This window comes from Pseudomonas sp. GNP013, from assembly GCF_054343995.1.
This window is the reverse complement of sequence record NZ_JBTGUT010000001.1, coordinates 3,212,768-3,661,996: the sequence shown is the minus strand read 5'-3', so window position 1 is coordinate 3,661,996 and position 449,229 is coordinate 3,212,768. Positions and strand designations below refer to the sequence as shown.

The window sequence follows — 449,229 nt, the reverse complement described above, 5'->3', positions numbered from 1 at the left end:
CGAGGTGTGGGACCCGCGCATCGAGACCGTGCTGCGGGACGGCGCGGCGGCAATGGTGGCGCTGCGCGATGCGTCGATTGCCCGCTGGTTCACCGCTGACTTTGCGGCGGCGAATCCGCATCAGGCGCAACAGATCACCGACATGCTCGCCAATACCTCGCCCGAGGGCTACGCCGCCAACTGTGCCGCCGTGCGCGACGCGGATTTGCGCGCGCAACTGGTCTCGATCAAGGTGCCGACGCTGGTGATCGCCGGCACTGAAGATGCCGTGACACCGCCGGCCGGCGGCCACTTTATCCAGAACCATGTGCAGGGCGCCGAGTACGCCGAGTTCTATGCGGCGCACCTGTCCAACGTTCAAGCGGGCGCCGCGTTCAGCGACCGCGTTATCGAATTTCTGCTGGCCCACTGACCCAGTGATGGCTGGTCTTGCAATGGCGAGCGGTGTGGCTGTGGTGAGCGGGCTTGCCACAAAAAAACCGTTCGCCACATTTCCTGTTCAGAGGAGCTTTTTGTGGACGAGAAACAACGTTATGCCGAGGGACTCAAGGTGCGCCGCGAAGTGCTCGGCGATGCCCATGTCGATCGCAGCCTCAACGCCCTGACCGAGTTCAACGGCGAGTTCCAGGAGATGATCACCCGTCACGCCTGGGGCGATATCTGGACCCGCCCGGGCTTGCCTCGGCATACCCGCAGCCTGATCACCATCGCCATGCTGATCGGCATGAACCGCAGTGAAGAGTTGAAACTGCACCTGCGCGCCGCCGCGAGCAATGGCGTGACCCGTGCCGAGATCAAGGAAGTGCTGATGCAGAGCGCGATCTACTGCGGGATTCCAGCGGCGAACGCCACGTTCCACCTGGCCGAATCGGTGTGGGATGAGTTGGGGGTTGAGTCTCGCCAACAAGATCCGACGTGAAATACGCTCAGAAAGGTGGGAGCAAGCCCCCTCCCGCAGGGGATTCTCACAGGCTCAACACATCAGTGTGAATCGGCATCCCACACCCAATTCCACACCCCCGGCAGGTGCACCGGCGCATTCACATCCTTGACCGTGCGTGCCAGCGCCGCGCGTTGCAGGGCGGCGGTGTCGGTGTAGAACGGCTCGGCGGCGGTCCTCATGCCATTGATTCGCGCGCTGTCCAGCAGGATCTGCAGATACTCCTGCAGATGCCGCGCGGTATAGCGGTTGATATCGTGGAAGGTCACCACCACCGGAATCACCCCGTCCACTGTCGGCAGCTCGCCCAGGGCAATGTGTTCGCGCACCACCGACAACTGCCGGTACAGGTTGGCGCGCCGCCGGGGGCTGGCGTTGAAGCCCCAGATCTTGCCGTCGTTGGCGCTCAGGTCGGTGAGCAACACGGCCATGCCATGGCGCTGGTAGGCGGCGAAGGTGCGCTTGTCGTAATTCCAGAACGGCGGACGTACCAGCACGGGCGGTGCGCCGGTGATCCCGGCAATGTCCGCTGCGCCCAGGCTGAGGGTGCGCGCCAGTTCGGCATCGCTCAACCAGCGGTGGTTGGTATGAAACGCGGTGGCGGTGTGGAACCCCAGCACATGCCCGGCGGCGAATTCACGCACCAGGGTCTTGCGCCCGCGCGGACTGCCGCCGGAACGCGCCCCTTCGGTCTGCACGAAAAACACCGCCTTGATACCCGGCAAAATCGGGTTGTGCGCCAGGTCACCCAACACCGAACGGCTCGGGTTGTTGTAGCCCGAGGCGCTGGGGCCGTCATCGAAGGTGATGAGAAAACGGATCGGCGCCTGGGCCTGCAAACGCTGCGCGGTCTGCGGCGTGAGGGCGATGGGTTGGCCGATACAGCCGCTGAGCAGAACCGACAAAAGGACAATGAGGTATTTCATGGCGGCCTTGGCGAAGAGGTAGGCGTCCGTGTCGTTGAGGTTCCTTTACCGTGTGAGGGCGCAAGCACGATACAGCATGCACACGCCGCGATCACCGGTATAAATGGCCGCCTGGCCAGGCGAGTCTGATTCAGGCGTAGCGGGTTCGCAGCGCCAGGCCCATTTCTGCGTTTAGCGTGTTTTCGGTAAACGGGGCTGGGTTGGTTGAGGTGGGAGGGGTGGAGGCGTTGTTGTCGAAGTCGAAAGGCGGCGCGTTGCTCACCAGGCCGACGGCTTGCAGTTCGCTGTTGGGTGGGCCCGGGCGCTCGGGTTGATCGCTGGTCGGCGCGCTCGCACCTGGCAGGAAGGTGCCGTTGGCGCCATTCCAGGCGTGCGCCATTTCATGGAAAAGCTGGTTGAGCGGCAAGAACAGCGGGTCCGTCCCGTAAATAGTGGCCGGGTTGTAGAAAATCGTGCCTTTGTCGGCCCGTGACCCCGGTACCCCGTCCTGTATGTAACCCCACTTTGGGTCAGTGCGTTCAGTGGGAACCTGATTGTCCTGAGCCAGGTGTTGCAGCTCGGTGCTCCAGAAACGGTAGGAGTTACCGCGATCACTGGGCACGATGAGAACCGGACCGCCATTTTTTACGGCCATCTCATCCAGCGCTTTCAGCATCTTTTGCCCTTGTGGCGATGCGCGAAGCAAGGTCAGATCGTCTTCGACTCGCGCAACGAAGTCAGGTGGCCCCTGGATACTGAAGGCTTGTCGGCCTGCGTCGGTAGGTGTCACACGGGTGACCGTTGAGCCTTGTGTTTTCATCAGGCGATCTGTCGCTTGTGCATGGATGCGCGCCTTGATCGCAGTCGCGCGCAAGGTGTTGCGCCCTGGCCCTGAGTAAAATGTGGTGTTGCCGTGGCCCACCAGCAGGTCGTCACCCAGGCCACCGTTGAGCACCGTGTGCCCGTTGCCTGCGTACAGGTGGTCGTTGCCTGTACCGCCATCAAGATGGCTCTGTTTATCGGCCGGCCCGCTGCCGGCGTACAGGCGATCATTGCCTGCATTGCCGTACATTACCGTGTGGCCCCGGCCACCTTTGAGTATGTCGTTGCCCTCATTGCCTTCGGCGTAGCCGGTGTGGCTGCCGAGGGTAATATCGTCATCGCCACGCCCGCCATACACGCAGGTTTTGCCGCCGCCCGCCTGGACCACATCATTGCCGTCTCCGGCGTCGATCTCGACACGTACGTTGACGTTGGGGGCGATGGTAATACGGTCGTCGCCCGCGGCGGACTTGATGTGGAGCAGGGTTGGAATGTTCGAGCGCCCGTCTGGGGTATCGAGTACGTAATCACGACCGTTCACCTGAGCGTACAGCTGGCCATCAGGGCGTTGGCTGATATGAATCCGGTCGGCGCGTTCACCTGTTTCGAGGAACAGAACATTCGCCAGCGTCTCTGGACGCTCAGGGTTTTTCAGGCCCAGGGTGAGTGCCTGACCGGCGCGCAGATTTCCATCATCCACCAACACCCTTCTGTGGGTCTGAACAGGCGGTGGGCCGGACGGTGTGTTGGCCGACGGTCGTTCGGGCGCCATGGCGTGGTTGTGATGGGAAGTGACTGTGGTCATGGCCTGTACCTGTGTGTCGGATAAGGTGATGTGTAGCGCCGTCTTACAGCGCATGCCCTTCAGTCGTGCCATGGCAGGGAAACGTTCATGCGGTAAATGAGGCAATTTGCTACAAAAACAGCCACGACCCATCAGATCGTGGCTGTTGCGGGGTTACAGCAGGCTGATGGGGTAGCTGACAATCAAGCGGTTTTCATCGAACTCATTGTTGCTGTAGTCACGCCGCATGCTGGAATTGCGCCAGCGCATCGTCAGGTTTTTCAGGCTGCCGCTTTGCACGGTGTAGCCCAATTCGCTTTCGCGGCCCCATTCCTTGCCGTCCGTCACGCTGCCGGTGTGCACGTTGCTGCCGCTGATGTAGCGGTTCATCAAGGTCAGCCCTGGCACGCCGAGGGCGGCAAAGTTGTAGTCATGGCGCACCTGCCAGGATTTTTCCTCGGCGTTGTCGTAGCTCGAGTTGTAGCTGTCATTGGCCAGGGTGCCGCCGCTGGTGCCGTTGACGCGCATCCATTGGCTGTCGCCGCTGAGTTTTTGCAGGCCCACATAGAAGGTGTTGCCGCCGTAGCGTGCGGAGAACAGGCCGGACCAGGTCTTGTTGTCCAGCTTGCCGGCGCGGGCGCTGCCGTCGTCGGTGCCGTAGAAAAACCCGAGGTTGGCGCCCAGGGTCCAGTCGCCCAGGGGCTGGCTGTGGATCAGGTTGATGAACTGCTGGCTGTAGATGTCCTTGAGCTGGGCATTCCACAGGCCGACCTGGGTGCGCTTGTCGTTGAACGCGTATTCGCCGCCCTGGAAGTTGAAGCGGTCGGAGGTGAACGCGGTTCTGCCGACCATCGACAGGTCAGTCATGCTGCTGTCGTCGCGCGGGCTGTTGGCGCGGAACTGGCCGCCATAGAAGGTCAGGCCGTCGATTTCCTTCGCGGTGATCTGCCCGCCGCGCAGGGTCTGCGGCAGGGAGCGGCCATCGTCGGCGCGCAGGATTGGCAGCACCGGCATCCATTCGCCGACCTTCAGTTCGGTTTTGGAAATGCGCGCCTTGAACGCCACGCCCAGGCGCCCGAAGTCGTCCGCCGGACGGCCATCACGGTCCAGCGGCAGCAACTGGGTGCCGCCAGTGCCGCGCCCGCCATCGAGCTTGAGCGAGTACAGGCCCAGCACATCCACGCCAAAGCCGACCGTGCCCTGGGTGAAGCCGGAGCGGGCATCGAGGATGAAACTCTGCGTCCACTCCTGCGCGCCGCCCTGGGCTCTGGTCGGGTTGGTGAAATTGCGGTTGAAGAAGAAATTGCGCAAGTTGAGGTTGGCGCTGGCGTCTTCGAGAAAGCCGTGTTCCTCGGCGCAGACGGGCAGGGCAAGGCTTGCGACAGCGGTTGCCAGCAATAGCTGGCGCGGGCGAAACGTGCTCATGGCGTAGGACCTGTTGTTATTGGGGTTATGCAGGTGCGCGCATGGTGCGGGGCGGTGCGGGAGCGATGAAAGTGGGGCAGGGCGGGTTTTGGGCGATGATCGAACGCAAGTTGGCGCGGTTAAAAGAGGGGCATAAAAAAACCGCTTCCGATGACGGAAGCGGTTTTTGATTACACCCGGGCGGTCAGAACAACTTCAACGTCGGGGCTTCTTCTTTCACGGGCTCGTTCTGCGTGGTCTGCGCATTCCAGCCACCGCCGAGGGCCTTGTACAGGTTGACCTCGCTGGTGAGCTGCGCCAGGCGATCAGTGATCAGCGACTGCTGGGCACTGAACAGCTGGCGCTGGGCGTCGAGGAAGGTCAGGTTGCTGTCCACGCCAATGCGGTAGCGACGTTCGGCCAGGCGGTAGTAATCCTGGTTGGCCGCGACGAAGCCGCGCTGGGCGTCCAGTTGCTGCTTGTAGGTCTCACGCGCGGCGAGGCCGTCGGACACTTCCTGGAAGCCGGTCTGGATGGCCTTCTCGTAGTTGGCCACGTTGATTTCTTTCTGGATCTTCGAGTAGTCCAGGCTGGCGCGCAGGCTGCCGGCATTGAAGATCGGGATGTTGATCTGCGGGGCAAACGACCAGGTACCCGAGCCGCCCTTGAACAGGCCGCCCAGGTCCGGGCTCAGGGTGCCGGCGTTGGCCGTCAGGCTGATGCTCGGGAAGAACGCCGCGCGGGCTGCGCCGATATTCGCGTTGGCCGCCTTGAGGTTGTACTCGGCCTGCACGATGTCGGGACGTCGTTGCAGCAGGTCCGAGGGCAACCCGGCCGGCACTTCGGCGAGCAGGTCATCGGACAGTGGCTTGCTGGCGATATTCGCCGGCAGCCCGGTGCCCAGCAGCAGGGTCAGGCTGTTTTCGTCCTGGGCCACCTGGCGCGTGTAGCGTGCCAGTTGCACCCGGGCGTTTTCCACCGAGGTGCGCGCCTGGCTGAGGTCGAGGGCCGAGGCCACGCCGACTTCGCTGCTGCGCGAGGTGAGCTTGAAGCTCTGTTCGAACGCGCCCAGGGTGTCCTGAGTGAGCTTGAGCAGTTCCTTGTCGGCCTGCCAGGTCAGGTAGGCGTTGGCCACGCTGGCCACCAGGCTGATCTGCGTGCTGCGCCGTGCTTCTTCGGTGGCGAAGTATTTTTGCAGCGCCTCTTCACTCAGGCTGCGCACACGGCCGAACAGGTCCAGCTCGTATGAGCTGATCCCGAGTGTGGCCGAGTACTGGCTGGTGATGCCCGATTGACCGGTCTGCGACATACGTGCCGGGGTGCGCTGGCGGCTGCCGGCACCGTTGGCCGACACGGCCGGGAACAGGTCGGCACGCTGGATGCGGTACTGCGCGGCATACGCGTCGATGTTCAGCGCCGCGACGCGCAGGTCGCGGTTGTTCACCAGGGCGGTCTGGATCAGTTGCTGCAGGGCAGGATCGTGGAAAAACTGCTTCCAGCCCTGTTCGGCAGCCGCCTGGCCCGGCGCCTGGGCCGACGAATACGCCGGCCCCTGCGGGTACTGCGCGGCCACCGGCGCTTCGGGGCGCTGATAGTCAGGTATCAGCGAGCAGCCACTGAGCACGAAGGCGGTGACGGCTAGGGAAAGTAGCGACTTGCTCATTGGCCAGCCTCGTTAGGGGTTTGCGTGGTTTCAGTCTTTTTGCGCTTGCCGATGGCCGACACGGTTGCGAAGAACAGTGGCACCCAGAAGATCGCCAGCACGGTTGCGGTGATCATACCGCCGATCACGCCGGTACCGATGGCATGTTGGCTGCCTGAACCTGCGCCCGAGGAGATCGCCAGCGGCAGTACGCCGAGGATGAACGCCATGGAGGTCATGATGATCGGGCGCAGACGCATGCGGGAGGCCTCGATGGCCGCCTCGACGATGCCCTTGCCCTGTTCGTGGAGTTCCTTGGCGAACTCCACGATCAGGATGGCGTTTTTCGCCGCCAGGCCTACCGTCACCAGCAAGCCTACCTGGAAGAACACGTCGTTGGACAAGCCGCGCATGCTGGTGGCGATCAACGCCCCCACCACACCCAGCGGCACCACGAGGACCACCGCTATCGGGATCGACCAGCTTTCGTACAGTGCCGCCAGGCACAGGAACACCACCAGCAGCGACAGCGCGTACAGCGCAGGCGCCTGCGAGCCGGACAGGCGTTCTTCGTACGACAGGCCGGTCCATGCGTAGCCGATACCGGCCGGCAATTGCTTGGCGATGCGCTCGACCTCGGCCATCGCGTCACCGGTGCTGTAGCCCGGTGCCGGGGTGCCGAGGATTTCCATCGCCGCCACGCCGTTATAGCGCGACAGTTTCGGCGAGCCGTAGATCCACTTGCCCGAGGCGATGGCCGACAACGGCACCATCTTCCCGGAGTCGCTGCGCACGTACCATTTGTTCAGGTCTTCAGGCGACATGCGGCTGGCCGCTTCACCTTGTACGTACACCTTCTTCACACGGCCACGGTCGATGAAGTCGTTGACGTAGCTGCCACCCAGGGCAATCGCCAGGGTCTGGTTGATGTTCGACAGCGTGATCCCCTGGGCGCTGGCCTTCTCGTCGTCGACGGTGAGCTCGTACTGCGGCTCATCGTTCACACCGTTGGGGCGTACACCGGCGAGGATCTTGCTCTGGGCGGCCATGCCGAGGAACTGGTTGCGTGCCGCCATCAATTTCTCATGGCCGACACCACCCTGGTCCTGCAGGAACACGTCGAAACCGGTGGCGTTACCCAGCTCCAGTACCGACGGCGGCACGATGGCAAACACCATGGCGTCCTGGAACGTCTGCATGAAGTAACCCTGGGCGCGCTTGGCGATCTCGAACACCGAGGTGGAATCGTCACGCTCATCCCACGGTTTGAGCATCACGAAGGCCAGGCCCGAGCTCTGGCCGCGACCGGCGAAGTTGAAGCCGTTCACGGTAAATACCGATTTCACGCCTTTGCCTTCGCCCGGCTCGCCTTCCTTGTCGTTGAGCAGGTAGATACGCATGTCGTCGATGACTTTTTGCGTGCGTTCAGCCGTGGAACCGACCGGGGTCTGCACCTGGGCAAAGATCACGCCCTGGTCTTCGTCGGGCAGGAACGCGGCCGGGATACGCATGAACAGCCAGATCATGCCGGCGAAGATCAGCAGGTACACCAGGAACGCCGGGATCTTGTGCTTGATCATGTTGCCCACGCCGCGCTCGTAGCTCAGTACGCCACGGTCGAAGGTGCGGTTGAACCAGCCGAAGAAACCGCGCTTGGGTTGGCCGTGTTTTTCCGGATCGATCGGCTTGAGCATGGTGGCGCACAGCGCCGGGGTGAAGATCAGCGCAACCAGTACCGACAGCGCCATGGCCGAAACGATGGTGATGGAGAACTGTTTGTAGATCACACCGGTGGAGCCGCCGAAGAACGCCATCGGCAACAGTACCGCCGAGAGCACCAGGGCAATACCCACCAGGGCGCCCTGGATCTGGCCCATGGATTTGACCGTCGCCTCCTTGGGCGACAGGTGCTCCTCGGCCATCACCCGCTCGACGTTTTCCACCACCACGATGGCGTCGTCCACCAGCAGGCCGATGGCGAGGATCATGCCGAACATGGTCAGGGTGTTGATGGTGAAACCGAACGCCGCGAGGATACCGAAGGTCCCCAGCAATACCACCGGTACGGTCATGGTGGTGATGATGGTGGCGCGGAAGTTCTGCAGGAACAGGAACATCACCAGGAACACCAGCACGATCGCTTCGATCAGGGTGTGTACGACACCGGAGATCGATTCGGTGACCACTGGCGTGGTGTCATACGGCACCACTGCCTTCATGCCTGGCGGGAAGAACGGTTCCAGCGACGCCACCGTGGCGCGGATGGCCTTGGCGGTGTCCAGGGCGTTGGCGCCCGAGGCGAGCTTGATCGCCATACCGGATGCCGGGTTGCCGTTGAACTGCGCGCTGATGCTGTAGTTCTGGCCGCCCAGTTCGATGCGGGCCACGTCATGCAGGCGCACCTGGGAGCCGTCGGCATTTACCTTCATCAGGATATTGCCGAACTGCTCGGCGTTTTGCAGACGGGTCTTGCCGATGATCGTCGCGTTCAGCTGGGTGCCGGGCAGGGCAGGCAGGCCGCCCAGTTGGCCGGTGGCCACCTGCACGTTCTGCGCGGCGATGGCGTTGCTGACGTCAACCGGGGTGAGCTGGAAGTTGTTCAGCTTGGCCGGGTCCAGCCAGATGCGCATCGCGTACTGCGAGCCGAACACCTGGAAGTCACCGACGCCCGAAGTACGCGAAATCGGGTCCTGGATGTTGGACACGATGTAGTTGGAGAGGTCGTCCTTGGTCATGCTGCCGTCTTCGGACACCAGACCGATTACCATCAGGAAGTTCTTCACCGACTTGGTCACGCGGATACCCTGCTGCTGCACTTCCTGCGGCAGCAATGGGGTCGCCAGGTTCAGCTTGTTCTGCACCTGCACCTGGGCGATGTCCGGGTTGGTCCCCTGGTTGAACGTCGCGGTGATGGTCATGCTGCCGTCGGAGTTACTGTCCGAGGCCACATAGCGCAGGTTGTCGATACCGTTGAGCTGTTGCTCGATCACCTGCACCACGGTGTCCTGCACGGTTTGTGCGGACGCGCCCGGGTAGGTCACCTGGATGTCGATGGCGGTTGGCGCGATGGCCGGGTACTGATTGATGGGCAGCTTCAGGATCGAGAGTGCGCCGACCAACATGATCACCAGGGCGATCACCCAGGCGAAAATGGGACGGTCGATAAAAAATTTCGACATGGATTACTCCCCTTTGCCGGCTGCGGCAGCAGGAGCGGCAGCGCCGGCAGGCTTGGCGTTGTCAGCCTCCTTGACCTTCACCTCGGCACCCGGCTTGACGTACTGCAGGCCTTCGGTGATCACACGGTCACCGGCGTCGAGGCCTTTTTCCACCAGCCAGTAGGCACCGGCGGTGCGGTTGGCGACCAGGGTGCGTTGCTCGACCTTGTTGTCCTTGTTCACGATCAGCGCGGTCGGGATGCCCTTGAGGTCACGGGTCACGCCTTGCTGCGGGGCGAGGATGGCCTTGCTGTTCACACCGGCCTGCAACTGGGCGTGCACGAACATGCCGGGCAGCAGAGTGTGGTCAGGGTTGGGGAAGACTGCGCGCAGGGTGACCGAACCGGTGGTCTGGTCAACCGACACTTCGGAGAATTCCAGCTTGCCGTCATGGCCATAGTCGCTGCCGTCTTCGAGGGTCAGCTTGACCTTGGCGGCGTTGGCGCCGGCTTTTTCCAGCTGGCCGCTTTCCAGGTCGCGGCGCAGTTTCAGCATTTCGGCCGAAGACTGGGTGACGTCGACGTAGATCGGGTCCAGTTGCTGGATCACCGCCATGGCATCGGCCTGGCCGTTGCTGACCAGTGCGCCTTCGGTGACTGCGGAACGGCCAATGCGCCCGGAGATCGGCGCCAGCACCTTGGTGTAGCGCACGTTGATCTGCGCGGTTTGCATATCGGCTTCTGCGGTCATGCGGTTGGCCAGGGCGGTGTCGTATTCCTGGCGGCTGACGGCTTGCTCATCGACCAACTGCTTGTAGCGGTCGGTGATCGACTTGGTCTGGGTCAGCTTGGCCTGGGCGCTTTTCAGCGTGGCCTCATACACCGACGGGTCGATCTGATAAAGCTGCTGGCCTTCCTTCACGTCTGCGCCTTCCTTGAACAGGCGCTTGAGAATGATGCCGTTGACCTGTGGCCGAACTTCCGCAATGCGGTAGGCCGTGGTGCGGCCTGGCAGTTCGGTGGTCAAGGTGAAGGCTTGCGGTTGAATAGTGACTACGCCGACCTGAGGGGTTTGAGCGGGCGGTGCCGCTTCTTCCTTTTTACATCCGCTGAGCAGCGATGCCAGGGCGACGGCAGTGACCAGAGCGGTAACAGCTGGCTTAAGTTGCATGAAGATCCTCGGGTCAGGCGCGCTGAGTGCGCACAAGAAGTGTGGAAGGGTGGAAAACAAGTGAGTGGATAAGTAGCTTGCTACGCAATATACTTACGTTCATGGTTGTTTGTAAACTCTTGACAGGCTTCGTGGAATGTTGACAAAGCAACGTGCGAAGCCTCGATTTCATTACGTTCGGTGCCCATGACGGTGTCGTCCCAAAAATATACGGATGATCGTTAGCGTCTATTAACTGCGCGTTAACGATAGTCTGAAGTGCCCTGATTGAGGTTTTACTGCCATGGTTCGTCGCACCAAAGAGGAAGCTCAGGAAACGCGCAGCCAGATTCTCGACGCCGCCGAGCACGCTTTTTACGAGCGCGGCGTGGCGCGCACCACGCTGGCGGATATCGCCTCGCTGGCGGGTGTCACGCGGGGCGCCATCTACTGGCATTTCAGCAATAAGTCCGATCTGCTGCAGGCGCTGCTCGACACGTTGCACGAACCCCTGGATGACTTGGCCCGGGCCAGTGAAAGCGAGGATGAACTTGACCCATTGGGCTGCATGCGCAAGTTGCTGATTCGTCTTTATCATCAAGTGGCTCTGGACCCGAAAACCCGGCGTATCAACGAGATCCTGTTTCATAAGTGCGAGTTCACCGATGAGATGTGCGACATGCGCCGCCAGCGCCAGACGCACACGCTCGAATGCAACCTGCGCATCGGGCTTACATTGCGTAATGCGGTGCATCGCGGGCAACTCCCGGAAAACCTCGACACAGCGCGCGGCGCGGTGTGTATCCACGCCTACATTCACGGCTTGATCGGTCAATGGTTGCTGGTGCCCGACAGTTTTCAACTGCATCAGGACGCCGAGCGTTGGGTCGATGCAGGGCTGGACATGCTGCGCCTGAGCCCGAGCCTGCGCAATTGAGACAAAATGCGTAATTGCATCAGGTTGTGTCAACAGTAAAGCGCAGGGGCGGTCAATCGTCCCTCTGCCTATTCGTGGGATGACTTTATATACGGGCTGGCGCGCAGTTGATAGGTAGCCGGCTAAGTATTTTGTAGCGTTATTGTTTCGGTTCTGTGAAGCAATGTTTCCAAAGGGACACATCAGGTTTAAAAAATGTGGAGGGGGCTTGCTCCCGATGGCGGTATACCCGTCAGTAAATCAGCTGACTGGCACACGGCTATCGCAAGCAAGCCCCCTCCTATTTGGTTACAGCGCCAGGGTTGGGTAATCGATATAGCCGACCGGGCCCTTGGCGTAGAAGGTTTCCGGGTGCGCCTCGTTCAGCGGTGCGTCGGTTTTCAGGCGCGCCGGCAGGTCCGGGTTGGCGATGAACGGAACGCCGAACGCCACCGCGTCTGCCTTGCCCGACGCCAGCCAGGCATTGGCGCTCTCTTTAGTGAAGCGTTCGTTGGCGATGTACACACCGCCGAAGGCTTCCTTCAGGCGCGGGCCGAGGCTGTCGCCGGCTTCCTTTTCGCGGGAGCAGATGAACGCGATGCCACGCTTGCCCAATTCGCGGGCCACATAGGTGAAGGTCTCGGCAGGGTTGTCGTCGCCCATGTCGTGGGCGTCGGCGCGCGGTGCCAGGTGCACGCCGACGCGGCCGGCGCCCCACACGTCGATGGCCGCGTCGGTCACTTCCAGCAGCAGGCGCGCGCGGTTTTCCAGGGAGCCGCCGTACTGGTCGGTGCGCTGGTTGGTGCTGCTCTGCAGGAACTGGTCGAGCAGGTAGCCGTTGGCGCCGTGGATCTCGACGCCGTCAAAGCCTGCGGCCTTGGCGTTTTCGGCGCCGGTGCGGTAGGCGTCGACGATGTCGGCGATTTCAGCGGTTTCCAGGGCCCGCGGAGTTGGGTAGTCGGCCAGCGGACGCACCAGGCTGACGTGGCCCGCCGCCTGCACGGCGCTCGGCGCCACCGGGGCTTCGCCGTTCAGGTAGGACGGGTGGGAGATGCGGCCGACGTGCCACAGTTGCAGGAAAATCTTGCCGCCCGCGCCGTGAATCGCTTTGGTCACATTGGCCCAGCCGCGTACCTGGTCGTTGGACCAGATGCCTGGCGTGTCCGGGTAACCCACGCCCATTGGTGCCACGGACGTCGCTTCGCTGAGGATCAGCCCGGCGGAGGCGCGTTGCACGTAGTACTCGGCCATCATCGCATTGGGCACACGGCCTTCATCGGCGCGGCAGCGGGTCAGCGGCGCCATGATGATGCGGTTCGACAGTTCCAGGTCGCCCAGTTTGATCGGATCGAAAATAGTCGTCATCGAGAAAATACCTTTCTGTTTAGGTGGATCAGTCTGTTCAAGTGGATCAATGCGTCGCAGGGGCCAGGTCGGCATCGCCGCTCTGACGGAACGTCAGCAGGGTCACCAGCAGCGCGAGGATCGCCAGGGCTGCGGCCGCGAGCGGCACGCTGGTGAGGCCGAAGCCGTGGGCGATCACGCTGCCGCCGACCCAGGCGCCGAGGGCGTTGCCAATGTTGAAAGCGCCGATGTTGAGGGTGGACACCAGGTTTGGCGCCGCCTTGCCGAACGTCACCACGTTGATCTGCAGCGCGGGTACCGCGGCAAATGAGGCGGTGGCCCACAGGAACAGGGTGATTTCGGTGGGGATCAGCGCGACGCTGGTCCAGGTCAGCGCCGTGGAGATCACCGCCATGCTGATGAACACGCCGATCAGGGTGGCCGCCAGACGCTTGTCCGCCAGCTTGCCGCCGATGATGTTGCCCAGGGTCAGGCCCAGGCCGATCAGCAGCAGGGTCCAGGTCACGCCGTGGGGCGAGACGCCAGTGACGTCGCCGAGCAGCGGGGCAACGTAGGTAAAGAGGGTGAACATGGAGGCGGCGAACAGCGCGGTCATGCTCAGCGACAACCAGATGCCGGCGCCCTTCAGGGCGGCCAGTTCGGCACGCATGTCGAGTTTTTCTTCGTCACGCTTGGCTGGCAGAAAGCGGATGAGGCCGATCAGCGCCACCACACCAATCACCGTCACCGCCCAGAAGGTCGAGCGCCAGCCGGCCTGCTGGCCCAGCGCCGTGCCCAGCGGCACGCCGAGCACGTTGGCCAGGGTCAGGCCGGTAAACATCAGGGCCACCGCCGAAGCGCGCTTGTTGGCCGGCACCAGATTGGCCGCCACCACCGAACCAATGCCGAAGAACGCGCCGTGGCACAGCGCCGTGACCACCCGGGCGAACATCAGCACGTTGTAGTCGCTGGCCAGGGCGCAGAGCAGGTTGCCGACGATGAAAATGCCCATCAACGCCACCAGCGCCGCCTTGCGTGGCAGTTTGGCGGTGGCCAGCGCCATGAACGGTGCGCCGATGGCCACGCCGAGGGCGTAGCCGGTTACCAACCAGCCGGCGCCCGGGATCGATACGCCAAGGTCCGCCGCCACATCGGGCAGCAGGCCCATGATGACGAATTCGGTGGTGCCGATGGCGAAGGCGCTCAGGGCCAGTATGAGTAGCGAGAGGGGCATTGGGGTGTCCTGGGTTAGTGCGCTGCGCTGAGTTCAGCGATGAGCGCCGCGAGGAAAGCCTGGATCACTTCCTCGTTGCGTTTGAAAAAGTGCCACTGCCCGGCCTTCTGGCTGCTGATCAAACCCGCCCGTTGCAAGGTGGCCAGGTGGGCCGACACGGTCGACTGGGACAAGCCGCAGCGCTGGTCGATCTGCCCGGCACAGATGCCGTATTCGTGGTTGTGCAGTTGCTCGGGGAACTGCACTTTCGGGTCTTTGAGCCAGGTGAGGATGTCTCGTCGTACTGGGTGCGCCAGGGCTTTTATTATTTCGTCGAGGTCGATGGACATGGCAGGTGCTCGGTGTCGTGTAGCGTTATATCGCGATGAGGCGAACCTTAAATCGTTATAACCCGATATACCAATATGATTTTGCTCTGAGGTCAGCTCAAATCGGTATATCGGGTTATAACGATACGTTGACGGCAGTGCTAGACTGCGCGCCATGAATTATCTCGCACATCTGCACCTGGGCGGCCAACTTCCCGCGCAACTGCTGGGCAGCCTCTATGGCGACTTTGTCAAAGGCCGCCTGCAGGGCCAGTACAGCCCGCCAATCGAAGCGGCGATCCAGCTGCATCGTTCCATCGACCGTTTCACCGACAGCCATCCGTTGATAGGGGAGGCGTTGTCGCGCTTCAGCCTCACGCGTCGACGTTATGCCGGGATCGTCCTCGATGTGTTTTTCGATCACTGCCTGGCGCGGGATTGGGCACTGTATGCCGACCAGCCCCTGGAGCATTTCACCGCCCAGGTGTACCGCGTGCTGGCGGCTGAACCGCAACTGCCGGGGCGGCTGGCGCAGATTGCGCCCTGGATGGCAGCGGATGACTGGTTGGGTTCGTACCGCGAGTTTGCGGTGATGGACCAGGTATTGCGCGGGATTTCGCGGCGGCTGACGCAGCCCGAAGAGCTGAGCCATGCCATGCAGGAGTTGCGCACGTTATACGAAGCGTTGAGTGACGACTTCCGGCGTTTCTACCCTGAATTGCAGGTGTTCGCACAGTCTCAACTGACAACACAAGACTAACTGTGGGAGGGGGCTTGCCCCCGATAGCAAGGGTTCAGCCAGCACATGCAGTGACTGACACGCCGCCATCGGGGGCAAGCCCCCTCCCACATGTTTGACCGTGCCCGCTTCAGGCAGCATAAGCAGGTCGCGCCGCCACGTGCTCAGCCTCCGGCAGCGGCCCGAACAACGCCTTCTGCACCGCCTGCTGCGCCTGGAATGCCAGCGCCGCGCGTTCCTGCCCAGCGCAGGCAATCGGCTTGAGCACATGAATTTCTACATCGCCCTGATCATTGGCAAACAGGCGCATCAGGTGCGACAGCAAATCATCATCGCCAATAAACGGTGCCAGCGGGTCGACCTGGCCGTTGCGCAGGTAACGAATCGCCACCGGTTGCAGCGACACGTCGGCATCGATCGCACTGGCCAGCAGGCGCCCGTGGAACGTGCGCAGGCTGCGCCCGTCGGTGGTGGTGCCTTCGGGGAACATCAGCAGCGGGTGCTGTTGCTCGAGATGACGGGTCATCTGCTTGCGAATCAACTGACTGTCGCCCGAGCCCCGACGAATAAACAGGCTGCCGGCCTTGGCTGCCAGCCAGCCCGCCACCGGCCAGGTGCGCACCTCGGCCTTGGACAGAAACGACAGTGGCGTGACCATGCCCAGCAGCGGAATATCGGTCCAGGACACGTGGTTGCTCACCCACAGCATCGGCGTGCGCGGCAGCTCGCCATGCACCGTCACGCGAAAGGGCAGGGCATTGCTCAAGCGTGCCATGAAGAAGCGCGACCAACGCTGGCGCCGCACCATCGAGTTGGCCACGCCCAGGCGCTCGAACAGGCCAAACACACTGGCCATGCTCAAGCCCAGCGCCACCACCAGCAGCACCCGGGCAATGCGCCCGTACACCCGCAGGCGGCCCATTACACAGCCGCCTTGAAGTGGCGCGCGTAACGCGGGCAGAGGTTGTCGCGCTTGAGCAGGATGAACACGTCGGCCACCTGGAAGTCTTCATCCCAGCACGGCTCGCCGCAGATTTTTGCGCCCAGGCGCATGTAGGCCTTGAGCAGCGGCGGCATTTCGGCGATGACGTTGGACGGCAGGTCCAGCGCCGGCAACGGTTTTTTCGGTTCGGCGCGCAGGTGTTCGTTGCACAGGTAGCGTTCGCGCAGGCGCTGCATGATGGCGTGGGCCTGGATGCCGCCGTCGTGCATCGGAATACTCGCGCAGCCCATCAGGTAGCTATAGCCGCCCTGGTTGAGCACTTCGGCCAACTCGCCCCAGAGCACGGCGATGGTGCCGCCGTTGCGGTAGGCCGGGTCGACGCAGGTACGGCCGATTTCCAGGATCGGACCTTGCAGGTGCAGCAGGCCATGCAGGCTGAATTCTTCTTCACTGTAGAACCGGCCCAGGGTGCTGGCGGCCTGGTGATCGAGCAGGCGGGTGGTGGCGACCAGTCGACCACTGTTCAAATCCCGCACGCCGATGTGGCTGCAGTGAACATCATAGTCATCCATGTCCAGGCCCAGTTCCGCGCCTTTCAGCTTGGCGTTGAATTCGCCGCTGAACACGTTGAACCGCAGGGCCTGTGCTTCCTGCAAAGCCTGTGCGCCAACCAGGCGTTCGGCTTGCAGACGGCGTTCATTGCCGGTGTCGCTGATGCGGGCGATCTGAGTCATGGCGAATCTCCGAGTGCCAGCCACGTTTCGGCCGGTCGACTTGTTTGTCCAAACTCAGGCTATGTAGGCTCGGTGTCATCTCCATGAAGCTACGGTGACGGTTGGGTGACACGCCCCGTGTCGCCAAACTGTCATGGGCCTGGGCTAGCCTCGCGGGCTTGAATGCCCCCTTGAGTCTGCGTCCATGGTCAGAGGCCTGTTGTGTGTTGCCCTGCTGTTAGTCACCGCTGCCGCCCACGCAGAAACCTGGCCCGGCAAGGAGTGGGCCAGAGGTGAGCCACTGGCCGGGCCCGCCGTCGAGGCACTGGATGCCTACGCGTTTCCCGCGCGCGACGACGCGACCCGTCAGGGCGTTCGCACCGACGCGCTGCTGGTGATCCGCGATGGCCAGATCGTCTATGAACGCTACGCCACGCCCACCAGCGCCAGCACGCCACACCTGACCTGGTCCATCAGCAAGAGCCTGATGGCCACGGTGCTCGGCGTGGCCTACGGGCAAAATCGCTTCAAGCTGAGCGACCCGGCCGCACGTTTTTACCCGCCGATGAAACAGCACCCCAAGGTGACCATGGCCGATTTGCTGCACTGGGCCTCGGGCCTGGACTGGCAGGAAGACTACGAATACGCGCCGCTGAAGTCCTCGGTGGTGGCGATGCTCTACACCCGTGGCCATGGCGACATGGCCGAGTTCGCCGCCGACACCGACGCCGCCGTGGCGCCCGGCAAGGCCTTTCGTTACTCCAGCGGCGACAGCAATATCCTCTCCGCCGCGCTCAGAGGCATGCTTGGCCACAAGGCGTACGTGAGTTACCCCTGGGATGCGCTGTTCGAGCCGCTGGGCATCCGCTCGGCCACCTGGGAAACCGACGCCGACGAAACCTTCGTTGCCTCCTCCTATGCCTACCTCACCGCCCGCGATCTGGCGCGGGTCGGCCTGCTGATGGCGCGCGAGGGACGTTGGGGCGATGAACAACTGCTGCCCAAGGACTGGGTGGCTTTCAACCGCAAGCCGTTCGACGGCTATAAGGCCGGCCAGGATGAAGCCGTACCGGGCGGTCAATGGTGGCTCAACCAGGGCACGCCACGCCCCTGGCCCGACGCCCCCGCCGACACCTTCGCCGCACTGGGCCATTGGGGCCAGGCGCTGTTCGTCCTGCCCGACGAACACGTGGTGATCGTGCGCTACGGCGACGACCGCGACGGCACGTACGGCCATAACGAACTGCTCAAACGCGTGCTCGCGGCGGTGCAGCCATGATCCGTCGTCATCCGATTCTCAGCCTCTTTGCCGTGCTGCTGCTCGTCCTGCTCGGCTGGGTGTGGCATGAGCGCGTCAATCTGCAAGCCTTCCCCGACATCATTGCGGCCTACACCGCCAAGGAATATTGCTCGTGCCGCTATGTGGCGAATAACCCTGCGGAGTATTGCCGGGGCTACGTCAAACAATACGTGCCCACCAGTGCGTTTCGTGACAACCCGGAGCGCAGTGAGGTGACGGCGAGTGGGTTGGGCCGCACGCACAGTGCACGCTGGTTGGGCGAACGCCAGGGCTGTCGCCTGACTCCCTGAGACAATGGATTTGCGCGGGCCGTGACATTGCGCTTAAGGTTCGTGCAGGTTTTTTGCCCCATGAGTCGCTATGTTCTCTGTCAAACCCCTGGCCTTTGCGCTGCTGGCCTGCGCCGCCTTGCCGGCCCACGCTGCCTGGTACCTCGATAACGAATCCTCGCGCCTGTCGTTCGTCACCACCAAAAACACCGAGATCGCTGAAGTGCAGCGCTTTCTGGTGCTGCATGGCAAGGTCGACGGCAAGGGCGCGGCGCAGTTGCAAGTGGAGCTGGAGTCGGTCAACAGCGCCATCCCGCTGCGTGATGAGCGCATGCGCAACGAGCTGTTCGAGATCAAGACGTTCCCTGAAGCGCTGATCAATGCGCAGATCAATCTGCAGCCGATCAACGATCTGGCGCCGGGGGCGCAAATCGAGCTGCGCCTGCCGATAAGCGTCACCCTGCATGGCAAGACCCAGACCTACAGCGCCGAGCTGCTGGCCACGCGCCTGGATGATCGGCGCTTTCAGGTGGTGACGCTGGAGCCGGTGGTGCTGCATGCCGAGGATTTTGACCTGATGCCGGGCGTGGCCGCGCTGCGCAAGGCGGCGGGGCTCAAGTCGATCAGTTTGTCGGTGCCGGTGGGTGCGGTGCTGATTTTCACGGCGCGCTGACGTGAGTGGCGCGGTGTTCCCGTGGCGCAGCGCCAACCGTTTCGAGTTGTTGATCGACGGCCCGCAGTTTTTTCCGCAGATGCTGGTGGGCATCGCCCGGGCCGAGCAACAGGTGGACCTGGAGCTGTACCTGGTGGAGGCGGGGGCGTGTGCCGAAGCGATGGTGCAGGCGCTGGTGCACGCTGCCGAACGCGGCGTGCGGGTGCGCTGCCTGTTCGACGATTACGGCAGCCTGGCGTTCACCTTCGGGCTGCGCAAGCGCTTGACCGACGCGGGAGTGCAGCTGCGGTTCTACAATCGCCTGAGCTGGCGCCGTTGGATGCGCAACCTGTACCGCGATCATCGCAAGCTGCTGCTGATCGACCAGGCAACCGCCGTGGTCGGCGGCACGGGCGTCACCGATGAATTCTGGACGCCAGGGCAGGACACCGCCGACTGGCACGAAGTGATGGTGCAGATCAGCGGCCCGCTGGTGCTGGACTGGCAGGCGCTGTTCGACCGCCAATGGCACGCCAACGCAGCGCGTCGGGCGTGGAAGCCGGCGACCCATTTCGGTTTGCCACGCCTGCCCAAGGTGCCGCCGACCGGCGCGGGCCTTGGCCGCGTCGCCTATGCCGACGCCCGTCAGCATCGCGATATCCTGCAGTCGCTGATCCGCGCCTTGAACAGCAGCCAGCGACGTATCTGGCTGGCCACGCCGTATTTTCTGCCGACCTGGAGCGTGCGCCGAGCCTTGCGCCGCGCAGCCGGGCGCGGGGTGGATGTGCGCCTGTTGCTCACCGGCCCGCGCACCGATCATCCCTCGGTACGTTATGCCGGGCATCGCTACTACCCGCGTCTGTTGCGCGCAGGCGTGCAGATTTTTGAATACCAGCCGTGCTTCCTGCACTTGAAAATGGTGCTGGTGGACGATTGGGTGAGCATTGGCTCATGCAATTTCGATCACTGGAATTTGCGCTTCAACCTGGAAGCCAACCTGGAAGCGCTGGACCCGGCACTGACGCTGGCCGTGGCGAGCAGTTTCGAACGCGATTTTACCCAGAGTCAGGCGGTCAGTCTGGAGGCCTGGAAAGCGCGGCCGTTATGGCGGCGGGTGAAGCAGCGGGTGTGGGGCTGGATCGACCGGCTGGTGGTCAATCTGTTGGATCGGCGAGGGTAAGCCCCATGTCCGTTCCGGGCGCGGCCAGGCACCAGTCTTTGCTGAAGCCGCAGCGTTTGGAAAAATCGCCCAAGGTCAGCTCCCTGTTCAAGTTGACGACGGTCAACCAATAGGGCTCCAACTCTGCAATGGCACGTGGCAGGTTGGGCTGCAGTCCGGCATTTGGTGCTGTTTGAGGGGAGGCGTTTGCCGTGGGCAGGTTGCCTGCTGACCAGACGTGCAGCATCCCATACTTGCTGGCGTTGTCGGCTATGGCCTTGAGTTCTGTATAAACGGCGGTTCCGGTATCGCTTAATACACTGTCCAACTCTGCTTCATTCGCAGGGGAAAATGGGCTCCCCCAACTATGGTTGACGACGCGCACATTCTGTCTGTGCAAATCGGCATAGGCGGCGTCTACCGCTGCTGCTGTCGGAAGCGGAGCTCTCCAAATATCGGTGATGGCAATGGGACCTCCCAGATAGGTATTGCCGAACTTGCGCACTGCACTCAGATTAGCCCCGTAAGCCACGCCCTGGGCCCCGGAGCCATCGCGATTGGCAGTTGCTATACCGGCAACATGGGTGCCGTGCGCATCGTATGTAGTGCTTACCAGGCCGAGATATTCATCAAGTTGCTCCCGGGTAAGGCTGCCGTCGGCAATCAGTTCTTCAAGGGTCGCCAATGCGTCGGGTGGCAATGAGCCGATAACGGTTACAGCAGCACGATCACCTTCGGCGTAGAAGCAGCCATTTTCCAGCGAGGCCCCACTCAGGCAGCCGTTGTCAGCCATGAGCACGCCGATAGTTGGCTTCCAGGCAAATTCGCTATGGCGCAAGTCGGTTCCGGAGTCGTAAATGCCTATTTGAACCCCCGCGCCACTCAACCCCCGGGCATAAGCGTAATCCGCACCGACTGCACCCAACCCCCAGTTACTCTTGAACTCTTCACTGCGCCAACTGGCGGCATCGTGCAGGCGTCCCTGCTCGGTGTAGTTCGCCGCGGTAACGGGCGTACCCCACAGGCAGCCGAGCACACAGAGGGCGATCGCATTTCGTTTGAACGATGATTGAGCAGGCGTTGTTGCAGCGGCCGTTCGAGGGCGAATCGTAGGTGACATAGTTCGCACACTTGCACATAAAAATGGGCTGACAGCGTGTGCGAACGGGCGGGTCCATTGATGTAGGGATAGGCTTGGAGCGCAGAGCGAAAGTGGCTTTGCTGCTGGGGATACGTGTCAGCACGCAAGCCCCCTCTTCAGGGAAGAAGGGGCTGCACGTATTACAACAGCTCGAAGGTCTGCTGCTGCACGTCCTGGGAATCCAACCCGATCTGCACATTGAACTCGCCCGGCTCGGCGGCGAATTTCAGTTGGGTGTTGTAGAACTTCAAGTCTTCCTCGGTGATGGTGAAGTGCAAGGTGCGTTCTTCACCGGCCTTGAGCATGACTTTCTGGAAGTTCTTCAGCTCCTTGACCGGACGGATCATCGAGCCGGCCACGTCCTGGATATACAGTTGCACCACCGTTTCGCCATCCACCTTGCCGGTGTTCTTCACCGTGACGCTGGCGTCGAGCTTGCCGGTCTTGTTCAGGGTGGTGGACGACAGCGCCATGTCCGACAGGGTAAACCGCGTGTAGCTCAGGCCATAGCCGAACGGAAACAAGGGGCCGGTGGTGTCATCGAAATACTGCGAGGTGTAGTTGCCCGGCTTGCCCGGGGTGAACGGCCGGCCGACGCTCAGGTGGTTGTAGTAGGTCGGGATCTGCCCCACCGAGCGCGGGAACGTGATCGGCAGCTTGCCCGACGGGTTGTAGTCACCGAACAGCACGTCGGCAATCGCATGACCGCCTTCGGTGCCGGCGAACCAGGTTTCCAGAATCGCGTCGGCTTGCTTGTTCTCGTCGACGATCGACAGTGGACGGCCGTTCATCAGCACCAGCACCAGTGGCTTGCCGGTGGCCTTGAGTGCCTTGATCAGGTCGCGCTGGCTTTGCGGGATGTTCAGGTCGGTGCGGCTGGACGACTCGTGGGACATGCCACGGGACTCGCCCACGGCGGCGACCACCACATCGGCGTCTTTGGCGGCCTTGACCGCTTCGTCGATCATTGCCTGGGCCGGGCGGGCGTCATCCACCACTTCCGGGGCATCGAAGTTGAGGAAGTTGAGGTAGTCGACCACGGCCTTGTCGTTGGTGATGTTGGCGCCACGGGCGTAGATGATCTTGCCTTTTTCGCCGATCACCGCGTTCATGCCGTCGAGCAGGGTCACCGATTGCTCGGGTTTGCCGGCGGCGGCCCAACTGCCCATCATGTCGATCGGTGCCTTGGCCAGCGGGCCCACCAGGGCGATGGTGGCGGATTTTTTCAGTGGCAGGGTGTCGTTCTGGTTTTTCAGCAGCACCAGGCTGCGGCGCGCGATATCGCGCGCATCGCTGCGGTGCAGGCGGCTTTCGGCGTAGGTGTCGGCCGGGTCGTCCTCGGCCTTGCCGATGCGCAGGTACGGGTCCTTGAACAGGCCCATGTCGTACTTGGCGGCGAGCACTTCGCGCACGGCGTTGTCGATGTCACTCTGTTCGATCTCGCCGGACTTGAGCAGCCCCGGTAATTCCTTGGCGTAGAGCGAGTCGTTCATGCTCATGTCGATGCCGGCCTTGATCGCAAGCTTGGCGGCTTCACGCCCGTCCTTGGCCACGCCGTGCTTGATCAGTTCGACGATCGCGCCGTGGTCGCTCACGGCCAGGCCCTTGAAGCCCCAGTCCTTGCGCAGCAGGTCGTTCATCAGCCAGGTGTTGGCGGTGGCGGGCACGCCGTTGATCGAGTTGAGCGCCACCATCACGCTGCCGGCACCGGCCTTGATCGCCGCGTGGTAGGGCGGCAGGTAGTCCTGGTACATCTTGACCGGGCTCATGTCGACCACGTTGTAGTCGCGCCCGCCTTCCACCGCGCCGTACAGGGCGAAGTGCTTGACGCTGGCCATGAGGCTGTCGGCATTGGCCGGGCTTGTGCCCTGGAAGGCCTTGACCATCACGCCGGCGATGCGCGAGGTCAGGTAGGTGTCTTCACCGAAGCCTTCGGAGGTGCGGCCCCAGCGCGGGTCGCGGGAGATATCGACCATCGGCGCAAAGGTGATGTCGAGGCTGTCGGCGGCGGCTTCCTGGGCGGCGATGCGCCCGGAGCGGCCGATGGCGTCCATGTCCCAGCTGGAGGCCAGGGCCAGGCTGATCGGGAAAATGGTGCGGTGGCCGTGGATCACGTCGTAGGCGAAGAACATCGGTATCTTCAGGCGGCTGTGCATGGCCGCGTCCTGCATCGGACGGTTTTCCGCGCGGGTGATGGAGTTGAACGTGCCGCCGATGCGGCCGGCGGCGATTTCCTTGCGGATCAGCTCGCGGGGCATTTCCGGGCCGATGCTGATCAGGCGCAATTGGCCGATCTTTTCATCCAGGGTCATCTGCCTGAGCAGGTCGCTGACGAAGGCGTCCTTGTCTTTAAGCGCAGCAGGCTTTGTTTCCGCCCATGCGGGATGACTGGCCAGAGTGGCTACAAGGCCGAGCAAACACAGCTTCTTCATGAATATCCTTTTTCGGCTCACTGCACAGCACTGGGCTGATCGGCCGAAATGTGGGGAGCGTCTATTGTTGTTCGGGTGTTGTTCAGATAAATGCAGCACACTCTGAACTCTTTTTCGCGCTGGGCATCTTTGTAGCTGATTGGCTCGATGCATGCCAGTGGTGGCGGATTATGCCCCAAGCGTGTTGCTTGTGGGATGAGTCGTCACATTCCATCAAGGTTCGTCAGGAGAAACACCATGCAAGCAGCACTCCCTTACCGTTGGGGCTTCAAGGCCGCGGCATTGTTATTGATCAGCACGCTGCTGAGCGGTTGCGGCATCAACACCATTCCCACCCTGGACGAGCAGGCCAAGGCCGCCTGGGGCCAGGTGCAGAACCAGTACCAGCGCCGCGCTGACCTGATCCCCAATCTGGTGGAAGTGGTCAAGGGCTATGCCGCCCATGAACAGGACACCCTCACTGCCGTGATCGAAGCGCGGGCCAAGGCCACCTCGATCCAGGTGGATGCCAGCACCCTCGACAACCCGGAAAAACTCAAGCAGTTCCAGCAGGCCCAGGACGGCCTCAGCGGTGCACTCAGCCGTTTGATGGTGGTGTCCGAGCGCTATCCGGACCTCAAGGCCAACCAGAACTTCCTGGCCCTGCAGTCGCAACTGGAAGGCACCGAAAACCGTATCGCCGTGGCGCGTCGCGATTTCATCCAGGCCGTGCAGGCCTACAACACCGAAATCCGCACCTTCCCTGGTCGTCTGTGGCACAGCGTGATGTACAGCGACCTGCCGGTGCGCGCTTCGTTTGAAGCCACCAGTGCCGATGCCGATAAAGCGCCACAAGTGAAGTTCAAATAAGACTTTCCTGAGGTGTCGATGCGTTTATTACGGATAGGGTTGGCGCTGTGGCTGTTGGCTTGCGTGGGTACAGCCCACGCGGCGCTGAACTTCCCGGCGCTGACCGGGCGGGTGGTGGATAACGCCCAGATGATCGACCCGGCGGTGCGCGAGCAGTTGACCCGGCAGTTGCAGGCGCTGGAACAAACCTCGGGCGAGCAGATCGTGGTGGTCACTGTGCCGGACCTGCAGGGCGTGCCCATTGAGGACTTCGGTTATCAATTGGGCCGCGCCTGGGGCATCGGGCAGAAGGGCAAGGACAACGGCGCGCTGTTGATCGTCGCCCGCGATGAGCGCAAATTGCGCATCGAAGTCGGCTATGGCCTGGAAGGCGTGCTGACCGATGCGCAGTCCTGGGTGATCATCAACCAGGTGATCGCGCCCAAGTTCAAGGCCGGCAATTTCAGTCAGGGCATCAGCGACGGCGTGGCCGCGATGATCCAGGTGGTGGGCGGTGAGCCGCTGGCCGTGCCGGCCCATGTGGCGGACGCGAATTTTGCGCTGGATAACCCCGGATTTTCCATCGGCCTGTTTGTGCTGCTGATCGGCGTGTTATGGCTGTGCAACCGCATGGGCCTGCCGGTGGGCGCTATCTTGCTGGCGATCCTCAGCAGCAGCGGTCGCGGCGGCGGTGGGGGAGGCGGTGGCGGCGGTGGCTTCCGGGGCGGCGGCGGTGGGTTTGGCGGCGGCGGTGCTTCAGGTGGCTGGTGATGACAACAACTAAAAACGGACATGTACAACCATGGCATTACTGACTGAACACGAACAACGCCAGGTCGCCGAAGCGATTGCGCGGGTCGAGCAACAGACCGACGCGGAGCTGGTGACCGTGCTGGCGGCGCGTGCCGACGACTACGCTTACATCCCGCTGTTGTGGGCCAGCCTGATCGCGTTGGTGGTGCCGGGTATCGTGCATTACCTGTCGGGCTACATGACCATGTACACCTTGCTGCTGGCGCAATGGGCGACATTCATCGTGCTGTGCCTGCTGTTTCGTCTGCCCGGCGTCACCACCCGCCTGATTCCGCGTTCGGTGCGCCACTGGCGCGCGTCCAACCTGGCGCGGCGCCAGTTCCTCGAACAGAACCTGCACCACACGCTGGGCAGCACCGGGGTGATGATTTTTGTCAGCGAGGCGGAGCGCTATGTGGAAATCCTGGTGGACGACGGCATCTCCAAACGCCTGGATGACAGCAGTTGGGACGCCATCGTCAAGGCGTTTACCCGGCAGGTGAGACAGGGGCAGACCCTGGCCGGGTTTATTGCCTGTATCGAGGCCTGTGGTGAGTTGCTCAAGGTGCATGTGCCGGTGACGCAGACGCGTAATGAGTTGCCCAATCGGCTGGTCGTGCTCGAATAATCCAGGCACACCCTGAGCCCTGTGGGAGCTGGCTTGATGTTGACTGACTAACCGTTGATCAAATAACTCCGTGCCCCCAACCGCCATCCCCCCTAAAATGCCCGGCATTTCCTGCCCGAGGCGTTTTTGTTCATGTCCGTCACCGCTAAACCCGCCAGCCCCGCGCCGGATCATCATGCCCGGTTCATCGAACTGCTGAACGCAAGCCTTGCGCAAAACGCCTTTATCAAGCTGGTGCTGGCCAGGTACGTCGGTGAGGAAGCCGAGCTGCAACGGCTGATCATCAAGCCGGTAACGGTCAAGGAGCAGGCGTGCCTGTCCTTCGTGTACCGCTACAAGACCCGCGATATCACCCGCAACCTGCCGCTGGCGGACGGCGTGGCGGCGATTGCCGAGCTGCTGCCGGCCTCGTTCAAGAACGCGCACCTGTTGTCGCTGACCGACGAAGTGCAACTGGAATACAGCAAGAAAAACAAAAGCTCGCTGTTCAAAAGCAAGCCGCAGCAGCTGCGTGAGGCGCCGTCGGCCGAGCATAACCGTGAGAAGCACCGCTTTCTCGACCTGAGCCGGCCGTTCCTTGCCGATCTGGGGGTGACCGACGCCAGGCAGGCGCTGATCCCGTCGATGTCACGCAAGTGGAAGCAGATCAACAAGTTCATCGAAGTGTTCAGCCATGCGCTGACCTCGTCGCCCCTCAAACTCGACCAACCGGTGCGCGTTGCCGATTTCGGTTCGGGCAAGGGTTATCTCACGTTCGCGATCCACGATTACCTGCGCAACACCCTCAAGGCCGAAGGCGAAGTCACTGGCGTGGAGCTGCGCGAAGACATGGTGACCCTGTGCAACGCCGCCGCCGCGCGGCTGGAGCATACCGGGCTGGTGTTCAAATGCGGGGACGTGCGCAGCGTGGCACCGAGCGAACTGGACGTGATGATCGCCCTGCATGCCTGCGACATCGCCACCGACTACGCGATCCACACCGGCATCCGCTCCGGCGCGTCGATCATCATGTGCTCGCCGTGCTGCCACAAACAGATTCGCCTGCAGATCCAGAGCCCGGCGTTGCTCAAGCCGATGTTGCAATATGGTCTGCACCTGGGCCAACAGGCGGAAATGGTCACGGACAGCCTGCGTGCGCTGTTCCTCGAGGCCTGTGGTTATGAGACCAAGGTGTTCGAGTTCATTTCGCTGGAACACACCAACAAGAACAAGATGATCCTCGCGGTGAAACGCGCGCAGCCGTTGGACAATGCGCAGTTGCTGGTGAAAATCCAGGAACTGAAGGCGTTCTATCAGATCACTGAGCATTGCCTGGAAACCCTGCTGCGCGCGGATGGTTTGTTGAGCTGAAGCGCGGGTTTATGGGCTCGGTTCGATCCGCAGGATGCCGTCCGCCGAGGCCACGGTTTTCACCGGCAGCAGCGCGGGCAGGGCATTGAGCAGGGCGTCGGGATCATTCACATCCAGGTTGCCCGACACCTTGAGCGCCGCAACTGCCTTGTTGACCTGCAACTGCGCCTGAGGGCGGTACAGGCTCAACTCGTCGATCAGGCTGGCCAATTCCAGGTTGCGAAACGACAAGTGGCCGCTGCGCCAGTCGGCCACCTCTTCGGCGGTGAGGGATTGCTGTTGCAGCGAGCCTTGGGCGTAGCGGTAAATCGCGCGGTGCCGGGCGTCGAGCAGGGCGACGGGTTTGTTTGCGTCCGGCTCGAACGCCACTTGGCCATCGGCGACGCTGACCACCAGTTGCTGCTGGCTGCGGCGCACATCGAAACCGGTGCCTACTGCCCGCACAGTCGCGGTGCCGGCCTGCACGTACAGGGGGCGTTCCTGGTCAGCGGCGACGTCGATGTACAACTGGCCCTGGTCCAGGTGAAGAATGCGTTGATGCGCGGTGAAGTCAACGCGGATGTGGGTGTTGGCGTTCACGTACAGCGTGCTGCCATCGGGCAGGGCGAGGGTGCGCATGCCCTTGGCGTGAACTGCCACCTGGCTGTGATACGGATCGCGGGGCGCGCCCAGGTGCGTGGCCAGGACGGCACAGAGCACGCCGGCTGCCACGGCCAGCGCCGGGCGCCAGAGGGACGGTTTGCGTGCAGGCAGCGCCACGGGCTTGTTCAGTTGTTGAAGCTGGGCGAGGTCGGCCCACAGCTGTTCGAATTCGGCATAGGCATGCGCATGCGCAGGCACCGACTGCCAGGCGGCAAAGGCTTTGCGCTCGGTGCGGCTCAGGTGGTTGCGGTTGCGTGCAAACCAGCTGGCGGCCTGCGCATCGATGGCGTCGCGTGCGTCGATGTCCAGGGCGTCGGTGTCGCTCAGGCGGTTCATTCTGGCTGCTCCGTGCCGGGGTCGGATTGAAGGCGCCTTTGCAATGCAGCAGGGCGATCTGCGCCTGGCTCATGCCCTCGAAGCGGTGCAGCATAAGGGCTTCTCGCCTGCGGGGCGAGCGTTCGGCGAGGACTTCGTGCAATTGTTCCAGACGCTGCAGGCACTGCGCGACTGCGCATGAGCTATTTCAGGCAACCACCCCCCCTATGGCGAGCGGGCCTGTTGTGGTGAGCGGGCAAGCCCTAATGCCGTTCAGTTAAGGAAAATGTGTGGGCTTATTGTGGCGAGCGGGCTTGCCCCGCGTTGGGGTGCGCAGCGCCCCCAATCGAGCAAAACGCGGTGTACCTGATACGGCTCAGCGCCTGGCTTTGGGGCTGCTGCGCAGCCCAACGCAGGACAAGCCTGCTCGCCACAGGGAATCTGCGCTTAACTGAACGGCATTAGGGCTTGCCCCGCGTTGGGGCGCAAAGCGCCCCCAATTAAGGACAACGCGGTGTACCTGACGCTGCTCAGCGCCTGGCTTTGGGGCTGCTGCGCAGCCCAACGCAGGACAAGCCTGCTCGCCACATGGCTAAGTGGAAGACTTGGCGCAGCCTCCCACCTTTTGATCAGCGCTCAACCGGGACGGAGAGTGCCGGGTTGCCCAGTGGATGGGTACGTGCGGCAAAGAACCGCACTTCCACGCCCGTGCCGTCAAACAACTGCGAGTAGCGCCTTTTCTGCTGACGGATAAACCCGTCACTGCGCCCCGACACCGCGATCGCCAGGGTACTCACATCCGCTTGGCGAATCGCATCCACCAGGTGTTGATCCTGCGGCCCCAGGTCATGGCCGAAGATGCACAGCGCGCCCTTGTGGCTGAGCAATTGTTCATAGCAGAACGACAGGTAATCCGAGCTGCGGATGGTCTTGAGCTTCTCCTGCACCGTGCCTTCGCTGACGAACAGCGGCACGTCGTCGAGGGTCTTGATCGTGTTGTTGATGGCAAAACTGCTGAGCAGGGTGCTGTCGGTGGACGCCAGTTTGCGCGCGGTGCCGTCGAGGTTGCGCACCAGGTGCAGGCCGCCGTGCAGGTACAGAATGCGCGTGGCGTCGGTGCGGGTGTCGCGCAGGTCGAAGTGGGCGTCGGCACTGCGGAACAGGTCGTCGATGCCCGGCGTGTGCAGGATCGCCCAGTAATTGAGCAAATCGTAGTTGCTGGTGAACACCGTCGGGTAGCGCTGCAGTTCCTGGTTGATCGTCGCCAGTGTCGATGGCTGCACCAGGCGCCACGGGATATGCACGGCGTGGATGGTATTGATCAGCGCTTCCTTGATCGCGTAGTAGCGGTTGCGCGGCGCCGCCGAGCTGACGGCCAGTGCCTTGTTGACCCGGCTGGTGGTTTTCAGTGCGCCCAGGGCCTGCTCGAAACTGCGGGTTTGCAGGGCGTCGAACACGCTGAGCTCGGAGGGGCCCAGGGGTTTTTCTTCGACGGTGCGCGCGTTTTCGAACAGCGAGTCGTAGGCAAAGTCTTCCCAAATCGTGCGGCTGGCGCCGTTGCCGATCAGAATCCCACTGAAGTCGAGGGCAGCACGCAGCGTGCTCCAGTCTTCAAGGTGGGCGTCGATATCCTGGAAATCCTTCATTGCGGCGGGTCTACTCAAAATCGGCTGGACGGTGACTTTATCACGAGCGGGCATTGATCCTGGTCAACATGCGCCGTGCGGCAAGGGTTGATCCTGTCGGCCTAACGCCTCCGAGGATTGACCATGAGCAGCACCTTCTTCATTCCCGCCGTCAACATCATGGGCACCGATTGCCTGGACGACGCCATGCTCGCCATCCGCAACTACGGTTTTCGCAAGGCGCTGATCGTGACCGACGCGGGCCTGGCCAGGGCGGGCGTGGCCGGCATGATTGCCGAGAAGCTGGCGCTGCAGGACATTGACTCGGTGATCTATGACGGTGCCAGGCCCAACCCCAACGTGGACAACGTCGAGAAAGGCCTGGTGCTGCTGCAACAGAGCGCCTGTGATTTCGTGGTGTCACTGGGCGGCGGCTCGCCCCATGACTGCGCCAAGGGCATCGCGTTGTGCGCCACCAATGGCGGGCGTATCGGCGATTACGAAGGCGTCGACCGGTCGAGCAAGCCGCAACTGCCGCTGGTGGCCATCAACACGACTGCCGGCACCGCCAGCGAGATGACCCGCTTCTGCATCATCACCGATGAAACCCGCCACGTGAAAATGGCCATCGTGGACCGCAACGTTACGCCGTTGCTGTCGGTCAACGATCCCGCGCTGATGGTCGGCATGCCCAAGGGCCTCACCGCCGCGACGGGCATGGACGCGCTGACTCATGCCATCGAAGCCTACGTATCCACCGCTGCCACGCCGATTACCGATGCCTGCGCGATCAAGGCCATCGAACTGATCAGCGCCAACCTGCGCCTGGCGGTGCGCGACGGCAGCGACAAAACCGCACGGGAGAATATGGCCTACGCCCAGTTCCTCGCCGGCATGGCCTTCAACAATGCGTCACTGGGTTTTGTGCATGCCATGGCGCACCAATTGGGCGGCTTTTATGACTTGCCCCACGGTGTATGCAACGCGGTATTGCTGCCCCACGTGCAAAGCTTCAACGCCAGTGTCTGCGCCAGGCGCCTGAGTGATGTGGCGCGCGCGCTGGGTGCCGATGTCACCGGCATTACCGCCGAAGAGGGCGCCCAGGCCGCCATCGCCGCGATCCGCAGACTGTCCCACGACGTGGAGATCCCCGCCGGCCTGCGCGAACTCGGCGCGAAGTTGCAGGACATTCCACTGCTGGCCAGCAATGCGCTGAAGGACGCATGCGGGCTGACCAATCCTCGTCGGGCGGATCAGCGGCAGATTGAGGAGGTTTTTCGCAGTGCGTTTTAGATCGCTCGGCAGCGAGCCACACAGGCGCAGGCTGCACTCGCCAGCAGCACGCACAGCAGCGTAAAGGGCCATGCCTGCTCGTTCACAAGCAGGCTCGCCACGCCGCCGATCAGCGCGGCGATCAATTGATGCATGAAGCCGCTCAAGGCCATGGCGTATGCGCCACTGACCGGGGACTGATCATTGGCCATGGATAAGCTGGTGGGATAACTCATCGACTGTCCCACCAATGCCAGGCAATAGGGCATCCACAGCAGCACCGCCAGTGCGCTCGCAAATACACTGCCCAACAGCATGATCGCGGTGCCCAGCAACACCAGCGCACTGCCGGCGCTCATCATCGTCAATCGCCCCACGTGCGCGACAAGGTGATTGACCAGCAGCGCCCCTGCCAGATACGCGCCGCTGATCGGCCAGCCCAGCCAGCCATATTGCGCCGCGCTCCAGCCAAAGCGCCCTTGCAGGATCAACGGTGCACATGTGTTGAACGCGATGATCACCCCGTAGCCCAGCCCGCCAGCGAGTGCCGCGTACAGGAAGGGGGGATGTCGCACAATCTGTGTGTAAACACGCCATGTCGAGACCGAAGGGGCGGCTTTTATACGCGTCGCAACTATCATGCGCTGCACCACCACCATCAGCACACCGGCCCCTAGCGCCAAGGTATAAAAGATCGCCTCCCAACCGAATGCCACCTGCAACAGCGAACCTGCGAACTGGCCCAGGCCCAAGGCAATCACAAAAGTCATTCCCAACCATGACAACCCCTTGGCCAGCAGTGCGCCGCTGAAAGCATCGCGCACCAGCACGCGCGCCATTACCGCAACGCCACCCGCGCCAAGGCCCTGAATCAGCCGCATTGCCAGGAAGAATTCGACATTGACCGCCAACGCAATTGCCGCACTCGCCAGCGCGTACACCGCCAACGCTGCAAGCAATACCCGCTTTCTGCCAAACCGCTCGCCCGCGCTGCCCCATAGCAGCATCGGCAGTGCCATGCCTACCAGGTACACCGCAATGGCCATTGCCACCTGCTCTTCTGCGGCTGGCAGTGAGTGGGCGATGGCCGGAACTGCCGGCAAGTAGCTGCTGATGCCGGCTTGAGCAAGGAAGGCGGCGCTGCAGGCGAGGATGAGTGTGGTGGTGTTTTTCAAAATAAATCATCCTTCACCTTAAATGATTAATTATTAATTCTTAGGTAAGGAGCGTTTAAGTTAGGCTGGTTTGCTAAAGGTGTATGTGTTGGGGGTTGTTGTATTGTTGTGCATGAGTTTTTCAAGTGTTGAGCAGAAGAGGTATATTGTTTCATGAGACATGTCTGCTCGAAGTGTTATACGAATTGCCGATTTTCCTCTGGGTACTACGGGGAAAAACACAGCGGACGTGAAGAATCCATTGTCGGCGAGTTGTTTGGCGAGCGTGTTTGCTTTTTCAGCTTCACCACAGGTTATTAGTCGTATTGCGGTATGGCTGCCACATTGTTCAGTGGGCATGAGGCTGTCAAAAAGTCGTATGTTGGTGATGAGCTGTTCTTGAAGTTTTGAGAACGCTGCTGTTCTATGTATTTTGATTGAGGCCAGGCCAGCTCCTATGGCGGCCGAATTAAGACTTTGCGACCAGTTGCTGGGACCGCCGTATCGGGACATCAGGGTTTTTTGATTTTCGCTGCCAAACATGATTAGTCCTCCGCTCGCGCCAAACGCTTTGCCCAACGAAGCTACTATTATTGTTTGATCATCCAATTGTTCATAGTAGGGTCGGATGAAACCTTTCCCTCTCTCTCCAAATGCCGAAAGAGCGTGGGAGTCGTCCAGATAAATGAACAGCCCATAACGCTTTTTAAGATAGAGCAAGCCTTCGATATCTGCAATCCCGCCCATGCTATAGATGCCGTCCGCGATATAAGCTACTTTGTTGCGTTTCTTGCATAAACTCTCAATGAAGCATAAGTCGTTGTGAGGTGAGGTTTGCACATCAGTCTCATCTGCGCAGGCAGCTTTAATGTGGTTAATTGAATAGTGGGCGTGTTTGTCAAAAACCATGGTTGGAGGTATATCGTTTGTAAGAGCGCCGCTGGCGAGAAGAGGCAGTAATCCAGCACTTGCTGAGCTGCAAGATAATGTGGCCAGGCAAATCGAATCGAAATGTTCAGAGAGTTCGGTTTCATATCGATCAAGTAGGTCAAGTTTGCATCGATTTTTTGAATGTGCAATGCGGAGGGTTTTTGCCTCCCTTATTCCGAGTATGGCGCCCTCCAATATTTCTTGGTTGTAATCCAGCCCTAAGTAGGAAGTGGTGCAGAAGTGGTGGAGTTCACGACCGTATTGATCACTCAGGTAGTTGTTTTTTTTGACGCTTACGTTAAGTTCGCAAATTCGTCCAGATTTAGCTGAGTGCCAGTCTTTTTCGGAAATGCTAATAACGTTTCTATAATTGGAGTACAAGTGAGGGTTTTGTGTATTTTCCATTTTTCTCGTCCTTGGTAGTGGAGAGAAAACGATAGCGGGGAAACCTAGATAGCGTAAGTCAGATGTTTCCTATGCGTAATACACTGGCTGGAAATTTTGATGTGAGCAGGGTCCTACATTGTTGATGGCCAATTGAAGTCTTTGGCTTGATGTTGTTTAACTTAAATTACATAAGCGGCGGCTCCCTTCGAAATGATGGGGAGACCTCATTGAGGCGCGCATTTTGAGGAAGTGGTCGCCGTTGGTCTTAAGCTCTAAACCCAGCGACAGGGCAAGATGTATCAGGTCTTGCCGTTGGTATGCTGGATTTACAGCCTCCAGCGCATTGGCGCACTCCAGCCTCTGATGGAGCAAGACGAGAGCTATGGTTTGCCGGCTGAGCGGCGCTGATCAGCCAGCCAGCGCCCGTGCCGGTGTGCTGCTGAACTGGATCAGCACCACGCCGCCCATCAACAACAGCGCGCCCACCACCCGAGGTGTATTCAGTTGGCGCTCGACCAGGCCGAACAGGCCGAAATGGTCAAGCAGCAGCGATGCGAGAATCTGCCCGGCCATGGCCAGGGCGATAAACCCCGACGCGCCGAGTTTGGGCAGCAGCATCAACGCCAGCGAAATAAAGCACACGCCGAACGCGCCACCGGCCCACATCCACAGCGGGGCCTGGGTGATAAATGCCAGGCTTGGCAATGGCAGGCGCAGGGCAAGGATCACCGGCAGCAGCACAATGATGCTCACCAGCAATGACGCCAGCGTGGCCCAGAGCGGATGGCCGAGGCCGCGCCCGAGGCTGGCGTTGATCGCACTTTGAAACGGCACCACCGCCCCGGCGATTACGGCCAACAGCAATAACCCGGCCCACTGCAACGTCGTCATGTCGAATCTCCCAGAGGTTTTGCTGGACTCTAGGGTATTCGTCGCGCAAATTTAAATTCCATTTACGTATATCTGGCATGCAGCTGATGAATGATCTGCGACGCATCGACCTCAACCTGTTGGTCATCCTCGACGCCTTGCTCAGTGAGCAACACGTCACCCGTGCCGCCGAGCGTCTACACCTGAGCCAGCCGGCCGTGAGCCATGCGCTGGCGCGCTTGCGTGACCTGCTCGGCGACCCATTGCTGGTGCGGCAGGGCGGTGCATTGGTTGCGACTGCCCGCGCGCTGGAGCTGGCCGCCCCGTTGGCCGAAGCCCTGGCCCAGGTGCAGGCATTGCTGGCGCCGAACCGGTTTGATCCGGCCACCGCCAAGCGTCGGTTTCGTATGGCGATGTCGGACTACGGCGCGGCGATTTTTTTGCCACCGCTGGTGCGCACGTTGCGTCGGGAGGCGCCGGGCATCGACTTGCAGGTCGTCCAGGCCAGCCGTGAAGGCATGGTCGACGGTGTGCTCAATGGCGATCTGGACCTGGCCGCCGGCGTCTTTCCTGATCTGCCGGCCGAACTGCGGACTACACCGCTGTTTGAAGAGCATTACACCTGCCTGGTGGACCGCGACAGCCTGCCGGACAGTGGCGTGCTGGACTTGCCGACCTACCTGTCGCGGCCCCATGTATTGCTGGAGATGCGCGGCAGCGGCACTCCGGAAATCGAACGCGCCTTGAAGGCGATTCGGGAGCGGCGGCATGTGGCGATCAGCCTGCCCCACTGGGGCGTGGCGCCGCGGTTGATTCAGGGCACGGATCTGATCCTCACCGTGTCATCGCGGGGAGTCCTGGCCATTGATCAGGAGCAATTGCTGGCCGTGCCGCCGCCGTTTCATATCCCCACGTTTGCTTTTGAGTTGGCGTGGCATGCGCGGCGGGGTGGGGATGCAGGGTTGCAGTGGTTGAGTGGGCAGGTGCGGGGTGTATTGTGCGATGGCCATTTATAACAGGAAACAACAGCATGCTTTCGGGACTCAATCACCTCACGCTGGCCGTCGTCGACCTGCAACGCAGCCTGCACTTCTACCACGAGCTGTTGCGCTTGCAGCTCGAGGCGACTTGGGACAACGGCGCTTACCTCTCGCTGCCTGGGTTGTGGCTCTGTTTGTCCCTCGACCCGCTGCGCGACCCTGTGCCGGTGGTTGATTACACCCACTACGCATTCAGCACGCATGCTCGTGATTTTGATGCACTGGTTGAACGCCTCAGGGGCGCGGGTGTGCAGGAGTGGCGTGATAACCGCAGTGAGGGCGCTTCCTACTATTTTCTCGACCCTGATGGGCACAAGCTCGAGGTTCACGTCGGCGATCTGGCTTCGCGCCTGCAAGCCTGTCGTGAAAAACCTTACGCAGGCATGAAGTTTTACCCATAACGCCGGAACGTGCAGAATCCCTCCACCTCAACCCTCTGTCAGAGTCACGCCCATGACCCCATCATTGCTGCTCGCTGTCCTTGCTTCAGGGTTCATCTATGGCATTACGCCCGGTCCGGGCGTGCTGGCGGTGTTTGGCATCGGTGCCTCCCGTGGTCGCCGTGCCGGGGCGGGTTTTTTGTGCGGGCATTTGCTGGGGGATGTGGTGTGGTGCAGCACCGCGCTGATTGCGATTGTCGGCGCGCGCGAGGTTGGCAGCACGGCATTCGACGTGCTCGGCATGCTCAGCGGGTTGTATCTGTTCTGGCTCGGCTGGCGCGCGATTCGCACCCAGCGTCGCAACAGTGATGCGCCCCAGGGCGCGGCGCGGCATCCGTTTTGGCACGGCATCCTGTTTGGCCTGACCAATCCCAAGGCGTACCCGGTGGCAGTCGCGACGTTCACGGCATTACTCTCCAGCCGCGCCGAATTGCTGACTTGGGCGATGCTGCCGTCGCTGATTTTCCTGAGCTTTGTAGGCGGCCTGCTGGCCTACGCGATTCTGATCGGCGTGGTCGGCGCCCAGCGTGTGCGCACGGTGTATCAACGCCACGAAATACTGATCACTCGGCTGTGCGGTGTGATGTTTATCGGTTTTGCTATCAATGCTCTGGCCCATGCGTTGCCGGGCCTGTTTGGCAGCAAACCTGCCTGAAGCGAGGGTGACCGTTCGTCGCACTGACAAGTTTTTTCTAAACCTTTGCTGCCCTGAAAATTCGAATTCAGGGCGAGGTGTTTGTCCTCGCACCTATTTTTGCCCTGGAGGAACCCATCATGAGCCGCATGGCTATCCGGTTACGCACCGCCAGTTTCGCGATGCTGCTGGGCCTCGGCGCCAGCAATGCCTTCGCCCAGTCGCCTGCTGAATTCATCGAGCAGGCTTCGGCCAAAGGCATGGCCGATATCGAAACCAGTCGCATGGCCCACTCCAAAACCTCGTCCCAGGAAATCAAGGACTACACCATCGAGGTGATCAACGAGCGCACGCTGGCCAACCAGCACTTGGCAGCCATCGCCAAGAAGCTCGATCTGCCCGTGGCGCCGCGCGAAAAGATTGTCGACAAGGCCGAAACCCTGATGCCCGAACTCAAGGACGGCGACTCGTTCGACGCCGCCTACACGGCGCAGCAGGTCAAGGAAAACGAAGACGCCATCGCCCTGTTCAAGCGCGAGGGCGCGGCTTCCAGCGTTCCCGAGATAAAGGCACTGGTGGATGAGACATTGCCCAAGCTGGAGGAGCGTCTGCAAAAAGCGCGTGCGTTGGCGTCGACTTATGGCAAGGGTCACCAAGGCGACGGTTGAGACGCCGGCCTGAAATGAAAAACGGCGGTTGGAGCAGATCCAACCGCCGTTTTTTCATGCCTGGTTCAAGTCGGTTCTGACCTGTGCCGCATCGTCTGCAGCCATGCCGCAACTGCTGTTCAAGCTGACGGTGCCGGTTTTGCCGATGCTGCGGTATTCCTGGCGTAGTTTTTCCAGCTCTTTGCGGTCCAGGCCATCCAGGCTCAGCACCGCGTTCTGCGCGTCCTTGGAGACGCGCAGCAGCTCATCGATCTTGATGTGCAGGATGTCATTGTCGCGGTTTTGCGTGTTCTGGATCAGGAACACCATCAGAAACGTGATGATGGTGGTTGAGGTATTGATGATCAGCTGCCAGGTGTCGTTGTAGTGGAAGTACGGCCCGCTCAGGCTCCACAAGCAAATCAATGCGACGGCCGCATAGAACGTCCGGGCACTGCCTGCCCAGCGGGACAGGGATTGTGAGATGGCGGCGAATTTCATGACCTTTTTCCTTTGAAGTGGGTGATGAACATATCGACCGTGACTGGTTCGTGAAATTTCTTTTTACAATTAGCCTCCCACGCCAGTTGAGGCTTTTTTGATGCTCTTTTAGGAAACGGCTTACTGCGCGTTGCTGCGTCACATCCAAGACTGGGCTTTTGCCTGGATATTGCCCATGCCCAATGACAGCGCCTGTGAGCTGAGCGCGCTCTATCAAAAAACCGACGAGCATTTTTATTCCGCAACCTGCTTGCCGTATCGCTGCTATGGCTCGTGTGTCAGCACCTATTTCATTGATGAGTGCGACGGCCCGCAGAACCTGCTCATCGTTCGGTTGGGCTGCGCACCGTCGAGCGCTGAACTGGCCGCTGCGCTGGCTTTGATCCGCCGTACCACGCTGCCGATACGCCTGGTGATGCACGAGCAAAAGGTTGAGACATTACGCGAGCTGCTCACGGGCCTTGGCTTTCGTGCTGCAGAGGTGACCAGCGCAATGGCCCTTCAATTGCTACCGTTTACGCCAATGCAATGCAACGGCGCGGTGCAGATCAGCCTGACCCGCAACCTCACGCAATGGGCCGTCCCGCTTGTCAGTGCGTTCTCGTCGACCCCCGTAGAGGTCGCGCATTATCAACAGCGGCACGAACGGGCCCTTGAGGCGGGTGAAGCGCTGTACCACTTCGTGTTGTCTGCCGACGGCCAGGTAGCTTCTTCGTTGACGTTGTCGATGTGTGACGGGGCGGCGCGCATCAACGATTTTGGCACCGTCGCGGGTTTTCGCGGTAAAGGCTATGGCACTCGATTGATCCAGACAGCCCTGCTTCATGCCTGGCGCCTGGGCGGGCGGTTCTGTTTTCTGGAGGCGACTTCAGCGGCCACATCGCTCTATCGAGCCTTGGGTTTCGAGCGGTTGTTCGATTATCAGACCTTTGTGCGGGGCGCGGTTGCACAGGCGTAGTCAGAACCCCATGTTGGTCTGGTTGCGGTTTTCAAGCGTCAACAGATACTGCTTGGCCTCGAGTCCTCCGGCAAACCCGGTCAAGGTGCCCGATGCGCCAATGACGCGATGGCACGGCGCAATGATCGAGATGGGATTGCGACCGTTGGCAGCGCCTACCGCGCGAACGGCAGTAGGGTTGCCGATCTGCCGCGCAATCTGGCTGTAGCTGCGGGTTTCGCCGAAGGGAATGGTCAGCAGCGCTTGCCAGACCTGCTTCTGGAAAACGGTGCCGGCGAAATCCAGCTCCAGTTCGAAGTGGTTGCGCGTTCCGGCGAAGTATTCGTGCAACTGGCGCTCGGTTTCCAGCAGCACCGGGTTATCGCGGGCTTCGATCAGATTATCCAGGCGTACACGGTTGGCGCGCTCGGTTTCCCACAGGATGGCCGCGAGCTTGCCGGCGCGCGCCACCAGGGTGAGTTGGCCGACGGGCGAGGGCATGAGGATGTATTCGTGAGACATCAGCACGCTCCTGGGTCAATGGCCCTTCTGCAGTACCTTGAGTGCTGCCGATGCCAGAAAACCTGAACGGCTTTTTTCTTCCGGATGGTGCAGCACATAGTCATCAATGCGATTGAGCAGATAGCCAGGCAAGGTGATGTTGAGTTTTTGCGCCTTGCCCAAATAGCGGGTGACATCGATGTCCACCACTGCCCAGGTACAGCCGGCGTATTGGGGGTTGGCGGCATGCACGGTGACTTTTTGCGCGCCGGGAATCGGCGAGCCGTCTTCGGCAAGGATTTCGAAGTGCCCTTCAATGGCTTCGCGGGCCATGGCCATGGCGTCGTCCAGGTCGTCGCCGGCCGAATAGCAGCCAGGGATATCCGGGACTTCCACGCCCCAGGCGTGGTCTTTGTCACCGGTTGAAATTGCGATGGGGTACAGCATGTTTTTGTCCTCCACAGACGTTTAACTCAGCAGAGCCTGTTTCAAAATGCTCTTGGCGGTCTTGTCCAACAGATCCTTTTTTGGATGAGGAATCGTCACCAGTCCCGGCTTGGTCGGGTGCTTGTAGTGATGATGACTGCCTCTGATACGCACCAGATACCAGCCATCCGCAACGATATGACCTATCAAATATCGACTGTCCACAACACCTCCTTGTGGCGTGTGTTGGTGGTGACTATAACCACAGAAAATAAAATATCAACACTCTACCTACCGGAAGTTGATGAGCGGTATTTCGGTGAGTGGTCACTGCAGTGTATGAGCGCCTGGGAACGACGCTGGAGAGAGGTATTGCGAGGTTTTGCTACGCAGGCGAAGCGTCTAGTGCGTTGCCGCGAGCGAAAACGGAATGCGCAAGGCACCGATAGGCCCGGTGCGCGTGCCACACATTTCGTCATGCACGCACTGCTGCACCAGCACACAGGGGAATGGCGGAACGCGCTGCAAGAGGTCGCGCAAGTGGGTGGTGGAGCGCAGGCGCAGGGTTTTGCCATGATCGTCCAGCAAGGTCAGTTCACCGTCATCGAGTGTCACACGAGCAATGTAGAAGCCGCCCTCCAGCGACAGCAGCTCCAGCTCCCGTATTGCGCCTTTCTCGGCCAGTTCGGTCAGCATTTGCACATTCATGATTCACCCTCGCGTTCAGGTTTATTGGCGACGAAAGAACAACGTGACCTGGCCCCACTCAACGCCGAACTTGGACATGCTCGAGCGGTTGATCAGCGTGTCTTCATCCATCAGGTACATCCAGTCGTCAAAACTGACTTCATACACCGAGCCATCCACCGGCAGGTTGAGCCGGTAGCGCCAGCGCAGTGCATTGCCGGCCACTTCGCCGATGGCTTCGCCCACCACATCAGCGGCGCGTCCACGCCAGCGCCCAGGGCCATCGGGGGTGAGCGTCCACACCCGCTGCTGGCGCGTGCCATCGCTGTACAGAAAGCGTTCGTCAAGAATCAGCGCATTGCCCTCGCGCCGGCTGGTGATGTCTACCTCAAAACGCTTGGCCACCTCGCCCGAGCGTTTCTCGAATATGCCCCAGGCCTTGACGGGCTTGCTGAAGAAACGCTGCAGATCCAATTGCGGTTGCTGATTGGCATAGTGCTCGACGCCCACATGGGCGCAGCCGCCCAGGCTCAATATCAGCAACAGTGAAACCAGAAGGCGCGGCATGGCCTGGCTCCTCGACCGCGCGCGGCGTATTACCGGCGCTCAAGGGTTGATGGTTGTACAAAATTATTGGTTTGTACAGGTCTTGAAGGGCAGTCTGACGCTTGACTCAAATCGCAGCCATAAAAAAAACCGGCCATTCGGACCGGTTTTTCCTGCATCTTCCGTCAACATTTTGCGATGTCGGACTCAAAAAGAGTGGAGCGGGTAGAGGGAATCGAACCCTCAACTAAAGCTTGGGAAGCTTTCGTTTTGCCACTAAACTATACCCGCTCAAAGCGGCTGACTTTGTACCAGATGTTCGCCGCGATTTGAAGTTTTTCTTCAAAAATGTATGAGTTCACTGTCGCGTCCACAGGGACGGCATTTCAGATTGCGAATGCCTGCTGCGTCCGTTCCTGCTGACCTCTCAACCGGTTCAATGGCCGCTCCCCTTTCAAGAATCCCACCACCGCCTCCTGGCTGTCCCGGCATGCCGCCTTGTGCTCCATGTCGAGGAAATGCCCGGTTGCCTGAATCGTGCTGAAGCTGCTGTGCGCCACGTGCTGTCCGAACAACCGGGCATCCTGGGGGCAGGTGTATTCGTCCCACTCGCCATTGATGAACAGCACCGGTATGTCGATGGCCTTGGCCGCCTTGAGATAACACTGTCGATCACCGTCCAGCATCCGGCTGATGTGAAAATGCATCTGCCCGTATTCGTGCTCGGCCAGGCTGCTGACGTGCTTGTAATTGAAGCGTTTGAACAGTGACGGCAGGTGCTTGCCGAGGGTGCTGTTGACCAGATGGCCGACGCGGTGGCGGTCGCGGTTGCCGAGGTAATCGGCGCCGCGCTCAAGATAGTCACGCATGGGCGCGTTGATCACCGGGGAGAACGAGCTGATCACCGCCTTTTCCACGCGCCGGGGCCGCTGGGACAAGGCCACCAGCGCCGCCGTGCCGCCCCAGGAGAAAGACAGCACGTGTTCGGCGGCGAAGTGGTCGATGAGTTCCAGCAGGATCCGGCCTTCGACTTCCTTCGTCAGCATGTGATCATGGCGGTTGTGGATTCGGGAACGACCGGCGTAGGGCTGGTCATACAGAACCACATTGAATTGCGGGTGCAGGCTTTTCACGGTCTGGGCGAAGGAGGCCGTGGTGGCCATCGAGCCGTTGACCAGGACGATGGTCTTTTCAGCCGCGTCCGCGCGGTAGAACTCCGTGTAAACCCGATACTGACCCTGTATATCCAACACAGCGATTTCTGGCGTCATGTCGTAAGACTCCTGGCAAGCGGGTAGAGCGCGTAAACCACTCTGCACGTGCTTTATGACAGGCAGGCAATGCTGACACGGCCTCAGACGTGCTGAATCTCTTGCGGGTGCAACGGGCGATACTCGCCGGGCGCCAGCGCGCTATCCAGCTCAAGCGGCCCCATGCGCTCGCGGTGCAAGGCCAGTACCTTGTTGTCGAAGTGCCCGAACATGCGTTTTACCTGGTGATAACGGCCTTCGATGATGCTCAATCGCGCGGTTCTCGGCCCCAGCAGCTCCAGCTCGGCCGGCTGGGTGGTGAGGTCTTCGAAGGCAAAGTACAGGCCGGCCTTGAACGTCACCGCGTACGCGTCGCCGATGGCCTGCTCGGTTTCCACCCGGTAAACCTTGGGCAGCTTGGTCGTCGGTTGCGTCAGGCGCCGCGACCATTGGCCGTCGTTGGTGAGCAGCAGCAGGCCGGTGGTGTTGAAGTCCAGGCGACCGGCGATATGCAACTCATGCTTGTCCGGTTCATCCAGCAGGTCGAGGACCGTGGGGTGTTGCGGGTCCGACGTGGCGCTCACGCAGCCCCGGGGTTTGTGCAGCATGAAATAGCGCGCCGGTTTACCGGCTTGCACCACCTCATCGTCCACGCACACCCGGCTGAATTCGCGCACGTCGTGATGCGGATCGCTGACCGCCACCCCATCGACGCTCACCCGCCGTTCCACCAATAACAGGCGTACCTGCTTGCGATTAAAGCGCGGCAGGTTGCTGAGCAAGCGATCAACGCGCATCGGGATTGCGCAATTGTTCGTCCACCTGGGCGCAACGCGGGCACAGGCAGGCCTTGTTGCGTAATTCATCGGGAAGGGCCTGCAGCAGCGCCGGGTCGATGCTAACGCTGAAGCACCAGCAGGCCATGCCTGCGGTGCGCGGGTCGGCCAGGGTGCAATCATTGCGGGCGCCGCAGGCGGGGCAGAGGGAGGGCGTGGTCATGGGGCTGGCGGTATCGAGCAAGGTTGCCTTGCACGATACAGCGCCCACTCGCGCCAGGCTACTTACAGCTTGAACTTGCTCACCAGCAGATTGAACGAGGTCGCCAGGCGTGAAAGGTCCTGGCTGGAAGCGTTGGTCTGGTTGGCACCGGCGGCGGTCTGGGCCGACAGGTCCTGGATGTTCAGCAGGTTGCGGTCGACCTCGCGGGCCACCTGAGCCTGCTCTTCGGACGCGGAGGCGATCACCAGATTGCGTTCGTTGATCTTCGCCACGCTGCTGGTAATCCGCTGCAACGCGTGCCCGGCGTTCTGCGCCAGGGTCTGGGTGTTATTGGCCCAGGTGAGGCTCTTGTTCATCGCCGCCACGGCATCGTCGGCGCCGGCCTGTACTTCGCCGATCATTTTTTCAATGTCCACGGTGGAGGTCTGGGTGCGATGGGCCAATGCGCGCACCTCGTCGGCGACCACCGCAAAACCACGGCCCTGCTCGCCCGCGCGCGCTGCTTCGATGGCCGCGTTGAGCGCCAGCAGGTTGGTTTGGTCGGCGATGCCGCGAATCACATCAATCACTTTGCCGATTTCGCGAACCTGATTGGCGAGGTCGGCGACCGATTGCGTTGAGTCGTTGATTTCCACCACCATCGAGCTCATGCCGGAAACAGCCTGCTGCACCTGCTGCTGGCCTTCTTCAGCCTCTGTGGTGGCCTGGCTCGAAGCCTCCGAGGTGGACACGGCGTTGCTGGCCACTTCGTCGACGGCTGCGGTCATCTGGTTGACGGCGGTGGCGGCTTGCTGGATTTCGTCGTTCTGGCGGGTGAGGCTGCGCGTGCTCTCGTCGGTCACCGCGCTCAGCTCTTCAGCAGAGGATGCCAGTTGATCCGAAGCATTGGCGATTTCCAGTAGTGTGCTTTTCAATCCGCTCTGCATATCCGAAATTGCCATCAGCAGTTGACCGGCTTCATCGGTGCGATCGGTGAGGATCGCGTGGGTCAGGTCGCCCTTGGCGATCCGCTGGGCGCTTTCCACGGCCTGGGCGATAGGCCGCGTGATCAGTCGCGTGATCAGCAGGCCGACCGTGATAGCGATGATAAAGGCCAGCACGATACCGCCGATCATCCAATTCATGGCGCTGCTGCGCAGGTCATCGGCGGCGGCCGAGCCTTCTTTGATCTGGCGGTTGTTGGAATCGATCATGACGCGGATCAGTTCGCGGGCCTGCCTGAACATTTCGTTGTTGGTGCCGTTGAGTAGTGCTCGTGCCTGTTCGGTCTGGCCAGCGTCGAGCAATGCAACGATGCGTTCGGAGTTGCTGATATAGCCGGGCAACATCTGATCAAACTTGTCCCCAGCGGCGCGTTCGTCATCTTCCAGCGGTGTCGCGCGGTAAGTGGCGTAAGCGCTCAGGCCGGCCTTGAGTTGATTGGCAACATCTTGACGCACGCGCTCACGATCTTCACGCGCAACGTCGCCATTATTGGCGTCCATCAACCGGTACAAGCCACGATTGTGTGACACCAGGCCATTGAGGGTCGCTGCAGTGTTGCTGACCGAGACCAGATTGTTGGAAAACGTTAAATCGAGGGCCGAAGCCAGACGGATCACGCCTTTGATGCCCAGTGCGCCAACGCCCAGGGTAATAAACGCGCACATTACAAATGAGAGCAGCAGTTTGGTTGAAATCTTCATGGCGGAAATCCGAGGGTATAAGAGTAGGATGCTCGCTCTAGAGCCTCCGTGCTGTTGTGCGATGGCATAGTGACATTATCGAATTATTTAAAGTTTCATTTCGTCCAGAAATGTTCCGTTATTCAATGATCAAGTCGACCAGCGGTGAGGCAATATTCAAGCCAGTCGGGCGTTCAAAGGAGATGTATCAAGCTATTACCAAAACGCACCAGATTCAGTTTTTGATGTCAGATATTTCGTCATTCAGTGAAGGCTGAATGCCGCTCTCCAGCGTCGCTGGAGGTGCTCTTCCGCGGTCCAGGAGGCCGCCATGTATCGACGACTGCTGCTTGCTGCATTGCTCGGCCTGACGCTTTCCGGCTGTGTGCCCTATTACGAGGGCACCACCACCTACTATCGCTCCGAGGTCTACACCGAGCCGGCGCCTGTGTATTACTACGGCGGCGGCCCGGCGTATCAGTACCGGCGGGATTACTACCCGGCCCCGCGCTACTACACCCCGGCCCCTCGCTACTACCAACCGTCGCCGCGTTACTACGGGCCGCGCGCCGGATACCGGCCTTACCCGAATCAGGGTTGGGGTGACCGTTGGCATAACGGTGGACGAGGACGCGGCGGTGACCATGGCGGAGGGCGTGGCGGCCATCGATGAATGCTCTATTAACGGAAACGGCGCCAAAGGCGCCGTTTTTTTACGCCTACCGTTTGTCGGCACTGTCAGAATTAACAGGTATCTTATAAGACTCAAATGGACTTCACTGGGGACGGCCGTTGTGCCCCCGAAATGCCCAGGGAAATGGATGGAACTCTAAAATGATAAGAAACGTGATTTGTCTGTATTTGCTTATGGTTGGCGGGTTCGCCCAGGCCCACGACGAGTTTGGCTGTCCTTACCCATCGACAATCAGGTATGTCGAAGGCTTTTTCCTGACGTCCGATATGCGTTTGCCCTGGCAGAGTTCTAAAGTCCAACACCGGGATTTTGTCGACCGTTTCATTGGTGCGATTTTCATCCCGGAGAAGGATCAAGAGCGCGAAAACGGTCGCTTGGATAAGTGCGTTTACCGTACCGGCAGCGGCCAGAGCGTGGCGTTGCGCCCAGGAAAAGCTGACGTAGCCGAAGCCTTTTCATTGACAAGCACCTTGCACTGGCAGATCGCCAAGGACCCGCTTGAACAAGAAGTGTATATCTGCCAGGACAGTCAGCCTGACAACTGTGCATTCACACTCTCGAAGCCGAGGCTATAACTGTCAGAAGTAGGAAAAATCCGCCAGGGGATGTCGTCCCTCCCACGCCTTGTGAAAATGCGCCTGCACCACGGCTTCTGGCACTGTGTTGATATCGGGCCAGTGCCAACGGGGTTTCTGATCCTTGTCGATCAATCGCGCGCGAACACCTTCACTGAATTCCGGATGGCGGCAGCAGTTCAGCGTCATGGTGTACTCCATCTGGAACACCTCGGCCAGCGACAGGTGGCGTGCGCGCTGCAGCTGTTCCCACAGCAGATGTGCGGTCAGCGGGCAGCCTTCGCTGAGGGTCTTGCCGGCGCGGCTCAGCAGTGGGTCAGCGTGATCACTTAGCTGGCTCAATGCGCGCCACGCACAGCGCACATCGCCCACGTCCAGCCAGTCGTCGATTTGCGCCCGGCGTGGTAGCCATTGCGCTTCGGGCTGCTGGTCGACGGCCTCCCGGGCCAGGGCCTTGAGCAGGCTGTTGAGTTGCATCGCGCTCTGTTCCTGCCAATTGAGTTGCAGCAGGCTTTCGAGCAATTCGTCTTGCTGATCGTCGCGCAGGAAACGGTCGGCCAGACCCAGGTCCAGGGCGTCGCGGCCATTGATGTGCGCGCCGGTCAGGCCCAGGAACAGGCCGAGTTTGCCGGGCAGGCGCGACAGGAAGCGGCTGGCGCCTACGTCCGGGTACAGGCCGATGCTGATCTCCGGCATGGCCAGACGGCTGCCGGGCGTAACGATGCGTACAGACGCACTTTGCAGCAGGCCCATGCCGCCGCCCAGTACGTAGCCATGGCCCCAGCAAATCACTGGCTTGGGATAGGTGTGCAGACGGTAGTCAAGGCGGTACTCGGCGGCGAAAAACTGCGCGGCCAGGGCCGGTACTTCGCCGGGTTGCTCAAGGCACGCCTGGGCCAGGCTGCGCACTTCGCCACCGGCGCAAAAGGCCTTGGGTCCGTTGCCGCGCAGCAGCACGCAGACGATGTTGGGGTCTTTGGCCCAGGCCTCCAGGCGTTCGCCAAGGCCCAGAATCATGGGCAGGGAAAGGGCATTGAGGGATTTTTCAGCGTCCAGGCTGGCGATGCCGATACGGGCGCCGCCGCTGCCGGTCAGCTCTTCGAAGTGCAGATTCATCGTGACCTCAAATCGAGAAGGTGAAGGATCAGTATGATCGCTCCACGGGAAAGTGCCGGTGGTGTGTGAGATCAATTGACAAGCGGGGGCACGTTTCCTAGGGTTCGCCCATTCTTTTTCTGCACGATGAACCCAACATGACCGACGGCGACCGTATCAAACTCGAGCCCAGCTGGAAGCACGCCCTGCGTGAGGAGTTCGACAAGCCCTATATGGCCCAATTGCGCGAGTTTCTGCGTCAGGAACATGCGGCCGGCAAGGAGATCTATCCACCGGGCCCGCTGATTTTCAACGCCCTCAACTCCACGCCGCTGGACAAGGTCAAGGTCGTGATCCTCGGCCAGGACCCTTATCACGGTCCCGGCCAGGCCCATGGCCTGTGTTTTTCGGTGCAGCCGGGCGTGCCGGCACCGCCGTCGCTGGTCAACATCTACAAAGAACTCAAGCGCGACCTGAACATCGACATTCCCAACCACGGCTATCTGCAAAGCTGGGCTGACCAGGGTGTGCTGATGCTCAATACCACCATGACGGTGGAACGCGCCAACGCCAATGCGCATGCGGGCAAGGGCTGGCAGTTCTTTACCGATCGGATTATCGAAGTGGTCAGTGAGCATCAGCCGCATCTGGTGTTCCTGCTGTGGGGCGCCCATGCCCAGGGCAAGCAGAAGCTGATCGATGCCACCAAGCATCTGGTACTGACCTCGGTGCACCCGTCGCCCTTGTCGGCGTATCGCGGGTTTCTGGGCTGCGGTCACTTCAGCCGCACCAACAAGTTTCTTGAGCAGAATGGCGAGGCGCCAATTGACTGGCGGCTGCCGCCGATCTGAAGCCGGCGGCAGAAAAACGTCGAAGGTTTCACATGTTGTCGGGTTGGCGCTCCCAGCGCCGAAACAACGGCTCGGCCAAAAACAGCACGAACAACAAGCGCATCACCTGCATCGCCGTCACCAACGGCACCGACAGTTGCAAGGTCTCTGCGGTGAGGCTCATTTCCGCAATGCCGCCGGGCATCATGCCCAGGGTCAGTGAGCGCAGGTCCAATTGGGTCAGGGCGCTCAGCCCTACCGCCGCCAGTGTCGCCAGCGCCATGGTCAAGGCCGTGCCGATCAGGGTGCGGCCCATGAAGGAGGGCGCACGGCGAAAAAACTGACGGTTGAAGTGGCAGCCCAAACCACTGCCGATCAGCCACTGGCCAACCTGACTGCCGCCGTCAGGCAGGCCAATGTGCAGGTCCCAGGTCACGCTGGCAATGGCACTTACCAGCAACGGCCCGAACAGCCAGGGGTTGGGTTGGCGCAAGCGTTGCCAGCCCCAGGCGACCAGCGCGCCTACCGGGAACAGCAGGGCCAGCCAGGCCCAGTCGACGGGTGCCGGATGAAACTGTGGCGCACCGCCGCCCAGTAAATACTTGAAGATCGCCGGGATACAGAGCACCACCACCAGCACGCGCAGGCTTTGCCCGGCGGCCACCCGGCTGAGCACGGCACCATTGCGTGCGCCGAGGTTGACCATCTCACCGGAACCGCCCGGCATGCTGGAGAAAAACGCAGTGGCGCGGTCTTCGCCGCTGCGCCGCATCAACCACACGCCGACCACGCTCGACAGGCTGGTGATCAAGGCACCGAAGAAAATCAGCCCGAAGTGGCTCATCACCTGCTCGATCACCACCGGGGTGAAATGCAGGCCGATGCCGATGCCCACCACCCATTGGCCGCACTTGCGCCCGCCGGGAATCTCGGCCAACTGCCAGGGCGTGAGGCAGCGCACCAGGATGATCGCCAGCAACGAGCCAACCATGTACGGCAAAGGCCAGCCGACGAGGCTGGCCAGGTAACCACCGGCCAGGCCGACCAGTGGTGTTCCCCACCATTGCTTGAAGGTGACGTCAGACATCGGCCAGGGCACGACGCTGCAGGGCGCGTTTACGGTAGATGCGGATCAGCGGGAACATCAGCATCAACGCGGTCAGTACCCACACACCCAGGGTGATCGGGCTCGACCAGAGAATCTCCAGCGCACCGTTGGAGATCGACAGCGCCCGGCGCAGGTTCTGCTCCATCAAACCGCCAAGGATGAAGCCCAGCAGCACCGGCGACAGCGGGAAGTCCAGCTTGCGCAGGATATAACCGAAGATACCGATACCCACCATCAGGAACAGGTCGAAGGTGGTGGCGTGAACCGCGTATACACCGATCGCGGTGATGATGGCGATCACCGGCACCAGCGCCCAGTTAGGCACGGCGAGGATGCGCGTGAAGATACGGATCATCGGAATGTTGAGGATCACCAGCATGATGTTGGCGATGAACAGCGAGGCGATCAGGCCCCAGACGATGTCCGGTTGCTGTTGGAACAGCAGCGGGCCCGGGGTGATGTTGTACAGCGACAGGGCGCCGATCATCACCGCGGTAGTGCCTGAACCGGGCACACCGAGCGTCAGCATCGGCACCAGCGCGCCGCAGGCGGAAGCGCCGATGGCGGTTTCCGGCGCAGCCAGACCGCGCATGTCGCCCTGGCCGAATTTGCCGCTGGCGCCGGCGATACGTTTCTCGGTCATGTAGGCAACCGCCGAGGCCAGCGTGGCACCCGCACCCGGCAGCACGCCCATGATGAAGCCCAGCAGGCCGCAACGGATGTTGACGACGAAGACCGCACCGGCTTCCTTCAGGTTGAACATCATGCGTCCGGTGGCCTTCACCGCTTCCTGGCCGCGGTGGGTTTTTTCCAGCAGCAACAGGATCTCACTGATGGAGAACAGGCCCAGCACCAGCACGACAAACTGGATGCCGTCGGTGAGGTGGATGTTGTCGCCGGTAAACCGGTACACGCCGCTGTTGGCGTCGATACCCACCGCTGACAGGAACAAGCCCATCAGCGCCGCCACAAAGGTCTTCAACGGCTTGTCGCCGGCCATGCCGCCCAGGCACACAATCGCGAATACCATCAGGACAAAGTATTCAGCGGGACCGAAGGCGATCGCCCATTTGGCCAGCAGCGGCGCAAACAGCACCATGCCGCAGGTGGCGATAAACGCGCCGATGAACGAACTCCATGCCGACAACGACAGTGCCACGCCGGCCAGGCCTTTACGGGCCATCGGATAACCGTCGAGGGTGGTCATCACAGTGGAGGCTTCGCCCGGGATGTTCAGCAGGATCGAGCTGATACGGCCGCCGTATTCGCAACCCAGGTACACCGCAGCCAGCAGGATCAACGCCGACTCCGGCGGCAGGCCCAGGGCGAAGGCGATAGGGATCAGCAGCGCTACGCCGTTGATCGGGCCCAGGCCCGGCAACAGGCCGACGACGGTACCGATCAAGGTGCCGCACAGGGCGGTCACCAGGTTATACGGGCTCAGCGCGACGCCGAAACCCTGGCCCAAATAGCCAAAAGTATCCATATCAGTTCTCCAGAACGTCGAGCAGGCCGAGGGGCAGCGGCACATCCATGGCTTTATCGAACAGCAGATAAAGGCCGACAGCCATCAAGGTCACGATCACCACGCTGGGCAGCCAGCGGCCGCCGTACAGGCGCGCCATCGGGATGCCGATCAGCATGCTGCTGAGAATGAAACCCAGGGGTTCGAAGGTGCCGGCAAACACGATCAGCAGCGCAACGCAGAGGCCGATCTTGACCAGGGTTTCGCGGTCCAGCGCCGGTTCTTCTTCGGTGTGCCGGGTGGGTTGCGGGCGAAACAGCATATAGATCAGGCCCAGGCTCATCAGCCCGAGCATCAGCAGCGGGTAGGCGCGAGGCCCGACCGGCTCGTAGGAAAACGCCGCCTGATACGGCCAGGCCATCAAGGCCAGGCCGGCGCAGACCAGCAGCATCATCGCGGCGAAAATGCGTTGTAAGAGCATGGGAAACTCCAAGGCCACTTCGGCAGGCTTGCCGAAGTGGCGTTACATGACGGGCGTTTACTGGATCAGGCCGAACTCTTTGGCCAGCACTTTGTAGTCAGCCACCTGTTTTTTCACGTAGGTGTCCAGCTCCGGACCGGTCATGGCAAACGGGAACAGCTCGCGCTGATCACGCAGCTTGGCGAATTCTTCGGACGCCAGCAGCTTGTCGAAGGCTTCTTTCCACCAGGCGTAGTCGGCATCACTGACCTTTGGCCCGAGGTAGAAACCGCGCACCACCGGCCAGACAATGTCGTAGCCTTGCTCTTTGGCGGTGGGGATATTCTTCATTTCCGGCTCATCCAGACGCTGCTCGGAGAACACCGCCAGCAGGCGCATGTCACCGCTGAGGATGTGCGGCATGGAGTCGGAGATGTCGGTGCTGCCCACCTGGATGTGACCACCGAGCAAGGCAGTGGCGATTTCACCGCCGCCCTCGAGGGCCACGTAGCGCAGCTCGCGCGGGTTGATTCCGGCAGCCTTGGCGATCAGCGCGGTTTGCATCCAGTCCTGACTGCCCACGGTGCCGCCGGAACCGATCACCACGCTGCCCGGATCTTTCTTCAAGGCTTTTACGAGATCATCGAGGTTCTTGTAGGGCGAATCGGCTTTTACTGCGATAGCCCCATAGCTGGTGCCCACCGCCGCCAGCCAGCGCACGGCGTTTTCATCGAATCGTCCGAACTTGCCCTGGGCCAGGTTCAACAGCGAACCGCTGGACCAGGCAACCAGTGTGCCGGCGTCGCCAGGGCGCTGGGCGACCACGGCGTTGTAGGCCACCGCACCGACGCCGCCGGGCATGTAAGTCACGCGCATCGGCTTGCTCAGCAGCTTCTCGTTGACCAGCGCGCTTTGCGCCAGCTTGCAGGTCAGGTCAAAACCACCGCCGGGGGAGGCCGGGGCGATGCACTCCGGGCGCTTGGGCTCGTCGGCGGCCAGCAGTTGGCCGGCGAACAGCATGCAGCCGGCGGCGAGGGCCAGTTTACGCAGTGAAAGGGTCATGGGTTTCTCCGTCATTGTTGTTATGAGTTGCTTACCAGAGTGCGACGCTGTAGCTCACCAGCACGCGCATTTCATCCGCATCACGGGCTGAATAGTTGGAGCGGTAGGTGGCGTTACGCAGGCGCACCGCCACATCCTTGAACGTGCCACTTTGCACCACGTACTTGATCTCGCTGTTGCGCTCCCATTCCTTGCCGGTCTCGCCGTTCCTCAGCCGGATGTTGTCACCCGACAGGTAACGGCTCATGAAGCTCAGGCCGGGAATGCCCAGTTTGGCGAAGTCGTAGTCGTAACGGGCCTGCCAGGAGCGCTCTTCGGCGCCGGCAAAGTCGTTGATCTGTACGAAGTTGACCAGGTACGGGTCGCTGCCATCCACATAGGGGAACGCGCTGTCGCCGGACATGCGCTGGTAACCGGCGCTGAGCTTGTGGCCGTTGAGGGCATAGCTGAACAGGCCGCTGAGGGAGGTGTTGTCGATCTTGCCGCCGCGGGCGGCGCCGGTGTCGTCGCTGATGGCCAGCCGCAGGTCGGCGCCGAACGTGCCGGGGCCCATGGGACGGGCGGCGACCAGGCCGAGGAAGTGCTGACGGTAGACATCGTCGAGCTGGGCGAAGTGGTAGCTGCCGGTGATCTTGTCGGCGAATTTATAGTCCACGCCACCGAAGTTGAAGTGCTTGCCGGTGGCGCCGCTGAGGAAGCGGCTGTTCTTGTTGTTGAGGGCGATGTCCTCGTAGTTGCTGTCGTCGCGGTCCTTGGCCTTGTCGAGGCGGCCACCGGTGAACGTCAGGTTCTTGAATTCCCTGGAGGTCAGCAGGCCGCCGTTGAAGGTCTGCGGCAGGATGCGCCCGTCGTTGGGCTTGAGGATCGGCAGTTCGGGCATCAACGCACCGATTTTCAGCTCGGTGGCGGACACTTTCACCTTGCCCGTCAGGCCCAGCTTGGAATATTCGTTGGCGGCGCGGCCATCGTCATGGGTGGGCAAGAGGCCGGTGCCGGTGCGGTCGGGGCTGGAGTCGAGCTTGACGCCGAGCATGCCCAGCGCATCCACGCCAAAGCCGATGGTGCCGTCGGTGTAGCCCGACTGAAGGTTGAGCATGAAACCCTGAGCCCATTCATCGCGCCTGGATTGCTGGGCGCTGGTGCCGTCGCGGAAGTCGCGGTTGAAGTACATGTTGCGGGTTTCGAGGGTCGCGCTGCTGTCTTCGAAGAAGGCAGCCTGGCCGAGCGGTGAAAAACCGGCAAGGGCCGCGGCGCTGGCAAGGGCAGTGTGGGTCATGCGGGGAAAACGAACAGGCGGGCAAGCCTGGGGCTGTGTCGACAGCATCGTTGTGCACTCCGTTATTGTTCTTATTTTTGGCGAAAACGCGTCGAGGCGTTTTTCGGGCGCGACGGTCAGGTCGCTCGGCGGGCTGGAACCACCGTGTTTGGATCCTAAAGCGCGAAGCTTTCGCTAACCTTTCAGTAGCCTTTCAATGTTTTCGGGCTTCACAGGCCGGGCGGCGCCTGTAAACTGCCCGGCGAAGCGTGGCATCGACCACTCCTGAATGAGGTAGAAATCCATGCGTGTCCTCTTGGTTGAAGACCATTTGCAGCTCGCCGAAAGTGTCGCCCAGGCGCTCAAGAGCACGGGCTTGACCGTCGACGTGCTGCACGATGGGGTGGCCGCCGACCTGGCCTTGAACAGCGAGGATTACGCGGTGGCGATCCTCGACGTGGGGCTGCCGCGCATGGATGGTTTTGAGGTATTGGCGCGGCTGCGCGCCCGTGGGAAAAATCTGCCGGTGCTGATGCTGACCGCGCGCAGTGATGTGAAGGACCGTGTGCATGGTTTGAATTTGGGCGCTGACGATTACCTCGCCAAGCCGTTCGAACTGACGGAACTCGAGGCGCGGGTCAAGGCGCTGCTGCGGCGCAGTGTGCTCGGCGGCGAGCGCCAGCAGGCCTGCGGCGTGCTGGTCTACGACCTCGACACGCGACGCTTTACCGTCGGCGGCGAGCTGATGACCCTGACGTCCCGCGAGCAGGCCGTGCTCGAAGCGCTGATCGCACGGCCTGGCCGGGTGATGAGCAAGGAGCAACTCGCCTCCCAGGTCTTCGGCCTGGATGAGGAAGCCAGCCCCGACGCCATCGAAATCTACGTGCACCGCCTGCGCAAGAAGCTCGACGGCCAGCCCATTGCCATCGTGACCTTCCGAGGCCTGGGCTACCTGTTGGAAGCCCGCGATGCATAAGCCCAGCAGCCTGCGCTGGCGCCTGCTGTGGAACCTCGCGTTGTTGCTGGTGGTGTTGATGATTGCCAGTGGCTTGAGTGCTTACTGGAACGGTCGCGAGGCCGCCGACACGGCGTATGACCGCACGCTGCTGGCCTCGGCGCGCACCATCGCCGCCGGCCTGACCCAGGTCGACGGCACCCTCAGCGCCAATGTGCCCTATGTGGCGCTGGACACCTTCGCCTACGACAGCGCCGGGCGCATTTATTACCAGGTCAATGATATTGATCAGAAGCTCATCTCCGGCTACGAGCACCTTCCCGGCCCGCCGCCGGGCACGCCGCGAACTGACGACTATCCGGCCTTGGCGCGTTTCTACAACGCGGTGTATCAAGGGCAGGAAGTGCGGGTGGTCAGCCTGCTCAAGGCCGTCTCCGAGCCGAACATGAACGGCATGGCGGAAATTCGCGTGGCCGAAACCGATGAAGCACGCGTCAGCATGGCCCGCAGCCTGGCGGCCGACACGTTGTTGCGCCTGGGCATGCTGGGCGTCGGTGCACTGCTGCTGGTGTGGTTTGCCGTGAGCGCGGCGCTGCGCCCGCTGGAGCGCCTGCGCACAGCGGTGGAAGAACGCCAGCCCGACGACCTGCGCCCGCTGCCGCTGGTGGAAGTGCAGCATGAATTCGGCCCGCTGGTGCGGTCCCTCAACCACTTCACCGAGCGCCTGCGCGGCCAGTTCGAGCGTCAGGCGCAGTTCATTGCCGACGCCGCCCACGAATTGCGCACACCGCTGGCGGCGCTCAAGGCCCGGCTTGAGCTGGGCCTGCGCAGCGAGGCGCCCGCCACGTGGCGCAGCACTCTGGAGAGCGCCGCCCAAGGCACCGACCGCCTGACTCATCTGGCCAATCAGTTATTGTCCCTGGCCCGCATCGAGAACGGTGCCCGCGCGATTGCCGAAGGCGGCGCGCAGTTGCTTGACCTCAGCCAATTGGCCCGAGAGCTGGGCATGGCCATGGCACCGCTGGCCCATGCGCGCGGCGTGGCCCTGGCGCTGGAGGCCGATGAGCCGGTGTGGCTGCGCGGCGAACCGACGCTGCTTAACGAGCTTTTGAGCAACCTGGTGGATAACGCCCTGGCGCATACGCCGCCGGGTGGCAATGTAATCCTGCGGGTCATGGCGCCGGCGGTGCTTGAAGTCGAGGACGATGGCCCCGGTATCCCGCTGGATGAACGCGACCGGGTGTTCGAGCGCTTCTATCGGCGCAGTCAGCAGGGCATGGGATCAGGCCTGGGGCTGGCGATTGTCGGCGAGATCTGCCGTGCGCATCTGGCGCAGATCAGCCTGCATGATGGCGAGTTGGCGGGGTTGAAGGTGCGGGTAAGTTTTGTCGCCGGTTGAATCAGTAGAACATCGAGCGTGCTTCATCCAGCTGCGCGCGCAGGGTCTCGCTGTCGGGGTCAATGCGCAGCTTGATGATCGACGGCACGTCGGTCAACTGCACGTCAGCCAGCGGATGATCAGTGCCGCGATGGCAATACAGTACAGCTGCCTGGACGATGTCGATGTAGTCGAGCCTGGCGGAATCGCGCTCCAGGTTCAGGTATTGGCCGGGCAGCTTGGCGAGCATTTCCGGAAAGTCCCAGACGCTCAGCAGCTTGTCGCCCAACAGCGGGTGGATGCTGTCGATCACGTGGTTGAGGCTGACCGGGTCGGACAGCAACTGGTAGTGATCTTCGGCGTAGGTGAGAATCGGCAGCACGCCGATCTGGTGTACCAGCCCGCCAAGCGCGGCCTGGTCCGGCTTGAGCTGTGAGTGACTGCGGCACAGGGCGTAGCTGACGCCCGCCACTTCCAGGCTGCGGCGCCATACGTCACGCATTTTCTGTTCGACCACCTCGGAGCGGGCATGGAAGATCTGTTCCATCACCAGGCCGATGGCGAGGTTGCTGCTGTAGTTGGTGCCCAGCCGGGTAATGGCGGTGTGCAGGTTGGTGACTTCCTGAGTGGCACGCAACAACGGACTGTTTACCACTTTGATCAGGCGTGCGGACAGCGCGGTGTCGCGACCGATCACTTTGCTCAAGTGGCTGATGCTGATATCCGGGTTTTCGGCGGCCTGACGAATGTTCAGGGCCACCTCCGGCAATGTCGGCAGAACCAGGTCATCGTTATCGATGGCCTTTACCAAAGCCTGTTGGACTTTATCCGCCAGTTTGTTCATTCATGCTCTCAAGGGTGCTGCAAAAAAGTACGGTGATCAGCGCTGAATCTCTCGATCTCGATCAAGTTGATAGGGCAGGTCGAGCAGTTGCAGGGCAGGCCCTTCCAGCGAGCCCAAATGCACGTCGCCATTATCGGCAGCTTCGGCTTGCAACACCGCCAGAAGTTCAATCGACAGGTCGGCTTTTGCCGCAATCACCACTTCGCCAATCGAGCTGCCGTGGCTGGGGGAGAACAGTGCAGTGCCGGGTTCTGGCGTCTGTGTGGCATCAAGGCTCAGGCGATACAGGCGGCGTTTGAGTTTGCCCAGGTACTGCATGCGCGCGACGATTTCCTGGCCGGTGTAGCAGCCCTTTTTGAAGCTGACACCGCCCACAGCCTGCAGGTTGAGCATCTGCGGAATGAACAGCTCGCGGGTCTGTGGCATCACTTGGCCAATCCCTGCGCGGATCTGGCCCAGCAGCCATTCGTTCAAACCCGCTTCGTCAAGCTGCGCGGCCAGGTGGCTGCGTACGGCTTCAGCGTGTTCGGCAGGTGCCCAGAGTTCGGCGCGGGCAGGGGAGACGCGAATGGCGATCAGCGCATCGGTACGCGCGACGCTGTCGGTGTCGTCCGGCAACTCGAGGCCCAGGCTGCTCAGCGCTTTATCAGCATTTGCAAGACCGAAACGAACCCAGGCGGCGCTTTCGTCGGTGAGCCTGGATTTGGAAAATACCGCGTATTTTTTCAGGTCCGCCAGTTGCGGCTCCAGCAGCTCAGTGGCCATGGCCATCAGCACGCCGTCACCTTGCAACACAATGCGAAAGCTTGATTGCATGCGGCCTTTTTGCGTGCAGCGCGCGCCAAGGCTGGCCTGGGTGTCACTCAGGTAATTGAGGTTGCAGGTGAGTTGGCCCTGCAGGAATTTGGCGGCATCGGCGCCACGGACGGCGAGAACGCCTTCGTGGGACAGGGGGCAGAAGAAAGCAGAGTCGGCCATGGGTCATCGCAGGTCAAAAAGTCATGCGTGCATCATAGAGGGGCGCCCGGCAAATGGATAGTTTCCTCGGGGCGCGACCAACGCTGGCTGTTCGGGTGCCGCGGGGCCTGTATACTTGCGCGCTATTTGAGGAGCGTTCCATGGTCGAAGACGTAGAAATCAATCGCCTCTACTGGCACAGCCGCCGCGGCATGCTTGAGCTGGATGTGTTGCTGGTGCCGTTCACCAAAGAGGTGTACGCGACGCTCGATAAGGTGGATCGTGACCTGTACGTGCGGTTGCTGGAATGCGAGGACCAGGACATGTTCGGCTGGTTCATGGAGCGCGCCGAGTCTGAAGATCCGGAGCTGCAACGCATGGTTCGGATGATCCTGGATCGTGTCCAGCCCAAGTAATCGCTTTGAATGTCGCTGGCAGGCCTCGCGGCTGTTGCTGGCGGCGTATGTCCTCGCCCAGCTGTTAGCGCTGGGCGCCTTGCTGGTGCTCGACGTGCCTTTTGCCGCTCTTGGCATGCTGGCGTGCGTGGCCCATGCCGTCTGGGTGTTGCCGCGTCAGATTCTGCTGACTCACCGTTCGTCGATTCTGGGCCTGCGCCGTGATGAAGACGGCTGGCAATTATTCAGCGCCGAGCGCGGTTGGCACAGTGTGCAGCTGCGCCCCGACAGCCTGGCGTTGCCGCTGATCGTGGTGTTGCGCTTTCGATTGCCGGGGCAATGGCGGGTACGCTCTATCTGTGTGCCCAGAGATTCGCAGGTCGCCGATGTGCACCGGCGCCTGCGCACTCGCCTGAAATTCAGCCGCCGTAGGTGGTTGGCACCAGAATAGTGTTGCGGGCCTCGGGCAGCATCTGCGGGTAGTCGAGGGTGTAGTGCAGGCCGCGGCTCTCCTTGCGTTCCATGGCTGAGCGGATCATCAGCTCGGCCACTTGGGCGAGGTTGCGCAATTCGATCAGGTCGCGGCTGACTTTGTAATTGCTGTAGAACTCGTCGATCTCATCCAGCAGCAGGCGCACGCGGTGCTGGGCCCGTTGCAGGCGCTTGTTGGTGCGCACAATCCCCACGTAGTCCCACATGAAGCGGCGCAGCTCGTCCCAGTTGTGGGCGATGATCACGTCTTCGTCCGAGTCCGTCACCTGGCTGGCGTCCCAGCGGGGCAGGGCGGCGGGTACCGGGATGTTTGGCAATTGTTCGAGAATGTCCGCCGCCGCTGAGCGAGCGTAGACGAAGCATTCGAGCAGCGAATTGCTGGCCATGCGGTTGGCGCCGTGCAGGCCGGTAAAGCTGGTTTCGCCAATCGCATAGAGACCAGGCACATCGGTGCGCCCATGCTGGTCGACCATCACGCCGCCGCAGGTGTAGTGCGCGGCCGGCACTACGGGGATTGGGCCCTGGGTGATGTCGATATTGAAGGCCAGGCAGCGCTCGTAGACGGTGGGAAAGTGCGCCTTGATGAACTCTGCCGGTTTGTGGCTGATGTCCAGGTAAACGCAGTCGACGCCCAGGCGCTTCATTTCATGGTCGATGGCACGGGCGACGATATCTCGCGGCGCCAGCTCGGCGCGCGGGTCGAAGCGTTGCATGAACCGTTCGCCATTGGGCAGTTTCAGGTGCGCGCCTTCACCGCGCAGGGCTTCGGTGATCAGGAAACTTTTCGCCTGCGGATGATACAGGCAGGTGGGGTGGAACTGGTTGAATTCCAGGTTGGCCACCCGGCAGCCCGAGCGCCAGGCCATGGCAATGCCATCACCGCAGGCACCGTCCGGATTGCTGGTGTAGAGGTAGACCTTGGCTGCGCCACCCGAAGCGAGAATGGTGAAGCGTGCGCCGTAGGTGTCGACTTCGCCGCTGACGCGGTTGAGCACATAAGCGCCCAGGCAGCGTGCGCCGTCCAGGCCCAGGCGTTTTTCGGTAATCAGGTCAACGGCGACGCGTTGCTCCAGCAACTCGATGTTGGGACGCTGGCGCGCTTGCTCGAGCAGGGTCTTGAAGATGGCAGCCCCGGTGGCATCGGCGGCGTGGATGATGCGGCGTTGGCTGTGGCCGCCTTCGCGGGTGAGATGAAACTCGAACCCGCCATCGTCGCTGCCCGTATGCTCATCGCGGGTGAAGGGCACACCTTGATCGATCAGCCATTGGATGGCTTCGCGGCTATGCTCCACGGTGAAACGTACCGCGTCTTCGTCGCACAGACCGCCGCCGGCATTGAGGGTGTCGTCGACATGGGATTGCACTGTGTCGTGCTCGTCCAGCACTGCTGCGACACCGCCCTGGGCCCAGAATGTCGAGCCGTTGGCCAGGTCACCTTTGCTCAGCACCGCAATGCGCAAATGGTTGGGGAGGGTCAGTGCCAGGCTCAAGCCGGCCGCGCCGCTGCCGATCACCAGAACATCGTGTTGAAACTGTTGGCTCATTGGAAGGATTCCGCAAAAAGCGATCCACAGGGCTGGCGCAAGCAGGAACGCCTGGATCGGCGAATCAAAGGGGCACACGGGCCACTAGTATATAGAGGGGGCGCGCGGCACAATAGCCGGGCGTTTGTGGCAATGTGAGATTACGGAGCGCGGTTCCGGCCTCACTTGGCCGGTTAGTAAGGTGGGAACTTTTTGCATGAGCCCCCACTCAATAGCCGGTTGCCCAAAACCTGGAAAAAGTTGAGTTTATTGGCCCGTCGGGAGCATTGGACGCGTCATCAAACCGGCGACAAGATTATTCGCGCAGTCGGCTTTGACCGTGCTGCGTTTTTCGTGTGTGCCAAATCAGTGCATGCCGGAAACTTGCTTGAAAGGGGGAGAACTTTTGCGAAAAGACCGAGTCTATGTTTGCAAGCCTGATCGTTTAGTTATGCAAGCCTCCTTCAAGCACCACGAGGAGTGTTCATGCTAACCCAGGAAGAGGATCAGCAGCTGGTCGAGCGCGTTCAACGCGGTGACAAGCGAGCATTTGATCTGCTAGTGCTGAAATACCAGCACAAAATTCTCGGGTTGATCGTGCGGTTTGTGCACGACACCCATGAAGCGCAGGACGTTGCACAGGAAGCCTTTATCAAGGCCTATCGTGCACTGGGCAATTTTCGCGGTGATAGTGCGTTTTATACGTGGCTGTACCGTATCGCCATCAACACGGCGAAGAACTATCTGGTGTCTCGCGGACGCCGCCCGCCGGATAGTGATGTCAGTTCAGAAGATGCTGAATTTTACGATGGTGATCACGGCCTCAAGGATCTCGAGTCGCCGGAGCGTGCATTGCTGCGCGACGAGATTGAAGGCACCGTCCATCGCACAATTCAGCAACTGCCAGAAGATTTACGGACGGCGTTAACTTTACGTGAATTCGATGGTCTGAGTTACGAAGACATTGCGAGCGTCATGCAGTGTCCGGTGGGGACTGTGAGGTCACGGATTTTCCGGGCCCGGGAAGCCATCGATAAAGCCTTGCAACCGTTGTTGCAGGAAAACTAAAGACAGCGGCGACAGCCAAGAGAGGAACCGCCATGAGTCGTGATGCCCTGCAGGAATCGCTGTCCGCAGTGATGGATAACGAAGCGGATGAACTGGAACTTCGTCGAGTGCTTAACGCATTTGATGATGCCGAAACCCGTGATACCTGGTCTCGTTACCAAGTCGCTCGGGCGGTGATGCACAAGGATCTTCTAATCCCTCGTCTGGATATTGCTGCGGCCGTTTCTGCTGCGCTGGCTGACGAAGCCGCTCCGGCAAAGGCTGCACGTGGTCCATGGCGTAGCCTGGGTCGCCTGGCAGTGGCTGCCTCGGTAACTGTTGCGGTTCTGGCCGGTGTTCGCCTGTACAACCAGGACGAAATCGCGGGTGCCGAACTGGCCCAACAGACCCAGCAACCGGTCATGGCCGGTCCGCAGGTCAAGGGCCCGGCAGTGCTGGCCGGCTACAAGGAAAGCTCTGATGCCACAGGCCCAATGGCTAACGGTGTGCTTCAAGGCCAATCCGGCTGGCAGGATCAGCGTCTTCCAGGCTACCTGCGCCAACACGCACAGGAATCTGCCTTGAAAGGCACTGAAAGCGCTCTGCCATACGCTCGTGCTGCAAGCCTGGAAAACCGCTGAACCTTTAAGGGGCCCTATGCGCGTCATATCGCTCCTTACGCTTTTACTCAGTGGTTGGTCTGCACTCCCCGCCCATGCCGATGAAGCTCAAAACTGGCTGACTCGACTTGGGCGTGCAGAGCAACAACAAAGTTTTAAAGGCACGTTCGTATACGAGCGTAATGGCAGTTTTTCTACCCACGACATTTGGCATCGCGTCCAAAAAGGTCAAGTCCGCGAGCGGTTATTGCAGCTTGATGGGTCTGCCCAGGAAGTCGTGCGTGTAGATGGTCGTACTCAATGCGTCAGCGGCGTCCTTGTCGCAGGCCTTGGCAATTCGCGTGAATCCCCTTCACGTGCGCTTGACCCAAAGAAACTTACTCAATTCTACGAGCTGGCAGTTATCGGTGAATCCCGTGTTGCCGGTCGTAATGCAGTGATCGTCTCGATCACGCCGCGTGATCAGTACCGCTTCGGGTTTGAACTGCATCTGGATCGCGAAACCGCTTTGCCGCTTAAATCCCTGCTGTTGAATGATCAAGGGCAATTGCTGGAGCGTTTTCAATTCACCCGGCTGGACACGTCTACCACCCCAAGTGATCGCGACTTGCAGCCTACGGGTGAGTGCAAGCCTGTCGCAGTTGTTCAGGAGCAGGCGCCAGAGGTCGAGTCCTCCGAGGCATGGCATCTTGAATGGGTGCCACCGGGTTTTCAGTTAATCAAGAGCAGTGCGCGCAAAGATGCGCAGACCAAAGCAACGGTCGAAAGCCTGATGTATGAAGACGGGCTTGCGCGGTTTTCGGTGTTTCTCGAACCCATCAGCGAAGTCAGCGCGACGGAAACCCGCACGCAAATTGGCCCTACGGTTGCGGTTTCTCGCCGCTTGAATACGGTGGACGGTGAAAGGATAGTGACCGTTGTCGGCGAAATCCCCATCGGTACTGCCGAGCGCATCGCTCTGTCCGTACGCAGTGAGAAAACGGCTACTACCCAGCCGTGATTCGTTAATCCTATGTTCATCCTGACCTTTCAGTCTAAAGTCCATGCCAGGTTGGCTGGCGAGACCATGAAATGTATGGATCAGCATTTTCACTTGCAAAAAATCTCCATGTTTTTTATAGGTCAGGGCTTGTCAGCGCTGACCTTGTTTTGTTCGCGGAACAAAGGCGCCGGTCTCGGTTTCCGGCATCTCTTGAACCCTGTCGCTCAACCCTGCTCGTCGTAACGGGAGCTGTATGTCGATACCACGTTTGAAGTCTTACCTATCCATAGTCGCCACGGTATTGGTGCTGGGCCAGGCCCTGCCTGCGCAAGCGGCCGAGCTGCCTGATTTCACCCAATTGGTGGAGCAGGCCTCGCCTGCCGTGGTCAACATCAGCACCACGCAAAAGCTGCCGGATCGCAAAGTTTCGAACCAGCAGATGCCCGATCTGGAAGGCCTGCCGCCTATGCTGCGCGAGTTTTTCGAGCGCGGTATGCCCCAGCCGCGCGCTCCGCGTGGCGGCGGCGGTGGTCAGCGTGAGGCGCAGTCTCTGGGCTCGGGCTTCATCATTTCGCCGGATGGCTACATTCTCACCAATAATCATGTGATTGCCGATGCCGATGAGATCCTCGTGCGCCTTGCCGACCGCAGCGAACTCAAAGCCAAGCTGGTGGGCACTGACCCGCGCTCCGACGTTGCGTTGCTGAAGATCGAAGGCAAGGACCTGCCCGTGCTGAAACTGGGCAAGTCCCAGGACCTCAAAGCCGGCCAGTGGGTGGTTGCGATTGGCTCGCCGTTCGGCTTTGACCACACGGTTACCCAAGGCATTGTGAGCGCCATTGGCCGCAGCCTGCCGAACGAAAATTATGTGCCGTTCATCCAGACCGACGTGCCGATCAACCCAGGCAACTCCGGTGGCCCGCTGTTCAACCTGGCCGGTGAGGTAGTGGGGATCAACTCGCAGATCTACACCCGTTCCGGTGGTTTCATGGGCGTGTCCTTTGCGATCCCGATCGATGTGGCCATGGACGTTTCCAATCAGCTGAAGAGCGGCGGCAAGGTCAGTCGCGGCTGGTTGGGCGTGGTCATCCAGGAAGTGAACAAGGACCTGGCTGAGTCCTTCGGTCTCGACAAGCCGGCCGGCGCCCTGGTTGCGCAGATTCAGGACGACGGCCCGGCTGCCAAGGGCGGCCTGCAGGTTGGCGACGTGATCCTGAGCATGAACGGCCAGCCAATCATCATGTCGGCAGACCTGCCGCATCTGGTGGGCGCACTCAAGGCCGGCAGCAAGGCCAAGCTGGAAGTGATTCGTGAAGGCAAGCGCCAGAACGTGGAACTGACCGTAGGCGCCATCCCGGAAGAGGGCGCAGCCCTTGATGCACTGGGCAACGCCAAGCCGGGCGCCGAGCGCAGCAGCAATCGCCTGGGCATTGCCGTGGCCGAGCTGACCGATGAGCAGAAGAAAAGCTTCGACCTCAAGAGCGGCGTGGTGATCAAGGAAGTCCAGGATGGCCCTGCCTCCCTGATCGGCTTGCAGCCGGGCGACGTGATCACCCACCTGAACAATCAGGCGATCAACAGCACCAAGGAGTTCACCGACATTGCCAAGGCACTGCCGAAGAACCGTACGGTGTCGATGCGCGTCCTGCGTCAGGGTCGAGCCAGCTTCATCACCTTCAAGCTCGCCGAGTAATCTGCTAGCCCAATAAAAAGCCCCGCCGTCGGTTAACGATGGCGGGGCTTTTTTGTGGGCGATGGGTTTAACTCATCATCCCTTTCACCAGACGTTCCTGTTCAATCAGTTCACGCTGGCGAGCGTCGATCCGCGACGACAGCGGGAAATTGCTGCCAGCCCGACGCTTGGCGAAATCCAGTTGCTGGATTGCTTGCTGGAAGTCGCCTACCAAAGCGAAGTACTCGGCGCGCGCCTGATGCAGGCCGATGATATTTCCCGACAGTCCGCGTGTCTCGGCGACCTGATACCAGACATCCGGATCATCCGGACGAGACTTGAGCAAGCCATCCAGGGCTTTCTCTGCATCGGCAGTGCGGTTCTGTTTAAGCAGCAGGTCCACCCGAACCTGGTTAAGCGGGTAATTGCTGGGGTACTGGCTCAGCATGCGGTCGGTGCGTTGCTGCGCGTCCGGCATGCGGTTGTTGATGATGTCCAGCTCGATCTGCGCCAGGTTGTAAGTGATGTCATTGGGAGCCTTGGCCAGCAATGGCGCCAGGTTTTCCCGGGCTTCCTTAAGCTGAGTGCCCTTTATCTGAGCGATTGCCAGACCATAACGGGCCACATCGTTTTTCGGATTCTCGTCCAACTGAGCCTGGAATCGTTTGGCCGCCAGACCTGGCGTGTCCTCGTACTTCAACTGTACGCGCGCGCGGATCAACTGATAACGCAGGCTGTCTTCCTTGCCGCCCGGCTTGGACTGTTCGGCGCGGTTGCGGGTGTCGGCAATCCGCGATTCGGTCACCGGGTGCGTCAACAGAAACTCCGGCGGCTTGGCATCGAAACGGTATTGGCGCATCAGTCGCTCGAACATGGTGGGCATCGAGCGTGGGTCGTAGCCGGCCTTCTCCAGGTTGAGGATGCCGATGCGGTCCGCTTCCTGCTCGTTCTGGCGGGAGAAACGTCGCTGCTCCTGGATCGCTGCGGCCTGGGTACCGGCGATGGCGGCGATACCCGCGTCGCCTGCGCCTGCCGCGGCCGCAATAATGCCGCCGAGCAGGGCCGCCATCATGGGAAGTTGCATGCGCTGCTGCGCTTCAACGCCTCGGGCGAAATGGCGTTGAGACAGGTGGGCCAATTCATGAGCCATCACCGAGGCATACTCGCCTTCGGTCTGAGCATTGAGAAACAGCCCGCCGTTCACGCCGACAATCCCGCCCGGTGCGGCAAAGGCGTTGAGTTGCGGGCTGTTGATCAGGATGAATTCCAGCCGTCGGTCATTCACCTGACTCGTCTCCACCAGCTTGTACACGCTGGTCTCGACGTAATCCTTCAGTTGCGGATCGTTCAGTTGCGACACCTGGCCGCGCAGGTAGGCCAGCCATGCACGGCCCAGTTGGTATTCCTGTTGTGGCGAGACAATGGCAGAACTGGCGTCGCCAAGTGACGGCAGGTCGTCGGCGAAGCCTGGGGAGGCCAGCAGGCAGGCCAGCGTCAACAGGGTAGGGCGCAAAAAAGTCATGCACAAAGCCTTTTGGGCAAAGAGCTTACTGTAGCCGGACACTGAGCTTCGGACCAGATATTCTAAGCAACCCAACGCTTGCCCGGAGTAAGACCATGACCGACGCTGCACCCTTCGATGCCGAACTCGATGCCAGCGGCCTCAATTGTCCGCTGCCCTTGCTCAAGGCCAAGCTGGAACTCAATCGAATGGCCAGCGGCGCGGTGCTCAAGGTGACCGCTACGGATGCGGGCTCCCAGCGCGATTTCCGCACCTTCGCCAAGTTGGCCGGCCACACCCTGGAACGCGAAGAAGATGAGGCGGGTGTTTACCGCTATTGGTTGCGCAAGGCCTGAATTGCATCAAGCCTTGTTCAGCGCCTGCGCTGCCGCCAACACCGCATCCACATGCCCCGGTACTTTCACGCCACGCCATTCCTGACGCAGAACACCGTCCTTGTCGATGAGGAACGTGCTGCGATCCACGCCCAGGTATTCCTTGCCGTACAGCTTCTTGAGCTTGATTACATCAAACAGCTGGCAAACCGCTTCGTCCTTGTCGCTGATCAGCTCGAACGGGAATGCCTGCTTGGCCTTGAAGTTCTCGTGAGACTTGAGGCTGTCGCGCGATACGCCGAACACCTCGGTGTTGGCTGCCTTGAACGCTTCATGCAGATCACGAAAACCCTGGCCCTGGGTGGTACAGCCCGGCGTGCTGTCCTTGGGGTAGAAGTAGATCACCACTTGCTTGCCCTTGAGGTCAGCAAGGCTGAAGGTCTGCCCGCTGGTGGCCGGGGCTTCGAAATCAGTGACCGGTGTGTCGATGACTACCGCCATGAATAACCTCCTTACATTGGGTTCTGTGGGCGCCACGGCTCGATCAGCGCGTCCAGGTTGAGCGCGTCGGCGAAATCCAGGAACTGGTCGCGCAGCCAACTGATCTGTACACCGGCCGGCAGAGTCACGGTGAACGTGGCATTAAGCATGGTGCCGCCGGTTTGCGGCGCCTGATAGGTATCGCAGGTAAGGTTTTCCAGCTCGACGTTATGGTCGATAAAAAACTGGCACAGCTCGTTGACGATGTCCGAACGGTACGCCGAGCTGACATACGCCACATAAGGCAAGGCCTGTGGGCGGTTCTCCAGCGCGGCGCTACGCACCACATTGACAGTGAAGTCATGCTTCTTGGCAAGGCCCGGCAGGCCGGTTTCCAGGCGCGCCAGGGCGTCCCAGGTGCCGGAGATCTGCAGCACCAGCGCGCTGCATTCGCCGTGACGGGTCAGGCGCGAGGTTACGACGGCGCAGCGGTTTTCATGGCTGGCGCGGCACAGGACGTTGGTCAGCTCCATGGGGTTGGCGCCGAGGGCACTGATAACAAGGAATTGTTCGCGAACTGTGGGGGTGGACATGCAGCCTTCCTAAAACGATGAGCGGTCGATACTGTGAGGGCTGTATCGATCAAAGGATCAAGGGTAGCGAAAAGCATCGCGAAGGGATAGGAGATGGCGTTTTCATTGTGTGAATGGCCTGCTTGCGGCAGCGCTTTTGCCCAATGATGGCATTGCCCGTCGTTTAGTTGCGCCAGAACGCATCCTCAGGCGGTACTTCGCTTGTACAAGCATCTTGGCGCCAGTACCATTACGGCTCTCTTTTTCCGGCAGGAGCGGTTGCATGATTGCGGGCAGTATGGTGGCACTGGTCACACCCATGGATGCACAAGGTCATCTCGACTGGGACAGCCTTGGCAAACTGGTGGACTTCCACCTGCAAGAAGGCACCAATGCCATCGTGGCGGTCGGCACTACCGGTGAGTCGGCCACCCTGGATGTGGAAGAGCACATCAAGGTCATCGAATTCGTGGTCAAGCGTGTGGCGGGCCGTATCGCGGTGATCGCCGGTACCGGCGCCAATTCCACGCGTGAAGCGATCGAACTGACCAAAAACGCCAAAAAATCCGGCGCCGACGCCTGCCTGCTGGTGACCCCGTACTACAACAAGCCGACCCAGGAAGGCCTGTACCAGCATTTCAAGGCCATCGCCGAAGCCGTCGATATCCCGCAGATCCTCTACAACGTTCCCGGTCGCACTGCCTGTGACATGAAAGCCGAGACAGTCATCCGTCTGTCCACCGTACCGAACATCATTGGTATCAAGGAAGCCACTGGCGACCTGCAACGCGCCAAGGACATTCTGGCCGGCGTGAGCAGCGACTTCCTGCTGTATTCCGGTGACGACGCCACGGCGGTCGAACTGATGCTGCTGGGCGGCAAGGGCAACATCTCGGTGACCGCCAACGTGGCCCCGCGTGCCATGAGTGACCTGTGCGCCGCTGCCATCGCCGGCGATGCCGTGACCGCGCGCGCGATCCACGAAAAACTGATGCCGCTCAACAAGACACTGTTTGTCGAATCCAACCCTATCCCTGTGAAATGGGCGCTGGTCGAGATGGGCATGATGCCGGACGGTATCCGTCTGCCGCTCACCCAGCTCAGCCAAGCCTTTCACGAACCGCTGCGACAGGCCCTGCGCCAGTCCGGCGTCCTGGTTTAATTGAGGAAGCACTACGCATGAAGCGATTGGCCGGACTTTCCGCACTTGCCTTGATTATCTCCAGCACCAGTGGCTGCGGTTGGATCTGGGGCCCGGAAGGCTACTTCCGTGACCGCGGCAGCGATTACCTGGAAGCACAAGCAACCAAACCGATGCAACTGCCGCCGGACGTCAATGTCGCCAAGCGCCTTGACCCGTTGCTGCCGATTCCGCGCAACGTTGCCGACGACACCACCAAGGGTGAGTACGTTGTGCCGCGCCCGCAGCCGATCGCAGCCGTGGCGGACGCCAGCGACTACAGCCTGCAGAAGAGCGGCGATTCGCGTTGGATCGTGGCCCAGCGCCCACCTGCCGAAGTCTGGCCGGTGGCGGTGCAGTTTTTCCAGGACAACGGGTTCCGCATTGACGAGCAGCGCCCGCAGACCGGTGAATTCACCACCGCATGGCAGCACGGCAGCGAACTGTCCGCCAGCATGGCCAAGCGCCTGCAGTCGAGTGGCGTAGCCGCCGACGGCGAGACCCGCGTACGCGTGCGCATCGAGCCGGGTGTGCAACGCAATACCAGTGAAGTCTATGTGGTCAGCGCCGAGCGTCCTGCCGGCAGCACCGCCAATGTCGAGTTCACCAATCGTTCGGTCAATACCGGCGTCGACGCTGCCCTGGTCGACGAGATGCTGGCCAGCATGAGCCGTATCTCCGAGAAGGGCGGTTCCGTTTCCCTGCTCGCCGCACGCGATTACGACACCCCGAGCCGTGTCAGCCTCACCGAAGACGGCAGCGGCAACGTGGTGCTGAACCTGGGTGAAGACCTGGATCGCGCCTGGGCCAGTGTCGGTCGCGCGTTGGAACAAGGCCCATGGCGCGTTGAAGACATCAACCGCAGCCTTGGCCTGTACTACATCAACGTGGCTGAAAAGGCCGTGAAGAAAGACGACGAGCCAGGGTTCTTCGGCAAACTGTTCGGCAGCACGCCGACCAAGGAAGAAGTCGAAACCCGTGCCGAGCGCTACCAGGTTCGTCTGAGCAAGGTAGGCGAGAGCGTGCAGGTCACCGTCGAGAAGAACATCAATACCGTTGCTCCCGCTGAAACAGCGCGCAAAGTGTTGGGCGTCATTCAGGACAATCTGGGCTGATCCGATGCGTTTTGCCGTTCTCGGCAGCGGTAGCCAGGGAAACGGCACGCTGGTCGCTCATGACGACACGTACGTGCTGGTCGATTGCGGTTTCTCGCTGAGGGAAACCGAGCGGCGCCTGCTGCGCCTGGGGGTTCACCCCGCGCAGCTGAGCGCGATTCTGGTGACCCACGAACATGCCGACCACGTGCATGGCGTGGGTTTGCTGTCTCGGCGCTACAATCTTCCTGTGTACCTGAGTCGCGGCACCCTGCGCGGGATGCGCAAACCCATTGAACCTGCAGGTTTCCTGGCCGGCGGTGAGCAACTGCACATCGGCGCCTTGAGCATCGATGTGATCGCAGTCGCCCATGACGCCCAGGAACCCACGCAGTATGTCTTCAGTGACGGCCAGCGGCGTTTCGGCGTGCTGACCGACCTGGGTTCCTACTGCGCCAAGGTGCTGGACGGTTATCGCGACCTCGATGCGTTGATGATCGAGTCCAACCACTGTCGGGACCTGCTGGCGCGCGGTCATTACCCCTACTTTCTCAAGCAGCGGGTAGGTGGCGAACTCGGGCATTTGAACAACCATCAGGCGGCGTACCTGGTGTATGAGTTGGGCTGGCAAGACCTGCAGCACCTGGTCCTGGCCCACCTGAGCAGCAAGAACAACCTGCCGCAGCTTGCCCGGCAATGTTTCGTCGACACCCTCGGGTGCGACCCGGACTGGCTGCAACTGGCCGATCAAGATTCAGGGCTCGACTGGCGCCACATCGCCTAGCCCACCTCACTCAAAGCGGAGCCCATCATGGAAAAACGTGAAGAACTCTACCGCGGCAAAGCCAAGTCGGTGTACAAAACCGACGACGCCAACCGCCTGATCCTGCTGTTTCGCAACGACACCTCGGCGTTCGACGGCAAGCGCATCGAGCAACTTGATCGCAAGGGCATGGTGAACAACAAGTTCAACGCCTTCATCATGCAGAAACTCGAAGCAGCCGGTATTCCGACCCAATTCGACAAACTGCTGGGCGACAACGAATGCCTGGTGAAGAAGCTCGACATGATCCCGGTGGAGTGCGTCGTGCGTAACTACGCCGCCGGCAGCCTGGTCAAGCGCCTGGGCGTGGAGGAGGGCCTCAAGCTCAACCCTTACACTTTCGAGCTGTTCCTCAAGGACGACGCCAAGGGCGACCCGTTCATCAACGAATCCCACGTAGTGGCGTTCGGCTGGGGCACCGCTGAGCAATTGGCGCGCATGAAGGAGCTGTCCCTCAAGGTCAACGACGTGCTGAGCAAACTGTTCGACGACGCAGGCCTGCTGCTGGTGGACTTCAAGCTGGAGTTCGGCGTGTTCCACGACGGCTCCATCGTCCTGGGCGACGAATTCAGCCCGGACGGCTGCCGCCTGTGGGACAAGGACACCCGCAAGAAGATGGACAAGGACCGCTTCCGCCAGGGCCTGGGTGACGTCATCGAAGCCTACGAAGAAGTCGCCAATCGCCTCGGCGTACCGCTGTAATCGACGCAAGCATCTGATAGCACGGAAAAAAATCGCCCCGGCGCTTTGCATCCACGAACCATGCTGTTATGATGCGCGCCGTTGGAGAGATGCCAGAGTGGCCGAATGGGACGGATTCGAAATCCGTTGTACCTTCACCGGTACCTAGGGTTCGAATCCCTATCTCTCCGCCATTTTCAGAAAGCCCCTGTAATTCAATGAGTTACGGGGGTTTTTATTTTTGGGTTGTACTACTCGTTTGTACTACTCAGTTCAGCAGGTTTTGCGGGTTTCCCCGGATGTACATGCGATTGAGCAGTACCCCGCATGCCCGTAGTGAGTTCTGAAGCTCCACGGTTCCCTCCAGCGCCTCCCTAACCCAACACGCCAGATAATCTTTCTTCTTGTGGCTAAAGCCCTCGACCTTGCCGCCCCTGTTGTCGTCTATGAATGAAATTGACGGATTATGAACGATCAACCGATGGTGCTTGACCATGTTCATAAAGGCGTGTGTGTACCCAAACCATTCTGACGTGAGGGCGTCATTCAGGCGATCTTTAAGCTCTCCAGCGGGAAGGGCGTCTTTGACGTTGTGGATGTAGAAATTGCCTGTGAGCGGCACGGGAACCACAAGGCCATTCAGTAACTGCCCAAAGCTATCGTACGAATTGCGAGTGATTGCAACGCAGGCAATCAGGTTGGCTTCGCTGACTAAGCCAGCTTCATGAACGACACCATCATCGTCATCGCATCCAAGTATTCGCTGGGCAAACTTTATTCCGTCAGGGTCGTTTTCGGTGTTGAATGCGCTGAAGGCATCGCGGGCGAGACACTTATGGTATGTGAAGATATCCCGTGATCGACCAAGCGAATTGATGATCTGAATAAGCCTTTTGCTTGTGTCAGGCTGGCGAATCTTAACCTGTGCCCTCAGCGCCTCCAGGTTCCATGCTTCACTCATATTCACTTCCTTTTACGTGGTAGTAATCCAGGGGCACAACCACCACATTAACGCTGCATGGTGGCAAATAGCCGGCCTGCTAGCTGGACGTTGGTGCTCGATGGCGAGTCCACCGTTCATGCTCGTAAAAGGCCGCAGTGGTTTCCGGCATCCCGCCGATATCCTTCAGCATTGGGATCAGCTTAGCCGTCTTGCTCACATAGTAGAACAGCACTGGGCTGTACTCATTCATCGAATTACTCGGGTGGTGTGTGACTAGGTCGGCCATCTGGACAACGAGTGCGCGTATATCAGCTACAGCAACGCCGACAACAGAACCTGCTTCATTGCTGGTCTTCATGAAGTCGGAGTAACCCTTTGAATCGCCAAGTCTCTTTGCACCCCTCTGGCCCTCGGCGACCATGTGGGAAATGAAAAGCTCAGTGTCTCTGACAATAGGAACGGTTGTTCTAACGAATCCAACGCTCGAAGCTAGACTCTCGTTAATCCGTTTGTCGATATCCTTTACGGCTTCCAATACTTCTTCAGCGAGTTTGTCGTGCTTCATGTTGTTAAGTTGGAACTGTTGCATGCGGAGAGACCGCAAGATTCCTATAAAACCAAGCATGCCTATAATCGGGTTCAGGATGCCGCCGAAGTAGTCTCCAAACGTACCCCAGTCCCCTTTCGAGTCTGAGGGGACGAAGCCAAATTGCGAGTTGTACAAAAGCAGAATTAACAGCATCAACAGCAGAAGGGCGGCAACGATGCCTGCGGCGTGACGGTCGTTCACAATTCGTCCCTGTGTGGTAAAGATTGAGGAAGTGATGGTCGGGGTGTGGCGTTCTGAAACCGGTGCTATCGGACTACTGTTGCGTCTCGTCCGCCGAAAGGTAGGAAGCAACCGCCAGGACTCTTCATCAAGAATCTCACCTTCAGTTCACTACCCTTAGCAAGATTGTATCCAGCGGTCTTGTCCGCGAATTCGACCTTTAGGTCTTGAGTCCCGACGTGATCTACGTTCAACGAAACCTCGTCAGATTCCAACAGGACGATTTGACCGCTCCATGTCATCCAGTGGTCTTTGTACTTGGCCTTGAAGATGTCGTCTTTCTTCTGATCGCTGTACGTACTCTTGCATCCTACATCTGCGTTTACCTGCGCATATGTCGCAGTGCTTTCGGGGTGCTGATCCACAGGGCGGGAGGCTGAATAGCTGGTGCTTGCTGATGATGCTACTTGAGTTTTGTCTGGAGACTTGGAGCTGAGCGGGAGCCAGAAGATGAAAACGAAAAGCCACACAAACCCGATCACTCTAGCCTGAGTCGAGTAGCCTTTACGGAGCAGGAACCACACGAAGATTGGGGCTAGTACAACGTTCCCAAGAAAGAGCGGAAGGCTAACCATGCGAAGTGTCGGTTGGTATGGCCTTGAGCTGGCTGGTCGATTTTTCGAATTTACTGGAGCGCCGCAACCGGGGCACGACTGGGCGGTATCGCTGATTTCTTTGGAGCATTCGTAACACGCGATGAGTGCCATTTTTTCTTCCTTGATCAGAAGGCATCATCTTGCCATTACCGTTCGGGTGCAGCAATTGTCTGATGGGCATATGGCAAAGGCATTTTCCAGACGAAATTTCAGCCGCCGCCCGGAGGGAGGTTGCACTCTCCGAAACGCCACGAATCTGGCTGAGGAAAATAATGATGAGGCGTGGCGTTTGGAAATCGGGGTTAGCCGCATAGCCTCTTAACGCCAACTCGGTCACCCTGTTTTAAAAGCTGGGAAAAGTAGAAATAAGTGACGGACATCCTACGCACGGCCTGCCTTTTGTGACCTGCTGTGACGCTGCTGGTGACGTGTGATCAGGTTGTGTTGGCGAGGTTTGATGTTGTATCAGAGTGTCTTGTTGGCGCTGTACGACGCTCTGTGACAGTGTGAGTTAACTACCTGAATTAAAGGCAGAAGAGGCCCGCTCGATTTAGGGCTACGTGTTAAGTGTAGACGGGGGTACTCGATGCGTTCGCCGTGGGTGTTCGCATTCTGGCGTGCATGACGGTGTGAGCTGAAACCCTTGCAGGACGTGGCCTGTGGAGGTATTACACTTCAATCTTCATTCCGGTATACACCTACCTGAAGGGGGTGGGATCAATCTTTCAAGCTAGGTCGGGAGGGAGAGATACAGGCGTTCCATCAGGCGCTTCATTGCTGCACATCCGCGCCGACGGCGAAAGCTCTCATGACACGATCAAGCTCGCTGTCCAGGTCGTCCCTAATAAGCAGATTGCCGTAGAAGTCACGCACCTTGATCGGCAGCATCAGGCTGAATGCGACGTCTCGCAATAACTCGTAGTGTCGAGCATTCGCTTCCATCTTTACGCGTTGATCGATGTTTAGCGATTCAGCCGCAACTTCTGGTACCAGGCGGACCAACATGCGACAAGGCTTCAGGATGTCCAGACCCCGCTTACCGCAAAGGCGGCTGCATTTGACGCCTCAATGAAGCTGATCGGCCTGCCCGCGGAAACGGCGCCTGATGTATACCCCCGGGTTCGTTCAGTCCATCCTGCACGACCAGCTTCGCTATAAGATGCACCGCGATGTGCTTCGCCTTGATCAGGCCGCTTGGGATGCCGTGCAGGACTTCCCGCAACACAAAATGTCAGCCTTGGACTAAGACCAGGCGGTTGACCGGCAGATATCGCGCTGGCACCAGGCTCAGCATCAGGCTGAAGATCAGCGTCAGGCCCAGGAGAAAGCCGAGGCCGAAAAAATCGAGGACATAGGCGAGCCATTGGCCAACTCTGCCCACGAGCCAGAACAGCCCGGAGATTGAAGCATCCTTATTATCTGGCGCGCCGCGCGAAGCCACGCAGTTGCAACCGAGGAAGTGCCTGGATTATTGATCGTCAAGCGGCTTGATAAGGCCAGGTCCCTGGTTTTTGACGCCGCCGACGGCCTTGTCGACATGGTAACTACACAATCAACTATTGGATAAATTCAAAGACCTAATAGATATCCAGCGATCCTTAATCCCATCATTGCGGTAAATAACGTTAAGGTTATAAGCATAGGGATTATCAATAACCCTTTGTAGAAGGCAGGTAGTCTACTCATCTCATCGATATCAACGATACCTTTTTTGGCGCAGAGATTCGGCATCATCATGACTATTGCTATTACGCCCCCTCTGATGAATTTTCCGAGCAAACCTCCGCCCGACCATGCCTCTCTGATCGTTGATACAAAAGAACAGTTTGGTAGAAGATTTTCTATGGTCTCAACATATTTGTGCGCAATCACCGCTGTTGCGATTAAGTTAACAATCATGGGTATTATTATAAAAAGACCCAGCAAGCCGATTGGGATGTTTGTCATTCTATAACTTTCCCATATATATACTCCCCAATCTTCTCTCCGATCCACTGACCCCCTTCGCCTCCCACCCATCCGCCAGCCGCACCTCCTATCACGGTGCAGGCCAATGCACCTGCACCTGTTGTAATACCTAGGCCTACCAAGCATATGGCGCCGGCTATGGGGCCGCCGAGAGCGCCTCCGCCGCCCGCTCCGGCGATACTCCCCACCAGAGAGCTCCCCTCAACATATTTTGCCCTCCTGCACTGTTCCTCGCGTCCTAACGCACAAGCGTTACGGATTGATAGTGCGGTGGAGCCTACTTCAAGCGCGGTCCCAATATAGGCCCCTCTTTTTATCCATTTAGAGGCCATGGCCACGCCAGATATTTTGTCAGCGTATCCTGCGATTTCTCCGGTGTGCATATAGCTTTTAGTTGAGAGCCCGAGCAATCGTTTGGTAGAGCCTTCGTTGCGCAGTCCGGATCCATAAGACAGAAAACTATTTAGCTGTTTATCCAGCTTCATGAATAATTCTGTTCGCTTGGCATAGAAGGAGTCTCGTTGAGTCATGCTGCCGGAACCCATGTGCTCCCGATAAAGCTTTTCGATGGCTTTAAGCGTTTTTTTGATCTCGTCTATATGCTTTGCCCAGCCATCACTTGTAGCGCCTATACCCATGGACGTATAGGAGATTGCCTGCTTGAGCAGCTCAAAATTATCAAGAAAAAAATCATCCGCATCCACCCCGTGAACCAGCAACGCTGTATGCACCTCGGCAGCCTTTGCCATCAGGAAGGCTTCGTGGGCAGTAGACGATGGTGTGGAAGCATCGCCCACAATCACCAGTTCACCTGCGAGGACAACTCCGCTCGAGATGTGGGAGTTGAGGGAAACGAACTTGGCCTTGGTATTTTTTTGCAATGCAAGACTAGCTTTCAGAGAGTCGAAAGTCTGCGTTCTGGGATTGATAAAGGATAGCGCTTCGGACATGGGCGTACTCACGAATACTTTTTATTGCTGATGCGGTCCCATCCGCCGGTCGTGTTACCGCCCGCTGTACCATCGACACGCTTCTGCAGGGTATAGGTTGTTTTGATGCGACCGTAGTTGAGTTGTACGATTTCCATGGGGATGCCGGAGCTGGCGCTCTGGGTATAATCAGCGATGATTACTTCTTCGAGCACCACCTCGTAGTATTTGAGCTTATCGGTCCCTGCACGACATAACACCAGCTTAACTTCCTTCAAGTGCTGGCCTGCGCAGCTGGCTTCCATTAGCTTGCAACTGGCGCTATCCAAGTGTTTTGTGAAAGTGAAATTGGTCATGGTGGTACGGCCAGATGACGCGCCGCCCGAGGAACTGGCAGTGGCGGAGGTGCTTTGACTGACGCCGAAGTTATAACCGTTGATTTCTATCCATTTTTTGTAATTTTCGTCTAACGCTTCACCAGGGATGTCTGCGATCTTAATAAAGGCGTCGAAAGCCATTTTGTACCTCTCCTTGGTAGCTAGTCAGCTACACGTTAATGCGTAATGCGACGTTATGCTAGAGAATCCTGGGCTTAGAGCGGGTTGGGGGATGGGCATGTCGGGTTCGAATCCCTATCTCTCCGCCATTATTGAACAAGACGAAGCCCCTGCGTTTAACTCTGACCAGCGTCGAGCCGTTCAATCGTAAGCGAACTGGTCAACCAATCCCAAACGAGGCACATGACTTTCGGGCCGCAACAGCGCGCCAGGAGCAATAACGGCGTTTGCGCCAATCTTGCAGCCGTCTCCCACCAGGGCACCGAACTTGTTTACGCCCGTCTCGATCACCTGATCCAGATAACGGATTTTGATTTGATCCCCGTTCAGTTCGTTGCGGTAATTGGCAATGATCGCACCGGCCTCGATATTTACGTCCTCGCCAAGCAACGAGTCACCGACAAAGTTGAAGTGTGCCAGCTTGCTCCCATCCAGCATGAAGCTGCTTTTAAGCTCGCAGCTTGGGCCGATGATGCAATTCTTGCCCAGGTACACCCCTGCGCGCAGATAAGCGCCCGCCGCCACGAAGGATCCTTCGCCGATGATGATCGCGCCCTTCAGCACAGCGCCTTGCTCGACAACCGCACTTTCGTGGATGGCACAGTTTCCATGACGCCGATAACCCTTGCCGAGGCGTTCCAGCAACGCCATCACCTGGTTTTCACAGTCTTGTGCCACCCGCCAGGCCTCAACAGGCGTGAGGCCCAGAGTGGGCCATCGTTCAATGAATGCATTGATTTCAACCGGCGTCATGGAGAGTTATTCCGAAAAGGGTAAAGGTAGATCTGCATAGCCCATGCTAAAACAATGACGTTACTTTTTACCCTCCGATTTTTTCGACGGTTTTTTATCCGTTTCCCTCACCGTCTCCCTCGGCCTTTTTTTGGCCTCACCCTCCGTCACGTATTCCCCTGTAACCGCATCACGATATCGCGTTGGCATATAAGCTCCCTGACAGTAGGTCGCCACAGCGGCGACACGTTTGAGGCTAGCTCGCAGGCTTGCGCGCGCAAGTTTCAGTGCGGGCATTCTCTTTACCAGGTTTTTCCAGATCGAATACCTCTGCGCCCCCCAAAAAAAAGGCCCGCCAAACGCATCGTTCGGCAGGCCTTTTCAACAGTTACCCGTCAGGCCGGTTGCGCCACCAGGCGGTTACTGACATTCCTTCCCAACACCAGCACCGTCACAAACCCGAAGCCTACCAATACCGTGGCGAGGCTCAACAGCACCGAGCTGCCCATCTGGTCGACGATGCGCCCGCCGAAGAAAGAGCCCAGGGCAATGATCACCTGGAACAGCGCGACAAACAGCGGCATGCCACGCTCCACATCCTTGGGTGCCACCACGAACATCCAGATACTCGAGCACGCCGGGAACGCGCCGAATGCGAAGCCCCACAGCGCGATCAGCATCGCGGCGCCGGTCATGCCGGTGGCGAAGTGGGGGAACAGCGCGGTGCTGGTGCCGATCATCAGCGCGACCAGCAGCAGGGTGTTGCGCACGCTGCGATTGGCGGCGAAACCGGCGAATACATTGCCCGCCACGCCGGCCACACCAAACAGCAGCAGCAACGAGCTGATGGTCGGCCCATCGAAGCCGGCACTGTATTTGAAGAACGGCGCGACATAGGTGTAAGCAGCAAAGTGTGCCAGGCCGATCAGCAGTACCGCAATCAGGCCCACCCGCGCCTGCGGGTTGTAAAACAACGCCGGCAGGTCACTGACACGAATCGCTTTTTCCGGATTGAGCCGCGGCAACAGGAGCACCTGAGCCAGCAGCACCGGCACGCCCATCAGGGCGGTGACCAGAAAGGTCATGCGCCAGCCCATCAGGCCGCTGAGCCAGGTGCCCACCGGTACACCGAGCACGGTGGCCAGGGTCACGCCCATCATGATGATCGACGTAGCCTTCGCCACGTCGACGCCCCTGGGCGCCAGGCGGCCGCTGAGGGCGATGGCTGTGGCCCAGAAGCCGCCGATGCTGATGCCCAGCAGGACACGCCCGATCAACAGCACGTTGAAGTCACTGGCAAACGCCACGATACCGTTGGCGATGATCATGATCAGCGTCAGGCTGATCAGCAGATAGCGACGGTCCATCGCGCCAATGCTCACCGACAGAAACGGCGCGGCAAGGGCCGCCATGATGCCGGGCAGGGTCACCATCAGCCCGGCGTGGCCGGCCGTGATGCCCAGGTCGCTGGCGACGTCGTTGAGTACGCCCACCGGGAGAAACTCGCTGGTCACCAGGGCGAATGCGCCCACGGCAACCGACAGAATCGCCAGCCACTGCTGCTTGACGCTCTGTTGATTATGTTCGGGAAGGCCGCTGGAGGCCTGGCTGGCACTTGGCATGGTGTTGGGTTCCAAGGATGAATGTCGCCTGTCGTCAGGCGGGGGGAGGGATTTGGGAGGGGATTATAGGGATGACCGTCGGCAAATCGGCAGGCGGTCGTTTCGATAGTCATCATCAGTGTGATCGATGTGATGCTTCCAGCTCGAATCCACATCGGATATTCAGGATTGTTTATTTCCGATTTACCCCCTCAAGTCCAGGCCTGTCAGGCCGAAACCCTGTCATACGATGTCGTATCCCCCCCCCAATAAGAGCCCTTAAAATGTCCCTTCGCAGCCTGTCCATCGCCCGCCGTGCCGGTCTGGGTTTTGCCTTGATTGCTTTGCTCGTGGCCCTGCTGGGCTTTTTCGCGCTGTCGAACATGGCGAGTATTCGCGCCCGGGCGGTGCAGGTGGAGAGTGGGCTGGTGCCGAAGATGCGGCTGGTGGCCGATATTCGCGAAATCATGCTGCGCATCCGCACGATTTCGTTGCGCATGGCGCTGGACCCCAACCCGGCTAACCTTTCAACCTACCGCGGTCAGATGGACACCCGCAGCCAGGACCTGACGAAGAAGCTGACCGAGCTCGACGCGTTGGTCGACACGCCTGAGGTGCGTGCGCTCTACGACCAGTTCCAGGTCTCGCTGCGCCAGTACCAGCAAGGGCTGGCGCAGTCGTTTGTGCTGGCCGACAAGCAGCAGGGCGCTGAACTCAACAAGCTGCTGCTGGTGGATATGAAAACTGTGGTCGATGGCTCCGGGGCCCAGCTCAATGCGCTCAGCGACTACTACAACGGCCAGATCAACCAGCTGGGCCAGGCGGCGGAGGCGCAGTACAGCCGCTCGCTCACCATGGTGTTCGGTTTTGTGATCCTGGCCGGCGTGAGCACCGTGGCCCTGGCCTGGCTGCTCACGCGCAGCATCGTCGGCCCATTGGGACAGGCCATGCGCGCTGCGGAAAACGTCGCACGCGGCGATCTGACCCAGACCGTCGAAGTCAGCGGCGACGACGAGGTCACCCGCTTGCTCGTCGCCCTGCAATCGATGCAAGGCAACCTGCGCGATACCTTGCAGCTGATTCGCCAGTCTGCGGTGCAAATGTCCGCCTCGGCCACCGACCTCAATGGCATCACCGACCAGAGCAGCCGCAGCCTGCAACAGCAAACGGCAGAGATCGAACAGGCGGCTACGGCGGTCAACGAGATGACCTCGGCCGCCGACGAGGTGGCGCGCAATGCGGTGTCGACCTCCGAATCCACCAGGCTTTCCAATGAAACCGCGCGCGAAGGCCAGCACCGCGTTGGCGAAACAGTCAGCGCGATTCAGGCCCTGAGCAGCAACATTGGCGAGACCTCGACCCTGGTGCAGAACCTGGCCGAGCAATCGCGGGACATCGGCAAGGTGCTCGACGTGATTCGCTCCATCGCCGAGCAGACCAACCTGCTGGCGCTTAACGCCGCCATCGAGGCGGCGCGTGCGGGTGAGTCCGGGCGTGGTTTTGCGGTGGTGGCCGATGAGGTGCGGGCACTGGCCCATCGCACTCAGCAATCGACCCTGGAGATCGACCAGATGGTGACCGCCATGCGCACCGGCTCCAACGATGCGCTGGCGTCGATGCAGTCAAGCACCCAGCGCGCCACCGAGACCTTGAGCCTGGCCGAAGGGGCCGGTGGCGCGCTGAGTCGGATCACCGATTCGATCGATGAGATTCACCAGCGCAACCTGGTGATTGCCAGTGCGGCCGAGGAGCAGGCCCAGGTGGCCAAGGAAGTCGACCGCAACATCGTGAATATCCGTGACCTGTCGGCGCAATCGTCGTCCGGCGCCGGGCAGGTCAGCGGTTCGAGCCAGGAGCTGGCGCGTCTGGCGGTAGCGCTCAACGACGCCGTGGCGCGGTTCCGCTTGTAGGGCCTGTGGAGCGTCGGCCTAGACCTGGCGCTCCACCCCCTGGCGAATCTTCTCCAGCAGCTCATCGATATGAAACGGCTTGGTGATCAAGTCCATGCGCTCGCCCAGAAAGCTCTGACGATTGGCCGCATTTTCCGCGTAGCCGGTCATGAACAGAATCGGCAGGTCAGCGCGCAGCAGGCGTGCATGGTCGGCCAGTTCACGGCCGGTCATATACGGCAGGCCGTAATCGGTCAGCAACAGGTCGATGCTCGGGTCGGCCTGCAGGGTCACCATGGCCTCGTCGCCGTCGGCGGCCAGGCTGCACTGGTAGCCGGCATCCATCAGCACTTCGGCGACAAAGCTGCGCACCGAAGGCATGTCCTCAACAATCAGAATGTGCTCACCCTGGCTCAATCCAGGCACCGCCAGCAGTTTTGTTGCCAGGGTGGCCGGGCCTTCGGCGGCCGGCAGCATGATGGTGACTTCGGTGCCCTGGCGGGTGACGCTGCGGATCTGCGCATCGCCGCCGGACTGGCGCGCGAAACCGTAGATGGTCGACAGACCCAGTCCCGTGCCCTGGCCCACCGGCTTGGTGGTGAAGAAGGGGTCGAACACTTTGTCGATCACGCTGTGGTCGATGCCCACGCCATTGTCGCGCACCGACAGCGCAATATAGGGGCCGTTTTCCAGTTTGAGGTTGCCATTGGAATACGCCGGGTAAGTGGTGACCCAGATGATGCCGCCCTGGGGCAGGGCATCGCGGGCGTTGATCACCAGGTTGAGCACCGCGCTTTCCAGCTGGATCGGGTCCACCAGCGCCACCGCCGGGTTGCTGGTCAGCTCCAGCTTCAGGGCGATGTGTTCGCCAATGGTGCGCATCAGCAGTTCTTCGAGTGAGCGGATATGCGCGTTGATGTCGATGGGGCGCGTGTCCAGCGGCTGCTGGCGGGCAAAGGCGAGCAGGCGATTGGTCAGGCCGGCCGCGCTCAGCGCCGAGCTCAGGGCCGCATCGGCGTAACCCAAAACCTTCTCGGTGCGCTGGCTCTCGATGCGTTTTTTGATCAGCTCCAGGCTGGTGATGATCCCGGTCAGCAGGTTGTTGAAGTCGTGGGCGATGCCGCCGGTGAGCTTGCCCAGGGCGTCCATCTTCTGCGCCTGCAGCAGTTGCGCTTCGGTGCGGGCCAACTGGCGCGTGGCATTGGCCAGTTCGGCCTGCTGATGGCGCTCGCGGTGACGATGCTCGGTGACGTCCTCCACGAACACCAGGCTCAGCTCGGCGCGGTTGTACGGCGAAATCTGCCACTCGGTCTCGCGCAGCTCGCCATTCACGTTCAACTGCAGTGTGCCTTTCCAGCGCTCGCCGGCCGACAGGCGCTGGCACAGTTCGCCGATGACGGCGCCCTGGCCGTCGGCGAAGCATTCGAGCAGGGCGTCGGGGTTGAGGTTGTCATGAATCAATTGCGCGAAGGCGTGGTTGCATTCATGGACTTTGAGCTGCGCGTCCATCACCGCAATCGGCGCGCTGATATTGAAGAAAATCTCGCGAAAGCGCGCCTCGCTTTCGCGCAGCGCATATTCAGTGTCACGCACCCGCAGCAGTGTGCGCAGGGTCGCCAGCAGCACATCCGGGTCCACCGGGTGGATCAGGTAAGCGTCGGCCCCGGCGTCGAGGCCGGTGATGATGTCGCCGGTCTCGATGGACGCCGCCGACACATGCACCACCGGCAGCAACGCGGTGGACGGGTCAGCGCGCAAGCGACGCACGATATCGAAGCCACTCATGTCCGGCAGGTTGACGTCCAGGATCAGCGCATCGATTTTTTCGCGAGCGATAAGGTCCAGCCCATCCTGGCCGGTGCCGGCTTCCAGCACATGACCATAGTGACGCTCCAGGCGGCGGCGCAGGGCATAGCGCGTGGCGGCGTTGTCGTCGACGATCAGTAATCGAATGTCACGCTTCATCGACGTTCTCGTTTGCGATGGACAGGGGGATGATCACATAGAACAGCGAGCCCACGCCGGGCGTACTTTCCACACCCACACGGCCGCCCAGCAGTTCGGCGAAGCGTTTGCACAGCGACAGGCCCAGGCCAGTGCCGCGCAGGCGTTTTTGCAGCGGAGAATCGATCTGCGAAAAGTCTTCGAACAGGTTGTTGTGCAGCTCGGCGGGAATGCCCAGGCCAGTGTCCTGCACCGCAAAGCGGATCTCGCGGTCGTTCTCCATGCCGGCCGAAACCCGCACCTCGCCTTGCAGGGTGAATTTGAGCGCGTTGGAGATGAAGTTGCGCAGGATCTGCGCCAGCTTCTTGTCATCGGTATACAGCTTGGGCAGGCCGGCCGGCTCTTCGAAGATCAGGTCCACCGACGAGGCATCGACGATGGGCCGGAACATCCCGCGCAGCGCCGAGAACAGGTCGAACATGTCGAACCACGCCGGCGAGATGGAAATGCGCCCGGCCTCGATCTTGGCCAGGTCCAGCAGGTCATCGACCATTTCCCGCAGCTCGCGGGCAGAGCTGCGGATAAACCCGACCTGGGTGTGTTGTTCAGGGCTCAGCGGGCCATCGAGTTCATCCGCCAACAGGCTGGTGATGCTCAGGATAGAACCCAGCGGCGTGCGAAATTCATGACTCATGTACGACAGGAAGCGGCTCTTGAGGTCCGATGCCTGGCGCAGTTGGTCGGCCTGCATGTCGAGTTCGGCATACAGCGCCAGCACGCCCTGGTTGGTCTCGTCCAGTTCGGCGCGCAGGGCGTCCCCTTCCAGGCGCAGGCGTTTGACTTCATCGGCAAGGGAGGCAGTGGTTTCAGCCATTGATAGCCTCCAGGGCAATCACGAATACGGTAACGTCATCGCGGCCGCGACAGAAATCACGGTGCAGAATGGCGGCGATCAGGGCCGGGTGGCGGTGTACGAGGCCCGGGTAATCGGCAAGGTTCCAGCGTGACTGCAAGCCGTCGCTGTACAGGATCAGCAACTGGCCGGTCACTTGAGCGTAGTCGAAGGGCTGGGCCTTGCGATATTGCACGCCGACGATCCCCGGATGGGAGGCCAGCCCCCGAGACTTGCCGTGGCCGATCAGGCTGGCGCCGATGTTGCCGATACCGGTGAAGCGCAGGGTGTCGGCCGAGGCGTCGTATTGAGCAATCGCCATAGCGCCGCCGCGGGTGCCGCTCATGCCCACATGCAGGTCGTTCATCAGCACGCCTGGGTCGAGAAATGCGTCCTGCGCAAACACCGCCTCACCGGCCTGCGCGGCGCGCTCGGCATCGATGCCATGGCCCAGTCCATCGGCCACCATCACGCTGAAGCGCCCCGGCTCGACCATCAGGTGCCAGGCGTCGCCGCAATGCGGGTCGTCGTGCAACGAATGCTGGCTGACCCCATAGCGGATGTCGCGGGCAGCCGAGGCTCGCGGATACAGGCGCGCGAGCATCGCTGTACCACGCGCGTCGGCATGCACATCGAACACCTGGGCCAGGCGCGAAATCGCGCCCATGCCGATGCCCTGGGTGCCGCCCGTGGAGAAACCGTCCACCAGGCAGCTGTCCAGATCGAAGCCCTGGCCGCGGTCCACGGCAATCATCTCCACGCCGCCGTTGCCGGTGGCGCGCAGGTGCAACTGGCCGTGATCGGCATGCTTGAGGATATTGCTGGCAAGCTCGGTGGCCACCAGTGCCACGCGCCCGGCGTCGGTTTCGTCAAAGCCCAGTTGCTCGGCCAGCAGTTGCGCCGTGCGGCGCGCGTAGCCCACCTGGCTGACGTCCTCGACCAATAACACCTGGGTCAGTGCACTGTGGATATTCAGGACCATCGAGTGATCGTCACGCGGGTGCCTTTACCCGGCGCGGTATCCAGTTCGAATTCGTCCACCAGGCGCTTGGCACCGGTCAGGCCCAGGCCCAGTCCGCCGCCGGAGGTCCAGCCATCGGTCATCGCCAGCTTGAGGTCGGGAATGCCCGGGCCTTCGTCGCGAAAGGTCAGGCGCACGCCGGGGCGCAGGTCTTTTTCCACCACCGCCCAATCCATGTAGCCGCCACCGCCGTACACCACGGTATTACGCGCCAGCTCACTGACGGCCGTGACCAGCTTGGTCAGGTCGATCAGGCGCATGCCGCATTCCTGGGCCAGTCTGCGTACCAATTGTCGCGCCAGCACAACGTCCTGTTCGATCAGCACGGGATGCGTGCCGCTGCTGGCTTCGATCATGAGTGTTCAACCCGGTCGCGCAGTAGCTTCATGCCGCGCTCCACGTTCAATGCGGTGGCCACGCCCGGCAGGTTCATGCCCAGTTCCACCAGGGTGATGGCCACGGCCGGCTGCATGCCCACCAGCACCGTCTGCGCGTCCATGATGCGCGACAGGCCCGAGATGGTGCCGATCATGCGCCCGATGAACGAGTCGACCATGTCCAACGCCGAAATATCGATCAACACGCCGCGCGCCGAGGTGCGGCTGATGCGTTCCGACAGGTCGTCCTGCAGGGTCAGCGCGAGTTGGTCGTGCATGTCCACCTGGATGGTCACGAGCAGAAACTCGCCCATCTGCAAAATAGGGATGCGTTCCATGCTCAGACTGCCTTGCTGACGTTGACGCCCAGACGCTTGAGGGCCAGCGCCAGAGCGTCGGCCAGGTTGGCCTTGGTCACCACGCCTTGCAGGTCGAGCCCCAGGTGCACGATGGTCTGGGCAATTTGCGGACGCACGCCGCTGATGATGCAGTCGGCGCCCATCAGGCGGATGGCGGTAACGGTCTTGAGCAGGTGCTGGGCCACCAGGGTGTCGACGGTCGGCACGCCGGTGATGTCGATAATGGCGATTTCGGAACCGGTGTCGACGATGCGCTGCAGCAGCGATTCCATCACCACCTGGGTGCGTTGCGAGTCCAGTGTGCCGATCATCGGCAGGGCCAGCACGCCGTCCCACAGCTTGACCACCGGGGTGGACAGCTCGAGCAGTTCTTCCTGCTGACGCTTGATCACCGCTTCACGGGACTTCTGGAACGTGCGGATGGTGTGCATGCCCAGGCCGTCGAGCAGTTCCGACACTTCCCACAGTTGTTCGGCCAGTTGCGCGCCGTCGCTGGCGTATTCGCGCTGCAGCAGGGCGAACACCGGGCCCTTGAGGGCGAAAATGAAGCTGGCGGTCTGCTGGGAATCCTGGCCGATCAGCGCACGGCTGTGGGACAGTTTCTCCAGGAACAGCCGGGTCTGTGCCCAGTTTTCGTGATTGATGTTTTGCGAGCCGCCGTTGTGCAGCGCGTCGGCGAGCAGGTTGAGGAACTCGCCGGTCTGTTGCTTGACGTCGTCCCCCTTGAGGTTGCGTGTGGCGCCCGTGGCCTCCAGGCTGTGCGTCCATTCGTTGAGCAGGTCAATGCGATTGTCTTGCAATGCCTGGACCGTTTTTGCCTGCAGAGTTGCCACGGGTAATCTCCTTTAAGCCATGAATAAAGTGATGGCAATTTATACTAAATTGCATTGCTCGGAACGTTTTTCAGCGAATCCAATGGCAACGCCCAGCCGGGCTGACTGCGCGTGAACCGTGCCTGTAAGGTAGTATCGCGATTCACTCTGAGCCAGCAGTCGACCCGTGATCATCAACTTCGACCTCAACGACCTCCAAGCCTTCCGCGCCGTGGTGGACAAGGGCAGCTTTCGCGGCGCCGCCGAGGCCATCCGCATCTCGCAACCGGCCCTGAGCAGGCGCATCGAAAAACTCGAATCGGCGCTGGACGTGAAGTTGTTCGAGCGCACCACGCGCCGCGTCAGCCTGACCATGGTTGGCCGCGCGTTCCTGCCGCAGGTCGAGCGCATGCTCGACGACCTCGACATCGCGCTGATGGGCATCAGCAATGTCGCCTCCACGCGCATGGGCCACGTGACCATCGCCTGCGTGCCGTCCACGGCGTATTACTTCATGCCCCACGTGATCTCCGAGTTCCACAAGCTGTATCCGAAGATCCGCCTGCGGGTGCTCGATGCCAGTGCGGGTGAGGTGTGCAATGCGGTGGAAAGCGGCGAGGCGGATTTTGGCGTGAGTTTCAGCGGCAGCCTGGCCGATGAGGTGGAGTTCGAGTTGCTGCTGCAGGAGCGCTACGTGCTGGCCTGCCGGCGTGATCACCCGTTGGCCGAACGCGCGAGCGTAAGCTGGGCCGAAGCCTACGAGCACGACTACATCACGGTGGACAAGACCTCGGGCAACCGCTTCCTGCTGGACCAGGCCCTGCGTGGGGTGCGGGTGAAAAAACCGAGCATCTGCGAGACGCACCACGTGACCACGATGATCGGGCTGGTGGAGGCGGGATTGGGCGTGGCGATGGTGCCATCGATTGCGATGCCGGCGTGCGAGCACCCGATTTTGGTGAGTGTGCCGCTGGTGGAACCGCAGGTGATGCGCAACGTGGGCTTGATAAAACGCCGCGGGCGGACATTGCCGCCAGCGGCGCTGGAGTTGGAACGGTTGGTGCGGGAGATGCCGTTTCGGTCAGCGTGATACCGAGTCCAGGCCGGTGGATTGCACCACCGGTTGCGCCTCGGGGGAGGCGAGGAATTTGAGCAGCGCTTTGGCCTCATCCTTGTGTTCGGCGTTGACCGGGATACCGGCCGCAAAGCGCGTTACCGATTGCACGTCTTCCGGCAGCTTGCCAACAAAGGTTACGCCCTTGACCGGCAACAATTCCGCCACCTGCTGCAAGCCCACTTCGTAATCACCCTTGGCCACCTGTTCGGCCACTGGCGCGCGTTCGATCATCGTGCCCTTGGCCGGCATGCCGAGTTTCTTGAACAGCTCTTTCTCGACATACACGCCGCTGGCGCTGTCCGAATAGGCCACGGACTTGGCCTTGCTCAGCACCGCCTTCAGGTCCGCATCGGTGTTGATCACAGGCTTTGCCGCGCCTTCCTTGACCACCAGGCCAATACGCGAGTCCGCCAGTTCCACACGGGAGGCCGGGTCGACCTTGCCCTGTTTGATCAGCTCATCCAGCGCATAGCCGACCATGATCACCACGTCGGCGTGTTCGCCACGGGCCAGGCGGTTGGGAATCGCTTCCGGCGCCTTGCCCATGGACGGGCCGAGGATGGTGTCAAGGGTGTCGCCGCTTTGCTTGGCGTATTGCGGGCCGAGCAATTTGTAGGCAGCGGTGAACCCACCGGAGGTCATCACCTTGAGTTGTTCGGCCTGGGCCGTCAGCGCCAGGGCACTGAGGGCCAGGGCGGTCAGGGTTTTAGCGAAAAACTTCATTACACCGCTCCTTGCATCACTTGCCCGCGGGCGTTGGCGCGACGATAGAGCGCCAGGGTCGAACACAGCGCACACAGCGCGGCAAACATCATCCAGTAGGCCGGCGAGGCCTTGTCGCCGGTGATATGGATAAACCAGGTCGAGATCGCCGGGGTGAACCCGCCGAAGATCGCCGTCGCCAGGCTATAAGCCAGGGAGAAGCCCGCCACGCGCACTTCCACTGGCATGATTTCGGTCAGCGCCGGAATCATCGCGCCGTTGTACATGCCGTAGAGGAAGGAGAACCACAGCAGGGTTTCCAGCATGTGCGCAAAGCTCGGTGCGTTGACCACGTAGGACAGCGCCGGGTAAGCGGTCAGCACAGTCAGCACGGTCATGGCCAGCAGCACCGGCTTGCGGCCGAAGCGATCGCTCAAGGTGCCGCCGATCGGCAGCCAGATAAAGTTGGAGATGGCCACCAGCAAGGTCACCAGCAGGGCGTCCGAGGTGCTCAGTTGCAGCACGGTCTTGCCGAAGGTCGGCGCATACACAGTGATCAGGTAGAACGCGGTGGTGGTCATGGCCACCATCAGCATGCCGCCGATGACCACGGTCCAGTTCTTCACCAGGGTCGCCATCACTTCACGCATGGTCGGGCGGTGCGTGCGGTTGGCGAACTCTTCGGTTTCCTGCAGGTTGCGACGCAGGATGAAGATGAACGGGATGATCACGCAGCCCAGGGCGAACGGAATGCGCCAGCCCCAATCGGCCACCACCGCAGGTTCCATCCACACGTTCAGGCCGTAGCCCAGTGCGGCGGCGACCACGATGGAGATCTGTTGGCTGCCCGACTGCCAGCTGGTGTAGAAACCCTTGCGGCCCGGTGTGGCCATTTCCGACAGGTAAACCGATACACCGCCCAGTTCCGCACCGGCCGAGAAGCCTTGCAGCAGGCGACCCAGCAGCACCAGCAATGGGGCCCACAGGCCAATGGTCTGGTAACCCGGCACCAGCACGATCAACAGCGTGCCGCTGGCCATGATCGACAGGGTCAGGATCAGGCCTTTGCGACGACCCACGTCATCGATATAAGCACCCAAAATAATGGCGCCGAGCGGGCGCATCAGGAAGCCGGCGCCGAATACGGCGAAGGTCATCATTAATGATGCGAACTCATTGGCAGAGGGGAAGAACGCGGCAGCGATGTAGGTGGCGTAGAAGCCAAACAGGAAGAAGTCGAACTGTTCGAGGAAGTTACCCGAAGTAACGCGAAAAACCGCGCCAACTTTCGAGGAGGCAGAGGCGGGCCGGGAAGGGCTTGTCATGGTTTTGTGTCTCCAGCGTTCTTTTTAAAGTGCTTGTTTCGCTTAAGACCCGAGATAGTGGCTGACACATTTAGAAATGATAAGTGACAAATTTGGATAGATTGATGTGCGTTCGCTATCAATCCTCGGCGCCACCCCTAAAGCCCGTTCCCGTCTGGATGTGAGCTTTCGGCGCGTTCTACTGTGCCCACACCTCACCCTGATCATCGGCGGCCCTTGATTCGGGCTGAATGCGCCGCGTACATAGACGCCGGCCCCGGCGCTTTCTACACTGCGGCTTGTCGTGGGGAAGGGGCAGGCGCCGATGAATCGCAATGAATTACGCAAGGCCGATATCAACCTGATGGTGGTCTTCGAAGCGTTGATGCTCGAGCGCAATGTAACGCGGGTGGCCGAGAAGCTGTTTCTTGGCCAGCCGACCATCAGTTCGGCGCTCAACCGTTTGCGCACCTTGTTCAATGACCCGCTGTTCATTCGCGTGGGCCACCGCATGGAGCCCACGGCGCGTGCCGAAGAAATCATCCAGCACCTGTCGCCGGCCCTGGACTCCTTATCGTCGGCCTTGAGCCTGACCCACGATTTCGACCCGTCCATCAGCACCATGACCTTTCGTATCGGCCTGTCCGATGACGTCGAATTCGGCCTGCTGCCGCCGTTGCTGCGCAGCCTGCGCCAGGAGGCGCCGCAGGTGGTGTTTGTGGTGCAGCATGTCGACTACTGGCGCATTCCCGACCTGCTCGCGTCCGGCGACATCACCGTCGGCATCACCCAGACCCGCGGCCTGCCGGCCAATGCCAAGCGCAAGCTGTTGCGCCATATCCACCCGCGCATCCTGCGCGCCGACGCCTCGCAAACGCCGCTGACCCTCGACGAATATTGCGCACGTCCCCATGTGCTGGTGTCCCACACCGCCAACGTGGCAGGGTTTGCCGATGAGTGGCTGGCAGAAATCGGCCGCAAGCGCCAAGTGGTGCTGTCGGTGCCGCAATACAGTGCGCTGCCGGCGCTGCTGGCCGGCACCGACCTGATTGCCAGCCTGCCGGACTACACCGCCGAAGCCATGGCGGTGTCGGGCAAACTGTTCTGCGAGCCGTTTCCGTTTCAGACGCCAACCCTGGACCTGTCCATGGTCTGGCTCAGCCACGTGGACACCGACCCGGCCGAGCGCTGGGTGCGCTCGCGGCTGGAGGCGTTCATGAGCGATCGCGGGTTGGCCGCGCCGCTCTAGAGCAAGCCCTGGTCGGCGCAGGCCTTGACCACTTGTTCGCGAAACCAGCTGTTGGCGCTGTCCTGCGCGCCGGCTTCCTTCCACTGCATATCCAGCGTAAACCCCGGCAAACCGCTCGGCGCCTCGCAGTGGCCGAACACCGTGGCGGGAGCCAGCAGCTTCTGCACGCGGCGCGGCAGGGTAACGATGAAGTCGGTGCCGGTGATCATCTTCAACGCGGCGCTGTAACTGTTGGCGCGCGCGACCACCTGGCGCTTGTGGGCCTGGCGCGCGAGCCAGCCGTCGATCATGTTGGTGGCCGAGGTCCACGGCGTAGGGAACACGTGGCGCCGGGCCACGAAGGCTTGCAGGCTGAACGCCGGCTCCGGCGGCGCCGCGCGTTTGTCGAACACACACACCAGGTCGTCCTCCAGCAGCATCTGGGTCTTGAAGTCCTTGTGTGCGCGATGAAAGTGCGGGCCGAAGCAGATCACCAGGTCCAGGCGCCCGTCGCGCAGGTCGTCGGCGGGAATGTCGGTTTCGAGTCGCTGCACATTGACGATCACCGGCAGGTCGGCGCGGTCGAAGTCCTTCAACAGGCGCGGCAGGATCAATTGCTCGAAGTATTCCGGGGCGCACACGTTGAACGTTACGGCCTTCTGCGCAGGGTCGAACGGCTGGTCGCCGGCGTGGCACAGGTTGATGCTTTCGAGGATCCTCTGCACATGGCCGTACATGGTCGTGGCCTTGGACGTAGGACGCATGCCCGCGCGGGTGTTGATAAACAACTCATCTTCGAAACTGGTGCGCAGTTTCTTCAGGCTGTAGCTCACGGTGGACTGGCTGACGAACAGCGTCTCAGACACGTCGGTAACGCTGCTCTGGTCGTAGACGGCGATAAACACCATCAGGTCCTGCATATCGAGTTTTCTGAGCAAGTTACTGTTTAGCATCGGTTCCGTCCGCTAACCTTCGGTACCGAACTCAGTACACGACAGTGCAAAAGCTTAACGGAACGGTCGTGCCAATAGAAAGTTCTGTAGGGCGTTTCTATGTTTGTCGTGGGACAAATAATGTCCACAACACGACCTCAGCGAATATGTCGGGCGTAGTGCCGTGGATTGAAGCGCGTGACCATCAGCAGCATCACCACGACCACCGCAGTCAGCGACCACCAGGCCCACGTGAAGCTGCCCGAGCGTTCGCGGATCATCCCCGCGAGCAGCGGCGACAGGCCGGCGATCAGGTAACCGATGCCCTGCACGAAGGCGGTGAGGCTGCCGGCACGGCGCGGGTGGTCGAGGTGGTCCATGGCGAGGATCAGGCTCATCGGAAACAGCCCGCCGATGCCCAGGCCGAGCAGGCAAGGCCACAACAGACTCAGGTGCTGAGGCTTGAGGATCAGGCCGCAGAAACCGAGGATGATCAGCACCAGCAGCACCGCGACCACGCCGCGTTTATCCTCGCGACGATTGGCGATGGCCGGGGTGATCAGGCCGGACACCACTTCCATGGCGGTCAGCCAACCCAGGAGCAGCCCGGCGTGCTGTTCGCTCCAGCCCTGCTCGACGTAGTAAGGCGCCAGCCAGGCCAGCACGCAGGTGTAGGAGGCGGTGCCGAGGCCGAAAAACAGCGCCAGCAGCCAGGCCCGGGCGTTGCCGAAAAAACCTCGCTGCGTGTCGGAACCCGCCTGGGGCAGGGCGGGTAGCGCCGCGCGTTGTGCACACCAGGCCAGCACCGCCAGCAGCGCGAGCACGGCCCAGATCGCGAGGCCTGCGCGCCAGCTGCCAGTGTACATTTGCACGAACGGGGACAGCGACGCCGCCAGCGCCGCGCCGCCCATGATTGCAGTGACGTACAACCCCATGAACAGCGAGACATTCGTGCTGAACCGTGACTTGATCAGCGCCGGCATCAGTGCCTGGATCAGCGCAATTCCGATACCGGCGGCCATTGCACTGACAATCAGCTCCAGCGCGGAATCGAGGAACAGCCGCGACAACGTCGCCACGCCAATCAGCAGCAACGACGCGACAACACTGCGGTGCTCGCCAAAGCGCCTGACCAGGCCCATGCCCACGAACATCGCCAGGCCCATGGTCATCACCGGCAGCATGGTCAGTAACGCCGCGTCGCTGAAGCTCAATGGCACATCGGCGCGAATCGACGCCAGCAACGGCCCCACGGCCGCCATCGACGGGCGCAGGTTGAGGGCGATCAGGATCACACTGATCACCAGCCATACGGCGGTGGAGGGTTTCGTCTGCACGTTTTGCATGAGCCTGCCTTGAATGAACTAGGGCGAATCAGGCCACGTGCTGGGGGAGGGCGGCAAATCAGAAAATCACTGGAGCTATTGAAAAACTGCGGCCTGAGCCACCGCCAATCAAAGTGTGGGAGGGGGCTTGCTCCCGATAGCGGTGTGTCAGCCAAAGACGTCTCAACTGACCCGCCGCCATCGGGAGCAAACCCCCTCCCACATGTTTAACCGCGGTGTATCAGTAGCCGACGGTGAAGCGTTGGCGCGAGTGCCTTGGGGTTTCCGCTTCGTCGATCAGTGCAATGGCGTAGTCAGCAAAGCTGATCCAGCTGCGTCCTTCGGCGCTGACCAGCAGCTCATCCTGACCCAGGCGGAATGTACCTGTGCGCGCAGACTCCACGAATTCGGCCGATGGCGACAAAAAGGTCCAGTCCAGCTCTTTCTCCTGGCGCAGCGCTTCCAGAAACTCAGCCCCTGCACTGGCTTCGGCGCGATATTCCTCAGGGAAGCCGGCGCTATCGATCACCCGTCCACCGTCCGGCAGCAGCAGCGAACCGGCGCCGCCGACCACCAGCAGGCGGTGTACTCCGGCCTGTTTCACCGGCCCGATCACGGCGCTGGCGGGCAGGGTGGCGAAGTGCGCGGCGCTGATTACCAGGTCGCTGCCGCTGATGGCCTGTTGCAAGGCCTGTGCGTCGAGTGCGTCCACTCGTTTGACGGTGACGCCTGGCTGCGCGGCGAGTTTTTCGGTGTTGCGCGCAATGGCCACCACGCTGTGCCCGCGCCGCAGCGCCTCTTCCAGCAATTGACTGCCCGCACGGCCAGTGGCCCCGATGATTGCGATCTTGCTCATGATGTTCTCCGGTTCGGTTAAGGATTGAAACGCTTCACCACTTCATTTCGCCCTTGGCGACTTTGGCGCTCAGGTCCAGCGAGCTTTCGTCGGCAAGGTCGGGGTAACGTTTTTTCATCGCCGCGATCAGGCCGGTGGAGTCCTTGGCCTTGGCGGTTTCGAGGTCGAATGCCTTGATGTAGTCAGCGGTAAAGGCCACGGAGGCCAGCGATGGCGTACCCAGGTAATGGCCCGGGACCACGGTGTTCGGCTTCAGGTCCTGAATGCGCTGCAGGGTGGTCAGCCAATCCTTGTGGGACTGCGCGCCCTGGGTGTCGGCCATCCACAGGTGAATGTTTTCGGAGACGACCACCCCGCCCACCACGGCCTTGATCGACGGAATCCACACAAAGCTGCGGTCCGGCTGCGGGCCGTCGAGGCCGATCACCTGCAGTGCCTCGCCCTCAAGCGTCAGGCTATTGCCCTCAAGTACCTGCGGCACGAGGGTCTTGCCCGGCTTGTCGGCGCCCATTTTCGGGCCCCAGAACGCCAGCTTGCCGGCCACGGTCGCCTTGATATGGTCGACCACCGGCTGCGGCGCCACTACCTTGGCGTCCGGGAACGCGGCGGTGAGGGTATCGAGGCCGAAGTAGTAATCCGGGTCACCGTGGCTGATATAGATGGTGGTCAGGTGCTTGCCGCTGGCACGGATCTTCTGCACCAACTGCTCGGCCTGGCCCTTGCCGAATTGGGCGTCCACCAGTATCGCGTCCTTGGCGCCGCTGACCAGCACCGAACTCACCGGGAAAATCGCCGCTTCACCGGGGTCGTACACGTCGAGCTTCAGCTCGGCCGCCGCCGCGTGGGCGGCAAAGGCCAGGGCGGCGGTTACCAGCGTCAAGCGCTTGAAGGTTGAGAACATCGGGCAGCTCCTGCATTCGATAAGGGATGCGCACAGCTTAGTTGCCTGAAACATCACAAAAAATGCCATGCTGGGACATAGTTTGTTTCTAAAAGTGGGCAGATCATGGACCGTCTTCAGGCAATGCGCGTGTTTGTAAGCGTGGTGGAGCTGGGCAGCCAGTCGGCTGCCGCCGATCACCTGGACCTCTCGCGCCCGGTGGTGTCGCGCTACCTGGCCGAACTCGAAGACTTCGTCGGCGCGCGTCTGCTGCATCGCACCACGCGCAAGCTCAGCCTCACCGCCGCCGGCAGTGAAACCCTGCCGCGCTGCCGGCAATTGCTGGAACTGTGCAGCGACATGCAGGCCGCCGTCGGCACGCCGGATGACGCGCCGCGCGGGCTGTTGCGCCTGAGCGTGAGCACCTCGTTCGGCCAGGCGCAATTGGCCGACGCCATCGCCGCCTACGTCAAGCGCTACCCCCTGGTGACCGTCGACCTGCAAATGCTCGACCGCACGGTGAACCTGGTGGACGAGCGCATCGACCTGGCCATCCGCACCAGCAATGACCTGGACCCCAACCTGATCGCCCGGCGCCTCACCGTCTGTCGCTCGGTGGTGTGCGCCACGCCGGCCTATCTGCTTGAGCACCCGGCGCCGCAAAAAGTCGAAGACCTGGCCCTGCACAACTGCCTGACCCACTCCTACTTCGGCAAAAGTCTGTGGCATTTCGAGGAAGGCGGTGAGCACGTCTCGGTGCCCATCACGGGCACGATCACCTCCAACGAGGCCAGCACCCTGCTGCGGGTGACGCTGGCCGGGGCAGGGGTGGCGATGCTGCCCAGCTATCAGGCTGGCGATTACATTCGTCGCGGTGAGCTGGTGCGCCTGCTGCCCGAGGCCGAGCCTCGGCAAATGAACATTTACGCGGTGTACGCCTCGCGCAAACACATGCCGTCGGCGCTGCGCAGCCTGCTGGATTTTCTGGTGGAACGGTTTCCGGAAGAGCCGATCTGGGACATCGGTCTGTAAGTCGACATAAACGGTTTGAATATCGCCCAATAATGGCAACTCGCCCTGGCTGACCTATGCTTCAAACAGTCATCCAGAGGTCTGTGCCATGACCCTCAAAACCAGAAAGTACCTGACGATTTTCGCCCTTTGCGCCCTGGCCAGCGCGCTGTACGGCACGGCGGCCTACCGCGTCGAGCAAACGCGCATGCAGCCAAGCTTTGCGATCAGTTGCCACCAGGATCAATGCGTGCCGCACACCGGCAGTTTCAGTGCCTTGCGCTGATCGCGAGGCACCGAAGATCCAACCTGTGGGAGGTGGCTTGCCCCCTCCCACATGGGGGGCTGCGCCAAGTCAATCCGACTTGAGTTGCTCGCGAAACGCCTTCGGCGAAAACCCTACGCGCCGACGAAACAATCGCGAGAAGTTGGTCGGGTCGGAAAACCCCAGCACGTCCGACATCTCGTTGATCGTCATGCTGGTATAGGTCAGCAGGCGCTTGGCCTCCAGCAACTGGCGGTCGTGCATGATCTGCAACGCCGGCTGCCCGCCCAGTTCGCGGCAGGTGCCATTCAGGTGTGACACCGAGATGCCCAGCTTGTGGGCCAGGTCCTCGATCCTGGGGTGCTCCCGGTAATGCTGCTCGACCAACTGCGTAAAGCGCCGAAAATATTCGCGCCCACGCGGGGCACGCGGGTGGCGACGCTGGATGGCCTGGCGGCTGACCCACACCAGCAGCACGCTGACCACGGCGTGCATCATCATGTCGCGGGCCGGTTGCTCGTTCACGTATTCGTCCTGCAGGCGCACGAACAGGCTGTTGAGGTAGTCGCTGTCCTTGCCGGCCGGGTAGCTGCCCAGGGTCTGCAAGCCGTCGACCGTCGCGCCCAACTGCCCCTGCAAATGGCTGATCAGCGGCGCGGACAACGTCACCACGTAACCTTCCACATCCTCGGCAAACCGAAACCCGTGCACACACAACGGCGGCAGCACCTGCAGGCTCGCTTCGCTGAGGGTGCTGCGCTGGCCTTCGATTTCCAGGTGTGCCTGGCCTTTGTGCACGTAGAGCAACTGGCACAGATCCGCGTGCCGGTGGGGCTGGATTTCCCACTGGTATTCCCGACTACGTCGCGAAATGGTTTCGCAGTGCAGCAAATCGGGGGTAGGCCACTGCAGGCTTTCCCCGTACAGCTTGAAGACTGGAATCGCGGTTTGGCTCATGGTTTCAATCCGATACTCAGGATAGTGGTGCGGTAATCGCCCCGATTGGTAAAAAGCGCAGCCTTTGGCGCAGTTTTCACCTTCTTGTAGCGGCCACTCAAGTGAAAAATGTCAGCAGCACGATCAATGACAACGCTTTCACCCGATCCGTTCGAGGTGGAACTTGCGGGCGATAAAAATAATGAAGACGCTGAAAACCCAAGTCGCCATCATTGGCGCCGGTCCTTCGGGATTGCTGCTGGGCCAGTTGCTGCACAACGCTGGCATCCAGACCCTGATTCTTGAGCGCCAGAGCGCCGACTATGTGCAGGGCCGCATCCGTGCCGGGGTGCTGGAGCAGGGCATGGTCGATCTGCTGCGCGAGGCCGGCGTGAGCCAACGCATGGACGCCGAGGGCCTGGTGCACGATGGCTTCGAACTGGCGCTCAATGGCCGGCTGACCCATATCGACCTCAAGGCACTCACGGGGGGCCAGTCGGTGATGGTCTACGGCCAGACCGAAGTCACCCGCGACCTCATGGCCGCCCGAGCTGCGGTCGGCGCCACCACGCTGTACGAGGCGCGCGACGTGCAGCCCCATGACCTGAAAACCGAGCGACCCTGGCTGAGCTTCGAGCATCAGGGCGAGATGTTTCGCCTGGACTGCGACTACATCGCCGGTTGCGACGGTTTCCACGGGGTGGCGCGGCAATCGATCCCGGCCGAATCGCTGCAGGTGTTCGAACGGGTGTATCCGTTCGGCTGGCTGGGCATGCTCTGCGACACGCCGCCGGTGCACCCGGAGCTGGTGTATGCAAGGCACCCGCGAGGTTTTGCGCTGTGCAGCATGCGCTCGCCAACGCGCAGCCGTTATTACCTGCAGGTACCCGCTGACGAGCCGGTCAGCGACTGGTCGGACGAGCGATTCTGGGCCGAATTGAAAAAACGCCTGCCCACTGAGCTGGCGGAAGCGCTGATTACCGGGCCCTCCCTCGAAAAAAGCGTCGCGCCGCTGCGCAGCTTTGTGGTCGAACCGATGCAGTACGGCCGTCTGTTCCTGCTGGGCGACGCCGCGCACATCGTGCCGCCCACCGGCGCCAAGGGCCTGAACCTGGCGGCCAGTGATGTGAGCACGCTGTATCGCATTCTGCTCAAGGTGTATGGCGAAGGGCGCGTCGACCTGCTGGAGCAATACTCGGCCATCTGCCTGCGCCGGGTGTGGAAAGCCGAGCGGTTTTCCTGGTGGATGACCTCGATGTTGCACCAGTTTCCCGAGGCCGACAGCTTCACTCAACGCATCGCCGAGAGTGAACTGGATTACTTCATCCACTCCCGCGCGGGCCGCCAGACCATCGCGGAAAATTACGTCGGACTTCCTTACGAGACTATCGAATAGCCTGCTATCGTATCGAGCATTCCCGCAGGCCGTCTTTCCTGCGGGCCCTGCTCGAAGGTTCTGCCGTGACTCAGCTCAATCAGCCCGTTCCACCGGTTCCCGCCGTGCGCAGCATCCTCATCGCGTTGATGCTGGCGATCTTTCTCGGCGCGCTCGACCAGACCATCGTCGCCGTGTCGATGCCGGCCATTTCCGCACGGTTCCACGACGTCGACCTGCTGGCCTGGGTGATCTCCGGCTACATGGTGGCGATGACGGTGGCGGTGCCGATCTACGGCAAGCTCGGCGACCTGTACGGGCGCCGCCCGATGATGCTGATCGGCATGGGCCTGTTCACCGTGGCGTCGCTGTTCTGTGGCATGGCGCAAAGCATGGAGCAACTGGTGCTGGCGCGGATTCTTCAGGGCATCGGCGCCGGCGGTATGATCTCGGTGAGCCAGGCGATCATCGGCGACATCATTGCGCCCCGCGAGCGGGGGCGCTACCAGGGCTACTTCAGCAGCATGTATGCGGTGGCCAGCGTGGCCGGCCCGGTGCTGGGCGGGCTGATGACCGAGTACCTGTCGTGGCGCTGGGTGTTCCTGATCAACCTGCCGTTGGGCGCCGGCGCCTGGTACGTGGCCCATCGCACCCTGCGCGGGCTGCCGGCGCCGCAGCGCAAACCGATCATCGATTACCTGGGCACCGTGCTGATGATCATCGGCCTCACCGCGTTGCTGCTGGGCATCACCGAAATCGGCCAGGGCCATGCCATGCGTGACCCGCAGGTGCTGGGCCTGCTGACCTGTGCGCTGGTGGCGCTGTCGGTGTTTGTGTGGCACGAGCGCCGCGCCCCCGAGCCGCTGTTGCCGATGCACCTGTTCGCCAACCGCAGCGCGGTGCTGTGCTGGTGCACGATTTTCATCACCAGCTTCCAGGCGATTTCCCTGACCGTGCTGATGCCGCTGCGTTACCAGACCGTGACCGGTTCCGGCGCCGACAGCGCTGCCCTGCACCTGTTGCCGCTGGCGATGGGCCTGCCGATGGGCGCTTATTGTGCCGGGCGCCTCACCTCGGTGACCGGCCGCTACAAACCGATGATCCTCAGCGGTGCGCTGTTGAGCCCCCTGGCGATCCTCGGCATGGCCTTGAGTGCGCCGCAGGCGGTCGGGATGACGGCGTTGTTCATGGTGCTGTGCGGGATCGCCGCCGGCATGCAGTTTCCTACCTCACTGGTGGGCACGCAGAATTCGGTGGCGCAACGCGACATTGGCGTGGCCACCAGCACCACCAACCTGTTCCGCTCCCTCGGCGGGGCGGTGGGGGTGGCCTGCATGTCGGCGCTGCTGCTGACGCTGTTACAGGATTCCAGCTTCGTCCACATGGCCAGTGGCGCGCTGGCGGCCGAAGGCAGTTCCGGCAGCGTGCTGCTCGACGGCCTCAACGCCGCCCCCGGCCCGGCGCAGGACGCCCTGCGCGCGGAGCTGGCGGTGACGTTCCGGCATTTGCTGATGGTGAGTGCAGCAGTGTCGCTGCTAGGCCTGGCGGCGGCCATTGCGATGCCCAATCAGGTGCTGCGCGGCCGCGAAGACAAAGCCGGCTGACTGACCAGCGAAGATCCACAGGTGGGAAGGGGCTTGCTCCCGATAGCAGTGTTTCAGGTAAAGCACCTGTGCCTGACACACCGCCATCGGGAGCAAGCCCCCTCCCACAAGGAACTGCATTTCAGCGCCGGATCATGGGCTGTAATAACCCACCGCCACCATGAAGTGCCCGCTCTTGCGCACATAGGCATGCTTGTTCTCGACCTTGCCGGTCACCGGGTTCTGCCAGCGGTATTTGTATTCGCCCTGGTCCTGCTCGGCCATTATTTTGAGGATGGGCTCGCCCACTGGCCTGCCGTCCGGGTCCTTGACCTTGCTGAAGTCGGTGTTGATCAGCCGCAGGGTGGTGCCATGGGCCACGTAGCGCCGGGTATTGAGGTCGACCACGAACACGTAGAGGTCGTCCTGCAGGAACCCGCCCTGCAACGAGTTGATCGATTTGAGCGTGCCCGCCTCATCCTTCACCAACGCGTTCACCGCCTTGTTGCGCAGCGCCCGCGCCTGCTCCGGGGTGGCCCGTGGCAGGTAATAGCCCACCGCCAGAATGCGCTCGCCCACCCGCTGGTAAAACACATGCTTGTGCTCGACCTTGCCGTCGTTCCAGTTCTGCCAGCGGTAGTCGGCCTGCTGCACGCCCTGGTTTTCCGGCACCTTGAGCGCGTCCTTGAACGACTGGCGCAACTCCGGGCCCAGCACTTCGGACACATCACGGCCAATCAACGCCGAGGACGGGCCGCCACTGGCCAGCAGTACGCCTTTAGTGTCGACCACGAACACATAACGGTCGTGGTCGACAAACTCCCCTTGGCGGCTGAATGCCGCGAGGGCCTTGTCACCATTGCTCTGATAGTAGGCCAGGGCTTTTTGCAGCAACGCCTTGGCCGCCTCGGCGTCTTCTTCCTGCGCCGTCGCGGCATGCACCTGGCTGGCGCAGATCAGCAGCAGCCAGGTGATTCGCAGCAATGCCTTCATGTTTCATCCCTCTTTATTATTGATGTGACAGCAGCGTAGACGGACTTGGCTCAGGGCGCCGCCAGCCATTGGTTGACGATGCCGTCGTACACCCCGGTCGCCACGCTCAGGTGCAGCCATTGGTCGACATAGCTTTTCCACGCCACATCATCGCGCGGCAGCAGGAAGGCTTTCTGGCTGTATTGCATCTGCCGCTCGGGGTTGACCGCGCACAGTCCGGGCTTGAGCTTTTGCTGGTAGCGCGCCTCGCTGGCGTCGGTGATCATCACGTCGGCCTTGCCGGCCAGCAGTTCGTCAAAGATCGTCACGTTGTCATGCAGGCGGATCTGCGCCTGGGCAAGGTGGGCGCGGGCGAACACCTCGTTGGTGCCGCCTGCCGGCTCGATCACCCGCACCTGCGGCTGGTTGATCTGCTCCACGGTCTGGTAGCGCTGAACATCGGCGCACCGCACCAGCGGGATCTTGCCGTCGACGCCGAGGGGTTCGCTGAAGAAGGCTTTTTTCTGGCGCTCCAGCGACACCGAAATACCGCCCACGGCGATGTCGCAGCGTTGCGCGAGAAAATCCGGCATCAGGGTTTTCCAGGTGGTGGGCACCCAGTTGATCTTCGCGTTGAGGCTCTGGGCCAGGGACTCGGCCATGGCAATGTCGATGCCTTCATAGCTGCCGTCGGCGCGCAACGAGCTGTAGGGCTTGTAGTCGCCGGTGGTGCACACGTTGAGCGTGCCGCGCTGGATCACCTCATCGAGGCGTGACGGGGCGGGGTCGGCCAGGGCGGTGGTTGCCGAGCACGCCAGTACACACAGGGCCAGGGAAGCTTTCATGGGGGCGGGTCCTTGGGGCAGTTTTTTTGTAGGCGCGAGCATTGACGCGACGCCTGCGGCTTTCAACCTTTTTTTCACGTTGCACTGGTTAAGCTGTCCACCAAGGTCGTTCACTTCCGTTCCACCCTGATGAGCCCATGATGTCGCCACAACCTCCATCCTCCATCGAGATTGACTTCGCCGAGCGCTATGACCAGGAGCACGCGCGGGTCTGCGGCGACCCGCATCCGCCCAGGCTGCGGCGGCGCCTGGCGATGTGGCGCGACGAATGGCTGGTGCGCCAGGCCCTGAAAGTGGCCGGCGAACCGGGCCTGATCCTCGACCTGGCCTGCGGTTCGGGGCGATTCTGGCCGGTGCTGGGCGAGCACATCAACCGCGTGATCCTCGCCTCGGACAACTCCCAGGACATGCTCGACCACGCGCTTACCCACCACCCGGCGGCATTGCTCAAGCGGGTCAAGACCTTCCAGGGATCAGCGTTTTCCATCGGCTTGTCGGCGAATGCAGTGGACTGCATTTTCTGCCTGGAGTTGTTTCGTCATGTGCCCAGCGCAGAAGGGCGTCTGGCGTTGCTGCGCGAGTTTCACCGGGTCAGCCGCGACACCGTGATTGTCTCCGTGCCCTCACGTACCTTCGTGGAAGGCGAATTTCGCCAGGCAGGCTTCAAGGTCCTGAAACATCAGGAATTCATGCCGGGCTCCCGGCTTTGGCGGGTTTACGTACTGCGTAAGAGGGGATAACTCCCGCCTGTCGGACTATTCTTCAGTGCCTGTCCGAGTTTTCATGATTGCCTGTGCACTGCGAATGCTCGCAAGGCCCTTTCGCGATATATACTGCGCGCCATTCTTCAAGGGAGAGCCGTGTGGCCATCGATATTCACTGGATCTGCGACAACGATAGCCTCGGCCAGCATTGCGCCGAATGGCAGCAGTTGCCATTCGTCGCCCTCGACACCGAATTCATGCGGGTCGACACCTTTTATCCCATCGCCGGGCTGATCCAGATCGGTGATGGCGTACGCGCTTACCTGATCGACCCCCTGACCATCGACAACTGGCAACCCCTGGCCGCGCTGCTGGAAAATCCGGCGGTGATCAAGGTGGTACACGCCTGCAGCGAAGACCTTGAAGTACTGCTGCGCCTGACCGGCAGCCTGCCGGTGCCGTTGTTCGACACTCAGTTGGCGGCCGCCTACCTGAACCTCGGCTTCTCCATGGGCTATTCGCGCCTGGTGCAGGCCGTGCTCGATATCGAGCTGCCCAAGGGCGAGACCCGCTCGGACTGGCTGCAGCGGCCATTGTCCGACACGCAGGTGAGCTACGCCGCCGAAGATGCGGTGCACCTGGCCGAGGTCTACATCCGCCTGCGTCCGCAGTTGTCCGACGATAAATACGCCTGGGTGCTGGAAGACGGTGCCGAACTGGTGGCCAACCTGCGCCGCGAGATCGACCCCTACGAGCTGTACCGCGATGCCAAGCTGGCGTGGAAACTGTCCCGCGCGCAACTGGCCGTGCTGCGTGAACTGTGCGCCTGGCGCGAGCAGCAGGCGCGGGCCCGCGACTTGCCGCGCAACCGCATCATTCGCGAACACTCGCTGTGGCCGTTGGCCAAATCCCAGCCGGACAATCTGGTCGCGCTGGGCAAGATCGAAGACATGCACCCGCGCACCGTGCGCCAGGACGGTCCGTTCCTGCTCGACCTGATCAAGCGCGCCGCCAGCGTGCCCATGGACCAATGGCCACCGGCCGTGGCCGAGCCGCTGCCGGTGGACGCCGCCGCGCTGATCAAGCAGTTGCGCGCCCTCGGCCAGGCCGAAGCCGAACGCCTGGACATGGCGCCGGAGCTGATGCTGCGCAAGAAAACCCTCGAAGCCCTGGTCAAGAGTGGCTACCCCGATGGGCCTTATACATTGCCCGACTCGCTGCGTGGCTGGCGCCGCGCGTTGATGGGCCAGGCGCTGCTCGACAGCCTGGCCTCTGCCGGAGAACAGCCTTGAAACGTATTTGCTCCATCTACCGCAGCCTGAAAAAAGACGGCATGTACCTCTACGTGCTCAAAAGCGATGCCCTCGAGCGCGTGCCCGAGCCCCTGATGGCCGCCTTCGGCAAGCCGCACCACGCCTTCGACATGGTGCTGAGCCCGGAGCGCAAGCTGTCGCGCGAAGACATCCTGGTGGTCCTGGAAAACCTCGACAAGCAGGGCTACCACCTGCAAATGCCGCCGGCCGAGGACGAGTACATCGAACACTTGCCCGAAGAGCTGCTGCGCCGCAACGACCCGATGTGATCGGTGGGTGCCCTGCCGGGGCACTTTCTTCAACGCAATCGTAATGAGTGGGCGGTGGCCGCAAGGATGCGGGCGGCCGTCTGCACTGTTTTTGAAAGGTTTTAACCATGCGTGTTCTGATTGCTGAACAGGATCACCCGCTCTACGCCCAACTGCTGCGCGACGCCGCGCCGGACCTTGAGGTACTGACCAGCGGCGACTCGGCCGAACTCTCGCGCCTGGCCGCCGATTGCCCGGTATGGCTGGGCCAGCCGGACCTGCTGGCGACCCTGCTGCGCCAGGGGCATCAGCCGCAGTGGCTGCAATCGACCTGGGCCGGCATCACGCCGCTGCTGGCCGACGGCCTGCCGCGCGGCTATCGCCTGACCCGTGCGGTGGGCATCTTTGGCCAGGTCATGGCCGAGTTCGTGCTCACCTATATGCTGGGCCACGAGCGTGAAGTGCTGGCGCGTCTGGTCAGCCAGGTGGAGCGCAAGTGGGACAATCGCACCGGCCAGAGCCTGGCGGGGCGCACGGCGCTGATCGTCGGCACCGGCGATATCGGCCAGCGTGTTGCCGAGTTCCTGGTGCCGTTCGGTGTGAAGCTGTACGGCATCGCCAGCACCGCGCGGGAGCAGGCGCCGTTCGTTGAAGTGGCCGCGCTTGATCAACTGGAGCGGCTGGTGGGGGAGGCGGACTACGTGATCAACCTGCTGCCCAACACGGCGCAAACCCACGACCTGTATAACGCGGCGCTGTTCAAGCAGTTCAAACCGACGGGCGTGTTCATGAACGTCGGGCGCGGCGTGGCGGTGGTCGACGCCGACCTGGTCGAGGCGCTGAAAGAAGGGCACCTGGCCGGCGCGGTGATCGATGTGTGTCGCCAGGAGCCGCTGCCGCAACGCCATCCGTTCTGGACCGCGTGGGGCCTGCTGCTGACCGGGCACAGCTCGGCGCCGACCTCGCCGTCGATGATGGTGGATTTGTTTGTGCAGAACCTGCGCGCGTATCAGGCCCGTGAAGCCCTGCGCGGTGAAGTGGACTTCGAACGCGGTTATTGACCCATCGCCAATGTGGGGAAAGTGCCTCCCCACATTGGCTGCCCGCCTGTTTACAGGCTGAAGTCGCCTTCGGACACTAATTCGCTCAACGGCTTGCGCGGGCTCGGCACTTCACGGCCCTGCAGGTAGTCCGGCAGGGTCGATTTGTCGCCCAGCTTGCCCACGGCCACCGCCGCGTGCAGCGCGTAACCCTCGGGAATCTTCAGTTCCTTGCGGGTCAATGCCTGATCGAAACCGGCCATGCCATGGGTATGCCAGCCGCTGAGGCTGGCTTGCAGCGCCAGGTGGCCCCAGGCGGAACCCGTGTCGAAGGTGTGCCACAGCGCCGGAGTTTCCTCGCTGGCGCCGGGCGCAATGAAGTCGGTTTTCGAGGCGATGATCACCAACGCCGACGCATGCTGCGCCCAGTTACGGTTGAATTCGTTGAGCAGGCCCAGGTAACGCTCCCAGTCCGGCGTGTCACGGCGCGCGTAGAGAAAGCGCCAGGGTTGCGAGTTGTACGCGGACGGCGCCCAGCGAGCTGCTTCGAAGAAACTCAGCAAGGTCTCCTGTGGAATGCTTTCGCCGGTGAAGGCGCGGGGCGACCAGCGCTCGGTGAACTGCGGGTGGATCGGGTAATCGGCAACACGTGTCATGGGGGCTCCTGATCGTCAATGTGGCGCTCAACGCTACTGCGCACTCGCCGGCCTGACAAGCTTTGTAACACCGCCAGTCGCCAGCGCTTGGTTCCAGGCGGCTTGGGCACTAGACTGGCGGCCTTTTCACCTACCGATACCGATGCAGAGCCATGGCCGCCAAAGTCGAACCCTTCTGGATACGCAAAACCCTTGAACACCTCGACCATGAAGAATGGGAGTCGTTGTGCGACGGCTGCGGCCTGTGCTGCCTGCAAAAGCTTGAAGATGAAGACGACAACAGCGTCTATTACACGCGCATTGCCTGCAAACTGCTCGACCTGAACACTTGCCAATGCACCGATTACCCCAACCGCAGGGCCTCGGTGCCCGATTGCATCCAGCTCACCCCCGGCCAGGCCGACCAGTTCAAATGGCTGCCGCCCACCTGCGGCTACCGGCTGGTCAGCGAGCGCAAGGACCTGCCGTTGTGGCACCACCTGGTCTGCGGCGACCGCGACGCCGTGCACCACGAACGCATTTCCCAGTCCGGGCGCATGCTCAGCGAAGGCAGCGTGCCCGAGGATGACTGGGAGGATTACCTGATTTTCCGCGCGGGCTGAACCAGGAGTGGGTATGAGGGAAGTGATCAAGCTGGCGGTCGCCCTGACGCTGCTGACAATGAGCAGCTCGGCCTGGTGTGCGAAAAAGGTCGACCTGGACTATCACGTCAAGCTGCTGCCCCAGAGCGATCAGGCCGAAGTGCGCGTGAGCCTGTCCCACGGCGCGGCGGTGCGCAGCCTGAATTTCGAGCTGGGCCACGCGGGCGACTACAGCGACTTCAAGGCCGACGGCCAGTGGACGGTCACCGGCAGCCGTGGCCTGTGGCAACCCGATGCCGACAAGGCCAGCCTCACTTACCGCGTGCGCCTGAGCCATGCGCGCAAGCCGGGTACCTATGAAGCGCGGATAACGCCGAGCTGGGCGCTGTTTCGCGGTGAAGACCTGGTGCCGACCGCGCACCTGGACCAGCAGGACGGTGTCGAACTGGTCTCGCGCCTGGTGTTCGAGCTGCCGCCCGGCTGGAAAAGCGTCGAGACCGCCTGGCCGCGCATCGGCAAGCACAAATTCCGCATCGACAATGTGTCGCGCCTGTTCGACCGGCCCACCGGCTGGATGCTCGCCGGCACCCTCGGCAGCCGCCGCGTGCGCCTGGGGGACACCGACGTCACCGTGGCCTCGCCCAAGGGCCAGGCCATGCGCCGCATGGATGTGCTGACCTTGCTGACCTTCGTCTGGCCGCAGGTGGAGGCCGCGTTCCCGCGTCACCCGGCCAAGCTGCTGGTGGTGGGCGCCAGCGACCCGATGCGCCGTGGCGCGTTTGCGGCGCGCGACTCGATCTACCTCAACAGCCGCACGCCGCTGGTGAGTGAGAGCGGCAGCAGCCCATTGCTGCGTGAAGTGGTGCAGGCCATCGGGCGATTCAATGACCATGACACCAGCGACTGGATCAGCGAAGGGTTCGGCGAGTTTTATGCGATTGAGTTGATGCGCCGTGCCGGCGGGATTACCGATGAGCGCTATGCCGCAATTCAGGCGCGGCTGGGCAAGCAGGGCAAGGACGTGACCAGCCTGCGCGGCGAACACGTCAGCGGCGCCACGGTGGCGCGGGCGGTGCTGGTGTTGCAGGACCTGGACCGCGAGATCCGCGTGAAGACGCATAACAAGCGGTCCCTGGATGATCTGGCACAGGCGGTGATGCGGGCTGACAGCGTCAACACGGCGCAATTTGTGCAGTTGGCTGAAAGCATTATCGGTGAGCCATCAACGGTGCTCGATTCCAGATTACTGCACTGATCTGGAAGCACACACACCAGGGCAAATGTGGGAGGGGGCTTGCTCCCGATGGCGGTAGTTCAGTCACTGATGTGTTGACTGACACACTGCCATCGGGAGCAAGCCCCCTCCCACATTTGGATGTTCAACAGGCATGAAAGCCTGATCAGCCGGTGGTTTTTACCGCTTTCTCGGCGGCCACTTCGGCTTTGGTCTTGAGGTTGTTCAGCTCTGCGCCGGCCCGTTCAATCTTGGTGCGCAGGCTGTTCATCTCCTGACGACCCTGCTCCAGCTTGTCCTTGAGCGAACTGTGGCCGGTAAAGCCGCGCTTGAGCGCCACGCCGCCGATTGCCACCTGGATCAGGCCGAACACGCCGCCACGGCGCAGGCCTTTGCCCAGCATGATGAAACCGCCGGCCACCGAGCCGATGCGTTCCCAGCCGTGCACGTTTTGCTCATGCTGCGGGGCGGGCTGCAGGTGCTCGATGATAGGTCGCAGGTGTGTGCTGTCACTCATGATCCGTCTCCAACAAGGGCTAGTGTAAATAGCTGACTGCTGGCCGGCGCCGGATGTTCCCGAAAAATCAGTACTTGGGCCCCGAGCGGGTGTTGTTGCCCTTGGCCAGGCGGTCGTAGAGCACCACATTGACGGTGGCGGCAAGGTTCATGCAGCCGGTGGTCGGGATGTACACCACGTCTTCGCACCAGTCGCGGATCTCTTTATCCAGCGAGCCGTCTTCGGGGCCGAAGATATACAGCGCGCGGTCGGGATGGGTGTATTCGGGCAGCGGACGGGCGCCTTCCACCAGCTCCACGGCAACCGGGATGCAGCCCAGAGGCAGGATTTTCTTCAGGTCATCGATGCCGATCAGCGGAATGTCGTGGTGGACCTTTTTGGTGTCGGTGATGAAATCCCGCGCGCGCTCGTAACGCACGCCGGTGTAGAACACCGAGGCCACGCCGTAGCAGCCGGCGGCACGCATCACCGAGCCGACGTTCTCGGGTGATTTGGGGTTATACAGACCAATGCAGCTGTAGCGTTTATTGCCCACGGGGAAGGGTGCCTTGACGAAAAGGCGCGATTATACGGCCTTGAAGTGATGCGGTGCTTGCACGATCGCTGTCGGGAGCAAGCCCCTCCCACTGTTGGACTGCATTTCAGTGTGGGAGGGGGCTTGCCCCCGATGAGGCCGGTACAGGCGATGACGATGTTCAGCTGTCTTTCTTCATCAACCCCGCCAACGCCGCAAACGGGTTGTGCGTGGCCTTGGCAATCGTCGGGCTGCTGGTGGAGCCTTCGCCGAAATACTGCTGGTCGGTGTAGCGCGAGTGCTCGTTGTCATGGCAATACAGGCACAGCAATTCCCAGTTGGAGCCATCCTGAGGATTGTCATCATGGTTATGGTTGCGGTGGTGTACGGTCAGTTCGCTCAGGCGTTTGCCGGCGAACTCACGGGCGCAGCGGCCGCACACGTGGGGGTACATTTTCAGGGCTTTGTCGCGATAGCCCATTTCCCGGTCGCGCTGGGCATCGGCGAGAATGCGGTCCAGCTTGGCGGTGTGGGAGGGCGGGTTGGTCGAGCTCATCATGGCTCCTGGCTGTTTGAGGGTTCACGGATACCGTGGATTCTAGCCGCTCGCGCGCTAAATAACCGCTTCACTTTAGCCATAAGGATTCAACTTCATGCGTCTGCATTCATGGATTGCTGCATTGCTGCTGTATGGGGTGACTGCCCACGCCCACGCCCTTTCTGTGCCCAGGCCCGGGCAGGTGATCGAAGTGGCCCTCGAGCAGTTGCATCCCACTCAGGCCGTGGTGGGTTTTGAGCAGATCTATTACAGCCTGGGGTTGTTCGCCGCCAAACCGGCCAAGGTCTTTGACGAGTACTGCGAAACCAACGGTCAGGGCGAAGCGAAAAAGGTGCCGAAAAAGGCCGACCTGCATCACCCCGAGAGCTTTACCTGCGAGGATCCGGTAGGTGCTCACCCGGATGAGATGAAAACCGTCGTGGTCGGCCCCGGCGGCCAACTGTACCTGACCGACGGTCACCACAGCTTCACCACGCTGTGGGAAGTGCCCGGCGGCGGGGCGCGCTTGAAAATGTGGGTCCGGGTGACCGACGATTTCAGCAGCAGCCCGGACATGAACACCTTCTGGCAGCGTATGGCAGCGGCGCGCAAAGTCTGGCTCAAGGACAGTCAGGGCCAGACCCTGGCGCCTGAGCAGTTGCCGGCGCATCTGGGCTTCAAGCACCTGCAGAACGACACCTTTCGCAGCCTGGTGTATTTCACCCGCAAGGCCGCCTATGGCAAGCCGGACGATGGCGAGATTGCCCCCGAATTTCTGGAGTTTTACTGGGGCGACTGGCTGCGCACGCAGATTGATTTGAGCCAGTACAACCTGGACAGCAAAGGTGGCTACAAGGACGCCATCGAAGCCGTTGCCAAGCGCATGGTCAGCCTGGCGCCAGGCTCGAAGGTGGGTGACAGCGGGTTTACCGCTCATCAACTGGGCGGCATGAGCGAGCTGGATCGCAAGGCGCTGGAGAAAACCTTCGAGAATAAAGTGCCGTACATCTTTGATTACCGCAAATCCCTGCGCTGAAACAGGTTAGAAATGTGGGAGGGGGCTTGCTTCCGATAGCAGTGTGTCAGTCAACACATCGGTGACTGAGCTACCGCTATCGGGAGCAAGCCCCCTCCCACAGGGGATTTGTGGTGTCTGGTATCAGGCTTTCAGTTTTTCGGCGATCCAGATGGTGTGCCGGGTGCCTTTGTTGCCATGGGCAAATACCTGCACTTCTTCGGCCTTGAAGCCGGCCTTGCGCAGTTTGTCGCTGAACAGCCTGTCGGCGCTGGCCGACCACACGGCCAGTACGCCCTTGGGCCGCAGTGCCTTGGCACAGGCGGCCAGGCCAGCGGCGGAGTAGAGCCAGCTGTTGGCTTTTTGCGTGAGGCCTTCGGGGCCGTTGTCGACGTCGAGCATGATCGCGTCAAAGCCCTGGGGTTCGGCCTGCAGCACCTTGGCCACGTCTTCCAGGCGGATCACGGTGCGCGGGTCCAGCAGCGGGCGGCCGGATTTTTCGCCCAGCGGGCCGCGGTTCCACTCCACCACGCCGGGCACCAGCTCGGCCACCACCACTTCGGCGGTCTTGCCCAGGTGCTTGAGCGCCGAAGCCAGGGTAAAACCCATGCCCAGCCCGCCGATCAATACCCGTGAACCGGGACGCCCGGCCACCTTGCGGCAGGGAATTTCCGCCAGGGCATCCTCGGAGCCGTGCATGCGGGTGTTCATCAGTTGGCCGCCGTCACCGCCCTGGATCTTGATGACAAAATCCTCGCCGTATTCGAACAGGCACAGGGCGCCGCCGTTGTCGGGGATCGGGGTGGTGTCGAGCAGAATGAAACGTTTCATGGAAATCTCATTGGGAAGGGCATTCTTGCGCGGTTGGGAGTAGCCTTGAGGCATTCCGGTCAGGCCATGGAGCCATCGATGAAGTGCAGCATTCTAACGGTCATTGTACTCGGCGCGCTCACATTGGGTGCCGCGCAGGCGCAGGAGGTGCAGAGCGTACCGGCCGCCCCCGCGCCAACCCCAGGCGCGCCGGGCACTCCGACGCCGACGCTGTACCCGCAGGTGACGCCGCCGGCGTTGCCTAAAGCCAACGCCGACGGCTCGCCGGCGCTGGTGCCGATCGTGTTGCCGACGCCGCCCAAGGACCAGACAGTGCCTGGCCTGCAGCAGAACGACAGCAAACCGAAGACTCCCGGTGGTTAAGCGTCGAGTGCCAGCGCCTTGAACACAAACGCGTATTCCAGCGCCACGTCGCGTAGCCCCTGGTAGCGACCGCTCATCCCGCCGTGGCCGGCACCCAGTTCGGTCTTGAGCAGCAGCAGGTTGTCGGAGGTGGCGGTGTCGCGCAGCTTGGCGACCCATTTGGCCGCTTCCCAGTACTGCACGCGGCTGTCGTTGTAGCCGGCGATCACCAGCAGCGCCGGGTAGGCCTGGGCGCTGACGTTTTCGTACGGCGCATACGCCTTGATGCGCGCATACACCTCGGGCTCTTCGGGGTTGCCCCATTCGTCGTACTCGGTGATCGTCAGCGGCAGCTCCGGGTCGAGCATGGTGTTGAGCACATCCACAAACGGCACTTCGGCAATCGCCGCCTGGAACAGCGCCGGACGCTGGTTGAGCACCGCGCCGATCAACAGACCGCCGGCACTGCCGCCGCTGATCGCCAGTTGCCGGGAGGTGGTCAGGCCCTCGGCAATCAGGTGTTCGGCGCAGGCGATAAAGTCGCTGAAGGTGTTCTGCTTGTGGGCCTGCTTGCCGTTGCGGTACCAGGCTTCCCCCAGCTCGCCGCCACCGCGCACGTGGGCGATGGCGAACGCCACGCCACGGTCCAGCAGGCTTAGGCGCGCGTGGGAGAACCACGGGTCGAGGCTCTGGCCGTAGGCGCCGTAACCGTAGAGGTACAGCGGGGTCGGCTTGCCCAGTTGGTCGCGCTTGATCACCAGGCTGATCGGCACCTGAGTGCCGTCGGCCGAGGTGGCCCACAGGCGCTGGCTGACGTAGTCATCGGCATTGAATGCGCCGAGTACCGGGGTTTCCTTGAGTACCTGTTGCGCGCCGCTGGCCAGCTCCAACTGACGCACCTGGGCCGGGCGATTCAGCGCTTCGTAGCGCAGGCGGATCCTGTCGCTGGGGAATTCCAGGCTGTTCTGTACGTAGAGGCTGTAGGCGGCGTCGGGTAACTCCACGCGATAGGCCGGCACGCCCTCGGCGTGCACTTCGATCACCGGCAGGCCGCCGATGCGCAGGCTCAGGGTCATGGCGCGGGCGTTCAGGCTCACGCCGTCGAGCATCACCTCGTCGCTGTGGGGGATCAGCGTGTGCCAGTCGGCCTCGCCGGGCACGGTGCCGGTGTCGGCGGCGACAAACAGCGCGTAATTGATGCCGTCGCGGTTGCTGCGGATAAACCAGGTCCACTCACCGTCAAGCTGGCCGTGGTCGACATCGTATTCATGGTCTTCGACGCGAGGCGCCAGGCAGGTGAAGTCCAGGTGCGGCTGGCCTGCGTCCAGTGCCCAGATTTCGCTGGTGGTCTTGCTGCCCAGGGCCAGCAGCAGCTGGCGCTCGGAACTGGAACGGTAGCAGTGCAGGAAGAAACGCCCGTCGGGTTCGTGGAACACTTCCTGCGCCGCCGTGCCGTCCAGGCGATAGCGATACAGCTTGTGCGGGCGATGGGTGTCGTCCAGCTCGCCAAAAAACAGGGTGAGGCTGTCATTGGCCCAGGTCATGCTGCCGTCGCAGTCCTGGAATTCCAGTTCGCTGACCTTGCCCGAGGACAATTCCTTGACGAACAGGGTGTAGATCTCTTCGCCACTGGTGTCGAGGCTGTAGGCCAGGCGCTGGTGGTCGGGGCTGATGCTGAAGGCGCCCAGCGAGAAAAAGCCGCCGCCAGCCAAGGCGTTCGGGTCCAGCAGCAGTTCTTCGCTGTCCTCATCCACCTGATTGCTGTCGTCGACAGGGCGGCGGCAGCGGTAGTGGCGGGCGTATTCGTCGCCGGCGGTGGTGCGCGTGTAATACAGATACGGGCCCCACGGGGAGGGCAGCGACAGGTCGGTCTCGAGGATGCGGCCCTTGATTTCCTCGAACAGCGTGTCGCGCAGCGCCTGCTGGTCGGCGAGCTGGGCTTGCTGCCAGGCGTTTTCGGCCTTGAGGTAGTCGAGGACGTCTGCGTTATCGCGCTCCTGCAACCAGGCGTACGGGTCTGGACCTGGGGCCTTGCGGGCGATCGGGGCATTGGATAGGGGCATGGATCACTCTCTGTCTGGCGGACGGTGGCAGGCATTGCAGCCGCGACACGCAAAAGCCGTTATCATAGCCGCCTCTTTGCCAGCCTTGCCATGGACACCATGACCGAGAACGATTATCTGATTGCCTGGGGCCTTTACGCCTTCGCCGCATTGGGCTGCCTGTTGGTGTGGTGGCGCATGACCCGCTGGATCTGGCGCTGGCTGCGCGAGCCACTGCAATTGCTGATGGCGGTGCTGCTGTTCAGCCCGACCATCGTCGATCCGGTCAAGACCCAGTTTGCGCCGGCCGTGGCCATTACCGCGCTGGACCTGGTGCTCAAGGTCGGCAACAACGCCTGGCGGGCGATTTCCGATTTGTTCATGTACACGATGATCGTCTTCGCCGTGTATATCGTCATCGTGTTGATCCGCTGGCCCATCGAGCGCGCCGCCAATGCGCGCCGCGAGCGCAAGGCTGCGTTCGATGCGGCGCTGGCCCAGGAGCCGGCTGAAGACGACGAGCCTTTCCACCGTCCGGCACCCGCCAGCGGCACGCGGGTCGAACCGCGCCTTTAACGTTGCAGCGAGAGCCCTGGCATGTGTGAATTATTGGGCATGAGTGCCAACGTCCCCACCGATATCGTGTTCAGCTTTACCGGGCTGATGCAGCGCGGCGGGCGCACCGGCCCGCACCGTGACGGTTGGGGCATTGCCTTTTACGAAGGCCGTGGCCTGCGCCTGTTCCAGGACCCGGCGGCGAGCAGCGAGTCGGAAGTCGCGCTGCTGGTGCAGCGTTATCCCATCAAGAGCGAAGTGGTGATCGGGCATATCCGCCAGGCCAACGTCGGCAAGGTCAGCCTGGCCAACACCCACCCGTTCGTGCGCGAGCTGTGGGGCCGCAACTGGTGCTTCGCCCACAACGGCCAACTGGCGCAGTTCAATCCGCGCGCCACTTTTTACCGCCCGGTGGGCGACACCGACAGCGAAGCGGCCTTCTGCGATCTGCTCAACCGTGTGCGCGAAGCCTTCCCTGAACCGGTGGACATCGAGCAGGTGCTGCCCGACCTGATCGCCGCCTGCACCGAATACCGCAGCAAGGGCGTATTCAACTGCCTGCTCAGCGACGGCGACTGGCTGTTTTGCTATTGCACGACTAAATTGGCGCAGATCACCCGACGCGCACCCTTTGGCCCGGCGCGCTTGAAGGATGTCGACGTGATCGTCGATTTCCAGGCCGAAACCACGCCCAATGACGTGGTGACGGTGATTGCCACCGAACCGTTGACCGACAACGAAAACTGGACCCGCTACGAACCGGGCCAATGGAGCCTGTGGCGACGCGGTGAATGCGTCAGCCAGGGCGTTACCGAGTAAGGATATCGACCATGTTGCTCAGCTATCTGCGGTTGGTGCTGTTTGCCATTGGCCTGTTGGTCGGCGTGCAAGTGCCGGGTTTCATCAACGACTACGCCAAGCGCGTCGAAGCCCACCTGATCGAGGCCCAGACCGGCCTGCGCGGGTTCGAGACCACCGCGCAGCAGTTTTTCAAGGGCGACCTGCAGGCGCTGGTGGCCCATTACCGCGCCAGTGATGACCCGGTGTTCCAGAGCGACGCCAACAGCCTGGGTGCCATGCTTGACCGCCAGCTTGCGTTGGACAAGCAGTTCCAGGCCATGCAAGGCCCCTGGTACATCCGCGCCCTGCAGGTGGCGGTGGCCGCCGACCCGGACATTCGCCGGGAGACCTGGAATGGCTACAGTTACCAGATCCTGCTGACCCCCGAAGCGATGGGCTGGGGGTTGGGTGGGGCGATGCTGTTGTCGTTCGGCATCGAATGCCTGTTCCGCCTGATCGACTGGGTGGTGCTGGGCGGCAAGCGCCTGCGCCAGAGCCGTCCGATTGAAGAGCGTGACCTCAAAGGCCTTTAAATAGCGGCTCGGTCCACTGTGGGAGCCAGCCCCCTCTTATCAAACACAAAATAACTTTTTGATTTAAAACCTGAAATTTCAGGCAGCCAGTTTCCTGTGGCGAGCAGGCTTGTCCTGCGTTGGGCTGCGCAGCAGCCCCAAAGCCGTGCTCCGGGCAGGGTCAGGTACACCGCGTTTTCCTTGATTGGGGGCGCTGCGCCCCCCAATGCCGTTCAGTTAAGCCAGCGTGATGTTCAAAGCAAAGAGCGGTGCGACTTTTTCGGTGTACATATCCGTTTCTGCTGTAACGGCTGCTGGCGGTTCCGCTCTTACAGCGGCTCACTTTTGAAAAGCGCAAAAGTAAGCAAAACGCTCTTGCCCCAACACTCGGCACCTCGCCTAGGCTCGGTGTGCCCGAACGCAGGCTTTGGAGCGTGGGCCGCCGCGATGGGCCATCCATGGCCCAGCGCGGCTAACCCGGCGTCCTGCCGGGTTACCCACGCTCCAAAGCCTGCGTTCGGCCAGCGTGTTTGACGGGGCGCCTAAGATCAAGATCAAGATCAAGAGCGCGGCGGCCTGAGAGCCGACCGAAATGGCAAGCCCGCTCGCCACAGAGGCCCCAGTTTGCTGCGCGACAGCGCTACGTCGAAGAGGTAGTGGGGACTCCCACCGTTATTTGGATAGAAAGCGCATGCCTTCTTCCAGCCCGCGCAACGTCAGCGGGTACATCTGATCTTCCACCAACTCGCGCACAATCCCCGTCGACGCCGTATAGCCCCAGGTGTCCTTCGGGTACGGATTGATCCAGATCAGCTTCTTGTACTTGGCCATGAAGCGCTGCATCCACACATAGCCCGGCTCCTCGTTCCAGTGTTCGACGCTGCCGCCGGCCTGGGTGATTTCATAGGGCGCCATCGACGCGTCGCCGATAAAGATCACTTTGTAATCGGCGCCGTACTTGTGCAGCAGGTCCTGGGTTGAGGTGCGCTCCGAGGTGCGGCGCTGGTTGTTCTTCCACACCGACTCGTACACGAAGTTGTGGAAGTAGAAGTACTCCAGGTGTTTGAACTCGGTCTTGCACGCAGAGAACAGCTCTTCGCAGATCTTCACATGGGCGTCCATCGAGCCGCCGATATCGAACAGCAGCAACAGCTTGATGGTGTTGCGCCGTTCCGGGCGCATCTGGATATTCAGCAGGCCGGCGTCGCGCGCGGTGTGATCGATGGTACCGTCGATGTCCAGCTCTTCGGCCGCACCCTGGCGCGCGAATTTGCGCAGGCGGCGCAGGGCCACCTTGATGTTGCGCGTGCCCAGCTCGACCTGATCGTCGAGGTTCTTGTACTCGCGCTGGTCCCACACCTTCACGGCCTTGCCCTTGCGCTCGCCGGCATCGCCCACGCGTATGCCTTCCGGGTTGTAGCCGCCGGAACCAAACGGGCTGGTGCCGCCGGTGCCGATCCACTTATTGCCGCCGGCGTGGCGTTCCTTCTGTTCTTCCAGGCGTTTCTTGAATGCCTCTATGAGCTTGTCGAGGCCGCCGAGGGACTGGATCTGCGCGCGTTCCTCATCGCTCAGCGAGCGTTCGAACTCCTTGCGCAGCCAGTCCTCGGGGATCAGCGCCTGCAGGTGGTCGTCGAGTTTTTCCAGGCCGTTGAAGTAGGCCCCGAAGGCGCGGTCGAACTTGTCGAAATGCCGCTCGTCCTTGACCAGAATCGCCCGCGCCAGGTAGTAGAACTCGTCCATGTCGGCGAAGGTCACGCGTTGTTTGAGCGCGTTGATCAGGTCAAGCAGCTCGCGCACCGACACCGGCACCTTGGCGGCGCGCATTTCATTGAACAGGTTGAGCAGCATCAGCGATTACCGCGACGGCTCATGAACGCCAGCCGTTCCAGCAACTGCACGTCCTGCTCGTTCTTGACCAGTGCGCCGGCCAGCGGCGGAATGGCTTTGGTCGGGTCGCGCTCGCGCAGCACTGCTTCGCCGATGTTGTCGGCCATCAGCAGCTTGAGCCAGTCGACCAGTTCGGAGGTGGAAGGTTTTTTCTTCAGGCCCGGCACTTTGCGCACGTCGAAGAACACGTCCAGCGCTTCGCTGACCAGATCCTTCTTGATGTCGGGGTAGTGCACATCGACGATTTTCTGCAGGGTGGTGCGGTCGGGGAAGGCGATGTAGTGGAAGAAGCAGCGGCGCAGGAACGCGTCCGGCAGCTCTTTTTCGTTGTTGGAGGTAATGATGATGATCGGGCGTTTCTTCGCCTTGATGGTCTCGTCGATTTCGTAGACGTAGAACTCCATCTTGTCGAGTTCCTGCAACAGGTCGTTGGGGAATTCGATATCGGCCTTGTCGATTTCATCGATCAGCAGGATCACCCGCTCTTCGGCCTCGAAGGCCTCCCACAGCTTGCCTTTCTTCAGGTAGTTGCGTACGTCGTGCACCTTGTCCACGCCCAACTGCGAGTCGCGCAGGCGGCTGACCGCGTCGTACTCGTAGAGGCCCTGGTGCGCCTTGGTAGTGGATTTGATGTGCCAGGTGATCAGCCGGGCGCCGAAGGATTCGGCCAGCTGTTCGGCGAGCATGGTCTTGCCGGTGCCCGGTTCGCCCTTGACCAGCAGCGGCCGCTCCAGGGTGATGGCGGCGTTGACGGCCAGTTTCAGGTCATCGGTAGCCACATAGGCCTGGGTGCCTTCGAACTTCATCGGTGTGTCCTCGGATTCATCAATGCCCGGACTATACCGCGCGGCCCCGGCGACTGTGAACGCAGACGGGTTATTCAGTCTCTGAATGGACGGTCACGTTCATTCCCGGCCAATGCAATCAATGTGGGAGGGGGCTTGCCCCCGATAGCGTTGGTTCAGTCATGGATGTATAAACTGACACACCGCCCTCGGGAGCAAGTCCCTCTCACCGTTTTAATCGGCGCTCGGCTTGGGTTGTTCGTAACGGGCATTGAAGGCCTGGATGAAGCCATTGCGCAGGATCGCGATGACCGCGCCAAACGCGCTGACATTCTGCTGATGCACGCTGCCGCTCAATTCCACGCGGGTGGCGAACTGATTTTTACGCTGGTTCTTGAGCACCGTCTCGCTGGCGCCGACCACGGCTTCCCAGATCGAACGGAAGATATTCTTGTCCTTGTTTTCGACATCCTGCTGCCAGTCGAACACTTCCACATCGCGCAGCAGCGGCTTTATATAGCCGCGCAGCTGGCCTTTCTCGGCCTGGGCTTCGATCACTACATCGCCGGTGCCGGCCTTGAAATCGAACTTGCCATAGGCCGAGGCGAAGTCATTCATGCGCGTCAGTTGCAGGTCGCGGGCACGGAAGCGGAACTCGAACTCTTCGAAATCGCTCAGTGGGTCGAAGGTGGCGTTGGCTTCCAGAGGTGCCTGGCCTTGCAGCAGCGCCTTGCCTTCAAAGCGTGCGTCGCGCTTGCCTTCCACGTCCACCACGTTGGTCAGGTTGTAGAAACTGGCGTTGACCCCGGTGGCGTTGATATTGACCTTTGGCTTGGAGGTGAAGTTGTGGAACGCGATCTTGCCGTCTTCGATGCGCATTTCGTTGAGGGTGATCGGCAGCAGCTTGCTCAGTTGTTCCTGCCAGTCGGTGCCTTTACCGGTCTGGGACGCGGCCTTGTTGGCGCCGCCGTCGACGAAGTTGATTTCCGGACGCACAAAATGCCCCTCGGCGACCACCGCATGGTCGTACCACAGCGAATGCCAGCTCACCGCGAACTCGATCAGCGGCGCCTTGACGAAGGGCACCGGTACCTTGCCGTCCACCTTGACGATCTGCAGGCCGTTGATCCGGTAGGCGCCGCGCCACAGCGCGAGGTCCACGTCGGCAATTTCGCCACGGTAATCGCCCATGTTGGCGAGCTTTTCGTTCAGGTAATTGCGCACCAGATAGGGCAGGGCGATGTTCAGTGCCACCAGGAAAACCACCAGTGCGGCGACGGTCCAAAGTGGCCAGCTGTAGCGACGTTTCATGAAAGGCTCCTCCGTGCAGATAGGGTGTGGACTGCCGCAGCTGGCGCAACGTTCCGCCGACTGGACGCCTCAAAGCCTGAGGCATACCCTTGTGGCCTTGTTCACATTGCCCCAGGGACCCGTCATGAGCCGCATTTTTGCAGATAACGCGCACTCCATCGGTAACACGCCTCTTGTTCAGATCAACCGCATTGCGCCGCGCGGCGTGACCATCCTGGCGAAGATCGAGGGGCGCAACCCGGGCTATTCGGTGAAGTGCCGCATTGGCGCCAACATGATCTGGGACGCCGAAGGCAACGGCAAACTCAAGCCGGGCATGACCATTGTCGAGCCCACCTCCGGCAACACCGGTATCGGCCTGGCCTTTGTCGCTGCGGCCCGTGGCTACAAACTGCTGCTGACCATGCCGGCGTCCATGAGTATCGAGCGGCGCAAGGTGCTCAAGGCCCTGGGCGCCGAACTGGTGCTGACCGAACCGGCCAAAGGCATGAAAGGCGCCATCGACAAAGCCGCTGAAATCGTCGCCGGCGACCCGGCCACCTACTTTATGCCGGCCCAGTTCGAAAACCCGGCCAACCCTGCCATCCACGAAAAAACCACCGGCCCGGAAATCTGGAACGACACCGACGGCGCGGTGGACGTGCTGGTGGCGGGCGTGGGCACCGGCGGCACCATCACCGGTGTGTCGCGCTACATCAAGCACACCGCGGGCAAGCCGATCCTGTCGGTGGCGGTCGAACCGATGGCGTCGCCGGTGATCACCCAGGCGCTGGCCGGTGAAGAGATCAAGCCGAGCCCGCACAAGATCCAGGGGATCGGCGCCGGTTTTGTGCCCAAAAACCTCGACCTGTCGATGGTCGACCGCGTTGAGCGGGTGACCGATGAGGAATCCAAGGCCATGGCCCGGCGCCTGATGCAGGAGGAGGGCATCCTCTGCGGTATCTCCTGTGGCGCGGCGATGGCGGTGGCCGTGCGTCTGGCCGAGAAACCGGAGATGCAGGGCAAGACCATCGTGGTGATCCTGCCGGACTCGGGTGAGCGTTACCTGTCGAGCATGTTGTTCAGCGACTTGTTCACCGATCAGGAGAACCAGGCGTGATGCTCACCACAACTGCCGGCTGATCGCCGGGGTTGATTTGTGTCAGCTGGTCAGCCGGGGCCTTCTGCATACTGGTCCAAATGTTTATCATGGCCGGCTGCTACGTCTGCTGTTGGCCAGGCGCTTATTTTCAGGAGTTGCTGCATGACCTTTTCTTTGGCCGCCAAGTTGTCGGTGTTGCTGCTGTTTATCGGCAGTACGCTGTATGTGCACCTGCGCGGCAAGGCCCGTTTGCCGATGTTGCGCCAGTTCGTCAACCATTCGGCGCTGTTCGCCCCGTATAACGCCTTGATGTACCTGTTCTCCGCGGTACCGTCCAAACCTTACCTGGACCGCAGCAAGTTCCCGGAGCTGGACGTGCTCAAGGATAACTGGGAAGTGATCCGCGAAGAGGCCATGCACCTGTTTGACGAGGGTTACATCCGCGCGGCCGAAAAGAACAATGACGCCGGTTTCGGTTCGTTCTTCAAGAAGGGCTGGAAGCGTTTCTACCTCAAGTGGTACGACAAACCGCTGCCGTCGGCCGAGGCCCTGTGCCCGAAGACTGTGGCGCTGGTGAGCAGCATCCCCAACGTCAAGGGCGCGATGTTTGCGCTGTTGCCGGGTGGCAGCCACCTCAACCCGCACCGCGATCCGTTTGCCGGGTCCTTGCGTTATCACCTGGGCCTGTCCACGCCCAACTCCGACGATTGCCGCATCTTTGTCGACGGCCAGGTTTACGCCTGGCGCGATGGGGAAGACGTGATGTTCGACGAAACCTATGTGCACTGGGTGAAGAACGAAACCGAGCAGACTCGGGTGATCCTGTTTTGCGACATTGAACGTCCGCTGAGCAACCGTCTGATGACCCGTCTCAACCGTTGGGTCAGTAAGCAGCTGGGGCGCGCGACTGCGCCGCAGAATCTGGATGATGAGCGGGTGGGTGGGATTAACCAGGCTTATGCGTGGAGCAAGACGTTCAGCGACAGGTTCAGCGGTCGGGTTAAACAGTTCAAGCGCAAGTATCCCCAGGCTTACCGGATTGCGCGGCCGGTGCTGGCGGTGGTGGTGTTGGTGTTGTTGTGGAAGTGGTTGTTTGGCTGATTTGGTGGGGGATGGGGGCTCTTGGTGTTGGTGTACATATCCGTTGCTGCGGTAACGGCTACGTAGGGTTCCGCCCTTACGGCGGGTCACTTTTGGAAAAGAGCCCGGAATGCCGGCCCAGCCAAAAGTAACCAAAAGGGCTCTTGCCCCACCACTCGGCACCTCGCTTAGGCTCGGTGTGCCCGCACGCAGGCTTGAATCCGTGGGCCGCCGCGATGGGCCATCCTTGGCCCAGCGCGGCTAACCCGGCGTCCTGCCGGGTTACCCACGGATTCAAGCCTGCGTGCGGCCAGCGTGGTTGACGGGGCGCCTGAGATCAAGATCAAGATCAAGATCAAAAGCCAAAGCAAAGCGGTGTGATATGTATCAGACAAATGGAGATCAAATGTGGGAGGGGGCTTGCTCCCGATGGCAGTGGGTCAGCTACAAACAAGCTGACTGACCCACCGTCATCGGGAGCAAGCCCCCTCCCACATTTGCATCTCCAGTGTTGCTTATGAGGCGATCAACTGGCGCAGCACGTAGTGCAGGATGCCACCGGCCTTGAAGTATTCCACTTCATTGAGCGTATCGATCCGGCACAGCACTTCCACTTTCTCGCTGCTGCCATCCTCCCGCGTAATCACCAGCGTCAGGTTCATGCGCGGTACGATCTCCACGTCGGTGAGGCCGAGGATGTCGATTTTCTCCTTGCCGGTGAGTTTGAGCGATTTGCGGTTCTGATCCAGCTTGAACTGCAACGGCAACACACCCATGCCCACCAGATTGGAGCGGTGAATCCGTTCGAAGCTTTCGGCAATGACTGCCTTGACGCCCAGCAGGTTGGTGCCCTTGGCCGCCCAGTCGCGGCTGGAGCCGGTGCCGTATTCCTGGCCGGCGATCACCACCAGCGGCGTGCCTGCGGCCTGGTATTTCATCGCTGCGTCGTAGATCGCCATGCGCTCGCCGGTGGGGATGTACAACGTATTGCCGCCTTCTTCGCCGCCTAGCATTTCATTGCGGATGCGGATATTGGCAAAGGTGCCGCGCATCATCACTTCATGGTTGCCCCGGCGTGAGCCGTAGGAGTTGAAGTCGCGCGGTTCCACGCCTTGCTCTTGCAGGTAGCGCCCGGCGGGGCTGTCGACCTTGATGTTGCCGGCAGGCGAGATGTGGTCGGTGGTCACCGAGTCGCCCAGCAGCGCCAGCACGTTGGCGCCCGTGACGTCCTTGATCACCGGCAGGGGGCCGGCAATGTCGTCGAAGAACGGCGGGTGCTGAATATAGGTGGAGTCCTGCTGCCACACGTAGGTAGCGGCCTGGGGCACCTCGATTGCCTGCCATTGCTCGTCACCGGCGAACACTTCGGCGTATTCCTTGTGGAACATGCCCGTGGTGACTTGTGCCACGGCGTCGGCGATCTCTTTGCTGCTCGGCCAGATGTCTTTCAGGTACACCGGATTGCCGTCCTTATCGTTACCCAGCGGCTCGCTGCTGATATCGATACGCACGGTGCCGGCCAGCGCATAGGCCACCACCAGGGGCGGCGAGGCCAGCCAGTTGGTTTTGACCAGCGGGTGCACGCGGCCCTCGAAGTTGCGATTGCCGGACAGCACCGAGGCCACGGCGAGGTCGGCGGTCTGGATGGCTTTTTCAATCGGCTCGGGCAGCGGCCCGGAGTTGCCGATGCAGGTGGTGCAGCCGTAGCCCACCAGGTCGAAACCGAGTTTATCCAGGTACTGGGTGAGGCCTGCGGCGTGGTAATAGTCGGTGACCACCTTGGAGCCCGGCGCCAGGGAGGTCTTGACCCACGGCTTGCGGGTCAGGCCCTTTTCCACGGCCTTTTTTGCCACCAGCCCGGCAGCCATCATCACGCTGGGGTTGGAGGTGTTGGTGCAGGACGTGATGGCGGCGATCACCACCGCGCCGTTTTTCAGGCGATAGGTGGTGCCTTCGTATTCGTAGTCGGCCTCGCCCACCAGGTCTGCATTGCCCACGGCCACGCCACCGCCGCCTTCGCTTTCAAGGCGGCCTTCTTCCTTGTTGGTCGGCTTGAATTGCAGGTCGAGAAAATCGCTGAACGCCTGGCCCACATTCGGCAGCGCCACGCGGTCCTGTGGGCGCTTCGGCCCGGCCAGGCTGGCTTCGACGCTGCCCATGTCCAGCGCCAGGCTGTCGGTGAACACCGGCTCTTGCCCTGCGTTACGCCACAGGCCCTGGGCCTTGGTGTAGGCCTCCACCAGTTTCACGGTTTCGCTGGGGCGACCGGACAGGCGCAGGTAGTCCAGCGTCACGTCGTCCACCGGGAAAAACCCGCAGGTGGCGCCGTATTCCGGGGCCATGTTGGCGATGGTGGCGCGGTCGGCCAGCGGCAGGTCAGCCAGGCCATCGCCGTAGAATTCGACGAATTTACCCACCACGCCTTTTTTGCGCAGCATCTGGGTGACGGTCAGCACCAGGTCGGTGGCGGTAATGCCTTCTTTCAATTTGCCGGTGAGCTTGAAGCCGATCACTTCCGGGATCAGCATCGACACCGGCTGGCCGAGCATGGCCGCTTCCGCTTCAATACCGCCCACGCCCCAGCCGAGCACGCCCAGGCCGTTGATCATGGTGGTGTGGGAGTCGGTGCCCACCAGGGTGTCGGGGAAGGCGTAAGTGCGGCCGTCTTCGTCCTTGGTCCACACGGTGCGGCCCAGGTATTCGAGGTTGACCTGGTGGCAGATGCCGGTGCCCGGTGGCACCACGCTGAAGTTGTCGAAGGCGCTCTGGCCCCAGCGCAGGAAGGCGTAGCGTTCGCCGTTGCGCTGCATCTCGATGTCGACGTTCTGCTCGAAGGCGTCGGCGTTGCCGAACTTGTCGACCATCACAGAGTGGTCAATGACCAGGTCCACGGGGGACAACGGGTTGATGCGCTGCGGGTCGCCACCGGCCTTGGCCACGGCGGCGCGCATGGCGGCGAGGTCGACCACGGCAGGTACGCCGGTAAAATCCTGCATCAGGACGCGGGCGGGGCGGTACTGGATCTCGCGGTCGGACTGGCGCTCTTTGAGCCAGGCGGCGATGGCCTTGAGGTCGGCGCCGGTGACGGTCTTGTCGTCTTCCCAGCGCAGCAGGTTTTCCAGCAGCACTTTGAGCGACATCGGCAGCTTGTCCAGGTCGCCCAGGCTCTTGGCGGCCTCGGGCAGGCTGAAATAGTGGTAGGTCTTGTTGTCGATTTGCAGGGTCTTAAGGGTTCTCAGGCTATCAAGGGATGACATGACACGACTCCTTATGGTCCGCACGGCTACGGACCTGGCGGGACGAACAGAGCGTTTAACTTAGCCCTGTTTTGAGTAGCAGGCTAATAACTGGACTGCCGGGTGAAGTCCAAGGTTCCGAACTCGGCTATCATGCGCGCGTTTTCATGACAGGCCTTGCACGACAGCAAGCCGGTGCCAGGAGATTCAATGAACACCCTTTTTATGCACTGCCGTCCAGGTTTCGAGGGCGAAGTCTGCTCCGAGATCGCCGAGCATGCCGCGCGCCTTAACGTTTCCGGTTACGCCAAGGCCAAGACCGGCAGCGCCTGCGCCGAGTTCGTCTGCACCGAGGACGACGGCGCCCAGCGCCTGATGCACGGCCAGCGCTTCGCCGAATTGATCTTCCCCCGGCAGTGGGCGCGCGGGGTGTTCATCGACCTGCCGGAAACCGACCGCATCAGCGTGATCCTCGCGCACCTGCATCCATTCCCGGTGTGCGGCAGCCTGTGGCTGGAGATGGTTGACACCAACGACGGCAAGGAGCTGTCGAACTTCTGCAAAAAATTCGAAGTGCACCTGCGCAAGGCCCTGCTCAATGCCGGCAAGCTGGTGGACGACCCGAGCAAGCCACGCCTGCTGCTGACCTTCAAAAGTGGCCGCGAAGTGTTCATGGGTCTGGCCGAGTCGAACAATTCGGCGATGTGGCCGATGGGCATCCCGCGTCTGAAATTCCCGCGTGACGCGCCCAGCCGCTCGACCCTGAAGCTGGAAGAGGCCTGGCATCACTTTATCCCCCGCGACCAGTGGGACGAGCGCCTGCACGGCGACATGACCGGTGTCGACCTCGGCGCCGCCCCCGGCGGCTGGACCTGGCAACTGGTCAACCGGGGCATGCTGGTGACCGCCATCGACAACGGCCCCATGGCCGAAAGCCTGATGGACACGGGCCTGGTGCAGCACTTGATGGCCGACGGTTTCACCTTCGTGCCAAAACAGCCGGTGGACTGGATGGTGTGTGACATTGTCGAGAAACCGGCGCGCAATGCCGCGCTGCTGGAAACCTGGATCGGCGAAGGCCATTGCCACGAGGCGGTGGTGAACCTGAAGCTGCCGATGAAGCAGCGTTATGCCGAGGTCAAACGCCTGCTGGAGCGGATCGAAGAGGGCTTCAAGGCGCGCGGTATTCGTGTGGAGATTGGCTGCAAGCAGCTGTATCACGACCGGGAGGAGGTGACCTGCCACCTGCGTCGGCTTGAGTCTGCAAGGAAACCCAAGAGACACTGACCGCCCCTGAGGGAGCGGGCTTGCCCGCGATAGCGGTATAGCTGTCGAAATTATGTTGAATGTGCCCCCGTCATCGCGGGCAAACCCGCTCCCACACTGGAGCGGGTGTGTTTCAGGAGTGATGTATGAGTGAATTACCCATTGACGGCACCCTCGACGCCACCGGCCTCAACTGCCCGGAGCCGGTGATGATGCTGCACCAGCACATCCGTGACCTGGCGCCAGGCGGCCTGCTCAAGGTGATCGCGACCGACCCTTCCACCCGTCGCGATATTCCCAAGTTCTGTGTGTTCCTGGACCACGAACTGGTTGAACAGAAAGAAGAGGCCGGCACCTACCTGTACTGGATTCGCAAGAAAGTCGATTAAACCCGCGCCTTACCGGCGTGAATACGTCGGCGTGCACTGCGCGCCAGGCGCACCAGCAACATGCCTGCGGCGCAACTCAAGCCGACGATCAGGCCTTGCCACAAGCCGCTCGGGCCGCTGGCTGCGCCCAGCCAGTCGGTGAGCCCCAGGGCGTAGCCCACCGGCAGGCCCACGCCCCAATAGGCGAACAAGGTCAGCACCATGGTCACCCGGGTGTCCTGGTAACCGCGCAACGCACCGGCGGCGGTGACCTGGATCGAGTCCGAAAACTGGAACAGCGCGGAAAACACGATCAGCGTCGAGGCGAGGTGGATCACCACCGGGTCCGGCGTATAGATCGCCGCGATCTGCTCGCGAAACAGCAGCATCAGGCTGCAGGACAGGCAGGCATAGGCCAGCGCCGTGCCCATGCCGACTCCGGCGGCAAAGCGCGCCTCACGGGGTTCGCCACGGCCCAGGGCCTGGCCGACGCGCACGGTCACGGCCATGCTCAGGGAGTAGGGGATCATGAACACCAGCGAGCTGACGTTCAGCGCGATCTGATGGCCCGACACCACGGTGGCGCCAAGGCTGCCGAGCAACAGGGCGATCACGGCAAAAATGCTCGACTCGGCAAAGATCGCCACGCCAATCGGCAGGCCAATGCCCAGCACGCGTTTGATCACCGCCCATTGCGGCCAGTCGAAACGCTTGAACAGTTCGCTGCTCTGGTAGGCCGCGCCCCAGCGAGTCCAACAGGCCAGGCCGAGCATCATCACCCACATTGCAATCGCCGTGGCCCAGCCGCAGCCCACGCCGCCCATGGCCGGCACACCGAAGTGGCCGTAAATGAAGATGTAGTTCAGCGGGATGTTCAGCGCCAGGCCGCACAGGCCCATGACCATGCTCGGCCGGGTGCGGCCCAGGCCGTCACTGAAACAGCGCAGCACGTAATACAGCGCAATCGCCGGCATGCCGGCGGCGATGCCATGCAGGTAGCCCATGGAGGGCGCGATCAGGTCGGGCTCAACCTTCATCGCCTGCAGCACCGGCTCGGCGCACAGCAGCAACAGCGCGCCGCACAGACCGACCACCACCGCCAGCCACAGGGACTGACGCACCAGCGGCCCGATCTCGCTGAACTGGCCCGCGCCGTAACGCTGGGCGACTTTGGGCGTGGTGGCCAGCAGGGTGCCGGTCATCAGCAGGTACACCGGAATCCAGATCGAGTTGCCCAGGCCCACCGCCGCCAGGTCCTCAGGGCTGACCCGCCCGGCCATCACCGCGTCGACGAAGCTCATCGCGGTGGTGGCCAGTTGACCGATCATGATCGGCAGGGCAAGCGTCAGCAGGCCGCGCACTTCCCGGCGGATGCGGGCGGGGCGGGTGAGAGGGGCGGTGGCAGTGTTCACGTACAGATGTCCAATCAAAGGCAAAGCGCAAGGACCGCGGATTCTACGCGTTGACGCAATGGTCAGGAAAAAACCTGTGTTGGGGATTTGTAAACGGCGTCGGCCAGAGGTGGGAGGGGTTCTTCAGTGTGAGTCAGATCGCAAGGCTGTACACTGCCGTTCCGCCAAAGGAGCCCCGCCATGCTGATTGTTGCCGACGAGAATATTCCGCTGCTCGATGAGTTTTTCCAGGGCTTTGGTGAGATTCGCCGCGTGTCCGGCCGCGCCATCGACCGCGCCACGGTCGAGCAGGCCGACGTGCTGCTGGTGCGCTCGGTGACTAACGTCAATCGGGCCTTGCTCGAGGGCAGCCACGTCAAGTTCGTCGGCACCTGCACCATCGGCACCGATCACTTGGACCTCGACTACTTCCAGCAGGCCGGCATTCACTGGTCCAGCGCCCCCGGTTGCAACGCGCGCGGCGTGGTGGACTACGTGCTCGGCAGCCTGCAGACCCTGGCTGAAATCGAAGGCGCCGACCTCGCCCAGCGCACCTACGGCATCGTCGGTGCCGGTGAAGTGGGCGGGCGGCTGCTCAAGGTGCTCAAGGGGCTGGGCTGGAACGTGCTGGTGTGCGACCCGCCACGGCAGATCGCCGAAGACGCAGACTACGTGAGCCTGGACCAGATCATCGAGCAGTGCGATGTGATCAGCCTGCACACGCCGCTGATCAAGTCCGGCAATGGTGCAACCTGGCGCCTGTTCGATCGCGAGCGTCTGCGGCAGCTCAAACCCGGCACCTGGCTGATCAACGCCAGCCGCGGCCCCGTGGTGCACAACGCCGCCCTGCGCGAGGTGCTGCTGGAGCGTGAAGACCTGCAGGCCGTGCTGGATGTGTGGGAGGGCGAACCGGAAGTGGACGTCGACCTGGCCGACCTCTGTGTACTGGCGACGCCGCATATCGCCGGCTACAGCCTGGACGGCAAGCAGCGCGGTACGGCGCAGATCTATCAGGCGTTGTGCGCGTACCTTGGCCAGGCGCCCGGCATTGCCCTGAGTGACCTGCTGCCGCAGCCGTGGTTGGCCGAGGTGCAGTTGAATGCATCCACCGACCCGGCCTGGGCACTGGCCACGCTGTGCCGCAGCGTGTACGACCCGCGGCGCGATGATGCGGATTTCCGCCGCAGCCTGGTGGGAACCGTGCAGGAGCAGCGCAAGGCCTTCGACCTGCTGCGCAAGCATTACCCCGAACGCCGCGAAATCGATGGCTTGAAGGTGCGGATCAATGGCCAGTCGCCGGTGCTGTCGAACATTGCGCGCGCGTTGGGCGCCGAGGTCGTTTAAGCGCCCATAAAAAACCCGGCCATCAAGGCCGGGTTTACAAGAGCGTTGGCGCTCGCCTCATTGGGCAGGCTTGACCAATCGCTGCTCCAGTTCGCTGCAGGCTTGCTGGATCATCTCTTCGGTAATCTGTACTTCGCGGCCCTTGGCGTCGATATACGAGCAAGGCAACTGCTGCGGTTGGCGGATCACTTCAATCTTGGCATTGCTGCTGTTTTGCAAGGTCATGGCCTGTCTCCTCATCAGGTTGTGTCCCTATTCTAAAACCCCCGCGTGACCGCGCTGTGACAACTCCCTGCACACTCACCGGTTCGAACGACAAGTGCACCAGAAACCACCATGGATTTCCAGTCGCGCGTTAGACCGATAGCCTCTAGGAGCCCGGTTCGCTGGGCATAATTAACCTGACTCATTGTTATTCGCCCAAGTTCCCCCAATGTTGAGTACAGGTTCCCCATCGGTAATGCCCTCATGTTCTCAGTCCGTCAACGCCGTGCGATTCGCCTGGCCAGTCGCTTTATCGCGCCCTATCGCTGGCAGGCGCTCGGTGCCTTGCTGGCGCTGATCGTTACCGCCGGCATCACCTTATCCATGGGGCAGGGTATTCGCCTGTTGGTGGACCAGGGTTTCATGACGCAATCCCCGCACCTGCTCAATCAGTCCATCGGCCTGTTCATGCTGCTGGTGCTGGGCCTGGCAGTGGGCACGTTTGCGCGGTTCTACCTGGTGTCGTGGATCGGCGAGCGGGTGGTGGCGGACATTCGCCGGCAGGTGTTCAACCACCTGATCTACCTGCACCCAGGCTTCTATGAGAACAACCGCAGCTCGGAAATCCAGTCGCGCCTGACCACCGACACCACCTTGCTGCAATCGGTGATCGGCTCGTCGCTCTCGCTGTTTTTGCGCAATGCGCTGATGGTCATCGGCGGCATCGTGCTGCTGTTTGTCACCAACCCCAAGCTCACCAGCATCGTGGTGGTGGCGCTGCCGCTGGTGCTGGCGCCGATCCTGATTTTCGGGCGGCGTGTACGCAGCCTCTCGCGGCAGAGCCAGGACCGCATAGCCGATGTGGGCAGCTACGTGTCCGAGACCCTCGGCCAGATCAAGACGGTGCAGGCCTACAACCACCAGGTGCAGGACGAGCAGCGCTTCGCCGTGACCGTGGAAGAGGCTTTCGCCACCGCGCGCAAACGCATCGCCCAGCGTGCCTGGCTGATTACCCTGGTGATCATGCTGGTGCTCGGTGCCGTGGGCGTGATGCTGTGGGTGGGCGGCATGGACGTGATCAACGGGCGCATTTCCGGGGGCGAGCTGGCTGCGTTCGTGTTTTACAGCCTGATTGTCGGCAGCGCCGTCGGCACCCTGAGCGAAGTGCTCGGTGAGCTGCAACGCGCCGCCGGTGCGGCCGAGCGCATCGGTGAGTTGTTGCAGTCGAGCAACGAGATTAAAGCCCCGGTGGAGGGCACGGTGCGCTTGCCGGAGCGTGTCAGCGGGCGCCTGGAATTGCAGGACCTGCGCTTTGCCTACCCGTCGCGCCCGGACACTTACGCCATCGACGGCTTGAGCCTGAGCATCAACCCCGGCGAAACCCTGGCACTGGTCGGCCCCTCCGGCGCGGGCAAGTCGACGCTGTTCGACCTGCTGCTGCGTTTCTACGACCCGCAGCACGGTCGCATTTCGCTTGAAGGCCACGCGCTGACCGAACTCGACCCTCTGGACCTGCGCCGCCACTTCGCGCTTGTTTCACAGAACCCGGCGCTGTTTTTCGGCAGCGTCGAAGACAACATCCGCTACGGCAATCCGTCCGCCACCCGTGAACAGGTTGAGGCCGCGGCGCGTATCGCCCATGCCCACGACTTCATCCTGCAAATGCCCGACGGCTACCAGACGCACCTGGGCGAAAGCGGGCTGGGACTGTCCGGTGGCCAGCGCCAACGCCTGGCCATTGCCCGCGCGCTGCTGGTGGACGCACCGATCCTGCTGCTGGACGAAGCCACCAGCGCCCTCGACGCCCAGAGCGAACACCTGATCCAGCAGGCGCTGCCGCAACTGATGCAGGGCCGCACCACCCTGGTGATCGCGCATCGGCTGGCGACAGTAAAGAATGCGGACCGGATTGCGGTGATGGACCAGGGCAAGCTGGTGGCGGTCGGCACGCACCAGCAGTTGATTGCGAGCAATGCGCTGTACGCGCGCTTGGCGGCGTTGCAGTTCAGTGTGGACAAGTAGCGCCACGCTTGTGGATACACCCCACGTTTCAGGCAGCCACACTCCTGTGGCGAGCGGGCTTGCCCCGCGTTGGGGTGCGAAGCGCCCCCAATCAAGCAAAACGCGGTGTACCTGATACGGCTCAGCGCCTGGCTTTGGGGCTGCTGCGCAGCCCAACGCAGGACAAGCCTGCTCGCCACAGGGAATCTGCGCTTAACTGAACGGCATTAGGGCAAGCCCGCTCGCCACGATAAGCGCGCTTTCACATTTGGCTATTACTGATCGTCGAAATAGCGCTCATGCCAATCCACCAACGGCTGTGGCGAATTGAGCTTCTGTCCGTAGATCACCGAATAAGACAGCACGTTCTGCACATACTGACGGGTTTCATCGAACGGGATGCTTTCCACCCACACGTCGAAACTCAGGTGGTCGGCACCGCGCAGCCACTGGCGTACGCGGCCTGGGCCGGCGTTGTAGGCGGCGGAGGCGAGCACGCGGTTGCCGTTGAATTGGCTGTGCACCTGGCTCAGGTAGGCGGCGCCGAGCTGGATGTTCTTGTCAGGGTCGAGCACCTGGGCCGGTGAGGCCAGGGGGATGCTGAATTTGCGCGCGGTCTCCTTGGCGGTGCCCGGCATCAGTTGCATCAGGCCGCTGGCGCCGACGCCGGAGCGCGCGTCGTCCATGAACGCACTTTCCTGGCGGGTGATGGCGAACACCCAGCTCGAATGCAAACCACGCACCTTGGCTTCGCGCACCAGGGTGTCGCGGTGGGCCATGGGGAAGCGGATGTCCAGGTCATCCCAGTACTGCGCCTGGCTGATGGTGCGGATCGCCGGGAAGTACCATTTCATGTCGTAGGCCAGCCTGGCCTGGGCGACCATTTCATCGCGGTTGAAGTGACGGCTGACGTGATACCACTCGCGGCGCCCGTCGACGATCTGGCCACGCGCATAGAACTCCATTGCGCGGCGCACGCCCGGTGTATTGCGCACCTTGTTCATCAGCGCCTGGCTCATCACCAGCGGTTTGTTGGTGAGCTGGTACGGCGACCTGGAGCGGTCGGCGGCGAGGAAACCGTAGAAATCCCGTTCCTTGGCGACGTTTTTGTACAGCACCATGGCTTGCGGATTTTTCGGCTCGGCCAGTTCCAGGCTGCGGGCCTGCCAGTAGCGCCAGCGGTTAGTGGTAGCCAGGTCCTGTGGCAGTTTGCGGGTGAGCTGGTAGGCCTCTTCCCAACGTGCCAGGCGCAGCAGCAGGCGCAGGCGCCATTCGGATACCGTGTTGTCGCGCAGTTCGGGGTCGTACTGGGTCATCACGTCGAGGGCGCGCGGGTCATAGCGGCGGGCCAGAGTCAGGCCGATTTCGCGGGCGATCGACACTTTTTCGTCACGGGAAAAGTGCATGCTGCTGGCGTAGCCGTCGAGCAGGGCCATGGCTTTGTCCGGGTCCTGGCGTGCCAAACGACGCAGGCCCAGGCCCACGGCATCGGACATGGCCTCGTTGGCCGGCAGGAAGCGTGACGGGTCGCTGAGCATGTCGGGCTTTTGCGCCACATCCACCATCAAGCGGCCCTGGGCGCCGAGGGTGGGCAGGGTTTTCACCAGACTATTGGCCAGCGCGTAGTTACGCGCTTCGGCGGCGAGCTTGGTGCGGTCCCAGATTTTCTGTTCGGTAAGTTGCCCGGCTGCCGCCCACTGGCCGAAGGTGACATCACAGGCGGAGGGTTGGGTTTTGCCGGTCATCCACAGCTTTTCGGCGGTCTTGTAGCCTTCGGCCTTCAGGTTGTGGGTGAGCTGGTATTGGCCGTGCAGGCAGTCCAGCTCAACAAAATTGAGCTTGGTGTCGTAGTACTTTTCAAAGGTCTGCCAGTCGCCACGTTCGGCGAGCCAGCGCAACCAACGTAGCTTCATCCAGTTGGCCTGGGGCAGGTCGCCGTTTTTGGCGAGGAACTGCTCGATTTCCTCGTTGCTCGCGCTTTTAAGGCGCGCGGTCAATTCGTCATAGGCCAGGTAGGGCGTCAGCGGATAGTCGGCCAGCGCCTGGCTGTATTGCATGTAGGGGCCGGTATCGCCCTTGGCCAGCGCACGTTTGGCTTCATCGTAGTATTGACGTTGGGTGGTGAGGTCCACGGCCTGGGCGGATTGGGCGGCGGTGGCGGAAAGAAGCAGACAGGATAAAAAGTTGAAAAGGCGACTGCGCATGAGACGTCCGTGCAGAGAAATCACGACTAGCACCGGCACCGCCGACACTGATTGCCCCTAGCTTAGCCTTTTGCCAGCGACCGGCGAAAGCTTTGCCGGGAGGTTCGTTCAAGTTCGACGGAAATGTCCTACAGAACGTGTCGACATCGAAAAAGCCGACCGCATCCGACCCTCAACTCAGGTAGAATGCGCGCCCGGTTTTTGGAGAAGTGTATGACCCTGCTCAAATTCAGCGATGTGTCCCTTGCTTTCGGCGCTATGCCGTTGTTGGACAAGGTGTCCTGGCAGATCGCCCGTGGTGAGCGGGTGTGCATCATCGGCCGCAACGGCACCGGCAAGTCGAGCATGATGAAGCTGGTAAAGGGCGATCAGAAGCCCGATGACGGCTCTGTCTGGCGCGCTCCGGGCCTCAAGATCGGCGAATTGCCGCAGGAATTGCCGGTGGCCGACGGACGGACAGTGTTCGACGTGGTCGCCGAAGGCCTCGATGGCGTGGGCGAGTTGCTCGCGCAATACCATCACCTGGCGCAGAACTGCGTCACCGAAGAAGACCTGGACAAGCTGATGCACGTGCAGCAGGCGCTGGAAGCCCGTGACGGCTGGCGCTTGCAGCAACTGGTCGACAGCACCCTCAGCCGCCTGCAGTTGCCGGCCGACAAGACCCTCGCTGAGTTGTCCGGCGGCTGGCGTCGTCGCGTACTGCTGGCCCAGGCGCTGGTGTCCGAGCCGGATCTGCTGCTGCTCGACGAGCCGACCAACCACCTGGACATCGGCGCTATCGCCTGGCTTGAAGAAGCCATCAAGGACTTCCAGGGCGCCGTGCTGTTCATCACGCACGACCGGGCGTTCCTGCAGAGCCTGGCCACGCGCATCCTCGAGCTGGACCGTGGTGGTCTGATCGACTGGAACGGCGACTACGCCAGCTTCCTGGTGCACAAAGAGGCTGCGCTGTCCGCTGAAGAAACCGCCAATGCGCTGTTCGACAAGAAGCTGGCCCAGGAAGAAGTCTGGATCCGCCAGGGCATCAAGGCGCGCCGCACCCGTAACGAGGGCCGTGTGCGCGCACTCAAGGCCTTGCGTGTTGAGCGTGGTGAGCGTCGCGAGCGTACCGGCAAGGCCAATATCCAGCTGGACACCGCTGACAAGTCGGGCAAGCAGGTAATGGTGCTGGAGAACGTCAGCTTCCATCACCCGGGCGGTCCGTTGCTGATCAAGGACTTCTCCATGGTGCTGGCACGCGGCGACCGTATCGGTCTGCTGGGCGCCAACGGCACCGGCAAGACCACCTTGCTCAAACTGATGCTCAATGGCCTGCAACCGACCAGCGGCAAGGTGGAAGAGGGCACGCGTATCGACGTGGCCTACTTCGACCAGTTGCGTCACCAGTTGGACCTGGAAAAAACCGTGATCGACAACGTTGCCGAAGGCCGCGACTTTATCGACATCGACGGCCAGAGCCGCCACGTTCTGAGCTACCTCGGCGACTTCCTGTTCAGCCCCCAGCGTGCGCGCACGCCGGTCAAGGCGTTGTCCGGCGGTGAGCGTGCGCGCCTGTTGCTGGCCAAGCTGTTCAGCAAGCCGGCCAACCTGCTGGTGCTCGATGAACCGACCAACGACCTCGACGTGGAAACCCTCGAACTGCTGGAAGAAGTGCTGCTGACCTTCAACGGCACCGTACTGATGGTCAGTCACGACCGGGCATTCCTCGACAACGTGGTCACCAGCACGCTGGTCTTCGAAGGTGAAGGCAAGGTGCGTGAATACGTCGGTGGTTATCAGGACTGGCTGCGCCAGGGCGGCTCGCCGCGTCTGCTGGGCGTGACCGAGAGCAAGTCCGGCAAGGCCGACCTGACCTCCGCCGTGGTTGCACCGGTGGCGGCCGCACCTGCGCCCGCGCAGGACGCAGCGCCGGCGGCCAGGAAGAAACTCAGCTACAAGCTGCAGCGCGAGCTGGAAGCCTTGCCGGGAGAGATCGAGGCCAAGGAGCAGCAGATCGCCGCAGTCGAAGCAGAAATGGCTGATGCGGGTTTCTACCTGCGCCCGGCGGCAGACACCGCCAAGGTCATCGCCTCCCTGGAGACGTTGAACCAGGAGCTGGAAGTGCTGGTTGAGCGTTGGGCCGAGCTGGATGCCTGAGTGATTGCTGGGCAATAAAAAACCCGGTGTTCATCTGATGAACACCGGGTTTTCTATATGAAGTGCGATTCAAAATGTGGGAGGGGCCATCGGTCTTACGAATTTTTTACCAGCTTGACGGCCAGTACATCGCACGGCGCGCCGTGCAGAACATCATTGGCAGTAGAGCCCAGCAACAACGCCAAACCGTGACGACCATGGCTACCCACCACGATCAAGTCGCACGCCTTTTCCTTGGCCAAGTGGTGGATTTCCTGGCGCGGTTGGCCGTATGTCAGGTGGCAGTCGTCCTTTTTCAGGTGAGGGTATTTGAGAATCAAACGGTCCAGGCGCTCCTTGGCCTGGTCAAATTGTTGTTGCTGCAACTGGGAAAGGTCCATCGGTACGTCACCGCCAAAGGCCATGGCCATGGGCTCGACGATATGCACCAGCGACAATATGGCGCCATTGGCCAGTGCAGATTCCTGCGCGCGCTTGATCACCGGATCGCACTCTTCGGTCAGATCGACAGCGACCAGAATATGTTTGTAGGGCATGAGGCGTTCCTCCAAGGGACTGCAATAAGTTCAGTATGGCTGCTTTCAAGCGGATGGGGTTGCGTCAGGTCAAATCCGCTCATCTAGAAATTCGGGAGTACACATATGACGGTGTGGATAGTGGTGTCAATCCTTGCGGTGGTTTTAAGCCCCCTGGCTTGGCTGCGCCCGTCGCGCCAGCAGAGCGGACGCATGGCCCTGCGCATGGAGGCGCGACGCATCGGCCTGGCCATGCAACTGGCGCCGCAGGAGTGGCCGCACTGGCTCAAGCACGAGCCGCCAAGCCCGTGTGCGCAGTATTGCCGGCCACGACGCGGCAGTGCGCCGGCCCTTTGGAGCTACTGGCAGCTGGAGCCAGGCGTGTGGGTCAACCAGTGGCGCGAGGTGTGCGTGGAGGAGGCCTTGCTGGCGCATTTTGCAACGCTGCCGGCCAATGTCTACAAGGTCGAAGCGGACAAGCAGATGATCGCCGTTTACTGGGGCGAAAAGGGCGAGGCGGGTGTACTCAGAGACATCGACGCGTTGCTCAAGGCCCTGGCCTGAAAGCCGCGCGATAAAAAGCCCGACATTCATCATCGGGCTGGAGTTGGCCAGGCAGGCCGGTAATGCTGTTTGTCGCGTCGGATGTTCATCCTGGCGCAGTAAGGTACTCGCTAGCCTAGCGGGCTTACCTGTTCTGTACAGCCCTTTTGCATAATCCCTGCATTATTGATTCAGTGAATAATTGAATATTCCCTCTGTGCGGGGCTAGGGTTGTGGTTCCTGAAATGACTGGAAAGTCGTGTTTTTCCTGGCCTTTGGAGCGATTGACAATTGCCCGGAATTGGATGAAGGTGGCGTACCCAAATCAAACGGGCGTATGAATTGAGCGTTTGTCTGTCAGATGCTTCATACATAATCCCGACTATCGCATTGGCGGGTGTGCCTGGCGGATGGGCGTGAACATTGGGCAAAACCTCAATGTCCAACCCTAGGCCAGCGTCCAGTGTGTACTGTTCAGCTTCCATATCGTGGAGATCAGTTGATGATTTACGAAGGTAAAGCCATCACGGTTAAGGCTCTTGAAAGTGGCATCGTCGAATTGAAATTCGACCTCAAGGGTGAGTCCGTCAACAAGTTCAACCGTCTAACCCTGAACGAACTGCGTCAGGCCGTAGACACCATCAAAGCGGATGCTTCGGTCAAGGGCGTGATCGTCTCCAGCGGCAAGGACGTGTTCATCGTCGGCGCTGACATCACCGAATTCGTCGACAACTTCAAGCTTCCCGATGCGGAGCTTGTGGCCGGCAACCTCGAAGCCAACAAGATTTTCAGCGATTTCGAAGACCTCAACGTACCTACCGTTGCCGCGATCAACGGCATCGCGCTGGGCGGCGGCCTGGAAATGTGCCTGGCCGCAGACTTTCGCGTGATGTCGGCGACTGCCAAAGTCGGCCTGCCCGAAGTCAAGCTGGGCATCTACCCGGGCTTTGGCGGCACCGTGCGCCTGCCGCGCCTGATCGGTGCCGACAACGCCATCGAGTGGATCGCCGCCGGCAAGGAAAACAACGCTGAAGACGCACTGAAAGTCGGTGCCGTCGATGCTGTGGTTGCCCCTGACAAGTTGGCTGAAGCTGCGCTGAACCTGATCAAGGGCGCCATCAGCGGCGAATTTGACTACAAGGCCAAGCGGCAGCCGAAGCTGGAAAAACTCAAGCTCAACGCCATCGAGCAAATGATGTCGTTCGAAACCGCCAAGGGTTTCGTGGCGGGTCAGGCCGGCCCTAACTACCCGGCGCCGGTTGAAGCGATCAAGACCATTCAGAAGGCAGCGAACTTCGGTCGCGACAAGGCCCTGGAAGTGGAAGCGGCCGGTTTCGTCAAGCTGGCGAAGACCTCGGCGGCCCAGAGCCTGATCGGCCTGTTCCTGAACGATCAGGAACTGAAGAAAAAAGCCAAGGCCTACGACGAGATCGCCAAAGACGTGAAACAGGCTGCCGTACTCGGCGCCGGGATCATGGGCGGCGGTATCGCCTATCAGTCGGCGTCCAAGGGCACGCCGATCCTGATGAAAGACATCAACGAGCACGGTATCGAGCAAGGCCTGGCGGAAGCCGCCAAGCTGCTGGTCGGCCGCGTGGACAAAGGTCGCATGACCGCGGCGAAAATGGCTGAAGTGCTTAACGGCATTCGTCCTACGCTGTCTTACGGTGACTTCGGTCACGTCGATCTGGTGGTCGAAGCCGTCGTCGAAAACCCGAAGGTCAAGCAGGCCGTACTGGCCGAAGTGGAAGCGCAGGTCAAGGACGACACCATCCTGGCCTCCAATACCTCGACCATTTCCATCACGCTGCTGGCTCAGGCCCTCAAGCGCCCGGAAAACTTCGTCGGCATGCACTTCTTTAACCCGGTGCACATGATGCCGCTGGTGGAAGTGATCCGTGGCGAGAAGTCCAGCGAGCTGGCCGTTGCCACCACCGTGGCCTACGCCAAGAAAATGGGCAAGAACCCGATTGTGGTCAACGACTGCCCGGGCTTTCTGGTCAACCGCGTGCTGTTCCCCTACTTCGGCGGTTTCGCCAAGCTGGTCAGCGCCGGCGTGGACTTTGTGCGCATCGACAAGGTGATGGAAAAGTTCGGCTGGCCCATGGGCCCGGCGTACCTGATGGACGTGGTCGGCATCGACACCGGCCACCACGGTCGCGACGTGATGGCTGAAGGCTTCCCGGACCGCATGAAAGACGACCGCCGTTCGGCGATCGACGCGCTGTACGAGGCCAAGCGCCTGGGTCAGAAGAACGGCAAGGGCTTCTACGCCTACGAGGCCGACAAGAAGGGCAAGCAGAAGAAAGTGGCCGACCCGTCGGTGCACGAAGTGCTGGCGCCGGTCATCTACGAGCAGCGTGAGGTGTCCGACGAGGACATCGTCAACTGGATGATGATCGCCCTGTGCCTGGAAACCGTGCGCTGCCTGGAAGACGGCATCGTCGAAACCGCCGCCGAAGCCGACATGGGCCTGGTGTACGGTATTGGTTTCCCTCCGTTCCGTGGCGGTGCGCTGCGTTACATCGACTCGATCGGTGTGGCCGAGTTCGTTGCCCTGGCTGACAAATACGCCGATCTGGGCCCGCTGTACCACCCGACCGCCAAGCTGCGTGAAATGGCCAAAAATGGCCAGAGCTTCTTCGGTTAAGCGCCCCCGGACATTAGAGCGAGACTATTTATGAGCTTGAATCCAAGAGACGTCGTGATTGTCGACTTCGGTCGCACCCCGATGGGCCGCTCCAAGGGCGGCATGCACCGCAACACCCGCGCCGAGGACATGTCGGCGCACCTGATCAGCAAATTGCTGGAGCGCAACGTCAAGGTCGACCCCAACGAAGTCGAAGACGTGATCTGGGGCTGCGTCAACCAGACCCTGGAGCAGGGCTGGAACATCGCGCGCATGGCGTCGTTGATGACCCAGATCCCTCACACTGCAGCGGGCCAGACCGTGAGCCGCCTGTGCGGTTCGTCGATGAGCGCGCTGCACACCGCCGCGCAGGCGATCATGACCGGCAACGGTGATGTGTTCGTGGTAGGCGGCGTGGAGCACATGGGCCACGTGAGCATGATGCACGGCGTCGATCCCAACCCGCACATGTCGCTGTACGCGGCAAAAGCGTCGGGCATGATGGGCCTCACCGCAGAAATGCTCGGCAAGATGCACGGCATCACCCGTGAAGCCCAGGACGCGTTTGGCCTGCGTTCCCACCAGCTCGCCCACAAGGCGACCGTGGAAGGCAAGTTCAAGGATGAAATCATCCCGATGAACGGTTACGACGAGAACGGTTTCCTCAAACTGTTCGACTACGACGAAACCATTCGTCCGGATACCACCCTGGAAAGTCTGGCGGCCTTGAAGCCGGCATTCAATCCGAAGGGCGGCACCGTGACGGCCGGTACGTCGTCGCAAATCACCGACGGTGCCTCGTGCATGATCGTGATGTCCGCGCAGCGTGCCCAGGACCTGGGCATCCAGCCGATGGCGGTGATTCGTTCAATGGCTGTGGCGGGTGTGGACCCGGCGATCATGGGCTATGGTCCGGTTCCGGCCACGCAAAAAGCCTTGAAACGCGCAGGCCTGACCATCGCCGATATCGACTTCTTCGAACTCAACGAAGCTTTCGCCGCACAGGCCCTGCCGGTGCTGAAAGATTTGAAAGTGCTCGACAAGATGAACGAGAAGGTTAACCTGCACGGCGGCGCAATTGCCCTGGGTCATCCGTTTGGTTGCTCCGGTGCACGTATCTCCGGTACTTTGCTTAACGTGATGAAGCAAAATGGCGGCAACCTGGGTGTTGCAACCATGTGCATTGGTCTTGGCCAAGGCATCTCCACCGTCTTCGAACGCGTCTAAGCGTTGCTTGGCGGAACGCCGGGGCCCAGTGCCCCGGTTTTTGTTTTTTGGCGTTTTGTAATATTTTTTTTACGAATTTTCTAAGGGGGCCGCAGCATGAAAGTCGAACCAGGGCTCTACCAGCATTATAAAGGTCCGCAATACCGTGTTTTCAGTGTGGCGCGGCACTCCGAAACCGAAGAACAAGTAGTGTTTTACCAAGCACTGTATGGCGATTACGGCTTTTGGGTGCGTCCCTTGAGCATGTTCGTGGAGTCCGTCGAAGTTGACGGCGAGCAGGTCCCGCGCTTTGCTTTGGTGCAGGCCGAACCCAGTCTTTTTTCAGGGCAATAACGGCAGGTCGCGCAGAGTGCTGCGCTTGACCTCACCTTGTTGCCACTATATATAGCGTTGCCGCGTCAGGCGCCAACTGCCTTTCACTTCTCGAATTCAGGAATTTTCCGATCCATGGGCAAATCGCTGGTCATTGTGGAATCCCCGGCTAAGGCCAAGACCATCAACAAGTACTTGGGCAACGAGTACGTGGTGAAGTCGAGTATCGGCCATATCCGAGACCTGCCCACCAGCGGTTCGGCTAGCGCCAGCAAGGAGCCTGCCGCCAAACGCGGCAAGGCCGCCGCGGGCGAAGGTCCGGTACTCACGCCAAAAGAGAAAGCGCGCAAGCAACTGGTCTCGCGCATGGGTGTGGACCCGGATCATGGCTGGAAGGCCAAGTACGAAATCCTTCCGGGCAAGGAAAAGGTCATCGAAGAGCTGCGCCGGCTCGCCAAGGATGCCGACACCATCTATCTCGCGACGGACTTGGACCGCGAAGGGGAAGCCATTGCCTGGCACCTGCGCGAAGCCATCGGTGGTGACGACAGCCGCTACAAGCGGGTGGTGTTCAACGAAATCACCAAGAAAGCCATCCAGGAAGCGTTTTCCAAGCCGGGCGAGCTGGACATCGACCGTGTCAACGCCCAGCAGGCGCGTCGTTTCCTCGACCGTGTGGTGGGTTACATGGTTTCGCCACTGCTGTGGGCGAAGATTGCCCGTGGCCTGTCCGCCGGTCGGGTGCAATCGGTAGCGGTCAAGCTGGTGGTGGAGCGTGAGCGCGAGATCCGTGCGTTCAACCCCGAAGAGTACTGGGAAGTCCACGCGGACCTCGGCACCGCCAAGGGCAACAATGTGCGCTTTGAAGTGGCCCGCGAGAAAGGCGAGGCGTTCAAACCGCTGAACGAAACCCAGGCCATGGCCGCGCTGGAGAAGCTCAAGGCCTCCAGCTATAGCATCGTCAAGCGTGAAGACAAGCCGACCAGCAGCAAGCCGTCGGCGCCGTTCATCACCTCCACGCTGCAACAGGCCGCGAGCAACCGGCTGGGCTTCGGTGTGAAGAAAACCATGATGATGGCCCAGCGTCTGTACGAAGCTGGCTACATCACCTATATGCGTACCGACTCCACCAACCTGTCCCAGGACGCGGTGGCAATGGCGCGTACCTATATCGAAAGCGAATTCGGCAAGAAGTACCTGCCGGAGAAGCCGAACGTCTACAGCAGCAAGGAAGGCGCCCAGGAGGCTCACGAAGCGATTCGTCCTTCCGACGCCAACACTGAGCCGAGCAAGCTGAGCGGCATGGAACGCGACGCCGAGCGCCTGTACGAGTTGATCTGGCGCCAGTTCCTGGCGTGCCAGATGCTGCCGGCGCAGTACCTGTCCACCACGGTGAGCGTGGGTGCCGGCGACTTCGAGCTGCGTGCCAAGGGCCGTATCCTCAAGTTCGACGGCTACACCCGCGTGATGCCGCAAATCGCCAAACCGGGTGATGACGATGTACTGCCGGACATGGCCCAGGGCGACACGCTGAAGCTGATCAAGCTCGACCCGTCCCAGCACTTCACCAAGCCACCGGCTCGTTACTCGGAAGCCAGCCTGGTGAAAGAGATGGAAAAACGCGGCATCGGTCGTCCTTCGACCTACGCGGCGATCATCTCCACCATCCAGGACCGTGGCTACGTAGCGCTGCACAACCGTCGCTTCTACTCGGAAAAGATGGGCGATATCGTCACCGAGCGTCTGTCCGAGAGTTTCTCCAACCTGATGGACTACGGCTTTACCGCCGGTATGGAAGAGAACCTCGATGACGTGGCCCAGGGCGAGCGCGACTGGAAAAACGTGCTGGACGAGTTCTACGGCGACTTCAAGAAGAAGCTCGAAGTGGCCGAAAGCCCTGACACCGGCATGCGCGCCAACCAGCCGGTGATGACTGACATTCCGTGCCTGACCTGCGGCCGGCCAATGCAGATTCGTACCGCGTCCACCGGCGTGTTCCTCGGCTGCTCGGGCTACAGCCTGCCGCCCAAGGAGCGCTGCAAGGCCACCGTTAACCTGGTTCCGGGCGATGAAATCGCCGCCGATGACGAGGGTGAGTCCGAGTCGCTGGTGCTGCGTGGCAAGCATCGCTGCCCGATCTGCAGCACGGCGATGGACGCTTACCTGCTGGACGAGAAGCACAAGCTGCACATCTGCGGTAACAACCCGGATTGCAACGGTTACGAGATCGAAGAGGGCAGCTACCGCATCAAGGGCTATGAAGGCCCGAGCCTGGAGTGTGACAAGTGCGGCAGTGAAATGCAGCTCAAGACCGGCCGTTTCGGCAAGTTCTTCGGTTGCACCAACCCGACCTGCAAGAACACCCGCAAGCTGCTTAAAAGCGGTGACGCAGCGCCACCGAAGATGGACCCGGTGAAGATGCCCGAGCTCAAGTGCGAGAAGGTCAACGACACCTATATCCTGCGCGACGGTGCGTCGGGGCTGTTCCTGGCGGCCAGCCAGTTCCCGAAAAACCGCGAGACCCGTGCACCGCTGGTGCTGGAAATCGTGCCGCACAAGGACGAAATCGATCCCAAGTACCACTTCCTGTGTGAAGCGCCGAAGAAGGACCCGGATGGTCGTCCAGCCGTGATCCGCTACAGCCGCAAAACCAAGGAGCAGTACGTGCAGACCGAAGTGGACGGCAAGCCGACTGGCTGGAAAGCCTTCTACGACGGTGGCAAGTGGAAGGTGGAGGACAAGCGCCAGGGCGCTTGATTCGCTAGTCTGTTAAGGTTGAAAGCCGTCTGTATAGACGGCTTTTGCTTTTTGTAGGAGCGAGTTTGCTCCCACACTGTCAGCATCAGGCTTATTCGTTGTGGAGATTGCCGTCATGGCCAACGAACTCTATACCCGTACCAACCAGAAAATTTACTTCGCGGGTTTGTCCCTGGAAGCCCTCGGCCGTGCCGAGCAAGGCAAAGAGATGAACGCTATCGCGCTGACCCAGGCCGGTCGGGAAGCTGCCTTGTTTCATCTGTATGGTGCGTTACTGGGGCTGTGCCATGAAATCGCCGGGTACTACCGTCTGCCGCAGGCCGGTGCGCCCCGTGCGGAATTGATCATGACCCGTGAAGTGCTGGAGAGTATGGCTATTCCCGAGCTGGCCGAGCTGGTGGAAATGGCCCAGAGCCCGGACAGCTGGATAGCGCGCCTGCTCAAGGCTCATGCCGACATGTTCCAGCCGCCGCGTGTGCCTCACGTGCCCAAGGGGGATGTGACACAGCCGTTGATTGTGGCTATTTCGCTGGAAGACGATGAGCCCAAGCCGTTGAGCCGTGAGGAGTTGGAAAGCTGGCGCCAGGAGCTGAAAAAGCTGGCGTTGCGCTTTCGCGAAGGTTTGAACGAGTGCTGAAACGGCGTCACTGATGCTCACAGGTCAAAGCTGTGGGAGATTCCAGCGCCGTCGCGCAGCAAACTGGAGTCTCTGTGGCTAGCGGTTTTTTTGTGTCTAGCGGGCTTTTTGTGGCGAGCGGGCTTGCCCCGCGTTGGGGGCAAGCGCCCCCCCAGTCAAGGAAAGCGCGGTGTACCTGACGCTACGCAGCGCATGGTTTTGGGGCTGCTACGCAGCCCAACGCGGGGCAAGCCCGCTCGCCACAGGTGTGTGGTTGCCTGAAATAGCTCATGCTTTTGCGCTAAAGCGCCATTCATCAAGCCGTAAAGAAACCTCTTCAGTTCCACAGCGAAGCCGGGTGGATGACTGATATAATCCCGGCCTTTCGTGGAGAACAGATTTTTATGCCGACGTCCTTTCTGGAAATTGTTGAACTGCCTGACGGCCGCATCGAACTGCGCCGGGCTGAGGACGAAGGTTCTCTGGTTATTCTGGACTTTTCCGAGGACGCCAAGGTGTTCCTGCAAGGCCAGCACGTGGAAGTGGCAAAAGCCATGTTGAGCGTGGGTGTGCAGATGGCCGGTCGTCTGGCGGAAGGTGAGCCGGAGAAAGACGATGGCCCGAAGGTACTTCACTGAATCACTGCCAAGGCTGAATGGATTTTTGTGGCAAGCCCGCGTGCCACAAAAAACCCGTTTACCCCAGTCGAATATTCAAACTCTGCGCATCACCCATGCGAGCAGCACTGATCAGTTGCTGTTTGGTTGTCGGGTTCAAAGGATTCAACCAGCTCACCACCGTATGGCTACGGCCCAGGCGCAATGCTTCGCAGGTTAACTGCTGGGCGCTTTGCAGGCCGCGTGGCTGCAGCAACAGGATGCGCTCGCGATTAAGGCCGGCGTCCCGCAGCCAGGCCTGAGTAAGGCTGGCGGGCGGGGCGATCAGCGTCAACCAGCGCGCGTCCTGCTCCTCGCTCAATTCCCGAAGGATCGGCGCCAGCAGGCTCAGGCAGTTCCCGGCAGCACCGCGCAACGACAATTCACTGAACGCCTCGGCCTCGGACCCCCACGGGGCCTCGACCGTTTCCTTGAGCAGCGGCGCAAGTGGTTGAGCCATGAAGGCCTCAAACAGCGACAGTTGTGCCTGTTGCGGGGTGTGCATGAACTGCATGATGCCTCCTAGCGGCGTATGACGCCGACACTCAAGCCTTCGATCACCAGGTCCTGATCTTTCAGGTTCACTTCAATCGGGGCGAACTCAGGGTTCTCTGCCAGCAGCCAGACCTTGCTGCCTTCACGCTTGAAGCGCTTGACCGTCACTTCATCGCCGATACGGGCGACGACGATCTGGCCGTTACGCGCTTCGCGGGTGGTGTGCACTGCCAGCAGGTCACCGTCGAAAATGCCCACGTCCTTCATGCTCATGCCATGTACCCGCAGCAGGTAGTCGGCGCGAGGGTGGAAGAAAGTCGGATTGATGTTGCAGGATTCCTCGACGTGCTGCTGCGCGAGGATCGGCGCACCGGCAGCGACTCGGCCAATGATCGGCAGGGTCGACTCGTCGGCCTTGGCTTCAAAGCCGGGGATACGGATTCCCCGTGAAGCGCCGGGAGTCATCTCGATCGCGCCTTTGCGGGCGAGGGCCTTGAGGTGTTCTTCAGCGGCGTTGGGGGATTTGAACCCCAGCTCCAGCGCAATTTCCGCTCGCGTCGGCGGGTAGCCGTTGTCATCGAGGCAGCGCTTGATAAAAGCCAGAATCTCAGCTTGGCGTGGCGTCAGTTTTAGCATGTTGATCGCTCTGTCTTTTTATACAGTGACTGGGATTATATACAGTGGACTGCGCTTGGCAATCATCCTTTTCCACACCGCCGCTGGACGGTCATTCGGCAGGCTTCCCACAAGGCAGAGATAGCGCTGCCTACACACCGTCAAGGATGTGATTAAATACCGGTGAAAAAGGTGACTGCCCGGCCGGAAAACGAACTCACAGGCTTGACAAGACATACCTTGAAACGTATGTTTCAAACAAGTGTTTGTCAGGCGGAGTAGCCATGGCCCAGTCGGAAACCGTTGAACGCATTCTCGATGCCGCCGAGCAATTGTTCGCGGAAAAAGGATTCGCCGAAACTTCATTGCGCCTGATCACCAGCAAGGCCGGGGTTAACCTGGCCGCAGTGAACTACCATTTCGGCTCGAAAAAAGCCTTGATCCAGGCGGTGTTTTCGCGCTTTCTGGGGCCGTTCTGCGCCAGCCTCGACCGCGAGCTGGAGCGCCGCCAGGCCAAGGCCGACCACAAGCCGAGTCTGGAAGACCTGTTGGAGATGCTCGTCGAGCAGGCCCTGGTGGTTCAACCGCGCAGCGGAAACGACCTGTCGATCTTCATGCGCTTGCTGGGCCTGGCGTTCAGCCAGAGCCAGGGCCACCTGCGTCGTTACCTTGAAGACATGTATGGCAAGGTGTTCCGTCGCTACATGTTGCTGGTCAACGAAGCCGCTCCGCGCATTCCGCCCATCGAACTGTTCTGGCGCGTGCACTTCATGTTGGGCGCGGCCGCGTTCAGCATGTCCGGGATCAAGGCACTGCGTGCGATTGCCGAGACCGATTTCGGCGTCAACACCTCCATCGAGCAAGTGATGCGCCTGATGGTACCGTTCCTGGCCGCCGGCATGCGCGCCGAAACCGGTGTCACCGACCCAGCCATGGCTGACGCCCAACTGCGCCCACGCAGCAAAACTGCACCCGTGCCCGCCAAGGTTTGACCGCTGCGGGTGTGCTTGGCTGCTTGCATCCGCTAAAGTAGCCGCCATGCCGATTTCAGCTATTTACTCGCACCCCGTCGTGCTCACCGTACCTGGTGAGGGCGACGGGGTGTGCGCGTTATTAAAGGAAGGTTTATGACTGCTGCCCTGCAAGGTTCTTTGATGGTCGACGTTGCCGGCACATGGCTGACGGCCGAGGATCGCCACTTGTTGCGCCAGCCTGAGGTCGGCGGTCTGATCATTTTTGCGCGCAATATCGAGCATCCGCGGCAGGTGCGTGAGCTGAGCGCGGCGATACGCGCGGTGCGTCCGGACCTGCTTCTGGCGGTCGATCAGGAGGGCGGTCGCGTACAGCGCCTGCGCCAGGGTTTTGTACGCCTGCCGGCCATGCGTGCGCTGGCGGACAACCCCAACGCCGAATACCTGGCCGAGCAGTGCGGCTGGATCATGGCCACTGAAGTGCTGGCGGTTGGCCTGGACCTGAGCTTCGCCCCGGTGCTGGACCTGGACTACCAGCGCAGCGCCGTGGTGGGCACCCGTTCCTTCGAGGGCGACCCCGAGCGCGCTGCCGTACTCGCCGGTGCCTTTATTCGCGGCATGAACAGCGCCGGTATGGCCGCCACTGGTAAACACTTCCCCGGCCACGGTTGGGCCGAGGCGGATTCCCACGTCGCCATTCCCAATGACGAACGCAGCCTGGAGCAGATTCGCGCCAATGACCTGGTGCCTTTCGCGCGGCTGAGTCGGCAATTGGCGGCAGTGATGCCGGCGCACGTTATCTACCCGCAGGTTGACGCCCAGCCAGCCGGCTTTTCGCGACGCTGGTTACAGGACATCCTGCGTGGCGAGTTGCAATTTGACGGTGTGATTTTCAGCGATGACCTGTCCATGGCCGGCGCCCATGTGGTCGGCGACGCCGCCAGCCGTATCGAAGCAGCGCTGACTGCCGGCTGCGACATGGGGCTGGTGTGCAACGATCGCGCGGCCGCCGAGCTTGCACTCACCGCCGCGCAACGGATGAAGGTCACGCCCTCTGCGCGCATTGCGCGGATGCGCGGCCAGGCAATTGCGTCGACGGACTACAAGCAGGACCCGCGTTGGATGCTGGCGACAGGTGCGCTGCGGGATGCGCAATTGATCGAGTGACAGGCGGTGTTTGTCCGCGGCTTCAAGTGTAGGAAGCCTCCGAATCAAGTGGCTGTACGTTCGTACTGGTAGGCAGGACATATCCGTCTTTATCTGTTTAACGGCCGGTGTAAAGTGTGTACCCATGAGCGATCTGATCAAACGTCTCGCTAGCCTGGACTGGCAGGATAACTTTACGCGTAGCACGCTTGAGCGTGCTTTTGACTATGCCGATGAAGGCCGCATCCAACTGGTCGAGGTCGGCGCCCAGCGACTCATTGCAAAATGCAGAGGCTCTGGCGGCAATGTCTATTCGGTGGTGATCACGCTGGCCGCCACAGGCGGCCCGGGCTTCAGCGATATGCATTGCGTGTGTTCCTGCCCTGTGGGGATGGACTGCAAACATGCTGCTGCCGTCTTGTTCGAGTTGAGCATGAACATGCTATCGAATGAGCAGGATGAGCCAGGAGAACCTGCGCAGGCACCGAGCGAGCGTCTTCATCCGCAGATCGAGCAATGGCTCAACACGATCCCTGCCACCACTCCCGCGATTGAGTCATTACCCAAAGGCAGCACCATCTGCCTGTTGTACCAGCTCAATCCGGATGCTTATTCAAATCGCTGGTCGCTGAGTGTCTATCGGGCGCGCCCCCTGAAAAAGGGCGGTTTCGGCGACATCAAGGCCCTGTATTCCCTCGATGAAACCCTGTCGCGCGCGCCGGCGTACATGTTGGAGGTGGACAAGCGTATTTGTCGGTTGCTGTTGCTTGGAAGAGCCTATGGGCGGCACGGCAGCAGTTTTCCGCTGGAGGGGGAGGACGGCGCTGAAATTCTCAAGCTGGCGCTCAAGACCGAGCGCCTCTACCTGGACTTCGATGCTCAGTTGCCCCTGAACGCAGGCGCCACGCGTGTGGCTCATTTCAACTGGACCGTGCAATCGGACGGCAGCCACCGACCGCTGTGGCGAGCGGGCTTGCCCTAATGCCGTTCAGTTAAGGAAATTTTGATCGTTCCCACGCGTGGGAACGATCAAGAGGGCTCTTGTGGGCTTATTGTGGCGAGCGGGCTTGCCCCGCGTTGGGGTGCGAAGCGCCCCCCATCGAGCAAAACGCGGTGTACCTGATACGGCTCAGCGCCTGCCTTTGGGGCTGCTGCGCAGCCCAACGCAGGACAAGCCTGCTCGCCACAGGGAATCTGCGCTTAACTGAACGGCATTAGGGCTTGCCCCGCGTTGGGGTGCGAAGCGCCCCCAATCAAGCAAAACGCGGTGTGCCTGATACGGCTCAGCGTCTGGTTTTGGGGCTGCTGCGCAGTCCAACGCGGGACAAGCCTGCTCGCCACAGGGAATCTGCGCTTAACTGAACGGCGTTAGGGCTAGCCTGCTCGCCACAGAACCGCTCTATCCGGTCAACGCTTTTCCTGTTTATTGGGCAACGGCGCAAACAACGCCTCAATATCGTCATTGCCCAACTGCCAATCCCCGGTGGTTCGGCCGTCCAGTACGCCCGCCGCCAGATCCGACTTTTCCTTCTGCAGGTGCTGGATTTTCTCCTCCACCGTGCCCCGCGCAATCATCTTGTACACGAACACCGGCTTCTCTTGCCCGATGCGGTATGCGCGATCGGTGGCCTGGTTTTCGGTGGCCGGGTTCCACCACGGATCATAGTGAATCACGGTGTCGGCTTCGGTCAGGTTCAACCCCACGCCGCCGGCCTTGAGGCTGATCAGGAATATCTGCAACTTGCCGCTCTGGAAGTCCTTGACCGGCGTGCGCCGATCCCGGGTCTGGCCGGTGAGCAAGGCGTAGGCGATCCCGCGCTGTTGCAGCTCCACTTCGATCAGGCTCAGCATCGAAGTGAATTGCGAGAACAGCAGCACCCTGCGCCCCTCGGCAAACAACTCATCGAGCATCTGCATCAGGCTGTCGAGCTTGCCCGAGCTGCTGCCATGGGCGGGCAGGCTGGCGTCGTTGACCAGGCGCAGGTCACAGCACACCTGGCGCAACTTCAGCAGCGCCTCGAGGATGATGATCTGGCTGCGCGCCACGCCCTTGCGGGTGATCTCGTCACGGACTTTCTTGTCCATGGCCAGACGCATGGTTTCGTACACGTCGCGCTGCGCCTCGTTGAGATCGACCCAATGAATGATCTCGGTCTTGGGCGGCAATTCGGTGGCCACCTGTTCCTTGGTGCGCCGCAACAGGAAGGGTTTGATCCGACCGTTGAGGTGCTGCAAGCGCACCTCACTGGCGCGCTTTTCGATGGGCACGCGGTAATCACGATTGAAGCTTTTGATGTCCCCCAGCCAGCCCGGCAGCAGGAAGTGGAACAACGACCACAACTCGCCCAGGTGGTTTTCCAGCGGCGTACCGCTCAGGCACAGGCGCTGGCGTGCATTCAGCTCGCGTGCCGCCTGGGCCGCCTTGCTGTTGGGGTTCTTGATGTACTGCGCTTCATCGAGGATCAGCACGTGCAAGGGCAGGGCGGCGAGCTGTTCGATGTCCTTGGGCAGCAGCGCATAGGTGGTCAGCAGCAGGTCGTAGTCCTGCAGGCTCTGATCCTTCGACGGCGCGAAATATTTCTTGCGCCCGGCGCCGTACAGCGCCAGCACCTTGAGTTGTGGAGTGAAATGCGCGGCTTCGTCGAGCCAGTTGGGAATCAGGCTGGTGGGCATCACCACCATGCACGGCCGGTCCAGGCGCCCGGCGGCCTTTTCCGTAAGGATATGCGCCAGGGTTTGCAGGGTTTTGCCCAGGCCCATGTCATCCGCCAGAATCCCGCCCACGTCCAACTGGCGCAGTGACTGCATCCAGCTCAGTCCCTCCAACTGGTACGGGCGCAGCGTCGCATTCAAGCCTTGGGGCGCGACGCAGGTGAAGTCCTTGATGTCGCGCAGGCGCTGGGCAAAGTTGCGAATCTTTTCGCCGCCTTCCCATTGCAGCGGCAGGTCTTGCAACGGGTTCAAGCGAATCGCGTCGGCCTTGGCCAGGCGCAGCGTGGTGGTGCCCGGCTCCTGCAGATAGAACTCGCCGAGGGTGGCCAGCACCGGTTTGAGTCGACCGTACGGCAGCGCCACCTGCAGCGGTCCGTGGCCGTTGGGCAGGCCGGGGATATTCACCAGGATCAGCTCTTCATCGCGGCGCCGTGCCAGTTTCTCCGGGTTGAGAATTTCGGTGTGGGAGCGCATCAGGTTCAGCAGAATCGGCAGCAGGCTCAGGCGTTCGCCGTTGACGATGATGCCCAGCTCCAGGTCGAACCAGTCGCGCTCCGGCGCTTCGTCGACGCTGGCGTACCAGTCGTCTACCGGGCTCAGGTCGAAGCCGAAATCCTCATCGATCTGCAGCTCCCAGCCCTCGGCGCGCAAGCCTGGCGATGCATTGAGGGTGAAGTTCAGCCAGGCGCTGTCGTTGACCATCTCGAACAGTTCGCCGGCGCTTTCCGGCAGTGCCTTGCTCTGGCGCGTGGCGATCTTGAAACCGAGCTGGCGCAGGCGCTCGCGATACGGTTGCTCAAGCTCCGGGTGGCGTTTGATGCGCAGGCTCCGGGTTTCCTGGCGCACGATGATGTCGGCGTTTTTCTGCCCGCTGACGTAGTTGCCCAGGTAGTTGAACGACAACGCCGCACGGTGCTGGATATAGCGCTGCATCTTGCCGTTGCGCGGCTCGAACGCGCTGAACTCGACACTGGCCAGCCACAGGCGCGGCACCGGCAGCACATCCTCCATCACCACCTGCGGCAGCACCACGCGGTTGTCGAGCACGGCCTGCAATTTACCCAGCAGCTCGGCGTCCTGCACCGCCGCCGGGTAGGCCAGGGTTTCCTGGACCTTGAGCAACACCGCAGCGATGTGTTTGCAATTGGTGTGGACCGGGCAGGTGCAGCGGCTGTCCACCAGGATCAGCATGCCCTTGGCCGACTCACGCAACGAGATGGTCTGGCGATAGACGTTGCCGCCCGAGCCCTCGCAACTGGCGACGATGGTGCTGTCGCCGGATTCGACGATGCGCACGCGGTTTTCCAGCGCATACCGCCGGCCGCGCTCCAGGCTTTGCTCCTTGAAGCGGTTGGCCCACGAGGGGGCCAGGGGCTTGGTCAACGACGGCGTCAGGGACATGGCGCAGGATCAGTCCTGAAGGCCCGGCGGAGGCGCACTGGGGGGCTTGGCGGTCAGCGAAGTGATCTTAATCAGCAACGCCAGGTGGCCGCCGTCCAGGTAGTTGAGCTGATTGTTCTTGGTGCGCACGTCTTTCTGGGCCAAGTGTTCGCTGGCGATCACGCTGCCGTTGGCGTCGAACTGGTTGATCCAGAAGTCCGCGTCGATGTCGGTAAAGCGCCCCAGTTGCAGGCGCAGCACGCCCTGGAGGGGGAACTGGCCGAACTGTTCGGCGCCGTCGGTGATCGCGATTTTTACCGGTTGCTCACCGAGGTTCTGCTCCCAGGCCTTGTGCGCCAACACCGTGTAGCTTGAGTCGGCGCGCAGCTTGTCGACGATGGTGCCCAGGCGCGGCGGGCTCATCCGCTCGCCCAGACGCGGTGCGCCGGCGTCCCAGTCTTCCGCGGCGGGGCGGCTGTTGATCAGCGGTTCCGCGTTCTGGCGCACCAGGATCATTTCGACCTGGTAAGGACTGTCGGCCAATGCCGCAGGCGCCACAACCACCAGCAACAGGCTCAAGATGCGGAACAGGCGCATGGGGGCGTCCTTCATGCAGATTTCGGAATGAGGCGCTCAAACAGCGCCTCCAGGGTATTGAAGCGTTCTTCCGGGCGTTCCATCGGCACCATGAATTTGAACAGCGTCGCCCCTTCGAATTTGTAGCGGTTGGGCTGGCCCTGGATCAGCTTGATCAGTACCAACGGGTCCACCGGCGTCTGCGCTTCAAACTCGATGCGCCCACCCTGCGGCCCGGCGTCGACCTTCTTGATGCCCAACTGCTCGGCCTGCAATTTGAGCAGGGTCAGACGCACCAGGTTCTTGGTCGGGTCGGGCAACAGGCCGAAGCGGTCGATCATCTCGACCTGCAGGTCCTTGAGGCCTTCTTCGTCGGTGGCCGAAGCGATGCGCTTGTACAGGATCAGCCGCGCGTGCACATCCGGCAGGTAGTCTTCGGGAATCAACGCCGGCAGGCGCAGGTTGATCTCCGGGCCGCCGCCCAGCGGTTGATCGAGGTTGGGTTGCTCGCCCTTGCGGATGGCTTTGACCGCGCGCTCCAGCATCTCCATATAAAGCGTGAAGCCCACGGCCTGGATCTGCCCGCTCTGGCCGTCGCCCAGCAACTCGCCGGCGCCACGGATTTCCAGGTCGTTGGTGGCCAGCACAAAGCCGGCGCCCAGGTCCTGGGTGTTGGCGATGGCTTCCAGGCGCTTTTCGGCGTCGGAGGTGATCTGCTGGCGCGGCGGTGTGAGCAGGTAGGCGTAGGCCTGGTGGTGACTGCGCCCGACCCGGCCGCGCAACTGGTGCAACTGGGCCAGGCCGAACTTGTCGGCACGCTCGATGATGATGGTGTTGGCGCTCGGCACGTCGATGCCGGTCTCGATGATGGTCGAGGCGATCAGCACGTTGAAGCGCTTGTGGTAGAAGTCGCTCATTACCTGTTCGAGTTCGCGTTCGCGCATCTGCCCGTGGCCGATGGCAATGCGCGCTTCCGGTACCAGTTCGGCGAGGTCGGCGGCGCATTTCTCGATGGTCTTCACATCGTTGTGCAGGTAGTACACCTGGCCGCCGCGCAGCAGTTCACGCAGCAGCGCTTCCTTGACCGTGCTTTTGTTCTGCTCCATCACGAAGGTGCGCACCGACAGCCGGCGCGCCGGTGGCGTGGCGATGATCGACAGGTCGCGCATGCCCGACACCGCCATGTTCAGCGTGCGCGGAATCGGCGTGGCGGTGAGGGTGAGAATGTCGACTTCACTGCGCAGCGCCTTGAGCTGTTCTTTCTGGCGCACGCCGAAGCGGTGCTCTTCGTCGATGATCACCAGGCCCAGGTTCTTGATCTTCACGTCGTCCGACAGCAGCTTGTGCGTGCCGATGACGATGTCGATCCTGCCCTCGGCCAGGTCGGCGATGGCGGCGTTGACTTCCTTGGCCGACTTGAAGCGGCTCATCACTTCCACGCTCACCGGCCAGTCGGCAAAGCGGTCGCGAAAGCTGTTGTAGTGCTGCTGGGCGAGCAGGGTGGTCGGCACCAGAATGGCGACCTGGCGACCGCCGTGCACGGCAATGAACGCGGCGCGCATTGCCACTTCGGTCTTGCCGAAGCCGACGTCGCCGCACACCAGGCGGTCCATCGGCTTGGGCGCGAGCATGTCGGCGCGCACGGCTTCGATGGTGGTTTGCTGGTCCGGGGTTTCTTCGAAGGCAAAGCCGGCGCTGAAGGTGGCGTAGTCGGCCTTGGGGTCGGCGAACGCATAGCCCTCGCGCGCGGCACGTCGTGCGTAGATATCGAGCAGTTCGGCCGCCACGTCGCGCACCTGTTCGGCGGCCTTGCGCTTGGCTTTCTGCCAGGTCTCGGAGCCGAGGCGGTGCAACGGCGCCAGCGCGTCGTCGCTGCCGGTATAGCGTGCGATCAGGTGCAGGCTGGCCACCGGCACATAGAGCTTGGCGCCCTCGGCGTATTCCATGGTGAGGAATTCGGCGGCCTGGTTGTCGATCTCCAGGGTCTGCAGACCGAGGTAGCGGCCCACGCCGTGGTCGATATGCACCACCGGCGCGCCTTCACGCAGCTCGGTGAGGTTTTTGATCACCGCATCATTGTTGTGGTCGGCGCGTTTTTCGCGGCGGCGACGCTGCATCACGCGCTGGCCGAACAGTGGGCTTTCGGCGATCAGCGCCAGCGCCGGGTCGTCCAGCAGCAAGCCTTCATCGAGCGGCGCAATGGTGATCGCCAGGCGCTCCTGGCTGTTGACGAAGTCCGGCCAACTGTCGACAGTTTTCGGCCGCAGTTTGAGGCGCTCCAACAGCTCCAGCAGCACTTCGCGGCGCCCGGCGGACTCGGCGGTAAACAGCACGCGGCCCGGGAAGTCGCCGAGGAAGTTGGACAGCGCTTCCAACGGTTGCGTGGCTTTGGCCTGGATCGACAAGTCCGGCAGGGTCGCGGCGGGGAAGCGCTCGCGGCCACTGCCGGCGTCCACGTCCTGCTGGCTGGCGACCACGCGCGGCCAGTTTTTCAGGCGGGCGAAGCACTCTTCCACCGGCAGGAACAGCTCGGCGGGCGGCAACAGCGGGCGGGACGGGTCGACGCGGCGCTCTTCATAGCGGTTGCGCACGTCGTTCCAGAAGTTTTCTGCCGCCTGCTCAATGCCCGGCAGCGAGAACACCTGGGTGTCCTGGGGCAGGTAGTCGAACAGCGTGGAGGTTTCGTCGAAGAACAGCGGCAGGTAGTACTCGATACCGGCCGGGGTAATCCCGCTGCTCAGGTCCTGGAAGATCGGGCAGCGGCGGAAGTCGACGTCGAAGCGTTCGCGAAAGCGCGCCTTGAAGCGCGTGACCGCGTCCTTCTGCAGCGGGAATTCCCGGGCCGGCAACAGCTTGACCGAGTCGACTTTGTCGATGGAGCGCTGGTTTTCCGGGTCGAAGGTGCGCAGCGTCTCGATTTCGTCATCGAACAGGTCGATGCGGTACGGCAACTTGCTGCCCATGGGGAACAGGTCGATCAGCGCGCCGCGCACGGCGAACTCACCGTGCTCGTACACCGTGTCGACGCAACGGTAGCCGCTGGCCTCCAGGCGCGTGCGCATCTGTTCCACGTCGAGCTTCTGGCCGATGTCCAGCACCAGGCTGCTGCCCAGCAGAAATTTGGTCGGCGCCAGGCGGTGCAAGGCGGTGGTGATCGGCACCACCAGCACGCCGTGGGCCAGTTCCGGCAGGCGGTACAGGCTGGCAATGCGCTGGGAAATGATGTCCTGATGCGGCGAGAACAGGTCGTAGGGCAGGGTTTCCCAGTCGGGAAAATGCAGCACCGGCAAATCCGGCGCGAAGAAGCTCAGCTCCTGCTCCAGCCGCTCGGCGCTCTGGCTGTCGGCGGTGAGCAGCAGGGTAAAGCGCTTGGCTGCGCTGGCAGCCTCGGCAATGGCCAGGCTCAGGGCGGCACCGGGCAGGTTGCCCCAGTGATGTTTACCTGCCGCAGCAGGGAGGAGCGGTAGACGCAGGACGGGCACGGAAGGTTGAGCTCCAAGCGTTGCGACAAAGTCGGTAATTGTAACGGCCAGAGGTGCCGCCTGTCAGTTGCTGACTGTGCCTGATGCGGTTTTCGGGAAATGTAGTGGCTAAGACAAACAATGCTCGGTTTTGACTCAATATGTAGTGCCAAAAACGATGGATATTTCGGAGGGTTACGGACAAGTCGGCCGTGGCGTGCCACTGGTGGCCTTCTGGAACCCGCGTATTTCAAGGGCTGTGGCGGGGTGGTGGTTTTTTGCAAGGGGTTTTTGTTCGCCCTGGCGCATTGCTCATCGCGCACTCGGACGACATAATGTAGCCCCTTTTTTCAGCCCCTACATGTGGAAGGTTCCCGTGACTCAGAAGCCCGACCAGTGTCTTGGTGAATGGATCGACCGTGAAGCACTCGCAGAAGCGATGATCCCGCTTATCGGTCAGCTGTACCGCAATAACAATGTGGTGAGCTCGATCTATGGCCGCAGCCTGATCAACCAGTCTGTCATCGCGATTCTCAAAGCCCACCGCTTTGCGCGTCACCGTTCCGCCGACGACAGCGAACTCTCCGTCCACGAAACATTCCCGCTGCTCAAGGCCATGAGCGAGCTCAAGCTCGGCGCGGCCTCGGTCGACCTCGGCAAACTGGCCTACAAATTCCGCAAGGAAGGCGCCGGCCGCAGCGCCGAGCAGTTCGTGCGTGAAGAAATGGCCGACGTGGTTGGCCAGCAAAGCGCCGCCGCCCGCAAGGGCACCGACGTGGTGCTGTACGGTTTCGGTCGGATCGGTCGCCTGCTGGCGCGCATCCTCATCGAAAAAACCGGCGGCGGCGACGGCCTGCGCCTGCGGGCCATCGTGGTGCGCAAAGGTGCCGACAACGACTTGACCAAGCGCGCCAGCCTGCTGCGTCGCGATTCGGTGCACGGTCCGTTCAACGGCACTATCGTCATCGACGAAGAAAACAGCACCATCACCGCCAACGGTAACCTGATCCAGGTGATCTACGCGAAGAACCCGTCCGAGGTGGATTACACCCAGTACGGCATCAAGGATGCCCTGCTGGTGGACAACACCGGCGTATGGCGTGACGCCGAAGGCCTCGGCCAGCACCTGGCCTGCCCGGGTATCGACCGTGTTGTCCTCACCGCGCCCGGCAAGGGCAAGCTGAAGAACATCGTGCACGGCATCAACCATGGCGAGATCACCGCTGACGACAAGATTGTCTCCGCTGCGTCCTGCACCACCAACGCCATCGTGCCGGTGCTCAAGGCGGTGAACGACAAGTTCGGCATCGTCAATGGTCACGTCGAGACCGTTCACTCGTACACCAACGACCAGAACCTGATCGACAACTTCCACAAGGGCGACCGCCGTGGCCGCAGCGCTGCGCTGAACATGGTGATCACCGAAACCGGCGCCGCCACCGCTGCGGCCAAGGCCCTGCCTGAGCTGGCCGGCAAGCTGACCGGCAACGCGATCCGCGTGCCGACGCCGAACGTGTCGATGGCCATTCTCAACCTCAACCTTGAGACTGCCGCCAGCCGTGAAGAGATGAACGAGTACCTGCGCTACATGGCGCTGCACTCGGATCTGCACAAGCAGATCGACTACGTTAACTCGCAGGAAGTGGTGTCCACCGACTTCGTGGGCTCGCGCCACGCCGGTGTGGTGGACGCCGAGGCCACCATCAGCCAGGACAACCGCGTTGTGCTGTATGTGTGGTACGACAACGAGTTCGGCTACAGCTGCCAGGTGGTGCGCGTGATGGAAGACATGGCCGGGGTTAACCCGCCGGCGTTTCCGCGTTAAGCCTGTGTGTTGAAATGAAAAGGCCCCGACTGGTTCGGGGCTTTTTTATGGCGGGCAGTTTGTGTTGTTTGTGAGGGCCTCATCGGGAGCAAGCCCCCTCCCACATTTCGACTGTGTGAATGCAGTCGAAATGTGCGAGGGGGCTTGCTCCCGATAGCGGCGGGGCAGTCAACATTCTCCTCAATTGAGTAACGCGCTGCGCAGGCTGTCGGACAAGCCCTTGGGCGCCAGCCAGATACCCAGATAGGCCTTCGCCAGCGCCTCATCGCGACTGCTGAACACCACCTTGCCATTGATCTCCAGGTTCAAACCGCGTCCCGGTCGAACATCCAGTGCATAGCGATCGCCGCTGCGGATAGTGCGAAAACTGGCGTGCAACTTGTCCAGCGCCGGCTTTAACCGGGCGCTGGCCTGCTGGCGCTCCAGGGTAGCCGTGGCGGCCTTGATCACATCATTGCGGTCAATGTCGCGAAAGTAATAGAGCTCCAGGCGCAGCGCTTTCTGCTGCTCCCAGGCTTGCCTTGCGCTCGAATCCGCTGGCGCATACAGCGCAGCCGCATACACATCCGCCCAGAGATAATTGAGCACCGCCTGATTTTTCAGCACCAGCCCCTCGACCTGCGGCCGGAAAGCCGCTTGCCTGAGCCGGTCGGCATCGTTGGCGTGCGCGGTGATCGACAGCATGAGCATCAAGCAGATAAAGAGTTGTCGCATAATGGCCCTTCCTGAATTCAGCGCTGATTTGGGTGCTGTAGTATGGCAAGACTGGCCTACGACGCGACCAAGGGTTAATGTGCGCGGCGGTGAGCCTTCTATAGACTGTGCCCCGGTTCACACACTTGAGCCAAATTGTCCTTCATGACCGCTGGCCGCGGCATGATTTAGCCAGGCGTCCAACCGTACGCCTGGCCTGTTCTGAGGAGTACGCATGGCTGTCTACAACTACGACGTGGTGGTACTGGGTTCCGGCCCGGCTGGAGAAGGCGCGGCAATGAACGCCGCCAAAGCGGGGCGCAAGGTGGCGATGGTCGACAGCCGTCGCCAGGTCGGCGGCAACTGCACCCACCTGGGCACCATCCCGTCCAAGGCCTTGCGTCACTCGGTCCGCCAGATCATGCAGTTCAACACCAACCCGATGTTCCGGGCGATTGGCGAGCCGCGCTGGTTCTCCTTCCCGGACGTGTTGAAAAGCGCCGAAAAAGTCATTGCCAAACAAGTGGCCTCGCGTACCGGCTTTTACGCCCGTAACCGCGTCGACCTGTTTTTCGGCACCGGCAGCTTCGCCGACGAGCAGACTGTCGAAGTGGTCTGCGCCAATGGCGTGGTCGAGAAGCTGGTGGCCAAGCACATCATCATCGCCACCGGTTCGCGCCCGTACCGCCCGGCGGACATCGATTTCCACCACCCGCGTATCTACGATAGCGACACCATCCTGAGCCTGGGCCATACCCCGCGCAAGCTGATCATCTACGGCGCCGGTGTGATCGGCTGTGAATACGCCTCGATCTTCAGCGGCCTGGGTGTGCTGGTCGAGCTGGTGGACAACCGCGACCAGTTGCTCAGCTTCCTCGACTCGGAAATCTCCCAGGCGTTGAGCTACCACTTCAGCAACAACAACATCACCGTGCGTCACAACGAAGAGTACGAGCGGGTCGAAGGCCTGGACAACGGGGTGATCCTGCACCTCAAGTCCGGCAAGAAGATCAAGGCCGACGCCTTGCTGTGGTGCAACGGCCGTACCGGCAACACCGACAAGCTGGGCATGGAAAACATCGGGGTCAAGGTCAACAGCCGTGGCCAGATCGAAGTGGACGAGAACTACCGCACCTGCGTGACGAACATCTACGGCGCCGGCGACGTGATCGGCTGGCCGAGCCTGGCCAGTGCGGCGCATGACCAGGGTCGTTCGGCCGCCGGCAGCATTATCGACAACGGCAGCTGGCGCTATGTGAACGACGTGCCGACCGGGATCTACACGATTCCCGAGATCAGCTCGATCGGCAAGAACGAGCACGAGCTGACCAAGGCCAAGGTGCCTTACGAAGTGGGCAAGGCGTTCTTCAAGAGCATGGCGCGGGCGCAGATTGCCGGTGAGCCGCAAGGCATGCTGAAAATCCTGTTCCACCGCGAGACCCTGGAAGTGCTCGGCGTGCACTGCTTTGGCTACCAGGCCTCGGAGATCGTGCACATCGGTCAGGCCATCATGAGTCAGCCGGGTGAGCAAAATACCCTCAAGTACTTTGTGAACACCACGTTCAACTACCCGACCATGGCTGAGGCCTATCGGGTAGCCGCCTACGACGGCCTCAACCGGCTTTTTTGAGCGGCTCCGGCCGGTGGCCTGAGCCGGCCGGGGAGACCGATTTCAGTAATTCCCGAGGGTGGCAGTGGCCAAACCGGGAAAGTCTGTAATCAGGCTATCTACGCCGAAGTCGGCGAGCCTGCGCATCAGCGCAGGTTCGTTGACTGTCCACACCGACACGTGCAAACCCTGGCGCTGGGCTTTTTCCAGCCGTTCAGGGGTGCACAGTGTCCAGTTCAAGGCCAGGTACTCACAGCCGTAGTTCTGCGCGACCTTCAACGGATCGAGCCAGGCGTATTCGGCCACCAGCCCGCGTGACAGGTCCGGGGTGAGGTCCACCGCCGCTTTCAATACTTCCCGCGAGCTTGAGGTGACGGTAACCTTGTCCATCAGGCCAAAGCGCACGGCCATCTCGCGAATCGCCAGCACGGTGGTCGCGGCGCGGGTGCGTGAGGCGCTTTTGACTTCCAGTTGCCAATGATCGAAATCGCACTGTTCGAACAACTGCTCCAGACGCGGGATCGGGCACGGCTTCACCCAGCCGGGTCCGCCTTTGCGCGCATCCATTTTCACCAGGTCCGCCGCTGAATACTCGACCACCTTGCCGCGCCGGTCGGTGGTGCGCTTGAGGGTCGGGTCGTGGATGACCATCAGCTCGCCGTCCATGGACAGGTGCAGGTCCAGTTCGCAGCGGCGTACGCCGTGCTTGAGGCATTCCTGAAAGCTGGTCAGGGTGTTTTCCGGTGCTTCGCCTTTGGCACCGCGATGGCCGTAGATCAGGGTCACAGTTGCTCCTTTGCGCCAGGGTGGCTGGCGTAGTGAATTCGTAGTCAGAGGTCGTCGCTTTGCTCCCGCGCCAGGCGGCGTTCCTGCGCCTGTTTCTGCAGGATGTAGCGTGCCAGCAATTGGCGTTGGGCATCGGTCATGGATTCGAATTCCGTGGCCACCTCAAAGCCGTCGTCCTGTGGCGTGCACTGGGTGACTCGCGCACGCAGCAGCAGGCCGAGCGCCTGGGGCATCAGCACCAGCTTGACCGCCAGGTGCGAATCGGGTGCCACGGGGGCCGGGTGATGGAAGTCGATGCCGCCCTCGGAGATGATCACCGGCTGCGGCGCGCCGACTTCATCGAGCAGGCCGCGCGCCATGATCTGGCTGAGCAGGTCCAGACGTTTGTTCTGCACGCGCAGGAAGGCGGCGAGGGTGCGATCCTTCTCGCTCAGCTGGCGCAGCAGGTGCTGGGCTTCGAATTCGCTGAGGTGCAGTTCGCTGAGCAGATTGAACAGCGGCGAATCATCCAGCAACACTTCCTTGCCCGCCGCTTCGGGGGCCGACAAGGTTTTGATTTGAAGTGCGATCATGTCGTCGATACGGTAGTATTCGCGGCGCTCTTCTTCATCTAATGTCGACATGGCGAACCCCAGTTAGCGGCAATGGTCTGAGTGTAAAGCTGCTGACCAGCCCCCGCCACCGGGACGTCTTCTTTTCCTCCGAACAAGCCCCGACATGTTCAGACCTCTCTTCGTATTTATCGGCACGCGTTATACCCGTGCAAAGCGTCGCAATCATTTTGTGTCGTTCATTTCCTTGACCTCGATGATCGGTCTCGCCCTGGGCGTGGTCGTAATGATCGTGGTGCTGTCGGTGATGAACGGCTTCGATCATGAGATGCGCACCCGCGTGCTGGGCATGGTGCCCCACGCGACCATCGAGGGCGATGCACCGATCAGCGACTGGCAAAGCCTGGCCGCCAGGGTCAAGCAGAACCCAAAGGTGCTGGCCGTAGCGCCCTTTACCCAGATGCAGGGCTTGCTGACCCATGACGGCAAGGTGCAGAAAATCCTGCTCAATGGCGTCGACCCGGCCCAGGAACGCAACGTTTCGATCATCGACAAGTTCATGTTGCAGGGCAAACTCGACGACCTGGCTCCCGGCAGCTTCGGTATCGTGATCGGCGACAAGGCGGCGGCCAAGCTCGGCGTGGGCGTCGGCGACAAGCTCACCTTCGTCGCGCCGGAAGTGACCGTGACCCCGGCCGGCATGTTCCCGCGCATGAAGCGCTTTACCGTGATCGGCACCTTCCACGTCGGCGCCGGCGAGATCGACGGTTACCTGGGCCTCACCAACCTCACCGATCTTGCGCGCCTGCATCGCTGGCAGCCTGACCAGGTGCAAGGCCTGCGCCTCAAGTTCAACGACCTGTTCGATGCGCCGCGCGGCGCCTGGGAAATTGCCCAGCACCTGGGCGAGTCCGAGTACTACGCGCGCGACTGGACCCGTACCCACGGCAACCTGTATCAAGCCATCCGCATGGAAAAAGCCATGATCGGCCTGCTGTTGCTGCTGATCGTCGCCGTGGCCGCGTTCAACATCATCTCCACCCTGGTGATGGTGGTGAATGACAAGAAGGGCGATATCGCGATCCTGCGTACGCTCGGCGCCACGCCGGGGCAGATCATGGCGATCTTCATGGTGCAGGGCACCGTGATCGGCGTGGTCGGCACCCTGATCGGCACGGCGGTCGGGATCCTGGCCGCACTCAATGTCAGCGCCGCGATTGCCGCGCTGGAAAAAGTGCTCGGTCACAAGTTCCTCAACGCCGACGTCTACTTCATCGACTACCTGCCGTCCCAGGTTCAGGCCCAGGACGTGTTGATGGTGGGCGGCGCCGCGTTGGTCCTGAGTTTTCTTGCCACCCTGTATCCAGCCTGGCGCGCGGCACGTACCCAGCCAGCACAGGCCTTACGTTATGAGTGAATCGGGCATGAGTGAAAAAGCAATCCTGAGCTGCCGCAACCTGGGCAAATCCTACGAGGAAGGCCCGGAGTCGGTGGTGGTGCTGTCCAACCTGCAACTTGAGTTGCATCCGGGCGAGCGCGTGGCGATCGTCGGCAGTTCCGGCTCGGGCAAAAGTACCTTGCTCAACCTGCTGGGCGGCCTTGATACGCCGTCCAAGGGCAGCGTATGGCTGGCTGGCGAAGAACTGTCGGCCCTCGGTGAAAAGGCCCGTGGCCAGTTGCGCAACCGCTCGCTGGGCTTTGTGTACCAGTTCCACCATCTGCTGCCGGAATTCACCGCGCTGGAGAACGTGTGCATGCCGCTGCTGATCGGCAAGACCGCGATCCCCGAAGCCCGCCAGCGCGCCAAGGCCTTGCTCGAGCGCGTGGGCCTCGGCCATCGCCTGGAGCACAAACCGGCCGAGTTGTCCGGCGGCGAGCGCCAGCGTGTGGCGATTGCCCGCGCCCTGGTCAACAACCCGGGACTGGTGATGCTCGACGAGCCCACCGGCAACCTCGACTCCCACACCGCCCAGGGCATCAAGGACCTGATGCTGGAACTGAGCACCCAGATGCGCACCGCGTTCCTAGTGGTGACCCATGACATGAGCATGGCCCGCCAGATGGATCGCGTGCTGCATCTGCAGGAAGGTCATCTGGTCGCCATCTGACCCGTTTCAGGCCCGGTGCTTCACGTGCCGGGCTTTTTCATTTTTTCAGACGGTGCCCGCTAATGTTCAGACCGTTATCGATTTTCATCGGCACGCGCTATACCCGCGCCAAGCGCCGCAACCGTTTTGTCTCGTTTATCTCGATGACCTCGATGATCGGCCTCGCCCTGGGCGTGCTGGCGATGATCGTGGTGCTCTCGGTGATGAACGGTTTCCAGCGTGAAATGAGCTCACGCATCCTCGGCATGGTGCCCCACGCCACCATCGTCGGCGTGAAGCCGATGGATGATTGGCGGCCGGTGGCAGCGGCGGCGATGAAGAATCCTGAAGTGACCGCTGCCGTACCTTTCACCCAGATGGACGGCATGTTTTCCTACAAGGGCGCCATGCAGCCGATCGAGATCAGCGGCGTCGACCCGGCACAGGAAGGCAAGGTGTCGATCGTGGCCCAGCACATCGTGCGCGGCAAACTCGACGACTTGAAGGCCGGCGAGTTCGGCGTGGTGATCGGTGACATCACCGCGCGGCGCTTTCGCCTGAACGTGGGCGACAAACTGACCCTGATCGTGCCGGAAATCAGTACCGCCCCCGGCGGCATCACCCCGCGCATGCAGCGCTTGAACGTGGTGGGTATCTTCAAGGTCGGTGCCGAGCTGGATGGCTCCATGGCGTTGATCCATATGGCCGACGCCGCCGAGATCCAGCATTGGCAACCCAATCAGGTGCAAAGCGTGCGCCTGGCGGTAAAGGACTTGTATGCGGCGCCCAAGGTCTCGGCCGATATCGCCGCCAGCCTCGGTGCGGCCTACAAACCGGATGACTGGACTCACACCCAGGGCAGCCTGTTCAGTGCGATGAAAATGGAAAAGACCATGATCGGTCTGTTGCTGCTGATGATCGTCGCCGTGGCAGCGTTCAACATCATTGCCACCCTGATCATGGTGGTGAACGACAAGGGCGCGGACATTGCGATTTTGCGCACCATTGGCGCCACGCCACGGCAGATCATGGCGATCTTCATGGTGCAGGGCACGGTCATCGGGATTGTCGGCACCCTGATCGGCGGCGTGCTGGGGGTGATTGCCGCGCTTAATGTAAGCGAGCTGGTGGGCTGGCTGGAGCGGGTGAGCGGGCAGCATATCTTCAGTTCGGACGTGTATTTTGTCAGCAACCTGCCCTCGGAGCTGCAAGGTGGGGATGTGCTGCTGATCTGCACGGCGGGGTTTGTATTGAGCTTTCTGGCCACGCTGTACCCGGCGTACCGGGCGGCGAAAATCGAGCCGGCGCATGCCTTGAGATATTCCTGATTCGATCATTGTGGGAGCGTTGAAATGACCTTGCGTACATCCTTGTTATTGGCAGGCTGCCTGCTGGTGTTGAGTGTCGATGCTCTGGCCGACGCGGCGCACGGCTTCGCCTTTGGTCATCCGGCTGCGGCGGATAAAGCCACGCGCAGTGTGGAGGTGACCCTGCAGGACATTGCGTTCGCGCCCAAGTCCCTGGATGTAAAGGCCGGTGAGACCGTGCGCTTTGTGCTGGTCAACAAAGGCCAGTTGCTCCATGAGTTCAACCTGGGCGACGCGGCGATGCATGCCGAGCACCAGAAGGAAATGCTGCAGATGCTGGCCAGCGGCATGCTCACGTCCACTGGCATGGCGAAGATGGATCATGCTGCCATGGGCCATGGTGCGATGAAGCACGATGACCCGAACAGTGTGCTGGTGGAGCCGGGTAAAACCGCCGAGCTGACCTGGACCTTCGCCAAGGCCACCGGTCTTGAGTTCGCCTGCAACCTGCCGGGGCATTATCAGGCAGGAATGGTCGGCACGCTGACCGTTGAGTGAGGCGATGATTAAGGGCGGGCGCAAAGGCTGGTAGACTGGCGCTGTTTATTTAGCCAGGTTCCCGTCATGCATCCCGCCGCCGAACACTCACCGCTGGGCAAGTCCAGTGAATACATCAGCACCTACACCCCTTCGTTGCTGTTCCCGATTCCGCGCGCCGCCAAGTGGGCCGAGCTGGGCCTGAGCGCCGAGACCCTGCCGTACAAGGGCGTGGACTTCTGGAACTGCTTCGAACTGTCCTGGTTGTTGCCGTCGGGCAAGCCGGTGGTGGCCATCGGCGAATTCAGCATCCCGGCCGACTCGCCGAACATCATTGAATCCAAGTCCTTCAAGCTGTACCTCAATTCGCTGAATCAGACCGCGTTCGCCGATACCCAGGACCTGCAAGCCACACTGCACAACGACCTGAGCTTTGCCGCCGGCAAGCCGGTGAGCGTGCGTATCCGCAGCCTGGCCGAGGTCGAGGCCGAAGGCGTGATGGCCTTGCCGGGGGTGTGCATTGATGCATTGGATATCAGCGTCAGCAACTATGAGCATCCGCGCCCGGAACTGCTGCGCTGCGACGATTCACGCGTGGTGGAGGAGAGCGTGCACAGCCACTTGCTCAAATCCAATTGCCCGGTCACCAGCCAGCCGGACTGGGGCAGCGTGGTGGTGGACTATCGCGGTGCGGCGTTGGATCACGCCAGTCTGCTGGAATACCTGGTGAGCTTTCGCCAGCATTCGGACTTTCATGAGCAGTGTGTGGAGCGGATTTTTCTCGACCTGCAGCGCTTGCTCAAGCCTGAAAGGTTGACGGTGTACGCGCGCTATGTGCGCCGTGGCGGGCTGGATATCAACCCGTATCGCAGCACTGAGGAGGTGGCGTTCCAGAACGTGCGTCTGGCGCGTCAGTAGCCTGCACATAAAACTCAATGTGGGAGGGAGCAAGCTCCCTCCCACATGAAGCGTTTAGATACCGATGTTGCCCAGGGTGATCATGATGTTGCGCAAGGTCCCGGAAATAACCGGGTGATCAGCGTCGAACTCAATGGCCGCCTGATTCACGTCGTCGGAAATGCTCGGCGTCTGGGTGGCCGGCTCCAGTTCAAGTTGCGTTTCAAACCTGGCAAGCAGGGCTTCCAGCGCTTCACGCTTTTCGGCCGGCAGTGGCGGATCCTGTTCCAGTTGCTCGCGCAGAATGTTGACCTGTTCTTGCAGTTTTTCGCGGGCAGGCATGGTGTTCTTCCTTTTATCGATAGGCACTGGCATAGACCGCGGCGTGCCGCGAAAGGTCTACGGGCTGATCGGTAGATTAATCCACTGCGGCCCGCCGTGCATGCCCTCGATCAGGGCTTCTCGCCTTTGAGCCGGCGCAGGCTGATGTCCGCCAGGCAGGTGCCGAGTTCACCGAGGTGGTCGATCACCGAGTGCACACCCAGCCCATACAGGGCCACAGTCGCCTTGCCGCGCTTTTGCTCGCGTTGCTGCTCGGTGAGCGCTTGCCACTGCTCGGGTGCCAGGCCGCACAGCGAGCCGCAGGAAGCCAGACCGATGGTCCACAGGCCGGCGTTGAGGCCCGATTGCAGCAGGCGCGGCTCGCCGCTGACCAGCACACAACCTTCCAGGCGTTCGATGTTCAGTTCCATCAAGGCTTGCCAGCACGCATGGGGCGCGGGCCAGCGAATGGAGGAGGGCGATGTGGCCTTGATCCAGGCGGGCAGCGTAGCCGCCAGGGGCGCGGTCACCGAGGGCGGCAGTTCATCCAGCCAGGCGCAGGGCACGCCTTGTTCCTTCAGGCTGCGCAGACTGTTCAGTGCGCCGGGGGTGGCTTGGGAGTCGGGGGCTGGCGAGTCATTGCGGGCCAGGGAACCGAAGTCCACCAGGCAGCCACTCAGGCCAAATAGCACGGCAGTCAATGACGGGGCCGTGGCGACGGCAATCTCGGCGTGTGGCATCAGAACATCCCTGAAATAGCTCTGACGCTATCGAGTCGGCATGACAAATAAATGACACCGAGGCTGATTATGAGAAATTTGCGCATTTTTCGTAAGACGTTTCCAGGTGGCTGCCTAAACCCGCACTTCCGTCATATACTGACGGCCAAATTCAGGGCATAGCGCCCATGACAGATCATTCAAGGAGCAAAAGCTATGCGCTGGAGCCAGTACTTCGCTCAGCTGTCGGTGTGTGCCACCGTACTATTCGTACCCTTTGCTGCACAGGCGGCATCGGAAGATGATCCATGGGAAAGCGTCAACCGCCCCATCTTCACCTTCAACGATACGGTTGATACCTACGCCCTCAAGCCAATTGCCCAAGGCTATCAGTTCATCACTCCGCAATTCGTGCAGGACGGCGTGCATAACTTCTTCCGCAACATCGGCGATGTCGGCAACCTCGCCAACAACGTGCTGCAGCTCAAGCCGCACAACGCTGGCGTGGACACCGCCCGTCTGTTGGTCAACACCACCTTCGGCGTGCTGGGCTTCGTCGACGTCGGCACCCGCATGGGCCTGCAGCGCAGCGATGAAGACTTTGGCCAGACCCTCGGTTACTGGGGCGTGGGCAGCGGTCCTTACGTGATGCTGCCACTGCTCGGCCCAAGCACCTTGCGTGATGCGCCGTCCAAATACGTCGACAGCTACACCTCGCCGTACCGCTACATGAATGACATCGACTGGCGCAACAGCGTCTTCGGCTTGAACCTGGTCGATACCCGCGCCAGCCTGCTCGACAGCGAAAAACTGATCACCGGCGACAAATACACCTTTATCCGTAACGCTTACCTGCAGAACCGTGAGTTCAAGGTCAAGGACGGCAAGGTCGTCGACGACTTCTAAGTCGAGACGTTTTGAAACGAAAAAGGCGACCCAATGGTCGCCTTTTTTGTGCGCAGCTATTTAGCGCATTTTCAGGATCCTAAGCCCCAGTTGCTGTTCTTCGCCCGCCGTCTTGGCCCATACCACTTCGGTATCGGCCTCCAGGCCCTTGAGGGCGGCGTGCTCCGAATCGATGCGGACGGTCAGCTGATCGCCGACGTTGAACTGGCGAGGTGCCTGCACCTGCATGCCGGAACTGGAAAGGTCCACGCAAACCCCGGCAATTTCCTGCCCGGCATGGATCAATGACACATCGGCATCCACCCGCATGCGGATGAAATCGCGTTTTTCAGCGTAGTCGCGCTCGTGTTCGCTCACAGGTTCCATCCTTACTTTGTGTTGTGGTGGTAGCTGTTCTTATAACTCCCGGTGATTTGCGGTGTAAAGAGGCTCGGCGACCATCGGCGTGAGCTTGAAACCCCTGACGGATGGGAGTACCGTCTGCGCCTTAGAAGGGCACCTCTGCTTTACAGTTGTGCGTGGGCAAAACGCCCGTGCTTTGTAGGACAGAGAGGCTAGAAAGCGAATCCAGTAGTGTGAGCCCGGCCATTGTCGCGCTGCCTACGCCAACCTAATTCTGGCGCCGTTTGCCCACATGCAAAAAACCAGTGCCACGCTGCTGATAATCGATGACGACGAAGTAGTGCGCGCGAGCCTCGCGGCCTATTTGGAAGACAGTGGCTTCAGCGTCCTGCAGGCCAGCAATGGCCAACAGGGTCTCCAGGTGTTCGAGCGCGACCAGCCCGACCTCGTGATCTGCGACCTGCGCATGCCCCAGATGGGCGGCCTGGAGCTGATCCGCCAGGTGACCGAGCGCGCGCCGCAGACGCCAGTGATCGTAGTGTCCGGTGCCGGCGTGATGAACGATGCCGTCGAGGCCCTGCGCCTGGGCGCCGCCGATTACCTGATCAAGCCCCTGGAAGACTTGGCCGTGCTGGAGCACTCGGTGCGCCGCGCCCTTGACCGCGCGCGCCTGCTGCAGGAAAACCTGCGCTACCGCGAAAAGCTCGAAACCGCCAACCGCGAACTCGAAGCCAGCCTAAACCTGCTCCAGGAAGACCAGAACGCCGGTCGCCAGGTACAGATGAATATGCTGCCGGTGAGCCCCTGGACCATCGACGACTTTCAGTTCGCTCACCAGATCATCCCTTCGCTGTACCTGTCGGGAGATTTTGTCGACTATTTCCGGGTGGATGAGCGCCGTGTGGCGTTCTACCTGGCCGACGTGTCCGGTCACGGTGCGTCCTCTGCATTTGTCACCGTGCTGTTGAAGTTCATGACCACACGGCTGTTGTTCGAGTCCAAGCGCAATGGCACGCTGCCGGAGTTCACGCCTTCGCAGGTGCTGGGCCACATCAACCGGGGCCTGATCAGCTGCAAGCTGGGCAAGCACGTAACGATGGTGGGCGGCGTGATCGATGAAGAAACCGGTCTTTTGACCTACAGTATTGGCGGTCACTTGCCGATGCCTGTTCTATACACTCCAGACAGTGTGCGTTATCTGGAAGGCCGTGGTCTGCCGGTGGGCTTGTTCAATGAAGCCACCTACGAAGACCATATCCTGGAACTGCCGCCGACGTTCAGCCTTACGCTGATGTCCGACGGCATCCTGGATCTTCTTCCAGAGCCTACACTCAAAGAGAAAGAAGCCGCCTTGCCCCAAAAGGTCAAGTCGGCGGGCGGCAGCCTGGATGGCCTGCGGCAGGTTTTTGGATTGGCCACGCTGGGGGAGATGCCGGATGATATCGCCCTACTGGTGTTGAGCAGGAATCTTTGATGAGTACCGGAAGAATCCAATTCGCCGAGCAGGACGGAACCTTCGTCCTCAAATTCGTCGGTGAAGTGCGCCTGACCTTGTGTTCAGCGCTGGATGCGACGATTGAGCGGATCTTCACTGCGCTGAACTTCTCGGCGATCGTGATCGATCTGACCGAAACCCGCAGCATCGACAGCACCACCCTGGGGCTGCTGGCCAAGCTGTCCATTCTGTCGCGGCAGAAGGTCGGCCTGTTGCCCACCGTCGTCACCACCCACGACGACATCACCCGGCTGCTGCAGTCCATGGGCTTCGATCAGGTGTTCAACATCGTCGACCGTCCGATCCCGTGCCCGGAATGCCTCACCGACCTGCCGTCCCAGGACCAGTCCGAGGAGATCGTGCGGGTCAAGGTGCTGGAAGCGCACAAGATCCTGATGGGGCTCAACGAGTCCAATCGCGAAGCCTTTCACGACCTCGTGAATGCTCTCGAACGCCACTGATCCCCCACTGCTGGAACACAATCAAATGTGGGAGTTCGGCTTGGGATCAGCGACCACAAAAAAGGGCGGCACCCTCACAGGTGCCGCCCTTTTTGCTGCTGCCTGCCTTTACAGCTTGGCAGTCAACAACGCCTCCAGTTTCTCCTGATCGCGGGCAAACTGACGAATCCCCTCCGCCAGCTTTTCGGTCGCCATCGCATCCTCGTTGGACTCCCAACGGAACTGCGCTTCAGTCATATGCACCCGCGCTTCCCCGGCGTGCCCTGGCGACAGCTTGCGCTCAAGCTTGCCTTCATCGGCCGCCAGCTTCTCCAGCAGGTCCGGGCTGATGGTCAGGCGATCACACCCGGCCAGCTCTTCGATCTGGCTCAGATTACGGAAGCTCGCACCCATCACGACGGTCTTGTAGCCATTGGCCTTGTAGTAGTTGTAGATGCGCGTCACCGACTGCACGCCCGGGTCATCGGAACCGGTGTAGTCGTTGCCATTGGCCTTCTTGTACCAATCGTAGATACGGCCCACGAACGGCGAAATCAGGAACACCCCGGCCTCGGCGCAGGCTACGGCCTGGGCAAACGAGAACAGCAGCGTCAGGTTGGTCTGGATGCCTTCCTTTTCCAGTTGCTCGGCGGCGCGGATGCCTTCCCAGGTGGAAGCGATCTTGATCAGCACGCGGTCGCGGCCAACGCCGGCTTTGTCGTACAGGTCGATCAGACGGTGCGCACGCTTGAGTACGGCGTCGGTGTCGAACGACAGGCGGGCATCCACCTCGGTGGAAATACGCCCCGGCACCACCTTGAGAATCTCCTGACCCACCGCCACCGCAAAACGGTCACTGGCCAGGCCGACATCGCCGTTGCAGTCCTGCACACACTCGTCCAGCAGCTTGGCGTAGCCCGGGATCGACGCGGCCTTGAGCAGCAGGGAAGGGTTGGTGGTAGCGTCCTGCGGCTTGAGCTTGGCGAGGGTGGAAAAATCGCCGGTATCGGCTACCACGGTGGTGAATTGCTTGAGTTGTTCCAGCTTGGAAGTCATGGGCGTGCTCTGTCCTATGGGTCTGATGACATTACCCGAGCGCCAGCAGGCGCTCAAGGGCGCAAATGCGTTCGATCGTTTGCGAGGGCAACAACCTGAAAACAGCCGTTTGAATGGCGGGCCTTACTCGGTAATTGGAGGCCGCAATCGGTGGCAGGTTCAACCCGATTACCGGATGCCATCCCGATCACAATGTGGGAGGGGGCTTGCTCCCGATAGCGCCAGCCCAGCCACCACACATTAACGATCAACGTCCTTCCAGCAATTCCCCCGCCTGATCCAGCAACGCCAACGGATCCGCAGCCTTGTGAATATCCACTGACAACAACTGCCGAAATTTCCGAGCCCCCGGAAACCCGGTGCCCAACCCCAATATATGCCGAGTAATGTGATGCATCGTCCCACCACTGGCCAGATGCTCAGCAATATAAGGCCGCAACTGCACCAACACCTGCGCCCGACTGATCACCGGCGCCTCGCTTCCAAACAACCTCTGATCCACCTGCGCCAGCACATAGGGATTGTGATAAGCCTCGCGGCCCAGCATCACCCCATCGAACGTCTGCAAATGCGCCTCGCACTCCTCCAGCGTCTTGATCCCGCCGTTGAGAACAATCTCCAGCTCGGGAAAGTCCTGCTTCAACTGCGCCGCCACGTCATAGCGCAATGGCGGAATGTCGCGATTCTCCTTGGGCGACAACCCCTCCAGAATCGCGATCCGCGCATGCACGGTAAAACTGGTACAGCCCGCATCCTTCACCTGCCCGACGAAATCACACAGCTGGGCATAACTGTCCCGTCCATTAATGCCGATACGATGCTTGACGGTCACCGGGATCGACACCGCATCACGCATCGCCTTCACACAATCGGCCACCAGCGCCGGATGCGCCATCAGGATCGCGCCGATCATGTTGTTCTGCACTCGGTCACTGGGGCAACCGACGTTCAGGTTCACCTCATCGTAACCGGCAGCCTCGGCCATGCGCGCACACGCGGCCAGGTCGGCGGGAACACTGCCACCCAGCTGCAGCGCCAGAGGATGCTCGGCTTCGTTGTGGCGCAGGAAGCGCTCGTGATCACCGTGCAGGATCGCGCCAGTGGTGACCATCTCGGTGTAGAGCAGGGCGTGTTTGGAGAGCAGACGCAGGAAGTAGCGGCAGTGGCGGTCGGTCCAATCCATCATGGGGGCGACGGAGAAGCGGCGGGAGAGTGGGTCGGTTTGTAGGGGCATTGGGGATCTGAGTCAGCGAGGTGAATGGGGCGCAGTTTATCAGGGATGGGTCTGGGGGGCGGAGGTGCGTGTTTTGCGCCCGTCACCACTGCGAGCGCGGACGTTGTCTTGTGTGGAATATGCCAAGAATTTGTAAGCGATCTCCGCGTACCCGATACGGGATCAAGTAGGACCAGTTGGGCACCGCCCGCTTTACCCGACCTTCACGGCCCATGGAAGGAAACTGAGCTAGCTTGTCGACACTAGCGAAAATGGCATCGGAGAAGTCGTCAGCTGCCTTGGGATTTTCGAGAGCGATATAGTTTGCTTCGTCTTCCAGATTTTTGAGTGCTGTTGCAAGCCACTCAACCTGCATTCCGGCTCCAGCGCCGAGCGCGCATTGCTGCCACCTGATCATCGGTGGCGAATTTGCCTTGATCGGCTTCTTTTACTGCCAGCTCGATCTGAGCGGTCAGCGTTTTTTCGTGCTCGATGTAGTCGCGGAGGACGTCCATCGCCAGATAGGTCGCAGTCTGGCCGCTGGTTTTGGCCAAGTCGGCGAGAGAATTGGACAAGTCTTCCGGGAGGTTTAGGGAGATTCCAGTCATGGCGGTCTCGATGGTGGATGGTTGTAGGGCATCTTACACCGCGGAGCGCTGGCTTGAATGAGCAGGTCGTCGCTGTGTGTATCCGGAAGTGATTTGTTCCACCTCACTGCCGGAGTATCGTGGTCTGACCCCGATATGAACTTATGGATTGTTTAGCAAAGCTCAGGCGAAGGAAATGCTCAAACTCAAGCGCGGGCGGCCAAAGTCGGTAGCCACTAATAGAGCACGATAATGTTCGTTTTGATACTGTCGTGCTCGAGAGATTCATGGCTTCTGGGCCGGGTTGGCAAGCGCGCATGAACACCGCTTTGACAGCTCCCTCTCTCCCGCACAGCGCTAGATGTTGTCAGTTGCTGAGTGTTGGCTGTGCGACACGAAATCTAATGTTAAATAAATCTGTCCCCTTTTTCCTCATTGAAGAAATTGCCTCGCTAAATTTAAATAAGAAAACGGATTTGCCTGGTCGCGGACGAAAAATTGCAATTTTACTATATTAGGGATAATGGCCCCGTAAGGGGATTGATTTCCAAAAACCCTCCCATACACACCTATATTTTTCGAAAAACAAAACAATATCCAAAAAAGATTTTGAGCCATTGGGTAGCTTTCTAAAACTACCAGTCTATCAATCCACTCCTTATCTTATGTATCGTGTCTATTGATTTCTCATTCCATTTTTCCCCATACTCTGGCGAGGCGATGACAAACCCATTGTCAGGGAGAGATGGAATGTTCTTATGGGACGTGCCTTCATGGCACCAGATAGAAGACCGCATATCCCACGAAATGGGTTACCAACCGGCAGGAGCGGGCATTCGCACGCAGCTTAACGAATATGTAGCCTCCGTTTCTCTCAATATCCGCCGCGTCAACTGTGTCAGAACCGCATTTACCCACGCCGAATGGCAAGCCGCCGAGTTGTTGAGGCAACGCTTCTCCGACCTTGATATTTCCAGCATCCTTCACGAGTTGATTGGTGTTGTCACTCAAATGGCGATGATCGTTGCGGGCAGTGTCTTGACCGGAGGCGTCATTGGCGCGGGTGTAGGTGTTTTGGCCGGAGGTGCTGGGGCCATTCCCATGGGCGCCGCAGGTGCCGCAATGGGCTTGCAGGTCAGTACCTGGATATTGGGAATACTGGGGCTAACGTCTATTGCCGAGTTTTTCGTCGAGGGTTTGCCCGCCATTGGCGAGTATTATCTGACAGGAATCAGTATCGCATGGGAAGGCGCACAGGGCGATGACGGGTTAAGTCCGTACAGCCATGACGATCCTTTTGCGCCGGAAAGGGCAGCTCATCACATAGCCTTGGGACATGTGGAGGTTGTCGTCTTGCTACTGGGGGCTATCGTTGCCTATCTCACTCGTGGTCGAGGTAACGCCACTGTTCTTGCACAGGAAATGCGCGCCAGTTCCAAAGGGGCGCGGCTGGGCGAATGGATGCTCAAACACGAAGAGGCGCTGAAAAAACGCCCAGACCTCCAGATGTCAGAGCCTCGCAGAGGCGCACTTGGTCCACAGGAACCACCACCGAATCGCCCATCTGGAAAAGACAAAGAGCCTCCCAAGGGCAAACCAAACACCATGCCCCGTCATGAGGTCGAGTGCTTCAAAGCCGACAAGATGCCAGCCTCTAAAATCGGGGAGTTCGAGCGTCAGTTAAAAGGGCAAGAGGACGGGCTGAATCGACTGACAGTTGATGAATACTTGGAGAATATCGCTAATCCGGTAAAGCGTAGTAAGGCGGCTGCTACACGGGCCCGAAATGATTTACAAGATAAATTACAAGAGCGGTTTAACGAAGATTTTTTACAAACGCTGCCCCCCAAAGATGCGAGAGTAGCGAGTCTAAAAAAAGCTAAAGAAACGATGTCAAGCCTTGCAGGCCTGCATAACCCCGATTTGAGCGCTGGCGGCAAAGACATTATTGCAGACTTTGGTGACAAACAGGTGAATTCAAGCATTGGTCCACAGTGGAGGAATAAAATCAAAAACCTGAAAAGTGCAGCTGAAAACATACCAAAGCCAATGAGAGGATCAACCTTCCTCAATGTAAAACTCCACAAGTGTTAAAGGTGATGAATAATGGATGAAGTATTTTCAATTTTCTTAGAAGAGTTCGGTAATGAAATTGACCGACAGGAAGTACCACCATCAAGTATCGAGAGATACAGAGGTAAATTACCCAATCAACTTTTGGAGTATTGGGCTGAACATGGCTGGTGCGGTTACGGCGATGGCATTTTCTGGTTAGTAAACCCGCAAGAATACGAGGGGGTAGTAGGGGCTTGGCTTGAAGGGACGAAATTTGAAGCCTTTGATACCTACCATCTGATTGCCCGTAGTGCCTTTGGTGATCTGTATCTTTGGGGTGAAAGAACGGGGGCTTCCCTTAAAATAACTAGTATCCTTTCTCGCTATACAACACATTCATCTATATATACAGGGGAGCAAATGGACAAAGGGTTCCGCTCTTTCCTGCTGTCCAGAAATTTTGACTCTAACGATTATGGCGATCTGTTCAAACCAGCGAAGAGAAAGCTGGGGGCTTTGCGTCATGATGAGATGTATGGCTTTGTTCCAGCGTTTATGTTGGGCGGGCCAGATACCCTTGATCATCTTGAAAAAGTGAAAGCGGTAGAACACCTGATATTGCTTTCACAGGTCGCCGAGCTTCAACCCTACAGTTTTTAGACTTTTAAGAGGATGTACGAGAAGGCGGGGTTTTTATGCACCGGTACCGGTGCCCATGATTACCTGACGTATAAGCGCCACGCGTGAGGGGTGTTCGGTGCTGGTTCGCTTATGGCCGGTAGCAGCCATTCGCGACCTGCTGCTCTTAGGCCGAAAGCAATCTTGTCGCAATTCACTTGGCCTCCTGATCGGGCTTATCAGCAGCTAATGAATATCAGATGGATGGTCGGTCAGGATGGGGCAAAAATGGGGCAAGTCTTACGCCAATCTATGCCTCCCAATGCCCGTAATGCATTTCTGCGACTTACTGTGGCCGGACTCCACAGCCAGCAACCACGGGCCCATCCCTCAAAACCCCTCACATACTCCTACACAATTGGGGTGTGCTTTGTCAGAGACGATTAGTTCGTAGCTTCGCCAAGCCCTGCTTGATGTGCCCAGCGTTTTCGCCTATCACGAATAGAGCACCACATGCGTTGTCACCAACCTCATCCATGCCTTGCTTTTCGCTTTGGAGAGCCAATTTCATCAGAGCTGCTTCCAACGCGAGCTGATTCTCGTACATTCGTTCAAGCAAATCTGGGAGTGAGTATTCCCCTGACATGTGTGTCACCCCGCCTAAAAGGGCTAAGCATAGCAGTGGCCTAGTAAATTGTTGCTTGCTTAGAAATTGCTACGAAAAAGGCCGTTCAACGCCTCGAAAGCAGCGGTAGTGGCGGTTTTGGGGAAGGCTACGTCCAATCCATCATCGGGGCGACGGAGAAGCGGCGGGAGAGTGGGGCGGTTTGTAGGGGCATTGGAGGGATCTGGATCATGGCGAATGACGCGCAGTTTATCAGGGATGCATGCTGGCTGTCGGAGCGGCGTATATTGCCCGTTTCACGACAGTGCTGGGCAAGGACGCAAAGCGCCTCTGTCGCCCGGGTCGCGTTCTGACGCTGAGCGACGCCTTATCACGCGTCGGTAGGATCCGAGCTAGTATTGAAGGATGTGGTCTTAAAAAGTCAGCGCTTATTTCTCGCCGAAATTGCCGCGACGTTCTTGATGCCCATCATCGGTTCCCGGCCTGACCGCCAGGACGCAGCCAACCTATGTCCCTCTAGCCGTTCGGAGTGATCAGAAAACAATGATAACTATCCAGGAACTCAACGAGTTCACCAGCAACCCGGAGTTGACTGCCAGCATCGCCCAGGTGTGGGAATTGATCGGCCAGCATTTCGAACAGGCCCAGGCTAGCCTGCTGCCTGAGCAGGCGATGGAGCGTCGTGAGTTGTCGTTCCATGATCACGTACGCCTGCTGGGCTACCTGTCGCTTTTGGTGGCCGAGCTGCCGGGTGACGTGGTGGAAATCGGCGTGTGGAAGGGCAAGTCGTTGATGCTGATGAACGAGGTGTGCAATGGCGAGCGGCGTGTCATCGGTATTGACCCGTTTGAGTTGCCGAACCAGTTTGAGGAGTTCAGTCACTATCAAGCGTTGATGCTGCCTGATGCGGTGGTAATTCGCGGCTTCTCGGAACTCAGTGCCGAGCGTTTCTACAATCTGGCGCCCAGGGTTGCGCTGTTGCATATCGATGGCGGTCACACCATGCGCAACGTGTTGCTGGATTTCCTGCTGTATTCGCCGAGCGTGGTGCCGGGCGGTTTTATTGTGCTGGACGATTATCGCGACTTTAAACACTCGCCTGAGGTGGGGCCTGCGGTCGATCTGCTCAGGGCTACGGGGTTCTTCAGAGACTTCAACGTGCTGGGAAGCGTGCATGGTTTTGAGAACAGCTACGTGTTACAGCGGATGTAAGCGTTTCCCAGGTCGGCGCTCTGGACGCATCCTGTCCCCAGCAAAATTTCATCATTCTCTGCCGTGTTGAGGTTTACGATTCTCTGCAAGAGAGGCCCAACGCCTCCAGCCTGCAGAGAACCCGGGAAATGACCTCAAACCTCATCAAACTGTTGCTGATCAGCGGCACATTGCTATTGAGCGCCTGCTCCTCGGGCGCGAACGTCAGCAGCGACCCATGCTTCTCGGGCGGATGCCAGGCGTTTGGCGACCATAGCCCGAGTAAAGCCGCCAAAATGAGTTTTGGCGGCAGCGGGCTGGGTAGCAGTTATGGAGAGTATGGTTCGGGGTTGTTGCATGATGATTGATGCGGCACTGGGCCAGCCAGTTTTGTGGTGACTGACCCATTGCTATCGTGAGCAAGCCCCCTCCCACAGTGGTACTGCGCAGGTTGGCGAGTTAGTGCCCGCCTTTCATGCGTCGGGCGATGAGGTAAAGGCCCAGGCCGAGCAGTGCGGTCGCTGCGCCGATGTAGCCGGTGCTGGTCCAGCCCAATCCCGCTGTAATCGCCATTCCCCCAAACCACGGCCCCAGCGCGTTCGCCAGGTTGAACGCCGCGTGGTTGGACGCGGCCGCCAGGCTTGGGGCTTCGTGGGCGATGTCCATCAGGCGGATCTGCAACGGTGCCGCCAGCGACACCATGGTGCCGACCAGGCCCATGCTCAGCAGCACGCCCCACAGCGACGATGCGGCGAACGGGAAGAACAGCAGCACGGCAATCGACCACACCAATATCAGCCCCACCGCGCGAAACTGCATGCGATCAAACAGTTTGCCGCCTGCGATGTTGCCGATGATCCCGCCGACACCAAACGCCGCGAGGCCAAACGGAATCCACTGTGGCGATACTTTGGTCACTTCCAGCATGGTCGGCGCCAGGTAGCTGAATACGCAGAACATCCCGGCAAAGCCAATCGCGCCGATGGACAGGGCCATCCACACCTGCGGTTTGGTGAAGGCGCGCATTTCCTTGCGCGGGTCGCTGCGTTCTTCGTCGTGGCGGTGGGGCACGAATTGCCAGACCAGCGCGATGGTGCACAGGGCAATCACGCTGACCAGGGCGAAGGCCGAGCGCCAGCCCAAGTGTTGGCCGAGGAAGGTAGCGATGGGGTTGCCCAGCAACATGGCGAGGGTCAGGCCCATCATCACGCGGGCGACGGCGCCGGCGCGTTTATCCGAGGGCACCATGCTCGAGGCGACCACCGCGGCGATGCCGAAGTAGGCGCCGTGGGGCAGGCCGCTGATGAAGCGGAAGGCCACCAGTGAGCTGAAGCTCGGAGTGAAGGCGGTGGCGAGGTTGCCCAAGGCGTAAAGCGCCATCAATAACAGCAGCATATGTTTGCGCAGCAGTTTGGCACCGAGGATCGCCAGCAGTGGGGCGCCGACCATCACGCCCAGGGCGTAGGCGCTGATGGCGTGGCCGACCTGGGGTTCGCTCAGGTTGAGGTTTTGGGCGATGTCGGGCATCAGGCCCATGATGGCGAATTCGCCGGTGCCGATTGCGAAAGCGCCCACGGCCATGGCCGCTTCCATTTTGGCGGCACTGCGCGCGGGCAGCAGGTGCCCGGGTGTTTGCTGGATAGACATGGATGGCTCTGTTTGAATGGGTGCACGAAAGACAGTCGTCGATGCTACGCACGCGACGGTGAAGGTGTCTAGAACAGCCGCTTGTCCGAGAGTTCCAGGCCTGTGACCTCAGGTCGCGCCTGCCAGCCTTGACACCTGCGCAATAAAAGCCGCGATTTAATGCTGTCAATTGGCCAAACGACCCATAAACGCTGTTTGGCATGATATTCTGCGCGCCGTTCTGGACAGGTCTTTCCCGGGTGCGTACATCCGTATACGTCCCGGCGGTGGGCTGTCGCCCAGGTAGCTGAAGCCAATAATGATAAAAAGTCAGCGCAGAAGGGACAAAAGTGAGGTCGATACGTCGGCCTTGTGTGCCCACCCTACGGTCTGCAGAGTCAGGGGCGGTAGGGCGGATGGCGTTTTATCATAGGTGCTACTGATGTTTAAAAAAGTAAACACTGCCCTGCTGGGGCTGGCTTTGTCGATGGGGATCACGTCCGTTCACGCGGAAGAGGCAAAGAAAGTCGATGTGCTGCTGATCGGCGGCGGCATCATGAGCGCAACCCTGGGTGTGTGGCTCAACGAGCTGCAGCCGGACTGGTCGATGGAGATGGTCGAGCGCCTCGATGGCGTGGCCGAAGAAAGCTCCAATGGCTGGAACAACGCCGGTACCGGTCACTCGGCCCTGGCTGAGCTGAACTACACCCCGGAAGACAAGAACGGCAACGTTGAGATCCCGAAAGCGGTCGAGATCAACGAAGCGTTCCAGATCTCCCGTCAGTTCTGGTCCTGGCAGGTCCAGCAGGGCGTGCTGAAGAACCCGCGTTCGTTTATCAACTCCACACCGCACATGAGCTTTGTGTGGGGCGATGACAACATCAAGTTCCTGAAAAAACGCTACGAAGCCCTGAAAGCGAGCCCGCTGTTCGCCGGCATGCAGTACTCCGAAGACCCGGCGCAGATCGCCAAGTGGGTTCCGCTGATGATGCAAGGGCGTGACCCGAGCCAGAAAATCGCGGCCACCTGGACCCCGATCGGCACCGATGTGAACTTCGGCGAGATCACCCGCCAGTTCGTCGCGCACCTGCAAACCACGCCGAAGTTTGACCTGAAACTGTCGAGCGAAGTGCAGGACATCACCAAGAACGCCGACGGCTCGTGGCGTGTGAGCTACAAAAACCTGAAAGACGGCACCAAGACCGAAACCGACGCCAAGTTCGTGTTCATCGGCGCGGGCGGCGGTGCACTGCACCTGCTGCAGAAGTCGGGTATTCCTGAAGCCAAGGAATACGCAGGCTTCCCGGTTGGCGGCTCGTTCCTGGTGACCGATAACCCGGCCATCGCCGAGCAGCACATGGCCAAGGCCTACGGTAAGGCCTCGGTTGGCGCACCGCCGATGTCGGTTCCGCACCTGGACACCCGCGTGCTGGACGGCAAGCGCGTGATCCTGTTTGGCCCATTCGCGACCTTCTCCACCAAGTTCCTGAAGGAAGGCTCGTACCTGGACCTGCTGACCAGCACCACCACTCACAACATCTGGCCCATGACCAAAGTCGGTATTCGTGAATACCCGCTGGTCGAGTACCTTGCCGGCCAACTGATGCTGTCGGACGACGACCGCTTCAAGGCACTGCAGGAATACTTCCCGAACGCCAAGCAGTCCGACTGGCGCCTGTGGCAAGCCGGCCAGCGCGTGCAGATCATCAAGCGTGACGAAGAACAGGGCGGCGTCCTGAAACTCGGTACCGAAGTGGTCAGCTCCGCCGACAACACCATCGCAGGCCTGCTGGGTGCATCGCCAGGCGCGTCCACCGCGGCTCCGATCATGCTGACCGTGCTGCAGAAAGTGTTCAAGGACAAGGTGGCGACCCCTGAGTGGCAGGCCAAGCTGCACCAGATCGTACCGAGCTACGGCACCAAGCTGAACGACAGCCCGGAAGCGGTTGCCAAGGAATGGGCCTACACCGCCGGTGTTCTGCAATTGACGCCACCGCCTGCGATCCCGCAAATGGCGGCGCCAAAGGCCACCGAGGCTGCCAAACCTGCGGCTGAGCCGAGCAAGCCGGCGTCCGACCTGGCGCTGTAAGCTGCTCAGCAACACGCATCGCTGAAGAAAAAGCCCGCTGAACCGGTGACGGTCAGCGGGCTTTTTTATGGGCGACGTTCACACCTTGAAATGCCTGACCTGCTCATGCAGGCAGAATGGCTTGCCCCCTGGCATTGCGGCCATCATCGCCGCGCTGCAGCCGCTGATGACGGCGGCACTGTCCACCGGCAGCGATACCGAGCGCAGCGGCGGCTGGCAGTGGGTAGGGCTGTTGATCAGTTTTGTCGGCGTGGCGATCGTGAAACGACCGACAGTCGCATGCACCTCGTAAGGCGTGCAGGTTCAGCAAGCTGACAGACACATCCTGTTAAAAAATACCCAGGGCCATGCAGGAGCGTGGTTGCAGCAAGGGGGGATTTTTACCATTGCAGGGTGTAAGCGCCCGAGGGTTTTGTATGTTGTTACGTTATGCGGCATTGGCGGCGGTGGTCGTCGCAGCATCTGGATGTGTACAGGAGCGCGTGGTTCATGAACGCGTTCCGATGCAGCGTGATTACGTTGAAGTGGTCGCGCCACAACCGCCGCCGGTGCAGGTGATCGAGGTCGAGCCGGCGCCACGTTATGGCTATGTATGGTCGCGCGGTTACTGGCGCTGGACGGGCGGGCGGTATGTCGCGGTGCACGGTCATTGGGAGCCGGTTCGCGAGGGTTATCGTTATGTGCATCCGCACTGGGTGCAGCACAGCGATGGTTTCCACTGGCAGGTGGGTGGCTGGGTGCGCTGAGCCTGGTTAAATCGGCTTCTGGGTACCCAGGAGCCGAACCTCTCGCAGCAGTGCCGCCCCGAGTTGATCGGTGCCCAGCTCGCGATATCCCACCGCCTTAACGTCGCCGTTTTCCTCCGCCTGGATAATGATCACCGGTGTTTCCTTACCCGATGTTTCGTCCATATGCATCGCGTACTGCGGAATATCCAGCGCTATCGGCGTACCTGCGGCTTTGCCCTTCACATTGATCAGGAACGCCGCGCACCCGCTGTCCACGTCCTCATTGGTGGCCGAGCGGCCGCTGACGAAGCAGCTCTGCGGCAAGTCGGGCCAGACGATGGCATCGCCCAAGGCGAGGGCAGGCAGTAGGGTCACGGCTGTGAGCAGAAGCGTGCGCACGTTCGGTGTTCTCTTGATCAAGGGGACAGTCGATTTTTTACCAAAGCTCGCCGTCAGCTGCAACGCCGCGGCTCAGCCCAGTCGCTTCATGCCCGTCGTTTTGGCGGCGTCGAGGTCGAATGTGGCGGTGTATTCGCAGCCGGCCGCGTGGGCGCAACGCTCGATCAGGCAGTCCGCAAAGTCGGCCTTGCTGGCGATGAACTTGCGCAGTGCCTTCCAGACGATATCGGCGTGTTCGATGGTCAGTTCGCGGGTGTGCAGCAGGGTCTCCAGCACCAGCACCACGTCGGCCTTGGCCGATTGGTAGCAGGACTGCAGGACCCACACCAATTCCACGATGGACACCACGCTGACAAAACCTGGCGATGCGGCAGTCAGTGATTCAATCAGGTGCGATGCCTTGGCCGACTGCACCGCATCGTCCTGGGTGACGTAGCGCACCAGCACATTGGTATCCAGGCCGATCATCGCGCTTTTGCTCCCCGGGCCGCGATGGCCTGATTCATGTCCTCGATGGATACGGGCCTGGCAGGCGTGTTGATCAGCCCCTTGAGATCCTTGACGGTTTTGCTCGCGGCAATCATGGAAAACTTGCCGTCTTCCATCTCGACGAACTCCACCCGGTCGCCTGTTTCCAGGCCCAGGGCGGTCCTGACCTGGACAGGAATAGTGATTTGCCCCTTCGACGTCAGTGTGGCGGTTGCCATGGTTAATACCTCCAACATAATGCCCCTTACCCTAGAGTAAGGAGTGCTGAAGGACAAGATCCGTTGGTCCATAGGTTGCTCGCAGAAGTGAGTTGGAATAGGAAAACCCTAGTCCGAACGCAGGATCCTCACACGCTCGCTCGTGCCCTAAAGCGCTACAAACTATGACCCACCGCGCGCGGGGCTTATTGCACCACGCGATAGCACGGCACATACGCTGCGCCGCCCGGCAGTTTCATCCGGTGCTGGGCCACGAATGCCTTCAGCAGCTCATCCAGTGGTTTCATGATCGCCGGGTCGCCGTTAATTTCGTAAGGACCGTTTTCCTCGATCAGGCGAATGCCCTTGTCCTTCACGTTGCCCGCCACGATTCCCGAGAACGCACGACGCAGGTTGGCCGCCAACTCATGGGGTGCCAGCGCATGACTCAACTGCAGGCTGGCCATGTTTTCGTGGGTGGGATCGAACGGACGCTGGAAGCCCTCGTCGATCTTGAGCAGCCAGTTGAAGTGAAACGCATCGTTGCGCTCGCGACGGAACTGCTTCACCGCCTTGAGGCCGGCGGTCATCTGGCGCGCCACTTCGGCTGGATCGTCGATGATGATCTGGTAATGCTGTTGCGCGGCTTCACCCAGGGTGGCGCCGACGAACGCATGCAGTTGTTCCAGATAGGGCGCCGCGTGTTTGGGCCCGGTAAGCACTACCGGGAACGGCACGTCGCGGTTGTCCGGGTGCATCAGAATGCCCAGCAGGTACAGGAACTCTTCGGCCGTGCCTGCACCGCCCGGGAAGATGATGATGCCGTGGCCCACGCGCACAAAAGCTTCCAGGCGCTTTTCGATGTCCGGCAGGATCACCAGTTCGTTGACGATGGGGTTCGGTGCCTCGGCGGCGATGATGCCAGGCTCGGTCAAACCCAGGTAGCGCCCGCCGGTGATGCGTTGCTTGGCGTGGGAAATGGTCGCGCCCTTCATCGGCCCTTTCATCACGCCGGGGCCGCAGCCGGTGCACACGTCGAGGCTGCGCAGGCCCAGTTCGTGGCCGACTTTCTTGGTGTATTTGTATTCTTCGGTGTTGATCGAGTGCCCGCCCCAGCACACCACGATTTTCGGCTCGACGCCCGGGCGCAGCGTACGGGCGTTGCGCAGCAGGTGGAATACGTAGTCGGTGATGCCCTGTGAGTCGCTCAGGTCGATGCGCTGGCTGCCGAGTTCGTTCTCGGTGTAGACGATGTCGCGCAGGGCGCTGAACAGCATCTCACGGGTGCTGGCGATCATTTCGCCGTCGACGAATGCGTCTGCCGGCGCGTTCACCAGTTCGAGGCGTACGCCGCGGTCCTGCTGATGGATACGCACTTCAAAATCTTTGTAGGCGTCGAGGATGGTCTTGGCGTTGTCGATGTGCGCGCCGGTGTTGAGGATGGCCAGGGCGCACTGGCGAAACAGGGTGTAGATGCTGCCGGTGCCGGCGGCGCTCAGTTGCTGGACTTCGCGTTGGGAGAGGGTTTCGAGGCTGCCCTTGGGGCTGACGGAGGCGTTGATGACGTGACGTTGGGGCATTCTGATTCCTTGAAAGCACAGCCACCGCATCCTTTGGGATGCGTTGGCTTGAGAAGAGTGGGCGCCGTTGACGGCGCGCGAGCCGAATATTTACCTCAGGCGCAAGGCCGAGCGCAAATACCGTCCACCCCCATCATGCCGCAGAACCTACTGAATCAGCTTCCAGTTTTTGTAGAAAACCCGACGCAGGGTAAAGACCAGGCCGGCAAAACCGGCAATCACGGCATTCAGCACCGAGGGCAGCATTGTCGGCCGCACGATGTCGATAAACAGGCAGTAACGCTTTGCGTCGTTCTTGTTGAAGGAGGCGTGCATCAGCGTGTCATCGAAAATAAACAGCGGGTCGTCGTGCCAGTAGTGTTTGTGTTTGCCGACCTGGATGTACACGCCTTCGTGGTGCGGTGCCGGCGCCATGTTGTAGAGCACGCGAAACATCATGCGCAGCGGGCCGAAGTGAAACGAGGTGGAGCGGTTTTCGTTGAACACCGATACGCCGATGGTCTTCACGAACGGCAGTTTCTTGCGCAGTTGCGGAATATCCAACGTGGTTTCGATCGGACGGCCGTACCACTGGAAAAACAGCATGCCGCGCTTTTTCTCGGCCATGCGCGTATCCAGGTAGCCGATGATTTCGTCCTTGTGGGCCATGGCGTCGTCGATCACCTGTTGCAGGTCCTCGCGCCAGGCCGGCGGCAGATCATGCATCGTATAAACATGGCGATTACGGCGGCTCAGCAGGTCGAGCAGGGTGTTGAACGGTGCCAGCACCCAGGTGTTGCGTCCGTTTCCGATGAAATATTTCTTGATGGTGTCGCGGTCGTACAGGCCGTTGCGCAGGAAGTCGTACACACCGCACACCAGTACCAGCCCAAGGAATACCGCCGAGGTCAGGGGGAACAGACCAATGATCAGCAGGACGCCTGCTACCCAGGCGAGCGACACTGCTCTTTTACGTAAAACCGACTTGCTCATCAAACTCAGCTCCAGCTGGACGCCATTCGACAGGTCCGGATCCATGGCCGCGAGTGGTTGGTTTTGAAACATATTGAAACAATCCGTTCATGATAAAGGCGTTCTACCGTTCGCGGGCGTTTTAAGTAGTGGGAAATTGTGAAGAATGCGCTCAGTTCTAACCCTAGCCGCACTTGGCCCGCTGTGCGGATTGGATTTTGTAAACGGAAGATTTGCGACTATCGTGACGCTTCGGTTTTTTGGGCGTCATAGACCGGTACGATTAAGTTGAATGGCCACCATTGGCCTTCGACACCTTGGAAGAGGCAGAATTTTTATGATCATCAAACCGCGGGTTCGTGGCTTCATCTGTGTGACCGCTCACCCTGTTGGCTGTGAAGCGAATGTCAAAGAGCAGATCGACTACGTGACTCAACATGGCGTCATCGAGGGCGGCCCCAAAAAGGTGCTGGTACTCGGTGCTTCCACTGGCTACGGCCTGGCCGCGCGCATCAGTGCTGCGTTTGGCTGTGGCGCCGACACCCTGGGCGTGTTTTTTGAGAAAGAAGGCGAAGAGGGCAAACTCAGTTCCGCCGGCTGGTACAACAGCGCGGCGTTCGAGAAGTTTGCCGTCGAGAAAGGCCTGTACGCCAAGAGCATCAACGGCGACGCGTTCTCCGACGAGATCAAGCGCCTGACCATCGACACCATCAGGAAAGACCTGGGCAAGATCGACCTCGTGGTCTACAGCCTGGCCGCGCCGCGCCGTACCGACCCGCAGGGCGTGGTGCACACCTCCACCCTCAAACCGATCGGCAAGGCCGTGACCCTGCGCGGCATCAACACCGACAAGGGCGTCGTGGTCGACACCACGCTTGAACCGGCCACCCAGGAAGAAATCGACGGCACCGTGAAAGTCATGGGCGGCGAAGACTGGCAGTTGTGGATCGACGCCCTGCGCGACGCCGACGTACTGGCCGAAGGCGCGAAGACCACAGCGTTCACCTACCTCGGCGAGAAGCTGACCCAGGACATCTACTGGAACGGTTCCATCGGCGAAGCCAAGAAAGACCTGGATAAAAAAGTCCTGACCCTGCGCGACAACCTCGCGGCGCTCAAGGGCGATGCCCGTGTGTCGGTGCTCAAGGCTGTGGTCACCCAGGCCAGCTCGGCGATCCCGATCATGCCGCTGTACCTGTCGCTGCTGTTCAAGGTGATGAAAGAGCAGGGCACCCACGAAGGCTGCATCGAGCAGGTCTATGGCCTGTTCAAGGACAGCCTGTACGGCAACGAGCCCAAGCTGGACGCCGATGGCCGTCTGCGCGCCGACCTGGCCGAGCTGGAACCGAAAGTTCAGGACGCCGTGGCCGCATTGTGGAATCAGGTGACCGACGACAACGTCAACGAGATCAGCGATTTCGCCGGCTACAAGGCTGAGTTCCTGCGCTTGTTCGGTTTTGAGGTCGACGGCGTGGACTACGAGGCCGACGTGAACCCGACCGTGAAGATCAATGGTTTGATCCAGGCCTGAGACACGGTTTAAACAATGTGGGAGGGGGTTTGCTCCCGATAGCGAGGTGTCAGCCACACACGTTGACTGACACTCAGCCATCGGCAGCAGGCCTCCTCCCACAGTTGCTTTGGGTGTTTTTCAGAAGCGTCCTACGTGCTGACGCGCAGCTCCCGCCTGACAAACTCTGCCAGAATCCTTCGGCTATCACGCCATGCCAACGGAGGATCTGATGACGATTCGTGCAGTAGTTTTCGATTTCGGCGGTGTCCTGTTCGACTGGAGCCCGCTGCACCTGTACCGCAAGCTGATTGCCGACGACGATGAACGCCAGTGGTTCCTGGACAACATCTGCACCCAGGCCTGGAACACCGAGCAGGATGCCGGCCGCCCCCTGGCCAAGGCCACCCGCACACTGATCGATCAATACCCGCACCACGACACCCTGATCCGCGCCTACTACGACCGCTGGCCGGAAATGCTGCGTGGCCCATTGCCCGAAGGCGTAGCGATTCTCAAGGCTTTGCACGCCGTCAATATGCCGCTGTTCGGGCTTACCAACTGGTCCGCTGAAACCTTCCCCTACGCCCGCGCCAACTACCCGTTCCTGCAGTGTCTGCGCGATATCGTCGTGTCCGGCGAGTTGAAGCTGATCAAGCCCGATCCCGCGATCTACCACGCCAGCCTCGAACAGGTGCGCGCCCATCTGCCGGATATTCAGGCAGGAGAAGTGGTGTTTATCGATGATGTGGCCGGCAATGTCGAGGCCGCCATCGCTCTGGGCTGGCAGGGCATTCATCATGTGTCAGCCGAGCGCACTGCCGCGCAGTTGCGTGGGTTGGGGGTGGGCTTTTAGCGCGCGAACTGTTCCACCACAAAGTCGACGAACGCGCGCAGCTTCGGCAAACGGTAGCGGTCCTGGCGATACACCAGGTGCATGGGGCGGCTGGGCAGTTGGTAGGTGGGCAGCAAGGCCACCAGCTTGCCGGCCTCCAGGTCCGGCCGCACCAGCGCATCGGGCAACATGACGATGCCCATGCCGTGCACGGCCGCCTGACGCAGGCCTTGTGAGCTGTTGAGGGTCAGTGAGCCCGACACCTCGACCTCGATTTCCCCTTCGGCGCCGGTCATGCGCCAGAGTTTGTCGGCGTTGCGCCAATCGTCAGCGGCGGGGTAGGCGAAGGCGAGGCAGTCGTGTTGCCGCAGGTCTTCGGGTGTCTGCGGGGTGCCCTGGCGTGCCAGGTAATCCGGTGATGCGCACAGGGTGATGGTGTAGTCCTGCAATGGGCGAGCGATCAGGCCGGAGGTTTCCAGTTCGCCCAGGCGGATGGCGACATCGAAGCCGCTGTCGATCAGGTCCATACGCTCGTTGCTGAGCACCACATACAGCTTGATCAGCGGGTAGCGGCGGGAGAACTCACTCAGCGCCGGCGCGAGGCGCTCGGTGCCAAAGGCCGGCGGCGCGGTGATGCGCAAGGTGCCTTTGGGAATCTCGCTGTGCGCCTGTTCGGCCAGGTGCTCGGAGTCGGCCACCCGCCCCAGCACTTCCAGGCAGCGCTGGTAATACTGGCCGCCGAATTCCGTGAGGCTTTGCTTGCGTGTGGTGCGCTTGAGCAGACTCACGCCCAGGCGCTGCTCCAGTGCGCGCAGGTGGTTGCCGACCATGGTGGTCGACAGGCCGCACGCCTGGGCGGCGGCGGTCATGCTGCCGCTTTCGACCACCTTCACGTACACCGACATTGCCTGGAATAAATCCATTATCAAGCCCTGCTTTAAAGTCATTGCACGAAAGCGGAGTTTATCCAGCTGAGGTGGCTAACGATACTTCAAGCCACCCCAACAAGACACTGGAGCCCGCCACCATGACCGCCGCCTGCCTGATGAGCACTTATCAACCCCTGGCCCTGAGCTTCACCCGTGGCCTTGGCACGCGTCTTTGGGACCCGCAGGGCCGTGAGTACCTGGATGCGGTGGCGGGCGTGGCGGTGACCAACGTCGGGCACTCCCATCCCAAACTGGTGAGCGCCATCAGCGAACAGGCAGGACTGTTGTTGCACACTTCCAACCTCTACAGCATCGATTGGCAACAGCGGTTGGCCCGGCGGCTGACGCAGTTGTCCGGCCTGGACCGGGCGTTTTTCAACAACTCGGGCGCCGAGGCCAACGAGACGGCACTCAAGCTTGCCCGCCTGCATGGCTGGAAAAAGGGCATTGAGCAGCCGTTGGTGGTGGTGATGGAAAACGCCTTTCACGGCCGCACCCTCGGCACCATGGCGGCCAGTGACGGGCCTTCGGTGCGCCTGGGGTTTCAGCGTTTGCCGGGAGATTTCATCAAGGTCGGCTTTGGCGACCTGGCCGCCCTGGACACGATCACTGCACAGTGGGGCACGCGTATCGCGGCGGTTTTACTGGAGCCGATCCAGGGCGAAAGCGGTGTGCTGATGGCGCCGCCGGGCTATCTGAAAACCCTGCGCGACCACTGCACACGCCACGGCTGGCTGATGATGCTCGACGAAATTCAGACCGGCATCGGCCGCACCGGCACCTGGTTTGCCTTTGAGCATGAAGGCATCGTGCCTGACGTGATGACCCTGGCCAAAGGCCTCGGCAACGGCGTGCCCATCGGCGCCTGCCTGGCCAAGGCCTCGGTCGCTCAATTGTTCACGCCGGGCAGTCACGGCAGCACCTTTGGTGGCAACCCGCTGGCGTGCCGTGTGGGTTGCACGGTGCTGGACATCATCGAAGAACAAGGTCTGCTGCACAACGCGGCGCGCCAGGGCGAACACCTGCTGGCGCGGTTGCGCATGGAGTTGGACGAGTGCGCGCAGGTGGTGGCGATTCGCGGCAAAGGCTTGATGATTGGTATCGAACTGGCCAGTCCCTATCGTGACCTGGCCCGGCGCGCCGCCCATGAACATGGGCTGCTGATCAACGTGACCCGGGGCAAGATCATCCGTCTGTTGCCTCCGTTGACCTTGGACGGCAAGGAAGTGGAGATGATCGTGCGGGCCATCACCCGGCTGCTGAACTGAAAAAATGCAGTCTCATGGTGGGAGGCAGCAATCCCCCTCCCACAGGGGAACAGCGTGATGCTCAAAGGTCAGCGCCATTGAGCCACTCCTGGTTCAGCGTCTCGGTGTCTCCCAGGTACTCCAGCAACCACGCCATGGCCGGCGACAGTCTGTTCTGCGCCCAGGCCACGCACGACGGGCTGGCGGGGAAGGGCCGGTGCAGTTGCAGCGCCATCAACTCGCCACGCTCGATCCACGGCAACACCTGATGCGCCGGTGCCATGCCGACGCACAGACCGTCGCGCAGGCAGTCGATGGCCGAGGACCAGTTGGGCACCACCAGCCGCCGTTGATTGTCCAGGGTCCAGGTGTCGCGCTTGGGCAGGTTGCGGGAGGTATCGGTCATGCACAGCGAGGCGAACGGGCGCAGTTGATCGTCGCTGAGCAAGCCGTCCAGCGCCGCCAACGGATGCCTGGCGCTGACCACGCACAGCCAGTTCATAAGGCCCATGTCACGAAAGGTGAAATGGCTGGCCACCGGCACCGCACTGGTGGCGCCGATCACGATGTCGGTGCGCTCATCGGCGAGGGCGTCCCACACGCCGTTGTACACCTCGTATTCCAGCAATAACTCCACGTCGGGAAACTGCCGGTAGAAATCCAGCACCAACTGCCGACAGCGCTGCGGTTTGACGATGGAATCCACCGCTACCTTCAACTGACCGCTCCAGCCATTGGCCACCTGCTGGCACAAGCGCCGGGTGCCGAGCATTTTTTTCATCACGCCACGGGCTTCATCAATAAACAGACGGCCGGCGGGTGTCAGTTCCACATCCCGGTGGCGGCGGATGAACAGCGGCACCGCCAGCCATTCTTCGAGCTGCCGCACGGTGTAGCTGATGGCAGACGGCACGCGGTGCAGCTCCTGGGCGGCGGCGCTGAAACTGCCATGACGCGCCACGGCGTCCACCACATCCAGGGAGTATTCGGACCACATGAGCGGATGCCTTCAAATTAGTTGATAGGAATGTCCAATTATTCTCGCTTCACACAGGATCTGTCAGCTTCATAATGGGCGCCAGTCAGCAAATAGTTTGATGGCAAGGTTGAAAAGGCTTCAATGAAAAATTCGTTTGGTTTTATTGGGTATCTGGCGGGGCTGAGCATGCTCGGTTATCTCGCCATGGACATGTACTTGCCGGCGTTCGGCGCCATGGGCGAGCAGTTGCAGATCGGCGCGGGCGCAGTGGGCGCCAGTCTGAGTGTTTTCCTCGCAGGGTTTGCCGTGGGGCAGCTGCTGTGGGGGCCGCTGTCGGACCGCCTGGGGCGCAAGCCGATCCTGCTGACAGGTCTGAGCCTGTTCGTGCTGGGTTGTGCCGGGATGTTTTGGGTCGAGACCGCGCCGCAGTTGCTGGCCTTGCGTTTCATCCAGGCCATTGGCGTGTGTGCCGCCGCCGTGAGCTGGCAAGCGCTGGTGATCGACCGCTACCCGGCCGACAAGGCCCATCGCGTGTTTGCCAGCATCATGCCGCTGATGTCGCTGTCGCCCGCCCTGGCGCCGCTGCTGGGGGCGATGGTGTTGAACCATTTCGGCTGGCAGGCGATTTTCGCGGTATTGCTCGGGGTGTCGCTGTTGTTGCTGCTGCCCACCTTGTTCCTGCGCAGCCCGCCGAAACGCCCTGCAGACAAACCGGCGGTACGCCTCGGCTACGGGCAGTTGCTCAGCTCGCTAGTGTTCACCGGCAATGTGATGATCTTTGCCGCGTGCTCCGCGAGTTTCTTTGCCTGGCTTACCGCTTCGCCGTTCATTCTCGGGGGCATGGGCTACAGCCCCAGCGATATTGGCCTGAGCTATGGGGTGCCGACGCTGGCCTTCCTGATCGGTGGCTACAGTTGCCGCAGTGCCCTGCAACGCTTCGAGGGCAAGGCGCTGCTGCCGTGGCTGCTGGTGGCGTACTGCATCAGCATGGTGGCGCTTTATCTGGTCGCGACCTTTACCGTGCCGACCCTCACCACCTTGCTGATTCCCTTTTGCCTCATGGCGTTGGTCAACGGTGCGAGCTACCCCATCGTGGTGGCGAACGCGCTGATGCCGTTCGCGGAAAATTCCGGCAAGGCGGCGGCGCTGCAAAACACGTTGCAGCTGGGCCTGTGTTTTTTCGGCAGCCTGCTGGTGTCGTCGCTGCTCGACCAGCCGCTGATGATCACCGTGAGCGTGATGCTGGCAACCGCGCCGTTGGCGGTGTTGGGTTATTGGCTGGCGCGGCCGAGAGCTGAGTGCAGCATGCTGGCGAGTGACATGTCCGGTTGATTGTATACAACTCTATGGACATATAGTCTTTACATTGCATACAGTGGTCTCACAACAAAAACAGAGACCCTCTCACCATGACTACCCCGAAGACATCACCGCAGCGGCCAGAAGATGAGAATCTGGGCGTCGCCGCCAACCTGGCGTACGGCCTGCAGCATGTGTTGACCATGTACGGCGGCATCGTTGCCGTGCCGCTGATCGTTGGCCAGGCGGCCGGCTTGGCGCCGGCGGAGGTCGGCCTGTTGATCGCCGCATCGCTGTTTGCCGGTGGCTTGGCGACCCTGTTGCAGACCCTGGGTGTGCCGTTTTTCGGCTGCCAGTTGCCACTGGTGCAGGGCGTGTCGTTCGCGGGCGTGGCAACCATGGTGGCGATTATCGGCAACGACGGCCCGGCGGGGCTGCCGGCGGTGCTCGGAGCGGTGATGGCCGCGTCGCTTATCGGCTTGTTGATCACCCCGGTGTTCTCGCGGATCACGCGTTTTTTTCCGCCGCTGGTGACCGGCATCGTGATCACCACCATCGGCCTGACCCTGATGCCCGTGGCCGCGCGCTGGGCCATGGGCGGCAACAGCCAGGCGGCAGACTTCGGCAGCGTGCCGAATATCGGCCTGGCTGCGCTGACGCTGGTATTGGTGCTGTTGCTGAGCAAGATCGGCAGCGCGGCCATCTCACGGTTGTCGATCCTGCTGGCGATGGTCATCGGCACCGTGATTGCGGTGCTGCTCGGCATGGCGGATTTTTCCGGTGTGACCCAGGGGCCGATGTTCGGTTTTCCTGCCCCGTTGCACTTCGGTATGCCCACCTTTCAGGTGGCCGCGATCCTTTCCATGTGCATCGTGGTGATGGTGACGCTGGTGGAAACCTCGGCGGACATCCTTGCGGTGGGTGAGATCATCGACACCCGGGTCGACTCCAAACGCCTGGGCAATGGCCTGCGTGCCGACATGCTGTCGAGCCTGTTCGCGCCGATCTTCGGCTCGTTCACCCAAAGCGCGTTCGCCCAGAACGTGGGTCTGGTGGCCGTTACCGGGGTGAAGAGCCGCTTTGTGGTGGCGACGGGCGGGGCGTTCCTGGTGATCCTCGGCCTGCTGCCGTTCATGGGCCGGGTGATTGCCGCCGTGCCCACGTCGGTGCTGGGCGGCGCGGGCATCGTGTTGTTTGGCACTGTGGCGGCCAGCGGTATTCGCACGCTGTCGAAGGTGGATTACCGCAACAACATGAACCTGATCATCGTCGCCACTTCCATCGGTTTTGGCATGATTCCGATTGCCGCGCCGAGCTTCTATGACCAGTTCCCCGGCTGGTTCGCGACTATTTTTCATTCAGGGATAAGTTCGTCTGCGATCATGGCGATTGTGCTGAACCTGGCGTTCAATCACTTCACCGCCGGCAACTCGGACCAGCAGTCTGTATTCGTGGCCGGCACCGAGCGCAGGCTGTGTTTTCACGATGTGGCGGCGTTGCGTGATGGCGATTATTTCCGCGGCGGCAAGCTGTTTGATGCCGAGGGGAAGGAGGTTCCGTTGTTGGCCGACATTCCAGGGAAAACAGCGAAACCTGAAATCACTGAGGTCTGAATGTGAGAGGGGGATTGCCCCACCCCTCGCATCACCTGTTCAACCGGCCTTGAGTTCAGCGTGCCGCACCGAACACACCTCATCCAGAAACTTCACCACCGTGCCCATGCACGCCTGGCGTTCTTCCACATGGGGCATGTGGCTGGAGTCTTCAAACAGTGCCCAGCGCACATCGGCGATCTCATCCAGGAACGGCTTGACCACCAGCGGCGTGGCCTCATCGTGCCGCCCGGAGATCACCAGTGTCGGCACGTTGATCGCCGACAGCCGGCCGATCACGTTCCAGTCCTTCAAGCTGCCGATCACGTGGAACTCGGTCGGTCCGCTCATGGCGTGGTACACCGTCGGGTCGGCGTCGACCTGGGCGAAGGTGCGCGCCACTTCTTCGGGCCACGGGTTGACGCGGCACACGTGCTGGTCATAGAAAATTCGCGAGGCGGCGAGGTATTCCGGGTCCTGGTAGGTGCCGGCTGCTTCGTGCTTGAGCAGGGTTTCATCGACACCTTCGGGCAACAGTTTGCGCAGCCGGTTGGCTTCGCTGACCCAGGTGCGCATGCAGGTGGGCGAGTTGGCCGGGATGAATGCGCGCAAGCCTTTGGGTTGCGCAATGGCGTGCTCGCTGCCGAGCATGCCGCCCCAGGATTGCCCGAGGATTGCGTAGTCATTGCTGATTTGCAGGTGGTCCAGCAGGTTGTTCAACTCATCGAGGAACAGGCTGACGGTCCAGAAGGAGGGGGGCTTGTCGGGCAGGTGGGTGGAGCGGCCATTGCCCAGTTGATCGTAGTGGATCACCGCGTGGCCGCTGGCGGCAACGTCCTTGAACGCGTCGACGTAATCATGGGTGCAACCGGGGCCGCCATGAAGGATGACCAGCGGCGTACGCCCGTTGCTCAGGTCGCCGGTGACGCGGTACCAGGTCTGGTAGGCGCCGAAGGCCGCGTAGCCTTCGCGGATTTTGTCGATGAATTCCATTTCGTACCCTGCTCTGAAAAAATGATCAGGGCTACGATAATTGGCCTGGGCGATTCCGGTAACTAGCAAAACAGCTAGGTTTTGCCGAGCGGTCAATCTTCCAGCAAACGGTAATGGCTGGCACGCACCACCGCCTGCACGCGATTCCTGGCCCCCAGCTTGTGCATCGCCGAGGCCAGGTGCAAGGTGACCACCGCCAGTGAGCGGCTCAACTGCGCAGCGATTTCGGCGGCGGTCATGCCCTCGGCGGCCCATTTGAGGCACTCGCGCTCGCGTTTGGTCAGGTGAACATGCGGGTAGGTGCGCAGCTCTTTGCTGAACAGCGGGTAGGCCGCTTCCTGCAAGGCGTGGGTAATCAGGCTGAAGTCCGGCAGCGTGTGCCGGGCATCCTGCAGCACCGCGCCGGCGCTGCCGGTGCGCAGGCCGGTCAGTGAAGCGAAGCCGCCGCGCGGCAAGTGGATAGGCACGCTGACGCCGCAGGTCAGTCGCTGGTCGTGCAGGTAAGAGGACACCGGGGCGTGGCAGGGGTCGATGATGGTTTGCAGCGCGGTTTCGGCCTTGGCCTCGTAGGACCACACGAACGGCGACACCGTGCGCAGGGCCAGGTGCTGCACCGGATCGATCTGGTAGAACCCTTCGCTGCACCACAAGGCGTGCCAGTCGGGCGGGGTGTTGCGCAGTTCCAGCACCGAGGGGGTGATCAGGCTGCCGTCGTGGTCGATCGGCACCGGGGTGTAGTCGTAGACCAGCGCATCGAAACCCAACTGCTGGGCAAGAACAAACGTATTGTCCATCTGCTCATCCAGGCTCCTGCCCGGCATCAGACGATTGTTGATGGCAGTTAGCTTGGCCAGCATCCGTTCTGCTCCCGAATTCATTTGAATCTCGACTTGCGGCAAGTAGAATGCCACGCCCCGGCGAAGGACTGCCAGACCAAACCTATAAGAAATACTAGGTTATGGACACGCGGCATCCTCGGTAGTGTTGGCCTGATCAGCGGCCACTGCCAGCCAGGCCGATACCACACAAGGAATGTACGCATGTGGCGTGAAATTGCCCCCGACCAGCAGTACAACGTGCAAGTCGACGGCCACAACCTCGTGGTCTACAGCTTTGGCGAAGGCGATGAGGTGTTGCTGTGCCTCAACGGCGGCCCGGGCCTGCCGTGTGACTACTTGCGCGACGCCCATGGCTGGCTCAAGGACCATAACCTGCGAGTGGTTGCATTCGACCAGCTTGGCACGGGCGCTTCTGCCAGACCCACCGACGTCTCCTTGTGGGAAATCGGCCGTTATGTCGAGGAAGTCGAAACCGTACGCCACACCCTTGGCCTGGGCCGCGTGCACTTGCTTGGCCATTCCTGGGGCGGCTGGCTCGGCATCGAATACGCCATTCATTACCCGCACGCGTTGAAAAGCCTGATCCTGGAAAATACCGTCGGCGATATCCCGCACCTGTCCCAGGAACTGCAACGGCTGCGCGGCGCCCTCGGCAGCGAGACCGTGGCGATGATGCAGCGCCACGAAGCCATGGGCACCCTCGACCACCCGCAATACCAGGCGGCAATCACCTTGCTCAACTATCGCCATGTGTGCCGCCTAGACGAGTGGCCGGAACCGGTCAAACGCTCCCTTGGCGACTGGAACATGGGGCCTTACGAAACCATGCAGGGCCCCAACGAATTCCTCTATATCGGCAACCTCAAGGACTGGAACCGCCTTGAGGAGATGGCCGCCTTCAGCATGCCGATCCTGATCACCACCGGCCAGCACGACGAACTCACGCCGGCCTGCGCACTGCGCATGAAACTGGCGGCCCGGCACGCCGAATTGCATGTGTTCCCCAACAGCAGCCATATGCCGTTCTACGAAGAATCCCAGGCGTATTTTCCGGTGCTGCTGGACTTTCTCGCGCGTCATCGAGGCTGACGAATGAACCTTGCGCGCTACCGTTTCGTGCTGTCCCGGCCGCTGCAATTGCTGCCGGTGCTGTTTGGCATCAGCCTGATCACCTTTGTGCTGGTGCGCTCGATCCCCGGCGACCCGGCGCGGGCCTTGCTCGGCTCGCGCAGCACGCCGGATGCGTTGCTGAAGATTCGCGCGCAGTTCGGCCTCGACCAGCCGCTGTGGCTGCAATATTTCTACTTCCTGAAAAACCTGCTCAAGGGCGACCTCGGCCAGTCGCTGCTGTACAAGGTCGATGCCCTGAAGCTGATCGTGACCCGCATCGAACCGACCCTGGTGCTGGTGCTCGGCAGCGTGCTGCTGGCGCTGCTGATCGCGGTGCCGCTGGCCACGGTGGCGGCGCGTCGCAAAGGTGGCTGGGCGGACAACCTGATCCGCGTGTTCACCACGCTGGGCCTGGGCATGCCGGCGTTCTGGCTGGGCCTGATGCTGATTCTTGTGCTGAGCGTGCAATGGGGGCTGTTCCCGGTGTCCGGTTACGGCCGTACCTGGCTGGACAAGGCGCACCACATGGTGCTGCCGTGCCTGACCATTGCCCTGGCGCTCTCGGCGGTGCTGGTGCGCAACCTGCGGGCGAGCATGTTGATGGAGTTGCAGGCCGACCATGTCACCGCCGCCCGGGCCCGTGGGCTGTCGGAAGCGGCGGTGTTTCGCCGGCATGTGCTGCCCAATTCCCTGGTGCCGGCGGTCAACCTGCTGGCGGTGAATATCGGCTGGTTGATCAGTGGCACGGTGGTTATCGAAAGCCTGTTCGCCATTCCCGGCATCGGCCAGTTGCTGGTACGCGGCATTTTTACCCGCGATTACATGGTGGTGCAGGGCGTGGCGATGGTGCTGGCGTGTGCGACGGTGCTGGTCAACTTCATCGCGGACATAGTGACCGTGACCCTCGACCCACGGGTGAAGATGCAATGAGCAGCGCCCCGATGATTGCGCCATGGCGCCTGCGCCTGCGGCTGGGCTTTCGCAATGGCCGGCTGACCGCCGCGTGGGGGCTTTTGGTATTGCTGGTGTGGCTGGCTCTGGCGCTGTTTGCGCCCTGGGTCGCGCCCTATGACCCGATTGCGCAGAACACCGAATTCAGCCTGCTGGCGCCGAGCCTGGCGCACCCGTTCGGCACCGACAACTATGGGCGCGACATTCTGTCCCGGGTGATATGGGGCGCGCGGATTGACCTGCAACTGGCCATTGTCGGCGTGATCTTCCCGTTCATGATCGGCACCTTCGTCGGCGCAGTGTCCGGCTATATCGGCGGGCGCTTCGACAGCGTCTGCATGCGCGTGATCGACGTGATCCTGGCGTTTCCGTTTCTGGTGTTGATGCTGGCGATCATGGCCATCCTCGGCCCGGGCCTGAAAAGTTTTTATATCGCCATGGCGCTGGTGGGCTGGGTGTCATACGCGCGGCTGATCCGCTCGCAGATTCTGGTGCTCAAGGAAAGCGAGTTTGCCCTGGCTGCCAGAAGCCTGGGCTTTGGTCATGGGCGCATCCTGTTCCGGCATTTGCTGCCCAACGCGATGTTTGGCTCGATTGTGTTTTCCATGTCGGATGCGGTGCTGGTGCTGCTCAACGGCGCTGCCGTGAGTTACCTGGGCCTGGGCGTGCAGCCGCCGACGGCCGAGTGGGGCACCATGGTGGCGGAAGGGCAGGCATTCATCACCACGGCCTGGTGGATCTGCACCTTTCCAGGGCTGGCCATCGTGACCCTGGCCATGGGCTTCAGCCTGCTGGCCGACGGCGTGGCGCAGGTATTGGGAGACCGCACATGAGCCTGCTGCAGGTGCGCGACCTCAGCGTGATCGCCAACAACGCCGGGCGCGATGTCACGCTGGTCGACCGCGTGTCCTTCGACCTGGCCGAAGGCGAAATCCTCGGCCTGGTGGGCGAGAGCGGCTCGGGCAAGACCATGGCCTGTCGCGGCTTGATGCGCCTGCTGCCATCGCCGAACCTGCGGGTACAAGGCGGCGCCGTGCGGCTGGCCGGCCAGGACCTGTTGCAGCTTGACGATGCCGGCATGCGCGCGGTGCGTGGTGGACAACTGGGCATGATCTTCCAGAACCCCAGCAGTCACCTCGACCCGTTGATGCGCATCGGCGAGCAGATCGCCGAAGGCATCCGCCTGCATCAAGGGGCATCGAAAAAGGAGGCGCGCCTTCAGGCCATCGAGGTGTTGCGCCAGGTGGGCATTCCCGACCCGCAGGCGCGGGTCGACAACTTTCCCCATGAGTTTTCCGGCGGCATGCGCCAGCGCGCAATGATCGCCGTGGCCCTGGGCTGCAACCCGAAGGTGCTGATCGCCGACGAGCCGACCACGGCGCTCGACGTGACGGTACAGGCGCAGATCCTGCGCCTGTTGCTGGACCTGCGTGACACGCGCGGCCTGTCGCTCATCATGATCACCCACGACCTCGGCGTGGTGGCGCAGACCTGTGACTCCATCGCCGTGATGTATGCCGGTCGCCTGTGCGAACACGGCAGCAAGTACGCGCTGCTGGCCCGTCCGCAGCATCCGTACACCGCCGGCCTGATCGACTGCCAGCCCGCCCACAGCAGTGGTCACGCGTTGCTGCGCACCATCCCCGGCCAGCCGCCGTTGCTGGATGCGCTGCCGTCCGGTTGCCGTTTCAACCCACGCTGCCCGCAGGTGGGCGCGTTATGCACCGAGGTGCTGCCCGAGGGCGCGCGGGTGGCGTGCCACTATCCACTGGGAGAGCACCCATGAGCCTGCTGCAGATCAAGGACCTGGAGGTGAAGTTTGCCGCGTCCGGCGCAGGCTTGTTCGGCTTGAACACGCAGTGGGTGAGGGCGGTGAACGGGGTGTCGCTGAACCTGGAGGCCGGGCAAACCCTCGGTCTGGTGGGCGAGTCCGGCAGCGGCAAAAGCACCCTGGGCCGCGCGATTTTGCACCTCAACCCCATCAGTGGTGGTCAGGTGCTGTTCGATGGCATCGACATGGCCCACGGCAGCGCCATCGACATCGCCCGCCTGCGCCATGAAACCGCGATGATCTTCCAGGACCCGTACGCGGCGTTGAACCCGCGCCACACCATCGGCGAAACCCTCGCCGAAGTGTTGCGGGTGCAGCGCAAAGTCGCGCCGCAGCAGATCCCGGCGCGTGTGAATGAATTGCTCGATCTGGTCGGCCTGCGCCCCGAGCTGGCGTCACGCAAGCCTGGCTCCCTCAGCGGCGGCCAGTGCCAGCGCGTCGGCATCGCCCGCGCGCTGGCGGTGGAGCCGCGCCTGATCATTGCCGACGAGTGTGTGGCGGCGCTGGATGTGTCGATCCAGGGCCAGATCATCAACCTGCTGCTGGAACTGCAGCAGCGCATGAACCTGGCGATTCTGTTTATCGCCCACGACCTCGCCATCGTGCGCCGTCTGTGCGACCGCGTGGCGGTGATGTACCTGGGCAAAATCGTGGAGGAAGGACCGGTGGAAGCAGTGTTCACCGCGCCCCGTCATCCGTACACGGCGGCGCTGATCCAGGCGATCCCGGAGATCGATCCTCATCGGCCGTTACCTGCCGAGCCGCTGCCGGGCGAGCCACCCAGCCCGCTGAACCTGCCCGACGGCTGCGCGTTTCACCCGCGTTGCCGGCATGCGCGGGCCATGTGTTCCGTGGTGTTGCCGCCGACCCATTTCCTGCACGAGCATCGGTACAGTTGCGTGCTTGAAGAACCTTTGCTTTGACCCACCCCTGCCATTCATAGACAAGGAGTTATGACATGCAATCACGCCACTTGAAGTTGCTTGCTGCCGCCACATTGACCGCCTGGTCCCTCACCGCCGGGCTCGCCCAGGCCGCCGGGGTGCTGACCATCGGCTGCCGCGAGGACAGCACCACGTTCGACCCGATCAAGAGTGCACAGAACCGCGACACCTGGGTGTTCGCCAACGTTTATGACACCCTGGTGCGGGTGGATAACCTGGGCACCAAAATGGAACCTGGCCTGGCCGAAAGCTGGGAGATTTCCAGGGATGGCCTGACCTACACCTTCAAGCTGCGTGACGCGAAATTCTCCGACGGCTCGGCAATCACCGCTGCCGACGCAGCGTTCAGCCTGCTGCGCATCCGTGACAACAAAGCCTCGCTGTGGGCCGACCCGTTCAACCTGATCAACACTGCCAAGGCCGCCGACGCGAAAACCCTGGTCGTCACCCTGAAGACCCCGGCCGTGGCCTTCCTCTCGCAGCTGGCGTCGCCAACCGTTTCGATCCTGTCGGAAAAAGCCATGACCGAGATGGGCGAAGACGCCTACTCGGAAAACCCGGTGACCTCCGGCGCGTTCACCGTGGAGGAGTGGCGCAAGGGCGACCGTGTGATCCTGAAAAAGAACCCGAACTTCTGGCAGGCCAAAAACGTCAGCCTCGATGGCGTGGAATGGGTGTCGGTGACCGACGACAACACGCGCATGCGCATGGTGCAGAACAACGAGCTGGACACGGCGATCTTCGTCCCGTTTTCACGGGTTGAAGAGCTGAAGAAAGACAGCAACGTAGTGATCCACGCCGACCCGTCCACCCGTGAGGATCACCTGCTGATCAACCACGCCCACGGTCTGCTGGCCAAACAGCAAGTCCGTGAAGCGCTGGACATGGCCATCGACAAGCAGTCGCTGGTGAAGGCCGCCACCTACGGTCAGGGCACCGTGGCCTATTCCTACATTCCCAAAGGTTCGCTGTACCACTACGCCGACAACCTGCAACGCCCGTACGACCCGACCGCTGCCAAAAAGCTGCTGGAAGCGGCCGGTGCCAAGGACTTGAAGCTCAACTACGTGGTCAACGCCGGCAACGAAGCCGACGAGCAGATTGCGGTGATCATCAAGGACCAGTTGGCCAAAGTCGGTGTAACGGCCAACCTGCAGAAGGTCGACCCGACCCAGAGCTGGCAGATGCTGGTGGACGGTGAATACGATATTTCGGTGATGTACTGGACCAACGACATCCTCGACCCGGACCAGAAGACCACGTTCGTGCTGGGCCACGACACCAACCAGAACTACATGACCCGCTACAAGAACGACAAGGTCAGGGAACTGGTAGCCGCCGCGCGGATCGAGGCTGACCCGGTCAAGCGCGGGCAGATGTATGTCGAGTTGCAAAAGTTGGCTAAACAGGATGTGAACTGGATCGATCTGTATTACAGCCCGTACATCAATATCTCGCGCAAGAACGTGAGCAACTTCCTGCAAAATCCTCTGGGCCGCTTCACCCTCGAAGAGGTGGTGAAGAACTGACCTTGCAAACCCGATTTGAGAGGGCACCTGTGGCGAGCGGGCTTGCCCCGCGTTGGGCTGCGAAGCGGCCCCAAAACCCGCCACCGTGTACTCTCGTTGAGATCGCGGTGACTTTACTGGGGCCGCTTCGCGGCCCAACGCGGGGCAAGCCCGCTCGCCACAAAGCCCCCTCCCAAACTGGGATTACTGCGCGTCGAATGCCTGCCCACTTACCCCGGCACTGTCCGGGCCCATCAGGTACAGGTACACCGGCATGATCTCTTCCGGTGCCGGCCTGTCCATCGGGTTTTCCCCGGGATACGCCTGGGCGCGCATGCTGGTGCGCGTGCCGCCCGGGTTGATGCTGTTGGCGCGTACCGCCGCCACGTCTTCCAGTTCATCGGCCAGGGTTTGCATCAAGCCTTCGGTGGCGAACTTCGACACCCCATAGGCGCCCCAATAGGCCCGGCCCTTGCGTCCAACGCTGCTGGAGGTGAACACCACCGACGCATCCTGGGACAGCTTGAGCAGCGGCAGCAGGGCGCGGGTCAGCATGAACATCGCGTTGACGTTCACCTGCATCACCTGCATGAAGTGTTCGCCGGACAACTGCTCGAGCGGCGTGCGCGGGCCGATGATGGAGGCGTTGTGCAACAAACCGTCGAGGCGGCCGAAGGCCTTTTCGATCATCACGGCCAGCTCATCGTATTGATGGGGCAGGGCGGTCTCCAGGTTGAACGGAATCACCACCGGTTGTGGCTGGCCAGCGGCTTCGATGTGGTCATACACCTCGGCCAGGTTGGCTTCGGTCTTGCCCAGCAGCAGCACGGTAGCGCCATGGGCCGCATAGGTTTTCGCCGCTGCAGCGCCGATCCCGCGACCGGCACCGGTTACCAGGATCACCCGGCCTTTGAGCAGTTCCGGGCGTGCTGAGTAATCAAACATAAACAACCTCGACGTTGAAAACACTGACGATCCCTTGTGGGAGGGGGCTTGCTCCCGATGGCGGCGGATCAGTCAGCGCCTGTGTTGAATGACACACTGCGATCGGGAGCAAGCCCCCTCCCACAGGGGATGTTCATGGGGCAACAAGACCTTGCAACGCTCAGCAACTGCACAGTGCGTTATCCAGCACCTTGCGCAGTTCCAGCGGGTGGTCCACCACCACATCGGCGCCCCAGTGACGCGGGTTGTCGTCCGGGTGAATGTAGCCGTAGGTGACCGCAGCGGTACGCGTGCCGGCATCACGGCCGGATTCGATATCGCGCAGGTCATCGCCCACGAACAGCACGCTGGCCGGGTCGAGGTTGAGCATTTTGCACGCCAGGATCAGCGGCTCCGGGTCCGGTTTGCTGTTTTTCACGTGGTCCGGGCAGATCAGCAAGGCCGAGCGCTCGGCCAGCCCCAGTTGCTGCATGATCGGCTCGGCGAAGCGCAGCGGCTTGTTGGTGACCACGCCCCAGATCAGTTTGGACTTCTCGATGTCCTGCAGCAGCTGCTCCATGCCGTCGAACAACGTGCTGTGGATGGCGCAGCCCTTGAGGTAGCGCTCGAGGAATTCCTGGCGCAGGTCTTCAAAGCCTGGAGATTCCGGGTCCATCGAGAAGGTCACCGCGACCATCGCCCGTGCGCCGCCGGAGATTTCATCACGCACATGCTCGGGGTTGATCGGCGCCAGGCCGCGGTCGGCGCGCATGGCCTGGCAGATGGCGATAAAGTCCGGCGCGGTGTCCAGCAGGGTACCGTCCATATCGAAGAGAACCGCTCGCAGCTTCACAGGCTCACTCCTCGCGCAGGGTCTGGATCATGTAGTTGACGTCAACGTCGTTGGCCAGCTTGTAGTGCTTGGTCAGCGGGTTGTAGGTCAGGCCGATGATGTCCTTGACGGTCAGGCCGGCCTGACGGCTCCAGGCGCCCAGTTCGCTCGGGCGGATGAATTTCTTGAAGTCATGGGTGCCGCGCGGCAGCAGCTTCATGATGTATTCGGCGCCGATGATCGCGAACAGGTAAGCCTTGGGGTTGCGGTTGATGGTGGAGAAGAACACCTGGCCGCCGGGCTTGACCATGCGGAAACAGGCGCGGATCACCGACGACGGGTCCGGCACGTGCTCCAGCATCTCAAGGCAGGTGACCACGTCGAATTGCTCGGGCATCTCTTCGGCCAATGCTTCGGCGGTGATCTGGCGGTATTCGACGCTGACGCCCGACTCCAGCTGGTGCAGCTGGGCCACGGCCAGCGGCGCTTCGCCCATGTCGATGCCGGTCACGGTGGCGCCGCGCAGGGCCATGGCTTCACTGAGAATGCCGCCGCCGCAGCCCACGTCCAGCACCTTCTTGCCGGCCAGGTTGACGCGTTCATCAATCCAGTTGACCCGCAGCGGGTTGATGTCGTGCAGGGGTTTGAATTCGCTTTCGCGGTCCCACCAGCGATGGGCCAGGGCTTCGAATTTGGCGATTTCGGCGTGGTCGACGTTGCTCATGGTCAATCCTCTGAATCTGATAATCGGTTGGTCGGTGCTGGACGTACGGCCCAGCCCCTTCGTTATTCGTTATGCCCGCTGATGCGTTGGCCCCAGGCGATGGCCTTGGCGGTCAACTGTTGTTCATCCATGCGGGTCAGTTGCCGGTTGTCGAGCAACTGCTTGCCGGCGACCCACAGGTGTTTCACGCACTCGCGCCCGGTGGCATAGATAAGTTGTGAGACCGGGTCAAAGATCGGTTGTTGCGCCAGGCCTGAAAGATCGAAGGCGACCATGTCGGCGGCCTTGCCCACTTCCAGTGAGCCGATCTGGCTTTCCAGGCCCATGGCCCGCGCGCCGTTGAGGGTGGCCATGCGCAAGGCGCGGTGGGCGTCCAGTGCGGTGGCCGAGCCGGCCACGGCTTTGGCCAGCAGCGCGGCGGTGCGGGTTTCGCCGAGCAGGTCCAGGTCATTGTTGCTGGCCGCGCCGTCGGTGCCGATGGCCACATTGACCCCGGCCTGCCACAGGCGCTCCACCGGGCAAAAGCCGCTGGCCAGTTTCAGGTTGGATTCGGGGCAATGGATGAGGCTGGTGTTGCTCTCGACCAGCAAGGCTAGGTCGTCCTCGCTGATCTGCGTCATGTGCACGGCCTGGAAGCGCGGGCCAAGCAAACCCAGGCGGCCCAGGCGCGCCAATGGCCGCTCGCCGGTCTGTTCGACGGCCTGCTGCACCTCGAAGGCGGTTTCGTGCACGTGCATCTGGATGACGGCGTCGAGCTCTTCGGCGATGACCCGGACCTTTTCCAGGTTGGCGTCGCACACCGTGTAGGGGGCGTGGGGGCCAAAGGCGATCTTGATGCGTGGGTGGTGCTTGAGGTCGCCGAACAGTTCGATGCCCTGGCGGATCGCCTCGTCGGCGCTGCTGGCGCCGGGGATTGGGAAGTCGAGGATCGGGATCGCGATTTGCGCGCGCATGCCACTGTTGTGTACGCAATCGCTGGCGACCTTGGGGTGGAAGTACATGTCGGCAAAGCAGGTGATGCCGCCCATGAGCTGCTCGGCGATCGCCAGATCGGTGCCGTCGCGTACGAAGGCTTCATCGACCCACTTGGCCTCGGCGGGCCAGATGTGTTTTTCCAGCCAGGTCATCAGCGGCAGGTCGTCGGCCAGGCCGCGAAACAGGCTCATCGCCGCGTGCCCGTGGGCGTTGATCAGGCCGGGACTGAGCAGCATGCCCGGCAGCTCGCGCACTTCGTTGGCCGCCAGCTTCAACGCGGCCGCCCGTGGCCCGATAAACGCAATGCAGCCATCGCGAATGCCCAGCGCATGTTCCTTGAGTACCACACCGGCGGGTTCGACAGGTACCAGCCAGGTCGGCAGCAGCAATAAGTCGAGCGGGGCGGCAGTGGCGGTCATCGCAGGCTTCTTCCCTGGCAGCTATAAAAAGAAGGGCGAAGTATACCCGAGCGTCCTGGCTGGCGGATCGCTATAATCGGCGGCTTTTGTTCATGAGTGCGGGGTTAGGCATGCGCGACCGACTGTTGGCTGCGGAGAAAGTGAAGGCCATCGAGTGGCGGGATGGCGCACTGTACCTGCTCGATCAGCGTACCTTGCCGGCCCGCCAGAGCTGGGTGGCCTGCTCGACAGCGGAGGAAGTGGCCACGGCCATTCGCGCGAGGGTGGTGCGCGGGGCATCGGCCATCGGCATCAGCGCCGCCTACGGTCTGGTGCTGGCCGCCCGCGCGCGTATCACCGAAGGCGATGACTGGCAGGCGGCGTGGGAGGAAGACTACGCGCTGCTGGCCGATACCCGTCCGACCGCCGCCAATTTGTTCTGGGCACTCAAGCGCATGCGCGACCGCCTGGACCGCCTCAAGAAGCACGCCGACCCCCTGGCGGCGCTGGAAGCCGAAGCGATCACGATCCATGAGAGCGACCGCGAAGCCAATGTCGTCATGGCCCAATTGGGCATGGAGCGGATTCGCAAGCATCAGGGCAATGTCCAGGCGATCCTCACCCATGGCAACGCTGGCGCCCTGGCGACGGGCGGCGTCGGCACGGCACTCGGTGTGATTCGCGCGGCCTTTTTGGAGGGCCTGGTCGAGCAGGTTTATGCCAACGAGACCCGCCCCTGGCTGCAAGGCTCGCGACTGACCGCCTGGGAGCTGGCGGGCGACGGGGTCCCGGTCACGGTGAATGCCGACTCTGCCGGCGCACATATCCTCAAGACCAAGGGCGTGACCTGGGTGGTCGTCGGCGCCGACTGCATTGCGGCCAATGGTGATGTGATCAGCACCATTGGCACCTACCAGTTGGCCGTGTGCGCCATGCACCATGGCGTGCGCTTTATGGTGGTGGCGCCGAGTTCGACGGTCGACTTGATGATGGCCACCGGTGAGGAGGTGACGCTGGAAGAGCGCGATGTCGAGGAGTTGCTGGACATTGGCGGCCAGCGTCTGGAGGTGCCGGCGTTGAATCCGGCGTTCGACGTGACGCCGGCTGACCTGATTGATGTGATCGTCACTGAAAAAGGTGTTGTGGAGCGGCCGGATACCGCCAAGCTGGCCAGGTTGATGTGCCGCAAGCGATTGCATTAAAGGCTGCGGTGTCTGTGTCATTGCTATCGGGGGCAAGCCCCCTGCCACATGTTTGACTGTGTTCACCCTTCAAGTGTGGGAGGGGGCTTGCCCCCGATTGGCCCTCAAAGTCAATAAAACTCCCGGATTCACCCTCAAAAAACACCACCACCCCACCTCTGAGCCCCTCTCGTCCCCCTCAAGCCTGTCACCGGTCAAATTACTGGCCTCCATGCGCATGAGGGGGATAGGTGCGTGGCGGCGATTGTGATAACATCCGGCGGTTTCCAGGGCCACCCAAAGGGGTTGCCTGTAACGTGCAGATCCGTGTCATAACTCGTTGATTTGTCGTAAGTCGTTGTCAGGCACCCTGCCGGCAGCGGCGAGCTTCGTTCATCCCGAATGGATGTGACGAGGTTTCACCCGAAAAAGGAATCAGGCTTCTCATGGGCGAACTGGCCAAAGAAATCCTCCCGGTCAATATCGAAGACGAGCTGAAACAGTCCTACCTTGACTACGCAATGAGCGTAATCGTGGGTCGGGCACTGCCTGATGCGCGCGATGGCTTGAAGCCCGTGCACCGGCGTGTGCTGTTCGCGATGAGCGAGCTGGGTAACGACTGGAACAAGCCGTACAAGAAATCTGCCCGTGTTGTCGGTGACGTGATCGGTAAGTATCACCCGCACGGCGACACTGCGGTGTACGACACCATTGTTCGGATGGCCCAGCCATTTTCCCTGCGCTACCTGCTGGTAGACGGCCAGGGCAACTTCGGTTCGGTCGACGGCGACAACGCCGCGGCCATGCGATACACCGAAGTGCGCATGACCAAGCTGGCGCACGAGTTGCTGGCCGACCTGCACAAGGAAACCGTGGACTGGGTGCCGAACTACGACGGCACCGAAATGATCCCGGCCGTCATGCCGACCCGTATTCCCAACCTGCTGGTCAACGGTTCCAGCGGTATTGCCGTGGGCATGGCCACCAACATTCCGCCGCACAACCTCGGTGAAGTCATCGACGGTTGCCTGGCCCTCATCGACAACCCCGAGCTGACCGTCGATGAGCTGATGCAATACATTCCCGGTCCGGACTTCCCGACCGCCGCGATCATCAACGGTCGTGCCGGCATCATCGAAGCCTATCGCACCGGTCGCGGCCGCATTTACATGCGCGCCCGCTCGATCATCGAAGACATCGACAAGGTCGGTGGCCGCCAGCAGATCGTTATCACCGAACTGCCGTACCAGCTCAACAAGGCGCGTCTGATCGAGAAGATCGCCGAGCTGGTTAAAGAGAAGAAACTGGAAGGCATCACCGAGCTGCGCGACGAGTCCGACAAAGACGGTATGCGCGTGGTGATCGAGCTGCGTCGTGGCGAAGTGCCTGAGGTGATCCTCAACAACCTCTACGCCCAGACCCAGCTGCAAAGCGTGTTTGGTATCAACGTGGTTGCACTGATCGACGGCCGCCCACGCATCCTGAACCTCAAGGATTTGTTGGAAGCCTTCGTGCGTCACCGTCGCGAAGTGGTCACCCGCCGTACCGTGTTCGAACTGCGCAAGGCCCGCGAGCGCGGCCACATCCTGGAAGGCCAGGCGGTTGCGCTGTCGAACATCGACCCGGTCATCGCGCTGATCAAGGCTTCGCCGACGCCGTCGGAAGCCAAGGAAGCGCTGATCAAGATGCCGTGGGAATCCAGCGCCGTTGTGGCAATGGTTGAGCGCGCCGGTGCCGACTCCTGTCGTCCGGAGACCCTGGATCCGCAATACGGTCTGCGTGATGGCAAGTACTTCCTGTCGCCGGAACAGGCCCAGGCCATCCTGGAACTGCGTCTGCACCGTCTGACCGGCCTGGAACACGAGAAACTGCTGGCCGAGTACCAGGAGATTCTCAACCAGATCGGCGAGCTGATCCGCATCCTCAACAGCGCCGTGCGCTTGATGGAAGTGATCCGCGAAGAGCTGGAAGTGATCCGCGCCGAATACGGTGACGTGCGCCGCACCGAAATCCTCGATGCCCGCCTCGACCTGACCCTGGGCGACATGATTCCGGAAGAAGACCGCGTGGTGACCATCTCCCACGGCGGCTATGCCAAGACCCAGCCGCTGGCGGCGTACCAGGCCCAGCGTCGTGGCGGTAAAGGCAAATCGGCTACCGGCGTGAAGGATGAGGACTACATCGCTCACCTGCTGGTCGCCAACAGTCACACCACGCTGCTGCTGTTCTCCAGCAAGGGCAAGGTGTACTGGCTCAAAACCTACGAAATCCCCGAGGCGTCCCGCGCCGCCCGTGGTCGTCCGCTGGTCAACCTGCTGCCCCTGGACAGTGATGAATACATCACCACCATGCTGCCGGTCGACGAGTACACCGAAGGTCACTTCATCTTCATGGCGACTGCCAAAGGCACCGTCAAGAAGACCCCGCTGGAATCCTTCAGCCGTCAGCGCAGCGTGGGCCTGATCGCCCTGGAGCTGGATGAAGGTGACGTATTGATCTCGGCCGCCATTACCGATGGCGCGCGTGAAGTGATGCTGTTCTCCGATGGCGGCAAGGTCACGCGCTTCAAGGAATCCGACGTGCGTGCCATGGGCCGTACGGCCCGTGGTGTACGCGGCATGCGTCTGCCGGAAGGGCAGAAGCTGATTTCGATGCTGATCCCGGAAGAAGGCAGCCAGATCCTCACCGCTTCGGCGCGTGGTTACGGCAAGCGCACAGCCATCAGCGAGTTCCCCGAGTACAAGCGTGGCGGCCAGGGCGTGATCGCCATGGTCAGCAACGACCGCAACGGCCGTCTGGTCGGCGCGGTGCAGGTGCTCGACGGCGAGGAAATCATGCTGATTTCCGATCAGGGCACGCTGGTGCGTACCCGTGTGGCCGAAGTCTCGAGCCTGGGCCGTAACACTCAGGGCGTGACCCTGATCAAGCTGGCCAAGGACGAGAAGCTGGTAGGCCTTGAGCGTGTGCAGGAGCCTTCGGAAATTGAAGGTGAAGAGCTGGAAGGCGAAGAATTTGACGGTGAGGTGATCGCAACCGGCGATGACAACATCGACGAGCCAACCCTCGATGCTGCCGCAGACGAAGAAGAACCGCAGGAATAAGCGGACACACAGGGGGCGGATGAAGATTCGCCCCCTTGTTGTTTGTGTCCCCTTTGAAATACCTATCCTTGGTCTGGCACCGATCCCTGTGGGAGCTGGCTTGCCTGCGATAGCATCACCGCGGTATCACTGGAACCACCGCAGTGCCTGTATCGCAGGCAAGCCCGCTCCCACCAGGGTTCGCTCCAGCGAAAGGTTGTTGCCGAACATGATTGCAGCCCCACCAGATCAGAGTGAGATTGGATGTGAGCAAGAGAGCCTATAACTTCTGTGCCGGTCCCGCGGCGCTTCCTGAAGCAGTCCTGCAACGCGCGCAGGGTGAACTCCTCGACTGGCATGGAAAAGGCCTCTCCGTGATGGAAATGAGCCATCGCAGCGATGAGTTCGTCTCCATCGCCACCAAGGCCGAGCAGGACCTGCGCGACCTGCTGGGCATCCCTTCAAACTACAAGGTGCTGTTCCTGCAAGGCGGTGCCAGTCAGCAGTTCGCCCAGATCCCGCTGAACCTGCTGCCCGAAGGCGGCACGGCCGACTACATCGACACCGGCATCTGGGGGCAGAAGGCGATTGAAGAGGCCTCCCGTTACGGCAACGTCAATGTGGCAGGCACCGCCAAGCCCTACGACTACTTCGCTATTCCTGGTCAGAACGAGTGGAAGCTGACGAAGGATGCGGCCTACGTGCACTACGTGGCGAACGAAACCATCGGTGGCCTGCAATTCGACTGGGTGCCTGAAGTGGGCGACGTCCCGCTGGTGTGTGACATGTCCTCGGATATTCTTTCGCGCCCGATCGATGTGTCGCGCTACGGCATGATCTACGCCGGTGCACAGAAGAACATCGGCCCGAGCGGCATCCTGGTCAACATCATCCGTGAAGACCTGCTGGGCCGCGCCCGTGCGGTGTGCCCGACGATGCTCAACTACAAGGTCGCAGCCGACAACGGCTCGATGTACAACACCCCGCCGGCATTCGCCTGGTACCTCTCGGGCCTGGTGTTCGAGTGGCTGAAAGAGCAGGGCGGTGTCGCTGCCATGGGCAAGCTCAACGAAGAGAAAAAGCGCGTCCTGTACGACTTCATCGACGCCAGCGGCCTCTACAGCAACCCGATCAACCTCGGCAACCGCTCGTGGATGAACGTGCCGTTCCGCCTGGCTGACGACCGCCTGGACAAACCGTTCCTGGCCGGTGCCGACGCGCGCGGCCTGCTGAATCTCAAGGGCCACCGCTCGGTGGGTGGCATGCGCGCCTCCATCTACAACGCTGTGGACATCCACGCGATCAACGCGCTGGTTGCCTACATGGCAGAGTTCGAAAAGGAACACGGCTAATGTCTGAGCAAGAACTCAAGGCCCTGCGGGTCCGCATCGATAGCCTGGACGAGAAAGTCCTGGAACTGATCAGTGAGCGTGCGCGCTGCGCCCAGGAAGTGGCGCGGGTGAAGATGGCTGAACTGGCCGAAGGCGAGGTGCCGGTGTTCTATCGGCCCGAGCGTGAAGCGGCGGTGCTCAAGCGTGTGATGGAGCGCAACAGGGGCCCATTGGGCAACGAAGAGATGGCGCGGTTGTTCCGCGAAATCATGTCCTCGTGCCTGGCCCTCGAGCAGCCGCTGAAAGTGGCTTACCTCGGCCCTGAAGGTACGTTCACCCAGGCGGCGGCCATGAAGCATTTCGGCCACGCCGTGATCAGCAAGCCGATGGCGGCCATCGATGAAGTGTTCCGTGAAGTGGCGGCCGGTGCGGTGAATTTTGGCGTGGTGCCGGTGGAAAACTCCACTGAAGGCGCGGTCAATCACACCCTCGACAGCTTCCTCGAGCACGACATGGTGATCTGCGGCGAAGTCGAGCTGCGCATTCACCATCACCTGCTGGTGGGCGAAAACACCAAGACCGACAGCATCAGCCGTATCTACTCTCACGCTCAGTCCCTGGCCCAGTGCCGCAAGTGGCTGGATGCCTATTACCCGAATGTCGAGCGCGTGGCAGTGTCGAGCAACGCCGAGGCCGCCAAGCGGGTCAAGGGTGAGTGGAATTCGGCGGCGATCGCCGGTGACATGGCTGCGGGCCTTTACGGGCTGACGCGCCTGGCCGAAAAGATCGAGGACCGCCCGGACAACTCCACGCGGTTCCTGATGATCGGCAGTCAGGAAGTGCCGCCGACCGGCGACGACAAGACTTCGATCATCGTGTCCATGAGCAACAAGCCAGGCGCCCTGCATGAACTGCTGGTGCCGTTCCACGACAACGGGATTGACCTGACGCGCATCGAGACGCGTCCTTCGCGCAGCGGTAAATGGACCTATGTGTTCTTTATCGACTTCATCGGCCATCACCGCGACCCGCTGGTCAAGGGCGTGCTCGAGAAGATCAGTCAGGAAGCGGTAGCACTCAAGGTGCTCGGCTCTTACCCGAAAGCGGTTTTGTGAGGCTTTGACATGAGTGGCAACTTCCTCGCCCTGGCGCAGCCGGGCGTGCAACAACTCTCGCCGTACGTGCCGGGCAAGCCTGTGGACGAACTGGCGCGTGAGTTGAACCTGGACCCTTCGAAGATCGTCAAGCTGGCGAGTAACGAAAACCCGCTGGGCCCGAGCCCCAAGGTGCTGGCGGCGATTCGTGAAGAGCTGGCCGAGTTGACCCGTTATCCGGATGGCAACGGCTTTGCGCTGAAGTCGCTGCTGGCGCAAAACTGCGCTGTGGAACTTAACCAGGTGACCCTGGGCAACGGCTCCAACGACATTCTTGAGCTGGTCGGTCGTGCCTACCTGGCGCCCGGCCTGAATGCGGTGTTCAGCGAGCATGCGTTTGCGGTCTACCCCATCGTGACCCAGGCCGTTGGCGCCGATGCGCGGATAATTCCGGCCAGGGATTGGGGCCATGACCTGCCGGCAATGCTCGCGGCCATCGACGCGCAGACGCGCGTGGTGTTTATCGCCAACCCGAACAACCCCACCGGCACCTGGTTTGATGCCCAGGCGTTGAATGACTTCCTGCGAGACGTGCCCGAGCACGTGCTGGTGGTGCTCGACGAAGCCTATATCGAGTACGCCGAAGGCGGCGAGTTGCCAAACGGCCTCGACTTTCTGGCGACCTACCCGAACCTGCTGGTGTCGCGCACCTTCTCCAAGGCCTATGGCCTGGCGTCGTTGCGCGTTGGCTACGGCCTGTCGACGGCGGTGGTGGCGGATGTGCTGAACCGCGTGCGCCAGCCCTTCAACGTCAACAGCCTCGCCCTCGCGGCAGCCTGCGCGGCGGTTAAGGACACCGAGTACCTGGAGGAAGGTCGTCGCATCAATGAACGCGGCATGCTGCAACTGCAGCAAGGTTTCCGTGAATTGGGCCTGGGCTGGATTCCGTCCAAGGGCAATTTTATCTGCGTCGACCTCGGCCAGGTGGCCGCCCCGGTATTCCAGGGCCTGCTGCGCGAAGGCGTGATCGTGCGCCCGGTGGCCAACTACGGCATGCCGAACCACCTGCGTATCACCATAGGCCTGCCAGCCGAGAACAGCCGCTTCCTTGAGGCGCTGGCTAAGGTTCTCGCTCGTGGTTGATGTCACTGCATTGCAACCTGCTGTGCCTATGATCGGTCGCCTGGTGGTGGTCGGCCTGGGGTTGATCGGTGGTTCCTTCGCCAAAGGCCTGCGTGAAAGCGGGCTGTGCGGCGAAGTGGTTGGTGTGGACCTGGACCCGCAATCGCGCACGCTGGCGGTTGAGCTGGGCGTGGTCGACCGCTGTGAAGCGGACCTGGCCCTGGCTTGCCAGGGCGCGGATGTGATCCAGCTGGCGGTGCCGATCCTCGCGATGGAAAAGCTGCTTGGGGTATTGGCCGGCATGGACCTGGGCCAGGCGATTCTCACCGACGTCGGCAGTGCCAAAGGCAATGTGGTGCGCGCGGCGCAACAGGCGTTTGGCGGCATGCCGGCGCGTTTTGTGCCGGGCCACCCGATTGCCGGCTCCGAGCAGAGCGGGGTGGAAGCCTCGAATGCGCAGTTGTTTCGTCGGCACAAAGTGATTCTGACGCCGTTGGTGCAAACCGATCCGGCGGCGCTGGCCGTGGTTGATCGTCTGTGGCGCGAGCTGGGGGCGGATGTCGAGCATATGCAGGTCGAGCGTCACGACGAAGTGCTGGCGGCGACCAGTCACCTGCCGCATCTGCTGGCGTTTGGTCTGGTGGATTCGCTGGCCAAACGCAACGAAAACCTGGAGATCTTCCGCTACGCCGCTGGCGGCTTCCGTGATTTCACGCGGATTGCCGGCAGCGACCCGGTGATGTGGCACGACATCTTTCTCGCCAATCGCGAAGCGGTGTTGCGCACCCTGGATACCTTCCGCAGCGACCTCGACGCCTTGCGCGACGCGGTCGATGCCGGAGATGGTCATCAGTTACTGGGCGTGTTCACGCGTGCGCGGGTGGCGCGTGAGCACTTCAGCAAGATCCTGGCGCGCCGGGCCTATATGGAAACCGCTGTGAGCGCTGATGGGGTGGTCTTCGTGGCCAGCCCGGGTGGTCGCTTGAGTGGGCGCATCCGTGTGCCTGGCGACAAGTCGATCTCCCATCGCTCGATCATGCTGGGCTCGTTGGCCGAGGGGGTCACCGAAGTGGAAGGTTTCCTGGAGGGCGAGGATGCCCTGGCGACCTTGCAGGCGTTTCGTGACATGGGCGTCGTTATCGAAGGTCCGCACCATGGGCGCGTAACGATCCATGGCGTCGGTCTGCAGGGGCTGAAGGCGCCACCGGGGCCGATCTACCTCGGCAACTCCGGCACCTCGATGCGCCTGCTCGCCGGGTTGCTCGCGGCGCAGCGTTTTGACAGCGTATTGACCGGCGATGCTTCGCTGTCCCGGCGCCCGATGAGTCGTGTGGTCCAGCCGCTGCGGGAAATGGGGGCGGTGATTGAGACGGGGCCTGAAGGGCGTCCGCCGTTGAGCATTCGTGGTGGTCAGTCGTTGAAAGGGTTGAATTACACGCTGCCGATGGCCAGTGCCCAGGTCAAATCCAGTCTGCTGCTGGCGGGGTTGTACGCCGAAGGCAAGACCGCTGTGACCGAGCCTGCGCCGACCCGTGATCATACCGAGCGCCTGTTGCGCGGGTTTGGTTGCCCGGTGGCGGTGGAGGGCGCGACCGCTTCGGTGGAGTCGGGCCATGTGCTCAGCGCAGCGCATATAGAAGTGCCCGGGGATATCTCCTCGGCGGCGTTTTTCCTGGTGGCAGCTTCGCTTGCCGACGGGGCCGAGCTGCTGCTGGAGCATGTCGGCATTAACCCGACGCGCACCGGCGTGATTGATATCCTGCGATTGATGGGCGCTGATATCAGCCTGGAAAACCAGCGTGAGGTGGGCGGTGAGCCTGTCGCGGATCTGCGCGTGCGTTCGGCTGCATTGAAGGGGATCGAAATTCCCGAGGCGCTGGTTCCGTTGGCGATTGATGAGTTTCCGGTGTTGTTTGTCGCGGCAGCCTGCGCTGAAGGTAGAACGGTGCTGCGCGGTGCTCAGGAGCTGCGCGTGAAGGAATCCGACCGCATTCAGGTTATGGCCGATGGTCTGCTGATGCTCGGGGTGAAGTGTGAACCTACCGCCGATGGGATTATCATCGACGGCGGCCCGTTAAGCGGCGGCGAGGTGCAGGCCCATGCAGACCACCGGATTGCCATGGCCTTCAGCGTGGCTGGCCTGCGAGCGGCGGCGCCGATTCGTATCCATGACTGTGCCAATGTAGCGACGTCTTTTCCGAATTTTCTTACCCTGTGTGCCCACGTCGGCATGCGTGTTGCCCAAGAGGCTCAATTGTGAATATCAAAGCACCGGTGATTACCATCGACGGGCCAAGCGGCTCGGGCAAAGGCACTATCGCCGGCATCCTGGCCAAGCGCCTGGGCTGGTGCCTGCTGGACTCCGGCGCGCTGTATCGCCTGCTGGCGTTTGCCGCACGCAACCATGGCGTCGACCTTACCAACGAAGAATCCCTGAAACTGCTGGCGGCACATCTTGACGTGCAGTTCGTCGGCGCGACCGAAGGGCATCCGCAGCGCATCATCCTTGAAGGTGATGATGTGACCGATGACCTGCGTAACGAGCAGGTTGGCTCATGGGCGTCCCAGGTCGCCGCGCTGCCGGCGGTGCGTGATGCGTTGCTGCAGCGTCAGCGTGCATTCCAGGAGCCGCCAGGCCTGGTGGCGGATGGCCGCGACATGGGCACCGTGGTGTTTCCTGAGGCGCCGCTGAAGATTTTCCTGACCGCCAGTGCCGAGGAGCGTGCGCGCCGCCGTTACTTGCAGTTGAAGGGCAAAGTCGATGGTGTTAGTCTGTCGAGTCTGCTAGATGAGATCCGTGCACGCGATGAGCGTGATACCCAGCGTGCGGTAGCCCCGCTCAAGCCGGCGGCTGACGCCATACAGCTGGATTCCACGGAGCTTTCCATCGAGCAGGTGCTGGAACGCATCATGAGTGAGATCGCCATTCGCGATATCGCCGGGTGACCAAGAAGGCTGCAGGGGACCAGTCAAAGTCCTGCGGTGCTTCTTCTAAATGAAACTGACCCATACCGTCTGGGGTGTGGAGATGGGCGTATTCTTCGCCCTTATCAACAGGAATTAAAATGAGCGAAAGCTTTGCGGAACTCTTTGAAGAAAGCCTAAAAACCCTGAACCTTCAGGCAGGCTCCATCATCACCGGTGTTATCGTTGATATCGATTACCAAGCTCGCTGGGTAACCGTTCACGCTGGTCTGAAGTCTGAAGCTCTGATCCCGCTGGAACAGTTCTACAACGATGCTGGCGAGCTGAACATCAACGTCGGTGACGAAGTTCACGTTGCTCTGGACTCGGTTGAAGACGGTTTCGGTGAAACCAAGCTGTCCCGTGAAAAAGCCAAGCGCGCTGAATGCTGGATTGTTCTCGAAGCAGCCTTCGCAGCTGAAGAAGTGGTCAAGGGCGTTATCAACGGTAAGGTTAAAGGCGGCTTCACTGTCGACGTTAACGGCATCCGTGCGTTCCTGCCAGGTTCTTTGGTCGACGTTCGTCCAGTGCGCGACACCACGCACCTGGAAGGCAAGGAACTCGAATTCAAGGTCATCAAGCTCGACCAGAAGCGCAACAACGTTGTTGTTTCCCGTCGCAGCGTCCTGGAAGCAGAGAACTCCGCCGAGCGTGAAGCTCTGCTGGAATCCCTGCAGGAAGGCCAACAAGTCAAAGGTATTGTCAAGAACCTCACCGATTACGGCGCATTCGTCGATCTGGGTGGCGTCGATGGCCTGCTGCACATTACCGACATGGCCTGGAAGCGTATCAAGCATCCTTCCGAAATCGTCAACGTTGGCGACGAGATCGATGTCAAGGTTCTGAAATACGATCGCGAACGCAACCGTGTTTCCCTGGGCCTGAAGCAACTGGGTGAAGATCCATGGGTTGCTATCAAAGCGCGTTACCCGGAAAGCACCCGCGTGACCGCGCGTGTAACCAACCTGACCGACTACGGCTGCTTCGCTGAGCTGGAAGAAGGCGTGGAAGGCCTGGTACACGTTTCCGAAATGGACTGGACCAACAAGAACATCCATCCTTCGAAAGTCGTACAAGTCGGCGACGAAGTGGAAGTTATGGTTCTGGACATCGACGAAGAGCGTCGTCGTATCTCCCTGGGTATCAAGCAGTGCAAATCCAACCCATGGGAAGATTTCTCCGGCCAGTTCAACAAGGGCGATAAGATCTCCGGCACCATCAAGTCGATCACCGATTTCGGTATCTTCATTGGTCTGGACGGCGGCATCGACGGCCTGGTTCACCTGTCCGACATCTCCTGGAACGAAGTCGGCGAAGAAGCTGTTCGTCGTTTCAAGAAGGGCGACGAGCTGGACACCGTTATCCTGTCGGTTGACCCAGAGCGCGAGCGCATCTCCCTGGGTATCAAGCAACTGGAAAGCGACCCGTTCTCTGAATTCGTTCAGGACAACGACAAAGGCGCAATCGTTAAAGGCATCGTGAAAGAAGTTGACGCTAAAGGCGCCATCATCACGTTGGCCGACGATATCGAAGCGACTCTGAAAGCCTCCGAAATCAGCCGTGACCGCGTTGAAGACGCGCGCAACGTTCTGAAAGAAGGCCAGGAAGTAGAAGCCAAGATCATCAGCGTTGACCGCAAGAGCCGTGTAATCCAGCTCTCCATCAAGTCGAAAGACGATGCTGAAGAGAAAGAAGCAATCCAGAGCCTGCGCGACAAGCCAGCTACCTCTGAAATTGCTGCTGGTCCTACCACTCTGGGCGACCTGCTGCGTGCACAAATGGAAAAACAGAACTAAGTTCTGTCAGACCATAGAAAAAGGGCGGCTTCGGTCGCCCTTTTTTGTGCCTGAAATTCGTTGAATCATCCTTGTAGAGCTCTGGTCTACAGGTCGGTGTCAGAACTGACTATAGTCATTGTAAAAGCGCTCTCGGCGTTTTGTTTCAATAAGGATTTGAATGAACAGGCTTATTTTGGTGCTCGTATTGGTGATGCTGTCAGGCTGTTCCGTCACCAGCGCAAAAACGCACGTCAAGCGCGGTGTGAGTGGGATAGAGATCGACTGCTCGGGCCTTGGCGGTAATTGGGATAAGTGTGAGAAGCGCGCTGCTCGCGAATGCAAGATGCAGGGCTATAAGGTGATCACGCGGTCCAGCGACGCGAAGGATGAAGAGGGCGATTACTTGTTTGGTTGGAATCCTGCCGGCGCAGTCACTCGAACGATGTTGGTCATCTGTAAATGACCCACCGCGGTGCCCATCAGGCAGCGGTATTAACCTGCACATAAGTATTGCGTGGGCTGTTCAAATTCATCAAGTCATGCTAAAACCTTCGGAGCGCTTTTCCTAGCTGCTTGAAAAAGAAGGGAAAAATATGACGAAGTCGGAGTTGATCGAACGAATTGTCACCCATCAAGGGCTGCTCTCATCCAAGGATGTTGAGCTGGCTATCAAGACTATGCTTGAGCAAATGTCCCAGTGTCTGGCCACCGGCGATCGCATCGAGATCCGTGGCTTCGGCAGTTTCTCCCTGCACTACCGCGCGCCCCGCGTTGGCCGCAATCCAAAGACAGGCCAATCCGTCAGCCTCGACGGTAAATTCGTCCCTCACTTCAAGCCGGGCAAAGAGTTGCGTGACCGGGTGAACGAAGAAGAGGAAGAAGGCGTCTGAGTGTTTTTGAGGTAGGAGAAGGTTATGCGTGGGGTTAAGCGCGCTGTTGCGGTATTTGCGGTACTGATCGTTGCTTTGATAGTCCTGGCGTTTGTATTGGAAAATCAGCAGGGCGTATCGCTTTCGTTTCTAGGGCAGGCTACTAGGGAGCTGCCTGTTTCGGTGTTTGTTGTGGTGGCGTTGATTGTTGGGATGGTGATAGGGCCGTTGCTGGGTGTTTTGGTAGGGCGTCGTCATCGCAGGTCTATGGCAGGCGGGCGAAGCTGAAGTCTGCTCTCGCTTGTTTGGATTGGACTGAGTAAAGGGTCATGACCGCCTGTCAGAAAATATCGTTTGCGGGTAAGTCCAGGTCCCCAGGCGCTTTTCTACTTGGGAGTGCCTAGAGGCTTGGGGTTTCGTTAAATCATTGGCTGTGATCTGTCAGATCCGAAACTCTCTTTCCGCCTCATTGTCACCCAGCATGACTGATATTGGTTTTTTTGGCGTTGTAGGTAAAGGCCTACAGACATGTCAAGTCTTGTAATAAACCAGAGAGATGGCAAAATGAAATCTGTTCTCGATAACAGGCAGTTTGTGCGCTCGGAATTTGGCAGAGACGCTCGGTTCAGGCGGTCATCCAATTAGAACAAACACACAATTTGTCTGCATAACGAGCCCGCAGTTTCTTCTTGAAGGCAGGTTTTTGTTGTGAGTAGTAGTCTTCGCGTCATTCCGGTACCCCCTGCGGAAAAATTCGGCCTTGAAATGCTTTTTCATGGGCTCTGGCAAAATAAGGTTCTAATTTTTGCCGTCGTCGTGCTTGCCGGCGCTCTGTCGGCTGTTTACGCCTTTTTAGTTACTCCAGAATATCAAGTGACCAGCGTCCTGCGCCCTGCCGCAATTAACGAACTGGACGCTTTGAATCGGTCTGAAGTTTATACGCTTCCACCGGCGCAGGCGTTGATTAAAGTGGGGGAGGCGCTTGAGTCTTACGATATTCGTCTTGGTTTCTTTCGCTCGCATCAAAATCTGTTCAAGGCTTTCTCACGCCCAGGGAGAACATTGGAGCAGAGTTTTGAGGAGTTCAACAAAAATTCAATAAATCTTGAAGTTCCGGATCCCAAGAAATCGGACGAATTAAGCAACTATATTAAGCTTGAAATGACCTATCCCAAGGGGATAGATGGGGTATCTATTCTCAATGGGTTTGTCGAATACGCAATTAATGCGCAGCGGCAGCAGATTGCTGCTGACTTGAGTGTAATTGTTAAAAATCGATTAACGGAAATTGAAGGAAAGTTGAGCGCGGCTCGCTCAAGTTACGAAATGGATAAAGAGGCCAAAATTGCAAAGTTGGCCGAGAAAGATGTGCTTCGTCGTGCTCAATTGCAAGATGAGCTCAAGGCACTGCGCGCTCAGCTAAAGGCCGCTCGTAGCGATCGACTGGCGCTGTTGGGTGAATCCATTGCAATTGCTAAATCACTTGGAATACAAAAACCATCTACGCTATCGTCATTAGGTGATAGAAGCAATAATCGGTCATCCAGCGTCATTCGTACCGAAATCAATAATCAGCAACTCCCTCTGTACTTCATGGGGGTCGAGGCGCTGGAGGCAGAGCGTAGCGCTCTGCTACAGCGTAAGAGTGATGACTTTACCGATGTCCGTATCGCGCAAATCGCCAAGGACCTTCAATTGCTGCAGTCTAATCGCGAGATTGAATTGCTGAACAATCGTAAAAACGAAGATTTGTTTTTGAGTAATGTCGCGCCTCTTCGGGGGGAGCAGGCCCGGCTCCGTAGTCTGAATCTTGATATGGCGCAGTTGAAATTGGTCGTCATAGATAAGCTGGCGCTCGAGCCGATTAAGCCGATTAAACCAAAAAAGGCTCTTATTCTGCTGTCTGGTCTTATTATGGGCGGGGTCCTCGGTGTTTTGATCGCCCTGGCGCGTTCGCTGCTGTTAATTAAGCGTAGCGCCGCAGTTGGTAGGTCATCTCACTCACCGCCTGTACACGCAGAGGTAGAAAAAGTGAGCGGTAGGCTGATATGAGGTTACCAGGCGCGCTGGCTTCAGGTGTTGATTTGCTGACCTGAAGCCAAAACGCTCACACATTCATGGTGCCGGTAGCATATCTGGCTTTGGCAGATACATGTGGTGCGGTTTATGTTCTGCTGGCGCTTATTTGGTGAAGCATCTCGTAGTATTATGCTTACCAAACGTCCTCGCTCAAGGGTGTAGCGGGTTTACGCTGTTTTTGCAGGTGTTGACTTTTGAACGGTTAAGCTCGGCTAAACCATCCGGGTACAGGCATGGCAAAGTGATATTGGCTTGAGCGATCAATCAGTTGGCGCGCAGAAAGCGCCAGCAAGCAGCTGGAGATTTCTTGCCGGTGGGCGAGCTCAGCTTGCGGGGGACCTGCTGTCAGAGGTCTTGATTCACGGGGATGTTGAAGTATTCAGCGCTGAAGATGGTTCAGTGAAATTTTATTTTATTATTAGGCTTTAATTATGCAAAAACTGGAAGATATTAAGCTCGCCATTATAGGTCTTGGATATGTTGGCCTGCCCCTCGCGGTGGAGTTTGGCAAGCATCGGACGGTGGTTGGGTTTGACATCAACCAGCCGCGTATCCAGGCCTTGAGAGCCGGGCACGACTCCACGCTGGAAGTGAGCGATGAGGAGTTGAAGCAGGCCGGTAAGCTCAGCTTCAGTTTTAATCTGGACGAATTGTCCAGCTGCAATACGTTTGTGGTGACAGTGCCTACGCCGATTGATGAGTACAACCAACCAGACCTTACGCCACTGATCAAGGCATCAGAAAGTATCGGTAAGGTGCTGAAGAAAGGCGACCTGGTTATTTATGAGTCGACCGTCTATCCCGGCGCAACTGAAGAAGACTGTGTGCCCGTCCTTGAGAAATTTTCCGGATTAAAATTCAACGTCGATTTCTTTGCCGGATACAGCCCTGAGCGTATTAATCCGGGAGACAAGGAGCATCGTGTCACTACCATCAAGAAGGTGACTTCTGGATCCACACCTGAGATCGCCGATCTGGTGGATGCTCTTTACAACCAGATCATCATTGCGGGCACGCACAAGGCAAGCAGCATTAAAGTTGCCGAAGCGGCGAAAGTTATTGAAAACACCCAGCGTGACTTAAACATCGCTCTGATCAATGAGCTGGCCATTATTTTCAATAAAATGGGTATTGATACGGAGTCAGTGCTCCAGGCTGCGGGCACGAAATGGAATTTCCTGCCATTCCGGCCAGGCTTGGTGGGCGGGCACTGCATCGGCGTCGACCCCTACTACCTGACTCACAAGGCTCAATCCATCGGCTATCACCCCGAAATCATTCTTGCGGGACGCCGTCTCAATGACGGAATGGGCGCGTATGTGGTCTCCCAGTTGGTAAAAACGATGGTTAAGCGCCGTATTCATGTCGATGGCGCTCGTGTATTGATTATGGGCCTGGCGTTCAAGGAAAACTGCCCGGACCTGCGTAACACGCGAATCGTGGATATTGTCAATGAGTTGAAAGAGTACAACATTGCAGTGGATATTTATGATCCATGGGTCAGCCCTGAAGAGGCCAACCATGAATATGGCATAACGCCTATTGCCGAACCGGGCACTGATGTCTATGACGGTATTGTGCTGGCCGTTGCGCATAATGAATTCAAGGCTCTGGGCGCTGAAAAAATTCGCAAGTTTGGTAAGGCTGAGCATGTTCTCTACGATCTGAAATACCTGCTGAGCCGTGAAGAGTCTGATATTCGTTTGTAATTTTATTTATGCGTTCTATTTTTCAATAAACGAAGAGCCAATTTATGTCCCGCTATGAAACGCTCCTGGAAACACTCAAGACTTCACCTGAAACGTGGTTGATCACTGGAGTGGCTGGATTTATTGGCTCCAATTTATTGGAGACTTTGCTTGGCCTGAATCAAGTTGTTGTCGGCCTTGACAACTTTGCGACGGGCCATCAGCGCAATCTCGATGAGGTTAAAGGTACGGTCACTGCGCAGCAGTGGGCTCGTTTTAGCTTCATCGAAGGTGACATCAAGGTATTGGATGACTGTCAGCGCGCATGTGGAGGGGTGGATTACGTATTGCACCAGGCGGCGCTTGGGTCGGTACCACGATCCCTCAATGATCCAATCGCTACGAATGCTACCAATATTGATGGGTTCCTTAACATGTTGGTGGCGGCCAGGGATGCGCAAGTAAAAAGTTTCACTTACGCTGCCAGTAGTTCTACTTACGGAGATCACCCGGGTTTGCCGAAAGTGGAAGACGTTATTGGCAAACCACTCTCCCCGTACGCAGTTACCAAATATGTCAACGAGCTCTACGCGGAAGTATTCGCTAGGTGTTATGGTTTTGAAACCATCGGTCTGCGTTACTTTAACGTGTTTGGTAAGCGTCAGGATCCGGAGGGTGCCTATGCTGCGGTGATCCCTAAATGGGCCGCTTCCATGATTAAGAATCAAGAGGTTTTTATTAATGGAGACGGCGAAACCAGCAGGGATTTCTGCTTTATCGAGAACACAGTTCAAGCCAATCTGCTGGCCGCTACCGTGACTGAGTCCGCAGCGCGAAATCAAGTTTATAACGTCGCGGTCAGCGGGCGTACCGACCTTAATATGCTGTTTTCTGCGCTACGCCAGTCGTTGTCGCAGCACGGTATAAGTTATGAAAAATCGCCCGTGTATCGTGATTTTCGTGCAGGCGATGTTCGGCATTCTCAGGCTGATATCGGAAAGATAAAAACGCTGTTGGGCTATGAGCCGAAGTTTGATATTCAGCAGGGTATTACGAAAGCAATGGGCTGGTATTCGACTTTTCTGAAGTAATGGTTGCTTGCCTTATTTTCGGAGTGTCTCAGGCGCCCAATCTAGGGGCGCTCGAGCCTTTTGTTTTATTGTGCCTGCGGGCGGCTCACCGAAGAAGTCAGCGTCGATGAGTGCTGTACGCCCATTTATTTCTAATGAAATTTCAAAGGTTTTTTATTTTGTTAACGATAGGTCGTCCCCTGCTTTAGTTGTTCACGGCATACGATGCTGGTGACATCCTGAGACTGCTTGGGATATCTCGTAAGCTAGGATCGCGATTAAATACGTTCAGGGGAATTGAGGCATGTGTGGGTTTTCTGGTTTCTTCGCATCAGCCCCTCTGGGTGATGGCGCAAATGACATCCTGGCGGCGATGGGTAACGCGATTTACAACCGCGGCCCCGATGATGCCGGAACATGGTCGGACGCATCACTTGGAATAGGCCTGTCGCACCGTCGGCTTGCAATTGTCGATCTTTCAGCCGCGGGCCATCAGCCCATGCATTCTTCCAGCGGGCGCTACGTCATGGCGTTCAATGGCGAGATTTATAACCACCTTTCGTTGCGCAGCCTCCTCACCACCGAGTACGGCGAAACCTGGCGTGGGCACTCGGATACAGAAACCTTACTGGCCTGCTTCGAGCAATGGGGCGTGGAGAAAACCCTGCAGGCGACGGTAGGAATGTTTGCCATTGCGTTATGGGACACGCAGGAGCGCCAGTTGATACTGGCCCGCGATCGATTGGGAGAGAAACCGCTGTATTGGGGCTGGCATAACGATGTTCTGTTATTTGGATCGGAACTCAAGGCGCTTAAGGTACACCCGGCCTTTTCGGCCAATATCGATCGCGATGCTCTGGCACTGTACCTGAGGCACAATTATGTTCCGGCGCCGTACAGTATTTATCAGGGTATTGAAAAACTCGCGCCTGGACATTACGTCGCGATCTCGCTTGGGCAAAAGCGAGCGTCCGTCGATTTGATTCCATTCTGGTCTTTCAATGCTGCTGTAAAGGCCGGTCTCGGCAATCCACTGCAAGCCGATAGCAAGACTGTAGTGGACACGCTCGAGACCCAGCTTGATCAGAGTATTGGCATGCAAATGCTCGCCGATGTCCCATTGGGCGCGTTCTTGAGCGGCGGCGTCGATAGCAGCTTGATCGTGTCACTCATGCAGAAGCAAAGCTCGCGCCCGGTGAAAACCTTCACGATAGGTTTCAGCGAAGATGGTTTTAACGAAGCGGAGCATGCGCTCGCAGTTTCTCGCCACCTGCATACCGAACACAGTGAAATTTATATTCAAGCCAAGGATGCGCTGAATATCATTCCAGACTTGCCGCGCATCTATTGCGAACCGTTTGCCGACAGTTCGCAAATACCTACCTTCCTTGTCAGCCAAATGGCGCGTGAGCATGTCACCGTTACGTTGAGCGGTGATGCAGGTGATGAACTGTTTGGCGGGTATAACCCTTACCAGTTTGCGCCGCGCATATGGAGCAAGGTCAGCAAAGTACCAAGCGGGCTGCGCCACGTGGCGGCGAGTTCGTTGAAGCAGTTACCGCTTAAAGGCAGGGCTGAAAAACTGGTTGATATTCTTGATTGTCGTAATCGCGAGGACTTCTATTGCCAGCTTGTCAGCCATTGGAAGACGCCCTCGAACGCGGTAATCAGTGGAAATGAAGGCCCGACATTGCTCAACACGCCAGCCAAATGGCCGGCTGTGACGGGCTTTGAAGAGTGGATGATGGCAATGGATGCTCAGACCTACATGGTCGACGATATCCTTGTAAAGGTGGATCGCGCTGCCATGGCTAACAGTCTGGAGACACGCGTTCCGTTGCTCGATCATCGTGTTGTCGAGTTGGCATGGCGTATACCTCTGGATATGAAAATTCGTGGAGGGGTCGGTAAATGGGCGTTGAAAGAGGTTCTATACCGCCACGTTCCACGCGCGTTGATAGAACGACCAAAAAAAGGTTTTTCCATTCCGATTGCGGCCTGGTTGCGCGGGCCTCTCAGAGAGTGGTCGGAAGTGTTGCTGAATGAAAAACGTCTACAGCAAGAAGGATTTTTTCATCCATCGGTAATCCGAAGGGTGTGGGAGCAACATCTGAGCGGCCGGGCCGACCATTCGAGCAAGCTGTGGGGTGTATTGATGTTTCAAGCTTGGCTGGAGGAACAGGGACGTTGAAAGTAGCCCATATCATCGTTGGTCTGCATATTGGCGGTGCGGAGTTGATGCTGCTGCGCCTGTGTGAATCATTCAAGGCGCGTGGTGAGGATGAGCATCGCGTGATCTCCCTGACCGACCTGGGTGAAGTGGGGGTGCGGCTTCGAGCCAGCGGCATTGCCGTCGAAACCCTGCATATGCGCGGCAAGTGGGACTTGCTGGGCGTTACTATCAAGTTGGTCAGTGATCTTCGTCGGCAGAAGCCCGATATCGTGCAAACCTGGATGTACCACTCTGATCTCGTTGGAGGCATAGCAGCGCGTCTGGTCGGAGTGAGAGGTGTCATATGGGGCGTCAGGACTACGGATGTAAGCAGCGGCGGGGGCAAGGCCACGATTATCATTCGAAAACTGTGTGCGTGGCTCTCCAGATCCATCCCTGACGTGATTGTCTGCGCTGCACAAGCATCGCGAAAAACCCATGTTGAAGTCGGCTATGCGCCGGATCGAATGACGGTCATACCTAATGGCTTTGATCTTGCGCGACTGGTAGCCACACCCTCGGAGCGTGACGCCATTCGAGAAGCTCATGGCATTGGGCGTGATGAGCTTGTGATCGGCAGTCTCGGCCGTTTCAACGCGGTCAAGGACCACGCCAACTTTGTAAAAGCCGCAGGCATGGTTGCTGGTCAGTTTGCGAACGTCAGGTTTCTGATGGTAGGGCGCGATGTTGATCAGAATAATGCAGCGCTGATGGCCGATATTGCTTCCACCGGTCACGCAGATCGGTTTGTCCTGCTCGGTGAGCGTAAGGACGTTGCTGCCTGTTTCAAAGCCATGGATATTTTTTGCCTGCATTCATTCACCGAAGGCTTCCCCAACGTTCTTGGCGAAGCCATGAGTATGGCATTGCCTTGCGTCACCACCGATGTGGGCGATGCAGCATTCCTGTTGGGTGGATTGGGTCCGGTAGTGCCTGCACAGAATGCTCGGCGGCTATCCGAAGCATTCGTCTCGGTACTTTCTGCAACAGCGTCAGAGCGTGCCGCGATGGGGCAGAGCGTTTATAAGCGCATCGCCGAAAATTTCACAATGAAATGTACCGAGTATCAATACAAAGACCTATATCATCGCTTTCTTTCGAATCAGGGTGCCCAGTAAATGTGTGGTTTGAGCGGTATTTTCAGCTCGCGTAACGGCGAACTCGAGGCTGTTGTTCGGTTGATGAACACGTCGCTCACCCATCGAGGCCCGGACGACTCCGGTGTGTGGATCGACGGGAATGTGGGAATCGCTTTGGGGCATCGGCGTCTTGCAATTGTTGACCTTTCTGAAGCTGGTCATCAACCGATGCATTCCAGTTGCGGACGATTTGTCATCGTCTTCAACGGCGAGATCTATAACCATGCCGAACTGCGGCAAGCGTTGCACGACGATGGTCTTATCTCGACGGGCCTGAAAGGCCATTCGGACACCGAAGTGCTTCTGGCCGGGCTTGCAAGCTGGGGCGTTGAAAAGACTTTGAGTGCGTCGGTGGGCATGTTCGCGTTCGCGCTGTGGGATCGGCAAGAGCAGGTCTTGACGCTGGGCCGTGATCGTATGGGCGAGAAGCCGCTTTATTATGGCTGGCAGGATGACATCTTGCTCTTCGGCTCGGAGCTCAAAGCCATCAAGGCGTTTCCGGCGTTTCGCGCGGAAATTGACCGCAATGCGTTGACGCTGCTGCTTCGTCACAATTGCATTCCGGCCCCTTACAGCATTTACAAGGGCATCGCCAAGCTTCAGAGCGGTCATTATGTTGTCCTGCCTCTTACTGATCTCTCAGCTGCGAAAGCTGCCATTGCTCAGCCTTACTGGCGCCTTAATGACGCAGTGGCCAAAGGTCTTGCTGACCCGTTCACCGGCAGCCCCGATGCGGCGACTGATTTGCTCGAGGCTCAATTGCGGTCGAGCATTGGTCAGCAAATGCTGGCCGATGTACCGGTGGGCGCTTTCCTGAGCGGGGGCGTGGACAGCAGCGCGGTTGTGGCCCTGATGCAAACACAGAGCACCCAGCCGGTACGCACGTTCACCATCGGCTTCGATGAGGGAGGGTTCGACGAGGCGGTACATGCCAAGGCTGTGTCCAGGCACCTGGGCACCCAGCACACTGAGCTGTATGTACGTCCTCAGGACGCTGCAGCGGTAATACCGCGCCTGTCTTCCATGTATTGCGAACCTTTCAGCGATAGCTCGCAGATTCCCACCTTCCTTGTCAGTCAACTGGCCAGCCAACAATTGAAGGTTGTACTCAGTGGGGACGGCGGTGACGAATTGTTCGGTGGCTACAACCGGTACCTGAGCGCAAAAAAGATATGGTCGAAGATGCAGCATGTGCCGTCGTTCGCGCGACAGGCCAGCGCGAGCCTTTTACGATCGGTATCTCCCACCACGTGGGACAGTCTTTTCAACTTGGCAAAGCCGCTGCTTCCCAGCAGGTTTCATGTGAGCGGGCCTGGGGACAAGGCGCACAAACTGGCCAACGTGTTGAAGCTGGCGGACGGGCATGAATTCTACCTTCAACTGAACAGCCATTGGAGCGATCCGGCCAGCGTTGTCATCGGCGGTGAAGAGCCTGCGACAATGTTTACCGACGCATCCCGCTGGCCGAAGACCGATTCTTTCGAGCATTGGATGATGGCGATGGATGCTCAGACCTATATGTCGGATGACATCATGGTCAAGCTGGATCGGGCCTCCATGGCGGCGAGCATAGAAGGGCGTGTTCCCATGCTCGACCACCGAGTGGTCGAATTGGCGTGGCGTATGCCGCTTGATCTGAAAATCCGTAATGGTCAGGGGAAATGGCTGTTGCGTCAGGTCCTTTATCGCCACGTCCCGAAAGAGCTGATCGAGCGTCCCAAGCAAGGGTTTGGTATCCCGCTGGGTGAGTGGTTGCGCGGTTCTTTGCGCGAATGGGCCGAATCCCTCCTTGATGAAGCTCGCCTGGTCCGGGATGGCTACTTTCGGCCTGAGCCCATCAGGAAAATGTGGAGCGAGCATCTTCAGGGGCGAGGTAATTGGCAGTCTCACCTGTGGACCATCCTTATGTTCCAGGCGTGGTTGGATGAGCAGTGATGATTAAAACGTTGTTGTTTATAGTCAATGATCCGGGATTTTTTCTGTCCCATCGTCTGGCTGTTGCCAAAGGTGCGCAGGCGGCTGGCTATAAGGTTCATGTCGCCTGCATGCCAGGTGCTGCGGTTGCTGCAATCACGGCACAGGGTTTTGAGTTTCATCCTCTGCCGCTATCGCGCAGTGGCCGCAATCCGTTGGCGGAGCTGGGGCTGATGTTCACCATCTGGAAGTTGTTATGGCGCTTGAAGCCAGATGTGCTTCACCTGGTGACCATCAAGCCGGTCCTTTATGGCGGCGTTGCTGCGCGCTTCGCTCCCGTTAAAGGCGTCGTCACGGCCATCTCCGGGTTGGGTTTCGTGTTTCTTTCCAAGGGCACCAAGGCTGCGCTGGTTCGGCGTCTGGTCAGTGCTTTTTATCGCCTGGCGTTGGGTAAGCGTAATCTGCGCTCGATCTTTCAAAACCCTGACGACCGAGACCTGTTGCTGGCGATGGGCGGGCTTACCGAGGCCAAGGTTGTGATGATTCGTGGCTCGGGTGTCGATCTGGCACTTTATGCGCACGTTCCAGAACCTCAGGGGCTACCTGTAGTCTGTCTCGCTGCGCGGCTTTTGCGCGATAAAGGCGTGGTGGAGTATGTTGAGGCTGCCAGGATATTGGCCAAGCGCGGGGTACAAGCCCGCTTTCAATTGATTGGCGATGTCGACCCTGGTAACCCTGCCACAGTCACCAGGGCTGAACTGGATGCGTGGCGCCAGGAGGGTATTGTCGAGTTGCTGGGATATCGCGACGATATTGCGCAACTGTTTTCAGACGCCAATATCGTAACCTTGCCCTCCTACCGTGAAGGGCTGCCGAAGGTGCTGGTTGAAGCTGCCGCCTGTGGTCGAGCTGTGGTTACCACCGATGTTCCCGGCTGTCGTGACGCAATTGACCCCGGCGTCACCGGGCTGCTGGTGCCGGTACGGGATGCACACGCGTTGGCCGATCAACTGCAACTGCTCATTGAAGATCCGGCGCTGCGGCGTCAGATGGGCGCTGCGGGTCGAGAACTGGCGGTACAGGCGTTTGCGATCGAAAAAATCGTGGAACAACATCTTGAGGTCTATCGTCAGTTGGAGCACACGGCTTGAATCATCAACACACATACTTCGTCACGGGTGCCAGCGGCTTCGTAGGTTCGGCAGTGGTCGAACGGCTGTCCTCGATGGCAGGTTGCACGGTGATGGCTCTGATTCGTCGCGATGGTGTTGCACTGCCGGCAACGGTCTCCCCGGTGAGAGCCGGCCCGGATTATCTGGCTGGCGAACCGCTTCCTCTTTGCGGTGTTGACGTTCTGGTGCACTGCGCTGCACGCGTTCACGTAATGTCCGATGCTTCCAGCGATCCGCTGACCGAATATCGCAAGGTCAACGTGGTGGGCACCTTGAAGCTGGCTGAACAAGCTGCGCAAGCGGGTGTGAAACGCTTTGTGTTCATCAGTTCGATAAAGGTCAACGGCGAGGGCACGCGTCCAGGGCAGCCTTACACCGCAGATGACGTCCCGGCTCCAGGTGATCCTTATGGCGTTTCCAAGATGGAAGCCGAGCAGCAACTTCGGTTACTGGCGCAGAACACGGGCATGGAAGTCGTCATAATTCGTCCGGTGCTCGTTTATGGTCCAGGGGTCAAGGCCAATTTTCGCAGCATGATGAGTTGGCTGAACAAAGGTGTCGTGCTGCCTCTGGGCGCCATTGGCAACCAGCGCAGCCTGGTCGCACTGGATAACCTGGTGGACCTTATCGTAACTTGCATGACCCATCCGGCTGCGGCTGGCCAGACGTTTCTGGCCAGTGACGGTGAAGACCTCTCGACCACCCAGTTGCTCAGGCGCATGGGGGCGGCGCTGGGTAAGCCGGCACGACTGCTGCCGGTGCCAGCCATGCTGCTGGAGTGGGGGGCGGCATTGATTGGTCGCAAGTCTATCGGCCAGCGGCTGTGCGGGTCTTTACAAGTCGATATTACAAAGGCACGGGATCTGCTGGGGTGGGTGCCGCCCATGTCTGTTTCCGAAGCACTGAAAAAGACGGCGGCAAGTTTCAAGGAAGTTTGATTTAGAAGGAGGGTCCGTTCCCCGGACCGCCAATTGGAGCTGTGGATGATTCACTTATTGTGGCTTGCGCCCGTTGTGGCGGCCCTTGCACTTCTGCTTACCTGGATCCTGCGACGCTATGCGTTGGCAAACAGCATGATCGATATACCCAATGCCCGTAGCTCCCACTCCATTCCCACCCCCCGCGGGGGCGGTGTGGCGATCGTGTTGAGCTTCCTGATCGCACTGCCGATCCTGTATCTGGGAGACGAGATTTCACGCTCGGTTACATGGGCTTTGATGGGGGCGGGCGCTGCCATTGCGATCCTTGGGTTTCTCGATGATCACGGGCATGTCGCAGCAAGATGGCGTCTACTTGGCCATTTTGGTGCGTCCATCTGGGCACTTTTCTGGCTGGGCGGACTCCCTCCCATCAGCTTGCCTGGCATGGTCGTTGACCTCGGGTGGTTGGGTCACATACTCGCTGCGTTTTACCTAGTGTGGTTGCTCAACCTCTACAACTTCATGGACGGCATTGATGGGCTCGCCAGTATCGAAGCGTTGTGCGTCTGCCTGGGCGCCTGCCTGATCTATGCAGCGACGGGGAATCAGGCGCTCATCTGGGCTCCATTATTGTTGAGCATGGCAGTCCTGGGCTTTCTTTACTGGAACTTTCCGCCGGCGCGTATTTTCATGGGCGATGCTGGCAGTGGCTTTCTCGGCATCATCCTGGGCATATTTTCGCTGCAGGCAGCGTGGCAGGATATGGCATTTTTATGGGTGTGGTTGATACTGCTTGGCGTATTCGTTGTAGACGCCACCTTCACGCTTATCAGGCGCCTGCTGCGCGGCGACAAGGTTTATGAAGCTCATCGCAGTCATGCCTATCAATTCGCCTCACGTCAGGTTGGCCGACATTTGCCTATCACCCTGGCGGTGCTCGCGATTAATTTATTATGGTTGATACCTATCGCACTTTCTGTGGCTTTATTGGGTCTCAATGGTTTGGCGGGTTTGCTTATCGCCTATATACCGCTGGTGCTGCTGGCTATCAAATACCGTGCGGGTGAGTTGGAAAAAACCGTCTCACCTTCGGCGTAATTCGCTTACAGAACAATAAGGCCATTCAAGTGTTCAATGCCGGTCATGCAGAGCAGGTCAGGAGCGTTAGAGGTGTTTAAAGGGTTATGAGTAAAATTCGATCTTACCTGCTGGCGCTTCCTCGCAGGCGCAAACGCATCCTGCAGGTCATCACAGATATCCTCCTGGTCTGGCTCGCCCTGTGGATGGCGTTTGTCGTGCGCCTAGGGGTGGATGACATGATCAACCCGGTGGCCCTTCACCAATGGTTGTTCCTCTGCGCTCCGGTTGTCGCTATTCCACTGTTCGTGCGTTTTGGCATGTACCGTGCTGTCATGCGGTACTTTGGCAACGACGCCCTGATTGCGATCATCAAGGCCGTCAGTCTTTCATCTTTGATTCTAGGTGTAGTGGTTTACTGGTACAGCAATCACCAGAACGTGGTGCCACGTTCCATCATCTTCAATTATTGGTGGCTTAGCTTGATCATGGTTGGCGGATTGCGTCTGGCCATGCGGCAGTACTTTCTGGGCGACTGGTTCGCTGCGGCTCAGCACGTGCCGTTCACCAGCCGTGACGACGGCTTGCCGCGGGTCGCGATCTACGGTGCAGGCGCGGCGGGCAACCAATTGGTGGCTGCGTTGCGCATGGGCCGAGTCATGCGTCCTGTCGCTTTTATCGACGACGATGACAGCATCTCTGATCGTGTCATCTCCGGGCTGCAAGTGTATAAACCCCGGCACATTCAACGCATGATCGACGCGACGGGCGCGCAGGAAATCCTGCTGGCAATTCCGTCTTCCAATCGTGGCAGGCGCCGCGAAATTCTCGGCTTCCTTGAAGGTTTCCCACTGCATGTACGCAGCGTCCCCGGCTTCATGGACCTCGCAAGCGGCCGTGTAAAGGTAGACGACATTCAGGAAGTGGATATTGCCGACCTGCTGGGGCGCGACGCCGTGCCGGCCCAGGAGGAGCTTCTGGAACACTGCATCAAGGGGCAGTCCGTGCTGGTCACAGGGGCGGGAGGTTCGATCGGTTCCGAACTCTGCCGACAGATCCTGTCACTGCAGCCCACCACCTTGTTGTTGTTCGAGCATAGTGAGTTCAACCTCTACAGCATTTTGTCGGAGCTCGAACAACGGATCGTTCGTGAATCGTTGCCGGTTCGTGTATTGCCCATACTCGGGTCAATACGCAATGAGGCGAAGTTGCTCGACATCATGAAAACCTGGAGCGTGGACACGGTTTACCACGCAGCCGCCTACAAGCACGTACCGATGGTCGAGCACAATATTGCCGAAGGTGTGCTTAATAATGTGATCGGTACCTTGAACACTGCCCAGGCTGCTCTGCAGGCCGGCGTGTTGAACTTCGTACTGATTTCAACCGATAAGGCGGTTCGCCCAACTAACGTGATGGGCAGCACCAAACGCCTCGCCGAACTGACACTGCAGGCCCTCAGTCGTGAACTGGCGCCGGTGTTGTTTGGTGACAGTGCCAATGTATCGCGCGTCAACAAGACCCGGTTCACCATGGTTCGCTTTGGTAATGTTCTAGGGTCGTCGGGATCGGTGATTCCGTTGTTCCACAAGCAGATCAAATCCGGCGGGCCGCTGACGGTCACTCACCCGAAGATCACGCGCTATTTCATGACTATTCCCGAGGCCGCCCAACTGGTGATCCAGGCTGGCTCCATGGGGCTTGGCGGAGATGTGTTCGTACTTGACATGGGGGAGCCGGTAAAGATTACCGAACTGGCGGAAAAGATGATTCATCTCTCCGGTCTTAGCGTTCGGTCCGAAAAAAATCCCCTCGGTGACATCGCGATTGAATTCACGGGATTGCGTCCTGGTGAAAAGCTTTACGAGGAGTTACTGATTGGTGACAACGTCGTTGCCACCCAGCACCCGATGATCATGAGTGCCAACGAAGATCACCTCTCCTGGGATCTGCTCAAGGATATGCTGACGCAACTGCTTGCCGCCGTTGAACAGCACGATTACACGCGCGTGCGTCAGCTCCTGAGGGACACCGTGAGCGGCTATTCCCCGGACGGCGAAATTGTCGATTGGATCTATCAGCAACGCCGCTTGGAACCCTGAGAAAACACCTTGTTACTCAGCCATTTTTGACGTTCTCCAAAGATCTTCTAATTTGAAAAAGCAGCTTCGGAAAGCTGCTTTCTCTTTTTAGATGTCATGGAGTGTCACCAATGCAAAACGCCTACATTTCCGCTCTCGTCTTTACCCTGCTTACAAATTTCTCACTTGCAGCAACAGCTGCTCCTGCACCCTCCCTCAACGTTGCTTCACCAATCCCGGTCTCCGCTCAGGTAGAAATCGCTGCGCAAAATGCCAAGGTCAATCTCAACACTGCCGACGCGCAAACGTTGCGACTCAACCTGTTTGGTATTGGTGCAGCCAAAGCCAAAGCGATTGTGGCTTATCGAGAAAGCAATGGGCCTTTCACAGCTGTAGATGAACTGCTTGAGGTGAAGGGAATAGGCAAAGCGCTAATGGAGAAAAACCGCGACAGATTGGAGATCAAATAACCCAATCAAACAGGCCGGTCATCGACCGGCCTGTTCCCGACTATAGTGGAGCTTTCTTAAGTGACATTTCCCTACAGCCCGCAGCCGCAATCAGAAGCAGGAACGCAGGTGCGATAACCAGGGGTCTCTGAACAATCGACAATATCAATAGCAGCGAAAAAGCCATGCCATTGAAGTTCAAGAGCACTCTATGCCTCAGCGCAAAGCCCAACAGCGTCAGTACGAAGAATGCTGTGCCTAGAATGCCCGAGTGAAAGATGATTTTTTTGAAGCTGGCGGAGCCGCTGTCGTCTTCCTTCTCGCTGCCAAACATGAGTGAGCGCGCATCGGACGATTCCCACTCAGAAAATAGCTTGTTGAAGCCATCGGTATTGCGATTGTCTCCTGCGAGCCCCTCCGACTTATAGGCGAAGCGGTCATACATCACGGTCTTCAAATAATCATTTTGTGCAGACAGAATGACGAGTGCCACCATAACGCTTAATAGCACTATGTTACGTTTGTTACCGCGCACCGCTTCGATGGCGAAGTAAGCCAGGCTTAATATGAAAAACGCCATGGACAAACTTAGAATTCCGGAAATGAATATGATGAAGTTGCTGCGTGACCTCAGGTTGAACCTGTCTGCCGCCAGCAGCAGGGCAGCGAAGGTACCCAGCGCACCAGGCTCATCGAAAAAACCAAAAAACCGATAAAATGGATTGTCCAGCATATAGTCCAAAACCACGGTCATAGGGTAAACAAAATAGCCTACGCCATTTTGGGCTTTGAGTTGATCGGGAATTTTGTACTCAGGCAGAGGGCCCAGTAAGAATAATTTATTGTCACCGGTCAGATGATGCAAAAACCAGATGCATATACCGGGAAGCAGAAGAATGGCGATCAGCCGTTTTGATTTACGAAAAATATTCAAGATTTCGTTTGAGGGTATGCAATAAAAAACAAAATAGCCGGCCATGAAATATAAGCAGCCTAGAATACTGGCGCCGTAAAAATAGTAAAACAGGAAAACCATTACGGAGAAAAGCAGGCCAGAAAAGTATTCACGTAGCGCAATATCTTTCTTGAGGAAAAAAAGCACCAGGCACACACCTGCGATCAGGGCCTGAAATTGAGGTGTATACCCCCAGATATAGAAAGGGTTCAATGCAATGACGATCCAGGTTGCCATCGCCCAGAGATAGGTTTTTTTTTGCAGCGTGAGACGCGTTTCTGAAATTTCAATCATCGATCAACCCGACATATAATCAGCGCCAATGCCAGCAACTTTTTGAAGCTCAAGTCGCCCAGAAGCGATCGAGTAATATATTTCAATGCGCCGCTATAATCCTTCTTTACCTTGTGCAGGTGCCGGGCGTATGAATAGTACAGGTTGCTTTTGCCTTTTTTTATAGCACTGTACAGTTCGGGGAAATAAAACTCGCACAGTGCCAGTGAAACCAGGCTGTCATCCAGGTAGCCCATATTTGACGCATGGCTCTGATGCACGCGGTATTGCGTCAGCGGTGTTTTTAATATGTAGATATCGCCTTTGCTGGCGATATGGTAGTAGAACAGGCTGTCTGATGCTTTAGGCAAGCGATAGTCGTAGCCAGAGGCTGGAATTCGATCAGCCCTCACCATAAAGCCCGGCACGGGCACCAGGGAGTTATTGGAGGCGATCAACTCATCGAGCCTGTAAACAGGGTTGTGTTTATTGAATTTGTCTTTCTGTATTTTTACCGCACGTCCCTGTCCGTCAATAACCTGCACATAGGACCCGCAGATGGAGAACTCAGGATGTTGCTCCAGGAACTCGACCTGTTGGCTAATTCGTCCAGGCAGCATCAAATCATCGCCCGCAAACATGGCGACATATTTGCCTTTTGCAAGACGCAAGCCCGCATTGCAATTACCTGTTATCCCCTGGTTAGCGGAAGCAAGGTTAAGTATTATTTTTTCAGGGTTGGCGGCATGCATCTCCTGGAGGAGCGCGTCGGTACCATCTTTGGAAGCGTCATCACTGATGATAATTTCAATATTTGTGTAATCTTGCGATAAGATTGATTGAATGCACTCTTTGATATAGTTCGATTGGTTGTAAACGATGACCACAACGCTGACGAGTGGTTGTTCAGATAAGGGCAGCATCACGCTTGACTTAAGGCTCAATTAATTTTCCGCCATACGAAGAAATACAAAAATACCCAGTAGGCCATGTAGTTTACGCAGTAGCCCATTGTCGCCCCGATCAGACCGTAGGCGTTGGAGAATGCCACGACCAGTAGGCATAGTGTTATGGAGAAAATGATTTCAGAGATGATGAACTCTTTGATCATCGCCCGGCTAACCATCAAGTAGGATAAAATCCAGCTGCCTATTTTCATGGTGTCGCCAACCAGTTGCCACGTAAACAACGGGCGCATGGGTGCGAACTCCTTGGTAAACAATATCCAGATAATAAGGTCGCGAAAAACAAAAACGCCCAGCGACAGCAGCGCGGCCGCAGGCAGAATTATTTTATAGCCGGACATCACTTCGTGTTTGATCTGGCTGGCCGAAGTCAGTTCCGACAGCTTGGGCAGGTAATACACGCTCAGTGTCATTGTGACCACCATCATGTATGCACCGCTTAGCCGAGTCATCGCCTCCCAATAGCCAGCGGCTTCGGCGCTCAAGGAGTCATTCAGATAGGTCCTGATAAACAGGGAGCTCAGCGGAACGCATATGGCAGAGCACAGCGCCATAAATGTAAAACCGGTGAGTTTCCTCAGCGCACTGCGATCAAACTCGAAGGCAAATATACCGAGCCTGAACCAACTGGTTTTCAAGCAAACGCCCAATGTGAACAAACAGGCGATTGACTGATAAGACACCAGAGCAATGAGTGCCCCAAGAAAGTCGAAGCAATAAGCCAGGACCGCAGTAAAGAGCAACGAAAACAGGCTGCCCAGAATATTTGCGATCACATAGCCCTTGATCTCCTTCTTGCCGTTGAGTATGGCCAGGAGCAACGTGTTCACTACCATCGGCAACAACCCGATGGCGAACACAATGAAAAGGTTGCTGTAGGCCCTGTCCCCGAGAAAAAACTCTGCGAGCTCTTTATCAAACACAATAATAAATATCGCACTGATGAGACTGCCCGATAACGCGATGCTGAAAGCCGTGCGCCAGACCTTCTCCTGCTTTAAAGCATCCTCTCCATACTCCGCGGTGTATTTGGTAACGCCGGTGCTGACCGCGCCGCTCGCGAATGTCGAGAAAATCTGTACCGCATTTTGAAGCTGGCCTATGAGTGCGTAGCCCGAAGGACCGGTATAGATCGCGAGCACCTTATTTATGCCGAGCAGCGTAAATATTTTTACCAGCGACGCTATACCACTCAACAGGCTTGTTTTTATCAGCTTCATGACGATACGTAGGCGTTGCACACTTCGATGACGTGCGAAACTTCATCATCACTGATTGTGGGATTCAACGGCAGACTCACCACTGTGTCGTGGATGTTCTCGGTGATCGGGAAGCTTTCAGTCGTCATACCGCGCAACGCCACTTGTTTGTGCGGAGCGGTGGGGTAATGGATTTGTGCTTGCACACCGTTATCGGAAAGATGGGACATGAACCCGTTGCGGTCGTCACATCGGATGACGAACAAGTGCCAGGCCTGGCTTTTGCCATCAGCCAGGTTCGGCAGCGTGATCAATCGATTATCGATGTTAGCAACGTAGTTCGCTGCAATCGCTCGCCGGCGGGCGTTTTCGTTATCGAGGTGCTTGAGCTTGACAGAGAGTATCGCCGCCTGCAGTTCGTCCAGTCGGCTATTGATCCCCGCATAACGATGTTGATATTTCGCCTCGCTGCCGTAGTTGCCCAAGGATCGAACAATGTCGGCAAACTCAGCATCATTGGTAGTGATCCCGCCGCCGTCGCCCAGCGCACCCAGGTTTTTCCCGGGGTAGAAACTGAAGCCTGCAGCATCTCCGAAGGCTCCTGCCTTCCTTCCGAAAGCCTCTGCGCCGTGTGCCTGCGCGGCATCTTCCAGAACCAGCAGACTATGAGCCTTGGCGATGTCATTGATTTTGTCCATTTCGGCCAATTGACCGTAAAGATGGACAGGTAACAAGACCTTGGTTTTTTCACTGATCCTGTTTTGAATTTGTCGGTGATCGATATTGTAGGTGTCGAGGCATGGCTCCACTAGAACGGGTGTCAACCCACTTTCAATGATGGCCAGAATGCTAGCAATGTAGGTATTGGCTGGGACGATGACTTCATCGCCATCGTTAACCCGGCCTTGCTCTTTCCAGGCGCGCAGGGAAAGGGTGAGCGCGTCCAGGCCATTGCCCACACCGATGCAGTACTGGGTACCACAGTACGCTGCAAATGCCTGTTCAAACTGTTCGAGTTCTTCGCCCTTGATATACCAGCCGGACTTTATCACGCGCTCGGCGGCGGCCAGAATTTCTGCCTGGTATTGATCGTTGACTTGCTTCAAATCCAAAAACTTAATCATTCAATTCCAGCCTGTAAAAATCATGCACGATAGCCCGGGCGCTGAAGCTCTCTTTTTGTGCGATCAGCCCGGTGTTCAAGTAAAGCCCGCCACGCTCAGTCGAGATGCCGAAGCTGAAATACGCTTTGTCCGAGCGCTTGGCTTCATCAATGCAGCTTGCCAGGGTCAGATCGAGTGCCCCCGATTCCCTGCCGACTTCGTTTGCCGCGATGTATTGAGTATGCAAGACCTGCTCATAAGCAAATAGCAGCACACCACATATCAACTCTCCATCCTTGCGCACGACCCTCAGACGGATGTTTTCAGGAAAGCGCTCGTGGAGCAGAGCCATTTCATCGATCGAGTGAGTAGGTGTGGCACTGTGCTTCGATAGCACGCTGGAAAGCAGTGCGTGATAGGCCGACCAGTCCGTGGACTCCTCTACGCACAGACCGTTCTTCTTCGCTCTTGCAATCAACCATTTTCGGCCTTTTGAAAACTTGGGCTCTCGCTCCATATCAATGACGCTGGATATATCTCGCCGGAATAAGGTGGCGCCAACGATATTCAGCGCATACAAGTCTTCTTGAGCCGGGTGAGTGGCGAATATGTAAGGAATTGACTTGTATTCAAGGCGGCTGACAGTCTTTTCTTTCAGGAAGACTTTGAGCGTCTGCAGTATCTCAAGAACCTTCTCTGCTTTGACCTTGTGCGAAAGTATCAAGCCGCCGAACGTCAAACCTCCATGTGAATACACAACATTGTCCACAATGTTGGCGGGCAACACGGCAAGGAGTTGATCTTCTTCTTTGAACAGCAGAGAGAAGTCATTAAAGCGATCGGCGTGGTAATCCATGAAGGGGCGTTCGAAGATAAACAGCGGTGTCTTGCTGGTTCTGACGAACTCATTCCATTGGCTCTCGGCGTCTTGCTGATAAAGCTCGCAAATCACCATTGAACCAACTCCATCAGGCCAATACCTTCAACGCCCATATTGTTGCCATTGTAAAAAGCATAGACTTTATCCGCCGTGACACACAGGCGCGGATAGCACAGGTGCTGGTCGTCAAATCCTGCGTGCTCTGAAAGTGACATGCCTAATTCGTCATCCTTGCGCGTCCAGTTGATGCCGTCTTCGGAGTAGGCAACGCCTGGGAAATAATCCTTGCCGGTAATTCCGCCTTTTGTATAGAACATCATATAGCGACCGTTTATCTTGTAAACGGAGGGCCTGCCTATTCTATATTCATCACCTTCATTGTCGATGCAAAGATGATGGGGCCCTGGAAAGGAGATACCGTCAGGCGACTCTGTGTACCAGATGTTATAACGAGGGTATTGAACGCCGTTTATATCACACCAGCCATCTCCCAATGCATACCAAACCTTCCAACGCCCTTCGTCGTAGATCGCAGTATGTATTGCGCGGATTGTGCGACCTTGGTGTACGCGATCAAGTACAGGCGCTTCAGAAACCCGGTCGAACCGAAGTCCGTCCTGGCTGGTCGCCAGGCCAGTGAAGGCAAGGAACTTCGCTTTTTGGACGATCTGGAAACCAACGTAGTACATTCTGATGGTGTCGCCATCGCGCACCACATCGCCCATGATGACGCCGTTATCGTCGAAACATCCGGGGCCACCCTCAGTCAATACTGGCTCTTTGCTAACACCCAGCACCTTGCGTGGGTCATGTGATGACACATCTACATAACCTATGCGGCTGACGCCGGCCTTGTCTCGAAACCCGGCATAAATTCTGATGACGTCCGGGTTCAATAAAAAAGGTGTTGGTGTAAGCGCTGAGTTCTCTGCCCAATCAGGAAGCTGGGTTCGAGCATCGAAGATCTGGCCTATCTTTTTCCAAAGCATGTCAATACCCTACAATTTAACTTTAAGACTGCTTTTTTTCGGCAGCATCTGCGCGGGCGAGCCATAATAAATTCGCTCTGGCTCCGGCAGGTTTTTATTAACCAGGGTGCCGGAGGCAATCACGCAGTCTTTGGGGATGCTGATGCGATCATTCAGTGTCGAATTGACACCGAGGAAACAGGATTCGCCGATATCGCAATAGCCTGACACCACGACATGTGAAGAGAGAAAGCAGTTGTCATTGATACGTGAACGATGCCCTATATGATTGCCGCTCCAGAGAATCACGTTGTTCCCAATCGATACGAAAGGTTGAACTGTATTGTTCTCGAAGATAAAGCAGTTTTCACCGATTTCAGCATTGTGCCACACGAACGCACGCGAACTGATGTAGCTGGCGCACGTATAACCTTTGGACTTGACCATCTCATAGAGACGGGTTCTCAGTCGATTGAGTTGTGAGGCCGGTATCGCGACGAAGACTTCATAGTCGGCGGGCGGATATGTGGTTTCGATTGATTCCAGCGCTACAATGGGGAGATCGTACAGCGTGGTATTTTCGAGGTATTCCTTCTCGACGGAAAAAGCGCAGACCTGAAAATCAGAGTCATGTGTAAAGTACTCATAAGCAATCATGGCGAACTCACCCGCCCCAACGATTATCAGCTTTTTAGACATGCTTGCTCCTCAAGAAAAGTCTCATAAGATCTTATATAGTCGGATTCTTCATAATGTTCACTTGCCAGCACCAGCAATACGCAGTCAGGGCTGAAGTCATGCATTTCCCGCCATACCATACTTTCGATAACCAGCCCGCGTGTAGCGCTGTGCATAATGGTTTCTTCGCGAACAGTTCCGTTGTCCAACACCATCTTGCAGGTGCCGGATACGCAGATCGCAATTTGCTTTAAATTTCGATGGGCATGAAAACCCCTGCTGATGCCGGGGGCTGTAGCGTAGATGTAATAAACACGCTTTATTTCAAAAGGGATGATCTTGTCGACGCCAACTTCAATGGCAATCAGCTCCCCTCGGTTATCGCCCAGTCGCTCAAAATCCAGCCATCTGATCAATTCCATTTCACCCTCCATGCCTCATAATTTATGCTGTTTACCCGCACTGACGAGCCATGATAGTTAGGCAAATAAATTCAATTTCATACCCATACATGTCACTTCCGTTACTAACGTCGACCCCTTTACTGCCGCGACAGGGCCACCGTAGGCAGCAGGCCACCTGTGTAGTTGCAAAGAGTCAGGTCCGTTCGGTTTCAGCGTCTCTCATCGAAAGGGGGCTCTCTGGTTCACCGTGCATCTGCGTAACTCGACACAAAGTGGCTTTGGATTGGCAACCCTAGCCATAGCTTGAAAAAGGTCGATTATGTCACGGGGTATGGTAAATACCCATACAAAAGCGGTTGCCGATCTCACTTTAAAACCCTTCAGTCCTGATACTGCGCACAGCGCTGGCATGAATGGTGATTATCTCTTATGCAGAAAATTCCCAAGTCGAGGCGTCCATCATGTACAAAAACTACCCACCCGCTTACCAGGTCAGCAAAGGCTCCGCGCTGCAGGTCGACATCGCCTTCTACGAACGAATCCGCAATCGTGCCGACCTGCGCACCCTGATCAACCACTTCGAAGTCCCAATCCGCACAGGACGCGCATGGAACGTCCCCGCCGGTCACGTCTTCCGTGTCACCACTCCGGTAGGCCCGCAAGTAGGCGACTTCAATGTCTGGAACGCCCACGACCCGCGCGAGCGCCTGTGGGCGGCACGCACCCGTCAATTGCAGGGCGCCCACGTCAGCACCTACGACCGGCTATGGTCGAACCTGCCCTTTCTAAGGCCTCTGGTCACCATCACCGACGACAGCCTGGCCGGCTACGGTATCGATGAACACGGTGGCCGCCTGCACGATCTGCTCGGCACGCGTTGCGATCCCTATGTGAACCGCATGCTGACCGGCGAGGATTTCCATCATCACTGCCACTCGAACCTGACCCGTGCAATATTGCCCCACGGCCTGACAGAATTCGACGTGCACGACGTGCTGAATATTTTCCAGTGCACCGGGCTTAATCACGATGACCTGTATTTCATGAAAGCCTGCCCGGCGCAGAAGGGCGACTACCTTGAGTTTTTCGCCGAGATTGACCTGTTGTGCGCGCTATCGACGTGCCCGGGTGGAGATTTGTCGTTGCCGATGTGGGGCCCGCAGGCGCAGGACCCGCTGACGGTGTGTCGTCCGTTGGGTGTCGAGATCTACAGGCTGGAGGATGAGCTGCTGAGCGGCTGGAGCCAGCCGGAACGTGCTGCCTATAAAGGTCAGCACGGTTTGCATATTGCCGGGGCGGAGTGGGAGTAAACCCGGTTCAGCGGTCCTGCGCGTCCTTGGCATCCGCTTGCGCATTGCGCTGGGCCACGCGCTTGCGTTGTTCGTCGGTGAGTTCCACCTTGTTGGCGCTGTCACGCAGCATCATGAGGCCACCGACGATCGACCCGATCGCTACTACCATAATCAACCACGCATACCACGGCATAACGCTCTCCTTGAGGCAGATCGCCGTGGGAGAATTTTCCCACGGTAATAACTGCTTTGAGTGACGGGCTTTCTGAGTAGTTCAGTGTAGGCCCGTTCTGCCTCCCACGTCTTATAGGCCGGTCAGCATTGCGTCCGCCGGCGCATCGGCGCGGTCTTGTGCGGTCAATTGGAAGTACACGAAGCCAACGGCCATGAAGCCGAGGAAGATAAGCCCGATCAACGTGTTGAACCAGGCCATCGCGACCAGGCATACCACGGCCAGCACCAGCGCGATGCCGGGCACCAGTGGATAGCCCGGCGCGCGGAAGGTGCGCTCCAGCAGCGGTTCGGTCTTACGCAGTTTGAACAGGCTGAGCATGCTCATGATGTACATGACGATGGCGCCGAACACGGCCATGGTGATCATCGCGGCGGTCAGGGTCATGCCGCCGAGGTTGATCAGGCCATCACTGTAGATGGCCGCGATGCCGACGACGCCGCCGGCGATGATTGCGCGGTGCGGTGTCTGAAAACGCGACAGTTTGGCGAGGAAGGAGGGCAGGTAACCGGCGCGCGCCAGGGCGAAGAACTGCCGCGAGTAGCCGAGGATGATGCCGTGGAAGCTTGCCACCAGGCCGAACAGGCCGATCCACACCAGCATGTGCAGCCAGCCGGAGTGGTCGCCCACTACGGTTTTCATGGCTTGGGGCAGCGGGTCGTTGATGTTCGCCAGGGTGCGCCAGTCACCCACGCCGCCGGCGAAGAACATCACGCCCATGGCCAGAATCACCAGAGTGAGGATGCCACTGATGTAGGCCTTTGGAATGGTGCGCTTGGGGTCTTTCGCTTCCTCGGCCGCCATGGCTGCGCCCTCGATGGCGAGGAAGAACCAGATGGCGAAGGGGATCGCCGCAAACATCCCGGCAATCGCCGGTGCGCCAAACGTATCGGATCCCGCCCAGCCATTGAGGGCGAAGTTGCTGAAGCTGAACGCGGGGGCGACCACGCCCATGAACACCAGCAGCTCGGCGACGGCGAGTACGCACACCACCAGTTCGAAGGTGGCGGCGAGTTTCACGCCAAGGATGTTCAGGCCCATGAACACGATGTAGGCGCCGACGGCCGCGTGTTTCGGGTCCAGGGCCGGGAACTGCACATTCAGGTAGGCGCCGATGGCCAGGGCGATGGCAGGTGGCGCGAATACGAATTCGATCAGGGTCGCGAGGCCGGCGATCAAACCACCTTTTTCACCAAAGGCGCGGCGGCTGTAGGCAAAGGGGCCGCCAGCGTGAGGAATCGCGGTAGTGAGTTCGGTGAAACTGAAGATGAAGCAGGTGTACATCGCGGCGACCATCATTGACGTCACCAGGAACCCGAGGGTGCCGGCCACGCCCCAGCCGTAGCTCCAGCCGAAGTATTCCCCGGAGATCACCAGCCCGACGGCAATACCCCATAAATGCAGGGTGCCCAAGGTGGGTTTGAGGTGTGTGTTCATTGTGCTGCGCTCCTTGAACGGTTTGGAATGATTCAAGGTGTTGCAGCGGGCATGCCAGCATGAAAATCATGGTCGTAAAGTGGCGCATCCGTCGTATCGGGGACGGTTTGGTGTTTGAACATACTCACCACTGCACCAGGCAGGTGCAGTGGTGCCTTGGCTGGCGCCATCGCGGGCAAGCCCGGCTCCCACAGTCAACCGCATTCCAATGTGGGAGTCGGGCTTGCCCGCGATGAGGCCCGTTCAAGCAATGCAAACCCGCGGTGTAAACCCCGCATAAACCCACTCTTTACGCCGTCTTTACGCCCCGCCCACGCCCTCGCTCTCGTTCCTTTACACCACTCCTGCGGACAATTGCCCCACACGCGGCACTCGCCGCACAACGGAGAGACTTCCATGAGCGTTCTGGACGGGGTGTCACTGCTATTGGCCGTGGCGCTGTTCATTTATCTGCTGGTTGCGCTGTTACGCGCGGATCGGAACTAGGAGTTGGGCATGCACAGTTATGACTATTGGCTGATCATTGCCTTCTTTGCCGTGGTGTTGGTACCGGCACCCTTGCTCGGGCGTTTCTACTACAAGGTGATGGAAGGCCAGCGCACCTGGCTGACCCCTGTGCTGGGGCCGGTGGAAAGAGCCTGCTATCGCCTGTCCGGCGTGGATGACCAACAGGAACAGAGCTGGCAGAAATACACGCTGGCCTTGCTCGCGTTCAACCTCGCGGGTTTCCTGCTGTTGTTCGCGATCCTGCTGTTTCAGGACTACCTGCCGCTCAATCCGCAGAAACTGCCGGGTCAGGAGTGGACGCTGGCCTTCAACACGGCGGTCAGTTTCATGACCAACACCAACTGGCAGTCCTACAGCGGTGAGGCGTCCCTGAGCTACCTCAGCCAAATGGCCGGCCTGACCGTGCAGAACTTCGTCAGTGCGGCCACGGGGCTGGCAGTCCTCGTCGCTCTTTGCCGTGGGATCGGTCGCAAATCAACCGCGACATTGGGTAACTTCTGGGTCGACATGACCCGCGCCACCCTCTACGGCCTACTGCCGTTGTGCCTGGTGCTGGCGCTGTTCCTGGTGTGGCAGGGCGTGCCGCAAACCTTCGCCCACTACGTCGATGCCGTGACAATGCAAGGCGTGGATCAAGTGATTCCGCTCGGTCCTGCGGCCAGCCAGATTGCGATCAAGCAACTGGGCACCAACGGCGGCGGTTTCTTCGGCGTCAACTCGGCGCACCCGTTCGAGGACCCGACCGCCTGGGCCAATCTGTTCGAGCTGGCGGCGATCATCCTGATTCCGGTGGCGCTGGTGTTCACCTTCGGCCACTACGTCAAGGACCTGCGCCAGAGCCGCGCGATCCTCGGCTGCATGCTCGCGCTGTTCCTGATCGGTGGCGCGACCTCGCTGTGGGCCGAATACCAGCCCAACCCCACCTTGAACAACCCCGCCGTGGAGCAGACCGCACCGCTGGAAGGCAAGGAAGCGCGCTTCGGCACCACCGGCACCGTGCTCTGGTCGGTGACGACTACGGCGGCGTCCAACGGTTCGGTCAACGGTATGCAGGACAGCCTCAATCCGTTGAGCGGCATGGTGGCGCTGGTCAACATGATGGTCGGCGAAGTGATCTTCGGCGGCGTCGGCGCCGGTATGTACGGCATGCTGCTCAACGTGTTGATCGCAGTCTTCCTCGCCGGCCTGATGATCGGCCGCACGCCTGAATACCTGGGCAAGAAACTCCAGGCCAAGGAAGTGCAACTGCTCGTGGTGACCCTGCTGGTGATGCCGGTTGGCGTACTCGTGCTGGGCGCCATCGCCGCCAGCCTGCCAGGCCCGGCCGGTGCAATCAGCAACCCCGGACCCCATGGTTTCAGCCAGTTGCTCTACGCCTACACCTCGGCCAGTGCCAACAACGGCTCGGCGTTCGGCGGCTTCAGTGGCAACACGCCATTCCATAACCTGATGCTGAGCCTGGGCATGTTGCTCGGCCGCTTCGGCTACATCCTCCCGGTACTGGCCCTGGCCGGCAGCCTGGCGATGAAGAAGACCGCGCCGATTGGCCAGAACAGCTTTCCCACCCACGGCCCGCTGTTCGTGACCCTGTTGACTGTGACCATTTTGCTGGTGGGCGGCCTGACGTTCCTGCCGACGCTGGCATTGGGCCCTATCGCTGAACACCTGAGCATGGGCTTCTGAGGGATATGAAAATGAATATGCCTGCAAACAACGCGGCCCCGGTCAAACCCCAGGAACCCGCCAAAACCGCAATCTCCGCGCTGTGGCGCCCGGCGCTGGTCCAGGCCTTCGTCAAGCTCGACCCACGGCAACTGCAACGCTCGCCGGTGATGCTGGTGGTCGAATTGACGGCCATCCTCACCACCGTGCTGTGCTTCGTGCCCGACACCGCTGTGCCCACCTTTGTCGCCGCGCAGATTGCGCTGTGGCTGTGGTTCACCGTGCTGTTCGCCAACTTCGCCGAAGCGCTGGCTGAAGGGCGTGGCAAGGCCCGCGCCGACAGCCTCAAGGCCGGCAGTGAAGGCCTCGGCGCACGGCGCAAAGAGGCCGATGGCACCTTCAAGATGGTACCCGCTGCCAGCCTGCGCAAGGGCGACGTGGTGCGCGTGGTCGTCGGCGAAATGATCCCCGGCGACGGTGAAGTCATCGAAGGGATCGCCGCAGTCAACGAAGCCGCGATCACTGGCGAATCCGCCCCGGTCATCCGCGAATCCGGCGGCGACCGTTCGGCCGTCACCGGCAATACGCGGCTGGTGTCCGACTGGCTGCTGGTGCGCATCACCGCCAACCCCGGCGAATCCACCCTGGACCGCATGATTGCCCTCGTGGAAGGCGCCAAGCGCCAGAAAACCCCTAACGAGGTGGCACTGGACATCCTGCTGATCGGGCTGACCCTGATCTTCCTGATGGTCGTGGTCACCCTGCAGCCGTTTGCCCACTTTGCCAATGGCAGCTTGCCCCTGGTGTTCCTCGTCGCACTGCTGGTGACGCTGATTCCTACCACCATTGGCGGTTTGTTGTCGGCCATCGGTATCGCCGGCATGGACCGTCTGGTGCGCCTCAATGTGATCGCCAAGTCCGGCCGCGCCGTGGAAGCGGCGGGGGACGTGCATGTGCTGTTGCTGGACAAGACCGGCACCATCACGTTCGGCAACCGCCGGTGCTCGGCGGTGGTCGCCGCGCCAGGCGTCAGTGGCCGCGAGGTGGCCGAAGGTGCCTTGTTCGCGTCCCTGGCGGATGACACGGCGGAGGGCAAATCCATCGTCGAATACCTGCGCGCCTTGCACCCCCAGGCCGAACCGTCGCTGGATGAATTGACCGCCGTACCGTTCAGTGCCGAAACCCGCCTGTCCGGTGTCGACTACCAGGGCCGCGTATTTCGCAAAGGCGCGGTGGATTCGTTGCTGGCGTTTATCGGTTTGCAACGCAGTGACCTGTTACCGGCGCTCTCGCGGGAAATCGACAAGATCGCCCAGAGCGGTGGCACGCCGTTGCTGGTGTGTGCCGACGGCAAACTGCTCGGCGCGATCCACCTCAAAGACGTGGTCAAACCTGGTATCCGCGAGCGCTTCGCCGAGCTGCGCAAGCTGGGCATCCGCACTGTGATGGTCACCGGCGACAACCCGCTGACGGCCGCCGCGATTGCCGCCGAAGCCGGCGTGGACGACGTGCTGGCCGAGGCCACCCCGGAGAAAAAACTCGCGCGCATCCGCCTCGAGCAAAATGACGGGCGCCTGGTTGCCATGTGCGGCGACGGCGCCAACGACGCTCCGGCGCTGGCCCAGGCAGACGTTGGCATGGCGATGAACGATGGCACCCAGGCCGCCCGTGAAGCGGCCAACATGGTCGACCTCGACAGCGATCCCACCAAGCTGCTGGACGTGGTGCAGATCGGCAAGGAATTGCTGGTGACCCGAGGCGCGCTGACGACGTTCTCCATCGCCAACGACGTGGCCAAGTACTTCGCCATCCTGCCCGCGCTGTTCGCCGCGATCTACCCGCAGTTGGGCGTGCTCAACGTGATGCACCTGCAGAGCCCGCAGAGTGCGATCCTTTCGGCGATTGTGTTCAACGCGCTGATCATCGTGGTGCTGATTCCCCTGGCCCTGCGCGGTGTGCGCGTGCAGGCGGCGAGTGCGGCGGCGTTGCTGCGTCGCAACCTGCTGATCTACGGCCTGGGCGGCCTGCTGGTGCCGTTCGTGGGCATCAAGGCGATCGACATGCTGCTGACGGCGTTGCACCTGGTGTAACGCTCGCCTTCCCGACTTAATGAGGATTTGACCATGACTAACATGATCCGCCCGGCTTTGAGCCTGTTGGTGCTGATGACCCTGATCACCGGCGTCGCCTATCCGCTGGTGGTCACCGGTGTGGCCCAGGTGGCGTTCCCCGCCCAGGCCAACGGCAGTCTGGTGCGCGATGCCAGCGGCAAGGTGCGCGGCTCCAGCCTGATCGCCCAGGACTTTACCGGCGACGGCTGGTTCCACCCACGGCCTTCGGCCGGGGCTTTCGCCACGGTATCCAGCAGCGCCAGTAACCTGGGCCCAAGCAACCCGGCGCTGGCGACGCGCGTGTTCGACGACGCGACCAAGCAGCAGGTGCCAGGCCAGGGCCCGGTGCCGCTGGCCTCGCTGACCACCTCCGGCAGCGGCCTGGATCCGCACTTGCCACCGCCGGCGATTGCCTATCAACTGGCGCGGGTGGCCGCGGCGCGAAATGTGCCGGTGGCGACCTTGCAACGCTTGCTGGATGAACACATCGAAAGCCCGTTGGTGGGCCCGCCGGTGGTGAACGTCCTGGCCCTGAACATGGCCCTGGAAAAGTTGTAGGCAGCGCCGCCGTGATCGCGGGCAAGCCCTAATGCCGTTCAGTCAAGGAAAATGTGTGGGCTTATTGTGGCGAGCGGGCTTGCCCCGCGTTGGGGTGCGAAGCGCCCCCAATCGATCAAAACGCGGTGTACCTGATACGGCTCAGCGCCTGGCTTTGGGGCTGCTGCGCAGCCCAACGCAGGACAAGCCTGCTCGCCACAGGGAATCTGCGCTTAACTGAACGGCATTAGGGCTTCCCGCGATAAGGCCATAAACGCCATCCATACACACCTGAAGGAACCCTGAAGCATGAGCGACTCCGGCCGCGCCGACGCCCTGTTAGCCGATCTGCCCCGGGATGGCCGTGGCCGACTGAAAGTTTTCCTCGGCGCCGCGCCCGGTGTGGGCAAGACCTACGCCATGCTCCAGGCCGCCCATAGCCAACTGCGCCAGGGCGTGCGACTGATCGCCGGGGTGGTCGAAACCCATGGCCGCGCCGAGACCGAGGCCTTGCTCGGCGGCCTGCCGCAGCAACCGTTGCTGCGCAGCGAATACCGCGGCGTGATGCTCGAAGAAATGGACCTTGACGGCTTGCTCGCGGCCCGGCCCGCATTGGTGCTGGTGGATGAACTGGCCCACAGCAATGCGCCCGGCAGCCGTCATGAAAAACGCTGGCAGGATATTCAGGAGTTGCTCGCGGCCGGTATCGACGTGTTCACCACAGTCAACGTCCAGCACCTGGAAAGCCTTAATGATCAAGTGCGCGGCATCACCGGCGTGCAGGTGCGTGAAACCCTGCCGGACTGGGTGCTGCAGGAAGCCGACGAACTGCTGCTGATCGACCTGCCGTCCCGTGAATTGCTTGAGCGCCTGCGCGACGGCAAGGTCTATGTGCCGGAACAGGCCCGCGCCGCCATCGATGCGTTTTTTACCCAGACCAACCTGATGGCCCTGCGCGAGTTGGCGATGCAAACCGCCGCCGCCCATGTCGACGATGACCTGGCTCAGGGCTATCGCCAACTCGGCCAGGCCGCACCGGCGGTGCGTGGTCGCTTGCTGGTGGGCGTGGACGGCGACGCGCAGGCCGAACGTCTGGTGCGCCATGCCAGTCGCGTGGCCCAGCGCCGGCATTTGCCGTGGAGCCTGGTGCATATCGATAACGGCCGGGCGCGCGATGAGCAGTCGCGCCTGCGTCTGCAAAACGCGCAGCAACTGGCCGAGCGCCTGGGCGGCGAGGTGGTGTTGTTGCGCGCCGGCGAGGTGGCCAGGACGTTGATCCAGCACGCCGCCGAACGTCGAGCCAGCCTGCTGCTGGTGGGGCAGTCGCGGATGCGCTGGCGCCGCCGGCTGCTGGGGGGGGGGCTGGCCGCACGCCTGTTGCGCCAGGCGCGGGGGCTGGAAATCAACGTGCTCGACAGCGACGAGTTGCCCGCGCCGCCGCGCTTGCCGCAGGTGATGGGGCTGCGCTGGTTCGATTACGCCCTGGCAGTGGTGGCCACTTTGGTGGCGGCCGCCGTGGCCTGGGGGGTGTCCAGCGTGATGCCGTTGCCGAACATCTCGCTGGTGTTTCTTGCCGCGGTGTTGCTGGTGGCGGTGCGCAGCAGCCTTGGGCCGTCGCTGGTGTGTGCCGCGCTCTCCTTCATGGCTTACGACTTTCTGTTTATTCCGCCGAATTTCTCTTTCGCCATCCAGCGTGAAGAAGACGTGCTGACGCTGTTGTTCTTCCTGTTGATGGCCGCGCTCACCGGCAACCTGGCCGCGCGGCAGCGCCAGCAATTGCAGGCGCTGCGCGATACCCAGGAAGAAACCAGCGAACTGCTGGACCTGTCCCGCAAGCTGACCGCCGCCACCGATCGCCAGGCGGTGATCAGCGCGGCGACCCTGCACCTGCAGGGTTGGAGCGACCTCGATCTGTGTCTGGTCAACCGCGACGGGCAGGGCGGCTGGACGGTCGAAACCGGCGGCCCGCTGACGTTCACCGAAGCCGAGCGCGCCGCCGCCGACTGGTCCTGGCAGCATGACCAGCCGGCAGGCCGGGGCACTGGCACCTTGCCGTTTGGGCGCTGGTGGTGGTGGCCGTTGTCGGGCGAAGAAGGTCCGTTGGGCTTGCTCGGCGTGAGTGCCAAGCCGGGCCTTGAGCTGAGCGGCCAGCGTCGACGTCTGCTCACGGCCTTGAGCCAACCGCTGGCGCAGGCCCTGGCCCGCGCGCAGTTGGCGCAGGAGCTCGAATCCGCGCGGTTGCATGGCGAAACCGAACAACTGCGCAGCGCCTTGCTCGCCTCGGTGTCCCACGACTTGCGCACGCCGTTGACCTCAATGCGCGGTAGCATCGACAGCCTGCTGGCGCTCGGCGAAGCGATTCCCCTGGACGATCGCCGCGAACTGCTGGAAGGCACCCGCGATGAAGCCGAGCGCCTGGACCGCTATATCCAGAACCTGCTCGACATGACCCGACTGGGGCACGGCGCACTCAAGCTGGCGCGCGACTGGGTGTCGCCCGGCGATATCGCCGGCAGCGCCCTCGGCCGTCTGCGCGCGGTGCTGGCGCCGTTGCAGGTGATCACCGATGTGCCAGCGGAGCTGCCGTTGCTGTATGTGCACGCGGCGCTGATCGAACAGGCGCTGGTCAACGTGCTGGAAAACGCCGCGCGCTTTTCACCGGTTCAAGGCCGCTTGCAGTTGAGCGCCGGCGTCGCGGACGATCAGCTGTTTTTCGCCGTGGCTGATGAGGGGCCGGGGATTCCCGAAGATGAACGCGCGAAGATTTTCGACATGTTCTATACCGCTGCCCGCGGTGATCGGGGCGGGCAGGGCACGGGCCTCGGTCTGGCGATCTGTCAGGGTATGGTTGGCGCGCACGGCGGGCATATCCGCGTGGCCGATGGCATCGACGGGCGCGGCACCTGCATCACCTTGTTTCTGCCTTTGCCGGCCCAGCCTGGCCTGGAGCGTGAGGCGTGAGATACCCTGTGTTCTCGACGATTTATGATTGGACGCCATGAGCCAGACCGCGACGATTTTGGTCATTGATGACGAGCCGCAGATCCGCAAGTTTCTGCGCATCAGCCTGGCCTCCCAGGGCTACAAAGTGATCGAGGCCGGCACCGGCACCGAAGGTCTGGCCCAGGCGGCGCTGAACAAGCCGGACTTGCTGGTGCTCGACCTCGGCCTGCCGGACATGGACGGCCAACAGGTGCTGCGCGAGTTTCGCGAATGGTCCACGGTGCCGGTGCTGGTGCTGTCGGTTCGCGCCAGCGAAGGGCAGAAAGTCGAAGCCCTGGACGGTGGCGCCAACGACTATGTGACCAAACCGTTCGGCATCCAGGAATTCCTTGCCCGTATCCGCGCGTTGTTGCGCCAGGCGCCGGCGGGCGAGGCTCAGGAGGCCGCGTTGCGCTTCGGCCCGCTCACCGTGGACCTGGCCTATCGCCGGGTATTGCTCGACGGCGCCGAAGTAGCGTTGACTCGCAAGGAGTACGCGGTGCTGGCGCAACTGGCGCGCCATCCGGGGCGGGTGATCACCCAGCAGCAACTGCTCAAGGACATCTGGGGCCCGACCCATACCGAGGACAGCCACTATCTGCGTATCGTGGTGGGGCACCTGCGGCAGAAGCTGGCGGATGACCCGACCCAGCCGCGATTTATCCTGACGGAGCCGGGGGTGGGGTATCGGTTGCTAAGCAGCTGAGTGCCGTTGCGTCTGGACTGGCCTCTTCGCCACTCTCAACCCTGTTCACTCTCATACCGATCCAACGTATCGCTGGCAATCTCCCGCCCCAGCGCGATCAACTCCGGCGCCTTGTAAAACTCGAAAAAACGACACACCCGCTTGGGCACGTTGATCAGCACATCGGGCGGGTACCCGGCGATCTTGTACTGTGCCAGCGATGTTTGCATCACTTCGAAACTCTGGTTGATCAAGTCCAGCAGCGACGCTGGCCCGACGTTATCGATAATGAACGAGCCGGTGGCCGACTTCGGTGCGCCGGGTTTTTCCGGCGCGGCGGCGGGCTGCTGGGATTCGGGCTCGGCCGACTCCAGCCACGGGTTGATTTCCGCCGCATGGGCCTGCAGGGCTTCCTGCTCGAGTTTCATCAACTGCTCGGCCTGCTTGCGGCGAAACGGCAAGTGCGAACCGAGCGATTTGGCCAGGCTGTTGAAGCGGCTCTTGAACGCCGGCGGGCGCTGGATCACCGGCAAATGGTAGTGCTTCTGGTTGGTGGCGTTGAGGTTGACCGCGATGATCAGGTCGCAATGGCTCGACACCACCGGCACGATCGGCAACGGGTTGAGCAGGCCGCCGTCCACCAGCATGCGGTTGCCCTGCATCACCGGGGTAAACAGGCTGGGGATTGCCGCCGAGGCGCGCATGGCCTGGTGCAGGCAGCCTTCCTGGAACCAGATTTCCTGCTGGTTGGTCAGGTCGGTGGCGACGGCGGTGTAGGGGATGCGCAGGTCTTCGATATTGATCTCGCCGACGATCTTGCGAATCTGCCCGAACACTTTCTCGCCACGAATCGCCCCCAGGCGAAAGCTCACGTCCACCAGGCGCAGCACATCGAGGTAGTCGAGGCTTTCGATCCAGTTGCGATAGTCGTTCAGCTTGCCGGCGGCGTAGATCCCGCCCACTACCGCGCCCATGGAACAACCGGCGATACAGGCGATGTCATAGCCGCGTCGTTCGATTTCCTCGATCACACCGATATGGGCGTAACCCCGGGCCCCGCCGGACCCCAACACCAAGGCAACACGTTTCTTCATAGTCCCTGTCCTACACAAAACAGGTGCCCACAATGCACCCATTGAGGGGGCCGCTTCAATCGTCGCGGCTGCTTCACAATAGTTCTCCAGAATAGCGACGGGGCTAGGGTATGCTTTGGCAATCAGCGCTTCACGTTACAGGCCGTCCTACAAGGCACTTTTCTTCGTAGGCACCGTCTACAGCGTACGACTGTTTTTCTTATTTTGAGGTGTCATTGATGAAAGCCTGGATGTGTGTGCCCGTGATCCTGTTGGCCCTGGCCGGTTGCGCTGGTAAAACCGCTTACCGCGACAGCTGCGGGTCGCAATTGGATGCCGCCTGGAAAGAGCTGGACCTGGCCAAGGCCGAAGGTTTTGCCGGCACTGTCAGTTACTCCAAGGCTTTGTCGCTGTTGACGGGCGCCAAGACCCAGCAGCAATTCGAAGCGTTCGAGGGCTGCTCCAATAAAGCCGAAAAAGCGCGGTTCTATATTCGTGAGTCGCGCGCCGGACGTTGATCGGTTAAACAGGGTTTTCATCGAAAAGGGAGGACAGGATGCCAGCGTTGGTTGATCAGTTAGTCGCCCAGGTCATAGGCCTGGAAGTAGGGTTGCTGAGCTGCCAGGCTCGCCTTGCCGCCGTCACCGACGATGAAGCCCTGCACGACCTGCGCACCACCGTGCGCCGCCTGCGCAGTCTGTTGCGCCCGTTGCGTGAATTGCCGGGTGTCGAGCAGCTTGAACTGGCGGCCGGCACGGTGGGCCGCTTGACCACGCCGTTACGCGACCGCGAGGTGCTGGCGGCGTATTTGCATCAGCAAGGGTATCAAGCGGCTGCAGAGCGTCGGCTGCGTCTGCAGCCGGACGCCTATCGTCAGGTGGCGCAGAGCCAGGAGCTCGCGCACCTGCTGCAGATTCTCGATGCATTCCCACGGTTTATTCGTGCCGCCCAGCGTCAGAAATTGCTCAAGGGCCTGCGTTCGCTTATCGAGAAGCGCCTGGCCAGGCAGTGGCGCAAGCTGGGCGATGCGCTGAACGATCCGAGCCACGATCGCCACCGCCTGCGGCTGTTGATCAAGCGCGTGCGTTATGCGGCCGAGGCTTACCCCGAGTTGGACAAGCTACCGGCGAATGCCTTATCGCGTCTGAAAAAAGCCCAGGGCGCCCTGGGTGATTGGCATGATTGCTGGCAGTGGCTGGCCCAGGCCGAACAGCAGGTTGACCTGCTTCCCTGCGTGCCGGTCTGGCATACCACCATGACAAAGGCCGAGGCGCAGGCTGATCGCGTGCTGGATAAACTGCGCGCCGATTGTTTCTGAACCGCGTTTCGCCCGCGTCTGCAGGTCCGGTTTTTGGCAGTAACAGGCGCTGTACCTTAAAGGCGTGATAGTTAAGATGCGTCGATCGATTTTCCTGATATGAGGCTGCCATGCGCTTTAGTGATTTAATCGACGCAGTTCGTCGCAACCCGCTGGATGTCACCATCCCCGCCGAGTGGGGCCAGGGCCGCGCCAGCTTCGGTGGCCTGGTTGCCGCGCTGCTATACGAAGCGATGATTGCCCAGGTGCCGGCCGGACGGCCGTTGCGTTCCCTGGCGATCACTTTTGTGGGGCCGGTGGCACCGGATGTGTCGGCCAGCTATCAGGTTGAAGTGTTGCGCGAAGGCAAGGCCGTCAGCCAATTGCTCGGTCGCGTGGTGCAGAACGGCGACGTCGCGACCTTGGTGCAGGCCAGTTTCGGCGCTTCCCGCGTATCGGAAATTGACGTGGCCAGCGAACCGGCACCGGTGTTCAAACATTGGGATGAAGTCGAGGACTTACCCTACATCAAGGGCGTCACCCCCGAGTTCATGCGGCACATGTCGATGCGCTGGACCATGGGCGGCCTGCCGTTCAGCGGTCAGAAATCCCGCACCATGGGCGGCTGGATTCGTTTGCGTGGCGACGTAAAAGAGGAGCCCCTGACCGAAGCGCATATCCTCGCACTGGTCGACGCCTGGCCGCCGGCCTTGCTCCCGCACCTGAGCAAACCGGCACCGGGCAGTTCACTCACCTGGACCATCGAGTTCATTCAACCCCTGCAGGACCTCACCACCCTCGACTGGTGCCAGTACCACGTCACCATCGAACATGCCCGCGACGGCTACGGCCACACCGCCGCCGCCTTTTGGAGCCCGAACGGCGCACTGATCGCCATCAGCCGCCAGACAGTGACCGTGTTCGCCTGACCCTCAGCGACGCTGCAACCCCATACCTGCCAGAATCCCGACCACACCCACGGCAACACTGGCCAGGCTGGTGCTGAACACACCCGAAGCGATCAGCAGAAAGCCGGTGATAAACAGCGGCACAGCGATCAACTGCAGCGCCTGGTGAGTGGCATGTTGCTGGTTTTGCGGGTCGTTGCGCCATTGCCAGGCGGGGAAATCAGGATGACGTTTGCCCATGATGGTAAATCCTCTGTCCGTTTAAACAACATGGGCAGAGTTTAGGTGGGGCAGGGCGGGCGCGGCGAATTGGGGTTGGCTATGGGGGTCATAGACGACATGAGTAAGCTGTCTTCAGGCCCAAATGACGCAGTCATGGTCGTTCATGTGTACCAGGAACGTAAGGTTGCCATCGGTCACTCAGAATGGATAACCTTGTTCAATAGCAAGCTGAGTCTGGATCATTCATGTATACGGATGGCCCGCTAAGAGCAGGATATTTAGTTCTACATTCAATTAATGGGCCCGGTTGTAGGAACCGGATTACGGGGTGAACAGCCCTACAGCTTCAGTTGCCCAATCGCCATGCTCAGCTCTCCCGCCAGCGTCGCCAGCTCACTGCTGGTCGTGGCCGAACCCACCGTCTGCCGTACGGTGTTTTCGGTCACATCGCGAATGCTCACCACTGCACGGTTCATTTCTTCGGCGACGTGGCTTTGCTGCTCGGCGGCGACGGCGATCTGGGTGTTGCTCTCGCGCATCTGCGCCACGGCGCGGGTGATGTCGGCCAGTGCGGCACCGGCTTCCTGGGCTTGCTGTACGCAGTCGTCGGCCTTGAACGAGCTTTCCTGCATGAAGTCCACCGCGTCGCGGGTGCCGGCTTGCAGGGCTGATACCATGCGGGTGATTTCGTCCGTGGAGCTTTGCACGCGTTTGGCCAGGTTGCGCACTTCGTCGGCGACCACGGCAAAGCCACGGCCCATTTCTCCGGCGCGGGCGGCTTCGATGGCGGCATTCAGCGCCAGCAGGTTGGTTTGTTCGGCGATGCTGTGAATGACGCCGACCACGCTGTTGATCTTGTGACTGTCTTCGGCAAGTTTCTGGATCATTTCGGCGGTCTGTTGTACGCCGGTGGACAGCCCTGCAATCGAATGCTGCACGCGGGTGACCACGGCCTGGCCGCTGCCGGCCAGGGTGTCGGCAGTCTGCGAGAGGTCGCGAGTGGCGCCGGCGTGCTGGGCGATATGGTGAACGGTGGCCGTCATTTCATTGATCGCGGTGGCGGCCTGGTCGGTTTCGCTTTGCTGACCGAGCATGCCGTGCTGCACTTCATTCATGCTGCTGGCCAGTCGCGCGGCGCCTTCGTCCAGTTGCCGAGCAGTCTGCGCGACGGTGTTCACCACCCGTTGATAGCCCGCCTGCATGGCGTTAAAGGCACTGGCCATCTGCCCGACTTCGTCCTTGCACGCCAGCGGCACACGGGCCGACAGGTCGCCGGTTTTCTCCACGTGCAACATGATGTCCTTGAGGGTGTTGAGCTGGCTGAGCAGGAAGCGGATCAACAGTTGCGAGGCGCCGAGCATGGCCAGCATCAGAATCGCCACGGCCGCCGCGTAGCGGGTGAAGCGTTCGCCCAGCACCTGACTCAGGCTGGGTGCATACGCCAAAATGGCTATGTGTTGGCCATTGGCGCGGTTGATCACTTCAGCGCCTGTCAGCGGATTTTCGCCGAACAACGGTTCGTGTTTCAGTTCGACCCAGCCGCTGGCGCCTTTCAAGGCTGACAGATCCTGTGGGATTTGATCGTCGGTAAACGTCAGCCATGACTCGCCGGAAGGCAGCGGCTTATCGGCAGGCCAGGCGCTGAGCAAGCGTCCTTGCGCCTGCGCCGAAGCCTGGGACGCTTGGGTGCGCGCCTGTTGCTCCAACTGCACGGCATACAGCACCAGCAGCAGGGTGGTGATGAAGGCGACCGCGTTGACCGCCCAGAATTTGTATTTCAGCGAGATATTGCTAAGCCAGGCACCCATGGAAGGTTTTCTCTGATAGCGGAAACAGCATTGGCAAGGTGCCATTATTGTGCCGCTACTCAGGAACGTCTTTGTTGATATGGGTCAATGCGCCGTATCACGCCACGACAGGTAATCCGAAAAAGGCGCGGGCGCAGGCGGTGCTGTGTCGGGCCAGGTCTTCGGCGCTTTCGTTGCGGTGCAGGGCGACTTCGCGCAGCACCTCTGGCAGATAGGCCGGTTCATTGCGCCCGTTTTTTGGCTTGGGGCGCAGGCTGCGCGGCAGCAGGTAGGGCGCGTCGCTTTCCAGCATCAGACGTCCACGGGGAATTTCCCTGACCAGCGGATGCAGGTGCGTCCCACGGCGTTCGTCGCAGATCCAGCCGGTGATGCCAATGTGCAAGTCGAGGTCCAGGTAGCTGAACAGCGCTGCCTGTTCGCCGGTGAAACAATGCACCACGGCCGCAGTCAGGTGATCACGGTAATCCTTGAGAATCTCCAGCAGGCGTACGTTGGCGTCGCGCTCGTGCAGGAACACTGGCAGTTTCAGCTCTATGGCCAGGGCCAGGTGTTCCTCGAGAACTTTTTCCTGCTGTGGGCGAGGGGAGAAGTCCCGGTTGAAGTCGAGCCCGCATTCTCCCACGGCGCGCACGCGTGGTTGGCCGAGCAACCCGCGCAAACGCTGGGCGCTGTCGCCGTTCCAGTCGTTGGCAGAGTGAGGGTGCAGGCCAGCGGTGCTGAACAGGCATTGTCCGCTTTCGTCGAGTTTCTCGCACAGGTCCAGCGCCTGTTCGCTGCCGTCGACGCTGGTGCCCGTCAGCACCAGTTGCTGCACGCCTGCGGCGTAGGCACGCTCGAGAACGGCCTGATGCTTCCCGTCGAAACTGGGGTTGGTCAGGTTGACGCCGATATCAATGAGTTGCATGGTGCTATCTCCGCCTTCGGCCGGAAAGCATATCAGAGCTGTAGATTTATAAGAAAATCTAAGAACTACAAAAGGTTATAGCTGTCTTTGAACGTCACTCGCGACATTGTGATAGGCCGGGCGCCTTTCATGCTGCCGCCATTGCGTGCAAAGCCTGCGCATAAAGCGCTCTGTTTCTGACCTCCAGCACCGCGTTTTTCGCACGGCCGCTGGCCAGTATTCTTTCCGGAGAGCGGATGATCCGACCCTCGGCAATGCTTGTGATGTGCCTGACGCTGCTGCTGCCCCTGGCGGCGGTGGCGCGTCTGGACGGGCCGGTGGAAGTGGTCAAGCCCGGCAAGGTGCGAGACCTCGCGCAAATTCGTTCCAGTCGCACCCTGCGCGTGCTGGTCAATCAGAGTCGTAACAGCTCCGGCGAGGTACAGGGGCAGGCCATTGGCGTCGAATATCATCGCCTGCGTGCCTTCGAGCAATACCTCAATGGCCACGCCCGTGATGGCCAGGAAATCAACCTCAAGATCATTCCCAAGGCCAAGGACCAACTGCTCGGCGCGCTGGCCCGTGGCGAAGGCGATCTGGTGGCGCCCGGCGAGCTGCTGGACATGAAGGCCGCACACAAGATCAGTACCAGCGACCCGATTGCCAGTGATGTGCCGTTGTGGCTGGTCGGGGTCAAGGGCGAACGACGCTTTACCCGGCTTGAGCAGTTGTCCGGCCGCACCTTGACGCTCACCACCGGCAGCGCTGCGGCGGACGCGATCAGCCAGGTCAACCAGAAGCTGGCCCTGCACAAGCAGGCGCCGATCAAGGTGGAATGGGTCGATCCGAGCCTGGCCGTGGAGGATGTACTGGAGATGGTTCAGGCCGGGATCTTCCACCTGACCATCGTGGAAAAACCGATTGCCGAACGCTGGTCGAAGATCCTGCCTCGGTTGCGTTTCGACAGGCAGGTGGTGATCAGTGAGCCCGGTGACGAGTACTGGTTCGTCCGTCAGGATGCATCCATGCTGCGCGCCAGCATTGACCGCTTTCTCAAGACCTACCGAACCCCGGCCGACCAGGACGTGGCGTTCCAGCGCATCTATCGTCGGCTCTACCAGGTGCGTAATCCACTGGCGCGTGCCGACCGCCAACGGCTGGAGAAACTGCGTCCGGTCCTGCAAAAGCATGCGCGCGAGCAAGGCATGGACTGGTTGAACCTTGCCGCGCTGGCGTTCAAGGAGTCGGCGCTGGATCCGGGCGCGCGCAACAGCGGTGGCCCTACCGGCCTGATGCAGATCACACCGTCGGCTGCGCAGCGGGTGGGCGTGAATAATATCGAGAGCCTGGATAGCAATGTGCAGGCGGGCGCGCGTTACCTGGCGATGATCCGCCGCAAGTTTTTCTCCAGCCCCAAGCTCAACGAGCGTGAGCGCATGGCCTTTGTGCTGGCGGCCTACAACATGGGCCCGGAGCGGGTGCAGGGCATGCGCACCGAGGCGAAACGCCGTGGACTAAACCCCAACCAGTGGTTTTTTCAGGTTGAACGCATTGCCATGGAGCAAGTGGGGATGGGCGGCGTGAGCTATGTGAATAGCGTCAACAAGTATTACCTGGCGTTCGATCGGGAGAGAGCGTCGCTGGAGCCGCGGACGCCGAAAGTCGCCTCGCGGAAATAATCGATTTTATAGATGTTGATAAAGCGTTTTTTCGACTTTTATCATTGGTTAATCTGATTAATATAGCGGCCAACCCTCTTCTACCCACAAAAGGATTCACATCCATGAGCCCATTGATCACACGCGTTCTGTCCACTCGCGCCGGCTACGGCCTGACGATTCTGCGCATCTTTGTCGGCGTCGTCTTCGCGGCACATGGTTCGCAGAAACTCTTCGGCTGGTTTGGCGGCGGTGGCCTGGCGGGTACCGCGCAGTTCATGGAAAGCGTCGGCCTGGCACCCGGCACGCTGATGGCCCTGCTGTCGGGCGGCACCGAGTTTTTTGGCGGCCTGGCGCTGATCATCGGCCTGCTGGCACGTCCTGCAGCCTTGGGCCTGAGCGTGCTGACGCTGGTGGCGATTTTCTCGGTGCACATCCATAACGGCCTGTTCATGGCCAACAACGGTTATGAGTTTGCCCTGGCCTTGCTTGGCGGCGCGTTGGCGGTGTTGCTGGAAGGAGCGGGCAGGCTGTCCGCTGACCGCGCCATCATCCGCTGAGGCCTGCTTTAGCCCTTTCAAAAGGCCCGCCACGTGCGGGCTTTTTCGTTGCTCGGGATTCTTGACACTGCCCCACCGGCTTCTCTAGGATGCTGCTCATGCGCCGATTTAAACAGCTAATTGCGGGGCGCCACGGGACTGAATGCAGTCCGACAGAACTTTGCGCTCGTCAGCAGGCAGGGTTCGAAATACCGCTAAAGCGCTGGTTCGGTGTTGCCTCTCACCTGCCCGCAGACTTTTGAGGCAGAGACACGACACAATGAATGCACTAAGCCCCCTGATACGCCTGGCTCCCATTACTGCGGACCTGACCCAGCGCAATCCGAAAATTCTCCTCGGCGGCAAGCATCAGCCAACACTCCTTCGTTACCTGGACGGCTGGCCGCGTCGCACGGGGCGGCCTTCGGCGTTCCTTATCCAGTTTGTGGAAGACGGCGATCCCCTCTCGCGTTTTGCGAACAACAGCTTTGACCTGGCGGTTATCCAGGCACCCAGTGCCGACGACGCCCCTGAAGTGATTCGCCAATTGACGCGTATTGCCCGGCAAGGGTTGATAGCGCGTCGTTGACTGATCAGTAAGCGGCGGCCGCGTGCGCTGAACGGCGTCGGCGCTGGCGCAGCGCGAGTACCCAGGCAATCAGGCATAGCGGCAACGGTATCGCCAGGACCATGAGCAATACCAACTCTCGCTTCAATCGCAGGACCTTCGCGTAGGCCTCGACTTTCAAAGCGTGCATTTCAATGGGCAGGCGCAGGCGTTCTTTATTGAGTGCCTGCAGTTGGACACTGGTGTCCACCGCTTGGGTGACAACACCCGTGTTGCGCGGACTCAGCTGTTGCCATGCCTGCTCCGTGCGCGCGAACCTTCGCTCGAGTTCGCCGGCATTCCGGGAATAGCTTTGTGCGGCGACCTCACGCATTTGCTCCAGCAGATGTGGCGTCGGGCTGTTCATTGCGCGGGGGCGAATGTTCGCAAGTGCAGCGGGTGCAGCCAGGTTGTCCAGCGTATTCAAGACAAACCGCACGTTGCTGTTGCCGGTTGAGCTGACGACGGTATCTGTAAGCATATCGGTGTCCGCGATCACTGTGACCTGGATCCGCGTCGCGTCCTGCAGGCCCGCGGGCAGGCCCTTGATGCCGTCGGGGAATGCCGAGTAGGCGGGCCCTTCGATGCGGGCAGCGATCACATGGGACTGCATGGGGGCATTCGCGTCATTGAGTGATTCCAGCGCAAGCGTTGCAGCGAAGCGCCTGGTATCCAGCATTATTGAGCGCCTGGAGCTCTGCAGCAGCGGTGTCAACGTCGTATGGCTTTTGCGGATAAGGGACAGTGCGCCGCTGCTCGACACCGTCACTGAGCTGAGATTCCAGCTGCTTATGTCATGGGTGTTCATGCCCTGGCGGAGCACGTTCAAGCGGGCGGCCTGTTGTACCGTGGTTGTTCCCGGGCCTGACAAGGTGGACGAGGCAAACACGTTATCGATCAGCATCTGCTCGCTCGGCATCTGGAGGCCCCAGGCCGCAAGGATTCCGTCCAGTGCGGAATCTGCCGGTGCCGGGCTCGGTGTCGTCTCGCTCAACGGATCGACAAAAATCATCAGCTTGCCGCCCCGCAGGACAAATTGTTCAATCGCGTAGAGCGCGCGCTCGGGCAGCAAACGGGGGTGCACCACCATCATCGTCTCGACGGAGGAGGGAATCTGGCCGGTAGTCGGCGACAACTCCACCAGCTTGAAATGCTTTTGCATCTGCTCCAGCAACTGTCCGGCAGCGGTTTGAAGTTTAAACCCTGACAGCACACCAACGGTCGGCGGCTCGGAACGCGTCAATGTGTGGATCAAATGGCCGATTTCATATTCAAGCAATGCTTCATGATCAGGGTTGAATGCACTGATACGCTGAGTGCCGATGCCTGCGCGGGCGCCTATGAGGCCGAGAAAACCGTGTTGGTCGTCAAGGCCGTACAGCGCGGCTTTGTAGGCGTCTTCCGAATAGGGCGCCGGGTCAATGATGTGCAGGTTGAGCATGCCTTTCGCCGCCTTTTCGTACTGCTTGAGCAGGTCCTCCACACGCTCGCCATAACGGTTCAATACCTGGCTTCTTCTCGGGTCATTTCTTGAGTTGAAATAATACAGGTCGAGCGGGCTTTCCAGTGTGGCGAGTAACTGCCGTGCGGGTAGCGATAAGGTGTGGACTTTTTGTTGAGAGGCGTCCCAGCGGATGTCGGGGATGTGTTTGATCCACACCAGGTTAAATGCCAGGAACAGCAATGATATGACGATTAGTGTCATACCCGGAAGAAGAGCGGATCGCATACGGTATTTCGCTTCTCAACGGCTTTTATAATTGAGCGTGACCGTAGATGCCGATAGAAAGGCAAGGATCATGCTAATGAAGAATAAACTGTCACTCAGTGTCAGTTTCCCATTATCAATAGTGTCAAAGCGTGAGAGCGGATCTAGGGAGATTAAACTGTCAATGACCCAAATCGGCATTTGATGGTCAAGCGCCTCAATGACCGAATACAGTCCGCTGACAGTGAGCAGTAAGCCTATGGTTAACAGGAAAATAACGACCTGTTGGCGGATCAACGTACAGATGAAACACGCTGCGGATAAATAACTTCCGGCCAGTAACCAGCTCGACAGAAATTGTGAGCGGATAACGCTGTTGTCCGCCTCGCCCAGGTGATTGGCGATGAGCACGATGGGCAGCATCAGCATCAGAACAATCGCGCAGACGAGCCAGGCGGCCAGGAATTTGCCGAACACACACTCGAATGGGGTAATGGGCAGGGTTTTTATCAGCGTGCGAAAGCCCACGTCGTGCTCATCCGACCATAGCTGGATCGATAACGCTGGAATCAGCAGCAGGTACAGCCAGGGATGAAACTGGAAAAAAGCCTGCAAGTCGCTGCTGTCCCGCTCAAGCCACTGACCCAACTGCAACCCCAGTCCCGCGCACAGCACCAAAAAAACCGCTGCACTCAGGTAAGTGCTGGGCGAGCACGCATACCGGGTGAGCTGATGCGTAAAAATAACCGGAAGCCGTTTCAAGGACGCACCTCCTGACTAAGGTTGTGAATGACATCATTCAGGCGACCCTGCTCCAGGCTTAGCGAGGTTATATTCCAGCCGCGGCTGACAATGAGGGCGTTGATATGGGGATAAATGGTTTGCCCCGGCAGGGCGAGAACGGTCACCGTACCGGGCGCATGGAGGTCCTCTTCGATGCCCGCAACACCGGGTAAAACGGCGAGCGCCAGTAAATCCAGCGGTGCTTGCGCAGCCAGGGTTACCGCATGGTGATGCCGGGAGTTGCGCTGCAACTCGGGCAGCGGCGTGTCAGCCACCAGTTGGCCGTCTGCCATAACCAGCGCGCGCGCGCAGAGGGTGGACAGTTCGTCGCAGCGGCGAGAGGCAATGATGATGGTCATCTCGTCGCTCAAGGATTTGATGAGCATTTTGAATGGGAGCAGTTGGTCTGGTGACATGCCCTCAGTCGGCTCGTCCAGCAGCAAAAGGCGAGGTGTGTGCAGGATGGCCTGGGCGATTGCGACCTTGCGCTTCCATTGCGTGGACAGTACGGCCAGGGGAGCGTCCATCACCGGGAATAATTCCAGGCGCGTGGCGGTATTATTTATCCGCTCGCGCTTTTCGGAGCCGCTGAACCCTCGAAGGGCAGCAATGAAGTTGAGGACGCTTTTGACTGACATACGGTGATGATTGAGGCCACCCTGGAGTTGATAGCCGAGGGCTTCCTGAGCTTGATACGGGTGGGTTTGAGTATTGAAACCTGCAACGCTGATTCGTCCGCCCGACAGATTCGATAAGCCGGCGATCAAATTCAACAGTGTCGTCTTTCCCGCACCGCTGCTCCCGAACAGGCCAATGCATTCCTGGCGTTGAGCGGAAAACGAGAGATTATGGATAAGTTTTCTTTTGCCCAAGTACTTTGTAATACCGTCTATCTCGAGCATTTTCTTACCGAGTATTTTTACAGAACCTAATGTAGGTAATGCCGTGCAGGCATCGTTCAGCGCCTGAAAAAGGGTACGTTTAAACCTGATGCTTGGGAACGTAGGGGTGGATCAATAAGATAAGTCCTACGCTCGGCTGCCTGGCTAACTGAAACAATAAATTGACGTTGGCTTGTCAATGGCCGGATGTCTGTCTGGTGTTTTATTTATATAAGGTTTGCTCTTTTTCAGTGAGGCCTGATTATCATGATGCTGTTACGTACGCTTGTTCTTGAACATGGCGATCAGGGAGCTCCGGTCAACGGTGCGCTCCTGTGTGGATTTGCCGTGGCGCAGATCCAATCCAACTTTCTGGTCTATAGCCTGGATGAGGAAGTGGAACCCGGTAATTCCAGAGTCTATATCGCAGCTTTACGTAAAAAAGCCGATCGTCACTTTCTGAGTGGCGTCGAGTCCAGTGAAGACCTGCAAGTGGCTATGCAGGCGTTCAAACAAATTCTGATGGCGGCAGCGGCTTCCTCTAGCAGGACGAGCTCTGCCGAGGCTGCGGTCCCGTATCATTTCATTGATATGAAAGGTTGCAAGTTGCCTCCCGCCAGGCCCGAGGATCATCACTCGATGATCATCAAGAAGGCTCTGGTGATGAAGGTCATTACCTTGGGCATCTCTGCACCCGTGTTGCCGGCGATCGAAAGTGCTACGTTGATCGTGCCGTCCATTCGCTTCTCGTCGCAAATGGTCTCGCCTCCCAGAATCTCCAAGCCGTCAAGGCAAGCAGCAGAGCAGGTGAGCGAGCCGGCTGTTAACGCGTCGTTGCAGGCTCCACTCGCAGTGGCGAAAGTTCCGACCCGGGTTGAGCCCACAGCGGTCACTCAATTTGAGCCAGATGAGTCGGCATCGCGCCACCCTGCGGCACAGACGGAACACGCCACGCTGGTTGAAGTGGACAATACGCTGACCAATCTGGCCAAGGTCGCTCAGGAGTTGGCGCAAAAGCAGCTTGCAGTTGTCGAACGAGAACAGATGCTTGAGCAGTGGGAAGCTCGATTGCAGCAGGCGCAGGCCGCCCATGATGAAAAAAGCCTTGACCTGGAGCAGCGCGAAACGCAATTGCACCAGCGAAATCTGCAGGTCGACCAGAAGGCCGGACGACTCTCGCAGGCGACAGCACAGGTGTCGGACATGCGACAGCACCTGCAGGATGTGCTCCTTGAGCTGGACCGGTCACTGGAGAGCTAGCCCGGGGTCAGGATGTTCCCTCACGTGTTTTCCACGGTTCATTTATCATCTGCCCTTGCCGGTCGATGCCAGGGCATGAAGCTGGGGCATATCGGCACCATTGGACATTGCCTGGGGATGCAAGGGTTTGAGCACCAAGCTGATTACCAAAGAAGGCCACGAAGCGCTGAAGAAAGAGCTGGATTACCTCTGGCGGGAAAAGCGCCCGGACACCACGCGCAAGGTGACCTGGGCTGCTTCCCTGGGGGATCGCAGCGAGAACGCGGATTACCAGTACAACAAGAAACTGCTGCGTGAGATTGACCGACGCGTGCGCTATTTGCGCAAACGTCTGGAAGACATGCGCGTGGTCGAGTACATGCCTGAACAGGAAGGGCGGGTATTTTTCGGCGCGTGGGTCGATATCGAGAACGAGCAGGGCGAGACCAAGCGCTTTCGTATCGTGGGCTATGACGAGATTTATGAGCGGATGGACTATATCTCCATCGACTCCCCCATGGCCCGTGCATTGTTGCGCAAGCAAGTCGATGACGAGGCTATAGTGCAAACCCCGGGCGGCGAAGTCTGCTGGTGGATTACCGCTATTGAATACGTGAAGTAGGCATGCATGGCCCGCCGTCTGTCCTGACGGCGGGCCATTGAGTTTCAGCCTTCGCGCAATACCGTCAACGGGCTGGCGTTCAGCGCCCGGCGGGTACCGAATACGCCGGCGCCGCCGATCAGAACCGCGCCAATCACCGGCAGCAGCAACAACCATGGGTGCGGTTGCCAGGCCAGGTCAAAAGCGTAGCGATACAGCACCCAGGTAACCAGTTCGGTGCCCAACGCTGCCAGCACCCCGCTGACCGCCCCCAGCAAACCGAACTCGATGCGCCGCGCCTTCACCAGCAACCTGCGTTCCGCCCCCAGCGCACGCAGCAACGCCCCCTGGCGAATTCGCTCATCGAGGGTGGCCTGCAAGCCGGAAAACAGCACGGCCATTCCCGCCGCCAACACAAACAGCAATACGTATTCGACGGCCAGGGTGACCTGGGCGAGGATGCTGCGCAGCTGTTCCAGCAGGGCTTCGACCTGCAGGATAGAGACGGCCGGGAAGGCCCGCGACAGGTCGACGACCTGCTGGTCGTGGCCGGGCGCCAGGTAGAAGCTGGTCAGGTAGGTAGCAGGCAGGTCCTTCAGCGTGCCAGGCTGGAAAATCATGAAGAAGTTGGGCTGGAAATTATCCCAGTTGATGGTGCGCAGGCTGGTAACCCGCGCTTCACGGTTTTCCCCGGCAATGGTAAACACCAGATGGTCATCGAGCTTGAGCTTCAGGCTTTCAGCGACTTTGGCTTCCACCGATACCCCCGGCACTTCATCCGTGGGTTGCGACGACCACCAGGCGCCTGCCGTCAGGGCATTGCCCGGCGGGAGGTCGGCAGCCCAGGTCAGACTAAGGTCACGCTGCACGGCGCGGTCGCCACTGGAATCCTTGCTGACAATATCCTGCACTGCCTCGCCATTGATGCTGATCAAGCGGCCGGGCACCACCGGATACAGTGGCGCCGAGTGCGCCTGCACCTCCATGAGGCGGGCGCTGAAGGCGTCCTTGTCGGCGGGCAGAATGTTCAACGCAAAATAATTGGGCGCGTCCTTGGGCAACTGGTTTTGCCAGGTGTCGAGCAGTTCGCCGCGCAACAGGGCGATCAAACCCATGGACAGCAGGATCAACCCGAACGCCAGCGACTGGCCCGCCGCCGCCAGCGGGTGGCGCAACAATTGGCCCAGGCCCAGGCGCCAGGGCAGGGAGGCGCGGGCCAGCAGGCGACGCAGGCTTTGCAGTAACAGCAGGAGCAGACCGCCGAGGATCAGCGCAGCGACGACACCGCCGCCGAGCAGGGCGAAGGTGAGTACCAGGTCCAGGCTCAGGCGCCACATGATCAGGCCAAGGGCAAACAGGGCGGCGCCGTACACCATCCAGGTGCTGGAAGGAATCGGCAGCAGGTCGCGCCGCAATACCCGCAGCGGTGGCACGCGGCCCAGCGCCGCCAGGGGAGGCAGGGCGAAGCCGGCGAGGGCGACCAGCCCGGTGCCGATACCGGCCACGGCCGGCAGCAGCCCGCCGGGCGGCACATCGGCCGGCAGCAGGTCGTGCAGGAAGTAGAACAGGCCAAACTGCGCCAACCAGCCCAGCAAGGCGCCGGTCAGGCTGGCCAATAGGCCCAGTACGCTCAGTTGCAGGCTGAACAGCAACATCGCTTCGCGACGTGACAGCCCGAGACAGCGCAGCAGCGCGCTGGCATCGAAACGGCGACTGGCAAAGCGGTTGGCCGACAGCGCCACCGCCACGCCTGCCAGCAGTACCGCGACCAGGCTGGCCATGTTCAGGTAGCGCTCGGCCTTGCCCAGGGCGCCGCCGATCTGCTGGTTACCGTCCCGTGAATCCTGCAGGCGCTGGTTGGCCGCAAGGCCCGGCTTGATCAGGTCGCGGTAGGTTTGCAGCGCCGTGCTACCTTGCGATGCGCGCCACAGTTCGCGGTAGCTCACGCGGCTGCCGGGCTGCACCACGCCCGTGGCGTCCAGATCGGCCAGGTTGATCATGACTCGCGGCGTGAGGCTGTAGAAATTGCCGGCGCGGTCCGGCTCGTAGGTCAGGATGCGGCTCAGGCGCAGGGTTTTCATGCCCACGTCGATGCTGTCGCCTACTTTCAGGTCCAGCGCGGTCAGCAGTCGCGCCTCCACCCAGGCTTCACCAGGCTTCGGTTCGCCGCCGGAGGTTTCATCACCGAAGGGCACCGCAGCGCTTTTGAGTTGGCCGCGCAACGGGTACTGCTCGTTGACCGCCTTGATGCTGGAGAGCTGGATACCGTTGTCGGTGGCGATGACGCTGGAGAACTCCACGATTCGCGCGTGATCCAGGCCCAGCTCGGTGCCGGAACGGATTTGCTCCTCGCGGGCGGGTGAGCTGCCCTCTAGCACCAGATCGGCGCCGAGGAACTCGGTGGCACGCAGCAGCATCGCGCCATTCAGGCGTGCGCCGAAGTAGCCGATGGCGGTACTCGCCGCCACGGCCACCAGCAGGGCGAAGAACAACACGCGCAATTCACCGGCGCGGGCATCGCGCAGTAATTGACGCATGGCAAGGCTGAACAGACGCAACAGCGGCAAACGTGCCATCAAGGCTCCAGGGGCGCGACCATCAGGCCGGCTTCAAGGCGGATCAGGCGCCGGCAACGGTGCGCCAGGCGTTCGTCATGGGTGACCAGCACCAGGGTCGTGCCGCTCTCTTTATTGAGTTCGAACAGCAGGTCGCTGATGCGCTCGCCGGTGTGGCTGTCGAGGTTGCCGGTGGGCTCGTCGGCAAACAGCACGTCTGGTTCGGCGGCGAATGCGCGGGCAATCGCCACGCGTTGCTGCTCGCCACCGGACAACTGGCGCGGCGAGTGAGTCAGTCGCTGGCCCAGGCCGACCCGCTCGAGCAAATGCCTGGCGCGCTCGCGGGCGTCCTTGCGGCCGTCCAGCTCCAGCGGCAGCATGACGTTTTCCAGCGCATTGAGGCTGTCGAGCAATTGGAATGACTGGAATACGAAGCCCACGTGCTCGGCGCGGATGCGCGCGCGCTGGTCTTCGTCGAGTGTGCTCAGGGCTTGCCCGGCGAGGGTGACTTCGCCACTGCTGGGCAGGTCGAGGCCGGCCAGCAGACCGAGCAGGGTGGATTTGCCGGAACCGGAGCTGCCGACGATAGCCAGGCTATCGCCCTTGTTCAGTTCCAGGCTCAGTTCGTGCAGGATAGTCAGATCACCTTCCGCGCTGGGAACCACTTTGCTGAGGTTCCGCGCGGTGAGAATGCTTGCGCCCATGGAGAATCCGATGCGAATGTGGTTTTTGAGTGCTGGCCTGGCCTTGATGTGCATGGCCCAGAACGCAGCGGCGGGTACAGTCCTGATCGTTGGCGATAGTATCAGTGCCGGTTTCGGGCTGGATACCCGCAAAGGGTGGGTGGCCCTGCTCGAGCAGCGGCTCAAGCAGGAGGGTTTCGACGATAAAGTGGTCAACGCCTCGATCAGTGGCGACACCAGTGCCGGAGGCCTGGCGCGGCTGCCGGCGGCGCTTGCAGAGCATAAGCCGGACGTGGTGGTGATCGAGCTTGGTGGCAACGATGGCCTGCGCGGGCAGCCGCCAGCGCAATTGAAACAAAATCTTGCGTCGATGATTGACCAGTCCAGGGCCGGCGGTGCGAAAGTGCTGCTGCTGGGCATGCAGTTGCCGCCCAATTACGGCCCGCGATACACCACGGCGTTTGCCGAAGTCTATGGCACGCTGGCCAAGGAAAAAGACATCCCGCTGGTGCCGTTTTTCCTTGAAGGCGTGGGCGGGCATCCCGAGCTGATGCAGGCGGACCAACTGCACCCGGCGGTCGGCGCCCAGGGCAAGTTGCTGGAAAATGTCTGGCCGACGCTAAAACCGCTGCTTTGACGCTTTTCTACCGGCAGGCTTTCGGCTAAGGTGGCGCCCCCCCGATCTGGAGCCCCCGATGTCGCGTCCTGCCTGGTCCCTGTTTAATTACCAACTGATCGAGCCGGACGAGCAGTTGGACCTGTTCGCCTGCCAGGAAGTGCGGGTGCATCTGGTGGCGCGTCAACTGGAACTGGGCGGCTCGATCGATCGCACGCTGTGCGGCACGCTGCTGCCTGCCCAGCCGCGCTGGTCGGCGGTGGATCGGATGGTTTTCCAGGACCAGCGCCTGTGCCCCTTGTGCCGGGCGATCCTCGAATCGCAGAAGCGCGGCACGCCGCCGATCTGGCCCGAGCTGCGTTTTGAGTTGTAGGCGCTGCCACAGGCTTGCAGCTAGGCGCCCGCTTCACGTATACAATCGAACTTTACCTCCCCGTCGTTCTGCGAAGGATTTTCCGGATGTTGTCGCGCCTCTCCGTCGTCACCTGCTGCCTGTCTCTTGCTGCCCTCTGCGCGGCCGGTTCCGCAGCGGCGTTGCAGTTGCCCTTGCCGCCGCCGGGCGAAGACATTGTCGGCCAGGTCCAGGTGATCAAGGCCAAGTATGAAGACACCTTCGCCGACCTGGGCACCACCTACGACCTGGGTTACTCGGAGATGGTCGCCGCCAACCCGGGGGTGGATGCGTGGTTGCCGGGAGCGGGCACCGAAATCGTGCTGCCGACCCGCTTCATCCTGCCGCCGGGCCCGCGCGAAGGCATTGTGATCAACCTGGCTGAGTACCGTCTCTACTATTTCCCCAAGGGCCAGAACGTGGTCTACACCTTCCCGCTGGGGATTGGACGTGAAGGCTGGGGCTCACCGATTGCTCACACCAGCATCATCGCCAAGACGCCGAACCCGACCTGGACGCCGCCCGCGTCGATCAAGGCCGAGCACGCCGCCAACGGTGATCCGTTGCCCAACGTGGTGCCTGCGGGGCCGGACAACCCTTTGGGGCCGTTCAAGTTCACCCTCGGCACACCGGGTTACCTGATCCACGGGTCCAACATGAAGTTCGGCATCGGCACCCGCACCAGCCACGGTTGCTTCCGCATGTTCAATAACAATGTGCTGGAAATGGCGGACATGGTGCCGGTGGGCACTTCAGTGCGCATCATCAATGATGCCTACAAGTTCGGCAGCAGCGGCGGCAAGGTCTATCTCGAGGCGCATACGCCGCTGAACGACGACGGCACGCCATCGGTGGTCGACAAGCACACGGCGGTGATCAATGCCCTGCTCAAGCGCGAAGACCTGGCCAACACGTTGCGGGTGAACTGGGATCAGGTGCGTGACGTGGTTGCCGCAGAGGATGGCCTGCCGACTGAAATCGGTGTACCGGGTGGGGCGCCGATGGCGTCGAGTACGCCGATCGATCTGCAGCAATAAAAAAACCTGTGGGAGGGGACCGGTGCAAGTCCGGAACCTTACACAGGAAATCCGGGCAATAAAAAAGCCGATCCAAACAGGGATCGGCTTGATAACAACCCCGAAGGATTATTACTTGCGGCTTGCTTTTTCAAGCATGCGCAGAGCGCGCTCGTTAGCTTCGTCAGCAGTCTGTTGTGCTTTTTGAGCAGCAGCCAGCGCTTCATCAGCTTTACGGTAGGCTTCGTCTGCACGAGCCTGGGAGCGAGCTGCTGCGTCTTCAGTTGCAGTCAGACGAGCTTCGGTTTCTTTGGAGACGCTGCTGCAACCGGTAGCCAGAACTGCGGCCAGAGCCAGAGCAGAGAATTTCAGAACGTTGTTCATCGTGTTCCCCTTCAAGGACTTTCTATTAAATGACTATTGTCTCAGAGTGAGCTAATAGCCGGCGTACATACTACCCATTACTTGTAGTAAGTAAACTGACGTTGCGCAAGAAGCAGAAAAAATTCTTGCGCGGAATCTGTGCTGGCTGGTCGTATGGCGGTTCGTATAACAAACGTCCGCTGCCTTACAGTCTGCCTAACATTGGATCCAGCCTGAAAGGGCCGGCCCGCATGCTTCAAACCGTGTATGTAGATGAAATTTTATATATCCAGCTCGGTACTTTCGTGCCGTGTGCCTTTACCGCCGGCGGCATCTTTCACGCCTCTAGAGGTGACTTTAAGAGCGGCAGTTCGTCTTAAGGTTCAACTGCCGGCGTTGTTCAGGCTTTCGGTCACAGGTATCGAAGCCCAGTCTATATCCGCCCATGGCAGGGAATGACGAGTGCACCTTGAGCAATGGCAGGTTTGGTGCCTACTATTTCCACGTGCAGGGTGTGAGCGCCAGAGGTTTTCTCGTTGTCGAAACCGGCACGGGGTGGCGTAGATGTTTCTTCGCCGGAAAAACATCGGTAAGGTAGGGGTCAGAATCAAAGACCCGCGAGGAGTAGTGATGAGCGAGGCGTTGTCCATCCACCATGACCAGGCTGGTCATCAGTTCGAGACCAATGTGGACGGTCATCGTGCCTACCTGACCTACATGGACCTCGGGAAGCAGACCCTGGATATCTATCGCACCTTCGTGCCCAACGCGCTGCGCGGTCGTGGCATCGCCGCGGCGTTGACCGAAGAGGCGTTGAAGTTCGCCGAAGAGTCCGGCTATACAGTCATTCCGTCTTGCTCCTATGTGGAGCGCTACATGGAGCGTCACCAGCGCCATGCCGCCAAGCTCTGAGCGAGCCGCCATAAAAAACGCCGGGTAAACCCCGGCGTTTTTGTGTGCGCAGTTCAGCTTCAGGTGCGTTTGCGCTTGGGCAATACATCCTTGAGCTTGGCATGCATGCTGCGCAGAGTGGTCTCGGTGGCAGACCAGTCGATGCAGGCGTCGGTGATCGACACGCCGTATTGCAGGTCGGCCAGATTTTTTGGAATCGCCTGGCAACCCCAGTTCAGATGGCTTTCGACCATCAGGCCGATGATCGACTGATTGCCTTCGAGGATCTGGTTGGCGACGTTCTCCATCACCAATGGTTGCAGGGCCGGGTCCTTGTTGGAGTTGGCGTGGCTGCAATCGACCATGATGTTCGGCTTGATGCTGGCCTTGTTCAGCGCCTGCTCGCACAGGGCAACGCTGACCGAATCATAGTTGGGCTTGCCGTTGCCGCCGCGCAGCACCACATGGCCGTAGGCATTGCCCTTGGTGGTGACGATGGACACGCCACCTTCCTGGTTGATGCCCAGGAAACGGTGCGGGCTGGACACCGACTGCAGCGCGTTGATCGCCACGGTCAGACCGCCGTCGGTGCCGTTCTTGAAGCCCACGGCCGAGGACAGGCCGGACGCCATTTCCCGGTGGGTCTGGGATTCGGTGGTACGCGCGCCAATGGCCGACCAGCTGATCAGGTCCTGCAGGTACTGCGGGGAGATCGGGTCGAGCGCTTCGGTCGCGGTCGGCAGGCCCATTTCGGCCAGGTCCAGCAGCAACTTGCGACCGATGTGCAAGCCGTCCTGGATCTTGAACGAGTCGTCCAGGTACGGGTCGTTGATCAAGCCTTTCCAGCCGACGGTGGTACGCGGCTTCTCGAAATACACGCGCATGACCAGGTACAGGGTGTCGGACACTTCCGCCGCCAGTACCTTGAGACGCTCGGCGTATTCGTGGGCAGCCTTGAGGTCGTGGATCGAGCAGGGGCCGATCACCACGAAGAGGCGGTGGTCGGTGCCGTCGAGAATGTCACGGATGACTTCGCGACCCTTGGTGACGGTCTGCAGGGCAGCGTCGCTCAGGGGGATTTCGCGCTTGAGCTGATCGGGCGTGATCAGGGTCTCGTTGGATTCGACGTTCAGGTCGTTGATCGGTAAATCAGCCATCGTGTTACTCGTCAGGGTCACGGGTGCCGGCCGCCAGCCATCCCCGTGCGGCGGAGCACAGCATGATTTGGATGCAAGGGGGGAGGAACCTTAGCGCGTAACCGGGCTGCGCGACAATGGGCAATTGTGCGCCGCGCGGGCCGGCCTGCTAGTGTATGGCCTGCTTGAGGCCCCCACAGGAGATCGCGTGGAAGAGTTGCAGCTGTCCGATTTTGATATTGATCGTCAATTGCTGGCGCTGCCGGGGGCATCGCTGCTGATATTCACTGGCGACGGCTGCTCCAGTTGTCGCTGGGCGCGCCAGCAGTTGCCAGGCTGGAATCTGCCGGTGGCGCGGTTGTGCTGGGTCGATGCCGGGCACAATGGCGGCGCGGTCGAGCGCTACCAGATCTTTCATTTGCCCGCGCTGTTCGTGGTGTGCGAGGGTCAGTTCCTTGGGCAGATTCATACACGTCTTGCGCCCGTCGACATCAGCGAAGCCATCACGACAGCGCTCAGTCGCACTCCGGAGGATTTGCCATGACAGCACAGTCGCCACGTATAGGCATTATCGGCACCGGTGCCATCGGCGGTTTTTATGGCCTGATGCTGGCCCGCGCCGGATTCGACGTGCACTTCCTGTTGCGCAGTGAATACGCCGCCGTCAGAGACCGTGGCCTGCACGTCAACAGCAGCATCCATGGAGCATTGAAACTGCATCCGGTGCAGGCCTACGCCAATGCCGCCGACATGCCGCCGTGCGACTGGCTGCTGGTGGGCACCAAGTCCACCGGCAATGTCGAACTGGCGCCCACGCTGGCCCAGGTGGCCGCGCCGGGTGCCAAGGTGGTGCTGCTGCAAAACGGCCTGGATGTGGAAGACAGCCTGCGCGAACATTTGCCGGCCTCACTGCATCTGCTCGGCGGCCTGTGTTATATCGGCGTGTACCGCTCCGCGCCCGGGGTGATCGAGCATCAGGCATTGGGCCGGGTCAATCTGGGCTATCACAGCGGTACGGCCGCCAACGACGAGGCCCTTCAGCAAATGATCGTGGAAGAGGGCGCGGCGCTGTTCCATCAGGCAGGCATCGAGTCCCAGGCCATGGCCAGTGTGCACCTGGCGCGTTGGCACAAGCTGGTGTGGAACGTGCCGTTCAATGGTCTTTCGGTGTTGCTGGGCACGGGGACCACGGCGCTGATGGCGGATGAGTCCAGCCGCGAGTTGATTCAGGCCCTGATGGTCGAAGTGATCAAGGGCGCGCATGCCTGCGGCCACGATATCCCGGCCAGCTATGCCGGGCAGATGTTCGCCATGACCGAAACCATGGACGATTACCTGCCCAGCATGTATCACGACCACCTGCACAAGCGCCCGCTGGAACTGGCGGCGATCTACGCCCGGCCACTGGCGGCCGCCAAGGCAGCCGGCTGCGAGCTGCCGCGCATGCAGGCGCTGTACCAGGCCTTGAGTTTTATTGATCGGCATAACCGCTGATTGGGGGGGAGAGCAGATGGCGAAGGGATTGGGCGACAAACTGGTGCTGGCGATTTCATCGCGGGCACTGTTCGACCTGAGCGAGAGCCACAAGGTCTACCTCGCCGAAGGGGTCGAGCCGTACCGTAAGTACCAGATCGAGCACGAGGAGGAAATCCTCGAACCCGGCGATGCCTTCCCGCTGGTGAACAAGTTGCTCAGCCTCAATGCCCGCCTGGGCCGGGCTCGGGTTGAAGTGGTGCTGGTGTCGCGCAACAGCGCCGACACCGGCCTGCGCGTGTTCAACTCGATCCAGCATTACGGTCTGGATATTTCCCGCGCCGCTTTCGCAGGCGGGCGTAGCCCCTATCCTTATCTGGCCGCCTTTGGTTGCCATCTGTTTCTTTCCACCCATGCTGAAGATGTGCGCAGTGCCCTCGATGCCGGGTTCGCTGCGGCGACGATCCTGTCCGGCGGCCCGCGTCGGGCCATGAGCGAGGAGCTGCGCATCGCGTTCGACGGCGACGCGGTGCTGTTTTCCGATGAGTCCGAGCGGGTTTACCAGAGCGGTGGGTTGGCGGCGTTCCAGGCCAATGAGCGCGAGTCGGCGCGCCAGCCGTTGCATGGCGGGCCGTTCAAGGGCTTTCTGGCGGCACTCAATTTATTGCAACGCGAGTTTCCTGACGAAGCCTGTCCGATCCGCACTGCGCTGGTCACCGCGCGTTCGGCGCCGTCCCATGAGCGGGTGATTCGCACCCTGCGTGAATGGGACATCCGCCTGGACGAGTCGCTGTTCCTCGGCGGCCTGGAAAAAGCCGCGTTTCTCGAAGCGTTTGCCGCCGATGTGTTTTTCGATGACCAGGCCGGTCATTGCGAGAAGGCCAGGGAGGTGGTGGCCACCGGGCACGTGCCCCACGGCATCAGCAACGAGGTCAAGGTGTGAGTCGGCCGAACTCTGTGCGGCGCTGCTAAGCTGAGTCAATCTTCGCCATCCTGGCAGCCCAGGGGGTTCTATGATTCGTTCGATGCTGTACGCCACGGACCTCGGCCTGTATGCGCCTTACGTGATGCAACATGCGTTGGCACTGGCGCGCACGTTCAAGGCTGACTTGTATGTGATTCATGTGGTCGAGCCCATCGGGCTGTTCGCCGAGTCGGTGCTGCAAAGCTACCTTGACGAGCAGGCTTTAAGTGAATGGCAGAACCAGGGGCTGACCACTGTGATAGCGACCATCGAACAGCGCGTGCAGGACAGTTTTCGCGAGGAGTTGGGGGATGGGGAACAGGACCTGAAGGTGATCCGCTCGGTAAAGGTGATCCAGGGCGATCCTTGCGACGTGATACTCGACCAGTTGCGCAAACTGTCCGTCGACCTGCTTATCCTCGGCAGTCACAGCCATGCAACGACGGCGGCGACGCCTTTGGGTCGCACCGCCACGCGGGTATTGCAGCTGTCGACGGTTCCCGTTTACATGGTGCCGTCGCTGCGGCGTCGACGCAGTGAAGAAATATGATCGCTGGAATACATAAAAAGTTCTAGATTTATCTGTCTGACCTTTAATATAGTTATATACCGTCGCTGATACCCGTGGCGTCTATCTGCTTTGAGGGACACATATGAAGCTCCAACAACTGCGCTACATCTGGGAAGTGGCGCACCACGACCTCAACGTTTCCGCTACCGCTCAAAGCCTTTACACCTCGCAACCGGGTATCAGCAAGCAGATCCGCCTGCTCGAAGACGAGCTGGGCGTGGAAGTGTTCGCACGCAGTGGCAAGCACCTGACCCGCGTCACTCCCGCCGGTGAGCGCATTATCACCACTGCCGGCGAGATCCTGCGCAAAGTCGAAAGCATCAAGCAGATCGCCCAGGAGTTCTCCAACGAGAAGAAGGGCACGCTGTCCATCGCCACCACCCATACCCAGGCACGCTATGCCTTGCCGCCGGTGATCCGCGACTTCATCAAGCAGTACCCGGACGTCGCGCTGCACATGCACCAGGGCTCGCCGATGCAGATCGCCGAGATGGCCGCGGACGGGACCGTTGATTTCGCGATTGCCACTGAGGCGCTGGAACTGTTCGGCGACCTGGTGATGATGCCGTGCTACCGCTGGAACCGCTGCGTGGTAGTGCCTCAGGGCCATCCGTTGGCCAAGCTGCCGAAATTGACCCTTGAGGCCCTGGCCGAATACCCGATCGTGACTTACGTGTTCGGCTTCACCGGCCGCTCCAAGCTCGACGAGGCGTTCAGCCATCGCGGCCTGACGCCGAAAGTGGTCTTCACCGCCGCCGATGCCGACGTGATCAAAACTTACGTGCGCCTTGGCCTGGGCGTGGGGATCGTGGCAAAAATGGCGGTCGACACCCAGCTCGACAAAGACCTTGTGGTGCTTGATGCCAGCGAGTTGTTCGAGTCCAGCGTGACCAAGATCGGTTTCCGCCGTGGCACCTTCCTGCGCGGTTTCATGTGCGACTTCATCGAGAAGTTTGCGCCGCACCTGACCCGCGAAGTCATGGCCAAGGCCATTCAGTGCCACAACAAGCAGGAACTGGAAGAGCTGTTCGCCGGCGTTGAATTGCCCGTTCATTAAAGCGTTTATCTGGCCTCGGTAACCGTAAAGTGTTGCCGGGCGCCTGCCACCAGAATCTCCACCTCATCCCCTTCGAATTTGCCCAGCAGGCTTTTGCCCAAGGGCGAGCGCGGGGTGATGACGGTCACCGGTTGCCCGACCACATCCACCTTCAGGCCCGCCGCATCCGGTGCGAGGAACAGCCATTGCTGGCGTCCGTTCTCGTCTTCCAGGCCCAGCAGCGCGCCGACCTCCACCCCACGTCGATCATCGTAGGCTCGCAGTGGCAGGTTCTGGCACAGCGCCAGCGATTGTTTGATTTCCTCGACCCGCCGGGCCTGCCCGGCCGCCAGGTAGGAGGCCTCCAGGCCCAGGGTGTCGTACTTGTTCTCGGCGATGTTTTCTTCGTGGGTTGCGGTTTCGTAGGCGGTCTGCGCGGCGCGCTGGGCGATGTCCAGGTCGACGGCGAGCTTGTCCAGAATCAGCTGGAGCACGGCGTGTTTATTCATGGTGATCAGTCGCAGAGTTGCAGCACATTGGCGCGGGTCTTTTCAGTCGGTGCATTCTGGTCCTGTTGCAGCCAGAACTGGCATTTGGGGTTGGACAGGTTGCGCGGGTTGCTGCGCGCCTGCTCCAGGGTCTGTTGCTGTTCCTGTCTCTGCAGGTTCTGCTGGTACTGCTCGAACATGCGGTTGGGCGGCTCCGGCGCAGCGGCCGCCGGTTTGCCCAACTGTTGGACCGCCTGGGTCACAGGCGCGAGGCTCTGCGCGAAGAGGTAGCGGGACGCCAGCCAGGTGGTCAGCGCAATGGCGATGAACCCCAGCCACATGCCCAGGGCGATGGCGATGCAGAGCTTGAGCAGCGACAACGGACGATCAGTCATGGTGGCCTCCCGGCGGGCATTGACGGCGTAGCGGCGATTGTCGCACAGCCACTGTGCAGAATAATCGCGATCAAGCCTTCTGCATCCGGGCATTTATGCGGACAATCGAGCCTTTGAGCGTTGGAGCCCGGAATGAAAGCCCGCTGGGATATATTTTGCAGTGTCGTCGACAACTACGGCGACATCGGCGTGACCTGGCGCCTGGCCCGGCAATTGGTGGCCGAACACGCGTGTGATGTGCGCCTGTGGGTCGACGACTTGCGCGCGTTCGAACGCATGTGCCCCGAGATCGATGTGCAGTTGAGTCAGCAATGGCAAGCGGGCGTTGACGTGCGCCACTGGCCGGCCGAGTGGCCGGCAACGTCGGCAGCCGATGTGGTGATTGCCGCGTTCGCTTGCCAGTTGCCACCGGACTATATGGAAGCCATGGCTGCCTGCGCACGCACGCCGCTGTGGATGAACCTGGATTACCTGAGCGCCGAAGACTGGGTGGTGGGGTGTCATCGGCTGCCGTCGGTGAAGTTCAAGGGCGTGCAGAAGTACTTCTTTTTCCCGGGCTTTCGTCCGGGCACCGGGGGCCTGTTGCGTGAGGCTGGATTGCTGGACCAGCGTCAGGCGTTTCAGCGGGATGCCGCCGCACGGGAAACTTTCCTGCAGGATATGGGCGTATTTCCCGCCACCGATGCGCAACTGATCTCGCTGTTCGCCTACGAAAACGCCGGGCTGGCCGCTTGGCTCGACGTGTTGTCGACGGACGGGCGTGCCACCCATCTGTTGGTGCCTGAAGGGCGCATCCTCGGCGACGTGCAGCGCTGGCTCGGCGTGCAGGGGCTGGCGGCGGGGGCTGTGCATCAGCGCGGCGCGCTGACCGTGCAAGTGCTGCCGTTCGTGCCCCAGGCGCACTATGACCGACTGCTGTGGTGCTGCGACTTCAATGCGGTGCGCGGCGAAGACTCGTTCGTGCGTGCCCAATGGGCCGGGCGGCCATTGTTGTGGCACATCTACCGCCAGGATGAAGACATCCACCTCGACAAGCTCGATGCCTTCCTGGCGCTCTACACAGCCGCGTTGTCACCGGCCGCAAGGACTGCGCTGATCGAGATGTGGCAAGTCTGGAACGCCGGGGGCGATATGGCCCAGGCGTGGAAAAAACTGCTGGAACACTGGCCTGAAGTCAGTCGACACGCTGAATCCTGGTGTCTGGAACAAGGCTTGCAGGCCGATCTTGCGACGGCGCTGGTACAGTTTTATGAAAGTTGGATATGATACGCCACCTTGATTTTTGTAAATCCCATCCAAATTTCGGATATACGCAATGAAAACTGGTAAAGAGCTGAAACCCGGTACCGTCATCAAGCTCGAAAACGACCCTTGGTTGGTTCAGAAAGCTGAGTTCACCAAGTCTGGTCGTAACAGCGCAATCATGAAGACCAAGCTGAAGAACCTGCTGACCGGCTACAAGACCGAGATCGTCTACAGCGCCGATGACAAACTGGACGACGTGATCCTCGACCGCAAGGAAGCGACCCTGTCCTTCATCAGCGGCGACACCTACACGTTCATGGACACCACCGACTACACCATGTACGAGCTGAACGCTGAAGATATCGAAGCCGTTCTGCCGTTCATCGAAGAAGGCATGGAAGACGTCTGCGAAGCGATCTTCTTCGAAGAGCGCCTGGTTTCCGTAGAGCTGCCGACCACCATCGTGCGTAAAGTTGCCTACACCGAAGGTTCCGCTCGCGGCGACACTTCCGGCAAGGTGATGAAGCCTGCCAAACTGGCTAACGGTACCGAGCTGCAAGTGGCCGATTTCATCGAAATCGACGACCTGATCGAGATCGACACCCGTGAAGGTGGTTCGTACAAAGGTCGCGCCAAGAAGTAATTCTGGCCCTGCCGATACGAAAAAAAGCCCGACCTTGAGTCGGGCTTTTTCATGGGCGTCATCTTTACTTCGCCGGGCTTACTTGAGGTGTTGCTTGAGTTCGTCCGACGCTTGCAGCAAGGCCGAACGTACCGCTGGCACCTGGCTGACCACGTTAAGCAGGCCGTAGTCGTGGATCATGCCGTTGTAGCGCACGGCGGTGACCGGTACACCGGCCTGGTCCAACTTGCGTGCATAGGCTTCGCCTTCATCACGCAGCACGTCCGCACCGGCGGTCTGGATCAGCGCGGGTGGCAGCCCTTTGAGCTGATCAGTCGTGGCCCGCAGTGGCGAGGCATAGACCTCGGCGCGCTGGTTGGCGTCGGTGGTGTAGTTGTCCCAGAACCACTTCATCATGTTGCGGGTGAGGAAATGCCCTTCGGCATACTGGTTGTAGGAACCGGTGTCAAAGTTGGCGTCGGTCACTGGCCACAGCAACAGCTGGAACTTGATCGCCGGCGTGCCCTTGTCCTTGGCCATCAGGCTGACCACCGCCGCCATGTTGCCGCCGACACTGTTGCCCGCAACCGCCAGGCGCTTGCCGTCGACGTTGATCTCTTTGCCGTGTTCGGCGACCCACTTCGTTGCGCCGTAGGCCTGGTTGATCGCCACCGGGTAATGCGCTTCCGGCGAAGGCGTGTAATTGACAAAGACCGCGACAGCCCCCGAACCCACCACCAAATCCCGCACCAGGCGTTCATGGGTCGGGTAATCCCCCAGCACCCAGCCGCCGCCGTGGAAAAACATGAACACCGGCAATGTACCCTTGACCCCGGCTGGCCGCACGATGGTCAGGTCCAGCGGCTGGCCATCGACCTGGATGGTCTTCTGGCTCACATCCGCCTTGGGCAGGGTCAGCTTCACACCGGCCTGGGCGCCGGTCAGTACAGCGCGGGCGTCCTTCGGCGTCAGTTGTTCCATCGGTTTACCGGTGCCTGCGTTCAACACATCCAGAAAGGCCTGGGTGTTGTGTTCGACCTCACCGGTCGCCGCAAAGGCGTTGGTGATGGACAGGGCGAGCAGGGTGCCGGTGAGCGCTTTACCAATTGTGTTCATTTCTTTCTCCAGGGGCGGCCGAGGTCATTTAGACGGTTACGTGCAGGCGCACATCGACGTTGCCACGGGTGGCGTTGGAGTACGGGCAGACTTGGTGAGCCGCGTCGACCAGGCTTTGCGCATCGTCCTGGGCCAGGCCCGGCAGGCTGATGTGCAGGTCGATGTCCAGGCCGAAACCGCCAGTGATCTGGCCGATGCCGACGTGGGCAGTGATCGAAGCGTCATCCGGGATTTTGCGTTTGGTCTGGCTGGCGACGAATTTCAGTGCACCGATAAAGCAGGCCGAATAGCCGGCAGCGAACAATTGTTCAGGGTTGGTGGCCTGGCCACCGGCGCCGCCCAATTCCTTGGGCGTGGAGAGTTTTACGTCGAGGATGTTGTCGCTGGAAACAGCACGACCATCACGGCCGCCGGTGGCGGTGGCTACTGCGGTATAGAGAGTTTGCATGGTGTCGTCCTCTGGATGTTATGCGCTAAATGTTTGCGCGCTAATTAGTTGGTGAGTTGAATGTATAGCGCCAATGTTTAGTGCGCAAGATAAATTTACAAAAATGTTTTAGGTTTTGAATAATGACGCGCCGCAGAACCCAATGTGGGAGCGGGCTTGCTCGCGAAAACGGTGTATCAGTGAATAAATTCAGTGACTGACACTGCGCCTTCGCCAGCAAGCCCGCTCCCACATTTTTGGTGCTTTGGTGCCTTTAGATTGCGTTCTGCAGATGACTGCGCAGAGCAACCAAGTCAGCCTGCAACTGGCGCAATTGCTCAAGCTCAAGGCCGCTGGCGCCGAGGATGCACTGCGGAATGCCCATGGCTTTTTCCTGCAAGGCGCGGCCGGCGGCAGTCAATTCCACCACCACCACGCGCTCGTCTTCACGGCTGCGCGTGCGGCTAAGCAGGCCTTCGGCTTCCAGGCGCTTGAGCAGCGGGGTGAGGGAGCCCGGGTCGGTCAACAGGCGGCTGCTGATTTCGCCGACGGTCAAACCATCCTCTTCCCACAGCACCATCATCGCCAGGTACTGCGGGTACGTCAGGCCGAGGGCTTGCAGCAGAGGCTTGTAGACCTTGGTCATCAGCAGCGAGGTGGAGTGCAGGGCGAAACACAGCTGGTTATCCAGCAGCAGGGATTCGCAAGGGTCAGGATTTTTGCTCATGGCGGTGCCTCGAAAAAAACGTATCTGGCCTGGAATCTAGCGGGCAAACCTTTAATGCGCCAGATAATTCTGTCCAGTCGGTCAGACCAAGCCACTTTGCAGGGCCAGATCCCAGGGAGGGACCGGGCTGAATCGGGATTTCAGGTATTCCAGCAACAATCGACTGCGCGCATTGGGCTGTTGCTCCAGACGCAGCGCGTAAATCCCGGTGGTTTCCGGGCTAGGCAAGCCGCCTTCGCAGAACAGCGGCAAGAGCTCGCCGCGCACCAGGTACTCACTGGCCAGCCAGGTCGGCAGGTGGGCGATCCCCAGCCCGGCGAGCGCGCCGGACAACAGTGCTTCGGCATTGTTGGCGCTCATGCGGATGCGCTGCGGGCGACAGGTGGCGCGGCGCCCGTCCAGTTCGAAGCGCCAAGCGAACATCGGTGCCAGGCCGTCCCAGTCCAGGCCGTCATGCTCGCTCAGCTCGCGAGGGTGGGTGGGCGTGCCGCGGCTTTTCAGGTACGCCGGGCTGGCGCAAGCGATACGCACGATGCTCGCCAGGGGCGTAGCGATCAGCCGGGTATCGACGATATGCCCGGCACGCAGCACCAGGTCGACCTTGCCCAGGTGCGCGCCCTGCATATCAACAAAACTGTCGATCAAATGCAGGTGCACGTCCAGCCCAGGGTACACGTTCAAAAAGTCAGCGATTACTGGCGCCAAGTGGCGTCGGCCGAAGGCTGCCGGCGCGTCTACGCGAATCAGGCCTTCCGGCGCATGGCTCAGGGACACCGCCTCGGCCCGTGCCAATTGCAACTCGGTGACAATCCTGCGCGCTCGTTCGGCAAAAGCCAGGCCCGCGGGGGTGGGCACCACCGCGTGGGTGCTGCGTTGAAACAAGCGGCTGCCCACCGAGCTTTCCAGGCTGTCGATGCGCCGAGCCACTGCCGAAGGCGTCAGCGGATGGCGCCGTGCGGCGGCAGAAAAGCTGCCGGTTTCCAGTACGTCGAGAAACAGGCCCAGTTGATCGGTCAGGGTGTTCGGGTTCATGGGCGAAGGCTTATGCGAGATTGGCATAGCCATTGTGCGTTGCTGTGCGTTTCCACGCCATAGCCGACTGCGTAGCATGCAAGGCTTGAGATTGTGGAGTAACGAGCGGTGTTGGATTTAGCGATATACCTGGTATTGGGCGCAGCCCTCGGCACGGTGGGCGGCTTGTTCGGGATCGGCGGCGGGCTGATTGCCATCCCGGTGCTCGGCGTGTTGTTCGGCCTGGACCAGCAACTCGCCCAGGGCACGGCGCTGGTGATGGTGGTGCCGAATGTAATGCTGGCCCTGTGGCGCTACCACCAACGTAATCGCATTGAATTGCGGCATGCCTTGCCGCTGGGCGTGATGGGTTTCAGTTTTGCCTGGCTCGGTTCGATCTGGGCGGTGGGGCTGGACGCAGGCGTGATGCGCATCGGTTTTATTGTGTTTCTGGTGGTGCTGGCGGCCTACAACGGGGTGCGCATGTTCACACGTAACGCGCCGCCGACGGCGCAGATGCGTTATTCCTGGCCCTGGTTGGGCGTACTGGGCGCCGCGTCCGGCGCCATGGGCGGGCTGTTTGGCGTCGGTGGCGCGGTGGTTGCCACGCCGGTATTGACCAGTGTGTTCGGTACCACCCAGGTGGTCGCGCAAGGCTTGTCACTGGCTCTGGCATTGCCCAGCACCGGCGTAACCCTGGTGACCTACGCCTGGCACCACGAAGTGGATTGGGCAATCGGCGTGCCCCTGGCCGTTGGCGGCCTGCTGAGCATCAGTTGGGGTGTGAAGGTCGCCCATGCGCTGCCGGAGCGCGTGCTGCGCGGGCTGTTCTGCGGATTTCTGGTGGTGTGTGCGGTGATGCTGACCTTTAAAGTCTGAAGCCTTCGAGGATGTATTGCGCCAGGCACTCGGTGATGGGCGAGGCCATCGCCGGGTTGCGCAGCAGCCGCAGGTTCATCGACGGCAGCGGCGGAAAGCCGTCTTCGCTGCCGAGTATGCGCAGGTCTTCGGTCACCAGGCTTTCCAGGCTGACCATCACCGCCAGGCCGGCGCTGACCACGGCCTGGATCGCCGCCACATTGGAGCTGTGATACGCCAGCCGGTAATCGAGCCCGACGCTTTCCAGCGCGGCCTGGCTCCACTGGGTGCCGAAGCACTCAACGCCGGACACCGCCAGGGGCAGGGTATCGTGTTCGTCTACGCAAAAGCACGCGGCGGCGGCCCACACCATTCGTTCGGTGCGCAGCAGTTCACCGACATCGTCGCCGGGCTGGCGGCTGATCACCGTCAAGGCCAGGTCGCGGCGCTGCATCAGCACGTTCGAGGCCTCGCAGTGCATCTCGATCTGGATCAGCGGATAAGCCTTGGAAAACCGCGTGAGAATCCCCGGCAGGTATCGCATCACGTAGTCATCCGGCGTGCCGATGCGTACCAGCCCCACCATATGCGGCTCGCGCAGGGTATTGAACACCTCGCTGTGCAGTTTCAGGATGCGCCGCGCATAGCCCAGCAGCACCTGGCCCTCGGGCGTCAGGCGTACCTGTCGACCGTCACGTTCGAACAGCTTGCGTTGCAGCACATCCTCTTCAAGGCGTTTCATCTGCATGCTCACCGCCGATTGGGTGCGATTCACCCGTTCGGCGGCGCGGGTAAAGCCGCCCTGGTCGGCGATGGCGACAAAGGTGCGCAGCACGTCAGTGTCGATGCTCGGGTAGCCGGACAATTGATCAATCTCCGAGATGTATTGCATAAGAAACATTCGTTGGATTGATCATAGAGCCAGGCACACACTTTCGTCATCCCCACAGGAGGGCGAGAAGATGAAAGGTCAAAAAGGTTTTGTGTTGATCGCGAAGCGGCCTTTGGCCGGGCTGTTTCAGGGCATTGTGCGTTGGCACACGGTGTACCGGGGGCGCCGGTTACTGGCGACCCTGAACGACGACGCGCTCAAGGACATTGGGCTCAGCCGCGCCGACGTGGAGCAGGAAAGCCAACGGCATTTTTGGGATGACCCTCTGCGAAAGTAACTTGGGTTGTGGTTGGAGGGCTTGATTGTGCTTGACTGTGGCAAGCCCTAATGCCGTTCAGTTAAGCGCAGATTCCCTGTGGCGAGCAGGCTTGTCCTGCGTTGGGCTGCGCAGCAGCCCCAAAGCCAGGCGCTGAGCCGTATCAGGTACACCGCGTTTTGCTCGATGGGGGGGCGCTTCGCACCCCAACGCGGGGCAAGCCCGCTCGCCACAGGCAGTCCGTCAGCAGGCATTTCCAGCTACGGTCTTAGCGCTTGACCTGCTTCAGCGTTTCGGCAATCAGGAACGCCAGTTCAAGCGACTGATCGGCATTCATCCGAGGGTCGCAGTGGGTGTGGTAGCGGTCCGACAAACCGTCTTCGGTAATCGGCCGTGCGCCGCCGATGCACTCGGTGACGTTCTGCCCGGTCATCTCGATATGAATCCCGCCGGCATAGCTGCCCTCGGCCTGGTGCACCTGGAAGAATTCCTTCACTTCGCCGAGGATCTGCGCAAAGTCGCGGGTCTTGTAGCCGCTGCTGGCCTTGATGGTGTTGCCATGCATCGGGTCCGAACTCCACAGCACCTGCTTGCCTTCACGCTGCACGGCGCGGATCAGGTGGGGCAGGTGGTCGCCGACCTTGCCTGCGCCCATGCGCGCGATCAGGTTGAGGCGGCCGGGATCGTTGTTCGGGTTGAGAATGTCGATCAGGCGGATCAGGTCGTCAGGGTTCATGCTCGGGCCGACCTTGACGCCAATCGGATTGTTCACCCCGCGCAGGAACTCGACGTGGGCGCCGTCGAGCTGACGGGTGCGGTCGCCGATCCACAACATGTGGGCCGAGCAGTCGTAGTAATCGTTGGTCAGGCTGTCGCGGCGTACAAAGGCTTGTTCGTAGTTGAGCAGCAGCGCTTCGTGGGCAGTGAAGAAGCTGGTTTCGCGCAACTGCGGCGAGCTGTCCATGCCACAGGCGCGCATGAACGCCAGGGTTTCGTCGATGCGGTCGGCCAACTGGCTGTATTTTTCAGCCAGGGCGGAGTTGGCGATGAAGTCCAAATTCCACTTGTGCACCTGGTGCAGGTCGGCGAAACCGCCCTGGGCAAAGGCGCGCAGCAGGTTGAGGGTGGCGGTGGACTGGTGATAGGACTGCAGCAGACGGTCCGGGTCGGGCACGCGGCTTTTTTCATCGAAGCCGATGCCGTTGACGATATCGCCGCGGTAGGCGGGCAGGGTGATGCCGTCGATGGTTTCATCGTTGGACGAGCGCGGCTTGGCGAACTGGCCGGCCATGCGCCCGACTTTCACCACCGGGCAGCCGGCGGCGAAGGTCATCACGATCGCCATCTGCAAGAGTACCTTGAAGGTGTCGCGGATTTTGGCAGCGGAGAACTCGGCAAAGCTCTCGGCGCAGTCGCCGCCTTGCAGCAGGAACGCGCGGCCCTCGGTGACTTCGGCAAACTGACGGCGCAACTCGCGGGCTTCCCCGGCAAACACCAGTGGGGGGTAGCTGGCGAGGTTCTGCTCCACTTGCAGCAAGTGCGCAGCGTCCGGGTACCGGGGTTGTTGCTGGATCGGCAGGGCGCGCCAGCTGTCGGGGCTCCAGGGTTGGCTCATCATGAACTCGATTGGCTGATTGACGGTCGGGCGCCAATGTTATCAGCAATTAGTGCGTGACCTGTTGCCGCCGGTTGGCCGACAATCGCGCCTTTGCCGTGCGGTAAACCCTTTAGGAGTAGTGATGACCGAGGAGCGTGTCGAGCGCCTGCTGGCCGAGGTCCATGATGACTTCGGCATGATCCGTGTGCTGGAAGTGGCCGATTACCGCTTTCTCGAGTTTGGCGACGCCATCGAGCAAAGCTGCGTGTTCACCGCCGACCCGAGCTGGCTGGAGTACGACTACACCCGCGCCATGCTGGTTGGCGCGTTGTGCCATGAGCAGCCGGACAGCGCGCTGTTTCTCGGCCTGGGCGCCGGCACCCTGACCCAGGCATGCCTCAAGTTCCTGCCGCTGGAAGACGTCGAAGCCATCGAGCTGCGCCCCGATGTGCCGCGCCTCGCCATCGAGTACCTGGGGCTGGACGATGATCCACGCCTGTATATCCGCATCGGCGATGCCTTGCAGTTGCTGGAAAGCGCTGAGCCGGCTGACTTGATTTTCGTCGACCTCTACACCGATGTCGGCCCCGGCGTCGGGCACCTGGCGTGGACGTTTCTGGAAAACTGCCAGAAAAAGCTCAACCCGGGCGGTTGGCTGGTGATCAACCAATGGGCCACCGACGATGGCAAACCGTTGGGGGCAGCGCTGTTGCGCGGGCTGTATCACCGGCATTACTGGGAGCTGCCGGTGAAGGAGGGCAATGTGATCTTGCTGGTGCCTTCGGAGCTGGATCAGGAACTGGAGCTGGAGGCGCTCTCGGCGCGTGCCGAGGCCTTGGCGCCGCGATTGGGGTATTCGTTGCAGCCGTTGATCAAGGCGATTCGGCCGGCGACTTAGGTGACTATCAGAGCCTCATCGGGGGCTTGCCCTAATGCCGTTCAGTTAAGCGCAGATTCCCTGTGGCGAGCAGGCTTGTCCTGCGTTGGGCTGCGCAGCAGCCCCAAAACCAGGCGCTGAGCCGTATCAGGTACACCGCGTTTTGCTCGATTGGGGGCGCTTCGCACCCCAACGCGGGGCAAGCCCGCTCGCCACAATACGCCCACACATTTTCCTTAACTGAACGGCATTAGGGCTTGCCCCCGATGAGGCCCTCAGTGCCGCCATCAAATCCCCTTGAACACCCCCGGCCGCTTCTCGATCATCGCCCGCATGCCTTCCCTGGCATCCTCACTGTTAAGCAATTGATCCACCACCGCGGGCAAGGCGGCGGCCGCGACGGTTTCGCCTTCCATGCGGGCCAGACGCGCCGAGGTCAGCGTGGCCTGAACCCCAAGTGGCGCCTGGCGGGCGATGCGGCTGGCCAGTTCGATGGCGCGCGGCAACAGATCTTCGCTGGCCATCACCTCCTGCACCAGCCCCAGGCGCAGGGCTTCATGGGCGTCGAACTCGTCGCCGGTGAGCAGCCAGCGCATGGCATTGCCCCAGCCGGCGAGCTGGTGAAAACGCAGCGTCGCGCCACCGAACGGAAAGATCCCGCGCTGCACTTCCATTTGCGCAAAGCGGGTATTGCTGGCGCAAAGGTTGATGTCCGCCGCCAGCATCAGCTCGATGCCGAGGGTCAGGCAATAACCTTGGGCCGCGATAATCACCGGCTTGCTGACCCTTGGTCCGGCAAACACGCCCCAGGGATCGCAGCCCCCCGGCGGCGGTTGCCAGCCGCCGGCCATCACGCCGCTGACATTGGCCAGGTCCAGCCCGGCGGTAAAATGGTCGCCATGGGCGAATACCACGGCCACCCGCGCGACGTCGTTTCGATCAAATTCGCCATACGCCAGGCTCAGGTCATTGAGCAAATCGAGGTCGAAGGCGTTGCGCTTGGCCACCCGGTCCAGGCCCAACAGCATGACATGACCCCGGAGTTCACGGCTGACGCGGCTACTGCTGGCTTGATTCATCGGGTGTGCCCTCGGGCGCGGGAGTTAAGGTTTCGGACCGAAGGTGCGATCCAATCGGTGAATCGTTTAAGCGTTATGCCCAGCAGGGCCGGGCGTTTGCAAAACAGACCCTGCTGCGGGTATCTGCAAAACCTGTGACGCAGCGCGGTACATCAGTGCGTTGCGCGAAAAAAAGCTCCCTTTTTCAGGTATTTCCGGTATAGTGCGCGCCGGCCTTTAACCGGGCCGCGTTCAGGTAGCGCAATTCCCCGAAGCCAGCTTCGGCTGCACGTCCGCACAGCGGACTCTTCCTTGACGAATCTTTTTCATTCATTCGTTTTCGCAAATCCCCGCCGACAAAGCAGCCAGGGCGACTCTTGAGTCTCAACACGGCATGCGCAGCTTTGGAGCATGGGTCTTTGCGGATGCACTTAGAGGCAGACCCATGACCCAGGAAACCGGCGGCTTCGCCGCTTTTAATCTTAACCCGAACATTCTCGCTGCCGTCATCGCGACCGGCTACGAAGAACCTTCGGCGATTCAGCAGCAATCGATCCCGATCATCATGGCCGGCCAGGACATGATTGGCCAGGCGCAAACCGGTACCGGTAAAACCGCCGCGTTCGCCCTGCCTATCCTGCACTGCATCGATCCTGCCAAGCGCGAACCGCAAGCCCTGATCCTGGCGCCAACCCGTGAGTTGGCGCTGCAAGTAGCAACCGCTTTCGAAACCTACGCCAAGCAAATGCCAGGCGTTACCGTTGTGGCCGTTTACGGCGGCGCGCCCATGGGCCCACAACTGAAAGCCATCCGTAACGGCGCACAGATCGTTGTCGCCACCCCGGGCCGTCTCTGCGACCACCTGCGTCGCGACGAGAAAGTCCTGTCCACCGTGAACCACCTGGTGCTGGACGAAGCTGACGAAATGTTGAAGCTGGGCTTTATGGATGACCTGGAAGTCATCTTCAAGGCACTGCCTGCGACCCGTCAGACCGTACTGTTCTCGGCCACCCTGCCGCAGTCTATCCGTGCCATTGCCGAACGCCACCTGCGCGATCCGCAACACGTGAAAATCCAGACCAAGACCCAGACCGTTACCGCGATCGAACAGGCTCACCTGTTGGTTCACGCTGACCAGAAGACCTCGGCTGTATTGAGCCTGCTGGAAGTCGAAGACTTCGACGCCCTGATCATGTTCGTGCGCACCAAGCAAGCCACCCTGGACCTGGCCAGTGCCCTGGAAGCCAAAGGCTACAAAGCCGCTGCGCTGAACGGTGACATCGCCCAGAACCAACGCGAGCGCGTGATCGATTCCCTCAAGGATGGCCGTCTGGACATCGTTGTGGCAACCGACGTTGCTGCTCGTGGCCTCGACGTTCCACGTATCACCCACGTGTTCAACGTTGACATGCCTTACGATCCCGAGTCCTACGTTCACCGTATCGGCCGTACTGGCCGTGCCGGTCGCGAAGGCCGTGCATTGCTGCTGGTGACTCCGCGTGAGCGCCGCATGCTGCAGGTGATCGAGCGTGTAACCGGTCAAAAAGTTGCCGAAGTCCGCCTGCCGGATGCTCAGGCTGTTCTCGATGCGCGCATCAAGAAACTCACCAATAGCCTGTCGCCATTGGTGGCTGACGCTGAATCGACCCACGGCGAACTGCTCGACCGCCTGACTGCCGATATCGGCTGCACCCCACGTGCCCTGGCTGCAGCTTTGCTGCGCAAGGCTACCAACGGTCAGGCCCTGACCCTGGCAGCCATCGAGAAAGAACGCCCACTGGTGCCGAACAACGCCCCGCGCGGTGATCGTCCAGAGCGTACCGGCGACCGTCCGGACCGTGGTGATCGTGAGCGTCGTGCTCCGGTTCCATTGGCTGAAGGCCGCGCTCGTTGCCGTACCGCGCTGGGCGCGCGTGACGGTATCGCTGCCAAGAACCTGCTGGGCGCTATCCTCAACGAGGGTGGCCTGGCACGTGAAGCCATCGGTCGCATCCAGGTGCGCGACAGCTTCTCTCTGGTAGAGCTGCCGGAAGACGGCCTGGAAAAACTGCTGACCAAGTTGAAAGACACGCGCGTTGCCGGTAAGCAGCTGAAGCTGCGTCGCTACCGCGAAGATTGATCTGCCGCTACGGCTGATTGATCGCCCATAAAAAATCCCCGACTGGTTCGGGGATTTTTTTTGCCTGATATTTTTTTGGATCAGTCCCCGGTCAACTGTGGGAGGGGGGGCGTGCTCCCGATGGCGGTACAAGGGCCAATACCTGCAAGGCTGAGCAAACCCGGCGTCAACCGAAGCGGTAGATGTCCATTCCAAGCGCACCCAAGGTGAAGCCCTGGTGCTCGATGCTGAAAGGGCCACCCGCACCGCGAGCGAAATACAGCGGTAGCAAATGTTCATCGCTGGGATGGCTGCGCAGCGCATGCGGCGCCAGGCGGCGATAGTCGTGCAGTATTGCCTCGTCATCGGCGGCGAGGGTCTCCACCATCCAGTCACGAAACTCCCTGGCCCACGGCTCGATGCTGTCCGGTCCGGCGCGCCAGTCCAGTTCACCCAGGTTATGGGTGATGCTGCCGGAACCGATCAACAGCACACCTTGCTCGCGCAGGCTGGCCAGCGCACGCCCGACGCGGGTTTGCAGGGCCGCGCCCATGCGGCTGGGCAGCGAGACTTGCACCACCGGGATATCCGCCGCCGGATACATCAACGACAGCGGCACCCAGGTGCCGTGATCGAATGGGCGACGCTCGTCGATCTGCGCCTCCAGGCCGTCTGCGTGAAGCCGCTCGACAATGGCGCTCGCCAACTGCGGATCGCCCGGCGCCGGGTATTGCACCGCGAACAATTCGCGAGGGAAGCCGCCGAAGTCGTGCCAGGTTTGCGGCGCCGCACTGCCGCTGACCAGCAGCCCGGTGCTTTCCCAGTGCGCCGACACCACCACGATCGCCTCAGGCTTGGGCAGCTCTGCCGCCAGCCGCTGCAGAGCAGGGCCGCTGGCGCCCGGTTGCAGGGCGAGCATGGGCGAACCGTGGGAGATGAACAGGCTGGGCAACATGCGTAGGGTCCTGAGGGTTAAGATGCTGCCATCTTCAGTCAGATCATTGATCTAAATCCAATATAAGTTTTAGCGCTTTTTGATCGAATTTCCCGGGGGATTTATGCAGCCTGAATTTTGGCAAGCGCGTTGGGCGCGCAATCAGATCGGCTTTCACCTGCCCGAGGTCAACCCGTACCTGCAACGCCACTGGCCGACGCTGGGCGTGGCCGAGGCTGCAAAAGTGCTGGTGCCGTTATGCGGTAAAAGCCTGGATTTGATCTGGCTGGCCGCGCAGGGGTATCGCGTGATGGGCGTGGAGCTGTCGGAGCAGGCGGTTCAGGCGTTCTTCAGTGAGCAGGGCCTGACGCCACAGGTCGTTGAGAAGGGCGCCTTCAAGGTTTATCAGACGGGACTGATCGAGCTGTGGTGCGGTGATTTCTTCGTCCTGGATGCGCAGGCGCTGGGTGATTGCAGTGCGCTGTATGACCGCGCGGCGCTGATTGCCTTGCCGCCGTTGATGCGTGCGCAGTATGCCGGGCATCTCACTGCGCTGCTGGGGGCCGGCACAAAAGGCCTGTTGGTCACGCTCGACTATGACCAGGTGCAAAAGGCCGGCCCGCCCTTTGCGGTGAATGATGACGAAGTGCGCACGTTGTTGTGTGAGGGCTGGAGCGTGGATGTGCTGCAAGAGCAGGACATCCTGGGCGAGAGCTGGAAGTTCGTGCAGGACGGCGTCACGCGACTGGAGGAGCGCGTCTATCGGCTGGACCGGCGCTGAGGTCTGCGCTGTTCATGCCAACGCCTTCGCGGGTAAGTCGAATTGTCGCGCCGGCGCTCCCACAGGGGATCTGCGCTTAACTGACTGACATTAGGGCTTGCCCGCGATGGCGTTTCAAGCACCCACAAAAAAGGAGCGATCAAGTCGCCCCTTTTCAGTGTCACTGCCTGACCGTCAGCCGCGACGGCGCAGTGCGTCGATTCGCTCTTCCAGCGGTGGATGGCTCATGAACAAGCGCGCCATGCCCTGTTTGATGCCGCCGTTGATACCGAAGGCCGTCAGGCTGTCCGGCATATGCACCGGCAGGCCCTGTTCGGAGCGCAGGTGCTGCAAGGCTGCAATCATCGCCCCGGTACCGGCCAGACGCGCACCGGCTTCGTCTGCACGGAATTCGCGTTTGCGCGAGAACCACATGGTGATCGCACTGGCCAGGAAACCCAGCACCAGCTCGGCGAAAATGGTCGCCACGAAGTAGGCGATGCCGCGACCCTCTTCGTTCTTGAAGATCACCTTGTCGACAAAATTGCCGATGATCCGCGCGAAGAACATCACAAAGGTGTTCACTACGCCCTGTACCAGCGCCAGGGTAACCATGTCGCCGTTGGCTACATGGCCGATCTCGTGGGCCAGTACCGCCTTCACTTCATCGTAGGAAAAGCGTTCCAGCATGCCCTGGCTGACCGCAACGAGCGCATCGTTCTTGTTCCAGCCGGTGGCGAAGGCGTTCGCTTCATAGGCCGGGAAGATCCCGACTTCGGGCATCTTGATGCCGGCCTCGCGGGACAATTGCTCGACGGTCTGCAGCAACCATTGCTCATGTCGGGTACGGGGCTGGGTGATCACCTGGGTACTGGTGCTCATTTTCGCCATCCACTTGGAGATGAACAGCGAAAACAGCGAGCCGGCAAAACCAAAGACCGCACAGAAAACCAGCAGCTGATTGAGGTTCAGGTCAACCCCGTTGGCCGCCATGAACCCGTTGAAGCCAAAAAGGCTCAGGGTGATGCTGGCAATCAGCACGACCGCCAGGTTAGTGGCCAGAAACAGCAGGATGCGCATCATGGTTGTAGAGTTCTCCTCATGCTTAATATGTCGCGTACTGCGGGGTATATAAGGTGCAGCCTGGGGTGATTCAACCGGGCGACTATTTCAAACTGTGTCCTACACCTTTTATGTAAACCCTTGAAGGGATTTTCCTACCTGACAAACCGCTCGGCACGCGCTTTCAATCGCCTTGCGGCCTAGTGTTTACGGGGCCTGGCGGTTGCCGAGAGTTCAAGGGATGGGTCAGACCCAGGGCCGGCCAGAGAAGTGTTGCCAGATAATCGCTGTACGACCAAAAGCTGGCCGTACAGTGTCATTTTCGTTACTGGCGATAAGACTTGAGGAAGTTGCCGATACGGCCAATGGCCATTTCCAGGTCATCCACACGCGGCAGGGTCACCACACGGAAGTGATCCGGCCACGGCCAGTTGAACGCGGTGCCCTGGACTACCAGCAGCTTTTCCGACAGCAGCAGGTCGAGCACGAACTTTTCGTCGTTGAGGATCGGGCACACCTTCGGGTCGATACGCGGGAAGGCATACAGCGCGCCCATGGGTTTGACGCAGCTCACGCCGGGAATGTCGTTGAGCAGCTCCCAGGTACGGTTGCGCTGTTCAAGCAGGCGGCCCTGGGGCAATACCAGATCGTTGATGCTCTGGTAGCCGCCGAGGGCGGTCTGGATCGCGTGCTGGCTTGGCACGTTGGCGCACAGGCGCATGTTGGCCAGTATGTCGATGCCTTCGATGTAGCTCTGGGCATTGTGCTTGGGCCCGGAAATCGCGATCCAGCCGGAGCGGAAACCCGCCACTCGATAGGACTTGGACAGGCCGTTGAACGTCAGGCACAACAGGTCCGGGGCCAGGGAGCCGGTGCAAATGTGCACGGCGTCGTCGTAGAGGATCTTGTCGTAGATCTCGTCGGAGAACACCACCAGGTTGTGCTGGCGTGCCAGTTCGAGCATGCCCAGCAACACTTCCCTGGAGTACACGGCACCGGTGGGGTTGTTCGGGTTGATGATCACCAGGGCTTTGGTATTGGGAGTGATCTTGGCTTTGATATCGGCCAGGTCCGGGAACCAGTCGGCGCCTTCATCGCACAGATAGTGCACCGGGTGGCCGCCGGCGAGGGTCACAGCGGCGGTCCACAGCGGATAATCCGGCGCGGGTACAAGCACTTCGTCGCCGTTGTTGAGCAGGGCCTGCATGGACATCACGATCAGCTCGGACACCCCGTTGCCCAGGTAAATGTCCTCGATGCCGACACCTTCTACCTGCTTCTGCTGGTAGTACTGCATCACCGCCTTGCGCGCGCTGAACAGGCCTTTGGAGTCACTGTAGCCCTGGGCTGTCGGCAGGTTGCGGATCACGTCCTGGAGGATTTCTTCCGGCGCTTCGAAACCAAAGGGGGCCGGGTTGCCGATGTTCAGCTTGAGGATGCGATGGCCTTCCTCTTCCAGGCGTTTGGCGTGCTTGAGCACGGGGCCGCGAATGTCGTAGCAGACGTTGGCGAGCTTGTTCGATTTGCTGACCTGCATGGCGATGTGATCCTGAAAATGAACGATCCAGACGGCGAAGACACTACCGTACTGTGAATCCTGCGCGGTCCGCACCTGTAAATACGTTTGAATGGCGGTGGCGCGGGTGCCAGACTGGCGTTTTGAAGAGGCGCAATCATACGTGCCGCCTGATCCATGGAAAAGACACAGATCAGGGTTTTTCAGTGACCGAGGTGTACCGATGGATAAGTTGCAGAAAACCGTTGATGAATGGAAAGCGATGCTTGATCCGGAGCAATACAACGTATGCCGTCTCAAGGGCACCGAGCGCCCGTTCACCGGCAAGTACAACGACACCAAAGCCGACGGCGTCTATCACTGCATCTGCTGCAATGAAGCGTTGTTCGACTCCACCACCAAATTCGACTCCGGTTGCGGCTGGCCCAGCTTCTACGCGCCGATTGCCGACAGCGCGATGATCGAGATTCGCGACGTCAGCCACGGCATGATCCGTACCGAAGTCACCTGTGCCAAATGCGATGCGCACCTGGGCCATGTGTTCCCGGACGGGCCGCCGCCGACCGGCCTGCGTTACTGCATCAACTCGGTGTGCCTGGACTTCGTGCCGCGCTGAAGTCCAATGCGGGAGGGGCCTTGCTCACTCCCGCATGCTGATTGCGCTCCATCAGCGCCATCGATGTAAATTGCGCACGATTGAGTTGCCCGCTATTTTTCAAACCCTTCCACTGATCGAGACTTTGTCATGGCCGACCCGCTGCTGAGCATCCCGTGCACCACCATCAAGGGTGAGCAGAAGACCCTGGCCGATTTTGCCGGCAAGGCCATCCTGGTGGTCAACACCGCCAGCAAATGCGGCTTCACCCCGCAGTACAAGGGCCTTGAACAACTCTGGCAGCAGTACAAGGACCAGGGCCTGGTGGTGCTGGGGTTTCCGTGTAATCAGTTCGGCAAGCAGGAACCGGGCGATGAAGGCGCGATTTCAGAGTTCTGCGAGCTGAACTTCGGCGTCAGCTTCCCGTTGTTCAAGAAAGTCGATGTCAACGGCAGCGATGCCCACCCCTTATTCGTTCAACTGAAAAAACAGGCGCCCGGCCTGTTGGGCTCCAAAGGCATCAAGTGGAATTTTACCAAGTTCCTGATTGGCCGCGATGGCCAGCAGGTCAAGCGGTTTGGTCCAACCACCAAGCCACAGGACCTGACCCTGGAGATTGAAGCGCTGCTCAAATGAGCGATGCGACGCGCATGTGCCTTGCGCAACTCACCGCGCTGCCGCCTCGGGAACCCACAGGTCCAGCAGCGCATTGAGTTCCTCGCGGCGGAATGGTTTGGCCAGGTAGTCATCCATCCCCGCCGCTCGGCAGCGCTCGCGTTCCTCGGACAGCGCATTGGCCGTCAACGCGACAATCGGCAGATCCGGCCAGCGGCCACTGCGGCGGATCTGGCGGCTGGCTTCGTAGCCGTCCATCACCGGCATGTTGCAGTCCATCAACACCATGTCAAAGCGCTGTTCCTCAAGAAACTTGAGCGCCTCGCCGCCATGGGCCGCCACGATCACTTCACAACCCAGCTTGGCGAGCATGCCTTTGGCCACCAATTGATTGACCGGGTTGTCCTCCACCAGCAGGATGCGCGCCCGGTGCGCCAGCGGCGCGGCTTCCCGCTGCACGGTATCGAGCGCCAACTGCGTGTCGCTGCGCAGGTTGCGTTGCAGGATCTGGTACAAGGCATTGCGGCTCAAAGGGCGCGCCTGTTGCTGCAAGGGCGCGAACGCGGCGACCTCTTCGCCGGGCATGAAATTGCCGTAGGCGGTGACCACGAGAATGGGCGCGGTAATGCCCGGGCGGATGCGGAACAGGCATTCCGGGCAGTCGGTGATCAGCAGGTCGGGCGTTTGCCCGGTCATGTCGTCATCCATCGTCAAACAGCGCGTGGTCAGCCCCCAGTGCGGCAGCAGCGAAGTGAGCAGCTCCGTCAGGCCGCTGCCGGTATGGGTGATCACCAGCACTTCACCTTTGAGCGGCGCCTGTCGGCTGGCGGGTAGATGGGTGGGCAACGGCAGTTCGGCGCAGAACTGGCTGCCAAAGCCCACCTCGGAACTGATGCTCAACCGTCCGTGCATGGCTTCACACAGGTTGTGGGTCAGCGCCAGGCCCAGCCCGGTGCCGCCAAACTGGCGGGTGATGCCGGCGCCGGCCTGGGTGAACGGCTGGAAGATCTTTACCTGCGCGTCCTGGGCGATACCGATGCCGGTGTCGCAGACCTCGATTTTTACCTGATCGCCCTGGGCGCTGAGCCGCACATCCACGCGGCCGAAGCGCGTGAACTTCAAGGCGTTGGAGAGCAGGTTGCTGACGATCTGCCGTACCCGCGTCGGGTCACCGAGCACCTGTGCCGGAAATTGCGGATCGATCAGGCAGGTCAGCTCGACGCTCGGCGCCGCATTCTGCGACAGCAGGTTGGCGGTGTCTTCCACCATTGAACCCAGGTCGAACGGGATGCGCTCCAGTTCCAACTGGCCCGCGTCGAACTTGGAGAGGTCGAGAATATCGTTGAGCAAGTCCACCAGCACCTTGCCGGAGTCGTGGGCGATGGACAGTTGCTGGCGCTGTTCGGCGTTCAGCGGGCTGTCCAGCGACAACGCGATCATGCCGAGCAAGCCATTGAGCGGCGTACGAATTTCGTGGCTCATGTTGGCCAGGAACGCTGCCCGCGCCTGTGCCATGCCCAGGGCGTTCATCTTCGCCGCCTCCAGCTCATCGTTGGATTGGCTCAGGCGCTGGTTGCTGGCCTTGAGCTCCAGAGTGCGCGCCGAAACGATATCTTCCAGCTGCCCCAGGTATTCGGTGAGGCGATCCTCGGCGTGGCGGCGCTGCTGGATTTCGGTTTGCATGTTGTCAAATTGCTGGTTGGCCACGTTGACCAGCACGCCGATCTCATCCTGCTCATGCCCTGGCGGGCAGTCCAGGCGCGCCTGCTTGCGGTCGCTCAATTCGCGAATGATGCGCACCAGTGGCTGCGTCAGCATCACGTAGAACAGGCCCAGCAGGATCCCGGTCAGCAAGAGGCTGCGCACGAACCCGTTGAGCAGAGTGATTTCGGCGCGGCGCAGGAAGCGGCTGCCAAAGGCATAAGTGTCAACGTCCAGGTACAGCACGCCGAGTGACTCGTCGGGCATGTGGCTGAGGAACAGACGGTCTTCGAATTGGCGATTGGCGCCAAACAGGAAATCGCTGATGGGACGATAGGTGCTTTCGCTGCGCGGCCGATTGACGTCCGCGAGTATCACGCCGTTGTTGTCGACCAGTTGCGCACGGATGATGGCGGGGGAGTGCAGCAGGCCCAGCGTCAACTCCTTGGCCAGTTCAGCGTCGATGTTGTAGGCGATGCGTGACGCCGGGTTATGGCTGATTTCGATCAGCGAGCGAATTTCACGGTTGATGGATGCGTCTTCGCTGGCATAATCAATGCCAATTTGCCCAAGGCTGAGCAAGGTTCCCAGGATGAAACCTACCAGCACAGTCAGTTTGGCTTGTTTATAAGACAAGCGGTGGGCGAACCTGATATCCATCGAGTGTTGAACCACTTCACGTTTCCTTTCGCCGGCAAGCATAGCTGAACATCCACAAGCCAAGGCTTGCCCGGCACGAATCGTTTATTTTTACAGGTGCAGCCTGTTGCGGCCAGCAGCACGGCTGCCAATACGCCATCTTTTGCAGGAACTTGCCAGAGGAATAGACGTGGACTCTCGATTGAACGCTTTTCTTGAGCGTGCCGACGCGGTACTCGCGCGGCTGGAACCCTTGTTACCCGCGCCCCGCCAAGCCATCGACTGGCATCAGTGCCTGGCCGCCCGTTGGCAGCGCGAAGGCCGCAGCGGCTTCCTGCTGCCGCTGGAGGTCAGCCTCGACATGCGCCTGTCCGACCTGATCGGCGTCGACAAACAGCGCGAGCAACTGGCGCGCAACACTCAGCAGTTTATTAACGGCCTGCCTGCCAACCATGCGTTGCTGTGGGGCTCGCGGGGCACCGGTAAATCTTCCATGGTGCGTGCCCTGCTGGCCGAGCACGCCAAGGCCGGCTTGCGCCTGATCGAGATCGAGCGCGACCACCTGGCCGATCTGCCGCGCGTGGTCGAGCAATTGCTCAAGCTGCCGCAGCGTTTCATCCTCTTCTGCGACGACCTGTCGTTTGAAGCCGGTGAGGGCGACTACCGCATCCTCAAGAGCGTGCTCGACGGCTCGCTCGAGCAGGCGCCGGACAACGTGCTGCTGTATGCCACCTCGAACCGCCGTCACCTGGTCCCGGAAAACCAGAGCGACAATGACAACTGGAAACGCGTCGACGGCGAGCTGCACCCCAGCGAAGCGGTTGAAGACAAGATTGCCCTGTCCGACCGATTTGGCTTGTGGCTGTCGTTCTATCCGTTTACCCAGGAGCACTTCCTCGATGTGGTCGAACACTGGATCGGCGAGCTGGCAAGCACGTCCGGGTTGCAGTGGCAGCGCGATGAAGCCCTCGACATTCTCGCCGTACGCTGGGCCACCGGACGGGGTAACCGCAACGGCCGTTGCGCGTATCAATTCGCCCGCTACTGGGTGGGTCTCAAATTGCTGGAGCGTCAACCATGATCGATTTGCAACACGCAGGCACCGGCCTGGACGGCTACGCCATGTTATGCGCGCAGTTGGAGTCGCTGCTGGCGGATGAGCGTGATTTCATCGCCAACAGCGCACAGTTTTCCGCGTTTCTGTACAACCAGTTGGACGACCTCAACTGGGCCGGTTTCTACCTCAATCGTAATGAAGAGCTGGTGCTGGGTCCGTTCCAGGGCCAGATTGCCTGTGTGCGTATTCCGTTTGGCCGCGGTGTATGCGGTGCGGCGGCGGCATCGCGACAAACCCAGCGGGTGGAGGATGTGCATGCGTTTGCCGGCCATATTGCCTGCGACAGCGCCTCGAACAGTGAACTCGTGGTGCCGCTGGTCAAGAATGGCCAGTTGATTGGCGTACTCGACCTCGACAGCCCGTCGCTGGCCCGCTTCACCGAGCAGGACCAGGCGGGTATCGAACAACTGGCGGCGATTTTTCTACGTTTGACGGATTGCTGATCAGCCTGGCGCCTTCAGGCTGTTGAGTTGTATGAGCAGCGTCCTCTCCAGCTCAAGCATGCCTTTTTCCAGGATTTTGATGGCCGCTTCGATTGCAGGCCAGTCATCTTCCCGGGCACAGGCCTGTTCCACGGTCTCGCACTGCGCGGCCAGAGTGCCGGCCTGGACGATGCGTGCAGCGCCCTTGATCTTGTGCGCCTGCTCGATGAACGCCTGGAGGCTCGCGCGCTGCGCGGTGAGGGCCATCAACTCCTGACGGTCATCACGACTGCTGCTCAATAACTCTTCCATCAGGCGGCGGCTCAATTGGGCGTCACCTCCCGTCAAGTGGTCGAGGCTGGCGAAGGCCGGCGGCGTGCCGCAGGATTGTCGCTCGACCTGCGCCAGTTGTCGCTCCAGCACCGTGAGGCTGATCGGCTTGAACAGGCAATCGTCCATGCCGGCCTCCTTGCAGCGCAGTTTTTCCTCCGGCTGGGCATTGGCGGTAAAGCCCAGCACCACACAGGGGGGGAGTTGCTCGCGCTGTTCATATTCGCGGATCGAGCGGCTCAACTCATAGCCGTTCATGATCGGCATGTTGCAGTCAGCGATGACCAGGTCGAAGCGTTCCTGACGCCACGCCTGGAAGCCGGCCGCACCGTGTTGGGCAGCGGTGAACTGATGCCCCAGATAGCCCAGTTGCTGGCACATCAGCAAGCGGTTGGCAGGGTGGTCATCCACCACCAGCACGTTGAGCACCGCAGCAGGGGCGGGGTCGGCCGGCTTTGGCTCGTCCACGCGCTCGACCGGCTGCAGGCTCGGCATTTTCAAATGGACATGCACCTGGGTGCCGACCATCGGCACACTGCTCAGGCTCAGTTGCCCGCCCATCATGGCGCACAGGCTGCGGCATATCACCAGCCCCAGACCTGCACCGCTCCTGGCCAGTTGCCCGGAATTGTCGGCCTGGGCGAAAGGTTCGAACAGGCGCATCTGGTCGTCACGGCTGATGCCGATACCGGTGTCCTCGACCACCAGCTTCATTTCCACCTGCTGGGGCTGGTCGGTGGGTTGCACGTCCACCTTGATCTTTACCTGCCCGTGTTCGGTGAACTTGATGGCATTGCTTACCAGGTTCGACAGCACCTGTTTGAAGCGCAGCGGGTCGATCAGCACTTCGGTAGCGTCCTGCTCCGGCTTGAACTCCAGCAGCAGGCTGAGGGTTTTCTGTCGCGCCAGTCCATCGAATACGCGCACCACCGACTCAATCACTTCTCGCAGATTCACGCGCTCCGGTGCCAGGCTCAAACGTCCGGATTCGATACGCGCGATGTCAAGGATATCGCCGATCAACTCCAGCAAGTCCTTGGCCGAGTTGTAGGCCACCTCGATGGCCGGACGATCAAGGTGGCCCTGGTCGGCGCGCTTGAGCGTCAGTTCGAGCATGCCGATCACCGCGTTCATCGGCGTGCGGATTTCATGACTCATGGTCGCAAGGAAGGTACTTTTTGCTCGATTGGCTTCGTCGGCGCGCTCCTTGGCCGCGCGCAGCTCGTCGAACAATTGGCGGCGATCACTGATATCGATCCAGCCACCGATGATGCCCTGGACCTCCCCGACCGAGTCGCGATAGGGAAGAATCCAGTGATAGATCGTCAGCTTTTTGCCCTGGATATGCAGGGTGCGATCCAGAATCAGCGGGTTGCCCTGCGCCACGACTCGCTGGTATTCGGCGTGGTACTGCGCAGCTTCCGCCTCGATGGCCATGTTCATCTGGGTCACGTTTTTGCCGATCACGTCTTCACGCTGGACGCCAAACGCCTGCAGGTAACTGTCGTTGCAGGTCTGCAGCAAACCACTGCGATCCCGTACATAGATCGGATGCGGGGTTTCATTGACCAGTGCGCGCATGAATTCGAACTGATCGTTGAGCGCCCGCTCAGCGCGTTTTCGCTGGGTGATCTGGCGGCGCATGTAGGCGTTCCAGGTCAGGGACGTGAGCAGTAACAGCCCGGCGCCGATGATGATTTGCGTGATCAGACGGTGGTAGTTGCGCCAGTAGCTGTCGGAGGCTGTGGAGTATCCCCGCCAGCGGCTGTTGATGATGCCCAGTTCATCCGGGGCAATGCTGAGCAATGCTTTATCGAGGATCGAACTCAGCTCGGTGGCTTCGCGCGACGTGGCCAGGGCAAAGGTGGCCGGAAGGGTGCCAATGCTGGTGCTGATCTGCAGCTTGTCCTGGAACACCTGGGAAGACAGCAGGTAATTGGCGATCACCAGCGAATTAACTGCGCCGTCCACCTGTCCCTGTGCCAGCAGTTCGGAGGCCTTGAAGGTATCGCCGGCCTCCACCTGTTGAATCAGCGGGAAGTCCTGGGCGAGCATGTTGACCAGCGGGTTGCCTTGGGTGATCGCCAGGCGTTTGCCTGCCATCTGTTCCAGGTTCAGTGGGGCTTTGGGCTCCTTGCGTGTCAACAGCACGTAGGAGTTTTCCAGATAGGGACGGCTGAAGTTCAGTTGGTTCTCCCGCTCATCGCTGGGAATAATTGCACCGATGATGTCGGCTTTTCCGGTGCTGACCTCTTCGATCATCGTGCTGACTTCACGCGTGCGCCGAATCTCGAAGCGCAGGCCGGTACGCAGCTGAATCAGTTCCAGCAAGTCGGCGGTGACGCCACGGAATTTGCCGTCTGCGTCAAAAAAGGTCAGCGGCGCGAAGGTTTCATTGACCAGCACGCTGACCACCGGATGTTCCTGCAGCCAACGCTCTTCGCGCGGCGTCAGGTGCAGCTTCTTGTCCGTCAGCAGGATATCGCTGCCGGCACTCCAGCGCTTGGCGATACTGTCTCGTTCGTTGATCGGCACCGCGGCCAGTACCGAATCGACAAGGGACAGCAGGATGCGTTGGTCCTGGCGTAACGCAAAGCTGAAACCATAGGCTTCATGTTTGCCGAAATTGGCCATGCGCACATTCTTCAGGTAGCCCTTATTGATCATGTAATGGGTGGAGATGGTATCGCCCAGAAACACGTCGGCCTGGTCGAACGCCACTGCATTCAAGGCGTTCTGGTACGAGGGATAGGTGCTGATGTGCGCTTGCGGGTACAGCTTTTCCACTTCGTCCAGCGGCAGGTAGTGATACACCAGGCTCAAGCGCAGCCCGGCCAGGTTATCGTTCAGGCTGCGGGTTTCTCCCTCGCGGGTCACCAGCACGGGTTGATCCACCGCGTACGGCTCCGACAGCACGAGGTTCGCGTTGGCGGCCTCGAAGCCATTGGCGGAGCCCAGCAGGTCTATGTCGCCCGATTCAAGGGCGCGGATTGCTGCCTCACGTGTGGGATAGCGCAATACTGTGATGGGCAGGTTCAGGGCATCGGCCAGCAGCCCTGCGTAGTCGGCGGTCAACCCCTCGTAGTCGCGACCGCTGGAGGTGAGGTCGAAGGGCGGGTAGTCGGGCGCAGCAGTCCCCAGCACCAGTTCGCGTTTGTTCTGCAACCATTGGCGCTGTGTCCTGTCCAGTCGAGACTCCAGTTGAACGGCACCCGCACGGCTCAGTAAGGTGAAGTGTTCCGGGCCGGTTTGATGATCGGCGGGCGCGGTCGTGCTGAAGCACACGCCGGCAATTAATATAACCAAATAGTCCTTTATACGGCTGGGCATCCGCTTTCTCACACTAGCGCGTTTCGTTTTGCCATCTCGATAAGTTCTACCAAGGACTTGGCTTTCAGTTTTTGCATAAGGCGTTTTTTATAAGTGCTCACGGTTTTATTACTCAAAAACATGCCTTTTGCTATTTCCTTGTTAGTACGGCCCTGGGCAAAAAGTTGCAAGACCATCAGTTCCCTGTCATTTACCATTTTAAATAATTCAAGTTCCTCCGCGTCGTTGCCGTCCGCGCTGCCGGCATTCAATGCCTGGCTGGGAAAATAGTTGTAGCCGGACAGTACGGCGCGGATGGCACTCAGCAGCTCACTCAGGTCACCCTCTTTGCACACGTAGCCGTCGGCGCCCGAGCGCATACAGCGCGTGGCGAACAGCGTCGGACATTGGGCGGTGAGGATCAGAGTCTTCATCGACGTGTTCATGGCGTTGAAACGGCAGAGCACTTCCAGGCCATCCAGTTTCGGAATGCTGATGTCCAGAATGATCAGGTCGGGCATGCATTCGCGCACCATCTGTATGGCGTCGCAGCCATTATCCGTTTCACCAACGACTTTATAACCTTCATGTTCCAGCAACATTCGAATCGCCAGCCTGATAACGGGATGGTCATCAATGATAAAAACGGTGTTCATAATCACATTCCATGCAAGTGCAAATAAAGCGGGCACATTAGCTCAGAAGATGAGGGGTGAGCATGAGCCTTGGGGAGACAGGTATAAAACAGGAAAATTCCTACATGAAAAAAGGTGGCAACCTACGCAGCGTTAAGGCTTTGTGGTATCTGGTGTAAGCAAATTTTGATGAAAAGTAATAACCGGTGGCACGAGGCAGATCACGTTGCTTTTCAAGTAATTTTTTTCGCAGCCTGATGTTTAAAATCCTACAGTCAGCGTTGAAATAGTGGCGCCATTAACATTGAAAGTTCGTCCTTGTTTAATGGTTTCGGTAAATAACCAAGAATGGGCAGGCCGCGTTGCAAGGCTTGCAGGGTCAGGTTGGAGAGCTCCATCGCTGGCAATCCGCTCAGTAGAATGGCACCGGTGATGAAATGCTGGCGGCTGGCAATTTCCACCAGCTCCAGCCCCGGCAGGTCAGGCAGGCACTGGTCGCAGAGCATAAGATCGAAAGGGGCTGTGGCGGTGCACATCGAATGGATGGCTTGTTCAGCGTTTTCTGCGAGGGTCAGTTGCTCGAAGCCGAAGCTTTTGAGCAGGCATTGGGTGGCCAGGAGTTGAAAGGGATGATCCTCCACCAACAGGATTCGAACGGTGCGAGCGGGCATGGAAGGCACACGGGGCAGTCAAGCGGCGATAGGGGGGCTTGGGAATGACTCGCTGAGTCGGCCAGAAGCGTGCGCGATTATTCTTTGGATAACTGCGCGAATTCGATCAGGCCGCTCTGTTAGCGTCGTAGGCAATTTCTGCTCAGATAACAGGCGGCGTGATCCCATGCTCACTTCGGGCTCGAACGCCCAGTCATCTCCCGTGCCATTTGCGTGGCGTAGCTGTCGGTCATGCCGGCGATAAAGTCGATCATTCGCAGGAACGAGGCGTGCAGCGGCCAGGCCGGGTCCGGCGCACTGTTGCCCAGCAGGTCGAGGATGCGCCGGTTCTTGAACGACGGCGTACGCCCGCCATGCTGCTCAAGGGCGGCACCGCAAAAAGCGTTCAGCAGGATTTCCAGCGTGGTGTAGGCGCCGATTTCATGCAGGGTCTTGCGCTTGTCCTGGAATATTTTCTTGCGCGCCATGTCCTTGGCATCCAGTACGCAGCGCTTGGCCGGGCCGTGCATGTGCTCCACCAGATCGCCCGGCAGGGTGCCGGCCAACAAGGCGTCCTGCTGTTCAACGAAGGCGCGCGCGGCTGCGTTGGTGAGGTGCTCGATGGCCTTGCCGCGCAGGATTGCCAGCTTGCGCCGCCGCGAATCCTCGGCGCCCAGCTGCCGGTAGGTCTGCGGCAGGTCGTCGCCCACCAGGTCGAGCAGCAATGACTCGACCTCGGCGTATTGCAGCAGCTCCATTTCCAGGCCGTCTTCCAGGTCGATCAAGGCATAGCAGATGTCGTCTGCGGCTTCCATCAGGTAAACCAGCGGATGGCGAGCCCAGCGTTGTTCCTCAAGTTGCGGCAGGCCGAGCTTGTGGGCGATCTGTTCGAGGATCGGCAGCTCGCTCTGATAGCAGCCGAACTTGTGCTTCTTGTAGCCCAGGGCATCGGCGTGGCGTGCGGTCCAGGGGTATTTCAGGTAGGTGCCCAGGGTGGCGTAGGTCAGGCGAGTGCCACCGTCGAACTGGTGGTATTCCAGCTGGGTGAGTACGCGAAAGCCCTGGGCATTGCCTTCGAAATTGAGGAAGTCGTTGCGCTCGGCGCCGCTCATGTCGTCCAGCCAGCCACGCCCGGCGGCCTGCTGAAACCAGTGGCGGATGGCGTCTTCGCCCGAATGACCGAATGGCGGGTTGCCGATGTCGTGGGCCAGGCAGGCCGATTGCACCACCATGCCCAGGTCGCTCGGGTCGCACCAGTCGGGCAGGGCGCTGCGCAGGGTTTCGCCCACGCGCATGCCCAGGGAGCGGCCGACGCAGCTGACTTCCAGGGAGTGGGTCAGGCGCGTGTGGATGTGGTCGTTACTCGACACCGGATGCACCTGGGTCTTGCGGCCGAGGCGGCGGAATGCGCCGGAGAAAATGATGCGGTCATGGTCTTTGTGAAACGGGCTGCGGCCTAGTTCTTCGGGGCTGTGCAGGGGTTTTCCAAGACGTTCGCGGGTCAGCAGGGTGGGCCAATCCAAGGCGGTTACTCTCCGTGCGGTGAATGACCCGCCCAGCTTCCCGGTTCCGCCCTGGCGGGGCAAGCAAAAATCTACAGACCGGCTGCATCGATGTCGATTAACAGCAAACGCTGACCGTTGTCGAAGAATTGTCCGGCCGTGAGGCAGTACTGGTTGGTGGTGGCGTCGCGGTAGGTCGAGGACAGGATCAGGCGCCGCTCTTCCCAGCCTTCGGCCAGCAAGTGATAGAAGTACGGGCGCCATGACCAGTTGTGGCCCAGGTAGTGGCTGTCGCTGTGCCAGGCAGACTCGCGCCATTCGATATTGGGTGTGAGCTGGGTACCGTGGCGGTCGCACTGGTAGAACCGCAACAGCCAGGGGAAATCCGTCAGGGGCGGTAATTGGTTCAGCGGCGCCTGGCCCTGGGCCCAGCCCTGCAGGATGCTCATCAGCTGCGTCAATTGCTCGCGCAGGTGCATGACGCGCCCGCGTTCTGCCAGTTTCTGCTGCACGTACGCGTTGCGAAGGTGGGCAAAGCGCGGCACGAAGGTATCGGTGGCAAACCAGTCCAACTGTGCCTGGGCAAACAGGTAGCCCTGCACATAGCGCGAGCCACATTCCAGGGCGAAGCTCAGTTGGGCTTCGGTTTCCACGCCTTCGGCGATGATCCAGCAGCCGGTCTTTTCCGCCATCTGCGCCAGTGCCCGCACGACATCGCTGCTCGGCCCGCCTTCGGCCGCCGCCTGGAACAGCCGCATGTCCAGCTTGAGGATGTCCGGCTGCAGCGCCAGCACCCGGTCGAGCTGGGAATAGCCGGCGCCAAAGTCATCAATGGCGATACGCGCACCGGCCTCGCGATAACGCACCACTACATCGGCCAGGCGCTGGATATTGCCGCCCAGCTCGGTGATCTCGAACACAATGCGTCGTGGGTCGACACCGTGGGTCTGCAGCTGCTTCAGGCTCGGCAGTGCCTGGCCCGGGCGCAGGCGATTGATCCAGCGAGGCGAGATATTCAGGCTCAGGAACCAGTCCTGCGGCGCTTCATGCAGGCGGCTCAGGGCGTTATCGCGGATCCGCCGGTCCAGGCGACGCAACGCCGCTCCCGGCGTGCGTGGGTCGGCGAACAGCGGGCCTACCGATTGCAGGCTCCCGTCAGCCTGGCGCAGGCGACCCAAGGCTTCGACGCCGGCAATGCGCCCGGTTGCGGTATCGATAAACGGCTGGAAACAGGCGAGCGGTTGCCCGTCGATCACGGGGCCTCCTTAGCACGTGGGCAAAAAAAGACCCGACCCTCGATATCGAGGGCCGGGCCGTTTCTATCTTTGACGATACTTGCAAGATTGCAGCCAGCAACGCTTAGCGTTTGCGTGAAGCGCCTGCCATCGCCAGTTTGATCAGCGGGATCAAGCCGGCGCCCAGCCGCACCAAGCGTGTCACGCTGCTGATGCTGCCGCTTTTGGCACCCTTGCCGGTGAAGAATCCCATCAGGGTCACCGCTGCCATACCCCACAGTGGCGCGTGCTTGACGCCCAGGCTGTCCTGCCAGTTATGACGCATGTCGCGCATCTTGTGCAGGGGCGCCATCAATTGCTGGGACTCGTGGCGAATCTCCTGGCGGTGCATTTCCATGCGCAGGCGAATCAACGCCTTGCGCATGTCGCGGCGGGAGTCGGTGTTCACAACTTCATTGCGGCTCATGGCAACAGGCGCTCCCGATCATTGGCCAGCTCTTCGAGGGTGGCGTGGAACGGCGTGGATTCGTCGAACACCGCCGCTTTCAAACGCACCCCGCAGAAGGCTGCAGCCAGGCTGTAGAACACACACAGGCAGATAATGCCGGTCAGACGATAACCGGTGTCCCACACCAGGATCATCACCAGGGTCGACAGCCCCACCAGTAATAGCAGCGCAAACACCAGCGCCAGGCCGGCGAACAGCAGCAGGCTGACGGTACGGGCTTTCTGTTCCTGCAATTCGATGCCAAACAACTCGACGTGACTGTGCAGCAAGCCCAGTACGGCTGCGCCCAGACGTCGTGAAGTCGAACCTTGGCCCGTGGACGAGCCGCTTTCGCCGATAGCCATGATTTAGCGCCTTGTAGCCAGCAGACCGATCAAAAAGCCTACGCCGGCAGCGATGCCGACAGACTGCCAGGGGTTGGCCTGCACGTAATCTTCAGTCGCGGTGACGGCCGCCTGCCCGCGCTCGCGCAGGGAATCTTCGGTGGTTTGCAGGGTTTCGCGAGCCTTGAGCAGGCTCTCGTGGATCTTGCTGCGCAGCTCGTCAGCCTGGTCGCCGGCGAGGATGGCGGTGTCGTCCAGCAGCTTTTCGGTATCGCTTACCAGGGTTTGAAAATCCGCCATGAGTATCTCTTGGGCGGTCTGTGCTGTTTTTCTGGCCATGGTTATCTCCGTGATGGGCTGATCGGTACGTGTGGTTTCGAGTCGCGGGCGGTGCCGAAGGTTCAGTGTAATTGTCTGCCGACGCTTTTGCCGCACCTTGGTGCGCGGGCCTCGCGGTTGCGCTGAATGCGGGCGGTGGGGCCGTGAGCCTTGCAAGGCTGTGCCGGGCACCTGAAACGCTTAGAATGAGTGCCTGTTTTTTGATCAGGTCCCCACATCATGCTGCCTGAATGCCAGCTGTTCGGCACCCTGAGTTGCCATCTTTGTGAGATAGCCGAGGCCGAAATCATGCCGTTGGTCGAACACGGGTTGTGGGTCGAACGGGTGGATATCACCGCTCCCAAGGACCTTACCGACCTCTACGGCCTAAGGATTCCGGTACTTCGCCGGGTGGACACGGGGGCCGAACTCGACTGGCCGTTCGACACTGCCCAGGTGATTGCCTTCCTCGGCTGACATACAGGCCATGGCGGATTTCCGAATATTACTTTACTGTATGTTTGTACAGCGATTGAATTGAGGGAACGCCCGTGGTGAATGTTGAACAACTGAAAAGCAGCGTCAATCGCATGTCCGTCGACATTGTGCGCGATGCGGTGAGCGAGCTGCGCCTGGACGGCCTGGTCACGGAAGGCAAGACGCCGTTCAACAAAGTGCACTTCAACACCTGCTTTGCGGAAATCGAGGCATTGTTTCAGCGTGCCGGTTATCACAAACAGTTGGATGTGGTGGGTTACCAGGGCTTGTTGTACGCGCTCTATGATCCTGGTCGCTGGGAAGCGGTAGACGTGTTGCGCTGGCTCAAGGAGTTCACCGAAGCCGCCAGTGCCTCGCCGATTCTGCGCACGCAGTTGGTCAAGGCCTGAGATCTGCCCTAGGCTCAATCCCGCTCCATGCGGGATAATGCCGGCCTGTTTCAGCCAAGGTCTCACGCATGTCCACTTCCGGTTTTTCCGCCTCCCGGCACCAAGCCAGTACCTTGTATTTGCCTCCTGGCCGTTGGCCTACGGTGCTCGAATGCCTGTGTGCGCATTTTCCGGCGATCAGTCGTGAGCAATGGCTGGACCGTATCGCCCGTGGCAGGGTGCTGGACAGCGACGGCAAGGCGATCGACACGCAACTGCCCTACAGAGAGGGCTTGTGCATCCATTACTTTCGTGAAGTGCCCAACGAGAAAGTGATCCCGGTGCAGGAAACCATCCTCTACGCCGACGAACATCTGGTGGTGGCCGACAAACCGCATTTTTTGCCGGTGACGCCTGCCGGTGAGTACGTCGAACAGACCCTGTTACGCCGTCTGATTCATCGCCTGGACAACCCTTCGCTGGTGCCCCTGCATCGGATTGACCGACACACCGCCGGGCTGGTGCTGTTTTCTGCCAACCCCCGCAGCCGCTCGGCCTATCAGCAACTGTTTCCCACGCGGCGCATCGACAAATTCTACGAAGCCATCGCCCCGGCCTTACCCGACCTCGTCTTTCCCCTGGTGCACAAAAGTCGCCTGGTGGAGGGCCAGCCGTTCTTTCGCATGCAGGAAGGACCTGGCGTCAGCAATACCGAAACGGCGGTGGAAGTGCGCGAAAAAAACGCCGGATTGTGGCGCTACGGCCTGTTTCCCGTCACCGGCAAGAAGCACCAGTTGCGCGTGCACATGACGGCGCTTGGCGCGAGTATCTGCAACGATCCGTTCTATCCGGACGTGATCAAGGATGCCGAAGACGACTATGCCAACCCCCTCAAACTGCTGGCCCAGGGCGTGCGGTTTATCGACCCGGTCACCGGACAGCAACGCAGTTTTCGCAGCGGTATCACCCTCGACTGGTAACCCGCACAAACAAAAAGGCCCGCGCGAGGCGGGCCTTGTGTGCAAGCCGTGGGCTTACAGCTCTTTAACGGTACGAACCTGGTCTTTATTCAGGCGGGTGCGCTTGCCGTCCAGTTGTTCGAACTCGTAGAAGCCCGACGACTTGTCGAACGACGGGGTATCGACGGCCTGGATTTCGCGACCGTCATTCAGGGTGATCACTGTCGGCGAGGCGCAACCGGCGAGGGTGGCAAGGCCCAGTGCAAGCATGAGAGCGGCGATGGTCCGTTGAGTCATGAGTTTGTCTCCGAGAGAATACTGCTTCTTAATGGCTGACCTTGAGACGTGTAAGACGCCTGCAAGTTCCTTGTGCGAGGCTCATTCTGACACGCCGGACCTTTGAAGCAACAGGTCCGGCGTATTCAGGTTGGCCAGGCGCGGGTCATCAGTCGGGCACTGCAGGCCGATTGCACCGCATTGCAGGAAGATTCTGCGCGGGCTGCGCTCACCGGCGTCCCAGGCCCGTTGCACTTCGGCTCCGAGCGCCGTGGGAATAATGCAGATCAAGGGTTCCCAGTATTCGCCATGGCGCACCATGACCGGCAGCCGAGGATTGCGTTGCGCCGTCTCACGAAGGTCGGCAAGCAATCGCGCATCGATCTGCGGTACGTCGCACGGGAGTATCAGCAAATGCGCATGACGTGCGGCGGCCAGTCCCACACGAATGCCTGCCAAAGGCCCGGAAAAATCCGCATCGTCGTCGCTCACCAGTTGATCGGCATACGGCGCGTACCGTTCATGGTTACGGTTGCACGAGATGATCAGGTCATCGGTGAGCGGTCGCGTCAGGCGCTGCAGGTGGGCGATCAGGGGCTGGCCGCGCCAGTCCAGCAGGCCCTTGTCCTGACCGCCCATGCGCTGGCCGCGGCCTCCGGCCAGCAGCAGGACCGAGCAGGGCAGTGGGGAAGAATCAACAGACATGGCGGCTCCGCAGCGGCAGCTCAACAGGGGCCTGTGATATAACACCGGGCTGTTCCTTCGACAACCGGACCGAGCCATGAAAGCCAAGGCTGATGCGCCTTTCGTACCCCTGAATATTGCCGTACTGACTGTCAGCGACACCCGCACCCTGGACACCGACACCTCGGGCCAGGTCTTCGTTGACCGTCTCACCGCCGCCGGCCACCGTCTGGCCGAACGCGTATTGCTCAAGGACGACCTCTACAAGATTCGCGCCCAGGTGGCCCACTGGATCGCCGAAGACGTGGTGCAAGTGGTATTGATCACCGGCGGCACCGGCTTCACCGGCCGCGACAGCACCCCCGAAGCCGTAAGCTGCCTGCTCGACAAGCAGGTCGATGGCTTTGGCGAGCTGTTTCGCCAGATTTCCGTGGCCGATATCGGCACCTCCACCGTGCAGTCCCGCGCCCTCGCCGGCCTGGCCAATGGCACGCTGGTGTGCTGCCTGCCGGGTTCCACCAACGCGGTGCGCACCGGCTGGGACGGCATCCTCGCTGAGCAACTGGATAACCGCCATCGGCCCTGCAACTTCGTACCCCATTTGAAGCAGGCCGAGCCCTGTGAATCACGTGGGTAAGCCCGGCAAGACCGGCGCCCTGATGCCGGTGGAAGAAGCCCTGCAACGCTTGCTGGACATGGCTGACGCAGCGCGCATTAGCGAGCGCGAAGTGCTGATGCTGGCTGACGGCGATGGCCGTGTGCTGGCGCAGGATTTGGTGTCCACCCTCGACCTGCCACCCTGGCCCAACAGCGCCATGGACGGCTACGCGCTGCGTCTGGCGGACTGGAATGGCGAGCCATTGGCGGTGAGCCAGCGCATCTTCGCCGGCCAGGCGCCGAGGCCGCTGGCGGCAGGTACTTGTGCACGGATCTTCACCGGTGCGCCGCTGCCGGAGGGCGCCGACTGCGTGGAAATGCAGGAAAACGCGGTGGTTCACGCCGATGAGCGCGTGAGTTTCAGCGAGCCGTTGCAGGCGCAGCAGAACATCCGCCCCCAGGGCCAGGAAACCACCGTCGGCGATAAGGTCCTGGCCGCCGGCACGCGCCTGGGCCCCATAGAGCTGGGGCTGGCTGCGTCGCTTGGACGTGATCGCCTGGACGTGGTGCGCCGCGTGCGCGTGGCCGTGTTGTCGACCGGTGATGAGTTGATCGAACCCGGGCTGCCCCTGGGCCCAGGCCAGATCTACAACAGCAATCGCCGCGTATTGTGCAGTTGGCTAACGCGCATGGGCTGTGAAGTGATCGACGCCGGCATCCTCCCGGATGATCTTGAACAGACCCGTACGCGCCTGGCAGGCCTTGGCAGCGTCGACCTGATCCTGTCCACCGGCGGTGTTTCCGTAGGCGAAGCGGACTTCCTTGGCATCGCTCTGCGTGAAGAGGGCGAACTGGCCCTGTGGAAGCTTGCGATCAAACCCGGCAAGCCGCTGACGTTCGGACATTTTCGTGGCGTGCCGGTGATCGGCCTGCCCGGCAATCCAGCGTCCACCCTGGTGACCTTCGCGCTGCTGGCCCGGCCTTACCTGTTGCGCCGCCAGGGCGTGCCTGACGTCGAGCCGCTGCGTTTCGACGTACCGGCGGGATTCGTCTGGCCCAAGCCCGGCAACCGCCGCGAATACCTGCGCGGGCGCATCGAGCAGGGCCAGGCGATCATCTACCGCAACCAGAGCTCCGGCGTGCTGCGCAGTGCGGCGTGGGCCGAGGGTTTTGTGGAAGTGCTGGAAGGCACCACGCTGGCTCTCGGAGACCGCGTCAGCTTCATCCCTTTGAGCGAAGTCTTGAACTGACCACCGATCCCACTGTGGGCGAGGGTAAGCCCTCGCTTGTATCAAACAAAAAATAACCTGTTGATTTTAAAGCCTGAAGTTTCAAGTAACCCAATCTCTGTGGCGAGCGGGCTTGCCCCGCGTTGGGGTGCGAAGCGCCCCCCAATCGAGCAAAACGCGGTGTACCTGATACGGCTCAGCGCCTGGCTTTGGGGCTGCTGCGCAACCCAACGCAGGACAAGCCTGCTCGCCACAGGGAATCTGCGCTTAACTGAACGGCATTAGGGCAAGCCCGCTCGCCACAGAGAACGCGCCCGCCACAGAGGCGCCAGTTTGCTGCGCAAACGTGCTAAGTCGAAGATTTGGCTGAGCCTCCCACATTGAGTTATGGGTGCTTCAGTAATCGTCGCCGCGTTCGGTAACGTCGCGCTCCACCGGCCCTGCATCCGGGTCGTAGCCCACCGGGAATTTACCTTTCAGCGTCCACGCAAACGCGATGATCTCCGCGATGGTGCGGTACAACTCTTCGGGAATACTGTCGCCCAGTTCCATGCGCGCCAGCAGCTTCACCAGCTCGGCATTCTCATAAATGGGCACTTCGTTTTCCCGGGCCAGCTTGAGAATGGCTTCGGCCAGGGCGTCGTCGCCCTTGGCGGTGAGGGTCGGTGCCTGCTGGCCGTCGTACTTGAGGGCAATCGCCTGGCGGGGTGAGTGGGCGTCATTCATGCGGTTTCATCCACCCAGCGTTGTTCCAGTCCGGTTTTGGGGCCGCGTGGCGGTGTGCCCAAATGGCAATCGAGGTCGCCGACGTTGATGCCGGATGTCACCAGGCGTTCGCGCAACGTGCCCAGATGGCTTTCGATCAGGCTGGCCGTAAACGGCCGTGTCGCCCACAACTGGCTGGACAGTTTGCCCTGGCTCAACTGCGCCTGGACCTGCAACGGCCCCAGCGGCTCCATGTCGAACGCCAGCTCGACGCGCCAGAGCATCTGCCTGGCGTCCTTGCTGGCCTTGCGTTCGGGCTCATCCTTGTCCGGCGCGGGCTCTTCGCGCTGGAACTTGACCTGCAACGGCACGATGTCCTGCAGGTTGCGCATGGGGATTTCCATTTGCCAGGTGCTTTGCAGGCGGCCATCGGCGGTGAGGCCGGTTTGTTCCAGGCTCGACAGTTGATGGCTCTGTAGCCGGGAAATCGCTCCGGCCGCCAGGCGCAGCAGGTTTTCCAGATCGCCTTCGCCTTCCAGTTTCGCCATCAGCCGCTCGGGCAACGGGAAGCCGGCGGGCGCCTGGCGCGCGCCGACCTGTCCGAGCGTACCGAGCGGGCTGCGCACGAAATTCGGCATGGCCTGGGCCAGTGTGTTGGCGGCAAGAATGGCGCCCAGGTGGGTGGACGCGGGCAGGGCGGGCAGCAGGTCGGCGACCAGGCGCAGCAGCGCGCCTTTCATATCCAGCGGCGGAATCTGCGGGTTTTGCCCGACCAGTAATCTGGCTTCAAGAAAAGCGCCGCTGTTCTGGATCACTTGCGCCAGCACCTTGGGATTGCTCACCTGGGCCAGATCCGGCAATGCCGCCAACAAGCGGTCGGCCGCTGCGCGCAGATCGGCTGAGACGCTGTCGCCACGGGGCAGGTTCTGCAGGGCGGTGAACACCGCATCCAGCGAGCCCTGACGACTTTGCTGGGTCGCGAGCTGCTGGGTGACGGCCAGTTGGTCCTGAAGCCCGCTCAGCGGCACAAAATTCAGCGTTTGCGCATTCTGCACCACGGCGCTGAGCAAGCTGCCCACCCGCAACGGCTGCGGGCTCTCTACGGTCAGTGTGGCGCCAGCCAAGGCATTATTGAGCACCGTGACCAGCGAGCGGTAGACCGCCGGTTGCGCAGTGCCCTGGGGCAGCACCTGGGTGGTCAGCACCTTGGCCTGCAACAGCGTGCCGACCGGCAACTGCTCGGTGTCGAGACTGGTCAGGGCGGCGACATTGGCGCTCATGGCCTGCTGCAGACTCAACGTCAGGTTGCCTGCCTGCGTCTGGCTGACTGCGACGTTACTGCCCAACGGCAGCGGTTGCGGGCTGCTGGCCTGCACCAGCGTCTGGCGGCCGCCGTCGAGCGTCAGCTTGAGCAGCAACTGAAACGCCTCACCGCCTTGTTTGAGCGCGATGACTTCGGCATTCGCGGTTTTTCCCGCGTCGATCAGCCCGACCTGTGGCTCCAGCAGTTTCAGCAACTGGCCCACCGCGGGCGCAGCACTGGGCCCTGCCGCCGGGACGGGAGCAAGCGTGGGAAGGTTGATTTCACCGGTCATCGTGCGCGCCATCTCTGGGGAAATTGCCCTCTTTAGCGTAGGACATCGCATGTATAATGCCGCCCGTGCGCACAGAGAGCGCTAAAAACCTCACAACCATTTGATCCCGCTCTCTAAATCAGTCGCCAAAGCCGTTATTGTGCTGCTCTCTATAACGGCCGCCGCACCGCCGACTTGAACCGTAAAGGCCCACGATCTTTTGACCAGCCCTCTTCTTGAAGCCATAGCGCTTGCCTGTGAACGCGATTTGCGCCTGCTGTTCGAACACCTCGAATTGCGGATCGCGGCGGGCGACATGGTGCAGGTCAGCGGCCCCAACGGCAGCGGCAAGACCAGTCTGCTGCGCCTGCTCGCGGGGTTGATGCAGCCGACTGCAGGCGTGGTGCGGCTCAACGGCAAACCGCTGGACGAGCAACGCCGCGAGCTTGCACGCAACCTGATCTGGATCGGCCACGCTGCCGGGATCAAGGACGTGCTCAGCGCTGAAGAAAACCTCGGCTGGCTCTGCGCCCTGCATCGCCCGGCCAGTCGCGACGCGATCTGGCAGGCCCTGGCCGCTGTCGGCCTCAAGGGCTTTGAAGACGTGCCGTGCCACACCCTGTCCGCCGGCCAGCAACGTCGCGTGGCGCTGGCGCGTCTGTATCTGCCCGGCCCGCCGTTGTGGATCCTCGACGAGCCGTTTACCGCTCTGGACACACAAGGCGTCGCCCAACTCGAAAAGCACCTGGCCAGGCACTGTGAGCAGGGCGGCAGCGTAGTGCTCACCACGCACCACACCCTCGCGCACATGCCCGCCGGTTACCGCGAGCTGGACCTGAGCCGGTGGCCGGCATGAGTGTGTTCGCCCTGCTGGTCGCCCGCGAGGCGCGGCTGTTGTGCCGTCGCCCGGCCGAGTTGGCCAACCCCCTGGTATTCTTCGCCATCGTCATTGCGCTGTTCCCGTTGGCAGTCGGTCCCGAGACCGGGCTGTTGCAAACCTTGTCCCCGGGACTGGTGTGGGTGGCCGCGCTGTTATCCGTGCTGCTGTCGCTGGACGGGCTGTTTCGCAGTGATTTCGAAGACGGCTCCCTGGAGCAGTGGGTCCTTTCGCCGCACCCGTTGCCGCTTCTGGTATTGGCCAAGGTGCTGGCACACTGGGTGTTTTCCGGCCTGGCGCTGGTGTTGCTTGCGCCGCTGCTGGCGATGATGCTGGGCTTGCCCGTCGAGTGTCTGCCGGTATTGTTACTGTCTTTGTTGCTCGGCACGCCGGTGCTCAGCCTGCTGGGGGCGGTGGGCGCTGCGTTGACCGTCGGTTTGAAGCGCGGCGGCCTGCTGCTGGCCCTGTTGATTCTGCCGTTGTATATCCCGGTGTTGATCCTCGGCAGCGGTGCGTTGCAGGCCGCGCTCATAGGGCTGCCGGCCAGCGGTTACCTGTTGTGGCTGGGCAGCCTGACCGCCCTGGCGGTAACCCTGACACCCTTTGCCATAGCGGCCGGCCTGAAAATCAGCGTTGGCGAATAATGAGGTCTGGCTCGGCCAGTAAAGACCCTAAGCGTTTTGCCACGGCAAGACGCAACCGTGAGAAACAGCAATGAACTGGACCTGGTTTCACAAGCTCGGCTCGCCCAAATGGTTTTACGGCATCAGCGGCAAGCTGCTGCCGGCGTTGAGCATCGCCGCACTCCTGCTGATCGGCATCGGCCTGGTCTGGGGTCTGGCCTTCGCACCGCCGGACTATCAGCAAGGCAACAGTTTTCGCATCATCTATATCCACGTACCCGCCGCCATGCTGGCGCAGTCCTGCTACGTGATGCTGGCGGTGTGCGGCATCGTCGGCCTGGTGTGGAAGATGAAGCTGGCCGACGTGGCCCTGCAATGCGCCGCGCCCATCGGTGCGTGGATGACCGCCGTGGCATTGGTGACGGGTGCGATCTGGGGCAAACCCACCTGGGGTTCGTGGTGGGTGTGGGATGCGCGCCTGACCTCGATGCTGATCCTGCTGTTCCTGTATTTCGGCCTGATTGCCCTGGGCAACGCGATCAGCAACCGTGACAGCGCGGCCAAGGCCTGCGCGGTGCTGGCCATTGTCGGCGTGATCAACATCCCGATCATCAAATACTCGGTTGAGTGGTGGAACACCCTGCACCAGGGCGCCACCTTCACCCTCACCGAAAAACCGGCAATGCCCGTAGAAATGTGGGCGCCACTGCTGCTGATGGTGCTGGGCTTCTACTGCTTCTTCGGCGCCGTGTTGCTGCTGCGCATGCGCCTTGAAGTGCTCAAGCGTGAGGCCCGCGCCAGTTGGGCCAAGGCCGAAATACAGCGCTGCCTGGGAGTACGCCCGTGAGCTTTGCCTCGTTCAGTGATTTTCTCGCGATGGGCCACCACGGCCTGTATGTGTGGACGGCCTACGGCATCTGCCTGGCAGTGCTGGCCCTCAACGTCGGCGCGCCGATCCTGGCCCGCAAGCGTTACCTGCAACAAGAGGCGCGTCGTTTGCGCCGGGAGACCGAAAAGTGAATCCGCTGCGTAGAAAGCGCCTGTTGATCATCCTCGCCATCATGGCCGGCGTCGGCATTTCCGTGGGTCTGGCATTGAGTGCGCTGCAGCAGAACATCAACCTCTTCTACACGCCGACCCAGATCGCCAACGGCGAAGCGCCTCTGGACACGCGAATCCGCGCTGGTGGCATGGTGGAAAAGGGCTCGTTGAAACGTTCCGGCGACTCCCTGGACGTGACCTTCGTGGTCACCGACTTCAACAAGGCCGTGACCATCACCTATCGCGGTATCCTCCCGGACCTGTTCCGTGAAGGCCAGGGCATCGTTGCCCTGGGCAAGCTCAACGCCAGGGGCGTGGTGGTGGCCGATGAAGTGCTGGCCAAGCACGACGAAAAATACATGCCGCCCGAGGTGACCAAAGCCCTTAAAGACAGCGGCCAATCCGCGCCAACCCCGGCCAGGGAGGTTAAGCCATGACGTCCGCATTGTTTATTCCGGAGCTTGGCCAGTTGGCGATGATCCTCGCCCTGTGCTTCGCCGTCGTGCAGGCCGTGGTGCCGTTGCTCGGCGCCTGGCGCGGCGACCGGCTGTGGATGAGCCTGGCGCAGCCGGCCGCCTGGGGCCAGTTTGCCTTCCTGCTGTTCGCGTTCGGTTGCCTGACCTACGCCTTCATGACCGACGACTTTTCCGTCGCCTACGTCGCCAACAACTCCAACAGCGCCTTGCCCTGGTACTACAAGTTCAGCGCCGTGTGGGGTGCCCACGAAGGCTCGCTGTTGCTGTGGGCCTTGATCCTCGGCGGCTGGACCTTCGCCGTGTCGGTGTTCTCGCGCCAATTGCCGCAGGTGATGCTGGCCCGCGTGCTGGCGGTGATGGGCATGATCAGCATCGGTTTCCTGCTGTTCCTGATCATGACCTCCAACCCGTTCAGCCGCATCCTGCCGCAGATCCCGCTGGACGGGCGCGACCTTAATCCGTTGCTGCAGGACATCGGCCTGATCGTGCACCCGCCGATGCTCTACATGGGCTACGTCGGCTTCTCCGTGGCCTTCGCCTTCGCCATCGCTGCCTTGCTCGGCGGACGCCTCGATGCGGCCTGGGCACGCTGGTCGCGGCCATGGACCATCGTCGCCTGGGCCTTCCTCGGCATCGGCATTACGCTGGGTTCGTGGTGGGCCTACTACGAACTCGGCTGGGGCGGCTGGTGGTTCTGGGACCCGGTTGAAAACGCCTCGTTCATGCCCTGGCTGGTGGGCACTGCGCTGATTCACTCGCTGGCGGTCACGGAAAAGCGCGGCGTGTTCAAAAGCTGGACGGTGTTGCTGGCAATCGCCGCGTTTTCCCTCAGCCTGCTCGGCACGTTCCTCGTGCGTTCGGGGGTGCTGACGTCGGTGCACGCGTTCGCGTCCGACCCAGCGCGGGGCGTGTTCATCCTGATCTTCCTGCTGTTCGTGGTCGGCGGCTCTCTGACCCTGTTCGCCCTGCGCGCACCGGTGGTCAAGAGCCAGGTGGGCTTCAACCTGTGGTCGCGGGAAACCCTGCTGCTGGGCAATAACCTGGTGCTGGTGGTGGCCGCCTCGATGATCCTGCTCGGCACCCTGTATCCGCTGGTGCTGGATGCCCTGAGCGGCGCCAAGCTGTCAGTTGGCCCGCCGTATTTCAACGCGTTGTTCATTCCATTGATGGGCCTGCTGATGGTGGTGATGGCAATCGGCATGCTGGTGCGCTGGAAAGACACCCCGCTGAAGTGGCTGGCCGGCATGCTGCTGCCGGTGCTGCTGGGCAGCGTGGCCCTGGCGGTGATCGCAGGCATTGCCTATGGCGACTTCAACTGGGCGGTGCTCGCCACCTTCCTGCTGGCGGGCTGGGTATTGCTCGCCGGTGCGCGCGACCTCGTCGACAAGACGCGCCACAAAGGCTTGATCAAAGGCCTGCCGGGCCTCACTCGCAGTTACTGGGGCATGCAGATTGCGCACCTGGGCATTGCGGTGTGCGCGCTGGGCGTAGTGCTGTCCAGCCAGAACAGCGCCGAGCGCGACCTGCGCCTGGCGCCGGGCGAATCGATGGACCTGGCCGGTTACCAGTTTATTTTCGAAGGCGCCAGGCACTTCGAGGGGCCGAACTTCACCTCCGACAGAGGCACCGTGCGCGTCATCCGCAGCGGCAAGGAAGTGGCCGTGCTGCACCCGGAAAAACGCCTGTACACGGTGCAGAGTTCGATGATGACCGAAGCCGGCATCGACGCCGGTTTTACCCGAGACCTGTATGTGGCCCTGGGCGAACCGTTGGGCGAGGGCGCCTGGGCGGTGCGCGTGCACGTCAAACCGTTCGTGCGCTGGATCTGGTTCGGTGGCCTGCTCACCGGCGCAGGCGGTTTGCTGGCAGCGCTTGACCGGCGTTATCGCATCAAAGTCAAAACCCGGGTGCGCGAAGCCCTCGGCCTGCAAGGAGCTGCGGTATGAAGCGAGGGTTGATGCTGGTGCCACTGGTGCTGTTTCTGCTGGTGGCGGTGTTTCTCTATCGCGGGCTGTACCTGAACCCCGCCGAGTTGCCGTCGGCCATGATCGGCAAGCCGTTTCCCGACTTCTCGTTGGCCAGCGTGCAGGGCGATAAAACCCTGACCCGCGCCGACCTGCTGGGCAAGCCGGCGCTGGTCAACGTGTGGGGCACCTGGTGCATCTCCTGCCGCGTCGAGCACCCGGTGTTGAACAAGCTGGCCGAGCAGGGCGTGGTGATCTACGGCATCGATTACAAGGACGACAACGCCGCCGCGCTGAAATGGCTGGCCGAGTTTCACAACCCTTATCAACTGAATATTCGCGATGACGACGGCAACCTCGGGTTGAACCTTGGCGTGTACGGCGCTCCGGAAACCTTCTTCATCGATGCCAGGGGCGTGATCCGCGACAAGTACGTCGGCGTGATTGACGAGGCGGTGTGGCGCGAGCAACTGGCCGCCAAGTACCAGGCGCTGGTCGATGAGGCCAAGCCATGAAGCGCCTGCTTGCCGCTGCCGTGCTGGTCCTGGGATTGGCCGGTGTGGCCCACGCTGCCATCGATACCTATGAATTTGCCAGTGACGCCGAGCGCACGCGGTTTCGCGAACTGACCAAAGAACTGCGCTGCCCCAAGTGCCAGAACCAGGACATCGCCGACTCCAACGCGCCCATCGCCGCCGACCTGCGCAAAGAGATCTTCCGCATGCTGGGGGAGGGCAAGGACGACCAGCAGATCATCGACTTCATGGTCGACCGCTACGGTGATTTCGTGCGCTACAAACCGGCCCTCAACGCCAAAACCGCGCTGCTCTGGTTTGGGCCTGCCGGGTTGTTGCTGACGGGGCTGGTCGTCATGGCGGTGATCGTGCGTCGTCGGCGTGCTGCACCGACCGATGGATCCGACGCGCTGTCCCCTGAGGAGCGCAAACGTCTCGACCACTTGCTGGATGCCAAGACCGATGATTGATTTCTGGCTCGCCGCCGGCTTGCTGCTGTTGACCGCCCTGAGTTTTCTGTTGATTCCCGTGTTGCGCGACCGGCGTGCCCAGCGTGAAGAGGATCGCACCGCCCTGAACGTCGCGCTGTATCAGGAGCGCCTCGCCGAGCTGCAAGTGCAGCAGCAGGAAGGCGTACTCGACGCTGCGCAATTGGAGACTGGCCGTGCCGAAGCTGCGCGCGAATTATTGGCCGACACTGAAGGCGTGCAGCCGCCCCGCGAGTCGCGCCTGGGCAAACCGCTGCCATTGTTGGCGGCGTTTCTGGTCCCGGTGCTGGGCGTTGCGCTGTACTTGCACTACGGCGCCAGCGACAAGGTTGAACTGACCCGCGAATTCTCGCGGCCGCCGGTGTCCATGGAAGACATGACCCACCGCCTGGAGCGCGCCGCTGCGGCCCAGCCCGACTCGGCCGAAGGCCTGTATTTCCTTGGCCGCGCCTATATGGGTCAGGGCCGTTCTGCCGATGCCGCCAGGGTGTTCGAACGCACCGTGGCCCTGGCCGGGCGCAGGCCGGAACTGCTCGGGCAGTGGGCGCAGGCGCAGTATTTTGCCGACAACAAACAATGGTCGCCCAGGATTCAGGCACTCACGGACGAAGCGTTGAAGCTGGACCCGAAGGAAGTCACCAGCCTCGGCCTGCTTGGCATCGCCGCGTTCGAGGGCCAGCGCTATCAGGCAGCCATCGACTACTGGAACCGCCTGTTGGCGCAGTTGCCGGCCGAAGACAACTCCCGCGCCGCACTGCAGGGTGGCATCGACCGCGCGGCGCAGAAACTCAAGGAGGGCGGCGGCGTGGTGGCGCAAAAGTCGGTGATGACGGTGCGCGTGGACCTGTCCGCCGAGGTAAAAGCCAACGTTTTGCCCACCGACAGCGTGTTCATCTTCGCCCGCGCGGTAAAGGGCCCGCCCGCGCCGCTGGCGGTCAAGCGTGTGACCGTCGCCGAGCTGCCGATCACCGTTGAACTGGGGGATGCCGACGCGATGATGGCGTCGTTGAAACTGTCCAACTTCCCTGAAGTCCAACTGGTTGCGCGCATATCCCGGGCAGGTATTCCAACCGCCGGCGAGTGGATCGGCCGCAGCCAACCCCTGGCCAGCAGCACCACTGCGTTGCAGCCGCTGACCATCGACAGTCCGGACCCGTAACTTCGAGGAAACGCCCATGACCGCCATTGCACGCATCACCCTGCTCAGCCTCGTACTCGGCTTGAGTGCCTGCGCGGTCCACCGCCCACCTCCGGTGCCCACCGGCCCGACCATCCCGCCAACGGGCCCGTCGACGCAGCCGAGCACTCAACCTTCCGGCCCGGTCACGCCACAGCCCAAGCCTGTGCCGAGCAAGTCCCCAACCTTCGCCCCGCCACCTGGCGCCGCCAGCCACTGGGACGGCAAGATGCAGGTGTATGTGCTGGAAGAGCAGCCCGACACCTTCTACCGCCAGCGCACCTACTATCGCTGGAGCAACGGCTGGAGCCGCTCCATCAGCCCGAACGGGCCATGGGAAGAAACCGACGTGCAGGGCGTGCCGCCGGGCTTGAGCAAGCAGTACGCGCAATGACAAAAGGCGACCTTCGGGTCGCTTTTTCCATCTCGCAAGCCAGTTCCTACAGGAAATTCTATTCGGCCATCAAACCGAGGTATTCCCGACTCCGCCTGCCAATGGGTGTATGGCGGTCCGCGCTCCGGTAAGGTAGCCCCCATGTCTGGAAAACAAGCAAACAGGGTGTATTGATGGCCGGCAGGTTGATCTATCTCATCGGGCCGTCGGGTTCGGGCAAGGACAGCCTGTTGGACGCCGCACGCTCACGCCTGGCCGAGCGCGGTTGTCGCATCGTGCGCCGCGTCATCACGCGTTCGGCGGAGGCGGTGGGCGAGGCGGCGCAGGGTGTGACCCCGGAGCAGTTTGCCGCGCTGCAGGCGCAGGGCGCATTTGCCCTCAGTTGGCAGGCCAATGGGTTGTCCTACGGCATCCCGCGCGAGATCGACGATTGGCTGGCGGCGGGGGAGGACGTGCTGGTCAACGGCTCCCGTGCGCATCTGGCGCAAACCCGCGAGCGCTACCCGGGCATGGGGGTGCTGTTGCTGGCGGTGGATCACACCCTGTTGCGCCAGCGCCTGATCGCGCGGGGGCGTGAGTCGTTGGCCGATATTGAGGAACGGCTGGCGCGCAATGCGCGGTTCACGGCGCAGATGATCGCCGGCAATGACGCCGGGTTGTACGTACTCGACAATTCCGGCGCTCTGGAAGATACCGTCGAACATCTCTTGTCAGTCCTGCTGAAAATCCAGCGTGGGAGGGGGCTTGCTCCCGATGGCGGTGGAACCGTCGCCTGATGAATTGACTGACCGAGCAAGCCCCCTCCCACACTGGATCTGCATCGTCCTTCGCTATCCCAATATCCCGTCACATAACCGGCAGTCACCCAAGTGAATGTTGTGCTTGAGTAAAGATAACTCTAGGGTTATTTTTGATCGAGCCAAGCCAAGGAGGCCGAGGTGCAAAGCAGGGTGTTGATCAAGGAACTGCAGGAAGCAGGTTGGGTGCTGGATCGCGTCACGGGCAGCCATCATATTTTTACCCACCGCTATAACCCGTACACGATCCCGGTGCCCCATCCCAAAAAGGATCTGCCGCTTGGCACCGTCAGCAGCATCAGAAAACGCGCCGGTCTGTTTCAGTTTTAAGGAGAGCATGCATGCAATACCCAATCTGTATCGAATGGGGCGATGACTTCACCGCCACCGGCATCCAGATCCCAGACATTCCCGGCGCTGTTACCGCCGGAGACAGTTTTGAAGAGGCATACAACGCAGCGGTGGAAGTCGCGCACATCATGCTGCAGGAGATTGCCGCAGAGGGTGGGGTGATTCCAATGCCGACGTCGGTGGCCAATCACCACGCCGACGAAGCGTACGCCGGCATGGGCTGGGGGATGCTGGAGCTGGACATTTCGCCCTATCTGGGCCGGACCGAGAAGGTCAATGTGACCTTGCCCGGTTATGTCATCCAGCGTATCGACCGCTATGTGCGCGAGCACAAGGTCAAAAGCCGCTCGTCATTTCTGGCGGACGCGGCCTTGGAGAAGTTGGTGCGTTCCTAGGCGGTAGCGACCGCCGCGTGCCGTGATGCACTCAAAAAGCGCAGCAACGCCAGCAACGGGAATGCGCTGCCCACCAGCATGACGCCCAGCCAGCCGCCGTGTTCATACACGCTGCTGGCAATCGCCGAGCCGAAGGCGCCGCCGATGAAGATGCTGGTCATGTACAACGCATTCAGGCGGCTGCGGCTATTGGCGTCGAGGGCGTAGATGGCCCGCTGGCCGAGCACCATGTTCATCTGCACGCAGAAATCCAGCACCACGCCGGTCACGGCCAGGCCGATGACGCTGTACAACGGATGCACCAGGGCCGGCAGGAAGCTCAACGCGGCAAACAGCATGGCCAGCAGCGAGGCGCGATGGGTGTGGCCCGCGTCGGCCAGACGGCCGGCAATGGGCGCGGCGATGGCGCCGATGGCGCCCACCAGGGCGAAGAGTGCGATCTGTGTCTGGCTCAGACCGTGGCTGCGCACCAGCTCCAGCGGAGCGGCGGTCCAGAACAGGCTGAAGGTGGCGAACAGACAGCCCTGGTAAAACGCGCGCTGGCGCAGTAGCGGTTGTTCACGCAGCAGGGTGCCCAGGGAGCGCAGTAATTGGCCGTAGCTGGCGCTGTGGTCGGGTTGACGCTTGGGAATGGTCAGCATCAGCACCACGCTGATAAACGCCATCAACGCGGCGGCCGCCATGAACATCGCGCGCCAGCCGAAGTGGTCGGCCACCAGGCTGGACACCGGCCGTGCGAGCAAAATGCCGAGTAGCAAGCCGCCCATGATGCTGCCCACCACCCGGCCACGCGATTCGGCGGGCGCGAGGTGCGCGGCCAGCGGGATCAGGATCTGCACCGACACCGAACTGAAGCCGATCAGCAGCGATACCAGCAGGAACAGGTTCGGCTGCTCGGTAAATGCCGCGCCCAGCAGGCTGGCGATGGCGACCACGGTGGTGGTGATCATCAGCTTGCGGTTTTCCAGCAGGTCACCCAACGGCACCAGAAAAAACAGGCCCAGGGCATAGCCGATCTGCGTCAGCGACACGATCAGGCTTGCCATCGCGGGCGTCAGGCCGATGTCCGGCGCGATCAGTTCGATGATCGGTTGTGCGTAGTAGATGTTGGCCACAATGGCGCCGCAGCAAAACGCAAACAGCATCACCATGCCTCGGGTCATGCTGCTTGTAGCGTGGGACGTAGCGTTCATGGTGTTCTCATAAAGCAAGGGAGGATGGCGAGCGAGAGTAGAGACAACGCCCTGGGACGAGTAGGCTGTTCGGCGTGATATTACTTATGTCGGGCAATGATACATTCAGTCACAACTGCCGAAACAGGAAATCCACTGCGATGAAGATCACGTTGAACAAGATGATTTTGGCCTCAACCCTCGCCGCTGCCATGGCGGTGGGCCTGGCGCACGCGGCCGAGGCCCCGCGCGTTGGCGTTCGCGGCGCCATCACTGCGATGGACGGGGATGCCATGCACGTCAAGGTCAACAGCGGCGAAGACGTCGTCGTGCACCTCACCCCGGCCACCCAGGTACGCGCTGTGACCCTGACCAAAATTGATCAGATCAAGCCGGGCAGCTACATCGGCTCGGCTGCCATGCCCAATGCCGACGGCACCCTGACCGCCCTTGAAGTCCACGTATTCCCCCCGGCCATGGCCGGCACGGGTGAAGGGCATCGCGCGTTCGATTTAAAGGAAGGCAGCAGCATGACCAATGGCACCGTCGGCGACCTGGTGGTCAGCAACGGACGCACGTTGACCGTCAGATACAAGGGCGGCGAGCAGAAGATCGTGGTGCCGGATGATGTGCCGATCGTCAACCTTGAGCCTGGGGATCGCACGTTGCTCAAGCCGGGCGTGAAGGTGGTGTTGTTCGCGTCGCAGGGGGCGGGCGGGAAAGTCACTGCCCAGGCGATCTCTGCCGGGAAGGATGGCGTGACACCGCCGATGTAATTGGCGAATGCAAAACCAATGTGGGAGCAGGCAAGCCAGCTCCCACAGTTATGACCGCGTTTGATTATTGACCGGAGTAGATCTGGTCAAACACGCCGCCATCATTGAAGTGGGTCTTCTGCACGGTGCGCCAGTCGCCAAAGGTCTTCTCCACCGACAGGAAGTCGACTTTCGGGAAACGGTCGGTGTACTTGGCCAGCACTGCCGGGTCACGTGGGCGCAGGTAGTTGTTGGCGGCAATTTCCTGGCCTTCGGGCGACCACAGGTACTTCAGGTAGTCTTCGGCGGCTGCGCGGGTGCCTTTCTTGTCGACGACCTTGTCGACCACCGACACTGGCGGCTCGGCCTCGGCGGAGACGCTTGGGTAGATCACTTCGAACTGATCGCGGCCGAATTCACGGGCGATCATTTCCGCTTCGTTCTCGAAGGTCACCAGCACGTCGCCGATCTGGTTGGTCATGAACGTGGTGGTCGCGGCGCGGCCACCGGTGTCCAGCACCGGTGCCTGCTTGAACAGCTTGCCGACGAAGGCCTTGGCCTTGTCTTCGTCACCACCGTTCTTGAGTACATAGCCCCAGGCCGACAGGTAGGTGTAGCGGCCGTTACCGGACGTTTTGGGGTTGGGCACGATCACTTGCACACCGTCTTTCAACAGGTCCGGCCAGTCTTTCAGGGCTTTCGGGTTGCCCTTGCGCACGATGAACACGGTGGCCGAGGTGAACGGCGCGCTGTTGTTCGGCAGGCGCGTGACCCAGTTGTCCGGTACCAGTTTGCCGTTATCGACCAGGGCATTGATGTCGGTGGCCATGTTCATCGTGATCACGTCGGCCGGCAGCCCATCGATGACCGAGCGCGCCTGTTTGCTGGAGCCGCCGAAGGACATCTGCAGGGTCAGCTTGTCGTTCGGGTGCTCGCTGTCCCAGTGCTTCTGGAAGGCTGCGTTGTAGTCCTTGTAGAAATCGCGCATCACGTCGTAGGAGACGTTGAGCAGTGTGACGGGGGCTGCCTGCACGGCGCCCGCGAGGGCAAGGCCGGCGGCCAGCAGAGAGGCGCTAACGAGTTTTTTCACTGCTCATTCCTTGTTGTTCGAGAAGAGGGGAGGCACTTTGCCAGCGACTATAGCGGCACCCGCATAGCGCCTTAAAGATTAAAAAGAACTTTGCTTATTCCACTTTCTTGAAAAGATTGCTGCCACAGCGCGAACAGAACGCTGCGTTGGGCTCATGGCTGTCTTTCTTGCACACCGGGCAGTCGGTTTGCAGCTGTTCACCGCGCATCGCGCTGGCCAGTTCAGCGGTGAAAATCCCGGTGGGCACGGCGATGATCGAGTAACCGGTGATCATCACCAGTGACGAAATCACCTGGCCCAGCGGGGTCCTGGGCACGATATCGCCAAAGCCCACGGTGGTCAGCGTCACGATCGCCCAGTAGATGCCCTTGGGAATGCTGGTAAAGCCGTGTTCCGGGCCTTCGATCACGTACATCAGGGTGCCGAACACGGTCACCAGGGTGCACACGCTGACCAGGAACACCACGATCTTCTGCTTGCTGCCGCGCAGCGCCGCCATCAGGTAGTTGGCCTGCTTGAGGTAGGGGCTGAGCTTGAGTACGCGGAAAATCCGCAGCATGCGGATGATGCGGATGATCAACAGGTACTGCGCGTCGCTGTAATACAGCGCGAGGATGCCGGGCACGATGGCCAGCAGGTCCACCAGCCCATAAAAACTGAAGGCATAACGCAACGGCTTGGGCGAGCAATACAGGCGCAGGCAGTACTCGACGGCGAAGATCAGCGTGAAGCCCCACTCGATATAGGCCAGCACATTGGCGTAGTTCTGGTGGACCTGGTCGATGCTGTCGAGCATCACGATCACCAGGCTGGCGAGAATGATCAGCAGCAGGATGCCGTCAAAGCGCCGCCCGGCCACGGTGTCGCTCTGGAAAACCATGACGTAGAGCCGCTGACGCCAATCGTTATTGCTGTGCATAAAGAACGCCCGAATCGAAGGTCGGGCAAGCCTAGGGGGATTCGAAGGGGCTGTCCATGCGGCGGCGGGTTTTGGGTGAGCCAGAGCGACCGTGGTGGACCCATCGCGAACAAGCCCCCTCCCACAGGGACTGCATTTATCCTTCGCGAATCGAGAAGTTCGCCATGTGCTCGAGGCCCTTGATCAGTGCCGAATGGTCCCAGTTGCCACCGCCGAGTGCCTTGCAGGTGCTGAACACCTGCTGGGTGGCGGCGGTATTGGGCAGGTTGATCCCCAGCTCCTTTGCCCCGGCCAGCGCCAGGTTCAAATCCTTCTGGTGCAGGTTGATACGAAAGCCCGGGTCGAAGGTGCCGTTGATCATGCGTTCGCCGTGCACTTCGAGGATTCGGGAGGCGGCAAAGCCGCCCATCAGCGCTTCACGCACCCTGGCCGGGTCGGCGCCGTTTTTTGCCGCGAACAGCAATGCTTCGGCCACCGCCTGGATGTTCAGCGCCACGATGATCTGGTTGGCCACCTTGGCCGTCTGGCCATCGCCATTGCCGCCGACCAGCGTGATGTTCTTGCCCAGGCTCTGCAGCAGCGGCAGGGCGCGCTCAAAGGTCTGCGGCTGACCACCGACCATGATGCTCAGGCTTCCGGCCCTGGCGCCGACCTCACCGCCGGACACCGGTGCGTCGAGGTAGTGCGCGCCGGTCTCATTGATCTTCGCCGCAAAGGCTTTGGTGGCGGTGGGGGAGATCGAGCTCATGTCGATTACCACCTTGTCTGGCGACAGCCCGGTGGCCACGCCGTTGGCACCGAACAGCACGTCCTCGACCTGCGGCGTGTCGGGCACCATCACGATGATGAACTCGGCCTCCCGCGCCACCTGCTGCGGGGTGGCCAGGGCCACGGCGCCGGCGCTGATCAGTTCAGCCGGCGCCTTGCTGTGGTGTTCGCAGAGAAACAATTGATGACCAGCCTTTTGCAGGTTCGCAGCCATGGGCAGGCCCATGATGCCGGTGCCGATAAAACCGATGTTAGCCATGAAAAAATCCTCTTTTTATTACACAGCAGGTCCCATGTGGGAGGGGGCAAGCCCCCTCCCACATTTGGTTCTGTGTTGTGTTTGTTAGATCGCGTTGTGAGTTTTGAGCCAACCCAAACCAGCTTCGGTGGTGGTCGACGGCTTGTATTCACAGCCGACCCAACCCTGGTACCCGATGCGGTCCAGATGTTCGAACAGGAAGCGGTAGTTGATCTCGCCGGTGCCCGGCTCGTTGCGCCCTGGGTTGTCGGCCAGTTGGATGTGGTTGATCACCTCCAGGTGAGTGGCCATGGTCCGGGCCAGGTCGCCCTCCATGATTTGCATGTGGTAGATGTCGTATTGCAGGAACAGATTGTCACTGCCCACCTGCTCGCGGATCGCCAGGGCTTGCGCGCTGTTGTTGAGGTAGAACCCCGGGATGTCGCGGGTGTTGATCATTTCCATCACCAGCCGGATGCCCGCCGCCTGAAGGTGTTCGGCGGCGTACTTGAGGTTGGCGACAAAAGTCTGCTCCACGGTTTTATCGTCCACCCCTTCGGGGCGAATGCCCGCCAGGCAGTTGACCTGGGTATTGCCCAGCACCTGGGCGTAGGCGATGGCGAGCGTGACCCCGGCGCGGAACTCCTCGACCCGGTCAGGGTGGCACGCGATGCCGCGCTCACCCTTGGCCCAGTCACCGGCCGGCAGGTTGAACAGCACCTGCGTGAGGCCGTTGGCCTCGAGTTGCGCCTTGATTTCGGTGGAGCCGAACTCGTACGGGAACAGGTATTCGACGCCGGTGAAACCGGCGTCGGCGGCCGCCTTGAAACGGGCGAGGAAATCCTGTTCGGTAAACAGCATGGACAGGTTGGCGGCAAAGCGCGGCATAGGGTTCTCCTTAATCGAGCAGGGCAATGGCAGTCGGCGCATCGTTGCCGACCAGCGCCAGGTCTTCGAATTCATTGACGGCGTTGATCTCGGTGCCCATGGAAATATTGGTCACGCGCTCCAGAATAATCTCAACGATCACCGGTACCTTGAATTCTTCGATCATTTCCTGCGCCTTGCGCAGCGCCGGCTGGATCTGGCCCGGCTCGAACACCCGCAGCGCCTTGCAGCCCAGGCCTTCGGCGACGGCCACATGGTCGACGCCATAGCCGTTCAGCTCCGGCGCGTTGAGGTTGTCGAAAGACAGCTGCACGCAATAATCCATGTCAAAGCCGCGCTGGGCCTGGCGTATCAAGCCCAGGTAGGAATTGTTCACCACCACATGGATATACGGCAGCTTGAACTGTGCGCCCACCGCGAGTTCTTCGATCATGAACTGGAAATCATAGTCGCCCGACAGCGCCACCACCCTGCGGCTCGGGTCAGCTTTGACCACGCCGAGGGCCGCCGGAATGGTCCAGCCCAGGGGGCCGGCCTGGCCGCAGTTGATCCAGTGGCGGGGTTTATAAACGTGCAGGAATTGCGCGCCGGCAATCTGCGACAGGCCGATGGTGCTGACGTAGCAGGTGTCTTTGCCGAACACCTGGTTCATCTCTTCGTACACCCGCTGCGGCTTGACCGGCACGTTATCGAAGTGGGTCTTGCGCTGCAGGGTGGCCTTGCGTTGCTGGCAGTCATGCAGCCAGGCGCTGCGGTCCTTGAGTTTGCCGGCGGCTTTCCATTCGCGGGCCACCTCGATGAACATCGTCAGGGCGGCGCCGGCGTCGGAAACAATACCCAGGTCCGGGGTGAATACGCGGCCGATCTGCATCGGTTCGATGTCGACATGGATGAACGTGCGCCCCTCGGTGTACACCTCCACCGAGCCGGTATGGCGGTTGGCCCAGCGGTTGCCGATGCCCAGCACCAGGTCTGACTTGAGCAGGGTCGCGTTGCCATACCGGTGCGAGGTTTGCAGGCCGACCATGCCCACCATCTGCGGGTGATCATCCGGGAGGGTGCCCCAGCCCATCAGGGTCGGAATCACCGGGATGCCGGTCAGTTCGGCGAACGCCACCAGCAAGTCGCTGGCGTCGGCATTGATCACGCCGCCGCCGCTCACCAGTAACGGGCGTTCGGCCGCATCGAGCAGGGCCAGGGCCTTTTCCACCTGAAGGCGGGTGGCCAGCGGCTTGGCCAGTGGCAGCGGCTGGTAGGCGTCGATGTCAAATTCGATCTCGGCCATCTGCACATCGAACGGCAGGTCGATCAATACCGGGCCGGGGCGGCCGGAGCGCATTTCATAAAAGGCCTTCTGGAACGCGTAGGGCACCTGGCCCGGCTCCAGCACGGTGGTCGCCCACTTGGTCAGCGGCTTGACGATGCTGGTGATGTCGACGGCCTGGAAGTCTTCCTTGTGCAGGCGGGCACGGGGCGCCTGGCCGGTGATGCACAGGATCGGGATGGAGTCGGCCGACGCGCTGTAGAGGCCGGTGACCATGTCGGTGCCCGCCGGACCCGAAGTGCCGATACACACGCCGATATTGCCGGCCTTGGTGCGGGTATAGCCCTCGGCCATGTGCGAGGCGCCTTCAACATGGCGAGCAAGGATGTGATCGATGCCGCCAATTTTCTGCAAGGCCGAATACAGCGGGTTGATCGCGGCGCCTGGGATACCGAAGGCGGTGTTCACGCCCTCGCTACGCATCACCAGTACGGCGGCTTCGATTGCTCTCATTCTGCTCATTTTTTTGTCGCCTCGTATTTTTATAATTGTATACAAGTTGCGTTTGGTCGGAGTTTATTCACGGCGGGCTGTGCAGGTCAATGCATTTTATGAGCAGGCTTTTACGTCTTTCGACGTTTTATGTGCGGTGTTTAGAGGCTTTGTTGGGGTTTTTTGTATACAAAAATAATAGTAAATGTATTCTGTTTTTATTCGCGGCTTGATCAAACAGGCCTTGAGCGCATCCTGATAACAAGAAAAAGGACGGCACCATGAGCGCGTTAAGCTTGAAACTCGCTACTCAATTGACCTGCCACGCTATCGCCGCCGGCCGTGCGATGTCCGCCGCACCGCTGACCATCGCGGTACTCGACAGCGGCGGCCATCTGATCACCCTTCAACGTGAAGACGGCGCCAGCCTGCTGCGCCCGCAGATCGCCACCGGCAAGGCCTGGGGGGCTATTGCAATGGGCAAGGGCTCACGCCTGCTGGCGTTGGACGCACAGCAGCGCCCGGCGTTTATCGCCGCATTGAACAGCCTGGGACGCGGCAGCGTGGTGCCGGCACCGGGCGGGGTGCTGATTCGGGATAGAGCGGGCGTGGTGCTGGGGGCGATCGGGATCAGCGGGGATACGTCGGATATTGATGAGCGGTGCGCGATTACGGCGATTGAGGGGCTGGGGTTGCTGGCGGACGCGGGGGTGCCAGATTGACTGGATTATCTTCAGGGCCCCATCGCAGGCAAGCCAGCCCCCACATTGGGCGGTGTAATCCTGTGGGAGTCCCCACTACCTCTTCGACGTAGCGCTGTCGCGCAGCAAACTGGGGCCTCTGTGGCGAGCGGGCTCGCCCTAATGCCGTTCAGTTAAGGAAAATGTGTGGGCGTATTGTGGCGAGCGGGCTTGCCCCGCGTTGGGGTGCGAAGCGTCCCCAATCGAGCAAAACGCGGTGTACCTGATACGGCTCAGCGCCTGGCTTTGGGGCTGCTGCGCAGCCCAACGCAGGACAAGCCTGCTCGCCACAGGGAATCTGCGCTTAACTGAACGGCATTAGGGCAAGCCCGCTCGCCACAGGAATGTGGCTGCCTGGAACTTAAGGTTTAAAATCAATACGTTATTTTGTGTTTGATAAGAGCTGGCTTGCCTGTGATGGCCTCGCCCGGATCTATCAGTCCGGCTCACATCCCTTCAACACCAACCGGATAATCGTCTGCGCCGCCGCCTCATAGTCGGCCTCATCCAGCCTGGCCTTGCCGGTCACGGCTGAAATCTGCCAGTCGAAATCCGCATAGGTCTGGGTGGCCGCCCAGATGCTGAACATCAGGTGATGGGGATCGATCGCTGCGATCAACCCGCGATCCACCCAGCTCTGGATGCAGTCGATATTGTGCCTGGCCTGGGCATTCAGTTGTTCGACTTGCTCCCCGCTCAGGTGCGGCGCGCCGTGCATGATTTCGCTGGCGAATACTTTGGAGGCGAAGGGCAGGTCGCGGGAGATGCGGATTTTCGAGCGAATGTAGTTGCTCAATACCTCCTTGGGGTCGCCTTGGGGATTGAACGGCGTGGAGGCGGCCAATATCGGCTCGATGATGCTCTCGAGCACCTCGCGGTAGAGGTTGTCCTTGGACTTGAAGTAGTAGTAGACGTTGGGCTTGGGCAGTCCGGCCTTGGCGGCGATGTCGCTGGTTTTGGTTGCGGCGAAGCCCTTGTCGGCAAACTCCTCGCTCGCCGCCCGCAGGATCTTTTCTTTATTGCGCTCGCGAATGGTGCTCATAAACCAGAGATTTCCTTGCCAGGACAGGCGGTTGCGCATGGTAGCACCGGCCATCCGCGAGCCTCAACAATGTGCCCCCCAAGGGGGGCGCCTGAGTCTGCATCGCGTTCACTTTGAAAGGCTGCTCAAGGGTGGTCGTGGCGGAATATTTAATTGGGTACTTGTCTGTTTAAAAGGCAAAAAAAAGGCCATTCGGTTGAATGGCCTTTTTTTATCGACGCGGTTTACTCGGCAATCTGCAACTTGCGCGATTCGGTGTAGATATACCGCACCTTCTCATACTCGAACGGCGAGTTCATCTGACCGTAGCGGAAGCTGGTCTGATAACGCCGGTCTACTGCTCGCAACGCCCAGATTTCCGGGTGGTTGGAGCTGACTTCGGCCACGTTCAGGAAGTTGATCTGGTTTTCGGCGGTGTAGTCCACCAGTAGCCCGGTAGTGTCACGCAGGTTCGACGGACCGAAGATCGGCAGCACCAGGTACGCGCCGCCGGGCACGCCGTAGAAACCCAGGGTCTGGCCGAAGTCTTCGCTCTGGCGCGGCAGGCCCATGGCGGTGGCCGGGTCCCATAGGCCGGCGATGCCGATGGTGGTGTTGACCAGCAGACGCCCGGTGGTTTCCAGCGAGCGGTGGCCCTTGAGCTGCAGCAGGCTGTTGAGCAGGTTGGGCACATCGCCCAGGTTGTTGAAGAAGTTGCTCACGCCGGTGCGCAGGAAACTGGGCGTGACGTAGCGATAACCGTCGACCACCGGCAGGAACACCCATTGGTCGAAGCGGTAATTAAAGTGGTACACGCGGCGGTTCCACGATTCCAGCGGGTCGTACACGTTGAGGGCGGTGAGCGACGAACGCTCGAACTCGCGCTGGTCCAGGCCCGGGTTGAACTTGAGCTTGGTCAGCGGTTCCTTGAAGCCATCGGCGTCGACCTTGACTGGCTCATGGGCCTTGCTGTTGTCGGCATTGGCCACGCCTGCGCACATCAGGGCGGCAAGCAGCAGAAGATATTTAGCCACGGAAGAACTCCAGCATGGCGTCGGCGTTGACGCGGTAATTAAGGTTGCCGCAGTGGCCGCCCAGCGGGTAGACGGTCAAGCGATCGCCGAAGGTTTTACGCAGGAAACCCAGGTCGCCAGGGCCGAGGATCACGTCATCGGCATTGTGCATCACCGCGATTTTCGGGCTGTCATGCAGGTAGTCCTTCAGCGCGTACAGGCTGACCTGATCGACCAGTTGCAGCAGGCTGCCGCCATCGGAGCGCGCACGCCACATCGGAATGACTTGCTCGGTGAGGTAGCAATCGAAGTCGCATTGCAGCGCGCGCTTGAGGAACGGCGTGAGGCTGGTGCCTTCGGTGATCGGATATTTGGGTGGAATGATCAGGCCACGGCGGTTGATCAGGTCCGAAGTAAAGGCAATGTCGGCGGCCGAGAAACGGAACGAGGTGCCGATCAGCATGGCCATCTGTTCGTTGGTCAGGTGCTGCTTGGATTGCTGGAAGTCGTAGAGCAGGGCGTCGTTGAGGTCGATGTAGCCCTTTTGCTGGAAGTAACGGGTGAGCTTGTTCAGCACCAGCTCATAGAAGGTGGTGGTGTTGTTGATGCCCTTGACCTCGGTCTGCACCAGCTTGTCGAGGTTGGTGATCGACGTATAGAGGTTGACCGGCGGGTTGAGCAGCAGCACTTTCTTGAAGTTGAAGCTGCGGCGGGTCTCGTCGAGCTTGCTGACGAATGCCGCATCCAGCGCACCCAGGCTGTAACCGGTGAGGTAGAAGTCGGTCACCGGCAGCGAGGCATTCTGCGCACGCACGGCCTGCATCACGCGGTACATGTCTTCGGCGTCTTCCTGGGTGATGCCCGGGGTGGCGAAGCGCGAGGCGGCGCTGATGAAGTCGAAGCTGGTGGGCGACGAGAGTTGCACCACGTGGTAGCCGGCCTGGTAATACAGTTTTTTCAGGTATTCGTTGATGCTGCTGTCGAACCGCGCGCCGGTGCCGGCGATCAGGAAGATCAGCGGCGCGGCGTGGTCCTGCTTGGCGATGCGATAGGTGAGTTTCTTCACCGCCCAGAAGTTGTCCGGCAGGCTGAACTCGCGCTCGGGGCGCATGTTCAGGGTGTGGTCGGACTGGTTGATTTCGTCGTCGCTCGGCAGGGTGGGCCGAAGATCAGGCGGGGTGGTCGCGATGGTCGCTTCGAACGGGTTGGTCAAAGGGTAGCCATAGCTGGCCTGGTCGATATCGACGGCCAGTGCTGACGCACTCAAAAATAGGCTGCCCAGCAAGGCAGCGCAGCGCAAGGAACGGAGCATGACTGGATCCCTAAGAGGAAAAGGTGCTGAATGAAGTTCGCAGGCTATGACCACCACGTAATCGCCGAAGTGCCATCACTCGGCACCAAAATGTCGGAAAATTACATCAGAATTGGGCTATAGCAGGCAGAAGATACACTTTGCCACGCATTGGTGAACACTAATTGTGTGTATGTCCCTTGCCAACGGCCGGCGGGGGATTAAGCTGAGCGCCGTTTTCGCCTATCGGAGTGCCCCATGTCCCGCCGCTTCCCGTTGATTTTGCTACTGATTGCCCTGCCGTTATGGCTGGCTGCCAGTTATGGCGCACGCTATGGTTTTATGGAAGATGCGCAGTGGGTCGGCCTCTGCGCCGACGAGGCCAGTCGCTGGGAATGCCAGGTGCGTTCGAACCTTGGGTTGATGATTCACTTCCAGGTGCTTGGCTGGCTGACATTGGTGCCGGCGGTACTGGCGTTCTTCGTGCCGGGACGCACGGGGCTGGGGTTGGCGCTGTTGGCCTTGCTGTTCGGGGTGCCCGCGCTGGTGTTGTACAACGCCAGTTTTGCAGTGTTTGCGCTGGTGATTGCGGGGTTGCGGTTGGTCAGGACGCCGCGCGGTGCCTGACAGGCCTCATCGCGGGCAAGCCCGCTCCCACATTTGATTGGGTTCACATATTGCTCGCTGTGAACGCGGTTAAAATGTGGGAGCTGGCGTGCCTGCGATAGCGGTTTCAGACCTTGCGCACCCTCAGGCACCGCCACAACGCCACAACCATCAGCAGGCTGACCACCGCCCAACCCCAAGCCTGCTGGTTCAGCAAACCCTCTCGGTACAATTGCGGCGCAATGCCGACACCGATGATCAGGGCCAGCAGCAGCATCTCCCGACGTGGCCCGCCCACCGGGCGCACCAGGTACACCAAAGCCGGCAGCACCAGTGCCGCGCTGGGAAAGCTGCGATAGCGCGGGTCGAACACCATGGCGAGCATCATCACCGCGCCGGCGAACCCGGCCATTGCCACCAGCCAGCCTCCACGTCGCTCCATCCAGGCGAACGCCCGCTCACGCCAACCCTCGCGGGCACTCAGGGCGAGGGCCGCGTGAGTCAGCACCAGCAGGTTCAACACCACCAGCACGGCGGCCCAGGCCCATTCATCGGTAGAGCGTGCCGTGACGCGGGCCAGCTCAGCCCAGGTGCCGATTGAGCATGCGGCGACGGCGCCCAGCAGTGGCAGCGCAAGTGCGTTGCGCGTGCTGCGTACGCGGCCGCCCAGTACCAACGCAGCTAACAAAATGACGCCTCCGACGCCCAGCCACACTCGCCAGTACGGCACATTGCTCACCGGTCCGGCGAGGATGCCCTTTTCCTGGCGATCGGCATCGAACAGCCCCCAATAGCCGCCCACGGCACCTTCATTGAGACGTTTCCACGGCTGGTCAAAGGCTTCGATCAGGTTGTAGTGCCAGCCATTGGCTTCGGCCATGGCGACGAAGCCGCGCATGAACTTCGCCTGGTTGACCCGACTCGGCACGGCAGTCTCGCGCTGGCGGCCCTGGCTGGGCCAGCCGGTTTCGCCGATCAGTATGTCCTTGTCGGGGAAGTTGTGACCGAAGGTCTGGCGCACATCGCCCACATGCTTGAGGGCCTGGTCGATGCCGGATGGGTCATCTTCCCAGTACGGCAGCAGGTGAATGGTGAGGAAATCCACGGCCGGAGCGATTTCCGGGTGCTGCAGCCAGAATTCCCACACATCGGCGTAGGTCACTGGCTGTTTGATCTGGCTTTTGACGGTGTGGATCAGCTTCACCAGTTGCGTGGCGGTGACTTCCTTGCGCAGCAGCGCTTCGTTGCCGACGATCACTGACGTCACTACGTCTGGGTTGGCGTTGGCGGCGGCGATCAGCAACTCGACTTCTTTTCTGGTGGCGATCGGGTCACTGCTGACCCAGGCGCCAATCATCAGCTTCAGCCCGTGCTTGCGTGCCAGCGCCGGTATGGCCTCAAGGCCGTACATCGAATAAGTGCGGATGCACTCAAAGCGCGTGGCCAGCAGGGCGAGGTCGGCGTCCACGCGCTCGGGGCGCAGCGTGAACGGTTGGTCGTAAGGCGATTGGTCCTTGTCGAACGGCGTGTAGGACGCGCATTGCAGCTTGTGGCTGGCGCTGGCGACGTCCGGCAGCACCACGGAACGGCCCAGGCCGTACCAGTAACCAACGAGGGCCAGCAGGCCGAGGAGCAAGGCAAGGCAATAGGGCAGGGCAGGGAAGCGGGCAGTGGCGGGCATGGTCGGCTTTTCTGGGGGAGCAAAGGCGCGCATCTTACCCGGATTTGTCCCGTCCCAGTGGGGCTGCATACTTTTGACATGCAAAGTTCGAGCGGGATATTGGCGTTAAACCCTACAAAGCGTCCTACTGGCTATGTGATGTCGTTTCTTGCTTACCCAAGGTCGCTGACAGAGCAGGTCGAATGCCCGCTCAGGTTGATGATCAAAACGTCAGCACTCCACTGATGGCGTACCACCGTGATCGACGCGCGTGATGGGGGCGCGGTGCACCCTATAACAACAGGTTGACGTCGCTCGGCATCCGCCGGGCGCAGCACTTTCGGGGAAGTACTATGAAGATGCGACGACTCTTGGGCGCAGCTGCCACTCTGGTAGTTGCGATGGGCTCCACACTGGCCAGTGCCGACAGCAAGACCCTGAGTATCGGCTACGTGGACGGCTGGTCCGACAGCGTTGCCACCACTCACGTGGCGGCTGAGGTGATCAAGCAGAAGCTCGGCTACGACGTAAAACTGCAAGCGGTCGCCACCGGGATCATGTGGCAGGGCGTCGCCACCGGCAAGCTCGATGCCATGCTCTCCGCCTGGCTGCCGGTGACCCACGGTGAATACTGGACCAAGAACAAGGACAAGGTGGTCGACTACGGCCCCAACTTCAAGGATGCGAAGATCGGCCTGATCGTGCCGGAGTACGTCAAGGCCAAGTCCATCGAAGACCTCAAGACCGACACCACCTTCAAGAACAAGATCGTCGGCATCGACGCCGGTTCAGGCGTGATGCTCAAGACCGACGAAGCGATCAAGGCCTACGGCCTGGACTACAAGCTGCAGGCCAGCTCCGGCGCAGCAATGATCGCCGAACTGACCCGTGCCGAAGACAAGCAGGAGTCCATTGCGGTCACCGGTTGGGTGCCACACTGGATGTTCGCCAAGTGGAAACTGCGTTTCCTGGAAGATCCAAAAGGGATTTATGGGGCTGCTGAAACCGTCAACAGCATCGGCAGCAAGGGCCTGGAGAAGAAAGCGCCGGAAGTCGCAGCCTTCCTGAAGAAATTCCAGTGGGCCTCCAAGGATGAAATCGGCGAGGTCATGCTCGCGATCCAGGAAGGCGCCAAGCCAGATGCTGCGGCCAAGGACTGGGTCGCCAAGCACCCGGACCGCGTCGCTGAATGGACCGCTAAATAACCCCCGGCCTTGATGCAACCCCTTGTGGGAGGGGGCTTGCTCCCGATTGCGACATGTCGGCCACCGATGTTTTGGCTGACCCACCGCAATCGGGAACACGCCCCCTCCCACATTATTTTCGTGCCCCGCAAATGTTTCTGCACCCTCCCAATCCCTCGCTACACTCCCTCTACTACTAAGGTCGTCTGGAACCTGTTCCAGAGCCGCATACAGTGGCCATGTTCCAATAATAAAAAAGCTGTGCTGCGAGGATAAAAATAATGAACGACAGCATTTACCTCTCGATTCAAAACAGCCCGCGCTTCAAGGAGCTGGTGAGAAAAAGGGAAAGGTTCGCCTGGATTCTCTCGGCGATCATGCTCGGGCTCTACTCCGCTTTCATCCTGTTGATCGCCTACGGGCCACAAGTGCTGGGGGCCAAGATCAGCCCCGGTTCGTCGATTACCTGGGGCATTCCCCTGGGCGTCGGGTTGATTGTGTCCGCCTTCATCCTGACCGGCATTTACGTACGTCGGGCCAATGGCGAGTTTGATGACCTGAACAATGCGATTCTCAAGGAGGCTGCGCAATGATCCGGCGTCTACTGGCACTCTTCGGCGCTTCGCTGTTTGCTCCCGCCCTTTGGGCGGCGGACGCATTGACCGGCGAAGTGCACAAGCAACCCCTCAACGTCTCCGCCATCGTGATGTTTGTCGCGTTCGTCGGTGCCACCCTGTGCATCACCTACTGGGCGTCCAAGCGCAACAAGTCGGCGGCCGACTACTACGCGGCCGGCGGCAAGATCACCGGTTTCCAGAACGGCCTGGCGATCGCCGGCGACTACATGTCGGCGGCGTCCTTCCTGGGGATTTCCGCCCTGGTGTTCACTTCCGGCTACGACGGCCTGATCTATTCGATCGGCTTCCTGGTGGGCTGGCCGATCATTCTGTTCCTGATCGCCGAGCGCCTGCGTAACCTGGGCAAATACACCTTTGCCGACGTGGCGTCCTATCGCCTCGGGCAAACCCAGATCCGCAGCCTGTCGGCCTGTGGTTCGCTGGTGGTGGTGGCGTTCTACCTGATCGCGCAGATGGTGGGCGCGGGCAAGCTGATCCAGTTGCTGTTCGGTCTGGACTACCACGTAGCGGTGATCCTGGTCGGCATCCTGATGTGCATGTATGTGCTGTTCGGCGGCATGCTGGCGACCACCTGGGTGCAGATCATCAAGGCGGTGCTGTTGCTGTCCGGTGCTTCGTTCATGGCGCTGATGGTGATGAAGCACGTCAACTTCGACTTCAACATGCTGTTTGCCGAGGCGATCAAGGTTCACCCCAAAGGTGAAGCGATCATGAGCCCTGGCGGCCTGGTGAAAGACCCGATTTCGGCATTCTCCCTGGGCCTGGCACTGATGTTCGGTACCGCCGGCCTGCCGCACATCCTGATGCGCTTCTTCACCGTGAGTGACGCCAAGGAAGCGCGCAAGAGCGTGTTGTACGCAACCGGCTTCATCGGCTACTTCTACATCCTCACCTTCATCATCGGTTTTGGCGCAATCCTGCTGGTCAGCACCAACCCGGCGTTCAAGGATGCGGCTGGCGCTCTGCTGGGCGGCAACAACATGGCGGCGGTGCACCTGGCCAACGCGGTGGGCGGCAGTATCTTCCTGGGCTTCATCTCGGCCGTGGCGTTTGCCACCATCCTCGCGGTGGTTGCCGGCTTGACCCTGGCCGGTGCGTCGGCGGTGTCCCATGACCTGTATGCCAGCGTGATCAAGAAGGGCAAGGCCAACGAAAAGGATGAGATTCGCGTGTCGAAGATCACCACCGTGGCCCTGGGTGTATTGGCGATTGGCCTGGGTATCCTGTTCGAAAGCCAGAACATCGCGTTCATGGTGGGCCTGGCGTTCTCGATTGCTGCCAGTTGTAACTTCCCGGTGCTGCTGCTTTCCATGTACTGGAAAAACCTCACCACCCGTGGCGCCATGATCGGTGGCTGGCTGGGCTTGATCAGTGCGGTGGGCCTGATGGTGCTGGGCCCGACCATCTGGGTCTCGATCCTGCATCATGAAAAAGCCATCTTCCCGTACGAGTACCCGGCGTTGTTCTCGATGATCATCGCGTTCGTGGGGATCTGGTTCTTCTCCATCACCGACAAGTCGGCGGCGGCAGAGAAAGAGCGTGCGCTGTACTTCCCGCAGTTTGTGCGTTCGCAGACTGGCCTGGGGGCGAGTGGGGCGGTGAATCATTGATGCAGTTGCACGTGGCAAGCTACAAGCAGCAAGTTAGAAGCAGTGCTGTGTAGAGAGATACCCCTGTAAAGATGCAGGGGTATTTTTTTTGCTTGCGGCTTATAGCTGGAAGCTTGCAGCTCACTAAATCCCAGCCAAAAAAAACGGCCTCATCAAGAGGCCGTTTTTTCTGGCTGGGATTTAGTGCCGATCTTCCAGCTTGGTAATGTCACGCGACTCGTAGCCGGTGTACAGCTGGCGCGGGCGGCCAATCTTGTACGGGCTGGAGAGCATTTCCTTCCAGTGGGAGATCCAGCCCACGGTCCGCGCCAGGGCGAAGATCACGGTGAACATGCTGGTTGGAATGCCGATGGCCTTGAGGATGATCCCCGAGTAGAAGTCGACGTTCGGGTACAGCGAGCGTTCGATGAAGTACGGGTCGGTCAGGGCGATCTCTTCCAGGCGCATGGCCAGTTCGAGTTGCGGATCGTTCTTGATGCCCAGCTCTTTCAGTACTTCGTCGCAGGTCTGCTTCATCACGGTGGCGCGCGGGTCGCGGTTCTTGTAGACCCGGTGACCGAAGCCCATCAACTTGAACGGATCGTTCTTGTCCTTGGCCTTGGCGATGAATTTGTCGATGTTGGACACATCGCCGATTTCATCGAGCATGGTCAACACGGCTTCGTTCGCACCGCCGTGGGCAGGGCCCCAGAGTGCGGCGATACCGGCGGCGATACAGGCAAACGGGTTGGCACCCGAGGAGCCTGCCAGGCGCACGGTGGACGTCGAGGCGTTCTGCTCGTGGTCGGCGTGGAGGATGAAGATCCGGTCCATGGCCTTGGCGAGCACCGGGCTGATCGGTTTGATCTCGCACGGGGTGTTGAACATCATGTGCAGGAAGTTTTCTGCATACGTCAGGTCGTTGCGCGGGTACATCATGGGTTGGCCCATGGAGTACTTGTAGACCATCGCGGCCAGGGTCGGCATCTTGGCAACCAGGCGGATCGCGGAAATTTCGCGATGCTGCGGGTTATTGATGTCCAGGGAGTCGTGATAGAAGGCCGAGAGGGCGCCGACCACGCCGCACATGACGGCCATCGGGTGGGCGTCGCGACGGAAGCCGTTGAAGAAGGTCTTCAATTGCTCATGAACCATGGTGTGGTTCTTCACGGTGCTGACGAACTGGGCTTTCTGCTCGGCTGTTGGCAGTTCGCCATTTAGCAGCAGGTAGCAGGTTTCCAGGTAGTCCGACTGTTCAGCGAGTTGCTCGATCGGGTAGCCCCGGTGCAGCAGAATGCCATTGTCGCCATCGATATAGGTGATCTTCGACTCGCAGGAAGCGGTCGACATGAAGCCTGGGTCGAAAGTGAAACGGCCCGTGGCCGTCAGGCCCCGTACGTCGATAACATCGGGACCAACGGTGCCGGTTAAAATGGGCAGCTCGACGGGGGCTGCGCCCTCGATGATCAACTGCGCTTTTTTGTCAGCCATGTGGCCTCCTATTTATGCTTCAAATCATCAGACAGCCCCCCACGCAGGGCCCGCACCACTATAGTGAGATAAATTCAGAAGTCAATTTGCCTAAAGTCTTGCTCCAGAAGGCTTTAACCATACTTTTTCGTCGAAATTGACTGCCGTTTACGCCTTTTATACCGCCAGCGCAATCCGCTATTAGGGTGAGGAGCGCGCGTTGTCATTAGTAGCCTAACTGTCTATACTCGGCCACCGACCGCCAAGGGCTTTTGGGCTTGCTTTCATTGGGGGTCGCACTCCCTGGGTGGTGCTTACCTGACCAGTCGCACTCCCCAACAACTTTGCCCTGATTGTTAGGGGCTCTTCAGTGTGAAAAAAAGCCGTGAATAGCCAACGACCTGTAAACCTAGACCTAAGGACCATCAAACTCCCAGTCACTGCATACACGTCGATTCTTCACCGAATCTCCGGCGTCATTCTCTTCGTCAGCCTGGCCATCATGCTCTATGCATTGGACAAGTCGCTGAGTTCGGAAGAGGGCTTCGGCGAGGTGAAAGCGTGTTTGACCAGTCCGCTAGCCAAGCTAGTGATTTGGGGCATCCTGTCCGCTTTGCTGTATCACCTGGTCGCCGGTGTGCGCCATCTGATCATGGACATGGGCATCGGTGAGACGCTGGAAGGCGGTAAGCTGGGCTCGAAAATCGTTATCGCCGTTTCCGTGGTGGTGATCGTGCTGGCAGGAGTTTGGATATGGTAACTAACGTCACGAACCTGTCGCGTTCGGGCCTCTATGACTGGATGGCACAGCGTGTGTCTGCGGTCGTTCTCGCGGCTTATTTCATTTTCCTGATCGGATACGTCGTCGCCAATCCAGGCCTCGGCTATGCCCAATGGCATGACCTGTTCTCACACAACGGCATGCGAATCTTCAGTCTGCTGGCCCTTGTGGCCCTGGGCGCTCACGCCTGGGTCGGCATGTGGACCATCGCGACCGACTACCTGACGCCGATGGCGCTGGGCAAGTCCGCGACCGCAGTCCGTTTTCTCTTTCAGGCAGTCTGCGGCATCGCGATGTTCGCTTACTTCGTCTGGGGTGTGCAGATTCTTTGGGGTATCTGATTCATGGCTAACATTCCAACTATTTCCTTTGACGCCATCATTATTGGTGGCGGCGGTGCCGGCATGCGCGCTGCGCTGCAGCTGGCCCAGGGCGGTCACAAGACTGCCGTGATCACCAAGGTGTTCCCGACCCGTTCCCACACCGTATCGGCCCAGGGTGGCATCACCTGCGCCATCGCTTCCGCCGACCCGAACGATGACTGGCGCTGGCACATGTACGATACCGTCAAGGGTTCCGACTACATCGGTGACCAGGACGCTATCGAATACATGTGTCAGGAAGGCCCGGCTGCGGTGTTCGAGCTGGACCACATGGGTCTGCCGTTCTCCCGTACCGAGCAAGGTCGTATCTACCAGCGTCCATTCGGCGGCCAGTCGAAGGATTACGGTAAAGGCGGGCAGGCTGCCCGTACCTGCGCCGCATCCGACCGTACCGGTCACGCGCTGCTGCACACGCTTTATCAGGGCAACCTGAAAGCCGGCACCACGTTCCTGAACGAGTACTACGCTGTCGATCTGGTGAAGAACGGCAAGGGCGAGTTCGTCGGCGTGATCGCCATCTGTATCGAAACCGGTGAAACCACCTACATCCGCGCCAAGGCTACCGTGCTGGCGACGGGCGGTGCAGGCCGTATCTACGCATCCACCACCAATGCCCTGATCAACACCGGTGACGGCGTTGGCATGGCGCTGCGTGCCGGCGTGCCAGTGCAAGACATCGAAATGTGGCAGTTCCACCCGACCGGCATCGCCGGCGCCGGTGTACTGGTAACCGAAGGTTGCCGTGGTGAAGGTGGTTACCTGATCAACAAGCACGGCGAGCGTTTCATGGAGCGTTATGCTCCCAACGCCAAGGACCTTGCCGGTCGTGACGTTGTGGCCCGTTCGATGGTTAAAGAGATCATCGCCGGCAACGGCTGTGGCCCGAACGGCGACCACGTACTGCTCAAGCTCGATCACCTGGGCGAAGAAGTGCTGCACAGCCGTCTGCCAGGTATCTGCGAATTGTCCAAGACCTTCGCACACGTTGACCCGGTGGTTGCGCCGGTGCCGGTCGTTCCAACCTGCCACTATATGATGGGCGGCGTGCCGACCAACATTCATGGCCAGGCGATCACCCAGAACGCCGACGGCGTGGACGAAATCATCCACGGCCTGTTCGCGGTAGGCGAAGTGGCTTGCGTATCGGTACACGGTGCCAACCGTCTGGGCGGCAACTCGCTGCTCGACCTGGTGGTATTCGGCCGTGCGGCCGGCCTGCACCTGGAAAAAGCGTTGACCGACGGCATCGAATACGATGACGCCACCGACGCCAACATCGAAGCGGCCCTGTCGCGCCTGAACGCGCTGAACGAGCGCACCGATGGCGAAGACGTCGCTACCCTGCGTCGCGAGCTGCAAAGCTGCATGCAGAACTACTTCGGTGTGTTCCGTACCGGCGAATACATGCAGAAGGGCATCGCCCAGTTGGCGGATCTGCGCCAGCGCATCGGCAACGTCAAGATCAACGATAAGAGCCAGGCATTCAACACTGCTCGTATCGAAGCCCTTGAGCTGCAAAACCTGTTGGAAGTGGCTGAAGCGACGGCGATCGCCGCCGAGGTTCGTAAAGAATCCCGTGGTGCTCATGCCCGTGAAGACTTTGAAGACCGTGACGACGAAAACTGGTTGTGCCACACCCTGTACTTCCCGGGTGACAAGCGCGTAACCAAGCGTGCCGTGAACTTCTCGCCGAAGACTGTTCCGACGTTTGAACCGAAAATTCGGACTTACTAAGGGTGGCTGCCATGTTGAAAGTCAGTGTTTACCGCTACAACCCTGATCAGGACGCTGCGCCGTTCATGCAGGAATTCCAGGTCGATACCGGTGGTAAGGACCTGATGGTGCTGGACGTGCTGGCCCTGATCAAAGAGCAGGACGAGGGTTTCTCCTATCGTCGCTCTTGCCGTGAAGGTGTCTGCGGTTCCGATGGCATGAACATCAACGGCAAAAACGGTCTGGCGTGCATCACGCCACTGTCGGCCGTGGTTAAAGGCAACAAGCTGATCGTTCGTCCACTGCCAGGTTTGCCGGTTATCCGTGACCTGGTTGTCGATATGAGCATCTTCTACAAGCAATACGAAAAAGTTAAGCCGTTCCTGCAGAACGACACGCCGGCTCCGGCCATCGAGCGTCTGCAGTCCCCTGAAGAGCGTGAAAAGCTCGACGGTCTGTACGAGTGCATCCTGTGCGCCTGCTGCTCGACCTCGTGCCCGTCCTTCTGGTGGAACCCGGACAAGTTCCTGGGTCCAGCCGCTCTGCTGCAAGCGTATCGCTTCCTGGCAGACAGCCGTGACACCAAGACATCCGAGCGTCTGGCTTCGCTGGATGACCCGTTCAGCGTCTTCCGCTGCCGCGGGATCATGAACTGCGTCAACGTATGTCCCAAAGGCCTGAACCCGACTAAGGCCATTGGTCACATCCGCAACATGCTGCTGCAAAGCGGCGTGTAACCGGCGTTGTAACAAGGCAGGACCGTTGTGCCCGTAAATGCTGCGGCGCAGGCTTCAACCGGCGCCGTAGTTTTAACTTGAGCAGCGACTTACAAAGCCGCAGCTCTTATTTTGAAGAAATGAGACAAGCAGGGGCATTCGGGTTGGTACCCGAACTATCAGCGTGATCCTAAGTGGCTTGTTTTGGTCGCTGCACTTGGCCTTTTGCAAGCAAACTCGGTGTTTTCGCCGGTGGTGTCCCCAAATCGAGGGTGACCAAGCATGCAAGAAAGCGTGATGCAGCGCATGTGGAACAGCGGCTATCTTTCAGGTGGTAACGCTGCCTATGTGGAAGAGCTTTATGAGCTCTACCTGCACGACCCTAACGCTGTGCCAGAAGAATGGCGCACCAAATTTCAGACGTTGTCTTCAGACGGCAACGCTGCCACCGATGTATCGCACGCAACAATTCGCGATCAGTTCGTGCTGCTGGCCAAGAACCAGCGCCGCGCCCAACCGGTTTCCGCCGGCAGCGTGAGCAGTGAGCACGAGAAGAAGCAAGTTGAAGTACTGCGACTGATCCAGGCTTACCGGATGCGTGGCCACCAGGCGGCCCAGCTTGACCCGCTGGGGCTCTGGAAGCGTCCTGCACCGGCTGACCTGTCGATCAATCATTACGGCTTGACCAATGCCGATCTTGATACGACCTTCCGTGCCGGCGACCTGTTCATCGGCAAAGAGGAAGCGAGCCTACGCGAAATTCACGAAGCGTTGCAGCAGACATATTGCCGCACCATCGGCGCTGAATTCACGCACATCACTGATTCCGAGCAACGCCACTGGTTCCAGCATCGCCTCGAAGGCGTGCGTGGCCGTCCGGTGCTGTCCGCCGATGTACGCAGCCACCTGCTCGAACGCGTGACCGCTGCTGAAGGTCTGGAAAAATACCTGGGCACCAAATACCCGGGCACCAAGCGTTTCGGCCTGGAAGGCGGCGAAAGCCTGATTCCGATGCTCGACGAACTGATCCAGCGTTCCGGTTCCTACGGCACCAAGGAAGTCGTGATCGGCATGGCTCACCGTGGTCGCCTGAACGTGTTGGTCAACACCTTCGGCAAGAACCCGCGCGAGCTGTTCGACGAGTTCGAAGGCAAGAAAAAGGTCGAGCTGGGTTCCGGTGACGTCAAATACCACCAGGGCTTCTCGTCCAACGTCATGACCTCGGGCGGTGAAGTTCACCTGGCCATGGCGTTCAACCCCTCCCACCTGGAAATCGTTTCTCCAGTGGTCGAGGGTTCGGTGCGTGCTCGCCAGGACCGTCGCAACGACGCCACCGGTGAGAAAGTGCTGCCTATTTCCATCCACGGTGACGCGGCATTCGCCGGTCAAGGCGTGGTCCTGGAAACCTTCCAGATGTCGCAGACCCGTGGCTTCAAGACGGGCGGCACCGTACACATCGTCATCAACAACCAGGTAGGTTTCACCATCAGCAACCCGCTGGACGCGCGCTCTACCGAGTACGCCACCGACGTTGCCAAGATGATTCAGGCGCCGATTCTCCATGTAAATGGCGATGATCCGGAAGCCGTGCTGTTCGTGACCCAACTGGCCGTCGACTACCGCATGCAGTTCAAGCGTGACGTGGTGATCGACCTCGTGTGCTACCGCCGTCGTGGTCACAACGAAGCGGATGAGCCAAGCGGCACCCAGCCGTTGATGTACCAGCAGATCACCAAGCAGCGCACCACCCGTGAACTGTATGCCGAAAGCCTGACCAAGGCCGGCATCGTTGACGAAGCCCGTGTGCAGGCGAAGATCGACGAATACCGCAACGCGCTGGACAACGGCCTGCACGTGGTGAAAAGCCTGGTCAAGGAACCGAACAAAGAGCTGTTCGTCGACTGGCGTCCATACCTGGGTCACACCTGGACGGCGCGTCACGACACTTCGTTCGACCTCAAGACCCTGCAGGAACTGTCGGCCAAGCTGCTGGAAATTCCGGATGGCTTCGTCGTACAGCGCCAAGTGTCGAAGATCTACGAAGACCGTCAGAAGATGCAAGTCGGCGGCCTGCCGATCAACTGGGGTTACGCTGAAACCATGGCGTACGCGACCCTGGCGTTCGAAGGTCACCCAATCCGCATGACCGGCCAGGACATTGGCCGTGGTACGTTCTCGCACCGTCATGCTGTGTTGCACAACCAGAAAGACGCGGGCACCTACGTTCCGCTGCAGAACCTGTACGAAGGTCAGCCGCGTTTCGACCTGTACGACTCGTTCCTGTCGGAAGAAGCCGTGCTGGCGTTCGAATACGGTTACTCCACCACCACGCCGCAGGCGCTGGTGATCTGGGAAGCCCAGTTCGGCGACTTCGCCAACGGTGCCCAGGTGGTGATCGACCAGTTCATCACCAGCGGCGAGCACAAGTGGGGCCGCCTGTGCGGTCTGACCATGCTGCTGCCGCACGGTTATGAAGGCCAGGGTCCGGAGCACTCTTCGGCCCGTCTGGAGCGTTACCTGCAACTGTGCGCCGAGCACAACATTCAGGTATGCGTGCCGACGACCCCGGCGCAGATCTACCACTTGCTGCGTCGCCAGGTGATCCGTCCGCTGCGCAAGCCGTTGATCGTGCTGACGCCGAAATCGCTGTTGCGCCACAAGCTGGCCATTTCGACCCTGGAAGACCTGGCCGAAGGTTCGTTCCAGACCGTTATTCCAGAAATCGACACACTCGATCCGGCCAAGGTGACACGCCTGATCCTGTGCAGTGGCAAGGTCTACTACGACCTGCTGGAAAAACGCCGTGCCGAAGGCCGCGAAGACATCGCCATCGTGCGTATCGAGCAGCTTTACCCGTTCCCGGAAGATGACCTCATGGAGATCATCGCGCCTTACACCCAGCTCACGAATGTGGTGTGGTGTCAGGAAGAACCGATGAACCAGGGCGCCTGGTACAGCAGCCAGCATCATTTGCGTCGCAGTATCGGCAACCACAACCGGGCGCTGAACCTGGAGTACGCCGGTCGTGATGCTTCTGCTGCACCTGCGTGTGGTTATGCGTCGATGCACGCCGAGCAGCAGGAAAAACTGCTGCAAGATGCTTTCACTGTTTAACGCCTTCGCGCTGACTGAAACCGAATTTTAAGGACCCACAGATAATGGCTATCGAAATCAAAGCCCCGTCATTCCCGGAATCGGTTGCCGATGGCACCGTTGCCACCTGGCACAAGAAACCAGGCGAGGCCGTCAAGCGTGACGACCTGATCGTCGACATCGAGACTGACAAGGTCGTACTGGAAGTGTTGGCCGAAGCCGACGGCGTACTGGGCGCCATCGTCGCGCAAGAGGGTGATACCGTTCTCTCGAACCAGGTACTGGGTTCGATCGAAGAGGGCGGCGCTGCCGCTCCGGCGCCTGCTGCCGCTGCTGCACCGGCTGCTGCACCTGCTGCTGCCGCACCGGCTGCCGCTGGCGAAGATCCAATCGCAGCCCCGGCTGCGCGTCAATTGGCCGAAGAAAACGGCATCAACCTGGCGTCCGTCAAGGGCACCGGCAAAGATGGCCGTGTGACCAAGGAAGACGTGGTTGCCGCTGTTGAAGCCAAGAAAAACGCACCTGCTGCAGCACCGGCCAAGGCTGCCGCTCCGGCCGCCGCTGCGCCAGTGTTCGCCGCCGGCGACCGCACCGAGAAGCGCGTGCCGATGACCCGTGTGCGTGCCACCGTGGCCAAGCGCCTGGTTGAAGCACAGTCGAACATGGCGATGCTGACCACCTTCAACGAAGTCGACATGACCGAAGTCATGGCCCTGCGTTCGAAGTACAAGGACCTGTTCGAGAAGAGCCACAACGGCGTGCGCCTGGGCTTCATGTCGTTCTTCGTGAAAGCGGCCACAGAAGCGCTGAAGCGCTACCCGGCAGTCAACGCTTCCATCGACGGCACCGATATCGTTTACCACGGCTATGCAGACGTCGGCGTTGCCGTGTCCAGCGACCGCGGCCTGGTGGTGCCGGTACTGCGTAACGCCGAACTGATGAGCCTGGCTGAAATCGAAGGCGGCATCGCCGGCTTCGGCAAGAAAGCCCGTGACGGCAAGCTGACCATCGACGAGATGACCGGTGGTACCTTCACCATCACCAACGGTGGTACCTTCGGTTCCATGATGTCGACGCCGATCGTCAACCCGCCGCAAGCCGCGATCCTGGGCATGCACAACATCCTCCAGCGTCCGATGGCCATCAACGGCCAGGTTGTGATCCGCCCGATGATGTACCTGGCGCTGTCGTACGATCACCGCCTGATCGATGGTAAAGAAGCCGTGACTTTCCTGGTGACCATCAAGAACCTGCTGGAAGACCCGGCTCGCTTGCTCCTGGATATCTGATTGGAGCAGCTTCAAGTTGCGAGCTGCAAGCTGCCAGTAAATGCAGTTTGGCTTGCAGCTTGAAGCTTGACGCTTGAAGCTAATAGAGGATCTATTTTCATGACACAGAAATTTGACGTCGTAGTGATTGGTGCAGGTCCTGGCGGCTATGTTGCCGCCATCAAGGCCGCACAATTGGGCCTCTCGACTGCTTGCATCGAAAAATACACCGACAAGGAAGACAAACTGGCATTGGGCGGTACCTGCCTGAACGTCGGTTGCATTCCTTCCAAGGCGCTGCTGGACAGCTCCTGGAAATTCCACGAAGCCCAGGACGGTTTCGCGATCCACGGCATCAACCATGCCGGCGTTACCATGGACGTGCCGGCGATGATCGGCCGCAAGGCCAACATCGTCAAAGGCCTGACCTCCGGCGTTGCCACCCTGTTCAAGGCCAACGGCGTCACTTCCCTGCAAGGTCACGGCAAATTGCTGGCCGGCAAGAAGGTTGAAATCACCAAGCCGGACGGTTCGGTCGAAGTCATCGAAGCCGAGAACGTGATCCTGGCCCCTGGCTCGCGTCCAATTGACATTCCACCGGCTCCCGTCGACCAGAACGTGATCGTTGATTCGACCGGCGCCCTGGAATTCCAGGCTGTGCCAAAGCGTCTGGGCGTGATCGGCGCCGGCGTTATCGGCCTGGAACTGGGTTCGGTCTGGTCCCGTCTGGGTTCCGAAGTCACCGTGCTGGAAGCCCTGGACACATTCCTGCTGGCTGCCGACACCGCCGTTTCCAAGGAAGCCTACAAGACCCTGACCAAACAGGGTCTGGACATCAAGCTGGGCGCCCGCGTGACCGGTTCCAAGGTCAACGGCGAAGAAGTCGTGGTGACCTACACCGATAAAGACGGCGAGCAGACCATCACCTTCGACAAGCTGATCGTGGCCGTAGGCCGTCGTCCGGTAACCACCGACCTGCTGGCTTCCGACAGCGGCGTGAACATCGATGAGCGTGGTTTCATCCACGTTGACGATCATTGCGCCACCACCGTGCCTGGCGTTTACGCCATCGGCGACGTGGTACGCGGCATGATGCTGGCGCACAAGGCGTCCGAAGAAGGCATCATGGTTGTCGAGCGCATCAAGGGTCACAAAACCCAGATGAACTACGACCTGGTGCCATCGGTTATCTACACCCACCCGGAAATTGCATGGGTCGGCAAGAACGAACAGCAGTTGAAAGCTGAAGGCGTAGAAGTTAACGTCGGCACCTTCCCGTTTGCCGCTTCTGGCCGTGCCATGGCAGCCAACGACACCGGTGGTTTTGTCAAAGTCATCGCTGATGCCAAGACTGACCGCGTATTGGGCGTCCACGTGATTGGCCCGAGCGCTGCAGAACTGGTTCAGCAAGGCGCAATCGGTATGGAATTCGGCACCAGTGCCGAAGACCTGGGCATGATGGTCTTCTCCCATCCGACCCTGTCCGAAGCGTTGCACGAAGCAGCGTTGGCGGTGAATGGCGGCGCCATCCACATCGCCAACCGCAAGAAGCGCTAAGCGAGATAATAAGAAACCACGGCGGAGTTGCCCGTCGTGAGTCTTGCGCGCAAGGCTCACCGCGGAATATCCGCTGGACGCAGCCTTGTGCAGCTTTACGGGCCATGAGCCCCGCAGGTTGCGCAAGCAGCAGTCACAGGTGGCGCGGCACTCATAATGAGCGCAGCGCCGAATGCGCAGTACCTAACGAAGACGGTAAAAAGCATGAATCTTCACGAGTATCAGGGTAAGCAGCTGTTCGCTGAATACGGCCTGCCAGTATCCAAGGGCTACGCAGTAGACACCCCGGAAGCAGCAGCAGAAGCTTGCGACAAGATCGGCGGCACTGAATGGGTGGTCAAAGCCCAGGTCCACGCTGGTGGTCGCGGTAAAGCGGGCGGCGTCAAGCTGGTTCGCAGCAAAGAAGACGCCAAGGCCTTCGCACAGCAGTGGCTGGGCAAGCGTCTGGTGACTTACCAGACTGATGCCAATGGCCAGCCAGTCACCAAGATCCTGGTTGAATCGTGCACTGATATCGCTAAAGAGCTGTACCTGGGCGCTGTCGTTGACCGTTCGAGCCGTCGCATCGTGTTCATGGCTTCCACCGAAGGTGGCGTGGACATCGAAAAAATCGCTCACGAAACCCCAGAAAAAATTCTGAAAGCCACCATCGATCCACTGGTTGGCGCTCAGCCGTTCCAGGGTCGCGAGCTGGCTTTCCAGCTGGGCCTGGAAGGCAAGCAAGTTGCCCAGTTCGCCAAGATCTTCGTAGGTCTGGCCAAACTGTTCCAGGATCACGATCTGGCCCTGCTGGAAGTGAACCCGCTGGTGATCAAGGCTGACGGCGATCTGCACTGCCTGGACGCGAAGATCAACATCGACGCCAACGCCATGTACCGTCAGCCAAAGCTGAAGACTTTCCACGATCCGTCGCAGGACGATCCGCGCGAAGCGCACGCTGCCAAGTTCGAACTGAACTACGTAGCCCTGGAAGGTAACATCGGTTGCATGGTCAACGGTGCCGGTCTGGCCATGGGTACCATGGACATCGTCAACCTGCATGGCGGCAAACCAGCCAACTTCCTCGACGTAGGCGGCGGTGCCACCAAAGAGCGCGTAACCGAAGCGTTCAAGATCATCCTGTCCGACTCCAACGTCGCCGCAGTATTGGTCAACATCTTCGGCGGCATCGTTCGTTGCGACATGATTGCCGAAGGCATCATCGGCGCAGTGAAAGAAGTCGGCGTTAAAATCCCCGTTGTTGTGCGCCTTGAAGGTAACAACGCGGAACTGGGCGCCAAAGTACTGGCAGAAAGCGGTTTGAACATCATCGCGGCTACCAGCCTGACCGACGCTGCTCAACAAGTTGTCAAAGCTGCGGAGGGCAAGTAATGAGCGTCCTGATCAATAAAGACACCAAAGTTATCTGCCAGGGTATTACCGGTTCGCAAGGTAGCTTCCACACCCAGCAAGCCATCGAATACGGCACCAAGATGGTTGGCGGCGTAACGCCAGGCAAAGGCGGCACCGAGCACCTGGGCCTGCCAGTGTTCAACACCGTGAAAGACGCTGTAGAAAAAACTGGCGCTACCGCCAGCGTGATCTACGTTCCTGCGCCTTTCTGCAAGGACTCCATCCTGGAAGCGGCATTCGGCGGCATCAAGCTGATCGTCTGCATCACCGAAGGCATTCCTACCCTGGACATGCTGGACGCCAAGGTTAAGTGCGACGAGCTGGGCGTAGTCCTGATCGGCCCTAACTGCCCAGGCGTGATCACCCCAGGCGAATGCAAGATCGGCATCATGCCAGGTCACATTCACTTGCCAGGTAAAGTCGGTATCGTTTCCCGTTCCGGCACCCTGACCTACGAAGCTGTGAAGCAGACCACTGACGCCGGTTTCGGTCAGTCGACTTGCGTCGGCATCGGCGGTGACCCGATCCCGGGTTCGAACTTCATCGACATCCTGAAGCTGTTCCAGGAAGACCCGAAGACCGAAGCGATCGTGATGATCGGTGAGATCGGCGGTTCGGCTGAAGAAGAAGCGGCGGCCTACATCAAGGCCCACGTGACCAAGCCGGTTGTTTCCTACATCGCTGGTGTGACTGCCCCTGCCGGCAAGCGCATGGGCCATGCGGGCGCAATCATCTCCGGCGGCAAAGGCACTGCAGACGAGAAATTCGCTGCACTGCAGGACGCAGGCGTTAAAACCGTGCGTTCGCTGGCAGATATCGGCAAGGCCCTGGCCGAGCTGACCGGTTGGGCTGTCAAGTAAGCCTCGCGCTTAACTGACGCTTCACCACACAAAGGCCACCTTCGGGTGGCCTTTGTGCGTTCTGGAAAGACCCATTTATCGAAATGTACTCGATCCAGGGTGGGAGGGGGCTTGCTCCCGATAGCGGTGTGCCAGTGACAGATACAGTGACTGACACACCGCTATCGGGAGCAAGCCCCCTCCCACCTGGACCGGTATCGCCAAATTAAGTGTGAAAACGCGACATTAAAATGTCGCTTATCGGACAGTGCGCCCCGCAACAGTGCGTTTGTCAGCCTATTTCTGTACCCTGACGGCCTCTTTATGCGCCCGCCTCCCAAAAGGAAGCCGCGCGCTGGACAGGTCGGCCCCCACCAGGGCCGGCAGCCTTTCCCTCATCCACAGGGAAGCCCTCTCTAAATTCCGATTCAGTAGTGTGGTATTTCCTCAAATGAAAGTGTTGAAAAGCCAGGATATCCTGGCGCTGGGCTTCATGACGTTTGCGCTGTTCGTGGGCGCCGGCAACATCATCTTCCCGCCTATCGTTGGTTTGCAGTCCGGGCCTCACGTCTGGATGGCGGCGCTGGGGTTCCTCATCACCGCAGTGGGTTTGCCGGTGGTCACCGTGATTGCCCTGGCCAAGGTCGGCGGCGGCATGGACGCATTGAGCAGTCCCATCGGCAAGATCGCCGGCGGCCTGCTCGCGGCAGCGGCGTACCTGGCGGTAGGCCCGCTGTTCGCCACTCCGCGTACTGCGACCGTGTCGTTTGAAGTCGGCCTGGCGCCGCTGACCGGCGAAAGCCCACTGGCGCTGTTCCTCTACAGCTCTGTGTATTTCCTTGTGGTGTTCTTCGTGTCTTTGTATCCAGGGCGTCTGCTGGATACCGTCGGCCGTTTCCTTGCGCCATTGAAGATCATCGCGCTGGCGATCCTCGGCATTGCCGCGTTTGCCTTGCCAGCCGGTGAAGTGGGCGTCGCCACCCCGGAATATGTCGCCGCACCGTTCTCCCAGGGCTTTATCAACGGCTACCTGACCATGGACACCCTGGGTGCACTGGTGTTTGGTATCGTCATCGTCAACGCGATCCGCTCCCGCGGCGTCGAATCGCCCAAGCTGATTACCCGCTACGCGATCATCGCCGGGCTGATAGCCGGTGTCGGCCTGGCGCTGGTGTACATCAGCCTGTTCCGCCTGGGCTCGGGCAGCCATGCCGTGGCGGCGGGCGCCAGCAATGGCGCGGCCGTGCTGCATGCCTATGTGCAAAGCACTTTCGGCTCGCTGGGCAGCGGCTTTTTGGCTGTGCTGATCTCCCTGGCGTGCCTGGTGACGGCCGTGGGCCTGACCTGCGCGTGCGCCGAATACTTCAGCAAAGTCCTGCCGCTGTCCTATAAGACACTGGTGGTGATCCTGGCGCTGTTCTCGCTGTTCGTGTCCAACCTGGGCCTGACCAAGCTGATTGCGTTCTCCATTCCGGTACTCACCGCCATCTACCCGCCGTGCATCGTGCTGGTGGCGCTGAGCTTCTGCAAAGACTTCTGGCAGGAGCAGGGCCGTATCGTCGGCCCGGTGATGCTGGTGTCGTTCATTTTTGGCGGCATCGACGCGCTCAAGGGGGCCGGCCTTGCCGATTGGATGCCCGCGCAGCTGACGCACCTGCCATTGAGCGAGCAGGGGTTGGCGTGGCTGGTGCCGTCGGTGATGACGCTGGTCGTGGCGGTGGTGGTGGATCGCATGCTTGGCAAGCGCAGCGAAGCGATCGCCTGACACGGCGACACGGTTGCACAGAAATGCCCCGTATCAATCGATATGGGGCATTTTTTTGCCTGCTTATGGACAAGGTTCTAGAGTTGCAACGCGCTCAGTGTGGGAGCGGGCTTGCTCGCGCCCACATTTTGACTGTGTTGCCCATATTTTCTTGTTTATCAGGACCCCTATGTCGTTCATCGAAACCAACCAAGTCCATATGCTCGCCGCCCTCTGGTTCGTGCTGTGCTGGGGCGGGTACACCCGTTATGCCCTCTGGAAAGCACGCGATACCGCATGCCTGGCCAGTGTGCTGCATCTGTATCGCGAAGACTGGATGCGCCGCATGCTGCTGCGCGACAACCGCATTGCCGACGCCAGCGTGATCGGCAACCTGGAGCGCAACGCCTCGTTCTTCGCCTCCAGCACCTTGATCATCCTCGCCGGCATCCTCACCGTGCTGGGCGCCTCGGAGCGCGCCGTGTCGCTGCTGGCGGACATTCCCATGGTGCAGCAGGCGTCCCAGGGCATGTCGGAAATCAAGCTGCTGTGCCTGGCGCTGGTGTTCGTCTACGCGTTTTTTACGTTCAGCTGGTGCATGCGCCAGTACAACTTCGCAGCGGTGCTGGTGGGGTCGGCGCCGATGATTGGTGAGCGCCAGGTGTCCGAACAGGAGCGCAAGGCATTTGCGCTACGGGCGGCGCGGGTCATCTCCATGGCCGCCAACCAGTTCAACTTCGGCCTGCGCGCTTATTACTTTGGCATGACCATGCTGGCGTGGTTTGTCAGCCCCTGGCTGTTCATGTTGATGAGTGCCGGGGTAGTGGTGGTGTTGTATCGCCGCGAGTTTCATTCCGATGTGCTGCAAGTGATGGTGTATACGCAGACGGACACGCCGCCGGAGGCGCTCAAGGACGCAGTCTAGTGTGGGGCACGTCGAATTTTAAAAACGCCGGACAAAGAAAAGCCCGCTATTGAAGCGGGCTCTCTTTTACAACCAGGCTACATCAGACCGCGGTATCAGGAACCGGTCGAAGGCGTGGCTTCTTTTGCAGCGGCTGCGTTCGATTCGGCCTGAGCTTTGGCAGCTTCGGCGTTTTCTTTTGCAGCGTCGTTCACTTTATCCTGAGCCTTCGCCATATCTTTCTGAGCTTGCTCAGAGTGCGAAGCGGCATCTTGTGCTTTGTCTTCGGATTTCTTGTCGCAGGCAGCGAGGCCAAGGGCAGCAGCCAACATCATGGAAACAGCTAAAGTCTTGCGCATGGGGTGTTTCTCCTTATTGAAGATATCTTCTGGCCTTTCGAGCCTGAGGGTTCAGCATTAGTTCCTTTTATTGCGCAGATATATAAACAAAGGCTGCCAAGGAACTTAAACCCGCACTGCCTGTTCCGCGGATTACTGAAAACAAGAGTCTAGACCAATGACCGGAAATTCACTGCTGGAGCGTGCGACACGCTTTGTTTACGCATTGCGCCATTGCCAGATACTCGGCATTACCGTGCATGACGCCAACGACACGGGCATGACGCTGAGGCTGCCCTATGGGCCAGCTATCGTGGGCGATCCCGAGACCGGGATCATCCACGGTGGCGCGCTCACCTCCCTGATGGACACCACCTGCGGCATCGCCACCCTGTGCGTACTGCCCGAATTCGAGGTATGCCCGACCCTCGACCTGCGCATCGACTATATGCACCCGGCCGCACCGCACCAGCCGGTCTATGGGTTTGCCCAGTGCTATCGGGTCACCGCCGATGTGATCTTCACCCGCGGCTTCGCCTACCAGGACGATCCGCAGCAACCCATCGCCCATGTGGTGGGCACGTTCATGCGCATGGGCAAGCTGCTCAAGGGCGCACAGGGCCTGAGCGCCACCCTCGACGGAGAGCAGGCATGACGCACCGCTTCCAGACCCGCCTCGAACAGGCCCACGTGCGCGGCGATTACGCGGCGCTGCTCGAACTGATCCCTTACGCCAAACTGATCGGCATCGAATGCACCCGCCAAGGCGATGAATTGCTGTTCCGGTTGCCGGCCAACAAGGACAACATTGGTAACCCTATATTGCCGGCGCTGCATGGCGGGGTGATTGCCGGCTTCATGGAGCTGTCGGCGGCGCTGCATTTGCTGGTGTCTACCGGCGCGCCAGGCCTGCCGAAAATCATCGATTTTTCCCTGGATTACCTGCGCGCCGGGCAGTTTCGCGACACCTACGCCACCTGTCAGGTATGGCGTCAGGGCCGGCGGGTGGCCAACGTTTCGGTCACCGCCTGGCAAAGCACGGCGGCAGAACCGATTGCCACGGCCCGTGCGCATTTCAAGATCGAGGCGCCTGGCGCCCCTTGAAATCCTCCCGTTAGCCCCCAACTTTGATGACAACCCGCCGCCAACCCTTTCGGGCGCGGCCATTGCCATCCAATTGGAGTTTGATGACCATGAGTGTGGAAACTCAAAAGGAAACCCTGGGCTTCCAGACCGAGGTGAAGCAACTGCTGCACCTCATGATCCATTCGCTGTATTCCAACAAGGAAATTTTCCTTCGCGAATTGATCTCGAACGCCTCTGACGCTGTCGACAAATTACGCTTCGAAGCCCTGTCCAAGCCTGAGTTGCTGGAAGGTGGCGCGGAGCTGAAAATCCGCGTGAGCTACGACAAGGACGCGAAGACCGTCACCCTCGAAGACAACGGTATCGGCATGAGCCGTGACGATGCGATTACCCACCTGGGGACCATCGCCAAATCCGGCACCGCCGATTTCATGAAGAACCTGTCGGGCGATCAGAAGAAGGATTCGCACCTGATCGGCCAGTTCGGTGTGGGCTTCTACTCGGCCTTCATCGTCGCCGACCAGGTTGAAGTGTTCAGCCGCCGTGCCGGTCTCCCGGCCAGCGAAGGCGTGCACTGGGCCTCCAAAGGCGAGGGCGAGTTTGAAATTGCCACGATCGACAAGGCCGACCGTGGTACCCGCATCGTGCTGCACCTCAAGTCCGGTGAAGACGAATTCGCCGATGGCTGGCGCCTGCGCAACATCATCAAGAAATACTCCGATCACATCGCATTGCCGATCGAGTTGCCCAAGGAACAGGCCGCGGCCGAAGGCGAAGAGAAGCCTGCCGAGGAATGGGAAACCGTCAACCGCGCCAGTGCCCTGTGGACCCGTCCGCGTACCGAGATCAAGGACGAGGAATACCAGGAGTTCTACAAGCACATCGGTCACGACTACGAGAACCCGCTGAGCTGGAGCCACAACAAGGTTGAAGGCAAGCTCGAATACAGCTCGCTGCTGTACGTACCGGCCCGCGCTCCGTTCGACCTGTACCAGCGCGAAGCCCCCAAGGGCCTGAAGCTCTACGTGCAGCGCGTGTTCGTGATGGACCAGGCGGAATCTTTCCTGCCGTTGTACCTGCGCTTCATCAAGGGCGTGGTCGACTCCAATGACCTGTCGCTGAACGTGTCGCGGGAAATCCTGCAGAAAGACCCGATCATCGACTCCATGAAGTCGGCGCTGACCAAGCGTGTCCTCGACATGCTGGAGAAACTGGCGAAGAACGAGCCTGAGCAATACAAGGGCTTCTGGAAAAACTTCGGTCAGGTCATGAAAGAAGGCCCGGCCGAAGACTTCGCCAACAAAGAGAAGATTGCCGGCCTGCTGCGCTTTGCTTCCACTCAGGGCGAAGACGGCGAGCAGGTTGTGTCGCTGGCCGACTACCTGGCGCGCGCCAAGGAAGGTCAGGACAAGATCTACTACCTGACCGGCGAAACCTACGCTCAGGTCAAGAACAGTCCGCACCTGGAAGTCTTCCGCAAGAAGGGCATCGAAGTGCTGCTGCTGACCGACCGTATCGATGAGTGGCTGATGAGCTACCTCACCGAGTTCGACGGCAAGTCGTTCGTCGACGTGGCCCGTGGTGATCTGGACCTGGGTAACCTCGACTCCGAAGAAGAGAAGAAGGAAGCCGAAGAAGTCGCCAAGTCCAAAGAGGGTCTGGTTGAGCGAATCAAGGCGTCCCTGGGCGAGGCCGTCAGCGAAGTGCGGGTTTCCCACCGCCTGACCGACTCGCCGGCGATCCTGGCCATCGGCGAGCAGGACCTGGGCATGCAGATGCGCCAGATCCTCGAAGCCAGCGGCCAGAAGGTTCCTGATTCCAAGCCGATTTTCGAATTCAACCCGGCGCACCCGCTGATCGAGAAACTCGATGGCGAGCAGAGCGAAGAGCGGTTTGGCGACCTGTCGCACATCCTCTTCGACCAGGCGGCGCTGGCCGCTGGCGACAGCCTGAAAGATCCGGCCGCCTACGTGCGTCGACTGAACAAGCTGTTGGTTGAACTGTCGGTTTAACACCGCTGCAGGAAAAACCCGCTTCGGCGGGTTTTTTCATTTTAGTGCACCTCAACTGGAGTAAATGATGAGCCAAGTCACCGTGCGTTCCGTGGTCTATCAGATTGATGGCCAGTCTTATGAAAGCCGCCTGGCGTTCGACGCCAGCCACAAGGGGCCACTGCCGGGCCTGTTGATGGCGCCGAACTGGATGGGCGTGAGTGCGGGCGCCGAAGAGATCGCCAGGAGCGTCGCCGCCAAGGGCTACGTGGTGCTGATTGCCGACCTGTACGGACAAACCGTGCGTCCATCGAACGGCGATGAAGCTGGCGCAGCGATGATGCCGTTGAAGAACGACCGCCCGTTGCTCAACAAACGCATGCAGGTGGCGTTCGAGCAACTGCAAGGCCAGACCGAAGCGGCAGTGGATACCTCGAAGCTCGCGACCTTTGGTTTCTGTTTCGGCGGCTGCTGCTCCCTGGAGCTGGCGCGCACTGGCGCACCGTTGAAAGCCGCCGTGTCGTTCCATGGCACCCTCGACACGCCAAACCCTGCGGATGCGAAGCGCATCAAGGGCTCGGTGCTGGTGCTGCACGGCGCCTCTGACCCGTTGGTGCCCAAGGAGCAACTGCCGGCGTTCGAAGATGAAATGAACGCGGCCGGCGTGGATTGGCAACTGCTGAGCTACGGCGGCGCGGTGCATTCCTTCACCGACCCGCACGCGAACGTGCCGGGCAAGATGATGTACGACGCGAAGACCTCCGCGCGCGCGTTTCAGTCCATGCATAACCTGCTGGATGAAGTGTTCAGGGGCTGATGCTTCGGCGTCTGTCCGGGCCTTATCGGGAGCAGGCTCCCTCCCACAGTCGGATCGGTGAACACGATCAAAATGTGGGAGGGGGCTTGCTCCCGATAGCTATCTGACAGGCAACCCTATTCCCCCTGACTCACCTCGATGGAGATCGCCCCGTGCCCTGGACTCGCCTGAGCCTCGCCCTGGTGCTCACCGCCGCCAGCCTTGCCGCACAGGCCCGCGACTATGCCTACAGCGACGCCCACCTGCATTACGTGGATTTCTTTCAGGAAACCGCCGGCATGGACAGGCTGCTCAAGGCCATGGCGGACAATCGCATCGAGCATGTGATGATTTCCGGCATTCCCGTGGCGAAAAAATGGCATGAAGACGAGCCCAAGCGTCCGCGCTATTACGCCGGTGACGATGCCGATGCCTACTGGTACAGCGCCACCGACGTGATCGTCGCGGCGGCGGTCAATAAACTCACGCCTGAGCAGCGCCTGCGCTTTCATCCTTTCCTGTCCGGCTTCAACCCCAATGACAAGAATTCCGATGCGCATATCCAGCGCATGCTCGACCTCAACCCGGGCCTGTGGCAGGGCATCGGTGAAGTGTTCACCCGCCATGACGACCTGACAGCCCTGACGGCGGGGGACACCCCGCGTGCCAACAACGAAGCCATGACGCGCATCTACCACCTGGCGGCCGAAAACGATTTGCCGGTGATGCTGCATTCCAACATTACGTCAAAGCGCGAACGTAACCCGTTGTACCTGGCGGAGGTCGAGGAGCCGCTGCGCAATCACCCGCACACGCGGTTTATCTGGGCGCATGCCGGCACCAGCATGGAGATCCACCGTCATCAGGTGCAAATGGATTTTTTGCTGCCCACCTTGACGCGCATGCTGGAGGCCTACCCCAACCTCTACATCGACCTCTCCTGGAGCATGCTCACGCCTTATCTGCTGGACGAGGCGGGCACGCCCAGGCCCGAGTGGGTAAAGCTGGTGGAGCGCTTCCCGGAGCGCTTCATGCTCGGCTCCGACGTAGTCGGGCGCTTCAACAAGCTGGGTAAGGAAATGCGCCGCTTTGATCCCTTCCTCGATGCGCTGCCCGAGGACGTGGCCCGCAAGGTTGCGCGGGACAATTTCCTGGCCGTGCTGCCCAAGACCTCTCGCTGAGCGCAGTATCCAATGTGGGAGGGAGCAAGGCCCCTGCCATATTTGATTTTTGTTATCTGGTGATCACCCACAAAAAAGCCCCGAACCAGTCGGGGCTTTTTTGTGGGGTCAAGCTGCAGGCCTTACTTGCCCTGCCAGCGCTTGAGCACCAGCGTCGCGTTGGTGCCGCCAAAACCGAAGCTGTTGCTCATCACGGTATTGATGGTGGCGTTCTCAACGGTCTTGGTCAGGATCGGCATATCTGCCACAACCGGATCGATCTCGTCGATGTTGGCCGAACCGGCCATGAAGTTGCCTTCCATCATCAGCAGGCAGTAGATCGCTTCGTGAACGCCGGCGGCGCCCAGGGAGTGACCCGACAGGCTCTTGGTAGAGCTGATGGCCGGTGCCTTGTCGCCGAATACCGCACGCACGCCTTCCATTTCCTTGGCGTCGCCGACCGGAGTGGAGGTGCCGTGGGTGTTCAGGTAGTCGATCGGCGTGTCAACGGTGGACATGGCCATCTGCATGCAACGGATGGCGCCTTCGCCGCTTGGCGCAACCATGTCGTAGCCGTCGGAAGTGGCGCCGTAGCCGACGATTTCCGCGTAGATCTTCGCACCACGGGCCAGAGCGTGTTCCAGCTCTTCGACCACGACCATGCCGCCACCGCCGGCGATGACGAAACCGTCACGCTTGGCGTCGTAGGCGCGGGAGGCCTTTTCCGGGGTTTCGTTGTACTGGGTGGAGAGGGCGCCCATGGCGTCGAACAGGAACGACTGGCTCCAATGCTCTTCTTCACCGCCGCCGGCGAAGACGATGTCCTGCTTGCCCAGCTGGATCTGCTCAACGGCAGTACCGATGCAGTGGGCGCTGGTGGCGCAGGCCGAGGAGATCGAGTAGTTGACGCCCTTGATGGCGAACGGCGTGGCCAGGCAGGCCGACACGGTGCTGCCCATGGTCCGTGTGACACGGTACGGGCCGACGCGCTTCACGCCTTTCTCGCGCAGGATGTCCAGCGCTTCCATCTGGTTGAGGGTGGATGCGCCGCCGGAACCGGCGATCAGGCCGGTGCGTACGTTCGATACCTGGTCTTCGCTGAGGCCGGAGTCGACGATCGCGTCTTTCATGGCCAGGTAGGCGTAGGCGGCAGCGTGGCCGACGAAGCGATAGATCTTGCGATCGATCAGCTCTTCGAGGGGCAGGTCGATGGAGCCGGAAACCTGGCTACGCAAACCCATTTCGGCATATTCCGGGTTGAAGCGGATGCCAGGGCGACTTGCACGCAGGTTAGCGGTGACGGTCTCTTTGTCATTGCCCAGGCAAGAAACGATGCCCAGACCAGTGATAACGACGCGGCGCATGCGGATAACCCTTAAAAGTTGTCAGTGGAAGTGAATACGCCGACCCGAAGGCCTTCGGCAGTATAAATCTCGCGACCGTCGACAGTCACCGAACCATCGGCAATGGCCAGGTTCAGCTTGCCCTTGAGGACGCGCTTGATTTGAATGTTGTAGGTGACTTTCTTGGCGGTCGGCAGGACCTGGCCGAAGAACTTCACTTCGCCGGAACCCAGGGCACGGCCGCGACCCGGCAGGCCTTGCCAGCCCAGGTAGAAGCCGACCAGTTGCCACATGGCGTCGAGGCCCAGGCAGCCTGGCATTACCGGGTCGCCTTCGAAATGGCAGGCGAAGAACCACAGGTCCGGAGTGATATCCAGCTCGGCGACCAATTCACCTTTGCCGTACTTGCCACCCTCTTCGCTGATATGGGTGATGCGATCCACCATCAGCATGTTCGGGGCGGGCAGTTGCGCGTTACCTGGGCCGAACAGCTCACCGCGACTGCAGCGCAGCAGGTCTTCCCGAGTAAAGGCGTTTTGTTTGGTCATGCGAGCTCCTCAATAATCCCATGCGGCGGGGCAGGGCAAATCTTCCCGAACCGAATGAAGCGTTCATGCCTCATGCCGGCAGCCTACACGTAGACTATTGCGTTGTAGTGAAAGTCACAGCGTCAAGGCACTCAATGTACACTTGTTCACTGAAATTTTAAACCGGGCCTGTTTATCAGCCCGTTTGGGTGCCTAAGACTGCCGCACTTTCGTGTTTCACGCCAGTCGCAGATGCCTGATGGCGCGGCGCTATTGCACCCAGCGCTGCAGGATCTGCTGCAAATCCGTACGTTTGAACGGCTTGGCCAGGTAATCGTTCATTCCGGCCGCGAGGCACGCTTCACGGTCGCCCTGCAACGCGTTGGCGGTGAGCGCAATGATCGGCAGATCGGCGCAGCCCGGCAGTTGGCGAATCTGCCGGGTAGCCTCGTAGCCGTCGATCACCGGTAACCGGCAATCCATCAGGATCGCGGTGAATATCAGGCTTTCTGCGCTACTTATTGCCTCGGCGCCGTCGGTGGCCAGGCTGACTTCAAAGCCGAGGCTGCGCAACATGGCTTCCACCACCGTGCGGTTGACGGGGTTGTCCTCCACCAGCAACACATGGCGGCCATCACCGGCGCCGTGCTTGCTTTGGGCATCCTGGGCAATCGCCGGCAGGCTGTGCTGGTCGATGGCCAGGGGGATTTCCAGGGTAAACACCGAACCATGGCCTTCTTCGCTTTGCGCACGCAGGGTGCCGCCCATGCGTTCGGCCAGCGTGCGCGCGATGGGCAGGCCCAGGCCGGTGCCGCCGTAACGTCTGGAAATCGAGCTGTCAGCCTGCTGGAATGCGTCGAACATCGACTCCAAGTGTTCGGCGCCAATACCGATGCCGCTGTCGCGCACGCTGCAGGTGAACCACACCAACTCATGGTCGAGAGGCTGCCAGTGGGGCTCGACACTCACGCTGCCCTGCTCGGTGAACTTGAGTGCATTGCCGATCAGGTTCACCAGAATCTGGCGGATACGCGTGGGGTCGCCCTTGACTCGCAGCGTATCCAGGCCCGGCGGCATCGGCAGGTTGAGCGTCAGCCCGCGCTGCTGGGCGCTGTGCCGGAAGGCATGGGCGCTGCTGTTGACCAGGTCGGCGAGGTTGAACGCAATATGCTCCAGCTCCAGCGCCGCGCGCTCGATGCGCGAGAAATCGAGGATGTCGTTGATGACCTTCAGCAGATGCTCGGTGGACTCGGAGGCGAGCGCGGCGTATTCGGTCTGCTCCTCGGTCATCTCGGTGGTTTCCAGCAACTGCAGCATGCCCAGCACCCCGTTCATCGGCGTGCGCAGCTCGTGGCTCATCATCGCCAAAAAATCCGACTTGGCATTGTTGGCCCGCTCGGCTTCCTCGCGGGTCTGAATCAACTGCGCCATGGCCTGCTGCTGTTCGCGGCTGGCCTGTTGCAGGCCAGCGGCCAGATTGTTGATGTGGCGTGACAGGTCGCCCAGTTCCGAATCATCCACGATCGGCAGCGGGGTCTTGTAGTCGCCTTGCTGGATGGCCTTCACCGCATGGCCCATTGCGCTTATCGGCTGCGACAGGCTGGCCGCCAGACGCCGCGCCAGCAGGAAGGTAAACAGCAGGGCGAACAGCGCCAGGATGCCGGCCTTGAAGAGAATCTCCTGCTGACGCTGACTGAAGGCATCGTTGGACATGCCGACGATCACGCGCCCCAGATAATCGGCGCGCGGCGCCTTGGATTCGTTGAGGTTGTCCTGGAAAAAATCGCTGCCCAGCTGGATATGCTGCAGGCGGATCGGCGCCTGGAACACTTTCACCGACAACGAGCGGTCGTGCTTTTCCGACGGTTGCTCGACGTACACCAGAATATTTTCGGCGGCGTCCTGAATCTCCAGAAAGCGCACGTGGGGCGTGGCCAGCGTGGCGCGCAGCAGGCTGTCGAGCACATCGTTGTTGCCGGAAATGACGCCGTACTCGGTGGCGGGCGCCAGTTGGTTGGCAATCAGTTGGCCGGTATGGTCCAGTTCCTGGCGCAGGTCCTGGATGCGCACAAAGGTAAAGAAGCTGATCAACAGCAGCGTCAGCAACAGCGCCGGGCCCAGGGTGATGAGCTGGGTACGGGTGTTGATGTCCCAACGACGACGCAAGGTCATGGGCGTTTTTCTCCTTCGGCGAGCCGCGCGGCGACGTTGCTTTCATCGACCTGTTCGATGCCCAGTGAGCGCGCGACCTGCGGGTTGCCCACGACTTTGAAATGGTGCGGGTACAACGTGCGCGGCCAACTGGCCGGCGGGCGGTCAAGCAAACGGTCGAGCACGCCCAGCCAGTCGGTCTGGTCGCTGTAGGTGCTGGCCAGGCTGCCGGCCTTGACGAAGCCGGCATTGGGCCCCACCAGCGGCAGTTGCTGGGCGTAGCTGCTCAGCAGCAGGTTCTTTGCGGTCTTCGGGTTGTACAGTTGCGGGTCGTCGAGGCCGAGCAATACGTCGCTGGTCCTGAACAGGCTTTGCAGCGGGCGACTGTCGTTAATGTTATTCCACAGTTGAGGCACGATTTGCAGACCCAGGGGCGCGGCGTATTGGCTCAGCTCGCGCAGCAGGAACTCACTGTCGCTGCCGTAGAGCACGCCGATGCGCCGGGCCTGCGGCAGAATGCCGGTGATCAGGCGTAACTGACGGTCCAGCGGCGGGTCGCTCCACAGCAGGCTGATGTGCGCCGGCAGGCGGGTGCCCAGGCGCTGGCGCGCTTGCAGGCGGCTGATGCGCAGCACCAGGGTCGGCGGACCTTCGGCATCCTGCAGGCGCCAGTCGAGGCCGGGCAGGTCGAGCAGGATCAGGCGCGTGTCGGCAGGCAGTTGGTGCGGCGCCGGCAGGTCCTTGAGCGGGGTGAAGGTGACCTGGTCTGCGGGACGCTGCCGGGCCAGTGCCTGGGCGAAGTCCTGCACGCCGACGCTGTCTTCGGCGGCGGTCAGCAGGATGTTGGCACTCCACGCCGGCGCGGTCAGCAGCAGGCCGATCAGCAGCAGGGCCCGCTGCCAAAGCCTGGCGAAAGAGAAGTAGGTCGTCCGTGACTGATTGGCCATGTCAGAACTCCAGCTCCGCGCTGAAGTAAAGGACGTGACGATGGTCATAAATATTGTCGGCCCAGGTGGTCGGCTGATGGTCGAGGCGTTGTTGCAGCATGCCCGCCAGCTCCACGTTGGCGTTGCCCACGGCAATGCGCTTGGCCACCCGCAGGTCGACCCGTTCGAAGCGATATTGGTTGAGCGCATCGTCACCGTAATAGAACAGCGCGCTGGACCAGCCGCGACCCCACTCGCGCAGCCAGCCGGCGGAGCCGCTGTTGCGCGCGGTCTGGGCCTTGTCCAGCGGGTTGCTCGCGCTGGCGTCGACGTAGGCGTAGGTGAACCGCAGACGGTCGGCGTTACTCAGTCGCCAGTCAAATTGCGACTCGGCGCCGACAAAACGCGAGCTGTTGCCATTGCTCGCAATGTATTGGTTGTTGCGTAGCGGCGAGCTGATCATGTCAGTGATTTCGTCATAGAACAGCTTCACGTCCAGGTTCAACCCGAGGTCGGCAAAGAAGCCGTTATAGCCCAGTTCCCGCGATTTCATCAGCTCTTTATCGAGGTTGCCCGGCCCCCGTGTCACCACAAAATATTGCCCGGCGTTCTGCCCATAGGCCGGCGAGCTGAGATGGTTGACGCGGTAGCTCCAGTTGACGTTGTTCTCGAACATGTCCGGCGAGCGGATGGCCTCGGAGTACACCGCGCGCAGGCCGTGGCGCGGGTTGATCAGGTAGTTCAGCGCCACTCGGGGCGTCAGTGAGTGACCGCTCAGGCGCGTGTCTTCATACATGGCGCCGCCCTGCAGCAGCCAGTGTTCGCTGGCACGCCATTCGAGTTGGCCGAACAGGCGCCAGGTGACGTCGTCGAGAGTGCCGTTGAAGTAGGTGTCGGAATCGGCACGGTCATAGCGATAATTCATACCGCTGACCAGGCGCAGGCTGTCGGACAGGCTGAGGGTGTCCTGAATCTCCAGATCGTAGCGGCTTTCGCGGGTGCTCTGGTCGATGTCGCCGCACACGTTCTGGCTGGCACCGTTGCGCCATTGGTCCAGCACCTGATTGCCCAGCGCCTGTTCGGCGGTGCTGCCCGGCGGTGCGCTGCCCTGGCTGTAGGTGTCCATGTGCCGCGCCAGCAGTTCGGCGTAATTGGGATTGAGTTGCCACAGGCGGGTCAGCTCCGGGCTGAACGAGACTTTCGCATCGCAGGCCTTCCAGACCTGGCGGCGCTCCCACTGCTGGGCCGAGCCCTGGATATACAGACTGTGGTCGGGGTTGAAATCGATGTTCCAGCGCAGTGAGCCGGCGTAGTCCCTGGCATTGACGTCGGAGTTATTGCCGCCTTCGGTAATCCCGGCGAACACCGGTGTGTAGGTATAAGGACGCTGGTTGGTGCCCTCCTTGGCGTTCAACTGCCAGTCGAGGCTCTGTTGCGCATTCAGCGTCTGGCTCACGGCCAGGCTGAAGCGGCTCAGGCGGCGACTGTCGCGGCGGTCGGCGCCTGTGGCGTCGCTGTCGAAGCCATCATCCTGCTGGCCGGACATCGACAAGCGCAAATCGCCGGTTTCCCAGCCCAGGCCCTGGCTGGCGTAGACATCGTTGATCCCCCGTTCGCCGCGCTGCACCTTCACCCGTGTGCCCCGGCTGTTGGCCGGTGAGCGCGTGAGGATGTTGACCACCGCCATCAGCGCATTGGCGCCATAGCTGACGGTGTTGGGGCCACGGAACACTTCGATGCGCTCGATATCTTCCATGGCCACCGGAATATCGCTCCAGTCGACGGTGGCGAGGCCCGCGCGGTACACCGAACGGCCGTCGATCAGCACCTGCATGCGCCGCGCATCGCTGGCGCTGGTGCCGTGATAATTCACGGCGGCCTGATTGCCGGTGGTGTAGCCGACCATCATGCCCGGCACCAGCCGCAGCAGCTCGGCGATATCCCGTGCGCCGCTGGCCTTGATCAATTCGCTGTCGATCACCGTCATGCTGCCGGGCACGGCGGCGGCCGATTGTTTAAGACGTGTGGCGGTGAGCACCTGCGGCAACGGCTGGCTGTCGAGGAACAGGTCATCGGCGCATGCAGCAGCGCTGCACAACAGCATCAACAACAGGGATGAGCGGGGAGGAGGGCCCGGATACACGGCACGGCCTTGATCATTGCGGATAGCCGCCCATGGTAACTGAGGTGAGGCCTTATGCCAGTCGTTGAAATTGCAATTCGTTCATCCAATTGTGGCATTTTCCGACAGGCGTACGAATTGACGCGGGGGCTGGCTGCAATTGAGCCGCTCCGTATAATGCGGCCATTGCCACTGGTATGGATTAACGGATTGCATATGACTGAACAGCGCCCTATCGCGGTCCTGGGAGGCGGAAGTTTTGGTACCGCCGTGGCTAACCTGCTGGCCGAGAATGGCCACGCGGTGCGCCAGTGGATGCGAGATCCCGAGCAGGCCGAGGCCATTCGCGTGCACCGGGAAAATCCCCGTTACCTTAAAGGCATCAAAATTCATGAGGCGGTCGAGCCCGTCACCGACCTGCTGGCGACCCTGGAGGCCTGCGACCTGTGTTTTGTCGCGCTGCCCTCCAGCGCCCTGCGCTCGGTGCTGGCCCCCCACGCCGAACGCCTGGCCGGCAAGCTGCTGGTCAGCCTGACCAAGGGCATCGAGGCGCAGACCTTCAAACTGATGAGCGAAATCCTCCAGGAGATCGCTCCACAGGCACGCATCGGCGTGCTGTCCGGGCCGAACCTGGCGCGGGAAGTGGCCGAGCACGCGCTGACCGCCACGGTGGTCGCCAGTGAGGACGAGCACTTGTGCGAACGCGTCCAGGCCGTGCTGCATGGCCGTACGTTTCGCGTGTACGCCAGCGGCGATCGGTTTGGCGTCGAGCTGGGCGGGGCGCTGAAAAACGTCTACGCCATCATCGCCGGCATGGCCGTGGCCCTGGGCATGGGCGAAAACACCAAGAGCATGCTGATCACCCGCGCCCTGGCGGAAATGACCCGCTTTGCTGTCAATCAGGGCGCCAATCCCATGACCTTCCTGGGCCTGGCGGGCGTGGGCGACCTGATCGTCACCTGCTCCTCGCCCAAAAGCCGCAACTATCAGGTCGGCTTCGCGCTGGGCCAGGGCCTGAGCCTGGACGACGCGGTGACGCGCCTGGGTGAGGTGGCCGAAGGGGTCAACACCCTCAAGGTGCTCAAGGCCAAGGCTCAGGAAGTGGGCGTCTATATGCCGCTGGTGGCTGGCTTGCATGCGATTCTGTTCGAGGGTCGCACCCTGGAGCAGGTGATTGAGCTGCTGATGCGCGCCGAGCCGAAAACCGATGTCGACTTTATTTCCACCAGTGGTTTCAACTGAGGAACGCGTCATGAACGATCCCAAAGCAGCCCCCAAGTATGAGTCCATTGTGCTGCGCATCCTTTGGATGCTGGTGTTCGCCCTGGTGTGGCAGGTCGCGCAGTTTCTGCTCGGCGCGCTGGTGGTGGTGCAGCTGGTATACCGTCTGGTCTACGGCGCGCCGAACCTGGGCCTGATGAACTTCGGCGACAGCCTCAGCCAGTTCCTGGCGCAGATCGGCCGCTTCGGCAGCTTCCATACCGAGCACAAGCCCTGGCCCTTCGCCGATTGGCCGACCCCGCGCGCACCCGAAGGCGAGGCCGCCCACAGCGTGCCACCGGCGCCGCACCCGGTGCGCGATGAGGAGCCAAAGCTGTGAAGCTGTGGATTCTGCGCCACGGCGAGGCCCAAGCCCACGCGCGCAGCGACGCCGAGCGTAGCCTCACCGAGCACGGCCGTGGCGAAGTGTTGCGCAGTGCTGCGCACCTGATCGGCCAGCCCATCAGCGCCATCATTGCCAGCCCTTACGTACGGGCGCAGCAAACCGCGCAGCTGGTGCGCGAGGCCCTCGGTTTTCAGGCCGATATCCGCACAGTGCCGTGGTTGACGCCGGACGCTAATCCGCCCCAGGTGCTGGAACACCTCGACACCGATGACAATGTGCTGCTGGTCAGCCATCAGCCTCTGGTGGGCAGCCTGATCAGCTTTTTGCAGCACGGCCATCTGCGTCAGTCGCAGCCGATGCACACCGCGAGCCTCGCGGAACTGGAAGGCGATTTTCCGCTGGCGGGGCTGATGAGTCTGGTCAGCGTGAAAAATCCGTAGGCCATCCTGATAACAACAACAGAAAGGACACTCCCAATGAGCCTGTGGCGCACCCAACCGAACATCGAACACCTCAATACCCTGCAGAAAAACACCATCGGTGAACTGCTGGACATCCGCTTCGAAAGCTTCGATGAGCACTCCCTGACTGCAAGCATGGTGGTCGACCACCGCACCCATCAGCCCTACGGCCTGCTGCACGGCGGCGCGTCGGTGGTGCTGGCCGAAAGCGTCGGCTCCATGGCCGCCTACCTGTGCATCGATGCCAGCAAGTTCTATTGCGTGGGCCTGGAGGTCAACGCCAACCACCTGCGCGGTGTGCGCAGCGGGCGGGTGACGGCGGTCGCCACGGCGATTCATATCGGACGCACCACCCAGGTATGGGACATTCGCCTGACCAGCGACGAGGGCAAGGCCAGTTGCGTATCGCGTCTGACCATGGCCGTCGTGCCCTTGGGCGAGAACCCGCCGGCGCGATAGGCGTGGCGTGAGTGCCATCATTCCTGGCAGTTACGGTCATTGCCGTACACGCCAGGCATGGGGACAATCGCTCCACTGTCTGTGCAGAGGGTTCGGTATGTCGCAGCACGTGTTTTTTGCCCACGCCAATGGTTTCCCGTCGGCCACCTATGGCAAGTTGTTTGCCGGCCTGGCGCCGGAATACGAAGTGGCTCACTTGCCCCAGCACGGTCACGATCCCAGGTTCCCGGTGGATGACAACTGGCAGAATCTGGTGGATGAGTTGATCCATCATGTTGAGCAGCAACCCCAACCGGTGTGGGGCGTGGGCCATTCACTGGGTGGCGTGCTGCATCTGCATGCGGCCATGCGCTGCCCGCAGCTGTATCGCGGGGTGGTGATGCTCGACTCGCCGGTACTCACGCGTGCCGACCGCTGGGTGATCCGCGCGGCCAAGCGTTTTGGCTTTATCGACCGCCTCACGCCAGCCGGGCGCACTCTGGGTCGCCGCGAAGAATTTACCGACCTGGCTGCTGCGCGCAGTTATTTTGCAACCAAGACGCTGTTTCGCGGGTTCGACCCGGACTGCTTCGAGGCTTATCTGCAGCATGGCCTGTACCCGGTGGGCGATCGCCTGCGGCTGCGCTTCGACCCGGCCACCGAAATCAGCATCTACCGCGGCGTGCCCCACACCAGCCCGGGACAGGTGCGTCAATTGCGGGTGCCGTTGGCGATGGTGCGTGGCCGCCAGAGCCGGGTGGTGATGCGTCACCATGCCAGCGGCGTCGACCGCCTGCCCATGGGCGAAACGCTCACCGTGCCTGGTGGCCATATGTTCCCCCTCGAACACCCACAGGACACCGCTGCCTTGATCAAAACCCTGTTCGCCCGCTGGGAAAACCGTGAGCGCAGTTGCGCATGAGCACGCCCGTCGAAGAAGTACGTCTGAGCCTGCCGCATATCGAATTGGCCGCCCATCTGTTCGGCCCCGAGGACGGCTTGCCGGTGATCGCCCTGCATGGCTGGCTGGACAACGCCAACAGCTTTGCGCGTCTGGCGCCGAAACTCACCGGCTTGCGCATCGTCGCCATTGATATGGCCGGCCATGGTCACTCGGCGCATCGCCCGACGGGCGCCGGTTATGCCTTGTGGGATTACGTGTTCGATGTGCTGCAGGTGGCCGAACAACTGGGCTGGAAACGTTTTGCATTACTTGGCCACTCCCTCGGCGCCGTCGTGTCCACCGCCCTGGCCGGGGCTTTGCCGGAACGGGTCACGCACCTGGGCTTGATCGACGGCGTGATCCCGCCAACCGCCAGCGGCGAGCATGCCGCCGAGCGCCTGGGCATGGCGTTGCAGGCGCAACTGAGCCTGCAGGAGAAGCGCAAACCGGTCTACACCACCCTGGACCGTGCGGTTGAGGCGCGCATGAAAGGCCTGGTGGCCGTCAGCCGCGAAGCCGCCGAATTGCTGGCCCAGCGGGGCCTGATGCCGGTGCCTGGCGGTTACACCTGGCGCACCGACAGCCGCCTGACCCTGGCTTCGCCGATGCGCCTGACCGACGAGCAGGCGATGGCGTTCGTACGTCGCGTGGCTTGCCCTGCGCAGTTGATCGTGGCGGCAGAGGGCATGCTGGCGAAACATCCCGAATTGCTTTCCCAGCTGCCTTTCTCGGCGACCACGCTGCCGGGCGGCCATCATTTACACCTGAATGATGAGCCCGGCGCGGTTCTTGTTGCAGACTGTTTCAATCGGTTCTTCTCCGCGCCTTGACTTGGTGCGGTCAACTGCCGAGGCTGGGCGGATTGAAAGGGAGTCAACCATGAACAATCCAACCATAACGCCTGCTTGCACTGGCCCAGGCTCACCGATCCGATGAGCCTGGGTAAACGATTTTTCCGTGTTCTGGGGCTGGGTATGTTCAGCCCGCTGGTATTCGCCGCCGATGTACCGGGCAGTCAGGATCTGCCTGCCGTCGCCCGTCAGGTCGACGCGCAGATCGTCGATTACCGCCCGGCTGAAGAGAAAGAACGCATCTACCCCATGGGCGCGATCCGCAGGATCAGCGGCCAATTGCGTTCCGAGGGCCAGGCCACCGCCCGTGGACAAGCCACGGCCATCACCTATGAACTGCCCGCCGAACACACATCGAGCGCCGCGTTTACCGCCACGCGCGAAGCGTTGCAGGCCAACGGCGCGCAATTGCTGTTCTGGTGCCAGGCCCGTGACTGCGGCGAGAGCAGCCTGTGGGCCAATGAAGTGTTCGGCAACGCCAAGCTGGTGGGCGCCGACGGTCAGCAGGAATACCTGCTGTTGCGCCTGGCAGCCCCGCAGGACAATTCCCTGGTGGCGCTGTATGGCATCACGCGAGGCAATCGCCGCGCCTATCTCCACGTCGAGCAACTCGATTCCGGCACGCCGCTGGGTACGCTGCTGCCCACCTCCGCAACACTGCTGCGTGAGTTGAAAAGCACCGGCGAACTGGACTTTCCCGCGCTGGCCGCCGAGCCGGATGCCACCTGGCTGACGCTGATTTCCCGAGCACTTAACCTCGACACCAACTTGCGCATCAGCTTGAGCGGCGCTTCGGCCGAGGCCTGGCGCCAGGCGCTGGTTGGCAGCGGCGTACGCGCAGCCCGCCTGGAAACCGGCAGCGGTGACACTAAAGGCTTGCACCTGCATCTGATACGCTGAGCGTCCCCGGGCGAACGGACCCGTGCCGTTCGCCTAAGCTATGTTCCTGAGACCTTCCTTTCGAGATTTTCCATGCCCAATAATGATCGCCTGCTGGTGCAAATCCTGCTGCTGGTGCTGTTTGGTGCCAGCTTCTGGGTGATGGCGCCGTTCTGGTCGGCGCTGTTCTGGGGCGCGGTGCTGGCTTTTGCCAGTTGGCCGCTGATGCGTCTGCTGACCCGTGCGCTGGGCGGGCGCGAGTCGCTGGCCGCCGGCATCCTGACCCTGGGCTGGATGCTGTTGGTGGCGCTGCCGCTGGTGTGGCTGGGCTTCAACCTGGCCGACCATGTGCGCGATGCCACGGTATTGATCAAGGATATCCAGGTCGATGGCCTGCCCGAAGCGCCCACCTGGCTGGGTTCTATCCCGCTGGTGGGCGAGCGGCTGGTGGGCATGTGGGACAGCATCGACGAGCAGGGGGCCGCGCTGATGATCAGCATCAAGCCGTACCTTGGCCAGGTGGGCAACTGGCTGCTGGCGCGCAGTGCGCAAATAGGCGGCGGCATTCTCGAACTGACCTTGAGCCTGGTCTTCGTGTTCTTTTTCTACCGCGACGGCCCACGCCTGGCGATGTTCGCCCACCGCCTGCTGGAACGCCTGATCGGTGAGCGGGCCGGCTACTACATCGAACTGGTGGCCGGCACCGTGCAACGGGTGGTCAATGGCGTGATCGGCACGGCCGCCGCCCAGGCGCTGCTGGCGCTGATCGGCTTCCTGATCGCCGGCGTGCCCGGCGCGCTGGTACTGGGCATCGTCACCTTCCTGCTCAGCCTGATTCCCATGGGCCCGCCGCTGGTGTGGATCCCGGCTACGGCATGGCTGGCGTGGAAAGGCGACTACAGCCACGCGATATTCCTCGGCATCTGGGGCACGTTCATCATCAGCGGCGTGGATAACGTGCTCAAACCCTACCTGATCAGCCGCGGCGGCAACCTGCCGCTGGTGATCGTGCTGCTTGGCGTGTTCGGCGGCCTCATTGCCTTTGGCTTTATCGGCCTGTTCATCGGTCCTACCTTGCTGGCAGTGGCGTACAGCCTGCTGATGGACTGGAGCGCGAGCCAGGCCCAGGAGCGGCGGGAAACATAAGTCTGCAAATTACACTGTGGGGGGGCGCCGTGAGCGGGCTTGTTGTGGCGAGCGGGCTTGCCCCGCGCTGGGGTGCGCAGCAGCCCCAAAACCATGCTCTGCGCAGTGTCAGGTACAGCGCGTTTACCTTGATGGGGGGGCGCCGCGCACCCCAACGCGGGGCTAGCCCTAATGCCGTTCAGTTAAGCCAGTGTGATGCTCGAAGCAATGAGCGGTGCGACTTTTCGGTGTATATATCGGTTTGTGCGGTAACGGCGACTTAGGGTTCCGCCCTTACGGCGGCTCACTTTTGAAAAGCGCAAAAGTAAGCAAAACGCTCTTGCCCCAACACTCGGCACCTCGCCCAGGCTCGGTGTGCCTAAGATCAAGATCAAAAGCGCGGCGGCCTGAGAGCCGACCGGAATGGCTTGCGAACGCTGTACAAAATGTGGGAGGGGGCTTGCTCCCGATGGCGTCGGCCCAGCAAACATTGATGTTGAAGACACACCGCTTTCGCGGGCAAGTCGCACCGCCGCTCGCACAGGGGAGCTGCGCTTAACTGACTGGCATTAGGGCAAGCCCGCTCGCCACAACAGAGCGGCCTGCCGCAGAGGCTCCCGTTTGCTGCGCCACCTTCCTACCAGGATTCAAGCCCGAGGCAGCCACATCACCGCCGTCAAACCACCTCCCGGGGTTTCCTCCAGGCTCAGGCGGCCGCCGAGGCGTTCGACCGCTTCCCTGGCAATCGTCATGCCCAGGCCGACGCCGCCGGAGTTGCGGTTGCGCGAGCCTTCCAGGCGAAAGAATGGCTCGAACACGGCCTCGCGCTGATCCGCCGCGATCCCCGGGCCGTGGTCGATGACACGAATCATCAGGGCCTCGCGGCTGTCCGTCAGTTCCACGCGTGCGCCGCCGGCGTAGCGCAGCGCGTTGTCGATCAGGTTGTTGAGGCCCGAACGCAGGGCCATCGGCTGCACCTGCAGCGGCGTGCATGAACCCGCATATTGCACGTCGCAGCCCTGGTCCTGGGCGTTTTCGCTCAGTGACTCCACCAGCGCCTGCACATCGAGCCAGTGCCGGGTTTCGCTGGTGCGCTGTTCGTGCAGGTAACTCAGGGTGGCGTCGAGCATGCCGATCATGTCGTCCAGGTCCTGGCGCATCTGGCCTTGCAGGCGGGTGTCTTCGATCTGTTCCAGGCGCAACTTTAGGCGCGACAGTGGCGTGCGCAGGTCATGGGACACGGCGCCGAGCATGCGCGCGCGCTGGCTCACCTGCTCGCGAATGCGCCGTTGCATGAGGTTGAAGGTCGAGGCCGCCTGTCGTGCCTCGCGGGGGCCGGACTCGTTGAGCGGCGGGCTGTCGAGGTCCAGGCTCAGGCGCTCGGCCGCTTCGCTCAGGCGCTGGATCGGCCGGCTCAGCAGTTTGGCGCCGTACCATGCGGCGATGATCAACGTGATGACCTGAAACGTCAGCGGCACGACCGGGCCGCCAAACCACGGGCGTTGGCGCTTCTGGTGCACGGGCGTGAAACTGCCATCGGCCATCTGCACATACAGGTCGCCGGTGGGCGGCGGGGGCGGGCCATAGTGGTGAAACCAGAAAATCGTCAGCCCGTGGGCCAGCACAATGGCCACCAGCAGCACCCCGAACAGCCGCCCGAACAGCGTGTTGAAGGCGTTGCGCATCAGCCGATATCCCGTGCGTCGAACAGGTAGCCTTCACCGCGCACGGTCTTGATCAACTGCGGCGCTTTTGGATCGTCGCCCAGTTTCTGGCGCAGGCGCGACACCAGCAGGTCGATGCTGCGGTCGAAGGCTTCGATGGAGCGACCGCGCGCAGCGTCCAGCAATTGCTCGCGACTGAGTACGCGACGCGGACGCTCGATGAACACCCACAGCAGGCGGAACTCGGCATTGGACAGCGGCACCACCAGGCCGTCGTCGGCCACCAACTGGCGCAGGACGCTGTTGAGGCGCCAGTTGTCGAAGCGGATATTCGCGCGCTGCTCGGTGCGGTCATCGCGCACCCGGCGCAGGATGGTCTGGATGCGCGCCACCAACTCGCGAGGCTCGAATGGCTTGGACATGTAATCGTCGGCGCCCAGTTCCAGGCCGATGATGCGGTCGGTGGGCTCGCAGCGTGCGGTCAGCATCAGGATCGGGATGTCCGACTCGGCGCGCAGCCAGCGGCACAGCGACAGGCCGTCCTCGCCCGGCAGCATCAGGTCGAGCACCACCACATCGAAGGTGCCGGCCTGCATGGCCACGCGCATCGCGGCGCCGTCATTGACGCCGGTGGCGAGAATATTGAAGCGCGCCAGGTAATCGATCAGCAGTTCGCGGATCGGCACATCATCATCGACAATCAGGGCGCGGGTATTCCAGCGCTTGTCGTCGGCAATTACCGCGTCTTTGGGCGCGTCGTGTATGGCGGAGGGGGTCTGCATAGTGCGGTCATCTGCCTGGTGGATACGCTCAGCATAGGCGCCCAGCCCCATGGCTGGAAGTGCTGGACGCTCGGTCGTGGGCGCGAGGCTAGCGCCGGGGCGTGTTGAGGGCATGTCGTGAATGTATCGGCGCCGACACAAATGCAGAAAAGCCAGTACCGTCGGTATTTACCGATCACCGGATCCCGCAACGGCGCCGCTTGCGCTACAATCCGCGCCGATTTCGACTTGCCTGAGAGCCCATGCCAATGTCCGTCTGCCAGACGCCTATCATCGTCGCCCTGGATTACCCTACCCGTGAAGCCGCACTGCAGCTGGCCGACCAGTTGGACCCCAGGCTTTGCCGGGTCAAGGTCGGCAAGGAACTGTTCACCAGTTGTGCGGCAGACATCGTCGGTACCCTGCGCGACAAGGGTTTCGAGGTGTTCCTCGACCTTAAATTCCACGACATTCCCAACACCACCGCCATGGCGGTCAAGGCGGCGGCCGAGATGGGCGTGTGGATGGTCAATGTGCACTGCTCCGGCGGTCTGCGCATGATGAGCGCCTGCCGTGAAGTGCTGGAACAGCGCAGCGGCGCCAAACCGCTGTTGATCGGCGTGACCGTCCTCACCAGCATGGAGCGTGAAGACCTGGCCGGCATCGGCCTGGATATCGAGCCCCAGGAGCAGGTGTTGCGCCTGGCGGCCCTGGCGCAAAAAGCCGGGCTCGACGGTTTGGTCTGTTCGGCCCTGGAAGCCCAGGCGTTGAAGACGGCGCACCCGTCGCTGCAATTGGTGACGCCAGGGATTCGTCCGGCGGGCAGCGCGCAAGACGACCAGCGGCGCATCCTCACTCCGCGCCAGGCCCTGGACGCGGGCTCGGACTACTTGGTAATCGGCCGTCCGATCAGCCAGGCCGCCGATCCGGCCAAGGCGCTGGCAGCGGTCGTCGCTGAAATCGCCTGATACTCAAGGCAAGCACAGAAAAAATGTGGGAGGGGGCTTGCTCCCGATTGCAGTGTGACAGTCGACACAGGCATCGACTGATCCACCGCTATCGGGCGCAAGCCCCCTCCCACAGGTGTACTCAGGTCTCAGAAAGAGTGCCTCAGCTGACCTTGAGCACCAGCTTGCCGAAGTTCTCGCCATTGAACAGCTTCATCAACGTCTCGGGGAATGTCTCCAGCCCCTCGACGATATCCTCCTTGCTCTTGAGCTTGCCCTGAGCCATCCAACCGGCCATTTCCTGCCCGGCGGCGGCGAAGTTGGCGGCATGGTCCATCACCACGAAGCCTTCCATGCGCGCGCGATTGACCAGCAATGACAGGTAGTTGGCCGGGCCTTTCACCGCTTCCTTGTTGTTGTACTGGCTGATGGCGCCGCAAATCACCACCCGCGCTTTCAGCGCCAGACGGCTGAGGACGGCATCGAGAATATCGCCGCCGACATTATCGAAATACACGTCCACGTCTTTGGGGCACTCGCGCTTGAGGGCGGCGGGCACGTCTTCGCTTTTGTAATCGATGGCCGCGTCGAAACCCAGCTCATCCACCAGGAACCTGCACTTGTCGGCGCCACCGGCGATGCCGATCACACGGCAGCCCTTGAGCTTGGCGATCTGCCCGGCAATGCTGCCTACTGCGCCGGCGGCGCCCGAGATCACCACGGTTTCGCCGGCCTTCGGCGCGCCGGTGTCCAGCAGCGCGAAGTAAGCGGTCATGCCGGTCATGCCCAGGGCCGACAGGTAGCGCGGCAATGGTGCCAGGGTCGGATCGACCTTATAGAAGCCACGTGGCTCGCCGACGAAGTAGTCCTGCACACCCAGCGCGCCGTTCACGTAATCGCCGACGGCAAATGTCGGGTTGTTCGAGGCAATCACCTTGCCCACGCCCAATGCGCGCATCACTTCACCAATGCCGACCGGCGGAATGTAGGACTTGCCCTCGTTCATCCAGCCACGCATCGCCGGGTCCAGGGACAGGTATTCGTTGTGTACCAGCACCTGCCCGTCGCCAGGCGTCCCCACCGGGACTTCCTGATAGGTGAAGGTGTCACGCGTGGCCGCGCCGACCGGGCGTTTGGCGAGCAGGAACTGGCGGTTGGTCTGGTCAGTCATGGCAGGGACTCTTGAGAAATGAACCCCGAGTGATAGACCTGCGGTGGCGTGAATGCAAGTGTTTGCCCGACGTGCGAATGCTCGCCGATAGACCGGAATGATAGTGCTGCCGGTGCACTTATCACTGCGATCCATGCAGCCACAACCGGGCTTTTGATAGTGCTGACGCGCCAGGTCTGGCCTTGGCTAGACTCGGCCTACAGTTATCTCTCCCACAGGATCTTTGCCATGAGCATGACATTTTCCGGCCAGGTCGCCCTGGTGACCGGCGCCGCCGCCGGTATCGGCCGCGCCACCGCGCTGGCGTTTGCCGCCGAGGGTTTGCAGGTGGTGGTCGCTGATCTGGATGTGGCGGGCGGCGAGGGTACGGTCACGCTGATTCGTCAGGCCGGTGGTGAAGCGGTGTTTGTGTGCTGCAACGTTACCCTCGAAGAGGATGTGCAGCAGTTGATGGCGCGCACCATCGCCGCCTATGGCCGGCTGGATTACGCGTTCAATAATGCCGGCATCGAAATCGAGAAGGGCAAGCTGGCGGACGGTAGCCTGGACGAGTTCGATGCCATCATGGGGGTCAACGTCAAGGGCGTGTGGCTGTGCATGAAGCACCAATTGCCGCTGCTGCTGGCCCAGGGCGGCGGGGCGATCGTCAATACCGCGTCGGTGGCCGGGCTGGGCGCGGCGCCGAAGATGAGCATTTATGCGGCCTCCAAGCATGCGGTGATCGGCCTGACGAAGTCGGCGGCGATTGAGTACGCGAAAAAGAAAATCCGCGTCAACGCGGTGTGCCCGGCGGTGATCGACACCGACATGTTCCGCCGTGCGTGGGAAGCCGACCCACGCAAAGCCGAGTTTGCCGCAGCCATGCACCCGGTGGGGCGCATCGGCAAGGTCGAGGAAATTGCCAGCGCCGTGTTGTACCTGTGCAGTGATGGCGCGGCCTTTACCACGGGGCAGGCCTTGGCGGTGGACGGTGGCGCGACGGCGATCTAGGACGTGATCCCGCCGGCCATTCGAAAACGCCGGGGGTGGTTGTGGGGCGTTTCCAGAACGGACGAACGCCGCTTCGAATGTGTGTCATCAGGTAAATAATTCAATAAAATCAATACTTTAATAAGAATTCAAAAAGGGCCTGAAGGGGCTTCTGTGCTTAACTGCTCGGGTTGAATAACTGACAGTTCAAGTGAGTGGCTCATGGATTTAGGGATCGATCGACAAGCCCTTGTACCGGTGGTGCAGCAAATCGTCAGCGCGGTGGCCGAGTGGATCCGCAGTAATGGAGTCAGCCCCGGCACGCGTCTGCCCTCCATTCGGCAATTGGCCCTCGACAACCTGCTCAGCCAGTCCAACGTGGTCGAGGCGCTTGAGCGGCTGGTGGCTCAGGGGCTGCTGGCCTCCAGCAAAGGCTCCGGGTTTGTGGTGGCGCCGCCGCCGGTATTTTACGAACCTGCGTGGCATGAAGGTGCGGAACGCGAGTGGGGGGCCTTCACCGACAGTCCTCTGGGGGAACTGAAACTGGGCTGCGGCTGGTTGCCGGACGACTGGCGCGAAAGTGATGACCTCAGTTATGCGATCCGCGAAGTCAGCCGTACCGATACCGCCGGCCTGTTCAACTACAGCACGCCCCTGGGGTTGCCGGCGTTGCGTGAGCAATTGCTCAAGCGCCTGAACCAGATTCAGGTGAGCAGCAACCTGGAGTGCATTCTCACCACCCACGGTGCCAGCCATGCCCAGGACCTGCTCATCCGCACGCTGCTCAAGGCCGGGGATGCGGTGGTGGTCGAGACGCCGGGCTATGGCAACCTTTACCGTCAATTGGCGTTTCACGGCGTCACGCGGCTGGAGGTACCCCGCACCTGTTCCGGCCCGGATATTCCTGCGCTGGAAGCGCTGCTGCAACGTCATCGGCCCAAGTGCCTGTTCACCAGCAGCCTCTATCACAACCCCACCGGGTCCAGCCTGAGCCGCGATGTGGCCGAGCGCTTGCTGGCACTTGCGCGCCGCAACGACTTCCTGATTATCGAGGAGGACGTCTACGGTGACCTGCAACATGCCAGTTGCACACGGCTGGCGGCACTGCCCCATGCTGATCGCGTCATCTATGTATCGAGCTTTTCCAAGACCCTGAGCAGCGCCTTGCGCGTGGGCTATCTGAGCGCGGGCGCCTCGCTCATTGCGCAACTGGCTCACCTCAAGACGCTGACGGGCATCGGCACCTCGCGTTTCGCCGAAGCCGTCGTGACGACGTTGCTGGCCAACGGCACTTACCGAAAGTGGGCGCAACGCTTGCGCAAGCGCTTGAACGCGCAGATGGCCGCCACCCTGCAAGTGCTGGAAGACGAGGAATGGCAAGTGTTCACCGTGCCCGCTGGCGGCATGTTTCTATGGGCGCGGCCAGGGTTGGGCGACCCCTCGCGGGTGCAGGCCTGCGCCCGGCAGTTGGGTGTGCTGTTGACGCCAGGCGCGCTGTTCAATCCGGCGGGTGAGCCCAGCGATTGGTTGCGCATCAATGTGGCCCATGCGGGTGATCAGCGCGCGCTGGCGTTATTCCGCGCGATGGGGCCGGCCAGATCGACCTCGACCATTCTGAAAACGACCAGTACGTAGCTTTTTGCCATTATTGTGGCGTCAATGACTTGTGTTCAGGGCCCTGTGGTTGCCAATCTCGCTGCTGATAAACCGGGCGTGTGGCATCCGCCATTGCTGGAGGGGCAAGTGCAATGATTTCGGGCGTGCAACGACGTTTCGCCAACCTCGGTATGGCGAAGAAGCTGGGCTTGGGTTTTGCGCTGGTATTGCTGCTGACGGCGCTGGTGGCTGCGATTGGCGTGTGGTCCCTGCACACCGTTGGCCAGCGTTTCGATGGGCTCAAGCGTATGTCGTCACTCAACGACGGCTTGCTCAAGGTGCGTTTGATCGAGCAGGACTACGCGCTGCACGCCGACCCCAAAGCGGTGGATGCCCTGCATGAAAGTGTCGATGCACTGGCCGCGCTGGCGGCCAGTCTCAAGGTGCAGTCGGCGGCCAATGGGCCGGTGATGACCGATGTCGAGCAGGCCCTCGGCGCCTACCGCAAGGCATTCGACGAGTTTGTCGAACTGACCCAGACCAAGGACCTGGCGCTGGAAATGGCCAGTTGGTCGGTGTCCAGCGTGGCCAATAACCTCGACGTGTTGCAGTCGGGCCTGGCGGACGATGGCGCCGAAGGCCTCAAGGAGAGTCAGGGCCGCGAAGGCGCCGAGCTGATTCAGCAGGCGGGGCAGATCAGTCAGGTATCGCGCTTGATGCTGCAGGCGATGAACGAAGCCCGGCTGCGTTTGGACCAGAGCCGCCGCGCGGATGCCGAGGACGCCGAGCAGGGCAAGATCGAACAGGCCGAGCAGGCGCTGGCCCAGGTCGAGCAGTTGAAAACGTCGGTCAAGGACGCCGGCTATCAGACTGTACTCAATGAGGTCTCCGGGCATATCGCCGCGTTCAGCGAAAAGCTCGGTGAATACACCGACCTGCTGGCCCAGGAAAAAGGGGTCTACAAACAATTGCATGAGCGCGCCGATCAGGTGGTCAGCCGGGTCAACCAGGCGTATGACGCCGAAGACCAGTCGATGCAGGCGCAGTTGGTCAAAAGCACGCTGCTGATCATCGGCTCGTCTGCGCTGGCATTGCTGGTGGGGCTGATGGCAGCGTGGCTGATTACCCGTTTGATCGTCGCGCCGCTGCGCAGCGTGATCGCAGTGGCCAGACAGATTGCGGCCGGCGACCTGACTGGCCGCATGGAGGTCAGCCGCCGCGATGAAATCGGCCAGTTGATGCAGGCGATGCAGCAGATGGGTAATGGCCTGAGCCAGATGGTCAGCGGGCTACAAGCCGGCATCGAGCAATTGGCCAGTTCGGCGCAGTCGTTGTCCAGCGTTACCGAACAGACCAACATCGAAGTCAGCAGCCAGAAGGAAGAAACCGAGCAGGTCGCCACGGCGATGAACCAGATGACCGCCACCGTGCACGACGTGGCGCGCAATGCCGAAGAGGCTGCGCAAGCCGCGCAGACCGCGGATGAGAAGGTCGACAGCGGCCAGCAGGTGGTACGCCTGAGTCTGCAGCGCATTGAATTGCTCGCCACCTCCAGCACCAGTGCCAGCGCCAGTATCGAAAGCCTCAGTGCCGAGATCCAGCACATCGGCACGGTTCTGAGCGTGATCAAGAGCGTGGCCGAGCAGACCAACCTGCTGGCCCTGAACGCAGCCATCGAAGCCGCCCGCGCCGGTGAGCAGGGGCGGGGTTTTGCGGTGGTGGCCGACGAGGTGCGAGCGTTGGCCAAACGGACCCAGCAATCGACGGAAGAAATCGAGCGGCTGGTGAGTACCTTGCGCAATGCGGCGCAGTCGTCGGTGCAGCAGATCCAGCAGAGTGGCGAATTGGTGAAGCTGGCGGTGAGTGACGCGCTGGAAACCGAAAGTGCCCTGGGCAGTATCGCGACGGCCGTGTCCTTGATCCAGCAGATGAACCAGCAGATTGCCGCTGCCGCCGAGGAGCAAAGCTCGGTGGCCGAAGAGATCAACCGCAGCGTCACCAGCATCCGGGCGAGTGCCGATCAGTCGGCATTGAGCATGCAGGGCAACGCTGCGTCGAGCATCCAGCTGGCGCAGTTGGGGGCCGAACTCAAGGGCATGGTAGGGCACTTCCGCCTTTGATCGCCGCGCAGCACGGCGATTAAAGAGGGAGGGCAGTCAGGCGTGGTTGGCGAGGAACGTCAGCAGCGCTTCATTGACGAAATCCGGGTTCTCCCGACTCGAAATATGCCCGGCATCGGGGATCAGCGTCAGGGCGCAGCCGATCAGCTCGGCCATTTCGGCGGACTCGGCCGGTGGGCGCGGTTTGTCTTGCTCGCCGCACATCACCAGCGTGGTATCGGCATCCAGGCGCGGCAGCTGTTGCAGGATGTCGTCACGGCTGAAGATCAGGCGGCCCAGGGGCACGATGCTGTGTACCAGGCGCTCTCTGGGGAAAGCCTGCAAGGCGCTGCGAAAACCCTGGTAGAGCGCGGATTCGCGGTCGATATCGGCACGAAAGAAGATCGGTGCGACCACATCCAGCAATGGCTCGGGAATGGCGCCGGCGTCTTCGATCATCTTGAACAATGAGAAATAGTACTGGCGGGTGGCTTCCGGTTCGGCACCGAGGTAGGTGTCCATCAGCACCACGCTATTGATGCGCTCCGGGGCCCGCAATGCGAGGCGTGCGCCCCACATGCCGCCGACCGACAGGCCGACGAGGTTGACCTGGGAGATTTCCAGCTGGTCCAGCAGGGCCAGGGTCTGGCGAGCCAGATCGTCGAGGGACTGGGTTTGCGGGGGCAGCGTGCCTGATTCGCCGTGGCCCCATAGTTCGGGGACGATGACGCGATATTGCTGCGACAGGGCTTCGATCTGGGGTGCCCACATGGTGTAGTCCCAGAGGTAGCTTGAGCCCAGCAGGACGACTGGGCCGGCACCCTGGTCGAGGTAGTGGAGGGGTTGTCCATCAATTATGGCGACAGGCATGTGGGGGCCTCGGGCTGGCGGGAGTTAGGGGACTTTTTTACGCTAGTCGGGGGCGGGGGGATAGGTGCAAAGTGATGGCACTGCGCGGGCTTTTACGGGGAGATTTTGTGGGGCCCGGTCGAATGTGAGAGGGGGCTTGCTGCCGATGGCGGCCTATTGTGTGTATATCCGTTGCTGCGGTAACGGCGGAAATTGGTTCCGCCCTTACGGCAGGTCACTTTTGGAAAGCGCCGGAATGCCGGCCCAGGCAAAAGTAGCCAAAGGCTCTTGCCCCACCTCTCGGCACCTCGCTTAGCCACGGATTCAAGCCTGCGTTCGGCCAGCGTGGTTGACGGGCGCCTGAGATCAAGAGCAATAGCGGATCAGTCGTAGATTGCCTTCTTCTTCCACGCTGCATCGGCGTCGTCGACTTTCAGGCCTTCGGTCAGTTCGTTGACTTCGTCTTCGGCGGGCTGGCTGTTGGTCAGGACGGTGGAGTTGGCGCGGGCCAGTTGGGATTCGAGCATTTTCAGTTGGGTGCTGTAGAGCGCCGGTTCCGGTTGTTTGCGCAGGTATTGCACGCCGCGCTCGAAGGCCAGGCGTGCCTGGCCGGGTTGGCCTTGCAGCAATGCGTGCTGGCCGAGGTTGTTGAAGAACTCGATATGCAGCAGCACCAGGAGGTGACGAATTTCGCGGATCCAGTGCTTGGCTTCGTTGGCCGGCAGGAACCCATCCTGAGCTGCGCGGGTGACTTGGCCGTGCAAGGCTTCGAGGAGGAAGCGCACGTCCTTGGCCTTGGCTTCGGTCTGGATCGGCGCGGGCGGGTTGGCGACCGGGATTGATTCGCCCTGGGCGATCAGTGCATCGAGTTCGCTGATCCGCGCCTTGAGTGCCGCGCTGGACCTGTTGAGGTTGAGCAGGCGCTGGTTGACGTTGAGCTCCAGGCGGGTGAGCAACAGCTTGAGCGCCGGGGTCATCAACTGGCCGGGGAAGGTCTCGGTGATTTCGCCGCAGCGACGCAACCGGTCGTTGAGTTCGATCTCAGTGCGTTTCTTTTCCAGCTTGTTGTTTTCCACCACGTGGTTCATGTAGCCAATGGCGATCAATATTACGATCCCGACTACTACCAGCAGGGTGATCATGAGTGGTGTCACCGGCGTGACCTCTTAATAGGGGTTTGCTGTGGAGTGTAGTGACTGGGCCGTCCGGCGGATAGGACTGTTCGACCGGTTGCCCAGGTACCTTCTTCTATATAGGTATAGCGCTCGATGAATGGGCGCACATTGCCATCATCTGTTGGAGCGAACTATAGCGCCTTGTCGGGCGCCAGAATATAGGCGCCGGGTTGCAGGGCGGCGCAACGCCCGTGCAGGCGCGTAAACACGGGGGAAGTCATTGATTTAAATAAATTTATCCTTGGGGGTTGACGACCTTTCAATCCATCCATAGAATGCGCGCCACTTACAGCGTAAAGCACACAGCGAAACGCGGTAGGGAGTGAATGTTGTACGTGTGTCCCCTTCGTCTAGTGGCCTAGGACACCGCCCTTTCACGGCGGTAACAGGGGTTCGAGTCCCCTAGGGGACGCCATATGCGGGAATAGCTCAGTTGGTAGAGCACGACCTTGCCAAGGTCGGGGTCGCGAGTTCGAGTCTCGTTTCCCGCTCCAGTTTTTAAGCAGTGTTGCTCTAGGGCGGCACTGAGTGAAACCAGGACCACTTCTTCGGATGCGGCCTCTGGGCACTGAAATACACACCATGTGTTTCAGTAGCGTGTCCCCTTCGTCTAGTGGCCTAGGACACCGCCCTTTCACGGCGGTAACAGGGGTTCGAGTCCCCTAGGGGACGCCATTTGCGGGAATAGCTCAGTTGGTAGAGCACGACCTTGCCAAGGTCGGGGTCGCGAGTTCGAGTCTCGTTTCCCGCTCCATATTCAATGAAAACGCCGATCAGAGATGATCGGCGTTTTTGTTTGTGCCTTTTTTGATCCCATGCATACCAACCTCTGCTTGGGTGGGCTGGAAAGCGAAAAACTTACCCTGCGTGTAGGGTTTTTTGTGAAGTGCGTAAGAACGTTCTGTACTTCGCTTCGGGTAGCTGTGCCCGGGGGGCAGTGTGTCTACTCTGACCGCCCCATTCTCCCCGTTCACTTCAGAGAACTGCCCGGATGTTTCAGCTCGACTTTTATTCGACTCTGGTCGCTGCCTCCCTGGTGCTATTGCTGGGGCGCTGGCTGGTGGCTCGCATCGGTTTTTTACGCACCTACAGCATTCCCGAGCCGGTGGCCGGCGGGTTACTGGTGGCCGCGCTATTGGTGGTGTTGCGTTTAATGGCGGGTGTTGAAGTTCGCTTCGATGCATCGCTGCAAGTGCCTTTGATGCTGGCGTTTTTCGCCACCATTGGCCTGAATGCGGACTTCGCCAGCCTGAAGACAGGTGGGCGCATACTCGGCATTTTCCTGTTGGTGGTGACGGGCCTGCTGGTGCTGCAAAATGCCATGGGCATCGCGCTGGCCAAGGTGCTCGGGCTCGACCCACTGATGGGTTTGCTGGCCGGCTCCATCACCCTGTCCGGTGGACACGGCACAGGTGCGGCCTGGAGCGCGGTGTTCAGCGATAAGTACGGCGTGGCCTCGGCCTCCGAGCTGGCGATGGCGTCGGCGACCTTTGGCCTGGTACTGGGCGGCTTGATCGGTGGGCCGGTGGCGAGACTGCTGATCAAGCGGGTGCAGGCGCCTGGCGTCGAGCAGGCGTTGCCGCGCCTGCCCAAGGGCTTTGAACAACCCCATCGCGAACGCATGATTACCTCGTCCTCGTTTATCGAGACCCTGGCGCTGTTGGCGATAAGCCTGCAGGTGGGTACTTTCCTCAGCGGGTTGATCCAGGGCACGGCGTTCGAGTTGCCAACCTTTGTCTGTGTGCTGTTCGTGGGCGTGGTGTTGCGCAACGGCCTGTCGGCGCTGGGTTGGCACCAGGTGTTCGAACGTGAGGTGTCGCTGCTGGGCAATGTCAGCCTGTCGTTGTTCCTGGCGATTGCCTTGATGTCGCTCAAGCTGTGGGACCTGGCTGCCCTGGCCTTGCCGATTGTGATTCTGCTGGCGGCTCAGGCGCTGTTGATGGCGCTGTTCGCGATATTCGTGACCTTCCGCGTGATGGGCAGCAATTACGATGCGGCGGTATTGGCGGCGGGGCACTGCGGGTTCGGCCTGGGCGCCACGCCCACTGCGATTGCCAATATGCAGGCCGTGACTCAACGCTTCGGGCCCTCGCAGATCGCCTTTCTGGTAGTGCCGATGGTGGGCGCGTTTTTCATCGACATCACCAACGCGGTGGTGATCAAGCTGTATCTGGCGCTGCCGTTCGTGGGCGCAGGCGGGTGAGGGGGGCACACTACGTCGCTGACAAAAACGCCGATCAGGATTGGTCGGCGTTTTTATTTGTCAGAGTTTTGGCAACTGACCTATGCGGCCCATCATTTCAGTCACGATCTGCAGGTCCAGCAGGAACTGCTCGACGGTCTTGAATTCGCCGTCGGTGTGCCCGGTGTACTTGGTTTCCGGACGCGCCAGACCAAATTGCACACCATTGGGCAGATCGTGCACGGACGTGGCGCCGGCAGAGGTGCCGAACGTGTGCGCCATGCCGAGGTTTTCGGTGGACACCGCCAGCAGGGCCTTCACCCATTCACCTTCGGGGTTGCGGTACATCGGCGTGTTGAGCGAGCAGGTGAAACTCACGTTGACCTTGGCATGCGCGTTCCAGGCGTTCAACTTCTGCTCGATCTGCGCCTTGAGCGCTTCCGGTGATTTGCCTTTCGGCGCGCGCAGATTCACCGCCAGCTTGAAAGCCTTGTCGTCCTGGCTGACGAAGGTCAGCGAGGTGGTCAGCGGCCCCATGAACGCATCGGAAAAGCCCACCCCCAGCTTGCCACCCAGGTAATCCAGGCCCCAGTTGTCGGCTGCGTACCGCGCGGCGTCGGTGATGTGGTTGTGCTTGAGCGCGATCTTGCCGTCGACGCTGTGGATCAACTCCAGCATGCGCGCCACCGGATTGACCCCGGATTGCGGCGCCGAGGAATGGGCAGACACGCCCGTGACGGTGAGCTTGACGTCCTTGCCGTCGACCTTGGCGCTTACCTGGAAATCACCGCCGTTGCGCTCGGCGTATTCAGTGCCGGCCTGCTGCAGGGCGGCGGCCAGTTCTGCAGGTTTATCGCTGATCAGCGTGGCCACCGACGCTGACGGAATCTGGTTGGTGGCCTTGCCGCCGGTCATGGAGATGATTTCTGCGCCGCTGCCTTCGCCCTTGAGCACCGGGAACGTGGCCATGACGGTGCCCGAGCCTTTCTCGGCAATCACCACCGGGTAGCCGCCGTCCAGTGCCAGGTTGTATTGCGGCACCGGGTTACGCGCGAAGTAGTAGGGGATGGCATCTCCGGCGGTTTCCTCAGTGGTGTCCACCAGCAACTTGAAGGTGCGCGCCAGCGGCAGTTTTTCTTCCTTGATCACTTTCATCGCGTACATCGCCACCACGATGCCGTTCTTGTCATCCTCGGTACCACGGCCGTACATGCGGTCACCGATCTGCGTGACCTTGAACGGGTCAAGCCGGGTGCCGTCCTTGAGCACCCAATTCTCCGGCGTCACCGGGACCACATCGGCGTGGGCATGGATGCCCACCAGCTCATCGCCACTGCCTTCCAGGGAGATCTCGTACACCCGGTTGTCAACGTTGCGGAAGGTGAGGTTGAACGACTTGGCCAGCGTCTGGATCCTGTCGGCGATCTTGAGAAATTCGGGGTTTTTGTACTGCGGCAGACCGTCGACGTTGAAGGTTGGAATCTCTACCAGCTCGCGCAGGGTTTCGAGAGCGGCCTTGCCGTATTTCGCACGGGTGTAAATGCCGAGCAGGCGGTGGATTTCGTTTTGTTGGTCGGCGGTGAGGGTTTTGTTGTCGAGAAACGCGTTGATCGCCGGACCTGTGTCAATAGTCTTGCCCAGGTCATCTTTATGCAGAGCAGCGAGGAAACTGCGGAAATCAGTGGCCGGCGTTTCGCTGAAATTTTTCAGGATCGCGGCACTTTGCTCGGGAGTAATGTTGGCAAAAGCGGAGGGGGTGACGCTCGACAGGCTGGCGGCCAGGAGGGTCGCTACGGCCAGTTGCTTGAGTGGAAAGTGCATGGAGAGTCGCATTCCTTTGCAGGTACTGGAGACGTTTCTGACCGATCTGTCAGAAACATTTCCACACATTACCATCACTCAGGCGCAGCGTGCGCTCAAAAGTGCGGGAGGTTTTTGCTCCCACATCGGGTTTATCAAGCTTGCGACAATCAGTGCTTGCTCTGGTCGTCCGGCATGGCCAGCAGCTGCTTTTCCTGGTTCCAGTCGAACGGTTCATCATTCAGCTCGGCTTCATGACGGCGTTCTTCCAGCGCCTGGTACAGGTCCAGTTCTTCGTCGGGCATGAAGTGCAGACAGTCGCCGCCGAAGAACCACAGCAGGTCGCGTGGCACGAGGTGGGCGATTTGCGGGTAGCGCAGGATGACCTGGCTCATGAGGTCCTGGCCCAGGTACTGGCTTTCGATCGGGTCGATCGGCAGCAGGGCGCGCAGTTCGTCGAAGCGCTCCAGAAACAGGGTGTGGCTTTCCTCGGGCACTTGTTCGGCTTCGCCAACGGCAACCAGGATGCTGCGCAGGTGGTCGAGCAAGACGAGATGATCGGCAACGACGTTGGACACGCGATAAGTCCTCTAAAGCAAAAACGGGCGCGAGAGTATATAGCCCTCGCTAGAATGGAGGAAGGCCCAGTAAACGCTGGACCTACTGGCTGTGCGGCTCAATTTGCGTAGAATCTTGCGTAGAATTAGGCCGCAAGGACTGGTGATGGATAAGGCTCATAATTTACAGCTTCGGGGTGGCACGTACCACGTCAGATTCGACGTTCCTATCGATGTGCGTAAAACGTTCGGCGGTAAACGTATTCTTTCGAGGTCTCTTAAAACGGGTTCCCAGGAATAGGCTTGTGCGCCAGTTACATTATCCTCTGATAGAATGAAGTTTTGACGTGTTAGGTAGAGCGGAAATTGAAGGGATTGCGACGAAAGATCGTCGGCGGTTTGTTAGCCGCTACCGGTGTGATAGCAGTGGCATTGACGAATTACTTTGTCGAACATGGCGAGCTTCCTATCTGGTTGTCTAAGATCGTAGCGTGGTGTATCGAGTTCGGCGCATTCGCAGTCCCAATCCCGTTTTGGGTAGTATTTACGGTTTTGATGATTTGTGTCGTGAGTTTGATCGGGATCACATACATGTATGAACGGCAAACGCGTCAGAACTTCGCTTACACGGATGAGCTTAAGACTGCTTATCGTGAGTTAAGATCTAAGTATGGGAGTTTAGAAAAGTCCAGAGATGAATTAGAGGCTGCTTGCGCCGCTCTAAAAAAGTCTAATTCCAAACTAACGCAAGAAGTTGGTGCAAAACTTCAATCCGAAGGGCAGGCTGAGGATGCTCTTCCTGCTTTAGCCTTTAGGCTGCTATCCACTATCGCTGAATTCGCTGACGCTGACATCAACCCTACTCCACGCGAACTGCGTACTTCATTAAATGTTGGGAATGTTGAGGCTCAAGGCAGTATTGATGTTCTGGTGGAGCATAAGTTGCTGGGATTAGTTGTTACTGGTAACGGCCTCGCTTATGGTTTTACCCCTAAGGGGCGTGCATTCTATTTAAGTCACCGATCTTAGGGTGTGTCGTGAACTTCACCTGAAGGTGATCACTTAACGTCAGGTGCTGACGACCAGCACGCGCTGGAATAGGAACGGGCACGTTCCTCAGCCTTGCTTATGGCTTGTCCAGCAGCGCGGTAACCAGTGGCACTACTATTGAGATTACGACAGCTAAGCCGGAAAGCACGGTAGCCAATTGGAACTTACTGCTTTCTTCTTGTAGTCCTGCGAGCACAGATGCAAGAAGAGGAAGGTTCACACAGTGTCTATCTGACTCGATACCTAGGGTGAAGAAATGCACCTTTGTCCCGTCTTCGTTTCTATAGCCGTACTTGTGTTCCAGATGGTAGTAGAGCCTGCCAAAAATGATGTCGCTATCTACGCCTAGGTCATTGGCAATTATTTTGCAGTTGATGGGGACATAGATTTTACTCGTTCGCCCATTTTCAATGTCAGGCTCACGCGAGAAGTTTTTGAATTCTTCGTAGTAAAGGTTGTAGATAGCGCTGAGCACCTTCAAATCTGAGGGAGATTTCATCGGTATATTCCATGGTGTGGGGGAGCTATTTTCACCGCTGTGGATGAAGAATTTTTGCGTAGGCTCTTGCGTAGAAAATTTCAGCGAGCGTTGAGATAAGCTATTGATTTTTAATAAAATTAAAAACGGGCGCGAGAGTATATAGCTCAAGCGCCCGTAATTATATAACCGCAGGTATCAGCGGACCTTGCCTTCAGCCTGGGTCAGCTCTTCCTTGCTGAAATCATCCACGTCGATCACCTTGCGTCGCGCCGCTTCGGCGTCGCGCAGGGTCTGCGCTTCGGCCGGTTGCAGCACGCCCGCTTGCAGGGCGGCGTCGATGGCGTGTTCGCCGGCAGTCGGTTTGACCTGGCCACTTTTCAACGCGCTGTGCAGTTTCTTTTGCAGCGGATGGCTGGCGCCGAGCAGGTCGTAGGCATGCTGCAGGGCGCCGACTGGATCCTGCGCCGATTGCGGGCGGTAGCAGCCGGCCAGAAGCTCTTCAAGCGTCGGGTCGCCCTTGGCGCGGCCAATCACTGCTGCCACTTCGGCATCCAGTGCATCGGATGGCCCGGTATGGCGCCGTCCGAACGGGAACACGATCACTCGCAACAGGCAGCCCAGCACCTTGTTCGGGAAGTTGCTCAGCAGTTCATCCAGCGCACGCTCCGACTCGCCGAGGCTTTCTTCCATGGCCCAGGCAAACAAGGGCTCCAGGTGATCCGGTGAATCCAGGTCGTGGTAACGCTTGAGCGCCGCCGAGGCCAGGTACATATGGCTCAGCACATCGCCCAGGCGCGCCGACAGGCGTTCGCGGCGTTTGAGCTCGCCACCGAGCAGCATCATGCTCAAGTCGGCAAGCAATGCGAAGGCCGCCGCCTGCCGGTTCAAGGCGCGGAAATAACCCTGGCTCAGGCGGTTGCCCGGGGCTTTCTCGAAGTGGCCAAGGCCCAGGTTCAGCACCAGGGTGCTGGCGGCGTTGCTGACGGCAAAACCGATGTGCTGCATCAGCAGGCCGTCGAACTCCTTGAGGGCCTGGTCACGGTCTTCACGCCCGGCCAGCGCCATTTCCTTGAGCACGAACGGGTGGCAGCGAATCGCGCCCTGGCCGAAGATCATCAGATTGCGCGAGAGGATGTTGGCGCCTTCCACCGTGATGAAAATCGGCGCGCCCTGCCAGCTGCGGCCCAGGTAGTTGTTCGGGCCCATGATGATGCCCTTGCCGCCGTGCACGTCCATGGCGTGGGTGATGCACTCGCGGCCACGTTCGGTCAGGTGGTACTTGAGGATCGCCGACAGCACCGAGGGCTTTTCCCCCAGGTCGACGGCGTTGGCGGTGAGCATCCGCGCGCTGTCCATCAGCCAGGCGTTACCGCCGATACGTGCCAGGGACTCCTGAATACCTTCGAATGCCGACAGCGGTACATTGAACTGTTCGCGCACCTGGGCGTACTGGCCAGTGACCAGACTGGTGAACTTGGCGGCACCGGTGCCGACGGCCGGCAATGAGATCGAGCGGCCCACCGACAGGCAGTTCATCAGCATCATCCAGCCCTTGCCGAGCATCTCCTGACCACCGATGAGGTATTCCAGGGGAATGAACACGTCCTTGCCCGAGTTGGGCCCGTTCATGAACGCAGCGCCCAGTGGCAGGTGGCGACGGCCGATCTCCACGCCCGGGGTGTCGGTGGGAATCAGCGCGAGGCTGATGCCGAGGTCTTCTTCCTCGCCCAGCAGGTGATCCGGGTCATGGGCCTTGAAGGCCAGGCCCAGCAGGGTCGCCACCGGGCCGAGGGTAATGTAGCGTTTCTCCCAGTTCAGGCGCAGGCCGAGGGTCTCCTTGCCCTCCCATTCACCTTTGCAGATCACCCCGGTGTCGGGCATGGCGCCCGCATCGGAGCCGGCCAGCGGGCCGGTGAGGGCGAAGCACGGGATGTCATCGCCGCGCGCCAGGCGCGGCAGGTAGTGGTTGCGTTGTTCGTCAGTGCCGTAGTGCAGCAGCAGTTCGGCCGGGCCCAGGGAGTTGGGCACCATCACCGTGGACGCGAGGTCGCCGCTGCGGGTGGCGAGTTTCATCGCCACCTGGGAGTGGGCGTAGGCGGAAAAGCCCTTGCCGCCGTACTCCTTGGGAATGATCAGCGCGAAGAAACCGTGGGTCTTGATGTGCTCCCAGGCGGCGGGCGGCAGGTCCATGGCCTGGCCGATTTCCCAGTCGCTGACCATGGCGCAGAGTTCTTCGGTGGGGCCGTCGATAAACGCCTGTTCTTCTTCGGTCAGTTTTACCTTGGGGTAGGCCAGCAACTTGTCCCAGTCGGGGCGGCCGCTGAACAGTTCGCCGTCCCACCACACCGTGCCGGCGTCGATGGCGTCACGCTCGGTTTCGGACATCGGCGGCAAAACTTTCTGGAACCAGCTGAATAGCGGCTTCGTGAAGTATTGCCGGCGCAGGTCGGGCAGCAGCAGGGGCGCGGCCACCAGAGCGATCAACACCCAGAAGATCAGCAGCAGCCAACCCTGTGCGTGGCTCCAGGCGCCCATCGCCAGCAGGTAAACGGCAACCACGCCCAGGGCGGGCAGCGGGGCAACGCGGCGGTGTGCCAGGTAGGCAATGCCGACCACCAGCACCAGTATCCACAACAACAGCATATTCAATCCTCCGTGAAACCAGGGGCGAACCACCAGGGAGCTTAGTCGGCATGCGAGCAAGCGCGGTGATCAAGGTGTTACCACGTGTTCAAGACAGTTCCAGTCGCTTACTGGGTAGTGACCGTCCGGTGCGGGGGGAGTTCGTATGAAAACGTAGCGGAACTCGTGCGGATTTATCTGACCTGGCAGTCATGCAGTACCGTTTTGCGACCCAGGCGTCGTATGCTGCGGTTCTATTACAACATGTTGTCCATTCACCCAATCAGGGAGCGGTCATGCTGAAGATCTGGGGTCGTAAAAATTCGTCAAACGTCAGGAAAGCACTGTGGTGCGCCGAGGAGCTCGGCCTGGACTACGAGGCGATTGATGCAGGCGGGGCATTCGGGGTCGTCGACACGCCGCAATACCGGGCATTGAACCCCAACGGCCGGGTGCCGATGATCGAAGACGGCGACTTTGTGCTGTGGGAATCCAACACCATCGTGCGCTACCTCTGCGCCAAACACGCGTCGGAATTTTACCCGGCTGACCTGCAAGCCCGCGCCAACGCGGAAAAATGGATGGACTGGACCACCTCGACCCTGGCCGATCCGTTCAAAGCGGTGTTCTGGGGCATCGTGCGCACTGCGCCGGAAAAACGAAACCCGGACAGCATCAATGCCGGGCGCGAGGCCTGTATCGATGCGCTCCACACCGTTGAGCAAGCGCTCGCCGGGCAACCTTATCTGTCCGGCAACGCGTTCGGCATGGGCGATATTCCCCTCGGCTGCTTCATCTACGCCTGGTTCGAAATGCCCATCGAGCGCCCCGCCATGCCGCACCTGGAGGCCTGGTACCAGCGCCTGCAACAGCGCCCGGCCTTCCGCAAGGCAGTGATGACTGCGTTGACTTAATACCCACTATTAATGCGCTTGACTGTACTTGTGTGACGCGGGCACTCACCATGCCCGCCATGCACCCCGGTTGAACTACCTGCGGTGCGCCTTCATCTACCCTTTCCATTCCCTTCTTTTGGTGCGTATTCCGATATGAGTTCCGCTCTGTCCATCCGGCAGCTAACCAAAACCTACGGCAACGGTTTCCAGGCCTTGAGTGGTATCGATCTGGACGTTGCCGAAGGTGATTTCTTCGCCTTGCTCGGCCCCAACGGTGCCGGCAAATCCACCACCATCGGTATTCTCTCCACCCTGGTCAACAAGACCAGCGGCACGGTGAACATCTTCGGTCACGACCTGGACAAATCCCCGGCGGCGCTCAAGCGCTCCATTGGCGTGGTGCCCCAGGAATTCAACTTCAACCAGTTCGAAAAAACCTTCGACATCGTTGTGACCCAGGCCGGTTACTACGGCATCCCGTCGAAAGTCGCCAAGGAGCGCGCCGAGCAGTACCTGACCCAACTGGGCCTTTGGGACAAACGTGACGTGCCGTCGCGCTCGCTGTCCGGCGGCATGAAACGCCGTCTGATGATCGCCCGCGCACTGGTGCATGAGCCGCGCCTGCTGATCCTCGACGAGCCCACTGCCGGCGTTGACATCGAACTGCGCCGCTCCATGTGGACCTTCCTCACCGAGTTGAACGAGAAGGGCATCACCATCATCCTCACCACTCACTATCTGGAAGAGGCCGAGCAACTGTGCCGCAACATCGGCATCATCGACCACGGCACCATCGTCGAGAACACCAGCATGCGTAATCTGCTGGGCCAACTGCACGTGGAAACGTTCCTGCTCGACCTGAAAAACCCGTTGTCGGCGCCGCCGCAGTTGCTGGGCTACCCGAGCCGCCTGGTGGACAGTCGCACCCTGGAAGTCCAGGTGGACAAGGCCATGGGCATCACCGCGCTGTTCACGCAGTTGGCGACCCAGAACATCGAAGTGCTGAGCCTGCGTAATAAAACCAATCGCCTTGAGGAGTTGTTCGTGTCCCTGGTGGAGAAAAATCTGGCGAAGGTGGCGGTATGAGCTCCGAACTGCAACCCAACCTCGTCGCGCTGCAAACCATCGTCTATCGCGAAGTGAAGCGCTTCACCCGGATCTGGCCGCAGACGCTGCTGCCGCCGGCGATCACCATGGTCCTGTACTTCGTGATCTTCGGTAACCTGATCGGTCGGCAGATTGGTGACATGGGTGGTTTCACCTACATGGAGTACATCGTGCCGGGCCTGATCATGATGTCGGTGATCACCAACTCCTACGGCAACGTGGTCTCCAGCTTCTTCGGCAGCAAATTCCAGCGCTCCATCGAAGAGCTGATGGTGTCGCCGGTTTCGCCGCACACCATCCTGATCGGCTACACCGCAGGCGGCGTTCTGCGCGGCTTGATGGTCGGCGTGATCGTGACCCTGCTGTCGCTGTTCTTCACTCACCTGCAGGTGCACCATCTGGGCGTCACCATTCTGGTGGTGGTGCTGACGGCGACGATCTTTTCGCTGCTGGGGTTTATCAACGCGGTGTTTGCACGCAATTTCGATGATATCTCCATCATCCCGACCTTCGTGCTCACGCCGCTGACCTACCTGGGCGGGGTGTTCTACTCCATTACCCTGCTGCCGCCATTCTGGCAGACCGTGTCGCTGGCCAACCCGGTGTTGCATATGGTCAATGCTTTCCGCTACGGCATTCTGGGCGTGTCGGATATCAGGATCAGCGTGGCGATCACCTTCATGATCGTTGCCACTATTGTCTTGTACTTCGGCTGTGCACGGTTGCTGGTGAGCGGGCGCGGGATGCGTACATAACTGCTGACCTTAACCAGGCCAAAAATGTGGGAAGGGGCAAGCCCCCTCCCACATTTGGATTTGGGTAGGGCCTCTACTTTTTCAATGCCAGCTCGATCAGGGCGTGCAGCTCTTGCACGGTGAGCGGCGCCGTTGAAAACAGAATTCGAAATACCGTCGGCGCCGCGATCAGATTGATCAAGTGGGCCACGCTCGGTGGGTTGCTGTCGGGATAGCGATCGACAATCACTTGAAGCTGCCCGCTGAGGATGCTCACGCAGCAGCCCGGGGTCACGCTGCATTGCAGGTCGCGCATCATGTTGCGCCCTGGCTCGGAGCTCATCTCATCCAGATACTGCTCGGCCCAGGCCTGCACATCGCCGCGCAGGCTGCCGGTGTTGGCCGGCTCACTGTCCGGGCGCATGCGGGCCAGGGCCACATCCGCGAGCAACACACCAAGGTCACCCCAACGCCGGTAGATGGTCGAGGGCGTGACACCTGCACGTGCGGCGATCATCGGCACCGTAACACTGGAACGCTCATGGGTTTCCAGCAGTTCACGCGCCGCCGAATGAACGGATTCTTGTACCCGGGCACTACGGCCCCCCGGGCGGAGGCCTTCTTTTATCGCCATGGTTGCGATCTTAACACAAAGAATTTGCTTTAAGAGCCAGCCGGTAGCACACTCCGCAAAAGCAAAATATTAGCTTTAGCGGAGCGTGCCCATGTCCAGTCCCACCTCTCATCGTCCCAGCCTGGTGTTCCTCGCGATCACCTTGCTGACGTTCCTGGCCGCTTCCAGTGCGCCGACGCCGCTGTATCACCTCTATCAGGAAGGTCTGCATTTTTCGGCGGGCATGCTCACGCTGATTTTCGGGGTGTACGCCATGAGCCTGCTGGCAGCGTTGCTGACCGTGGGTTCGTTGTCGGACTACCTCGGACGCAAGCCGGTGATTTTTGCCGCGCTGGTCCTGAATATGCTGGCGATGTTGCTGTTTATCAATGAAGGCAGTGTGGCCTGGCTGATTGCTGCGCGCACCCTGCAAGGGTTTGCCACCGGCATGGCCACCGCGGTGTTGGGCGCGGCGCTGCTCGACAGCGACCGCCAGCAGGGCCCGTTGGTCAACAGTGTGGCGCCGTTGCTGGGCATGGCGTGTGGGGCGATGGGCAGCAGTTTGCTGGTGGAGTTCGCGCCGCTGCCGACCCAGTTGATCTACTGCACATTGTTGCTGCTGATGGTATTGCAGGCCGTGTATGTGTGGCGTCTGCCGGAAAGCGTGAGCCGTATCCCGGGTGCATTGGCCTCGTTGCGTCCGACCCTGCATGTGCCGCCTCAGGCACGCCGGGCGTTGTGGCTGTCGTTGCCGGTGGATGTGGCGGTGTGGGCGATGGGCGGGTTCTACCTCTCCCTGGCGCCGTCGCTGGTGCGGGCGGCCACCGGCTCGACGTCCAACCTGATCGGTGGCGGCCTGGTGGCGGTGCTGACCTTGAGTGGCGCGCTGATGATCCTCACCCTGCGCAATCGACCCGCGGACAAGGTGCTGCGCCTCGGCGCCGGGTTGCTGGCCATCGGCGTGGCCCTGATCCTTACGGCGGTGCATAGCGCCAGCCTGCCGCTGTTTTTCATCGCCACCCTGATCGCCGGCAGCGGCTTTGGCGCAGGCTTTCTGGGCGCCTTGCGCAGTGTGGTACCGCTGGCCTTGCCCCATGAGCGGGCGGGCTTGATGTCGGCATTTTATGTGCTGAGTTACCTGGCGTTCTGTTTGCCGTCGTTATTGGCGGGCAACCTGATTCGACGTTTTGGCTTGATCGCGACCACCGACGGTTATGGCGCGGTGCTGATCCTGCTGGCGTTGGGTGCCCTGGCTGCGCTGATGTGGCAGAGCCGGCAGTCGGTGCATATTGGTAAAACAGATAACAGTTAGAGATATTACCCGTTATATAGATATTCGCTCAGCTTCTATGATGGCCTCCACCTCATCCGAGGAAGAGGATCGCCAGCATGACCTGCCCGAATACCATCAGCTACAAGCCGTTCAGCCACCTGACCCGACCCCGGGAAGTGATTCGCCAGTTCACCCCCAACTGGTTCGCCGCCACCATGGGCACCGGCGTGCTCGCGCTGGCCCTGGCCCAATTGCCGGTCAACCTGCCCGCGCTGCGCACGCTGGGTGAAGGGTTATGGCTGTTCACCAGCGGCCTGTTCATCCTGTTCAGCGTGTTGTATGCCGCGCGCTGGGTGATGTTTTTCAACGAGGCGCGGCGCATTTTCGGGCACTCCACGGTGTCGATGTTCTTCGGCACGATCCCCATGGGCCTGGCGACCATTCTCAACGGCCTGCTGGTGTTCGGCCTGCCGCGCTGGGGCGGCGATGTGATCGCGGTGGCCGAAGTCATCTGGTGGCTCGATGTGGCGATGGCCCTGGCCTGCGGCGTATTGATCCCATTCATGATGTTCACCCGCCAGGAGCACAGCATCGACCAGATGACCGCCGTCTGGCTGTTGCCGGTGGTCGCTGCTGAAGTCGCGGCGGCGAGCGGTGGGCTGCTGGCGCCGCACCTGGCGGATGCGCATTCGCAGTGGGTGATGCTGGTGACCAGCTATGTATTGTGGGCGTTTTCCCTGCCGGTGGCGTTCAGCATCCTGACCATCCTGATGCTGCGCATGGCCCTGCATAAATTGCCACACGCGAACATGGCCGCCTCGAGCTGGTTGGCGCTTGGACCCATCGGCACCGGCGCCCTGGGCATGTTGCTGCTGGGCGGCGACGCGCCAGCGATTTTTGCTGCCAACGGCTTGCCCGGGGTCGGCGAGATGGCCAACGGCCTGGGCCTGGTGGCGGGCATCACGCTGTGGGGCTTCGGTTTGTGGTGGATGCTGATTGCCGTGTTGATCACCCTGCGTTACCTGCGCGCCGGTATTCCGTTCAACCTCGGCTGGTGGGGCTTTACCTTTCCATTGGGGGTGTATGCGCTGGCAACGTTGAAGTTGGCGAATCTGCTGCACTTGGGGTTCTTCAGCGTATTTGGCAGCGCACTGGTGGTGGCGTTGGCGCTGATGTGGCTGATTGTGGCCAGGCGTACCGTGCAGGGCGCCTATAAAGGTGAGCTTTTTGTTTCACCTTGCATTGCAGGGTTAGCGAATAAGTAGGCAGAGTTAGGTAAAGTCGTGGCCTGACTCGATAACAGGCCACGCAGGAACACGGACGATGAGCCACCCCTCGCAATTTACCTTGCTGCGCACCCGGCGTTTCCTGCCGTTTTTCATCACCCAGTTGCTGGGCGCATTCAACGACAACATCTTCAAGCAATCGCTGATCCTGGCGATTCTCTACAAGCTGACCCTCGACGGTGATCGCTCGATCTGGGTCAACCTCTGCGCCTTGCTGTTTATCCTGCCGTTCTTCCTGTTCTCGGCACTGGCCGGGCAGTTTGGCGAGAAATTCAACAAGGACGCGTTGATCCGCGCGATCAAGATCGGCGAAATCGTGATCATGGCCGTGGGCGCCACTGGCTTTCTGATCAATCACCTCGAGCTTATGTTGCTGGCGCTGTTCGCCATGGGCACGCACTCGGCGCTGTTCGGCCCGGTGAAGTATTCGATCATGCCCCAGGCCCTGCACGACGATGAACTGGTGGGCGGCAACGGTCTGGTGGAGATGGGCACCTTCCTCGCCATCCTCGCCGGCACCATTGGTGCGGGCATCATGATGTCATCCGCCCATTACGCACCGTTGGTGGCCACCGCGATTGTTGGCGTGGCAGTGCTGGGCTATCTGGCCAGCCGCAGCATTCCACGGGCGGCGGCGTCCACCCCGCAGTTGCGCCTGGACTGGAACATTTTCACCCAGTCGTGGGCCACCTTGCGCATGGGGCTTGGGCAGACGCCGGCGGTGTCGCGCTCGATCGTCGGTAACTCATGGTTCTGGTTTGTCGGGGCGACTTACCTCACGCAGATCCCGGCCTACGCCAAGGAGTGGCTGTACGGCGACGAAACCGTGGTGACGCTGATCCTCACGGTGTTCTCGGTGGGCATCGCGCTGGGCTCGATGCTCTGCGAAAAACTCTCCGGGCGTAAGGTGGAGATCGGCCTGGTGCCGTTCGGTTCGTTCGGCCTGACGGTGTTCGGCCTGCTGCTGTGGTGGCATTCCGGCGGCTTCCCGCAGAACGTCCAGCCCAACGACTGGCTGGCGGTGCTCGGCTACGGCCAGGCGTGGTGGGTGCTGTTCGATATTCTCGGCCTGGGCGTGTTCGGCGGTTTCTACATCGTGCCGCTGTATGCGCTGATCCAGTCGCGCACTGCCGAAAACGAACGTGCGCGGGTGATTGCCGCCAACAACATTCTTAACGCGTTGTTCATGGTGGTGTCGGCCATCGTGTCGATCCTGCTGCTGAGCGTGGCCAAGCTGTCGATCCCCGAATTGTTCCTGGTGGTGTCGCTGCTCAATATCGCGGTCAACACCTACATCTTCAGGATCGTCCCCGAGTTCACCATGCGTTTCATGATCTGGCTGCTCAGCCATTCCATGTACCGCGTGGAGCATCGCAACCTCGAACAGATCCCGGACGAAGGCGCCGCCTTGCTGGTGTGCAACCATGTATCGTTTGTCGACGCGCTGTTGATCGGCGGCGCGGTGCGTCGGCCGATCCGGTTCGTGATGTATTACAAGATCTACCGCCTGCCGGTGCTGAACTTCATCTTCCGCACCGCGGGTGCTATCCCGATTGCCGGGCGGCATGAAGATATCCAGATCTATGAACAGGCCTTCACGCGCATTGCGCGGTATCTGCAGGAGGGCGAACTGGTGTGCATCTTCCCCGAGGGCAAGTTGACCGCTGACGGCGCGATGAATGAGTTTCGCGGTGGGCTGACGCGCATTCTCGAGGAGACGCCGGTGCCGGTGATTCCGATGGCGTTGCAGGGGTTGTGGGGCAGCTTTTTCAGCCGTGATCCGCACAAGGGGTTCTTTCATCGCATCTGGTCGCGGGTGGTGCTGGTGGCGGGCGAGCCGGTATCGGTCGAGTCGGCAACGCCTGCGCACTTGCAGGCGGTGGTGGGTGGGTTGCGCGGGAGTATCAGGTAGTTTTGTGTCGGCAGTGAGGGCCTCATCGCAGGCCAGCCAGCTCCCACATTTGAAATGCATTCCACGTGTGGGAGGGGGCTTGCTCCCGATAGCGGCAATGGCTTAGGTGGAGATCTTGAGGCCAATGAGCCCGCAGATAATCAAAGCCACACTCGCCAGCCGAAACAGCGCCATGGACTCCCCAAACAGGATAATCCCGGCAATCACCGTGCCCACCGCACCCACTCCGGTCCAGATGGCGTAGGCAGTGCCCAGCGGCAGTTCCTTCATGGCCAGGCCCAGCAAGCCAAGGCTGATGGCCATGGCGGCAATCGTCAGGGCAGTGGGCAGTGGTTTGCTGAAACCGTCGTTGTACTTCAAGCCGACGGCCCAGCCGACTTCAAACAGGCCGGCAAAAAACAGGATGATCCAGGACATGATGACCTCGCTTTCTCAGGCGGGGTCGTCCCCGGATTCGGCGCTTTGACAGCGTCGCGAGGTCGTCCCCGCGAAGCTCGGTAGAGTGCCGAAGATTGATCGAGCGATCAAGTTTGCGGCGCGTCCTCCAGCAGACGACGGTCTTCTTTCTCGCTCATGCGGCGGAAGTAGGTCGACAGCAACGCCCCGGAAATATTGTGCCAGACGCTGAACAACGCGCTCGGTACCGCCGCCAGTGGCGAGAAGTGCGCGCTGGCCAATGCCGCGCCCAGCCCGGAATTCTGCATGCCCACTTCCAGTGCCAGCGATTTGCGTTGCGCCAACGGCAGCTTGAACACGCGCGCGGTAAAGTAGCCCAGCAGGTAGCCGAAACTGTTGTGCAGTATCACCACGGCCATAATCAGCAGGCCCGACTCGGCGATCTTCGCCTGGCTGGCAGCCACCACTGCGGCGACGATGATCACGATACTGATCACCGACACCAGCGGCAGCACGTCCACCGCATGGCGCACCCGCGCGCCGAGCACGCGTTGCGCCAGCACGCCGAGTATGATCGGCAGCAGCACCACCTGCAGGATCGACCAGAACAGCTCCATGAACGACACCGGCAGCCAGGCCGAGGCCAGCAGCCAGATCAGCGCCGGCGTGAGCAGCGGGGCGAGGAGGGTGGTGACGGCGGCAATCGCCACCGACAACGCCAGGTCGCCCCGGGCCAGCCAGGTCATCACGTTGGACGAGGTGCCGCTCGGGCAGCAGCCGACCAGGATCACGCCGACGGCAATTTCCGCTGGCAGGTTGAAGGCCCGGCACAGCAACCAGGCTACGCCCGGCATGATTACAAAATGCGCGACCACGCCCAGGGCGACGCGCCACGGGTGGCGAGCGACCTCGGCGAAGTCTTCGAGTTTGAGGGTCAGCCCCATGCCGAACATCACCAGGCCCAGCAGCGGGACGATGGCGCTTTTCAGGCCGATGAACCAGCCGGGTTCGAGGAAGGCGAGCACCGCGAAGATCAACACCCAGTAAGCGAAGGTATTGCCGACGAAGCGGCTCAGTGCGGCGAGTGCGCGCATGGGGATGTCCTTGTTATTGGATTCTTGAAGTGTCAACACACATCAAAGGTGGGAGCGGGCTTGCTCGCGAAAGCGGTGGATCAGTCAGCCAATATATTGACTGGCTCACCGCCTTCGCGAGCAAGCCCGCTCCCACATTTTGATCTTCACATGGCTTTAGATGCCCTGTGGGCTCTCTTCGCCGCCCAACGCTTCGATCAGCGCCGGCAGGAAATCACCGAACGTCAGCATCATCAGAGTAAAGCTGGCGTCCAGTTGACCCAGGGCTTCGTCGCCGCCGTCCTGTTCGGCCTGGTCCTGCAGCAGGTCTTCGAACTTCAGGCGCTTGACGGTCATCTTGTCGTCGAGCATGAACGACAGCTTGTCCTGCCAGGCCAGCGACAACTGGGTCACCACCTTGCCGGTGGTCAGGTGCAGCTGGATCTCTTCGCTGGTCAGGTCCTGGCGCTTGCAGCGCACGATGCCGCCGTCTTCGTGGGTGTCGCGCAGTTCGCATTCGTCGAGCACGGAGAAATCGTCGGCCGGCTTCTGGGTGGTGACCCAGTCGGTCATGATCGCGGTCGGTGCGGTTTTCACCGTGAGCGGGCGTACCGGCAGGGTGCCGATCACTTCGCGCAGGGTCGACAGCAGGTCTTCGGCGCGTTTCGGGCTGGCCGAGTTGACCAGGATCAGGCCCTGTTTCGGCGCGATGGCGGCGAAGGTCGACGAGCGACGAATGAAGGCCCGGGGCAGGAACGCCTGGATGATTTCATCCTTGATCTGATCGCGTTCCTTCTTGTAGACCTTGCGCATCTGCTCGGCCTCGATCTCTTCGACTTTCTCCTTGACCGCATCACGTACCACACTGCCCGGCAGGATACGTTCTTCCTTGCGCGCAGCGATCAGCAGGAAGTCGCCGCTGACGTGAACCAGAGGCGCGTCCTCACCTTTACCGAAAGGGGCGACGAAACCGTAAGTGGTCAGCTCCTGGCTTGCACACGGGCGCGCCAGTTTGGTGGCCATGGCCGCTTCCAACGCCTCGGCATCAACAGGCAGATCTTGGGTCAGGCGATAGATAAGCAGGTTCTTGAACCACATGGGGTGAGTCTCTCCTCTATACAAAGGAGGGCATTATTCTCTTGATATGGCCGCAGGCCAACCCTGCGTAAGCCATTGGAAGCGCTGAAAAAAAAGATTCAAGAAAGTGCTTGCCAGACCCAGGGTCGCTCCGTAGAATGCGCGCCACACCGAAACGAAGGGTGATTAGCTCAGCTGGGAGAGCATCTGCCTTACAAGCAGAGGGTCGGCGGTTCGATCCCGTCATCACCCACCATTCGCTTCACGTGTTACGCGCAGCGGTAGTTCAGTCGGTTAGAATACCGGCCTGTCACGCCGGGGGTCGCGGGTTCGAGTCCCGTCCGCTGCGCCATATTCGGTTACCTGGAATGCTGAACGCCAGGTCGCCACGGAAAGCCCGCTTAATCGCGGGCTTTTTATTGTCCGAAATATGGCAAACAGTCGTGAATGAATCTTTTTTTAAATAAAGTGCATTTAAATCAAGACATTACGATTTTTTGGTGTATGATGCGCCCACACCGAAACGAAGGGTGATTAGCTCAGCTGGGAGAGCATCTGCCTTACAAGCAGAGGGTCGGCGGTTCGATCCCGTCATCACCCACCATTCGCTTTACGTGTTACGCGCAGCGGTAGTTCAGTCGGTTAGAATACCGGCCTGTCACGCCGGGGGTCGCGGGTTCGAGTCCCGTCCGCTGCGCCATATTTGCTTCCACTAAGGCCAACAGAGCGCCTGGAAGCCACGGAAATAGCGGCCTTGTGCCGCTTTTTTCGTTTCTGAAGTCCACTGGACTTTCTCTCCAGCCACGGTTTTCACGTACACCGCTGGCATAGCCTTTTGCGATTTCCTGTGTCATGTGTCGAGCGCCTGCTGTCTGGCAATTTCCTGATTGCGCAGAATGAACCGCTGCAACTTGCCACTGGGGGTCTTGGGCAGGTGTTCGACGAACTCGATTTCCCGTGGGTAAGCATGTGCGGCCAGGCGCTGTCGCACATGCAGGCGCAGTTCTTCAGCCAACTCGGCGCTGGGCGGATACTGGCTGCTCAGCACCACAAACGCCTTGATCAGCTCGGTGCGTTGCGGGTCGGGTTTGCCGATCACGGCGGTTTCGACCACCGCCGGGTGTTCGATCAGTGCGCTTTCCACATCGAAAGGCCCGACGCGGTAGCCGGACGTGGTGATCACGTCATCAGTACGCCCGACGAAGCTGATGCTGCCGTCGTCATTGAGCTCGACGATATCGCCGCTCAAGTAATAGCGGCCGACAAAGGCTTTGGTCGGCATACCCAGGTACCCGCCGAACCAGCACAGGGGCGAGCGCTCGCGATCGACTGCCAGTGTCCCAGGCTGGCCGGTCGGCAGTTCCCGATGAGTTTTATCCAGCACGACAATACGGTAACCGGGCACCGCATAACCGGCCGAGCCCTCGCGTATCGGATGGCGCAGCGCGTGGTGATTGCACAGCACCATGCCGATTTCGGTCTGGCCATAGTGATCGTGAATGACCACCCCGAGTTCTTCGGCAAACCAGCGGATGACCTGCGGGTTGAGCGGCTCGCCGGCGCTGCTCACCACCCGCAGTTGGCCACGCACGGCGTCGGCGAACTCGGCCCCCGCCGCGATCAGCAGGCGATAGGCCGTCGGCGAGCCTGCCAGGTTGTTGATGGCGTACCTGGCAATGACGTGTTGGGTACTTTGCACCGTGAACGGGCCGTCATAGAACAACGTGGCGTGTCCAAGCGCCAGCGGGCCGGTCACGGCGTAATACAGGCCATAGGCCCAGCCGGGGTCGGCAAGGTTCCAGAATCGGTCTCCCTCACGCAGATCAATCGCATCACGCATGTAACCCTTGAAGGCAAGGATGGCGCTCAACGGTACCTCCAGCGGTTTGGCCGGCCCTGTGGTACCCGATGTGCACATCAGCAGGAAGGGTGCACTGGCGTCCAGCATTACGGGGGCGCAATCCTCAGGCTGGCGGCCAACAATGCCCCAGAAGTCGTGGTCACCCGCGTTGATCGAGACATCACCGGCCACGACGATGTTGGGGCAGTCAGCAATGTCGTCCAGCTTGGCGCGGTTGTGCGTGTCGGTCACGATCCAGCGGGCGCCGGAGCAGCCCAGCCGCTGTTCGATCGCCTTGGGGCCGAAGGCGGTAAACAGCGGCTGGTAAACAGCGCCGATGCGCCAGGTCCCTAACACAGCAATCAACAGTTCAACCGTGCGTGGCATCAGGCCGGCCACGCGGTCCCCGGGCTTGACCCCTTGCTCGCGCAGAAAGTTGCCGAAGCCTGCCGCGTGGGCTTGCAGCTCGCGAAACGTATAGCGCGCGGCACGGCCATCCTGCGCTTCGCAATACAGCGCCACTGCATCGCCCTCGGCGTGCCGGTCGCAGCATTCGATACAGGCATTCATGGCAGTGAGCTCACCCTGCAGCTCCCGAGCGGCGAGCTGCAGATAATCGAAAGAGGTAACGACGGATTCATAATCACGCATAACGACACCTGGTTTTTATTGTTGGAAGAGGGTCTGCAAACACATTGGCCTGGCAGGCGGTTTCAGCGGTTCAGCTCTCGATCATGTCGGCGGCTTGCTGGGTGGCCTGGCTGGTGCGGGTGGCCAGCTTGCGCACCTCATCGGCGACCACCGCAAACCCGCGCCCGGCGTCACCCGCCCGCGCTGCTTCGATGGCGGCGTTGAGCGCCAGCAGGTTGGTCTGGCTGGCAATGCCCTGGATGGTGGCGACAATGTGCGTCAGCTTGCTGAGGGTTTCTTGCATGACCTGGTGCTGTTGCTCCTGAGCCTCGCGCATCGCACTTTCTTCATGCCTGGCGTGGATGTCGGTGATGGCGCCCACCACCCGTTGCGGTGAACCATCCGCTGCGCGGCGCGTCTGGCCACGCCCGCGAAACCAGCGGTAGGTGCCGTTTTGGTGCTTGAGCCGATAGTCCACATCGAACGGGGTTTTGCCGCTGCGGTCCTCGACATGCGCCACAAATGCCGCGATGGCCCGTGCGCTATCCTCGGGATGCAGGCGCGAGGTCCAGCTTTCCAGGGTGTTGGGAAACTCCTCGACCGTGGAGCAGCCCAGCAGCCGGCGCATTTGCGAAGACCACCAGATGATATTGTTCGGGTTCGCCGGATCGCCGGCCACCACCTCGATATCCCACAGCCCGTCATGCAGCATTTCGCGGGAGATCTCGAAACGCGCAGCCGTCAGTTCGAGTTCCGCGTGCCGGGTGTACTGTTCGTGAATGTCCTGCAGGCTTCCGCCCACGGCGACCGCCACGCCTTGCGCATCGCGGCGCGAATGACCGCGCAGCCTGCGCCAGCGATAGTCGTCTCCCGGAACGGGCGCCATGCGCACGTCCAAGGCAAAACCTGTACGCCCGCTGCGATCGGCCAGGTGCCGCTCCAGGGCTGCCGGAAAGCGTTGCCGATCAGCCGGGTGCAGCTGTTCAATCCACCGCGCCACCGAGTCAATCGATGGGTGCTCGGGCGAGCAGCATCCGCTCCAGCGCACCGTACAGGTCGGTGCAAGTGTGTTCCCGTCCAGCTCAAGCTCCCAAAACAAGGCATCAGTCCCTTGGGTGATCAGCGCCAGGCGGTTTTCCAGTTGCTGCAACAGCTTTTCGCGCGCGGCAAGGCCTGTGCTCAATTCGGCGACATCCAGCGTCAGCGTGCGCGCCTGCTCCTGCAGGGCGCGCCGTTCCTGCAGCAGGTGCTCGACGCCTGCCAGGATGCGTCGCAACAGCGGGTTGCTCGACGATAAAGGTGTGCTCGCCTGGTCCGGCTGGTCGAGTCTGTCGGCGAGCGGCGCCAATACCCAGCGGCTGGTCCGGTTGAAAAAAATCATGCAGCACCTCCTTGAATGGGATCCACCGCCGGGGCGACTGCGGACATGGCAGCGGCATCAAATGCGGCCGCCCCCGGCAGTGCCTGCCAGGCCGGTGGGCCGGCGGCGATTTCTTCGACGCTCAGCAGGCAGTTGTCGAGTTCGCGCTGCAACCTGTCCGTGTCCATGCCCTGGCCAATGAAGACCAACTCCTGCCGGCAGTCGCCGACAATGCTGTCCCACTTGGTCATGAGGCTCTGCAGGCGGTATTCGTCTCGCGGCCATTGCGCCGGTTCGACGAAGTGCCACCAACGGCCGACATAGTCCCACTGGAACTGCCTGGCGCTTTGCACCAGCAGGCCGGTTTCCAGGTGACGGCTGGCCAGCCAGAAATAACCCTTGCTGCGCAGCAAGCGACCGTTGCACCAGGGCCGCTGGAGAAAGTCGAGCAAGCGCTGTGGATGAAAAGGCGCGCGCTCGCGGTACACCCAGGACGTCACGCCATAGGTATCCGCCTCGGAAGCCGCTGCGTCGACAGCGTCCATTTTCTTCATCCAGCCCGGCGATGCCGCCAGGCTGGGCAAATCGAACAGATGGGTGCCGAGGAGGGCGGCCAACGCCACCCGACCGTGGGCCATCGGCAGGATGCGTGCGGACGGGTTGAGGCTGGCGAGGATCGAGCGCAATGCCAGGTAATCCTGCTCACCGATCAGGTCCCGTTTGTTGACGAGAATGACGTTGGCGTATTCCACCTGTTCGATCAGCAGGTCTGCCAGCGGGCGTGCAGGCGCGCCCTCGGTATTGTCTTGCGCAACGCTGTCGCTCGATTCCAGCAGTGCTTGAAACTGGCTACCGTCGACTACCGTCACCAGGGTGTCGAGCCGCGCCAGTTCGCTGAGGCTGAAGCCTTCTGTGTCGAGGAAGGCGAAGGTCTCCGCGACCGGCATCGGCTCGGAAATCCCGGTGGATTCAATCAGCAGGTAATCGAAACGCTGCTGGCGTGCCAGGGCGCTGATCTGCTCAAGCAAATCGGCGCGCAGCGTGCAGCAGATACAGCCATTGCTCATCTCGATCAGTTCATCGCTGCCACGCTGCAGCGATACGTCGCGCTGCACTTCCTGGGCATCGATATTGACGTCGCTCATGTCGTTGACGATCACCGCCACTCTCAGGCCTTCGCGATTGCGCAGAATATGGTTGAGCAGGGTGGTTTTTCCGGCGCCGAGGAAGCCCGAAAGTACCGTCACCGGTAGTCGGCCCGACTGGGCGCCGGTCATCATGCGTTCACCGCTTGTGCAGGGCTGGCCTTGTCCAGGTAGCCTTCGAAAAGGTCGACCACCACGAACCCATCATCCGCCGCGTCCCCCCACAGGTCTTTCACGCGGAACTCGACGTGGTAGGTGGGCTGATGCGCCGCGCTCGTATCGCCATGGCCAATTGCGTCGGGGAACGGCCACTTCGCCGATGTGCGGTGCAGCACCACACCCTCTTTGCCACGCACGTAAGCCGGCATGCGCACATGCCCTGCCACGTACTCGTCGCGAACCACCACACGGTCGCCCACGTCGAACGGCGGCCGCCCGGTCAGCGCCGCGCGACCTTTGGCATGGGCGGGGTTGGCCAGCTTGAAGTGCGAGCCCAGCGCCTGATCGAGCTCCGCCTGGGTGATCACACCGGTTTCGACCAGCAGGGTGGCGGTGGCAATGACATAGCGTTCGTAGTATTGGGTGCCCACGTGTTGACGCACGTCCAGGCGTTCGACGGCGTGACGCACTTCGTCCACGCTGAACTTCTTCAAGTGATCGACGCCGATGAACATCAAGCTGTAGGCCAGGTGCTCCCAGTCCTGTTTGAACACCGGTGTGTAGCTCAGGCTGTTGATGGTGTGGGGGATTTTGCCAAAGCCCTGGAAACCGCCAAGATCATGAAAGCCATCCATTGTGCATACCTCTGAAAAGTTAACGGAACAACGCGTCTCGGCTACGCTACGTGGGGCAGCGCGACACCGATCAGCACATCCTTGGTGATCAGTTTTTGCAGCGCCTCTTCATCCATGGCCTCGCTGCCCTGGGGCCTTACTGGCAATACCAGGTAGCGGGTTTCGGCGCTGGTGTCCCACACCTTGACGGTGACTTCATGGGGCAGCTCGGTGCCCAGTTCGCGCAGGACAGTGCGGCCTTCACGGACCAGTCGGGCACGGAATTCGAAGCCCTTGTACCACTCCGGCGGCAGGCCGAGGACGGGCCAATTGGTGCAGGAACACAGGCTGCAGACGATGACGTTTTTCAGTGTCGGGGTGTCTTCAAGGGCGACGATGTATTCGCCCTGTGGGCCGGTGTAGCCGAACTGCGCGCAGGCGGCGGTGCCGTCGCGTAGCAGCAGCTCGCGAAACGCCGGGTCCACCCACGCCTTGGCCACCACCCGTGCGCCGTTCTCCGGGCTCCATTCGTGTGCCATCAGCTGTGTCATCTGTTCTATGTAACCGTCGGGAATCAGCTCCTTTTGCTTGAGCACCTGAAGTAACGCCTGTGCTCGCTCGCCTGGGGTCGAAGTGGTGTGGTCATGGGTTTTCATCGTTGGACTCCTCATCATTGAGCTTCGAAGCAGCGACTGATGGCTTTATTGTTTTTGCGCTTCACGGGGGCGAATCGATTACAGGGTTTTCCAGTCGACGGACGCCTCGAAGGCGGCGGCTGCCTGGTAGATCGTGCCTTCGGCGTAATGCTTGCCCACCAGCATCATCCCGACCGGCAGGCCGTCCACCAGGCCGCAGGGAATCGACATGGCCGGATGGCCGGTGATGTCCTGGGCTGAGGCATTGCCGATCATTTCCAGCGCGCGGGCCACGTATTCGGTGATTGAGCAATCGGCGTGCGGATGGGGCTGGGCAACGATCGGCACGGTCGGCAATACCAGCAGGTCATAGCGCGCCAGTGCCGCGTCATAACCGGCCCGCGCCATGCGCCGCAGGTTTTGCGACTTGGCATAGAAACGCCCGTTGTAGCGATCCAGGCCATATTGGCCGATGAACATGCACATCTTCAGGGACGCCGACAACGTATCGGCCTGCTCGCGCCATTGCGCCTGTTTGTCGAGCAACGCGACGTCATACAGACCTTGCCAGTTAAAGCCGGCCCCATTGCCGTGCATCATCTGCATGGTCAGGCCTTCACAGCCGATGGGCAGCCACAGCGAACCGGCGATGGCGTGTTCGGGCACCGACACCTCTTCGACCTCTGCGCCCAGCCGCGCAAGTTGGGCGATGGCGTTGCGTACCGAGGCGGCGACGCGCGGGTCCTGGTTCGCCAGTGCGAAGCCTTCCTGCAGAATGCCGATCCGCAGCCCTTGCACCCCGCGCTGCAGATAGTCGCTGTAGCTGTCGACCCGCGGCGCGGCCTGGCGTGGATCGAGCCCATCCGCGCCGGCCATGACCTCCAGCATCAACGCGTTGTCGCGCACCGTGGCGGTGACGGGGCCGGCATGGTCGATCGTCGCTTCGATGGCCATGATGCCGGTGTAAGGCACCAGGCCATGGGTCGGCTTCATCCCGTAGGTGCCGCAGAATGCCGACGGAATCCGGATGGACCCGCCCTGATCGCCGCCGACCGCCAGATCGGCTTCGCCCGTGGCAACCAGCGCCGCGCTGCCGGACGACGAGCCGCCCGACGAAAAGCCCTGGCGGTAGGGGTTATGCACCGGCGCGGGGTCGGAGGTGTGACTGCCACCGGACACGCAATAATGCTCGCACGTCGCTTTGCCAATGATGGTTGCCCCCGCATCCAGTAAGCGGGTGACGACCGTGGCGTCGAACGACGGCACGAAGCCCTCCAGCGGCTTGGCACCATTCATCATGGGCACGCCGGCCAGCGAGATATTGTCCTTGAGGACGACCGTTTTGCCCGCCAGCTTGCCGGTGCGGGCACCGTTGACTTCGGTGCGTACATACCAGGCATTGAGCGGGTTGTGCGCCGCCGAGGGGCGATAGCCCGGCGTGCGCTCGTAGCGTATCGGCGGAATGCAGTCAGGCAGCGAATCGATCAGGTCGTAGGCGTCGAAACTCGGTTGCATCAGGGCCAGGTATTCGCTGGCCTGTGCGTGGTCGAGCTGCATGTGCAGGTTACCGGCGATATCCAGTAGCTGCTCCAGGGTAGGGCGAACGATTGCCATAGTGAGGCTTTCCTTATCGTAAAGGCCTGTGAGCACGGCGTGCTCGGCAAAAAAAATCAGTGGGCCTGGAAGCCAGGATAATCCCGGCCGACCCGCTCGGGCTTGGCTGAAAAAGACAGCGGCTTGGTTGAAACGGACAGCTCTCTGTCTGTCTCAAAACACGCGCGCGTAACGCAGGTTCATCCGAAAGTTTTCCCTGGGGCCGTTCTCCACCGAAAGGTCCTTGCCCAACTGCAGTTGGATCTGGTCCTGGGCGGTAAAGAATTTGGTGGCCGTCACGCGAAAGTTGGTCGTGCCCATTTCGTTGTCCTGGTTGACGTGTTCGATATGGGTCTCGCCGGCCCAGGTACGCCCAAAGCCTAAGCCGAACGCGGTCGTGGCGTCAGGCATGTAGCGTCCCATCACCTGCGCCGCGTAGGACACGTCCTGCTTGAGGCGGTCGCCATTGGCACCGAAATCGGTGTTATCGCCATACCAGGTCGCGCCGCCTACCAGGTCCATCGCCCAGTGTTCAGTGAAGTGCTTGACGTAGGCGCTCTGCAATTCGAACTTCCAGCGGTTCTCACCGATGTTCAGCGCGTCGTCCTTGTCGTAAGTGCCGGTGGGCACATACACATAGGGCGCGATGCTGAGGGTGTCGCGGGCGTCGTTGAGCCGCCACTTGAGCGGCGCCGTCAGGATCAGGTCGCCGATGCCGCGCGTGCTGCCCAGCGCCGAGGCATCGCCGCCGGTGGACACGTGGCCGAAGGGCAACAGGAATTGCGGGTCGATGGTGAGCGTGTCGCTCAACGCGTAAACATGCAGCAGACGCAGGATGCCAACGTCCGAGTTCAGGTTGAAGTCCGAGCTGGCCTTATGGCCGTTGGTATACGCCGAGTTCGTGGTGGAGTGCTGGTAGTAAATCGCACCGATGGTCGCGCCGACGGGGTATTGCTCGTAATCGCCGGGGGCCACCTCGACGGCGTGCGCCTGCAGCGTGGGCAATACGGTGGTGAGTGTCAGCAGACGGATCTTGTTGTTCATCGCGTATTCCTTGCAAAGGGGGGCCGTGCCGCCTGAAAAAGGCGGCAAGCGAGCTGAAGTCCGGGTGGGCTGTAACGCCGCTGGGGCTTAGGCTGAAGCCGCTTGCGCGTCGCGCAGCATGCCGGTACACGGGTGGCAGTTGATGTACTCGAACACCTGGCTTTTGGCGTCCGACACCGACACTTCGTGGTACAGGCGCAACTTTTTCAAACCGGCGGCCACGCGGAAAAACGTCACGAAAATGCGCAGGTGGGTGGGGTGGGATTCGGCCCAGCGTTCGAGTTTTTCGAGTGAGCGCCAATGGCCGATGTTGTAGCTGACGTCGAGGAAATTGCCGTCCATATCGATATTGCGCACGAACCGATTGCTGTAGCAGCCAAGGGGTTGGCCGTTGTCGCGCAGGAAGTCCATGCCGTCCCGCAGCGTCGGCAGGATTTCATCGAGGTACAGTGAACGTTCATCCGCTTCGGCATCCGCCCAGTCCTGGCCCGAACGAATCAGCGCAATGTTGTCATGGCCCAGCACCACGACGCGCCCGCCTTTGACAGGGTCGCCTGCGACGATGCGCAGTTCATCGGACGGCTTCATCCAGTCCGTTTGAGAGATCGGAAAACGATCGCGCATCGAGCCCCAATAACCATGCTCTTCGATTTCCCCACTGGTGGCGTCCATGACCGCGCCGACACCCGGAAGGTTTTCCTGGAAGGCATACAGGGTTTCGAACTGCTCGGCACGTGGTGCGGTGATCTCACGGAAGTAACCCAGGCTCTCACCGAGACGCTCCGGCGCCGCCCACCAGCCATTCACCTCGGCTGAACGCAGCCAGCGGCAGTGGGCGGCCGGGTCTTTCCAATAACCCACGACAATCAGATTATCGAAGCCGCTGTTGTCGGTGTGGTGGGTCAAATCGTGGGTCTGCGGGCCATCGGGCAGGCTGAAGCTGCTCACGATATGCCGCATGGCCTGCAATGCAGCCTCGCGTTGCGCCTCGCCTCGATATTGCACACCCAGGTAAGCCATCACCACTTGTTGCAACTGCTCGTCAGCGCGTGCCACCCACATCGGAAACGGCGGCTGGTACTCCTCGGGCACGCGGCGAGACAGGGTGCGCGGACATTTGAGATGTTTGTCGATTGCAGATTCCATGTTGAGCTCCTGGTTATTATCGTTCAGGCATACGGTTCAGGCTTGGCGGTCCCGCGGTTGTCCGCGCTCGGTGACCTGCCGGCGATGCAGCAGCTGCATGACGCCCCATTCGATCCACCAGCAGGTCGACTCTTCCGGCACGAGGTCGCGCTGGTGCAGAAGCCAGGATGAGTCAGACAATCGTTGCGCAGAGTGTGGATGCATGGTGTGCCTCATCAGCGGGGGTATGAGCGGCTGTGAGGCAGAAATTAGGCTGGCTGGCGATAGGCCGCTTTGTTCGTCAGGACAACTGTTTGGCTGGCAAGGACAACACGGCATTGACGGCTCGCCACGAACGGTTTTGGTGCGCGCACGGCCAACGCCTGAAGACCTTTGCGTCCAAATGGGGAGGGTTTGCTTTTCACCCACCCTGCCGCGTGGCGGTGACTTGCAGAGGAGTGACGCGCTTGACGCTCTGCGGGGCCAGGTGATTTCGCCTGGCCTGTTAATTGCTTGATTGCGTTCAAAAACCAATGACAACTTATCGAACGCTTACTGCACCGGTACCGAGGGACGTGCCATGAACTCAACCACTCAGTATTCGACCCTTGCCGTTTCGGCACCTCGTCGCTTCGATTATTGGAAAGAAGTGGTATGCCGCCATTGCCTGGCGGCCGATAGCCAGCCCATGTCCCAGAGCAGTTTTGACGGTGCGCTCGCAGTCAATCCCATGGGCGCTCTGGATATCTGTTCGTTGTCCTCACCCCTGCATTATTGGGAGCGCTCCGCCGGGCATTTGCGCAGCGGTCCGGCTGAAGATATATGGCTGGGTTTCTCTCGAAACGGCTATGGCCAACTTGAGCAGGGCGGGCGCAAAACAACCCTGTCGCCTGGCAATTTGTTTCTTTATGACGCAAATCAGGCATTCCGATTCAGCTTTGGTGGTACCGAAAACCACCTGGTCCGAATCCCGCGAGCGCTGCTCACCGAGCGCCTGCCACGCATCGCCGACTACACGGCCATGGTCCTTGATGACCGGCGCCCCGGCGTCATCCCATTGCGTGAAATGCTGCGACAGGCGTCAAATACGTCGGCTTCGTTGCAGGATGCGAATATCTCCACCCGTTACTCAAGTGCCATGCTCGATCTGCTCGTTATCAGCCTTGAACTCCAGGACCTCAAGACGACTCACGAGGAACTGGATCTCTACGGCCGCATTATGCAGTACATCCAGCGGCACCTGACCGAGCCGGATCTTTCGATTGAAGTCATTGCCCAGGCCCACCACGTGTCGACCAGAACCGTCACCCGCGCCTTCGCTCGCTATCAGAAAACGCCGGTCGCAGAGATCTGGAAAGAACGCCTGAATGCCAGTCGCGAAGCGATTGAGCGCGGCCAGGTACGCAGCGTTTCCCAGGCGGCGCTGGACTTCGGCTTTTCCGATTTCTCGCACTTCAGTCATGCGTTTCGAAAGGCATTTGGGGTTGCGCCCAATACCCTGCTGCATCGAACGTAAGGCGGCGGTGTTAACCGACTCCACCCGTGCAGGCATTCATGATCGCTGCCCGGCGTTTCTCGCCTGCTGAAAAGCCCCCCGCGCTTTATTTGCGACCCGCCAGCAATTTGGATACGGTGCACGTCTGCCCACAAGGACGTCCCCATGATCAAACCTGCCCCCAAGACCCGCCGCGCGCCCAAAGGTGAAAAACGCCGCGAAGAGCTGCTCGACGCTGCCTTGCAGGTGTTTTCCCTGGAAGGCTACAGCGGTGCATCCGTGGCCCGGGTGGCGGCGATTGCCGGCATCTCAGTGGCCGGCCTGCTGCATCATTTTCCCAGCAAGATTTCATTATTGATGGGCGTACTGCAGCGCCGCGACGAGGTGAATCAACGGATTGCCGACGAGGTGCGGGCGGAGAAATCGCTGTCTGGATTGCTTGGCAGCCTGCGCGCGATCAACCGCTCCAATGCCAGTGCGCCGGGCGTGGTGCGGGCCTTCACGATTTTGAATGCGGAAAATCTGCTCGACACTCAACCCGCCTGGACCTGGTTCCAGGAGCGTTATGCGGGCATTCAGCAGCGACTGCACGGGCAGTTTGCCGATCTGGTAGCGATGGGGGAGGTGCGTGGGGATGTGGACCTTGCCGGGCTCACCGAAGAGATCCTGGCCATGATGGACGGCCTGCAGATCCAATGGCTGCGCTTTCCCGGGCAGGTGGACCTGGTGGCGCGGTTTGATACTTACATCGCGCGGGTCGATGCAGCCATCAGGTTCGTCCCTGAACCGTGATCTATCCCTGAATCAGCCGATCAATTGCCGGCTGCGCTGCCCTGGCTGCTGTCATCGGACATGTCGTAGCCATCACCTTCGCTGGTGTCGCTGTCGGTATTTTCGTTCTGCTTGAGCACGCCACCGGTCTTCACCTTTGGCGCTTCACGCAGCGTCGAATTGAGCGCCGAACGCGGCAACGGGTTGCTGCTGGTGGTCGGCAGTTCCTGGCGGAACGAGTTGACCAGTTTGGCGTTCAGGCGGATGTCCTGGGACGATCCACCCACCGACAGGTTGAAGCTGTCGGCATCCACCACCCACTGCTTGCTGGCCTCGTCAAAGTAGGCCAGCGAGCGGTCGTTCAGCTCGATGGTCACGCGCTTGCTTTCGCCCGGCTTGAGGAACACTTTCTTGTAGCCCTTGAGCTCTTTGGGTGCGCGTTCAACCTTGGGATTGTTCTGCCCCACATACAGCTCGGCCACCTCGGCACCGGCGACCTTGCCGGTGTTGGCCAGGTCGAACGACACCTTGATCGGTGCGCCGGCCACCGCGACCCCAGGGGTCACGCTGATGTTGCTGTAGCCGAAGGTGGTGTACGACAGGCCGTAGCCGAACGGGTAGAGCGGCTTGATGCCTTTTTTCTCGTAACCGCGATAGCCGACGAACAGGTCATCCTTGTAGCTCATCTCGGCCAGGGTTTCCTGGTTGTCGAACTTGGGGAAGGTCGCGTAGATCGGGTTGTCTTCGATGTTGCGTTCAATACTGATCGGCAGCTTGGCCGATGGATTGACCTTGCCCAGCAGGATTTCCGCCAGGGCCTGGCCGCCGTTCTGGCCAGGGTAGAACGCATGCAGCGCGGCCGGCACCTGGTCGATCCAGTCGCTCATTTTCAGCCCGGTGCCGCCGTGCAGGGTCACCACGGTGTTCGGGTTGACCTTGGCGATGCTCTGGATCAACTGACCCTGGAACTCCGGCAGGTCGAAGCTGTGGTCGAAGCCTTCACCTTCGTATTCACTGCTGTTGCCGGCGGCTACCAGCACGGCGTCGTACTTGGCCAGGTCCTGCGGCGCAACCAGCGACGCCCAGCTCATCTGCACGCCAACCAGGCCGCCCATGGTCGAGAGGTAGCCGTTGCGGCGCGAGTACTCGAGCTTGATGTCCACCGGCTTGCCGGCTTCCAGGTTGACCTTGGCGAACACGGGGATGGTCGGCGGGATGCTGTTGTTCGGCAGCGGCTTGCCGTCGCCGTTGTCGAGCACCTTCTTGCCGTTGACGTAGAGGCGTACCGCACCGTCGGCGCGAATCTTGAACACCTGTTCGCCGCTGACGGTCGGGGTGATCTGGCCGCTGTAGCGGATCGACGTGGCCGCCGTATCGCCGTTCACCGGCAGGCTGTCGGTCGACCAGTCCAGGTCAACGTGCTGATCGGTGCGGCTGGCCGCCGGGTCGCCGGACCAGTTGGTGTTGCTGAAGAACTCGGTCTTCACGCCTTTGACGCTGTTGCCGTTGCCGTCCAGATGGGTCCAGTTCGAGGCGGTCGGGTCCAGGGACAGACCGTCGATGAACTCGACCTTGGCACCCGGTGCCAGTTGCTGCAGGCCGCTCAGTTCGCTGACGTAGTTGGCCGCCATCACGTTCGCGCTGCCGAAACCGGTCGGCGGTGCGTACTTGGCGAGGTTGCCCACCACGGCGATGGTCTTGACCTTTTTCGCGTCCAGCGGCAGCAGGTTGTTCTGGTTCTTCAGCAGCACGATACCTTCGCGCGCGGCGTTCAGCGCCACGCGGTTGCTGGTGGCGCTGTTCATGTTGTGGCTGGTCAACGGCGCCTTGCTGTCGAATTTGTACAGGTAGATCTGCTTGAGGATGCGGCGCACCTTGTCATCGATGGTTGCGCTGCTGAGCTCGCCACTGTCCAGGAACGGCTTGAGCACCGTGCTGTTCATCTGGTAGCCCATCATGTCCAGGTCGGTGCCGGCCTGTGCGGCAGGCAGGCCGTTGACCACGGCGTTGTAGTCGCTCTGGACGAAGCCCGGATAGCCCCATTCGGTTTTCAGGATGTCGTGGATCAGGTGCGAGTTTTCGCAGGCGAATTCGCCGTTCACCTTCTGGAACGCACACATCATCATCGCCACCTTGCTGTTCTTCGAGGCGGACTCGAAAGGCGGCAGGGTCATCTCGCGCAGCACGCGCTCGCTGATGGTTTCGTTGAGGTGGAAGCGGTTGCTTTCCTGGTCATTGGCCGCGTAGTGCTTGGCGTTGGCCCACACCCCGCGTGACTGGATGCCGTTGATCAGTGCCGGGCCGAGGCTGGCGCCGAGGAACGGGTCTTCACCGGACAGGTACTCGAACGCACGGCCGCTGTAGGGCATGCGGTACAGGTTCATGCCGGGGCCGGTGACGAACTGGTAACCACCGCTGGCGGTGTCGTAGCCCAGGGCGCGACCCACGTCGATGGCGCGGCGCGGGTTCCAGCTGGCTGCCAGGTTCGGGCCGGACGGGTACACCACGCCCTGGGCATTGCCCTCGCTGGTGTAACGCACGCCCACGCCGCCATCGGCGCCGTGAATCTGCGGGATGCCGTACTGGCTCAACGGCTTGACGTCCCAGCCACCGGTGCCGCCGATGTAGGCGAGTTTTTCTTCCATGGTCATTTTGGCCAGGGTTTTATCCGCGGCCTTTTCCGCGCGGCTCACGCGGCCTTCATCCAGCGCCGGGCTGGTCGCCGCGTGCACCTGGGATACCGCCAGTGCCAGCAGGGCAAAAGCCGACTGCGCACCGATCATCTTGCGTTTACTCATGGGTCTCTCCAGTCACTGTTTATTGAACATGGCGCTGCAGCAAGTGTGTTCCAGCGCACACGCTCGTCACTTTTTCACAGGCAATAGTTGGCCATTAACGCAATTTTTAGCCGATGGCTAATTGCAATTACTTGGCAAGTTTCACTGTTTTATTAGTGTAATAATTGTATGAGTTATTAGTATGAATGGTGTCTATGCGACATCACGATGTGGCATTTTGAATCGCAAAAACCCCGTAATTAAGACAATTCTTGCGCTTGTAAGTCAAACAAAAGCTAATCTTTGCGTAAAATTAGAAATATTCTCTTACGATGTTGAACTTTGATTAAACCTACAAGTCGATTGGTTTAAGAAAATGTCTGCCGGGGTGGCGAACTAATGGCTCTGTCCAGTAGTTCTAAAAGGCCATGCCCTAAACAGGCTGTCATATACACGGCTTTGGTGTAGGGTCTTGAGCGAGTTCAAGGCGCCACTCGAGCTAATCGCTGTTGTTGATCTGGAGAAAGTTGATGAAGATTTCCCTGTTGAGTGCTGGTGTTGTGCTGGGCGTTGCACTGAGTGGCGCGGCCATGGCTGCTGAATCCACCGATGCCGACGCCAAGTCCGGCGCCACCGATTCCACCGTGCTGACCCAGGCCCACGACGCCAAGGCAGCCAAAAAACAGAAGGCCGAAACCACCAAGGGCGGCCGCCCGCAGAACAGTTCGGGCACGCCGAAAACGTCCAACTAAGCGCAACCCTTTGCAGGAGCGAGCTTCTGGCTCCTGCAAACTACTCCTCTCAGACAGTCGCCCATGCCCAGCCCGTCAACGCCCCTCAATGCCTGCCAGATGCACATTCCGGATACCGACCAGGTATGCGCGTGGCTGATGCAGCAGGCCGGGTTGAAAACCGTTGACCTGGAGCGCGCCCGGCGCCTGTCCCAGGAATCCGACGACACCGAATTGCTCGGCCTGCTCACCCGCCTCGGGCTGGTCTCGGAACTAGAGCTGGCCCGCGCCTGGGCCGACCTGCTCGGTGCACCGCTGGTGCTGGCCGATGCGGCGCCGCCGTTGCTCGACCCACTGCCGGCCCTGACCGAGCGTTTCATGCGCCATTACCAGGTGGTGCCCGTGGGCTGGAGCCAGGGTGGTGTGCGCGTGCTGGCCGCCAACCCCGCGCAGGCTTATCCGTTCCAGGCCATGGCCTATGCCTGCGGCGTACCGGTGTGGCTGGCGGTGGGCCCGCGCAATGAGGTCGAAACGCTGATCGAGCGGTACTACGGCCAGGGCCGCTCGGCCATGGGCACCCTGATCGAAAACCTCGATGAGCAGGGCGGCACGCTGGAAGACATCGAACACCTCAAGGACATGGCCTCCGAAGCGCCGGTGATTCGCCTGGTCAACCTGATCCTGCAGCGCGCGGTGGAACATCGCGCCTCCGACATCCATATCGAACCCTTCGAAAACCAGCTCAAGGTGCGCTACCGCATCGATGGCGTGCTGCACGAAGCCGAAGCGCCGCCGTCCAGCTCGTCGGCGGCGGTGATCTCGCGGGTAAAGATCATGGCGCGGCTGGACATCGCCGAGCGGCGCCTGCCCCAGGATGGCCGCATCATGCTGCGCATCCAGGGCAAGGAACTCGACTTGCGGGTGTCCACCGTGCCCACCAGTTTTGGCGAATCGGTGGTGATGCGCCTGCTCGACCGCCAGACCGTGCAGTTCGATTTCCAGAGCCTGGGCTTCGACGGCCAGCGACTGGAAACCTTCCTTGAAGTGCTGGAGCGTCCTCACGGCATCCTGCTGGTCACCGGCCCCACCGGCTCGGGCAAGACCACCACGCTGTACACCGCGCTGTCGCGGCTCAACACCGCCGAGCGCAAGATCATCACGGTTGAAGACCCGGTGGAATACCAGCTTGAGGGCATCAACCAGATCCAGGTCAAACCGGCCATCGGCCTCGACTTTGCCGGCGCGCTGCGCTCCATCGTGCGTCAGGACCCGGACGTGATCATGATCGGTGAAATCCGCGACCTCGAAACCTGCCGTATCGCCATCCAGTCTTCGCTGACCGGCCACCTGGTGCTTTCGACCCTGCACACCAACAGTGCGGCGGCGAGTATCACGCGCCTGTTGGACATGGGCGTCGAAAGCTACCTGATCGCCTCGACGGTCAACGGCATCCTCGCCCAGCGCCTGGTGCGCCGTCTCGACCCGGCGACGCGTGAAGCCTTCGAAGCGCCGCCGGAACTGATCGCCGAACACGGCCTGGACCGCTTTACCGAACAACGCCCGATCCTGCTTTACCGCCCCCGCGCCGACGCGCCGGGCGGCGGCTATCACGGGCGCAGCGCAATCACCGAATTGCTGGTGATGAACGACGAACTGCGCAGCCTGCTGATGCGTCAGGCCGATGCCGCCACCCTCGAGCAGGCCGCCCGCCGTGGCGGCCTGCGCACCTTGCATGAAGAGGGCCTGCGCCAGGCCGTGGCGGGTGTCACCTCGCTGGAAGAAGTGCTGCGCGTCACCCGTGGAGACGGCGCGTGAGCCTGTTCAAATACCGCGCCCTCGACAGCCAGGGCCAGCCGCAAAACGGCACCCTGGAAGCCAGGGACCAGGACGCCGCCGTTGCCGCGCTGCACAAGCGCGGCCTGCTGTTGTTGCACATCGATGTGGCCGGTGCCCAGGGCCTGCGCAAGGCCTTCGGCCGTGGTCAGTTGAACGGCGCGGCGCTGGTCAGTTTCACCCAGCAACTGGCAACCCTGCTCGGCGCCGGGCAACCCCTGGAACGTTCCCTGGGCATCCTGCTCAAACAGCCTGGCCAGCCGCAGACCCGCGCGCTGATCGAGCGCATTCGCGAACACGTCAAGGCCGGCCAGCCATTATCCAAAGCGCTGGAGGAGGAGGGCAGCCAGTTCTCGCCGTTGTACCTGAGCATGGTGCGCGCCGGCGAGGCCGGTGGCGCCCTGGAAAATACCCTGCGTCAGCTCAGTGATTACCTGGAGCGCAGCCAGCTGTTGAGAGGCGAAGTGATCAACGCGCTGATTTACCCCGCGTTTCTGGTGGTCGGCGTGCTCGGTTCGCTGGCCCTTCTGCTGGCGTACGTGGTGCCGCAATTCGTGCCGATCTTCAAAGACCTGGGCGTGCCGATCCCGTTGATCACCGAAGTGATCCTCGGCCTCGGGCAGTTTCTGGGGGCGTATGGGCTGGCCGTGCTGGCCGGCCTGATCGTCGCCTGCTGGACACTGGCTGCGCGCCTGCGCGACCCGCAGCGGCGTGAGCGTTACGACCGGCGCCTGCTCGGCATCCGTGTGATCGGCCCGCTGTTGCAACGCGTCGAGGCGGCCCGCTTGACGCGCACCCTTGGCACCTTGCTCAGCAATGGCGTGGCGCTGCTGCAAGCGCTGGTCATCGCGCGGCAGGTCTGCACCAACCGCGCGCTGCAGGCCCAGGTCGCCGACGCCGCCGATTCGGTCAAGGGCGGCGGCACCCTGGCCAGCGCCTTTGGCGCGCAACCGCTGCTGCCCGACCTGGCCCTGCAAATGATTGAAGTCGGCGAACAGGCCGGCGAACTCGACAGCATGCTGCTCAAGGTCGCCGACGTGTTCGACGTGGAGGCCAAACGCGGCATCGACCGCCTGCTGGCCGCCCTGGTGCCGTCCCTGACCGTGGTCATGGCGGTGCTGGTGGCGGTGATCATGCTGGCGATCATGCTGCCGCTGATGAGCCTGACCAGCAATATATGAACCCTTGAGGAAGCAACCCATGCGTCACACCCGATTCAAGCCCGCCCGCCGCCAGGGCGGTTTCACCCTGCTGGAAATGCTCGCCGTGATCGTGCTGCTGGGCATCGTCGCCACCATCGTGGTGCGCCAGGTCGGCGGCAACGTCGACAAGGGCAAGTACGGCGCCGGCAAGGCGCAACTGGCCAGCCTGGGCATGAAGATCGAAAGCTACGGACTGGACGTCGGCTCGCCGCCCAAGTCCCTGCAGCAACTGGTCGAAAAGCCGGGCAACACCGCCGGTTGGGCCGGCCCGTACGCCAAGCAGTCGGACCTCAAGGACCCGTTCGGCCATGCCTTCGGCTATCGCTTCCCCGGCGAGCACGGCGCGTTCGACCTGATCTTCTACGGCCAGGACGGCCAGCCCGGCGGCGAAGGCTACAGCGCCGACCTGGGCAACTGGGAATAAACCTGCGCCCATGCCCAACCTCCAACGCGGCTTTACCTTGCTCGAAATGCTGGTGGTGATCGTGCTGATCAGCATCGCGGCCGGCCTGGTGGGGTTTGGCCTGCAACAAGGCCTGCGCGCGGCAAAAGAACGCCAGGTGGTCGGGCAGATGGTCGAAGCGCTGCGCAGCACGCGGGCGCGGGCGATTGTCAGCGGCACCGCGCAACACACCGTGTTCGACTTGCGCAGGCTGAGCTTTGCCGCGCCGGGCCGGCCAACAAAATATTGGCCGGCCGATCTGCAGGTCACCTTGCACACCGCCGAACAGGCGGGTTCCACCGTGGAGTTCTACCCGGATGGCAGTTCCACCGGCGGCAACCTGCTGTTGGCCAACGGCACTCGGCGCTGGCGCATCGACGTTGGCTGGCTGACCGGCAGCGTAGAATCCAGGGCCTTGCCATGAAGCGCCAGCGCGGTTTTACCCTGCTGGAAATGCTCGCCGCGCTGACGCTCATGGCCATCTGCAGCACGGTGTTGCTGGTCGCTTTCGGCCAGAGCGCGCGCTCGTTGCTGCAGGTCAATCGCAGTGATCGCCTGACCCTCGCGGCGCAGAGCCTGCTGGACCAGGAAACCATGGGCCCGTTGGCCAGCGAGGTGCGCCAGGGCGAGTTCGATGGCATCCATTGGCAACTGAACATCGCCCAGCAGCCGACCCGCATGGGCCAGCCTCACCTGTTTCGCCTCGACTTGACCGTCAGCGAGGGCGCGCGTCAGGCGCACTTCAGCACGTTGAAACTGCGTGCCGCCGGGGCCGGTTTGTGACGCGGCGGCAGCAGGGCTTCACCCTGCTTGAAATCATGATCGTGCTCAGCCTGCTCGGCGTGTTGCTGACCCTGGTCGGCGGTGCCTTGCTCGGCGCCAATCGCGCGGTGCTCAAGGCCCAGCGCTACACGGTCAGCCTGGATGAAATGCGCGCCGCCCAGCAGTTTTTGCGCACCGCCATCAGCGAGGCGCTGCCGCTGGACGTGACCGAGGACGACAGCCAGGCCGACGGTTTTTTCAGCGGCACCGCGCAGCGCATGCAGTTTGTCGCGACCTTGCCCGGTGTGCTGGGCGGCGGCATCCAGCGCTTTACCCTGCAACTGAGCGGCCCCGAGGACGCACGTGATTTGCAGGTGGCGTTCGCGCGGTTCGAGTCGGCGGCGCAGGTCAGCGTGCCGGCCTCGCGCGGCGAACCGCAAGTGCTGCTCAAAGGTGTCGAGGACTTGCAGTTCAGCTATCGCGGCGTGTCGCCCAAGGGCCAGGCCACCGGCTGGATCAACGAGTGGCCGTGGAGCAAGCGCCTGCCCTATGCGGTGCGCATCGACGCACGGGTAAACGGGCCGGTGCCGTGGGTCACCCAGGTGGTTGCGCTACGGCTGAACCTGTCGGGCGGGGCGCCGGAATGATCAAGCCGCAACGCGGTGTCGCGCTGTTATTGGTGCTGTGGGTGCTGGCCTTGCTCAGCCTGCTGCTGGGCGGGCTGGCCGGCTGGGTACAACTGCAGACCCGCCAGGCCGCCTGGCATCGCCAGCACACCCAGGCGCTGCTGGCCGCCGAGGCGGGGGTGGCATTGACCCTGCAGGCCCTGGCTGACCCGACGCAGCGCAAGCAATGGGTGGCCGATGGCCGTGAGGTCCCGCTGACGTTCGATGATGCGCAATTGCGCGTCAGCGTTCGCAGCGACCTCGGCAAGCTGTACCTCAACAGCGCCGACGTGGGCGATTTTGCGCGCCTGGCCCTGGCCTGCGGTGCCACCCAGGCCCAGGCCGACCAGTTGGCCAGAGCCCTGGAGGTGCGGCGCAACCAGGGCCATGCGCCGTTTCGCGTGGTGGAAGAACTGCGCCAGTTGCCGGGCATGAGTCGCGCGCTGTACAGCGAAATGGTGCCGGAGATCAGCCTGTGGAGCGGGCTGGACCGGCCCGACCCGGCGTTCGCCAGCCCGTTGATGCGCCGCGCCCTGAACCTGCCGCGTCAAAGCGCGGTGGGCGCCAACGCCGGTGATGTGCTGGTGATCGACAGCCGCGCACAACGCCCCGGCGGTTATCACGCGCAGTTGCAAGTCACGGTTTTATTGAGTCCCGCGCAAGGCAGCGCACAACCTTATCGAGTCCTACGTTGGCAAGAATGAATGAACATCTGGCCGCCCGCCTGCAGGGGCTGACCGAACCGGTCACACGCCGCTGGCACGGCAGCGTCCTGCAACAGGGCTGGCGGCTTTGGCTCAAGGAGCTGCGCGGCTGCGTGCCGGCATGGCTGCTGGTGCAGGACGCCGCCGAGCAGGTTTACCGCTGGCCGCTGACCGCGCCGGTGCAAACCCTCGCGGGCGACGCGCGCCAGGTACTGCTGCTGGGCCGCGACGCGGTGCTGCGCCAGACCCTGCAATTGCCGCTGGCCGCCGCGCGCAACCTGTCGACGGTGGTCGGCTATGAACTTGACCGCTTTACGCCGTTCGACGCCACGCAGGTGTACTTCGTCGCGCGCCAGGAGCGCCGCACAGCGACCCATGTTGAGGTGACGCTGGTGGCGATCCTGCGCGAGCGCCTGGACCGGATTCTCGAAGAGTGTGCCGCCCTCGGCCTGCGTCCCCATGCCGTGGACGTGGACGATGGCGCGGGGCAGTCGATGGGCATCGATCTGCTGCCGGCGCCGCTGCGTCCACGCCAGCGCCTTGCCGGCAAGGGTTTGCAGCGCAGCCTGCCGTGGCTGTGCGGCGCTCTGCTGATGGCGGCGATGCTGCTGTGGCTCAACGACCGCCAGCGTGTGCTCGACGCCATGCATCAGCGTGTGCGCGAGCAAAAAGCCGAGGTGGCGCAGGTGCAGGCGCTGCGTCAGCAATTGCTCAATACCCGTGGCGCCGCGCAGTACCTGATCCGCCGCAAAATGGCGCAACCGCCGCTGGCGGCGCTGCTCAATGAACTGACCGCGTGCCTGCCGTCCGACACCTGGATCGACCAGTTGGAAGTCAACGACGGCGCCGACGTTTCGTTCTCCGGGCAAAGCGCCAAGGCCAGTGCCTTGATCACCCGCATCAAGGCCTGTCGCAGCCTGGAAAATGCCCAGTTCGAAGGGGTGATCCAGCCCGATGCGCAAACCGGCAAGGATCAGTTTTCCTTGCGCGCCCACCTGCACCAGGAGGCTGCCGATGCGCCGTCCACTGACACCCCGTGAACGCCGTGGCGCGGCCTTGATCGCCCTCGCGCTGGTGCTCGGCGCCGCGTACTGGCTGTTGATCGACAGCTGGTTCGCCGGGCCGTTGCGCGCCATGGGCGAGCAGGCCGAACAACTGCGCGAGCAGCAGCAGCGTTACGCCGGCGTGTTGCGCCAGCGCGACAGCCTGCGCGAACAACTGGAGCAGGCGCGCCAGGACCCGGCGAGCAGCACCAGCCTGCTGCCGGGGGACGATCCCAGCGCCGTGGCGGCGGACCTGATGCAACGCCTCGCCGACCTGATCAACAGCCGCGCCAGCCTCGGCGGCGGCTGCAGCCTGACCCAGCGCATGCCCATCACCCCGGAGCAGGACGAGGCCGAGCCGTATCGCCAGGTCAAAGTCAGCCTGACCCTCGATTGCGCGATTGAACCGCTGACGGCGATCCTGCATGAACTGGAATATCAGCGCCCGTTTCTGTTCGTCGATGAAATGAGCATTCGCCGTGGCCCCAAGGCCCCCGCCAGCGGCGCCGCCGGCAAACTGGTGGTGCACCTGCTGGTGCGCGGCTACCTGCAACCGGCCGCTGCCGTGCAGGTGCGCCGATGATCAATCCATTGCGTCCCCTGGAGTGGGGCCTGCTCGGCGTGGCCGGGCTGCTGGGTGTTTTGATGGTCGGCATTCTCAGCAACCTCGGCGATGCGCCGCAGTGGTTGCCGCCGCCCGCGCCGGATGCGCGGGCCAACGCCGCGGCCACGGTGCTGGTGGCGCCGAGCGCGACCCTCGACAGCCTGGCCGGCACCTGGCAGGCACCGCTGTTCAGCCCCGACCGCAGCCCCGACCGCGCCGTCGGCCAGGCCGAGACCTCCAGCCTGTCGAGCCTGACGCTGACCGGCATCGTGCTCGACGGCGACCTGCGCGTGGCGCTGCTCAAGCGTGCCGACGGCCCCGCGCTGAAAGTCCGCCAGGGCCAGACCCTGCCCAATGGCTGGGTGCTGGAACACCTCGACGCCCGTACTGCCCGTTTCGTGCTTGATGGCCGCACGCAAACCCTGAGCCTGCGGGCCCTGCGTTTGCCGCCGCCGTCCAGCACACCTCCGATTACCCTTCCTCACGAGCCATCCCCTTGATCGATACCTACCCCGGCGCCTTGCGCACCACCGTGTTTTGCCTGGCCACCGCCGTTGCCCTTGGCGGCTGTGGGTCATTCCCCAAGCACCCAGCGCCTGACGAGTCCCTGTTGCATGAGGCGCTGCAGGGCACCGGTTCGCAGCGCCCGGCCGTGGACCCGGCCAGTGAACAGGCGTCGCCCGGCAGCAGCCAGCCCCAGGCAAGCACGCCGCCGCAGCGCCAGTTGATTCGCGGCAACCAGCAGTTCGTGCGTCAGCCGGCCGCGAGCCGCGCCGGCAAGGAGGAGGCCGGCGGCGACATCGTGTTCAACTTCGCCGACCAGCCCATCGAGGCGGTCATCAACAGCGTGATGGGCGACCTGCTGCACGAGAGCTACAGCATTGCCCAGGGTGTGAAAGGCAACGTCAGCTTTTCCACCTCCAAACCGGTGAACAAGCAGCAGGCGCTGTCGATTCTCGAAACCCTGTTGTCGTGGACCGACAACGCCATGATCAAGCAGGGCAACCGCTATGTGATCCTGCCGGCCAACCAGGCGGTGGCGGGCAAGCTGGTACCGCAGATGCGCGTGTCGCAACCGTCCAGCGGCCTGTCGGCGCGGCTGTTTCCGTTGCGCTACATCTCGGCCACCGAGATGCAGAAACTGCTCAAGCCGTTCGCCCGGGAAAATGCATTTTTGCTGGTGGACCCGGCGCGCAACGTGCTCAGCCTGGCCGGCACACCCGAGGAATTGGCCAACTACCAGGACACCATCGACACCTTCGATGTGGACTGGCTCAAGGGCATGTCGGTGGGCGTGTTCGGCCTGCAACGCGCGTCCGTGGCCGAGCTGATGCCCGAGCTGCAAAAGATGTTCGGCCCCGACAGCGGCATGCCCCTGGCGGGCATGGTGCGCTTTTTGCCCATCGAGCGGACCAATTCGGTGGTCGCGATCTCGTCCCAGCCGCAGTACCTCAGCGAGGTCGGCGACTGGATACACACCATCGACGAAGGCGGCGGCAACGAGCCGCAGATGTACGTCTACGACGTGCGCAACATGAAGGCCACTGACCTCGCCAAATACCTGCGGCAGATCTACGGCAGTGGCGCGATCAAGGACGATGCGCCGGCGAAAGTCGCCCCCGGTCTGCGCACCGCGACCTTGTCATCGCCCGGCACCAACAGCACCTCCGGCAGCATGCCCGGCGGCCTCAATGGCAACGGCAATGGCATGGGCAATAGCCCGCTCGCCTCTGCCGAGCAAGAGGAGCAGGAACCCGACGCTGAGGCCGAGCAGGGCAGTGAGAGCGCCGAGCAGGGCGCCGGCGAAGGAGAAGGCGCACCGGCCAAAAGCCTCGACGCCGGCACCCGCATCACCGCGCAAAAAAGCAGTAACCAGTTGCTGGTGCGCACGCGCCCGGTGCAGTGGAAGGAGATCGAATCGGCGATCAAGCGCCTCGACAATCCGCCGCTGCAGGTGCAGATCGAAACGCGCATTCTGGAGGTCAAGCTCACCGGCGAACTGGACCTCGGCGTGCAATGGTACCTGGGTCGCCTGGCGGGCAATTCCACCAGCAACACGGTGGCCAATGCGGCCGGCAGCCAGGGCGCATTGGGCGCCGGCGGTGCCGGCCTGGGCGCCGATTCGTTGTTCTATTCGTTCGTCAGCACCAACCTGCAAGTGGCCCTGCACGCGCTGGAAACCAACGGCCGCACCCAAGTGCTGTCGGCGCCGTCGCTGGTGGTGATGAACAACCAGCCGGCGCAGATCCAGGTGGGCGACAACATTCCCATCAGCCAGACCACGGTCAACACCGGCGCCTCCGACACCACCTTGAGCAGTGTCGAATACGTACAGACCGGGGTGATCCTCGACGTGGTGCCGCGCATCAATCCGGGGGGCCTGGTGTACATGGACATTCAGCAGCAAGTCAGCGATGCCCAGGACCAGCCGTCCAACAACGACCCGCAAAACAACCCGCGTATTTCCACGCGTTCGGTGTCCACCCAAGTGGCCGTGCAAAGCGGGCAGACCGTGTTGCTCGGCGGCCTGATCAAGCAGGACAACGCCGAGAGCGTCAGCGCTGTGCCGTATCTGGGCAGGATCCCCGGATTGCGCTGGCTGTTCGGTAACACCAGTAAATCCAAGGACCGCACCGAGTTGATCGTGCTGATCACGCCGCGGGTCATCACCAGCAGCAGCCAGGCACGGCAGGTGACCGATGATTACCGCCAGCAGATGCAGTTGCTGCGGCCGGCAAAATGACCACGCTCGGGTTCAACCGCGCCGGAACAACTGCTCGACCTCGGGGTTGAGCTGATTGTTGGCGCCCAGGTACTCGATCAACTGCGCCGTCCTGCTGCCGCGCAGCCCGGCGGTGGTCAGCGTTTTGTCGTTGACGTAGGTGTAGAGGCCGGACACCGCGAAGGCCTTGAGCTGGGCGATGTGTCGGGCCTGACCTGCCAGGGTGCGCTGGAACGTCTCGCTGGCAAAGAACGCGCGGCGCGTCAGCGGGCTGGCGAAGGCGATTTCCATGATGGCCAGTTCTTCCCGCGCCGGACTGGCATGGTGCGCGACATTCGGCGCCGGCGGATGCATGCCGTCATTGTTGAAGCGCGACGTCAGGTGCAGCGTGAGTTTCAGCACGTCATCGGCGCTGCCGAGCACGTCGGCCAGCTCATGGCTGAGGTAGTCGTGCAGTTCGGCGAGGCTGCCGCGTGGGCTGCAATGCACATGGAGGCGGTCGACGCTGTCCGTGCCGTTGTAGGTGCTGTCATGCAAGCGATTGACGCGCTTTTGCGAGCCGTGCGGCAGGTCATAGGCGAGGGTTTCCTCGAACATGTTTTGTTCGTCGGAAAACAGCAGTGAGGCGGCCTCCTGGAACCGCTTCTGGTCATCAGCGTTGGCGAAGCCAATCTCGACCCCACCGTCCAGCTCGTAGTGTTCGATCTCGCTGATGCCGTCGGCCAGCGGCCACAGGTGCGCGTCCTGGTTACGGTCGAAGTGATGCTGAATGTACAAACCGAGCCCGGGCAAGCGCGCGCACAGCGGCCCGTGTGCGTCGCGCCAGTAGGTGGCGAAGATGTCGTGGGGGACGCGCTCGCGACGTTTCACGGTGGTGTAGCTGTTTAGCTGGATCATCACTGGCTTCCTTCAAGACTGTGTTCAAGAAGGTTGTGATCCAGCTGGCGTCCCCGTCGTTCAAGATTTCTCCTCAATCGACGGCTCCGGTGCCTCAGCCGGTTGCCGCTGGTGTTTCTTCAGCCGGTAGGCAAATTGCGCGCGGCTCAGCCCCACCAGCCTGGCGGCGGCGGCCAGGTTGCCGGCGTTGCGTTGCAGCGCTTCGTTGATCAGGCGGGCTTCCAGGCCGTCGATGGAAAACCCCTGGTCCAGTTGGCCAAGGGTGTCGAGCAGGGCAGGGCGCACCACCGCAGTGGCATTGGACAGGCTGCCTTGCCCGTCAAGGCTGTACGGGTCCGCCGGCATGGGTTCGTTGCGAAACAGGTGCACCAGGTCGATGGCCTGACCTTCGTCGCTGGCGATCAGGCCTCGTTCGATCAGGTTTTGCAGCTCGCGCACATTGCCGGCGAAGTCGTAGCGCAGCAGCACCTTGAGCGCGCGCATGGTCAGGCCGGCGGGCGTGCGCCCGTAGTCCTGGCAGAAGCGCGTGAGGAATGCGTTGATCAGCAACGGAATGTCATCACGGCGTTCGCGCAGGGGCGGCAGCGCGATGGGGTAGACGTTGAGCCGGTAGAACAGGTCTTCGCGAAACGTGCCGTCGGCGACAGCCTTGCGCAGATCGATATTGGTGGCGGCCACCACCCGCACATCCACCTGGATGGCGCGCACGCCGCCGACCCGTTCGATTTCCCGCTCCTGCAGGGCGCGCAGCAGCTTGCTTTGCCCGGCCAGGCTGAGGCTGGTGATTTCATCCAGGAACAGCGTGCCGCCCTGGGCGCGCTCGAAGCGGCCGGGGCGCGCATGGGTGGCGCCGGTATAGGCACCGCGCTCGACGCCAAACAGTTCGGACTCGATCAGGTTGTCCGGGATGGCCGCGCAATTGAGCGCCACGAACGCGCCGTCACGGCGTGGGCTGAGCTGGTGCAACTGGCGGGCGAACATCTCCTTGCCCACCCCGGATTCGCCGCTGATCAGCACCGTCGCCGGGGTCGATGCGACGCGCGCCAGGGCTTGCGTGGCGGCGTTGAAGGTGGCGCTCGCGCCGATCAACGTGTCACGCGCGTTACTGCCGGGCAGGCTGTCGGGCGTGGACGCGAGCGGCGGAGTGCCAGGCATCTGCGACACATTCAGGTAGCGCAGGTCTTGCTCGACGTCACCCCATTGCGCGGCCGTCTTGCCCACCACGCGGCAACTGCCGTGGCCCATGCCGCGGCATTCGACTTCACGAAAAATCACCATCTGCCCGAACAGCCCGCTGACGAAGCCCATGGCGTAGCCGGTTTCGGTCCAGCACACCGGGTCCTGGCCGATGCCGTAGGCATTCACATGCTCATCGGCCTCGCACGAGTGGTGCCAGAGAAATTCGCCTTCATAGAAACCGGAGTCGGCGTCGAACTTGAAATGCACGGGCTCGACCTTGGTCATGCCTTCCAGCGTGTGCAGGTGGGTGCCGGCGCGAAACACGGCGGCAGCATCGGCCTGGGGCCAGCGCTCGCGGATCAGGCGCGCGTCCCGTGCACCGGAGGCAAAGCCGGTGCGGGTGAACAGCCCGCGCGCCTGTTCCAGCCCCAGGCGCTCGATGATCTCTGCGCGCAGCGCGCCGAATGACGAACCGTGCAGCAGCACCATGCGCTGGTCGTTGAGCCAGATGCGCCCGTCTTCGGGCGAAAAGAACAGGCAGTCGGCAAGCTCCGCCGGGGTGGGCGAGCTGCTGTCGCTGAGCTGGCGGCTGTCGCCGCGCGGGTGATAAGGCGTGGTGGTCGCCTGGACGTTGGGGTGTGCGCTGAAGGGATGAGTCATTGTTATGCCCTGATGCCGTTCAGTTAAGGAAAATGTGTGGGCTTATTGTGGCGAGCGAGCTTGCCCCGCGTTGGGGTGCGAAGCGCCCCCCATCGAGCAAAACGCGGTGTACCTGATACGGCTCAGCGCCTGGTTTTGGGGCTGCTGCGCAGCCCAACGCAGGACAAGCCTGCTCGCCACAGGGAATCTGCGCTCAACTGAACGGCGTTGTTGTTATGCCCCTGCAAAGCGTGTGATCGATATGAGTAACCGCCGAGATAGTTATTAAACATAACCTTATCAATTGAACAAGTGGCAGCGAGGCGGTTTTTGCTGACGTTCCTGTGCGTGTGCCTGAGCCGTGAACGGCAAGCCCCGACGCAGAGCCTTCGAGGCGTTATGTCAGCGCCTTGGCCTTTAAACGGCACAGCCTTTGCTCAAGGCTTGAGGCGGCGTTTGCCTCTGTGCAGACGATGACAATTACAAGAACCGGGAGTCACCATGTCAGTGTCTGAAACCATCCCCCTGTTACAGCGGGCCATCGAGTCCGAATGCCTGTTCGACGGCGACTGGAGCAAAGCGTCTGAAGCGGTGCTCCCGGTGATCGAGCCGGCCACCGGCGAAACCCTGATGCAATGCGCCATGGCCAGCCCGGCCGAGGTTGCCGTTGCCTGTCGCAGCGCGGCGCTGGCCCAGCCGGCCTGGGCCGCGCTGGGCCCACGGCAACGCGCCGAGGTGTTTCGCAAGGCGGCGGATGTGGCACAGCGCTCGTTCGCCGAACTGGCGCTGTATGTCGCCCGCGAAACCGGCGGCGCGCTGTACAAGGGTGAGCACGAAGTGCGCGAGGCGATTGTGCTGTTGCATCAGGCGGCGGGCCTGTTGTCGCAACCCCACGGGCTGGTACTGCCCAGCGAGGCCGGGCGGTTGTCCTATGCGCGGCGCCAGCCCCATGGCGTGGTGGGGGTGATTTCACCGTTCAATTTCCCCCTGGTGCTGTCGATGCGCTCGGTGGCGCCGGCCCTGGCCGCCGGCAATGCGGTGGTGCTCAAGCCCGACCCGCAAACCCCGGTCAGTGGCGGTTTCCTCATCGCGCGGCTGTTCGAAGAGGCGGGCCTGCCCAAAGGGTTGCTGCACGTGCTGCCAGGGGCGGCGCCGGCGGGTGAAGCGCTGTGCCGCGACGCCAATGTGCGCATGATCGCCTTCACCGGTTCCACGGCGGCGGGACGCAAGGTCGCCGAGGTGGCCGGACGGCACCTGAAAAAAGTCGCGCTGGAACTGGGCGGCAAGAACGCGCTGATCATTCTCGAAGACGCCGACCTGGACCTGGCCGCGAGCAACGCGGCCTGGGGCGCGTGGTTGCACCAGGGGCAGATCTGCATGGCGACCGGGTTGATTCTGGTCCACGAGTCCATCGCCGCCAGCCTCACGCGCAAACTGGTGGAAAAGGCCCGCGCGCTGAGCGTGGGCAATGCCGCCCGGGGCGAGGCGGCGCTGGGGCCGTTGATCAATGAGCGGCAATTGCAGCGCGTGCACGCCATCGTCAGCGACAGCCTGCAGGCCGGCGCGCGGCTGGAGGCGGGGGGCGAGTACGACCGGTTGTTCTATCAGCCCACCGTGCTCAGTGGCGTGCGTCCCGGCATGCGTGCCTTCGAGGAAGAGGTCTTCGGGCCGGTGGCCACGGTGGTCAGTTTTGCCACGGACGAGCAGGCCATCGAATTGGCCAACCGCAGCGAGTACGGGCTCAGCGCCGCCATCATCTCACCGTCGGTTGGCCGCGCCATGGCCATCGGCGAGCGGCTTGACTGTGGCCTGCTGCACATCAACGACCAGACCGTGGCCGACGAATGCATCAACCCGTTCGGCGGGCGCGGTGCCTCCGGCAATGGCGGCAACGTCGGCGGGCCGGCCGACTGGGACAAGTACACCCAGTGGCAGTGGGTCACGGTAAAAAACACGCCACCGACCTATCCCTTCTGAGCCCTGGCTCGGGGGGTTGAAACACGCACGCCTACACAAAAACAAGAGGGCTGAACATGAACCTGCATAACAAAACCTTGATTGTCACCGGCGTCGCCTCCGGCATTGGCGCCGAAGTGGCGCGGCTGGCGCGGTTCCAGGGCGCGACGGTGATCGGTGTCGATCGCGCGGAGCCGCACCTGACCCTGGATGGCTTCCTGCATGCCGACCTCGGCGATGCGGCGAGCATCGACGCGCTGGTGGCGCGCTTGCCGGCGCGGGTCGACGCGCTGTGCAACATTGCCGGCGTGCCCGGCACGGCGCCGGCGCACACGGTGGCGCAGGTCAATTACCTGGGGGTGCGCCACCTCACCCAGGCGCTGCTGCCGCACATGCCGGCGGGTGCCAGTGTGGTCAATGTCGCCTCGATCCTCGGCGCGCAATGGCCGCAGCGCCTGGAGCAGCACACGTCGCTGGCCGCGACCGACAGCTTTGCCGCCGGGCAGCAGTGGCTGGCGGCCAATCCGGTGGAACAGGCCACCTGTTATCAGTATTTCAAGGAAGCGCTGATTGTCTGGAGTTACCAGCAGGCCCAAGGCTGGTTTCGCGATCTTGGGGTGCGCATCAACTGCGTGGCGCCGGGGCCGGTGTTTACGCCGATCCTTGGCGATTTCGTCAGCATGCTCGGCCCGGAGCGCGTGGCCCGCGACAACCAGCGCATGACCCGTCCAGCCCTGGCCGATGAGGTGGCGGCGGTGATCGCCTTCCTCTGTTCGGACGCTTCGCGCTGGGTCAATGGGGTCAACCTGCCGGTGGATGGCGGGCTGGCAGCCACTTACGTGTAAGCGCAGCCAACCCCGGTGTGGAACCCTGCACCGGGGGTCTTGAACAACAACAAAAATACAGGACATACAAGATGCTCAAGCCTATCTTGCGGGCGGCTGCGGCCGTGACGTTGATCGCCGTGTCGGCGGCGACCCATGCCTATGACTTGCCCGGGCTCAACCTGGGCACCACCAGTTTCTACGACGGCTCCCCGGCCCCGGCGGGCCCCGGCTGGTACCTGGAGGAATACCTGACTTACAGCCGTGCCAGTCGCTTCAATGACGCCAACGGCAACAAACTGGCCCTGCCGCGACAGGACGTGGAAGTGGTGGCGCCGACCACGCAGATCATCTACGTCGGTAAGCCCCTGGCCAACGGCGCAATGCCCGGCTTCACCCTGATCAACACCTCCCTGGCCCACGCCGAGGTCGACGATGGCTTGAACAACGCGGCGCTGAGTTCGCGCGCGGGCTTTGGCGACCTGACGCTCGGCGCGTTTGTGCAACTGCCGACCCTGAGCCGGGCCGATGGCAGCCCCTTGCTGACCCAACGCGTGGAGGCCGATGTGTCGATACCGGTGGGCGCCTATGACCGCACGCGCTCGATCAACCCGGGCAGCAACTTCTGGTCATTCAACCCGTACTACGCGGCGACCTACTGGTTCAGCCCCGCGTGGTCGGCCAGCGGGCGTTTCATGTACCTGTGGAACGGCAAAAACGACGAGCCGCAGGCAGGCTTCGGCGACGTCTCCAACACCCAGGCCGGCCAGGCGCTGCATGCCAACCTGACCCTGCAATATGCCGTGAGCGAGCAACTGAGCGTGGGCCTCAACGGCTACTGGCTCAAACAGATCACCGACACCGAGGTGGACGGCCATGCCGTCAGCGGGCGGCGGGAAAAGGTCTGGGCCATCGGCCCGGGGCTGGTCTATGGGTTCAGCAAGGAGAATGTGCTGTCGGTGAACGCCTACTTCGAGCAGCAGGCCGAGAACCGCACCCAGGGCAACAAGCTGGTGCTCAACTGGCTGCACAAGTTCTAGGCACTCAGTCCTGATACACCTTCTTCAGCAGGCGCAGCAGGGTGGCGCGTTCCTCGCTGTCCAGCGCGGCGGTGGCGTCCAGGTCGCTCTGGGCGGCGATATCCTTGAGCGTTTTGAGCAGGGTTTCGCCGCTCTTGCTGAGGAAGATTCCGTAGGAGCGCTTGTCCGGCTTGCAGCGCAGGCGCACGGCGAGGGCGCGGCTTTCGAGCTTGTTCAGCAGCGGCACCACTTGCGGCGGTTCGATGGCCAGGGCGCGGGCCAGGTCGGTCTGCATCAGGCCGGGGTTCTGTTCGATGATTGCCAGGGCCGAGAACTGCGCGGGACGCAGGTCGTGTTCGGCGAGCCGGCCGATCAGGTTCTGGAACAGCTTGAGCTGGGCGCGGCGGATGGCGTAGCCGATCAGGTCGTCCAGCGCCGAATCCAGCGGCGGCGGCATGTCGGCGATGGGGGAGGGCTTGGCCATTGCGATGCAATCCTCGGAAGGGTGGTTATGAAGGCTATGCAGTTTGCCGGGGTTGGCGCGCCGTGGCTATGCCGGCGTTATACAAAGCCGGAAAATCAGGCAATATTTGGATTAATAGTTAATTGACATAACTATATTTGCGGTTTAGTTTCGAAGCATCTTCACTACCCAGAACAAGAGCGTACCGCCATGAGCAATTACGAAGGTCGTTGGAGCACTGTCAAGGTTGAGATCGAGCAAGGCATCGCCTGGGTCATCCTCAATCGTCCGGAAAAACGCAATGCGATGAGCCCCACCCTCAACCGGGAAATGATCGATGTGCTGGAAACCCTGGAGCAGGATCCAGACGCCGGTGTGCTGGTGCTGACCGGTGCCGGCGAGGCGTGGACCGCCGGCATGGACCTCAAGGAATATTTTCGCGAGGTGGATGCCGGCCCGGAAATCCTTCAGGAAAAAATCCGCCGCGAAGCCTCGCAATGGCAATGGAAACTGCTGCGCATGTACGCCAAGCCCACCATTGCCATGGTCAACGGCTGGTGCTTCGGCGGTGGCTTCAGCCCGCTGGTGGCTTGCGACCTGGCGATCTGCGCCGACGAAGCCACCTTCGGTCTCTCGGAAATCAACTGGGGCATCCCGCCGGGCAACCTGGTGAGCAAGGCCATGGCCGACACCGTGGGCCATCGCCAGTCGCTGTACTACATCATGACCGGCAAGACGTTCGGCGGGCAGAAAGCCGCCGAAATGGGCCTGGTCAACGAGAGCGTGCCGCTGGCCCGGCTGCGCGAGGTGACCCTCGAACTGGCGCGCAACCTGCTGGAGAAAAACCCGGTGGTGCTGCGTGCGGCCAAGCATGGCTTCAAGCGGTGCCGAGAACTGACCTGGGAGCAGAACGAGGATTACCTCTATGCCAAGCTCGATCAGTCGCGTTTGCTCGATACCGAAGGCGGCCGCGAGCAGGGCATGAAACAGTTCCTCGACGACAAGAGCATCAAGCCTGGCCTGCAGACCTATAAACGCTGAGCGCAGCGGCCACCGGCCGCCCCTCGCAAACCTGCTTGAACGTATTCCCGATAAAGACAAAAAGAGGAATCAGCATGCTGGATGTGCCCCTGTTGATCGGCGGCCAGTCGCGTCCTGCCAGCGACGGCCGAACCTTCGAACGCTGTAACCCGGTGACCGGCGACGTCGTCTCGCGGGTCGCCGCCGCCACCCTGGAAGATGCCGACGCTGCTGTCGCCGCCGCCCAGGCCGCGTTCCCCGCGTGGGCGGCGCTGGCGCCCAACGAGCGTCGCACCCGCCTGCTCAACGCCGCCGAACAGTTGCAGGCGCGCAGCGCCGAATTCATCGCCGCCGCTGGCGAAACCGGCGCCATGGCCAACTGGTACGCGTTCAACGTGCGCCTGGCCGCCAACATGCTGCGCGAAGCGGCGTCGATGACCACCCAGATCACCGGCGATGTAATTCCCTCCGATGTGCCCGGCAGTTTCGCCATGGCCTTGCGTCAGCCCTGCGGCGTGGTGCTGGGCATTGCACCGTGGAATGCGCCGGTGATCCTCGCCACGCGGGCCATCGCCATGCCGCTGGCCTGCGGCAATACCGTGGTGCTCAAGGCTTCCGAGTTGAGCCCGGCGGTGCACCGCCTGATCGGCCAGGTGCTGCAGGACGCCGGGCTGGGCGATGGCGTGGTCAATGTGATCAGCAACGCCCCCGCCGATGCCGCCGCGATTGTCGAGCGGTTGATCGCCAACCCGGCTGTGCGCCGGGTTAATTTCACCGGCTCGACCCATGTGGGGCGAATCGTCGGCGAACTGTCGGCGCGGCACCTCAAGCCGGCGCTGCTGGAGCTGGGCGGCAAGGCGCCGCTGCTGGTGCTCGATGACGCCGACCTCGACGCCGCCGTGGCGGCGGCGGCCTTTGGCGCGTATTTCAATCAGGGGCAGATCTGCATGTCGACCGAGCGCCTGATTGTCGACGCCAGCGTCGCCGACCGTTTCGTGACCCAGCTGGCGGCCAAGCTCGCGACCTTGCCGGCCGGCGACCCCGCCGCGGCGGATTCGGTGCTCGGCTCGCTGGTGGATGCCAGCGCCGGCACGCGCATCAAGGCGCTGATCGACGATGCCCTGGCCAAGGGCGCGCGGCTGGTGGCAGGTGGGCAACTGCAGGGCAGCATTTTGCAGCCGACCCTGATCGATGGGGTCACCGACGCGATGCGCCTGTACCGCGAAGAGTCGTTCGGCCCGGTGGCAGTGCTGCTGCGCGGTGACGGTGACGAGGCGCTGCTGCGCCTGGCCAACGACTCCGAGTTCGGGCTGTCGGCGGCGATCTTCAGCCGTGACACCGGGCGTGCGCTGGCGCTCGCGCAGCGGGTGGAATCGGGCATCTGCCATATCAACGGCCCCACCGTGCACGACGAGGCGCAGATGCCTTTCGGTGGCGTCAAGTCCAGTGGCTACGGCAGTTTTGGCGGCAAGGCCGCCATCGAGCACTTCACCCAGTTGCGCTGGGTGACGTTGCAGAACGGCCCACGGCATTACCCGATCTGAGCCGGCGCCGCCGCGTTGCGGTGGCCCTGTACATCCCAAAAAAAGGCAGAGGACATCCCCCGTGAGTTCCGAATTCAGATCGCAACCCCAGCCCGCACCGCGCTACCGCGACGTGTCCATCGGCCAAGCGCCGGTGGCGATCACTGAAGAACACGGCGTGCTGCACATGCGCTCCCTCGAACCCCTGGCGCCGCTGCCGCCGCGCCTGCTTGACCGGCTGGTGCACTGGGCGCAGGTGCGCCCCGCGCAGACGTTTATCGCGGCGCGCCAGGCCGGCGGTGACTGGCGCCACGTCAGCTACAGGGAAATGCTCGACAGCGTGCGCGCGATTGCCCAGAGCCTGCTCGGTTACGGGCTGTCGGCGCAGAAGCCGCTGGCGTTGCTTTCGGGCAACGACATCGAGCACCTGCAGATGGCGCTCGGCGCGATGTATGCCGGCATTCCCTACAGCCCGGTGTCGCCGGCGTACGCGTTGTTGTCCCAGGATTTCGCCAAGCTGCGGCACGTGTGCGACCTGCTGCAACCGGGGCTGGTGTTCGTCAGCGATGCCGCCGCCTACCAGCGCGCGATCGAGGCGGTATTGCCGGCCACGACGTCGCTGATCACGGTGCGCGGCGAGGTGCCGGGGCGTCCCTGCACGGCGTTCGCCAGCCTGCTGCAAACCCCGGGCGGGCAGGCGGCCGAGGCGGCGTTCGAGGCCACGGGGCCGGACAGCATCGCCAAGTTCCTGTTCACCTCCGGCTCCACCAAGCTGCCCAAGGCGGTGGTCACCACCCAGCGCATGCTCTGCGCCAACCAGCAAATGCTGTTGCAGACCTTTCCGGTGTTCGGCGAGGAGCCGCCGGTGCTGGTGGACTGGCTGCCGTGGAACCACACCTTTGGCGGCAGCCACAACGTCGGCATCGTGCTCTACAACGGCGGCACCTTTTACCTCGATGACGGCAAGCCCACGGCCCAGGGTTTCGCCCAGACCCTGCGCAACCTCAAGGAGGTGTCGCCCACGGCCTACCTCACCGTGCCCAAGGGCTGGGAAGAACTGGTCAATGCCCTGGAGCAGGACGTCGAACTGCGCGAGCGGTTTTTTGCGCGCATGAAACTGTTCTTCTTTGCCGCCGCCGGCCTGTCGCAAAGTATCTGGGATCGCCTCGACCGCGTGGCCGAACAACACTGCGGTGAGCGCATCCGCATGATGGCCGGGCTGGGCATGACCGAAGCCGCGCCGTCCTGCACCTTCACCACCGGGCCGTTGTCCATGGCCGGCTACATCGGTTTGCCCGCGCCGGGCTGCGAAGTATGCCTGGTGCCGGTGGACGGCAAGCTGGAAGGGCGCTTTCGCGGGCCGCACATCATGCCGGGCTACTGGCGCGCGCCGGAGCAGACCGCCGAGGTGTTCGACGAGCGAGGTTTTTACTGTTCGGGGGACGCGATCAAGCTCGCCGATGCGCAGCAGCCGCAGTTGGGGTTGATGTTCGACGGGCGAATCGCCGAGGACTTCAAGCTGTCTTCCGGGGTGTTTGTCAGCGTCGGGCCGTTGCGCAATCGCGCGGTGCTCGAAGGCTCACCCTATGTGCAGGACCTGGTGATCACCGCGCCGGACCGCGAGTGCCTCGGCGCGCTGGTCTTCCCCAGGCTCTACGAGTGCCGGCGGCTGGCAGGCTTGCACGCCGACGCCAGCGACGCCCAAGTGCTGGCCAGCGCGGCGGTGCGCCAGTGGTTCGGCGACTGGCTGCAGCGGCTCAATCGCGAGGCGACCGGCAACGCCAGCCGCGTGGAGTGGATTGCCTTGCTCGACGAGCCGGCGTCCATCGACCGAGGGGAGATCACCGACAAGGGCTCGATCAACCAGCGTGCGGTGCTGCAATGGCGCGCGGCGCGGGTCGAGGCGCTGTATCGCGGTGAAGACCCCACAGTCCTGCGCGCCTGACGCGCGCTGCGGTACTGCGCTGCGGTACTATGGCAGCCCGTGTTTTTCTGGAAGCTGCCTGGATGAGCAAGCCCGGTCAATTGGTGCTGGTTGCACTGCGCAAGATGATTGCCAGCGGAGAGCTGGCGGCGGGCGAACGGCTGCTGGAAGTGCCCACCGCGCAGCGCTTCGGCGTGTCGCGCATGCCGGTGCGCATGGCCTTTCGCACCCTCGAACAGGAAGGGCTGCTGGTGCCCTTTGGCGGGCGCGGGTATCAGGTGCGTTCGGTCAGCCCCAGCGATATCGCCGGCGCCGTCGAAGTGCGTGGCGTGCTTGAGGGGCTGGCGGCGCGTCAGGCCGCCGAGCATGGGCTGTCCGATGAGGCGCGGCGCGCGCTGGAGCGCTGCCTGGTGGAGGGCGATCAACTGTTCGAGAAGGGCTATGTCACCGAGGACGACCTGGAGGTCTATCACGACCTGAACATGCGTTTTCATCAGGTCATCGTCGCCGGCAGCCACAACCCGGCAATCACCGACGCGCTGGCACGCAACGATCATCTGCCGTTCGCTTCCGTCACCGCGCTGGCCATCGACCGCGAGGACATGGCGCGCGAGTACCGCCGTTTCAACTACGCCCACCTGCAGCATCACTCGGTGTTCGATGCGCTGGTCAATCGCCAGGGCGCGCGGGCTGAGGCGATCATGCGCGAGCATGCCAACGCGACCTTGCGCTATGCCGAGATCTTCAGCGCCGCCACCGCCCGCGAGCGGATCAAGGTCATTGTGCCGTCGGCCTGAGGCGGGTCAGATATCCAGCACCAGCAGCGCGGTTTTCGCGCGCGAGCAGCACGGCGTGAACTGATCGTTCAACGCCTGCTCCTGCTCGGTGAGAAACAGGTCGCGGTGCTCGGGAATGCCGTCGAGCACGCGGGTCAGACAGGTGCCACAAATCCCTTGTTCGCAGGACACGGCAATCTCGATGCCGTGGCTTTGCAGGACCTGCACCACGCTCTTGTCGGCCGGTATGTCGAACACCTCACCGCTGCTGGCGACCTGCACCGCAAACGCGCCGTCAAGACCTCCGTCCACAGCCGGCGCCGAGAAATACTCGCGGTGCAGGCAGTCCTCCTGCCAGCCCTGGGCGCGTGCGCTGTCGAGCACATGCTGCATGAAGCCGCCGGGCCCGCACACGTACAGATGCACATCATCGGCCGGGGTGGCGAGCACCTCGGCAGCGTTGAGGGCGGT

At 60.9% G+C, this 449,229-nt stretch carries 431 protein-coding genes, 10 tRNA genes and 7 pseudogenes (2 of these 448 only partly in view); 248 read left to right on the top strand and 200 right to left on the bottom strand.

Annotated elements, in window-relative coordinates:
• A protein-coding gene (gene pcaD / locus ACXX81_RS16060; protein WP_209989733.1) for a 3-oxoadipate enol-lactonase crosses the window boundary here: on the top strand, positions 1-412 show its 3' portion. 380 nt of this gene lie to the left of the window's left edge; 412 of the gene's 792 nt are visible here — the last part of the coding sequence; its start codon lies off the left edge, out of view; it ends in the stop codon at positions 410-412.
• A gap of 102 nt (positions 413-514) precedes the next feature.
• Positions 515-919: a 4-carboxymuconolactone decarboxylase gene (gene pcaC, locus ACXX81_RS16055; protein ID WP_057007855.1), complete on the top strand. Its 405-nt coding sequence runs from the start codon at positions 515-517 to the stop codon at positions 917-919.
• Between the two features lie 62 nt (positions 920-981).
• On the opposite strand, the gene ACXX81_RS16050 is transcribed toward pcaC, so the two are convergent.
• From ACXX81_RS16050 to ACXX81_RS16025, 6 genes are all read right to left on the bottom strand, one after another.
• Positions 982-1,866: a polysaccharide deacetylase family protein gene (locus tag ACXX81_RS16050; protein ID WP_231422034.1), complete on the bottom strand. Its 885-nt coding sequence runs from the start codon at positions 1,864-1,866 to the stop codon at positions 982-984.
• Positions 1,867-1,996: 130 nt separating this feature from the next.
• Positions 1,997-3,472: a M91 family zinc metallopeptidase gene (locus ACXX81_RS16045; protein WP_231422035.1), complete on the bottom strand. Its 1,476-nt coding sequence runs from the start codon at positions 3,470-3,472 to the stop codon at positions 1,997-1,999.
• Between the two features lie 153 nt (positions 3,473-3,625).
• Positions 3,626-4,876, bottom strand: coding sequence for an OprD family porin (locus ACXX81_RS16040; RefSeq protein ID WP_458572032.1), 1,251 nt, complete (start codon positions 4,874-4,876; stop codon positions 3,626-3,628).
• A gap of 184 nt (positions 4,877-5,060) precedes the next feature.
• On the bottom strand, positions 5,061-6,518 hold the full coding sequence (gene adeC / locus ACXX81_RS16035) for an AdeC/AdeK/OprM family multidrug efflux complex outer membrane factor (RefSeq protein ID WP_458572031.1): 1,458 nt from the start codon (positions 6,516-6,518) through the stop codon (positions 5,061-5,063).
• Positions 6,515-9,676 (bottom strand): efflux RND transporter permease subunit, encoded by a 3,162-nt coding sequence (locus ACXX81_RS16030; RefSeq protein WP_231422040.1) that lies wholly within the window; start codon positions 9,674-9,676, stop codon positions 6,515-6,517. Before ACXX81_RS16030 ends, adeC begins: the two co-directional genes overlap by 4 nt.
• A gap of 3 nt (positions 9,677-9,679) precedes the next feature.
• Positions 9,680-10,825 carry an efflux RND transporter periplasmic adaptor subunit gene (locus ACXX81_RS16025; protein ID WP_231422042.1) on the bottom strand — a complete coding sequence of 382 codons (1,146 nt, stop codon included), beginning with the start codon at positions 10,823-10,825 and terminating at the stop codon, positions 9,680-9,682.
• Between the two features lie 283 nt (positions 10,826-11,108).
• On the opposite strand from ACXX81_RS16025, the gene ACXX81_RS16020 reads away from it, so the two are divergent.
• Positions 11,109-11,741 carry a TetR family transcriptional regulator gene (locus ACXX81_RS16020; RefSeq protein ID WP_057007860.1) on the top strand — a complete coding sequence of 211 codons (633 nt, stop codon included), beginning with the start codon at positions 11,109-11,111 and terminating at the stop codon, positions 11,739-11,741.
• A gap of 288 nt (positions 11,742-12,029) precedes the next feature.
• Here the strand turns inward: ACXX81_RS16020 and ACXX81_RS16015 are convergent, their stop codons facing one another.
• Genes ACXX81_RS16015 through ACXX81_RS16005 form a run of 3 tightly spaced genes read right to left on the bottom strand, consistent with a single transcriptional unit; the run spans position 12,030 to position 14,627 of the window.
• Positions 12,030-13,085, bottom strand: coding sequence for an alkene reductase (locus ACXX81_RS16015; protein ID WP_057007861.1), 1,056 nt, complete (start codon positions 13,083-13,085; stop codon positions 12,030-12,032).
• A gap of 46 nt (positions 13,086-13,131) precedes the next feature.
• The gene (locus ACXX81_RS16010) at positions 13,132-14,298 is read right to left on the bottom strand and encodes an MFS transporter (protein ID WP_231422044.1); all 1,167 of its coding nucleotides are present in this window, start codon (positions 14,296-14,298) and stop codon (positions 13,132-13,134) included.
• A 14-nt stretch (positions 14,299-14,312) separates the two neighbouring features.
• Positions 14,313-14,627 (bottom strand): ArsR/SmtB family transcription factor, encoded by a 315-nt coding sequence (locus tag ACXX81_RS16005; protein ID WP_209989754.1) that lies wholly within the window; start codon positions 14,625-14,627, stop codon positions 14,313-14,315.
• A gap of 154 nt (positions 14,628-14,781) precedes the next feature.
• Here ACXX81_RS16005 and ACXX81_RS16000 point away from each other — a divergent pair, with 154 nt between their 5' ends.
• Positions 14,782-15,366, top strand: coding sequence for an acyl carrier protein phosphodiesterase (locus ACXX81_RS16000; RefSeq protein WP_458572030.1), 585 nt, complete (start codon positions 14,782-14,784; stop codon positions 15,364-15,366).
• Between the two features lie 109 nt (positions 15,367-15,475).
• On the opposite strand, the gene ACXX81_RS15995 is transcribed toward ACXX81_RS16000, so the two are convergent.
• On the bottom strand, positions 15,476-16,267 hold the full coding sequence (locus ACXX81_RS15995) for a lysophospholipid acyltransferase family protein (RefSeq protein WP_209989760.1): 792 nt from the start codon (positions 16,265-16,267) through the stop codon (positions 15,476-15,478).
• On the bottom strand, positions 16,267-17,022 hold the full coding sequence (gene olsB, locus ACXX81_RS15990; RefSeq protein WP_003233840.1) for an L-ornithine N(alpha)-acyltransferase: 756 nt from the start codon (positions 17,020-17,022) through the stop codon (positions 16,267-16,269). Before olsB ends, ACXX81_RS15995 begins: the two co-directional genes overlap by 1 nt.
• Before the next feature lie 184 nt (positions 17,023-17,206).
• Here olsB and ACXX81_RS15985 point away from each other — a divergent pair, with 184 nt between their 5' ends.
• The 4 genes from ACXX81_RS15985 (at position 17,207) to ACXX81_RS15970 (ending at position 20,402) form a co-directional block, all read left to right on the top strand.
• Complete coding sequence (locus ACXX81_RS15985) at positions 17,207-18,280, top strand: serine hydrolase domain-containing protein (protein WP_209989763.1); 1,074 nt, start codon at positions 17,207-17,209, stop codon at positions 18,278-18,280.
• Positions 18,277-18,591 carry an amidase gene (locus ACXX81_RS15980; RefSeq protein WP_209989766.1) on the top strand — a complete coding sequence of 105 codons (315 nt, stop codon included), beginning with the start codon at positions 18,277-18,279 and terminating at the stop codon, positions 18,589-18,591. The genes ACXX81_RS15985 and ACXX81_RS15980 overlap by 4 nt, the downstream gene beginning before the upstream one ends.
• Before the next feature lie 70 nt (positions 18,592-18,661).
• A complete protein-coding gene (locus tag ACXX81_RS15975; RefSeq protein WP_231422048.1) occupies positions 18,662-19,243 on the top strand; it encodes a YceI family protein in 582 nt (193 codons plus the stop codon).
• Between the two features lies 1 nt (position 19,244).
• On the top strand, positions 19,245-20,402 hold the full coding sequence (locus ACXX81_RS15970) for a phospholipase D-like domain-containing protein (RefSeq protein WP_209989772.1): 1,158 nt from the start codon (positions 19,245-19,247) through the stop codon (positions 20,400-20,402).
• Here the strand turns inward: ACXX81_RS15970 and ACXX81_RS15965 are convergent.
• Together ACXX81_RS15965 and bglX are read right to left on the bottom strand one after the other, a co-directional pair.
• Complete coding sequence (locus tag ACXX81_RS15965) at positions 20,377-21,501, bottom strand: S8 family serine peptidase (protein ID WP_458572029.1); 1,125 nt, start codon at positions 21,499-21,501, stop codon at positions 20,377-20,379. The genes ACXX81_RS15970 and ACXX81_RS15965 overlap by 26 nt on opposite strands.
• Positions 21,502-21,662: 161 nt before the next feature.
• Positions 21,663-23,954, bottom strand: coding sequence for a beta-glucosidase BglX (gene bglX, locus ACXX81_RS15960; protein ID WP_209989778.1), 2,292 nt, complete (start codon positions 23,952-23,954; stop codon positions 21,663-21,665).
• Between the two features lie 237 nt (positions 23,955-24,191).
• On the opposite strand from bglX, the gene ACXX81_RS15955 reads away from it, so the two are divergent.
• From ACXX81_RS15955 to ACXX81_RS15940, 4 genes are all read left to right on the top strand, one after another.
• A complete protein-coding gene (locus tag ACXX81_RS15955) occupies positions 24,192-24,803 on the top strand; it encodes a LemA family protein (RefSeq protein ID WP_209989781.1) in 612 nt (203 codons plus the stop codon).
• A gap of 18 nt (positions 24,804-24,821) precedes the next feature.
• Entirely contained in the window at positions 24,822-25,553 is a 732-nt protein-coding gene (locus ACXX81_RS15950) for a TPM domain-containing protein (protein ID WP_458572028.1), read from the top strand.
• 31 nt (positions 25,554-25,584) lie between these two features.
• Positions 25,585-26,202 carry a TPM domain-containing protein gene (locus ACXX81_RS15945; protein WP_458572027.1) on the top strand — a complete coding sequence of 206 codons (618 nt, stop codon included), beginning with the start codon at positions 25,585-25,587 and terminating at the stop codon, positions 26,200-26,202.
• A 132-nt stretch (positions 26,203-26,334) separates the two neighbouring features.
• Positions 26,335-27,552 (top strand): class I SAM-dependent methyltransferase, encoded by a 1,218-nt coding sequence (locus ACXX81_RS15940; protein WP_458572026.1) that lies wholly within the window; start codon positions 26,335-26,337, stop codon positions 27,550-27,552.
• A 9-nt stretch (positions 27,553-27,561) separates the two neighbouring features.
• On the opposite strand, the gene ACXX81_RS15935 is transcribed toward ACXX81_RS15940, so the two are convergent.
• From ACXX81_RS15935 to ACXX81_RS15925, 3 genes and pseudogenes are all read right to left on the bottom strand, one after another.
• Entirely contained in the window at positions 27,562-28,530 is a 969-nt protein-coding gene (locus ACXX81_RS15935) for a FecR family protein (RefSeq protein WP_458572025.1), read from the bottom strand.
• A pseudogene (locus ACXX81_RS15930) lies at positions 28,527-28,705 on the bottom strand (sigma factor-like helix-turn-helix DNA-binding protein); the annotation flags it as partial. The pseudogene ACXX81_RS15930 and the gene ACXX81_RS15935, both read right to left, overlap by 4 nt.
• A gap of 433 nt (positions 28,706-29,138) precedes the next feature.
• Positions 29,139-30,155 carry a DUF4917 family protein gene (locus ACXX81_RS15925; RefSeq protein ID WP_458572024.1) on the bottom strand — a complete coding sequence of 339 codons (1,017 nt, stop codon included), beginning with the start codon at positions 30,153-30,155 and terminating at the stop codon, positions 29,139-29,141.
• Between the two features lie 123 nt (positions 30,156-30,278).
• Here ACXX81_RS15925 and yiaY point away from each other — a divergent pair, with 123 nt between their 5' ends.
• Complete coding sequence (yiaY, locus tag ACXX81_RS15920) at positions 30,279-31,427, top strand: L-threonine dehydrogenase (protein WP_209989799.1); 1,149 nt, start codon at positions 30,279-30,281, stop codon at positions 31,425-31,427.
• Here yiaY and ACXX81_RS15915 read toward each other — a convergent pair.
• The 3 genes from ACXX81_RS15915 to ACXX81_RS15905 form a co-directional block, all read right to left on the bottom strand.
• Positions 31,424-32,581, bottom strand: a complete 1,158-nt coding sequence (locus ACXX81_RS15915; RefSeq protein WP_458572023.1) for an MFS transporter — start codon at positions 32,579-32,581, stop codon at positions 31,424-31,426. The genes yiaY and ACXX81_RS15915 overlap by 4 nt on opposite strands.
• A gap of 60 nt (positions 32,582-32,641) precedes the next feature.
• Positions 32,642-33,895 (bottom strand): aminotransferase class I/II-fold pyridoxal phosphate-dependent enzyme, encoded by a 1,254-nt coding sequence (locus ACXX81_RS15910; RefSeq protein WP_458572022.1) that lies wholly within the window; start codon positions 33,893-33,895, stop codon positions 32,642-32,644.
• Positions 33,896-34,285: 390 nt separating this feature from the next.
• Positions 34,286-34,768 (bottom strand): DMT family transporter, encoded by a 483-nt coding sequence (locus ACXX81_RS15905; RefSeq protein ID WP_209989863.1) that lies wholly within the window; start codon positions 34,766-34,768, stop codon positions 34,286-34,288.
• A gap of 77 nt (positions 34,769-34,845) precedes the next feature.
• Between ACXX81_RS15905 and ACXX81_RS15900 the strand changes: the two genes are divergently transcribed.
• The 4 genes from ACXX81_RS15900 (at position 34,846) to ACXX81_RS15885 (ending at position 37,529) form a co-directional block, all read left to right on the top strand.
• Complete coding sequence (locus ACXX81_RS15900) at positions 34,846-35,763, top strand: LysR family transcriptional regulator (RefSeq protein ID WP_458572021.1); 918 nt, start codon at positions 34,846-34,848, stop codon at positions 35,761-35,763.
• A gap of 14 nt (positions 35,764-35,777) precedes the next feature.
• Entirely contained in the window at positions 35,778-36,188 is a 411-nt protein-coding gene (fos, locus tag ACXX81_RS15895; RefSeq protein ID WP_458572020.1) for a fosfomycin resistance glutathione transferase, read from the top strand.
• A 52-nt stretch (positions 36,189-36,240) separates the two neighbouring features.
• Positions 36,241-36,882, top strand: coding sequence for a LysE family translocator (locus ACXX81_RS15890; RefSeq protein WP_209989872.1), 642 nt, complete (start codon positions 36,241-36,243; stop codon positions 36,880-36,882).
• A 119-nt stretch (positions 36,883-37,001) separates the two neighbouring features.
• Positions 37,002-37,529, top strand: coding sequence for a DUF4142 domain-containing protein (locus tag ACXX81_RS15885; RefSeq protein ID WP_209989876.1), 528 nt, complete (start codon positions 37,002-37,004; stop codon positions 37,527-37,529).
• 54 nt (positions 37,530-37,583) lie between these two features.
• Here the strand turns inward: ACXX81_RS15885 and ACXX81_RS15880 are convergent, their stop codons facing one another.
• The gene (locus ACXX81_RS15880; protein WP_057007886.1) at positions 37,584-38,009 is read right to left on the bottom strand and encodes a low affinity iron permease family protein; all 426 of its coding nucleotides are present in this window, start codon (positions 38,007-38,009) and stop codon (positions 37,584-37,586) included.
• A gap of 175 nt (positions 38,010-38,184) precedes the next feature.
• On the opposite strand from ACXX81_RS15880, the gene ACXX81_RS15875 reads away from it, so the two are divergent.
• The gene (locus ACXX81_RS15875; RefSeq protein WP_458572019.1) at positions 38,185-38,967 is read left to right on the top strand and encodes a GNAT family N-acetyltransferase; all 783 of its coding nucleotides are present in this window, start codon (positions 38,185-38,187) and stop codon (positions 38,965-38,967) included.
• On the opposite strand, the gene ACXX81_RS15870 is transcribed toward ACXX81_RS15875, so the two are convergent.
• From ACXX81_RS15870 to ACXX81_RS15825, 10 genes are all read right to left on the bottom strand, one after another.
• Complete coding sequence (locus ACXX81_RS15870; RefSeq protein WP_458572018.1) at positions 38,968-39,468, bottom strand: methylated-DNA--[protein]-cysteine S-methyltransferase; 501 nt, start codon at positions 39,466-39,468, stop codon at positions 38,968-38,970. It lies immediately after the preceding gene.
• A 15-nt stretch (positions 39,469-39,483) separates the two neighbouring features.
• On the bottom strand, positions 39,484-39,894 hold the full coding sequence (locus tag ACXX81_RS15865; protein WP_057007889.1) for a type II toxin-antitoxin system HicB family antitoxin: 411 nt from the start codon (positions 39,892-39,894) through the stop codon (positions 39,484-39,486).
• A gap of 21 nt (positions 39,895-39,915) precedes the next feature.
• Positions 39,916-40,098 carry a type II toxin-antitoxin system HicA family toxin gene (locus ACXX81_RS15860; protein WP_003233882.1) on the bottom strand — a complete coding sequence of 61 codons (183 nt, stop codon included), beginning with the start codon at positions 40,096-40,098 and terminating at the stop codon, positions 39,916-39,918.
• 177 nt (positions 40,099-40,275) lie between these two features.
• Positions 40,276-40,581 (bottom strand): DUF6482 family protein, encoded by a 306-nt coding sequence (locus ACXX81_RS15855; RefSeq protein ID WP_231422063.1) that lies wholly within the window; start codon positions 40,579-40,581, stop codon positions 40,276-40,278.
• 21 nt (positions 40,582-40,602) lie between these two features.
• Positions 40,603-41,127: a DUF3833 domain-containing protein gene (locus tag ACXX81_RS15850; RefSeq protein ID WP_231422065.1), complete on the bottom strand. Its 525-nt coding sequence runs from the start codon at positions 41,125-41,127 to the stop codon at positions 40,603-40,605.
• 196 nt (positions 41,128-41,323) lie between these two features.
• Positions 41,324-41,397 (bottom strand) — tRNA-Gly (locus ACXX81_RS15845).
• A gap of 95 nt (positions 41,398-41,492) precedes the next feature.
• Positions 41,493-42,377: an alpha/beta fold hydrolase gene (locus ACXX81_RS15840; protein ID WP_458572017.1), complete on the bottom strand. Its 885-nt coding sequence runs from the start codon at positions 42,375-42,377 to the stop codon at positions 41,493-41,495.
• A gap of 83 nt (positions 42,378-42,460) precedes the next feature.
• Positions 42,461-43,153, bottom strand: a complete 693-nt coding sequence (locus tag ACXX81_RS15835) for a pseudouridine synthase (protein ID WP_209989893.1) — start codon at positions 43,151-43,153, stop codon at positions 42,461-42,463.
• On the bottom strand, positions 43,143-43,355 hold the full coding sequence (locus tag ACXX81_RS15830) for a cysteine-rich CWC family protein (RefSeq protein ID WP_209989897.1): 213 nt from the start codon (positions 43,353-43,355) through the stop codon (positions 43,143-43,145). Before ACXX81_RS15830 ends, ACXX81_RS15835 begins: the two co-directional genes overlap by 11 nt.
• 62 nt (positions 43,356-43,417) lie before the next feature.
• The gene (locus ACXX81_RS15825) at positions 43,418-45,040 is read right to left on the bottom strand and encodes a methyl-accepting chemotaxis protein (protein WP_458572016.1); all 1,623 of its coding nucleotides are present in this window, start codon (positions 45,038-45,040) and stop codon (positions 43,418-43,420) included.
• Between the two features lie 310 nt (positions 45,041-45,350).
• Here ACXX81_RS15825 and ACXX81_RS15820 point away from each other — a divergent pair, with 310 nt between their 5' ends.
• Both ACXX81_RS15820 and ACXX81_RS15815 read left to right on the top strand, forming a co-directional pair.
• Positions 45,351-45,692, top strand: coding sequence for a hypothetical protein (locus tag ACXX81_RS15820; RefSeq protein WP_458572015.1), 342 nt, complete (start codon positions 45,351-45,353; stop codon positions 45,690-45,692).
• A gap of 161 nt (positions 45,693-45,853) precedes the next feature.
• Positions 45,854-46,288, top strand: coding sequence for a DUF3757 domain-containing protein (locus ACXX81_RS15815; RefSeq protein WP_209989906.1), 435 nt, complete (start codon positions 45,854-45,856; stop codon positions 46,286-46,288).
• A gap of 3 nt (positions 46,289-46,291) precedes the next feature.
• Here ACXX81_RS15815 and dspII read toward each other — a convergent pair whose 3' ends face one another.
• Entirely contained in the window at positions 46,292-47,404 is a 1,113-nt protein-coding gene (gene dspII, locus ACXX81_RS15810; RefSeq protein WP_458572014.1) for an enoyl-CoA hydratase/isomerase DspII, read from the bottom strand.
• 137 nt (positions 47,405-47,541) lie between these two features.
• On the opposite strand from dspII, the gene ung reads away from it, so the two are divergent.
• A complete protein-coding gene (gene ung, locus ACXX81_RS15805; RefSeq protein ID WP_003233900.1) occupies positions 47,542-48,234 on the top strand; it encodes a uracil-DNA glycosylase in 693 nt (230 codons plus the stop codon).
• A gap of 28 nt (positions 48,235-48,262) precedes the next feature.
• Here the strand turns inward: ung and ACXX81_RS15800 are convergent, their stop codons facing one another.
• The 5 genes from ACXX81_RS15800 to ACXX81_RS15780 are packed head-to-tail and all read right to left on the bottom strand — an operon-like array spanning position 48,263 to position 53,632.
• Positions 48,263-49,300 carry an AbrB family transcriptional regulator gene (locus tag ACXX81_RS15800; RefSeq protein WP_231422078.1) on the bottom strand — a complete coding sequence of 346 codons (1,038 nt, stop codon included), beginning with the start codon at positions 49,298-49,300 and terminating at the stop codon, positions 48,263-48,265.
• Positions 49,293-50,807, bottom strand: coding sequence for a tripartite tricarboxylate transporter permease (locus ACXX81_RS15795; protein ID WP_057007900.1), 1,515 nt, complete (start codon positions 50,805-50,807; stop codon positions 49,293-49,295). Before ACXX81_RS15795 ends, ACXX81_RS15800 begins: the two co-directional genes overlap by 8 nt.
• Position 50,808: 1 nt before the next feature.
• Positions 50,809-51,267, bottom strand: coding sequence for a tripartite tricarboxylate transporter TctB family protein (locus ACXX81_RS15790; RefSeq protein ID WP_209989916.1), 459 nt, complete (start codon positions 51,265-51,267; stop codon positions 50,809-50,811).
• A gap of 57 nt (positions 51,268-51,324) precedes the next feature.
• Positions 51,325-52,308, bottom strand: coding sequence for a Bug family tripartite tricarboxylate transporter substrate binding protein (locus ACXX81_RS15785; protein ID WP_209989919.1), 984 nt, complete (start codon positions 52,306-52,308; stop codon positions 51,325-51,327).
• 31 nt (positions 52,309-52,339) lie between these two features.
• A complete protein-coding gene (locus ACXX81_RS15780) occupies positions 52,340-53,632 on the bottom strand; it encodes an OprD family porin (RefSeq protein ID WP_458572013.1) in 1,293 nt (430 codons plus the stop codon).
• Positions 53,633-53,867: 235 nt separating this feature from the next.
• Here ACXX81_RS15780 and tctD point away from each other — a divergent pair, with 235 nt between their 5' ends.
• Positions 53,868-54,539 carry a two-component system response regulator TctD gene (gene tctD, locus ACXX81_RS15775; RefSeq protein ID WP_057007903.1) on the top strand — a complete coding sequence of 224 codons (672 nt, stop codon included), beginning with the start codon at positions 53,868-53,870 and terminating at the stop codon, positions 54,537-54,539.
• The gene (gene tctE, locus ACXX81_RS15770; RefSeq protein WP_458572012.1) at positions 54,532-55,917 is read left to right on the top strand and encodes a two-component system sensor histidine kinase TctE; all 1,386 of its coding nucleotides are present in this window, start codon (positions 54,532-54,534) and stop codon (positions 55,915-55,917) included. Before tctD ends, tctE begins: the two co-directional genes overlap by 8 nt.
• 1 nt (position 55,918) lies before the next feature.
• Here tctE and ACXX81_RS15765 read toward each other — a convergent pair whose 3' ends face one another.
• Both ACXX81_RS15765 and ygfZ read right to left on the bottom strand, forming a co-directional pair.
• The gene (locus ACXX81_RS15765; RefSeq protein WP_458572011.1) at positions 55,919-56,740 is read right to left on the bottom strand and encodes an HDOD domain-containing protein; all 822 of its coding nucleotides are present in this window, start codon (positions 56,738-56,740) and stop codon (positions 55,919-55,921) included.
• A 36-nt stretch (positions 56,741-56,776) separates the two neighbouring features.
• Positions 56,777-57,718, bottom strand: a complete 942-nt coding sequence (gene ygfZ / locus ACXX81_RS15760; protein ID WP_458572010.1) for a CAF17-like 4Fe-4S cluster assembly/insertion protein YgfZ — start codon at positions 57,716-57,718, stop codon at positions 56,777-56,779.
• Positions 57,719-57,858: 140 nt separating this feature from the next.
• Here ygfZ and ACXX81_RS15755 point away from each other — a divergent pair, with 140 nt between their 5' ends.
• Positions 57,859-58,113, top strand: a complete 255-nt coding sequence (locus ACXX81_RS15755) for an FAD assembly factor SdhE (protein ID WP_003233917.1) — start codon at positions 57,859-57,861, stop codon at positions 58,111-58,113.
• The gene (locus ACXX81_RS15750) at positions 58,097-58,543 is read left to right on the top strand and encodes a protein YgfX (RefSeq protein WP_209989934.1); all 447 of its coding nucleotides are present in this window, start codon (positions 58,097-58,099) and stop codon (positions 58,541-58,543) included. The genes ACXX81_RS15755 and ACXX81_RS15750 overlap by 17 nt, the downstream gene beginning before the upstream one ends.
• Here the strand turns inward: ACXX81_RS15750 and nadB are convergent.
• Complete coding sequence (gene nadB, locus ACXX81_RS15745) at positions 58,512-60,128, bottom strand: L-aspartate oxidase (protein WP_209989936.1); 1,617 nt, start codon at positions 60,126-60,128, stop codon at positions 58,512-58,514. The two genes, ACXX81_RS15750 and nadB, sit on opposite strands and share 32 nt — an antisense overlap.
• 465 nt (positions 60,129-60,593) lie before the next feature.
• Between nadB and rpoE the strand changes: the two genes are divergently transcribed.
• The 4 genes from rpoE (at position 60,594) to ACXX81_RS15725 (ending at position 64,449) form a co-directional block, all read left to right on the top strand.
• Complete coding sequence (rpoE, locus tag ACXX81_RS15740) at positions 60,594-61,175, top strand: RNA polymerase sigma factor RpoE/AlgU (protein ID WP_003172477.1); 582 nt, start codon at positions 60,594-60,596, stop codon at positions 61,173-61,175.
• Positions 61,176-61,207: 32 nt separating this feature from the next.
• Entirely contained in the window at positions 61,208-61,795 is a 588-nt protein-coding gene (locus tag ACXX81_RS15735; protein WP_458572009.1) for an RseA family anti-sigma factor, read from the top strand.
• Positions 61,796-61,811: 16 nt separating this feature from the next.
• Positions 61,812-62,774 (top strand): MucB/RseB C-terminal domain-containing protein, encoded by a 963-nt coding sequence (locus ACXX81_RS15730; protein WP_458572008.1) that lies wholly within the window; start codon positions 61,812-61,814, stop codon positions 62,772-62,774.
• Positions 62,775-63,009: 235 nt separating this feature from the next.
• On the top strand, positions 63,010-64,449 hold the full coding sequence (locus ACXX81_RS15725) for a DegQ family serine endoprotease (RefSeq protein WP_209989942.1): 1,440 nt from the start codon (positions 63,010-63,012) through the stop codon (positions 64,447-64,449).
• Between the two features lie 67 nt (positions 64,450-64,516).
• Here the strand turns inward: ACXX81_RS15725 and ACXX81_RS15720 are convergent, their stop codons facing one another.
• The gene (locus ACXX81_RS15720) at positions 64,517-65,950 is read right to left on the bottom strand and encodes a M48 family metalloprotease (RefSeq protein ID WP_209989945.1); all 1,434 of its coding nucleotides are present in this window, start codon (positions 65,948-65,950) and stop codon (positions 64,517-64,519) included.
• Between the two features lie 95 nt (positions 65,951-66,045).
• On the opposite strand from ACXX81_RS15720, the gene ACXX81_RS15715 reads away from it, so the two are divergent.
• Positions 66,046-66,285: a sulfurtransferase TusA family protein gene (locus ACXX81_RS15715; protein ID WP_231422087.1), complete on the top strand. Its 240-nt coding sequence runs from the start codon at positions 66,046-66,048 to the stop codon at positions 66,283-66,285.
• A 6-nt stretch (positions 66,286-66,291) separates the two neighbouring features.
• Here the strand turns inward: ACXX81_RS15715 and ACXX81_RS15710 are convergent, their stop codons facing one another.
• Both ACXX81_RS15710 and ACXX81_RS15705 read right to left on the bottom strand, forming a co-directional pair.
• Positions 66,292-66,765 (bottom strand): peroxiredoxin, encoded by a 474-nt coding sequence (locus ACXX81_RS15710; protein WP_209989950.1) that lies wholly within the window; start codon positions 66,763-66,765, stop codon positions 66,292-66,294.
• Positions 66,766-66,776: 11 nt separating this feature from the next.
• Positions 66,777-67,337 (bottom strand): glycine cleavage system transcriptional repressor, encoded by a 561-nt coding sequence (locus ACXX81_RS15705; RefSeq protein ID WP_003172487.1) that lies wholly within the window; start codon positions 67,335-67,337, stop codon positions 66,777-66,779.
• A gap of 262 nt (positions 67,338-67,599) precedes the next feature.
• Between ACXX81_RS15705 and dapA the strand changes: the two genes are divergently transcribed.
• From dapA to ACXX81_RS15680, 5 genes are all read left to right on the top strand, one after another.
• Positions 67,600-68,478 carry a 4-hydroxy-tetrahydrodipicolinate synthase gene (gene dapA / locus ACXX81_RS15700; protein WP_209989953.1) on the top strand — a complete coding sequence of 293 codons (879 nt, stop codon included), beginning with the start codon at positions 67,600-67,602 and terminating at the stop codon, positions 68,476-68,478.
• 17 nt (positions 68,479-68,495) lie between these two features.
• Positions 68,496-69,611 carry an NlpB/DapX family lipoprotein gene (bamC, locus tag ACXX81_RS15695; protein WP_209989959.1) on the top strand — a complete coding sequence of 372 codons (1,116 nt, stop codon included), beginning with the start codon at positions 68,496-68,498 and terminating at the stop codon, positions 69,609-69,611.
• 4 nt (positions 69,612-69,615) lie between these two features.
• The gene (locus ACXX81_RS15690) at positions 69,616-70,374 is read left to right on the top strand and encodes an MBL fold metallo-hydrolase (RefSeq protein WP_209989962.1); all 759 of its coding nucleotides are present in this window, start codon (positions 69,616-69,618) and stop codon (positions 70,372-70,374) included.
• Positions 70,375-70,401: 27 nt separating this feature from the next.
• On the top strand, positions 70,402-71,115 hold the full coding sequence (purC, locus tag ACXX81_RS15685) for a phosphoribosylaminoimidazolesuccinocarboxamide synthase (protein WP_003211975.1): 714 nt from the start codon (positions 70,402-70,404) through the stop codon (positions 71,113-71,115).
• An 83-nt stretch (positions 71,116-71,198) separates the two neighbouring features.
• Positions 71,199-71,288: transfer RNA gene (locus ACXX81_RS15680), tRNA-Ser, on the top strand.
• A gap of 74 nt (positions 71,289-71,362) precedes the next feature.
• On the opposite strand, the gene ACXX81_RS15675 is transcribed toward ACXX81_RS15680, so the two are convergent.
• The 9 genes from ACXX81_RS15675 to ACXX81_RS15635 all read right to left on the bottom strand — a co-directional run bounded on the left by ACXX81_RS15675 (position 71,363) and on the right by ACXX81_RS15635 (position 79,270).
• Positions 71,363-72,055: a hypothetical protein gene (locus ACXX81_RS15675; protein ID WP_458572007.1), complete on the bottom strand. Its 693-nt coding sequence runs from the start codon at positions 72,053-72,055 to the stop codon at positions 71,363-71,365.
• Positions 72,056-72,134: 79 nt separating this feature from the next.
• Positions 72,135-72,827, bottom strand: a complete 693-nt coding sequence (locus tag ACXX81_RS15670) for a methyl-accepting chemotaxis protein (RefSeq protein WP_458572006.1) — start codon at positions 72,825-72,827, stop codon at positions 72,135-72,137.
• Positions 72,828-74,233: 1,406 nt separating this feature from the next.
• A complete protein-coding gene (locus ACXX81_RS15665) occupies positions 74,234-74,404 on the bottom strand; it encodes a hypothetical protein (RefSeq protein ID WP_458572005.1) in 171 nt (56 codons plus the stop codon).
• Between the two features lie 289 nt (positions 74,405-74,693).
• Positions 74,694-74,903, bottom strand: coding sequence for a hypothetical protein (locus ACXX81_RS15660; protein WP_458572004.1), 210 nt, complete (start codon positions 74,901-74,903; stop codon positions 74,694-74,696).
• A gap of 128 nt (positions 74,904-75,031) precedes the next feature.
• The gene (locus ACXX81_RS15655; RefSeq protein ID WP_458572003.1) at positions 75,032-75,409 is read right to left on the bottom strand and encodes a hypothetical protein; all 378 of its coding nucleotides are present in this window, start codon (positions 75,407-75,409) and stop codon (positions 75,032-75,034) included.
• The gene (locus tag ACXX81_RS15650; protein ID WP_458572002.1) at positions 75,406-76,380 is read right to left on the bottom strand and encodes a hypothetical protein; all 975 of its coding nucleotides are present in this window, start codon (positions 76,378-76,380) and stop codon (positions 75,406-75,408) included. The genes ACXX81_RS15655 and ACXX81_RS15650 overlap by 4 nt, the downstream gene beginning before the upstream one ends.
• 8 nt (positions 76,381-76,388) lie before the next feature.
• Positions 76,389-76,877: an Hcp family type VI secretion system effector gene (locus ACXX81_RS15645; protein ID WP_458572001.1), complete on the bottom strand. Its 489-nt coding sequence runs from the start codon at positions 76,875-76,877 to the stop codon at positions 76,389-76,391.
• Positions 76,878-77,057: 180 nt separating this feature from the next.
• Positions 77,058-77,669, bottom strand: coding sequence for a DapH/DapD/GlmU-related protein (locus ACXX81_RS15640; RefSeq protein WP_458572000.1), 612 nt, complete (start codon positions 77,667-77,669; stop codon positions 77,058-77,060).
• Between the two features lie 374 nt (positions 77,670-78,043).
• The gene (locus tag ACXX81_RS15635; RefSeq protein ID WP_209989973.1) at positions 78,044-79,270 is read right to left on the bottom strand and encodes an MFS transporter; all 1,227 of its coding nucleotides are present in this window, start codon (positions 79,268-79,270) and stop codon (positions 78,044-78,046) included.
• A 17-nt stretch (positions 79,271-79,287) separates the two neighbouring features.
• Here ACXX81_RS15635 and ACXX81_RS15630 point away from each other — a divergent pair.
• A pseudogene (locus tag ACXX81_RS15630) lies at positions 79,288-80,304 on the top strand (MCP four helix bundle domain-containing protein); the annotation flags it as partial.
• Entirely contained in the window at positions 80,296-81,159 is an 864-nt protein-coding gene (locus tag ACXX81_RS15625) for a methyl-accepting chemotaxis protein (RefSeq protein ID WP_416350661.1), read from the top strand. The pseudogene ACXX81_RS15630 and the gene ACXX81_RS15625, both read left to right, overlap by 9 nt.
• Positions 81,160-81,177: 18 nt before the next feature.
• Here the strand turns inward: ACXX81_RS15625 and ACXX81_RS15620 are convergent, their stop codons facing one another.
• The 6 genes from ACXX81_RS15620 to ACXX81_RS15595 are packed head-to-tail and all read right to left on the bottom strand — an operon-like array spanning position 81,178 to position 86,564.
• The gene (locus ACXX81_RS15620) at positions 81,178-83,103 is read right to left on the bottom strand and encodes a response regulator (RefSeq protein WP_458571999.1); all 1,926 of its coding nucleotides are present in this window, start codon (positions 83,101-83,103) and stop codon (positions 81,178-81,180) included.
• Positions 83,093-83,956, bottom strand: a complete 864-nt coding sequence (locus ACXX81_RS15615; protein ID WP_209989981.1) for a sensor histidine kinase — start codon at positions 83,954-83,956, stop codon at positions 83,093-83,095. Before ACXX81_RS15615 ends, ACXX81_RS15620 begins: the two co-directional genes overlap by 11 nt.
• Positions 83,949-84,956, bottom strand: a complete 1,008-nt coding sequence (locus ACXX81_RS15610; RefSeq protein ID WP_209989983.1) for an ATP-binding SpoIIE family protein phosphatase — start codon at positions 84,954-84,956, stop codon at positions 83,949-83,951. Before ACXX81_RS15610 ends, ACXX81_RS15615 begins: the two co-directional genes overlap by 8 nt.
• A complete protein-coding gene (locus ACXX81_RS15605; RefSeq protein WP_209989985.1) occupies positions 84,947-85,351 on the bottom strand; it encodes an anti-sigma regulatory factor in 405 nt (134 codons plus the stop codon). The genes ACXX81_RS15610 and ACXX81_RS15605 overlap by 10 nt, the downstream gene beginning before the upstream one ends.
• Entirely contained in the window at positions 85,348-85,710 is a 363-nt protein-coding gene (locus tag ACXX81_RS15600) for an STAS domain-containing protein (protein WP_003233973.1), read from the bottom strand. The genes ACXX81_RS15605 and ACXX81_RS15600 overlap by 4 nt, the downstream gene beginning before the upstream one ends.
• Before the next feature lie 2 nt (positions 85,711-85,712).
• Positions 85,713-86,564, bottom strand: coding sequence for an STAS domain-containing protein (locus ACXX81_RS15595; protein WP_231422101.1), 852 nt, complete (start codon positions 86,562-86,564; stop codon positions 85,713-85,715).
• A gap of 166 nt (positions 86,565-86,730) precedes the next feature.
• On the opposite strand from ACXX81_RS15595, the gene ACXX81_RS15590 reads away from it, so the two are divergent.
• On the top strand, positions 86,731-87,633 hold the full coding sequence (locus ACXX81_RS15590) for a LysR family transcriptional regulator (protein ID WP_231422102.1): 903 nt from the start codon (positions 86,731-86,733) through the stop codon (positions 87,631-87,633).
• Here the strand turns inward: ACXX81_RS15590 and ACXX81_RS15585 are convergent.
• Positions 87,625-88,383 carry a substrate-binding domain-containing protein gene (locus ACXX81_RS15585; RefSeq protein ID WP_458571998.1) on the bottom strand — a complete coding sequence of 253 codons (759 nt, stop codon included), beginning with the start codon at positions 88,381-88,383 and terminating at the stop codon, positions 87,625-87,627. The genes ACXX81_RS15590 and ACXX81_RS15585 overlap by 9 nt on opposite strands.
• The gene (locus tag ACXX81_RS15580; protein ID WP_209989993.1) at positions 88,383-89,687 is read right to left on the bottom strand and encodes an MFS transporter; all 1,305 of its coding nucleotides are present in this window, start codon (positions 89,685-89,687) and stop codon (positions 88,383-88,385) included. Before ACXX81_RS15580 ends, ACXX81_RS15585 begins: the two co-directional genes overlap by 1 nt.
• Positions 89,688-89,991: 304 nt before the next feature.
• Here ACXX81_RS15580 and ACXX81_RS15575 point away from each other — a divergent pair, with 304 nt between their 5' ends.
• Entirely contained in the window at positions 89,992-90,915 is a 924-nt protein-coding gene (locus ACXX81_RS15575; RefSeq protein ID WP_003233981.1) for a LysR family transcriptional regulator, read from the top strand.
• Here the strand turns inward: ACXX81_RS15575 and ACXX81_RS15570 are convergent.
• The 4 genes from ACXX81_RS15570 to ACXX81_RS15555 all read right to left on the bottom strand — a co-directional run bounded on the left by ACXX81_RS15570 (position 90,912) and on the right by ACXX81_RS15555 (position 94,908).
• Positions 90,912-91,847: a LysR family transcriptional regulator gene (locus ACXX81_RS15570; RefSeq protein ID WP_209989995.1), complete on the bottom strand. Its 936-nt coding sequence runs from the start codon at positions 91,845-91,847 to the stop codon at positions 90,912-90,914. The two genes, ACXX81_RS15575 and ACXX81_RS15570, sit on opposite strands and share 4 nt — an antisense overlap.
• 137 nt (positions 91,848-91,984) lie before the next feature.
• Positions 91,985-93,172, bottom strand: a complete 1,188-nt coding sequence (locus ACXX81_RS15565; RefSeq protein WP_209989997.1) for a cyanate transporter — start codon at positions 93,170-93,172, stop codon at positions 91,985-91,987.
• 220 nt (positions 93,173-93,392) lie between these two features.
• A complete protein-coding gene (locus ACXX81_RS15560) occupies positions 93,393-94,007 on the bottom strand; it encodes an NAD(P)-dependent oxidoreductase (protein WP_458571997.1) in 615 nt (204 codons plus the stop codon).
• A gap of 34 nt (positions 94,008-94,041) precedes the next feature.
• Complete coding sequence (locus ACXX81_RS15555) at positions 94,042-94,908, bottom strand: MBL fold metallo-hydrolase (protein WP_458571996.1); 867 nt, start codon at positions 94,906-94,908, stop codon at positions 94,042-94,044.
• A gap of 105 nt (positions 94,909-95,013) precedes the next feature.
• Between ACXX81_RS15555 and ACXX81_RS15550 the strand changes: the two genes are divergently transcribed.
• The gene (locus ACXX81_RS15550) at positions 95,014-95,919 is read left to right on the top strand and encodes a LysR family transcriptional regulator (protein WP_458571995.1); all 906 of its coding nucleotides are present in this window, start codon (positions 95,014-95,016) and stop codon (positions 95,917-95,919) included.
• A gap of 88 nt (positions 95,920-96,007) precedes the next feature.
• Complete coding sequence (locus ACXX81_RS15545; protein ID WP_209990006.1) at positions 96,008-96,184, top strand: hypothetical protein; 177 nt, start codon at positions 96,008-96,010, stop codon at positions 96,182-96,184.
• A 69-nt stretch (positions 96,185-96,253) separates the two neighbouring features.
• Here the strand turns inward: ACXX81_RS15545 and ACXX81_RS15540 are convergent, their stop codons facing one another.
• Positions 96,254-97,120 (bottom strand): helix-turn-helix domain-containing protein, encoded by an 867-nt coding sequence (locus tag ACXX81_RS15540; RefSeq protein WP_209990008.1) that lies wholly within the window; start codon positions 97,118-97,120, stop codon positions 96,254-96,256.
• A gap of 190 nt (positions 97,121-97,310) precedes the next feature.
• On the opposite strand from ACXX81_RS15540, the gene pobA reads away from it, so the two are divergent.
• Positions 97,311-98,495, top strand: coding sequence for a 4-hydroxybenzoate 3-monooxygenase (gene pobA, locus ACXX81_RS15535; protein ID WP_458572597.1), 1,185 nt, complete (start codon positions 97,311-97,313; stop codon positions 98,493-98,495).
• A 65-nt stretch (positions 98,496-98,560) separates the two neighbouring features.
• The gene (locus ACXX81_RS15530; protein WP_458571994.1) at positions 98,561-100,078 is read left to right on the top strand and encodes an MDR family MFS transporter; all 1,518 of its coding nucleotides are present in this window, start codon (positions 98,561-98,563) and stop codon (positions 100,076-100,078) included.
• 132 nt (positions 100,079-100,210) lie between these two features.
• On the opposite strand, the gene ACXX81_RS15525 is transcribed toward ACXX81_RS15530, so the two are convergent.
• Entirely contained in the window at positions 100,211-101,050 is an 840-nt protein-coding gene (locus ACXX81_RS15525) for a cache domain-containing protein (protein WP_231422113.1), read from the bottom strand.
• A 50-nt stretch (positions 101,051-101,100) separates the two neighbouring features.
• A complete protein-coding gene (locus ACXX81_RS15520; protein WP_458571993.1) occupies positions 101,101-101,874 on the bottom strand; it encodes a transporter substrate-binding domain-containing protein in 774 nt (257 codons plus the stop codon).
• Between the two features lie 140 nt (positions 101,875-102,014).
• On the opposite strand from ACXX81_RS15520, the gene ACXX81_RS15515 reads away from it, so the two are divergent.
• From ACXX81_RS15515 to ACXX81_RS15500, 4 genes are all read left to right on the top strand, one after another.
• Positions 102,015-102,614 carry a class I SAM-dependent methyltransferase gene (locus ACXX81_RS15515; protein WP_209990016.1) on the top strand — a complete coding sequence of 200 codons (600 nt, stop codon included), beginning with the start codon at positions 102,015-102,017 and terminating at the stop codon, positions 102,612-102,614.
• Positions 102,615-102,736: 122 nt separating this feature from the next.
• A complete protein-coding gene (rnd, locus tag ACXX81_RS15510) occupies positions 102,737-103,870 on the top strand; it encodes a ribonuclease D (protein ID WP_209990019.1) in 1,134 nt (377 codons plus the stop codon).
• Positions 103,867-104,160, top strand: a complete 294-nt coding sequence (locus ACXX81_RS15505; protein ID WP_209990023.1) for a YcgL domain-containing protein — start codon at positions 103,867-103,869, stop codon at positions 104,158-104,160. Before rnd ends, ACXX81_RS15505 begins: the two co-directional genes overlap by 4 nt.
• Before the next feature lie 107 nt (positions 104,161-104,267).
• Complete coding sequence (locus tag ACXX81_RS15500; RefSeq protein ID WP_209990025.1) at positions 104,268-105,200, top strand: D-2-hydroxyacid dehydrogenase; 933 nt, start codon at positions 104,268-104,270, stop codon at positions 105,198-105,200.
• 50 nt (positions 105,201-105,250) lie between these two features.
• On the opposite strand, the gene ACXX81_RS15495 is transcribed toward ACXX81_RS15500, so the two are convergent.
• Positions 105,251-105,835, bottom strand: coding sequence for a nitroreductase family protein (locus ACXX81_RS15495; protein WP_322212949.1), 585 nt, complete (start codon positions 105,833-105,835; stop codon positions 105,251-105,253).
• 152 nt (positions 105,836-105,987) lie between these two features.
• On the opposite strand from ACXX81_RS15495, the gene ACXX81_RS15490 reads away from it, so the two are divergent.
• Together ACXX81_RS15490 and ACXX81_RS15485 are read left to right on the top strand one after the other, a co-directional pair.
• On the top strand, positions 105,988-106,437 hold the full coding sequence (locus tag ACXX81_RS15490) for a YcgN family cysteine cluster protein (protein ID WP_458571992.1): 450 nt from the start codon (positions 105,988-105,990) through the stop codon (positions 106,435-106,437).
• Positions 106,438-106,450: 13 nt separating this feature from the next.
• Positions 106,451-107,671 (top strand): hypothetical protein, encoded by a 1,221-nt coding sequence (locus ACXX81_RS15485; protein ID WP_458571991.1) that lies wholly within the window; start codon positions 106,451-106,453, stop codon positions 107,669-107,671.
• Between the two features lie 145 nt (positions 107,672-107,816).
• Here the strand turns inward: ACXX81_RS15485 and ACXX81_RS15480 are convergent, their stop codons facing one another.
• The 3 genes from ACXX81_RS15480 to ACXX81_RS15470 all read right to left on the bottom strand — a co-directional run bounded on the left by ACXX81_RS15480 (position 107,817) and on the right by ACXX81_RS15470 (position 109,237).
• Positions 107,817-108,167 (bottom strand): YgaP family membrane protein, encoded by a 351-nt coding sequence (locus tag ACXX81_RS15480; RefSeq protein WP_231422120.1) that lies wholly within the window; start codon positions 108,165-108,167, stop codon positions 107,817-107,819.
• A gap of 67 nt (positions 108,168-108,234) precedes the next feature.
• Positions 108,235-108,702, bottom strand: a complete 468-nt coding sequence (locus ACXX81_RS15475) for an RNA methyltransferase (protein WP_003189607.1) — start codon at positions 108,700-108,702, stop codon at positions 108,235-108,237.
• 160 nt (positions 108,703-108,862) lie between these two features.
• Positions 108,863-109,237 (bottom strand): YajD family HNH nuclease, encoded by a 375-nt coding sequence (locus tag ACXX81_RS15470; RefSeq protein WP_003172528.1) that lies wholly within the window; start codon positions 109,235-109,237, stop codon positions 108,863-108,865.
• Positions 109,238-109,334: 97 nt separating this feature from the next.
• On the opposite strand from ACXX81_RS15470, the gene ACXX81_RS15465 reads away from it, so the two are divergent.
• A complete protein-coding gene (locus ACXX81_RS15465; RefSeq protein ID WP_458571990.1) occupies positions 109,335-110,255 on the top strand; it encodes a ParB/Srx family N-terminal domain-containing protein in 921 nt (306 codons plus the stop codon).
• 123 nt (positions 110,256-110,378) lie between these two features.
• Here the strand turns inward: ACXX81_RS15465 and ACXX81_RS15460 are convergent, their stop codons facing one another.
• On the bottom strand, positions 110,379-111,065 hold the full coding sequence (locus ACXX81_RS15460; RefSeq protein WP_231422123.1) for a spermine/spermidine synthase domain-containing protein: 687 nt from the start codon (positions 111,063-111,065) through the stop codon (positions 110,379-110,381).
• Between the two features lie 78 nt (positions 111,066-111,143).
• Here ACXX81_RS15460 and ACXX81_RS15455 point away from each other — a divergent pair, with 78 nt between their 5' ends.
• Positions 111,144-111,428, top strand: a complete 285-nt coding sequence (locus ACXX81_RS15455) for a hypothetical protein (RefSeq protein ID WP_209990041.1) — start codon at positions 111,144-111,146, stop codon at positions 111,426-111,428.
• Here ACXX81_RS15455 and ACXX81_RS15450 read toward each other — a convergent pair.
• Positions 111,425-113,470, bottom strand: coding sequence for a S9 family peptidase (locus ACXX81_RS15450; protein ID WP_209990043.1), 2,046 nt, complete (start codon positions 113,468-113,470; stop codon positions 111,425-111,427). The two genes, ACXX81_RS15455 and ACXX81_RS15450, sit on opposite strands and share 4 nt — an antisense overlap.
• A gap of 24 nt (positions 113,471-113,494) precedes the next feature.
• Between ACXX81_RS15450 and ACXX81_RS15445 the strand changes: the two genes are divergently transcribed.
• The 3 genes from ACXX81_RS15445 to ACXX81_RS15435 are packed head-to-tail and all read left to right on the top strand — an operon-like array spanning position 113,495 to position 115,377.
• Positions 113,495-114,025: a hypothetical protein gene (locus ACXX81_RS15445; protein ID WP_057009543.1), complete on the top strand. Its 531-nt coding sequence runs from the start codon at positions 113,495-113,497 to the stop codon at positions 114,023-114,025.
• A 21-nt stretch (positions 114,026-114,046) separates the two neighbouring features.
• Complete coding sequence (locus tag ACXX81_RS15440; protein WP_003234016.1) at positions 114,047-114,823, top strand: class II glutamine amidotransferase; 777 nt, start codon at positions 114,047-114,049, stop codon at positions 114,821-114,823.
• An 11-nt stretch (positions 114,824-114,834) separates the two neighbouring features.
• Entirely contained in the window at positions 114,835-115,377 is a 543-nt protein-coding gene (locus tag ACXX81_RS15435) for a DUF2937 family protein (RefSeq protein ID WP_057009544.1), read from the top strand.
• Positions 115,378-116,028: 651 nt separating this feature from the next.
• Here the strand turns inward: ACXX81_RS15435 and ACXX81_RS15430 are convergent.
• The 3 genes from ACXX81_RS15430 to ACXX81_RS15420 all read right to left on the bottom strand — a co-directional run bounded on the left by ACXX81_RS15430 (position 116,029) and on the right by ACXX81_RS15420 (position 119,342).
• Positions 116,029-117,207, bottom strand: coding sequence for a vWA domain-containing protein (locus tag ACXX81_RS15430; RefSeq protein WP_209990055.1), 1,179 nt, complete (start codon positions 117,205-117,207; stop codon positions 116,029-116,031).
• Positions 117,207-118,052, bottom strand: coding sequence for an AAA family ATPase (locus tag ACXX81_RS15425; RefSeq protein ID WP_209990058.1), 846 nt, complete (start codon positions 118,050-118,052; stop codon positions 117,207-117,209). Before ACXX81_RS15425 ends, ACXX81_RS15430 begins: the two co-directional genes overlap by 1 nt.
• A 213-nt stretch (positions 118,053-118,265) precedes the next feature.
• Positions 118,266-119,342: a DUF748 domain-containing protein gene (locus ACXX81_RS15420; RefSeq protein ID WP_209990060.1), complete on the bottom strand. Its 1,077-nt coding sequence runs from the start codon at positions 119,340-119,342 to the stop codon at positions 118,266-118,268.
• Positions 119,343-119,466: 124 nt separating this feature from the next.
• Here ACXX81_RS15420 and cysK point away from each other — a divergent pair, with 124 nt between their 5' ends.
• Positions 119,467-120,441 (top strand): cysteine synthase A, encoded by a 975-nt coding sequence (cysK, locus tag ACXX81_RS15415; protein ID WP_231422131.1) that lies wholly within the window; start codon positions 119,467-119,469, stop codon positions 120,439-120,441.
• Between the two features lie 144 nt (positions 120,442-120,585).
• Positions 120,586-121,524 (top strand): aspartyl/asparaginyl beta-hydroxylase domain-containing protein, encoded by a 939-nt coding sequence (locus tag ACXX81_RS15410; protein ID WP_458571989.1) that lies wholly within the window; start codon positions 120,586-120,588, stop codon positions 121,522-121,524.
• Positions 121,525-122,018: 494 nt separating this feature from the next.
• On the opposite strand, the gene acnA is transcribed toward ACXX81_RS15410, so the two are convergent.
• On the bottom strand, positions 122,019-124,760 hold the full coding sequence (gene acnA, locus ACXX81_RS15405; RefSeq protein ID WP_209990067.1) for an aconitate hydratase AcnA: 2,742 nt from the start codon (positions 124,758-124,760) through the stop codon (positions 122,019-122,021).
• Positions 124,761-124,949: 189 nt separating this feature from the next.
• Between acnA and rlmM the strand changes: the two genes are divergently transcribed.
• Together rlmM and tusA are read left to right on the top strand one after the other, a co-directional pair.
• Positions 124,950-126,026: a 23S rRNA (cytidine(2498)-2'-O)-methyltransferase RlmM gene (gene rlmM / locus ACXX81_RS15400; RefSeq protein ID WP_209990070.1), complete on the top strand. Its 1,077-nt coding sequence runs from the start codon at positions 124,950-124,952 to the stop codon at positions 126,024-126,026.
• Positions 126,027-126,151: 125 nt separating this feature from the next.
• Entirely contained in the window at positions 126,152-126,394 is a 243-nt protein-coding gene (gene tusA, locus ACXX81_RS15395; RefSeq protein WP_209990075.1) for a sulfurtransferase TusA, read from the top strand.
• Here the strand turns inward: tusA and ACXX81_RS15390 are convergent.
• A complete protein-coding gene (locus tag ACXX81_RS15390; RefSeq protein WP_209990078.1) occupies positions 126,391-127,785 on the bottom strand; it encodes an MATE family efflux transporter in 1,395 nt (464 codons plus the stop codon). The two genes, tusA and ACXX81_RS15390, sit on opposite strands and share 4 nt — an antisense overlap.
• A 180-nt stretch (positions 127,786-127,965) precedes the next feature.
• Here ACXX81_RS15390 and pdxB point away from each other — a divergent pair, with 180 nt between their 5' ends.
• Positions 127,966-129,108: a 4-phosphoerythronate dehydrogenase PdxB gene (pdxB, locus tag ACXX81_RS15385; RefSeq protein ID WP_458571988.1), complete on the top strand. Its 1,143-nt coding sequence runs from the start codon at positions 127,966-127,968 to the stop codon at positions 129,106-129,108.
• A gap of 57 nt (positions 129,109-129,165) precedes the next feature.
• On the opposite strand, the gene ACXX81_RS15380 is transcribed toward pdxB, so the two are convergent.
• On the bottom strand, positions 129,166-129,333 hold the full coding sequence (locus ACXX81_RS15380; RefSeq protein WP_209990085.1) for a PA1571 family protein: 168 nt from the start codon (positions 129,331-129,333) through the stop codon (positions 129,166-129,168).
• A gap of 243 nt (positions 129,334-129,576) precedes the next feature.
• Between ACXX81_RS15380 and ACXX81_RS15375 the strand changes: the two genes are divergently transcribed.
• Entirely contained in the window at positions 129,577-131,334 is a 1,758-nt protein-coding gene (locus ACXX81_RS15375) for an ABC transporter transmembrane domain-containing protein (protein WP_458571987.1), read from the top strand.
• Positions 131,335-131,588: 254 nt separating this feature from the next.
• On the opposite strand, the gene ACXX81_RS15370 is transcribed toward ACXX81_RS15375, so the two are convergent.
• Entirely contained in the window at positions 131,589-133,517 is a 1,929-nt protein-coding gene (locus ACXX81_RS15370; RefSeq protein WP_209990091.1) for a transglycosylase SLT domain-containing protein, read from the bottom strand.
• 213 nt (positions 133,518-133,730) lie between these two features.
• On the opposite strand from ACXX81_RS15370, the gene ACXX81_RS15365 reads away from it, so the two are divergent.
• Entirely contained in the window at positions 133,731-135,653 is a 1,923-nt protein-coding gene (locus ACXX81_RS15365; protein ID WP_209990093.1) for an ATP-binding cassette domain-containing protein, read from the top strand.
• A gap of 95 nt (positions 135,654-135,748) precedes the next feature.
• Here the strand turns inward: ACXX81_RS15365 and ACXX81_RS15360 are convergent, their stop codons facing one another.
• Complete coding sequence (locus ACXX81_RS15360; protein WP_209990097.1) at positions 135,749-136,189, bottom strand: universal stress protein; 441 nt, start codon at positions 136,187-136,189, stop codon at positions 135,749-135,751.
• Positions 136,190-136,294: 105 nt separating this feature from the next.
• Between ACXX81_RS15360 and ACXX81_RS15355 the strand changes: the two genes are divergently transcribed.
• From ACXX81_RS15355 to ACXX81_RS15325, 7 genes are all read left to right on the top strand, one after another.
• Positions 136,295-136,732: a hypothetical protein gene (locus ACXX81_RS15355; RefSeq protein WP_231422139.1), complete on the top strand. Its 438-nt coding sequence runs from the start codon at positions 136,295-136,297 to the stop codon at positions 136,730-136,732.
• Between the two features lie 481 nt (positions 136,733-137,213).
• Complete coding sequence (gene fadB, locus ACXX81_RS15350) at positions 137,214-139,361, top strand: fatty acid oxidation complex subunit alpha FadB (protein WP_209990103.1); 2,148 nt, start codon at positions 137,214-137,216, stop codon at positions 139,359-139,361.
• 30 nt (positions 139,362-139,391) lie between these two features.
• On the top strand, positions 139,392-140,567 hold the full coding sequence (gene fadA / locus ACXX81_RS15345) for an acetyl-CoA C-acyltransferase FadA (RefSeq protein ID WP_003234046.1): 1,176 nt from the start codon (positions 139,392-139,394) through the stop codon (positions 140,565-140,567).
• A gap of 96 nt (positions 140,568-140,663) precedes the next feature.
• The gene (locus tag ACXX81_RS15340; protein WP_057009560.1) at positions 140,664-140,900 is read left to right on the top strand and encodes a DUF1653 domain-containing protein; all 237 of its coding nucleotides are present in this window, start codon (positions 140,664-140,666) and stop codon (positions 140,898-140,900) included.
• A 114-nt stretch (positions 140,901-141,014) separates the two neighbouring features.
• Positions 141,015-143,636, top strand: a complete 2,622-nt coding sequence (gene topA, locus ACXX81_RS15335; RefSeq protein WP_209990106.1) for a type I DNA topoisomerase — start codon at positions 141,015-141,017, stop codon at positions 143,634-143,636.
• A gap of 115 nt (positions 143,637-143,751) precedes the next feature.
• Complete coding sequence (locus ACXX81_RS15330) at positions 143,752-144,273, top strand: DUF6586 family protein (protein WP_209990109.1); 522 nt, start codon at positions 143,752-143,754, stop codon at positions 144,271-144,273.
• A gap of 383 nt (positions 144,274-144,656) precedes the next feature.
• The gene (locus tag ACXX81_RS15325; protein WP_209990112.1) at positions 144,657-144,890 is read left to right on the top strand and encodes a hypothetical protein; all 234 of its coding nucleotides are present in this window, start codon (positions 144,657-144,659) and stop codon (positions 144,888-144,890) included.
• A 58-nt stretch (positions 144,891-144,948) separates the two neighbouring features.
• Here the strand turns inward: ACXX81_RS15325 and sulA are convergent, their stop codons facing one another.
• Positions 144,949-145,422, bottom strand: coding sequence for an SOS-induced cell division inhibitor SulA (sulA, locus tag ACXX81_RS15320; protein ID WP_209990116.1), 474 nt, complete (start codon positions 145,420-145,422; stop codon positions 144,949-144,951).
• 8 nt (positions 145,423-145,430) lie between these two features.
• Positions 145,431-146,039, bottom strand: a complete 609-nt coding sequence (lexA, locus tag ACXX81_RS15315; RefSeq protein WP_003172575.1) for a transcriptional repressor LexA — start codon at positions 146,037-146,039, stop codon at positions 145,431-145,433.
• A 263-nt stretch (positions 146,040-146,302) separates the two neighbouring features.
• Here lexA and ACXX81_RS15310 point away from each other — a divergent pair, with 263 nt between their 5' ends.
• From ACXX81_RS15310 to ACXX81_RS15300, 3 genes are all read left to right on the top strand, one after another.
• The gene (locus tag ACXX81_RS15310) at positions 146,303-147,010 is read left to right on the top strand and encodes a TetR/AcrR family transcriptional regulator (protein WP_003234056.1); all 708 of its coding nucleotides are present in this window, start codon (positions 146,303-146,305) and stop codon (positions 147,008-147,010) included.
• A gap of 135 nt (positions 147,011-147,145) precedes the next feature.
• Positions 147,146-148,156 carry a beta-N-acetylhexosaminidase gene (gene nagZ, locus ACXX81_RS15305; RefSeq protein WP_209990122.1) on the top strand — a complete coding sequence of 337 codons (1,011 nt, stop codon included), beginning with the start codon at positions 147,146-147,148 and terminating at the stop codon, positions 148,154-148,156.
• Positions 148,157-148,280: 124 nt separating this feature from the next.
• A complete protein-coding gene (locus tag ACXX81_RS15300; RefSeq protein WP_458571986.1) occupies positions 148,281-149,117 on the top strand; it encodes an SWIM zinc finger family protein in 837 nt (278 codons plus the stop codon).
• A 425-nt stretch (positions 149,118-149,542) separates the two neighbouring features.
• Here ACXX81_RS15300 and ACXX81_RS15295 read toward each other — a convergent pair whose 3' ends face one another.
• The 3 genes from ACXX81_RS15295 to mfd are packed head-to-tail and all read right to left on the bottom strand — an operon-like array spanning position 149,543 to position 156,285.
• Positions 149,543-152,248, bottom strand: a complete 2,706-nt coding sequence (locus ACXX81_RS15295) for a DEAD/DEAH box helicase (RefSeq protein WP_458571985.1) — start codon at positions 152,246-152,248, stop codon at positions 149,543-149,545.
• Positions 152,249-152,257: 9 nt separating this feature from the next.
• The gene (locus ACXX81_RS15290) at positions 152,258-152,824 is read right to left on the bottom strand and encodes a CsiV family protein (protein WP_209990132.1); all 567 of its coding nucleotides are present in this window, start codon (positions 152,822-152,824) and stop codon (positions 152,258-152,260) included.
• An 11-nt stretch (positions 152,825-152,835) separates the two neighbouring features.
• Complete coding sequence (gene mfd, locus ACXX81_RS15285) at positions 152,836-156,285, bottom strand: transcription-repair coupling factor (protein ID WP_458571984.1); 3,450 nt, start codon at positions 156,283-156,285, stop codon at positions 152,836-152,838.
• A 340-nt stretch (positions 156,286-156,625) separates the two neighbouring features.
• On the opposite strand from mfd, the gene ACXX81_RS15280 reads away from it, so the two are divergent.
• Positions 156,626-158,089 (top strand): glyceraldehyde-3-phosphate dehydrogenase, encoded by a 1,464-nt coding sequence (locus ACXX81_RS15280; RefSeq protein WP_032870509.1) that lies wholly within the window; start codon positions 156,626-156,628, stop codon positions 158,087-158,089.
• Between the two features lie 180 nt (positions 158,090-158,269).
• Here the strand turns inward: ACXX81_RS15280 and ACXX81_RS15275 are convergent, their stop codons facing one another.
• Entirely contained in the window at positions 158,270-158,803 is a 534-nt protein-coding gene (locus tag ACXX81_RS15275) for a chalcone isomerase family protein (protein WP_458571983.1), read from the bottom strand.
• Positions 158,804-159,017: 214 nt separating this feature from the next.
• On the opposite strand from ACXX81_RS15275, the gene sthA reads away from it, so the two are divergent.
• Positions 159,018-160,412 (top strand): Si-specific NAD(P)(+) transhydrogenase, encoded by a 1,395-nt coding sequence (gene sthA, locus ACXX81_RS15270; RefSeq protein WP_057009571.1) that lies wholly within the window; start codon positions 159,018-159,020, stop codon positions 160,410-160,412.
• 42 nt (positions 160,413-160,454) lie between these two features.
• Here sthA and ACXX81_RS15265 read toward each other — a convergent pair whose 3' ends face one another.
• Positions 160,455-161,177 carry a glycerophosphodiester phosphodiesterase gene (locus ACXX81_RS15265; protein ID WP_057009572.1) on the bottom strand — a complete coding sequence of 241 codons (723 nt, stop codon included), beginning with the start codon at positions 161,175-161,177 and terminating at the stop codon, positions 160,455-160,457.
• 44 nt (positions 161,178-161,221) lie between these two features.
• Entirely contained in the window at positions 161,222-161,800 is a 579-nt protein-coding gene (locus ACXX81_RS15260) for a PilZ domain-containing protein (protein WP_209990140.1), read from the bottom strand.
• Between the two features lie 94 nt (positions 161,801-161,894).
• Here ACXX81_RS15260 and ACXX81_RS15255 point away from each other — a divergent pair, with 94 nt between their 5' ends.
• The 5 genes from ACXX81_RS15255 (at position 161,895) to queF (ending at position 166,577) form a co-directional block, all read left to right on the top strand.
• Positions 161,895-163,145 carry a lipoprotein-releasing ABC transporter permease subunit gene (locus tag ACXX81_RS15255; protein ID WP_209990145.1) on the top strand — a complete coding sequence of 417 codons (1,251 nt, stop codon included), beginning with the start codon at positions 161,895-161,897 and terminating at the stop codon, positions 163,143-163,145.
• 7 nt (positions 163,146-163,152) lie between these two features.
• Positions 163,153-163,836: a lipoprotein-releasing ABC transporter ATP-binding protein LolD gene (gene lolD, locus ACXX81_RS15250; protein WP_167325114.1), complete on the top strand. Its 684-nt coding sequence runs from the start codon at positions 163,153-163,155 to the stop codon at positions 163,834-163,836.
• A gap of 62 nt (positions 163,837-163,898) precedes the next feature.
• The gene (locus ACXX81_RS15245) at positions 163,899-165,143 is read left to right on the top strand and encodes a lipoprotein-releasing ABC transporter permease subunit (RefSeq protein ID WP_209990150.1); all 1,245 of its coding nucleotides are present in this window, start codon (positions 163,899-163,901) and stop codon (positions 165,141-165,143) included.
• 24 nt (positions 165,144-165,167) lie between these two features.
• Positions 165,168-165,680, top strand: a complete 513-nt coding sequence (copI, locus tag ACXX81_RS15240) for a copper-resistant cuproprotein CopI (protein WP_458571982.1) — start codon at positions 165,168-165,170, stop codon at positions 165,678-165,680.
• A 66-nt stretch (positions 165,681-165,746) separates the two neighbouring features.
• The gene (gene queF, locus ACXX81_RS15235) at positions 165,747-166,577 is read left to right on the top strand and encodes an NADPH-dependent 7-cyano-7-deazaguanine reductase QueF (RefSeq protein ID WP_231423184.1); all 831 of its coding nucleotides are present in this window, start codon (positions 165,747-165,749) and stop codon (positions 166,575-166,577) included.
• A 54-nt stretch (positions 166,578-166,631) separates the two neighbouring features.
• Here the strand turns inward: queF and ACXX81_RS15230 are convergent, their stop codons facing one another.
• Complete coding sequence (locus ACXX81_RS15230; RefSeq protein WP_057009578.1) at positions 166,632-166,898, bottom strand: DUF4404 family protein; 267 nt, start codon at positions 166,896-166,898, stop codon at positions 166,632-166,634.
• A 110-nt stretch (positions 166,899-167,008) separates the two neighbouring features.
• The gene (gene pcrP / locus ACXX81_RS15225) at positions 167,009-167,617 is read right to left on the bottom strand and encodes an HAD superfamily inactivated hydrolase PcrP (protein WP_231423182.1); all 609 of its coding nucleotides are present in this window, start codon (positions 167,615-167,617) and stop codon (positions 167,009-167,011) included.
• 195 nt (positions 167,618-167,812) lie between these two features.
• Here pcrP and ACXX81_RS15220 point away from each other — a divergent pair, with 195 nt between their 5' ends.
• On the top strand, positions 167,813-168,502 hold the full coding sequence (locus ACXX81_RS15220; protein WP_057009580.1) for an MlaA family lipoprotein: 690 nt from the start codon (positions 167,813-167,815) through the stop codon (positions 168,500-168,502).
• Positions 168,503-168,562: 60 nt separating this feature from the next.
• Here ACXX81_RS15220 and ACXX81_RS15215 read toward each other — a convergent pair whose 3' ends face one another.
• On the bottom strand, positions 168,563-168,859 hold the full coding sequence (locus ACXX81_RS15215; protein WP_057009581.1) for a PilZ domain-containing protein: 297 nt from the start codon (positions 168,857-168,859) through the stop codon (positions 168,563-168,565).
• A gap of 277 nt (positions 168,860-169,136) precedes the next feature.
• Here ACXX81_RS15215 and rssB point away from each other — a divergent pair, with 277 nt between their 5' ends.
• Positions 169,137-170,318: a two-component system response regulator RssB gene (gene rssB / locus ACXX81_RS15210; protein WP_209990164.1), complete on the top strand. Its 1,182-nt coding sequence runs from the start codon at positions 169,137-169,139 to the stop codon at positions 170,316-170,318.
• On the top strand, positions 170,318-170,800 hold the full coding sequence (gene rssC, locus ACXX81_RS15205) for an anti-sigma factor antagonist RssC (RefSeq protein ID WP_003235194.1): 483 nt from the start codon (positions 170,318-170,320) through the stop codon (positions 170,798-170,800). The genes rssB and rssC overlap by 1 nt, the downstream gene beginning before the upstream one ends.
• A gap of 108 nt (positions 170,801-170,908) precedes the next feature.
• Here the strand turns inward: rssC and tal are convergent, their stop codons facing one another.
• The 4 genes from tal to ACXX81_RS15185 all read right to left on the bottom strand — a co-directional run bounded on the left by tal (position 170,909) and on the right by ACXX81_RS15185 (position 173,656).
• Positions 170,909-171,835, bottom strand: a complete 927-nt coding sequence (tal, locus tag ACXX81_RS15200) for a transaldolase (RefSeq protein WP_209990167.1) — start codon at positions 171,833-171,835, stop codon at positions 170,909-170,911.
• A gap of 247 nt (positions 171,836-172,082) precedes the next feature.
• The gene (gene dusA / locus ACXX81_RS15195) at positions 172,083-173,069 is read right to left on the bottom strand and encodes a tRNA dihydrouridine(20/20a) synthase DusA (protein ID WP_458571981.1); all 987 of its coding nucleotides are present in this window, start codon (positions 173,067-173,069) and stop codon (positions 172,083-172,085) included.
• 82 nt (positions 173,070-173,151) lie between these two features.
• On the bottom strand, positions 173,152-173,424 hold the full coding sequence (locus ACXX81_RS15190; protein ID WP_458571980.1) for a type II toxin-antitoxin system RelE/ParE family toxin: 273 nt from the start codon (positions 173,422-173,424) through the stop codon (positions 173,152-173,154).
• Positions 173,414-173,656, bottom strand: coding sequence for a CopG family ribbon-helix-helix protein (locus ACXX81_RS15185; RefSeq protein WP_231423173.1), 243 nt, complete (start codon positions 173,654-173,656; stop codon positions 173,414-173,416). Before ACXX81_RS15185 ends, ACXX81_RS15190 begins: the two co-directional genes overlap by 11 nt.
• Positions 173,657-173,922: 266 nt before the next feature.
• Between ACXX81_RS15185 and ACXX81_RS15180 the strand changes: the two genes are divergently transcribed.
• From ACXX81_RS15180 to ACXX81_RS15170, 3 genes are all read left to right on the top strand, one after another.
• Positions 173,923-174,153, top strand: coding sequence for a hypothetical protein (locus ACXX81_RS15180; protein WP_458571979.1), 231 nt, complete (start codon positions 173,923-173,925; stop codon positions 174,151-174,153).
• Between the two features lie 232 nt (positions 174,154-174,385).
• The gene (locus ACXX81_RS15175) at positions 174,386-175,729 is read left to right on the top strand and encodes a DUF6861 domain-containing protein (RefSeq protein WP_458571978.1); all 1,344 of its coding nucleotides are present in this window, start codon (positions 174,386-174,388) and stop codon (positions 175,727-175,729) included.
• 12 nt (positions 175,730-175,741) lie between these two features.
• Positions 175,742-176,350, top strand: coding sequence for a GAD-like domain-containing protein (locus tag ACXX81_RS15170; RefSeq protein ID WP_458571977.1), 609 nt, complete (start codon positions 175,742-175,744; stop codon positions 176,348-176,350).
• Positions 176,351-176,741: 391 nt separating this feature from the next.
• On the opposite strand, the gene ACXX81_RS15165 is transcribed toward ACXX81_RS15170, so the two are convergent.
• Positions 176,742-176,954, bottom strand: coding sequence for a hypothetical protein (locus ACXX81_RS15165; RefSeq protein WP_458571976.1), 213 nt, complete (start codon positions 176,952-176,954; stop codon positions 176,742-176,744).
• A gap of 522 nt (positions 176,955-177,476) precedes the next feature.
• Between ACXX81_RS15165 and ACXX81_RS15160 the strand changes: the two genes are divergently transcribed.
• Together ACXX81_RS15160 and ACXX81_RS15155 are read left to right on the top strand one after the other, a co-directional pair.
• A complete protein-coding gene (locus ACXX81_RS15160) occupies positions 177,477-178,145 on the top strand; it encodes a class I SAM-dependent methyltransferase (protein ID WP_458571975.1) in 669 nt (222 codons plus the stop codon).
• 128 nt (positions 178,146-178,273) lie between these two features.
• Positions 178,274-178,492: a hypothetical protein gene (locus ACXX81_RS15155; protein WP_458571974.1), complete on the top strand. Its 219-nt coding sequence runs from the start codon at positions 178,274-178,276 to the stop codon at positions 178,490-178,492.
• Between the two features lie 91 nt (positions 178,493-178,583).
• Here the strand turns inward: ACXX81_RS15155 and ACXX81_RS15150 are convergent, their stop codons facing one another.
• Positions 178,584-179,771 carry an MFS transporter gene (locus tag ACXX81_RS15150; RefSeq protein WP_458571973.1) on the bottom strand — a complete coding sequence of 396 codons (1,188 nt, stop codon included), beginning with the start codon at positions 179,769-179,771 and terminating at the stop codon, positions 178,584-178,586.
• 421 nt (positions 179,772-180,192) lie between these two features.
• On the opposite strand from ACXX81_RS15150, the gene mqo reads away from it, so the two are divergent.
• From mqo to ACXX81_RS15135, 3 genes and pseudogenes are all read left to right on the top strand, one after another.
• A complete protein-coding gene (gene mqo, locus ACXX81_RS15145) occupies positions 180,193-181,839 on the top strand; it encodes a malate dehydrogenase (quinone) (RefSeq protein ID WP_209980318.1) in 1,647 nt (548 codons plus the stop codon).
• A gap of 112 nt (positions 181,840-181,951) precedes the next feature.
• Positions 181,952-182,101 (top strand): annotated as a pseudogene (locus ACXX81_RS15140) (EamA family transporter); the annotation flags it as partial.
• 154 nt (positions 182,102-182,255) lie between these two features.
• On the top strand, positions 182,256-182,585 hold the full coding sequence (locus ACXX81_RS15135; RefSeq protein ID WP_057009591.1) for a YXWGXW repeat-containing protein: 330 nt from the start codon (positions 182,256-182,258) through the stop codon (positions 182,583-182,585).
• 6 nt (positions 182,586-182,591) lie between these two features.
• On the opposite strand, the gene ACXX81_RS15130 is transcribed toward ACXX81_RS15135, so the two are convergent.
• The 5 genes from ACXX81_RS15130 to ACXX81_RS15110 form a co-directional block, all read right to left on the bottom strand.
• On the bottom strand, positions 182,592-182,966 hold the full coding sequence (locus tag ACXX81_RS15130; RefSeq protein WP_209980320.1) for a hypothetical protein: 375 nt from the start codon (positions 182,964-182,966) through the stop codon (positions 182,592-182,594).
• A 72-nt stretch (positions 182,967-183,038) separates the two neighbouring features.
• Positions 183,039-183,434, bottom strand: coding sequence for a type II toxin-antitoxin system VapC family toxin (locus tag ACXX81_RS15125; RefSeq protein WP_231423165.1), 396 nt, complete (start codon positions 183,432-183,434; stop codon positions 183,039-183,041).
• Positions 183,431-183,745 (bottom strand): AbrB/MazE/SpoVT family DNA-binding domain-containing protein, encoded by a 315-nt coding sequence (locus ACXX81_RS15120; RefSeq protein ID WP_209980324.1) that lies wholly within the window; start codon positions 183,743-183,745, stop codon positions 183,431-183,433. Before ACXX81_RS15120 ends, ACXX81_RS15125 begins: the two co-directional genes overlap by 4 nt.
• A 113-nt stretch (positions 183,746-183,858) precedes the next feature.
• Positions 183,859-185,232 carry a nucleotide 5'-monophosphate nucleosidase PpnN gene (gene ppnN, locus ACXX81_RS15115; protein ID WP_209980327.1) on the bottom strand — a complete coding sequence of 458 codons (1,374 nt, stop codon included), beginning with the start codon at positions 185,230-185,232 and terminating at the stop codon, positions 183,859-183,861.
• Between the two features lie 147 nt (positions 185,233-185,379).
• Positions 185,380-186,204, bottom strand: a complete 825-nt coding sequence (locus ACXX81_RS15110; protein ID WP_209980329.1) for an aspartyl/asparaginyl beta-hydroxylase domain-containing protein — start codon at positions 186,202-186,204, stop codon at positions 185,380-185,382.
• Positions 186,205-186,520: 316 nt separating this feature from the next.
• On the opposite strand from ACXX81_RS15110, the gene fabV reads away from it, so the two are divergent.
• Entirely contained in the window at positions 186,521-187,714 is a 1,194-nt protein-coding gene (gene fabV, locus ACXX81_RS15105; protein WP_209980331.1) for an enoyl-ACP reductase FabV, read from the top strand.
• A gap of 211 nt (positions 187,715-187,925) precedes the next feature.
• Positions 187,926-188,549, top strand: a complete 624-nt coding sequence (locus ACXX81_RS15100) for an HAD family hydrolase (protein ID WP_458571972.1) — start codon at positions 187,926-187,928, stop codon at positions 188,547-188,549.
• On the opposite strand, the gene ACXX81_RS15095 is transcribed toward ACXX81_RS15100, so the two are convergent.
• Positions 188,546-189,451: a LysR family transcriptional regulator gene (locus ACXX81_RS15095; protein ID WP_458571971.1), complete on the bottom strand. Its 906-nt coding sequence runs from the start codon at positions 189,449-189,451 to the stop codon at positions 188,546-188,548. The genes ACXX81_RS15100 and ACXX81_RS15095 overlap by 4 nt on opposite strands.
• Positions 189,452-189,555: 104 nt before the next feature.
• Here ACXX81_RS15095 and ACXX81_RS15090 point away from each other — a divergent pair, with 104 nt between their 5' ends.
• Positions 189,556-190,725 (top strand): aspartate aminotransferase family protein, encoded by a 1,170-nt coding sequence (locus ACXX81_RS15090; RefSeq protein WP_458571970.1) that lies wholly within the window; start codon positions 189,556-189,558, stop codon positions 190,723-190,725.
• Between the two features lie 61 nt (positions 190,726-190,786).
• On the opposite strand, the gene punR is transcribed toward ACXX81_RS15090, so the two are convergent.
• Positions 190,787-191,701, bottom strand: a complete 915-nt coding sequence (punR, locus tag ACXX81_RS15085) for a DNA-binding transcriptional activator PunR (protein WP_458571969.1) — start codon at positions 191,699-191,701, stop codon at positions 190,787-190,789.
• A 123-nt stretch (positions 191,702-191,824) separates the two neighbouring features.
• On the opposite strand from punR, the gene punC reads away from it, so the two are divergent.
• Positions 191,825-193,015 carry a purine nucleoside transporter PunC gene (punC, locus tag ACXX81_RS15080; RefSeq protein ID WP_458571968.1) on the top strand — a complete coding sequence of 397 codons (1,191 nt, stop codon included), beginning with the start codon at positions 191,825-191,827 and terminating at the stop codon, positions 193,013-193,015.
• A gap of 77 nt (positions 193,016-193,092) precedes the next feature.
• On the top strand, positions 193,093-194,595 hold the full coding sequence (locus tag ACXX81_RS15075) for a nucleobase:cation symporter-2 family protein (RefSeq protein ID WP_458571967.1): 1,503 nt from the start codon (positions 193,093-193,095) through the stop codon (positions 194,593-194,595).
• A 39-nt stretch (positions 194,596-194,634) separates the two neighbouring features.
• On the opposite strand, the gene ACXX81_RS15070 is transcribed toward ACXX81_RS15075, so the two are convergent.
• Together ACXX81_RS15070 and ACXX81_RS15065 are read right to left on the bottom strand one after the other, a co-directional pair.
• Positions 194,635-195,567: a proline iminopeptidase-family hydrolase gene (locus tag ACXX81_RS15070; RefSeq protein WP_458571966.1), complete on the bottom strand. Its 933-nt coding sequence runs from the start codon at positions 195,565-195,567 to the stop codon at positions 194,635-194,637.
• Between the two features lie 92 nt (positions 195,568-195,659).
• A complete protein-coding gene (locus ACXX81_RS15065) occupies positions 195,660-196,424 on the bottom strand; it encodes a LuxR family transcriptional regulator (protein ID WP_458571965.1) in 765 nt (254 codons plus the stop codon).
• Positions 196,425-196,607: 183 nt separating this feature from the next.
• On the opposite strand from ACXX81_RS15065, the gene ACXX81_RS15060 reads away from it, so the two are divergent.
• From ACXX81_RS15060 to ACXX81_RS15035, 6 genes are read left to right on the top strand one after another with little or no spacing between them, the layout of a single operon-like run.
• On the top strand, positions 196,608-197,495 hold the full coding sequence (locus ACXX81_RS15060; protein ID WP_209980349.1) for a proline iminopeptidase-family hydrolase: 888 nt from the start codon (positions 196,608-196,610) through the stop codon (positions 197,493-197,495).
• A 3-nt stretch (positions 197,496-197,498) separates the two neighbouring features.
• Positions 197,499-198,446 (top strand): ABC transporter permease, encoded by a 948-nt coding sequence (locus ACXX81_RS15055; protein WP_003235320.1) that lies wholly within the window; start codon positions 197,499-197,501, stop codon positions 198,444-198,446.
• The gene (locus tag ACXX81_RS15050; protein ID WP_209980350.1) at positions 198,443-199,300 is read left to right on the top strand and encodes an ABC transporter permease; all 858 of its coding nucleotides are present in this window, start codon (positions 198,443-198,445) and stop codon (positions 199,298-199,300) included. The genes ACXX81_RS15055 and ACXX81_RS15050 overlap by 4 nt, the downstream gene beginning before the upstream one ends.
• A complete protein-coding gene (locus ACXX81_RS15045) occupies positions 199,297-200,253 on the top strand; it encodes an ABC transporter ATP-binding protein (protein ID WP_209980352.1) in 957 nt (318 codons plus the stop codon). Before ACXX81_RS15050 ends, ACXX81_RS15045 begins: the two co-directional genes overlap by 4 nt.
• A complete protein-coding gene (locus ACXX81_RS15040) occupies positions 200,250-201,221 on the top strand; it encodes an ABC transporter ATP-binding protein (protein WP_458571964.1) in 972 nt (323 codons plus the stop codon). Before ACXX81_RS15045 ends, ACXX81_RS15040 begins: the two co-directional genes overlap by 4 nt.
• A 35-nt stretch (positions 201,222-201,256) precedes the next feature.
• A complete protein-coding gene (locus ACXX81_RS15035; RefSeq protein ID WP_231423150.1) occupies positions 201,257-202,771 on the top strand; it encodes an ABC transporter substrate-binding protein in 1,515 nt (504 codons plus the stop codon).
• Between the two features lie 183 nt (positions 202,772-202,954).
• Here ACXX81_RS15035 and ACXX81_RS15030 read toward each other — a convergent pair whose 3' ends face one another.
• The 4 genes from ACXX81_RS15030 to ACXX81_RS15015 all read right to left on the bottom strand — a co-directional run bounded on the left by ACXX81_RS15030 (position 202,955) and on the right by ACXX81_RS15015 (position 206,624).
• Complete coding sequence (locus ACXX81_RS15030; protein WP_209980357.1) at positions 202,955-203,695, bottom strand: YciK family oxidoreductase; 741 nt, start codon at positions 203,693-203,695, stop codon at positions 202,955-202,957.
• 160 nt (positions 203,696-203,855) lie between these two features.
• Positions 203,856-204,527, bottom strand: a complete 672-nt coding sequence (mupP, locus tag ACXX81_RS15025) for an N-acetylmuramic acid 6-phosphate phosphatase MupP (protein ID WP_209980359.1) — start codon at positions 204,525-204,527, stop codon at positions 203,856-203,858.
• Positions 204,528-204,531: 4 nt separating this feature from the next.
• Positions 204,532-205,230, bottom strand: coding sequence for a bifunctional 2-polyprenyl-6-hydroxyphenol methylase/3-demethylubiquinol 3-O-methyltransferase UbiG (gene ubiG, locus ACXX81_RS15020; RefSeq protein WP_057009609.1), 699 nt, complete (start codon positions 205,228-205,230; stop codon positions 204,532-204,534).
• 62 nt (positions 205,231-205,292) lie between these two features.
• Positions 205,293-206,624, bottom strand: coding sequence for a TRZ/ATZ family hydrolase (locus ACXX81_RS15015; RefSeq protein ID WP_209980361.1), 1,332 nt, complete (start codon positions 206,622-206,624; stop codon positions 205,293-205,295).
• Positions 206,625-206,734: 110 nt separating this feature from the next.
• On the opposite strand from ACXX81_RS15015, the gene mtnA reads away from it, so the two are divergent.
• The 22 genes from mtnA to ACXX81_RS14905 all read left to right on the top strand — a co-directional run bounded on the left by mtnA (position 206,735) and on the right by ACXX81_RS14905 (position 235,844).
• Positions 206,735-207,805 (top strand): S-methyl-5-thioribose-1-phosphate isomerase, encoded by a 1,071-nt coding sequence (gene mtnA, locus ACXX81_RS15010; protein WP_458572596.1) that lies wholly within the window; start codon positions 206,735-206,737, stop codon positions 207,803-207,805.
• A gap of 425 nt (positions 207,806-208,230) precedes the next feature.
• A complete protein-coding gene (gene gyrA / locus ACXX81_RS15005; protein ID WP_209980365.1) occupies positions 208,231-210,885 on the top strand; it encodes a DNA gyrase subunit A in 2,655 nt (884 codons plus the stop codon).
• Positions 210,886-211,130: 245 nt separating this feature from the next.
• The gene (gene serC, locus ACXX81_RS15000; protein WP_209980367.1) at positions 211,131-212,216 is read left to right on the top strand and encodes a 3-phosphoserine/phosphohydroxythreonine transaminase; all 1,086 of its coding nucleotides are present in this window, start codon (positions 211,131-211,133) and stop codon (positions 212,214-212,216) included.
• Positions 212,216-213,310, top strand: a complete 1,095-nt coding sequence (gene pheA, locus ACXX81_RS14995; protein WP_458571963.1) for a prephenate dehydratase — start codon at positions 212,216-212,218, stop codon at positions 213,308-213,310. The genes serC and pheA overlap by 1 nt, the downstream gene beginning before the upstream one ends.
• 9 nt (positions 213,311-213,319) lie before the next feature.
• Entirely contained in the window at positions 213,320-214,432 is a 1,113-nt protein-coding gene (hisC, locus tag ACXX81_RS14990) for a histidinol-phosphate transaminase (protein WP_458571962.1), read from the top strand.
• A gap of 28 nt (positions 214,433-214,460) precedes the next feature.
• Positions 214,461-216,671 carry a bifunctional prephenate dehydrogenase/3-phosphoshikimate 1-carboxyvinyltransferase gene (locus ACXX81_RS14985; RefSeq protein ID WP_458572595.1) on the top strand — a complete coding sequence of 737 codons (2,211 nt, stop codon included), beginning with the start codon at positions 214,461-214,463 and terminating at the stop codon, positions 216,669-216,671.
• Positions 216,668-217,357 carry a (d)CMP kinase gene (cmk, locus tag ACXX81_RS14980; RefSeq protein ID WP_012722932.1) on the top strand — a complete coding sequence of 230 codons (690 nt, stop codon included), beginning with the start codon at positions 216,668-216,670 and terminating at the stop codon, positions 217,355-217,357. The genes ACXX81_RS14985 and cmk overlap by 4 nt, the downstream gene beginning before the upstream one ends.
• A 119-nt stretch (positions 217,358-217,476) precedes the next feature.
• A complete protein-coding gene (gene rpsA, locus ACXX81_RS14975) occupies positions 217,477-219,171 on the top strand; it encodes a 30S ribosomal protein S1 (RefSeq protein WP_322213015.1) in 1,695 nt (564 codons plus the stop codon).
• Positions 219,172-219,331: 160 nt separating this feature from the next.
• The gene (locus ACXX81_RS14970; protein ID WP_458571961.1) at positions 219,332-219,616 is read left to right on the top strand and encodes a hypothetical protein; all 285 of its coding nucleotides are present in this window, start codon (positions 219,332-219,334) and stop codon (positions 219,614-219,616) included.
• 130 nt (positions 219,617-219,746) lie between these two features.
• Positions 219,747-220,043 carry an integration host factor subunit beta gene (gene ihfB, locus ACXX81_RS14965; protein ID WP_003189779.1) on the top strand — a complete coding sequence of 99 codons (297 nt, stop codon included), beginning with the start codon at positions 219,747-219,749 and terminating at the stop codon, positions 220,041-220,043.
• Between the two features lie 24 nt (positions 220,044-220,067).
• Positions 220,068-220,310 carry a lipopolysaccharide assembly protein LapA domain-containing protein gene (locus tag ACXX81_RS14960; protein ID WP_458571960.1) on the top strand — a complete coding sequence of 81 codons (243 nt, stop codon included), beginning with the start codon at positions 220,068-220,070 and terminating at the stop codon, positions 220,308-220,310.
• Between the two features lie 420 nt (positions 220,311-220,730).
• Entirely contained in the window at positions 220,731-222,074 is a 1,344-nt protein-coding gene (locus ACXX81_RS14955) for a Wzz/FepE/Etk N-terminal domain-containing protein (RefSeq protein WP_458571959.1), read from the top strand.
• Positions 222,075-222,532: 458 nt separating this feature from the next.
• Positions 222,533-223,810 (top strand): Vi polysaccharide biosynthesis UDP-N-acetylglucosamine C-6 dehydrogenase TviB, encoded by a 1,278-nt coding sequence (gene tviB / locus ACXX81_RS14950; RefSeq protein ID WP_209980379.1) that lies wholly within the window; start codon positions 222,533-222,535, stop codon positions 223,808-223,810.
• Positions 223,811-223,854: 44 nt separating this feature from the next.
• Positions 223,855-224,880, top strand: coding sequence for an NAD-dependent epimerase/dehydratase family protein (locus tag ACXX81_RS14945; RefSeq protein WP_458571958.1), 1,026 nt, complete (start codon positions 223,855-223,857; stop codon positions 224,878-224,880).
• A gap of 283 nt (positions 224,881-225,163) precedes the next feature.
• Complete coding sequence (asnB, locus tag ACXX81_RS14940) at positions 225,164-227,050, top strand: asparagine synthase (glutamine-hydrolyzing) (protein WP_458571957.1); 1,887 nt, start codon at positions 225,164-225,166, stop codon at positions 227,048-227,050.
• Entirely contained in the window at positions 227,047-228,189 is a 1,143-nt protein-coding gene (locus tag ACXX81_RS14935) for a glycosyltransferase family 4 protein (RefSeq protein ID WP_209980389.1), read from the top strand. The genes asnB (ACXX81_RS14940) and ACXX81_RS14935 overlap by 4 nt, the downstream gene beginning before the upstream one ends.
• Positions 228,190-230,145, top strand: a complete 1,956-nt coding sequence (gene asnB / locus ACXX81_RS14930) for an asparagine synthase (glutamine-hydrolyzing) (protein ID WP_458571956.1) — start codon at positions 228,190-228,192, stop codon at positions 230,143-230,145.
• Complete coding sequence (locus ACXX81_RS14925) at positions 230,145-231,275, top strand: glycosyltransferase family 4 protein (protein WP_209980394.1); 1,131 nt, start codon at positions 230,145-230,147, stop codon at positions 231,273-231,275. Before asnB (ACXX81_RS14930) ends, ACXX81_RS14925 begins: the two co-directional genes overlap by 1 nt.
• Complete coding sequence (locus tag ACXX81_RS14920; protein ID WP_209980396.1) at positions 231,272-232,234, top strand: UDP-glucose 4-epimerase family protein; 963 nt, start codon at positions 231,272-231,274, stop codon at positions 232,232-232,234. Before ACXX81_RS14925 ends, ACXX81_RS14920 begins: the two co-directional genes overlap by 4 nt.
• A gap of 45 nt (positions 232,235-232,279) precedes the next feature.
• Positions 232,280-233,314 carry an MraY family glycosyltransferase gene (locus ACXX81_RS14915; RefSeq protein WP_458571955.1) on the top strand — a complete coding sequence of 345 codons (1,035 nt, stop codon included), beginning with the start codon at positions 232,280-232,282 and terminating at the stop codon, positions 233,312-233,314.
• Positions 233,315-233,400: 86 nt separating this feature from the next.
• Positions 233,401-235,395 (top strand): polysaccharide biosynthesis protein, encoded by a 1,995-nt coding sequence (locus ACXX81_RS14910; protein WP_209980401.1) that lies wholly within the window; start codon positions 233,401-233,403, stop codon positions 235,393-235,395.
• A gap of 110 nt (positions 235,396-235,505) precedes the next feature.
• On the top strand, positions 235,506-235,844 hold the full coding sequence (locus ACXX81_RS14905) for a ComEA family DNA-binding protein (protein ID WP_209980403.1): 339 nt from the start codon (positions 235,506-235,508) through the stop codon (positions 235,842-235,844).
• Positions 235,845-235,884: 40 nt separating this feature from the next.
• On the opposite strand, the gene ACXX81_RS14900 is transcribed toward ACXX81_RS14905, so the two are convergent.
• The 8 genes from ACXX81_RS14900 to ACXX81_RS14865 are packed head-to-tail and all read right to left on the bottom strand — an operon-like array spanning position 235,885 to position 243,266.
• Positions 235,885-237,072 (bottom strand): hypothetical protein, encoded by a 1,188-nt coding sequence (locus tag ACXX81_RS14900; RefSeq protein ID WP_209980405.1) that lies wholly within the window; start codon positions 237,070-237,072, stop codon positions 235,885-235,887.
• Entirely contained in the window at positions 237,069-237,995 is a 927-nt protein-coding gene (locus tag ACXX81_RS14895) for a glycosyltransferase family 2 protein (protein ID WP_209980407.1), read from the bottom strand. The genes ACXX81_RS14900 and ACXX81_RS14895 overlap by 4 nt, the downstream gene beginning before the upstream one ends.
• Positions 237,992-239,236, bottom strand: a complete 1,245-nt coding sequence (locus ACXX81_RS14890) for an O-antigen translocase (protein WP_209980409.1) — start codon at positions 239,234-239,236, stop codon at positions 237,992-237,994. Before ACXX81_RS14890 ends, ACXX81_RS14895 begins: the two co-directional genes overlap by 4 nt.
• The gene (locus ACXX81_RS14885) at positions 239,233-240,339 is read right to left on the bottom strand and encodes a DegT/DnrJ/EryC1/StrS family aminotransferase (RefSeq protein WP_209980411.1); all 1,107 of its coding nucleotides are present in this window, start codon (positions 240,337-240,339) and stop codon (positions 239,233-239,235) included. The genes ACXX81_RS14890 and ACXX81_RS14885 overlap by 4 nt, the downstream gene beginning before the upstream one ends.
• Positions 240,332-241,273, bottom strand: coding sequence for a GNAT family N-acetyltransferase (locus tag ACXX81_RS14880; protein WP_209980412.1), 942 nt, complete (start codon positions 241,271-241,273; stop codon positions 240,332-240,334). The genes ACXX81_RS14885 and ACXX81_RS14880 overlap by 8 nt, the downstream gene beginning before the upstream one ends.
• Positions 241,267-242,187, bottom strand: coding sequence for a glycoside hydrolase family protein (locus ACXX81_RS14875; protein ID WP_209980414.1), 921 nt, complete (start codon positions 242,185-242,187; stop codon positions 241,267-241,269). The genes ACXX81_RS14880 and ACXX81_RS14875 overlap by 7 nt, the downstream gene beginning before the upstream one ends.
• Positions 242,188-242,196: 9 nt before the next feature.
• Positions 242,197-242,865 (bottom strand): acetyltransferase, encoded by a 669-nt coding sequence (locus ACXX81_RS14870; protein WP_231423126.1) that lies wholly within the window; start codon positions 242,863-242,865, stop codon positions 242,197-242,199.
• Positions 242,850-243,266 carry a sugar 3,4-ketoisomerase gene (locus ACXX81_RS14865; RefSeq protein ID WP_209980418.1) on the bottom strand — a complete coding sequence of 139 codons (417 nt, stop codon included), beginning with the start codon at positions 243,264-243,266 and terminating at the stop codon, positions 242,850-242,852. The genes ACXX81_RS14870 and ACXX81_RS14865 overlap by 16 nt, the downstream gene beginning before the upstream one ends.
• Before the next feature lie 443 nt (positions 243,267-243,709).
• Between ACXX81_RS14865 and ACXX81_RS14860 the strand changes: the two genes are divergently transcribed.
• The gene (locus ACXX81_RS14860; RefSeq protein ID WP_458571954.1) at positions 243,710-244,558 is read left to right on the top strand and encodes an urea carboxylase-associated family protein; all 849 of its coding nucleotides are present in this window, start codon (positions 243,710-243,712) and stop codon (positions 244,556-244,558) included.
• A gap of 7 nt (positions 244,559-244,565) precedes the next feature.
• On the opposite strand, the gene ACXX81_RS14855 is transcribed toward ACXX81_RS14860, so the two are convergent.
• Complete coding sequence (locus tag ACXX81_RS14855) at positions 244,566-244,733, bottom strand: DUF2897 family protein (RefSeq protein WP_069665401.1); 168 nt, start codon at positions 244,731-244,733, stop codon at positions 244,566-244,568.
• A 111-nt stretch (positions 244,734-244,844) separates the two neighbouring features.
• Positions 244,845-246,209 carry an ethanolamine permease gene (gene eat, locus ACXX81_RS14850; RefSeq protein ID WP_458571953.1) on the bottom strand — a complete coding sequence of 455 codons (1,365 nt, stop codon included), beginning with the start codon at positions 246,207-246,209 and terminating at the stop codon, positions 244,845-244,847.
• Between the two features lie 396 nt (positions 246,210-246,605).
• Between eat and kdpF the strand changes: the two genes are divergently transcribed.
• The 6 genes from kdpF to ACXX81_RS14820 all read left to right on the top strand — a co-directional run bounded on the left by kdpF (position 246,606) and on the right by ACXX81_RS14820 (position 254,714).
• On the top strand, positions 246,606-246,695 hold the full coding sequence (gene kdpF, locus ACXX81_RS14845; protein ID WP_003218754.1) for a K(+)-transporting ATPase subunit F: 90 nt from the start codon (positions 246,606-246,608) through the stop codon (positions 246,693-246,695).
• A gap of 9 nt (positions 246,696-246,704) precedes the next feature.
• Positions 246,705-248,399: a potassium-transporting ATPase subunit KdpA gene (gene kdpA, locus ACXX81_RS14840; RefSeq protein ID WP_458571952.1), complete on the top strand. Its 1,695-nt coding sequence runs from the start codon at positions 246,705-246,707 to the stop codon at positions 248,397-248,399.
• 11 nt (positions 248,400-248,410) lie between these two features.
• On the top strand, positions 248,411-250,468 hold the full coding sequence (gene kdpB / locus ACXX81_RS14835) for a potassium-transporting ATPase subunit KdpB (protein ID WP_209980427.1): 2,058 nt from the start codon (positions 248,411-248,413) through the stop codon (positions 250,466-250,468).
• A 33-nt stretch (positions 250,469-250,501) separates the two neighbouring features.
• Entirely contained in the window at positions 250,502-251,047 is a 546-nt protein-coding gene (gene kdpC, locus ACXX81_RS14830; RefSeq protein ID WP_057009635.1) for a potassium-transporting ATPase subunit KdpC, read from the top strand.
• 288 nt (positions 251,048-251,335) lie between these two features.
• Positions 251,336-253,987, top strand: coding sequence for a DUF4118 domain-containing protein (locus ACXX81_RS14825; RefSeq protein ID WP_458571951.1), 2,652 nt, complete (start codon positions 251,336-251,338; stop codon positions 253,985-253,987).
• A 37-nt stretch (positions 253,988-254,024) separates the two neighbouring features.
• On the top strand, positions 254,025-254,714 hold the full coding sequence (locus ACXX81_RS14820) for a response regulator (protein WP_015371591.1): 690 nt from the start codon (positions 254,025-254,027) through the stop codon (positions 254,712-254,714).
• 35 nt (positions 254,715-254,749) lie between these two features.
• On the opposite strand, the gene ACXX81_RS14815 is transcribed toward ACXX81_RS14820, so the two are convergent.
• Positions 254,750-255,787: a patatin-like phospholipase family protein gene (locus tag ACXX81_RS14815; RefSeq protein WP_322213041.1), complete on the bottom strand. Its 1,038-nt coding sequence runs from the start codon at positions 255,785-255,787 to the stop codon at positions 254,750-254,752.
• Positions 255,788-256,005: 218 nt separating this feature from the next.
• Here ACXX81_RS14815 and ACXX81_RS14810 point away from each other — a divergent pair, with 218 nt between their 5' ends.
• The 3 genes from ACXX81_RS14810 (at position 256,006) to ACXX81_RS14800 (ending at position 257,992) form a co-directional block, all read left to right on the top strand.
• Positions 256,006-256,284: a hypothetical protein gene (locus tag ACXX81_RS14810; RefSeq protein ID WP_003238638.1), complete on the top strand. Its 279-nt coding sequence runs from the start codon at positions 256,006-256,008 to the stop codon at positions 256,282-256,284.
• A 38-nt stretch (positions 256,285-256,322) separates the two neighbouring features.
• Entirely contained in the window at positions 256,323-257,084 is a 762-nt protein-coding gene (locus tag ACXX81_RS14805; RefSeq protein ID WP_209980432.1) for a CHAD domain-containing protein, read from the top strand.
• Between the two features lie 110 nt (positions 257,085-257,194).
• A complete protein-coding gene (locus ACXX81_RS14800) occupies positions 257,195-257,992 on the top strand; it encodes an acyl-CoA thioesterase (protein WP_458571950.1) in 798 nt (265 codons plus the stop codon).
• Positions 257,993-258,001: 9 nt separating this feature from the next.
• Here ACXX81_RS14800 and ACXX81_RS14795 read toward each other — a convergent pair.
• From ACXX81_RS14795 to ACXX81_RS14785, 3 genes and pseudogenes are all read right to left on the bottom strand, one after another.
• Positions 258,002-258,211, bottom strand: a pseudogene (locus ACXX81_RS14795) (terminase); the annotation flags it as partial.
• A 320-nt stretch (positions 258,212-258,531) separates the two neighbouring features.
• Positions 258,532-260,001, bottom strand: a complete 1,470-nt coding sequence (locus ACXX81_RS14790) for a methyl-accepting chemotaxis protein (protein ID WP_458571949.1) — start codon at positions 259,999-260,001, stop codon at positions 258,532-258,534.
• 97 nt (positions 260,002-260,098) lie between these two features.
• On the bottom strand, positions 260,099-260,905 hold the full coding sequence (locus tag ACXX81_RS14785; protein ID WP_209980446.1) for a TatD family hydrolase: 807 nt from the start codon (positions 260,903-260,905) through the stop codon (positions 260,099-260,101).
• A 236-nt stretch (positions 260,906-261,141) separates the two neighbouring features.
• On the opposite strand from ACXX81_RS14785, the gene ACXX81_RS14780 reads away from it, so the two are divergent.
• The 3 genes from ACXX81_RS14780 to ACXX81_RS14770 all read left to right on the top strand — a co-directional run bounded on the left by ACXX81_RS14780 (position 261,142) and on the right by ACXX81_RS14770 (position 263,670).
• Positions 261,142-262,563 (top strand): MltF family protein, encoded by a 1,422-nt coding sequence (locus ACXX81_RS14780; protein WP_231423112.1) that lies wholly within the window; start codon positions 261,142-261,144, stop codon positions 262,561-262,563.
• Positions 262,564-262,667: 104 nt separating this feature from the next.
• Entirely contained in the window at positions 262,668-263,102 is a 435-nt protein-coding gene (locus ACXX81_RS14775; protein WP_458571948.1) for a DoxX family protein, read from the top strand.
• A 259-nt stretch (positions 263,103-263,361) separates the two neighbouring features.
• Entirely contained in the window at positions 263,362-263,670 is a 309-nt protein-coding gene (locus ACXX81_RS14770) for a class I SAM-dependent methyltransferase (protein ID WP_322213050.1), read from the top strand.
• Between the two features lie 4 nt (positions 263,671-263,674).
• Here ACXX81_RS14770 and ACXX81_RS14765 read toward each other — a convergent pair whose 3' ends face one another.
• Genes ACXX81_RS14765 through ACXX81_RS14755 form a run of 3 tightly spaced genes read right to left on the bottom strand, consistent with a single transcriptional unit; the run spans position 263,675 to position 267,081 of the window.
• Positions 263,675-265,417 (bottom strand): Gldg family protein, encoded by a 1,743-nt coding sequence (locus tag ACXX81_RS14765; protein ID WP_458571947.1) that lies wholly within the window; start codon positions 265,415-265,417, stop codon positions 263,675-263,677.
• A gap of 15 nt (positions 265,418-265,432) precedes the next feature.
• On the bottom strand, positions 265,433-266,158 hold the full coding sequence (locus ACXX81_RS14760; RefSeq protein ID WP_458571946.1) for an ABC transporter permease: 726 nt from the start codon (positions 266,156-266,158) through the stop codon (positions 265,433-265,435).
• Entirely contained in the window at positions 266,155-267,081 is a 927-nt protein-coding gene (locus ACXX81_RS14755) for an ABC transporter ATP-binding protein (protein WP_209980459.1), read from the bottom strand. The genes ACXX81_RS14760 and ACXX81_RS14755 overlap by 4 nt, the downstream gene beginning before the upstream one ends.
• Positions 267,082-267,327: 246 nt before the next feature.
• Between ACXX81_RS14755 and ACXX81_RS14750 the strand changes: the two genes are divergently transcribed.
• Entirely contained in the window at positions 267,328-268,320 is a 993-nt protein-coding gene (locus ACXX81_RS14750; RefSeq protein ID WP_458571945.1) for a hypothetical protein, read from the top strand.
• 127 nt (positions 268,321-268,447) lie between these two features.
• A complete protein-coding gene (gene greB, locus ACXX81_RS14745) occupies positions 268,448-268,921 on the top strand; it encodes a transcription elongation factor GreB (protein WP_209980463.1) in 474 nt (157 codons plus the stop codon).
• 44 nt (positions 268,922-268,965) lie between these two features.
• On the opposite strand, the gene ACXX81_RS14740 is transcribed toward greB, so the two are convergent.
• Both ACXX81_RS14740 and ACXX81_RS14735 read right to left on the bottom strand, forming a co-directional pair.
• Positions 268,966-271,476, bottom strand: coding sequence for an ABC transporter permease (locus tag ACXX81_RS14740; protein ID WP_458571944.1), 2,511 nt, complete (start codon positions 271,474-271,476; stop codon positions 268,966-268,968).
• Positions 271,476-272,159: an ABC transporter ATP-binding protein gene (locus ACXX81_RS14735; RefSeq protein WP_003233397.1), complete on the bottom strand. Its 684-nt coding sequence runs from the start codon at positions 272,157-272,159 to the stop codon at positions 271,476-271,478. The genes ACXX81_RS14740 and ACXX81_RS14735 overlap by 1 nt, the downstream gene beginning before the upstream one ends.
• Before the next feature lie 10 nt (positions 272,160-272,169).
• Between ACXX81_RS14735 and ACXX81_RS14730 the strand changes: the two genes are divergently transcribed.
• The 3 genes from ACXX81_RS14730 (at position 272,170) to ACXX81_RS14720 (ending at position 274,182) form a co-directional block, all read left to right on the top strand.
• On the top strand, positions 272,170-272,775 hold the full coding sequence (locus ACXX81_RS14730) for an arylesterase (RefSeq protein WP_209980468.1): 606 nt from the start codon (positions 272,170-272,172) through the stop codon (positions 272,773-272,775).
• A 58-nt stretch (positions 272,776-272,833) separates the two neighbouring features.
• On the top strand, positions 272,834-273,127 hold the full coding sequence (locus ACXX81_RS14725; protein ID WP_209980471.1) for a hypothetical protein: 294 nt from the start codon (positions 272,834-272,836) through the stop codon (positions 273,125-273,127).
• A gap of 86 nt (positions 273,128-273,213) precedes the next feature.
• The gene (locus ACXX81_RS14720; RefSeq protein WP_231423108.1) at positions 273,214-274,182 is read left to right on the top strand and encodes a L,D-transpeptidase family protein; all 969 of its coding nucleotides are present in this window, start codon (positions 273,214-273,216) and stop codon (positions 274,180-274,182) included.
• A gap of 111 nt (positions 274,183-274,293) precedes the next feature.
• Here the strand turns inward: ACXX81_RS14720 and oprI are convergent, their stop codons facing one another.
• The gene (gene oprI, locus ACXX81_RS14715; RefSeq protein WP_003172710.1) at positions 274,294-274,545 is read right to left on the bottom strand and encodes an outer membrane lipoprotei OprI; all 252 of its coding nucleotides are present in this window, start codon (positions 274,543-274,545) and stop codon (positions 274,294-274,296) included.
• A 609-nt stretch (positions 274,546-275,154) separates the two neighbouring features.
• Here oprI and ACXX81_RS14710 point away from each other — a divergent pair.
• Positions 275,155-275,436 (top strand): GNAT family N-acetyltransferase, encoded by a 282-nt coding sequence (locus tag ACXX81_RS14710; protein WP_003233387.1) that lies wholly within the window; start codon positions 275,155-275,157, stop codon positions 275,434-275,436.
• A 59-nt stretch (positions 275,437-275,495) separates the two neighbouring features.
• Here ACXX81_RS14710 and ACXX81_RS14705 read toward each other — a convergent pair whose 3' ends face one another.
• Entirely contained in the window at positions 275,496-276,572 is a 1,077-nt protein-coding gene (locus tag ACXX81_RS14705) for a 3-deoxy-7-phosphoheptulonate synthase (RefSeq protein ID WP_231423107.1), read from the bottom strand.
• A gap of 187 nt (positions 276,573-276,759) precedes the next feature.
• Here ACXX81_RS14705 and ACXX81_RS14700 point away from each other — a divergent pair, with 187 nt between their 5' ends.
• The 5 genes from ACXX81_RS14700 (at position 276,760) to cysB (ending at position 280,616) form a co-directional block, all read left to right on the top strand.
• Positions 276,760-277,095: a YbbN family protein gene (locus tag ACXX81_RS14700; protein WP_231423106.1), complete on the top strand. Its 336-nt coding sequence runs from the start codon at positions 276,760-276,762 to the stop codon at positions 277,093-277,095.
• The gene (locus tag ACXX81_RS14695) at positions 277,092-278,045 is read left to right on the top strand and encodes a putative 2-dehydropantoate 2-reductase (RefSeq protein WP_231423105.1); all 954 of its coding nucleotides are present in this window, start codon (positions 277,092-277,094) and stop codon (positions 278,043-278,045) included. The genes ACXX81_RS14700 and ACXX81_RS14695 overlap by 4 nt, the downstream gene beginning before the upstream one ends.
• Before the next feature lie 16 nt (positions 278,046-278,061).
• On the top strand, positions 278,062-278,967 hold the full coding sequence (locus tag ACXX81_RS14690; protein WP_209980481.1) for a 5'-nucleotidase: 906 nt from the start codon (positions 278,062-278,064) through the stop codon (positions 278,965-278,967).
• A gap of 70 nt (positions 278,968-279,037) precedes the next feature.
• Positions 279,038-279,538 carry a universal stress protein gene (locus ACXX81_RS14685; protein WP_209980483.1) on the top strand — a complete coding sequence of 167 codons (501 nt, stop codon included), beginning with the start codon at positions 279,038-279,040 and terminating at the stop codon, positions 279,536-279,538.
• Positions 279,539-279,641: 103 nt separating this feature from the next.
• Positions 279,642-280,616 (top strand): HTH-type transcriptional regulator CysB, encoded by a 975-nt coding sequence (cysB, locus tag ACXX81_RS14680; RefSeq protein WP_209980485.1) that lies wholly within the window; start codon positions 279,642-279,644, stop codon positions 280,614-280,616.
• Between the two features lie 5 nt (positions 280,617-280,621).
• Here cysB and ACXX81_RS14675 read toward each other — a convergent pair whose 3' ends face one another.
• Together ACXX81_RS14675 and ACXX81_RS14670 are read right to left on the bottom strand one after the other, a co-directional pair.
• Positions 280,622-281,104 (bottom strand): GreA/GreB family elongation factor, encoded by a 483-nt coding sequence (locus ACXX81_RS14675; RefSeq protein WP_209980487.1) that lies wholly within the window; start codon positions 281,102-281,104, stop codon positions 280,622-280,624.
• A gap of 5 nt (positions 281,105-281,109) precedes the next feature.
• The gene (locus ACXX81_RS14670; protein ID WP_231423104.1) at positions 281,110-281,478 is read right to left on the bottom strand and encodes a hypothetical protein; all 369 of its coding nucleotides are present in this window, start codon (positions 281,476-281,478) and stop codon (positions 281,110-281,112) included.
• Positions 281,479-281,610: 132 nt separating this feature from the next.
• Between ACXX81_RS14670 and earP the strand changes: the two genes are divergently transcribed.
• Positions 281,611-282,744 (top strand): elongation factor P maturation arginine rhamnosyltransferase EarP, encoded by a 1,134-nt coding sequence (gene earP, locus ACXX81_RS14665; RefSeq protein WP_458571943.1) that lies wholly within the window; start codon positions 281,611-281,613, stop codon positions 282,742-282,744.
• A 49-nt stretch (positions 282,745-282,793) separates the two neighbouring features.
• The gene (locus tag ACXX81_RS14660) at positions 282,794-283,366 is read left to right on the top strand and encodes an elongation factor P (RefSeq protein ID WP_209980494.1); all 573 of its coding nucleotides are present in this window, start codon (positions 282,794-282,796) and stop codon (positions 283,364-283,366) included.
• Positions 283,367-283,444: 78 nt separating this feature from the next.
• Here the strand turns inward: ACXX81_RS14660 and ACXX81_RS14655 are convergent, their stop codons facing one another.
• The 4 genes from ACXX81_RS14655 to ACXX81_RS14640 form a co-directional block, all read right to left on the bottom strand.
• Positions 283,445-284,461: an alpha/beta hydrolase gene (locus ACXX81_RS14655; protein ID WP_209980496.1), complete on the bottom strand. Its 1,017-nt coding sequence runs from the start codon at positions 284,459-284,461 to the stop codon at positions 283,445-283,447.
• A 28-nt stretch (positions 284,462-284,489) separates the two neighbouring features.
• Entirely contained in the window at positions 284,490-284,909 is a 420-nt protein-coding gene (locus ACXX81_RS14650) for an organic hydroperoxide resistance protein (RefSeq protein WP_012722993.1), read from the bottom strand.
• 253 nt (positions 284,910-285,162) lie between these two features.
• Positions 285,163-285,615, bottom strand: a complete 453-nt coding sequence (locus tag ACXX81_RS14645) for a MarR family winged helix-turn-helix transcriptional regulator (RefSeq protein WP_209980498.1) — start codon at positions 285,613-285,615, stop codon at positions 285,163-285,165.
• An 81-nt stretch (positions 285,616-285,696) separates the two neighbouring features.
• Positions 285,697-286,647 (bottom strand): LysR family transcriptional regulator, encoded by a 951-nt coding sequence (locus ACXX81_RS14640; RefSeq protein ID WP_209990242.1) that lies wholly within the window; start codon positions 286,645-286,647, stop codon positions 285,697-285,699.
• Positions 286,648-286,755: 108 nt separating this feature from the next.
• On the opposite strand from ACXX81_RS14640, the gene ACXX81_RS14635 reads away from it, so the two are divergent.
• Entirely contained in the window at positions 286,756-287,505 is a 750-nt protein-coding gene (locus ACXX81_RS14635) for a sulfite exporter TauE/SafE family protein (RefSeq protein WP_231423558.1), read from the top strand.
• Here ACXX81_RS14635 and ACXX81_RS14630 read toward each other — a convergent pair.
• A complete protein-coding gene (locus tag ACXX81_RS14630) occupies positions 287,495-288,376 on the bottom strand; it encodes a LysR family transcriptional regulator (protein ID WP_458571942.1) in 882 nt (293 codons plus the stop codon). The genes ACXX81_RS14635 and ACXX81_RS14630 overlap by 11 nt on opposite strands.
• A gap of 70 nt (positions 288,377-288,446) precedes the next feature.
• Between ACXX81_RS14630 and ACXX81_RS14625 the strand changes: the two genes are divergently transcribed.
• Entirely contained in the window at positions 288,447-288,653 is a 207-nt protein-coding gene (locus ACXX81_RS14625) for a DUF1127 domain-containing protein (RefSeq protein ID WP_458571941.1), read from the top strand.
• Between the two features lie 247 nt (positions 288,654-288,900).
• On the opposite strand, the gene ACXX81_RS14620 is transcribed toward ACXX81_RS14625, so the two are convergent.
• Entirely contained in the window at positions 288,901-290,247 is a 1,347-nt protein-coding gene (locus ACXX81_RS14620; protein ID WP_458571940.1) for a class II 3-deoxy-7-phosphoheptulonate synthase, read from the bottom strand.
• A 124-nt stretch (positions 290,248-290,371) separates the two neighbouring features.
• On the opposite strand from ACXX81_RS14620, the gene ACXX81_RS14615 reads away from it, so the two are divergent.
• Positions 290,372-291,127, top strand: a complete 756-nt coding sequence (locus tag ACXX81_RS14615) for a spermidine synthase (protein ID WP_209980505.1) — start codon at positions 290,372-290,374, stop codon at positions 291,125-291,127.
• Positions 291,128-291,393: 266 nt separating this feature from the next.
• Here ACXX81_RS14615 and ACXX81_RS14610 read toward each other — a convergent pair whose 3' ends face one another.
• The gene (locus tag ACXX81_RS14610) at positions 291,394-292,185 is read right to left on the bottom strand and encodes a crotonase/enoyl-CoA hydratase family protein (protein ID WP_458571939.1); all 792 of its coding nucleotides are present in this window, start codon (positions 292,183-292,185) and stop codon (positions 291,394-291,396) included.
• Positions 292,186-292,609: 424 nt separating this feature from the next.
• On the opposite strand from ACXX81_RS14610, the gene ACXX81_RS14605 reads away from it, so the two are divergent.
• A complete protein-coding gene (locus tag ACXX81_RS14605) occupies positions 292,610-294,283 on the top strand; it encodes a DEAD/DEAH box helicase (RefSeq protein WP_209980508.1) in 1,674 nt (557 codons plus the stop codon).
• 166 nt (positions 294,284-294,449) lie between these two features.
• On the opposite strand, the gene ACXX81_RS14600 is transcribed toward ACXX81_RS14605, so the two are convergent.
• Entirely contained in the window at positions 294,450-295,217 is a 768-nt protein-coding gene (locus tag ACXX81_RS14600; RefSeq protein ID WP_458571938.1) for a DODA-type extradiol aromatic ring-opening family dioxygenase, read from the bottom strand.
• 103 nt (positions 295,218-295,320) lie between these two features.
• Here ACXX81_RS14600 and ACXX81_RS14595 point away from each other — a divergent pair, with 103 nt between their 5' ends.
• A complete protein-coding gene (locus tag ACXX81_RS14595) occupies positions 295,321-295,977 on the top strand; it encodes a thiopurine S-methyltransferase (protein WP_458571937.1) in 657 nt (218 codons plus the stop codon).
• Positions 295,978-296,151: 174 nt separating this feature from the next.
• Here ACXX81_RS14595 and htpX read toward each other — a convergent pair whose 3' ends face one another.
• The gene (htpX, locus tag ACXX81_RS14590) at positions 296,152-297,039 is read right to left on the bottom strand and encodes a protease HtpX (protein ID WP_043050458.1); all 888 of its coding nucleotides are present in this window, start codon (positions 297,037-297,039) and stop codon (positions 296,152-296,154) included.
• A gap of 304 nt (positions 297,040-297,343) precedes the next feature.
• A complete protein-coding gene (locus ACXX81_RS14585; RefSeq protein WP_209980516.1) occupies positions 297,344-298,555 on the bottom strand; it encodes a pyridoxal phosphate-dependent aminotransferase in 1,212 nt (403 codons plus the stop codon).
• Positions 298,556-298,757: 202 nt separating this feature from the next.
• On the opposite strand from ACXX81_RS14585, the gene msrB reads away from it, so the two are divergent.
• Both msrB and ACXX81_RS14575 read left to right on the top strand, forming a co-directional pair.
• Positions 298,758-299,150, top strand: coding sequence for a peptide-methionine (R)-S-oxide reductase MsrB (gene msrB / locus ACXX81_RS14580; protein ID WP_458571936.1), 393 nt, complete (start codon positions 298,758-298,760; stop codon positions 299,148-299,150).
• Between the two features lie 129 nt (positions 299,151-299,279).
• A complete protein-coding gene (locus ACXX81_RS14575; protein WP_231423566.1) occupies positions 299,280-299,765 on the top strand; it encodes a glutathione peroxidase in 486 nt (161 codons plus the stop codon).
• A gap of 30 nt (positions 299,766-299,795) precedes the next feature.
• Here ACXX81_RS14575 and ACXX81_RS14570 read toward each other — a convergent pair whose 3' ends face one another.
• The gene (locus ACXX81_RS14570) at positions 299,796-302,105 is read right to left on the bottom strand and encodes a hybrid sensor histidine kinase/response regulator (protein ID WP_231423591.1); all 2,310 of its coding nucleotides are present in this window, start codon (positions 302,103-302,105) and stop codon (positions 299,796-299,798) included.
• A 169-nt stretch (positions 302,106-302,274) separates the two neighbouring features.
• On the opposite strand from ACXX81_RS14570, the gene ACXX81_RS14565 reads away from it, so the two are divergent.
• Positions 302,275-303,165, top strand: a complete 891-nt coding sequence (locus ACXX81_RS14565; RefSeq protein ID WP_209980523.1) for an ATP-binding protein — start codon at positions 302,275-302,277, stop codon at positions 303,163-303,165.
• A complete protein-coding gene (gene msrC / locus ACXX81_RS14560; RefSeq protein WP_231423567.1) occupies positions 303,162-303,644 on the top strand; it encodes a free L-methionine (R)-S-oxide reductase MsrC in 483 nt (160 codons plus the stop codon). Before ACXX81_RS14565 ends, msrC begins: the two co-directional genes overlap by 4 nt.
• On the opposite strand, the gene ACXX81_RS14555 is transcribed toward msrC, so the two are convergent.
• From ACXX81_RS14555 to ACXX81_RS14520, 8 genes are all read right to left on the bottom strand, one after another.
• Positions 303,645-307,283: a transporter substrate-binding domain-containing protein gene (locus tag ACXX81_RS14555; protein WP_458571935.1), complete on the bottom strand. Its 3,639-nt coding sequence runs from the start codon at positions 307,281-307,283 to the stop codon at positions 303,645-303,647.
• Between the two features lie 8 nt (positions 307,284-307,291).
• Positions 307,292-307,918: a response regulator transcription factor gene (locus tag ACXX81_RS14550; RefSeq protein WP_209980529.1), complete on the bottom strand. Its 627-nt coding sequence runs from the start codon at positions 307,916-307,918 to the stop codon at positions 307,292-307,294.
• 254 nt (positions 307,919-308,172) lie between these two features.
• Positions 308,173-308,568 (bottom strand): response regulator, encoded by a 396-nt coding sequence (locus ACXX81_RS14545; RefSeq protein WP_209980530.1) that lies wholly within the window; start codon positions 308,566-308,568, stop codon positions 308,173-308,175.
• Between the two features lie 170 nt (positions 308,569-308,738).
• On the bottom strand, positions 308,739-310,070 hold the full coding sequence (locus ACXX81_RS14540; RefSeq protein WP_209980532.1) for a deoxyguanosinetriphosphate triphosphohydrolase: 1,332 nt from the start codon (positions 310,068-310,070) through the stop codon (positions 308,739-308,741).
• A gap of 71 nt (positions 310,071-310,141) precedes the next feature.
• Complete coding sequence (locus ACXX81_RS14535; RefSeq protein ID WP_209980534.1) at positions 310,142-311,305, bottom strand: EAL domain-containing protein; 1,164 nt, start codon at positions 311,303-311,305, stop codon at positions 310,142-310,144.
• Between the two features lie 103 nt (positions 311,306-311,408).
• Positions 311,409-311,750: a hypothetical protein gene (locus ACXX81_RS14530; protein ID WP_003233325.1), complete on the bottom strand. Its 342-nt coding sequence runs from the start codon at positions 311,748-311,750 to the stop codon at positions 311,409-311,411.
• Positions 311,747-312,136: a phage holin family protein gene (locus ACXX81_RS14525; protein ID WP_057008373.1), complete on the bottom strand. Its 390-nt coding sequence runs from the start codon at positions 312,134-312,136 to the stop codon at positions 311,747-311,749. The genes ACXX81_RS14530 and ACXX81_RS14525 overlap by 4 nt, the downstream gene beginning before the upstream one ends.
• 3 nt (positions 312,137-312,139) lie before the next feature.
• Entirely contained in the window at positions 312,140-312,454 is a 315-nt protein-coding gene (locus ACXX81_RS14520; RefSeq protein WP_057008372.1) for an ElaB/YgaM/YqjD family protein, read from the bottom strand.
• Positions 312,455-312,673: 219 nt separating this feature from the next.
• Between ACXX81_RS14520 and ACXX81_RS14515 the strand changes: the two genes are divergently transcribed.
• From ACXX81_RS14515 to ACXX81_RS14505, 3 genes are all read left to right on the top strand, one after another.
• Positions 312,674-312,910 (top strand): glutaredoxin family protein, encoded by a 237-nt coding sequence (locus ACXX81_RS14515; RefSeq protein ID WP_209980535.1) that lies wholly within the window; start codon positions 312,674-312,676, stop codon positions 312,908-312,910.
• Between the two features lie 74 nt (positions 312,911-312,984).
• Positions 312,985-313,320, top strand: coding sequence for a transcriptional regulator (locus ACXX81_RS14510; RefSeq protein WP_458571934.1), 336 nt, complete (start codon positions 312,985-312,987; stop codon positions 313,318-313,320).
• A 68-nt stretch (positions 313,321-313,388) separates the two neighbouring features.
• Positions 313,389-314,279 carry a pseudouridine synthase gene (locus ACXX81_RS14505; RefSeq protein WP_209980537.1) on the top strand — a complete coding sequence of 297 codons (891 nt, stop codon included), beginning with the start codon at positions 313,389-313,391 and terminating at the stop codon, positions 314,277-314,279.
• A 54-nt stretch (positions 314,280-314,333) separates the two neighbouring features.
• On the opposite strand, the gene ACXX81_RS14500 is transcribed toward ACXX81_RS14505, so the two are convergent.
• Together ACXX81_RS14500 and mobA are read right to left on the bottom strand one after the other, a co-directional pair.
• On the bottom strand, positions 314,334-314,555 hold the full coding sequence (locus ACXX81_RS14500; protein WP_015371619.1) for a YgdI/YgdR family lipoprotein: 222 nt from the start codon (positions 314,553-314,555) through the stop codon (positions 314,334-314,336).
• Positions 314,556-314,636: 81 nt separating this feature from the next.
• Entirely contained in the window at positions 314,637-315,239 is a 603-nt protein-coding gene (gene mobA, locus ACXX81_RS14495; RefSeq protein WP_458571933.1) for a molybdenum cofactor guanylyltransferase MobA, read from the bottom strand.
• A gap of 76 nt (positions 315,240-315,315) precedes the next feature.
• On the opposite strand from mobA, the gene moaB reads away from it, so the two are divergent.
• Complete coding sequence (gene moaB, locus ACXX81_RS14490; protein ID WP_057008368.1) at positions 315,316-315,855, top strand: molybdenum cofactor biosynthesis protein B; 540 nt, start codon at positions 315,316-315,318, stop codon at positions 315,853-315,855.
• A complete protein-coding gene (locus tag ACXX81_RS14485; protein WP_458571932.1) occupies positions 315,839-317,065 on the top strand; it encodes a molybdopterin molybdotransferase MoeA in 1,227 nt (408 codons plus the stop codon). Before moaB ends, ACXX81_RS14485 begins: the two co-directional genes overlap by 17 nt.
• A 375-nt stretch (positions 317,066-317,440) precedes the next feature.
• Here the strand turns inward: ACXX81_RS14485 and ACXX81_RS14480 are convergent, their stop codons facing one another.
• Both ACXX81_RS14480 and fliK read right to left on the bottom strand, forming a co-directional pair.
• Entirely contained in the window at positions 317,441-317,770 is a 330-nt protein-coding gene (locus ACXX81_RS14480) for an EscU/YscU/HrcU family type III secretion system export apparatus switch protein (RefSeq protein WP_209980545.1), read from the bottom strand.
• A complete protein-coding gene (gene fliK, locus ACXX81_RS14475; RefSeq protein ID WP_231423576.1) occupies positions 317,767-319,344 on the bottom strand; it encodes a flagellar hook-length control protein FliK in 1,578 nt (525 codons plus the stop codon). Before fliK ends, ACXX81_RS14480 begins: the two co-directional genes overlap by 4 nt.
• 199 nt (positions 319,345-319,543) lie before the next feature.
• Here fliK and ccmA point away from each other — a divergent pair, with 199 nt between their 5' ends.
• The 13 genes from ccmA to ACXX81_RS14410 all read left to right on the top strand — a co-directional run bounded on the left by ccmA (position 319,544) and on the right by ACXX81_RS14410 (position 328,421).
• Positions 319,544-320,179, top strand: a complete 636-nt coding sequence (gene ccmA / locus ACXX81_RS14470; protein WP_458571931.1) for a cytochrome c biogenesis heme-transporting ATPase CcmA — start codon at positions 319,544-319,546, stop codon at positions 320,177-320,179.
• On the top strand, positions 320,176-320,844 hold the full coding sequence (ccmB, locus tag ACXX81_RS14465; RefSeq protein WP_458571930.1) for a heme exporter protein CcmB: 669 nt from the start codon (positions 320,176-320,178) through the stop codon (positions 320,842-320,844). Before ccmA ends, ccmB begins: the two co-directional genes overlap by 4 nt.
• A 70-nt stretch (positions 320,845-320,914) precedes the next feature.
• Positions 320,915-321,670, top strand: a complete 756-nt coding sequence (locus ACXX81_RS14460; RefSeq protein ID WP_458571929.1) for a heme ABC transporter permease — start codon at positions 320,915-320,917, stop codon at positions 321,668-321,670.
• Positions 321,667-321,843, top strand: coding sequence for a heme exporter protein CcmD (gene ccmD, locus ACXX81_RS14455; RefSeq protein ID WP_057008363.1), 177 nt, complete (start codon positions 321,667-321,669; stop codon positions 321,841-321,843). Before ACXX81_RS14460 ends, ccmD begins: the two co-directional genes overlap by 4 nt.
• The gene (gene ccmE, locus ACXX81_RS14450; RefSeq protein ID WP_458571928.1) at positions 321,840-322,301 is read left to right on the top strand and encodes a cytochrome c maturation protein CcmE; all 462 of its coding nucleotides are present in this window, start codon (positions 321,840-321,842) and stop codon (positions 322,299-322,301) included. The genes ccmD and ccmE overlap by 4 nt, the downstream gene beginning before the upstream one ends.
• The gene (locus ACXX81_RS14445; RefSeq protein WP_458571927.1) at positions 322,298-324,286 is read left to right on the top strand and encodes a heme lyase CcmF/NrfE family subunit; all 1,989 of its coding nucleotides are present in this window, start codon (positions 322,298-322,300) and stop codon (positions 324,284-324,286) included. Before ccmE ends, ACXX81_RS14445 begins: the two co-directional genes overlap by 4 nt.
• Positions 324,283-324,819: a DsbE family thiol:disulfide interchange protein gene (locus ACXX81_RS14440; protein WP_209980561.1), complete on the top strand. Its 537-nt coding sequence runs from the start codon at positions 324,283-324,285 to the stop codon at positions 324,817-324,819. Before ACXX81_RS14445 ends, ACXX81_RS14440 begins: the two co-directional genes overlap by 4 nt.
• Positions 324,816-325,289: a cytochrome c-type biogenesis protein gene (locus ACXX81_RS14435; RefSeq protein ID WP_209980563.1), complete on the top strand. Its 474-nt coding sequence runs from the start codon at positions 324,816-324,818 to the stop codon at positions 325,287-325,289. Before ACXX81_RS14440 ends, ACXX81_RS14435 begins: the two co-directional genes overlap by 4 nt.
• On the top strand, positions 325,282-326,466 hold the full coding sequence (ccmI, locus tag ACXX81_RS14430) for a c-type cytochrome biogenesis protein CcmI (RefSeq protein WP_458571926.1): 1,185 nt from the start codon (positions 325,282-325,284) through the stop codon (positions 326,464-326,466). The genes ACXX81_RS14435 and ccmI overlap by 8 nt, the downstream gene beginning before the upstream one ends.
• A 16-nt stretch (positions 326,467-326,482) precedes the next feature.
• On the top strand, positions 326,483-326,878 hold the full coding sequence (locus ACXX81_RS14425) for a flagellar basal body L-ring protein FlgH (RefSeq protein WP_209980567.1): 396 nt from the start codon (positions 326,483-326,485) through the stop codon (positions 326,876-326,878).
• A 173-nt stretch (positions 326,879-327,051) separates the two neighbouring features.
• A complete protein-coding gene (gene phnN, locus ACXX81_RS14420) occupies positions 327,052-327,654 on the top strand; it encodes a phosphonate metabolism protein/1,5-bisphosphokinase (PRPP-forming) PhnN (RefSeq protein WP_322213116.1) in 603 nt (200 codons plus the stop codon).
• Between the two features lie 162 nt (positions 327,655-327,816).
• Complete coding sequence (locus ACXX81_RS14415; RefSeq protein ID WP_209980571.1) at positions 327,817-328,005, top strand: type II toxin-antitoxin system HicA family toxin; 189 nt, start codon at positions 327,817-327,819, stop codon at positions 328,003-328,005.
• 11 nt (positions 328,006-328,016) lie between these two features.
• Entirely contained in the window at positions 328,017-328,421 is a 405-nt protein-coding gene (locus ACXX81_RS14410) for a type II toxin-antitoxin system HicB family antitoxin (protein WP_209980583.1), read from the top strand.
• Here ACXX81_RS14410 and ACXX81_RS14405 read toward each other — a convergent pair.
• Positions 328,418-329,614 carry an MFS transporter gene (locus ACXX81_RS14405; protein WP_209980585.1) on the bottom strand — a complete coding sequence of 399 codons (1,197 nt, stop codon included), beginning with the start codon at positions 329,612-329,614 and terminating at the stop codon, positions 328,418-328,420. The genes ACXX81_RS14410 and ACXX81_RS14405 overlap by 4 nt on opposite strands.
• A gap of 140 nt (positions 329,615-329,754) precedes the next feature.
• Between ACXX81_RS14405 and ACXX81_RS14400 the strand changes: the two genes are divergently transcribed.
• The gene (locus ACXX81_RS14400; RefSeq protein ID WP_209980587.1) at positions 329,755-330,369 is read left to right on the top strand and encodes a DUF5666 domain-containing protein; all 615 of its coding nucleotides are present in this window, start codon (positions 329,755-329,757) and stop codon (positions 330,367-330,369) included.
• Positions 330,370-330,433: 64 nt separating this feature from the next.
• Here ACXX81_RS14400 and ACXX81_RS14395 read toward each other — a convergent pair whose 3' ends face one another.
• The 5 genes from ACXX81_RS14395 to gcl all read right to left on the bottom strand — a co-directional run bounded on the left by ACXX81_RS14395 (position 330,434) and on the right by gcl (position 336,037).
• On the bottom strand, positions 330,434-331,438 hold the full coding sequence (locus ACXX81_RS14395) for a sulfate ABC transporter substrate-binding protein (RefSeq protein ID WP_209980589.1): 1,005 nt from the start codon (positions 331,436-331,438) through the stop codon (positions 330,434-330,436).
• 94 nt (positions 331,439-331,532) lie between these two features.
• A complete protein-coding gene (locus ACXX81_RS14390; RefSeq protein ID WP_209980591.1) occupies positions 331,533-332,357 on the bottom strand; it encodes an ion transporter in 825 nt (274 codons plus the stop codon).
• A gap of 136 nt (positions 332,358-332,493) precedes the next feature.
• Positions 332,494-333,384 carry a 2-hydroxy-3-oxopropionate reductase gene (locus tag ACXX81_RS14385; protein ID WP_209980594.1) on the bottom strand — a complete coding sequence of 297 codons (891 nt, stop codon included), beginning with the start codon at positions 333,382-333,384 and terminating at the stop codon, positions 332,494-332,496.
• A gap of 84 nt (positions 333,385-333,468) precedes the next feature.
• On the bottom strand, positions 333,469-334,251 hold the full coding sequence (gene hyi / locus ACXX81_RS14380) for a hydroxypyruvate isomerase (protein ID WP_322213119.1): 783 nt from the start codon (positions 334,249-334,251) through the stop codon (positions 333,469-333,471).
• Between the two features lie 10 nt (positions 334,252-334,261).
• On the bottom strand, positions 334,262-336,037 hold the full coding sequence (gcl, locus tag ACXX81_RS14375) for a glyoxylate carboligase (RefSeq protein WP_209980599.1): 1,776 nt from the start codon (positions 336,035-336,037) through the stop codon (positions 334,262-334,264).
• Between the two features lie 251 nt (positions 336,038-336,288).
• Here gcl and ACXX81_RS14370 point away from each other — a divergent pair, with 251 nt between their 5' ends.
• Complete coding sequence (locus ACXX81_RS14370) at positions 336,289-336,729, top strand: GlcG/HbpS family heme-binding protein (RefSeq protein WP_322213120.1); 441 nt, start codon at positions 336,289-336,291, stop codon at positions 336,727-336,729.
• A 454-nt stretch (positions 336,730-337,183) separates the two neighbouring features.
• Here ACXX81_RS14370 and ACXX81_RS14365 read toward each other — a convergent pair whose 3' ends face one another.
• The 3 genes from ACXX81_RS14365 to ACXX81_RS14355 form a co-directional block, all read right to left on the bottom strand.
• Complete coding sequence (locus tag ACXX81_RS14365; RefSeq protein ID WP_057008345.1) at positions 337,184-337,789, bottom strand: TetR/AcrR family transcriptional regulator; 606 nt, start codon at positions 337,787-337,789, stop codon at positions 337,184-337,186.
• 224 nt (positions 337,790-338,013) lie between these two features.
• Entirely contained in the window at positions 338,014-338,802 is a 789-nt protein-coding gene (locus tag ACXX81_RS14360) for an MlaA family lipoprotein (RefSeq protein WP_231423585.1), read from the bottom strand.
• Positions 338,795-340,093: a lipid asymmetry maintenance lipase MlaY gene (locus tag ACXX81_RS14355; protein ID WP_209980607.1), complete on the bottom strand. Its 1,299-nt coding sequence runs from the start codon at positions 340,091-340,093 to the stop codon at positions 338,795-338,797. The genes ACXX81_RS14360 and ACXX81_RS14355 overlap by 8 nt, the downstream gene beginning before the upstream one ends.
• Before the next feature lie 237 nt (positions 340,094-340,330).
• Between ACXX81_RS14355 and ACXX81_RS14350 the strand changes: the two genes are divergently transcribed.
• Positions 340,331-340,699, top strand: coding sequence for a hypothetical protein (locus ACXX81_RS14350; protein ID WP_209980608.1), 369 nt, complete (start codon positions 340,331-340,333; stop codon positions 340,697-340,699).
• 106 nt (positions 340,700-340,805) lie between these two features.
• Here ACXX81_RS14350 and ACXX81_RS14345 read toward each other — a convergent pair whose 3' ends face one another.
• The gene (locus ACXX81_RS14345; protein WP_209980610.1) at positions 340,806-342,359 is read right to left on the bottom strand and encodes a glycoside hydrolase family 17 protein; all 1,554 of its coding nucleotides are present in this window, start codon (positions 342,357-342,359) and stop codon (positions 340,806-340,808) included.
• A gap of 332 nt (positions 342,360-342,691) precedes the next feature.
• On the opposite strand from ACXX81_RS14345, the gene ACXX81_RS14340 reads away from it, so the two are divergent.
• The 3 genes from ACXX81_RS14340 to ACXX81_RS14330 all read left to right on the top strand — a co-directional run bounded on the left by ACXX81_RS14340 (position 342,692) and on the right by ACXX81_RS14330 (position 345,770).
• Complete coding sequence (locus tag ACXX81_RS14340) at positions 342,692-343,543, top strand: glycine betaine ABC transporter substrate-binding protein (protein ID WP_209980612.1); 852 nt, start codon at positions 342,692-342,694, stop codon at positions 343,541-343,543.
• A gap of 260 nt (positions 343,544-343,803) precedes the next feature.
• Positions 343,804-344,115 carry a DUF485 domain-containing protein gene (locus ACXX81_RS14335; RefSeq protein WP_003190001.1) on the top strand — a complete coding sequence of 104 codons (312 nt, stop codon included), beginning with the start codon at positions 343,804-343,806 and terminating at the stop codon, positions 344,113-344,115.
• Positions 344,112-345,770: a cation acetate symporter gene (locus tag ACXX81_RS14330; RefSeq protein WP_209980614.1), complete on the top strand. Its 1,659-nt coding sequence runs from the start codon at positions 344,112-344,114 to the stop codon at positions 345,768-345,770. Before ACXX81_RS14335 ends, ACXX81_RS14330 begins: the two co-directional genes overlap by 4 nt.
• Before the next feature lie 180 nt (positions 345,771-345,950).
• On the opposite strand, the gene gltA is transcribed toward ACXX81_RS14330, so the two are convergent.
• On the bottom strand, positions 345,951-347,240 hold the full coding sequence (gene gltA, locus ACXX81_RS14325; RefSeq protein WP_090407109.1) for a citrate synthase: 1,290 nt from the start codon (positions 347,238-347,240) through the stop codon (positions 345,951-345,953).
• A gap of 364 nt (positions 347,241-347,604) precedes the next feature.
• Between gltA and sdhC the strand changes: the two genes are divergently transcribed.
• The 11 genes from sdhC (at position 347,605) to ACXX81_RS14270 (ending at position 361,630) form a co-directional block, all read left to right on the top strand.
• Positions 347,605-347,979 (top strand): succinate dehydrogenase, cytochrome b556 subunit, encoded by a 375-nt coding sequence (gene sdhC / locus ACXX81_RS14320; RefSeq protein WP_016702211.1) that lies wholly within the window; start codon positions 347,605-347,607, stop codon positions 347,977-347,979.
• Positions 347,973-348,341 carry a succinate dehydrogenase, hydrophobic membrane anchor protein gene (sdhD, locus tag ACXX81_RS14315; protein WP_231423586.1) on the top strand — a complete coding sequence of 123 codons (369 nt, stop codon included), beginning with the start codon at positions 347,973-347,975 and terminating at the stop codon, positions 348,339-348,341. Before sdhC ends, sdhD begins: the two co-directional genes overlap by 7 nt.
• 3 nt (positions 348,342-348,344) lie before the next feature.
• Positions 348,345-350,117: a succinate dehydrogenase flavoprotein subunit gene (gene sdhA, locus ACXX81_RS14310; RefSeq protein WP_209980618.1), complete on the top strand. Its 1,773-nt coding sequence runs from the start codon at positions 348,345-348,347 to the stop codon at positions 350,115-350,117.
• 11 nt (positions 350,118-350,128) lie between these two features.
• Entirely contained in the window at positions 350,129-350,833 is a 705-nt protein-coding gene (locus ACXX81_RS14305; protein WP_003172807.1) for a succinate dehydrogenase iron-sulfur subunit, read from the top strand.
• Between the two features lie 261 nt (positions 350,834-351,094).
• On the top strand, positions 351,095-353,926 hold the full coding sequence (locus tag ACXX81_RS14300; RefSeq protein ID WP_003233241.1) for a 2-oxoglutarate dehydrogenase E1 component: 2,832 nt from the start codon (positions 351,095-351,097) through the stop codon (positions 353,924-353,926).
• 44 nt (positions 353,927-353,970) lie between these two features.
• Positions 353,971-355,194, top strand: coding sequence for a 2-oxoglutarate dehydrogenase complex dihydrolipoyllysine-residue succinyltransferase (gene odhB, locus ACXX81_RS14295; RefSeq protein ID WP_209980621.1), 1,224 nt, complete (start codon positions 353,971-353,973; stop codon positions 355,192-355,194).
• Positions 355,195-355,293: 99 nt separating this feature from the next.
• Positions 355,294-356,730 carry a dihydrolipoyl dehydrogenase gene (lpdA, locus tag ACXX81_RS14290; protein ID WP_209980623.1) on the top strand — a complete coding sequence of 479 codons (1,437 nt, stop codon included), beginning with the start codon at positions 355,294-355,296 and terminating at the stop codon, positions 356,728-356,730.
• Between the two features lie 204 nt (positions 356,731-356,934).
• On the top strand, positions 356,935-358,101 hold the full coding sequence (sucC, locus tag ACXX81_RS14285) for an ADP-forming succinate--CoA ligase subunit beta (protein WP_003233235.1): 1,167 nt from the start codon (positions 356,935-356,937) through the stop codon (positions 358,099-358,101).
• A complete protein-coding gene (gene sucD, locus ACXX81_RS14280; protein WP_003233233.1) occupies positions 358,101-358,982 on the top strand; it encodes a succinate--CoA ligase subunit alpha in 882 nt (293 codons plus the stop codon). The genes sucC and sucD overlap by 1 nt, the downstream gene beginning before the upstream one ends.
• 430 nt (positions 358,983-359,412) lie before the next feature.
• Positions 359,413-360,726, top strand: coding sequence for a branched-chain amino acid transport system II carrier protein (gene brnQ, locus ACXX81_RS14275; protein WP_057008332.1), 1,314 nt, complete (start codon positions 359,413-359,415; stop codon positions 360,724-360,726).
• A 169-nt stretch (positions 360,727-360,895) separates the two neighbouring features.
• A complete protein-coding gene (locus ACXX81_RS14270) occupies positions 360,896-361,630 on the top strand; it encodes a DUF599 domain-containing protein (protein WP_209980625.1) in 735 nt (244 codons plus the stop codon).
• Positions 361,631-361,725: 95 nt separating this feature from the next.
• Here the strand turns inward: ACXX81_RS14270 and ACXX81_RS14265 are convergent, their stop codons facing one another.
• A complete protein-coding gene (locus tag ACXX81_RS14265) occupies positions 361,726-361,968 on the bottom strand; it encodes a hypothetical protein (RefSeq protein ID WP_003233227.1) in 243 nt (80 codons plus the stop codon).
• A 157-nt stretch (positions 361,969-362,125) separates the two neighbouring features.
• On the opposite strand from ACXX81_RS14265, the gene ACXX81_RS14260 reads away from it, so the two are divergent.
• The 5 genes from ACXX81_RS14260 to ACXX81_RS14240 all read left to right on the top strand — a co-directional run bounded on the left by ACXX81_RS14260 (position 362,126) and on the right by ACXX81_RS14240 (position 367,001).
• A complete protein-coding gene (locus ACXX81_RS14260; RefSeq protein ID WP_209980626.1) occupies positions 362,126-362,602 on the top strand; it encodes a PaaI family thioesterase in 477 nt (158 codons plus the stop codon).
• Positions 362,599-363,051, top strand: a complete 453-nt coding sequence (locus tag ACXX81_RS14255; protein ID WP_458571925.1) for a PaaI family thioesterase — start codon at positions 362,599-362,601, stop codon at positions 363,049-363,051. The genes ACXX81_RS14260 and ACXX81_RS14255 overlap by 4 nt, the downstream gene beginning before the upstream one ends.
• An 89-nt stretch (positions 363,052-363,140) precedes the next feature.
• A complete protein-coding gene (htpG, locus tag ACXX81_RS14250) occupies positions 363,141-365,045 on the top strand; it encodes a molecular chaperone HtpG (protein ID WP_322213144.1) in 1,905 nt (634 codons plus the stop codon).
• 67 nt (positions 365,046-365,112) lie between these two features.
• On the top strand, positions 365,113-365,841 hold the full coding sequence (locus ACXX81_RS14245; protein ID WP_458571924.1) for a dienelactone hydrolase family protein: 729 nt from the start codon (positions 365,113-365,115) through the stop codon (positions 365,839-365,841).
• A gap of 152 nt (positions 365,842-365,993) precedes the next feature.
• On the top strand, positions 365,994-367,001 hold the full coding sequence (locus tag ACXX81_RS14240) for an amidohydrolase family protein (protein ID WP_458571923.1): 1,008 nt from the start codon (positions 365,994-365,996) through the stop codon (positions 366,999-367,001).
• A 122-nt stretch (positions 367,002-367,123) separates the two neighbouring features.
• Here the strand turns inward: ACXX81_RS14240 and fabB are convergent, their stop codons facing one another.
• The 5 genes from fabB to ACXX81_RS14215 all read right to left on the bottom strand — a co-directional run bounded on the left by fabB (position 367,124) and on the right by ACXX81_RS14215 (position 374,070).
• On the bottom strand, positions 367,124-368,344 hold the full coding sequence (gene fabB, locus ACXX81_RS14235) for a beta-ketoacyl-ACP synthase I (RefSeq protein WP_209980638.1): 1,221 nt from the start codon (positions 368,342-368,344) through the stop codon (positions 367,124-367,126).
• A gap of 11 nt (positions 368,345-368,355) precedes the next feature.
• Positions 368,356-368,871: a 3-hydroxyacyl-[acyl-carrier-protein] dehydratase FabA gene (gene fabA, locus ACXX81_RS14230; protein ID WP_003210552.1), complete on the bottom strand. Its 516-nt coding sequence runs from the start codon at positions 368,869-368,871 to the stop codon at positions 368,356-368,358.
• A 249-nt stretch (positions 368,872-369,120) separates the two neighbouring features.
• A complete protein-coding gene (locus tag ACXX81_RS14225; protein WP_322213147.1) occupies positions 369,121-371,022 on the bottom strand; it encodes an ATP-binding protein in 1,902 nt (633 codons plus the stop codon).
• A complete protein-coding gene (locus ACXX81_RS14220; protein ID WP_209980642.1) occupies positions 371,019-371,948 on the bottom strand; it encodes an ABC transporter substrate-binding protein in 930 nt (309 codons plus the stop codon). Before ACXX81_RS14220 ends, ACXX81_RS14225 begins: the two co-directional genes overlap by 4 nt.
• A gap of 1 nt (position 371,949) precedes the next feature.
• The gene (locus ACXX81_RS14215; RefSeq protein ID WP_458571922.1) at positions 371,950-374,070 is read right to left on the bottom strand and encodes a TonB-dependent receptor plug domain-containing protein; all 2,121 of its coding nucleotides are present in this window, start codon (positions 374,068-374,070) and stop codon (positions 371,950-371,952) included.
• A 195-nt stretch (positions 374,071-374,265) separates the two neighbouring features.
• Here ACXX81_RS14215 and ACXX81_RS14210 point away from each other — a divergent pair, with 195 nt between their 5' ends.
• The 8 genes from ACXX81_RS14210 to ACXX81_RS14175 all read left to right on the top strand — a co-directional run bounded on the left by ACXX81_RS14210 (position 374,266) and on the right by ACXX81_RS14175 (position 380,373).
• Positions 374,266-375,291 carry an NAD(P)H-dependent glycerol-3-phosphate dehydrogenase gene (locus ACXX81_RS14210; protein WP_209980646.1) on the top strand — a complete coding sequence of 342 codons (1,026 nt, stop codon included), beginning with the start codon at positions 374,266-374,268 and terminating at the stop codon, positions 375,289-375,291.
• A gap of 10 nt (positions 375,292-375,301) precedes the next feature.
• A complete protein-coding gene (locus ACXX81_RS14205; protein ID WP_209980648.1) occupies positions 375,302-375,649 on the top strand; it encodes a DUF4389 domain-containing protein in 348 nt (115 codons plus the stop codon).
• On the top strand, positions 375,646-376,095 hold the full coding sequence (gene sixA, locus ACXX81_RS14200; RefSeq protein ID WP_231423321.1) for a phosphohistidine phosphatase SixA: 450 nt from the start codon (positions 375,646-375,648) through the stop codon (positions 376,093-376,095). Before ACXX81_RS14205 ends, sixA begins: the two co-directional genes overlap by 4 nt.
• Positions 376,096-376,131: 36 nt before the next feature.
• Entirely contained in the window at positions 376,132-376,575 is a 444-nt protein-coding gene (locus ACXX81_RS14195) for a hotdog fold thioesterase (protein ID WP_209980654.1), read from the top strand.
• Between the two features lie 97 nt (positions 376,576-376,672).
• Positions 376,673-377,476, top strand: coding sequence for an alpha/beta fold hydrolase (locus ACXX81_RS14190; protein WP_209980656.1), 804 nt, complete (start codon positions 376,673-376,675; stop codon positions 377,474-377,476).
• Positions 377,473-378,327 (top strand): alpha/beta hydrolase, encoded by an 855-nt coding sequence (locus ACXX81_RS14185; protein ID WP_458571921.1) that lies wholly within the window; start codon positions 377,473-377,475, stop codon positions 378,325-378,327. Before ACXX81_RS14190 ends, ACXX81_RS14185 begins: the two co-directional genes overlap by 4 nt.
• A 102-nt stretch (positions 378,328-378,429) precedes the next feature.
• Positions 378,430-379,248, top strand: a complete 819-nt coding sequence (locus ACXX81_RS14180) for a DUF4892 domain-containing protein (protein ID WP_458571920.1) — start codon at positions 378,430-378,432, stop codon at positions 379,246-379,248.
• Between the two features lie 72 nt (positions 379,249-379,320).
• Positions 379,321-380,373, top strand: a complete 1,053-nt coding sequence (locus ACXX81_RS14175) for an AI-2E family transporter (RefSeq protein ID WP_209980664.1) — start codon at positions 379,321-379,323, stop codon at positions 380,371-380,373.
• A gap of 626 nt (positions 380,374-380,999) precedes the next feature.
• Here ACXX81_RS14175 and ACXX81_RS14170 read toward each other — a convergent pair.
• Entirely contained in the window at positions 381,000-382,037 is a 1,038-nt protein-coding gene (locus ACXX81_RS14170) for a sensor histidine kinase (protein ID WP_209980666.1), read from the bottom strand.
• Entirely contained in the window at positions 382,037-382,798 is a 762-nt protein-coding gene (locus ACXX81_RS14165; protein WP_458571919.1) for a response regulator, read from the bottom strand. The genes ACXX81_RS14170 and ACXX81_RS14165 overlap by 1 nt, the downstream gene beginning before the upstream one ends.
• A 248-nt stretch (positions 382,799-383,046) precedes the next feature.
• On the opposite strand from ACXX81_RS14165, the gene pyrF reads away from it, so the two are divergent.
• Positions 383,047-383,745, top strand: coding sequence for an orotidine-5'-phosphate decarboxylase (gene pyrF / locus ACXX81_RS14160; RefSeq protein WP_209990247.1), 699 nt, complete (start codon positions 383,047-383,049; stop codon positions 383,743-383,745).
• Between the two features lie 142 nt (positions 383,746-383,887).
• Here pyrF and ACXX81_RS14155 read toward each other — a convergent pair whose 3' ends face one another.
• Complete coding sequence (locus ACXX81_RS14155) at positions 383,888-384,895, bottom strand: NADP-dependent oxidoreductase (protein WP_458571918.1); 1,008 nt, start codon at positions 384,893-384,895, stop codon at positions 383,888-383,890.
• A 228-nt stretch (positions 384,896-385,123) separates the two neighbouring features.
• Between ACXX81_RS14155 and ACXX81_RS14150 the strand changes: the two genes are divergently transcribed.
• The 4 genes and pseudogenes from ACXX81_RS14150 (at position 385,124) to ACXX81_RS14135 (ending at position 389,580) form a co-directional block, all read left to right on the top strand.
• The gene (locus ACXX81_RS14150) at positions 385,124-385,885 is read left to right on the top strand and encodes an SDR family oxidoreductase (protein WP_458571917.1); all 762 of its coding nucleotides are present in this window, start codon (positions 385,124-385,126) and stop codon (positions 385,883-385,885) included.
• 201 nt (positions 385,886-386,086) lie between these two features.
• Positions 386,087-387,499: an aminotransferase-like domain-containing protein gene (locus ACXX81_RS14145; RefSeq protein WP_209980674.1), complete on the top strand. Its 1,413-nt coding sequence runs from the start codon at positions 386,087-386,089 to the stop codon at positions 387,497-387,499.
• A gap of 113 nt (positions 387,500-387,612) precedes the next feature.
• Positions 387,613-388,722, top strand: a pseudogene (locus tag ACXX81_RS14140) (HAMP domain-containing protein); the annotation flags it as partial.
• Entirely contained in the window at positions 388,699-389,580 is an 882-nt protein-coding gene (locus tag ACXX81_RS14135) for a methyl-accepting chemotaxis protein (protein ID WP_458572594.1), read from the top strand. The pseudogene ACXX81_RS14140 and the gene ACXX81_RS14135, both read left to right, overlap by 24 nt.
• A 36-nt stretch (positions 389,581-389,616) precedes the next feature.
• Here ACXX81_RS14135 and ACXX81_RS14130 read toward each other — a convergent pair whose 3' ends face one another.
• Both ACXX81_RS14130 and ACXX81_RS14125 read right to left on the bottom strand, forming a co-directional pair.
• The gene (locus ACXX81_RS14130; RefSeq protein WP_231423312.1) at positions 389,617-390,429 is read right to left on the bottom strand and encodes an alpha/beta fold hydrolase; all 813 of its coding nucleotides are present in this window, start codon (positions 390,427-390,429) and stop codon (positions 389,617-389,619) included.
• A 362-nt stretch (positions 390,430-390,791) separates the two neighbouring features.
• The gene (locus tag ACXX81_RS14125; RefSeq protein WP_231423310.1) at positions 390,792-391,550 is read right to left on the bottom strand and encodes a hypothetical protein; all 759 of its coding nucleotides are present in this window, start codon (positions 391,548-391,550) and stop codon (positions 390,792-390,794) included.
• A gap of 372 nt (positions 391,551-391,922) precedes the next feature.
• Here ACXX81_RS14125 and ACXX81_RS14120 point away from each other — a divergent pair.
• The 5 genes from ACXX81_RS14120 (at position 391,923) to gltS (ending at position 393,786) form a co-directional block, all read left to right on the top strand.
• A tRNA-Glu gene (locus ACXX81_RS14120) sits at positions 391,923-391,998 on the top strand.
• A gap of 3 nt (positions 391,999-392,001) precedes the next feature.
• Positions 392,002-392,077 (top strand) — tRNA-Gly (locus tag ACXX81_RS14115).
• Between the two features lie 105 nt (positions 392,078-392,182).
• Positions 392,183-392,258, top strand: a tRNA-Glu gene (locus ACXX81_RS14110).
• A 3-nt stretch (positions 392,259-392,261) separates the two neighbouring features.
• Positions 392,262-392,337 (top strand) — tRNA-Gly (locus tag ACXX81_RS14105).
• A gap of 237 nt (positions 392,338-392,574) precedes the next feature.
• Positions 392,575-393,786 (top strand): sodium/glutamate symporter, encoded by a 1,212-nt coding sequence (gene gltS, locus ACXX81_RS14100; RefSeq protein WP_458571916.1) that lies wholly within the window; start codon positions 392,575-392,577, stop codon positions 393,784-393,786.
• Between the two features lie 60 nt (positions 393,787-393,846).
• On the opposite strand, the gene ACXX81_RS14095 is transcribed toward gltS, so the two are convergent.
• Both ACXX81_RS14095 and ACXX81_RS14090 read right to left on the bottom strand, forming a co-directional pair.
• Positions 393,847-395,586, bottom strand: a complete 1,740-nt coding sequence (locus ACXX81_RS14095; protein WP_458571915.1) for a dipeptidase — start codon at positions 395,584-395,586, stop codon at positions 393,847-393,849.
• A gap of 149 nt (positions 395,587-395,735) precedes the next feature.
• On the bottom strand, positions 395,736-396,143 hold the full coding sequence (locus ACXX81_RS14090) for a PA2817 family protein (protein WP_003237131.1): 408 nt from the start codon (positions 396,141-396,143) through the stop codon (positions 395,736-395,738).
• Positions 396,144-396,288: 145 nt separating this feature from the next.
• On the opposite strand from ACXX81_RS14090, the gene ACXX81_RS14085 reads away from it, so the two are divergent.
• Both ACXX81_RS14085 and ACXX81_RS14080 read left to right on the top strand, forming a co-directional pair.
• Positions 396,289-396,423, top strand: coding sequence for a DUF6538 domain-containing protein (locus ACXX81_RS14085; RefSeq protein ID WP_458571914.1), 135 nt, complete (start codon positions 396,289-396,291; stop codon positions 396,421-396,423).
• Positions 396,424-396,497: 74 nt separating this feature from the next.
• The gene (locus tag ACXX81_RS14080; protein WP_458571913.1) at positions 396,498-397,151 is read left to right on the top strand and encodes a hypothetical protein; all 654 of its coding nucleotides are present in this window, start codon (positions 396,498-396,500) and stop codon (positions 397,149-397,151) included.
• Between the two features lie 97 nt (positions 397,152-397,248).
• Here ACXX81_RS14080 and ACXX81_RS14075 read toward each other — a convergent pair whose 3' ends face one another.
• Entirely contained in the window at positions 397,249-397,671 is a 423-nt protein-coding gene (locus tag ACXX81_RS14075) for a hypothetical protein (RefSeq protein ID WP_458571912.1), read from the bottom strand.
• Between the two features lie 177 nt (positions 397,672-397,848).
• On the bottom strand, positions 397,849-400,296 hold the full coding sequence (locus ACXX81_RS14070; protein WP_458571911.1) for an acyl-CoA dehydrogenase: 2,448 nt from the start codon (positions 400,294-400,296) through the stop codon (positions 397,849-397,851).
• Positions 400,297-400,571: 275 nt separating this feature from the next.
• Here ACXX81_RS14070 and ACXX81_RS14065 point away from each other — a divergent pair, with 275 nt between their 5' ends.
• From ACXX81_RS14065 to ACXX81_RS14055, 3 genes are all read left to right on the top strand, one after another.
• Positions 400,572-401,189 (top strand): glutathione S-transferase family protein, encoded by a 618-nt coding sequence (locus tag ACXX81_RS14065; RefSeq protein WP_209980688.1) that lies wholly within the window; start codon positions 400,572-400,574, stop codon positions 401,187-401,189.
• Between the two features lie 135 nt (positions 401,190-401,324).
• Positions 401,325-402,257, top strand: a complete 933-nt coding sequence (locus ACXX81_RS14060) for an ABC transporter ATP-binding protein (protein WP_057008301.1) — start codon at positions 401,325-401,327, stop codon at positions 402,255-402,257.
• Positions 402,254-403,033 (top strand): ABC transporter permease, encoded by a 780-nt coding sequence (locus ACXX81_RS14055; RefSeq protein WP_209980690.1) that lies wholly within the window; start codon positions 402,254-402,256, stop codon positions 403,031-403,033. Before ACXX81_RS14060 ends, ACXX81_RS14055 begins: the two co-directional genes overlap by 4 nt.
• Positions 403,034-403,106: 73 nt before the next feature.
• Here the strand turns inward: ACXX81_RS14055 and ACXX81_RS14050 are convergent, their stop codons facing one another.
• Positions 403,107-403,646, bottom strand: a complete 540-nt coding sequence (locus ACXX81_RS14050) for a TetR/AcrR family transcriptional regulator (RefSeq protein ID WP_209980692.1) — start codon at positions 403,644-403,646, stop codon at positions 403,107-403,109.
• 91 nt (positions 403,647-403,737) lie between these two features.
• Between ACXX81_RS14050 and ACXX81_RS14045 the strand changes: the two genes are divergently transcribed.
• The 3 genes from ACXX81_RS14045 to ACXX81_RS14035 all read left to right on the top strand — a co-directional run bounded on the left by ACXX81_RS14045 (position 403,738) and on the right by ACXX81_RS14035 (position 408,096).
• Positions 403,738-404,937 carry an MFS transporter gene (locus tag ACXX81_RS14045; RefSeq protein ID WP_322213161.1) on the top strand — a complete coding sequence of 400 codons (1,200 nt, stop codon included), beginning with the start codon at positions 403,738-403,740 and terminating at the stop codon, positions 404,935-404,937.
• Between the two features lie 77 nt (positions 404,938-405,014).
• Positions 405,015-406,163: a TDT family transporter gene (locus ACXX81_RS14040; RefSeq protein ID WP_458571910.1), complete on the top strand. Its 1,149-nt coding sequence runs from the start codon at positions 405,015-405,017 to the stop codon at positions 406,161-406,163.
• Positions 406,164-406,221: 58 nt separating this feature from the next.
• Positions 406,222-408,096, top strand: coding sequence for an MFS transporter (locus ACXX81_RS14035; protein ID WP_458571909.1), 1,875 nt, complete (start codon positions 406,222-406,224; stop codon positions 408,094-408,096).
• Positions 408,097-408,198: 102 nt separating this feature from the next.
• Here the strand turns inward: ACXX81_RS14035 and sugE are convergent, their stop codons facing one another.
• The 3 genes from sugE to rdgC all read right to left on the bottom strand — a co-directional run bounded on the left by sugE (position 408,199) and on the right by rdgC (position 410,663).
• The gene (sugE, locus tag ACXX81_RS14030) at positions 408,199-408,513 is read right to left on the bottom strand and encodes a quaternary ammonium compound efflux SMR transporter SugE (protein ID WP_458571908.1); all 315 of its coding nucleotides are present in this window, start codon (positions 408,511-408,513) and stop codon (positions 408,199-408,201) included.
• Between the two features lie 107 nt (positions 408,514-408,620).
• Entirely contained in the window at positions 408,621-409,586 is a 966-nt protein-coding gene (locus tag ACXX81_RS14025) for a bile acid:sodium symporter family protein (protein ID WP_231423299.1), read from the bottom strand.
• Positions 409,587-409,742: 156 nt separating this feature from the next.
• Positions 409,743-410,663 (bottom strand): recombination-associated protein RdgC, encoded by a 921-nt coding sequence (rdgC, locus tag ACXX81_RS14020; protein WP_209980702.1) that lies wholly within the window; start codon positions 410,661-410,663, stop codon positions 409,743-409,745.
• A gap of 159 nt (positions 410,664-410,822) precedes the next feature.
• On the opposite strand from rdgC, the gene ACXX81_RS14015 reads away from it, so the two are divergent.
• The 4 genes from ACXX81_RS14015 to ACXX81_RS14000 all read left to right on the top strand — a co-directional run bounded on the left by ACXX81_RS14015 (position 410,823) and on the right by ACXX81_RS14000 (position 411,342).
• A tRNA-Val gene (locus ACXX81_RS14015) sits at positions 410,823-410,898 on the top strand.
• A 19-nt stretch (positions 410,899-410,917) separates the two neighbouring features.
• Positions 410,918-410,994: transfer RNA gene (locus ACXX81_RS14010), tRNA-Asp, on the top strand.
• A gap of 176 nt (positions 410,995-411,170) precedes the next feature.
• Positions 411,171-411,246 (top strand) — tRNA-Val (locus ACXX81_RS14005).
• A gap of 19 nt (positions 411,247-411,265) precedes the next feature.
• A tRNA-Asp gene (locus ACXX81_RS14000) sits at positions 411,266-411,342 on the top strand.
• A 150-nt stretch (positions 411,343-411,492) separates the two neighbouring features.
• Here ACXX81_RS14000 and ACXX81_RS13995 read toward each other — a convergent pair.
• The 9 genes and pseudogenes from ACXX81_RS13995 to oxdA form a co-directional block, all read right to left on the bottom strand.
• Positions 411,493-413,133 carry an AMP-binding protein gene (locus ACXX81_RS13995; protein WP_322213191.1) on the bottom strand — a complete coding sequence of 547 codons (1,641 nt, stop codon included), beginning with the start codon at positions 413,131-413,133 and terminating at the stop codon, positions 411,493-411,495.
• A 79-nt stretch (positions 413,134-413,212) separates the two neighbouring features.
• Positions 413,213-413,494: pseudogene (locus ACXX81_RS13990) on the bottom strand (methyl-accepting chemotaxis protein); the annotation flags it as partial.
• Positions 413,495-413,497: 3 nt separating this feature from the next.
• Positions 413,498-413,824 (bottom strand): annotated as a pseudogene (locus ACXX81_RS13985) (PAS domain-containing protein); the annotation flags it as partial.
• A 665-nt stretch (positions 413,825-414,489) separates the two neighbouring features.
• Positions 414,490-415,752 carry a GTP-binding protein gene (locus tag ACXX81_RS13980; RefSeq protein WP_458571907.1) on the bottom strand — a complete coding sequence of 421 codons (1,263 nt, stop codon included), beginning with the start codon at positions 415,750-415,752 and terminating at the stop codon, positions 414,490-414,492.
• A complete protein-coding gene (gene nthB / locus ACXX81_RS13975; protein WP_209980711.1) occupies positions 415,749-416,411 on the bottom strand; it encodes a nitrile hydratase subunit beta in 663 nt (220 codons plus the stop codon). The genes ACXX81_RS13980 and nthB overlap by 4 nt, the downstream gene beginning before the upstream one ends.
• A gap of 41 nt (positions 416,412-416,452) precedes the next feature.
• Positions 416,453-417,046, bottom strand: coding sequence for a nitrile hydratase subunit alpha (gene nthA, locus ACXX81_RS13970; RefSeq protein WP_209980713.1), 594 nt, complete (start codon positions 417,044-417,046; stop codon positions 416,453-416,455).
• Positions 417,047-417,124: 78 nt separating this feature from the next.
• Positions 417,125-418,639 carry an amidase gene (locus ACXX81_RS13965; protein WP_458571906.1) on the bottom strand — a complete coding sequence of 505 codons (1,515 nt, stop codon included), beginning with the start codon at positions 418,637-418,639 and terminating at the stop codon, positions 417,125-417,127.
• Between the two features lie 153 nt (positions 418,640-418,792).
• A complete protein-coding gene (locus tag ACXX81_RS13960; protein ID WP_209980717.1) occupies positions 418,793-419,662 on the bottom strand; it encodes a transporter in 870 nt (289 codons plus the stop codon).
• Between the two features lie 87 nt (positions 419,663-419,749).
• Positions 419,750-420,808: an aliphatic aldoxime dehydratase gene (gene oxdA, locus ACXX81_RS13955; protein WP_458571905.1), complete on the bottom strand. Its 1,059-nt coding sequence runs from the start codon at positions 420,806-420,808 to the stop codon at positions 419,750-419,752.
• 559 nt (positions 420,809-421,367) lie between these two features.
• Here oxdA and ACXX81_RS13950 point away from each other — a divergent pair.
• Together ACXX81_RS13950 and ACXX81_RS13945 are read left to right on the top strand one after the other, a co-directional pair.
• Positions 421,368-422,303 carry an AraC-like ligand-binding domain-containing protein gene (locus tag ACXX81_RS13950; protein ID WP_209980721.1) on the top strand — a complete coding sequence of 312 codons (936 nt, stop codon included), beginning with the start codon at positions 421,368-421,370 and terminating at the stop codon, positions 422,301-422,303.
• Between the two features lie 144 nt (positions 422,304-422,447).
• A complete protein-coding gene (locus tag ACXX81_RS13945) occupies positions 422,448-423,074 on the top strand; it encodes a TetR/AcrR family transcriptional regulator (protein ID WP_209980723.1) in 627 nt (208 codons plus the stop codon).
• A gap of 20 nt (positions 423,075-423,094) precedes the next feature.
• On the opposite strand, the gene ACXX81_RS13940 is transcribed toward ACXX81_RS13945, so the two are convergent.
• Complete coding sequence (locus tag ACXX81_RS13940; RefSeq protein ID WP_458571904.1) at positions 423,095-425,851, bottom strand: beta-glucosidase; 2,757 nt, start codon at positions 425,849-425,851, stop codon at positions 423,095-423,097.
• Positions 425,852-426,360: 509 nt separating this feature from the next.
• Here ACXX81_RS13940 and ACXX81_RS13935 point away from each other — a divergent pair.
• The 12 genes from ACXX81_RS13935 (at position 426,361) to gspD (ending at position 436,559) form a co-directional block, all read left to right on the top strand.
• Entirely contained in the window at positions 426,361-426,582 is a 222-nt protein-coding gene (locus tag ACXX81_RS13935) for a hypothetical protein (protein WP_057008267.1), read from the top strand.
• Positions 426,583-426,645: 63 nt separating this feature from the next.
• Positions 426,646-428,376 carry a type II secretion system ATPase GspE gene (gspE, locus tag ACXX81_RS13930; RefSeq protein WP_209980727.1) on the top strand — a complete coding sequence of 577 codons (1,731 nt, stop codon included), beginning with the start codon at positions 426,646-426,648 and terminating at the stop codon, positions 428,374-428,376.
• Entirely contained in the window at positions 428,373-429,575 is a 1,203-nt protein-coding gene (gene gspF / locus ACXX81_RS13925) for a type II secretion system inner membrane protein GspF (protein ID WP_057008265.1), read from the top strand. The genes gspE and gspF overlap by 4 nt, the downstream gene beginning before the upstream one ends.
• Positions 429,576-429,594: 19 nt before the next feature.
• Entirely contained in the window at positions 429,595-430,020 is a 426-nt protein-coding gene (gene gspG / locus ACXX81_RS13920; RefSeq protein WP_003231965.1) for a type II secretion system major pseudopilin GspG, read from the top strand.
• Between the two features lie 10 nt (positions 430,021-430,030).
• Positions 430,031-430,462 (top strand): type II secretion system protein, encoded by a 432-nt coding sequence (locus tag ACXX81_RS13915; protein ID WP_057008264.1) that lies wholly within the window; start codon positions 430,031-430,033, stop codon positions 430,460-430,462.
• The gene (locus ACXX81_RS13910) at positions 430,459-430,821 is read left to right on the top strand and encodes a type II secretion system protein (RefSeq protein WP_231423286.1); all 363 of its coding nucleotides are present in this window, start codon (positions 430,459-430,461) and stop codon (positions 430,819-430,821) included. Before ACXX81_RS13915 ends, ACXX81_RS13910 begins: the two co-directional genes overlap by 4 nt.
• A complete protein-coding gene (locus ACXX81_RS13905; RefSeq protein WP_458571903.1) occupies positions 430,818-431,447 on the top strand; it encodes a prepilin-type N-terminal cleavage/methylation domain-containing protein in 630 nt (209 codons plus the stop codon). Before ACXX81_RS13910 ends, ACXX81_RS13905 begins: the two co-directional genes overlap by 4 nt.
• A complete protein-coding gene (locus tag ACXX81_RS13900) occupies positions 431,444-432,169 on the top strand; it encodes a type II secretion system minor pseudopilin GspK (protein ID WP_458571902.1) in 726 nt (241 codons plus the stop codon). The genes ACXX81_RS13905 and ACXX81_RS13900 overlap by 4 nt, the downstream gene beginning before the upstream one ends.
• Positions 432,166-433,209 (top strand): type II secretion system protein GspL, encoded by a 1,044-nt coding sequence (locus tag ACXX81_RS13895; protein ID WP_458571901.1) that lies wholly within the window; start codon positions 432,166-432,168, stop codon positions 433,207-433,209. The genes ACXX81_RS13900 and ACXX81_RS13895 overlap by 4 nt, the downstream gene beginning before the upstream one ends.
• Complete coding sequence (gspM, locus tag ACXX81_RS13890; protein WP_458571900.1) at positions 433,184-433,795, top strand: type II secretion system protein GspM; 612 nt, start codon at positions 433,184-433,186, stop codon at positions 433,793-433,795. The genes ACXX81_RS13895 and gspM overlap by 26 nt, the downstream gene beginning before the upstream one ends.
• Entirely contained in the window at positions 433,792-434,316 is a 525-nt protein-coding gene (locus ACXX81_RS13885) for a hypothetical protein (protein ID WP_458571899.1), read from the top strand. The genes gspM and ACXX81_RS13885 overlap by 4 nt, the downstream gene beginning before the upstream one ends.
• Positions 434,313-436,559, top strand: coding sequence for a type II secretion system secretin GspD (gene gspD, locus ACXX81_RS13880; protein ID WP_458571898.1), 2,247 nt, complete (start codon positions 434,313-434,315; stop codon positions 436,557-436,559). The genes ACXX81_RS13885 and gspD overlap by 4 nt, the downstream gene beginning before the upstream one ends.
• Positions 436,560-436,571: 12 nt before the next feature.
• Here gspD and ACXX81_RS13875 read toward each other — a convergent pair whose 3' ends face one another.
• On the bottom strand, positions 436,572-437,435 hold the full coding sequence (locus tag ACXX81_RS13875) for an EthD domain-containing protein (RefSeq protein ID WP_458571897.1): 864 nt from the start codon (positions 437,433-437,435) through the stop codon (positions 436,572-436,574).
• A 60-nt stretch (positions 437,436-437,495) separates the two neighbouring features.
• Entirely contained in the window at positions 437,496-439,274 is a 1,779-nt protein-coding gene (locus ACXX81_RS13870) for a sigma-54-dependent Fis family transcriptional regulator (RefSeq protein ID WP_231423281.1), read from the bottom strand.
• Between the two features lie 480 nt (positions 439,275-439,754).
• Here ACXX81_RS13870 and ACXX81_RS13865 point away from each other — a divergent pair, with 480 nt between their 5' ends.
• The 3 genes from ACXX81_RS13865 to ACXX81_RS13855 all read left to right on the top strand — a co-directional run bounded on the left by ACXX81_RS13865 (position 439,755) and on the right by ACXX81_RS13855 (position 443,073).
• Positions 439,755-441,230 (top strand): benzaldehyde dehydrogenase, encoded by a 1,476-nt coding sequence (locus ACXX81_RS13865; RefSeq protein WP_458571896.1) that lies wholly within the window; start codon positions 439,755-439,757, stop codon positions 441,228-441,230.
• Between the two features lie 56 nt (positions 441,231-441,286).
• On the top strand, positions 441,287-442,054 hold the full coding sequence (locus tag ACXX81_RS13860; RefSeq protein WP_458571895.1) for a coniferyl-alcohol dehydrogenase: 768 nt from the start codon (positions 441,287-441,289) through the stop codon (positions 442,052-442,054).
• Positions 442,055-442,125: 71 nt separating this feature from the next.
• Positions 442,126-443,073 (top strand): SphA family protein, encoded by a 948-nt coding sequence (locus ACXX81_RS13855; protein WP_458571894.1) that lies wholly within the window; start codon positions 442,126-442,128, stop codon positions 443,071-443,073.
• A gap of 4 nt (positions 443,074-443,077) precedes the next feature.
• Here the strand turns inward: ACXX81_RS13855 and ACXX81_RS13850 are convergent, their stop codons facing one another.
• A complete protein-coding gene (locus ACXX81_RS13850) occupies positions 443,078-443,536 on the bottom strand; it encodes a MarR family winged helix-turn-helix transcriptional regulator (protein WP_209980757.1) in 459 nt (152 codons plus the stop codon).
• A 189-nt stretch (positions 443,537-443,725) separates the two neighbouring features.
• Between ACXX81_RS13850 and ACXX81_RS13845 the strand changes: the two genes are divergently transcribed.
• The 4 genes from ACXX81_RS13845 (at position 443,726) to ACXX81_RS13830 (ending at position 448,779) form a co-directional block, all read left to right on the top strand.
• Positions 443,726-444,556: a p-hydroxycinnamoyl CoA hydratase/lyase gene (locus ACXX81_RS13845; RefSeq protein ID WP_458571893.1), complete on the top strand. Its 831-nt coding sequence runs from the start codon at positions 443,726-443,728 to the stop codon at positions 444,554-444,556.
• A 74-nt stretch (positions 444,557-444,630) separates the two neighbouring features.
• Entirely contained in the window at positions 444,631-446,079 is a 1,449-nt protein-coding gene (locus tag ACXX81_RS13840) for an aldehyde dehydrogenase (protein ID WP_231423278.1), read from the top strand.
• A gap of 61 nt (positions 446,080-446,140) precedes the next feature.
• Positions 446,141-448,003, top strand: coding sequence for a feruloyl-CoA synthase (locus tag ACXX81_RS13835; protein WP_458571892.1), 1,863 nt, complete (start codon positions 446,141-446,143; stop codon positions 448,001-448,003).
• Between the two features lie 62 nt (positions 448,004-448,065).
• Entirely contained in the window at positions 448,066-448,779 is a 714-nt protein-coding gene (locus ACXX81_RS13830; RefSeq protein WP_057008247.1) for a GntR family transcriptional regulator, read from the top strand.
• Between the two features lie 6 nt (positions 448,780-448,785).
• On the opposite strand, the gene ACXX81_RS13825 is transcribed toward ACXX81_RS13830, so the two are convergent.
• Positions 448,786-449,229 carry the 3' end of a PDR/VanB family oxidoreductase gene (locus ACXX81_RS13825; RefSeq protein WP_458571891.1) on the bottom strand. 507 nt of this gene lie beyond the right edge of the window, so only the last 444 of its 951 coding nucleotides appear in the window; the start codon falls outside the window, past its right edge; the stop codon is at positions 448,786-448,788.

Coding starts and splice junctions, on each gene's coding strand:
- ACXX81_RS16050 (WP_231422034.1), bottom strand. CDS start 1,866: ATGAAATACCTCATTGTCCTTTTGTCGGTTCTGCTCAGCGGCTGTATC.
- ACXX81_RS16045 (WP_231422035.1), bottom strand. CDS start 3,472: ATGACCACAGTCACTTCCCATCACAACCACGCCATGGCGCCCGAACGA.
- ACXX81_RS16040 (WP_458572032.1), bottom strand. CDS start 4,876: ATGAGCACGTTTCGCCCGCGCCAGCTATTGCTGGCAACCGCTGTCGCA.
- adeC (WP_458572031.1), bottom strand. CDS start 6,518: ATGAGCAAGTCGCTACTTTCCCTAGCCGTCACCGCCTTCGTGCTCAGT.
- ACXX81_RS16030 (WP_231422040.1), bottom strand. CDS start 9,676: ATGTCGAAATTTTTTATCGACCGTCCCATTTTCGCCTGGGTGATCGCC.
- ACXX81_RS16025 (WP_231422042.1), bottom strand. CDS start 10,825: ATGCAACTTAAGCCAGCTGTTACCGCTCTGGTCACTGCCGTCGCCCTG.
- ACXX81_RS16020 (WP_057007860.1), top strand. CDS start 11,109: ATGGTTCGTCGCACCAAAGAGGAAGCTCAGGAAACGCGCAGCCAGATT.
- ACXX81_RS16015 (WP_057007861.1), bottom strand. CDS start 13,085: ATGACGACTATTTTCGATCCGATCAAACTGGGCGACCTGGAACTGTCG.
- ACXX81_RS16010 (WP_231422044.1), bottom strand. CDS start 14,298: ATGCCCCTCTCGCTACTCATACTGGCCCTGAGCGCCTTCGCCATCGGC.
- ACXX81_RS16005 (WP_209989754.1), bottom strand. CDS start 14,627: ATGTCCATCGACCTCGACGAAATAATAAAAGCCCTGGCGCACCCAGTA.
- ACXX81_RS16000 (WP_458572030.1), top strand. CDS start 14,782: ATGAATTATCTCGCACATCTGCACCTGGGCGGCCAACTTCCCGCGCAA.
- ACXX81_RS15995 (WP_209989760.1), bottom strand. CDS start 16,267: ATGGGCCGCCTGCGGGTGTACGGGCGCATTGCCCGGGTGCTGCTGGTG.
- olsB (WP_003233840.1), bottom strand. CDS start 17,022: ATGACTCAGATCGCCCGCATCAGCGACACCGGCAATGAACGCCGTCTG.
- ACXX81_RS15985 (WP_209989763.1), top strand. CDS start 17,207: ATGGTCAGAGGCCTGTTGTGTGTTGCCCTGCTGTTAGTCACCGCTGCC.
- ACXX81_RS15980 (WP_209989766.1), top strand. CDS start 18,277: ATGATCCGTCGTCATCCGATTCTCAGCCTCTTTGCCGTGCTGCTGCTC.
- ACXX81_RS15975 (WP_231422048.1), top strand. CDS start 18,662: ATGTTCTCTGTCAAACCCCTGGCCTTTGCGCTGCTGGCCTGCGCCGCC.
- ACXX81_RS15965 (WP_458572029.1), bottom strand. CDS start 21,501: ATGTCACCTACGATTCGCCCTCGAACGGCCGCTGCAACAACGCCTGCT.
- bglX (WP_209989778.1), bottom strand. CDS start 23,954: ATGAAGAAGCTGTGTTTGCTCGGCCTTGTAGCCACTCTGGCCAGTCAT.
- ACXX81_RS15955 (WP_209989781.1), top strand. CDS start 24,192: ATGCAAGCAGCACTCCCTTACCGTTGGGGCTTCAAGGCCGCGGCATTG.
- ACXX81_RS15950 (WP_458572028.1), top strand. CDS start 24,822: ATGCGTTTATTACGGATAGGGTTGGCGCTGTGGCTGTTGGCTTGCGTG.
- ACXX81_RS15945 (WP_458572027.1), top strand. CDS start 25,585: ATGGCATTACTGACTGAACACGAACAACGCCAGGTCGCCGAAGCGATT.
- ACXX81_RS15940 (WP_458572026.1), top strand. CDS start 26,335: ATGTCCGTCACCGCTAAACCCGCCAGCCCCGCGCCGGATCATCATGCC.
- ACXX81_RS15935 (WP_458572025.1), bottom strand. CDS start 28,530: ATGAACCGCCTGAGCGACACCGACGCCCTGGACATCGACGCACGCGAC.
- ACXX81_RS15925 (WP_458572024.1), bottom strand. CDS start 30,155: ATGAAGGATTTCCAGGATATCGACGCCCACCTTGAAGACTGGAGCACG.
- yiaY (WP_209989799.1), top strand. CDS start 30,279: ATGAGCAGCACCTTCTTCATTCCCGCCGTCAACATCATGGGCACCGAT.
- ACXX81_RS15910 (WP_458572022.1), bottom strand. CDS start 33,895: ATGGAAAATACACAAAACCCTCACTTGTACTCCAATTATAGAAACGTT.
- ACXX81_RS15905 (WP_209989863.1), bottom strand. CDS start 34,768: ATGACGACGTTGCAGTGGGCCGGGTTATTGCTGTTGGCCGTAATCGCC.
- ACXX81_RS15900 (WP_458572021.1), top strand. CDS start 34,846: ATGCAGCTGATGAATGATCTGCGACGCATCGACCTCAACCTGTTGGTC.
- fos (WP_458572020.1), top strand. CDS start 35,778: ATGCTTTCGGGACTCAATCACCTCACGCTGGCCGTCGTCGACCTGCAA.
- ACXX81_RS15890 (WP_209989872.1), top strand. CDS start 36,241: ATGACCCCATCATTGCTGCTCGCTGTCCTTGCTTCAGGGTTCATCTAT.
- ACXX81_RS15885 (WP_209989876.1), top strand. CDS start 37,002: ATGAGCCGCATGGCTATCCGGTTACGCACCGCCAGTTTCGCGATGCTG.
- ACXX81_RS15880 (WP_057007886.1), bottom strand. CDS start 38,009: ATGAAATTCGCCGCCATCTCACAATCCCTGTCCCGCTGGGCAGGCAGT.
- ACXX81_RS15875 (WP_458572019.1), top strand. CDS start 38,185: ATGCCCAATGACAGCGCCTGTGAGCTGAGCGCGCTCTATCAAAAAACC.
- ACXX81_RS15870 (WP_458572018.1), bottom strand. CDS start 39,468: ATGTCTCACGAATACATCCTCATGCCCTCGCCCGTCGGCCAACTCACC.
- ACXX81_RS15865 (WP_057007889.1), bottom strand. CDS start 39,894: ATGCTGTACCCCATCGCAATTTCAACCGGTGACAAAGACCACGCCTGG.
- ACXX81_RS15855 (WP_231422063.1), bottom strand. CDS start 40,581: ATGAATGTGCAAATGCTGACCGAACTGGCCGAGAAAGGCGCAATACGG.
- ACXX81_RS15850 (WP_231422065.1), bottom strand. CDS start 41,127: ATGCCGCGCCTTCTGGTTTCACTGTTGCTGATATTGAGCCTGGGCGGC.
- ACXX81_RS15840 (WP_458572017.1), bottom strand. CDS start 42,377: ATGACGCCAGAAATCGCTGTGTTGGATATACAGGGTCAGTATCGGGTT.
- ACXX81_RS15835 (WP_209989893.1), bottom strand. CDS start 43,153: ATGCGCGTTGATCGCTTGCTCAGCAACCTGCCGCGCTTTAATCGCAAG.
- ACXX81_RS15830 (WP_209989897.1), bottom strand. CDS start 43,355: ATGACCACGCCCTCCCTCTGCCCCGCCTGCGGCGCCCGCAATGATTGC.
- ACXX81_RS15825 (WP_458572016.1), bottom strand. CDS start 45,040: ATGAAGATTTCAACCAAACTGCTGCTCTCATTTGTAATGTGCGCGTTT.
- ACXX81_RS15820 (WP_458572015.1), top strand. CDS start 45,351: ATGTATCGACGACTGCTGCTTGCTGCATTGCTCGGCCTGACGCTTTCC.
- ACXX81_RS15815 (WP_209989906.1), top strand. CDS start 45,854: ATGATAAGAAACGTGATTTGTCTGTATTTGCTTATGGTTGGCGGGTTC.
- dspII (WP_458572014.1), bottom strand. CDS start 47,404: ATGAATCTGCACTTCGAAGAGCTGACCGGCAGCGGCGGCGCCCGTATC.
- ung (WP_003233900.1), top strand. CDS start 47,542: ATGACCGACGGCGACCGTATCAAACTCGAGCCCAGCTGGAAGCACGCC.
- ACXX81_RS15800 (WP_231422078.1), bottom strand. CDS start 49,300: ATGTCTGACGTCACCTTCAAGCAATGGTGGGGAACACCACTGGTCGGC.
- ACXX81_RS15795 (WP_057007900.1), bottom strand. CDS start 50,807: ATGGATACTTTTGGCTATTTGGGCCAGGGTTTCGGCGTCGCGCTGAGC.
- ACXX81_RS15790 (WP_209989916.1), bottom strand. CDS start 51,267: ATGCTCTTACAACGCATTTTCGCCGCGATGATGCTGCTGGTCTGCGCC.
- ACXX81_RS15785 (WP_209989919.1), bottom strand. CDS start 52,308: ATGACCCTTTCACTGCGTAAACTGGCCCTCGCCGCCGGCTGCATGCTG.
- ACXX81_RS15780 (WP_458572013.1), bottom strand. CDS start 53,632: ATGCTGTCGACACAGCCCCAGGCTTGCCCGCCTGTTCGTTTTCCCCGC.
- tctD (WP_057007903.1), top strand. CDS start 53,868: ATGCGTGTCCTCTTGGTTGAAGACCATTTGCAGCTCGCCGAAAGTGTC.
- tctE (WP_458572012.1), top strand. CDS start 54,532: ATGCATAAGCCCAGCAGCCTGCGCTGGCGCCTGCTGTGGAACCTCGCG.
- ACXX81_RS15765 (WP_458572011.1), bottom strand. CDS start 56,740: ATGAACAAACTGGCGGATAAAGTCCAACAGGCTTTGGTAAAGGCCATC.
- ygfZ (WP_458572010.1), bottom strand. CDS start 57,718: ATGGCCGACTCTGCTTTCTTCTGCCCCCTGTCCCACGAAGGCGTTCTC.
- ACXX81_RS15755 (WP_003233917.1), top strand. CDS start 57,859: ATGGTCGAAGACGTAGAAATCAATCGCCTCTACTGGCACAGCCGCCGC.
- nadB (WP_209989936.1), bottom strand. CDS start 60,128: ATGAGCCAACAGTTTCAACACGATGTTCTGGTGATCGGCAGCGGCGCG.
- rpoE (WP_003172477.1), top strand. CDS start 60,594: ATGCTAACCCAGGAAGAGGATCAGCAGCTGGTCGAGCGCGTTCAACGC.
- ACXX81_RS15735 (WP_458572009.1), top strand. CDS start 61,208: ATGAGTCGTGATGCCCTGCAGGAATCGCTGTCCGCAGTGATGGATAAC.
- ACXX81_RS15730 (WP_458572008.1), top strand. CDS start 61,812: ATGCGCGTCATATCGCTCCTTACGCTTTTACTCAGTGGTTGGTCTGCA.
- ACXX81_RS15725 (WP_209989942.1), top strand. CDS start 63,010: ATGTCGATACCACGTTTGAAGTCTTACCTATCCATAGTCGCCACGGTA.
- ACXX81_RS15720 (WP_209989945.1), bottom strand. CDS start 65,950: ATGACTTTTTTGCGCCCTACCCTGTTGACGCTGGCCTGCCTGCTGGCC.
- ACXX81_RS15715 (WP_231422087.1), top strand. CDS start 66,046: ATGACCGACGCTGCACCCTTCGATGCCGAACTCGATGCCAGCGGCCTC.
- ACXX81_RS15710 (WP_209989950.1), bottom strand. CDS start 66,765: ATGGCGGTAGTCATCGACACACCGGTCACTGATTTCGAAGCCCCGGCC.
- ACXX81_RS15705 (WP_003172487.1), bottom strand. CDS start 67,337: ATGTCCACCCCCACAGTTCGCGAACAATTCCTTGTTATCAGTGCCCTC.
- dapA (WP_209989953.1), top strand. CDS start 67,600: ATGATTGCGGGCAGTATGGTGGCACTGGTCACACCCATGGATGCACAA.
- bamC (WP_209989959.1), top strand. CDS start 68,496: ATGAAGCGATTGGCCGGACTTTCCGCACTTGCCTTGATTATCTCCAGC.
- ACXX81_RS15690 (WP_209989962.1), top strand. CDS start 69,616: ATGCGTTTTGCCGTTCTCGGCAGCGGTAGCCAGGGAAACGGCACGCTG.
- purC (WP_003211975.1), top strand. CDS start 70,402: ATGGAAAAACGTGAAGAACTCTACCGCGGCAAAGCCAAGTCGGTGTAC.
- ACXX81_RS15675 (WP_458572007.1), bottom strand. CDS start 72,055: ATGAGTGAAGCATGGAACCTGGAGGCGCTGAGGGCACAGGTTAAGATT.
- ACXX81_RS15665 (WP_458572005.1), bottom strand. CDS start 74,404: ATGGAAGCGAATGCTCGACACTACGAGTTATTGCGAGACGTCGCATTC.
- ACXX81_RS15655 (WP_458572003.1), bottom strand. CDS start 75,409: ATGACAAACATCCCAATCGGCTTGCTGGGTCTTTTTATAATAATACCC.
- ACXX81_RS15650 (WP_458572002.1), bottom strand. CDS start 76,380: ATGTCCGAAGCGCTATCCTTTATCAATCCCAGAACGCAGACTTTCGAC.
- ACXX81_RS15645 (WP_458572001.1), bottom strand. CDS start 76,877: ATGGCTTTCGACGCCTTTATTAAGATCGCAGACATCCCTGGTGAAGCG.
- ACXX81_RS15640 (WP_458572000.1), bottom strand. CDS start 77,669: ATGACGCCGGTTGAAATCAATGCATTCATTGAACGATGGCCCACTCTG.
- ACXX81_RS15635 (WP_209989973.1), bottom strand. CDS start 79,270: ATGCCAAGTGCCAGCCAGGCCTCCAGCGGCCTTCCCGAACATAATCAA.
- ACXX81_RS15625 (WP_416350661.1), top strand. CDS start 80,296: ATGCAAGGCAACCTGCGCGATACCTTGCAGCTGATTCGCCAGTCTGCG.
- ACXX81_RS15620 (WP_458571999.1), bottom strand. CDS start 83,103: ATGAAGCGTGACATTCGATTACTGATCGTCGACGACAACGCCGCCACG.
- ACXX81_RS15615 (WP_209989981.1), bottom strand. CDS start 83,956: ATGGCTGAAACCACTGCCTCCCTTGCCGATGAAGTCAAACGCCTGCGC.
- ACXX81_RS15610 (WP_209989983.1), bottom strand. CDS start 84,956: ATGGTCCTGAATATCCACAGTGCACTGACCCAGGTGTTATTGGTCGAG.
- ACXX81_RS15605 (WP_209989985.1), bottom strand. CDS start 85,351: ATGATCGAAGCCAGCAGCGGCACGCATCCCGTGCTGATCGAACAGGAC.
- ACXX81_RS15600 (WP_003233973.1), bottom strand. CDS start 85,710: ATGGAACGCATCCCTATTTTGCAGATGGGCGAGTTTCTGCTCGTGACC.
- ACXX81_RS15585 (WP_458571998.1), bottom strand. CDS start 88,383: ATGAAGTTTTTCGCTAAAACCCTGACCGCCCTGGCCCTCAGTGCCCTG.
- ACXX81_RS15580 (WP_209989993.1), bottom strand. CDS start 89,687: ATGACAAGCCCTTCCCGGCCCGCCTCTGCCTCCTCGAAAGTTGGCGCG.
- ACXX81_RS15575 (WP_003233981.1), top strand. CDS start 89,992: ATGAATCGCAATGAATTACGCAAGGCCGATATCAACCTGATGGTGGTC.
- ACXX81_RS15570 (WP_209989995.1), bottom strand. CDS start 91,847: ATGCTAAACAGTAACTTGCTCAGAAAACTCGATATGCAGGACCTGATG.
- ACXX81_RS15565 (WP_209989997.1), bottom strand. CDS start 93,172: ATGCAAAACGTGCAGACGAAACCCTCCACCGCCGTATGGCTGGTGATC.
- ACXX81_RS15560 (WP_458571997.1), bottom strand. CDS start 94,007: ATGAGCAAGATCGCAATCATCGGGGCCACTGGCCGTGCGGGCAGTCAA.
- ACXX81_RS15555 (WP_458571996.1), bottom strand. CDS start 94,908: ATGTTCTCAACCTTCAAGCGCTTGACGCTGGTAACCGCCGCCCTGGCC.
- ACXX81_RS15550 (WP_458571995.1), top strand. CDS start 95,014: ATGGACCGTCTTCAGGCAATGCGCGTGTTTGTAAGCGTGGTGGAGCTG.
- ACXX81_RS15545 (WP_209990006.1), top strand. CDS start 96,008: ATGACCCTCAAAACCAGAAAGTACCTGACGATTTTCGCCCTTTGCGCC.
- ACXX81_RS15540 (WP_209990008.1), bottom strand. CDS start 97,120: ATGAGCCAAACCGCGATTCCAGTCTTCAAGCTGTACGGGGAAAGCCTG.
- ACXX81_RS15525 (WP_231422113.1), bottom strand. CDS start 101,050: ATGAAGGCATTGCTGCGAATCACCTGGCTGCTGCTGATCTGCGCCAGC.
- ACXX81_RS15520 (WP_458571993.1), bottom strand. CDS start 101,874: ATGAAAGCTTCCCTGGCCCTGTGTGTACTGGCGTGCTCGGCAACCACC.
- ACXX81_RS15515 (WP_209990016.1), top strand. CDS start 102,015: ATGTCGCCACAACCTCCATCCTCCATCGAGATTGACTTCGCCGAGCGC.
- ACXX81_RS15500 (WP_209990025.1), top strand. CDS start 104,268: ATGCGTGTTCTGATTGCTGAACAGGATCACCCGCTCTACGCCCAACTG.
- ACXX81_RS15495 (WP_322212949.1), bottom strand. CDS start 105,835: ATGACACGTGTTGCCGATTACCCGATCCACCCGCAGTTCACCGAGCGC.
- ACXX81_RS15490 (WP_458571992.1), top strand. CDS start 105,988: ATGGCCGCCAAAGTCGAACCCTTCTGGATACGCAAAACCCTTGAACAC.
- ACXX81_RS15485 (WP_458571991.1), top strand. CDS start 106,451: ATGAGGGAAGTGATCAAGCTGGCGGTCGCCCTGACGCTGCTGACAATG.
- ACXX81_RS15480 (WP_231422120.1), bottom strand. CDS start 108,167: ATGAGTGACAGCACACACCTGCGACCTATCATCGAGCACCTGCAGCCC.
- ACXX81_RS15470 (WP_003172528.1), bottom strand. CDS start 109,237: ATGAGCTCGACCAACCCGCCCTCCCACACCGCCAAGCTGGACCGCATT.
- ACXX81_RS15465 (WP_458571990.1), top strand. CDS start 109,335: ATGCGTCTGCATTCATGGATTGCTGCATTGCTGCTGTATGGGGTGACT.
- ACXX81_RS15460 (WP_231422123.1), bottom strand. CDS start 111,065: ATGAAACGTTTCATTCTGCTCGACACCACCCCGATCCCCGACAACGGC.
- ACXX81_RS15455 (WP_209990041.1), top strand. CDS start 111,144: ATGAAGTGCAGCATTCTAACGGTCATTGTACTCGGCGCGCTCACATTG.
- ACXX81_RS15450 (WP_209990043.1), bottom strand. CDS start 113,470: ATGCCCCTATCCAATGCCCCGATCGCCCGCAAGGCCCCAGGTCCAGAC.
- ACXX81_RS15440 (WP_003234016.1), top strand. CDS start 114,047: ATGTGTGAATTATTGGGCATGAGTGCCAACGTCCCCACCGATATCGTG.
- ACXX81_RS15435 (WP_057009544.1), top strand. CDS start 114,835: ATGTTGCTCAGCTATCTGCGGTTGGTGCTGTTTGCCATTGGCCTGTTG.
- ACXX81_RS15430 (WP_209990055.1), bottom strand. CDS start 117,207: ATGCTGCTCAACCTGTTCAATGAAATGCGCGCCGCCAAGGTGCCGGTG.
- ACXX81_RS15425 (WP_209990058.1), bottom strand. CDS start 118,052: ATGAAGTTCGAAGGCACCCAGGCCTATGTGGCTACCGATGACCTGAAA.
- ACXX81_RS15420 (WP_209990060.1), bottom strand. CDS start 119,342: ATGAAACGTCGCTACAGCTGGCCACTTTGGACCGTCGCCGCACTGGTG.
- cysK (WP_231422131.1), top strand. CDS start 119,467: ATGAGCCGCATTTTTGCAGATAACGCGCACTCCATCGGTAACACGCCT.
- ACXX81_RS15410 (WP_458571989.1), top strand. CDS start 120,586: ATGACCTTTTCTTTGGCCGCCAAGTTGTCGGTGTTGCTGCTGTTTATC.
- acnA (WP_209990067.1), bottom strand. CDS start 124,760: ATGTCATCCCTTGATAGCCTGAGAACCCTTAAGACCCTGCAAATCGAC.
- rlmM (WP_209990070.1), top strand. CDS start 124,950: ATGAACACCCTTTTTATGCACTGCCGTCCAGGTTTCGAGGGCGAAGTC.
- tusA (WP_209990075.1), top strand. CDS start 126,152: ATGAGTGAATTACCCATTGACGGCACCCTCGACGCCACCGGCCTCAAC.
- pdxB (WP_458571988.1), top strand. CDS start 127,966: ATGCTGATTGTTGCCGACGAGAATATTCCGCTGCTCGATGAGTTTTTC.
- ACXX81_RS15380 (WP_209990085.1), bottom strand. CDS start 129,333: ATGACCTTGCAAAACAGCAGCAATGCCAAGATTGAAGTGATCCGCCAA.
- ACXX81_RS15375 (WP_458571987.1), top strand. CDS start 129,577: ATGTTCTCAGTCCGTCAACGCCGTGCGATTCGCCTGGCCAGTCGCTTT.
- ACXX81_RS15370 (WP_209990091.1), bottom strand. CDS start 133,517: ATGCGCAGTCGCCTTTTCAACTTTTTATCCTGTCTGCTTCTTTCCGCC.
- ACXX81_RS15365 (WP_209990093.1), top strand. CDS start 133,731: ATGACCCTGCTCAAATTCAGCGATGTGTCCCTTGCTTTCGGCGCTATG.
- ACXX81_RS15360 (WP_209990097.1), bottom strand. CDS start 136,189: ATGCCCTACAAACATATTCTGGTCGCTGTCGATCTGACCGAAGAGTGC.
- ACXX81_RS15355 (WP_231422139.1), top strand. CDS start 136,295: ATGACGGTGTGGATAGTGGTGTCAATCCTTGCGGTGGTTTTAAGCCCC.
- fadB (WP_209990103.1), top strand. CDS start 137,214: ATGATTTACGAAGGTAAAGCCATCACGGTTAAGGCTCTTGAAAGTGGC.
- fadA (WP_003234046.1), top strand. CDS start 139,392: ATGAGCTTGAATCCAAGAGACGTCGTGATTGTCGACTTCGGTCGCACC.
- ACXX81_RS15340 (WP_057009560.1), top strand. CDS start 140,664: ATGAAAGTCGAACCAGGGCTCTACCAGCATTATAAAGGTCCGCAATAC.
- topA (WP_209990106.1), top strand. CDS start 141,015: ATGGGCAAATCGCTGGTCATTGTGGAATCCCCGGCTAAGGCCAAGACC.
- ACXX81_RS15330 (WP_209990109.1), top strand. CDS start 143,752: ATGGCCAACGAACTCTATACCCGTACCAACCAGAAAATTTACTTCGCG.
- ACXX81_RS15325 (WP_209990112.1), top strand. CDS start 144,657: ATGCCGACGTCCTTTCTGGAAATTGTTGAACTGCCTGACGGCCGCATC.
- sulA (WP_209990116.1), bottom strand. CDS start 145,422: ATGCAGTTCATGCACACCCCGCAACAGGCACAACTGTCGCTGTTTGAG.
- lexA (WP_003172575.1), bottom strand. CDS start 146,039: ATGCTAAAACTGACGCCACGCCAAGCTGAGATTCTGGCTTTTATCAAG.
- ACXX81_RS15310 (WP_003234056.1), top strand. CDS start 146,303: ATGGCCCAGTCGGAAACCGTTGAACGCATTCTCGATGCCGCCGAGCAA.
- nagZ (WP_209990122.1), top strand. CDS start 147,146: ATGACTGCTGCCCTGCAAGGTTCTTTGATGGTCGACGTTGCCGGCACA.
- ACXX81_RS15300 (WP_458571986.1), top strand. CDS start 148,281: ATGAGCGATCTGATCAAACGTCTCGCTAGCCTGGACTGGCAGGATAAC.
- ACXX81_RS15295 (WP_458571985.1), bottom strand. CDS start 152,248: ATGTCCCTGACGCCGTCGTTGACCAAGCCCCTGGCCCCCTCGTGGGCC.
- ACXX81_RS15290 (WP_209990132.1), bottom strand. CDS start 152,824: ATGCGCCTGTTCCGCATCTTGAGCCTGTTGCTGGTGGTTGTGGCGCCT.
- ACXX81_RS15280 (WP_032870509.1), top strand. CDS start 156,626: ATGTGGAAGGTTCCCGTGACTCAGAAGCCCGACCAGTGTCTTGGTGAA.
- ACXX81_RS15275 (WP_458571983.1), bottom strand. CDS start 158,803: ATGCGACAACTCTTTATCTGCTTGATGCTCATGCTGTCGATCACCGCG.
- sthA (WP_057009571.1), top strand. CDS start 159,018: ATGGCTGTCTACAACTACGACGTGGTGGTACTGGGTTCCGGCCCGGCT.
- ACXX81_RS15260 (WP_209990140.1), bottom strand. CDS start 161,800: ATGTCGACATTAGATGAAGAAGAGCGCCGCGAATACTACCGTATCGAC.
- ACXX81_RS15255 (WP_209990145.1), top strand. CDS start 161,895: ATGTTCAGACCTCTCTTCGTATTTATCGGCACGCGTTATACCCGTGCA.
- lolD (WP_167325114.1), top strand. CDS start 163,153: ATGAGTGAAAAAGCAATCCTGAGCTGCCGCAACCTGGGCAAATCCTAC.
- ACXX81_RS15245 (WP_209990150.1), top strand. CDS start 163,899: ATGTTCAGACCGTTATCGATTTTCATCGGCACGCGCTATACCCGCGCC.
- copI (WP_458571982.1), top strand. CDS start 165,168: ATGACCTTGCGTACATCCTTGTTATTGGCAGGCTGCCTGCTGGTGTTG.
- queF (WP_231423184.1), top strand. CDS start 165,747: ATGCATCCCGCCGCCGAACACTCACCGCTGGGCAAGTCCAGTGAATAC.
- ACXX81_RS15230 (WP_057009578.1), bottom strand. CDS start 166,898: ATGCCTGCCCGCGAAAAACTGCAAGAACAGGTCAACATTCTGCGCGAG.
- pcrP (WP_231423182.1), bottom strand. CDS start 167,617: ATGCCACACGCCGAGATTGCCGTCGCCACGGCCCCGTCATTGACTGCC.
- ACXX81_RS15220 (WP_057009580.1), top strand. CDS start 167,813: ATGCGCTGGAGCCAGTACTTCGCTCAGCTGTCGGTGTGTGCCACCGTA.
- rssB (WP_209990164.1), top strand. CDS start 169,137: ATGCAAAAAACCAGTGCCACGCTGCTGATAATCGATGACGACGAAGTA.
- rssC (WP_003235194.1), top strand. CDS start 170,318: ATGAGTACCGGAAGAATCCAATTCGCCGAGCAGGACGGAACCTTCGTC.
- tal (WP_209990167.1), bottom strand. CDS start 171,835: ATGACTTCCAAGCTGGAACAACTCAAGCAATTCACCACCGTGGTAGCC.
- dusA (WP_458571981.1), bottom strand. CDS start 173,069: ATGCCCCTACAAACCGACCCACTCTCCCGCCGCTTCTCCGTCGCCCCC.
- ACXX81_RS15190 (WP_458571980.1), bottom strand. CDS start 173,424: ATGCAGGTTGAGTGGCTTGCAACAGCACTCAAAAATCTGGAAGACGAA.
- ACXX81_RS15185 (WP_231423173.1), bottom strand. CDS start 173,656: ATGACTGGAATCTCCCTAAACCTCCCGGAAGACTTGTCCAATTCTCTC.
- ACXX81_RS15180 (WP_458571979.1), top strand. CDS start 173,923: ATGGCTTCTGGGCCGGGTTGGCAAGCGCGCATGAACACCGCTTTGACA.
- ACXX81_RS15175 (WP_458571978.1), top strand. CDS start 174,386: ATGTTCTTATGGGACGTGCCTTCATGGCACCAGATAGAAGACCGCATA.
- ACXX81_RS15170 (WP_458571977.1), top strand. CDS start 175,742: ATGGATGAAGTATTTTCAATTTTCTTAGAAGAGTTCGGTAATGAAATT.
- ACXX81_RS15165 (WP_458571976.1), bottom strand. CDS start 176,954: ATGTCAGGGGAATACTCACTCCCAGATTTGCTTGAACGAATGTACGAG.
- ACXX81_RS15160 (WP_458571975.1), top strand. CDS start 177,477: ATGATAACTATCCAGGAACTCAACGAGTTCACCAGCAACCCGGAGTTG.
- ACXX81_RS15155 (WP_458571974.1), top strand. CDS start 178,274: ATGACCTCAAACCTCATCAAACTGTTGCTGATCAGCGGCACATTGCTA.
- ACXX81_RS15150 (WP_458571973.1), bottom strand. CDS start 179,771: ATGTCTATCCAGCAAACACCCGGGCACCTGCTGCCCGCGCGCAGTGCC.
- mqo (WP_209980318.1), top strand. CDS start 180,193: ATGTTTAAAAAAGTAAACACTGCCCTGCTGGGGCTGGCTTTGTCGATG.
- ACXX81_RS15135 (WP_057009591.1), top strand. CDS start 182,256: ATGTTGTTACGTTATGCGGCATTGGCGGCGGTGGTCGTCGCAGCATCT.
- ACXX81_RS15125 (WP_231423165.1), bottom strand. CDS start 183,434: ATGATCGGCCTGGATACCAATGTGCTGGTGCGCTACGTCACCCAGGAC.
- ACXX81_RS15120 (WP_209980324.1), bottom strand. CDS start 183,745: ATGGACCAACGGATCTTGTCCTTCAGCACTCCTTACTCTAGGGTAAGG.
- ppnN (WP_209980327.1), bottom strand. CDS start 185,232: ATGCCCCAACGTCACGTCATCAACGCCTCCGTCAGCCCCAAGGGCAGC.
- ACXX81_RS15110 (WP_209980329.1), bottom strand. CDS start 186,204: ATGAGCAAGTCGGTTTTACGTAAAAGAGCAGTGTCGCTCGCCTGGGTA.
- fabV (WP_209980331.1), top strand. CDS start 186,521: ATGATCATCAAACCGCGGGTTCGTGGCTTCATCTGTGTGACCGCTCAC.
- ACXX81_RS15100 (WP_458571972.1), top strand. CDS start 187,926: ATGACGATTCGTGCAGTAGTTTTCGATTTCGGCGGTGTCCTGTTCGAC.
- ACXX81_RS15095 (WP_458571971.1), bottom strand. CDS start 189,451: ATGGATTTATTCCAGGCAATGTCGGTGTACGTGAAGGTGGTCGAAAGC.
- ACXX81_RS15090 (WP_458571970.1), top strand. CDS start 189,556: ATGACCGCCGCCTGCCTGATGAGCACTTATCAACCCCTGGCCCTGAGC.
- punR (WP_458571969.1), bottom strand. CDS start 191,701: ATGTGGTCCGAATACTCCCTGGATGTGGTGGACGCCGTGGCGCGTCAT.
- punC (WP_458571968.1), top strand. CDS start 191,825: ATGAAAAATTCGTTTGGTTTTATTGGGTATCTGGCGGGGCTGAGCATG.
- ACXX81_RS15075 (WP_458571967.1), top strand. CDS start 193,093: ATGACTACCCCGAAGACATCACCGCAGCGGCCAGAAGATGAGAATCTG.
- ACXX81_RS15070 (WP_458571966.1), bottom strand. CDS start 195,567: ATGGAATTCATCGACAAAATCCGCGAAGGCTACGCGGCCTTCGGCGCC.
- ACXX81_RS15065 (WP_458571965.1), bottom strand. CDS start 196,424: ATGCTGGCCAAGCTAACTGCCATCAACAATCGTCTGATGCCGGGCAGG.
- ACXX81_RS15060 (WP_209980349.1), top strand. CDS start 196,608: ATGTGGCGTGAAATTGCCCCCGACCAGCAGTACAACGTGCAAGTCGAC.
- ACXX81_RS15055 (WP_003235320.1), top strand. CDS start 197,499: ATGAACCTTGCGCGCTACCGTTTCGTGCTGTCCCGGCCGCTGCAATTG.
- ACXX81_RS15050 (WP_209980350.1), top strand. CDS start 198,443: ATGAGCAGCGCCCCGATGATTGCGCCATGGCGCCTGCGCCTGCGGCTG.
- ACXX81_RS15045 (WP_209980352.1), top strand. CDS start 199,297: ATGAGCCTGCTGCAGGTGCGCGACCTCAGCGTGATCGCCAACAACGCC.
- ACXX81_RS15040 (WP_458571964.1), top strand. CDS start 200,250: ATGAGCCTGCTGCAGATCAAGGACCTGGAGGTGAAGTTTGCCGCGTCC.
- ACXX81_RS15035 (WP_231423150.1), top strand. CDS start 201,257: ATGCAATCACGCCACTTGAAGTTGCTTGCTGCCGCCACATTGACCGCC.
- ACXX81_RS15030 (WP_209980357.1), bottom strand. CDS start 203,695: ATGTTTGATTACTCAGCACGCCCGGAACTGCTCAAAGGCCGGGTGATC.
- ubiG (WP_057009609.1), bottom strand. CDS start 205,230: ATGAGCAACGTCGACCACGCCGAAATCGCCAAATTCGAAGCCCTGGCC.
- ACXX81_RS15015 (WP_209980361.1), bottom strand. CDS start 206,624: ATGACCGCCACTGCCGCCCCGCTCGACTTATTGCTGCTGCCGACCTGG.
- mtnA (WP_458572596.1), top strand. CDS start 206,735: ATGCGCGACCGACTGTTGGCTGCGGAGAAAGTGAAGGCCATCGAGTGG.
- gyrA (WP_209980365.1), top strand. CDS start 208,231: ATGGGCGAACTGGCCAAAGAAATCCTCCCGGTCAATATCGAAGACGAG.
- pheA (WP_458571963.1), top strand. CDS start 212,216: ATGTCTGAGCAAGAACTCAAGGCCCTGCGGGTCCGCATCGATAGCCTG.
- hisC (WP_458571962.1), top strand. CDS start 213,320: ATGAGTGGCAACTTCCTCGCCCTGGCGCAGCCGGGCGTGCAACAACTC.
- ACXX81_RS14985 (WP_458572595.1), top strand. CDS start 214,461: ATGATCGGTCGCCTGGTGGTGGTCGGCCTGGGGTTGATCGGTGGTTCC.
- rpsA (WP_322213015.1), top strand. CDS start 217,477: ATGAGCGAAAGCTTTGCGGAACTCTTTGAAGAAAGCCTAAAAACCCTG.
- ACXX81_RS14970 (WP_458571961.1), top strand. CDS start 219,332: ATGAACAGGCTTATTTTGGTGCTCGTATTGGTGATGCTGTCAGGCTGT.
- ihfB (WP_003189779.1), top strand. CDS start 219,747: ATGACGAAGTCGGAGTTGATCGAACGAATTGTCACCCATCAAGGGCTG.
- ACXX81_RS14960 (WP_458571960.1), top strand. CDS start 220,068: ATGCGTGGGGTTAAGCGCGCTGTTGCGGTATTTGCGGTACTGATCGTT.
- tviB (WP_209980379.1), top strand. CDS start 222,533: ATGCAAAAACTGGAAGATATTAAGCTCGCCATTATAGGTCTTGGATAT.
- ACXX81_RS14945 (WP_458571958.1), top strand. CDS start 223,855: ATGTCCCGCTATGAAACGCTCCTGGAAACACTCAAGACTTCACCTGAA.
- asnB (WP_458571957.1), top strand. CDS start 225,164: ATGTGTGGGTTTTCTGGTTTCTTCGCATCAGCCCCTCTGGGTGATGGC.
- asnB (WP_458571956.1), top strand. CDS start 228,190: ATGTGTGGTTTGAGCGGTATTTTCAGCTCGCGTAACGGCGAACTCGAG.
- ACXX81_RS14925 (WP_209980394.1), top strand. CDS start 230,145: ATGATTAAAACGTTGTTGTTTATAGTCAATGATCCGGGATTTTTTCTG.
- ACXX81_RS14915 (WP_458571955.1), top strand. CDS start 232,280: ATGATTCACTTATTGTGGCTTGCGCCCGTTGTGGCGGCCCTTGCACTT.
- ACXX81_RS14910 (WP_209980401.1), top strand. CDS start 233,401: ATGAGTAAAATTCGATCTTACCTGCTGGCGCTTCCTCGCAGGCGCAAA.
- ACXX81_RS14905 (WP_209980403.1), top strand. CDS start 235,506: ATGCAAAACGCCTACATTTCCGCTCTCGTCTTTACCCTGCTTACAAAT.
- ACXX81_RS14900 (WP_209980405.1), bottom strand. CDS start 237,072: ATGATTGAAATTTCAGAAACGCGTCTCACGCTGCAAAAAAAAACCTAT.
- ACXX81_RS14890 (WP_209980409.1), bottom strand. CDS start 239,236: ATGAAGCTGATAAAAACAAGCCTGTTGAGTGGTATAGCGTCGCTGGTA.
- ACXX81_RS14885 (WP_209980411.1), bottom strand. CDS start 240,339: ATGATTAAGTTTTTGGATTTGAAGCAAGTCAACGATCAATACCAGGCA.
- ACXX81_RS14880 (WP_209980412.1), bottom strand. CDS start 241,273: ATGGTGATTTGCGAGCTTTATCAGCAAGACGCCGAGAGCCAATGGAAT.
- ACXX81_RS14875 (WP_209980414.1), bottom strand. CDS start 242,187: ATGCTTTGGAAAAAGATAGGCCAGATCTTCGATGCTCGAACCCAGCTT.
- ACXX81_RS14870 (WP_231423126.1), bottom strand. CDS start 242,865: ATGTCTAAAAAGCTGATAATCGTTGGGGCGGGTGAGTTCGCCATGATT.
- ACXX81_RS14865 (WP_209980418.1), bottom strand. CDS start 243,266: ATGGAATTGATCAGATGGCTGGATTTTGAGCGACTGGGCGATAACCGA.
- ACXX81_RS14860 (WP_458571954.1), top strand. CDS start 243,710: ATGTACAAAAACTACCCACCCGCTTACCAGGTCAGCAAAGGCTCCGCG.
- ACXX81_RS14855 (WP_069665401.1), bottom strand. CDS start 244,733: ATGCCGTGGTATGCGTGGTTGATTATGGTAGTAGCGATCGGGTCGATC.
- eat (WP_458571953.1), bottom strand. CDS start 246,209: ATGAACACACACCTCAAACCCACCTTGGGCACCCTGCATTTATGGGGT.
- kdpF (WP_003218754.1), top strand. CDS start 246,606: ATGAGCGTTCTGGACGGGGTGTCACTGCTATTGGCCGTGGCGCTGTTC.
- kdpA (WP_458571952.1), top strand. CDS start 246,705: ATGCACAGTTATGACTATTGGCTGATCATTGCCTTCTTTGCCGTGGTG.
- kdpB (WP_209980427.1), top strand. CDS start 248,411: ATGAATATGCCTGCAAACAACGCGGCCCCGGTCAAACCCCAGGAACCC.
- kdpC (WP_057009635.1), top strand. CDS start 250,502: ATGACTAACATGATCCGCCCGGCTTTGAGCCTGTTGGTGCTGATGACC.
- ACXX81_RS14825 (WP_458571951.1), top strand. CDS start 251,336: ATGAGCGACTCCGGCCGCGCCGACGCCCTGTTAGCCGATCTGCCCCGG.
- ACXX81_RS14820 (WP_015371591.1), top strand. CDS start 254,025: ATGAGCCAGACCGCGACGATTTTGGTCATTGATGACGAGCCGCAGATC.
- ACXX81_RS14815 (WP_322213041.1), bottom strand. CDS start 255,787: ATGAAGAAACGTGTTGCCTTGGTGTTGGGGTCCGGCGGGGCCCGGGGT.
- ACXX81_RS14810 (WP_003238638.1), top strand. CDS start 256,006: ATGAAAGCCTGGATGTGTGTGCCCGTGATCCTGTTGGCCCTGGCCGGT.
- ACXX81_RS14805 (WP_209980432.1), top strand. CDS start 256,323: ATGCCAGCGTTGGTTGATCAGTTAGTCGCCCAGGTCATAGGCCTGGAA.
- ACXX81_RS14800 (WP_458571950.1), top strand. CDS start 257,195: ATGCGCTTTAGTGATTTAATCGACGCAGTTCGTCGCAACCCGCTGGAT.
- ACXX81_RS14790 (WP_458571949.1), bottom strand. CDS start 260,001: ATGGGTGCCTGGCTTAGCAATATCTCGCTGAAATACAAATTCTGGGCG.
- ACXX81_RS14785 (WP_209980446.1), bottom strand. CDS start 260,905: ATGCAACTCATTGATATCGGCGTCAACCTGACCAACCCCAGTTTCGAC.
- ACXX81_RS14780 (WP_231423112.1), top strand. CDS start 261,142: ATGATCCGACCCTCGGCAATGCTTGTGATGTGCCTGACGCTGCTGCTG.
- ACXX81_RS14775 (WP_458571948.1), top strand. CDS start 262,668: ATGAGCCCATTGATCACACGCGTTCTGTCCACTCGCGCCGGCTACGGC.
- ACXX81_RS14770 (WP_322213050.1), top strand. CDS start 263,362: ATGAATGCACTAAGCCCCCTGATACGCCTGGCTCCCATTACTGCGGAC.
- ACXX81_RS14765 (WP_458571947.1), bottom strand. CDS start 265,417: ATGCGATCCGCTCTTCTTCCGGGTATGACACTAATCGTCATATCATTG.
- ACXX81_RS14755 (WP_209980459.1), bottom strand. CDS start 267,081: ATGCTCGAGATAGACGGTATTACAAAGTACTTGGGCAAAAGAAAACTT.
- ACXX81_RS14750 (WP_458571945.1), top strand. CDS start 267,328: ATGATGCTGTTACGTACGCTTGTTCTTGAACATGGCGATCAGGGAGCT.
- ACXX81_RS14740 (WP_458571944.1), bottom strand. CDS start 271,476: ATGGCACGTTTGCCGCTGTTGCGTCTGTTCAGCCTTGCCATGCGTCAA.
- ACXX81_RS14735 (WP_003233397.1), bottom strand. CDS start 272,159: ATGGGCGCAAGCATTCTCACCGCGCGGAACCTCAGCAAAGTGGTTCCC.
- ACXX81_RS14730 (WP_209980468.1), top strand. CDS start 272,170: ATGCGAATGTGGTTTTTGAGTGCTGGCCTGGCCTTGATGTGCATGGCC.
- ACXX81_RS14725 (WP_209980471.1), top strand. CDS start 272,834: ATGTCGCGTCCTGCCTGGTCCCTGTTTAATTACCAACTGATCGAGCCG.
- ACXX81_RS14720 (WP_231423108.1), top strand. CDS start 273,214: ATGTTGTCGCGCCTCTCCGTCGTCACCTGCTGCCTGTCTCTTGCTGCC.
- oprI (WP_003172710.1), bottom strand. CDS start 274,545: ATGAACAACGTTCTGAAATTCTCTGCTCTGGCTCTGGCCGCAGTTCTG.
- ACXX81_RS14710 (WP_003233387.1), top strand. CDS start 275,155: ATGAGCGAGGCGTTGTCCATCCACCATGACCAGGCTGGTCATCAGTTC.
- ACXX81_RS14705 (WP_231423107.1), bottom strand. CDS start 276,572: ATGGCTGATTTACCGATCAACGACCTGAACGTCGAATCCAACGAGACC.
- ACXX81_RS14695 (WP_231423105.1), top strand. CDS start 277,092: ATGACAGCACAGTCGCCACGTATAGGCATTATCGGCACCGGTGCCATC.
- ACXX81_RS14690 (WP_209980481.1), top strand. CDS start 278,062: ATGGCGAAGGGATTGGGCGACAAACTGGTGCTGGCGATTTCATCGCGG.
- ACXX81_RS14685 (WP_209980483.1), top strand. CDS start 279,038: ATGATTCGTTCGATGCTGTACGCCACGGACCTCGGCCTGTATGCGCCT.
- cysB (WP_209980485.1), top strand. CDS start 279,642: ATGAAGCTCCAACAACTGCGCTACATCTGGGAAGTGGCGCACCACGAC.
- ACXX81_RS14675 (WP_209980487.1), bottom strand. CDS start 281,104: ATGAATAAACACGCCGTGCTCCAGCTGATTCTGGACAAGCTCGCCGTC.
- ACXX81_RS14670 (WP_231423104.1), bottom strand. CDS start 281,478: ATGACTGATCGTCCGTTGTCGCTGCTCAAGCTCTGCATCGCCATCGCC.
- earP (WP_458571943.1), top strand. CDS start 281,611: ATGAAAGCCCGCTGGGATATATTTTGCAGTGTCGTCGACAACTACGGC.
- ACXX81_RS14660 (WP_209980494.1), top strand. CDS start 282,794: ATGAAAACTGGTAAAGAGCTGAAACCCGGTACCGTCATCAAGCTCGAA.
- ACXX81_RS14655 (WP_209980496.1), bottom strand. CDS start 284,461: ATGAACACAATTGGTAAAGCGCTCACCGGCACCCTGCTCGCCCTGTCC.
- ACXX81_RS14650 (WP_012722993.1), bottom strand. CDS start 284,909: ATGCAAACTCTCTATACCGCAGTAGCCACCGCCACCGGCGGCCGTGAT.
- ACXX81_RS14645 (WP_209980498.1), bottom strand. CDS start 285,615: ATGAGCAAAAATCCTGACCCTTGCGAATCCCTGCTGCTGGATAACCAG.
- ACXX81_RS14640 (WP_209990242.1), bottom strand. CDS start 286,647: ATGAACCCGAACACCCTGACCGATCAACTGGGCCTGTTTCTCGACGTA.
- ACXX81_RS14630 (WP_458571942.1), bottom strand. CDS start 288,376: ATGCAATACATCTCGGAGATTGATCAATTGTCCGGCTACCCGAGCATC.
- ACXX81_RS14625 (WP_458571941.1), top strand. CDS start 288,447: ATGAAAGGTCAAAAAGGTTTTGTGTTGATCGCGAAGCGGCCTTTGGCC.
- ACXX81_RS14620 (WP_458571940.1), bottom strand. CDS start 290,247: ATGAGCCAACCCTGGAGCCCCGACAGCTGGCGCGCCCTGCCGATCCAG.
- ACXX81_RS14615 (WP_209980505.1), top strand. CDS start 290,372: ATGACCGAGGAGCGTGTCGAGCGCCTGCTGGCCGAGGTCCATGATGAC.
- ACXX81_RS14610 (WP_458571939.1), bottom strand. CDS start 292,185: ATGAATCAAGCCAGCAGTAGCCGCGTCAGCCGTGAACTCCGGGGTCAT.
- ACXX81_RS14605 (WP_209980508.1), top strand. CDS start 292,610: ATGACCCAGGAAACCGGCGGCTTCGCCGCTTTTAATCTTAACCCGAAC.
- ACXX81_RS14600 (WP_458571938.1), bottom strand. CDS start 295,217: ATGTTGCCCAGCCTGTTCATCTCCCACGGTTCGCCCATGCTCGCCCTG.
- ACXX81_RS14595 (WP_458571937.1), top strand. CDS start 295,321: ATGCAGCCTGAATTTTGGCAAGCGCGTTGGGCGCGCAATCAGATCGGC.
- htpX (WP_043050458.1), bottom strand. CDS start 297,039: ATGATGCGCATCCTGCTGTTTCTGGCCACTAACCTGGCGGTCGTGCTG.
- ACXX81_RS14585 (WP_209980516.1), bottom strand. CDS start 298,555: ATGCAGGTCAGCAAATCGAACAAGCTCGCCAACGTCTGCTACGACATT.
- msrB (WP_458571936.1), top strand. CDS start 298,758: ATGGATAAGTTGCAGAAAACCGTTGATGAATGGAAAGCGATGCTTGAT.
- ACXX81_RS14575 (WP_231423566.1), top strand. CDS start 299,280: ATGGCCGACCCGCTGCTGAGCATCCCGTGCACCACCATCAAGGGTGAG.
- ACXX81_RS14570 (WP_231423591.1), bottom strand. CDS start 302,105: ATGGATATCAGGTTCGCCCACCGCTTGTCTTATAAACAAGCCAAACTG.
- msrC (WP_231423567.1), top strand. CDS start 303,162: ATGATCGATTTGCAACACGCAGGCACCGGCCTGGACGGCTACGCCATG.
- ACXX81_RS14555 (WP_458571935.1), bottom strand. CDS start 307,283: ATGCCCAGCCGTATAAAGGACTATTTGGTTATATTAATTGCCGGCGTG.
- ACXX81_RS14550 (WP_209980529.1), bottom strand. CDS start 307,918: ATGAACACCGTTTTTATCATTGATGACCATCCCGTTATCAGGCTGGCG.
- ACXX81_RS14545 (WP_209980530.1), bottom strand. CDS start 308,568: ATGCCCGCTCGCACCGTTCGAATCCTGTTGGTGGAGGATCATCCCTTT.
- ACXX81_RS14530 (WP_003233325.1), bottom strand. CDS start 311,750: ATGAGCCGCAATGAAGTTGTGAACACCGACTCCCGCCGCGACATGCGC.
- ACXX81_RS14525 (WP_057008373.1), bottom strand. CDS start 312,136: ATGGCTATCGGCGAAAGCGGCTCGTCCACGGGCCAAGGTTCGACTTCA.
- ACXX81_RS14520 (WP_057008372.1), bottom strand. CDS start 312,454: ATGGCCAGAAAAACAGCACAGACCGCCCAAGAGATACTCATGGCGGAT.
- ACXX81_RS14515 (WP_209980535.1), top strand. CDS start 312,674: ATGCTGCCTGAATGCCAGCTGTTCGGCACCCTGAGTTGCCATCTTTGT.
- ACXX81_RS14505 (WP_209980537.1), top strand. CDS start 313,389: ATGTCCACTTCCGGTTTTTCCGCCTCCCGGCACCAAGCCAGTACCTTG.
- ACXX81_RS14500 (WP_015371619.1), bottom strand. CDS start 314,555: ATGACTCAACGGACCATCGCCGCTCTCATGCTTGCACTGGGCCTTGCC.
- mobA (WP_458571933.1), bottom strand. CDS start 315,239: ATGTCTGTTGATTCTTCCCCACTGCCCTGCTCGGTCCTGCTGCTGGCC.
- moaB (WP_057008368.1), top strand. CDS start 315,316: ATGAAAGCCAAGGCTGATGCGCCTTTCGTACCCCTGAATATTGCCGTA.
- ACXX81_RS14480 (WP_209980545.1), bottom strand. CDS start 317,770: ATGAATGACGCCCACTCACCCCGCCAGGCGATTGCCCTCAAGTACGAC.
- fliK (WP_231423576.1), bottom strand. CDS start 319,344: ATGACCGGTGAAATCAACCTTCCCACGCTTGCTCCCGTCCCGGCGGCA.
- ccmB (WP_458571930.1), top strand. CDS start 320,176: ATGAGTGTGTTCGCCCTGCTGGTCGCCCGCGAGGCGCGGCTGTTGTGC.
- ACXX81_RS14460 (WP_458571929.1), top strand. CDS start 320,915: ATGAACTGGACCTGGTTTCACAAGCTCGGCTCGCCCAAATGGTTTTAC.
- ACXX81_RS14445 (WP_458571927.1), top strand. CDS start 322,298: ATGACGTCCGCATTGTTTATTCCGGAGCTTGGCCAGTTGGCGATGATC.
- ACXX81_RS14440 (WP_209980561.1), top strand. CDS start 324,283: ATGAAGCGAGGGTTGATGCTGGTGCCACTGGTGCTGTTTCTGCTGGTG.
- ACXX81_RS14435 (WP_209980563.1), top strand. CDS start 324,816: ATGAAGCGCCTGCTTGCCGCTGCCGTGCTGGTCCTGGGATTGGCCGGT.
- ccmI (WP_458571926.1), top strand. CDS start 325,282: ATGATTGATTTCTGGCTCGCCGCCGGCTTGCTGCTGTTGACCGCCCTG.
- ACXX81_RS14425 (WP_209980567.1), top strand. CDS start 326,483: ATGACCGCCATTGCACGCATCACCCTGCTCAGCCTCGTACTCGGCTTG.
- phnN (WP_322213116.1), top strand. CDS start 327,052: ATGGCCGGCAGGTTGATCTATCTCATCGGGCCGTCGGGTTCGGGCAAG.
- ACXX81_RS14410 (WP_209980583.1), top strand. CDS start 328,017: ATGCAATACCCAATCTGTATCGAATGGGGCGATGACTTCACCGCCACC.
- ACXX81_RS14405 (WP_209980585.1), bottom strand. CDS start 329,614: ATGAACGCTACGTCCCACGCTACAAGCAGCATGACCCGAGGCATGGTG.
- ACXX81_RS14400 (WP_209980587.1), top strand. CDS start 329,755: ATGAAGATCACGTTGAACAAGATGATTTTGGCCTCAACCCTCGCCGCT.
- ACXX81_RS14390 (WP_209980591.1), bottom strand. CDS start 332,357: ATGCACAGCAATAACGATTGGCGTCAGCGGCTCTACGTCATGGTTTTC.
- ACXX81_RS14385 (WP_209980594.1), bottom strand. CDS start 333,384: ATGGCTAACATCGGTTTTATCGGCACCGGCATCATGGGCCTGCCCATG.
- hyi (WP_322213119.1), bottom strand. CDS start 334,251: ATGCCGCGCTTTGCCGCCAACCTGTCCATGCTGTTTACCGAACAGGAT.
- gcl (WP_209980599.1), bottom strand. CDS start 336,037: ATGAGCAGAATGAGAGCAATCGAAGCCGCCGTACTGGTGATGCGTAGC.
- ACXX81_RS14370 (WP_322213120.1), top strand. CDS start 336,289: ATGAGCGCGTTAAGCTTGAAACTCGCTACTCAATTGACCTGCCACGCT.
- ACXX81_RS14365 (WP_057008345.1), bottom strand. CDS start 337,789: ATGAGCACCATTCGCGAGCGCAATAAAGAAAAGATCCTGCGGGCGGCG.
- ACXX81_RS14355 (WP_209980607.1), bottom strand. CDS start 340,093: ATGCTCCGTTCCTTGCGCTGCGCTGCCTTGCTGGGCAGCCTATTTTTG.
- ACXX81_RS14350 (WP_209980608.1), top strand. CDS start 340,331: ATGTCCCGCCGCTTCCCGTTGATTTTGCTACTGATTGCCCTGCCGTTA.
- ACXX81_RS14345 (WP_209980610.1), bottom strand. CDS start 342,359: ATGCCCGCCACTGCCCGCTTCCCTGCCCTGCCCTATTGCCTTGCCTTG.
- ACXX81_RS14340 (WP_209980612.1), top strand. CDS start 342,692: ATGAAGATGCGACGACTCTTGGGCGCAGCTGCCACTCTGGTAGTTGCG.
- ACXX81_RS14335 (WP_003190001.1), top strand. CDS start 343,804: ATGAACGACAGCATTTACCTCTCGATTCAAAACAGCCCGCGCTTCAAG.
- ACXX81_RS14330 (WP_209980614.1), top strand. CDS start 344,112: ATGATCCGGCGTCTACTGGCACTCTTCGGCGCTTCGCTGTTTGCTCCC.
- gltA (WP_090407109.1), bottom strand. CDS start 347,240: ATGGCTGACAAAAAAGCGCAGTTGATCATCGAGGGCGCAGCCCCCGTC.
- sdhD (WP_231423586.1), top strand. CDS start 347,973: ATGGTAACTAACGTCACGAACCTGTCGCGTTCGGGCCTCTATGACTGG.
- sdhA (WP_209980618.1), top strand. CDS start 348,345: ATGGCTAACATTCCAACTATTTCCTTTGACGCCATCATTATTGGTGGC.
- ACXX81_RS14305 (WP_003172807.1), top strand. CDS start 350,129: ATGTTGAAAGTCAGTGTTTACCGCTACAACCCTGATCAGGACGCTGCG.
- ACXX81_RS14300 (WP_003233241.1), top strand. CDS start 351,095: ATGCAAGAAAGCGTGATGCAGCGCATGTGGAACAGCGGCTATCTTTCA.
- odhB (WP_209980621.1), top strand. CDS start 353,971: ATGGCTATCGAAATCAAAGCCCCGTCATTCCCGGAATCGGTTGCCGAT.
- lpdA (WP_209980623.1), top strand. CDS start 355,294: ATGACACAGAAATTTGACGTCGTAGTGATTGGTGCAGGTCCTGGCGGC.
- sucC (WP_003233235.1), top strand. CDS start 356,935: ATGAATCTTCACGAGTATCAGGGTAAGCAGCTGTTCGCTGAATACGGC.
- sucD (WP_003233233.1), top strand. CDS start 358,101: ATGAGCGTCCTGATCAATAAAGACACCAAAGTTATCTGCCAGGGTATT.
- brnQ (WP_057008332.1), top strand. CDS start 359,413: ATGAAAGTGTTGAAAAGCCAGGATATCCTGGCGCTGGGCTTCATGACG.
- ACXX81_RS14270 (WP_209980625.1), top strand. CDS start 360,896: ATGTCGTTCATCGAAACCAACCAAGTCCATATGCTCGCCGCCCTCTGG.
- ACXX81_RS14265 (WP_003233227.1), bottom strand. CDS start 361,968: ATGCGCAAGACTTTAGCTGTTTCCATGATGTTGGCTGCTGCCCTTGGC.
- ACXX81_RS14260 (WP_209980626.1), top strand. CDS start 362,126: ATGACCGGAAATTCACTGCTGGAGCGTGCGACACGCTTTGTTTACGCA.
- ACXX81_RS14255 (WP_458571925.1), top strand. CDS start 362,599: ATGACGCACCGCTTCCAGACCCGCCTCGAACAGGCCCACGTGCGCGGC.
- htpG (WP_322213144.1), top strand. CDS start 363,141: ATGAGTGTGGAAACTCAAAAGGAAACCCTGGGCTTCCAGACCGAGGTG.
- ACXX81_RS14245 (WP_458571924.1), top strand. CDS start 365,113: ATGAGCCAAGTCACCGTGCGTTCCGTGGTCTATCAGATTGATGGCCAG.
- fabB (WP_209980638.1), bottom strand. CDS start 368,344: ATGCGCCGCGTCGTTATCACTGGTCTGGGCATCGTTTCTTGCCTGGGC.
- fabA (WP_003210552.1), bottom strand. CDS start 368,871: ATGACCAAACAAAACGCCTTTACTCGGGAAGACCTGCTGCGCTGCAGT.
- ACXX81_RS14225 (WP_322213147.1), bottom strand. CDS start 371,022: ATGACCTTGCGTCGTCGTTGGGACATCAACACCCGTACCCAGCTCATC.
- ACXX81_RS14220 (WP_209980642.1), bottom strand. CDS start 371,948: ATGGCCAATCAGTCACGGACGACCTACTTCTCTTTCGCCAGGCTTTGG.
- ACXX81_RS14210 (WP_209980646.1), top strand. CDS start 374,266: ATGACTGAACAGCGCCCTATCGCGGTCCTGGGAGGCGGAAGTTTTGGT.
- ACXX81_RS14205 (WP_209980648.1), top strand. CDS start 375,302: ATGAACGATCCCAAAGCAGCCCCCAAGTATGAGTCCATTGTGCTGCGC.
- ACXX81_RS14195 (WP_209980654.1), top strand. CDS start 376,132: ATGAGCCTGTGGCGCACCCAACCGAACATCGAACACCTCAATACCCTG.
- ACXX81_RS14190 (WP_209980656.1), top strand. CDS start 376,673: ATGTCGCAGCACGTGTTTTTTGCCCACGCCAATGGTTTCCCGTCGGCC.
- ACXX81_RS14185 (WP_458571921.1), top strand. CDS start 377,473: ATGAGCACGCCCGTCGAAGAAGTACGTCTGAGCCTGCCGCATATCGAA.
- ACXX81_RS14180 (WP_458571920.1), top strand. CDS start 378,430: ATGAGCCTGGGTAAACGATTTTTCCGTGTTCTGGGGCTGGGTATGTTC.
- ACXX81_RS14175 (WP_209980664.1), top strand. CDS start 379,321: ATGCCCAATAATGATCGCCTGCTGGTGCAAATCCTGCTGCTGGTGCTG.
- ACXX81_RS14170 (WP_209980666.1), bottom strand. CDS start 382,037: ATGCGCAACGCCTTCAACACGCTGTTCGGGCGGCTGTTCGGGGTGCTG.
- ACXX81_RS14165 (WP_458571919.1), bottom strand. CDS start 382,798: ATGCAGACCCCCTCCGCCATACACGACGCGCCCAAAGACGCGGTAATT.
- pyrF (WP_209990247.1), top strand. CDS start 383,047: ATGTCCGTCTGCCAGACGCCTATCATCGTCGCCCTGGATTACCCTACC.
- ACXX81_RS14155 (WP_458571918.1), bottom strand. CDS start 384,895: ATGACTGACCAGACCAACCGCCAGTTCCTGCTCGCCAAACGCCCGGTC.
- ACXX81_RS14150 (WP_458571917.1), top strand. CDS start 385,124: ATGAGCATGACATTTTCCGGCCAGGTCGCCCTGGTGACCGGCGCCGCC.
- ACXX81_RS14145 (WP_209980674.1), top strand. CDS start 386,087: ATGGATTTAGGGATCGATCGACAAGCCCTTGTACCGGTGGTGCAGCAA.
- ACXX81_RS14135 (WP_458572594.1), top strand. CDS start 388,699: ATGCAGGCGATGCAGCAGATGGGTAATGGCCTGAGCCAGATGGTCAGC.
- ACXX81_RS14130 (WP_231423312.1), bottom strand. CDS start 390,429: ATGCCTGTCGCCATAATTGATGGACAACCCCTCCACTACCTCGACCAG.
- ACXX81_RS14125 (WP_231423310.1), bottom strand. CDS start 391,550: ATGATCACCCTGCTGGTAGTAGTCGGGATCGTAATATTGATCGCCATT.
- gltS (WP_458571916.1), top strand. CDS start 392,575: ATGTTTCAGCTCGACTTTTATTCGACTCTGGTCGCTGCCTCCCTGGTG.
- ACXX81_RS14095 (WP_458571915.1), bottom strand. CDS start 395,586: ATGCACTTTCCACTCAAGCAACTGGCCGTAGCGACCCTCCTGGCCGCC.
- ACXX81_RS14085 (WP_458571914.1), top strand. CDS start 396,289: ATGGATAAGGCTCATAATTTACAGCTTCGGGGTGGCACGTACCACGTC.
- ACXX81_RS14075 (WP_458571912.1), bottom strand. CDS start 397,671: ATGAAATCTCCCTCAGATTTGAAGGTGCTCAGCGCTATCTACAACCTT.
- ACXX81_RS14070 (WP_458571911.1), bottom strand. CDS start 400,296: ATGCTGTTGTTGTGGATACTGGTGCTGGTGGTCGGCATTGCCTACCTG.
- ACXX81_RS14065 (WP_209980688.1), top strand. CDS start 400,572: ATGCTGAAGATCTGGGGTCGTAAAAATTCGTCAAACGTCAGGAAAGCA.
- ACXX81_RS14060 (WP_057008301.1), top strand. CDS start 401,325: ATGAGTTCCGCTCTGTCCATCCGGCAGCTAACCAAAACCTACGGCAAC.
- ACXX81_RS14055 (WP_209980690.1), top strand. CDS start 402,254: ATGAGCTCCGAACTGCAACCCAACCTCGTCGCGCTGCAAACCATCGTC.
- ACXX81_RS14050 (WP_209980692.1), bottom strand. CDS start 403,646: ATGGCGATAAAAGAAGGCCTCCGCCCGGGGGGCCGTAGTGCCCGGGTA.
- ACXX81_RS14045 (WP_322213161.1), top strand. CDS start 403,738: ATGTCCAGTCCCACCTCTCATCGTCCCAGCCTGGTGTTCCTCGCGATC.
- ACXX81_RS14040 (WP_458571910.1), top strand. CDS start 405,015: ATGACCTGCCCGAATACCATCAGCTACAAGCCGTTCAGCCACCTGACC.
- ACXX81_RS14035 (WP_458571909.1), top strand. CDS start 406,222: ATGAGCCACCCCTCGCAATTTACCTTGCTGCGCACCCGGCGTTTCCTG.
- sugE (WP_458571908.1), bottom strand. CDS start 408,513: ATGTCCTGGATCATCCTGTTTTTTGCCGGCCTGTTTGAAGTCGGCTGG.
- ACXX81_RS14025 (WP_231423299.1), bottom strand. CDS start 409,586: ATGCGCGCACTCGCCGCACTGAGCCGCTTCGTCGGCAATACCTTCGCT.
- rdgC (WP_209980702.1), bottom strand. CDS start 410,663: ATGTGGTTCAAGAACCTGCTTATCTATCGCCTGACCCAAGATCTGCCT.
- ACXX81_RS13995 (WP_322213191.1), bottom strand. CDS start 413,133: ATGCGTGATTATGAATCCGTCGTTACCTCTTTCGATTATCTGCAGCTC.
- ACXX81_RS13980 (WP_458571907.1), bottom strand. CDS start 415,752: ATGATGACCGGCGCCCAGTCGGGCCGACTACCGGTGACGGTACTTTCG.
- nthB (WP_209980711.1), bottom strand. CDS start 416,411: ATGGATGGCTTTCATGATCTTGGCGGTTTCCAGGGCTTTGGCAAAATC.
- nthA (WP_209980713.1), bottom strand. CDS start 417,046: ATGAAAACCCATGACCACACCACTTCGACCCCAGGCGAGCGAGCACAG.
- ACXX81_RS13965 (WP_458571906.1), bottom strand. CDS start 418,639: ATGGCAATCGTTCGCCCTACCCTGGAGCAGCTACTGGATATCGCCGGT.
- ACXX81_RS13960 (WP_209980717.1), bottom strand. CDS start 419,662: ATGAACAACAAGATCCGTCTGCTGACACTCACCACCGTATTGCCCACG.
- oxdA (WP_458571905.1), bottom strand. CDS start 420,808: ATGGAATCTGCAATCGACAAACATCTCAAATGTCCGCGCACCCTGTCT.
- ACXX81_RS13950 (WP_209980721.1), top strand. CDS start 421,368: ATGAACTCAACCACTCAGTATTCGACCCTTGCCGTTTCGGCACCTCGT.
- ACXX81_RS13945 (WP_209980723.1), top strand. CDS start 422,448: ATGATCAAACCTGCCCCCAAGACCCGCCGCGCGCCCAAAGGTGAAAAA.
- ACXX81_RS13940 (WP_458571904.1), bottom strand. CDS start 425,851: ATGAGTAAACGCAAGATGATCGGTGCGCAGTCGGCTTTTGCCCTGCTG.
- ACXX81_RS13935 (WP_057008267.1), top strand. CDS start 426,361: ATGAAGATTTCCCTGTTGAGTGCTGGTGTTGTGCTGGGCGTTGCACTG.
- gspE (WP_209980727.1), top strand. CDS start 426,646: ATGCCCAGCCCGTCAACGCCCCTCAATGCCTGCCAGATGCACATTCCG.
- gspG (WP_003231965.1), top strand. CDS start 429,595: ATGCGTCACACCCGATTCAAGCCCGCCCGCCGCCAGGGCGGTTTCACC.
- ACXX81_RS13915 (WP_057008264.1), top strand. CDS start 430,031: ATGCCCAACCTCCAACGCGGCTTTACCTTGCTCGAAATGCTGGTGGTG.
- ACXX81_RS13910 (WP_231423286.1), top strand. CDS start 430,459: ATGAAGCGCCAGCGCGGTTTTACCCTGCTGGAAATGCTCGCCGCGCTG.
- ACXX81_RS13900 (WP_458571902.1), top strand. CDS start 431,444: ATGATCAAGCCGCAACGCGGTGTCGCGCTGTTATTGGTGCTGTGGGTG.
- ACXX81_RS13895 (WP_458571901.1), top strand. CDS start 432,166: ATGAATGAACATCTGGCCGCCCGCCTGCAGGGGCTGACCGAACCGGTC.
- gspM (WP_458571900.1), top strand. CDS start 433,184: ATGCGCCGTCCACTGACACCCCGTGAACGCCGTGGCGCGGCCTTGATC.
- ACXX81_RS13885 (WP_458571899.1), top strand. CDS start 433,792: ATGATCAATCCATTGCGTCCCCTGGAGTGGGGCCTGCTCGGCGTGGCC.
- ACXX81_RS13875 (WP_458571897.1), bottom strand. CDS start 437,435: ATGATCCAGCTAAACAGCTACACCACCGTGAAACGTCGCGAGCGCGTC.
- ACXX81_RS13870 (WP_231423281.1), bottom strand. CDS start 439,274: ATGACTCATCCCTTCAGCGCACACCCCAACGTCCAGGCGACCACCACG.
- ACXX81_RS13865 (WP_458571896.1), top strand. CDS start 439,755: ATGTCAGTGTCTGAAACCATCCCCCTGTTACAGCGGGCCATCGAGTCC.
- ACXX81_RS13860 (WP_458571895.1), top strand. CDS start 441,287: ATGAACCTGCATAACAAAACCTTGATTGTCACCGGCGTCGCCTCCGGC.
- ACXX81_RS13855 (WP_458571894.1), top strand. CDS start 442,126: ATGCTCAAGCCTATCTTGCGGGCGGCTGCGGCCGTGACGTTGATCGCC.
- ACXX81_RS13850 (WP_209980757.1), bottom strand. CDS start 443,536: ATGGCCAAGCCCTCCCCCATCGCCGACATGCCGCCGCCGCTGGATTCG.
- ACXX81_RS13845 (WP_458571893.1), top strand. CDS start 443,726: ATGAGCAATTACGAAGGTCGTTGGAGCACTGTCAAGGTTGAGATCGAG.
- ACXX81_RS13840 (WP_231423278.1), top strand. CDS start 444,631: ATGCTGGATGTGCCCCTGTTGATCGGCGGCCAGTCGCGTCCTGCCAGC.
- ACXX81_RS13830 (WP_057008247.1), top strand. CDS start 448,066: ATGAGCAAGCCCGGTCAATTGGTGCTGGTTGCACTGCGCAAGATGATT.